This window comes from Parabacteroides goldsteinii, from assembly GCF_020091425.1.
In the GTDB taxonomy this organism is placed as follows: Bacteria; Bacteroidota; Bacteroidia; order Bacteroidales; family Tannerellaceae; genus Parabacteroides; species Parabacteroides goldsteinii.
The window spans coordinates 3,633,300-4,094,672 of record NZ_CP081906.1 but is presented as its reverse complement, the minus strand read 5'-3'; the positions used below and the strand labels follow the sequence as shown (position 1 = coordinate 4,094,672).

The window sequence follows — 461,373 nt, the reverse complement described above, 5'->3', positions numbered from 1 at the left end:
TAGAGATCCAGGCTACCGAAATTCAGATTTACGGTACGGCCGATCCTGCTACTTATCCGTTGCAGAAGAAAGGTCACTCGCTTGAATTCCTACGTGAAATAGCTCATTTGCGTCCGCGTACCAATACGTTTGGTGCCGTGTTCCGCATCCGTCATAACATGGCGATCGCTATCCACAAGTTCTTTCATGAGAGAGGTTTCTTCTATTTCCATACACCGATCATTACAGCTTCAGACTGTGAAGGGGCCGGACAGATGTTCCAGGTGACGACAATGAATCTGTATGACCTGAAAAAGGATGAAAACGGCTCTATCATTTATGATGACGATTTCTTTGGAAAGCAGGCCAGCCTGACTGTTTCGGGCCAGTTGGAAGGTGAATTGGCTGCCATGTCTTTGGGAGCTATTTATACGTTCGGACCGACATTCCGTGCCGAAAACTCCAATACTCCGCGCCACCTGGCCGAGTTCTGGATGATCGAACCGGAAGTTGCTTTCAATGAGATTGCTGAAAACATGCAGTTGGCGGAAGACTTTATCAAATATTGTATACGGTGGGCGTTGGATAACTGTATGGATGATATCCAGTTCCTGAACAATATGTTTGATAAAGAGTTGATCGAACGTCTGCAATTTGTCCTGAAACATGATTTTATCCGCCTGTCTTATACGGAAGGTGTTAAGATTCTGGAAGAGGCCGTAGCCAAAGGACATACCTTCGAATTCCCGATATATTGGGGTGCTGACCTGGCTTCCGAACACGAACGTTACCTGGTGGAAGAACATTTCAAATGTCCGGTTATCCTGACTGATTATCCGAAAGAGATCAAATCTTTCTATATGAAGCAGAATGATGACGGAAAGACTGTTCGTGCCATGGACGTATTGTTCCCGAAGATCGGAGAAATCATCGGCGGGTCACAGCGTGAGGAAGATTACGAAAAGCTGGCAAGACGTGCATCTGAAATGGGAGTACCCGAAAAAGATATCTGGTGGTATATGGATACCCGTCGTTTCGGTACGGCGCCTCATTCCGGCTTCGGTTTAGGCTTCGAACGTTTGTTGCTGTTTGTTACAGGTATGACAAATATCCGCGACGTGATTCCTTTCCCGAGAACTCCGAACAATGCGGAATTCTAATAAGGGACTTTCGAAAGTAAAAGATATAACTTTCATACATAAAATAAGGGACTTTTGATTTCAAAAGTCCCTTATTTTTTATTCGTCATCCAGGTCAATCGGTATCTGTCTTTTAAAGGCTTCTTTGAAAGATATCAGCGACTCTGTCCGTGCCAGTCCTAATGGTTGGAGTTTGTTATGGATGATATTCAGCAGATGCTGGTTGTTCTTCGCATATATTTTGATGAACAGATCGTATTGTCCCGTCGTGTAATGGCATTCCACTACTTCCGGAATTTTCTTTAATGCTTCCGTAACAGAGGGGAATTGTCCGGGTGATTTCAGGAATAATCCCATATAAGCACATGTTTCGTAGCCAACTTTAGTGTTATCCACAATGAATTCAGAGCCTTTGATAACGCCCAGATTAGTGAGTTTCTGTATTCTCTGGTGTATAGCGGCTCCTGAGACATTACATTCTCTGGCAACTTCCAGGAAAGGCATACGGGCATTACCTATAATCAGTTTTAATATTTTTTCATCCAATTCATCCAGTTGATGGTGTGCCATAATTTCTGTATATTTGTATTTCTGTTATTCTATATAATTACAATTAGATACAAATATAGTCAAACTATAATAATTAGACGATATAATTCGCTCAATTATTTTATTTCGTAAGTTTTCTTTTATTAATCAATCAATATTATAAGAATATGAGTTTAAGTGCGGTAATCGAATGCAGGCCGGTAAAAGATTTTTCCGATCCTTTGTTGGATAAAGTAGAAAATACATATAACGATTCCTTTCCGGAAGCGGAGCGACGGGCATTCTCTTTGGTGCGGGAGTTAGTTAAAGATGAGCCTCGTTTTACTGTTTATACCTTATTTAAAGATCAGGTTTATGCAGGTTTTATTACTGCCTGGTCTTTTGGGACGTTTATTTATGTGGAACATTTTGCAATTGACGCCTCTGCCCGTAATGGCGGAATAGGAGGGGAGTCGATGAAGCAGTTTATGGCGCTTTGTGACGCTCCTGTCGTGCTGGAAGTGGAAATGCCTACCGAAGAGATGAGTAAGCGTAGAATAGGCTTTTATGAGCGTTTGGGATATGTGTTGGATGATCATGTTTATTTTCAGCCTCCCTATCGTCAGGGGGAACCTTTGCTGGAAATGCGCCTGATGACTTACGGAGCTATCGATCTGAAACAATCATTCGAAGAGGTGAAGAATTGTATCCACCGATATGTATATGGTGTTAATGAGTAAGTGCTGAATTTACTCCAATAAAAAAGGCAGAACGGAAGTCCTGCCTTTTTTTATTATCGTTGAATTAGTTAATCAACAGCTTGTCTAGCTGAGTAACTGATCTTCAATGCGTATGCTTCACGAAGCGCCTGCTTTACGTCTGTGATAACACCCATCTTAGTCTCTTTATCGGCTTTGATGGATACAGTCATAAACGGCTGGTCTTCCTCTTTCATACTTGACTTTTCCTGAGCAATGTAAGTTTCGATTTCGCTTACTTCAGCAAACTGGTCGTTCAGTTGTAAGCGAGTTTCAGAACCCATTTTTGATCTTAATTCCTGAGTCGGTTTACCCACATAAATGAATGTTACCAGTGATTTCTTTTCCAACTTCTGAAGCTCTGTTGCCTGAGGAGCCTGGAAAACTACTTTCAAAGTAACTTCACGCATAGAGGTTACCATCATGATGAAGAACAGGAAGGCAAATACCAAGTCAGGTAATGATGAGGTATTCAATTCAGGCATCTCTCTGCCGCCTGCTTTACTAAATTTTCCCATTATTATTTGCCTCCATAATTTTTAGGTTCTGCTTCTGATATCTTTTGCGGATAAATCATCTGCACAGCCTTTTGTTGATCTTCATCCAAATCAGCGAAAGCTTTACCGAATTTCTTTCTGGAAACTTCATCTCTCAGTTCATTATAGGCTGCTGCCAATTCGTTCTGAACATCGATGTAAGCCTGATATTCAGTACCACGGTCGTTCTGCAAAGAGATAACATGATTTTTTGTTACCATTTGCTTTCCGAAGAATGGTACGTCTACTTCAGTCTTTTCGGGCATATGCTCGTCGTTGTAAGGATTCTCAATGAAATTTCTAACCTTTTCTCTTAGTTGCTTAATATCAATGAATTCATTATTACAGAGAATCTGGTTGTTACTGTTGATCAGTACGACCAGGATATTTCTCTTTTTGATATCCATTTCTTCATTTTTCTTCTGATCTTTGGGTACAGGAGGCGGCAAACGTCTAGCCAAACCTTTATCTGTGTCCATTGATGTAGTAATAAGGAAGAAGATAAGCAACATGAAAGCAATATCGGCTGAAGAAGAACCATTGATTCCCGGTGTCTTTCTTTTTTTACCCATTTCTTTCTTGTTTTATCGATTCGTTATTACTATTATCTATTAAGCATTCTTTTTACAGAACCCCAAACTACTGCTGCAACGATCAAAACCATCAGAACAACAGTGGACATAATCCACATGTCTGTTACTTTCAACCACAAAGGAATGTTGTATTTCTGAGAATCAGCATTCATTCCTCCCAGCGGAGTTGCATCACCCATAGAATAAGTGATGAATAAAATCGCAGCGAAAACAACAATAACGATCAAAGAAGTTATAGCTGATTTTGCATTCGTCTGGAGTAAGGTTATAAATTGCCACACAGCAAATAAAATTGTACTGATAATTGTGACAAAGAATAATACAGATGTCCAGTTAATCAATAAACCGGTGTAAATCGGTTCTTTCATTTCAACAGAAGGGTCAACAACTCCTCCTGCGTAGAACATACCCAGCACTACGAGACTGATAATCGAAACGATTAACAGTGTCCAGCTGGACATTTTTCTTATTTTAGTAACTGCCATAATTCTAAATTATTTTTTGAATTTAAGGTTGTATTTGATAACCATGTCGATCAATGTGATTGAAGCATCTTCCATCTGGTTCAGGATAGCTTCCAATTTGCTCAACAAATAGTTATAGAATACCTGAAGGATCAAAGCTACGATCAAACCACCTACAGTTGTAATCAAGGCCACTTTCATACCACCGGCAACAACCGTCGGGCTGATATCACCAACCTGTTCGATTTTATCGAACGCCATGATCATACCTACTACAGTACCCAAGAATCCTAATGACGGAGCCATAGCGATAAACAATGTGATCCATGACATGTTCTTTTCCAAAAGACCACCCTGTACACCACCGTAAGAAACGATTGATTTTTCAACAACGTCGATACCCTGGTCGATTCTCATCAAACCCTGATAAGCGATAGATGCGATAGGACCTCTTGTATCACGAGCGATAGCTTTTGCTCCTTCTACATCACCTTTATCAAGTGCATCTTCAATACCTTTTAATAATTTGCTTGAATTAGTTTCAGCCAAGTTCAGGTAAATAATTCTTTCAAGGCAGAAAGCCAAACCGAAAATCAAAGCGATAGCAACCAAACTCATGAAGTCGGCACCACCTTCGATAAACTTAGTTTTTAAAGCCTGATACATGCCACCTTCAACAACTTGTTCAGTAGCGTCTTGAGCAAAAGCTACAGTAGAAGTTCCAAGGGCGCAAATACCCAAGAATGTTTTTGCAAAATACTTTTTCATTGTGTGTTTAATTTTTAAGATTAATAATTCTCTTATTTGTTTTTATTTTTGTTGTTAATAATATCCTCATGGTATTTAAGCGGAGAGAGCGGGATTCGAACCCGCGATACACTTTAGGCGTATACACGCTTTCCAGGCGTGCCTCTTCAACCACTCGAGCATCTCTCCAATTTTCAGCCTTCGTCTCCTCTAAAACGAGCGCAAAATACGAAAAAATTCCCATATGCAAACGTTTCAGTGCACAAATCTAAAGTTTTTGCTTGACATATACACAATATCTGAGGGAATAAATTTTGCATCTGACCTTAAAATTTGAAACTAAGCCTTTTTATTTGGAATTTTGAATAAATCCAAGGCGTTTTTTCTTGTTATTTGTACGGTTTCATCAAGCGTAAGACCGAATGTGTCCGCTACCTTCTCTGCCGTCTTCCATATATATACTGGTTCATTTCTTCTCCCTCTGTAGGGCACCGGAGCCAAGTAGGGAGCGTCGGTTTCCAGTACTATATGATTCATGTCGGTGCATTGAATAGTTTCCGACAGTTTCGAATTTTTGAAAGTTATGACACCATTGATTCCCAGTTTGAAGTTTTTTAGCTTTCCGATCTCCTCCAATTCATCTGTTGTACCGGTAAAGCTATGAAAAACGCCCTTTAATCTGTCCGCACCGACTTTATGGATACTGTCCAATACCTCGGAATAGGCTTCACGGGTGTGGATGGCAACCGGCAAGTCCAGGTCGATACTCCATCGCAACTGTTCTTCAAAGACTATTTTTTGTTCTTTCAGATAGGTTTTATCCCAGTAGAGGTCGATCCCGATTTCTCCGATTCCGCAGTAAGTTCGTTTTCCCAGATAGGATTCTGTTGTTTTTAGATTTCCGGCATAGTTTCCGTCCACACTGGTCGGATGCAGCCCCATCATTGGATAGGCAAAATCAGGAAAACGGTCACATAGATCGTGCATCCGGCCGATAGTTTCGACATCTACATTGGGGAGCAGGAGTGTATCGATGCCCGATTCACGGGCGGCGTTTACAAGTACCTCTTGTTCCGGATCGAAATCTTCCAGATACAAATGGTTGTGCGTATCTATTAGTTTCATTTTTTAAGATTGGCGGTACATTAAACGGTTACTGACCTCTTTTAATATGTTTAATTTCTCCGGGGCAACGTTCAATCGGGATAAATGCTCCATTGCCTTATCGTAATATCCCTGCATTTTAGCAATGGTAATATTTTTCAGATGCAATTCATTATATATAGTTGTGACAGCTTCGATCTTTTCTGCTGCTACAAATGTCGTTTTGCCGATCCAGTCATTCAGGACCGCTTTTTGTTCGGGGGAAGCCAGTTCAAACGCATGTATCAGCAGGAATGTCTTTTTATTGCAGGTGATGTCGCCCCCGATATTTTTCCCGAAAGTGGCAGTGTCTCCATAGACGTCCAGCAAATCATCCTGTAGCTGAAAAGCCAGTCCGATGTTTATACCGAAGTCATACAGGTTGGCAGCGTCTTCTTTGGATGCACCGCCTGTAATCGCTCCGATTTTTAAACTGCAAGCCAGTAAAACCGCTGTTTTTAATCGGATCATTTCTATATATTCGGGCTCGGTAACATCCATGCGGGATTCAAATTCCATATCATATTGCTGTCCTCCGCATATTTCGAGTGCTGTTTCTGTGAACAGGTCGAATACTTCCTTTAAATAGTCTGGTTCTGTTTTTCCGATCAGCTGGTAAGCTGCAATCAACATGGCATCTCCGGAAAGGATGGCCGTATTGTCGTTCCATACTTTATGGACGGTCGGTTTATTTCTTCTTTTATCAGCCTTATCCATCAGGTCATCATGAAGCAGGGTGAAGTTGTGGAATACTTCAACGCCCAATGCCGGGTTGATGACGTTATCAATATTTTCTTTATATAAATTACAGGCCATTAAAGCCAGTGCCGGACGGATCCTTTTTCCTCCAAGCGACAGGATATACTCTATTGGATCATATAAACTTTTAGGGGGATATTCAAAACTCAGTTGGGAAACTTCATGTTCTACTTTTTCCAGGATCTCATTGAAAGACAACATATAGATTAAAATTACGGATAAGACGAAATAAAAAAGGCTGCAAGTTCACAGCAGCCTTTTTTAGTATGTTTAAAAAAATATTATTGCAATCTGAAGGTAACAGGTACTGTATATTTAACACGTACTGGTTTACCTCTCTGCTTACCAGGAGACCATTTCGGCATGGTGTTGATCACACGGATAGCTTCTTTATCCAAAGAAGGGTCTACACCGCGGATAACTTCTGCGTCAACGATTGAACCGTCCTTATTAACCACGAATGAACAAGTAACACGACCTTGAATACCGTTTTCCTGTGCAATAACCGGATATTTGATGGATTTAGCGAGGAACTGAAGCAGTGCTCCCTGTCCACCCGGGAATTCCGGCATTGTTTCTACAACGGTAAAGATCTGTTGAGCGGATTCTTCTTCTTCTTCAACGACTGCCGGAGCTACATAGGCTTCTACCTGTGCAGAACTTTGGTCGTCCTCAGATGAGATGATATCCACTTGGTCCAGTTCCACGTCGTCATCCACGATGTTCAGCTGTTCTACGGCAGCCGGTGCAGGGGGGGGCGGTGGAGGCGGAGGAGTGTCCTCCGGTCTTGTAATTTCAATTTCTTCTTCAGCGATGATATCAGCTACGCCTTCACTTTTGACGATTTCGATATCACGGGTTCCCCATTCGAACCCAACGAACAGAACAGCCAAACCCACAACCATACCCATCAGGATACCGAGTGTTTTGCCTCTTTCCAAGTCCGCTTTCGGTGATTTCTTAACTTCCATACTCTTATAATGTTTAAAGATGTGTTTTCCTGTACTGCAAAAATACAAATTATTTTATATCCAAATATAAAAAGGGAGAAATACTTCAATATTTTCACTTTATTTTTGAACCAAAATAAAAATAATGGTGTTTATATACCTTTTTCTTGTTTTTTCCGTTTCTCTTTATGGAATATGTTATAACTGCATTTTATCTTTGTACGCATTTTGTTAAGAAAATATGAGACATACATTAATTATATTGTTCTTTTCTTTCGTTTTACAATCGGTCGCGGCACAATCCGGAGATCAGGTGTTTGAATTTCTGACTTTACCTTCATCTGCCAGGGCTAATGCTTTGGGGGGGCATACCGTGTCATTGGTAGAACGTGATCCGTCCCTTATCTTTCACAACCCGGCGCTGCTTGGAGGTGAAATGGACGGGATGATCAATCTGGATTACATGAACTATATTGCAGATGTGAACGTGGGGAGTGCCCTGTTTACTAAAGCATTTCGTGAACGTGGAGCCTGGGGAGCAGGAGTCCATTATTTCCATAACGGAAAATTCAAGGGAATGGATGAGAATAATCAGTCGACAGGTGACTTCACAGCCAGTGATATCGCTGTGAACGGTTTCTTTTCGTATGATCTGTCCGAACGCTGGCGGGGCGGTGTCTCTATGAAGTTCCTTTATTCCAATTATGATATTTACACCTCGTTGGGGGTATGTTTCGATGCCGGGCTGAGTTATTACAATTCGGAAAAGGAGTTTTCATTCGGTGTCGTACTGAAAAATATCGGGGCACAGTTGAAGCCTTATTATGAAGACCGCCAAAAAATGCCGTGGGATATCCAGATGGGGATTTCTAAAAAGATGAACCATGCCCCTTTGCGTTTGTCACTAACGGCTATGTATCTGAATCGTTGGAAATTTGATTATATAGATAATGCGGATAAAGAGTATAAAGGTGATAATTTTGCCAAAGCATTATTTAAGCACCTGGTAATCGGTATCGATTATATACCCAGCGAAAACTTCTGGATTGGGGTGGGATTCAATCCGAAGACTAAAATGGATATGAAACTGCAGGGAGGCGGAAACGGGTTGGCTGGCTTTTCTGCCGGGGCCGGCGTGAAGATAAAGATGTTTGATGTCGGTGTCTCTTTTGCTAAATATCATCCGTCGGCTATGTCGATGATGATGAGTGTTTCGACTACGCTGGCCGATTTTAAACCTTAGGAAATATAAATAAATGTAAGAATGAAAAAGATAGTAATCGCTATAGACGGTGTTTCCTCTACGGGGAAAAGTACTATGGCAAAAGATTTGGCAAAGGAAATTGGTTATACATATATTGATACCGGTGCCATGTATCGTGCTGTTACATTATATTGTATACAGCATAATTTGTTTAAAGGGGATCAGATCGATGAAGAAAAACTGCAGGAATCGATGAATGATATCCATATATCTCTCCGGTTTAATCCGGAAACCGGTCGTCCGGATACTTATCTGAATGGCGTGAAGGTTGAAAAGGAAATCCGTGGAATGGAAGTAGCCAGATGGGTTAGTCCGGTAGCGACTTTGGGTTTCGTTCGCCGTGCACTGGTCGCCATGCAGCAGGAAATGGGCAAGGAGAAAGGTATAATCATGGACGGAAGAGATATAGGTACGGTTGTATTCCCGGAGGCAGAGTTGAAAATTTATGTGACAGCCAGCCCGGAAGTACGTGCACAGCGCCGTCTGGATGAACTGAAAGCAAAAGGTGAGGCCGCTTCTTTCGAAGAAGTACTTGAAAACGTGAAGACGCGGGATCGTATCGATTCTACCCGTAAAGAAAGTCCGCTGCGCCAGGCCGATGATGCTGTGGTGCTGGATAATTCGCATATGACTATCGCTGAACAAAAAGCGTGGCTTCTTGTTCAATATAATAAAGCTGCGGTGGAATAAATAATCATGATTGAAGTCGAAATAGATAAAGGTTCCGGATTCTGTTTTGGAGTTGTTACAGCTATTGAAAGCGCTGAACGTGAACTGGACAACACAGATATCCTGTATTGCCTGGGTGACATTGTACATAACAGCCTGGAGGTAGAACGTCTTCAGGCACAGGGATTACGCACTATCGATCACCATGGATTTTCCAGGCTGAAAGGGAAAAAAGTCTTGCTTCGTGCACATGGAGAACCTCCTTCTACCTACGAGATTGCAAAGCAGAATGAGATAACGATCGTCGATGCAACGTGTCCGGTTGTGCTTCAGTTGCAACGGAAGATACATAAATGTTATCAAGAGACGCGTGAAAATAAAACACAACTGGTGATTTACGGTAAAAAAGGACATGCCGAAGTAAACGGTCTTGTCGGCCAGACTGATGGTACGGCTATTGTGGTTGAAAAGATAGAAGACCTGGACCGTTTGGATTTCAGCCGTGATATTTGTCTTTTCTCCCAGACGACAAAGTCTTTGGACGGGTTCCGTAAGATCGTGGAAGAAATATATAAACGGAAAACGGAGGATGCCCGTTTTGAATACCACGATACGATTTGCCGTCAGGTGGCAAACCGCCTTCCGAATATAAAGGCCTTTGCTTCCAGCCATGACTGGGTTTATTTTGTGGCGGGAAAGAAAAGTTCGAACGGTAAGATGTTGCTGGAAGAATGCCGGAAAGCAAATCCGAATACTCTCTTTATTTCTGAGGTAAAAGAGATAACCGAACCGCTGCCTGCCGGTGTCCGCCGCGTAGGAGTCTGCGGCGCCACATCGACTCCTAAATGGCTGATGGAAGAGGTTGCCGTGCGTATCCGGGAGTTGAATGCAAGCCGGTGATAAAATGGTTAAGATTTCATGAAGTTTAAGAGAAAATGAAAGAATGTTGGTAAATAATTACTATTTTTGCCGCGAATAATTTAAAATAAAGACGCTATGTCTACAATTAAATGTATTGGCATTTTAACGTCCGGAGGTGATGCTCCCGGAATGAACGCTGCCATCCGTGCAGTGACGCGTTCCGCTATCTATAACGGGATGAGAGTTAAAGGTATTTTCCGAGGATACAGAGGATTGATTACAGGTGAGATTGAAGAGTTCAAGACACAAAATGTAAGTAACATCATCCAGCGTGGTGGAACAATATTGAAGACAGCTCGTTGTTTGGAGTTCAAGACTCCCGAAGGCCGTAAGCAGGCATACGACAAGTTAATGGAAGAGGGAATCGACGCCTTGATCGCCATCGGTGGTGACGGAACGTTGACCGGTGCGCGCATCTTTGCACAGGAGTTCAATTATCCGATAGTCGGTGTTCCCGGTACGATCGATAATGACTTATATGGTACGGATGTAACGATCGGTTATGATACGGCATTGAACACGATCATGGAATGTGTGGATAAGATACGTGATACAGCCACTTCCCACGACCGTCTGTTCTTTATCGAAGTGATGGGACGTGATGCCGGTTTCCTGGCTTTGAACGGTGCGATTGCTTCAGGTGCCGAAGCGGCTATTATCCCGGAAATCTCCATGGAGAAAGACCAGTTGGCTGAAATGATTGAAAACGGTTTCCGTAAATCGAAGAACAGTAGTATCGTATTGGTTGCAGAAAGTGAAGTAACCGGCGGTGCCATGGGAGTTGCCGAACGTGTGAAAACTGAATATCCGCAATTTGATGTCCGTGTATCTATCCTCGGACACTTGCAGCGTGGAGGATCTCCGACTGCCCAGGACCGTATTCTGGCTACCCGCATGGGAGTTGCAGCCGTTGATGCTTTGCTGGATGATCAGCGTAATGTCATGATGGGTATCCAGAATGACCAGATCGTATATGTTCCGTTCTCAAAAGCGATCAAAAATGACAAACCGATCAACCGTGATCTGCTGAATACACTGCGTGTGTCTTCTATCTGATCCGGCATTGAAAAAGAGAATATAAAAAGAAAGCCCGTCGGATCAAATGATTCAACGGGCTTTCTTTTTATATATCCATTAAGTTTATTTCTTTGACAGGTTTTCCAGGAACAGGTCCATCATTCTTTTGGCAGCAACGAATGAACTGATCTCATTCTTTAGCACCTGTTGTTCGGTGGAAGACAGCATGCTTTCCACAGCCGGATTGTGATAGAATGTTTCCCGTAATGTATCATTGATGCTTTCGTACATCCAATACTTGGCTTGTTCGTTCCGCTTATAGTCGAAATAACCGTTCTTTTTGGTAAATTCCATATATTCGCCGACCATATCCCAGATTTCCTTGATACCTAAATTATAATATCCGGAGTAAGTCAGCACCTTAGGAAACCATCCGGAATCTGCGGGTGGAAAAAGGTGCAAAGCGTTCTTGAACTGGGCAGCAGCCAGCTTTGCCTTATCGATATTGTCGCCATCCGCCTTATTGATGATGATCCCATCTGCCATTTCCATAATACCACGTTTGATGCCTTGCAACTCGTCACCTGTGCCGGCTAACTGGATGAGCAGGAAGAAGTCGACCATCGAGTGAACAGCCGTCTCACTCTGTCCGACACCTACCGTTTCAACGAATACGGTATCGAAGCCGGCAGCTTCGCACAAAACGATCGTTTCGCGTGTTTTGCGGGCGACACCTCCCAATGATCCTGCCGAGGGGGAAGGGCGGATAAATGCATTTTTCTCACGTGACAGGGCTTCCATACGGGTTTTGTCACCTAGAATACTACCTTTGGATCGTTCGCTGCTCGGATCGATAGCCAATACAGCCAGTTTGCGTCCCTCTTTGATCAGGTGCATGCCGAAAGCATCGATAGACGTACTTTTCCCGGCTCCGGGAACACCCGTAATACCGATACGGACTGATTTGCCTGCATGCGGAAGACATTTTTCAATGATTTCCTGGGCTATTTGCTGATGTTCATATTTCGCACTTTCAACCAGCGTGACAGCCTGGCTGAGGATGGTTATATTACCTTTCAGTATCCCTTCGACGAACTCGGAAGGGGTATATTCTCTGCGTAATTTTTTTTTGAGGTATGGGTTTACAGTCGGTACGTCGGCTACTCCCTTGTTTACCTTTAATCCTCTGTAAAGATCGTCGTTTTCGGGATGTTCCATGATGAATAATTATTTAATGTGCTAATGTGCCAATATGCCAATCGAAAAAGACATTGGCATATTGGCACATTGTTTTAATTGGCTTATTATTTCTCTGCTGTTACCTTTATCAGGCGAACAGGACCGTTCGGGTCGTTACAAACAATATTTACTAGTGCTTCCAGTTTCGTCTTGATCTCTCGCGGACGGACTGATATTTTAAATGTCGCCGTTGTTCCCGGTTTTACTTCTCTTTTTCCTCCTGAAATATCAACCCGTTCATCGTCGCAGGTAAAGCTGTGGATGATAAGCGGAGATTTCCCGGTGTTGGTTACTTCGACAGTACCGGTCACTTTTCCACCGATCAGAGGAATGAAACCTCCTTTTTCCGGTAATTTACCGAAGTCAAGTAATGTGCCGGACAACTGTGCAATCGGTGCCTGTGCCTTTTCCGCAGCCGAAAGTTTACCGAAGTTGTCGATGATATTGGCTGCGACGTGTACTCCGCCGGAAACTTCTTTCTGACCGATACTTTCGATCGTTAAAGGTATTTCTGTTGTAACCCGGCCTTTTCTTTTGGTTGCTTTGGCATCGAGAAGTAAAGTTATTTCACCGACTTCATCCGGTGCCAGTTGGGTTGGACGTACTTCGACAGTCAGGAAATGAGGCACTTTTCCCGGATGGATTGTCAGGGTCGTCTTTCCTTCATTCTTTACGCTGATCTTTTCACCCAGTGTTTCGTCGGGGCGGATACTGCTGTACAGGACCGTCTTGGTCTGCATCTTCAGGTCGCCTATCGAATATGGGTAAATTAGAACCGGTGTAAGCGGTTTCGGTGTCACATTCCCTTTGATTGCCAGTGTATAACTGCCTTTCTTACCATTGCTGAATATGGAAATAGTTTTATAAAAAGGGCCGGGACGACCTTTGGGGTTGTAAGTTACTTTTACATTGCCCGTTTTTCCCGGAGCGACCGGCTCTTTTGTCCATTCCGGTTGCGTACAACCGCAAGACGCTGTAACACGGGTGATGACGAGTGGGCCGTCTCCCGTATTCTTTATTTCAAAAGTATGACTGGCCAATCCGTCAGCTTCAGCGATTGTACCGAAGTTGTACGTCAGTTCGTCTGCACTTATCTGAGCTCCGTTCTGTGCTGCCATATGCACAGCAAAGAATAATATGCCGCAAAGGATAAAGCTCAGTCTTTTCATATTCAGCATTCTTTGTTTTTAGTTTTGCTTGTTGGAAATCAAATTACCTCTCCCCGTATCGTCAGGATAAAACTTCCGGTTTTTCCGTTGCTGTAAACTGAAATTGTTTTTGAGAACGGGCCGGGACGTCCTTTCGGATCGTATGTTATCTTGATGTTTCCGCTTGCTCCCGGAGCGATCGGTTCTTTTGTCCATTCCGGAGTCGTACATCCGCAGGAAGCGATGACGCGGGTAATCGCCAACGGCGCATCCCCTGTGTTTTTTACGACAAATGTCGCGGAAACTTTTCCGTCAGCTTCTTTTATCTGTCCAAAGTCATGAGAGGTTTCGTCTGCTGCGATAACAGCTTTTTTCTGAGCTGAGGCCATTCCTGTAGCAAGCAGGATTGCCATAAAAATAAAAATAATCTGTTTCATTTTACTTTTTATTTAGCTATTGTTTATTCTACAAAGATAGACAATTGAATTGAAAATTGAGAATCGAAAATTGAAAATTACCTTTGGACGGATATAAGAACATTCTGCTACTCTTCATATTCAATCCCTGATTTTCAATTTCCAATTTTTAATTTTCAATTAACCGTGAGATTATTCCCTTCCGTATGTGACACAAATTCAGGTGCGTACAGGCATTGGATGGTACTTAGTCCTCCGGCATATTCACCGGTGCGGGACACGTAAACCGGATATTCGATCACGAAAGTTCCTTCCGGCAGGCGGCTGAAGAAGAAGTTTTCGGAAACATCCGTAGGCGACTGGTAATAGGCGACTCCGTCTCTGAACTGTGTCCCTGATAGCTGGTTGGCAGGTTCGAAACAGCCGGCGCGCAGGTCTTTCAGGAATACATAATCCATTTCGCGGTCTGTCCGGATAGTCAGGCGTACGATTACTTTGTCTCCGACGCGGAGTTTTCCGTTTTCTACCGGTACAATTTGTAAACCGCTGCCGCTGTTGTTTTCGATGAATAATTTCTTTTCAACATTGAGTACACCTTTCTGTTTTTCTACTTTGTCGATGTTTTCGAAATACTGTTCGTAAACGGCTCCCCAGGCAGGCGTATTTCCTTCCTTCCGAATGGAAATGGAATTACTACCGGAAGAAATTTCTTTTTCATCCAGTACCACTTTCAGATAACCGGTTGCTGTTTCACCTTCAGCTGTGCTGTATGTTTTGCCGCCCCATGTTACGGTGCAGGTATTATTTTCATTCAGCCAGTCGTTTCCGGTCAGGATTAATGCGTAGATGGCATTCAGCGTTGCAGGAACAGATTCCCAGTTCTGCGTACGTTTCTGGTTCAACAGCCATTGTTTCATACGGTCGGTGTCTTTCTTGTCTTGCGATAAGGTATTGAACACTTTCATCAGCAGGCAATGAGTGTCGATCGGTGAAGTGAAATAACTGTTGCCTCTCCGGTTATTGGCCCAATACATTCCCTGTTCGGCGGTCGTGGTGGCTGTTTTGCGCAACCAGGCCAATATCGTATTGGCAACTTCTTTTTTGCCGTTGCGGTACATCAGCAGGGCGATTTCGCCTTTTCCGTAAAGGGATTGTTCGCTCCAGGTCTTTTCTGCCTGCGTTGTATAGAAACGGATTGCTTCGCGGGCATCACCCAGTTCCGGAATGTCGCGGTAAGCGCTGCGGACATAGAGAAATTCGAGTTGCAATGCGTTCGGAACGCTGCTCTGCCATTTCTTGTTGTTCTTTTGCAGGCTTTCATAATCGGACTGCATTTGTTTGTCCAGGTATTTAAGCGCTTTCATCTGCATTTCCTTTTCCTGCTGTCCGTATTGTACGGCGCTCATTTCAACCAATTGGGACATACCTTTCAGGATAGACAGTGTTATTTCGCGGCTTGCCGGGAAACCTTTGAACCAGCTCCATCCGCCATCTTCGTTCTGTAGCTTTACTATTTGTTGCATGGCTACTTCGCGTTGTTGTGCTGCCCGGTTCATATCAAACAACAGGGATAAACGCTGCTTTTGTTCCGTTTCATTCTCAGCTGCCAGCACCCAGGGAGTTTCTTCCAGCAGGATATTCTTCAACTCCTGATTCTTCTGGAGATTTGAATAAAGGGTAGAAGCGGTTCCGCCCTGTGCCTTCCATTGGCTGATTACTTTCTGGATGCGCGGATTGGCTGTTGCGATATAATTAGCCAGCGTATTGCTATAATAAGAGGCGAACCAGGAAATGACATTGTCATTTGTCGGTTGGGTAAGCGTAGGCAAAGCCTGTACGGCGTACCAGATAGGATTGCCTGTCAGTTCCAATGTCATTCTGAACGGATTGCGGCTGTCCGTCCCATTCTTTCCTGACAACCGGATTTGTTTTTCTCCGTTCTCCATCAGGTAGAAAGGTGTGCTTTCCGTTACCAGTATTTGGTTGGAGAGAACCGGAATCAAATGTTGTTCACCGTCACTGCCGGATTCGGAATCTGCTACGATGCGGCAACCAATCAGATTGGTGGTCTCCGGTACGCGGAAAGTCCATGTAGCGGTGGTGATGCTGTCGGCAGACAAGGTAAACGGCTTTTGCGATTTTGTCAGGCAGATAACCGGTTGGTCGGTTGCCGGGTCGAACAATTCAAGGCTGACACGTCCGTTGATAGTAGCTTTTGAATTGTTGATAACCTGTGTGCTGACGGATACTTCGTCACCCTGGCGCATGAAGCGTGGCAGGTTCGGCAATACCATCAACGGTTTGCTGCTGATGACTTCTTTGGTCAGCATGCCGTATTTCATGTCTTCCGTATTGGCCAGTGCCTGGAACTTCCAGGTCGTATTGCTTTCCGGTAACGTGAACTGTACCATGACGTCTCCCTCCTCATTCGTCAGTAATGACGGATAGAAGAAAGCGGTTTCGTTGAAGTTTTCGCGTATCTGGACAACTTGCTGCTCTGACATTCCTTTTTCAGCCGGAGCTCCGTCTGCCAGAGAGAAGACGGTCATGCCTGATTCCTCTACTTCATCGTCTGCAACCATTTCTACATTTCCGGTAGCGGTTGCAGTGTCATTCGTTCTGTAACCGATTACCTGTGCTTCAGCAGCGGCCATAGGGGCTGCCGACTTCATCATGATACCTCCGGCATACATTCCCCGGTTTCTGAAATTCATGATTCCTTGCCAGTTCAAGCGGTCATATTGATAATCCGGAACATGGATAACTTTCGCTTCTTCTGATTTATAGGCTGTCCTGTCATCCATGCCGATACCTCTGTTGAAAGAGGGGGCAGACAAGTAGAAATATCTTCTCAGGTCGAAATTCCATCTGAAGGAACCGGACGGTAATATTTTATCTAATGACGCGTCGTACATGCTGGCCAGCATTTCTGCCATAACAGGCATGGAGTCTGCATCTAAAATCCTGAATTTCCATGTTTCCTTATTGCCGGGTAGCAGATGGTCACGGAAAGTAATCGGTTTGATTGCCAATGAGAGATTCGGTTGTTGGTGTTTAATATCAGTTCGTGATGTATATAATTTGCCGTCTTTTACAAAGGTAAATTGTGCCACAACTCCTTCCCCGTAGCTTTCCATGAATGGGATACGGAAGAGATGGTTCTCATTACTCAGTACGATGCGTTTGCGTGAAATACATTTGTTGTCCTGGTAAAGTTCATATAAAATATGTGCGTCTTTGTCGGATGTGCCAAACAATATCTTCGCCTCTTCACCGGGAAGACACCAGACTTTTTCATCTAACATCCAGGTGTGCATGAATACCGGCGGTCTTTTGTCGCGTAAACTATATAGGATGAAATCCTGCTTTGTAGTAACCGGACGTCCTTGTGAATCATTTGCATCCAGCTTGATTTGATAACGGCCGGAAGCTAGTTTGGCGAATACATTTTTATCAATCGTTTTACCGGAAGTAAAATTACCGGTTGCCACCTGTTCTTTTACTTCGTATTCAATGATTCCGTATTTGGACGGTTTTTCGGTGTCGCCCAATCTGTTTATCGTATAAGTTCCATTCACTGTTATTTTTTCACCGTTCAGTGTTTGTGCCGATACGGAAGCCTTTACGGAATCTTTGTCGAGCTGTCCGGAAAGGTCGGTATTCAGGACAATACTTGATGTCCCGACAGAGAATACGGAAGTCGCTTCCTGGGTTTCACCATTGCTGTCGGTTAATGTGGCTGTGACCAGATAACTTTGATAGGCAGGGAGATTGCTACTAGATTTTTCCGGACGGAAACTGAAAGAGAATGTCCCGTCGCTGTTCACAGTAACCTGTCCTTCTGCTACTTGTTCGTTAGAAAAACTACTGATGTAGCTACGTAACCAGAAGGGACGTTTGTTGATACGATAAGTAATCTCTCCGCTTTGCAGGGAGATACCGGAAAAAGTCTGTGCCTTTCCCTGGATTGTCATCAGGTCGCCAAACGTAATCTCACCTTTAACCGGAAGTAAATCAATGAAGAAAGTGGGACGCTTGTATTCCTCTACACGGACATTTACACTCTGATATTCGGTAGACAGCGTGAACATTCCTCCAAGGGTTTGCTGAGGCAAAGTGAATTCACCATTGAAAGAACCGAATTTATTCGTCTTGAACTCTTTGGTGGCCACTTCTTTCCAGTTCGCATCCCTGAGAGTTACTTTGAACGTTTCGCCTTCGATGGCATGAGGCTTGTCGGTTGTATTTGTATAAGCGATTCCTTTAAAATACAGATTTTGTCCCGGGCGGTAAAGTCCGCGGTCTGTAAACAGGGCCAGTTCCGGACGTTTTGTCTGGCTGATTTCCCGTCGTCCGTTCGGATAAACGGCTGTCAGCATTGTTTGTGAATCTCCCGGACGGGCCACTTGATAAGCCATCATATCGCGTTTATGTGGAAAGACAGCGATGCCGTCTTTATCTGTTTTTACGGTTCCCTGTGGTTGCATCTCACGGCGTTTTCCCGAATAATAAGTTACTGAGGCATCAGTGATTGGTTTGCCACTTAAATAATCGGTCACCAATACTTCCGTATTTCCATTTTGCATACTGCGCGAAATGGCAGCCAGGCGGCTTACCTCGAATAGATTGTTCGTTTTCAGATCCGTTCCGGGAGCGGTAATAACACATTCATACAATCCTGTCTGGTCCATCGGGATGACGAGGCTCGTATCCAGCTCGGTATAGGTATTCGGTACTTTTAATGAAAAAGTAACTTCTTTGACCAGGGTTCCCAAATTGTTTGCAGTATCCTGGGCATTATAATTAAGTGTCTGTTGCGGAGTTTTCAAACTCTTGTATATGCGGGCGGTAATCTGCCGGATATTTTGATATGTGAGTTTTAGAGTCAGTTTTTTCCCCGGATATACAGTATTGTCTGTGTTGACTTGCAGGAACGGGTTTTGCATATTGGCCAGCCTGTTTTTTATCAGGCCGATCCGTTCATAGTTCGGAAAGCGGGCAATGGTTTCTTTGCAAAGTTCGTACTCGGCAGCTTTCAGAGAATCCATATTGGCTTCTGTTCCATATCTGTAGAATCCGTTATTCAGTTTAGCGGCAATGATTTCTACGGAATAATCTTTATTACCGTAGATGGCCAACAGGCTATCCAGTGCGGAGGTATAATTATCTCTTGCCTGTTCGGAATAGCGGGTGGTATATTTGAATCTCAGGTAGTCCAGGTTGGCAAGCATGGCTGCTTTTTTGTCCGGTTGCGTGTTCAGATAGGCAATAAGTTCTTCATATATCTCTGTGGAAGGAGCGATGTCAAGAGCATGGAACGCCAGAAAGTCATATAATGTAGGGCGTAGGGCAGGCGTGTCTTTTCCTGTCTCCAGTATGGCTTTGAAATCGGATACCGGTGTTTCCTGCAGCAGTTTTGCCGGTTGCAGGGATGCGGTCAATTCTTCCTTTATCTTATTCGTGAAAAGGTTTGAAGTCCATTCGCGGATATCTTCGGGAACGTATCCGACCAGGTCGGTTCGCTGATTAATCTTCCAGCGGTTCATCGTATAATACTGATTGTACATCTCGGCAACCATCGAATGGAGTACGGCTGTAGAAGCCGGTTCTTTACATTCGGCCGCATAGTTTTCCACTTCCTTGATAAGTTCGGGGAAGTCATCGTCATTCACATCCAGTTGTTCTTTCATCCGGCTGATCAGCGCTTTGATGAGTTGCGGTGTATTTTTACCTTGAATAGCCTCGGTAATCATTTTGCTTTCATTTTTAGGTTGTGCCGCATTTGTATACATGATAACCGCTGAAATACAGCATAGTATCAGGGCTGAAACAATAATCGCTTTTATCTTCATATCTATATGGGTTTACATGTTAAACAACGTTCTTTGCTATATAGATACAAAGAAAGGGTAAAAAGATGTAAACTGTTTGTTAATAAGGTGTAATAATGAATTGGCGTGGTAATAAGTAATGAGGAGGTGTAAGGTTCAGGATTTCTATAGGAAGGTTATTGTTTTCGACGTCCTCATAAACATTCACGAGGGCGTCAAAAATATTTATGAGGCCCTCGTGAACTGGAAACTATCTGTACTTTCTTTTATTTCTTGCGAACGTAAGTCAGGAATGTGTACGGATAAGCATGTTTTGCATCAGCCGGGAATTCCTGGCGTTCCACTTCTTCCCATAAATCCCAGTTTACGACCGGGAAGAAAGTATCGGCATCTTTAAACTCACCATGTACACGGGTGATGTACATTTTGTCTGCGATGCGTAAAGCCTGACGATACACCAATGCACCGCCGAGGATGAATATTTCATCTTCTTTTTCACAGATATCCAGTGCCGAACCCATTGATTCGCAGGCGAAGCAGTTTACAAAACCTGCTTCCGGCAAAGTGGTCAGGACTACATTCTTCCGATTGGGAAGCGGTCCTTTGGGCAGAGATTCGAACGTTTTACGTCCCATGATTACGGCGTGGCCGGTTGTCAAATCTTTAAAACGTCGCATATCGGCAGGCAGACGCCATAACAACTTGTTGTTTTTACCAATCGCATTGTTCTCTGCAATAGCGGCAATGATTGAAATAGTACTCATAAACTTATCGATTTATTAGTAATGTTTATATTCCGAATTAATAAGTGTCACCGTTTATACCGCCACTTCTCCTTTGATATGGGGATGCGGGTCATAACCGGTCAGGTTGAAATCTTCGTATTTGAAATCGAAGATGTTTTTTACGTCCGGATTTATTTCCATCCGGGGAAGAGGACGCGGTTCGCGGGTAAGCTGAAGCTTTACCTGTTCAAGGTGATTGCTATAGATATGAGCATCCCCCAGCGTATGAACGAAATCTCCGGCTATAAGTCCTGTCGCTTGTGCCATCATTTGTAATAATAATGCGTAAGAAGCAATATTGAAAGGTACGCCCAGAAATATATCCGCACTGCGCTGATACATCTGTAAACTCAGGCGTCCGTTCGCCACATAAAACTGGAAGAACGCATGACAAGGCGGGAGGTTCATATTATCCAGGTCACCCACATTCCAGGCACTGACAATGATCCGTCGGGAATCCGGATTATGTTTGATCGTTTCGACAGCTTCGCTGATCTGGTCGATAGAACCACCTTTATAGTCCGGCCACGAGCGCCACTGGAAACCGTAGATATGTCCCAGGTTCCCATCGGGGTCTGCCCATTCGTTCCAGATACGCACTCCATGTTCCTGCAGATATTTCGCATTGGTATCCCCTTGAAGGAACCAGAGTAATTCGTAAATGATAGACTTCAGATGCAGCTTCTTTGTCGTAAGCAGAGGAAATCCCTCTTCCAGATTGAATCGCATTTGATGGCCGAAAATACTTTGTGTACCGGTACCTGTACGGTCTTCCTTCCTCACTCCCTCGGCTAATACGCGATTCAGCAATTCTAAATATTGTTTCATTTTTATCTCTATAGTAGCTTACAAAAGTACGAAAGTGATTTGTATAAAACAACAGGTAATTTTTTTTATGTTCTTTTCTCCGGCTACACGGGAACTGGATATAAAAAATAATGAGCCAATGTGGCAATATGCTAATGTGCCAATTTGGAAAGATTTGAGCTATCTGTTTAGTGACTGGTTGTAACTGTCTCCCCTCTTGAGAGGGGGTAGGGGGTGAATTCTAAGTCCTCTCCAAACAATATCTATAAAATCTTACCCAAGTTTACGAACATTAACGTATCCTTGGGTAAGTTCGTATATAGACATAATTACTCTTCAGAAGTGTATAGCTACTTCCTAAACCTAAGATGTTTTCGAAATTAAGGGCCTTTTTATTATACGACTAATGTTACAAATGGAGTCTGTCTTCGTATCACAGCAAAAGACCTTGCTATGATTTTGGCTCTTACAGCATTGATTACAGATGCTTTATGTTTCCCCTCCGCTATTTTCCTTTTATAATATGCTTTCATCTGCGGATCCCAAGAGATGGCAGTAATAGCTGCCCGGGTAAGGTACACTTTTACTTCTTTGTTAGCCAATGGAGAAGTCTGCGTTTTTCCCCGTATGGAAATACCTGAAGTATGTTCAAAGGGAGCAACCCCGCAATAACAAGCAAACTTCCTTGGGTTGTCAAATCTTTGAAAATTGTTAGTAACACACAGTAATACAATGGCATTGATTATCCCTACACCTTTTATACTTCTTAATAACAAGTAGTTTGTGCAAAGAGAACAACTAGCGGCTATTAGTTGCTCCATAGCCTCTTCCACCTGCAGGATCTTTTCTTTTATCGACTTGAGCTGCTCTTCCAAAAAAGAAATGGAGTCTGTCACATCAGCCAACTTGGCCATCTGGGAGAATGTTTCCAATAACTTTATGCTTGATACTTTTTGCTTGACCAAATTGTCACGTATAATAATCCATCCCCGCAGTCTCACCAAGTCTTTGTCAGGCAATTTGTATAACTCTAGTTTTCGATAGTGTAATACCGCATAGTTCGCTATTCTTTTAGCGTCAATGCGGTCATTTTTGCCTCGTTGCAAGCCTATGGACTTCTTGATGGTCAACGGGCAAACCAAAGCTAGGGAAAAACCCATAGAGGCACTGGAAACAGATAACTCTGTGACATAACTTCCCATGTTTTCAGCACAGAACAAGAGTTTGGATAAAGAGAGATGATAACCTGCTATCCAATCTAATAAAGATTGGATCCCTTCTGAAGTGTTATCAAAAGACTTGTGAGACAACTCTTTTTCGTCCGCAGACATTAAGGATGCATCGAAAGTTTTTTTCCCTACATCAAGACCTACAAAATGAGAATAATTCATAACTTTGTATTTACAGTATTAAACATGAAGGAGAAACAGCTAATACATTTATTAGGTCGTGAGCCTACAATTCTAACTGGCTAGGTTCTCCAATTAAGAGAGTTGCAGTCTGATTCAGCCCATAGTCATTTAAGACTAGTGTCAAAGTTAGTTCACTGCAACTCTTCTTTTCAAATATACACTTATATTTTTATTGGGATATTTAATACTGCAAATGTAAATGTGTTAAAGCCAGTCAATAAAACAAGCCTTGTTACAGGTTTATTTGCCGTCTGCTTCAGCTGACGGATTAGTAAAGGATCTATCTCATTGGACTTTAGTCCCATTTCTTACAGGTTTCTATCTAAGAGAAATGTGGCTGAAGCCAAAAGAGAGAAACAACTTGTAAACCGTCAGCTGAAGCAAACGGCAAATGAACCTACAATAGTTAAGTGACTCTGATTATGGAGGTTGTATAGGCTGGAATATGACACACCCCCTTCCCCCTCTCAAGAGGGGAGGCAGTTACAACCGGTCGATAATTAGATAGATCATATCTGATAATAACTGAAACATTCATAGCTCGTATGTTTGCAAAATATTGTGCACAACAGTTGGGTCAGCGTGGTGAACTTGTCACCGAATGTTCTCTTATAGGTTACTGGTTATTATATTAAAAGTGACTACCAACTAGCTTATTAGTAGTTAGTTACTATTGCTGGCCTGTACGGGACGATTTATTACGGTGTACAGGGTAATCGGTTATAGTGTACAGGGTAACCGACTAGGGTGTACAGGGTAGCTTTACTGGGTAAGGTCTTAAGAGACAATAGGTAAGGAGGTATGTGATAGTTCCTCCTTTATCTCTTTATAGGAAATGAAAGAACTAATTTAAAAAGTCACCTTTCAGATTTCAGGATAGATAACTGGTTGAAAAATAGCGGACCCGCCTGAAGGATGCCTTACACAGGAAGTTGATTCCGATAAGTAGGCATCCGTTCGCCAACGAATAGTTATCCGTTGGCCGGCGGGAAGTTATCCGTCCCAAAAGCATAGATGTTCCGAATTGTCAAGACAGCTTTTGGGATGACAAGTGTATATATTTGAAGACAAAAGTCTTCTATTTTGCCGGCAGCTATTTAACCTTGAATTCTCGTATATATTTTTTAGCAGTTTCCTCCCTTCAGTCGGACGTATTGAAAAACATTCTGCCCGGAATATCTGAAAGCTGAAGGCAATAGTCTGCAATTCATAAGGAGGGCGAATCGGATAACAAACATACTTATATTATAGACTCTTGTATTTGATTCCGGGAATAGTTGTTTTCCGAGTATAGAAATCGTTGAACCTACTTTTCCCTTGATCGTTTGGTTACTGACAAATCTTGAACCAACCCGTATCTCCGTTAGCATGTTGAACTGATTTATTTGATGGGAGGTGACAGAATGATAATCGGGAGATGTAGTCATAGTGTGCATATTACATTTATATAAATGCAAATAATTTTTTATTATACTGCTTGGAAGTATGGATAATTTTGGATATATATTTATTAATATTAAAGTACAGGTACGTTAGTTTTATGTGCTTACAAACCATTTTGGTTGAGTAAAAAAAGATGCTTTAACAAATAGGCTGAATCCTTTGTGTGAGATATAAATCAAGGGCGGAGGTCGAATTTCGAATGACTAAAAAAAACGTTCCTTTTTTTCTTGCAGCAAAAATACGCATTCCTTTTGAACCTGCAATTCTTTTCAGAACTTTTTTCACTTTTCTATCTGCTTTCTTATCAGTACGATACGAAAACAAGGACAAAATACCCTATTCCTGTTACAAAAGTAAAAGAATCTTAAACGCGTGGCGAGAAAAAAGGAACGTTTAAACTCGCCAAATCGGTAATCGATGAGTAAAAAAGATGCCTATATACAGGCATTTAACAGTTCCCCTGAAATGCTTTTTCTTGTGTCCTACGGGTTTAGGCGGTTGAAATGAGCTAAATGGACGAAAAATAGTCAATTTGAGTATAGATCATAATTTTATTAATTAAATGTTTTACGTATGAGAAAAAGTACTTTGGTAAAAGGCGGGTCGGCCGCTCTTTTATGTGCTATGGCTTTTTATGGCTTGTCTCCGATGCTGAATGCAGCAGATGCGGACTATGCTAATATTAAGGCGCCGTGGTATAAGAACGTGAACAATGTTGCCCAGTGGGAAGACGAAGGTGGACTTGTTACAGAGGGCATGATGAAGCTTACTGAACGGGTAAATGTTCATGATCATTGGGCTGCAAATTCAACTTCTTATGGAAACTATGAGTCGTTGATCGATTTCACTAAAATGGGAGCTGGTGTAATGAATGGCGTTTTTACTACATTCTTCAACCTGGATCCTACAAGCAGTAATTACCAGAAGCCGTTTACCGGCAAATATCTGGAAATGGATTATTCGCAGATTCAGAATCATGAGATTATGAATACAGCCGAATATATGAAGTTTACGGATGCTGCCAACAATACAGGCTTAGGTATTTATCAGAATCAGAACGCCAGTGCACGTGTAGACTTTGTGTATAGCACAAAAGGGCTGACTGGTGTTGAAAGCGTTGAACTGGATGTTCGTGCTTTTGGTAACACGGAACTGGTTAACCGTAAGATCGACTGGACTTATGATGTCTATGTTTATAACCTGGATGGCTCATATGTAGGGCAGATGGTTAGCGATCGCGCTATCTTTACTGCAAAGAACCACACGATCGGTGAAAGACATACTACACATGTGAAAGCCAGTGTATCGGATGCTGACAATCAGAATCCGAATTCATGGCAGCAGGGATCTCTTGACAACAAGGTTATTATCGTGATGTTGAGAGGTGCTAAATCTGTTGAAGATCCTGAAGTGGATATCACTGGTTCTTCAGACACTGAACCGTTAACTGTATTTACGAATGCAAGATTGGCGTTTACTCGCCCGGATGTTGCTTTCGGTGCAGCTAATACAAAAGTATTTGAAGCAGGTGCCGGACGTAATACTTCTTGCGCTCCTGATACATTGGTAACAAACGTTGAGTTCTGGAATACGTTATATAAGAATAACTATAGCAAAACTAACAACGTATATACCGATAAATTCAGTGCTGCATTCCGTGACGGTCTTTACGAAGCAGATCAGGATGCTGCTCCGCAGGAAGAACTGGCATATTACGAACTGAACGTTGAATATCCGTTTATCGCAGATAAGATGGAAGTTTCTAAAGAAAGCAATTTGGCGGAAGTCGACGGTTGGGTTTCTTTGGATGCTATGTTTGAAGCTGATAAGATCGGTAGAAAAGGTACACCGGGTGTAGATAAAAAAGTAACTTATCTGATCCCTCGTGAATATTTCATTCAGACAGATGCTACAGACGATCGCGATTGCAAATCAAGCGCTCGTTTCACTTACTACTTTGCTCCGCAAGAAGTAAAAGCATTTGACAAAGATGATTATATCTGGTCTACAATCACAGCAGAAGCTTCGGATACAGCTCGTTATGCACTTCAGGGTACTTCTATTCCTGAATATAACGAATTGAACGATCTGTTCTTCGACGAATATCTGGATTATAAGACTGCAAAAGTTAGCTTCAAGAACTTGCCTTATTTCAACTCGTTCAACAACGGACGCGATATGGATGAAATGCATTATGGTGAATTGCTGCTGGTTAACCAGACAAAAGCTCCGAAGCATTCAACTGGCCGTTACGATGACGATGTAAATATTAAGGGTTGGAAGATCGTCTTCACAAAAGAAGGTAAAAAAGATTCAACTTATGTACCGGGACGTTATCTGCCGATGACAGTTCAGGGACATAGCTACACCGACTATGCTGCATGGTTGGAAGAACATGGTTGTCCGGATTGTTGCATAGAAGATTATCCTGAAGTTGTAGGTACTGACGCAACAGTGAAAGTTATCGACTGTTCAGGTAATATCTATCCGAATATCGTTAGCGTTAACGCTATCTTCAAATATCACCGTGGTGATGTGAACATCGGTGACGACGAGTCTAAGTATGTAAATGAAACATATACTATCAACCCGGCTCTGACTTACGATGCTTCTATCGCAAGATATTTTGAAAATAAAAATGTTTTGAAAGGTACGACTTATACTTATAGCGGTCAGGATTTGATGGATGGAAAATCAGATGCAGTTTACTCAGGCCCGATCAAGATCTTCGGTAACAATACATTCGTATGGTTCCAGGATACCGACCAGTCTCTGTTAAGCCACGCTATGGGCGTAATGAGCTCTGAATTATTGAAATATTTTGAAAAGATCGACCGTAAGGACTTCTTCTTCGCTCCGTATGATGAGTGGGATGGTTACAAATATGAGTCAAGACCTCACACTGTGAAGGTATTTGCTACAGGTTTGAAACCTGATGTAGAAGGTGGTACAGTTGCTTCTATCAAGATCTTCAAAGAACAATTCTCTAAGACTGAAGGCATTGACGATGCAGTTTATCATACAAATGCATTCATGTTCTCTGCAGAAAGCCTTGATTTTGCAAAAGTATATGTGAAGAAAGGTTCTCAGGAAAAACCGATCGAAGAATATAACGGTGCCGTATTCGGTAAGTTTATCGGTATGAGCGTTGGCGATACTCTGGTTTACAAGGTTGACCTGGATGACGACTATGCAGTACAGTATGTAGAAGAAACAGGTCTTGACATGACTGTTAAGTATGTACCTTACAATGACGTGAACCTGGTTCCGATCGTTGCTGAAAGCTGGAACTCTTGTTTCGAAGGTACTCCTAATATCTTCCACCATGTAGCTCAGTTCGGTGCAACTACAGCTAACAATAAGGGATGGAACGAATTCTATACATTCGGTACTACCGACAGAGGTTTGGTAACCACAATGAATGCAGATAAAGTGATCGGTTCTTATACCAGCTTCTATTCATTCCTGACTCAGCAGTTCGGTTCTTGCAACACTTGTGGTGGCGGCAATATTCCTAATGTTTATGTATCGGATGGTGGTAGCTCAAGTGAAAACTGGGTTCCTGCTCCTAACTTCATCTATAACGAAATGTTCCGTAAGGATTACAAGACCCGTTATGTAAATACTTGCTATCCGGTACGCGACGGTCAATTCATCATTGCTGGTTTGAACATCGTTGATCCGGTTGACATGGAAGTATTCTCTAACAAGAAAGGCGCATTCGAATATGAAGTAACAGTTCTGGGCGACCTGAACGGTGAAGCTTATGGTAGAGTAGATACAGTAGGTACTATGGTTCAGATTTCTCCGAACAAATACGGTGAAGTATTGGCTCTCGTTTCTGCTAAGTTCGATCCGAAAGATCGCAATGGCCTCGAAATGACTATCGATACAATCACAAGTGGTTCTGAAAAGGGTATGTGGGCTCGCTACTATGCGAAAGACTCTATCCGTCTGGCTCCGCAGCAGCATGGTGCTGACGTGGAAAAATACAACCGCGTATACTTCTTCGACCTGGATGATTACAAACATAATCTGACAGTTAACGACCAAAGATGGGCTGATCTGGGTGTTTGGGCTCCTTACGGAATCAATGTGAACGATACATTGACAGCCGGTATCAAGGGTGACGTGAAAGTTCCTGAAGTATGGTTCAGTTCTGACGCTGCCGGTAAGAATAAGATTGATGCCTTCCAGTTCGGTGTTGTAAATGGTGGTGCTTCTAAAGATTCTGTATTCTATATCCAGGGTCGTGACCTGCCTCATTACGGTACTACTGTAAGTGGTGAAGAATCTAAGATAGAACAGGAAATCAACTTGTTGAGTGCTTCTGACTTGTTCACATTCGGAACAAACAAAGCAAAAGAAGTGAAACTGTTCATCCGTGAGAAATCTATGGAACTGGCTGCAACAGCAGAAGAAAATCCTTATACATTCAAGGGTGGTGAAAACGACCTGGTGAACAATGTTCTTCGTGGTGACGTTGCTGCTAAGATCGATGTTCGTGCAACTCCGAATGTAGAAGACCTTTGCGATGTAGAAAATGCATTGTCTCTGTCTGCCGTATGTGATGTACAGAAGGATCTGCCGCTGGCATTCACTGCCGGTCTTGAAATGCCGTATATTAAAGATATGGAACCAGGTGACGTAGGTGGTAGCGATGCTCGTATCAAGTGGACAGCCACTCCGGGTGCTCAGTACTATCAGGTTGCTGTAGGTCGCTTCACTCCGAAGTACACTTCTGAAGATGTATTTATGTCTGAAGTACGTGCTGACGATGCAAGCAAGACTATTTGGGTTGAATTGTTCAACGCAACAGGTGATGTGATCCACCGTGATAACAAAGTAAACTACTGGTTGGAAGTAACTAAAGAATATACAGATGCAGCAGGTAAACCGCAGAAAGAAGTAACTAAGGTAAGTGTAGACAACTTCGAATTGCAGGGTAATACGCAGCCGATCGACAGAAACTGGGGTTATGCTCCGATTGCCCACCAGATGGACAACATGGAACTGACTACAGACATCACGAAACCGGTTAAATATACGATCCGCCTGATGGAAGGATTCCAGACTGATGCACATCAGATCGATATCTATCTGTTCGATACTCCTGCAACATGGATGGTTAGAAAACCTGTTCCGGGTATGCCTATCAACGGTGGTGAGTTCAATACAGGTGACTGGAGAACAGAAGTAGGTTCATTGCCTACAGCATATTACGAATGGCAGGATGATATCAACTTCGACGGTGAAGAATCGTTCAAGGTTTCTGCAACATCCACTTCAATAGCTGTTCATAACCTGATCCCGCAAACTGCTTACACGGCACGTGTACGTGCATTCAACGAATGTGTAGGTGGTGAAGAAATGATTCCGTCGGAAGATTATTATGACTTCGCTACATCTAAGACTGCTACCTCTACAGGTGACATCTACTTCGATGAAGCTGACGAACATGATCCGGTATCCAACGAATCTATCAATACAACTGACGTAACAGTTCTGGGTGGCCAGGGTAAGGTAACGATCCTGAATGCTGCTAACAAGAATGTTGTCATCAGCAACGTATTGGGTCAGACAATTGCTAACACGACAATCAATTCCGACAATGTTACATTCAATGCTCCGGCAGGAATCGTAGTTGTAGTAGTTGATGGAACAACAGTGAAGGCTGTCGTTAAGTAAGACAATGAATAACTATTGATATAAAGAAGTTTATAATCAATAATTTAAAATAGATAACCGCGCGGCGGCAGTAGAGGCGTTGCTTGCAATGCCTCTATCTGGCACCAACTAATCCGTGAGGACGAAAAAGCGGGTATTAATACTAAAGTAATGAAATATAAATTCTTCCGCCCTAGCTCTGTGAAGAATGAAAGCGGATATAAACCCTGGCGGAGTTTCTTTTGTCAGGGTTTATATTATGTTATATAACTTGATTATAAGCACTTACTATCTATTGATTGAAGTATAAACTAATAAAAATAATAGCGTATGAAAAAAGTATACTTGATCGATGTGAGTAGGCGACTACTTATATTCGTGCTACTATTGGGAGGGTATATTACACAAGCGGCTGCAGCAGACATTTATGTCCCCGTAAAAGATGTCCTGTCATATTATGAAGGAACCAGTGACGCTAATGCGGAGCAGTTAAAATCCCATATCCAAAGTTTATTGCAGGGAGTTGTCGATCAGAGTGATCAGGCAGCGATTATATCCGATGTTACTATCAGAGGTAACGGTGGGGATCAGACCGGTGATTTGGTGGCAGGAAGTTATAACTACACTTTTAAAGTGACTTCCACCAGTTCCATTACGTTAAATTTTGAACGGACGATCGGTACAGGGAATATAAATCCTGCAACTCTGTTCGGCGAACTGGATCATGATCAGGTAGTTGTATCAAATGCTATCGAGATCAAAGCCCGCCAGGCAGTCGGTGATTTGAAATTCCCGGCTAACTGGGGTAATTATGTGTATGGAACATCTGTTAGTGATTTACATTCTAAAATACAGGTGCTCGATATGCCCGGAGTTTCATTTAATGATGCTTCGGTTTTTCTGGTTAAAGACGGCGTTTCCGCTCAATATACCGGAAATAATATGTTGGAAGCCGGAAAGTATGATGTGGTTATTACATTTCCTCCGACAGATCAGTTTGCTTATGAACCCGGTTTGACCAATTGTACCAAGCAGGCGACAGGTTCTTATATTTCAACCAAGCAACTGATTGTAAAGGAAAAGCCGATCGATAATACGGTATTCCCTGTGTTTGCGGAAAAGGTTGGAGGCTTAGGCGAACTGGATCCGGCATCCAATCTTAATTTGAACCGGATAAAGAATCTGATCAGGAATAATATAACTTCATCCGATGATTTTATTTCCGAGATAAAAATATATTCAGGTAATGGTTTCACCAGTGAAATAACTACGGGGCGGTTAGTTCCGGGTAATGTATATAGTTATCGCGTGGTGCTTCTACCGAATTATGGTGCAGGCAGCAATGTCTCTGCCGGCGTAGGTGGAGCAAGCGTTTCTTTAAATACTACTGAATGGAGCTATGATATTGTAAGCGCGATTGCGATTGGGAAAAACACGTTACAGGTGAAGCTACCCGATTTTGTTTCAAGCCCGATCCGTATTGGCGACTATGCAGATAACACTGTTACGGCTACGATGCTGAAACGTCTGATTCAGGATATAAATCCGGAGATGGTGGACCAGAACCTGGTTCCTCTGGTTGAGGTAACTGGTGGTACGGTATCTTCCGGTATGGCAGATAACACCTATCTGGGTTATAAAGTGACAGTCCAGGGTGATCTGGCTCAGACAAATTTGAATTTTGTAACAAATGGGAATGTCTCATCTGCTAATCTGGTTGTAAATGGAAATGTTTGTACGTTTAGTAACTCTCTGTTATTCGTAACAACATTGCCAACCACCCATTCTTTGATTTATCCGGGTAACTATCAGATCGACTACGAAAAAGATATGCTGCCGAATGCGGTCATCCGCCGTATCAAGAGCGATCTGTTGGTTCGTAATGCCGGCGTTTTAGGAAATGAAACGTTCGTTGTTCGTTTGATCAATAATGACCTGAGCAATAAAAATGCGATAGCGGAAACAGACGATTCGTTCGGTTATAAGATCATCATCACGAAGAGCGCAACCTTGCAGGAAATAGAAATTCCGACTAATCAGCGGATCAATATCGTTGATAAAGGTACGACAATCGAGATCACTTATTCTAAAAGCATTGCTATCGTTCCCCGTCCGGCGATCAATTTTACATTCGGTGAATATACCGTTCAGTATGTGAAGGATATGACCCGGGAACAGGTTGCGGATAAGGTTCGCGAATATATCTATATGGCAAATCCGTACAATATTGAGTACATAGAAAATGTACAGATCACGAACTCCCGTATCAGGGAAAATATGGGTACGGCTACTTACCGGGTAACGTTAAGTGGAGACCTGGATGCCCTGTTCTCTGAAGTAACAGTGAACGGACAGCCGCATAGCCCGACAACGTTTGAAGGTACAGTAAATATCACGCCGCGTCCGATCGCAAAAGTGAAACTTTACAAATATGAGTTCAAGAAAGAAGGCGCTTCCAATGAAATGATCGAAAAAGCGATCATGGCTGACCTGCTTTTGAAGAACCCGGATATGAAGGGGGCTTATATTTCCAGCGTAACATTGGTGCCGGCAATCGGTAGAGATCTTTACTCTTATACGGTAGTATTCAATCCGAATGATAATATTCAGAAGATTGAAGTAACGAATGAAGATGGAGGTCTTATCATCCCGATAGAATTGTTCGGTTATACAACAGCTACTTATCTCCGTTCCGTACGGTTGACCGATAACGGCCAGTCGCTGGCTGAATATCCGCTTCCGATCAATGTGCAACTGCCATTGTGGGAACGTCCGTTCGGACAGACGGCCGATGAGTATGCACTGGCTCTGCTGAGTGACTTCAGACTGACTCCAGGTGCTGACCGTGTAACGGTTCCCGACCTGAATAACTGGGGCGTGAAGACCTATCTGATCAACAACGAAACTTCTACAGGCGATGTTCCGGTGCGTATTGCCGGCGAAAGCTATCCGCAGGTTTCCGACTTGTATGGTTACGAAGTGGTGACAAGTTCAAATACTCAGTTCTCGGAATACTATACATTAAATTATACAGCACCAAGCAGTATCCATCTGACTAAAGACGGTAATGATGTAATTGCGAAACTGGCTCTCCGCATCGTGAAAGCGAAACGTACGCTCACTTTGCCGGAAGTAAATGTGACTTATAGGGATATCAATACAAAAGTCGCTTTACTTGACTCTGTAAAGAAGGCTGTATTGGAAGACCCGGCAAACGAAGAGTTCTTTGAACTGGTAACAAAGACGGGTGTTAAGCCTCTGAAGAGTTTCACCGTTACTATTAATAATATAGAAGAAGGAACAACCGCTGTTAAGACATATACTTATTCGGTTGCATTCGTTCAGAAGGTAACTGATAATATCGAAATAAGAGAAACCGGTGCGAAGACATTGGTCGTAAATGCAGCTCCGGTTGTATTCACTTTCCCGACGGATATCTCTTATCGTTACGGAAAACGCAAGGTTGCTATCGAAGCAGACATCCTCAGTCAGTTCCTGGCTGCCAACGAAGGTTTGTTGAGTAGTTATGCTTGTTTTGAAAATCCGGCCGACCTCTTCAAGGTAATGCTGACAACAGCTGATTGTCAGGCTGAGGCAACGGAAACGATGCCGAAGAACGGTGATTACGGTTACAGGGTGGATGTGTTCGACCCGGCATTGTTGTCAAACTTCCTGCTTGACAATCAATTCGGAAGCAACTTCCATAACGTACAGAATTCTGTGCAGATCGGTCAACGTAAACTGACTATTACTTTGCCTACTTATCTGGCTGCAACAGCTGAAGAAGAAACTGCAGCGAAAGCTGTGTTCACCTTCGGTAAGGCGACAAAAGCCCAGATCGTTCAGCAGATCTATGATGATATCGTGGCTCTGAACGGAAGTAAGATCAAGAGTGACTATACATTGGTTGTCGACCTGGTGACTACCAAAGCTCAACTGGATAAACAGAATCCGGTAATCGGCGAATATGACTATACGGTAGATCTGACATCTGCCGACTATACCTTCGTTTATGCAATTGAGGGTGCGGAAGTTACAACAGAACCTGATACCGAGGTTATTACTGCCGTTAAGGCTGTGAAAGTCGTTGCTCCGGGTGTTGTGGTGACATTCAACGAGAAAGAGCTTAAGGGTATCTGGACGATTATGAGCGGTGCCCCTGTTTATGATCTGACTAACCTGACGCTGGCGGCTGATGATTATGGTTTTAGCCTGGTTTCCCTGGTGGAAGATCCGGAAACACCGACCGCTGCAATGACGAAAGCCCGTTGGGATAAGCTGTTCAGTACGAATAAACTGCACTGGGCATTGTACCGCAACGATAAACTTCAGTTCCACGGCAATACGTTGAACAGTGTATTGGTTGACTCAATCAAAAATAATGTAACTCAGGGAACATTCAAACTCCGTATCATAGACGCTTCTACTTTGAAGGCTGCTATCGGTAACTTTGAAATCCAGCTGGATACCGATCTGGCTAACCTCAAAGTGACTCCGGCAACCGTAGAAGTGAAAGCTGCAAAGGATACGTATACAAAAGTATATGGTACAGAGGTAACAAAAGACTCCGACCTGAATGCAAAACTTGTATTTGCAACAGAACCGAAGCTGACTGCTGCAAAATTGCTGGCAGACAAGAATGTAATTGACTTGTTCGAAACGCTTCTGCCGAGTGAGGTTAGTGTCTACGCAGCTGATGCTCCGGTAGGAGACTATCAGATCCGTGCAGTCGATGCAATGGTGAAAGAGATGCTTACTCCGGTTATCGGTGTTAAGTTCACCGCCAGCGAAACGCAGGCAAAAGTAACTGTGACTCCGGCGCCGTTGACAGCAGCAGATTTGACTATCACTCTTTCTGTAACCCGTGAATATGGGGAAGATGCAATAGATGCCGACGTGTATGCCGCTGTGACAGGTGAATTATCTGACGCATTCCAGGCAGAGATCAGCAAATTGCTGAATGCAGAAAATGTGAACCGTACAAGTTGGTTGGATTTGTCGGGTGTTAATAAGAAAACAGACGTTGGTACGTATGAATTACGTCTGACTTCTTCGGCTGCCGCACAGATTGCAGCATTGCTTCCGAACTTCGATATCACAGGTGCTACTATTGTTAATGCAGGTCTGACGGTTACGAAGGCTCCGCTGACAGTACGTGCGAAGAGTTATAGCCGTCCGTATGGCGGTGGTAACCCGGATCTTGAAATCGAATATATCGGTTTGAAGAATAATGAATATGAAAATCTGGCAGACGTATTCTCGGTAATGCCGAAGATCGCTACGGATGCTAAATCCGATTCACGTGGTTCTTACGACATCTACTTCACGACAGAAGGTGTTGCACGCAACTATACGGTAACGCATGAAAACGGAACATTGTCTATCGACAAGATCCGTCGTACGATCATCTGGCCGGAAGACCAGCGTAATCTGGTTATACCGGTTGGTGAAACAGTTGAGTTGTCTGCTTATCTGAAATCGGAAGCTGACGGCAAACCGTCTATCAATGATATCCGTTATGAACTGTCGGGCAACGACCGCGAACGTGTTATCCTGTCTGAAGTTGCCAGAGGCAAGTATGCTGTAACAGGTCATGTACGTACGGAAGGCGACGATTATGTAACCATCACGGTATATGCAGACGGTGACGATACATACGAAGATGCAACTCCTGTAACAGGTACGATCAAAGTGATCGCTCCGGAAGGTGACGCAGCTAAAGTAAACGTGATCGTTTCCAACGTAACAAGTATTTATGACGGCAATCCTAGAACTGTCAGCGTGAAGGTGACCGACGTAGAAACAGGTGAAGAAGTGAAAGACTTCAGTATCTATTATGAAGGCGACCAGCTGGGTTCAGTACCGACAACTTATCCGTCATCACAGGATGCTCCGACAGATGCCGGTGTATATACTGTAACGGTGAAGGCTACACTCGGTTCTGTCACTTATGCTTACACCGCTAAGAATAAAATGGTGATTGCTCCGAAAGCCGTGGTGGTAACAGCCCGTAGCTTCGACATCAAGTACGGCAATGAATTGCCTTCTTATGCAAATGCTTACGATTATAATAAGAATGACTTCCTGAATGGTGAAGACTTTAAGGTTGGTCAGGCTCCGGTTGTACGTATTGAAGCATACAACGGCAAGGCCGGTTCTTATAAACTGACTCCGTATTCGGCACAGGACTTCGGTCGTAATTATGTGGTTACTTATGTTTCCGGATTCCTGAAAGTCAGCAAAGCTGCTTTGACGATCCTGGCTGATAATAAGGAATCGGTTTACGGCAAGGAGCTGGAAGAACTGACTTATACAGCTACAGGTTTCGTGAAAGGTGAGACGTTGAAAGATCTTGGTTTCGCTCCGCGTATCAGCTCGACTGTTACAAGAACATCAGATGCAGGAGTTTATCCGATCACATTCTCTGATAACTATACTTCAGACAACTACGAAGTTTCTTACGTGGACGGCAAATATTCTGTTATCGCCGCTTCGCAGAAGATTACATGGAATCCGGAAAGCGTGATCGACGTAGAAGGTGGAGATGTTATTCTGACCGCTTCTGCTTCAAGTAAACTTCCTGTAACATTCAATTCGTCTAACGATGCAGTAGCCTATGTGAACCAGATTGGAGATGCATGGATTCTGACTCCGGTTACTTCCGGAACCGTAACGGTTACAGCTATGCAGCATGGTAACAAGAACTATAACGCAGCTGAACCTGTAGTGGTAACATTCCTTGTAGACGACGAATATCTGTCTGTCGATAACGAAAAGATCACAGTAACAGACTACATCGAAGTATATCCGAGACTGTTTACCCATTCTGTAACAGTGGCCGCTCCTTCTGAAATCAAGCAAGTTGAATTGCTGTTGATGAACGGTACGTTACAGAAAGTAATTCGCAAACCGGGATCTGTTATTGATCTGTCATCGTTTGGATCAGGTATCTATCTGCTCAATGTAACATTGGAAGACGGAACCTTCAAATCAGTGAAGATCATTAAGAAGTAACCTGTAAAACTAATTTAGTATGAAGAAATATATTAAATCAATATTAACATCGAGGAAGCAGCTTATGCTGCTTCCCCTGATGCTTGTTTCAGGCGGTATCATGCAGGCGCAAACGGCTGTTCCCGATACCATATATGTAAGTTTCAATGCCGTAGATCCGGTAACGATGACGTATGGACAGGACATGAATACGGTTGTTTCCGATGCCGGCTTGACAGGTAGTAGTTTTAGTTATCTGTATGTGAAAGCAGAGGACGGTACGGCCAGCGGTTTGAATGGAACCGTATCTTTCAAGGACGGTGCTACCGTAGCCAGTGTATTGAAATTTTCTGCGACGCCGACAGTCGGGGGCGGACAGGCTCTTGGGTTTGTAGCCGATAATCTTTCGGATTATTTTAGCTATACGGCAAATGGTGAGAATGTAGTTTTCTTTACCAGTAATCGGAGTGATGCTACTATAACTCGAACATTGACAGTGAATAAGGCTACATTGAGCATTGCAGCCAAAGACACCAGCCGTTTCTACGGAGACGAAAACCCGGCGACTCCCTGGTCTGCCAAAGACTTTGTGTTCAGCGGGTTCGTAAATGATGAAACGGAGGCTATTTTCACGAATTCACAAGTGAATGTATTGCCTACGGTATCTTATTCGGGAGCAGATAAAAACTCCGTTCCCGGTACCTATGTAATCGAATTGGCCGGTGGACAGGCTGCTAACTATAATCTGGATTTGCAGGTATGGTCGAATAGCTGGCCCGATAGAGGTTTATTGACTGTAAAGAAGTCTCCTTTGACATTGGCTGTTCCCGACAGTGCACGTTTGTATGACGATGCAAATATCGCAACAGTTTCCGGTAGTAAACTCGTTATTACTGAAGGGGTACTGAAAAATGAACAGACGTTGGAAGGTTTATTCCTGGGAGATAACCTGGCTGTAACTCATACGGCTATTTCTGCTGCTGTGAATAAACCGAAGAGTGACGTAGGAACATACAGTTATGAACTGAATGAGGCTTCAGTAACTCAGGCTGCCTATCGATTGTCAAACTACGATATCCAAGCTATCGCTGCGGGTAAATATGAAGTGAAGAAAGATACGATTACAATCACTGTGTTTGATGCTTACCAGGAAGTTCCTATCGATGATAAGAATGTAAAGGTTATGCAGAAAATTTATGGTGAACCGAATCCCGACGGATACTTCTGGTTGAAGAAGAGAGCGGAAAAGCCTGCTGCTGTAGCTCCTTCTTATGCGTTCTCGAAAACAGCTGAGGCAGTAAATTATATTTCTGCGGCAGCCGAAGGCGACAAAGGTTTTAAAGTCGCTCCGCTTGCCGGATACTTCGATTATGAAGGCAAGAAAGCAACTGAAAAGACTGAAGTAAACCTGAAGCGTGAGAAACCGAATCAGAAAGAAGACAGCCTGTATGCTGCCAAAGTGGATAACATCGACAAAGTATCTTCATTGAACTACGCATTCAAAACCGTTGACGGTTCGTTCCTTATCAACCAGCGTCCGCTGGCTATATGGAAAGTAATTGTTGACCGTGTATATGGTGAAGCCGATAAGGATACGACCTGGACGTTCGAACCGAATGACGCTGACAAAAAGCGTGGCTTAGCCATCTTCGATGCGAAATATCAGACAACAACAACTCCTGACGATATCATCGACTTCATGCCGAAAGTTGTCGTTAAGCCGGTTGCTGCCGATAATACGTTGCATGCAGGTTCTTACAACGACACACTGCATATCAAGGTGGTTACTGAAGATAAGTCCATCCAGCCTCCGTTCCAGGCAAAGGACCGTAACTATAAGTTGATTATGAACACGCTGGTTCCCGGAACAATGACCAACGACAGTGTCCGCTTGGAAGTGGCGAAAGCTCCGTTGATCATCCGTCTGGATACAATCAAGAGAGCATACGGTTCAGCCGATCCTGAATTTAATAAGGCGGAAGTTCAGAAAGAGTTTATCTCTTACGAAGGCTTCAAGCTCGACGAATCGGCTAACAGCCTGGATTCGACTGCTACCGTAGCTGTCGGAAACCGAATCAAGAATCTGGTTCTAAATAACCGTCCGGCGGGTATCTTACCGGTAGGCACCTATGAACTGACCGGTATTACCGATATCAACAAGGAAAATCCGAACTACGAAATTACAATTGTAGGAAAGGCGCGCTATCAGGTGTATCCGGATAACAGTTATGTCATGGTTTGGACTCCGATACAGAATGAATTGATCGTGGGTGACCTGGTTCGTCTGAATGCCGTTGTAAAACAAGGATCGACCGTGATTGCCGAAGGTTCACAGATTATTTACGAATCATCCGATCCGGCTCTGATCCAGGTAGAGAAGGTGGAAAGCATCTGGTATCTGCGTGCAAAAGCGCTGACAGAAAACGACGGTGTTACCATTACCGCCCGCTACAATGCTGAATCCGGACAGGAAGAAGCGTTGAAGTCGGAAGTATTTAAAGTAGTACGCCTGAAAAACGAAGCAGATTATAATGTTGTATTGGGTAATATGGTCTTTGATTACGATGGTAAAGGTAAAGCTGCCGATGTAAAACTGACCGATCTGAAGGGTATTACCGAATACACTCCGATTGTCACTTATAACGGTGATTACGATCTGCCGGTCGATGCGGGAATCTATAACATCTCCATCTTTGTGAAACATAACGGTTCCGAACTGCTTGTCCGCAAGGAAAAGATGCAGATCAATCCGCGTGAAGTATATGTGAAACCGAAGGATGCACTGATTGCTTATGGCGAGGCTTTGCCGTCTACATTCGAATATACTTATTCCGGCTTTATCGGTAGCGATGACTTCAAGGCGGCTTCTGCTCCTTCTGTAAAAGTTTCCGGCGACATAACCGGTGCCGGTAGTTATACATTGTATGTAGAAGGTGGCGATCCGGGTGCGAACTATACAATCGTAGGAGGTACGGGAACACTTTCTGTATCGAAGGCTTTATTGAAGATCAGTGCCGGAACCGTCAACATCGTTTACGGTGATGAAATACCGGAATTTAAACCTGTATATGAAGGCTTCGTCGGTAACGATAATCCAGATGCCCTGAACTTCCTTTACACGGTGAAAACGAATGTGAAACCGGTCAATGCCGGCACTTACGATCTGGTTATCGACTGTCTGAGTTCGGATGAAGACAACTACGCCGTGACACTGGTTCCTGGCAAGTTGAATATAGCGAAAGCAGCAGCCGGATTACAGTTCTCAGTCGAATCGACAACGATTACAGTTGGTGATTCCGTTCTGCTGTATGCGAACTGCGAATCTCCGGCAAAGATATCTTTCGCCGCCGAACGTATCGATGTTGCCGGCCTGCGTAACCATGTAGAAGGCGTACACGTTATCGGTAAATCCGAAGGTGTAACCAAGGTATATATCACTATACCGGAATCTACAAACCACTTGTCACATCGTGATTCTGTGACTTTCAATGTGAAGATGGGCGCAGTAGGCAATGAGTCGATCACTTTACAAGGTGTCGGTTTGTATCCTACAATCGTAGAATACAATGCGACAGTCGTTTCCGAAATGCCGGTAGAAGCAATCTATGTGATTGACGCATCCGGTAAACTTCAGAAATTGTTCAGGAATCCTGAGCAGGTTATCGACCTGAGCCAGTTACGTAGCGGTTACTATCTGGTACGGATCGTCCTGACGAATGGTGAAGCGAAGACTGTGAAGATTGTTAAGAAGTAATATTTCCTGTCTCCCTTTCGGGAAGTGGATAAAAAATCGGAGCCCCTCGGATATTATTCCGGGGGGCTTTTGTATATTTGTCATGTAAACCACTATAAAGTAATGTATTATGAGTAAATTTCTACTAAGGATTTTGTGCTGTGTCCTGATTATTAACGGAGCGGCTTTTTTTAGTTATGTGAGTGCCCAGTCTGTTCCCAATGGCGATTTCTCTGCTGAATGGGAGACCGGCTATAATGGGGTCGGCAAGCAACCGGCTTTCTGGAAGGCATCGAATGTCAGTCAGATGGGTGTAAAGAAAGAGTTGGTAACCCGCAATTCGGATGGCTCCGTGCAGTTGACTAACCAGTTTGTCGGTTTGTTCGGAATCGGGTCGAATGCACCGGCTTATATCTCTTTGGGAACTCCCTGGGTATATGCCAATATTTCGGATATATCCAAGAGTGACGGAGGAACAACCGGAGGAATAGAATTTACCCATCGTCCGGATTCTATTGTCGGTGTATTCAAACGTAAAGTCGTTGCGGAAGAAACTGCCTGGATGGTCCTTTATCTCTGGAAAGGAACAGTCGTTTCCCAAAGTCCGGATGGCAAAGAGTTGATCGATAATGAGAAAGACGTGCTGGCGGAGAATGGTTCTGTTACCCTGATCGGTAAAGCTGAATTTGAAATAAAAGACGAGTTATCCGACTGGACGCGTATCTCGGTACCTGTCGACTACCTGTCGGAAGAAGCCCCGGAGAAGATGAATATAACCATATCCAGTGCCGATTACCGTAATCGCAGCCTGATAAAGGAGAATAATACCTTATCGGTGCAAAGTGTGGAACTGATCTATAAAGACCCGGTTTCAACAGAAAAAGTACAATTGCCATCCGATTTGATTTCCGTCGTTGACAATATCCTGTATCTGAATGGTAATTACAAAAACCTGACAGTCTATGCAATGAGTGGAAAACAGGTCTACTATTCTGCCCGTCCGGGAGAAACCGTTTCCCTGTCCTCCCTTCCTGCTGGAATTTATTCCTTGAGAGTCGAAGGAGAACAAGGTGTACAGACGATGAAGTTCCGGGTTCGTTAAAAGATATTATTATTCGGAGGATGAAGGAGATTCTGACTAGAATGGCGTATATTTGCCCTATATCCAACAAACACTTTAATTTATCAATTTGAAATGAAAAGACTATGTATGGCTGTTATGGCAATGTGTTTATTGCTGTCATGCGGCGAAAAAAGAGAAGAGGCTACACTCTCCGGGTTAATGAAGTCTGATTTTGTATCGGAAGTGGAAGGTAAGCCGACCGCCTTGTATGTGTTGAAGAATAAGAATGGGGCAGAGGCTTGTATTACAAACTACGGTGGACGCCTGGTTTCTGTAATGGTTCCGGATAAGAATGGAAAAATGACCGATGTCGTGCTGGGTTATGATAATATCGGGCAGTATGTGCAGTCGGACGGAAACTATGGTGCTTTGATCGGACGTTACGGAAACCGTATCAATCAGGGTAAGTTTACTTTGGATGATATTGAATATACGCTTCCTCAAAATAACGGTGCGCATTGCCTGCATGGTGGTCCGCAGGGTTATCACGCTCGCATGTGGGATGCTAAGCAGCTGAACGACCAGGCGCTGGAGTTAACTTATCTTTCAAAAGACGGTGAAGCCGGCTTCCCCGGAAATCTGGATATCAAGGTTACTTATACATTGACGGATGACAATGCTGTCGGTATCAAATATGAAGCAACAACCGACAAGAAGACGGTTGTGAACCTGACAAACCATAGTTATTTCAATCTCTCCGGTGTTCCCGGTTCCGATGTGTTGGACCAGTTGGTTATGATTAATGCAGACAACTACACTCCGGTTGACAGCACTTTGATTCCCGTAGGTATCAGTCCTGTTGATGGTACTCCGCTGGATTTGCGTACTCCGGTAGCTATCGGCAAACAGATTAACGACCCGTTCCAGCAATTGCAGTTCGGGCGTGGGTATGACCTGAACTGGGTGCTGAATACAAACGGCGATAAGAATGTTCTGGCAGCCAAGGCGTATTCTCCGACCAGCGGTATCGCTCTGGAAGTATATACCAATGAACCGGGTATCCAGTTCTATACCGGAAACTTCATGGATGGAAAAGATACCGGAAAGCATGGTGTCTTATATCCGCATCGTGGTGCTTTGTGTCTTGAAACACAGCATTATCCGGATTCACCCAACCATCCGGATTTCCCGAGTGTAGTGCTTAATCCGGGAGAAAAGTACCTCAGTGAATGTATCTATAAGTTTACGGTGGAGTAAGTAGTTCCAGTTTGTAGTAAGGAATGCAGACGAAGCGCAGAATAACGCAGATACTATTTTAATAAATAAGTCTGCGTTATTCTGCGCTTTCTGCGTCGTCTGCGTCCGGTAATATCCTTTTGGTATATCTTTTTTTCTTGTTAATAATTCTTTGCAAAGAATATATATTCTTGCTTTTAGCTATCTTTGCTTCGTTCAATGGGGAAGCCGTCCTTTGAGTTTCGGTTGCTCTCCTTGGGAACGATATGTAAGCGTTTAAGATATTATCTTTGGAACTGAAAATCGCCAAGTTTCTAGTCGGACAAAGATGATAGACAACTGAACGCTCACGCTTGTTATATATACTCCTGTATGTAGAATAGAGCGTGGGCTGTTGTCTTATTATTTGTTCGATGGGTGTTTGGCGATACCTCAGTTCCGAATAATGGATTAACAGTTTCCACGCTTCTTTATGATATAAAAATGCCAAACGAGGGAAACGGGGCGGCTTGATTGACGTATGAACCCAAAAGAAAGAGAACGGATTGCTGTTTGCCGTGTTTTACTGGATATCGCCGAAGGAACGGATGGCTATGCCTCCGTATCTGATTGTCCCCATTATCAACAGTTGCAGAATAAAATCCTTTTGACGGAGCAGGATTTTGAGAAGGCACGGGATACTTCGGTACTGGAAAGCCTGGTAGTCCTGAAAGGGGCGCATTACAACATCAAGATGATGCTGGCACTGACCGTATGTGACCTGTATTCAGAGTATATGGTTATTCCGCTTAACTACCGCCTGGTTTTCGAAACATTGATGAGCGCGATTGACTGGCCCATCTCTTTTTCCGAAGTGCTGGCGAAGAGTAAAACGGAATAACGACTTTTAGAACAGGTTATAGTTTGTTCTTAGTACTTTAAATTCTGTGCGGCGGTTTATCTGGTCTGCTATTTCCTGTTGTTCGGGAGTCAGCGTCAGGATAAACTCTTCCGTCAATACATCTCCTTCATTCAGGAAATCGTAGTTCTTTGCCATCTTCTTATTGATAACTTTCGGTACGCTTTCGCCATAGCCTTTGGCCTCCAGGCGTTCTTTTTCGATACCTCCTGCTATCAGGTAATCCACTACTGATTGGGCACGGCGTTGTGCCAGGCGTTCGTTATACTGGTCGCTTCCTTTACGGTCAGTATGCGCTCCCAATTCGATTGTTACGTTCGGGTTGTCGTTCAGCATCTTAATCATTTCATCCAGTGCCTTCTGTGATTCGGGGCGCAGGGTCGCTTTGTCGAAGTCATAGAAGATGTTTTCGATAACTACCGGTTTGCTTATCGGGGAGAGGTAGAAGTCTACGATATACGTTTCGTTCTTTTCTTCCGGTCCGGTTTTCAGTTCGAAATTCTGGTTGAGGTAACCGCGGGCGCTTGCCATCATTACGTAACGGATATCACGTTCCAGTTCTACGCGGTAGGTACCGTCTTTTTTTGCCAGTACTTTTTCGTTCAGCCCGTCTTTTCCGACGATGCGGACTGTTGCGTCTTCAATCGGATTCTCGTCCACATCAGACACGATACCTTCGATAAAGATGGTTATGACAGGAAGCTCGAATGAGTACAGGTGGTCGTAGCCGCGGGCGTCATTGCGGTTGGAGCTGAAAAAGCCTTTTTCCTTATCTCCTTCGAAGGTGATGCCGAAATCGTCACCCATCGAGTTGATGGGTGCTTTCAGGTTCTCGACATGCCATTTGCCGGTGCTGTCCTGGGTTGCTTTGAACAGGTCCAGACCACCCATGCCCGGATGGCCGTTGGAGGCGAAATAGAGTGTGACGGAGTCGCGTACGTACGGAAACATTTCGTCGCCGGGTGTATTGATGTCCGGCCCTAGGTTTTCCATGGGGCCGAAGTCATTGCCTACGAGCCGGGAGCGGAAAATATCTTTTCCTCCGAAACCGCCGACAGCGTCCGATACATAATACAGGTATTTTCCGTCGGGCGAGACTGCCGGGTGTCCCAGGGCGGTAACCGAGTCTTTCACGATGCTGGCACGTGTCCCTTTTCCCCATTTGGCACTGCTGCGGGTGGATACATATATTTCTGACGTGCGCGGTCCTTCCGGGTCCTGTGCGCAATAGGTGTAATACATGGTGTTGCCGTCTTTCGAGAAAGAAGGGGTTCCTTCATCAAATTCGGTATTTACTTCATCCTCCAGTTCGACGGGGGCGAGCCAGTTGCCCTGTTCATCCTGTTTGACCAGGAAGAAATCGTTGTTTCGCTGGCCGGTGATGGCACTGATCGTTTCGTCTTTGTCTTTGTTGGCTCCTTTCGGTGTACGGGAAGAGGTGAAGTAGAGCTGGTCGTATTTCTCACCGTAAAGCATCGGGCTGAATTCGCCTCGGCGGGAGTTGAATTTCTCCATCCGCTTAACGATATAACGGCTCGGGTTTTGTTTCCATTGCGGGGCCAGTTCGCTTCCTTTGATACCGTTGAGGGCCAGTTGGCTTTCCGGGTTTAATAACAGGAAGTCCTTGTAATGGCGTATGGCGTCCATATATTTTCCGCTTTTCTGGTACATCTGTCCCAGACGCAGGCTCACGATACTGTCGGGATAATCATAGCGCAGCGCATTCATATAGGCACTGGTCGCCCTCGGAGTGTTATTGATAAGCCGGTTACATTCAGCCATCCGGTAGGCGATATACCCGCGTAGATCCCGTTTCTGCGGAGACGTTTTCGTATACACTTTCCGGTAAATAGCCGCCGCCTCAAAGTATTCACCAATCCGCTGCTTCTCTTCTGCATCGCTCAGCTTCGCCGATTTGCAGGAAAACAGCAGTAATGCGGTTAAAAACAGTAGTATATAGGGAGTAATCTTCTTATTCATCACCGGATAATCTTTATATTATGTAATAACGAACGGATTGATAGGATATTGCCCGGACCGGGATTCATTATTATAATAGCAGCGAACTATCCCCATAACTCAAAAAGCGGAAATCATGTCCCAGGGCATAATCATAGATGTTCTTCCAATCGCCTTTTACGAATGCTGAGATTAACAGCAGCAAAGTGCTTTTCGGCTGGTGGAAGTTGGTGACGATTCCCTTTACAACTTTGAATTCATATCCCGGGGCAATGATAATCTGCGTGGCTGTAATCAGCGTATTCAGCTGGTGTTTGTCCAGATAATCGAGTATGTTTTGCAAAGCCTCGGTCGGTGTCAGACGGTTATTGGCGTCCTCATACGGCATCCATTGTCTGACAACCAGCTCTTCGGAAGTCGCATCCGGATGGGTGGCAAGCGTGACGCCGATATAATACAGGCTTTCGAGCGTGCGGACGGAAGTTGTGCCGACTGCAATGATCTTGCCGAAATTCTGCATCACCCGTTCGATGGTGCTGCGGCGCACGGAGATATATTCGGTATGCATCTCGTGCCCTTCTATCGTTTCGCTCTTGACCGGTTTGAATGTCCCGGCCCCGACATGCAGCGTCAGTTCTTCACGACCGAAACCTTTGGCATCCAGGTCGGCCAGTACTTCCGGTGTGAAATGAAGTCCGGCTGTCGGTGCGGCAACCGAACCTTTTATTTTGGAGTAAACAGTCTGATAAGTCTTTAAATCACTTTCTTCTGTTTTCCGGTGAAGATACGGAGGTATCGGAAGTTCTCCCGCGGCATCCAATACTTCGGCAAAGCTGAAACCACCATCCCAACTGAAACGTACCTGATGCGTCTCTCCGTAACTCTGCACTTTTTCGGCAGATAGTCTGACCGTCTGGCCAGCGACGGTAATTTCCCGGGAAAGAACCGGCTCTTTCCATTTTTTCGCATTCCCTATCAGGCAAATCCAGTTACATGCTTCTGTCTGCTGAAAGATAAGTTCATAATCGTGCGGGGCGGCTGGGTCGAGGCAGAACACTTCGATTTGTGCCCCTGTTGCACGCTGGAATAACAGCCGTGCCTGGATTACGCGGGTATTGTTGAATACCATCAGTGAGCCTTCCGGCAGATAATCCGTAATATGCTTGAAGACGCTTTCGCTGACCTTTCCGTCACGGTAAAGTAACAATTTGGACTCGTCCCGCTTGGGAAGGGGAAACTTGGCGATTCGTTCATCAGGCAACGAATAATTATAATCTTCAATACTTATCTGTTGAGTTTTTGTAACCATTGCTATCTCTGTTTATCAGGCACATTCTTGTTGAACCCGGGTGCAAAAGTACAAATTTGTATGATATTATGGTATAATGAAGTATCTTTGTCGATACGAAATATAAACGACAAAAGCTATGAGTAATATAAAGGTAGGTGATAAAGTCCGCTTCCTGAATACAACGGGAGGCGGTATCGTGCGTGGTTTTAAAGGAAAAGACCAGGTACTGGTGGAAGATGAAGACGGATTCGACATTCCGGCGCTGATTCGTGAATGCGTTGTGGTTGGCGGAGAGAATGAGATGCAGGTGCATAGTTCGAACCGTCCGAAAGTACAGCCGCAACCGCAGGTGCAACAGTCGGCTCCTAAACCGCAGCCGAAACAGGAGGAAGTGAAAATTGAAGAAACAGCCGAGGGGGAACGGATGAATATCTACCTGGCTTATCTTCCGCTCGAACCGACAAAGGTCATGCAGCAAAGCGGTTATGAAGCCTATTTCATCAACGACAGTAACTACTATCTGTTCTTCAACTATATGAACCGCCATAACAACAGCTGGGTCAGCCGTTACAATGGCCTGATAGAACCGAATACGAAAATCTTCCTGGAAGAATTCGGCAAGGAAGACCTGAACGACCTCGAACGGATATGCGTGCAGCTGATTGCTTTCAAGAAGGATAAGCCTTATTCCCTGAAGAACTCCATCTCCGTAGAGTTGCATCTCGATACGGTCAAGTTCTATAAGCAGCATTGTTTTATGGAAAACGATTTCTTTGAGGAAGACGCAATGGTATATCCCATCGTTCGTAACGACGTGCCGGAAAGGGAATTGCTTGTTTCTGCGGCTGACCTGAAAGAGGCGATGTATCAGAAAGTACAGGAAGACCGCCGTGCTCCCCAGACTATCGTGAAGAAGAAATCGGACAGCGCCGTATTGGAAGTCGACTTGCATATCACGGAACTGCTGGACAATACAAACGGATTGAGCAACGCGGATATGCTGACCTACCAGTTGGATAAATTCCATGAAATACTGGGTAAGTACGCAAATCATAAAGGACAAAAGATTGTCTTTATCCATGGCAAAGGGGATGGCGTTCTGCGTAAAGCGATAGAAAAGGAACTGAAAACAAGATACAAACAATACTATTATCAGGATGCTTCTTTCCGTGAATACGGTTTTGGTGCCACTATGGTGACTATCAAATAAGAATTACCTCCTGATAAATAGTCGATAACAACCGGGTAAATCTTATTTACCTTTGCAGGAAATCTGTTGCCGACAGTGTCGAAAGCTTTGCCGACAGCGTCGACAATTTTGCTGACAGTGTCGACAATATTGCCGACGTCGTCGGCAACAACTTCCCTGCTGAGGAAAAAGGTATTAGCTCCGGTTTATAACAGCAACAAGCTATGGCAACCGAAATAGAAAGGAAATTCATTGTAAAGGGAGACTTCTCTAAAGAAGTCTGCGATTCCCAGCGTATCGTGCAAGGCTACATTTGTTCGCAGCCCGGTCGTACGGTGCGTATCCGTATAAGAGGTGAGAAAGGTTTTCTTACCATTAAAGGCCCTTCCGATGATAAAGGCCTGAGCCGTTACGAGTTTGAGCAGGAGATTCCTTTGCCGGATGCCGAACAGCTTCTGACCCTCTGTGAACCGGGAGCTATCGACAAAGTGCGCCATCTGGTTCGTGTCGGCAAACATACCTGGGAGGTCGATGTCTTCCACGGAGCTAACGAAGGCCTGGTTATGGCCGAAATAGAACTGGCTTCCGAAGATGAACCGTTTGAGAAACCCGACTGGATAGGGGAAGAGGTCAGTGGAGACCGTAGATATTACAACTCGATGCTGACTAAGGAACCCTATTCCCAATGGACAAAGAAATAATAATAATTTAAACAATAAAACACCATGAAGAAAATCTTATTATCCGTTCTGGCCGCCGCCCTGTCATTGCCCGCTGTTGCGGACGAAGGCATGTGGTTGCTTCCGTTACTCCAGCAGCAGAAGTTTCCGGAAATGCAGGCGCTGGGACTTAAATTGCAGGATTACGATATCTACAGTCCTGATTCCGCATCCCTGAAAGATGCGGTCGTTATCTTCGGCGGAGGCTGTACAGGTGAAATCGTTTCGCCGGACGGCCTGTTGCTGACAAACCATCATTGCGGATACGGTCAGATACAACAACACAGTACGCTGGAGCATGATTATCTGACCGATGGCTTTTGGGCGACAACCCGTGAGCAGGAATTACCGAACCCCGGACTGACCGTCACCTTCATCGACAAGATAGAAGATGTAACCGATTATGTAAAGAAAGAACTGGAGAAAGATACAGACCCGCAGAGCATGAACTTCCTTTCCCCGAAATACCTGAACGGGTTGGCGAAAGCCAAAGTCGGAGAAAAGTTCCTGCAGGATAATCCCGGTACGGAAGTAGAGATTAAGGCTTTCTACGGAGGTAACGTATATTATATGTTCACGAAGAAAATCTATTCCGACATCCGCCTGGTCGGTGCTCCTCCTTCATCTGTCGGTAAGTTCGGTGCGGATACCGACAACTGGATGTGGCCGCGTCATACCGGCGACTTCTCCGTCTTCCGTGTCTATGCCGATGCGAACGGTAATCCGGCTGAATATTCCGAATCGAATGTCCCGCTACGTCCGAAACGCTGGTTTAAAATATCCGTCAAAGGTGTTGAAGAAGACGATTATGCCATGATGATGGGATTTCCCGGCCGCACAAACAAGTACTATACCTCCTGGGAGGTGGCCGAACGTCGCGACATAGACAATACAGTTCGTATCAATATCCGTAACCTTCGCCAGGAAGTCATGTTGGACGAGATGCTGAAAGACCCTTCTGTCCGTATCCAGTACGCCAGCAAATATGCCGGTTCGACCAATGCCTATAAGAATGCTATCGGAAGCAACTGGGCAATAAAGAAACGTAACTTCGAGCAGGTAAAGAAAGAAGAACAAGACCGTCTGATTGCCTGGGCGCAAAAGAATAACGAATCAAGCTACCCGGAAGCCTTGTCGACCCTCGAACAGATAGTTTCCGACCGGAAAGACCTCCGTTTTCGTAGTTGGATGCTGGATGAGGCTATCCTGCGTGGGATTGAATTTACAAAAGTACCGACAGAGGTGCAGTCCGTCAGTGATGCCCTGAAGGGAAAAGACCGCAACGAGCAACAGAAACAAATCCGTCTGCTGGATATGGCTTACCATCGTTTCGCCGATAAGGATTATGCCCCGGAAGTAGACAAGAAGATTGCAAAGGTCATGCTGAAAGAATACCGCCGCCTGGTTCCCGCAAAGTCCCAGCCTGCTTATTTCTCTTTGATTGACAAGAAATTCAAGGGTGATGTAGACCGTTTTGTCGATTACCTGTTCGATAAATCTATCTACGGAAGCGAAGAGAACTTCGACAAGTTTAAAACGCGTCCTTCTGTGAAAGCTCTGGAGCAGGACCCGATGATCTTGTTTGCCAAATCCGTGCAGGAGGAAAAAGCGAATCTGAATGCCGCCCTGGCCGATTTCGACTCCGGATATGCGTTGGCTCATAAAGAATATGTAAAAGGATTGCTGGCAATGTATCAGGATAAAGCCAATTTCCCCGATGCCAATTTCTCTCTGCGCCTGACCTATGGACAGGTGAAAGGCTATCGTCCGAAGGATGCCGTTTATTATAACTGCCAGACCACTCTGGACGGTGTGATGGAAAAGGAAGATTCAACGAATTGGGAGTTTGTTGTACCGTCCCACCTGAAAGCGCTTTATGAAGCCAAAGACTTCGGCCGCTATCAGATGCCCGACGGACGAATGCCGGTAGCCTTCAGTGCAACTACCCATACTACCGGAGGTAATTCCGGCAGTCCTGTCCTGAATGCGAACGGCGAACTGATCGGTATCAATTTCGACCGTAACTGGGAAGGTGTAGGCGGCGATATCCAGTACTTACCGGACTATCAGCGCAGTATCATCGTCGATATCCGTTATGTCTTATTCCTGATCGACAAATATGCCGGAGCCGGCTATCTGCTGGAGGAGATGGATTTGGTAGAATAATAGGAAAGAAATCTGAATTCCGGATAGCTGGATGTGAACGTCTGGCTATCCGGGATGGGATTAAAGCCATAAAAAAAGCGAATGATTGATACAATCACTCGCTTTTTTTATATTCTGATATAATTAAAACATGCCTTTTTCAAGTTCAGCTGCTTTTACGCGGAAAATATATCCGTTACGTGAGAATACTAATTCTCCGTCTTCTTTCTTTTTCTGGTTAACTAAGCGTTGAAAAGCTATATTGGCTCCTTTAACTATATTCTCTTCAAATTCTCTTACTTCTTGTTCACTCATGATGTTCAAGTTTAGTGTAAATATCCGAATTATATATCTCTTTTTTTTCATTCTTGAATCCTTTGGCGATTACTTCCATCGGAGACATAGAATTGTCTGTTACCATCCAATAATCACTAATGGGGATATATAGTTCAAAAAGATTGTGAATACCCGCCTCGTATCTGCGACGGATAGTACTTTCCGGTATGTTATGACCACCGGCAGCCACTCTCATTTTTACCCGTTCCACTGCCAAATCCGGCGTATTCAACCAGAAATATAACAATGTCACATAATATCCTTCCCTTTGTGCTTCCCTGATCAGGTTTGCGACTGATCGGGTGGCGAGCGTAGTTTCCATTGCAAAAGTCTCACCGGCTGCGATGAGTTCTTTGATGCGCTTATACATAATACGACTTGCTTCTACAGCTACGGCGATACTATCTGCATTAAAAGGGGAAAGCCCCTTGGCTATCTCGTCGGAATTCACGAACTCCTTACACTTCAACATTTCTGGAAGTATTGTAAAGGAAGCCGTTGTTTTCCCTGCTCCGTTGCAACCTGATATTATATATAAATATGGCACTATTTGCTGCTTTTGACAGGGCAAATATAGATAATAGTTTTATATGTTGTACAATTTATTTCTCAAAAATCGTGAAAATGTGCAGAATTTGTACGAATAACCCCGCATTTCGTTGTTTCGGAGGGCTGTTTTGTTAAAATTAGACCCATAAAAGGTCGCTCATGATACCATCGGAGATAAAAATCCCTTCCCTGGAAAGGAGTAAAGTTTCGCCCTTTTGAATAAGCAGGCCCTGTTTAAGGTAAGGGGCTGCCTGCTTTTGACAGTAGGCAAGTTTCTCTTTTCCGAACTGTCTTTGAATTTCAACTAAGCTAATGCCCCACATGGTACGAAGTCCGGTGATAATGAAGTCGTTGTAGCGGGTGTTTAAATCCAGTTCCTCTACTTCTATGTCGGGTGAACCGCTATCGATTCCCCGGAGATAGGCCGGGAGTGAGGATATATTCCATTGGCGGCTTATTCCGTTATAGGAATGGGCGGACGGACCTATCCCCAGGTATTTCCTGCCGGTCCAGTACGAACTGTTATGGCGGGAGAGCATTCCGGGACGTCCAAAGTTGGATATTTCATACTGCTGATATCCGTTTGCCGTCAGCCGTTCTATCAGTGAGGTGAAAAGGGCCACGCTGATCTCTTCTTCTACGGGAGAAATCTTTCCGGCTTCCTTTAGTTTATATAAAGCCGTACCTTCTTCATATATTAAATGGTAAGCGGAGATATGTGGAATGTCGAGCCGGATAGTGGTGTCGAGATTGGCTTCCCATTCTTTTACTGTCTGTCCGGGCAGGCCGTATATCAGGTCGATGCTGATATTCGATAAACCGTTCTCCTTGCATAACTCGACTGCTTGCACGGCCTGTTCCCGGTTATGGCGACGGTTCAGGAAGCGAAGGTCCTCTTCCTTGAAACTTTGTACTCCCATACTGACACGGTTAAAGGGTAGTGAGCGCAGGGAGGCTACATATTCGGGTGTCATATCGTCCGGATTGGCTTCCAGGGTGATTTCCTGACAATGGCTTACATCGAAAAGCCGGTGGATGGCATTGAATATACGGTCGAAATCTTTCGCCTCCAGTTGGGAGGGGGTCCCGCCACCTAAATAAATGGTTTCGACAGGTTCGCCATCCGTATACTCCTTGCGTAATTCCAACTCACGGATCACGGCGGCAAGGTACGGCTCTTTGTACTTCATCTCCGTATTGGAGAAAAAATCGCAGTACAAACAACGTTTTGCACAAAAGGGAATATGGATATAAAGGCCTGCCATACTATACATATATTTAATGGCAAAAGTAGTGAATCTATCTCTGATTTCATAGGCCTGTTACATAACATAGTTCTCAAACACGGGGCAGATAATTGTTTTTTTCCTGTACATTCTCTAATTTGCGGCCTCGTGAGTAATTCACGTAATGATATTTATTGTTAAACTCAAAATACCTGATATCATGAAAGTATACCAAACAAACGAAATTAAGAACATCTCTATCTTGGGAAGTTCGGGCTCTGGGAAAACCACTCTCGCTGAAGCAATGCTTTACGAGGGTGGAGTTATAAAACGTCGTGGCTCTGTAGACGGAGGAAATACAGTGAGCGACTATTTCCCGGTTGAGAAAGAGTATGGATACTCAGTGTTCTCAACCGTTTTCAGTGTTGAGTGGCAAGACAGGAAGCTGAACTTTATCGATTGTCCGGGTTCGGACGACTTTATCGGTGGAGCTGTTTCAGCCCTGAACGTTACCGATACGGCACTGATGGTGTTGAATGCCCAGTATGGTGTGGAAGTGGGAACAATGAACCAGTTCCGGTATACAGAACAATTTCATAAACCCGTTATCTTCGTTGTCAATCAGTTGGATAACGATAAAGCGGACTACGACGGAACAATTGCCCAGCTGAGAGATCAGTTCGGTAGCAAGATTGTTCCTATCCAGTATCCGGTTAGTACAGGAGCATCTTTCAATGCCGTTGTCGATGTATTGAAAATGAAGATGTATCGTTGGAAACCCGAAGGCGGTGTGCCTGACGTTCTGGAAATCCCGGCAGAAGAAATGGACAAAGCCATGGAACTTCACAAAGCGCTCGTTGAGGCAGCTGCCGAAAATGACGATATGCTGATGGAAAAGTTCTTCGAAGAAGGCACATTGAGCGAAGACGATATGCGTGCCGGTATCCGTGCCGGTTTGGTTATCCGCGGTATGTTTCCGGTATTCTGCGTTTGTGCTGGACGTGATATGTGCGTTCGCCGTACATTGGAATTCCTTGGAAATGTGGTTCCTTGTACCGATAAGATGCCTCGTCCGGTAACGACCGAAGGCGTGGAGGTTACTCCTGTAGCCGATGGCCCGACAAGTCTGTTCTTCTTTAAGACTACTATAGAGCCGCATATCGGCCAGGTTTCCTATTTTAAAGTGATATCAGGAAAAGTAAAAGCAGGAGACGATTTGCTGAATGCCGACCGTGGTTCGAAAGAACGTATCGCACAGTTATTCTCCGTAGCCGGACAGACTCGTAACGAAGTGTCTGAAATGGTGGCAGGTGATATCGGTGCAACAGTGAAGCTGAAAGATGTACGTCGCGGTAATACCCTGAATGGTAAGGGTTGTGATTATAAATTCGACTTTATCAAATATCCGGACCCGAAATACCGCCGTGCCGTTAAGCCGGTTAACGAGTCGGATGCGGAAAAGATGATGGAAATCCTGAACCGTATGCGTGAAGAAGACCCGACATGGGTTATCGAACAGTCTAAGGAATTGAAACAGACTATCGTTTCCGGACAGGGAGAATTCCACTTGCGTACGTTGAAATGGAGAATTGAAAATAATGATAAGCTGCCGATTGAGTATCTTGAACCGAAGATTCCGTATCGTGAAACCATTACAAAGGCTGCCCGTGCTGACTATCGTCATAAGAAACAGTCCGGTGGTGCAGGCCAGTTCGGTGAAGTTCACCTGATTGTGGAACCTTATTACGAAGGTATGCCGGCTCCGGATATGTATCGTTTCGGCGGACAGGAATATAAAATTAGCGTACGTGATACGCAAACTATTGATTTGGACTGGGGTGGTAAGCTGGTATTTATTAACAGTATCGTTGGTGGAGCCATCGATGCCCGTTTCTTACCGGCTATTCTGAAAGGTATTATGGCACGTATGGAACAGGGACCGTTAACCGGTTCGTACGCCCGTGATGTGCGCATCATTGTCTATGATGGCAAGATGCATCCGGTAGACAGTAATGAAATTTCTTTCATGTTGGCCGGTCGTAATGCCTTCAGTACTGCCTTTAAAGAAGCTGGTCCAAAGATTCTCGAACCTGTTTATGATGTAGAAGTTTCTGTTCCGGGTGATTATCTGGGTGATGTAATGAGCGACTTGCAAGGACGCCGTGCCATCATTATGGGTATGAACAGTGAAAAAGGCTTTGAAAAGTTGTTGGCTAAAGTTCCTTTGAAAGAAATGTCCAACTATTCAACTTCTTTGAGTTCTATTACCGGTGGCCGTGCTTCATTCACAATGAAGTTCTCTGCTTACGAACTTGTACCGTCAGATGTACAGGATAAGCTGTTGAAGGCTTACGAAGCTACTCAGTCAGAAGATTGATTAATAAATTAGTATCTAACTATAAGGCATCCTCTTTGGGGGATGCCTTTTTTGTTTCTTTAAGCTGGTATCGCAAGTCGCTTTTTCCTTAAAACTCTTGTTTTAGCTGCTCTAACGTTTGGAATACTGCCGGGCAGGTTTCTGCATTCTTAATTGTCAGTGCATGTATCTGGTAGAACTTTTTCCGGTCCGTATGCGGATATTCCCGGCAGGCTTTCGGACGGTCCTCATAAATACTGCAATAATTGTCGCTTCCCAGGAAGGGACAAGGCATTGAACGGAATACATACTCCTTATCTTCATCGATATGCAAATGTCGTTGAACAACTTCATGTGGTTTGATACGCAATGCCTGTGCAATACGTTCGATATCACGGTCCGTGATGCGCGGTCCCAATGTCCGGCAGCAATTCCCGCAGTCCAGGCAATTGATTGAATCGAATACCTCCTGGTGGATGGCATGTATCGTGTCGTCCAGTTCCCGGTGACGGTTTTTCTTGATAGATTTGAAAAAAGTCTTTGTTTCCTTTTCTACTTTTTTAGCTCTCTCAGGGAGGGAGTTAATATCCATAAAATGATTATGTTTTAATTTGAAAGGGCAAATGTAAGCATTTACGGTGGAAAAAGAAAAAGCATCTTCATACGGTTGTTGTAATGCTGTAACAGCGACTGTGTTTCTTTGTGTAGTGTAAATATCTTACGTATGAAACTAAGAAAATATTATCCGACCGTTGTGCTTTCTGACATTCACCTGGGTTCTGAACACTCCAGGACGAAAGAAGTAACCAATTTCCTTAAACATATTGACTGCGACCGTCTGATCTTGAACGGTGACATCATTGATGGCTGGCAACTTCAGAAATCCGGCAAGCGATGGAAACAGGCACAAACCGATTTCTTTAAAGTTCTGATGAAAATGATGGAGAAGAAAGGGACGCAAATCATTTATATCCGTGGTAATCACGATGATTTCCTCGATAAACTGGTTCCTTTCCGGTTCTCCAATATCTCTATCGTAAAAGACTATTTGCTGAACAGCCACGGGAAGCGTTACCTGGTGACCCATGGCGATATCTTTGATACGATAACAACGAATATGCGTTGGCTGGCGATGCTGGGCGATATCGGTTATACCTTCCTGTTGTGGCTGAACAAGATTTATAACAAGAATCGGGAAAAGCATGGTAAACCTTATTTTTCCCTCTCGCAGCATGTGAAACACCGGGTGAAGAGTGCCGTCTCTTACATCTCCGATTTTGAAAAGGAACTGGTAAAACTTGCACAAGTCAAACGGCTTGACGGAATTATCTGCGGTCATATTCATCAGGCGGCAAATGTCCGGTACGGCAATGTTCATTACCTGAATTCCGGAGATTGGGTAGAAAGTATGACCGCTTTGGTTGAAAATGAACAAGGAGAATGGAATATTCTGACTTACAATAAGGCAGAGTATGATATGGAGGAAGAATCTGTTTCAAAACCTGTATTATATGCTGAAGTGATATGAAAATGCTGTTTATCATACAAGGGGAGGGTAGAGGCCATCTGACACAAGCCTTGTCTCTCCGGCGGAAGCTGGCAGACGAAGGTCATCAGGTTGTCGGTGTGCTTGTCGGGAAAAGTCCGGCTCGTCGTATCCCTGATTTCTTTATGGAGAAAATCAATGCACCGGTCTATTCTTTTGAAAGTCCGAACTTTCTGCCTACGGCAAAGAATAAACAGGTTAATTTGCTGAAAAGTATAGGATATAATGTATTGAGACTGCATAAATATACGGCTAGTATACACTATATTAACCGGATGATAAAGGAAACAGGTGCAGATGTGGTAGTCAATTTTTATGAGTTGTTGACGGGGCTGACTTACTTGTTTTGCCGTCCGAAAGCGATGATGGTTTGCATTGCTCACCAGTATCTTTTTCTGCATCCTGATTTCTCTTTTCCCAAGCTGAATGCAGTCTCTTTATCTTTGTTGAAATTTTTCACCCGTGTAACGGCTATCGGTGCTACGAAAAAGCTCGCCCTGTCATTTCGGAAAATGCGCGAAGTTCCGGCAGATAAGATGGTGGTAGTACCTCCTTTATTGCGTAAGGAAATAATAAATAAGACTCCCCGAAAAGGTAACTATCTGCATGGCTATTTGTTGAATAGCGGATTCAGTGAAGAGGTGAAAGAGTGGCATACTGCTCATCCGGAGGTTCCGATGCATTTCTTTTGGGATAAGCGGGGAGCCAAAGAAACCACAAAGATTGACGATACACTTTCTTTTCATCAGTTGAACGATATCCGTTTTGTCAAATATATGGCAAATGCCAAAGCGTATGCAACGACAGCTGGTTTCGAATCTGTTTGCGAAGCAATGTATCTGGATAAGCCTGTCCTGATGGTTCCAACTCATATTGAACAGGCTTGTAATGCTCATGATGCATCTTTGTCGGGAGCGGGTGCGGTGGCCGAGCACTTCGATTTGGATGCTTTGCTGCATTTGTCAGAAACCCACCAGCCAAATCCTGTATTCCGCCATTGGGTACAGCAGGCGGATTGGTTAATCTTGCGTGAATTCCGTGAAGATTTGCTGATGGAGGAGATGCCGTCATCTGTTTGGCATCGCTTGTCTATGCATTGGGTGTATAGGGTGGCGAAGACATTTTCGATTTAACCGGTATCGCATTTTTGTGATAAGTTTTTATTGTGTTAAAGCGGTAATGGCTCTTCGCCATTATTTATTCCGGTTAGTTTATATATAATATAATGTACGTGTACATTATATAATGCTTGCTTATAGCTTTACTTATCTGGTTTCCCTTTTCATGTTCCTGTTGATAATCCAGAAATGGGAAGGGAAAATAAGGTTTGTCATTTTTATCCCCGATTTTGTACAAACTATCGTATTCAATTGATAAGAAAGGATATGACCTGATAAAAAAATCAATAAAAATAATTGTGGATAAAAAACTATTGTTTACTTTTGCTGAAGTATTTGACGATCGTATGAAAAGCCGGTAGATAAGGCCGGTATTATTAGATAGAACTTTAAATTACTTAGTATTAATATTAAATTTTTGATTATGAACAAAAAGTTTTCTACGCTTTTAGCCAGCGTTTTGCTGGTTGGATCCGTTTCTGCTAATGCGCAGGTTAATGCGGATCAGGTATCAAAGCTTGAAAAGGGATTTTATGCTTTGAATGCTTCCGGAACAGCGGTTACAACGACAAATGGTTCTACTGCTGTAGGTAAAAATCTTCAGGTTGTAGATGGTAGATTAAAAGTTGCGGATAATCTGACTTCAGATTATAACAATGCTTTGTGGACAATTACTGCCAGTGCAACAAATTCAAATCACTTTACTTTGGTGAATAAAGCTACAGGTTTGGCTATTACATTTGATCCGAAGACTGCTGTTGTTGCAGATAAAAATGGTGCAGTAACGACACCTGCAACAGGTCAGTTATTGACAGGTCAGAGTATGGCTTGGGGATGGGTTGCAAACTCTTACTCGGATGAGTTGAAAGAACCTAAAGCATTAACTTATGCATTGTCTGTTGACTCAACAATGGCTTTGGCTACTGCTACAGACGGTACTGTTTTTGCTTATAAGTATGCTAATGCAAAACCGGCAACAGGTGTTACAGCCTTGACTATTCAGGCTACTAAACCGACAACAGTAGCAATGACAAAAGATGATCTGAATGTTTTGGACGGTGGTACTAATGGTCTGTATTTCACTTTAACTCCAAAGAAAAAGGATCTGAAAGTTGATATGATCAGTGGCGTTAAATTCCAGGCTGAAGATATCACTGGAGGTTATGTTGCTTTGAAAGAACTTGGTACTAAAAAGTATCTGCGTGTAGATACAGCTGTTCATGCTGCTACCGGTTTGAATAAAGATAATCTTTATCAATTGGCTCGTAAAGAACTGAAAACTGGTGAAACTACTGCAGCTTCTGTTCCTAACCATTTTAAGATTGTAAAAGATTTGTTTAAAGACAGCGTTTTTGTTTCAATCAAACAAGATGGTTCAAGATTTACGTATGATGAAGCAGGTAATGCAACTGGTTCACAGTGGGCTACAGCTATGGTTTTGACAGGAACTCCTCATGCAGCAGCTGATTATTGTACTTTGTCAAGTATCTTATTAACTCCGACTACAGAAGTAATGACATTCTACAAACCGGCAGTTCCTACTTCTGCTACATTGGTAGAGGAAAACTTGCTTTTCGCAGTTTCTGATCCTGCAACAGCTAGCGACTATAAAACATCTGTTGCTGACGGTTTGTATTATATTAAGAACTCTAAAGGTCAGTACTTGGCATCTCCGATCTACAATAACGGTGATGATGCAAAATGGGTAACTGTTGATGCTAACGAACAGAGCGTTGCTAATATGCCTGCTTATCAGTGGGTTGTATTGAAAAATAATACTCTTTCTTATTTTGCAGACAAATCATCTGTAGAAATTATCAACCGTGAATTTGAAGGATTGAATGCAAATGCTATTCAATTGTATAAGAACGAAGGTGCTACCTACTATTATACAGCTACTGCTTTTGATGATCTGGTAGCTACTGACTCTTTGGTATTCGAACAGATTACAGATAAAGCTGTGTTAGGTAATGAAAATCTTGGTTATAAAAAACTTACACCAAATGAGTTGAAGGTTAATCGTTATACATTCAATTACTTTAATCCGTATGTAAGCGATAAATATATTGGTAAGGCAACAGACTCTCTGTTAGTTGTAATGGATGGTATTATTCCGTTTGAATTGACAGCTGGTGATGAAGAAGCTTATGGTTATACAGTTCCTGCTAAAGGAAACCGTATTGCAGATTTGAAACAGTTGAAGAGACAGTCTTATACAATGATTTCTCCTTCTGCTAAGGGTAACTTGAAGTTCGGTCAGAATGTAGAACATAAATATGTAATTTCTAAAGAAAACGATATTACTGCTACTCCTTTCTACTTCAAAGAAAATAACTATGCTAAGCGTGCAAGCGATGACGCAAAGAACAGTTTCTATGCTTTGGTTACATTTGATGTAAATGCTTCAACTGCAGATGATATCAATGGTAAAGCTGGTGTTGCAGACGAAACATTAGATGCAACATTGAAACAACAGGTTATCAGCGAAGTAAGAACTTCTTCTTTCTTGGTTGCTCCTTATGGCGCTCCTTTGTATCGTCGTTTCAACTCTAAGGTTTTGGAAGGCAATGAAGAAACTCCTGATGCTCCCGATACATTACGTTTTGTAGAAAAATACCGTAAAGAATATTTACAGGTAGAAGCAAACGAAAACTTCAAGGTTGATGGTATCAAGTTCTTAGGAATCTATACTCCTGACTTTACAAAAGATGGTAAATCATTTATCGTTGATACAGCATTCGTAAATCGTTGGAATGGTGCTATCAAACCGCAATATTTGATCTCTATTAACCGTATGGATCAAGCATTCGAACCGGGTGAAATGTGTCCTGTATGTAAAGAAATTGTAGCAAATGGTGGTACTCGTCCTGTAAACTGTCCTCACGATAAAGCAGGTAAGGCTCCGTTCCACATGGGTGAATATCTGGTTAACTTCGCAGACTCTGTAAATAATGCAGCTAACAAAGCTGATTATGCTTGGAAAGGTTACACTCGTGCTGGTTTCGTGAAAGCTGCTCATATGGGTGATAGCTTATTCATTTTGACAGGCCGTTTTGCAGATGTAACATTAGCTACATTCGATACTGCTGTTATCAAACAAGCAGTAAAAGATAAGAAATATGCAGAAAAGTATATCGTAAACTTACAGAAAGACAATCACAAAGCAGTAACATGGTCAATGCGTTTTGTAGATCCTGAAAAGGCTGCTAAGGAAAATGAAGAAGATCGTGCATTCTTGATGGAATCTCAGAAAGCTGAAGGCGATAAAGATATTGCTCCGACTAAGGGACAATGGTTGAAGATGCAGAACGGTTGTATCGTATTGTCAGGTTCTTTGGATGGTTCAGAATCTTCATTCGATCAGATTACTGGTGCTGATGATGCTTTGATCTTCAATGTTGAACAGGGTAATAAAGAAGATATAGCTACAGAAAACGAAGCAATTTCTACTTCTGCTGTAACTGTAATCGCTGGTAACGGTGACATCACAATCAAGGGTGCTGCTAATAAGACTGTTACTATCAGCAACGTTCTTGGTCAGACAATTGCTAGCACAGTTCTTTCTTCTGACGAAGCAACTATCTCTGCTCCTGCAGGTATCGTAGTTGTAGCTGTTGAAGGCGAAGCTGCTGTTAAAGCAATCGTAAAATAAGAATTAAAGAATAATTAAACAATATAAAGCTTCTCTGCCTTTCCCCTATGGGGAAGGGCAAGTAGCCTGTGAAGGCGAACAGATTGGAAGCGTAATTTTAGTAATAAAAATAAAATAAAGTTCATCCATGAGTATCCCTGTGAAGGGAGGAAATGGACAAAAAAACAACCCCGGCGGTATTTAATACCATCGGGGTTTTGTTTTTAAGGAGCTCCTGGAAACGAAGTTCATTATGTTTAATAGGAAACCGTATTCTATACAATACGATTTCCTGTTGAATAACTATTGATTACTGATTTAAAGCCTGCTCGATATCCGCTATGATATCATCCGCACTTTCGATGCCGACAGAGAAGCGGATCAGGTCCGGAGCGATACCGGCTTCCTTCAATTGTTCGTCGGTCAACTGGCGATGCGTATGGCTTGCCGGATGAAGCACACAAGTACGGGCATCGGCCACATGAGTAACGATAGCAGCCAGCTTCAAGCTGTCCATAAACTTGATAGCTACCTCGCGTCCGCCTTTCAGTCCGAATGACAGGACACCGCATGAACCGTTTGGAAGATATTTCTTTGTCAGTTCGTAATATTTATTTCCTTCCAGATCCGGATAGTTTACCCAGGCTACCTTGTCGCAATTCTGAAGCCATTTAGCTACGGCCAGTGCATTTTTACAATGCTGCGGCATACGCAGATGCAATGTTTCCAGTCCGAGGTTCAGCAGGAAAGCATTTTGCGGAGACTGGATAGAACCCAGGTCACGCATCAACTGGCTGGTAGCCTTGGTGATATATGCCAGTTTCCCGAATGTCTTTGTGTAAGTCAGGCCATGATAGGAGTCATCCGGCTGGCAGAGGCCCGGGTATTTGTCTGCATGCGCTTCCCAATCGAAGTTACCGCTGTCGACGATACAACCTCCTACGGCAGTCGCATGTCCGTCCATATATTTGGTCGTAGAATGCGTAACGATATCGGCACCCCATTCGAACGGGCGGCAGTTGATCGGTGTGGCAAATGTGTTGTCAACGATCAACGGTACGCCATGTTTGTGAGCGATACGGGCAAACTTTTCAATATCCAGTACCATCACTCCCGGGTTGGAGATCGTTTCACCGAACAATAACTTCGTATTCGGGCGGAATGCCTTGCTGATTTCCTCTTCGCTGGCATCCTGGTCGATGAATGTACATTCGATGCCCAGCTTTTTCAGGGTAACAGACAGCAGATTGTATGTTCCGCCATAAATACCGGTTGCGCTTACGATATGGTCGCCGGCTTCGCAAATATTGAAACAGGCAAAGAAGTTGGCTGCCTGTCCCGATGAAGTCAGCATTGCTGCCACACCACCTTCCAAAGCGGCGATCTTGGATGCTACGGCATCGTTGGTCGGGTTTTGCAGACGGGTATAGAAATAACCACTCTCTTCCAGATCGAACAGTTTCGCCATCTGTTCGCTGGTCTCATACTTGAAGGTAGTACTCTGATAGATAGGCAGAACGCGCGGTTCTCCTTTTTTAGGCTGCCAGCCACCCTGCACACACAAAGTTGCCGGCTTGAATGAATTGCTCATATTATTAAATGTTTGCTATGTAATTATATTCTGCTGACAAAAGTAAAGAATAGTTCGTTCCATTAATACAAATCTATGATCATTTATAAAAAATAGGGTACTGTTTAAAAATAATCTTTACCTTTGCCTCCGGTTTTGGTGTCACAAATCCAGTTCTACGGAAAAGTGATGAAAAGGGAATCAGGTGAAAATCCTGAACAGACCCGCTGCTGTAAGCTCCGCCAAAGTCGTTGAACACAACTCAATCCACTGTTCGCAATGAATGGGAAGGACGTTCAATGACGGAGTAAGTCAGAAGACCTGCCAGAATCAGTAGTTTTAAGCTTTCGAGGAATAAGGCTGAAAAACATGTAAGTAAGGACTTGACTGTATTTGGTAGGGAGTTCCGGCTGTTCATGTGGTCCATTCTGTTTTATCGAAAGCCTGTCGTTAATATATAATGTTTTTGATGGGATGAGAGGTTTCATACATGTATTTTTGTTGTTTATTTGTTTGTTTCCTGTAAGGCTGGCGGCGCAAGACAGGGTCACGTTGTCGGGAGAGGTGAGGGGAGAAGATGGTGCTCCGCTTCCTATGGTTACTGTTGCCATCGAAAATACGACGGCAGGGACATACACCGACGACCGGGGACGCTATTCACTAAGTCTGAAACCCGGAAAGCATACTCTTATAATTACCTTGTTGGGTTATAATACAATAAAAACAACTCTCGATATCCGCAGGAACAAAACGCTTGATTTCGTTATGGAAGAAAATTCCGTAACCCTGAATTCTGTAGAAGTGTACGGTAAATCGAAAACACAGAAGATCAAGGAAGGTGCTTTCTCGGTAAATGCCCTTGATGTAAAATCGCAGATCAACTCGTTGAAGAATCTTACTGATATAGTGAACCGGACGACCGGAATAAAGGTCCGGGAAGAAGGAGGAGTCGGTTCTGATTTTGATCTTTCCATCAACGGGTTATCGGGTAATTCTGTCCGTTATTTCATTGATGGTGTGCCATTAGACAGTAAAGGTAGCAATGTGACGCTTGCCAATCTACCTGTCAACCTGATCGACCGGGTGGAGATTTATAAAGGGGTGGTGCCTGCCTTGTTGGGAACGGATGCATTGGGCGGTGCTGTCAACATTATAACCAAGGCGGAGAAGGAGAACTTCCTGGATGCATCTTACAGTATTGGTTCCTTTCATACACACAGCGCCGACCTGAATGCGCAGTTTGTGGAACAGCGCACAGGTTTGATTGTGCGTCCTACCGTTGGCATCAACTATTCGAAAAACGATTACCGGATGAAAGATGTGCAGATGCGTAACGAGACAGGCGATCGGTTTATCAATGGCAATCCCAAACGTTTCCATGACGGTTATTTCTCGCTTTTAGCACAGATAGAAGCAGGAATAGTAGGTAAATTTTGGGTGGACGAATTATTTGTGTCGGCTTCCTACTCCAAAACAGACAAGGAATTGCAGACAGGCTCCGTACAGACCAAAGTGTATGGCATGGCGGAGCGTAATTCAGATGCGTGGAATGTGTCGGCGCGGTACAATAAACGCAACTTTCTCACAGAAAATATGACATTGAAGGCGACCTTATCACACACATGGGATCATTCCATCACCGTTGATACCGCCTACCGTAAATATTATTGGGACGGTGGCTATATCGTGAGCCAACGTAACGAAATCAGGGGCGGCGAACCTACCATGCGCCACTATAAGCGTCCGTTGACTATCGTGCGTGCCAATTTGGATTATCAGCTGAATGAGCATCACGGCTTTAACCTGAACTATAATCTGAGCCGGACAGGCAACGACCGCTATGACGATTTAGACCAGAGTTTCGAGCCGTCTAACGATGCGGTAACCAAACATATCGTCGGACTGACTTACAGCCAATCGCTTTTCGACGGCAAGATGCAGAACGTATTCTTTGCCAAAGACTACGTGAACCATCCTAATATCCGGCAAACCGATCAATCCACCGTAACCGGCTCGGACAAAGTACAAGGTTCGACTACGAAAAACTATTTAGGATACGGAGCCGGACTGCGTTATACGTTCTTCAACCCGTTGGCTGTAAAGATTTCATACGAGCATAGTGTACGTTTGCCTATTGCCCGGGAACTGTTAGGCAACGGAACGACCGTCTATGCCAATGTGGCGTTAGAGCCGGAGAAGAGTAACAATGTCAATCTCGCCTTGTTCGGTACATGGCGTCCGGCCGCCCGTCATACCGTCTATTACGAGGCAAACGGTTTTCTGCGTTATGTGGACAACTATATACAAACTTCCGTCATCGAAAAAGAAGGTATGTTGCAGTATGTCAACGATCCCGCTGTCCATATCAAAGGTGTGGAAGGTGAAGTCAGCTACGACTGGGACGGACGGTTGCAACTCATGGCTAATGTCAGCTATCAGGATGCCCGCGACCAGCAAGAGTTCAAAGAAGGCGGTAAACCCTCGGCCACATACAACAACCATGTGCCCAACCGTCCCTGGTTGTTCGGCAGTGCGGAGGCGAGTTATACGTTCCGTAATCTTTGGCAACAAGGCGGCAAGTTACGGTTAGGTTGTACGTTCCAGTGGGTACATTGGTATTTCCTGACCTGGGAAGCATACGGCAATTATGATACCAAGGCGCGCATCCCTTCGCAACATATCTGCAATGCCAATGTAACGTACTCGTGGAAACGCGACCGCTACAATATCTCATTGGAATGTGCCAACTTCTTGGATGAAACGGCTTACGACAACTATAAGCTGCAAAAGCCCGGACGTGCTTTCTTTGCGAAATTCAGGGTATTCATTAATTAATCATATAAATAAAGTAGAAAAATGAAGAAGTTCAAATTTGTATTACTTGCCTTCATGACAACTATGATGGCGTTCTCATTCACCGCTTGTTCGGATGACGATGACGTTGAAGAACTGACCGTGACCGGAGTCACAGTCAATCCGACCTCCTTGGAACTAAAGGTGGGAACAACAGGTTCTTTAACCGCTACAGTCGCTCCCTCCAATGCCGCAGTTACATCCGTTACATGGAGCACTTCGGATGAAAATGTCGCTACTGTAGACAAAGGAGTTGTTACTGCCGTTGCAGAAGGTGCTGCCACAATCACCGTTAAAACAGACGACGGCGGATTTACAGCGACCTGTTCCGTTACGGTTACAAAAGATGCACCGGCTTTCGACGAAAGCAAGTACCATTTCGATTTGTTCCTGACCGTAGGTAAACATGGCGGTATGAGTAGCCAAAACAAAACTGTCGTTAATAGCATCGGCAAGCTGACCGCAGATATAGGCACCATCTCTATTAAAGGCGAAGGAACGGAACTGGGCGAATATTCTATGGAGAGTATCTCGAAAGGTAAATATTATTACCAGGTTCCTTCAAGCAACGACCGTTTCGTGAAATATCAGATCAAGAATAACCAGGTGGTGGAAGTAGCATCATGCCCGTTCAAGACGAATACTTATAAAGTACGCTCATATACGCATGCGTGGCTTGACGATAACACACTCGTTATCATGGCTGCCAGTGGTGATGCCAGTAAAGTCCTTTGGAGTAAGCTGAACGCCGATAATATGTCGATTATGGAGGAGGGTACATTGGATATTCCACTACCTGTATCTGAAGTGGAAGGCGAAGAGACAAAGAAGTTCTCAACATCGGGTATTCTTACCTATAATGAAAAGGCAGGAAAATTGTACTACTTCTATTATGGGAAAAACGGTGTGTCCGGCAGAGGAGGTAAGACTACAACAAAATTTTATACAGCAGTCCTTAACCCGGCCGATTTGACGAAGGTTGAAAAAATCACACGCAATTCGCTTGCCGATGAAATGGCCGGAAGTGCTTACGGTGAATTGATGCAGAACTGTGTAATGTATGATGAAGAAGGTAACCTCTATCTGGCTGCAACCGTAATTAAAGATGATATAGAAGAAGGCCATCTATTGCGTATCAAGAAAGGGGAGACAGATTTCGATCCTGACTACGATGGGTATCCGAATGCAGACGGTAAACTGCTAACCGTCCAGAATCTGGGTAACGGTAAGGCTTTGGCGTATGCACGCAACGATGCGGCAGGTACTGCGATCGACAGTTACAGCCATTATTATTCCATCATCGATCTGGCTACGGGCGAAAGAACACGCCTGGTTTTTGGCGGCAAAGAACTCTCTTACAGTGGCGGCCGTTTCTCTCAGCGTTCTGTCGTGTTCAATGAGAAAGCATACATTGGCGTGAATACCGAAGCTGATGCCAATGCCATCATCTACATCTACGACACCAAGACTGGTACTGTAGAAAAAGGTGCGGAAGTGGCTGGCGAATTCTACTTCGATATGATCCGTGTAGTAGAAAACGATTGATCTCTTTCAGGTTTCAGCCGGTGTGATCCACCATATTTCAAAACCTTTGGCTGAAGGGTGCGCATTGCTGATTTGTATTCCGACCGATAGGCATTCATGTCCCGGTGGATAGTTACCCGTCGGGTAACGAGTAGTTATCCGTTTACAAGGTATAGGTGTTTTGATTTGTAAATAAGGGACTTTTGATTACAAAACATATATGTTTTGAAGTCAAAGGTCCTATGTTTTGCAGGAGGTTGTCCTGGTCCGGATTTTCGTATACATCTTTTATCATTTCATCCCTTCAGGGCGGCAGTTTGATTAGTAACCTGTTGAAGCGTCTGAAGGCTGAAACCTATAGATTGAAGTTGTATCTGTTGCTTCGATTCGGCATATTACAGATTCAAATGTAGGACAGTAGTGTCATAACAGATAGCACACCGTGTTAGCCGTAGTAACACTATAGTGTTGGTATAGCCAGGTCTATAGTTCTGTAAAGGCATACGGCAGTTTGCGGGTTCCTACCCATCTTGATGTCGCAAATTGCGATTTCAAGATTATCCACTTATCGGCATTGGGTTGAAGCATAAAATCCCAGGGAATCGTTTTATGTTTCATAATCTTCCGGAGGTTTTGCTCTTTATCAATACCGGTTTCCCTAACGGAGGATATGATTTCTGAGGTTTTGTTTTCGTAGCAGACCAGGGGGTAACATGATCGGATTGCATAAAGTCGTCAAACGTACATGGTTCTCCTGCAAGCCTTCTGATTCTGTCTACAATCGCCCAACGACTGGGGGCATTATAATAAGGAATATTAATATCCATGCAACTGATTTCTTCGGGGCGCCAAACCCCTGATTGATAAAGATAAGCACCTTCGTAGGCTCCTACATAAGCATACTTTTCTTTTCCAGTGAAAACACTCCATGGGACCTGGGACAAATCATTTGTCGAAGAGACATTTCGATAGCAACCGAATTTTTGCCAGAGGCGTATTTCTGCCTTTACGCCTTCTGAAGCCTTTTCTTCATAAATAATATATTCATCTGCTAAAAGCCCGAAAGCATGTCCTCCTGCTTCGTGATGTACCAATCCTTTGAAATCAAAAGGAGGTGCTTCTTTGCTGATAGGGCAGGCTGCAATACAAAATCCGTTTGAATAGAGATGGGCCGTTCCGGCATATTTACTGCTGTTCAGGAAGAGGATCGTGGTCATTTCTACGACACCTTTTAATTCCGGGACCAAATTCAGATAGACATCGCAAATGCTATCGTTCCAATTAATATTAGTGCCTTCTCCGTATATCGATCCGAAGCGGTTATCGATCGTAATACCCGGTATCTCCCCGTTTACGCCCGCTTCTTCCGATTGAGCAAATATCATATAAACATTAAAATATTTCCGGTTTGACTTATAAGGTTCTATACTGAAAAAATGCTCCATCGCTTGGTTTGCCAGATTCTCATATCGTCCGTCTTTCACCAGATCTGCTTTGGTGAACCCATCTCCCATAATAGCAATATTTACACCTTTGCCAGCTGATGCCGTCTGCAAACGTACATATTCACCATCTGCGTAATAAGTTAGTCCGTCTTCTTGTTGTATGACACGGACTGTTTTGGTTAGAGCGGAGGATTTGATATTGATATTTGCTTCACGCCTGACTTTTGCTTCATTAGTGGAGACTGAGACAAACAAGAGTTTTGAATCTTCACTTTTTTTTATCTGGCACCAGGACGCCGTTTCCGGTTCAATGACGTACGTATATTCGGGATTGTAATTGTGATCGGTATGCGTTGAATTGATGGAAATTACCCCACTGCCGCCCTCTGAGGCAAAATCTAGTTGTTCAGTGGATACGGTGATCTGGAGAGCTTCCTGTGAAACAAAAATCGTATCGGCAGCAGAAACATCTGTTGCCTTAATATAGATAGCTCCTTCTCGCATTTCAGGTTCAAGATTCTCTCTGACCGTTAAGTATAATGTGTCTGTCGTTATTGCTTTCGTTTCGGAAAGTTGGAGCCAACTCCGGGCTTCCGGAGATATGCTGACTGTATAGTCTACATTCCGGTCTATCGGAAAGGGCCATCTACCACCTGGTTGCCCTATATACCACCCTCTGTCGGACACAACAAGTGTTGTCTTTTCCTTTTGAGTGATCTTTAAACTCTGAGCGGTCTTACCTGCACGAAACAGGATTTCGGCTGTACGTTCTTGATCCGTATTATTTTCGGCAAACATAATATGTACCGAAGAGGTGTTTGCATCTCCCGACATTGTATTTAAGGTTACCCATGAGGAATTGCCGGCCGGCATTACTTCCGCAATCCATACTGAGTTTGTATGGATGTCAATGGATTTTTCTTCTCCTTTAGCCGGTATGTTCAATTCAGAAACAGAGATTGTCAGAAACTCTTCTTCTTCCTTACAACCAGCTAAACATAGTAATAAACAGAAAAGGAAAAAGAAAATATTTGTGCAATAGTAAGACTTTTTGATATTCATATGGATGGTACTTCTATTTGTTTACAAAGGTAAATCATTTATTTGATTGTGCAAGGACGGGTTGGAATTCAATCTTACCCTTCGAGTCTGTCTGTAACAATCAAGACACTTTGATAACAGGATAGTTCACAGATAAATAATAGAACTTCTCACTTCAATATCTTCTTTTGTAAAGCCCTGAACCAGATAAAGGAAACGATTCCTTTCAGCATGCTGGAGATACTGATTGCCCACCATACACCGACAATTCCCAATCCCATGGCGGATAATACAATAGCCATCGGTATACGCAGCGAGTTGAAAGTAATGCTGATGATTGCAGGGGGAACCGTCCGTCCTGTTCCGTAGAACAAGCCCTGCATAGTGATCTCCAGCATCATGAACAACATCGAATATCCGTCTATTCGCAGGAAAATACCTCCGGCTTCGTAGGCCTCCCGCTGCGGAACGATCAGGGAGAACACCTCGCTGCCGTAGAAGACGAACAGGAGTGTACAGAGAATACCGAATATAGTAGTCATCTTCAATGTCGTATGGTAAGCCTCTACTACTCGTCCCTTTTCGGAAGCGGCATAGTTTTGAGCGACAAAAGCGCTTAATGCCGTGCTGAAACCTTGCGATGTGTTCCAGGCAATGGCTTCGATCTGCCCTCCGGCGGTAAGCGTCATCAGACCGATATGTCCGCCGTAGGTAGATGCCGTGCGCGCCATAAAGACATTGATGATGGCAAACAAGGTGTTCAGCATGGCAACCGGTAAACCCAGTTGCAGGATTCTTTGCGAATAATTCTTCCTTAGTTTGACAAAGAAAGAGAAACCTCCCAGCAGTTTGCTTCTCCATTTCAGTTGATAAACAAAGATGGCACATACCGTAGCCTGCGACAACCAGGTTGCCCAGGCGGCTCCTGCCGTTCCGAGATCGAATACGAAGATGAATACCGGGTCGAGTATCATATTAATGATAAGTCCTGTTCCGCTGATATAGAATGGAATTTTGCTTAATCCGGCAGCATTATGTATTCCGGTAAATGCCGCCGATAAGAATATAAAAGGGAAGGCGGTAGATACGATCCGCAGATACTCGACAGCCTGTGCGGCGATGGGAGCTTCCAGTTTATAGACCCCGATGACGGGATTGGCAAAGATAAAAAGAAGTAATCCCCAGCAGACGGAAAGGATCAGGGCAATCGTCAGGTTGTGCGAAGCATAGCTCCGGGCATCTTCCTCATTTCGCGCTCCGATGCTTTGCCCGACACTCACCTCCGAACCGACTTTGTTCAATAAAGAGATCGAGTTAGTCATCCAGGTCAGGATACCCACGGCACCGATGGCGGCAACTGCCTCGCTGCCCAGGCGTCCTACCCAGGCCATATCGGTGATGCTGTAAGCCATCTGGATAAAAGAAGTTCCCATAATCGGTAAAGCCAGATTGAATAGCTGTCGCCGGATAGGGCCTTGTGTCAGGTTTTTTATTCCTTGCATGTTCGTCTTATTTGCTGCAAAAGTAGAAATAAATTGTGCTGAAGTAAAATAAGTGAGGCTTTTAATAGAAAAAGCCGGGGTCCTAACGGATAGGCCCCGGCATAGGTTACATGAAGATATGGTGTGATCCTGTATAGATGTTTGCTAGAAATCAAGACCGTCGTCCCAACCCGGGTTCTGTGCCAGATTGTGATTCAAACTACGTTCGTTGATTGGGATGGGGTAGAAGTAGTCTCTATTTTCATTCCATTGTTTGGAAAGGTGCGGGTTGACAACGATGTTTCCGCTTTCTCCGTGCTCCAGGGTGATATCGCTACCCAGTTTTAAATACTGTATATTCTTTCCTGCATCCGGTTTGTTACCGGTGTAAAGGCAGATATCGATGGTGCCGTCTTTATCAAGATCGTAAGTGCCCGGTCCCGGGAAATACATTCCCTTGAATTGTTCGGTCAGGGTTTGGCCCTCTTTCCAACGGATAATGTCGTCCCAACGGTAGCTTTCCATGACTAACTCGACACGGCGTTCGCGGCGGATTTCCAGGATAACTCCCTTGTTTACTCCGTTTACCTGCTTATATAGTTTTGCCTGATAAGGGTCAGGGTCAGCGTTTGCCTGTGCCATATTCAGGTTTAGGTCTATGCCGGCACGGTTGCGGAGCAGTTGGATGCTTTTGTCGAGGTCATCCTGTGTTAACGTTCCCCGTTCCGCTTTTGCCTCTGCATAGTTCAGTAGAACTTCGGCGTAGCGGAAGAGCGGCATATCGGTAACTGATTTGTTGTATGTATCATAATCCGGGCTCGCTACGAACTTGATCATCTGATATCCTGTTACCGTAGAACCGAACTCCGGTACCAGTCTGACTGAACTTCCGATACGTGTATATCCGGGAGTGCGAATAGTCTGTGAGAGGCGGGGATCCCTGTCCTGCATCTCATCGTGGAACTCCATTCTGTCGTATCCGGCTATATCGGTAAAACGACTTCCGTCTTTCATCAGGTAACTGTTGACCAGGCGTTTCTCCAGTCCGGGACGACCGTATGAGGCTGTCATCGTATAGTAATTCAGATTATGGTACACCTGTAGCGCGTCGCTGAACGAACGGGCGAGGATTACTTCGTCGGCAATAGCATCTACCGAAGCGAATAAGTTCAGGTAATCAGACTCCGGATTTCCTGTGTTATAAATCTTATACCCGCTACTGTTCATCACTTCCAGTGCAGCGTTGGCGGCTTCATCCAGGAACATTTCGTAGTCGGGAAGGTTCAACTCCGTATGATATTTACGGAAGGTGCCTTCGAACAGGCAGATCCTTGATTTTAATGCCAGTGCTGTCCATTTGCTAACCTCATTGACCGTTTTTGTTTCCGGCAGGTATTCGATGGCCTTGTCTATCTCTTTTAGGATGGAGTCGACTACCTGGATGCGGGGGGTACGCGGTTCACGCATTTTATCCCAGTCCTGATCGGACAGCGTCACCGAATACCAGGGGACATCCCCGAAACGTTTTACCTTATCGAAGTAGAAATAAGCGCGAAAGAAGTGGGCAACGGCGTCATATCGGTTGCGTGCTTTTTCATCCGCGCATTTGGGGGAGTTCTGGAGGTAGAAGTTGATGTTACGCAGATTCCCCCATGACCAACCGCCTCCGCTGGCGGGAACAAGGCGTCGTGAACCTCCCTGCAACTCGTCTGCCAGGTCTTGTTTTACGATGTTGTCGATTGCTTCGTTGTAAACCCCTTCGGCACTGGGCAACATGTCGTAGAATGAATTGGTGTAGAGCATAAGGTCGTTGCCCGTATTAAAATAGGTGTTGGGGGAGATAGCGTCCAGTGGATACTGTTCCATATCGATACAACCGGTCAGGGCTGTGCTTGCCAGCGTAAAGGCGATACATTTGTATATGTTTATTCGTTTCATTGTTGTTCTATTTTATTGAATGCCTGGTGATTAAAATGTAATGTCAAGTCCGATAGAGAGTGTTTTATTAAGAGGATAACTACGTCCGTTGCTATCGGCAATCGGCTGTTCAGGGTCGATATAATCTGTTTCGAAAGGTGTCCAGGTAATCAGGTTCTCACCACTGACATAAATGCGCAGGTTCTGTATGCCGGCTTTTTGTGTCAGTTTATCGGGGAGGGTATAACCGATTACAAGGTTCTTCAGTCGCAGGTAGCCGATGTTCTGGATATATTTGTCGTTGGCTGTATTCAGGCTACCGCCACCGTTCAGTGCTGTATATCCGCGTAGGACAGGGAAGTAAGAGTTGGGATTGTCCTCACTCCACAGTTTCTCTGTAAAATCAGACGGGACGAAGGAGTAGTAGGGACGTGAGAATGGCCCCCAGAACTTATCGGCGTTGCTTGCCGGGTACCAGTCACGGCGTCCTATTCCCTGGAATAGGGCGGAGACATCGATGCCGCTCCAGCTTGCATTGAGGTTGAAGTTGTAGTTGTAGCGTGGCTCAGAGTTGCCAATCACAACCAGGTCGCCGTGATCACCCACGGTGCTTGTTCCCGGAGTGATTTTACCGTCGTCGTTTACATCGACGAACTTTAAATCACCGGCACGCAGGTGCCCCCATTCTCCCGGGGATTTCTGTATCTGTGAGTTTACCTGTGTCTGATCTACTTTCCAGTTGGCGGCTTCTTCATCGGATTTGAAGTAACCGTCGATTTTGTAACCCCATATTTCTCCGTATCTCTTTCCTTCGTAGTTGTCGGTGATCTTGAAGTTGTCACGGTTATTCTGGGAGTTAGCCTTGCTGCTTTCCGACTCAAACTTGGTTATATCCGATACGGCATCACCCAACCCGAAGGAGATGCCATACTTGAATGGCTTGCCTGCCAGCGTGAACTGGTCGTTCCATGCGAGGCTGATTTCATATCCTTTCGTTTTCATATCTCCGGCATTCTGTTTGGGCGAGGTGGCTCCGAATACACCGGGTAGTGTTTCTCCGGGGATCAGCATATCGGTCGTATTACGGATATAATAGTCGCCGCTGAAACTAAGCCGGTTGTTGAGGAAGGATAGGTCGAGACCGATATTGGTGGTGGTTGCTTTCTCCCAGGTCAGGTTGTCGATGATTGGGTTTGGCGAACTCACATTCTGTGTCTTCTGGCCGTTGATCAACCAACTGGAAAGGTTCATTGGCATCATTTCCACGTATGGATAATAATTGGCTGAGGTAGACGAGTTTCCCATCAGCTGGTTTCCCAGTGTGCCGTATGAAAACCGAACCTTCATGTTGTTGATCTCCTCTTTCCAGCTGTCGAAGAATGCTTCTTCACTAACCCTCCAGGCAGCAGAGCCGGATGGGAAGAAGCCGTAGCGCATATTCTTTTTGTACCGGGAGGTGCCGTCATAACGCCCGTTAAATTCAACCAGATAACGTTCGGCATAATTATAGTTCGCCCGGAAGAAGGCTCCAAACAATACGTATTGGTATTGGCCGCCCCCGACTTCCATATCCCCGGTGCCCAGGTTCAGGTCGTTCAGTGAATCGGATATCAGGTTTTTACGGGATGCATAGAGGCGTGCGTGTTTTTTTGTCTCATAGTTGACTCCCGCTGTTGCGCTTACCGAATGTACGCCGAATGTCTGGTCATAATTCAAATACGCATTGAATACATGCATCGGATCGAACCAGTTCGTCTTTTTGTATTGGTCTGTATTGTAGTTAGGCACATCCTGCAGAATGCCGGGCTGGACTGAGTATTGAACGACTGCCGCACGATACCAGTCGTCGGCCATATAGAATTGATAGGTATAATCCGCATTCAGTTTTATGTGTTGCCCCAGGTCGAGTACTCCTCCTACGGTTGTTCTGAACTCATGTACTCCTTTTGCACCACCGTTCATTCCGTCGAGTAGCATGGCATTCATACCGTCGCCAATGGAGTAGTTGTTTTTTAGTGTGTTGTAGGTAAACGTCCCGTCTGGATTTATGGGAGCGTAGCAAGGCAGTGCATGTACGGTTGTGTTCAGGAAGTTTATATTTGCTCCGCCTTCCCTACCGGTATAGCGATATGTCTGATCGTAATATTGCGTGTTATTAAATATTTTCAGGAATGGGAATATCTGTGCGTTTATTTTAGTGTGGAAGGTATATGACTGGAATTTGTCTGTATTGATCTTCATCAGACCATCCTGGCTGTAGTAGTTACCGGATATTAGGAAATTAAGTTTGTCGTCTCCTCCCGACAGGCTGACGTTGTGGGATTGTGAGAATTGGTTGTCTTTGTAAAGGAAATCCCACCAGTCATAGTTTCCGTAGTAATTATATATATCCTTGCCGTTTACATTCTTAACGACTACCCAGGGACGTTCCGGATTTTCTACCTTGTCATAACGACGGGCTTCGAGCTCTGCATAGTCTTCATCCGAGTAACGGGTGTAGGTGTTACCTGTTGTACGTCGGAACGCTTCATCGTTTAACATCACCGATTCATATCCGCTTGTGATAAAATCGGTACTGACAGTCGGAGAAGATATGGCGGCAAAACCGTTGTAGGTGATACTCATCTTGCCTGTTTTAGCGTTTTTGGTTGTCACAAGAATAACCCCGAATGCCCCGCGTGCACCATATATGGCTGAGGCGGCAGCATCTTTCAATACAGAAATAGATTCCACGTCATTCGGGTTGATACGGTTGATATCTCCCGGTACGCCGTCTATCAATACCAGAGGATCTCCTCCGTTTACAGAACCGCGTCCGCGGACATTGATCGACCCGCCTGCTCCGGGCTGTGCGGTAGAGAATGAAATGTTGACGTTGGGCATTACTCCCTGAAGCATCTGAGTAACCTTGCCTACCGGGCGGTTTTCCATGTCTTTGGATGTAACCTGGGTGACTGCTCCTGTCAGGTTTACTTTTTTCTGTGTACCATATCCTACCACTACCACCTCGTCCAGAAGTTGTGTGTTTTCTTTCAGTAAGATGTCGATGACGGATTGGTCTCCGACTTTGATTTCTTGTGAAAGATAGCCCATGAAAGATACCTGGAGTATGGCATTGGTTGGAACATCTTCCAACGTATAGTTACCATCTGTATCGGTAATTATACCATTTGTTGTTCCTTTTATTACAATATTCGCTCCGGGGATGGGGCCTAATGCGTCTCGCACAACACCCCGGATGGTTTTGCCGTTTTGCTGTGCCTCATTTGTAATACCCATTTCCATACCGTCCTTTTCTACGGGTGATGCAGAAAGACTTCCTGCGCATAGAAGCAATAGGGGGATGCTTTTTAACGATACTTTCTTTAAAAGAGTGTAATCTTTGTTTTCCATTTTTAATCATTTTTGATGGTGCAAAAATAGATTCAGGAAATGTCGGAAAGGTTAAAGGAAGATTACATCTTTGTTATGTGGTTGTTACACTGAAGTGAGGGGCTTAAAATGAAAAAGGGGCTGTTTTTTTACAGCCCCTTATTATGAAGGATAGAAGGTTTATCTTTATTAAATTTCGGTAGTTAGAAATTGATATTCACTCCGATCATCGCACTGAACTTCTGCAGCGGGTAGCCGTAGTAAAGCTCGTACTTCTGGAATAATACGTTGTTCAGCTTCAGATACAAGCCGAAAGTATCGTTGACGTTGTATGCCCCGGTCAGGTTTAGCTCGTTGATATTGTCCATCTTTACTTTGTCATATCCATACAGGAGTGTTTCGCGTCCTGTTCCCAGATAATAATCCAAAGATGCCGAAAGGTTTTTGATGGGGCGAACGGTTACGCCTGCTGTGATTTCCATTTTCGGCATTCCGTAAGCATACACTTTTCCTCCGGCACTGGATGTTTCGTCTGACTCTTTTTGACTGAATTCAGCATCCCAGTTATTGTAAACACCTTTTAGTGAGATTTCGAATAATTGCTGATAGCTATATTTCAGGTTTGCTCCGAAGAATAGCTGTTTGGTATCTATCTCATTTAATGGACCGCTGAAGTTTCCGAATTCATTTTCAGTGTAACCGACTGTCGGAACGAAGAAATAATTGTTGCTGGTAATCTTATATCCTCCGAATACGTCGAACCAAAAGCCCGGAGCGACTCCGCTTTTGAGTCCCAGAATACCGTCCAGCCAGTTGCGGGAGGGGGTTATTCTCGACATCGGATAAACGTAACGATTTATCTGGTGCAATTCATACATGCTGTTGGATTGTAGTTTTCCGTTTGCATCCAGGTATAAAACAGTCTTATCTGCGACTTCGACATCAGCAGAGATATTGGGAGATACCATTGCTTTTTTCTGATCTCCGGTGAAGAACATAGCATTTACACCTAACTTAACATGCCAGTTGTCGCCTTCAACCTTATAATATGGACTTAGTCTTGCAGCCGCAAAATTGTTGACATAAGAATTAGGACCTGCCTCCTGATCGTCTCTAAGTTTTGCCTCCTGTGGCAGACTATAGTTGAAATATTTAAAGTTACCATCCAGACCGACCCTCTGATTACCACCGAAAGCAGCGCTTAATCCAAAATCTGCATTAAACGTTCCCTCTGTCGGACCATCATAAGCTTTACCGATATCATATTTGTATGAAAAATTAGTATATCCCAGATCTAACAGATAACCGACAGGTGCATCCTCTTTCGATTCGACTCCAACGTTTGCTTTGATAGTTTGGGCTACCTGGTTGGTTTCGCGGTCTGCCTCCTTATAAACGCTACTTATCGATTCGTTCATTGGCAATCCATAATAATTGAATGCCGAATAGCCATATTTGACACCCATTTTCAGCGATAGTTTATCGAAGTTATGCTTGAAGTTCAGTCCGCCCAGGTTGTCGTTGAGCTTCGCTTTTACCTTTTCGTCCATTTGCAGATATTTCACTTTACCATTGGTAGAGCGATGCGAAAACCAAATATTTAGTTGATCCTTGTCCGTGCTGAGGATATGATATCCCAGGTCACCGTTCAGATTCAGATAGGTACCGCCGCCGAAGTTGAAATAACCGCGACGCTTGTTGTACTGAATATCTGTCATGATATTACCTGAAGGAAGCAGGCTGATCTCTTTTGCCGGGTCGGCTGCAATTGTGAAATTGGCATAGTCGATCGGCATTTTCTTTACTTCCGGTTCCTTGATGACCGGAAGGGTGTTCACTTTGCTTGCATCCTGTACGGTCGGGTCGTACTCGCGTTCGAGCGTCATCTCCCGTTCCAGATTCTGTTTCTTCGAAGTATCTTCTTGTGCACTTATTGTGGCGGTAGTCCCAAGCAAGGCTACGACACACAGCGCTTTTACATTATATATAGTCTTCATTGTATTCTATTATTGCTTTAGTTTACCTAATCTGTCCTCAATCATAGCGGCGATTTCGTCATCACCCTTATAGTTGTTCTTCAGGTTGTTCAGATAAGCACGTGCCTGAAGGTCGTCGCCCTGGCGGATATAAATATCGGCCCAAAGGATGAAACCGCGTGCCAGCCAGTACTGGTGAGGCGTGCCGTTCTTGGCGAAGTCTTCCAGGATCTTTTCCGCATTCTTATCGTCGTTGGTATCGTAGAAGTACTGGGCCAGCAGGTATTTGGCTTCGGCACCGTGTACTGTACGGGTGTCTTTGCTGAGAATTGTCAGGTCTTCGACGGCTTTAGCCGGCTGTTTGTGGTCGATATAGGCTTTAGCACGGATATAGCGGGCTTCGGCTTCCACTTCGGGTGACAGTTTCGGATCTTTCAGCAATTCGTTGGCTGCCAGTTGAGCTTCCTCCTGTTGTCCGGTCTGTAAAGCACAACGCATGATGCCTAAACGGGCAGCTTGCTTGTTCTCCGGATTTTCGGCTATGATCTGTAAGCGCTTGAAGCTTTCCAGCGCAGCAGGGAAGTCCTGAGTGAGGTATTGCATTTCTGCCGTGCGGGCCACCGATTCTTCAAGGAATTTGGTATCTCCGCTCTCAATAACTGATTTGAAACGCTGAAGTGCTTCGTCGTATTCTTTCTTGCTAAAGGCGATGCTTCCCAGATAATAGTTCGCATTCGAACTGAAAGCGCCTTCGGGGAAGGTCTGCAAATAGTTGATCAGGCTGCGGCGTGCTTCTTCGTTGTTGCCACGGTTGAAGAGTTTCTCGGCGGCAATATAGGTAAGCGAATCCTGTTCGCCGACTTCCAGACGGATATTTCCACCCAGTGAGTTGACGTAGTTGGCATACGAATTGATGTCGTTCAGGTCGATGTAAACCGACTTTAAGTCTTGTAAAGCCACTCTGGCTTCTTCGCTACCCGGATAATTGCTGATCACTTGCTTATAGGCTGTAGCTGCTTTTTCGGGTTGGTTGTCATTGAAGTAAAGCAATCCTAACTGGATGCCGGCTTTACGGGCAAGGCTGCTTTGCGGGAACTGCTGTATCAATGTCTCGAATGCCTGTGCAGCTTGTGAACTGTTTTCAAGCAATACATAGGTACGTCCTTTTTCGAACAACGCATCGTCCACATATTGTGATTCCGGATAATCGCGGAGCAGGCGATCCATCGCGCTGATCTTACCCCGGTAATCTTTCTGCAAACCCAGCAGGAAGCCTTTCTGGTAAACGGAATAGTCGCCGGCAGACGGTTGCAATTGGGCGGCATGTGTATAGTTTTCTTCAGCCTGTGCGAACTGGCGATTCTGGTACAGGCAGTCGCCGATACGGTTGTAGGCATCTGCCAATGCCGGTGCCTGCTGGTTGTTTTCCAGATTGATATACTGGCGGAAACGGTTTTGTGCCTCTCCGTATTCTTTGAGTTTGAAATAACAATATCCCAGGTTATAATGGGCCAGTGCGTACATATCCGTATTCCGCTGGCGGGTGTTGTTCAGATAAGTACGGTAATCTGAAATAGCCTGGCGATAATCTCCTTTGCGATAATAGGATTCGCCGCGCCAGAAATAAGCGTCATTGCGCGATTCCATATTATAAGAACCCAGGTTGATAGCCTTCGAGAACAGGTCGACTGCTTCATCCAGCTTCATGTTGGTGAAAGCCTGCGTTCCCAGCTGGAACAGAATGTCCTGTTTGGCTTCCAGTATCTTGGTGCTCGGATGATTGATCTTATTGATAGAGTTGAGGGCTGCCTGGTAGTTCTTGGTTGTCAGGTAGACTTCCACCAGGTAGTCGTTTACTTTGTCGGCATATTGAGAGTTCGGGAAATCATTCAGGAAATCTTCGAAGATCGTAACAGATTCGCCGAATCCGGTAAAGGCCGTTTCATGGATCAGCAATGCATAGTTGAACATGGCTACTTCCTGAATCTGTTTGTCGAATGAAGAGGTTGCCGCAGCCTCGAAAGCCATACGGGCATTGTTCTTGTCTTTCAGTTTCAGGTAAGACTGCCCGAGGTAGAGGTAGGCATTCTGCGAGAGTGCGTCGTTTTCGCGTACTGTCTGCGACAAGGCGTTTACGGCACTGCTGTAATTCCCTTTATTGAAATAGCAAACACCCAGAATGTACAAATCACCTCTTAACGGGCTGTCGGTCGACGATACATATTTGCTCAACATGTTGCTCGCCTTATCCTGGTTGCCCAAATGGTAATAAGAATTACCCAGAATACGGTACACTTCGCTGTTATTCTTGCTGTTCGGATAGGAGGAGAGAAGTTCTTCCCCTTCGCTCACTACCTTTTCATATTTATTCTGTATGAAATAGATCTGTGTAATATAGTACAAGGATTGCTCGCGGTAATCCGGCATCTCTTTCAGGCGGCTGAACTCTACCAACGCGTTATTGTATTTGCCGGTTGCATAATCGATATAGGCCACATAATAGGTCGACGCTTCACGGTACTTGGTACCGATTTGCTGTATCCGCGAAAAATATCCGCGTGCCTTATCCATCTCGCCGGTCTGCAATAATGAATAGGCCAGCCGGAAGCTGTAAGCCTCCTGTTGCTCCGGACTGAGCATGTCTATATCCGATTCGTTGAACCAGAAAATAGCTTTCTGGTATTCCCCGCGTTCGAAATGAATGGAACCGATCAGGAAATTCACTTCATCGCTATGGCGTGAAGCCGGATAATCTTCCAGATAATCTTTCAATAGTTCGTCGGCATTGGGACGTCCCTGTTCATAAGCTGCATATACGATCATATAGTCAGCTTCCTGGATCAGGTCGGCATCTTTCGAATGCTGTTTGTAGGCTTCCAACTTATCGATACAACCCGGATAGTTCTTTAAACTAAACAATTCTTTACCTTCTATGAACAAACGGTCCGGTGCCTCAAACTGGTACGACCGTTGCCCGCTAGCCACATGACTTCCTACCACCAGGCACAGTGGAATAAGTATTCTTTTCATCGCTCCTTCGCTTTAATATACAGATAATAAACAGTCTCTGTTAGTTCTAAGTTGCAAACTTACATAAAAAACACCGATTTATATGCTTGCTTGCTAAAAAAGGGGAATATCCCTACACTCCTTATAACAGCACCTGAAAAAATGTGTTAAAATCGCGTTAACATAAACCGTCCTTGAAGGCCCCTTTTGTTAAAGTTTTACCTCCATTTTAACACCGATCCTAGGGAGTGGAGGTTAAACGGACCTTTAACGGAGGTTCAACGGAGCTAATACGGAGGTAAAACGGCGATTTTTGTGTTAAAATCGATAAGGATATTTGTGTATATTTAACTGGTTTTCCGTGAACACATTTTTGGCTGGAGGGGGCGTTTTGCGCTTGGTGGGTGGGAGGGATCATAAAAATAAAACCGCCGCGAATCACTTCGGGGCGATTTCGGTTTCCACATTTACCATCAATTATGTTTTATATAATTATGTGGAGTATTTTTTGTTCTTGTTTTATTTAATCATCTTATAATAAGTCTTCTTGGCCCAGAAGAGGTTGGTGTAATAACCACTTGGCTCTTCGTAGTTTTTGGCGATAGCTGCCTGGCAGTTTTCGCTGTTGTAAGTCAACTCATCGTTTGGATAAGGCAAACGGTTAGGAGGAGTCGGATAGTTTGTTACCTGGTCGTCAGTAGCAAATGAAATAGTCGGATAACCTGTACGACGTACCACATTCCATGCTCCTAATTTATCCAAATAGCCGAAGTTTAACCAAAGCTGTGTGCAAATAGCTTCCTGTGTCGGTTTCCAGATCTTTTCAGCATAAGCTGTAATATCAGTTGTGCTTGGACGGACCAACTCGCGGTAACCATAATAACTGTCGTTGCCTTCCTTAGCCAATGATGAACTTTCTTTTTGATCCCAGTAGTATTCGCAAGATTGTTCCACACCAGTGATGAAGTTGCTTTTTGCCAAATCTGCGTTTGCAGCAACACCATATCCCATCAGATAAGCTTCCGCTTTGCTGAAACTTACTTCTGCGGCACTCAACCACAAACCGAAGAGGTTTTCATTGCCTTGATATTCAGCCCAACCTGCTACAGCTAATGAGTCTATTTTATTAAAATAGTTTGAAGTCATAAGACCTTTTTGGGCATATTCCTGTTTTTTCTGATCATTCAAATTGGTAATTTCGGCATTTGTCATACGAATATCGTAAGCAATATATTCACCGTCAGGATTGCAATCATACATGGCTGCAATACGCGGGTCGGTATTTGCATCTGGAATTCCGTTTGCCGGAAGATTCATGACATTTAAAACATTCTGAGTGGCACCGCCATTACCATGAAGTGCTTGTGACAGACTTTTACCAAAGTTGAATTTATCTGTTTGAGTATCGGCTGTAACACCCATGTTTTCTTGATTATTGTCGATAAGCGGATATTTAGTCGGATTGTTTAGGATCTCAGCAATAGCAGCATGTGCCTCGGATACACAATCACCGCCGGTAGACAAATGAAGTGCAATACGCAAACGAAGGGAGTTGGCATATTTTTGCCATTGTGTTGCATTGCCGGCTGCTACTGTATAGTCTTGACGAGATAATGCTGTAAGACCTGTTGCATCCACATTACCATTAGCAAAATAGTCGCCTACTTCTTTTAAGTCTGCAAGGATTTGTTTGTAAAGCGTTACGTCATCATCATAAACACATTTTTTCTTGGCTGCATTATAATCGCCATCTCTCCACAGTGTACCTGCACCATTGAAAGGGACATCCCCGAATACTGACAGCATTTCATGAAGCTGCGCTTCAACAAGTGTACGGCTCAAATAATAGAATACAATGTTAGAAGACTTCACACTTTCTTCTAAATTGTTGTATGTATGTTCCAATACACGGTGTTGAGTTAACATGGTGTAAAATTCTTTCCAGCGGTCGTCATAACGGCCTTCGCCTGCCCCCATGAAACGTCCACGTGAGTTGTCATTACCGATGATGCCAGAGAAAAGGCCGGAGGTAGTTGTTTGTATGTAATGACGATAATAGATCGGGTTCATCCATGTATTCCCAGCTTGCATGACTCCTGTGAATACCTGAGGTACAGCCACTGTGGACGTTTTAGATGGATCTGTGTACTTATCGTCGTAGTCAGCATTTGAACATGACGTGACCGACATAAGTGTAAGCCCGGTTAATGCTAATGAAATTATCTTTTTCATAAAATTGATTCTTTGTTTTAATATGATTTCAATGAATTATAATATTAGAAGCTGGCACGGACAGAGAAACCGAATGTACGAGCACTTGCCGTAGAGCCACCAATTTGTGACTGGCTGATCCAGTCTGTACCATCGGTGGTTTCAGAATCGAACAACTTCAATGTGCGGTAAACATAGAATGGGTTGCGAACGAAACCGGAAACAGTCAATCTGCTGCAAGCAAATTTGTTAGTTAAATTTACCGGTAAAGTATAACCTAAACTGATTTCACGACATTTGATATAGCTATTTTTCTGGATAGCTTCCTGATATGTCATTGTAGCGCTTGTTCCCCAGCCATAGCTACCGTCATTAGCTTCAAATTGAGTCACTATGATGTCATTTGGAGTACCGTCTTCTTTTACACCCGGAAGGATCAAACCGTTGTCCCATACATAATGGCCGTTGATCATGGTTTCACCGCGTTTGTAGTTGGCCATTTCACCAGCATTGACTACGCGAATAGAACCCTTGTCGGCTAAATTGTCTGTTTCGCTATAATAGAATATACCACCTGTTTCATGATCACGAACGCCAATAGCATCTGTAATATTACCTACGGACTTCATATATTGCCAAGGCTGGTTGATCAAGCAACCGCCAAAACGGAAGTCGAATGCCATGTCAAGAGTGAAGTTCTTATAGCTCAGGCTGGTACCAAAACCTCCGGTTACCTTAGGCATGGCATTGCCTACCTTGTGTCTTTCGGATGTGTCTGTGATATACAAACCGTTTTCGCCTACGATTCTGTTGCCGTTTTCGTCTGTTTTCCAAGTATAAGTGTACCAGTCACCCATTGCTTCTCCTACATGAGATTCAAGTGTGGCTGCACCACCGTCGATGTTAACATGGCTTAGGACGTCAAGACCGTCAACTAGCTTCTTCACTGTATTTTTGTTCCAGGCTACGTTGGCACGTAAATCCCATTTCCAGTCTTTGTTTTCGATCGGAGTACCGTATACATTCAATTCAATACCCTTATTGGCAAGTTCACCTACGTTCATCAACATACTGTTTGCTCCCATAGATGTAGCAGCAGTAGCCGGAAGAATCTGGTCTTTGATTGTATTTGTATAGAAGTTGAATTCCATACCCAAACGGTTGTTCAGGAATTTGTTTTCAATACCAACTTCAATCTCATGTTTTGTTTCCGGTTTAATACTTTCGTTACCGATAGAACTTGGAATTGTATTATAAGTATATACATTGTTGCGTGTCAAAGATCCTTGTTCGAAGGCTAAGTTAGCACGGTAAATTTCAGGAGCGTTACCAACGATACCATATGATAAACGTATTTTACCATAATTCCACCATGACGGATTCTTGTCACCCAACAGTTCTGTATACAATAAACTTGCACTGACTGACGGATACCAGAATGAATTGTTGCCATGTCTTAAAGTAGAAGTCTTTTCTTGGCGGATAGATCCTTCCAAAAATCCCCAGTTGTTATATCCGTAACTAGCAGTTAAGAATGCACCGGTCTTTAGAAGATCTCTTTTTGTCATAGATGCATTCTTGGTACCTACTGATGCATTCAGATGGAACCAGTTTTCTTGTGTTAAACCTTGTGAAGTACTTACGGATGATTCGTAGAAAGATTCCTGACGGGCATTCCATCCTAAGTTGGCTGTAATGTTATGAACATCGGCAAATGTTTTGTCGAACATCAACATGATATCACTATACACGATTGAATAGCGGTTGTTTTTCAAACCATAAGAATCGCTATATTGACCGTTGGTAGAAAAGACATGGGCATTCTCCGTATTGTTCTTATTCTCGATTTTGTCAATTGTGAGGTCGGTAGCCAAACGTCCACTTAATGTTAAGCCCGGAATAATTTCCCAAGTAGGGTTCACTGATCCGATAAAACGTTGGTGTTCTTCTTCCTGAACCTTACCTAAAATATTCCAGAAATATTCAGACATCAAGGAGGTAGACCCCATTGGAGTATAAAGGAACTGCTCGTCTGGAGTTAGTGTATTAGGTGTACCACCGTTGCCAGCATAAATACTATTCTGGTAGCCTAAGCTAGTTACTGTATGGTCGCGGATGTAAGCCACATCAGTGAAGCCACTGAACATACCTGAATAGTTTGTCACTAAACGACTGATACGATATGCACGGTTCTTGATGAACTGGTTCTGATAAGTAGCTGAATAATTTAATTTAAGATTCTTTGTAATGTCATAAGCTCCACTCAAATTGAAGTTATGCTTGTGGTTATTGGAATTCAACTGCATGGATTTTGCATCGTTGAACGTATAAGATAAACGGACATTGTTACGCTCAGAGCTGTTAGTCATAGACAAGTTGTATGTCTGATTAACACCTGTGCGGAAGATGTCGTTCCATTGATTATGGTCAATTGGTGTAAATGCACGCTCGTTGCCATCGAAATAAGTAACAGACTTGTTTGCGTCATATTTTGCACCCCAAGAGTAATAAGTTTCACGGTTTGTTGTTGTAATCGGATTACCATTGCGGTCTACACGAAGATTACGAAAACCGGTCAAAGCCGATTGGTCATTCATTCCGAGTACATAGTTATCATACCCGGGGCCATATTCTTTTTGAATTTCGGGCATATAAGCAACTTTATCGAAACTTACGTTTGCACTGAAGTCGACGTGAGTGCCTGTACCGTTCTTTGCTTTTTTCGTAGTGATCATCACAACACCGTTGGCTGCTTCCGAACCATACAAAGCAGAAGCGGCTGCACCTTTTAAGATAGAGATGTTTTCGATATCTTCAGGGTTGATATCAACCATACCGTTTGATTCAATACGTTGGTTCGTCCAATAACCGTCTTTGTTAGCATTACCATTACGGATGGGAACACCGTCCATGATGATTAAAGGTTGTGTGTTACCCGTAATTGAAGAAAGACCACGTACTGAGATAGAAACAGCTGATGTACCGCCACCGGGAGCAGACTGGATACTAACACCGGCAGCTTTACCATATAGACCGGTAGCTAAAGTTGTACCTCCGGTTCTTGTCAATTCTTCTGAAGAAACAGTACTTACGGCATAACCTAATTTCTTGGCATCTTTCTTGATACCCAAAGCTGTTACGACTACTTCGTCCAGCTTCTGAGTGTCTTCTGCTAGTTTAATGTTTAATGAAGACTGGCCTGTGTAGGTGACTTCCTGAGTAGCATATCCGATAAAAGAAATCTGGATAATGTCTCCGTTTTTTACTCCTTCCAGGTTGAATTTACCATCCATATCGGTAATACTACCGTGGGTGGTTCCTTTGATCACTACTGACGCTCCGGCAACAGGTCCGAAATCATCTTCTACAACACCACTTACTTTACCACTTTGTTGGGTAATAGCGGTTTCTTGCTTTTCTGGCGCTAAATTGGCATATACACTTGTAGGAAGTGTTATTGCTCCTGCGACAAGAATTAAGCTGACAGGTTTGAAGTGTTTCAACATAATTAATGAGTTTATTTATAATAATACTAGTGTTAGTGGAGTTACTTTAGATTTGACGTTTATTGATGTTTTTGATCTTAGTTCTAAAAGAACTATGTTGAAACAAGAATAAAAAGACTATAATTATCAACAGTATTACCATGGTTAAGTAGAGTTAAAAAACTTTTTTTATAAGATTGTTTTTTCAAGTGTTCTATTTGTTACTTTTCGTCCTATTAATAAATATTGCTTAAATAATCTAGGGGGATATTACACTAAACCAACTAGTTTATGATTCTATTAAAATATACAATATGAGTGTAATCAAAGGGTGAAGTTTACGTTAAGGTATAGAGTGGTATTTATATATACCTTGTTATTGTAAATGTTAAAAATAAAGCATAATCCTTCTTTTGTTGACGTAAAATAACAGTATGTAATAAATTATTAATACATTTGTGCCGAATATTTAGTATGGAGTTCTTTTAGAACTATGATGTTTTTTATGATTATATATCCTCTTTTTTTGAAAAAAATCTAATAAACAGGATGTGGTATAAAAATTGTAACACAGAAAATAAGAAGGACGGAATATTCCGTCCTCTAATTGTCAATTGATAGATGAATCGATGGAAGTTAACAGTTGTTTTCTTTGTAAAGTCTAATAGCCTTCTTTATTGACATCAATCCAAACTCTTCCGCTTTCAACTCTTCTTTTTTCACGATAACGATTTCGGCGGCATCATCTTCCGCATGGACACCTATGAAATCCTTTACATGGCATTCAAAGAACATATCTACCGTGTGCACTTCGAAACCGCAATACATATATAAATTAGGAATGGAAAAAAGATAACGGCATTCGGTAATATCCAGTCCCGTTTCTTCTTTTACTTCGCGGTGTGCCGCATCTTCTGCTGATTCGAACATATCGACGAATCCGCCCGGCAGGTCGAGCGTCCCTTTGGCAGGTTCTTTAGCCCGGCGCACCAGTAGAATCTCTCCGGCGGTATTTCGGATGAAACAGGCTACTGCCGAAGAAGGATTGAAATAGTATACGAAACCGCATGTCGTACACTGTTTCGCTTTTTCATTACGTTCGATGAAAGTGTTGGCTCCACATTTGGGGCAATAGATAAATTGATGCAAAGGATGGTTCATGTCTCTGATAATTAAGTGATATATAAAAAAGAAGGGCGACCTCAGGCCGCCCTTGATCCGGGGCAGAACCCCAGTGAATACGATTACTCTTTCACTTCCCAACCCAAAGCGCTGGCTCCCAATACGGCAGCATCGCTTTCTTTCAATTGAGAGAAAAGAAGTTTTGTTTTACCTTCGTAAACCTTCAGCATGTTCTTGTCCATAGAACGTTTGATCGGATTCATGATCAGATCGCCTGCCTTGGTAAGACCACCGAACAGAATAATGGCTTCCGGGCTGGAGAATGCAACAGCATCAGCAAAAGCTTCACCCAGGATATTTCCTGTAAATTCGAAGATTTCAAGTGCCAGTTTATCATTCTTCATGGCTGCATCGAATACATCTTTTGAAGTGATTTCATCCGGATCCAGATCGCGCAACAGACTTTCGTCTTTGCGGATTTCGAGGTATTCACGGGCTGTACGTGCTACACCGGTAGCGGATGCATATGTTTCAAGGCATCCCTGACGACCGCAACCGCAAGGACGGCCATTGTTACGACGCATAATCACGTGTCCCAACTCACCGGCAAAACCGTCATGTCCGTAAACCAGATTACCTCCGATAACGATACCGCTACCTACACCTGTTCCCAGAGTGATAACGATAAAATCTTTCATACCACGTGCTGCTCCGTAAGTCATTTCACCGATTGCTGCAGCATTGGCGTCGTTAGTCAATGCAACGGGAATACCGCCGATTTGTTCGCTGATCAACTGTGCCAAAGGTATTTTACCTTTCCATGGAAGGTTCGGGGCAAATTCGATACAACCGTTGAAGAAGTTACCGTTAGGAGCTCCTACGCCGACACCTTTGATCTTATCCGGACCTCCGGCCTGGTCGATTACTGATAAAAGACCTTGTCCCAGTTCCGCAACATATTCTTCTATATCAGTATATTTACCAGTTTTGATTGATCCACTGTACAAGATTGTTCCTCTTGCATCTACTACGCCGAAAACAGTATTGGTACCACCTATATCAATACCTACTACATAAGGCTTCTCCATGATTTTATATTTATGATTAATAATGAGTCTTTCTGGATAGCAAATATAAGAGGAATATGCTTAGCTGCAATGATTTTATTAAAAAAAATGCTGAATAGTATCAGTTTTCAAATGTGACAATAAATGTAACTTTACTTAATAGCCGGATCAAAATACGTCATTTTCAACTTTTTTCTCTCCGGTGACAACCGTTCTTTAGGTGTTTTTTTTATATTTGGTAGATTCTTAACCCATTAATGAATAACACTATGCCACAGGTTTCAGACATACGGCTTATGGTCCGGGCGGAACAACCTGTTTTATCGACCCGTACGAAAGTCAGTTACAAGGATTTAGAGTGGACGCTTGCCCGAAAACGTCAGGATGCACTGGCCCTTCTCCGGAAAACAGGGAAATATATGACGGATGTGCCTTTTATCATTTACTACGATTATCTGAATATGGATATATATGACCTGGATGTGGAAATCTGTTTCCCTGTGTCCTGCCTGATGGAAGGAGACGAAAACGTCCGGTCACGCGTAATACCGCAATCCAAAGTCGTGCATTGTTTATTTAAAGGCGATTACGAAGAAATTAATTATTTATATGGCGAGATGACTTTCTGGATGATGCAGAAAGGATACGAGCCGGAAGGTACGGCCTATGAATTTTATTACCGGCGGAAAGAGGAACCTTTCGATGACGGGTTAACCAAAATTGTATTGCCGGTGAAGAGCTGATACAATTTTGGTTAAGGTATTGCCTTTTTTATTTAGCCGGTAGTATTTCGATCCAGTAATCGTCCGGGTCGTTAATGAAATACAATCCCATGGCGGTATTTTCGTAACATACGCAATCCATTTCCTTATGGAATTTGCGTACTTCGTCGTAATCGCCGGCTACACGAAAACAGAGATGGCTTTCGTTATCTCCCAGTTCGTACGGCTCGTTACGGTCTTTCAGCCAGGTCAATTCCAGCAGGAAACCTGTCTGGTCGTCTGTCAGGTAAACGAGAACGAAAGAGCCGTCGGCTGCTTCCTTGCGGTGATGTTCCTTCAGACCCAGCGCTTTGTTATAGAAAGCAATGCTTCTTTCGAGGTCGAGGACGTTGATGTTGAAATGATCAAATCTACTTTTGATTTCCATACTTGTTTTCTTTATAAATTAAAAATCAGTGCTTTCTCCGGGATAGGACAACAGGATATAACGGCATCCCTTCGATTCGGCATAAGGGCCGAATGCTACTACTTCGGCGGGATGTTCCCAAAAGTGCATAGGGACTAAAACGTCAGTCTTTATCCGGTCGACAAACTGTTCCGCTCCCCGCATAAAATCAGTTCCGATACGCGGATCGACCGGAAACATGGCGAGATGCAGATGTCCGGTTGCCTGAGCCAGTATATCCAGTTCCCGCAAATAATCGCCTTCGGCTTTAGCCACTTCCTGTGGTGTCGATTCGTCTTTCCAGTGCCAGTTATTCAGGTCGCCGGCATGAAACAGCAGTTTGCCTTCCGCTTCTATCAGGAAAGAAATGCCTACATCAGTCGAACCGAATGCCCGGATACGGATATTTTCATCTTCAAAAACGTCCCCTTTCTTAAGGTAAACAGCATCTTCGGCTGTCGCCCGGCGGCGTTTCAGAATATCTTTGGAGAAAATATATTTGATATCCGACTTAATCTCTTTCCATTTCAGGACGTCCGGGTTGAAATGATCCGGATGGAAATGGGAGGATAATATATATAATGTACCCGCGCGTCGGAGCAGTTCATCGTGAACAAATCCCGTATCCGGTGTTTTCCCCGTATCTTTAAAATAATCGATCAGGATAGTATATCCTTCTGTTTCGATCGCAAAGCCACTGTGATAAATATATGTAAGTCTCATACTGTATTCTTTTATTTTCATGTAAATAAAACATGATACGGTGTGATTAAGTTGTTTTTGGCGATACAAATATACAAAAGGATGAATGAAACAGATAATAGTTACCGTACGAATGTAAATAATATAGGATACTGGTTTTGGTTTTCTGCCGAACAAACTGATTGTCGATAGCTGTCAGTAATGTTGTTGATAGCTATCGGTAATTTTGTTAATAACTATAAGTAATATTGCTGATAGCTGTCGACAATAACTTACATAACTGTATAAAATTGATAACATATTGTGGGTTAGTCTTGTAGGTAGTGTAAGTATAGTTTGCAAATGTAATATTGTTTTTGGTTATTCCCTGCTATTTTATTTGATGAATTTATAAATAAAATGAATGGGGCAATGCAGTATATTTCGTAGTTGTCGGTTTATTTAGTAAGCATTCCTTGATTATTTGTGTTTATCTGATAACAAAACGATAGTTAATATCTTGTAAAAATCAGTACCTTGTGATACAAGGTATCTTATATAAATATATATTTGTTGCGTCAGAGGGTAAAAAAGTTTCTTAAATGTGTAACATTTTTTACAAAGTGTACGTCTAATAAAGAAAAGTAATGACAAATATGATGATTCAGCTGAAAGGAATTAACAAAACGTATTTCAATGGTGCTCCGCTGCATGTCTTGAAAGGCATAGACCTGGAGATCGAAAAAGGAGAGATGGTTTCCATTATGGGGGCATCCGGTTCGGGGAAATCGACGCTATTGAACATACTGGGGATTTTGGATACTTACGATACTGGTACCTATCATTTAAACGGACAATTGATTCAGAACCTCAGCGAAAGCCGTGCAGCTGAACTTCGTAACCAGATGATCGGTTTCATTTTCCAGTCATTTAATCTGATCTCTTTCAAGAATGCGGTGGAGAATGTCGCCTTGCCACTCTATTATCAGGGTATAAACCGCAAGAAACGGAATGCGATGGCAATGGAATATCTGGATATGGTCGGACTGAAAGACTGGGCGGAACATATGCCTAACGAAATGTCGGGCGGGCAGAAACAACGTGTAGCCATTGCCCGTGCCCTGATTGCTAAACCGCAGGTGATTCTGGCTGATGAGCCGACCGGTGCACTCGACAGTAAAACGACGGTCGAAGTAATGGAACTTCTGCGTAATGTAAATAAAGAAGGTATGACTATGATTATCGTGACTCACGAGCAATCCGTAGCCAATGCGACCGAAAAGATTATCCGTGTAAAGGATGGCCTGATAGAAAACATCGAAAAAGGAGAAGGATATGTTCGACTTTGATAATTTCCGGGAAATATGGAGTACGATTCAAAAGAATAAGCTCCGTACGTTCCTTACCGGCTTTTCCGTAGCATGGGGGATCTTCATGCTGATCGTTTTGCTGGGAGCTGGCAACGGACTGAAGAATGGTATCATGCACAACTTTGACCGTTGGGCGGGGAACCGTGTGGAGACATGGCCTCGTTATGCCAGCAAACCCTATAAAGGGATGCAGACCAACCGACGGATCGAATATAAAGATGATGACTTGGTGGCCTTGAGACAGCAGAATCCCGAAGTGAACCTGGTATCAGGTGTCCTTTACCAAAGCGATACGCTTTCGTATAAAGAAGAATATAACTCTTATTCTTTACAGGGGGTACATCCGGATAAAGCTATCATCGACAAGATTAAAATGACGGTTGGTAACGGGCGTTTTATTAATGAAGTAGATATACTTCAGAAAAGAAAAGTGATAGTTATAAGTCCCCGTATAAAAGAAGTGCTTTTCCGTTCGGAGGATCCGTTAGGAAAATATGTGAATGCTGGCGATGTACCTTATCAGGTGGTCGGAGTTTATACGGATGAGGACAACAATAATAATGCTCCGGCTTATATTCCTTTCTCTACGGCACAGCAACTTTACCGCTCCGGTTATGGGTTGGATAATATTATTTTCTCCCTGGATGGTATTAATACCAAAGAGGAATACGAAGCATTTGAGAAACGTTTCCGTCAGCAGATGGGGAAACGGCATATGTTTGATCCGGAAGATCTGCGGGCAATCGGTATGTGGAGCACGATTGAAGATTTTGCCATGTTTAACGGGATGTTGAATGGTATAGCTCTGTTTATCTGGATAATCGGTATCGGAACTTTGGCCGCAGGTATTGTGGGAGTCAGTAATATCATGTTGATTACTGTTCGGGAACGAACCCGCGAGTTTGGTATCCGTAAGGCGATTGGAGCAACTCCTTTTTCCATACTGAAACTGATCATCGTAGAGTCTATCCTGATAACGGCCGTCTTCGGTTATGTCGGCATGATTGCCGGAGTTGGACTGACAGAAGGCATTAACTTCATTATGGAAAATGCCAAGATGGGACAAGCCTCTTCCAGCGATGATATGAGTACCTTTTTGAATCCTACGGTCGACCTGACCGTAGCTTTGATGTCAACGTTGCTTATTGTTGCTGCAGGAGTGCTGGCCGGTTATTTTCCGGCTCGTAAAGCAGTGAAAATTACGGCTATCGAAGCCATGAGAAACGAATAAATACAGATAGATATGTTCGATATAGACCGTTGGGTAGAGATATGGGTGACTATCACCCGCAACAAGACCAGAAGCCTCTTGACCGGGTTCGGGGTGTTTTGGGGAATCCTGATGCTTGTTATCCTGTTAGGGTCGGGTACCGGCTTCAAGAACGGAGTATGGAAGAATGTGAATGGTTTCGCTACTAATTCAGCTTTTTTCTTTTCCGAACGTACCGGCGAGCCTTATAAAGGCTACAAGAAAGGACGTTACTGGCAGATGCGTAACCGTGACCTGGAAACAATCCGTAACCGTGTGAAAGGTGTGCGTTATTTGTCGCCGATGGCTATGTCATGGGGCGGACAAAATAATGTGGTGAGAGGACAGAAAGCCGGTACTTATAATGTGCGCGGTGTACATTCCGAATATTTTAATATAGAAACGCAGCACGTACTGGAAGGGCGTTTACTGAATGAGGTAGACGTAAAAGAAAAACGTAAGGTTTGCCTGATCGGTAGTATTGTGCGCGAAGTGTTGTTCACTCCCGGTGAAGATCCGATCGGAGAGTATATCCGTGTAAATGGCATTTACTATCAGGTCGTGGGCGTTGTGAAACCTAAGCCACGTGTACAGATCGGAGGACGTACGGAGGAAAGTATCATGTTGCCTTTTACTACCTTACAGCAGGTGGCCAACCAGGGGGATAAGTTCTGGTTCCTGTGCGCAACCGCCGATGACGGTTATTCATGCGACAGGATGGTGGAAGATATAACGGATGTTTTGAAATCACAAAATGAAATATCGCCTACCGACCCGCAAGCCGTCAGCAGTTTTACGATTGCCAAGCAATTCGATAGTTTTGAAACACTATTTACCGGGATCAATATTCTGGTATGGTTGGTTGGAATGGGTACTTTGCTGGCTGGTATCATTGGGGTCAGTAACATTATGATGGTGACGGTAAAAGAACGTACCCGCGAGATTGGTGTACGCCGTGCAATCGGGGCTAAGCCGTTCGATATTATATCCCAGATCATGAGTGAGAGTTTGTTGCTTACGGCTTTGGCCGGACTGATGGGGTTAAGTTGCGGAGTTTTTCTGTTGGATGTAGCTAATAATTTATTGGCAAGCAGCGGATCGGCAGATTCTCAGGGCACTTTCTTCAGTAATCCGGAAATACATATCGGAGCCGCCGTTGCCGCAACCGTTGTTTTACTTATCAGCGGACTTATGGCTGGATTGATTCCGGCCTGGCGAGCCATGCAGATTAAGGCTATTGATGCTATCAGAGAAGAATAAGGGGAATTGAATATTATAAATTGGAAATTGAAAATTAAGATAGTTATGAAGAATCGTATCGTTAAGAAAATCCTGCGAATCATCTTTTTAGTATTGGTGGGAGCCGCCGTGGTCGGCACTTTCTACTTCTTGTGGAAAAAAGCACAACCTGTCATCACCATGTATGAAGTGGTAACTCCCAAACGCGACTCGGTAGAGACAAAGACTGTGGCGACAGGAAAGGTAGAACCGCGTGATGAGGTACTTATCAAACCGCAGATGTCCGGTATCATCTCCGAATTGCTGAAGGAAGCCGGTCAGATGGTGAAGGAAGGCGAGATTATTGCAAAGATCAAGGTAATCCCTGAAATGGTTCAGCTGAACAGTGCTGAATCGCGTGTCCGTGTGGCGAAGATCAGTCTGGAGCAGATAGAAGCTACCTACAAACGGGATGAAGATCTGCACAAGCAAGGAGTCATATCCAAAGAGGACTATGAAACCTCACTGGCTAATTATAAGAAAGCTCAGGAAGAAGCAGAAAATGCACAGGATGCATTGGAGATTATCCGTGAAGGTATTTCACGTAAATCGGCATCGTCCAGTACGACACAGGTTCGTTCTACCATTACCGGTATGATTCTGGATGTTCCTATTAAAGTCGGAAACTCGGTGATCCAGTCGAATACATTCAATGACGGTACGACAATTGCTTCCGTAGCCGATATGAACAATATGATCTTCAGGGGAAAAGTGGATGAAACAGAAGTAGGACGTATCCATGAAGGCATGCCTATCAAACTGACAGTCGGTGCTTTGGATAGCCGTACGTTTGATGCCACCCTGGAATATGTAGCTCCGAAAGGAGTGGAAGAAAACGGTGCCGTCCTGTTCGAGATCAAAGCGGCCGTTCAGATGCCGGAAGATGCCTTTATCCGTGCCGGTTACAGTGCCAATGCCGAGATCGTGCTGAAACGTGCGACCGATGTCCTGACCGTTCCTGAAAGTTGTGTTGAATTCAGCGGAGACTCTACTTTCGTACAGATTGTAAAACAGGAAAAGCCGGAACAATTATTTGAGAAACGTGCTGTTACGGTCGGTTTGTCTGACGGTATCAAGATCGAAGTGAAAGAAGGTTTGTCTGAAGGTGACAAGATTCGTGGTGGTATTGTAGCTGCTAATAAGTAATAGAAATAAAAACGAATAAGCGATGAAACAAATCATATCATCCGTAGCGCTGGCCTCATTCCTTTTCTGTCTGCCCGTCGGGGCACAGGAAGCGGCAAAGCAATGGTCGTTGGAGGAATGTATCCGGTACGCTATCGAGAACAATATAGATCTGAAACAAAAGGAATTGGAACAGAAAAGCCGTGAAGTGGACTTACACACCAGTAAATATAGTTGGTTGCCCAGTGTGAATGCCAGTGTGGGGGAAAACTTTGGTTTCGGCCGCTCCGAATCGAAAGATGGTTTGATCGTAGACCGTAACTCGGCCAATACGACAGCCGGTATTCAATTGAGCATGCCTATCTTCGACGGTTTGAAAATACCGAACGATATTGCTGCCCGCAAGCTGGACCTGAAAGCATCTATCGAGACTTTGAATAAGGCAAAGGAGGACTTGTCTATTAATGTGGCTTCTTACTATCTGCAAGTTCTTTATAATAAGGAAATGTTGAAGATTGCCCAATTGCAGGTAGATCTGAGCTCTGAGCAGGTGACAAAAACCGAGGCACTCTATAATGCCGGTAAAATCCCTGTTTCCCAGTTATACGATATGAAAGCCCAATTGGCAAAAGATGAAGTCACATTGACAGAATCGCAGAACAATGTGAAACTGGCTTTACTGGATCTGGCACAAAGTCTGGAATTGGAACGTGCCGGTGAAAACTTCGATGTGCTGGAACCGGAAAACGGTGATGCCATTGAACGTTACATGAGTAGTATCATTCCTCCTGACCAGGTCTATGATCATGCCGTGACATTCAAACCGCAGATCAAGGAACAGCAGTATCTGCTGGAGAGCCAGAAGAAAGCGCTCCGTATAGCCCAGGCGGGATATTATCCGAAACTGAATTTAAGTGCCGGTTACAGTACCGGTTACTATCATAATTTCGGTGACGGCGATTATAATAACGCTCCGTTCAGTGATCAATTGAAGAATAACGGGCAGAAATCAATCGGTTTAAGTCTGAGTATTCCGATCTTCAACCGTTTCCAGGTACGTAACAGCGTCCGTACCGCCCGTCTTTCCATAACTAATCGTGAGTTAATGATGGAAAACAGCAAAAAATCACTTTATAAGGAGATTCAACAGGCTTATTATAATGCGACGGCAGCACAGGAGAAATACATCTCTTCCGATAAATCAGTCGATGCAAGCAAGGTGGCGTTCTCATATGCTGAAGAACGGTATGGTGCAGGAAAAAGTACCGTATTTGAATACAGCGAAGCAAAGACGAAGTATGCGCAGAGTCTGGCTGAACAGACACAGGCCAAGTACAACTTTATCTTCCGTACCAAGATCCTTGACTTCTATAATGGAACACCAATCACTTTATAGTAATATCGACAATAAGATTAAATCCTATTTTTTAACATAATTGATTAGACACACCAAGGAGGAGGGAAGTTTCCGTGAGGAAACTTCCTTCCGTTTTTGTAAATACACATCAAAGTGAGTGAATAAATATTATATTTGTCGCAGAAAAGGGATATGAAACCTCTAAAAATACATAGTTCATGAAGAACTATGTCCCTTTTCAATTTTTAATATCTATAAGAATCAATACGTTCACGTTTTGCGAAAAAATTAAAACATTATCATTCATATTACATTCCTCCCTGATTATTAAAGAAATCGAACAATAACTATTCCATAGTTCTTCATGAACTAATATAGATGAAAAAGCGACAAGGAGATGTATTATGAATATAAGCCGTATAAATGAAGATATAATAGAACAAATCAGAAAAGGTTCGGAAAAGGCTTTTTCTGAATTGTTCAGTACTTATTATAGCTACTTGAATGCCGTTGCTTTATGTTACCTGGTCGATAAAGAGGCCGGTGCAGAAATTGTAGATGATGTTTTTATTAATATCTGGAATAGGCGGGATACCTTATCGTATCCGATTCATTATTATTTAGTACGTTCTGTTCAGAACGGGTGTCTCAATTACATTCGGGCACAAAGGAGTCAGCAAAATGTTTTGGATGAACACAAAGAACAAATGTTGGCTTTTCAGGAAAATTATATCCAATCGACTCCGGTTCCATTACAATATGTAGAAATGCGCCAGACGGAAGAAGAGATACGTTTAGCGGTAAATCAATTACCTGCAAAGTGCAGGATTGTTTTTGAAGAGTATTTCTATGCCGGCAAAACCGTGGATGTAATTGCCGATAATATGGGTTTGACTGTTAGTACAGTACGAGTTCAGTTAAAGAATGCGACTGATCGTTTGAAGCAAACTCTTAAACATCTGCTTCTTTTCTTTATCTGTTGAAATCTGTTTACTCCAGCCTTTTTTATTCCTCTTCCCGGAAAAGGATCTTTCATCACTATTGTAGAGTATCGAATTAAATAATATATTTGCATGTATAGTTGATCGGTTAAGTTGTTCGAATTAAAAACAGATGGGAAAATCTCTTAAAGATATTGCAGAAGCTCTTAAGGTCTCAAAAACAACAGTTTCATGGGTGTTGTCAGGGCGTGGTGATGAACAAAAGATAAGTTCGGCTACCCAGAAAAAAATAATAGATTATGCTAAACAGGTAAAATATAGGCCAAATTATCTTGCTAAAAGTCTTAGTTCGGGTAAAACGAAAACAATTGGATTGGTTGTTCCCTTTATAGGAGATACTTTTTATGCCCAAGTAGCTATGGAGGTTGAACTTGTGGCAGAACAACTGGGATATACCGTTACTTTTTGCAGTTCCGAATCTAATCCGGTAAGAGAAAATAATATAATCCAAATGTTACGATCAAAGAATATTGATGGATTAATCATTGCTCCTACTAATTATGCCAAAGGTGAATTGGAGAATTTAATGCAAGAAAAATATCCGTTTGTTTTAATTGACCGTTTCTTTCCGGAATTGAATACTAATTATATTATTATAGACAATATCGGGTGTAGTTATAATCTGGTTAATAAACTGATAAATGAAGGCCGTAAAAAAATAGCCATTATAACTACGGCATCGGCCCTTTTTACCATGAGTTTAAGATATGAAGGATATAAGACCGCTTTGATCGAACATGATTGTTTTATTTCTCCTCACTTATATGGAGAGGTGTCACGCAATGAGTATGAGTTAGATATCATTCGTGTATTGGATACTATTTTTGATATGGTCCCGGATGTCGATGGATTCTATTTTACTACGCATTATTTAGGAATGGAAGGACTACGCTATTTTTATAAACGGAATATAGATGTCAGTAAAATAGGTTTGGCTTGTCTGCATAGTACTCCGAGTTTTGAACTTTTGGCTCCTAATATGCATATAGCATATCTTCCTATAAAAGAGATTGGTCGTGAGTCTGTACGTGTATTAATAGATAAATTAGAAACTACCGATAATGAAGACGAAAAGGTAAAACTGGTTTTGCCTGTATGTGATTAAAAACATATCAATCGTAAGATAGTATAGGAAAATCGGAATAAATGTCATTGTTTATCTCTGATAAGACACATATGTTTGCAAAATAATATTTTTTTCTTAGTTTACTTAACCGGTAAAGTTGATTGGGAGAGAAACATAATACCATGAAATATGAAAAGGCAATTTATTCTTTCAGTATGGATTTTCATACTATCATTAAGTTCATTAAACGCTCAGATTGCGGCTATAGATGTAGATAAAGGAGCCGAAAAGGTTGAAGTTGAAGACATAATCATTGTCTTCAAAATGCACTTTGATATTGGTTATACTGATTGGAGTGAATCTATTTTACAGAAATACACCACCTCTATGATGGATGAAACATTACGTTCAGTAGAGGAGACGGGTAAATTACCTAAGGAAGACCAATTTGTTTGGACTCTTCCTGGCTGGCCAATGAAATATATTATGGAAAATACCTCTGAGGTTTATAAATCCGGAATAGAAAAAGCTTTAAAAGATGGACGTTTCAAAGTGCATGCACTTCCTTTCACATTTGAGACTGAATCGAGTGATCTTGAAACATTGGTGCGTGGAATGTCCTATTCTTCGCAGATAAATAGAAAATATGACCAACCGTTGGTACGTGGAGCTAAACTTACCGATGTCCCTAGCCATTCCTGGATACTTCCTACATTGTTGACACAGGCTGGTGTGAAGATTTTGCATATTGGTTGTAATCCCGGGTCCGTATCACCGGATATACCAACCCTGTTTTGGTGGGAGGGACCGGATGGTTCGAGGTTACTCACTTTTAACTGGGCGGAATATTACGGTTCCGGTGTACTTCCTCCGGCAACCTGGAAATATAAGACATGGTTAGCAATGATACATACGCATGAAAATACGGGTGCTCCGACACCGGAAGATGTTGCTGCTGTATTGAAAGAAGCGCGTGAAAAAGCACCTAATGCCCGGATACGTATCGGTCAGCTGGAAGATTTTTATGATGCCCTGATGAAAGAAAACCCATCGTTACCTGTAGTAAAGGGGGATATGCCGGATACCTGGATTCATGGATATATGTCGATGCCTAAAGAAGTAAAAATCAATAAGGCTATGCAGCGTGTCATTTATAATACGGAAACGTTGAATTCCTTACTCAAACAATGGGACATAACTCCCGAACCGCTTGAACCTTATGTTGAAAAGGCTATTGAACAATCTTTATTGTTTGATGAACATACTTTTGGACTGGCAATGAGTCATGGACACCAGGATTTTTGGAAATATGGGGACGATTTTACAGTCAGCAGGGCACAAGGGCTGTATGATTTTATAGAAACATCCTGGAATGAAAAAGGAAGTAGGGCACACCGTGCTGAACAATATATTATTCCTTCTTTACGGAAGGATTTGAAGAAACTGGCTCAGAATGTAGCTGTTAAAGGGCGTAAAGTTGTTGTCTATAACCCGCTTCCCTGGAAACGTTCGGGTTTGGTTAGTTTCCATATGGGAGTTTATAAAAAAAATTACCAGGTTTATGGTTTGAAGGATGAATCGACAGGTAAGATTTTGCCGGTATATAACGACTACAATCACCTGTCTTTTCATGCGGAAGATATTCCATCCCTGGGGTATAAGACTTATACGTTGGTAACATCTCCTATATCTGAGGATTCCCGAAGTTCCCGTATTGATGAAGTAAAAGCTGTGTTGGAAAACAACTATTTCAAAATAGAAATAAATAAGGAAAACGGTGCATTGCTTTCTGTTTGGGATAAACAACAACAGAAAGAAATGGTCGATGAGAAGAATGAATATGGATTCGGAGAGTATATCCACGAGAAATTTGGTCAAGAGGAAATCAACCGTTATAATGCGAATTATGTGAAGCCCGGACATCATGGCTGGGCTGATCAGGAGATGGGGCGGCCGGAAAATCCTGACCTGAAATATGAAATGATAAAGGGCAGATTAAATAAAATCAAATATTTGCAGACCTCCCATTCAGTTAGTGCTACCGCATTCTGTCAGACAGGTGCTGGCGATGACTATACATTAACTTATACGTTAGAAGATAGCTCCCCTTATCTGGAAATTTGTTGGGGGATACGGAATAAACCGGCTGAATCTCAACCGGAAGGTGGTTGGCTGGCTTTCCCGTTTAATCTGTCGAATCCTTCATTTCGGTTAGGGAGAACCGGCGGTGTTGTTAATCCGGCCACTGATTTTGTAAAGAACACCAACCATGATTATTTCTTCCTGAATACCGGTATGGCTATTATTGATAATCAAGGGAAGGGGTTTGGCTTAAATACACCGAATGCCCCGGCTGTCAGTCTGGACCGTCCCGGTCTGTTCCGTTTCTCCGGAGAGTTTATACCCCAACGGCCTAATGTTTTTGTCAATCTGTTTAATAATCAGTGGGGTACTAATTTTACAGAATGGATAGAAGGAGGTTTTTCCGCCAAAGTATATCTGTGGTCGATCGATAAATACAGTAATGAGACTTCTCTTATTACACCGACAGAAGAAACGCGTGTTCCTCTGATGGCAACGTATACAGAGGATGATGGAGGTGAACTTCCGTTCTTTTCCGAAGGGATTACATTGTCCGAAAAAGGAATTTTAGTTACTGCTTTCGGACCGAATACAGATGGTGAGGGAGACTTGTTGAGACTTTGGGAACAAGCCGGTAAAGAAGGCAAATGTACTGTTACATTATCCGGAAAATCATATCGGTCTGCTCAATTCTGTAATCTGCGCGGTGAACCGTTGGGAGATTCGTTTCCAATAAAGAATAATGAACTGTCCGTCGAGATGCATGCCTATCAGCCTGTATCGATCATATTAAAAAGGTAATAAGGAATGTAATTAAATTAAGAAAATATGAATACGTTTGAGCCTGACTACAGAAATATTTTAAAGGTATTATATAATCAGAAACCTGATTATTTGCCTTTGTATGAGCATAATATCGATGCCCCTTTTGTTTCTAAATGTATAGGGGAGGAATTGTCGTTAAATGGCCGTAAAAGCTGCTCTGATTTGGATGAGTATTTTAGTAAATATATTTCTTTCTGGAAAGAAAATACCTATGATGCATTCAGTTATGAAGCTGCGATTTGCGAAATCCTTCCCGGTCATGGGGCCATATTAGGGGGGATGCTCGGTCCTATTCAGACCCGCGATGATTTTGACAGATATCCGTTTGACGATATTCCCCGTATTTTCTGGGAAACATACAGGCCTCGGTTGGAGTCTATCCGGAGAGTGATGCCTGCCGGGATGAAAGCCTATGGAGGTTGCGGATACGGCATTTTTGAAACAGCTCAGGATCTGGTGGGTTATGAAAGCCTTTGTGTCATGCAGTATCTCGACCCGGAACTTTTTGCCGACATCTTCCGGAAAATCGGTGAACTCTACGAAACATTGTGGACTAAGATGTTGGAGGAGTACGACGATCTTTTTGTCTTCTATCGCATGGGAGATGATTTGGGGCATCGTATGGCAACTATGCTCGAACCGGATACGATTCGTCAGTTTATTTTACCGCTGCATAAGAAAGTGATCGATATCGTACATAATAAGAATAAGAAGTTCTTACTGCATTGCTGTGGGAATATCAAAGAGATCATGCCTGATATTCTTCAGAACGGGATAGATGCCAAACATTCGAATGAAGACCAGATATGTCTTTTTGATGAATGGATCGATAACTATTCGGATAAAATCGGTCTGTTCGGAGGATTCGATATGAACTATCTGATCCTGAATCCGTATGACCAGGTCTTTAACAAGGTTCTGGAGGAAGGTATACGATTCCGTGAAAAAGCAAACGGATACGGTCTGGGGTCCGGCAATTCAATACCTGATTACATGCAGATAGAGGGATTTTATGCAATGGTAGATGCCGTAAAAGAGATAAGAAGAAGGGAGCAATTGACTAAATAAATAGAATAGTATGGAAAACACATTAGAAAGAATAGCACTTTGTGTCGAAGTGGGTAAGATCAATGCAAAAACTCCTTATCCTCCGGCAATGAAAGGGGAAGACGGAGCAGATGAACTGACACAGAAGGCTTTGGAGCAGGGGTATTCCCCCAATGATATTTTAACAAAGGGATTGATCGTTGGTATGAACAATATCGGTGTGAAGTTCAAAGAAAATAAAGTGTTTGTGCCTCAGGTCCTGATGAGTGCAAAAGCTATGAGCGGTGGCATGCAACATCTGAAAAGATATTTTAATGACGGTTCGGTCAAACGTAAAGGTAAATTGATTATCGGTACGGTAAAAGGAGATTTACATGATATTGGTAAGAATCTGGTATGTATGATGGTGGAAGGAAATGGCTATGAGATTATCGACTTGGGGGTAGATGTTACCGAAGAAAAGTTTGTGGACGCTGTCAGAGAGAATCCGGATGCTTTTGTCGGAATGTCTGCTTTGTTGACAACCACAATGGTCAATATGGAGTCGATCAATACAGCTATAAAGACAGAGTTTCCTCAAGTGAAAACATTTATAGGCGGAGCACCTGTGAGCAGCGATTTTGCTCAGAAAATAGGTGCAGACTATTATACAGAAGAGCCTCAGCGGTTAGTAGAGATTTTAAACCAGTTAACATCTAATTGATATGACATCAAGAGAACGTTTTTTGACAGCATTATCGGGTGGTGTACCCGACAGAATTCCTATTATGGAACATCTTTTCAGTTTGAAACTTATGCAGGAGCTGTTGGGATATACAACGGTTTTGTATGATGGTAAAACACAGGCAAAGCTGGCTGCCAAGCTGGGTATTGATGGCATCTGGACACCGATAAACGGTTTCTGTGGTATCGAAGAGACCCCTCATGAACCGAATGAGATATACAAAGATGAATGGGGCGTTACCTATCAGAAAAACGGCTGGCCGATCATTGCACAAATCGATACGCCTGTAAAATGCCGTGAAGATTGGGAAGCGTATACTTTGCCTCCGGTCGATACGCCTTATCGCCTCAAAATTTTCAAAGATGTGAAGGCTGCTAATACGGAAGACCTGGCAGTCGTGTTGGGAACTTTAGGACCATTCACCATGCTATCCTGGTATATCATGGATTTCGAGACATTGGCTATTACCATGTATACGGATCCGGAAATGGTACATGAAATAAATGAAGCAGTGTTGGAATGGACATTGGGGGCTATCCGCCTGGCTATAAAGGAAGGGGGAGTCGATTGTGTACAAATATCTGATGACTGGGGTGGTACGAATGCTTTGTTGATTTCTCCGGATGACTTCCGTACTTTCTTCATCCCTTATTTCAGGCGTTTGGTTGCCGGTATCAAAGAATTGGGAGTGCCGGTTATTATGCACAACGATGGAAGAATCTGGGATGTCCTCGACGATCTGGTAGATTGCGGTATCGATGGACTTCACCCTGTAGAACGGGCAGCCGGTATGGATCTGAAAAAAGTGAAAGAAAGATATAAAGGAAAGTTGACACCTATCGGTAATATCAATAACAAAGTAACGATGGCATCTTCCAATCCGGATGATGTTCGTAAAGAAGTTTTGGAATGTATCAGGGAGGCTGCTGCTGATGGAGGATATATAATTGCGACAGATCATAGTATTCACGATCTGATCCCTACGGAAAATGTGCGATGTCTGATAGATACAATCAATAAGCATGGAAAATATCCTGTTGACTTGACTTTTTTCCGCTGATTTCAGGGGATAAAAGCCACTTTGGAACAGTCATTCTGACAATGCCCATTCAAGCAACCTTATAATGCCCATTGTAAGGTTGCTTGAATGGGCATTGTAATGACCTTAGGATGGGCATTGTCAGAATGCGCCAATTGGGGTGGTTGTAGAGATTGTTTCTATTTCCTTTGTTAAAATCAAAAAAAGTTTGATTTTACCTAAATGTTTTCCGGTTGAGATGTGTATTATTCTAAACAACCGGAAAATTTAGCTGTATATGCAAGATAAAGATATATTATTTGAGGAACTAATGAGTAACTATATTTCAGGTTCCATAACGGACGAGGAGAAGGTTTCTTTGTTCGCTTTGGTAGAGGAGTCTGATTTATACAGAGAGCGGTACAACGAGATGGTAAAGTTGTATGCACTTCTTCATGTTCCCGCCTTCGAATCTCAGAAAGAAACCAGATATGCCTATTTGAAAGAATGGTTGCATCTAACCTCCGGAGTTACTTTCCGGCGCCGGTGGTTTATCTATGCACGAAACGTTGCAGCAATCCTTTTATTGATGGTTTCTGTTTCCATCGGTTCTATTTTTACATATAATGAATTGGATGAATCAGGCGAGCTGCTATATAATGAAATGGCTGTTCCTCTGGGTTCGCAAACCAAAGTGGTTCTACCAGACGGTTCAACGGTAGTCCTTAATTCCGGCTCTGTCTTGAAGTATCCGTTATCATACGGGAAGAAGGAGCGAAATGTTTATTTGGTAGGTGAGGGTTATTTTGAAGTGGCAAAAAATGTCGAAAAAGTTTTTCAAGTCTATGCAGGTGGTATGCAAGTGAGAGTGACTGGAACAACATTTAATCTTCGTTCGTATCCGGAAGACTCGGAGACGGAAGTGGCATTGATCAATGGTGGGGTAGATGTATTGGCTAATAATAAACAAGTCCGTTTGAAACCGGATGAAAAAGCGATATATAATCGTGAAACAGGTACCTTATATAGCGAAACGACAGATTCTCATAAATCATCTTTGTGGACAACCGGACGGTTGAGTTTTGTGAATGCTTCTTTCCTGGATATATTGAAAGATATAGAACGGAAATACAATGTAAAGATTCGGGTAGAGAGTGATAAAGTTGCAAATGAATACTTTACCGGAAGCATTAATCTGACAATGTCACTTCAGGAAGTGTTTAATTTTATTGATGTGGATAAAAAGTATCGTTTCGAACAGAGTGGAAGCGTAATCATGTTGAAAGACAGGTAAAACTGCGATTAAAATAGGATGTTTAACTTTAAAAGAGAATATATGGAAAACACAGGTTAAAAAAAGAATCGGAGATGGTTGGCACTTCTCTCCGATTCATTGAATGATTTTTTTGAATTAATTAGTTGTTAACTAACGAAATCGTTACAAAAGTATGAAAAGAAAGTATTTCTCAATCAAACAATTGGGTTTATTTTTGGCGATGGGCGTAATATCCACTTCTGTATATGCCAATACGGCATTACAAAGCGTAAAGGTTACCGTAAATCACAAAAATGCCCCTATTAGTAAAGTTCTTGATGACATAGAACAACAAACAGGTTATTCAATCCTGGTACGTAATAATGATATTAATATCAAACAGAAGGTTACGGTAAATGTAACTGGTTCTTTAAATACAGTTTTGGCAGATGTGTTTGAAGGAATGGAGGTGAAGTATAATGTTGAAAATAAAACAATCTCTATTTATAAAGAGAAAACACCGTCGTTTGTGGCTTCATCTGTGAACCAGGACAAAAAAACAGTTACAGGTACTATTGTCGACCAAAATGGCGAACCTATTATCGGAGCCAATGTCTCTATCCCAGGGACAACTACGGGTACCATAAGTGATGTGGATGGAAGGTTCTCTATCGAAGTCCCCGAAAATGCGCAGCTTCAAATTTCTTTTATCGGTTATCTTAGTCAGGTAATTTCGGTCGAAAATAAAACCGTTATTAACGTTAAACTGCAAGAAGATACTCAAAAGTTGGATGAAGTGGTTGTAGTCGGCTATATGACACAGAAAAAGGGGTTGTTGACCGGATCTGTAGAACATATGCGAGTAGATGAACAGATGAAGACATTACCTACAACTGCTGCCGGTAATTTGTTGGCAGGTAGATTGGCTGGAGTCAATGTCAGTACTCCGAGCGCAGCTCCTGGTTCGAATCCGGATGTGTCTATTCGTACTGTATCTGCTTGGGAAAGAGATAACAAGAAACAACAACCGGTGTGTTATGTTATTGATGGAGTAATTCGTGATGCAAGTGATTTCAATAACTTGTCTCCCAACGAAATTGATGATATCACAGTCTTAAAAGATGCTGCATCTGCTGCGGTGTATGGTTCTCGTTCTGCTGGTGGTGTAATTTTGGTAACAACTAAGAAAGGTAAATTAGGAAAACCAACTGTAAACTATTCTTATTCTTATGCAATAGATACTCGTACAAAGAATATGGATTTAACCAGTGCTGTAGAGGCAGGAGAGTTATATGGACGTATTAACGGTGACACAGACCCGGCAGGATGGGCGTGGTCTCAGGAAGAGTTGGATTATTTCAAGGGAATCAATGATGGTTGGGGATATGACCAGTTGGATCTTATTTGGCGTAATCCAAGTACACAGACACATAATATTAGTGTAAGTGGTGGTAATGAAAAGATACGTTATTTTGCCGGTGGTTCCTATGTGAAACAGGAAGGTTTCATGGAACCTATGACTTACGACAAGTATAACTTACGTTTGAATGTGACGGCTGATATTACCAAAGATTTAAAGGTTGAAACTGGACTGTCTTTAAACAATAACAAGCAAGGGCTTTTAGCTGAGGATTATGATGAAGTGAACCGTGATACATACACAAAGCTTCGTATTTGGCAACCAGATCAACCTGTTTATACTGACAGTGGGCAGTATATTGATTACGGTTGGATCGGAAACGTAGGTGCTAAAGCTGCAGGTGCTGGTGGTTACAGAAAACATGAATATCTGAAACCTCAAATGCTTGTCAGCGCAACTTACAAAGCTCCGTTCCTCGAGGGATTGAGTGCTAGGGTAGCTTTCAGTAAGCAGTGGTATCATGAAGCACAGAAGAAATTCTATAAGTCATACGAAATGCAGATTATGCAGCGTACAGGGCCAAATAATCGTATTATGTCTACTAATGATAACGATATCATTGGTGTAAAAAAATCTACTTGGGGGTTGCCTAATGGTAAGGATATGATTGAACGTGTGTCTAAATGGAATGATAATATGCAACTTAACTTCCAGTTGAGTTATGACAAGGTGTTCAACAATGTACATCATGTAAGCGGTACGTTTGTAACAGAGTGGTATGAAGCTAGTGGGACAGGTGTAACCGGTGGTCGCGAATCATTCCCGCTTTATTTAACAGACCAGTTCTGGGCTGCTAGTGATGCACGTGCTGATAGTTGGGCAAATGGGGATGTGGATTGGCAAGATGGACGTATGTCGTATATTGGTCAGTTTAGTTACGATTATGCGAACAAGTACATGTTTACATTTTCTTTCCGTGAGGATGGTTCAATGAAGTTTGCTCCTTCTCAGCGTTGGGGATTCTTCCCAGCTGCATCTGCCGGATGGGTACTTTCAGAGGAAAGTTGGTTTAATACGTCAAAAATCAACCGTCTGAAAGTCCGTGCTTCTGCTGGTCTTACCGGTGACGACTCGGTTGGCGGATGGCAATGGATGGAATCTTATGAAGCCGGGAAAAAAGCTTATTTTGGTAAATCTCCTGCCCAAAATGTAGGTTTGACTTATGGCAAAGTTGTTAATCCGGATATGACTTGGGAGAAATCATTCAGTTTCGATTTAGGTGCTGATATGAACTTCTTGGATCATTGGGATCTTTCTTTTGATTATTGGTATCGTAATACCTATGATATTTTGGATACACGTGTTGTTTCAACTCCTACCACTTTTAGCCAGAAACTTCCTGCAGAAAATTATGGAGAAGTTCATGCACAGGGTATTGATTTGCGGTTAGGTTATAATGGAGCGTCTGGTGACTTTACTTACTTTGGTAATTTGACAGCTTCTTATGGTTGGAATGAGGTTGTCACGAAGGATTATGCCGAGAATGCTAAATGGTTTGATGTTCCTGTAGGACGGTCTTTAAGTTATATCACAGGTTTGGAAGTTGATCAAATTATTCGTACTCAAGCAGATTTGGATGCTTTCAATGCTGCACATCCTAATTATCTGCATAAAGGGCAAAAACCTGAATTGGGTATGATGGTCTACAAAGATCTTTCAGGTCCACAGGGCACTCCTGATGGAATCATTGATGATTGGGATAAGACGATCTTGAAGAATAAGAATAATCCGTTTATCGTTGGTTTAAACTTGGGTGGAACTTGGAAAGGTTTCGGACTTGACATGATGTTTACAGGCCACTTTGCAGAATACAAATGGGCTGATGACTTAGCAGGTGGTGTAGAATGGAACCGTATGTGGCATGATTGGTATGACAATAGTTGGACTTCAGAAAATCCGAATGCAGAATTGCCAAAAAGAAAGAGTGCAAATGTTACTCGTACTTATGATGACAAGAGTGATTTCTGGTTGAAGAAGAATAATTATCTCCGTATGAAATATTTGACAGTAAGTTATACTTTACCGGAGAACCAGTTCTACAACAAAGTTTTTAACAATGTGCGCTTGTTCTTTACAGGCACTAACTTATTTGTTCTGGGTGGTTTCAATAAGAATTATTATGATCCTGAAATTGGTCAAGGTAATGAATTCCCGATTTCACGTTCATTTAACTTTGGGATAGATGTAACTTTCTAAAAAAGCATGTGTATGAAAAAGAATATATTGATATTAGGATTGTTCCTGTTAGGTATGGGTAGTTGTAGTCTTGATTACGAAAACAAAGAGGCTATAACTCCAGACAATGTTTGGACAGATAAGGCTATGATTAATGGCTTCCTAAACGATATTTATGGTCGTATAACACCGGGATGGCCTGTTAATGCCAACAATACTGATGAAGGTATGAACGGACCTACAAGTATGAATGACTTTGCAAGAGGTAACTATACCGTTGAATTGCAGGGACAGAAGCTGGATTATGAGAAAATAGACCGTATCAATTTCTTCTTGAACAAATTGGAAAATGAGGTGACTATTCTTAATGACGAAGAGAAGAAGCAGTTGATGGGACAGGCTCTGTTTTGGAGAGCTTGGGATTATTTTGATAAAGTAAATACGGTAGGAGGTGTACCCCTGATTCTTGAAGTACAGAATATAGCAGATGTACCGTCTTTGTTCGTATCTCGTAATTCTACGTCTGAATGTATAACGCAGATTTTAAAAGATTTGGATGATGCGATCTCTTACTTGCCAGATTCGTATGATGACAAGGGGTATGGTCGTATTGACAAAGGTGCTGCAATGGCTTTTAAGGGACGTGTATTGATGTTTTATGCCAGTCCGATGTTCAATCCGAACAACGATGCTTCTCGTTGGGAAACTGCTTACAAAGCCAATAAGACTGCACTTGATTATTTGACAGCCCAAGGTAAAGGTTTGTATAAAGGTAATTTTGCCGATATCTGGTATGACGAACAGAATTGTGAAGCGATTATGGTGAACCAATTCTACTATCCGGATCATGCTTTTGATCAAAAGAATATCCGTCCAGAACCGCTTACTCGTGATGGTGCGAATGATAATCAGGCTATTTTGTCTTTGTTGATGGCTTTCCCGAAAGCAGATGGTACTAAATTGGAATTGGATGTAACTCGTTTATCTGATCCTGCATACAACCAACAATTTATGACTGAATTCTATACGAATCGTGATCCTCGTTTCCATGCTACTATTTTCTGTCCGGGAACAATTTATCCATGTACTAATGTACAACTTGAGGGTGGACAGAAGTATTGGAATGCTTGGTATGAACAAGAAGTAGACGGCAAGACTCAAATGAACTCATTGGTGGATTTTCAAACAGGAACTTCGATTGGCGGAGGTATGTCCGGTTATTTCCAAAAGAAAGGATTAGACGAAAGTTTGAATAATGCTTCTGTTTATCAGGCAGAAACAGACTGGATTGAGATCCGTTTTGCTGAGGTTTTGATGAATTACGGCGAATGTGCCAACGAAATCGGTAAAACTCAGGAAGCTTTGAATGTATTGTATCAAATTCGTGAACGTGCCGGTATAGAAAATACGACTGGTAATTATGGAATCACTGCTACTACCCAAAGTGATATTCGTGAGGCTTATGTAAATGAACGCTTTGTTGAATTTGCTTATGAAGGTAAACGTTGGAATGATTTACGTCGTTGGAAACGTTTCGATATATTGAATAACTTGAAGCATCGCTCAACTCTTTATGCTGTAATTAACGATAAGGCGGATGCAGAAGGATTCGATTTTACAAAAGATATGTTCGATCCGGAAGTTCGTAAAATGTTCCATTTTGTTTATATAGAGAATGTAGATAAAGACGATCTCTACACGTTCAATTTGGATGAGAAATACTTGTTCTATCCAATCCACAAGGAGGCACTTGACCGTAATTCCAAACTGGAGCAGAACGATGCATGGGGCGACACTTTCGACCCGTTGAAATAAGTGTTTGATCTGAATTTCAGTACTTCGGTCACACGTTTGAAACAGGCGCGTCTGATTGACTATCTGGTGACGTTGTATGTCGGTGCGCGTCCGGACAATGGAGAGAGTGACAGGCCTGAGATAGAATAGGCTTGGATGAGATAAGCTCCGATACTTAAGCAGGGTATGCTTGGGTATCGGGGCTTACTTTGTTTTTGAGGAGTATGTTAAGGTGGTTAAAAGCACTAATAATCCACTGAAAAGGCAGTTTTTTGCTATGTTTTGGCAAATAGCCAACCTTTACTTTTGTTCGGTGGGGAACGTTCTGTTATCCGGCTGTAATTCGAATACGTCTCAATCTTTTCAAACCGATTATTTCGGTATTGATGTTGATTCGTGCGGTTGTTTCAATAAAAGTTTTTGCGAATGACTAAAGTAATAAGTATTGGGGTATATATTGATTAAAATTGACAAATAATAAAATCTATGAGTTTGAAATCAAGTTTAGCCATTGTTTTATCATTGATGGCTAGTTATGTTGTGGAAGCGCAACAGGTTTGGAATCCTGACAACGGCAACGGGACTTTTACGAATCCTATCATGTGGGGTGACTGGCCGGACCCGGATGTTATTCGGGTGGACGATAAGTTCTATTTCGTGTCTACAAGTATGAATTATGTGCCCGGATGTCCGATTGCCGTGTCGAAGGATTTGGTCAATTGGGAAATGGCCGGCTATGCGGTCGATCGTTATGATGAGGACCCACGTTTTGACATGCAAGGAGGAACAATGTACATGAATGGTTCGTGGGCAGCAACGATACGCCACCATAACGGTAAGTTTTATGTCGGTTTTTGTACGCCTAAAGGGTGGGGAAACGAACAAGGTCATTTCTCGATTTGCATAGCCGATAAGCCGGAAGGACCGTGGGAGCGGACGATATTTCCGGAGTATTTGTATGATCCGGGATTGTTTTTCGATGATGACGGTAAAGTATATGTAGTCCATGGCCAGCACCGGTTGTTCATTACAGAACTGAATGAAGATGTGAAATCTGTTAAAGGTAAACCTGTAGAGATTTGGGAGAAAGGATTTAAAAATAGCTGGACCTGGGGACCGAATTTCGGCATGGAAGGTGCTCACATGTATAAGATAAACGGCATGTATTATATCACTTGTCCGGCAGGAGGTACGGAAGGTTGGCAGGTCTGTCTCCGTTCGAAGAATATTTACGGTCCGTATGAACATAAGGTGATTGTGGAGGATGCGACATCTTATCCGCCCAACGGACTGCACCAGGGGGGAATGGTACAATTGAAGAATGGCGATTGGTGGTTTATCATCATGCAAGACCGTGGTCCTATCGGCCGTGTACCTCATTTGTTGCCGGTGAAGTGGGTAGACGGATGGCCCATGTTGGGAGTCGACGGTAAGGATGTGATTACCTATCCGAAACCGGAAGTGGGAAAGAAACAACAGCGGTTGGCATCTCCGGCCACGACAGACGAGTTTAACGGTAAACAGTTGGGATTACAATGGCAATGGAATCACAATCCTGACAATACGAAATGGTCGTTGACGGAATGTCGCGGATATATGCGTTTGAAGGCCTCGCAAGCCCCGAAGTTATATGAAGCCCGTAATACATTGACCCAGCGTGTGCAAGGTCCGTCTTCGGAAGGTTCGGTGGAGATGATCGTGTCAGGAATGAAAGATGGCAATGTGGCAGGACTGGGAGTTTTCCAGCTCCCTTATGCTTATGTGGCAGTGAAGCAGGAAGGCAGCAGCCGTAAGATTGTCATGTATGACGGTGACAAGGAGATTGAATCGGTGGATAACTTTAAAGGCGACAAGATTTGGTTCAGGGCACGTGTCATGGACAAGAATTTTACGGCACGTTTTTATTACAGCCTGGATGGGGTGAATTACTCTCCAATCGGTAAAGAACACAAGATGGAGCTGGGATTGCCTTGGACCGGCAATCGTTTCGCTTTGCTCAACTTCACCACGAATGCGGAAGGCGTGGATGGATATGTTGATTTTAACTGGTTCCGGTTTACGAATAAATAGCAAAGGTGACGTTTAATTGCAATAATAATCCACGGAAAAGGCAGCTATTTGTTATTTTAAATAGCGATAGCCGTTTTTATATTTGCATGGACTAATTTGTTAATATTTAAAGCATGAAAAAAATAATATTGGGAATGTTGTTGGCATTCCCTGCCATCGTGTCGGCGCAACATACCGGCAAAGTTTTTGTAGACGCGAACCATAATGGGCGTTGGGACAAAGGTGAAACCTTGATGAAAGGAATATCGGTTTCCGATGGATTAAACGTAGTTTTAACCGATGAAAAAGGATGTTTTTGTTCGCCGGGGCACGAGAAGGAGCGTTTTATTTTTATCACGACTCCTTCGGGGTATAAGACCGAGAATGCGTATTATCACCGTATTGAAGAGGGGCAGACCAGCTATGACTTCGGATTGTTGCGCTATGATGCGGTGAAAAGTGATGGAAGCCATAAGTTTATCCATATATCGGATACCGAGATCGGTGAGGAACAAGGGCAAGACGAATGGACGGAAGGAATGCGCGAATATGCCGCCAATGAAAAGGTGGCTTTTATTATCCACACGGGCGATATTTGTTACGTAGGCGGTTTAAATAACCATATCAAGGTGATGAATTCATCAAATATGCCCGAAACGCAGGTGTTCTATTCGGTAGGCAACCATGACCTGGTTGCAGGGAAATACGGGGAGGAATTATTCGAAAAGATTTATGGACCTACGTTTTATTCGTTTGAGGTAGGTAACGTGCATTACATTGTCACCCCGATGCCGAGAGGCGACCATGCGCCAAGCTACCGGTTGGATGACATGTTCACTTGGATGGCGAACGATTTGAAGCATGTCGGCAAGGATAAAGCGGTTTATGTGTTCAACCACACCATCCCCGGCGAATGTAGGTGTCCTGACTTTAAATATACGTTGAAGAATAAAGAAACGGTTGATTTGTTGGCTCATAACCTGAAGGCATGGCTTTACGGGCATTGGCATGTCAACCATATGTATACCCATCCTGATAATGGGGTTGGTGTGATCTGTTCTTCTACGCCGGTTTATGGCGGTATTGACCATGCTTCATCCGCTTTCCGTGTCATGAACATTGATGGCAAAGGCGACTTTACTTCTGATTTCCATTATTCCTATATGGACAAGCACATGGTCATCGCTTCCATTCAGAACCACCAGGCGGCCATTACCCCGGAAGGGACTATCCCCTTGGTTGTGAATGCCTATTCAACCGCCAGTCCGGTAACCAAGGTACGTTATTCTTGTACTTTCGATGGAAAGACCCTATTGGCTGGTAAGCCGATGAAACAACAAAGCGATTTTGCCTGGACGGCCGAGATGACTTTGCCACAAATAGCCGAAGGGCATTATGTGACCGTTATTGCCGAGGCTCATTATGCAAATGGGGAGATCGGTAAAAAGACGGCCTCTTTTTTGTATGACAAGCAAAATACGTCCCGGATTGTAGCCGGTGGGGATTGGACGAATCTATTGGGAAATCCGGAGCATATTGGTATTGTGAAAGATACGCTTCGTGCTCCTCGCTTGGCTTGGACGAAAAATGTCGGTTCCAACATTTATATGTCGGCACCGGTTGTTAGCGAGGGCTTTGTTTATGTCGCTTCAATTGATGATAACGAAACAGGAAAAGCGTCTCTGACCAAAATGGAGGCAACTACCGGTAATATTGTCTGGAAATGTTCGCTTAAATCATCCGTTCGCAATAGTATTGCTGTAGAATCAGATTTGGTATTTGCTCAGGATGTACAAGGTATCGTGTATGCAGTGAAGAAATCTGACGGTTCTATAGCCTGGCAAAAGGATTTGAAAATTGGCGTGACTCCAGCTTTGAACGATGGACTAATTGCTAAAGATGGCATTGTTTATGCTGGTACTGGTTATCAACTGACAGCATTTAAGGCTACGACTGGTGAAATCATTTGGCAAAATAAGGACTGGGGACGTGGAGAGGGCTGTGTGGTTACTTTGGCGTTGAGCCAGGATAATGTAATAATTGGTAGCAGACACTGGGGAGGCTTGTTCGGCAACGATGCGAAGACCGGCGAGATGCTTTGGGGCGATTGGGATTCTGATTTGCGCTTCCGTGCGGCTACTCCAGCCGTATGGGGAGATGTCATGTATGTTACCTCCGCCAATTCGTTGTTGATGGTAGAGAATAAGACTGGGCGTATCCTGATGCGTAAGAAATTGGGTGAAGGGGTCGAGGTGGCTTCTACTCCTTTGGTGACGGACGATGCGATCATCTTCGGAACTTCTACCAATGGGGTGGTAGCATTGGATAAAGAGACGTTGGAAGAGAAATGGCGTTTCAAGACTCGTGAAGCGATGATTCTCTCCGCCCCTTACCAAGGGAACCATCCGGCAACGGTGGAAGCTAGCCCGGTCATTTGTGGGGATCAGGTCTATATAGGGGCTTCCGATGGAACACTCTATGCAATCAATGCCAAAACAGGACGTTTACAGTGGCGTCATCATATGGGAGCTCCAATCTTTGCAACTGTTGCCGTGTCGGGAAATGGTCTTTTCGCAGTGGATTTTGGGGGTAATGTGTATGGGTTTGTCGGAAATTTAAAACAATAGAATCAATATGAGAAAGTTTTATTTAATTATTGCATGTATAAACATGTTCGGATTGTTGGCTTGGGGCCAACGCTCCGAATTGAATTTTGATAGAGACTGGCGGTTTGCCCGGTTTGGTTTGCAGGCGGATGGTTCGCGTGTGGAGGAACCGGATTCTTTACAGTCATATTCGTATAACGATTGGGATTGGAGGAGACTGGATGTTCCTCATGATTGGGGGATCGAGGGACCTTTCCGTATTGACTTGGATGGATATACCGGAAAATTGCCTTGGAAGGGGATCGGTTGGTATCGTAAATACTTTGAAGTATCCTCGAAGGATAAAAAGAAACGGTTTTATCTGGATTTCGATGGTGCGATGGCGAATGCCGAAGTGTGGCTTAATGGGAATAAAGTGGGCGAATGGGCTTTCGGATACAGCTCTTTTCGGGTCGATTTGACTCCGTATCTTTTGTATGATAAAAAGAATGTGGTAGCTGTCCGGCTGAATACCGAAAAGTTCGGCTCCCGTTGGTATCCCGGTGCCGGTATTTATCGGCATGTACGGTTGGTGAAAACGAATCCTGTACACGTGGGGCAGTGGGGTGTTTTTGTGACAACACCTGAAATCACAGACGAGCAGGCCAATGCCTTGGTCCATGTCGAAATACAGAATAATTTATCGGAAGCGGTAGACGGACAGTACGTGGTTGATATTTATGAACTGGATAAGGATGATGTACCGGGCGCGAAAGTCGCAGTCGTAAAGAAACAATTACTGTTGAAACCAAACCAATTGATTGGTGATACGGTCTCTTTGCTTGTGAACTCTCCTAAACGATGGAGTCTGGAGAATACTAACCGCTATTTGGCCCGTGTGTCGGTTTATAATAAAAACAAACTGGTGGATGTGTATGATGCACCATTTGGTTTCCGGACTATTCAGTTCACGCATGATAACGGCTTTCTGTTAAACGGCAAGCGCGTGCAGATAAACGGGACATGTAACCATCACGACTTGGGGGCTTTGGGGGCAGCAGTGAATAAGGTTGCCATGGAGCGACAATTGCGCATACTGAAGAGTTTTGGTTGTAATGCAATACGTACCTCTCATAATCCTCCGGCACCGGAATTGTTGGAGCTGGCAGATAAGATGGGGTTTCTGGTTATGGACGAATTGTTCGATAGTTGGACAATAGGAAAGAAAGAGTATGACTATAGTTCTTTATACGAAAAATGGCATGAAAAAGATATAGAAATGCTGATTTGCCGGGACCGGAACCATCCATCGGTTATCCTGTGGAGTACGGGAAATGAGTTACCTGAACAATATAATCCGGAACTGGGCATTGTCCGTCATTTGACAGAAGTGGTTCATCGTTTCGATACGACCCGTCCGGCTACGTTCGGAGCTTCTTATCCGAGTAAGTCTGCCGTGAATGGAACGGAATTGCAGGTGGATGTCCATGGTATGAATTATGCGGCAGGCGTATATGGAGGACCAGATTTTTATGGAGAGTTTTTGAATAAGAAAGGGCATGAGCATTTGTCGGGATATTCCAGTGAATCGAGTTCGACGATGAGTTCCAGAGGCGAATATTTTCCACGCCAACTCCATGTTTCATCTTATGATTTGACGCAACCCGGATGGGGAGGACTACCTGATTGGGAGTTTGCTGCATTGGATAAATATCCGGCCATTTGTGGTGAATTCGTATGGACCGGTTTTGATTATTTGGGCGAACCGACTCCATTTAATAGTGATGCCAGTGTCTTGTTGAATCACTCGGCTGCCATGACAGAAGAAGAACTGGCTAAGCAGCGTGAAGAATTGAATAAGATAGAACGTAACCGCCCTACGTCGCGGAGCAGTTATTTCGGTATTGTCGATTTGGCTGGTTTCCCGAAAGACCGCTATTACCTATATAAGGCGCGTTGGATGCCAGATACGCCGATGGTACATATCCTTCCACATTGGAATTTTCCCGATCGGGTAGGTAAAGTGACACCTGTTTTTGTATATAGTTCGGGGGACGAGGTGGAACTTTTCTTGAATGGCAAGTCGTTGGGAAAGAAACAAAAGCAACCGTATGAATACCGTTTCCGTTGGGATAGCGTGGTGTATCAGTCGGGAGAGTTGAAGGCTGTTGCTTATAAGCAGCATAAAAAGTGGGCGGAAACTCGTGTGCGGACTACCGGTGATCCCGTTCGTCTGAAAGCCGTACCGGATAAAACATTGATCAAAGCGGATGGCGAGGACTTAGTCTTTGTTAAAGTATCGTTGGTGGATAAAGATGGATACGATGTGCCGACAGCCGAGAACCGTATCTTCTGTAGCTTGGAAGGTGACGGGGAAATTGTTGCAACTGATAATGGTGACCCGACTTGTTTGATCACCTTTTCGGAACCGTCCCGTCCGGCGTTTAACGGTTTGTTCCTGGCTATAGTCAAAGCTAAACGAGATGGAAATAAACCGCTTCGCTTGACTATCGAGGCGGATGGTTTGGAAAAGGCGACGGTTGATATTGAGATAGATCATGAATAATAAAATAAGAACATATATGGGTTTGAAATTATGTTTAGCTATCGTTTTATCAATGATGGGCTGTCATGTTGAATACGGATGTGAAGTCGGTTAAAGATAATCCGTTGGAAGAAAAGCGTACGTTTTTTTCCAACGGATACGTACGTTATAGGGTGGGGGCCATCATGCCAGCACTACTATGTCGTCTGGCTAGCATAGTAGTATCAGTACCATTTGCACTACTTGCAATAATAATCCACGGAAAAGGTAATTATTTGCTATTATATGGGAAAGCCGAAACCTGTAATTTTGTATTTCTCTGTTTCTAAAAAGAAATTTTTTAACTAGTTTATCTAAATGTTTTTGGTACAAGAAGTGTATTCTTAATATAGACAGTAAATAAAACTTATAAATTATATCATGAAGAAAACATTATCTTTTGTAGCTGCAACTCTGTTGTTATGTAGTTGCGAGTCGGGTACACATCAATCGTTCAAAACAGATCGTTTCGGTATTGATATAGATAACCGGGGATATATCACCGGTATGTGGAACTTGACACGCGAAAGTCGTAATTTCAGTCCGGCGGACCAGCCGTCGCCCCTGTTGTCTCTTTATGACGAAGACCTGAAACGTTATTATTATCCGCAAAAGGCTCATTACAGCGGAGGCAAGTATCGGTTGGAATACGAGAACGGCTCTGTGGCAACGGTTGCTTTGGATGAGAAGACAAAATATTTCAAGTTGAAGTTGGAAAGTTTGGAACCTTATAATGGAATCGATGGTATACAGTGGGGTAATTATTATACGAATATTACCAATTTATTGGGGGAAATGATCGGGGTGGCCCGTGATACCTCGGCTGCGGTAGGTTATGCTATCGGAGCTTTGGCGTTGGATGATAATACGATTGGCGGAGAATCACGTTTTACATCCGAAACAGGTCCTTCGGGTTATATTGCCCATACGCCTGATCCGGTGAATCATCCATTACCGTTAACATTGCATGAAGGGCAACAGTTTACGATGGGAGGCGACGGAATCAACGATGTGGCTTTTTATAATCGGAAAGAATCGTATTTCCGTATTCTATATGGTAATACGGCTTTTGTTGATTGTAACGGACGAATTAATATACGCTATCATTCGCGTGATCGCCGGAAAGGTAAGATGATCTATTCTCCGGAAGGTAATCCTATCTTCCAAAACAATGAACCTAACCACATGATGCGTCAGGATGTTCCGGGAGTGGATTTCATCGGTTCGTCTATCGCTTTGTGGGGTAGCCCGGATAGTACGGCTTTGATGGAAGTTATTCAGGATATCGTTTTGAATGAGGGTTTGCCTTATCCTACTTTCCAGGGTAAATGGGTAAAAGATCCTACAACTTTCATGCCGGATCTATGTACATACGGAGGACTTATGGACAGTGTGGCGTCGTATGCGAAACAGATGGGATTGAAAGTGATTCATACGTACGACCAACCTTTCTTGCATGCCGATAGGGGAAATGGCGGTTTCATTGACGGTCCGGGACATGAAAAGAAACGCTATCATTTCACAGATAAGGATTTGTCTACTCGCGAGTATGCCGACCTGTTGGCTAAAGAGGGGTTGATTTTGGGGCGTACCTCCATATCTAACTCAATGGCACCCGGAACGAAGGATTGTAGTCCGGTACCATCGGACAGTATCTGTATTTTACACCGTCGTTTTCTTACGGAAAATTTGAACGAGACGGATACGATGATTTATATCGATGATCCTACTCATTTGGAAGAAGTAGCTTGTTGGGAAGGACATAGTCCGGAATTGAATATGGTTAAGATCGGTAAGGAATTGATTCACTATTTGGGTGTTACAAAGGAAAAACCATATCGGCTCATGAAAGTGACACGTGGTTATTGGGGGACTCGACCTGCTGCTCATGTAAAGGGGGATGCTGTGGATAAACTTCAACCTGCGGTAGGCGGAGCATATGCCGGATTGATTCCTAACCTGGAATTACAAGATGAACTGGCACGCCATTATGCCGATATTTGCAAGAACAGCGGATTGGGTATGTTCGATTATGACGGACAGGAGTTTTATTTCCACACTGGTTTTGGCGGTTATGGCGTGAAACGTTTCTTCCGCAATATGTTTGAGCAAGCGAAGAAGCATGGTTTACCGGATATTCGTTTTACGGGAGCGACTTTGTCGGAAGGCTCCTGGCATTATCAGAGCACTTGGAATGTGGGAGGCGGTTTGAATATTTATGATGTGAAGAAGCGTGTATGGGGTAGTACGACCAGTCAGGGTAAAGACCTTCGTGATGTTACTTATGCCAACTTTTTCCCGTCTTCATTTGGTGGAAACTTCCCGATTACGGCTGAGTCGACGGTGGAAGATTTTGAGCATATTGAAGCTACGGCTATCGGTTATGGTTGTACGTATGCGTTCAGGATCGGTCAGAAAGATGTAGAAAGTTGTCCGCAAAAATATGCGATATTCAATGTGGTCCGTACTTGGGAAGAAGCTCGTAGGGCAGATGCTTTTCCGACGCATATTCGTAAGATGTTACAAAATCCGGCATTGAGTTGGCGATTGGAGAAAAAGGCGGATAACAGTGGTTGGACTTTGTATCAGATGGAGAACGGACAAAAAGGACGTTCGTTTGATTTGTGTGAGAACAGTAAGCAATAATAATCCACAAAATAGGCAGCTATTTGCTATTTTAAATAGGAATAGCTGCCTTTATATTTGCGTTATCTAATTAATTGTAATATTATAATTTTTAAACCATGAAAAAAATACTATGCTTGATTTCGATGTTCTGTTTGTGTGTGAATGTGTTATCAGCCAAAGAATATCATGTATCGGTAAAAGGGAGTGATGCTAATAACGGAGATATTTCATCTCCTTTTAAAACTATAAATTGGGCTGCTCAGAAAGCGTTGCCGGGAGATACGGTTACGGTACATAACGGTGTTTATCGTGAATGGGTGAATCCGTTGAGCGGTGGGGAACGGGAAGGAAAACGTATCCTGTATCGAGTGGCCGAAGGTGAGAAAGCTGAAATAAAAGGTTCAGAGTTGGTGACTGGTTGGAAAAAGGAGAAGAAAGCAAAGGGAGTATGGAAGGTGGTATTGCCTAATTCATTCTTTGGAAATTACAATCCGTTCAACGACCGTCTGTATGGTGACTGGCTATGGTCTGAACGGGTTCATCATACGGGAGATGTATATTTGAATGATGTTTCGCTTTATGAAGAATTTAGCCTGGATAAGGTATTTGCACCGGATACGCTCCGTACAATACGTGATCCCCAAGGATGTACGAATGTATGGTTCGCAGAAGTAGATGCGGATAATACGACGATTTATGCAAATTTTGGAGATATTGATCCGAATAAGGAAACAGTAGAAGTATCGGTTCGTCCTACTTGTTTCTATCCGACACGTGAGGGACTGAATTATATCACGATTCGTGGTTTCCATATAAGTCAGGCCGCCACGCAGTGGGCTGCTCCGACAGCCGAACAGGTGGGGATGATTGCTCCCCATTGGTGTAAGGGGTGGATTATCGAGGATAATGTTATTAAGAATTCCCGAGCCAACGGTATCACTTTGGGAAAAGAACGTGCCAGTGGACATAATCTGGAATGTAACGACAAACGTCTGGACGGTACGTTACACTATGTAGAAGTAATATTCAATACGCTACGTCGCGGATGGAGCAAAGATAACGTCGGTTCCCATATCGTTCGGAACAACGTCATTTCTGATTGTGAGCAAACCGGTATTTGTGGTAGTATGGGAGCGGCGTTCAGCGAGATTTACGGAAACCATATCTATAATATCCTGGTAAAACAACAATTTGGCGGAGCTGAAATGGGCGGTATTAAATTACATGGTGCAATAGATACCTATATTCATCATAACCGGATTCATAAGTCGGGTAATTATGGAATCTGGCTGGACTGGATGGCACAGGGAGCACGCGTATCTTCCAATTTATTGTATGACAACCTGGCACAGGACTTGTTTTTCGAAGTGTCCCACGGACCTTATGTAGTAGATAACAACATTTCCCTTTCACCTCGTACGATACAGGAGAATACCGATGGCGGAGCCTATCTGCATAATATCTTTTCCGGAGACATCAACCGTTTGGATGACCAGCGTTACACTCCGTATCACTTGAACCATTCTACCGAAGTGAAAGGCATACGGACTATCACCGAAGGCGATCATCGCTTCTTTAATAATATCTTTATTGGTGGTGACAACAGTAAGTTAAAATATGGAATGATCGTATTCGATGTATCACAACGTCCTATTTATGCAGAGAATAATCTGTTCCTGAACGGTTCTCTTCCGATGACGAACAAGACGCAGGATTGGGTGGAGAAAGCAGTCAATCCGAAATTGAAAGTAGAGGAAACTCCCGACGGCGAAGTATATCTGGTAAGTGACATTAATCTGCAAGAATTATCTTCATTTAAAGGAAAAAAGGTAGATGCCGAACGTTTAGGTATCACTCAACTGACAGGATTCCCGTTTGAGAATCCAGACGGAACACCTTTCAAACTGGAAAAAGACTTTTTCGGTAATAAACGTTCTGCTACTCCGGTTGTCGGGCCGATAGAAAAATTATCTTCTACCAAACGGATAAAAGTATGGCCTAATTTAAAATAGTAATTTATGTTTTATTCATATATGAATTATTTTTTCCTGGTAAGTGGCCTGTTTATAGCAGGGGTGTTTACGGGGTGTCAGTTCGATGGAAAACGGCAATCGAACGATAAGGTTACAGTCGTTTCGACTAACAGAATGCTAAATCCTATCGCTCCTCCCGGATTGTATATTGCAGATCCTGAGGTAAGGCAGATGCCTGATGGACGTGTTTATGTCTACGGATCGCGCGACGAACCTGGTAACGCCTGGTGCTCTCGTTCTTATAACGTATTGTCTTCGTCCGATCTTGTGAACTGGAGTGTGGAGCAATTTTCTTTTGCTACTGATGGTCCGGGCAAACAAGTAGATTATACGGATAGGATTTTATATGCTCCGGACTGTATCCATCACAACGGGAAATATTACCTTTATTATTGTCTTGCCGGAGGTGGAGACGATGAAGGTGTGGCAGTTTCCTCTTCTCCTTATGGTCCGTTTAGGGATGGGAAGGTGATAGAAGGGATAAAAGGTATTGACCCGTCTGTCTTTATTGATGACGATGGGCAGGCTTATTTGTTCTGGGGGCAGGGGTATGCTAAGGGAGCAAAGCTAAGTAAGGATATGCTTTCGATAGAAGGAGCTGTTCATGATAGTTTGTTAACCTATGAAACGCATTTCTTCAATGAAGGTAGTTCCGTCCGGAAAAGGAACGGCATCTATTATTTTGTATATGGAAGCCATTCTCAACATGGAGAATCTAACTGTGCAACGTTAGATTATGCGACTGCGACATCTCCACTGGGTCCCTACACTTACAGAGGTGTTATTATTGATAACTGGGGAAGCGGAAGGAACCTGGTGAATAACCATGGTTGTATTGTCGAAATCAACGGACAATGGTATATCGCTTATCATCGTCCGACGCATGCGAGTGCGACCATGAGAAAAGCCTGTTTGGAACCAATAACATTTAATCCGGACGGTACTATTCCGCAGGTGGAAATGACCACGCAGGGTATCGGTGGCCCTATTTCGCCTCTTTATCGGATGGATGCAGCAAGAGCTTGTCTGATGTCAGGAAATGTTATGGTTGCAGTGCGTCGTCCGGATAATGATATTCCGGTAGAATACTTAGCGGACATTCGCGATGGTGATTATGCCTATTGGAAATATTATGATTTTACAGATACAAAAGTAAATCATTTTGTTTGTAAAACATGGGATAGGAACAAGGCTGCTCAGATAGAAATACGGCTGGATAGCCCTGAAGGGGAATTGATCGGGACGTGTGATATAACTCCAATGGAAGGTGAAACAGCTTATGCTATTCACGAAACAAATATTCAACCAGTTACGGGGAAACATGCATTGGTATTTGTGTTTAAGGCTGTTGATCCTGCTGTTAAAGGGCTGGATTTGATGAATCTAGAGTGGTTTGTTTTTGAGAATAGAAAAGAATAGATGTTTTTGAAAATAGTAAGATAGTGCATCTATTTCGTAAGATATGTCAAGTTCAAATGGTACTTAATACAATATCTTTGTGTTAATATTATGTTGATTTTACGTAAATAGTCTTTTGACGTGTAAATGTTTGAAGTACAAGTGATACATTATGTTGATTTTATTGTCTTGATAATAGGTTTATTGATGTTTCACTTGTGCTTGAATATAGAGTTTTGTTTACTTTATTTTAAGTTCTGTAAGAACTAAGCTTTTTTAATTAAACCAAAACATTAATAATTATACTCTCCTGTTTTTTCAAAAAAAACTTTATTCTAAGCTTGTTTTGTTAATATCTTGATAGACAGTTAGTTCCTATGCTCTTTTGCCATAGTTCTTACAGGACTAAGGCTTTTTAATAGCGTTTAATGTGGATTATGAGTATAAACAAGTCTATCTCTGTCAAATGGTGGAGCGAATATAAAAATTTGCTTTGGCCTGTTACATGCGTAATCCATATATCGCAAGAATGTATAAGAAATACAAATATAGTGTGAAATAGAATTATGTGTAACCTTAAAAAACAGATTGCGTATGGAAAACTGACCTAGTAAAAAAAGAACCGGAGAAAGGCCTAATTTTCTCCGATTCGTATTTGAATTAAAATCAATTAGTTATTAACTAATAAATTCTTTACAAAAGTATGAAAAGTTTTTTTACCACATTTAAAGTCTTTGGTATATGTTTTTTGTTAAACCCAATGTCCCCTTCGTCGGTTTTTGCCGAAACGAATGATAAAAGCTCTGATTTTCCGCTGGAGAATATGGGACAAAATACGGTAGTCTCTCAAAAACGTCTCGTAACAGGAGTAGTCTTAGATTCGCAAGGAGAACCCGTTGTTGGAGCTAATGTATTTGAAAAAGGAGAAAAGACCAATGGTACTATCACTGATATAGATGGCAAATTTTCATTGAATGTTTCTGATAATGCAACCTTAGTTATCTCTTTTGTCGGTTTTAAAAACCAGGAGATAGCAGTGAAAGGAAGGGATAAAATAGATATCCGGTTGGCTGATGATACGGAATTACTGGATGAAGTGGTGGTAGTCGGCTATATGACACAGAAGAAAGGTCTGGTGACAGGTGCCGTATCATCTATGAAAATGGATGAAAAATTGAATACATTACCTACAACTTCGGCAGGAAATATTTTAGTAGGTAAATTGGCCGGTGTAAGTGTTAGTACTCCGAATGGTCTTCCAGGAGCAGCTCCTAGCATTTCTATTCGTACAGGCTCTTCCTGGAATGATCAGAACGTGACTTATGTCATTGACGGTGTTGTTAGAGGCGGTGGAGATTTCAATAATTTAAGTCCGAATGAAATCGAAGATATAACAGTCTTGAAAGATGCTGCGTCTGCGGCTATTTACGGTTCACGTTCTGCCGGAGGTGTAATTATCGTTACTACCAAAAAAGGTACTAGAGGAAAGCCGGTTTTCAATTATTCTTATGGGTATAGTATTGATACACGTACAAAGAATTCAGATTTAACCAGTGGCGTTGAAGCAGCTGAGTTGTATGGTCGTATCAATGGTGAAGCCGACCCTGCCGGTTGGGCTTGGTCTCAAGAAGAAATCGATCATATCAGAACGATCAATAATGGCTGGGGATATGATCAATTGGACGCAGTTTGGCGTAATCCGGTTACTCAGACTCATAATTTCAGTGTAAATGGCGGTAGTGAAAAAGTTCGTTATTTTGGTGCTGCTTCTTATGTTAAGCAGGAGGGTTTTTTAAAACCGTACACCTATGATAAGTATAATATTCGTATGAATGTGACTGCGGATATAACAAAAGATTTGGAGGTTTTTGCCGGATTAGCTATTTATAATACTTTCCAGGGGAATGCTGTATTTGAAAATGCTGAGGCTAATTATGGTAAATTGAGAGTTTGGCAGCCTGATCAACCGGTATATACCGATAGTGGTAAACATATTGATTTTGGATGGATTGCAAATAATGGAGCTTCAGTCGATGGTAAGGGGGGATATAATAAGTCACAAATGTTGAAACCTCAAGCTGTTATAAGTGCAACATATAAAGCTCCTTTTCTCAAAGGTCTTAGTGCTAAGATTTCATATAGCAGAAGTTGGGTGCATGATCTTAATAAGATATATTATACTAATTATGATTTGTATCAAGTTAAGAAATCCGGTACCCATAATCATATATTCTCTACTAAGGATGAGGATATTATTGGAACGCGGAAGACAACCTGGGTAGGAAAAGACTATATACAGCGTAAGTCTTCTTGGAGTGGTGATAAGCAGTTTAACGTTCAATTGAGTTATGAAAATGTTTTCAATAACTTACATCGTGTATCAGGTACTTTGGTAACAGAGTGGTATGAAGGTGATGGGGCTAGTGTACATGGTGGTCGTGAGACATTCCCGGTTTATATGACAGACCAGTTCTGGGCAGCCAGTAGTGCTCGAGCTGATACTTGGGGAGGTGGTGATACCGATTGGCAAAGCGGGCGTTTCTCTTATATAGGACAGTTCAGTTATTCTTATGCCGACAAGTATTTGCTCAGTTTTTCTTTCCGTGAAGATGGATCTATGAACTTTGCTCCCAGTCAGCGTTGGGGGTTCTTCCCTGCCGGTTCGTTGGGATGGGTTATTTCAGAAGAAAGCTTTTTTAATAAATCAGCAATTCAGTTCTTGAAATTACGTGCATCTGTCGGATTAACCGGTAACGATTCTGTCGGAGGTTGGCAGTGGCAGGAGTCCTATAAATCCGGTTCATCTGCTTATTTTGGCAGTAGCCCGTCGAAATCGGTCGGTATTACCTATGGTAGTGTTGTAAATCCGAATCTGACTTGGGAAAAAGCATTGAGCTATAATGTCGGTGCAGATGTGAATTTCTTGAACCATTGGACTGTTTCGGCCGATTACTGGTATCGTAATTCTTATGATATTTTGGGGAGTCGTCAGAATACATTGCCGAATTCGTTTAGTTTAACAATGCCGGCTGAAAATTACGGTGAAATTCATGCGCAAGGCTTTGACTTACAATTGGGGTATCATGGGAACAATAAAGATTTCTCATATTATGGAAATTTGACTATGTCGTATGGATGGAATAAGACGATTAAGCAAGATTATGCTGAAAATGCTCGATGGATTGACATCCCTGTAGGTAAATCTCGTAGTTATATCACAGGCTGGGAATTTGATAAAATTATTCGTACACAGGAAGAATTGGATGCATTTAAAGCAGAACATCCGAATTATCAGCATAACGGTTTATCACCGGAGTTAGGTATGATGGTATTTAAAGATTTGAGCGGTCCTGACGGAAAGCCTGATGGTATTATTAATGATTGGGATAAAGTTATTTTGAAAAACAGTAATAATCCTGTCATTTATGGTTTGAATTTGGGTGGTAGTTGGAAAGGCCTAAGTGTGGATATGATGTTCTCCGGACAGTTGGGCGTTGACAAATGGGCTACAGATTTGGCTGGTGGCGTTGAATGGAACCGTATGTGGAAAAAATGGTATAATGACAGTTGGACACCGGAAAATCAGAATGCAACCTTACCAAAGCGTATCAGTAGTAACAATACAAAAACTTATGAAACAGCTTCAAGTTATTGGTTGAAAGATGCAAGTTTTATGCGTTTGAAATATCTGACGGTTAGTTACAATCTACCTAAAAATCAATTTTACAATAAGTTGTTCGACGATGTTCGATTCTTTGTAACCGGTACCAACTTGTTTGTATTAAGTAGTTTCAATAAAAATTATTATGATCCTGAAATTGGTAATGGTAATGCATTCCCAATATTGCGATCTGTAAACTTGGGTGTAGATGTCAAATTCTAAAAAGACGAATAAATTATGAAACGAAATATAGTAGCGTTGTTTGGCGCATGTGTGGTTTTGATGACTAGTTGTGATTTGGATTATACCAATAATGGAACAATAAATCCTGATAATGTATGGTCTGATAAAAACATGATATCTTCTTTTTTGACAGATATTTATGGGAATATGTTACCTGGTTGGCCTGTATCAGCGAATAATACCGATGAGGGGATGAACGGACCCACTAATATGAGCCAATTTGCACGGGGACAGATAACAATTGATAATTATACCACTAACTGGGGGTATGGTAATATTGACCGTATCAATTTCTTTTTGGATCAGTTAGAAGGTGTTACTGTTCTGACCGACGTAGAAAAAAAGCAGATGCGTGGTCAAGCTCTTTTTTGGAGAGCTTGGGATTATTGGGGAAAAGTTTTCTCCGTTGGAGGTGTTCCTTTGATTACCCATTTTCAAGATGTGACCAATGTGGAAAGTCTGTTTGTTCCGCGTAGCAGTACATCCGACTGTGTGGCACAGATTTTGGCAGATTTGGATGAAGCTATCGAAAGTTTGCCGGATACTTGGGCTGGAGCTGATTATGGACGAATTGATAAAGGTTGTGCAATGGCTTTCAAAGGTCGTATGTTATTACAGTATGCCAGCCCGTTGTTTAACCCTGATAATAACAAGGCGCGTTGGGAAGCTGCTTATAAAGCAAATAAAGATGCTGTAGATTTCTTACGTGGTGTAGGGAAAGGACTGTATGAAGGTGACTTTGCGGATATTTGGTATGACGAGCAAAATAAAGAAGTAATTATGGTGAACCAATTCTATTATCCTGACCATGCGTTTGACCAGAAGAATATTCGTCCGGAAGCATTAACAAAGGATGGTGCTAATGATAACCAAGCTATTTTACCTTTGTTGTTGGCTTTTCCAAAATTGGACGGTACTAAATTGGAATTGGATATAGAGCGTTTGGCCTCCGATCCGGATTACAATAAACAGTTTATGGATGATTTTTATATGAATCGTGATCCACGTTTTCATGCTACAATATTTTGTCCGGGTACAAAATATCCAGGTGCTTCAGACCAACTGCCGGGTGATATGAAATATTGGAATGCCTGGACAAAATTAGAAGATAGTGAAGCTTCACAAGGATTTGTATATTATTCATTGATCCGTGATGAAATTGATAGAGGACAGCAGGAAGGAGCTAACTTCTACCAGAAAAAAGGGTTGGATGAACTTACGATTACAGAAGTTTATAATGCCGAAACTGATTGGATTGAAATTCGTTTTGCAGAGGTGCTGATGAATTATGGTGAATGTGCTAATGAATTAGGAAAGAGCGGTGAAGCTTTGCAGGTGTTGTATGATATTCGTAAGCGTGCCGGTATTCAGTCTTCTACTAATTATGGTATTACTGCTACTACCCAGGACCAAATTCGTGAGGCTTATATCAACGAACGTTTTATCGAATTTGCTTACGAAGGAAAACGTTTCTCCGATTTGCGTCGTTGGAAACGCTACGATATATTGAATAATTTAAAATATCGTTCTACCTTGTATCCGGTCATCAATGACTATAATCTTGTTAAAGAGGGTAAATTCGATTGGACAAAAGATATGTTTGATCCTGAAGTTCGCAAATTATTCCATTTTGAATATATAGAATGCGTAGATAAGGATAAACAGTATATGTTTAATTTAGATCTGAACCATTGGTTTACATCTGTTGCCAAAGATGTTCTCGATCGTAATTCTAAGATTGAGCAGAACAACGAATGGGGAGGTACTTTCGACCCATTAAAATAAGTAGACTTGATTGACTTCAAAGCATGCAGATTTTATCTGTAAAGATTTATCTGCATGCTTTTTTATACATTCTTATAGCATAAAAGCAATAATAATCCACTGAATAAGCATCTTTTGGCTATTGGATGAAGTTTTTGTTGTCTTTACTTTTGTCCGATCGACAGGAAACGGTTACCTCATACTTATGCTTTTTCAAAGTTTAAATATTAACGACTAATACAATGAAAATATTAAAATTGTCTGTGGCTTTCTTAAGCCTGCTTTTTCTACCTTCCGGTCAGCTGTATGCACAAGCCGACAATTACGAAAAACATAAGAACGACGATGTCTCTCAAATCTCGAATCGAGAGATGACGTTTTATCTGGTATTCAAAAGTCATTTTGATATCGGTTATTCGGCATTGGCACGTGATGTTGTACATGAATACCGTACTTCCATGATTGATAAAGCCATGGATGTGATGGATAAAAATGCGGATAAGATGAAAGATATGCAGTTTGCGTGGACCGTCCCCGGATGGCCTTTGGAACAAATGCTTTGGGATCGGCAGACTCCGGAGCGTAGGTTGCGGATAGAACGTGCTTTAAAAAACGGAAACCTGGTGACGCATGCACTTCCTTATACAACACATACGGGAACGCTTGAACTCGAAGATCTTGTGCGTGGTCTGGGCTATTCTTCTTCGTTGGCTCGTACATACGGTTTACCACTTCCGACCGACGGGAAAATGACGGATGTTCCGGGGCATACCTGGGTTTTACCGACCATTTTACACCATGCCGGAATCAAGTTCTTTCATTTCGGTTCTAATCCGACCAACCGTGTGGTGAAGGTTCCGACTTTGTTCTGGTGGGAAGGTCCCGACGGTTCAAGGGTGTTGACCATGTTTTCGGAGGGATATGGCGGAGGAATGTTTCCTCCTGAAGGATGGAATCTGAAATCATGGCTTACATTCGTGCATGCCGGCGATAATGCCGGACCTCCAACGGCAGAAGAGGTGGAAAAGGTAATTGTCCATATAAAAGAGAAATATCCCAATGCTAAAATACGTATCGGTAAAATGTCTGATTTTGCAGAAGCTGTTTTTGCAGAGAATCCCGGGTTGCCGGTGGTACGTGGAGATATGTCTGACAGTTGGGTACATGGCGTGATGTCTAATCCGCAGGCAACCCAGACTGCAAGAAGAGTACGTCCCCTGATGCCTTTGCTGGAAACTTTGCATACACAGGAAAAGGAATGGGGAATCATGCCTTACGAAATTGATGAAGACTTGGCTTATATATATGATAAAAGCCTGATGTACGGCGAACATACCTGGGGACTTGCCAACCAGCATTTTGTTCCCGGCTTAACCGGCAAAGACTGGTATAAGATGTATGTTACCGGTTTGGATCCTGCGTATGCCCGGATGAAAGAGTCATGGAAAGAACATATCGGGTATATTGAAGATGCTGAGCAGGCTTTGCGGCCGGAACTGGAGAATGAACTTGCTACGTTGACAGAGAATGTTGCTCAGGAAGGTTTCCGTTTCGTTGTATACAATCCGCTTCCATGGGAACGTGGAGGGATGGTAAATTTTGTATTACCGTCACAAGGTTCTATCAAAGAGGCTTATGTGAAAGAAGTGGGGACCGGTCGTATCTATGACCTGAAAGTGTATGGTGCCGATTCAAAGCGCCTGGGTACTTTCTTCACCGAAGGTATACCGGCAAATGGCTATAAGACATATATCCTGACAGATGAGTCACCTGCCCAAGTCGAAAACTCATTAAAAGGGGAAGAACAGGGTAATTATATAGAGAACAAATGGTACAAAGTCTCATTTGACAAAAAGAAAGGATGCATCAGGAGTATCTGGGATAAAACAAACAAGCGGGAATTAGTGGATGACCAGTCTGAAAATGGTTTTGGCTCTTATGTGTATGAAAGGTACGACAAAGAGCAATCATACCGCTATCTGAAAGAATATATATATGACAAATACAAAAATTCTCATTATCAGATAACAGGTAAAAGTACCTATTTGGATGAACGGACAAAAGGCATACATGAATCTCCCCGGAATATGGAATTTCATGTGGAGAACCATAAGTCATCCATCCGTGGTGTGTTAACTCCTTCTGCATCAGTCGGAGAGGAAAAACATACGGCTGGCCTGACTGTAACGCTTTACGAGAATATGCCTTGTATAGATGTGAAACTTTCCGTAATCAATAAGCCGGCAACGGAAGAACCTGAAGCCGGATGGATTGCATTGCCGTTTAAAACAAAATCTCCGGAATATCGGGTTGGACGTATCGGTTCGGTTATTGATCCGGCCAAAGATTTGATAGAAGGCAGCCAGTTTAATTATATCTGGTCCAATTCGGGAATAATGATAAAAGATAAGGAATATTCCGTTGGTGTTTGCCCGATAGATGCCCCTGCATTTGTTTTGGGTGATTTGGATTTTATGCATTATGCCGATACTTATGAAAATCCCCGGTCGCATGTGTACTTCAACTTGTTTAATAATCGTTGGAATACAAACTTTGCTTCTTTTTGGAATGGCAACCTGACTACGGAAGTCCGTTTATGGGTGAACCCGAAGAATGTAGATGATGAGTCCGGTTTAATAACCCCCGCATGGGAAACCCGTCTGCCTTTGCAGATCGGAATCGCCACCTGTCCTGCCGGTAAATTGCCGGTAATGAACGAAGGCGTGAAAATATCCCGTAAAGGAGTACTGTTAACGGCTTATGGCAATAATCCTGACGGTGGCGGCAAATTATTGCGTGTATGGGAACAAAGCGGTGAAAGCGGTCTCTGTGAAATCTCTTTGCCGGTAAAGAGAGATGGAGTGGCACAACCTGTGAATTTGAGAGGCGTTCCCAATGGAAATCCAGTCAAGATACAAAATGGTGTATTTAAAATAGAATTGGGCAAGTTTGAACCTGCCAGTTATTTGATCTATTAATTAAACTACCGTATCGGGAGAAATGGGATATTTTCAAGTGTGACATCAGTAAGCAATAATAATCCACTGATTTAGCAGTTATTTGCTATTTTTTAATAGAGATAGCAACTTTTATATTTGCGTTGTTAAATCTGTACATAAAGTATATACCAATGAAAATAAAGAGAACAACATTAACAGTAGCATTAGCCGTCCTATGTTTTTTCGCAGAAGCGAAGGTCAAACCTGTCGTACATTATAATTTCGGTAAATCGGGAAATGTGACCTATGCGGTGGCTCCCGATAAATTAAAACCCATAGCCGGAACGGGAGAACTAGCGGCTATGGGCCGTCCTGTTTTCTATGCCGATGCTCCCGGTAACAAAAAAATGAAGGGAGAAGGAGGTATTTTATTCAATGGTGACGGGGATGGTTACAGATTGGCGAATCCATTTGGAACACCGGCGGAGAATCAAATGCTGGAAGTGTGGGTGAAGCCGCGTCATAATGGGCAAAGAGAGCAGAAGAAGCGTTCGTCCCAGGTTGTAGTAGCTAATGGTAACGGAAAAGAAGGATATGTAATTGTCCGAAAAGGAGATAAATGGCAATTAATCTCCGGAGGTTCCGGTATTGTGACTATCGGCGAGGTTGCCGAAGATGTATGGACCCATCTGGCAATGGTAGTGGACGGCGAGAAAGGTTCCGTATGGCTGAACGGAAAGAAGACCGGTATCTTTAATCCTACCAAGGCGATTGCTTCCAACTTCTCGATTGCTGTATCTGAAGAAGGAAAGGAGGCATTCTATGGTGAAATATATGAGGTCAGATATAGTACGTTTATCACAGGGAAGTTTGACCCTGACTCTGATTTTTTATTGGATTACAAGAAGATAAAGGAACAGAGCAAACAGCGTCTGACTGAGCGGCAATCTCTGGTTCGCCAACTGGAACAAGAGGGGGCGGGTAAGGAAATCGTATCGGAATTGCCGAATCTCCGCCAACAAAAAGATTGGTTGATCGAACCCGTAGAAAGCCAATGCCGTATGTACGTGCAGAAGTCGGACGATGGAGTGACTTCGATGTTTCAACTGAACAACGGACTGATTTCCCGTACTTTTTATGTCAGCGAGAATCTGGCTTGTGTGGGGTATAAGAATCATTCCAACGAAGCGGAGTATCTTCGGGCCGTAAAACCCGAAGCCCGTGTATGTATCGACAGTGTATGGTATGAAGTCGGAGGGCTGAAAGAACAGCCGGAGTTATCCTATTTACTGGATAGCTGGTATCCGCAACTGGAAGCATCCGACCTGGCATTTACATTGGAAAAGGTGGAAACAGGAATGCCGCTGGAACGTTACCCATGGACCCGGAAGTTTAATGCTGTTTCTACCGATTGGCCCGCCAAAGGGTTGCGTATGGAAATGACATTTGTCCCGACAGGGAACATGCCCGCCGTAAAGGATGTAAAAGTGAAAGTCATTTATGAGATTTATCAGGGTTTGCCGGTTATGGCAAAATGGATTGAAGTTATCAACGAAAATGATACGAATATAGTGCTGAATGATATGGAATGCGAGGTATTGGCTGTTAATCAGGACCAGGTAAAACGCATCCATGTCGAAAGCGATTTCTCTTTTGCACTGGTGAATGCCGATATAGAAGGCAGTGCACTGATGCATTATGCCGGAACTCCCAAAATCTACCATGTCGGCAGTTCTACGACCAGATGGATGGTGGATAAGGAGTATAATACCTGGGCCAGCCACAATCAGGCAGAGGATAAGTTTTTAGGATTTCCTCATCATAACCTGTTGATAAGTACACTACCGATGGGCCCCAATACCCGGATAGGCAAGGATAGCCCGTTCAAATCTTATATCACTTTCGAGTTGTTGCAGGATAGCGACGATCGTGAAAGACAATCGTTGGGACATCGCCGGATGTATAAGAAACTGGCTCCCCAGACAACCGAATCGTTGATTGCGGGAGGTATTACCTCTCACGATGAGGAGAAACTGAAGTCTTTCATCGACCAGATGTCGGAATTGGGACTTGAACAGCTGGATATTCAGGCGTGGCCGGGTGTCAGCCATGATAATCTGGATTCTGCTTATGTGCAATTATGGCGTAGAGTCGCTTCTTATGCCAAAGAACGGGGGATTGTGATGGGCGGTTATGAGTTGCAGGTCGCTTCCCGCGGACGAGGAAAAGAGGTGGATTGCATCCATCCGGAAACGGGAAAACCGGGTAGTCTTTTCGGACAAAGTGTTTGTATTGCCAGCCAATGGAAAGATACCTATTATCCGAAGATGTGGGAGTTTTTCGATAAGACTGGTTTTATGACTTACAATATGGATGGCCCGTATCATGGCGATCCTTGTGCTTCAACCGTCCACCCGCATCATACCGACTTGGAGGATTCACAGTGGCAACAGTGGAAAACGCAGGTGGAAGTGATCCACGAATTACAGCGCAGAGGCATGTATATACCTATTCCCGACTGGTATTTCCTGAACGGACAATGTTCGACAGGAATGGGATATCGTGAAGCGAGTGCTAACCTGACTCCGCAGCAGTTATTATTAGGACGTCAGTATATCTATGACGGAACCTGGCATAAGATACCGCCTATGGGGTGGATGACCTTGCAGTTAGTCGGTTTCTATACGAATGATCCGCGCGTCGGTCTGGAACCGTTATGCGAAAATCTGGACCGTTATGAACAACAATTGATTCAGTTTCTGGGAAGTGGTTGCCATCTGACTATCCGTGGAAATCGTTTATACGATACCCCGGAGACAAAACAGTTAGTATCTAAATGGATTAACTGGTTTAAAGGGTACCGTGATATTCTTACGTCGGATATTATTCATGTCAGCCGTCCGACCGGACGCGATTTGGATTGCATGATGCATGTAAATCCGTTTATCAAACACAAAGGGATGGTTATCGTCTTTAATCCGACCGACCGCGATATAACGAAAGAAATGCGTCTTCCGTTGTATTATACCGGATTGAAAGGAAAAGTAACGATTATAACCTCCGATGGCTCTAAAAAGAATTACCCGTTGGATCAGAACGGAAATTTACTTCTTCCGGTATCTGTAACAGCACAGGGTACTTCTTGGTTTTTAATAGAGGAGTAATGTAAATAGCCGAACAAACGAAATTAGGTCGGTTTGAACCTTAAAAATGTAAAAAAAGACTGTTGCATATAAATCTTACCGGAGTGGTAGGTGTATTTATTATAGAATGGTAATCTTATTGGGAGATAGTTGTTAGTCGATAAGTGGAATTTGTAAAATGCGTTTAAAGTAATAATCAGGTTTGATATGAATCTATACAAGTGTGTTTTTATATGTGCTCTCTATCTTTTGTCGGGAGCTCATGTTGGTGTCATTGCACAACAAGCTTCATGGCTTCCGGAAGTAAAGAATGCGAATAAGCCTATTCGTTTACTGGAGTGTACATACAATGAAGCAGAGTTAAAGCAAAGTAAGGAGGTTAGTACGGCCACTGATTGGGATGTCCGTACGGAACAAACTACGGTGAACGGCGGTAAAACGTATACCTTCACCTTTACCGCCAAACAGGATATGAAAGATGCCGGAGTGGCCGTTGCTTTCGACCAATATGGCTGGACGAGCGATAATTACGTGATGATTCCCTCTTCCGTGTACAATGGAAACCGGCAGCGTATCGTCAACCGTGCGTATGCGACCGGACTGGATAATACCGATTACCGTCGGAAAGACCTGGCACTGACCTCTAACCCTATTCCTCAATTGTCCCCGGAATATGGTGCCGGTTCCCGCCTGGAAGTGAATATAAGTAATACGGCAACTCCGGCTATCACGATCCTGGACCGGGCAAAACAAAAGGGTATATTCTTGTTGACCGACCAGGGTATAGACTGGAATAACCAGGTGCTGGACCATGCCTTGATCGTGGAGGAAACTCCCGACAGAAGTGTGGCTTCATTTATCATCAGTGCTCCGGGGGTACGTGAACGGAAGCCTGAATTTATCGGTTTCAGCAAAAGTCCCGACCGGGGCGTACAGGTAAAGAAAGGCGATCAGATCGTTATCCGGGTAACGGAAGTGACTTTCCCTTGTAAAGATGTACCTGAACTGCTGACCCGTTTCATGAAAGACCGTAAGTCGCATGCGGGCGGAGAAGCGCCCCGCAACCTGATGCCGATGAGTGAAGTGTTGACCCGTATGGTGAAAAATATCGATGACCGTTACTATATCGGCGACCAGTGGCAATACTATTGCCCGGAAAATGCCAATTGGATGTCGTACGGTTGGATAGGCGGCCTGATGAATACGTATCCGATGCTGGCTTTGGGTGATGCGGAACATCTGCAAAAAGTGAAGAACACATTCGATTTCGCCTTGCCGCGTGCCAAAGGGAAAAGCGGATATTATTATGATGTGCTGGGAGTAGACGGAAAGCCTTTTGCCCGGGATGCCGCAGCCAATCATCCGGGAGTCGGACTGACCCGTAAGAACGGGGATATCCTGTATTGGATGGTTAAGCAGTTTATGTTGCTGAAAGAACAGGAAAAAGCCAATGCTATCGACCCAGAATGGGAAACCAATGTACGGCTCCTGGCGGATGCCTTCGTCAATACCTGGAAGAAACATGGGACATGGGGAAATTACCTGGACGTAGAATCCGGCGATATCGCCGTTTACAATACGACCAGTGGGGCCATGGCGGTGGCCGGCCTGGCATTGGCTTCCGGCTATTATAATAATCCGGATTATCTGAAGGTCGCTTGTGAAGCGGCAAAAGATTACTATGACAGTTTCGCATTGGTCGGTTTTACTTCCGGTGGTTGCGGTGATATCCTGCAAAATGCGGATTCGGAGACGGCAGTTGCTTTGATGACTTCCTTGATGACATTGTATGAAGTAACCGGTAAGGAACAATATCTGAAACAGTCGGCCGACCTGGCAAACCTGTGTGCCACCTGGACTGTCTCTTTCCCTTACCGCTTGCCGGAGAATACTCCCCTGGCAAAGTTGGGAGCAAACCTGACCGGAGCCGTATGGGCCAGTACGCAGAATAAGCATGGTGCTCCCGGTTTCTGTACCCAGTCCGGCGATGCCTTGTTCAAATTGTATCGCTCGACCGGCGATGCCTCGTATGCCGAACTGTTGCGTGATGTCATCCATGCGCATGCCGAAGGTATCCAGCCGAATGGAAAGATTACGGAACGTCTGACCTATTGCGATGCCGACAGCCGGGGTTCACGTGGCGACGGCGGACAGACGGGTTGGAACGAGACGAACGGTGCCCTGATGGCGTTGGAAATCCCCGGTATTTATGTGCGTACCGACCTCGGTTCGTTGTACATCTTCGACCATGTAGAAGCGAAAATAGTAAAGCAAAACAACAAGCAGACGGTTCTTCAAATTACAAATCCTACTGCCTATGACGCCACCGTAACAATCTTTGCCGAGAATGCGGAACAGGCTTCCCGCCCTCTGGGTGATAACGCTTTCCTGCAATGGAAAGACAAGGTGACGGTAAAGGCCGGTAAAACGGTAAACTATAAAATGAAAACAAATTAATATGATACCTTATATGGATAATATGTGTAAGAAATGTCTCTCTCTCCTGGCTGTATCCTTGACGCTTTTCGGTTGTACGACCGAAAAGACATGGGATTTTCAGACCGATTATTTCAGTATCGGCATTAACGACAAGGGGTATATCACGAGTATGAAGAATACGACTGTCTCTCCGAACCGCGAGTTCAGTCCTGCCGACAAACCCTCTCCGTTGTTGTCGCTCTATGATAGTGAAAAGAAAGTGTATTATACGCCCCAAAAGGCCGTTTATAATGCAGAGGCTGATTGCTTTACCCTCGAATACCCGAACGGTTCGGTAGCAACGATAACCCTGCAACCGGCCGATAAATATTTCAAACTGACCCTGAACAGCCTCGAACCCCGGAATGGCATCGACTGCATCCAATGGGGTTCCTATTATACCAATATCGACAACCTGCTGGGCGAAATCATCGGAGTGGCCCGCGATACCAGCGATGTAGTCAATTACAGCATCGGTATGCTTGCCCTCAATGACAATACCATTGGCGGTACCGCCGATATAGAAGGGGATGCGGCTCCGTTCCAATATATCATTCACACGCCCGGCGCGAAACGTTTCCCGTTGCCGGACAGCCTGCATGAAGGACAGGTGTTTACACTGGGCGGAAACGGTATCAGCGACGTTGCTTTCTATGCCAATAAAGAACCTTATTACCGCATCATGTACGGAAATGCCGCGATGGTCGATAGTCTGGGACGTATCTTTTTGAATTATCAGTCGCGCGACCGTACGAAAAGCCGTCAGGTTCATTATTCCCTGATACCTAATATGCCGGCCAATATTCCGAACCATATCGATGTGGAGCCGATTCCGGGAGTCGATTTTATCGGTTCTTCCATCGCCTTGTGGGGAAGTCCCGACAGCACGGCTTTGATGGACGTGATACAGAATATCGTCCTGTCCGAAGGATTGCCTCATCCGACTGTCAATGGAAAATGGATTAAAGACCCAGCCGCCTATTCGCCCGATGTTATGACTAGCGGAAACCAGTACGACAGCATCATTTCCTATACCGCCAAACTCGGTTTCCCGGCTATCCATGCCTACGACCAGGGCTTCTTGCGTCCCGACCGTGCCAATGAAGGCTATCTGGATGGCAGGAACCAGGAAAAGAAACCTTTCCGCTTTCACTCTGGTAACAAATCCCACCGTGAATTTGCCGACATGGCGGCCGCGAAAGGCATCATGCTGGGACGTGTCAATATAACAAATTCACTGGCACCGGGCACGAAGGATGCCAGCCCTGTCCCGAGCGATAGCCTGTGTTATCAGCAGAAACGCATCTTGATGAAAGACCTTTCTCCCGAAGATACCGTTATCATTGTGGACGATCTTACCTATCTGGAAGAAATAGCCAGCTGGGAAGGACATTGTGAAAATCTGAACATGGTAAAGATCGGTGGCGAGCTGATTCATTACCTGGGTGTCTCCGAAACGGCCCCTTATACCCTGAAGAATGTGACCAGAGGTTATTGGGGAACCAAGCCAACCGCACATAAGGCAAATGATACCGTCTATAAATTGCAGGTAACCATCAATTACGGTTACGAAGGTATTATCCCGAATCTGGCTCTCCAGGACAAGATCGCCGAATATTATGCCGATGTATCCCATCTGTGCGGTTTGACTCTTTACGACTTCGACGGGCAGGAATTCCTGTTCAATAACGGTCATGGTTACTATTCCGCCAAACGTTTCTTCCGGAAAATGTTCGGTCGGGCGAAAGAGTTGGGAGTACCCTATATCCGTTTCTCCGGCGCCACCCTGTCGGAAGGTTCGTGGCATTACCAGAGTGTCTGGAATGTCGGTGGCGGACGTAACCTCTATGACATCGATACCCGCGAGTGGGGCAGTGCCACCAGCCAGGGAAAAGACTTGCGCGATGTCACTTATTCCAATTATTACCCGGTCTCTTTCGGTGGAAACTTTGCTATTAAAGATACCTCTACCGTTGAGCAGTATGAGCATGTTCAGGCAATCTCGGTCGGTTACGGGGCCACTTACTTCTTGGCGATCAACCAGAAAGACGTGGAAAGTTGCCCGCAGAAAGATCAGATATTTGCTGCGATCCGTACCTGGGAAGATGCCCGCCATGCCAACGCTTTCCCTCGTGCGATAAAGAAACTCCTGCGCGACCCGTCCTATGATTGGCGGCTGGAAGCTGGCGCAGACGGTGACAGTTGGACGCTTCATCGGCTTGTCGATGGAAAAAGTGTGGAAACCTTTGACCTGAAACGGGCGAAGGGTTATTAAAATAGCACAGTAGTGCCACTAAGGATAGCATTATAGTGTTACATATAGTAGCTCTATAGTGCTATGCATAGTGGCACTATTGTGTTATTTGTCGTTTGAATCTTGAATCTTTTTAAATAATAATCTATGTATATTTCTTCATCATCTTTTAGCTATCGTCTGTTAAGCGGCTTGCTTTTCTGCCTGCTGATTGCCTGCCGGAATGAGGCAGACAGTAATAATCAATATGTAAATAAATGGATTGGGACCGGTTTGGAAGGAAGGGTGGCTCCTGTGGCGTCTGTTCCGTTCGGGATGATGCAGATTGGAGCGGATACGCGTCCGTATGGTGCCGGCTATCATTATGACGATCCCTCTATCCTGGGCTTTAGCCATCTGCATAAAAGTGGCGGAGGATGTGCTGATTTTCTGGATATCTTATTTATGCCCTTACCATTGAATAGCGGTATGACGGACGAAGAACTTTATTCAAAACAGTATCAGGCGGTATTATCCCATAAAGACGAGAAGGCCGAACCCGGATATTATTCTGTCGGTTTATATGATAAACAATTGACGGTTGAACTGACGGCTTCCCGACGCTGTGGCCTACAGCGGTATACGTATGCCTCTGAAGGTGAGATACCGGTGATTGTCGATTTAAAATATGGCTCGGAAAGTGCTTGTACCATACAAAGTGAGCATGATGTCGATACGGTGTATGCGTCGGCTTTTGAATGGGTTGATCCGTATACCGTTCGTGGATATCGTTGCTCGAACGGGTGGACGCCGGGGCAACAGGTTTATTTTTATTCCACCTTTTCTTCCCCTATTAAAGAGTGCGTTTTATATGTCGACGACCGGCGAATGGAGGGGATGACTTCGGCGGAAGGAACGAACATAAAGGCTTTATTGACTTTTGAGAGTAATACGGGCGAATTGGAGGTCCGGACGGCACTCTCCTCGGTGGATACACAGGGAGCTGCCAAGAATCTTTGGGCAGAGACAAAAAATAAAACATTTGATGCCATCCGCGAAGAGGCCGCCGGCAAGTGGCACGATGTGTTAGGGCAGATAGAAATCGAAACGACAGACCGTAAGAAGAAAGAACTGTTTTATACTTCTTTACATAATGTGATGCTGTATCCGTTTTTATTTTCTGATGTGGATCATTGTTTCAGGGGACCGGATTGGCAGGTCCATCAGACGGACGGGTTCGATTATTACGGGGGAGTCATCGGTTTTTGGGATACGTTCCGGGCGGCCTGCCCGCTTCTTTCGGTGCTTCATCCGGAGGTGGCCGAAGATTATGTAAAAACATTGCTGGAACATTACAAGTATGCCGGTCAGTTGCCTATCTGGACGTTGTGGGGCATTGAGAATTATCAAATGACCGGAATACATTCGCTTCCCGTAATTACCAACGCTTATTTGAACGGTATTATCGGTTTCGATACGGAACTGGCTTTCAAAGCAATGACCGAATCGGCGATGAAGGATACGTGCGGGTATTCGATGGGCTATTTCGTCGGATTGGAAAATTATAGGAAATACGGTTACGTACCTTGTGATATGGAAATGGAATCGGTGGCCCGCACGCTCGAATATGCTTTCGACGATAGGGCGCTGGCACGTTTTGCCGAACAGATAGGAAAAAGCGAAGAGGCTGCTTATTTCAATGAACAGTCTTTCAATTATAAAAATGTATTTGATGCTGATATTTGCTTTGTCAGGGGAAAGACAAAAGAGGGTAAATGGCGTACACCTTTTGCTCCGTTGGCCTCTTCGCACCGTAAGGATGATTATTGCGAGGGGAATGCCTGGCAGTGGTCTTTCTTTGTTCCTCATGATGTGGAAGGGTTGGCGGCTTTGATGGGCGGAAAGGAACGGTTGGCTGCCCGCCTGGATTCGCTTTTCACGATGTCTTCTGCATTGGAGGGCGACGATGTATCCGGTGATATCTCCGGCCTGATCGGACAATATGCCCATGGCAACGAACCCGGTCATCATACGATTTATATGTATAATAAAGTGGGGCAGCCATATAAAACCCAGAAGTATGTCAATCAGGTACTGACAACCTTGTATAATAATACGCCGGATGGCATATGCGGGAATGAAGATACGGGGCAGATGAGTGCCTGGTATGTCTTTAGTGCCTTAGGTTTCTATCCGATGGACCCGGTTTCCGGCCAATATGAGTTGGGAGCTCCTTTGTTTGAATATGCAAAGATCAAATTGCCTTCGGGAGCGGATTTTATTATAAAGGCCAGGAATCTATCCGATAGCAATATCTATGTCGATAAAGTCTTTTTGAACGGGGAGGTACTGAAGCGAACCTATATTACTTTCGAAGAAGTATTACAGGGAGGAGAACTGGTATTCGAAATGAAGGGAGAAGATATGATATAGATGTTGTTATATATACAATAAATGTATGTGTTTTTATTGCTTATATGATTGATAGTCTGTATATTTGCAGTTGTAGGTATTTGAAAAACATAATAATAAGATGTAATTTATACAAGAAGTATGAAAAGTTTGTTGCTAACCTTTCTGATTGCACCGTTATTGATCGGTTGCCAGGATACTCATCCGATAAAGGCAAAGATTGCCCAGTCTCCGAAAACCTTTTGTAACCCGGTCAACCTTAACTACCGGTTTATGAAAATAGATGGAGGTGAGGGGATTCGCGAAGCTGCCGACCCTGTTGTGGTATCGTTTAAAGACAAATATTACCTGTTTGCCTCTAAGTCGTCCGGCTACTGGTATTCCGAGGATTTTACGGATTGGAAACATGTCTTCATCACCGATTCCGTGTTGCCGATAGAGGATTATGCACCGGGGCTTTTTATACATAAAGACCATCTCTATTATGTCGGTTCTACACATGGAAAAGGCATGCTGTACCGTTCGGCTGCACCGGAAACGGGCGTATGGGAACCGGTGAAGGAAATCTGGTCTTACTGGGACCCTGCTTTTTATGTGGAAGGGGATAATCTCTATATGTACTACGGCTGTTCGCCCGTAGACCCTATCTATGCACAGGTTTTGGACCTGAACACCCTGGAGGCCCGGACAGAAGTGATTACCTGTTTCAACAGTAATAAAGAAGAATATGGCTGGGAACGGACAGGCGAGCACAACGAATTGCCCCGCCGCCCTTATATCGAAGGAGCCTGGATGACGGCTCATCAGGGGAAATATTATTTACAATATGCCGCTCCCGGAACCGAATGGAAATCGTATGCCGACGGAACGTATGTCAGCGACTCTCCCTCGGGTCCTTTTACCTATATGGAAAACAGTCCGGTCTCTTATAAGCCGACAGGCTTTATCGGGGGAGCCGGACATGGCTGTATGTTTACCGTAGGCAGCGAAAACTACTGGAAGGCGGCGACCAATTCCATTTCCGTCCGGCATATGTTCGAACGGCGCGTCTCTTTCTATCCTGCGGGTTTCGATAAAGACGGCTATCTCTATACGGATACTTATCTCGGCGACTATCCGATGTTTTTACCTACGGAAAAAAGACAGGCTTCCAATAGTTTCCAGCCGGGCTGGATGCTGCTTTCTTACGGCAAGACGGTTACGGCTTCCTCTACGTTGGATGGTTTTCCGGCAGAGAACATCGTGGATGAGGATTCGCGTACGGCCTGGGTTGCCGCTACCAACAACGATACGGAATGGTTGCAGGTGGATTTGCAACATCTTTCGTCTGTCAATGCCATTCAGGTCAATTTCGATGAATATGGGGCCAAACAGAAGGGCTTCGTTCCGGGTGTTTACCAGAGTTATGTGATTTATGCCTCGGTGAATGGGGAGGACTGGTATCCGGTAGTGGATTACAGCACGAAAAAGACGGATACCCCGCACGATTATATCGAGTTTGAAGAACCGTTCAAAGCGCGCTATATCAAACTACAGAATAAAGAATATACCGTATCGTCCAACCTCTCGGTCCGCGATTTGAGGATATTCGGAAACGGTTTGGGTAGCAAACCCCGTCCGGTGAATGGCTTTACGGTTAAGCGGAATGAAGAAGACCCGTGTAAAGTCAGCTTGGCCTGGAACGAAGTGCCGCATGCCCAGGGGTATATTGTCCGTTATGGCATTGCCGAAGACAAGTTGTATAGTAATTTCCAGGTGATGGGAGAGACCTCGCTGGAGATCGGCAGCCTGAATAAAGGTGTTACTTATTATTTCACGATAGATACTTATAACGAAAACGGTATTACCCGGACCGAACAGGTGGAGGTCTGCCGTTAATCCATTTAAGAAACAATAGATCAGAGAAATGAAAAGATTGATTTTTACAGTGATGTTATTACTCCCCTGCCTTTGGCTGGGTGCCCAGTCACAGCGGGAGAGAGAGTTGTTGAATCAGGATTGGCTTTTTGTTAAAGGGCATGCGGCTAATCCGGAGAAGGATTTTAATTACGGGCAGGCATTGTCGTTCTCTAAGATTGCCTTTTTGCAGGAGTCGACTATGCTGGATGCAGACCAGGAATCACGTTTGGCTATTCCTCATACGCAACGGTTTGACGACAGCAAGTGGGAGAAGATCTCTTTACCTCATGACTGGGGGATGGCTTTGGGATATAGCCAAGAGCAATTCAAGATGAAAGGATACCGTAAGTTGGGCGGACGTGCACCCGAAAACAGTGTGGGCTGGTATCGGAAACGGTTTACTCCCAAGTTGGTAAAAGGGGATCGGTATACACTGGAGTTTGAGGGTATCTTCCGTGATGCACAGGTATGGATGAACGGCGTCTATTTAGGACGCGGTGAGAGCGGTTATGTGCCTTTGGTCTTCGATGTAACGGAATGCCTGAATTATGAAAAGGATGCGGAAAATGTGATTTCCGTCCGTGTAGATGCGACTCATTCCGAATTATGGTCGTACGAAGGTGCCGGTATCTATCGGAATGTATGGTTGACCCGCACGGCTCCCGTGCATATCCCACAATGGGGGACGTTTGTCACCAGCGAAGTGGATTTGCAAAAGAAGGAAGCCCGTGTGAAGGCACAGATAGAAGTGACGAACCAAAGTGGTAAATCGGTCGATCTTATTGTGCAAAACAGTATAATCGACTGTCAAGGGAAAGAAGTAAACAAGTCTGGTACAACCCTTACCTTACCCTCGTTGGAAACGAAAGAGGTGGAAACATACATGGATGTACGGCAGGTTGACTTATGGTCGTTGAAGACTCCGACGCTTTATACGTTACATACTGATATTTTGTTGGATGGGGCAGTTGTCGATAGCTACGATACCTCTTTCGGTATCCGTGACATCCGTTTCGATGCCAACGAAGGTTTCTTCCTCAATGGCGAACGAGTACAGATCCAGGGGGTATGCTGCCACCAAGACCATGCCGGTGTGGGGATTGCTGTTCCGGACCAGCTGAATGCGTGGCGAATCGCCCGTCTGAAAGAGTATGGAGTAAATGCATACCGCGCCTCCCATAATCCTCCGACGGAATCTGTCTTGAATGCTTGCGACACGCTGGGTATGCTGGTCATGGATGAACTGCGTGTATTGAGCTCCAGTGATGAAGGTCTGAGCCAGCTGAAGACAATCATTCGCCGCGATAGGAATCATCCGTCTGTTATCATTTGGTGTTTGGGAAACGAAGAACCTGCCATACAGGGAACAGAGAAGGGGCGTATGATTGTTGAGCGCATGAAAGCCGTTCAGCGCAAACTGGATCCTACTCGTCCGTGCACGGCTGCCATGAACGGTAGTTGGGGGGAAGGTTTTACCTATGCCGTAGATGTACAAGGTTCTAATTATTATAAAATAGGCAATATCGACGCAGTTCATGAAAAGTTCCCGAATCTGCCTTGTATCTTCACCGAAGAGGCAAGTACGGTGATGACGCGTGGTATTTATGAGACTGATGCGAAGAAGGGTTTCCATCAAGCTTACGATCGTGATGTTCCGGGATGGGGAGCACGTGCACAAGAATGGATGCGTTATGTCGATGCACGTAAGTTTGTTGCCGGTGCTTTCGTATGGACCGGATTCGATTATGGAGGCGAGGCGCAGTTGCATTTCTGGCCGGGTGTAGTTTCTCATTTCGGCATATTAGACTATTGCGGTTTCCCGAAAGATGCATTCTGGTATTACAAGGCTTGGTGGACGGAAGAACCGGTGTTGCATGTGCTTCCTCATTGGAATGGAATCGGTACGGATTCGGTCGACGTACATCTGTATACCAATATGGATGAGGTGGAATTGTTCCTGAATGGCAAGAGCCTGGGTAAAAAGACGGTTGAAAAGTTTGATATTCCAGCTTGGCGTGTTAAATATACCCCGGGTAAGCTGTTGGCCAAAGGGAAGAAGAACGGAAAGAAATACACCGAGTTGGTCGAAACTACCGGAAATCCGGCTTCCTTGCAACTGGTCAGTGAAAACGGTACTTCTATCCAAGGTGATGGTAACGACGTTGCTATCATTACCGTAAAAGTGTTGGATGCCAAAGGACGTGTAGTACCTACTGCTGAAAACGGAATTCATTTCGATGTCCGTAACGGCAAGATTCTGGGAGTGGGTAATGGTAATCCTTGTAGTCAGGAACCGGATGTCTTCCCTGCCGGAAGCGATGTACACCGGAATGCATTTAACGGCTATGCCCAGGTACTTGTCACCAGTGACCGTTCCGGACAACCGATCGAATTGACTGCTGTATCGGAAGGGTTGAAAGAGAGTAAGATTATTGTAGAAGTAACCAAATAAAATAGGCAATCACATGAAAAGCAAACTGAAAAGTATCGTGTTACTGGTCGCTCTCTCTTGGGGCGGCCTGATGGCACAAACGTACGACTATCCGTTTCGTAATCCGGACCTTCCGTTGGATGTCCGGGTACAGGATATCATTTCCCGTCTGACGCTGGAAGAAAAAGTCCAGTTGATGAAACATGCCGCCCCGGCTGTTCCCCGTTTGGGTATTCCTGCTTATAACTGGTGGAACGAAGCGTTGCATGGCGTGGCTCGTACGAAGGAAAAGGTGACTGTTTTCCCGCAGGCGATCGGTATGGCTGCCACCTTCGACACGGAAGCCCTTCAAAAGATGGGAGATATGACCTCTTCGGAAGGACGTGCCCTGTTCAATGAAGACCTGAAAGCAGGCAAGACCGGCGAAATCTATCGTGGACTGACTTATTGGACTCCGAATATCAATATCTTCCGTGATCCCCGCTGGGGACGTGGACAGGAAACCTATGGCGAGGACCCGTACCTGACAGCCAAAATGGGTTCGGCGATCGTCCACGGCCTGGAAGGAAATAATCCGGAGTATCTGAAATCGGTGGCTTGTGCTAAACATTATGCCGTACACAGCGGTCCTGAACACAACCGCCATTCTTATGACGCCCGTGTTTCCATGTATGACCTTTGGGATACTTACTTGCCCGCTTTCCGGGAACTGGTGACTAAAGCGAAGGTACATGGTGTGATGTGCGCCTATAACCGTTTTGAAGGAACTCCCTGTTGCGGGCATAACGAGTTATTACAGGATATTCTTCGTAACCAGTGGAAGTTCGACGGATATGTGACGTCCGACTGCTGGGCAGTCAGTGATTTTGCCAAGTATCATAAAACACATAGCAACGATACGGAAGCCGTAGCCGATGCCGTTCTGAACGGTACAGACCTTGAATGCGGTAATCTTTATCAGAAATTGCAACAAGGGGTGGAGAAAGGCTTGATCTCCGAGAAAGATATCAATGTCTCTTTGGCTCGCCTGTTCGAAATCCAGTTTAAGCTGGGTATGTACGATCCTGCTGACCGGGTGCCTTATGCATCTATCGGTCGTGAAGTGATCGAATGTGATGCCCACAAAAAGCATGCCTATGAGATGGCGCAGAAATCAATGGTGTTATTGAAGAATAATAAGAATATCCTGCCGTTGAATGCCTCCAAGATCAAACGTATCGCCCTGATCGGTCCGAATATGGATAATGGCAGTACGCTGTTGGCTAACTATTTTGGTACGCCGAGCGAAATCATTACCCCGTATAAGAGTTTGCAGAAACGCTTTGGTAACAGTATTCAGATCGATACGCTGACAGGTGTCGGTATTGTTCAGAAACTCGAAGGCGCTCCTTCTTTTGCTCAGGTGGCTGCTCAGGCTAAGAAAGCAGACATTATTATTTTCGTGGGTGGTATCAGCGCTGATTACGAAGGCGAAGCCGGTGATGCCGGAGCTGCCGGTTACGGTGGGTTTGCCAGCGGTGACCGTACAACGATGAAACTGCCTCCCGTGCAGACCGAACTGATGAAGGAATTGAAAAAGACGGGCCGTCCGCTAATCCTGGTCAATATGTCCGGTTCCGTGATGAGCTTCGACTGGGAGAGCCGCAATGCCGATGTGATCCTGCAAGCCTGGTACGGCGGACAAGCTGCCGGCGATGCCATCACCGATGTTCTCTTTGGCGACTATAACCCGGCCGGCCGTATGCCGTTGACTACCTATATGAATGACGAGGATCTTCCGGATTTCGAGGATTATTCGATGGCAAACCGTACGTATCGTTATTTCAAAGGCGATGTAAGATATCCGTTCGGCTATGGCTTGAGTTATACTACCTTCGGGTATGCTCCTTTGCAGAATGCCTCCACCGTCAAGACCGGAGAAAGCATTCAGGTGACGACAACCGTAACGAACACCGGAAAGCGTGCCGGCGACGAAGTGGTTCAGTTGTACGTATCTCATCCGCAGAACGGCAACACCCGTGTCCCCTTACGTGCCCTGAAAGGTTTCAAACGTATTCATCTGGATACAGGTGAAAGCCGGCAGGTAACCTTCACCCTTTCTCCCGAAGAACTGTCTTTGGTGGATGAAAAGGGTAACCAGGTCGAGAAAGAAGGCACAGTCGAATTATATATCGGCGGCGGCCAGCCTTATAAATCGGAAGGTAGCTTCGGGGAACTGAAGATTGAAGGGGAGAAATATGTAGTTTATTAATTTCTATTGCATATCACAACTGTGCTCCTTTCATATCACAGTTGGATTCCGTTTGTTTCACAGATGGATTTCTTTTGTATCACAGCTGTGATATGCAAAAAGAATCAGATGTAAATAACAAGGGAAAGCAGGCAAACAGCACTGCCTCCCTTGTAATAACCAATAACCGGAAGGGAGATAGAACACTCCGGTGTACGAGCTTGCAGGTGATTGATCCGTTTTCATATCTGTTGGGATCAATTACTGCAAGCTTTGTTATTTTTACCCCGATATTGGTTGTATAATTATTTATTTACTTATTTTTGCGCGGGGATATAAGGAGATGAGACATCCGCTTTTTACTATTATATACAGAGAAAAAACTATATTGCTATGATTATTAACGAGAGCACATTCAAAGATGCATATAATGATTATTTTGAAATTATATGCCGCTTCCTGAATTATTATACCCGTGATTATCAGGTGATAGAAGAAGTTGTGCAGGATGTCTTTGTAAACCTTTGGGAAGATTACGAAGGAAAAGACGTTCAGTACATCAAGACCTTTCTTTATAATAGTGCCCGTAATCGTATGTTGAACTACCTGCGTGATGAAGAAAACCACAATGTCTTGTTAGAGAAATGGGCCCGCATCGAGTTGGAGAAAAACGAATCCATAGATTGTGTTGACCGGGAATTATTCTATCAGCTATTGCAAGCCGCCGTTGAGTCTTTGCCGGAGAAATGCAGAGAAATATTCATCCTGAGCCGCGAAGAGCAACTAAGCTATAAAGAAATAGCACAAGTAAAAGATATATCCGTAAAGACCGTTGAAAATCAGATGGGGATCGCTCTTAAAAAGATCCGGGAGTATCTGGCCGCACACTCTGATGAAACCATTACCCTTCTCTTCCTTTTACTGAAACTGACAGAAGAATAAAAAAATATTCATATCCTTTTGGGGGTTTTGTCCCTGCCCATGTGTCTACTGAATAAAATAGCAGAACATGGATAAAAAACAGATACCTTACGAACTATTGGCGAAATACCTCTCCCGGCAATGTACGACCGAAGAGCAGGAACAGGTTATCCGCTGGCTTGACGAAGAGCCAGGACATCACCTTTTACTGGATAAGTTAAGAAAACAGTGGGAAGCTGTCCGTTTGGACACTTCTGCTTATGTGATACCGGATAAGAAAATGGTTTGGGGAAAGATACAGGATCGTATCCGGTATAAAGTGAAACAGGTTCCGTTGTATTCACGTTCCCTGTTGATTCGCGTCTCTTCCGTTGCAGCTGTCGTGGCGTTGGTTCTGGGTTTCGCTTTGTCTTCTCTGATCAATACCCCGGAAAAATCCTGGCAGGCTGCTCAGTTTGAAAATGTGATTATAGCTCCTCCCGGACAAAAAACACAACTTGTCTTGCCTGACGGGACGCTTGTCTGGTTGAATTCCGGTTCACGTTTATCTTATAATTATCAATATAGTACATACGACCGTGTCGTCAATCTGGAAGGAGAGGCATTCTTTGATGTAAAGAAAGATACTCAATATCCATTTATTGTGAAAGCCGGGGAAGTAGATGTCAAAGTGCATGGCACAGCCTTCAATGTCAGTACCTATGCGGATGAAGAAAATATTATGGTTGCCCTGCTTCGCGGTAAAGTAAGTCTGTTATCGGCTACCGGCCAGAATTTGCTGACTTATTTATCTCCTAATCAGGAAGCTATAGTTTCTAAGAAGAATTTGTCTTGTCGGGTTGAATCCTGTGATGCGGAAATCGAAGCCAGTTGGCGGCATAACCTGTTAAAGTTTGATGGTGCTCCAGTGGAAGAAGTATGGAAGAAATTGGAGCGTTGGTATGGAGTGGATATTACCTTATCTAATGTGGATACCCTTAAGTCTTATTGGTTTACAATTAAGACGGAATCATTGACGGAATTATTAGAGATGATTAATAAGATATCTCCGATAGAGTATAAACTGAACGGAAAGGAGGTGACGATCAGATATAAATAGAGAGTCTTTTATCAGACGTGTTTTGCCTTATGCGTAAAAGGCACAGAGACCCCTAATCTCCATGCCTTTTGAAATATATATACCTGTACTTTTATCCTGCCGAAAATTAGACAGAATAACTAATTGATATATAAAGGCAAAGATATAATATATTTTATAATCTTAAAGCTATTACATAATGTTTAAATTAAGAAGGAAGTTAATTCCGTTATTACTTGCGTTATTTATATTCAATTCTACTTATGCCCAAAGTGAAAAAATTGATTTATCAATAAAGAATGAATCGCTTCGGCAGTTAATTAAACAGATAGAAACAAAAACTGATTATTCCTTTATGCTGGATCAGACAGTAGATCAGTCACAAAAGGTATCAGTGGAGGCTCGCCAGGAAAGTCTGGATGCTATTTTGAAAAAAGCCTTTGCGGGAAAACAAATCAGCTATGAAGTGGTAGGGAAACAGATTATTCTGAAAATATCGCGTAACAGTCAAAGTAGTCAATCCCGAAAAATTAGTGGTACAGTCAAGGATCAGAATGGGGAATCTGTTATCGGGGCGAATGTCTCTGTAAAAGGTACGACAATTGGAACCATCACTGATATTGATGGAAATTTTATACTGGAAGTGCCGGAGAATGTGGTAATTCAAATTTCCTATATAGGATATATTACCCAGGAGATCAGTTTGGGAAACAAAGAGCATTTGGATATTCTGTTGAAAGAAGATTTACAATCTTTGGATGAGATCGTTGTGATTGGTTACGGAACAGCTAAAAGAAAAGATTTTACAGGTTCCGTATCTTCCGTCAAGCTGGAGAATTCTCCTATTTCTTTGGCGACAAATACAAATGCATTGGAATCCCTGAAAGGAAATGTGACCGGACTTGATATTGGTGCTACAAATACGGCCGGGGGAACTCCTTCTATGCAGATTCGCGGACAGAATTCCATATCTGGTTCAAACGATCCGTTGGTGGTAGTAGATGGAGTTATATTTATGGGAAGTGTTAATGATATTAACCCTAATGATATAGCTTCTTATGATGTCCTGAAGGATGCTACTTCAGCTGCTGCATATGGTTCCCGTTCTGCTAACGGAGTAATTATTATTACAACTAAAAAAGGTAAGCAAGGCAAGCCGGTTATCCATTTTAATGCAAAAGGAAGCATGCAGTCGTGGCATCTTAAACCGGAACTGATGAATGGCGAACAGTGGCTTGATGCAACTTCTGCGGCAAACGGATATTCTGATTATAGTTTTTTGGTTCCTCAGGAAGAACTGAATTTGAATTCAGGGAAAGAAATCAATTGGCTGGATGAAATCTCACGGACAGGATGGACCCAGGATTATCAGGCTGCCGTATCCGGAGCAGGGGATAGAATGAATTACTATTTGTCTGCTTCTTATACTGAGAGTGGTGGTGTGATAAAAGGAGATGATTATGAACGTGTTTCGGTATTGGCTAAGGTAGATACCGATATTACAAGTTGGCTGCAGATCGGTCTTGATGCTGCATATACCCGAACAGATTATTCCGGCCTTGGCGCTAATATCTGGTCTGCTACAATATTATCTCCGTATGCAATGATGTACAGACCGAATGGGATGCTTGAAGCTATACCTGACGGTACACGTGGTAGAGGTAATCCTTTGTGGGGGATCGATGATGAGTCGAAGAAAGAAAATGTAGATTTTCGTGATAATCTTCGTGCAAATGCATATGCCGTAGTTAAATGCCCATGGATTTCCGGTTTAAGTTACCGTTTCAATTATGCAGGAAATCTTAATTACAGGAAGTCCGGTGACTTTACGCATGAGTCATACAATGTTCCGGTCGGATCGTATGATGATGATTCGCGTTACTCTGTTGCAACTCAAAATAGTTATTTAAGTAGTGCCGGAGGTAGTATGGCAAACGAAAGAACAACCAGTTATGTGATTGATAATATTTTAAATTATAACCAGGTATTTGGAAAACATAGCGTTGATCTGACAGCTGTGGCGACTCGTGACTATCAGAAGTATGAATCTCAGACTTTGTCGGGTAGTGACTTTGCATCGAACGGGAATACGGCTTTAGGGTTGAACGGCCTTCATTACGCTTCTACACAGAAAATTTCTTTGAATAACTGGAAAAGAACGAATATCGGATATTTTGGACGAGCATCTTATTCGTTTGACGACACTTATTATATGACAGCATCTTATAGGAGAGACGGTTCGTCTGTTTTTGGTGCAAATAACAAATGGGGTAATTTCTGGGCCATAGGAACAGCCTGGCGTATCACCAATGAACCGTTTATAAAAGGTGTGGCTTTTCTGGATGATATGAAGATAAAACTTTCATGGGGTAAAAATGGGAATCAGGGTTTAACACAATATTCCACATTGTCACAGGTTGCAACCGGCCATTCCGGGGGAATATATTATCCTTTTGGTAATTCTGGAAAACCGTCATACGGTATTAACCAGAGTACTATCGGTAATTCAGACTTGGGATGGGAAACAACCGAAGCATGGAATATGGGATTTGAATCAACCTGGTTGAATAGCCGTTTGTTTGTCGATGTAGATGTTTATTTCTCTAAAACATATGACCAGATCTTCTCCCGGTCGATTCCTGTTATGACGGGATTTGCAAGTATGTATTCTTCTATGGGAGAAGTCAAAAACAGAGGTGTGGAAGCTACTGTACGGACTGTCAATATTCAGAATAAGGAATTTAACTGGACTACGGGACTGACATTCTGGTTGAACCGTAATAAGTTGGTTCATCTGTATGGTGAGGATCTTGATGGTGATGGAAAGGAAGATGATGATATTGGAAATGGCCTGTTTATAGGGGAGTCGATACATTCTATTTTCGGATATGAACAGGATGGAATTGTTCAGACGGATGATACTGAATATATGAAAGCCAATGGTGTTTCTGCCGGAACTCCTAAGTATGTGGATAAAAACAACGATGGAGTGATTAATGAAAAAGATCGTTCTATCATAGGGAATAAAGCTCCTAATTTCAAACTAAACTTAAGTAACACTTTGCAATATAAAAACTGGGAATTATATGTTATGATTGCCGGTGTATTCGGAGGTAACGGTTATTATCAGGCCGGAAATACGAACGCTTATATAACAGGCGGGGATAGAAAGTGGTTTGCCTCCAACGGTCTGTATATTCCTTATTGGACAGAGGCGAATCCGAGTAACAAATATCCGTCTGCAACTTTTACAGGAGATAGCTATTTCCTGGGATTACAAAGCCGAGCTTATGTTCGTTTGCAGGATGTAACACTTTCATATACATTCAACCAACCATGGGTGAAGAATATGGGAATTAATAATTTTAAAATGTTCATTACAGGGAAAAACCTGGCAACGATTACCGGCTGGGACGGTGGTGATCCGGAAACCGGTAGCACTGCATTGAGTCAGACATATCCGATAATGACGAACGTTTCTTTGGGTTTGAATTTAAGTTTCTAAATTTTACTTTATAAAACAATGGAAAGAACATATATATATAAAACGTTATTGCTATTAATGACAATCTTTACTGTCGTTGGTTGTGATGATAATAAATTTCTGGAAGAAGATCCTGAAACATTTTACACAATCGACAATGTATTTACTACCTCCGAACAGGTAGATCAAGTACTTACTACTTGCTATATCAAAGTACATAATATATATTGTCCTTATAATAACTTTGGGGAATTGAATTTGTGGTCGTATGGAATGGGAAACGGAACTGATGTGCTGGATGTACCGACTATACGTTATTCTTACCGGTTTAATGATTACAGTATAATTAATTCGGAATATGGGGTATTCAAAGATACATATGCCGCATTTTATTATCTGATTAATGCTGCCAATACCGCCATTTATGCCACAAATTTAGAGCATATAATGTGGAATTCGGAATCCGACAAAGCTTATATCATTGCTCAGGCCCGATTCTTCAGAGCTTTTGCTTACAGAAATTTAGGAGAACTATTTGGAGGAGTTCCGTTGGTAACAGAAATAACTTCTACTCCTAAATATGATTATAAACGTTCGACACGTATGGAGACCTATCAATATGCTATCGACGAAATGGAAGATATCATAAACGATTTGCCTATTACGACAGCAGAAGCCGGACGTTTGGTAAGGGCGGCTGTTCAGCATAATCTTTGCCAATTGTACATTGATAAGGGAGTGTTGCTGGAAGCGGAAGGCGGTGATGCTGCCAGTGCATATAATAAGGCTATTTCGTATGCCAATGATGTTATAGATTCCGGTACTTACAGTCTTATGACAGAGCGCTTCGGTGCACGTAAAAATGAAGGTCCGGAGTTCTATTATGCAACTTCGGCAGTAGAACAGACTGCTGACCGGACTTATTCATCAGCAGGTTATCCTATAGAAGGAAATGTTTATTGGGATCTTTTCCAGGTAGGAAATCAGGATTATCAGGATGGGAACACTGAAGCTATATGGTGTGCTCAATCAGATTATGAGGTATATAAGTCCGACGGAAGTTTGGCTTGTTTGGATTATCCTGCTATTTATGGACCTGTTTTCAGAGATCAGGGAGGAGCGCATATCGGTGGTCAGATGGAAGACGTCGGGGGTTTTGGTTGTAGCCAGGTAACTCCTACTCCTTATTCTCGTGATGGTGTTTATGAAGGAAAATGGGGTGAAGATATACGTAATTCGGAGGCTGTTTTACGCCGTGTCTTTTTGGGAAATATAAAAACATCCGAATACTATGGAAAACAGATTCCATGGGATGTTCTTTATAAAAAAGATCAAAATGGTAAATATGACGATGGTGCTTACACCTTGATATATCCGATATCATGTAAAATAGGTCCTGATTTTTATACATTGGCGGCTGATGGTAGGGTATTGCGCAGCATTTTCCGTGATGATTATCTGATACGTTTACCCGAAACCATTTTATTGCGTGCCGAGGCTAAATTGAGAGTCGGAGACAAGTCTGGTGCCGCATCTGACATAAACATGTTACGTTCACGGGCAAAATGTAGTTACCTGGTGACTGCTAATGATGTTAGTCTTGATTTGATCCTTGACGAGAGAACCCGTGAATTGATGTATGAAGAGAGTCGTTGGAATACTCTGCTTCGCATGGGAGGAACAGTTGCTGCCGATCGTATAAAAAAATATTCATATTGGGACTATCCGAGATTAACATTGACAAAACCCTTTAATCTTTGGCCTATTCCTCAAACGGTTATTGATACGAATAAAGATGTAGTACTGGAACAAAATCCCGGTTGGTAATAATCTTGTCGTCATTTAAAGACAAGAATAAATTAGTAAAGAGGTTTCCCGTGGTAAAAAGGGAAGCCTCTTTATATGACCAGATGTTTATGATTTCGAATAAAATACAAAATAATAATTTATTTATGAGGAAGATAGTCGTTCTTCAAATAGTTGCTTTTTACCTTTTTTCCTGTCTGGTAACTTATGCTCAGTCACAAAGATATAAGGGATATCCGAAAAAAGATACGGATATCTTTTCTGAATTTGCCAACCCTCCGAAGGGATATGGAAACGTTCCTTTTTATTGGTGGAATGGTGATAGTTTGAATAAGGAAAGAATGAAAGAACAGCTTGACATTTTATCTGCATCTGCGACAGATGGTTTTGCTGTAAGTTATATACACATGGACCCTGAAGTGGATGTTGGGGAAATGAAAGACGGATATGGACTTTCCGGAAAAACAGAAGCAGGAAAGCCTAAGGTGTTCTCCGGAGATTGGTGGAATTTCTGGAATTGGTTTGCCAAAGAATGTTCCCGGAAAAACATCGGTTTAGGTATGGATGATTATACCATAGGATGGATTGGCAATGGATATTATACGGATGAGTTGTTGAAAGAAGAAAAATTTCAGAATTATCAAGGTGACTTGGAGATTGTGTCTGATTCTGTTCGGGGAGGGACCACTTTTATTCATGACATTCCGGAAAGATTGGTCGGTGCTGTTGCCTGGCCGGGGAAAATAGATCTGACAGAATATATATCAGGCGGAAAACTTTTGTGGAGAGCTCCGGAAGGGAAAGACTATAAAATATATATTCTTTCAACGAAAAAAAGTCATTTGTTGCATCCGGATATCGGAAGAGAATATGTGAACGTGTATTTCGATCGTTTTGAAAAGAATATGGGAGATGCAGCTTCGGGGGGCATGAACTATTTTTTTCAGGATGAATTGTCTTATCCTATTAAAATAGGGTCCTGGTCGGAGGACTTTAAGGAAGAATTTGAAAAAAGGAAAGGGTATGATATCACACTTTATCTTCCTGCTTTGAAAGAAAGTATCGGAGATATAACACCAAAGATACGTTTGGATTATTGTGATGTATTAATGGATTTGGCGGAAGAACGCTTTTTTCAGCCCATTTATAATTGGCATGCTTCACGCGGTTTGATTTATGGAAGCGATAATTTTGGACGTGGAATGGAACCATTGGCATATATTGATTATTTCAGGGCTAATTCTTGGTACACAGCTCCGGGGAATGATGCTCCATCGACCGGCTCTAGTTTTTTGCAAACGAAAGTATCCAGTTCAATAGCTCATTTATATGAACGTCCGCGAACATGGCTTGAGGCTTTTCATAGTATGGGATGGGGAAGTACGGGCTCATGGCTGACCAAACAAATGGACCATCATTTTATGGCAGGTGGAAATTTAGTCTGTATGCATGGATTATATTATTCCACACATGGTGGTTGGTGGGAATGGGCTCCGCCTTGTTTTCATTTCAGAATGCCTTATTGGCCGCATATGAAACAATGGCTTCAATATACAGAGAGATTGAGTTTTCTGATGAGTCAAGGTACTCATGTCTGTGATATAGCCTTGATGTATCCTACGGAATCGATGCAGGCCTATCCGGATGCTAACACAAAGATTGCGTTTGAACAGGCAATGAAACTTAGTAATTCCGGTTTGGATTATGATTTTATGGATTACAGGTCCTTGCAAAAATCAAAAGTAGAGAACGGCTGTTTGAATATCTCGGGAGAAAAGTATCGTATATTGATTTTGGCAGATATGAAAGCGATGCATTATTCTTCTTTATTAAAAATACGGGACTTTTATCGTTCGGGAGGGATAATAATAGCAACAGGCGAGTTGCCGAAGGCCAGTACCTGCATGGGAGAAAACGATTCGAAAGCGGATGCAATAATCCGGGAAGTATTCGGTGCGACATCCCTGGAAGTTTCTCAAGGAAAAAAAGTAAAGAAACAGGTTCATGATTCGGGGGGAGTAGGATTGTATGTGTCGGAGGATAAGGTGTCGGAGCAGATAAAATCTTTGATTGTTCCGGATTTTATATCAGGAACCGGAGAAGGGAAGGTTTTACATAGATATGTGGGAGAACGTGATGTCTATATGGTTATGGACGTGCCTGAAGGTACAGAATGTTTTTTCAGAGCTACGGGTAAAGTTGAACTTTGGAATGCTTCTGACGGAACAATCTCCGATTATCCGGTTGTTCGCCAAACAAAAGAAGGAACATGGCTCCGATTGGATAAAGAGCCGGATAATTCGTATTTGTTTGTCTTTTCAAAAGGAACACCTATTGTAATGCCTGAAGGCAAAAAGGAATCGAAGTTGATATACCGATCCTTAATTATAGGTTTGTGGGAGACGGAATTATTGCCGACATTAGATAATAAATGGGGAGATTATCGTTTTCCGGCTTCGGATGTTATCGGTGCTGAGGCGCGTTCTTTTAAACATCGACCGGCTACTCTTTCTCCTCAAAACTGGATGTTGACAGATTTCGATGATTCGGAATGGCCTGAAAGTGTGTATGGGTTTGGACCTCAATTTGTCACAGAATGTACGTCCACGGATATCCCGTTGGATAATGTGTTACAAGGAAATGAATCGTCAGGAGAGATGTTGGAGTTTTCATGGCAGTATGGTGTTTTTGACAATCCGGGATCACAAGGATGGCATGGTTTGAAAGGTAAAGTCAGCGATGGCTTTTTCATTTTGGACCAGGGAGCGCATCAAATATACAAAAGTAAAGTCTATGTCCCTGTAACAGGTTCATATAGGATTGAAATTGATGGTGTTCAACCTGATTTTCTTTTGATCGACCAGAAGCCTGCGAATGAAAATATCTGGTTGGAAGAAGGATGGCATCCATGTACTGTAGCATATGCAAATACAGAGAAAGGTAAATTCAAGTTTCAGAAAGGTACGTATCGGGATTTTAGAAAGAGAAGTTCCGTTGTATTTTTCCCTGCATCATCCGTTACCCCGGCAAAGCCGTCTTCATACGACAAAATAATTTCTACACGCTGGGCTTTAGGAGATCATTTGTTGTATGATCCTTACGGAGGAGAGAATCTTACTTGGAATTATCGTTTTAATTCTGTTCCGGGAATGCAGGAAATGGACATGATGATAGCCGGAAGCGATTTGAAAGTCTGGTTTAATGGGAAAGCAATAGAAAAAGGGAATATCCGATTTCTATCCGAAGATTCTTCGGGGATGAGAAAGTATCGTATTATCTTTCCTGAAACCCGGAAGAAAGTTGGCCTGGTCGCTTTTTCGATCAAACGAAAACCCGGTTATCAGGGGACTGGTGTGATTTGTGAACCCGTTAAAATAAAAACAGGGAAAGGGCTTTTGGATGCCGGTAATTGGTCGGAGACCGGAGCCTTGAAATATTATTCAGGTGGAATGTATTACAGAAAGCAGATAACAATACCAAAAGCCGAAGCATCCGGTAAAGTCATTCTGGACCTGGGCAATGTAAATGCTTCCTGTGAGGTAAAAGTTAATGGTAAAGAGGTGGGCATACTGATGAGACCGCCATACAAAGTTGAGATAGGCAAGTATGTTAAACAAGGTGATAACCAATTGGAAGTCTTGGTTTATAGTACATTGTTGAATCATTATCAGACGATTCCGACTCCATATAGGGGAGATGGGGTTGCTGGACTTTTAGGCCCTGTCTCGTTGAGTATATGTGAATAATCAGAGAACTTGTTATTATTGTAAAAGCAATAATAATCCACACAATAAGCAGCTATTTGCTATTTTTTATAGCGATAGCTGCTTTTATATTTGTGTTTGAAATGAAGACACATAATTGAACAGTATATCCCTTAGCGGAGCACAATTTATTTACAAATGAAGAAGAATTTAATACTATCCCTGTCCGTATTGAGTACACTCTTATTTTCTGCTTGTACGGATCAAGCTAATCAGTCGGGAAGTCAGGCAGAAAATATCATAGGAAAACACACCATCCGCTTTACGGAACCTCCTAAACGTATACCCGTACCGCATTCGGTCGATGCACCTTTGTTGGGGAATGGTTTTACCGGGGTTGCCTTGTCGGGAACACCGGAGTCGCAGGTCTTTTATGTCGCCCGGAATGATTTCTGGAGACTGAAGTCTGCTTTGGACGAATCATTTCCTCTTGTCCTGGGTAAGATAGAACTGGATATCCCTCAATTGAAAGATGCTTCCTATCTGGTGGAACAACAGCTATATGATGCCGTATCGACCGCCCGCTTTACCAAAGGGGATATTTCCGTTTCCTATAAAGCCTTTGTTTCTGCCACGGAAGATATGTTGATTGTGGATTTGAATATGGAAGGGAATGGTTCTGTGGAAGGTTCTGCCGGAATATCTTTCTTGGGAAAAGAAGAACAGATTGATAATCCGCCTCGTGAACGGATATTCCCCGATGTCAGGGAGCATGAGACGAGACCGAATGGTATCGAGTATCTGTCCCGTGCCTTCGTAGACTCTGTCGATATACCGACTAAAGGTGCTATGGCGTTACGGGTGATCGGATCTACGGATGGCAAATTCACCTTGGAACCGGGGAAAACGGTCCGTTTGGTGTGTGCCTTCTCTAGCAATTTCAAGAGTGACGATTGCGTGGCTACTGTCATAAAAAAAGTAGAAGATTTTACTCCGGCACGACAGGCTGAGATAGAGAAAAGCCATAAAGAATGGTGGCGGAATTATTGGGAAAAATCGTATGTCAGCATACCGGATAGTGTAATTGAAAAACAATATTACCTTTCTCTTTACGGCATGGGTTCCTGTAGCCGGGATATGGATTTTCCACCCTCTATTTTTGGTACTTGGATCACGAAGGAACGTCCTTACTGGAATGGGGACTATCATCTGAACTATAACCATATGGCCCCTTATTATGCGCTTTACTCGGCAAACAGGATTGAGCAGGCTGATCCCTATATTTCCTCTATGCTGGCACAGATAGAGAGAGGAAACTATTACTAGGAGAAAGTCACCGGCATTCCGGGAGGCATTTTGCTGCCTGTAGGTGCGGGACCATTAGGTGTTGAGACGACCCGCAGGACTCCGTTCATGGATACCTATTATTATGACTGGATTAAAAGCGGAAATATAGAAGACGAAGGTATGTTCTGGGGACAAAAAAGCAACTCCGCCTATGCTGTCGTTAATATGTCTATGCAGTTTTATCATACCTGGGATGAAGCCTATACCCGGAAAGTGTATCCTTTTGTAAAAGGGGTTGCCACCTTTTGGGAGAATTACCTGACACGTGAAGGTGACCGCTATGTCATTTATAATGATGCGATCCATGAAGGTACGGTCGGGACGATGAATCCTATTCTTTCATTGGGACTGGTGCGGATGGTGATGCAGACCGTTTCTGACATGAGCGCTCTTTTGGGAGTCGATGAAGAAAAGAGAACGCAGTGGCAGTTTATCAAAGAACATCTTCCCGATTATCCGTTGCAGGAGCGAAACGGTAAGACAGTCTTCCGGTATACGGAAAAAGGTTGCGACTGGTGGGACGGAAACACATTGGGAATCCAGCATATTTATCCGGCAGGCCAGATCGGTCTGAACAGTGATCCCAGGTTACTGGAGGTCGCTTATAACACAGTCGATGAAATGCAACGTTGGCTGGATTCGAATGGAAGTAACAGCTTTTTCCCGGCAGCCGTGCGGATCGGTTATAAGCCGGATAGCATCCTGGCTCATTTGAACACTTATTCAAAACATACCTACCCGAATGGCTTCCAGTTAAATAACCCGCATGGTATCGAAAACTGGAGCACGGTACCCAATACGATCAACGAAATGCTCTGTATGGGACACCAGGACATTGTCCGTGTCTTTCCTGTATGGCCTCGCGATAAGGATGCGTCGTTCCATCAGATCCGGGTGGATGGTGCCTTCTTGGTTTCCAGCGAACTGAAAGGCGGAGCAGTCACATCTTTGACTCTTGTCAGTGAGAAAGGTCGCGATTTAACTTTACAGAATCCGTGGAAAGGTAAGAAAGTCGAGATTACAGACCCGGTTGCCGGTAAGAGAACCGTGGACGGTGATTTTATAAAAATGAAGACAGAGGCCGGTCAGACGTATCGGTTTGCCATGGGGAAATAAAGGTTTGCAATAATAAACCACTTAATAAGCAGCTATTTTTTATAGTAATAGCTGCTTTTATATTTGTATGGTAACGCCACCATTTTCCAGTCCGTTACCTCGCTTATGCAAAACAATGTTAAATAATTGTACCCGAATCACGGAAACTATAACGGTATAGTATCCTTAATATAGATTCGGTAATAATGCAATGTATCATTTATAGAAAAAATACCACGAATGCACAAAATTGAGCAGTTATCAGACCAACAGTTAATGAAAGAGATTATGTCTGATAACTTTAAAGCTTTCACAGAGCTTTACAATAGATATAAACATACTCTCTTTCAGTTTGTCATCCGGCTTTCGCACGGCGATTATTCGATGGCAGAGGAAGTTGTGCAGGAGACATTTATCATTATTTGGGAGAACCGGAAGAAGATTGTGGTTGAATTTTCATTTCAGGGTTATCTGAAAAAGGTATCTCGTAACCTGTTCCTGAAAGAAACGGCAAAACGTATTCAGGAACAGTTGATGATCTCACAGATTGAGAATGTCAGGGAAGCCGAGAATTGTGTGGAGGATGAAGTCGAGTTGAACCTGTTGCTGGAGGAAGTGGAGCGTATTATCTCCATGTTGCCACCCGCCAGGCAAAAAGTCTATCGCTTGAAACACATTGAGCATCTTTCGCAAAAGGAGATAGCCAGCCTGTTGGATATTTCGGAAAACACGGTGGAGAGTCATCTGAAACAGTCGACAAAGTTCCTAAGCCAGATGCTGAGAGCGAACAGGGGTGACTTGCTGAATGGCATAGCTTTATTACTTTATCCTATTTTTTCATTCTTATTTTAAAGGAATAACTATGAGCAGACAAATTGAATTATTAGATAAATTCTACGATAATAAAGCTACTGAAAGTGAAAAACGTCAGTTAGCCGGGCTGTTGAATGACCCGGACAGGTGGACGGATGATTTTGATAAAATATGGGATCATTCCTTCGGTCATATGCCTGATTCGACAGACGAGCGGATTTTTAAGGCTATCACTGCAACGGCTAACCCAACAAAGATAAATATCAGAAAGTTTTTTATGCGTATGGCTACTTGCGCGGCTGTTTTCGGTGCCGTCGCCATATCGTTATTCTATTGGAACGAAAACCGCTTGTTAACCAAATATAACGATATGACCGTAGAAGTAGGTCACGGACAAAAGTCGGATATTTCCTTGCCGGACGGCACAATAGTCCATCTGAATGCCGATTCCAAACTGCGTTACGGCAGTCATTTTAACGGGAAACAGCGTCAGGTCGAACTGACCGGCGAAGCCTATTTTGATGTAGCAAAAGATGCCCAATCTCCTTTCATCGTAAAAGCCGGTGATATCCAGGTACGTGCTTTAGGAACTTCATTTAATGTCCATGCTTATCCTGATGATGAAAATATCACGACTTATCTGGCAGAAGGTTCGGTTATAGTTTCATCGCCGGAACAGTCCCTTCATTTAAGTCCGGGGGAAGTGGCTGTCTATTCGTTGGCAGATACCCGGATGACAAAGAAACAAGAGGAGGATGACCGGTTGTTTATCGCCTGGATGAATAATGAAATGGTATTCAACGATGAGCCGATCCTGAATATTATCAAGCTGCTGGAGCGTAATTATAATGTGAAGTTTGAGATTAAAAGCGATAAGCTGAATAGCATTACTTTCACCGGTACACTGAAAAATGCCAGCTTGCAATCAACGTTATATGCTTTGCAATTTACCTCTTCTGTCTTTTATAAGAAAAAAGAGGACGTGATAGAACTCTATAGTGATTAACCCTTTAAATATTATCGATATGACCTAGAAAAAACACATGTACGCAAAAAGGGAAAGTGCTTGCAACACCTTCCCCTTCATTAGTCAATCAAGAGAGTTGAAAATTCGCAAGTAATCACTCTCTGGTAATTAACCATTTAATACTACACAAAAGTATGAATAAAAAATCAGAAACTATTTCTTCCTTTCCGGAAAAAGGAAATATTATGAAAAAGATAGGAGCTATATGTATAGCAGGCTTTCTATCCACTTCGGTTTTCGCACAGGTAACAGTCAACGTAAAGCAACAAACGATCAAGCAGGCGTTACGTACTATTGAGAAAGCCACAGATTACCGATTTTTTTACAGTAATCAACTTCCTGATTTGGATAAAACAGTATCCTTTGAAGTCAATAATCAGTCGATAGATGCAGCTATGAGCCGTCTGCTGAATGGGACTGGACTAATCTATGAGAAGAAAGATAACAATCAGATTTATCTTGCTGTAAAGAAAGCTGGTGCTAATCCCATAAGAGTCTCCGGAGCTATCGTCGACGATAATAACGAACCGATTATCGGTGCCAATGTCTCGATAAAAGGGACTACAACCGGAACAATAACGGATGTGGACGGAAAGTTCAATCTCGAAGCTTCTCCGGGCATGACTTTGCTGATTTCATATATCGGATATGCAACCAAAGAAGTAACGGTAAGTAATCAGACTGTCTATAAGATAAAAATGCAGGAAGATACACAGGCCCTGGATGAAGTGGTCGTAATTGGATATGGTACGCTAAACAAACAAGCGATAACCGGTTCTGTTACTAAAGCGAATATTGATACCTACCGGGATGTACCGACAAACAATATTATGGAAACGCTTAAAGGTTCGGTTCCCGGTCTGAATGTCGGAGGTGTGAATAAAGCCGGTAGTGTGGCAGGATTCAGTATACGTGGCCAGAATTCAACCCGGGACGGTGGTAATAATCCGTTGATCGTATTGGATGGAGCTATCTACGACGGTTCGTTGGCAGATATCCCCTCTGAAGATATCGAGAGTTTTACGGTTTTGAAAGATGCCAGCGCTGCGGCTGTTTATGGTAGCCGTTCGTCGAATGGGGTTATCCTGATTCAGACGAAGCGGGGTAGAAGCAAAACTTCTAAGCCGGAGTTCTCTGTGAATTTGTCGTATGGGATAAGCAATGAATTGAAACGTTTGAAAGTCTATGATGCGCAGGGATATCTTAAAAAATTGTTAGACGTGCGTGAGGCTAACGGATTGGATGCCGATCCTGAGAAGATAGCTATTTATCTCCAACCGGAAGAAGCTGACAATTATAATGCCACTTCAGACCATCGTCCGACCTTTAGCGATCCTTATGAATTGTTCCGTCAGAATGCTTATAACTTAAAGGCTAATGTCAGCATATCCAACAGTTCGGATTTTGCCAATTATTATATTTCAGCGGCACTGACCGACCAGAAAGGTGTTGTCATGAACGACCGTTATAAAAACTTTTCCGGACGTGTCAATATCGACAGCAATTTGACAAGCTGGCTGAAAGTGGGAGTAAAAACAAATTATAGTATTCGCGATTATTCCGGCGACTCTCCTTCGATGACTAAAGCGGCACAATTCAGTCCGTATGCCTCTTTATATGATGATGAAGGTCGTTACCTGCAATATCCGCAAACAACTACTTCTTTTGAAAGTCCTTTCTGGAGTATGAAGACCGATGATACGGAAAAATACAATATCCTGGGAGCTATACTGAATGCTAAGATAACCGTTCCCTGGGTAAAAGGATTGTCTTATGAGATGGTTTATTCGAATACGTTACGCTGGTCGGAGAAATACTATTTCTATGACGAATATACTACGGCCGGCCAGGGGAAAAACGGTAAAGGTGAACGGAAGCATGAGAACAACTACAACATGTTGCTGGATAACATGATAAAGTATAATAACACCTTTAATCAAAAACATAATGTCGATGCAACCTTCCTGTACTCGCGGGAACGTCGCACCTGGGAAAGTACAACTGCCTATGCTGAAAACTTCGATAATACGGTCCTGGGGGATAATAAACTGGAAGACGGTAAAACGCAGACGGTAAATACCGGTGCCGGTGAAAGTGGCGCGATAGCTTGGATGGCACGTGGTACTTATACTTTCGACGGGCGTTATTCAATTACGGGAACGGTTCGTCGTGACGGATGTTCAGCTTTCAGCATTAACCGGAAATGGGCGACATTCGCTTCCGGCGGTTTGAACTGGAACATTTCCAATGAGTCTTTTATGAAAGATGTTGAACCTATTAATAATCTGGCTCTGCGTGTTTCATACGGCTCAAACGGTAACCAGTCGATTGACCCTTACAGTACGCTGGCTAAAGTGGGTACTAATAAGTATATTTTTGCCGGAGACCCTTCTTATTCGATTACACAGGGTATCAGTTCGTTTGCCTTGAATGATTTAGGATGGGAAAAAACAACCGGATTTAATGCGGGAGTAGATTTCTCTCTGTTGAAGAACCGGCTTTCCGGTACTGTAGATGCCTATTTCACCAACACGACAGATTTGTTGTTTAGTTTATCGTTGCCGTCGGTTTCCGGTAAAACGTCTATGTTATCTAATTTAGGAAAGATCAGGAACAAAGGTGTGGAGATTGGATTACATTCGGTAAATATAGAATCGAAAGACTTCAGATGGACTTCTGATTTTGCTTTCTCCCTGAACCGGAATAAAGTGGTTACTATTTATGGCGAAGATAATGATGGTGACGGAAAAGAGGACGACCTGATCAGTTCCGGTTACTTTATCGGAAAAACATTAGGTACTATTTACAATTATAAAGTAAATGGCATGTGGCAACAGGAAGATGTGGACAATGGTACAATCATGGAAGGTATGCGTCCCGGTGACTACAAATTGGAAGATGTGGATGGTGATGGGAAAATCAGTTCTGACAAAGACCGTCAGTTCCTGGGTACTTCTAAAGAAAATTTCCGTTGGAGTCTGACGAATACGTTTGATTATAAAGGATTCTCCCTGATGATTTATATTAATTCCATTTGGGGTGGAAACGGTTACTTCCTGTCAGGCAACAATACGCCCTATTATGATGAATATATAAACAGCGGAGCCCATAACCGGACTGTTTTCGACTATTGGACACCACAGAATACGGGAGCGAAGTACCCCCGTCTGGACTATAATTCAAATGCACGATACAAGGGTACCAAATATATGGACCGCAGCTTTATTAAATTGCAGAAGGTTGCTTTAAGCTATGATTTGTCTCCTTACGTGAAACCGTTCGGATTTAATAACATGCGTTTGTCCCTGAGTGCAGACAACTTGTTCACATTCGCGCCTCATTGGGATGGATTGGACCCTGAGACGGATTCCGGATTGAAGATTTCGTCTTCTCCTTCTATCCGTACATATCAAATGACTTTATTGTTTAACTTCTAATCTGATTAAAAATGAAAGTAATAAGACAACTATTTATAGGATTGGTACTTGCCGGGTCCATGACTTCATGTTATGATTTGCTGACAGAGGTACCTAAGGACTTCTTAACACCGGAAAACTCATATACGGATAGAAAAGGTTTTGAGGCTGCCCTGGCGAATATCTATCTGAGCATACGAAATGATTTTTATGCTAATTCAGACCAATGGCAGAATTTTGACCTGATGGGGGTTGATGTTGATTTGAATAATCCGCGAACGTCGAACGATGTATATACGGAATATTTCTATTGGAATACCCTTAATGCGGATAATGGAATTGCAAAGAAATGGTGGCAGCGGTTATACGGATATATTTACAGTTGTAATGTGATTATCGACCGGGCTGAAAGTTCTCTGGTAAAATGGAATACCGAAGAAGAGAAGAATGCGATTGTCGGAGAAGCTAAATTCTTGCGTGCTTTTGCTTATCGCTTTTTGGGTAATATGTGGGGAAAGGCACCGATTGTGTTGGAAGAGACTACGTCTCCCCAATTCAATTATCAAAGTGCTACCCAGGAGGAAATTTATAAGCAATGTAAGGAAGATTTATTGTTTGCAGTTCAATGGATGCCGGAAATAGATAATCAAAAAGGAGGGAGAGCCTCCAATGTTGCAGCCCGCCATTTGTTATCGGAGATTCTGATTTGCCTGAAAGATTATAACGGAGCGGTGGAACAGGCCACTGCTGTTATAAACAATCCGTCTATGTCTTTGATGACGGAGAGATTCGGCAAACTGAAAGATTTTACATTTGAAGGTTATGACTATCAGGGTGAAAAAGAACCTTGGGGAGATGTCTACTGGGATCTATTCAGGGAGAATAATTTCAACCGTATCGATGGAAATAAGGAATGTATCTGGAATGTACAGTTTGATGTTGAACTGCAAGGGGGTGGCAATACAGGTGTTTCTGGCGGTAATTTCGGATTGGAACGTTAGTTTGGTGCCGCGTGGTGGTCGCAAAAAGATTTGGACGGCACACCCAATTGGTTGAAGGATATTTTGGGAGGACGACCGGTCGGTGCTGTTTCTCCTACGAAATATGCAGCCGAGCAAATCTGGCAATACAAAGATAGCTGGAACAAGGATATCCGTAATTCAAAATACAATATGAAGCGGGAATATTACTGGACGAATCCTAACGGCCGTTTTTACGGTCAGCTTATGACTGAAGAGACTCTGGGAGATAAAGCCACATCTTTCCAGGTTACCGATCCTACTTATATGAAGATAATTGCTGCCCAGCATCACGGACAGTTCAAAGATGCCACGAGTGGAGAAACCCATGACAATGGCCGTATTTATAAAGACTGGTATATTATGCGTCTGGCAGAAACCTATTTATTGCGTGCCGAAGCAAACTTGCTGGCCGGAAAAGCAGATGCTGCTGCCGCAGATATAAATGCGGTACGTAATAGAGCAAACGCAACTCCGGTAACAGCTTCCGATGTAAATATTGATCTGATTCTGGACGAACGTGCCCGCGAACTTTATCTGGAAGATTTCCGTCTGAATACCTTGATGCGAATGAATAAGCTGGTCGAATACCTGATGAAATATAACCCGAAGGTTATCCAGGCCGGGTATAAATTAGATGATCATCTGAATAAATTACCTGTCCCAAATTCTGAAATAGAAGCAAACAAGGAAGGTGGTCTGGTTCAGAATGACGGATATTAAAATTTATTCGTTCCTTTGTAATACATATTGAAAGAGGGTGTTGTGACAGCGTCCATTGCTTGTACAACACCCTTTTAATTAGGCAGATGTTGGTAGTATGAAAAGAAATATCATGAAACATCCATGAAATAAATTTCGTCCAAGAGCATGTAAATAGGGGGGTATTGTTTACTTTAGTGTCATTCACTCGAAAAAACGAATGCAATGAAAACAGTACCTTTTGAACAAGTCATCCTCCGGGGTTGTGGAATAGATGTCCACAAGGACATGGTAGTTGCTACGATAAGTGGCGAAGGTCTCAAAACTGAAACCCGCAGTTACAAGACCTTCAGTAGTTCTTTGACAGAATTAAAAGAATGGTTATTATCCAGTGGCATTACGCATGTAGCCATGGAAAGTACCGGTGTTTACTGGAAGCCGGTCTATAAGATTCTTGAATGTCCTGATATGAAAGTCTGGATCGTGAACGCACGGCACATCAAGTATGTTCCCGGGCACAAAACGGATAAAAAGGATAGTGCCTGGATTTGCAAACTGCTTTTAGCAGGTTTGTTGAAACCGAGTTATATCCCGGAGCGTGAACAACGTGAGCTTCGTGATTTAACCCGTTACCGTAACAAGTTGATCCAGCATGTATCTTCTGAGAAAAACCGTATTGTTCGTATCCTGGAAGATTGTAACATCAAACTTTCCAGCGTGGTGTGCAGCCTGGACGGAGTCGTGGCGAACAAGCTGATAGATATGTTGATCGATAAGGGTCATGTAACAATGGATGACATAACTTGCATCTATCATAAAAAACTTGAAGCCAGTCCGGAACTTCTTTATCAGGCTTGTGAAGGCTTTATAGAACCGCATCACATCTATATGTTGCAGACCATCCGTAAAGATATGGAACAGACGAAAGCCATCATAGCTGACCTTACCTGCCGTATAAAAGAGGTTTTATCTCCTTATGAGAATGTGATGGAACTCTTGCAGAAGATCCCCGGACTTAGCCGGAAAACGGTTGAAGACCTGATAGCAGAGATAGGTGTGGATATGGAAGCCTTTCCAACCGAAAAGCACCTGGCTTCGTGGGCCGGTGTCTGTCCTGGCAATAACGAGAGCGCAGGTAAAAAAAAAGTGGTAGAACCACCCATGGCAACAAACAGTTGAAAGCCGTAATCACGGAGGCTGCGTGGGCAGCCACCCGTACCAAGAACACCTTTTACAGTGCACGTTATCACCGTTTAGCCGCCCGTCGAGGGAAAAAGAGGGCTTTAGTAGCAGTAGGACACTCGATCCTGAAATCGGTATGGCATGTACTGAAAGAGGCTTGTGAGTATAAGGAACTCGGTGCGGAATATCTCAACCAAAGGATGGAGCAGAAACGGAAAAATTACTTGAAGAAAGAGCTGGAAGCACTTGGCTATAAAGTTAAAATCAGCCGTGATGATGGTCCAATCCCAGAAGTAGGTTAAAAACATAGAGAAGGTCGATTTTTACTGGCTTGTTGTCGTAAGAAACAGCAAGAGGTCGCTCATGAAACTGATCTCAACTGCTAAGCGGTCAAGACTGCGAGTCCTTTAACGCGTGTATGAAATTTTTTTTCTTAGCTGTTGTAAAATTATAAAATGCCCAAAGATAATAGCCAACCGCATTTGTATCTATACAAGTGCTCTCTTTTGTTTTGTCTGAACTCTAAAAAAATCAATTTATTAATGGTTTAAACGGCTCTCTTGAGATAGGGAGCGCAATTTATTTACATATGAAAAGAGTAAATTTATTATTGTGTGCCTTATTACAACCCTTATGGATTTGTGCACAAACGATGTTGCCATTGACAAGCCCTTCGGAAACATTGAAGGCGGATATCCTGGTGAATGAAAAGTCTGTACGGATTGCATTGTCCGACAAGGGGGAGAAAGTCATGGAAGCGAAAACATTACAGCTGGAGCTGAAAGAAAACATGTTAGCCGGAAACTGGCAGGTAACCGGTCAGGCGAGAACTTCGGTCGACCAGACCTGGCAACCGGTTTACGGGGAACGTTCGCTGGTGACAAACCGGTATAACGAACTGGAACTTTTATTGCGCTCCGATCAGAACCAAAAAGAAATGACCCTGTTCGTTCGCTTGTATGATGAAGGGTTGGCTTTCCGTTATGCCTTCGATAAGCTTGATTTCTGGAATTGTACGCTGACTGCCGAAAATACGCAGTTCCTCTTCAGCCGCGATTGCGATACCTGGGTGACCGGTATGGCACAAGGCGCTTATTCTAAAACGAAACTGAGTGCGCTGAAAGGTGTAGGAGACCGTCCGCAGGTGATACAGGTAAACGGCCGAAAGTTCGTGGCAATCGGCGAAGCTGCCTTGGTGGATTATTCCCGCATGAAGCTGGGCAAGAGTAACGAGGGGATAGGTGTACAGTCTGTCTTGTCCGGTCATGTGAATCTCGATTTAGCCGGTTACCAGTCTCCCTGGCGTTATGTGATGGTTGCCGACCATCCCGGACAGTTGGTGCAGAACAATGATTTGGTGTTGAATCTGAACGAACCGAACCAGATTCAGAATACCAGCTGGATTAAACCGGGAGAAGTGCTCCGTGAGGTGACTTTAACCACTGCCGGCTCTTTTGCCGCCATCGACTTTGCCGCTGAAAACAATATTGCTTATGTCGAGTTCGATGCCGGCTGGTACGGTGCAGAAGAAGATACGCTTTCGGATGCCACAACCGTTACCGTCGACCCGGCGCGTTCCAAAGGACCGCTCGATTTGCCGAAAGTGATTGAATATGCCAACGCTAAAAACGTAGGGATCCTGGTCTATGTAAACAAAAAGGCCTTGCATAAACAGTTAGATGAAATCCTTCCTCTGTATAAAAAATGGGGAATCAAAGGTATCAAATTCGGTTTTGTGAATGTCGGCGACCAATATTCGACAGCCTGGCTGCATCAGGCAATTCGTAAAGCGGCCAAATATGAACTCATGGTCGATGTTCATGACGAATACCGTCCGACCGGTTATTCCCGTACCTACCCGAACCTGATTACGCAGGAAGGTATCCGCGGAGATGAGGAAAGCCCGAACTTGAATCAGGCGATCTATACGTTATATAACCGTATGATTTGCGGGGCAGGCGATTACACGAACTGTTTCTTTGCCGAACGTGTGACGGAAAAGATGGGCGGACGTGCGGCTCAATTGGCTAAACGTATTGCCATTTATAGCCCGTGGCAGTTTATCTTCTGGTATGACCGTCCTTACAACGCTCCGTCCCGTGCCGGTGGTGCCGGTTCTGCCGAATCGGTGATTAAGACGGATGCTATAACCGACTTTTATTGTTCGATTCCTGTTATATGGGATGATACCCGATTCTATGAAGGCGATATGGATTCGTATGCGGTAGTTGCCCGCCGTTCGGCATCCGACTGGTATGTCAGCATCCTGAATGCCGGCGATAAACGGCAGGTCGTATTGCCGCTTGATATGTTGAAAGACCAATCCCGATATAAAGCGACCTTATATTATCAGGCACCGGGTAAAAAGAAAGCGGTTGTCAGCGTAAAGGAAATCAAACTACAGGGACAGGAAAACCTGACGTTGGATGTGGAAGGTAACAGCGGTTGCGTATTGTACCTTACTCCGTGTAAAAAATAAACGGGAGATAAAAAGATGAGATTACGTATCATCATTTGCCATATATTGCTTCTCTGTATGCCGGGAGTCTTGTCGGCACAGAAAGAATATGTGGGTAAAACAGATAAATTATCTGTGCATCCCCGTATTTTATTGCCTAAGGGAGAAGAGAAAGAACTGAAGAAACAGATTAGAAAAGATGCTATATGGACGGATGTCCATATGGCTCTTTTGGAAGAAGCTGATTCTATCATACAGCAGCCCTTGAATGAATGTGTTATTATCGGTTGGCGTTTACTGGATGTTTCAAGAGACAACCTCAGGCGGATATTTATCTTGAGTTATGCATACCGGATGACTGGCAATGTAAGGTTTGCTAAACGTGCAGAAGCCGAAATGTTACAAGCTGCTTCCTTTCCGGACTGGAATCCACAGCATTTTCTGGATGTCGGTGAAATGACAATGGCGTTGGCTATCGGTTACGACTGGCTTTATGACCGGTTAGCGGAAAAGTCGAAAGAAATAATAGCAACAGCCATTATCGAAAAGGGGTTGAAACCTTCGTTCAATACTAAATATAATTGGTTTGTCAATGCGGTTAATAATTGGAATCAGGTCTGTCATGCTGGTGTCTCTTATGGTGCGTTGGCTATATGGGAGAAAGAACCGGAGTTGGCGCGAAAAGTAGTCAATCGTGCAGTGGAGAAAATCAGGAATCCGATGAAGCATTATGCTCCGGACGGAGCTTATCCGGAAGGAATTGTTTACTGGGATTATGGTACATCTTTCAATGCTTTATTTATTAGTGCAATAGAAAAGATATTCGGCACAGATTACGGGTTGAGTGAATTACCCGGATTTTTGGAATCCGGTGAATATTGTCTGCAAATGGTTACTCCTTGTTTAAGAAATTTCTCTTATTCTGATAATGGGGAGAAAGCCTTCCTGATGCCGGCTGTCTATTGGTTTTACGACAAGACAAAAGATAAAACGCTTTTATACAATCAATCTCGGTTGTATCCGGATAACGGACGCCGGCAGATACAAAAAAATCGATTGGCCCCGGCTATGTTGATATGGGGAGCATCGGCCTCTTTGGCAGAGCCTCGGAAACCGGAAAAGTTGTTTTGGAAGGCACAAGGAGATAATCCTGTTTGTGTGATGCGTTCTTCCTGGAATGAATCGTCGGCTGCTTTTGTAGGAGTAAAGTTAGGTTCACCTTCCATTAACCACGGTCATATGGATGTCGGTAGCTTTGTTTTTGAGGCTAATGGCATCCCTTGGGCAATCGATTTGGGGTTTGATGATTATGACCGTATTGAAAAAAGTGGAATCCAGTTGTGGAGTAATGCACAGGATGCACAACGCTGGGATGTGTTCCGTTATAATAATTTTGCACATAGCACATTGACATTCAATCATAAGAAGCAACGTGTCGATGGTGCGGCTCATATTACCTCCTATTCGGATACGATAGATAGTATGTGGGTAGCATCTGATCTCACCCCGGTATATAGGGACCAGGTGAAAAGTGTAAAAAGGTCTGTATCGTTGGTCGATAGGCAATATGTTGTGATAGAAGACTCGATAGAGACAGGCAATCGATTTACCAAGTTGACCTGGACTATGGTTACTCCGGCTTCGGCAAAGGTTATTTCCGACCATGTTATGTTGCTCGAGAAAGAAGGGAAGAAGCTATATCTGAAAGTGGAAGGCCCGGAAGAGATTAAATGGAATATCTCACAGGCTCAGTCTGATTATAGTTATGATTCTCCCAATCCGGGTATTTCGCTTATTGGATTTGATACGGATTTGAAGTTAGCAGCGAAACAGCAGGTCCGGGTATATTTATTGCCTGATGAGAAAGACTGTTCAAAATAATATATAGTAACATTTTATCTTGATATAAGATATGAATTACGAAAAACATAAACTTGTCCACCTTTGTGTTGCCCTCTTGTTCTTTGCAACCTTTGCAGAAGCAAAGCAGATCCTTATCGTTTCCCCGAAAGGGAATGATAAAGGCCGGGGGAGTTTATATTCTCCCTTTGCTACGGTAGAACGTGCCTTGTCGGAAGCCGCCCGGTATGCCGGCGATTCGGTCGAAATTCGTATCCGGGAGGGCATGTATCCTCTCGGCCGGACGATTGATGTAAAAGGGTATTCCAACCTGCTGATAGCTCCTTATCAAGGGGAAAAGGTCTCTTTTACCGGCAGTATAAAATTGCAGCCGAAACATCTGCGCCCCGTATCGGAACCGGAGGTGTCCGGGCGTTTGCAGCCCGAAGTGAGGAAGCAGGTACGGGAGATAAACTTGCAGGAGCTGGGATATACGCTGACCGGACTGACTCCAAAAGGCTTTGGCCGTCCGGCTTTGCCGTCGTGGAGCGAACTGTTTATTAACGGTCAGCCGCAGCATATCGCGCGATGGCCCAACGACAGCACGGTACTGATAGGAAAGGTACATTGTACCGGCGATATACCACGTGAACAGAAATATGGTTTGGGAGACCCCGTGTTCGAGTATGCCGAGCAACGTCCGTCGGAATGGAAGTCGGTGGAAGATGCCTGGATTGCAGGCTATTTTGCTTACGGATATGCCGATGATCTGTTACCGGTAAAAGCTATAGACCCGGAACGTAAAACAGTAACGGCTGCCCAAGCCACTTTATACGGTTTTAAGACCGATGCTCCTTTCCGCCGTTGGTATGCCTTGAATTTGGTGGAGGAAATCGACCTTCCTGGTGAATATGTGATAGACCGGAAAAGAGGAAAAATCTATTTGCTTCCGCCGGATGAACCTGTCCGGGAGATCCAGGTTAGTCTGTTAGGGACTCCGTTGTTTGCCTTTGAGGGGTGCAGGAATGTAACTTTGCAGGGAGTGACACTCGAGTATTCGCGTGGAATGGGTGTCTACATCGAACAGTCGGAATATATGAAAGTGGATAGCTGTGTAATTCGTAACCTGGGGTATGTCGGTGTCAGTATCGGTCGGGGAGATATGCCGGCTGATGACTTGTCTGAACCCCGGCATAGCGCAGACTTGTCGAATCCCGAAGGTGTGCCGGCTGTTATCGGTAATTTAAGCTCACGTCTTTATGACGACCGGCTGTTTGACCGGAAAGCTGGTCGTTATAACGGGGTAAGTAATTGCCTGCTTTATCAGTTGGGTTCCGGAGGTGTCAGTGTGGGTGGAGGCCAGCGTGCGACGCTTACCCCGGCATTCAATTACGTGGAGAACTGCCGTATTTACAACTTTAACCGCATAGAACGCTCCTACCGGGCGGGTGTTTCGTTGGACGGTGTTGGAAACAAAGCCTCCCATTGCGAAATTTACGATGCCCCCAGCATGGCTATCCTGCTTAACGGAAACGACCACATAATCGAATATTGCGATATCCATCATGTCTGCCAGGAAGTAGACGACCAGGGAGCGATTTATTACGGGCGCGACCCTTCCGAACGCGGTATGCTTGTCCGCTATTGTTATTTGCATCACATGAAATCCGAACATAGGGTTTCTGCTACGTATCACGATGACGGAGCCTGTGGCATGGAGGTATTCGGCTGCCTGTATTATAAGGCGGGAACCATACCGGTCCTGATTGGTGGAGGACACGATAATATCTATAAAAACAACATATTTGTAGATGTCCCCCAAGCCTTTCATATCGACAACCGGATGGAGGGATGGAGCAAAGCGACAATGGATAAAGGAGGAATTTTCGAGCAACGCCTGAACACGGTTCATTACGACCAACCTCCTTATGTGACTGCCTATCCTTTACTGGCCGGTTATTGGGAAAATAATCCCCGTATACCGCGTGGCAACCAAATCAGTAGTAATTTGTTTTTCCAGGTGAAACGCATTTTAAATGGCCAGCCGGCCTGGGCTGAATGGTCGAACAATTACATTACAAACCTGAATCCAGGCTTTAAAGACCCGGATGACCCCATAAAAGGATTTTTACCGGATGCGGCGGTATATAAATATATTTATGATTTCAGCCCGCTTCCTTTTGAAGAGATGGGATGTAGTTTGCCGGAAGACTGGTCTCAACGCTCTTACCAGGCCGGACCTGTCGACATGGAGGTTGTGCAGCGTGGAGATTCGGAGTTTCCTGTCGGTTTTTCGGCATTTTCGCTGGAGAGCCATTTTGTCTGGTGCGGTTCGGCTATCCGGGCGGAAGAGGATGGAAGATACTATCTGTTTTATTCTGCCATGGAGTCGGGAACCGGACATCCGCCTTTTGTCGATGCCTGGCTGTTAGGGTCGAAGATAGGGGTCGCTGTTTCCGATTCTCCTTATGGGGGATACAAAAATATTGGTTTTGTCTATAATAAGGACGGCTATACTCCGGACCGGAGTTCGTGGGATGCCCAGACCGTTTCGAATACACATATCAAGCGCTTTAACGGGAAATATTACCTGTATTACTGCGGTTCGGTAGACCCCGGAGAGAATGCCCGTATAAAAGGAACGCTGAGTAAAAGGGACCGTATCCAGCAAAACCAGAAATTGGGAGTGCTGTGTTTTAACTCCATAAAAGAATTGCTGGAGGGTAAATATACCTGTAACGAACAACCGTTGCTTATTCCCCGTTCGCGGGTAAAACCGAATAATGTGTTGGAACCGTCGCCGGAAGGAACAGCGGTGAAACCGGATAACCTTATCATGGTGAATCCGGCTGTCGTCTATTGTCCGGCAAACCGGAAATATTTCCTTTATTTTAAAGGGAATGTCTATGACCCCGGCTGGCGTGGTGTGCATGGTGTGGCCATCTCCGACGAACCCGCCGGCCCTTTCCGGGTATTGGACGATAATGTCTTTGAATTTGAAACAGGTACGGATCAGAAATTGAATGCCGAAGACCCGTATGTCTGGTATCACCGCAAAGACCGATGCTTCTATGCTGTCTTCAAAGATTTTACCGGAGGATTTACCCAAGGTAAGCCCGGTCTGGCTATCATGTATTCAAAAGACGGCCTTCATTGGGAATTGCCCGAGCACTCTTTATTTATGAACAAGGAGATTATCCTGGAGAATGGCGAACATGTCGATGTGGACCGTCTCGAACGTCCCCAATTGTTTTTAGATGAAAACGATGACCCTATAGTCCTTTATTCCGCCTGTTCCATCACCCCGTTAAATCAGAAGAAAGATGGTAGTTCGTTTAATATACAGATTCCGGTTTTATGTTCTTCGGGCAATCCGGTAACCCGTTTCCCTCGATAAAATCGTGGTTTTTAATAAAACAGGACTATAGTGCCGGATAAGGCAGCACTATAGTCCTACTTGTATCAGCACTACTGTGTTACAACCGATTAGACCATATTGTTGCCTCTCAAATCCGCCTTGTCGCATTTGTCAACAAATTGTCAACAAAAATCCGGACAAGTTGTGTAATTGCCTTGTACCTTTATTCGGTAAGGGCTCCGGAAGAAAAAGGCTATAATAAATTAGTCGAATGGAAAAGCAAATTACACATCTTTGTGGCGGGTACTATCGCTCGTTCAAGCAGTTTAAAATACATGTAGAAATGATGGATAATAATATGACTTTTTTGCAGGAATGCGCGCGTTTCCTGCTGGAAACGCATGAGGAAAAGAACGAGTTGAAGCAACGTTTCACGAACCTTTTCTTTGAAACCTATGGACAACAGATCGCCGGAGACTGCGGCTGTTCACACCTGGTTTTCGATCATCAACTGATCCCGGTAAGACAACCGGAATTTTTAATCGACCTGATGCACGCTACCCTGGATTTAGGGGTAATAGATTGTTCTTCAGATCATTTAGGCCGAAATCTTAATGCCGTTTTCAAAACGAAATTCTCCTTGTCGACCTTCCAGAGAAAGTTGCGCGCCAATACCCTCAGGGAAAGTATACTGTATAAAAAAATCAAATCATACAAGGACAAATAACCGGTCTGTACATAAAATAATCAACAGTAAACAGTAAGTTAAAAACGGCCGTTTTTCTTTCGGATACCTTCTTTTTTACGGTCTTAGCTGCAATATAATTATACTCTTTTGCCTTTTCCCGTTTACTACCTTTGCCTCTGTGATCTTTTAAACGATGAAAGAGGAAACCTTTATAAGAGTCTTTATATAAGATATTCTTTATATATTAATAAGAGTGTCCCGCCGACTGTCCCACGACTGTCCCAAAGGTTTCGTCTGTGTAGGGTTGAGTGTTTGAAAATGAGATATTTATGCAACTGTGATGCTGTCCCGTCCCTGTCCAGGTGACTGTCCCAGACTGTAACATGATTGTTTAACTTAAATCGCAAGAGATGAAAGGTGAAGATTATCAGAGTGTTAACTCTGGAAAAAGAAAGAAAGGTTTTTTGTGCGTCCCCAATTATTGGCTGGACGACTTTTACTCCGATGAACCGGAGCGGCGTAACAAGGCACGTATTTACCTCTGTTTGCTGAAACATGTTTATTTCGCGGACGGCGAGATCGTAGTCAACGGGCAGCGGATGCCTTGCCGTAAAGTGGAGTGGGTGACCACCTACCGGCAGCTGGAACAGAAGACCGGGGTGGCGCGGACAACGATCAGCCGCTTGATCAAGCTGCTGGCAGAAGAGGGGAACATCCGTATACGCTACGACGGCCATTTTACCTTCGTGCAATTTCCTCCGGAAGGAGTTCCGAAAGATGTTCCCGCTTCCGACGGAAAAGAGTCGCCTCCCGCCAAGCCGGCGAAGCCTCGTATTCCGCCTGCCGGCCGACCGAATTATAACAGATTTAAAGATAAAGAATCATGAAAAACGAACAACCGAAAAACGCCGGACAGCCAAAGACAGTCAGTGTCGCAGCCGGCAATTACATGAGTACAGACAATGGGATGCCTTCGTCCGAAGAGATGGAACAGGCCGTCGTATTGGCCATCCTGACGCAGAGCACTGCCATTTGCGAAGTGGGCAACCGTCTGCGTCCGGAGATGTTTACCAATCCTGCTTATTGCCTGGTTTACCGGGCGATGCTGGCGCTTTACCAGCATGAGGCGGATATCGATATGCTGAGTGTGGAACGGGAGATGCGACGGATCGACCCGGAGCATGCCACGCAACTGAACGGGCTGGCTTTTATTGCCGATGGCATGTTGAAGGTGCGCAATGCCCGTTTCATCAAGACGTATGCCGCCTGGGTGATCCGTTGCTGGGTGTTGCGACAGGCCATTGCCGGGATGACTGCGCGTATGGTCGAAGCGCGTGAACCGGGTGTCGACGTGATGGCATGGCTCAATGCTTCGCGTAAGGACCTGGAGAAGCTGGAAGAGGAATTTGCCGTGCATAGCACTACCCGCACGGCGGCCGAAGTGGGCGACCGGGTGCTGGCGGAGATTTATGACGAGCAGGAGCGGCGCCGTGCAGGCGAGCAATTGCAAATCACTACCGGCATCGACGAGTTCGATCATTATCTGGGCGGACTTTATCGCGGCGAACTGCTCGTGCTCGCCGGGCGTCCGTCGATGGGAAAGACGGCGCTGGCCCTTCACATGGCGTTGGCGGCGGCTCAACAGGGAAAGAAGGTTTGTTTCTTCAGCCTGGAGATGACCGAACGCCAGCTGATCAGCCGCCTGTTGTGTACGTTGAGCGGCGTGGAACCGGACAAGCTGCGTTTTAAACTGATGGATGCCGATGACCAGCAGCGGCTGGATAAGGCGGCAGCCGAACTGCGCAAGCTGCCTCTTTTCCTCAATTATTGCAGCGGTTGCGGGTTGGCGGAGATACGGGCGCGATGCATGGTGCTGAACCGCAAGCATAAGCTGGACCTGATGATCGTGGATTATCTGAACCTGGTCAACGTCAGTGCCGACCGGGGAGAGGTGAAGGACACGATGGACCTGGCCCTGGGCGAGGTGGCGGGCGGATTGAAGACGTTGTCGATGGAACAGGACGTCGCTTGCCTGGTCCTGGCACAGCTGAACCGTAATTGTGAAACGCGCACCGACCATATCCCGATGATGAGCGACCTGCGCAACTCGGGTGAGATCGAACAGATCGCCGACAGTATTGCAATGGTTTACCGTCCGGAACAGTATGGCGAACTGAGTGACCCTGTTACCCGTGAATCATTCTATCATGTGGGCCGCTTTTTCGTCATCAAGACCGTAACGGCGGCACCGGCGAAGTGCGTTTCCGTTACAACGACAGCCTGACACAGATTTATCCGTATAAAAAATAAGATCATGAATATGCAACAACTGAAAGCCGCCAATCCGATAGAACGGGTGGCGGCACGCTACGGCACCTTACTGCGTTCCGGTGCCAATTACAAGATGCTTTGTCCTTTCCACGACGACCATCATCCTTCGCTCGGCATCCATGTGGGCGGACAGTATTTCAAATGCCATGCCTGCGGGGCGGGAGGCGATGTGGTCGGATTGGTGATGGGGCTGGAGCATTGCTCCTTTGCCGAGGCGGTGAAGCGCCTGGGCGGGGATAGCCGTGCCGAAGCGGTACCGGCAACCCGGAACGTACAGGAGCGGACGAAGCAGACTGTGCCTGAGCCGACTCCGGAAGCGACCCCGGAACAGGTGCTTGCCCGGAAACAGGGGATGGAGGCGAATGTCCGTTTTTTATCCTCCCTGGTCCCCTGTGCTTCGGGCCATACGGAATTGTCGGCTACCTGGCTCGACTTCGGTGTGGCGCAGGCAACGGCGTTTGTACCCGATGACTATCGTTACCTGCGTAACCGTATCGTTTTTCCCATCTATAATGCGGCTGGCGGGTTGACCGGTTTCGGCGGTCGGCGTCCGATGGCGGCTTTGGAGGAGGAGCCTAAATACGTGAATAGTCCGAACAGCCTTTGGTTTGACAAGAGCCGGATGTTGTACGGTATCCACCGGGCAGCGGAGGCGATCCGCCGGGAAGGGTTTGCCTACCTGACCGAAGGGTATAAGGATACGTTGGCGATGCATGCGGCGGGGTTGACGAATACGGTGGCCTTGGGCGGTACGGCCTTTACGGAAAGACAGGCGGAGGTGTTGCGTGGTTTTTGTGGACGGGCGGTCCTTTTGCTGGATAATGATCCGGCCGGGTGGTCGGCGACGGAGCGTTTGTTGGCGCAACCTCCCGGCGGCTTATCCCTGGACAGCCTGCTGTTGCCTACGGCGAAGGATGCCGACGAGTTGTTCCGCCGGCTGGGGCGTGATGGTTTTAACCGGTACATGCGATTGCTTACGGAAGAGGTGGGGAAAGGGGAGAAACGTCTGCTGGCTTTCTGCCTGAAATATCCCGAAGTCGCCTCGCATATGGAACGGATGCTGGAGGAGGACGATCTGCCGTTTACCTCGGAGCCGTATCGGAATTTATTGCATTTCACGGCGCAGGGTGTGGCTGTTTCCGACCTGCCTGTCCCCGAATCCCTGTTGGCGGAAATCCTTTCCGTTCTTCTTCCGGAGCTACCGCTTCCGGCCGGAGTACCGGCATCCCTGTTGAGTGAAGAGGAAGGTACGGTCTGCCATGAACTGGCCGGACATTTCCGCCTGGAATATTACGAAGAACGTATCCTGAGCGAAACCGCCTGCCTGAACGGACAGCTTCGGGCGGCAACGCCTGCCGACGGCTTCCGTCCCGCCTTGCTGGCAGACCTTTCCCGCCATATATCCCTGCTGGTCCGCCTGGGGGAAGACCTCCAGCGAACGCCGGTGGTGGAGAGGAGGTGGTTGCAGTGAATGTTACCGGATGCTTCGCTTGACGCTCACCAGATGAGGCCTTTCATAGAACGCTTTGCGTTCTCCTGGGATTGCCGATACCGATTATCTCGCAAATACGACAAACAAGTAGAAATACCGACAAACAAGTACAACCACCGACAGCCACCGACAATGACGGACTGCGCCTTTCCGCCGGGGCGTATCTTTACGATGTAATATTACAAGAGAGAGTAAAACAGATTCAGTAACTTTTTAAATCGTAAAATTATGTCAGTAAAGTATCGATTGGTATTGCGGAAGGATATGACCAAAGGGGCGGCAGCCGATGCAAAGTTGTTTTATGCAGCGAGCAGTTCGAATGGAATGTGTGACCTGGCTGGTTTGTGTGAAATCATTGCCGACCGTTCGGCAGCTACCGCCGGAGATGTGAAGCTGGTGCTCGACGGGCTTCTGTTTGTGGTAAAGCAGAAGTTACAGGACGGGCAGACGATCCAGCTGGGTGACCTGGGTTATTTCCAGGCAGTGTTGGGAAGTAAGGGGTCGCCTACGAAAAAGGAGTTTACCACAGATTTGGTGAGGCGGCCGCGTGTCGTCTTCCGTCCGGGCAAGACCCTGTTGGAGCTGGCCAAGAAGTTGAAGGTAGAACGTATGGTGCTCGATAAGAACGAACCGGATTCGGGGAGTGGCAGCGGTGGCGGAGATCGCCCGGAAATAGAATAGGCACCGTAGCCGGGATGCGGTCTGTCAGCATCCCGGTGGTCCCAGGTGGCGGAAGATACAGGCTGCCTGTTTAGGCGTCAGTAGCTTACGTCCGGGTTTCCAGCCATTGACAGCCAGCTGGGACAATAGTTCCTGGCTGACCCCTATCCAGCGGGCGAGTTGCCTGGAGGCACTTTCGGGTTTGACATGCGGGAAATAGAGGATAGCCAGTTCCTGGTAACCCCATGACCGTTCTTTCCCGTAATCGGATTCGGTAGTCTGTTCTTCTGTATTCATAATATACTTTTCTTGAATGATTTACTGTTTCAAATATAGTGAATTATTCTTTGAATGTCAAGCTTTGTATGATGTTTTATCCGGCTAAATTGAGTTTTTTATGACAAAATATGAGTTTGTAAAACGTTTCCTTCCGGAAGCCGAAGCTGCGGAGAAACGGTTCCATCTGAATCCGGTCGTTATGCTGGCACAGGCTGCCATCGAGTCGGGGTGGAATGAAAGTAACCTGGCGAAATTACATCGTAACCTGTTCGGTATTACCGGATATGGCCCGTCCAACGAGTTCTGGCACGGTTGCCGGGTGGAATTGGTCCCGCGCGGATTGCCTTTTCGCAAGTATTCCGATACGCAGAGTAGCTTTCTGGATTATGCCCGGCTGATCGTTACGGCTTATCCGGCCGCTGCCGCAGTCAGTTATTATCCTTCTGCTTTTGCGCATGAAATTGCGTACAGCAAATATATCAGCGAAGTAAACGGCGATAACCGGACCGCTTACTGTCATTTGCTCGACCGTCTGTCGGTTGCGATCGGCAAGCTGATCAAAGCACCGGTGTGTTGATTATTTTCTACCAGTAATTTTTATCGTATGAAAACACTTCGTATTGTTTGTAATTTCCTTTTATCCTTGGTGCAGGCCCTGTTTCCCCGTGGCCTGAAAGGGAGGCACAGCTGCCCAGGCGATCCCGTGGCTGGCGCTGATAGCACTGTTGTCGCTTCTTCTGAAGCAGACGGAGGTGGCGCTGGCAGCCATCGGCGCGATCTTGTCGATCATCCGTCCGGGGAGTCCGCCGGGGACCCATCCGCCACAGAATCCGCATTAGAGGAACCTCCTCCGGCAACCACGGCCGGTAATTTGATGGGGTGGCTGTTGATCGGGGCAGTGGCGGTGAAACTGTTCTGTTGCAAGGAATGTATATTTACAACCTGAAATTCTGCCTCCTGAACTCCATCGGCGAAAGCCCCATCACATTGGAGAATGTGCGGGAGAAATATTGAGACTCTTTAAAACCGAGCTTGTGAGCGATCTGATTCACCTTCATATCAGTCTGGATCAGTAACTTGCAGGCTTTGTTTATTTTCAGGCGTGTGAAATAATCCATAGGGGAGTGGCCTGTCTCCTTAACGAATTTGCGGTAGAAGTATGATTCCGAATATCCGCAGAAATTAGCGAAATCGGCCAGCTTGAGGTTACTCTCGATATTATCGTTCATAAAATGTACGACGCGGTTCATCACATTTTCAGAATACTCTTTGGGACGGAAGTTATTCCGGTAGACATCGATGAACAGGAAAGAACCCAGGAAATGGGCAAAACACAGATTGGCGTAATGCATATGATCCATAGAGGTACTTTCGTTTAGCGTAAAGAAAATCTCCTCAAACAGGTCGAGCCGTTCTTCAATGCGTGACTGGGCGGAAGGAGAGACCGTCGTCGGCTTATCGAAACGGCTGGAGAAAAGAGGGGCTTTGCTTCCCCGGAAATGAATCCAGTAGATCGTCCAGGGACTGGTCTCATCGGCTCCGTAAGCATGCGGGATATTCCGGGGCAGGATAATGAACTGGTTAGCCTCCAGATTTTGCCGTTTCCCGTACAACTCTATCCAGCCGCATCCTTCCTTACAATAGATGAAAAGAAACTCATCGCATCCGGTTGGCCGGTTAATATAATGATGGGAAGCCCTTGAGAAGTATCCCATCGAATAAAGATACAAGTCACCTGTCAGTGGACTATCTTCCATCAGATTGATCATCGGGATAGGAAGATATATGAAACGTTCGCCGGAAAATCCTAGTTCTACTTTTGCCATTTTTCATGTATTTCGCTATTCACAGCATAAAATAAGCAATAATAATCCACAAATAAGACAAGATTTTGCTATTTTTTATAGGTTGGTAGGACTTTATATTTGTAACTTACTTAAAGTGTGGCCTACAATAAGGGGAAGATCGTATGATGAAAAGAAAATATTCAATATTTGCAGTGTTTATTTTATTGGTAGTTGCAGCTTGCGGAGAGAGTAAGTATGTGCTGCAATCTCCCGATGGCAGTCTGTCCGTAAAGGTCGGGCAGTCGGATAAAGGTAATCTTATCTACCGTTTGGAAAAAGTAATAAGTATGAAGCATTTCAAAATGCTTTAAAGTTGAATTATTTAAATATGATGTTATGATGATGAATATATCAAAAGGTTTGTTTACTCTTTTTACTGTAGTCGGTTTGGCAGCTTGCAGCGGTGTGCAGATTGAAGGTTCCTGGATCGAGCCTGTTCCCGGTATGCCTGAGATGGTACAAGGTGTTACGTTAGAGAATGGGGGGAGGGCTACTTCCATCAATATGGCCACCCTGCACTATGAGTCTTGGGAGAAAAATGGAGATAAACTGGTGTTGTCGGGTAAAAGTATAGGTAACCACCAGACTATATCTTTTTCGGACACATTGCAGATAGAAGAGCTTACGACTGAGAATTTGGTGTTGAAAAAAGGTGATTTAGTTATAAAATATCAGAGACAAAACTAGAGTTAGGGGAAGAACCTAAATTGAATACAATGAAAAAGAAAATAGCTTATTGTTTGTTTGCATCTGTATTATCTTCTGTGATTTATGCAGATGTTGTTCCGTCTTCGGTCGATTATGTGGTGCGTCCTCTCTACGGTTACAGGGCGGACGGAACTCCCGGGCGTATTGTGACGGTTAAATTGAAAGGAAAGGAACTGAAAGGAGAGCTTTCCGTAGATGTGATAGCCAAAGGAAAAACAGAAAAGAACCATTTTGCATTGAATGCGAAAGATTCGACGGAGGTTGAAATTCTGTTACCTTCCACAGTACCTACAGGGAAGAAGTCGGAAGTCACCATGGTTCTTCGTGGGGCGGATAAGGTGTATAAGCAAAAAGTCAGTGTTATGCCTATGCGTCATTGGAATGTTTATCTGTACAACCATGCTCACGTAGATATAGGATATACCAATACGCATAAGAACGTAGAACAGCTTCACAAGAATAATATCATTGAAGGGATAAAACTTGCAGAAGAGACGAAGAACCATCCGGAGGGTGCCCGCTATGTGTGGAACCCTGAAATTGGATGGCCGCTCGAACGCTTATGGCAATCCAATCCGGAGATGCGGGATGAGGTCATCGATGCAATCAAGAAGGGACAAGTGTGTGTGGATGCCAGTTATCTGAACCTGAATACTAGCATTTGTACAGATGAAGAGATGTTCCACATTTTTAAATTTACGCGGGAAATGCAGCGGTTAAGCGGGCAACCAGCAGACGTTTTCCAACAGTTCGATATTCCGGGTATATCGTGGGGACTTGTTCCGGTAATGGCACAGGAGGGAGTTCGGTATATTATTTCCTGGCCTAATTCCGACCGGGCGGGAAATGCTCATGCCAATATGGATGGTAAGCCTTTTTGGTGGTTGGGGCCGGATGGAAAATCGAAAGTATTGTTTTTCCAACCTGGCAGTTATGCCAATAGCGGAAGTATGGGAAAAGGCGGAGAGACGGGACGTCCGTGGTTCGGCCAGCGTGATCCGGAAAAGGTTCCGAAAGTAATACGTACCGGATATGCGAATGTAGACTTTACCAAGCAGTTGGAGTCTATGGAGAAAGATAATTACCCCTACGATTTTGCCTTGTTCTCCTGGTCCTTGTGGGACAACAATCCCTTGGATGCCGATATCCCTTTTGTGGTGAAGGAGTGGAATGAAAAATATGCCTACCCGAAGATTCGTATTTGTGGTGGCCACGAAATCATGTCGATGATAGAGGATAAATATGGAGACCAGTTGCCGGTCGTATCCGGCGACTATACGGAATACTGGACGGATGGTTTAGGTACGGCAGCCGGCCTGACCGCCAAAAACCGAAATGCCAAAGAGCGGTTGACGCAGGCTGAAACAATCTGGTCCATGCTGGCAGATGGCGGGAAAGCTCCACGTGAAGATTTCGATGAGGCTTGGCGTTATATCCTTTTAGGTTCGGAACATACCTGGTGCTTCGAGAACCCGACCGAACCTTATTTCCAGGATGCCATCTGGAAAGTGAAGCAGTCTTACTTCCATGAAGCCGAAGATCGCTCGATCGATATGCTGGATGAATCGCTGGCTCCTGCCACAGATAAGTCGAATGGGGCACTGGGGCCTAAGGAAGGTCCGGCAAACGGAGGTATTGCTGTCTTTAATACGCATTCATGGCCGCAGAGCGGTGTGATCCGGCTGACGGCAAAGGAAAGTCTGAAAGGGGATAAAGTGGTCGACCAGCATGGTAAAGAGGTACTTTCCCAACGCCTTTCTACCGGTGAGCTGTTGTTCTATGTTCCGGAAGTACCGGCATTGAGTTCCCGTCATTTTCGGGTAGTGGAAGGCAAATGTTCTTTGTCGGGCAGTTGCAAAATAGAGGGAACGACACTGGAAAACGATTGTCTGACGGTGCATGTGGACCAGGCAACCGGTAATATTGTTTCTTTATTGAAGAAAGGTTCTGAATATAACTATATCGGCGAGGGGGCCAATACATTCTCCTGGTTGCCGGCAAATGTGGATGCTCCGCAGGCGGATACGGTATTATCTGTTTCCGTAGTGGAAGAAGGTCCTTTGGCTGTAGAACTGCGTGTGGTATCGAAAGCAACCGGTTGCCGGAGTGTCTCCCGTTCTGTCCGTTTGTTGGCAGGCCAGCCGTGGGTGGAAATCTCCAATGTCGTGGATAAATTGCCTTTGGTGGAGAAAGACGGCATTCATTTTTGCTTTGCCTTCAATCTGCCGGACTCAAAGACCCGTGTCGATATTCCCTGGGGAGTGATGGAAGTGGAAAAGGACCAGTGGCCGCAGGGTAACCGTAACTGGCTTGCGATGCAGCGGTGGCTGGACGTATCGAATGCGACTCATGGCGTGACTTGGTGCTCGTTGGATGCTCCTCTCTTTGAATATGGAAACCGTACAGCCAATATAGCTTTGGGCTGGGGGGATAAAGGCAATTGGTTGAAAAAGCTGGAGCCGAGTTCGACTATCTATTCCTGGGTTATGAATAATCATTGGCACACTAATTTCCCGTTGACGCAGGACGGTCCCGTACGTTTTCGTTACCGCTTATTCCCTCATGAAGGATATGACGTGGTAAAGGCTAACCGATTCGGTCTGGAACAATCACAGCCGCTGGTTTATGCAACGGCAGACAAAGTTCAGGTCGTAAAGCCAGTTATTGCTATTGGTAATGATCGGGTATACACAACGATTCTGAAGAGTACGGATAAAGATAAGGAACTGATTGTTCGTCTCCGTTCTTTGTCGGATAAGGAAGAGTCTGTAAAGCTCTCTTTCCCGAAAGCCGATCCGAAAAGTCTTATGATTTGTGATCGTGAAGAGAGCCCGTCAAGGTCGACTAATGGGGAACTTACAATGAAACCTTACGGGCAAGTTACATTGCAATTAAAATATTGAACATAGATAAATATGTCTCCCTGACGTTTATTTCCAGGCTTTTAAAGCGGATATGCTGAGACCGGACTTGTAAACTTTCTGTTCCTTTTTATACTAATTAGGACGGTTGTTTGCAGGTCCGGTTTATTTTGGGATACGTGAAATACGTTTGCAATAATAATCCACAAAATAAGCAATGTTTTGCTATTTTTTATCGGGTAGGCAGCCTCTATATTTGCATCACACTTACAGTGCGATATACAATAAAATAATCTTAAATACACATGAATATGACATCAAAACAGCGTGTTCAAAACGCATTGAACCATAGCACCCCCGACCGGATACCGGTGGACTTTGGAGCCACTTCCGTTACCGGTATCCATTGCAAGGTCGTGGAGGCGCTGAGACAACATTACGGACTGGACCCTCACCCCGTCCGTGTCATCGAACCCTTTCAGATGCTGGGTGAGATAGAGGAGGATTTACAGGAAATAATGGGTATTGACTGTGTTCCCGTCTTCGGACGCAAGGACATGTTCGATATCGACGAAACCCAATTACACGAGCAGGTTACTCCTTGGGGGCAAAAAGTAATGATTGCCTCCGGTATCGATCTGACGACGGATAAGGAAGGCGACGTGTACATTTATGCCGGTGGCGACCGTTCCTATCCGCCCAGTGCCATCATGCCTTCGGGCTGCTATTTCATCAACGCGACGGAAAGGCAGGAATATGTGGACGACGAAGCCATTACTCCGGAGGATAACCTGGAAGAGTTCGGCCCTGTTTCCGAAGAAGATTTGCAATACTATAAAAAGACCGTGGAGCAGGCCGCAGCAACCGGAAAGGCCGTTGTTGCGAGCTTCGGCGGGACGGCTTTGGGCGATATCGCTTTTGTGCCCGGCATGGGATTGAAGAATCCGAAAGGTATCCGCAACGTGGCCGAGTGGTATATGTCGACCGCCATGCGCCGCGACTATGTGCAGACGGTTTTTGAGAAACAGACCGATATAGCTATCGCAAACTACCAACGGTTGTGGGATACCGTCGGCGAGAAGGTAGACGTGGTCTTCACCTGCGGGACCGATTTCGGTACCCAGGATTCCCAGTTCTGTTCGCTGGATACCTTCAGGGAACTGTGGCTTCCCCATTACAAACGGATGAACGACTGGATTCACGAGCATACTACCTGGAAGGTGTTCAAGCATACCTGTGGGGCTATCCTGCCGATTCTTCCCGGTCTGGTGGAGGCGGGTTTCGATATCATCAACCCGGTACAGATTAATGCGAAGGATATGGACCCTGTCGTCCTGAAAAAGGAATACGGCAGCCAAGTCACTTTCTGGGGTGGCGGTATCGATACCCAGCGTATCCTGCCGAATGCAACACCCGAAGAAGTGCGCAGTCATGTTTTGCAGGAATGCGAGATACTGGGAAAAGACGGAGGATTCATTTTCAATGCCGTCCATAATATCCAGGCTAATGCGCCGGTCAGGAATGTGGTGGCAATGATTGAAACCCTGCGTGAATTACGGAATCAATAATTTAAAAGAAATAAAGTTATGGCAGATTTAGAGAGTTTGTATGAAGCTATTTTGAAAGGGAAACTCGATGTCGCCAAGGCTGTGACAACCGAGGCGATAGCAGAGAATGTAGACCCGCAAGAAATTATTAATGGTTATATGTCGCGGGCGATGGAGGATATCGGAAAACGTTTTGAGGAAGGAAAAGCCTTTGTCCCTGAACTGTTGATGGCGGCCCGTGCCATGAAAGGGGCGCTCGATCTGTTGAAGCCGCTGATGAAAGGAGCTGCTTCGCACCGGTTGGGCAAGGTGGTAATCGGTACGGTGAAAGGCGATTTGCACGACATCGGAAAGAACCTGGTCGCTTCCATGCTGGAAGGTTGCGGCTTTGAAGTGATAAATCTGGGAACGGATATCTCTTCAGAGAAATTTATCACGGCGATCAAGGAAAACCAGGCGCAGATTCTTTGTCTTTCCGCCTTGCTGACTACGACGATGAATTATATGCAGGAAGTGATCGACGCCCTGGAAAAGACCGGTATCCGCCAGGAGGTGAAGGTCATGATTGGTGGTGCCCCTGTATCCGAATCGTTTGCCCGTCAGATTGGAGCCGACGGCTACAGTGATAATGCGAATGCCGCCGTGACGCTGGCAAAATCATTGTTATCCGCTTAATTGTATGTTTGATTGTAGTTTGGATTTTAGCACGTTGTCCCTGACGGCAAACGACCTGTTTGCAGAGATGGGATACGGCAACACAGCCCCGGAAGAACCTGTGGAGGCACTGGCCCTTTCCATGCTGAAGGAGGTTTCTTCCCGGACTGTTCCCCGTTGTACTTTCGGCCTGTTCGACGGAACGGTGGATGACGGATATGTAATCCTGGATGGCGGAGAACCCTTTCTCGTAGGGGGGACAATCGCTTCCCTGCTGAAAGGCTCCGAACGGTTCGCCCTGTTTGCCGCCATGGCCGGGATGGCTTTTCAGGAATACCAGGACAGCCTGAAAGCGGAGGGAGATATCCTGAAATGCTTCATTGCCGATATTATCGGGACCTGCATTGCCGAGAAAGCCGGCGACCAGATGGAACGCCTGCTTGAAAAAGAACTGGGAGGCGAACGGCATACGAACCGCCTGAGCCCTGGCTATTGCGGCTGGCACCTCACCGGACAGAAAACGTTGTTCCGGCTCATGGGAGGAGCCCCCTGCGGTATCAGCCTGTCTGATGTCTGCCTGATGACTCCTATCAAGTCGATTAGCGGAATAATCGGTATCGGCCCGGAGGTAGATGAGAAAAAATACGGTTGCCAGTATTGTGAACTGGAAACCTGTTATAAACGAAAAAGAAAGAAGAAATAATGGAAATACAAGAATGGTTGCAAGAGACAATCAGGCAAAAAGAACGTAGGGCTATTCCTATCATGACCCATCCGGGCATTGAACTCTGTGGAAAAACAGTGAGAGACGCAGTCACCAGTGGTATGGTGCATGCAGACGCTATCTGCCGGTTGAACGAGCAGTATCCTTCGGCCGCCCCGACCGTGATTATGGACCTGACGGTAGAGGCGGAGGCTTTCGGTGCGAAGGTGGTCTTCCCCGAAGACGAGGTGCCCAGCGTAACGGAACCGCTGGTATCCGATAAGGAGTCGATTGATAATTTACAGATACCGTCTCTGGATACAGCACGTGTCCCCGAGTATCTGAAAGCGAACCGTCTGACGGCGGAACGTGTGAAGGATAAGCCTGTTTTTGCCGGCTGTATCGGTCCGTTTTCACTGGCGGGACGTTTGTTCGGTTTGTCCGAACTGATGATTGCCCTGTATGTGGAGCCGGAGAACATCACTGTCCTGTTGGAGAAATGTACCCGTTTCCTGATCGATTATTGCCGTGCGATTAAGGAGACAGGCGTTCATGGCGTGATTATGGCGGAACCGGCTGCCGGGCTGATTTCAAATGAGGATTCGCTGCTTTATTCGACGACCTATGTCCGCCAGGTAGTGGAGGCCGTGCAGGACGAACATTTTATCGTAATCCTGCATAACTGCGGAAATGCAGGCCATTGTACGGAGGCTATGGTTCAGTCGGGAGCGGCCGCACTTCATTTCGGTAATAAGATCGATATGCAGGATGCCCTTGCCAACTGTCCGGAAGACCGTCTGGTGATGGGGAATCTGGACCCGGTCGGTCTTTTTAAACAGTCCTCGTCAGAAGAAGTATATACCGCGACTATGAATCTGTTACAGCAGACCAAAACATGGAAGAATTTCGTTTTGTCGACAGGTTGTGATGTCCCGCCCCATATTCCGGCTGAGAATATCGAGGCATTTTATCAAGCACTTACTAATTTTAACAGGTCAATGTAAAAAAAGGAGGTGTATCAAAATAAACTTTTGATGCACCTCCTATTTTGGATTCTGTTACTTTTTACCGGATAAACAGCAGTTCGCGGTATTTCGGCAACGGCCACATCTGGTTGTCCACCATCAGTTCCAGTTCGTCGATATGTTCGCGTATTTCATCCAGGAACGGAACGACCGTGTCATGGTAGGCGATCGCCTTGCTGCGGTAATCGGTGATGACGTTCGCCTTCTTGCGGGCTTCGATCATCTCGTCCGTCATGCGTGTTACGGCATTTACGTGCTTGGATATTTTGCGTACCAGGCGGCGCGGTTCGGCAGACAGGTCCTCATATTCTTCCGGGCTGAACGTCTCTTTCAGCTTGGTGATATTGCTCAACAGCAAAGACTGGTAATGCAATACGACCGGGATGATATGGTTCATGGACAAATCTCCCAGGACGCGGGCTTCGATTTGTACTTTCTTGATATAGATTTCCCATTTCACTTCGTTGCGGGCTTCCAGCTCCTTTTCGCTCAATACGCCTGTTTCCCTGAACATGCGGATTACTTCCGGCTTCAGGTAAGCGTCGTATTGCAATGGAACGCTGTTTTCGCAATCCAGGCCGCGGCGGGCAGCTTCCGCCTTCCATTCGTCGCAGTAACCGTTGCCGTCGAAACGGATGGGTTTGGATTCTTTGATATAAGCCTTCAATGTTTCGAAGATAGCCACTTCCTTGCTCTTGCCTGCTGCCTGGAGTGCTTCCACGTCCTTCTTGAACTGTTGTAACTGATAGGCTACGGCAGAATTGACAGCCAGCATGGCCGAACCGCAGTTGACGGACGAACCCGGAGCACGGAACTCGAAACGGTTGCCGGTGAAAGCGAACGGCGACGTGCGGTTGCGGTCCGTATTGTCCAGCAGCAGTTCTGGAATCTGCCCGAAGCCGAGGCTCAGGCGTTTCTTGTTGTCCACCTCGATGGCATCTTCAATCGAACTGTTTTCGAATTTATCCAGTACCTCGCTGATTTGTGTACCCAGGAAGGAAGAGATAATGGCGGGAGGCGCTTCGTTGGCCCCCAGACGGTGGGCGTTGGTTGCCGAAGCGATACTGGCTTTCAGCAGCCCGTTGAATTTATAGACGGCCATCAGCGTATTGACCACGAAGGTGATGAAACGCAGGTTGTCTTCGCGGTCTTTGCCCGGCGAGAACAGGTTGATGCCTGTATCGGTTCCCATCGACCAGTTGCAATGTTTACCCGAGCCGTTCACACCCATGAACGGTTTTTCGTGAAGCAGCACGCGGAAGTTGTGGCGGCGTGAAACACGTTTCATGACCGACATCAGCAACTGGTTATGGTCGTTGGCCAGGTTGCATTCTTCGTAGATGGGCGCCAGCTCGAACTGGTTCGGGGCCACCTCGTTATGACGGGTTTTCACCGGGATGCCCAGTTTGTAACATTCCACTTCCAGGTCTTTCATGAACTCCTGTACGCGTGAAGGGATGGCGCCGAAATAATGGTCGTCGAGCTGCTGGTTCTTGGCACTTTCGTGTCCCAGCAACGTGCGTTCCGTCAGTGAGAGGTCCGGACGGGCGGAGTAAAGCTCCTCGTCCACCAGGAAATATTCCTGTTCCCAACCCAGGTATGTGATTACTTTGTGAACATCTTCGTTGAAATAGTTGCAAACCTCTTTCGCCGCTTTGTTGAGTGCTTCGACAGAACGTATCAGCGGTGTTTTGTAGTCGAGAGCCTCGCCGGTATAGGCGATGAAGACTGTCGGGATACAGAGGGTGTCGTCTACAATAAATGCGGGGGAGGAGGGGTCCCAGGCAGAATAACCGCGGGCTTCGAACGTGTTGCGCAGTCCGCCGTTGGGGAAGCTGGACGCATCCGGTTCCTGCTGTGCGAGCAGTTTGCCGCTAAATTCTTCAATCATACCGCCGTTACCGTCGTGTTCGACAAAAGCGTCGTGTTTTTCGGCTGTCCCGTCGGTCAGGGGCTGGAACCAGTGTGTATAATGGGTAACTCCTTTTTCCAGTGCCCACATACGCATACCGGCTGCCACATGGTTGGCTATTTCGCGGTCGATAGGTGTTCCGTTATCAATGGCGTGGGTCAGGGCTTTGTACGTTTCCTTGGAGAGATACTTTTGCATAGCCTTGCGGTTAAATACGTTCTCGCCATAGTACTCGGATACTTTCTGTTTGGGAGTGACGGCTTCTACGGCCTTACGGTTGGAAGCTTTCTCCACTGCATTAAAGCGTGAGATTGACATATGGATTATTTTAATGTTTTACCGGCTGCAAAGATACAAGCAAATCTTCATTTATGCTTTCAACGGGTAGTTAAAAACAATTTCATGGAACATTTTGGTAGCGGCCGGAGATAAATTGTCCGGGCGGGTTGCATGGAATAAAGTTCTTCTGTCTTATCTTTGTGAAAAGCGAAGGCAGACAAAAAAAAACCCGGGGGATTCGTCTTCCTGGGGTTTCGTATTTAGAAATAATTGAACCTACTTTTCCCTTGATGGAAAAGTAGCCAAAAGATCAAGGCTTAACCGGCTTCACTGCTACGGTGAAAGACTACGCTGTCGCCTCTGAACTCGCTACGCTCAAACAGCAGATGCTCCGAACGCTTCGTCTTTCCCCTTCGCGGACGTTCACCCGCTTAGGCCTTGACAAGAACGCTTTGCGTTCTTTTAGGATTGCCAATACTGTCTGTTAATAGGTATCAGTCTGTTATGGAAGGTCGGAATCGGCAATCCTAAAAGGAAGCTCTGCTTCCTCTGAAAGGCCTCATCTGGTGAGCGTGAAGCGAAGCATCCGTAGTGAGCGCCCGGAGGCTGTGCTGTTTGAGCGTAGCGAGTTCACAGACGACAGCGAACGTAGGAGGCTGAGTAGCGAGGCAGATGCAGCCTTGAACTTTTGGTTACTTTTCTTTCAAGAGAAAAGTAATATTCAAGCCTCTGAATCATTAGAGATTCTTTTATTATAAATTAAATTCATATGAAAAAAAACTGAACGCCGCCCTGTTGAATGGGGCAGTACTGGATTTGAGAAATGAATGCGTGCAGCTGGAAAAGAAACTGCACGAAGTGATGAAACTAAGCAACACCCTGGGCCGGATGTTGGAACATGCCGTCTGGGAGGAGGATATGGTGGTAGGCGAAACCATTACGTTCCATTGTTCCCTGGAAGAGTTTGTCGCCCAGATCGCTCCCCTGATCGAGAGCCGCAAATGGACGGTTAACGACTGCCATGAAGTGAAGCCTTTCCTCCGTTCGCTCGATACCGTCATGAAGGTATGTCCTGAAGGCAAAGAGGAACCGCTGGCGTTGGGTACGCTCGTGAATGGGGTGATGGAGTATCTTTCTACCCGCAAGGACGATTGATGTTTGTCGTGCAGCTTATGTTTTTCATAATATAATGTAAAAACATAGGCTGCCTTGTTTAATGCCCGTACCTTGGGCTGAATAATACTCACTTAATTTTATCTTATTATGATAAACGTAACCTTATTCGCCGGATTTAAGAGATGTATGGGGGATATTCCCCTGATCGACGCCCTTTACGACATCCGCAATGGCAAGTATGCCACCGAAATTAACCGTATCCGCGCCTTTATGGACGCCGGAAATCAGGATGAAGCCGACATGCAGAAGAAAAAGCTGCCTGCCATAACCGTATCCGCTACCTATCAGAAACAACGGTTGCCGAAATATATGACAGGCTACAATCCGCTTACCATCCTCGATTTCGATGAATTGAACAAAGAAGACTTGCCGCGCCTGCTTGCCCTGGTGCGCGAAGCCGTCTATACGGTGGCCTGCTGGATCAGCCCGCGCGGACGGGGCATCAAGATCATTGTCTATCCGGCTGTCGGGACCGAACTGATCCCCGCAAACCATCTCGCTGTCTACAAGCTGGTGAAAGACTGGTACGAACGCCTGCTGGGTGTCGGGGCGGACACTTCGGGCAGCGATGCCGGGCGGCTCTGCATCATGTCGTACGATCAGCAGCTCTATCTTTCTCCCCGTTTCGAACCCTGGCTGAAAGGGGAGGGCACTTTGCCCGCCGATCTGCCGCCGATAGAAGCCATAGGCGGAAAGACTGTGTCACAACTGATCTCTTCCGCCCGTAGAAAGGCCAGCCGCAAGTTCCCTTATGCCGAGGGCAACCGCAACAATTACGTGCACCTTTTTGCCGGCTACTGCAACCGCTTCGGGGTTGCCAGAGAGGAGGTCGAAGCCTATGCCGCAAAATCATTTGACGACCTGCCGGTCGAGGAACGCCGACAGGCAATCGACAGCGCTTATGCGCATACCGAACAATATGCTACGGAGAAGCCGGCGTTCCGTTTGCAGCGCGGAGACAGTTTTGTCAATCAGATACAGGAGTTTCTGACGAAATATTACAAACTTCGTCGCAATATCGTCAGACGCACGGTTGAATACCGGGACCTGAAGAAACACGATGCCTTTCAACCGGTCACCGATTATTGGGAGAATTCCGTCTGGTGTGCATTGCAGAAATCGGGTGTGTTTTGCCGCGTGTCCGACCTGCGTTCGGTGATCTATTCCGATTTCAGTCCCGAGTACAATCCTTTCAAGTCTTACTTCGATAACCTGCCGCGCTGGGACGGGACGACGGACCCTATCGGCCGCCTGGCTGCCACAATCGACACTACCCGCCCCGAGTATTGGGAGAAATGCCTGAAGAAATGGCTGGTGGCAGTCGTAGCCTGTGCCATCGACGAGCGGCAGACCAATCATACGGTCCTGTTGCTGAGCGGTGCACAGGGGTTGGGGAAGACCACCTGGCTGCGCAACCTGGTGCCGCCCGTGCTTAGAAACTATGTCTTCTCCGGCAACCTCGATCCTACGGCAAAAGATTCGTCGTTGTTGATGAGCGATTGCTTCCTGATCATCCTCGATGAACTGTCGGGACAGAGCCGCGTGGAGTTGAACCAGTTGAAGGCCCTGATCACAAAAGATTCTATCCTCGAACGCCGCCCGTATGCCCGTAATGCGGAGACGTTCGTGCGCCGTGCTTCGTTTGCCGCCACGGTAAACGACAGCCAGATTCTGACAGATCGCACCGGGTCGCGCCGTTTCCTTTGTTTCGAAACGCTCCGGATCGATTATACTTCTGAAATAGACCATGCCGCCATCTATGCCCAGGCGCTGGCGCTCTACAAACAGAATTTCCGTTATTGGTTTGCTGAAAATGACATAACGGAAATAAACGACAACAACGAGCCTTTCCAGCAATCGTGCCCCGAAGCGGAATTGTTTTATACCTATTTCCGCAAGCCGGTCCGTTTCGAGCTGCCCCTCTTGCTCTCTGCAAGCGAAATCCTGTCTAAAATAGCGGAACGAACACGCTATTCCATGACTACAATGAGTGTTAATTTGCTGGGCATAGTGTTAAAAAGCGGTGAATTCGAGTCACAAAAGAGACATGGAAAGCGGCTGTATGCCGTCATGGAATTGAGTAATGACCAGGTGGAAGCCCGTCGCAAAGGATTTGGCTATGATCCTTCGGATGAGGGCGAAGGTGGTGATAATAAGGAGGATGGCAGTGGTGAACGCCCCGACCCGCAGCTTCCGTTTTAACTGATCGGGGGCAGAAAGGGCAGACAAAAAGGCATTTTTTAAAACTTTATAATAAGATGTCACTTGTTACTTCTATGAATGTTTCGTAGAAGTAACACCGTACAGAAGTTTTTCAAAACACCTTTTTGTCTGCCCTTTCTGCCCCCGCCCTTTCTTTCTCCACTGGCTGCGGCAGTTGTTTTCAGGGGTTGCCGCAACGACATAAAACGACTGCCGCAGTCCCTGAAAACAGTTGCGGCAGTCTCTGAAAAAAACTGCCGCAGTCCTTTGGGATGATTGCGTCACCCGTTCTCTTCTTTTTCAGGGTTCCCCTAAATGTTCGACGATGCATTCCACCTGGCGGGGGGTGAAACTCCTGACTCCGGGATGATACCCCAGTTCAACCAGTTTGGCTTTCAGTACGCCATGATAATTGATCCACCGCCAAAGTTGCAGGATCGCTCCCCTGCGGCTGAGGTGAGGGCTGTAGAGTGCCGCCAGTTCGCCTACTCCGTAGGCCCGTATCGTGAAGGTCGTTTGTTCCATAAAATGGATGGTTTTATTCTTCTAAGATACGAAAAATCAATGGATGCGGCAAGCTATTTGTTCGTTTTTTAGCAAATCGTGTAATCGAATAACTTCCTTAGAGTAAATTTTTTACATCCTGAAGGGATAAAGATAGTTTTTGTGCAATGTCTTCCGGCGAAATTCCGGCTTGCGTCAGCATTCGGACCATTTCCTGTAACATTTTATCTTTTTGTTCGAGTTCTTGTTTGCTTTGTTCGAGTTCTTGTTTGCTTTGCTCGAGTTCCAGTTTACTTTGTTCAATCACCTGCTTGCTTTGCTCGATCGCTTGTTTGCTTTGTTCGAGTTCCCGTCTTTTCTGTTCGAGTTCCTGTTCTTTCTGCATAATGTCAGTGTCGCGCTTTTCGATTTCGGAGAGGATTTCGTCTTCTACTTCCATGGAGCGGCGCACGTCAGGGGCTACACCGGCTTTGAGTAAGCGGGTAAGGATGACCTGCTCGTTGGCGGTGAAGATGGTTTCGTCTATTTCTAGCAGATGCTCGTCACCGGGCGTACGGTAATTCTGGTCGAATACATGGAGCAGGCGCTCGAGACGATTGCGGGTACGACCTTGCAGGTAAGGAATCTGTACGATGATGCTGTCGTGGGTCAGACTTTCGATAAAGGGATCTTTCTGATCGATCTCCTGATCATCGTAATCCAGATATCGGCGGCGTACGTAAACGACCGGCTCTTTCAGGTCGCCCAGGATATGACCGAGGATATAAATGGAGATAATGGGCAGGCCGAAGCGTGACTCTCCATTGTCGCGCATATTGTTTTTATCGAGGTAGTGCGTACCCAAATACTGGCGGAAACGAAGAGTTTCAGTAGCCAGCCATGTTTTTTGCAATTCGATAAGCACAAGGTGTTCTGTGCCGTCGTTGTCACGGATTTTGGCTGAGAAGTCCATACGGAACAGGGAGATACGGGTTTGTTGCATGGCTGTGTATTCATGTTGGCGCATCTGCAACTCGATGATATCTTTTTTCAATAGTGCGGAAAGCAGCAGTTTGGCTACCTTCTCGTCTTCCATCATAAACTTGAAGACGACGTCATAAATGGGATTGGCTATAAATGTCATATCATTCTGTTTTTTAGTACGTTGACAAAGATACGATTTCTTTTCGGATTTGTTTCTACATAATACCATCTTCTTTTCATACGATTCCCTGGAGATATCTGAAATTATCTGAAATAAACTGTCGCTTTGTAACGTCCCGTCACCTATGGCTTCAACCTGCCTTCCCTCCGGGCGTATCTTTGATATGTAATTAATAATCAACTAAAAACAGTAAAGTTATGGCAGTACAGTATCATTTGGTTCTCCGGAAGAACCTCAGTAAAAATGTGGAAGCAGGGAAAGAGAAGCTCTATTATGCCCAGACCCGTGCGACGGGGACCTGCACGTTTGATGAGTTGTGTGATGCGGTGGCGGAGAGTTCGACCGCTTCGAGTGGGGATGTGAAGGTGGTGATCGACCGTGTGATCCGGTTCCTTCTGATGTTTCTGGGGCGTGGGGAAGTGGTCCAGTGTGGCGACCTGGGGACGTTCCAGCTGATCCAGACCAGTTCGGGAAGTGTTACGACCGATGATTTCTCAACCAATTTGTTGTACCGTGCCCGTCTCCGTTTCCGTCCCGGCGCCAAACTTCGTAACCTGACCCAGACTACGAAGGGGGAGCGTTTCAAGCTGGAGGAGGCGAAACCTTCAACTCCGCCGGAAGGCGGTGGTGGTAGCGACCGCCCCGAAATCGAGTAATCTACCTGAAACGGACATCATATGGATAAGCAATCGTTTACAACAAAGTACCTCCCCGCCGCCCGTATGGCGGGTGAGTTGTACGGCATGAACCCGGTAGTCATCCTGGCGCAGGCTGCTATCGAAAGTGGGTGGGGAGAGAGCCGCCTGGCTACGTGCTACAATAATTTTTTCGGACTGACCGGCTATGGCGTTTCCAACGCTTACTGGCACGGGGGAAAGACGGACCTGGATAATCCCGGCGGCCTTGTGTTCCGCCGTTACGACCGGGCGGAGAACAGTTTTCTCGATTTTGCCCGCCTGATTGCCACCGCCTACAAACAGGCGGCCGCCGTCAGCAACTATCCCCGGGCTTATGCCCGCGAGATGGCCTACAGCAAATATATCAGTGAAGTAAACGGGGATAACCGCGAGGCGTATTGCAACATGCTGGAAAGCATTGCACGGTCGCTGGTCCCCATAGTGTATAACTTAAATAATAAAGCGTATGAGTGAGAAAGAAAATGGCAGAGGCAACAAGGTAAGAACCATCCTCCAGTTTATCATGGAGTTGTTGGGGTTCCTGTTGGGGAGGAAGAAGCAGTAGGAAGAGTAGGGAAGGTTTGGATATTATCAAATTTGAATGTTACTTTTCTCTTGAAAGAAAAGTAACCAAAAGTTCAAGGCTGCATCTGCCTCGCTACTCAGCATCCTGCGTTCGCTGTCGTCTGTGAACTCGCTTCGCTCAAACAGCACAGCCTCCGGGCGCTCACTACGGATGCTTCGCTTTACGCTCACCAGATGAGGCCTTTCATAGAACGCTTTGCGTTCTCTTAAGATTGCCGATACTACCTGTTAAATCCGATAGTTTTTGTTTTATAAGTATCGGTATCGGCCATCCTAAGAGGAAGCACAGCTTCCTTGGAAAGGCCTAAGCGGGTGAACGTCCGCGTAGGGGGAAGACGAAGCGGTTAAAAAAATCCGTTGTCTGAGCGAAGCGAGTTTCGGATTTTTCAGCGAAGTCTTTCACCGGAGCAGTGAAGCCGGTTAAGCCTTGATCTTTTGACTACTTTTCCATCAAGGGAAAAGTAGGTTCAAATATTTCTATAATTATCACATCCCCCCTTTACTCCTTCACTTTCCCGACAAACAACACATTATTATCATTCTCATCCAGCGTCGCTGCCAGTTCCTCGAGTTTCTTTCTGTCCTGGCTGGGGCATTTGCCGGAGGCGAGATGTTTTTCTATCTTTTCGATCAGTTGTCCCGGTTCCATATTCTGGATAAAATATCCCTGGTAGAAATTGTGGCCTGTTCCGGAGATGGGGAGGTTTCCGTAGAAGTCGTTTACCAGACGGAAATGGGAGGAAGCATTCTTCTTCTTATCAATCAGGATATCTCCGCCATTTTCCGGACCGTTTTTCCCCCAGAAATAATAATTGACCATGAAGTGATTCGGGAGCCGGTAGTATAGATGTATCGGTTTCTCTTCCGGATTCGGGAAAGTCATGGTAAATGCAGGCAATAGCCGGTTGCCGACAGGATCGTAGACAAAAAGAGTGTCTATGCTGGTGTGGAAGAAATCGAACCCGTTACCGTTTTTGTAAGAGAAAACTTCTCCGTTGAAGTCCGACACTGTCCTTTTGGCGGTTGCCGGGATCTGTTTCAGGATGTTTCCTTCCATATCCACTTGGAAGGCAAGCGGTTCCCCTTCCTGGAATGGCATGTGTACGACGGATAATGTGCCGTCTGCATTGAGCGATAATTTAGGTTTGTTGATCTGTCCCGGAAGCGGGATGTCTTTGATCCATTTGCCATTTGTGCCGTACACCATGATCTTTCGGCCATAGAAAGGCGAGAGGAAGATACGGTCGTTCTTTTCGTCGATGACTTCATCGTAAATGGATATGGCATATTCTCCGGCTCCATTGCCTACGGAGCCGATGTCGTGCAGGAATTTACCCTCTTTGTCGAAGAGTTTGAACGGTCCGCCGCTTCGTTGCCGTACCCCGATATACTGGTCGGTGACGAGGGTGAACCAGGCTTTGAACATGGCGGAGTCAGAGTTGTCGAAACGTATGATGCGGCAGTCTTCGACAAATTCGCTGAGCGGCACGTCGATAGTGTCTTTCACGAGGGCGAAGTCGCACACGGTCAGTTCGTTTCCGCCTGTTTCAACGGTGGCGATACTTCCGTCGTTCGTTTTCAGTGCTTTTTGTTTCTGGGTGAAAATGTTGCAGGCGGATAAACATCCCAGTAATAAGACGGAGGAGAGGAGCAGACAAGTTGTTTTCATACAGGATCTATTTAAAGTTGTTTACTATCAACAAAAATACGAATAGCTCGTAATTACGAACTATTCGTATGGAAGTATTTGATCCCGGTTAGATTATATTAACTGTTTCAGAACAAACTCCATGCTACAGTCAATCCCGCCATTACGATAGCCACCATGCTCATCAGCTTGATCAGGATATTGAGGCTCGGACCGGAAGTGTCTTTGAACGGGTCGCCGACGGTATCGCCGACAACGGTTGCCTTATGGGCTTCGCTGCCTTTGCCGCCGTGGTTGCCTTCTTCAATATGTTTCTTCGCGTTGTCCCAGGCGCCGCCTGCGTTGGCCATGAAGATGGCCAGTACGAAACCTGTGCTTAGTCCGCCGATCAGCAGGCCGATCACGCCGGTCACACCGAATATCAGTCCGGTCACTATCGGGGCGATGATCGCCAGCAATGAAGGAACAACCATCTCATGTTGTGCCCCTTTCGTCGAAATCTCTACGCAACGGGCGTAATCGGGTTCCGCTTTTCCTGTCAGGATACCCGGTATTTCGCGGAACTGGCGGCGTACTTCTTCTACCATATGTCCGGCGGCGCGTCCTACGGCGTTCATCGTCAGTCCGCAGAACATAAAGGCCATCATCGACCCCAGGAACATGCCCGACAGTACTTTCGGATTCATCAGCGTCACATCGTAGTAGATCATAAAGTCGGAGAAAGAAGCCTTCGATACCTCCATCGTACGTCCGTCGGCAAACGACAAGACGGTTTCTCCCAGGCGCAGCAGGCCGATCTTGATCTCTTCTATATAAGACGCCAGCAACGCCAATCCCGTCAGGGCGGCAGAGCCGATGGCGAATCCTTTACCGGTGGCGGCTGTGGTGTTACCCAGCGAGTCGAGGGCGTCGGTACGTTTGCGTACTTCTTTGCCCAGACCAGACATTTCGGCATTTCCTCCGGCATTGTCGGCGATCGGGCCGTAAGCGTCGGTAGCCAATGTGATACCCAAAGTGGAAAGCATGCCGACGGCGGCGATGCCGATTCCGTAAAGTCCCATTCCTACATTGCTAAAGTCAAATCCCGAGGCAAAGAGGAAAGAGCAGATAATACCTACTACCACAGCCAGCACGGGGATAGCGGTAGAAAGCATTCCCAGTCCTAATCCGGAAATGATAACGGTGGCCGGCCCTGTCAGTCCCGCTTCCGAAACCCGTTTGGTCGGGTTGTAGGATTGTGAGGTGTAATATTCCGTTGCCTGGCCGATCACGATACCCACCAGCAAGCCGATCACTACCGAGCAACTGATCCAGAACCAGTTGTCGAGGCCGAGCAGGTAAAGTATCCCGAAGGTGGAAACAGCGATCAGCACCGAACTGAGGTTTGTACCGATAGCCAGCGCCTTCAACAACTGCCGGATATTGGCATCCTCTTTCGTCCTGACGGCAAAAATACCCAGGATAGAGAGGACGATGCCGACAGCCGCGATCAGCATCGGTGCGACTACTGCCTTATATTGCATTTCTATATTGCCGGACGAAACGAAAGCGGCAGCGCCCAAAGCGGCGGTCGCCAGTATCGAACCGCAGTAAGATTCGTACAGGTCGGCACCCATACCGGCTACGTCGCCTACATTGTCACCCACGTTATCCGCGATGGTGGCCGGGTTACGCGGGTCGTCTTCCGGAATGCCGGCTTCCACTTTCCCGACAAGGTCGGCTCCCACATCGGCGGCTTTCGTATAGATTCCGCCTCCCACGCGGGCAAAGAGCGCCTGTGTAGAGGCTCCCATGCCGAAGGTCAGCATGGTCGTAGTGATAATGGTCAGTTTATGGGTAGGGTTCAGGGCTTCATCCGGAATGAAAGCGTTCAGAAGGACGTACCAGAAAGAGATGTCGAGCAGTCCGAGGCCGACCACCACCAGTCCCATGACGGCACCGCTGCGGAAAGCGACCTGCAACCCCTTGTTGAGCGATGAACGGGCGGCATTGGCTGTACGGGCGGAGGCATAAGTCGCCGTCTTCATCCCCAGGAATCCCGCCAGTCCAGAGAAGAAACCGCCGGTCAGGAAGGCGATCGGCACCCATTCGTTCTGCACGCCGAAGCCGTAAGCCATAATGGAAAACAAGATAACCAGTACAAGGAAAACCGAGGCTACTACCTTGTACTGTTGTTTCAGGTACGACATCGCACCTTCACGCACATAAGAAGCGATTTTAGCCATCGTTTCCGTTCCTTCACTCTCTTTCATCATTTGCCGGAAGAAGAACCAGGCAAATACCAGCGCCAGAACCGACGCCACGGGCACAATCCAGAAAATACTAGTTATCATAGTCGTTAGATTTAAAATGAATAATATGCCAATGTGCCAATATGCCAATAACCCGATGTGTCAATGAGGAAATAATAGAATCTGTAGCTATTTCCATTGGCATATTAGCACATTGGCAAATTAGCACATTATTTCCATTGGCAAATTGGCACATTATTCCCTCCGTAAATGTAAGAAAAATAAAAACGTAGAGAAACTTTTTCGTAAATAATACTGTTTCATTCTAAAAAAAACAGCATATTTGTCACCGTAAAAGAGAGAAAACATACAATGACGCAAGAATCGAACCATAAGACCTATAGATTGGGATTGGCCTTAAGCGGCGGAGGCGCGAAAGGTTTTGCACACCTTGGGGTATTCAAATTACTGGAGGAGTGCGGACTGAAGCCGGATATCATCGTTGGGACGAGTGTCGGTGCGTTAATGGGTACTTTGTTTGCCGACGGTTATTCGGCAGACGAGTTGAAAGAACTCTTTACAGGCCGTGAATTTTCCGAATTTGCACAACTCCAGCTTCCCAAGTCCGGCTTGTTCGACAGCAAACGTTTCCGGTATTTCCTGAAACGCCATCTGAGAGCCAAGACATTTGAAGAACTGAAAATCCCTATGATTGTGGTAGCGACCGATCTGGATAACGGCGAAAGCCATGAGTTCGATAGCGGGCCTATCGTGGAGGCGGTGACAGCTTCGTGCAGTATCCCGATCATTTTCAGTCCGGTAGTGATTAACGGGGTACATTATGTGGACGGTGGTTTGTTTCATAACTTCCCGGTTTCCATCATCCGCGACAGGTGCGAGCGGGTGATCGGGGTGAATGTCAGCCCGCTGGTTCCCCAGAAATACAAACAGACGATATTTCATATTGCAGAACGTTCCTATCATTATATGTTCCGGGCCAATACACTGGAAGATCGTGAGATGTGCGACGTGTTGATCGAGGCGGAAGAATTCGGCATGTATAAAACTTTTGATTTGGAGAATGTGGAACAGATTGCCCGCATCGGTTATGATGCAGCGATCCGCGCATTCGAATTGGTGATACAAGAGAATAAACATGAAACACTGGTGAAAGCGATTATGGCGCGGAAAAACAATATGCTCCTGCCATAGCTTTGTCCGGCGCTTGCCCGGATAACTTTTACCGATAATATTTAAAGTTGATAAAAGCGATGAAACAAATGGATAAAATGATCATTTATCAGGTATTTCCCCGTTGGTTCGGAAATCTGAAGTCTCCGTTGGCAAAGAACGGTAGTGTAAGAGAAAACGGAGTAGGAAAGTTCTCCGCCTTTTCACCGACGGCCCTGGCAAAGATCAAGGAACTGGGTACGACGCATATCTGGTACACCGGAGTGATAGAACATGCTACCCAGACCGATTATTCCGCTTATCAGATACGTAAAGACCATCCGGACGTGGTGAAAGGTAAAGCCGGTTCCCCTTATGCAATAAAAGATTACTACGATATAGACCCCGACCTGGCAGAGAAGGTGCCGAACCGTATGAAGGAGTTCGAAGCGCTGGTGAAACGTACGCACGATGCCGGGATGAAGGTGATCATTGACTTTGTGCCGAACCATGTGGCACGCGAATATTACTCGGATGCCCGCATGTCGTATGTCGAAGATCTGGGGCAGCATGATGATACGACCAAAGGGTTCGACCGTAATAATAACTTCTATTATATTCCGGGATGCCCGTTGCACCTGTCGTTTGCCGAAGCGCACGGGGATTACGATTATAGCGAGTTCCCCGCAAAAGTGACGGGAAATGACTGTTTTAGTCCGTGTCCGGGAAAGAACGACTGGTATGAAACGGTCAAGCTGAATTATGGCGTGGATTATGTGAATGGCCGGATCGGTCATTTTAACCCGGTGCCCGGCACCTGGACGAAGATGCTGGATATCCTGCTTTACTGGGCGGATAAAGGCGTTGACGGTTTCCGTTGCGATATGGCGGAGATGGTACCGGTGGAATTTTGGAACTGGGTGATCCCGAAGGTAAAAGAAAAACATGCTGTTGTTTTCATTGCCGAGGTTTATAATCCGGCAGAATACCGCAACTATATTTTCAACGGTCATTTTGACTATTTGTATGATAAGGTAGGACTGTACGATACCGTGCGTGCGGTGATGTGCAATCAGGCTGCGGCCAACACGATCTCTTACTGCTGGCAGAGCCTGGAAGGTATCCAGTCACATATGTTGAACTTCCTGGAAAACCATGACGAGCAGCGTATCGCCTCTTATTTCTTTGCCGGCGATCACCGTCCGGGTATCCCCGGTATGATTGTTTCGGCCATGATGAATACGAACCCGGTCATGATCTATAGCGGTCAGGAGTTGGGCGAGCCGGGTATGGACGAGGAAGGTTTCAGCGGACGCGACGGGCGTACGACGATCTTCGATTACTGGAGCGTGGAGAGCCTGCGCAAATGGATCAACGACTGGAAGTTCGATGGCGCCGGTTTGACGCACGAGCAGCGTGAACTGCGAGAGAAGTATGCCCGGATACTGAATGTGGCGAAATCGGAGCAGGCCATTACTCAGGGAGCTTTCTTCGACCTGATGTATGCCAACTCGCGGAATCCGTATTTCAATTCGAATAGCCAGTATGCCTTTATGCGTAAATATCGTAACGAGGTCGTACTGATTGTTGTGAATTTCGATAAAAGCGAACAGACGGTGCGGGTAAAGATTCCTTCCGACGCATTTCTTACACTGGGTTTTGACGATAACAAGGCAGCTACACTGACGGATTTGTTGACGGGAGAGACCAGTATCAGTACGCTGACGGCAGCGTGGCCGTATCAGCTGGTTTTGCCGGCTTATTCGGGTAAGGTTCTGAAGTTTACGTATAAGTGATGAGTCTTTCATTTCGTTAGAAAAAGTAACAGGGGCGGGGGTGACTCGCCCTTATTGTTGAAAGTTTTCCGAAGATAAAGGGATAATTGCAAATAAGTTTTGTACTTTTGCAGCACAATTCAAATCTATTTACTTAAGATAAATATTCGGAATAATGAGTGCACAAACTCCTTTCTTGGTGTTTTCGGGAACCAACTCCCGGTATCTTGCAGAGAAAATTTGCAATAGTCTTGGTTGTCCTCTGGGGCAGATGAACATTCAACATTTTGCTGACGGTGAATTTTCAGTATCTTATGAAGAGTCTATCCGTGGTCGTGACGTGTTCCTTGTTCAATCAACATTTCCTAACTCGGACAATCTGATGGAGTTGCTCCTGATGATTGATGCGGCTAAACGTGCTTCTGCACATTCTGTAATTGCTGTTGTTCCTTATTTCGGTTGGGCCCGTCAGGACAGAAAGGATAAACCCCGTGTGTCTATCGGTGCAAAATTGATCGCAGATATGTTGAGCACTGCCGGTATCGACCGTCTGATTACAATGGATTTACATGCAGACCAGATCCAGGGATTCTTCAATGTTCCTGTAGACCACCTGTATGCTTCTTCTATCTTCCTGGATTACATCAAGGGAGAACTGCCTTTGGATAACTTGTGTATCGCTACTCCTGACGTAGGTGGTACGAAACGTGCCAGCAGCTATTCCAAATACTTGGGATTGCCGATGGTTATCTGCCACAAATCACGCCTGCGTGCCAATGAGGTAGCTGAAATGCGTATCATCGGTGACGTGGAAGGACTGGACGTTCTTCTGGTGGATGATATGGTGGATACAGCCGGTACAATCACCAAGGCCGCTAACCTGATGATTGAAAACGGCGCTAAGTCTGTACGTGCAATCGCCAGTCACGCTGTTATGTCTGACCCGGCTTCTACCCGTGTAGACCAGTCTGCGTTGACGGAAATGATCTTTACCGATTCTATTCCTTACGCAAAGAAATGCGAGAAAGTAAAAGTATTATCTGTTGCCGATATGTTTGCTGAAGCAATCCGCCGTGTTTGCAGTGGCGAATCTATCAGTTCTTTATACGCTATTTAATTAGCAGGGATTAATGATATAAAAAGGCTGCCGTCGGATTGATGGCAGCCTTTTTTATTGGTATGCGGTGACTGGCGGAGGGATTAGCTTCCTCCGATATAGTCTTTCAGGGCATTTACGTAATTCTCGAATGCCTGTCGTCCTACGGGTGTTATCCGGCAGGTGGTACGGGGTTTCTTTCCGACAAAGCTCTTTTCGACTTCTATGTAGCCGGCTTCGCTCAGTTTGTCTATCTGCACACTCAGGTTTCCCGCTGTCGCCTGTGTCTTTTCCCGCAGATAGACGAATTCAGCCTCCTCGACCGAAAGGAGGATGGATATCACGGCGAGCCGCAATTGTGAATGAAGTAACGGATCTAGTTCTTTAAACATTGCTTCCTGGCTTTATTATTGACGATATGTCCGGGTATGATCATCATAAACACGAATGATAAACCGAAGTAAAGATACCACAAAGTTGTCGCTTTTTCACCTATCAGTAGCATGGTTAGCATATATATTGCTACAATAAACGCAATGAGGGGGGCGTAAGTCATCCAGCGCTCCCGTATTATAATGCCTGTAATGGAAGTGCCGAGTCCGCAATAGACCAGGGAGAGCGGTAGCATAAGCTGGAAATCTGCATGTCTGGCGAATGCAATCTCCATAATGCCGATTGTCAGAAAAGTGAGGATAAACATGTATCCCATCACTTGCCATACCTGTGAGATCACTTTGTCTGTATAGGTAACGACCTTCGGTTTGTTTTGTCGTTTTCTGTAAGAGATCACTGGCCATACGGCGAACATCAGCATCCAACCCCAACTCCAGATGAAGTTGTGTGTGAAGTTGATCAGCAGAAACAGCACAACCGATAAGGCTGTCGTAAAATATCCCCAGAACAGCATTATGTTTCCCTGTCCCACCTCCATATTCTTTTTGCTGGAGTTAATCATCTGTGTGATGAGTTCCAGGCTTTCTTTCTCGTTTAAAAGTCTTTCTTCCATGATTTTATTTGTTTTTATATTGTTCGTACTATGTTTGTTCAAAGATAATGTCATTGTTTTTAACAGTCAATCATTCCGGTCTATTTTTCGTTCAATCGGTTTCTTTCAGAGTTTACGTCCCGTTCGATTGTCGGCTTCTTGACTTTTCGGCCGCTGTTGAAGTTCCAGGTCAGTGTCGCTTTGAAGGTACGTCCAAGGTGTCCGCTTTCGAAGTGGCTTTGTGACGTGTAGGCTTCGATATGGCTGGCAAAGTCATTATAGCGGTTGAAGATATTATCGGCCGAAACAGTTATCAGAAAGTGGTTGCCGGCCAGCTTCTTCCGGGCAAACAGGCTGACGATGTGCCGGGGAGCCACTTCGCTGTTTCCTGAATACAGGCGGCTGGCTCCGTTGTATTGTCCTTCGATCGTGATGTCTTTCGGCAGCGTGAAGGTTGCGGTCGCGTTTGCGAATGCCAGGTAATGGTGGGCAAATGCGGCTTTCTCCGTCATACGGATATCCTGGCGTACACCGACGAAATTGGCTGCCAGGTTAAGCCATGGGACGGGCTGAACCGGGATACTGGCGGCAATGAACCAATGGTTTTCGACGTCATGGTTTTCGTAGGTGATATACGAAATGTCCGGGTCGACGGCATCTACCTTGCAGAATTCGCGGATCAGGTTGCGGTGCAGGCTGCCTCCGATTGTCAGCGTGTAACGGTAATTATAGACAAGGGTCGTGCTGAAACGATGGATATAGGTCGGTTTCAGGTAGGGATTGCCTATGTTGTAGCTGTAATCGGAGGTTTGGAGCCGGTTCGGGTTGAGCGTATAGAAGGCCGGGCGTTCGATGTTGCGTGTGTATTGTCCGACCAGCATCCAGGTCTTCAGGTTGTTGAAGGCATAGGTGGCGCTCAGGCTCGGGAACAGGTCGAAGTAATCCCGTTTAATCCGGTCGCTCTCGTTCGCGGTCCGGGTATATTCGCCCCGCAGTCCGGCTATGAACGCCCAGCGATTGATTTCTGTTGAAAAGGATGCGTATACTCCCATGATGTTTTCCTTGTATTTGAGTGCGTAGCCGTAAGCCGGACTGATACTCCATTGTTGGTCGGCCGAGAGACCTTCGTAGCAGGAATTATCGTCCATGAATGTATGCGTGTACTTCAGGCCGGTGTTCAGCGACATTCCTTTCCGGAAGTATTTATTCATTGAAATATCGGTGGTGACGATCTTGTAGGTTGCATCGCTGTTACTTCGGTACGTACTGTCTGTATCCCGGCCTGCTGCCTTTTGTACGACATAGTAGTTGTTTTTCCCCGTCGACTTTTTGTCGGCATAATCAACAATCCATTTGAGCAGGGAGCCTTTGTCGTCGAGTTTATGCAGGTAGTTGGCGGTAGCGGATAAAGTGTTGTAATCATCCTTCTGGTTATAATCGCCGGTGCTGTTTATTAGCCATTCCTGCTTGGTCAGTTCCGTTTCGCTGTAAGAGTTGCCTTTAGACAGCTGTCCGACATATTCTATCTCCGCTCCGATGCTGTTGACGGTATCGATTTCGAAGATGGCTCCGATGCGTCCCGTACCATAGTCCGATCGTGTGTCGAACCTGGAGAGGCTGGAAAAGCGGTTGTCGTTGTCCGGATATTGCCTGACGGATGTCATCATGCTCTCATTCTTTGGTGTGAAATTGCCGGAGGCGGCAGCGTTTAGGGTCCATTTCCCGAGACGTGCATTGAGTGTTCCGGAAGGCATGTAACGGGTAAGGGTAGAAGATAAGGCGGCCCCGACTGTGACACTCCCCTGGATACCGTTCGTTTGCCGCCGGCGGAGTGAGATCAGGATGATTCCGCCCCGTGAGCTGGCTTCATATTCAGCTCTGGCTATCGGGATGACTTCTATTCGCCTGATATCTTCCGATTTCATCGAACGAAGGTAGGTGAGAAGTTCTTCGCCGGTAAGTTTTATTTCGCGGTTATCGACGAATACCTTTGTGCCCTGTGCTCCGTTGATGGAGATATTATCTTCTGCCAGCCATACGCCGGGAGCCTGCGACAATAACTCGGTTCCGTCTTTCCCGGTGGAAGGGGAGACGGACAGGACGAAACGGTCTGCCTTGCGTTCGATATTTTTAGCCTGTACCACAACCTCTTTCAAGGCATAGGAAGAAGCCTTCAACGAAAGGGTGTCGTGCATGGATGCGGCCAGCAATAATTCTTTTTGCAGCGGCTCATATCCGATACACCGGACGATTACTTTATATGTTCCTGCTTTTGCTTCCATGGTGAAATTACCCTTGTTGTCAGTTGTCGTACCTGCTTTTTGAATCTCATCCTGCAAGAGGACGATTGTCGCGTATTCAACTCCGTTTCCCTGTCCGTCGGTAATGTGGCCGGAGTAAATCTCTGCCGTTGCCGGCTTCCGGGCCATAGCCGGAAAGCCGGTAGTAAAGATGAGTGTAAAGAATAACAGCCATTTCATGTCTTACTCGTTTGCCGGGTAATATAATTTCAGTTTGACCGTCTCTTCTTCCTGTTGCGTTTTGCACTTCTTCATGGCATATCCTTCAGCCGGCTTTTTATCTTCGGTGAAATCCATTTGGTAATTGCCGTTTTCGTCATGGAAGACTGAGATATCGAACTGTTCCCATTCGACGTTTTCAAGCGTGATGGTTGCTTCTCCTTTCTCCGGTTTGGCCATGCCGTATACCGGTTTTGTCTCTTTGCCTGATTGAGCCATGACGAGGATTGTTCCGTTTTCTCCGCGTATGTTGCTCACTTTGACGATGATTGTCCGTGCTTCGGCAAGATTGCAAGTAAAGAATATTGCCAGAATAAATAGTATGATTCGTTTCGTTTCCATGTTTTGTTTACTTTAAAGGTGAATGTAAATAAGTTTATAACATAAACCATATATGGATTAAAAAAGTGCAAGGAGCTGCGCATGTCTCACCTACACGCTGCAAATATAAAATGGTTTACGTTATAAACCAAATTATAAACGAAAAAAATGAAATAACAGGGTGAAATAGTTGAAATAATGGCAGTATGCCGGGAAAATGATTGCGGCAATTGTAAGAAATAGCTGCCGCAGCGGTAAAAAATAGGTGCTGCAATCATATAAAACGACTGCGGCAACCATTCGAGATAGCTGCCGCAGTCGTTCTAATTTTGAACTTTTCTATTAAAACAGATCGGCATGAGTGCCGGTATCTGTGAACAGGAGTATGAGTTTTGTGTCATTTTGATTCCAAACCAGTAACCAGTCGGATTGAATATGACATTCCCATAGGCCTTCGTATTTGCCGCTTAATTTATGCGGACGATATTCGGGAGGGAGGGTACCGGTTTCACTTAGTATATCAACCGCTTTACGCAGGAGGCTCATGTTATAACCTCTTTTCTGACAGCGTTTGAAATCTTTGTTGAATTTGTGGGTCGTGTCAGGTGTATATCTCATTTCATAAGAGCCTCCCACATTTCGTCCACACTAGAGTAAGAATATACTCTTCCAGCCTTCACATCTTCCAATGCTTCATCCAGTCCGCATTTCTTTTCTTTGCGGACTTTGATGCTTCCTCCCATACTTTTAACCAGTGAGCGTATGGCGGATGCGTATTTTTCGGGAATGGATATCTCGAATGTTTTTAATGTTGTTGCTTCCATAGTCGTATCTTATATGTAGAATACAAATGTAAATATAATAATTGACAATCTTCTATTTAATTGACAAAGACTTATTTTTCTTCGTCAATAATCATGCCGCTACCCAGGCAGAGATGATGATCCTTGTCGTAGACAACACCGTACTGGCCGGGAGCGATACCCTGTATTTTATTTTCCGATTCGATACGGTAAAGGTCACCGATGCGGTGGATACGTCCCGGTGTGAAATCGGGGGTATGGCGTATCTTGAAGGTGATTTCTTTTTCATCGGTAAATTCTCCCCATGGATCTTCGGTGATGAAGTCGAAACCATGCAGGTTGATTGTCTTCCCGTATTGCGTTTCCGGGTCGTAGCCGTTGGAGACGTAGATGATATTGCGCTTGATATCTTTCTTGATGACGAACCACGGACCGCCACTCAGGCCCAGTCCTTTCCGCTGGCCGATGGTGTGGAACCAATAGCCGTTGTGCTTGCCCAGTACTTTGCCCGTTTCCAGTTCGACGATTTTGCCGGTACGTTTGCCCAGGTAACGCTCGATGAAATCGTTGTAATTGATTTTACCGAGGAAGCAGATACCCTGGCTGTCCTTGCGCATGGCGCTGGGGAGCTTTTGTTCGGCAGCGATGGCACGGACTTCCGCTTTCATCAGGTGGCCGATCGGGAACATCAGCTTCTGGATTTGCAGGCGCGTGATTTGTCCCAGGAAATCGGTCTGGTCCTTCACCGGGTCTTTGGCGGTGGAGAGCCATACTTTTCCGTCTATCTCGGTCGTTGTGGCATAATGGCCGGTGGCGATTTTATCGAAGTCTTTCCCCCATTTCTCTTCGAAGCAGCCGAACTTGATGAATTTGTTGCACATCATGTCCGGGTTGGGGGTGAGGCCGCGCTTCACCGAGTCGATCGTGTAGCTGACCACCTTGTCCCAGTATTCGTCATGCAGGGATACCACTTCCATGCGACAACCGTATTTGCGTGCTATGTAAGATGTAATTTCTATATCCTCTTCGGCGGGGCAGTCGATATATCCGTCTTTATCTTCCATACCGATACGGATATAGAAGATGGTAGGATCGTATCCCGCCTCCTTCAACTGATGGACAACTACGGAGCTGTCCACGCCTCCTGATACTAATGCTGCTATTTCCATTCTTTAATAAATATATCGGTTGCAAAGGTACAAAATATTAGGGTGATATTCCTATGGCTTCGATTTATTCGTTACCTTTGCGGGAGAGCCTTTCGTTGTAATACTTCAGAAAAAAACAAAAGAATTAGTATAAATAAAATGAGAAATACAATTGTATCGCTTATGACAGCAGTGGCATTAACCGCCTGTGCAGGCCCGAAAGAAAAGAATGTTCAGGCACCGCAGGAGGATTTTAATTATGTGGTAGACCAGTTCGCAGACCTTCAGATACTTCGGTACCAGGTTCCGGGATTCGAGTCTCTTTCGTTGAAACAAAAACAGTTATTATATCATCTGTCGCAGGCTGCGCTGATGGGGCGCGACATATTCTTTGACCAGAATTGTCGTTATAACCTGCCGGTTCGCCGCGCATTGGAAACGATTTACAAGGAATATAAAGGAAATCGCGAGGATGAGCAGTTCAAGGCCCTGGAGACGTACCTGAAACGGGTATGGTTCTCAAGCGGCATCCATCATCATTATGCAGAGGATAAGTTTGTTCCCGGCTTTACCCCCGAATTCTTTCAGAGCTGCCTGGAGCAGGTGAATGTCTCTGAACTTCCTTTGCGTGGAGGACAGACTCTGGAGCAGTTTGTTGCAGAAATCTCTCCGGTGATCTTTGATCCGGCAGTATTGGCAAAACGTACTGTGCAGAGCGGCGACCGGGATCTGATCCTGGCATCTGCCAATAACTACTATGGCGGCGGTATTACCCAGAAAGAGGTGGAAGATTATTATGCCGCTATGAAAGCGGGTAAAGACACCATCACTCCGATCTCTTACGGACTCAATAGCCGGCTGGTGAAGGAGAACGGAAAGATTGTCGAGAAGGTATGGAAAGTCGGAGGTCTTTATTCTGCTGCTATCGAACAAATTGTGGGCGAGTTGCAGAAAGCCGTTCCTTTTGCCGAAAACGATACGCAGAAAGCAATCATCGAAAAACTGATTGAATACTATCAGACCGGTGACTTGAAGACATTCGATGCCTACTCCATCCTTTGGGTAGAAGATACGACTTCGGATGTGGATTTCGTGAACGGTTTTATCGAAACTTACGGCGATCCGCTGGGTATGAAAGCCAGCTGGGAGTCGACCGTAAACTTTATCAATAAGGAAGCGACCAAGCGCACGAAGATTATCAGCGATAATGCGCAATGGTTTGAAGATCATTCTCCGGTCGACAAACGCTTCAAGAAGGAAAAGGTAAAAGGGGTGAGTGCCAAAGTGATCACCGTATCCATGTTGGGAGGCGATTGTTATCCGGCAACGCCGATCGGCATCAATCTGCCGAATGCGGATTGGATTCGCCGCGACCACGGCTCAAAGTCCGTTACGATTGAGAATATAACCGAGGCTTACGACAAGGCGTCGCAGGGCAATGGCTTTAACGAAGAATTTATCTGGAGTGATGCGGAGCGTGAAGCCCTCGCAAAATACGGCTTCCTGACTGACAACCTGCATACCGACCTGCATGAATGCTTGGGGCATGGTTCCGGCAAACTTCTGCCCGATACCGAATCGGGCGCACTGAAAGCCTACGATTCCACTTTGGAAGAAGCCCGTGCCGACCTCTTCGGCCTTTATTACCTGGCCGACCCGAAACTGGTTGAATTAGGTCTGGTTCCGGATGGTGAAGCCTATAAGGCCGAGTATTATAAGTATATCATGAACGGCCTGATGACACAGCTTGTCCGTATCGAAGCCGGCAAAGACGTGGAAGAAGCCCACATGCGCAACCGTCAGTTGATCGCCCGGTGGGCCTATGAGAACGGTAAAGCCGATAACGTTATCGAATATAAGAAGCGTGACGGCAAGACATATGTCGTTGTAAACGATTATCCCAAACTCCGCAACTTGTTCGGCACCTTATTGGCAGAAGTGCAGCGTATCAAGAGCGAAGGCGATTTCGCCGCCGGAAAGAAACTGGTGGAAGACTACGGTGTGAAAGTAGACCAGACCTTGCACGACGAAGTGCTTGCCCGCTATGCCAAACTGAACCTGGCTCCATACAAAGGTTTTGTGAACCCGGTGATGAAAGAGGTAAGGAACGACAAAGGCGAAGTGACCGATATCGTTCTCGATTATACTGAAGGATACGCAGACCAGATGCTTCGTTACAGCCAGGATTATTCATTCCTGCCATCTTATAACGATTAAAGATATGTTACAGGACGAACTAAAAGAAATACGTACCCAACTGCGCATGGCAATGAACGGTGTCATATCCACCAGCATGCGCGAAAAGGGCATCGATTATAAGCTGAACTTCGGTGTCCCTCTGCCCGAAATAAAGCAGATAGCCGCTCGGCACGAACCTGGTTCGGATCTGGCAGCCGCTTTGTGGAAAGAGGATATCCGCGAGTTTAAGATACTGGCATCCCTGTTGCAACCTGTGGATGATTTTCCTTTTAAACAGGCGGAACAGTGGGTGAAAGAAATACCCTATCTGGAAATAGCGGAACAATGCAGCCGTAATTTGTTCTGCAAATTGCCGTATGTCGATAACCTTCTGCTCGGGCTGATTTTTAATGTGGAAGACGAATATGCCCGTACGGTGGCTTACCTTATCTGGATGGAACTGTTCAGGGTAGGGAAGACGGTGGTTGCGCCGGTGAGAGCCGCATTCATTGTGGAATGTATGCGGACGATTGCCTGGCCCGACTTCGGCGCTTCCTGGAAAGAGAAGCAGGCAGCGATAAAAGCAATGAAATTTTACGGTCGCCAGTCGGCCGATCATGCGAAACAAATGTTGAGTGGTTTCGATGACTTTCCGGAGTTTATGAAGACACCGGAAGGGCAGGAAATCTATAATGATTTAAAATTTGAATTTGAATATTATAGCTAAGGCTTTGCGTTTAAAATAAATGCGCTAACTTTGTCGGTCGCGTAGAGTCGCAACGAAATGGATGAGAAGAAGTACATAGAGATGAAGCAGTCGTTTACGGAGTATCTGACTGAGAAAAAACTACGAAAGACGGAGGAAAGATATGCGATCTTTGAATGCATCTGTCGCTTCGCCGGTCATTTCGATATGTACTCCCTTCAGGAAAAGTTGGAAGAGGCGAACTTCCATGTGAGTAGGGCAACGCTTTACAACACGTTGGATGTGCTGGAAGACGGCGGCCTGATCGTGCGGCATCAACTCAACGCCCAGTCGGTTCAGTACGAACTGCGGGCATTGGCAGAAACGCACCTGCACCTGGTTTGCATGAAGTGCGGGGCCATTCGGGAAATGAAAGACAGCGTGCTGAAAAAGGAGGTCAACAATCTGAAGATATCCCGTTTCACACAGGAATTTCATGCGCTGTATATCTACGGGATATGCAGTAAATGCAAGTTCAAGCTTCAGCAGAAGAATAGTAAAAAAGAATATTAACAGCCTATTATAAAGATAAAATGAAAGTAGATGTTTTATTAGGATTGCAATGGGGTGACGAAGGCAAAGGAAAAGTTGTCGACGTGCTGACTCCTAACTACGATGTGATCACTCGTTTTCAAGGAGGTCCCAACGCAGGACACACACTGGAATTTAACGGAGAAAAGTATATCCTGCGTTCTATTCCGTCAGGTATTTTCCAGGGTGGAAAAGTGAATGTTATCGGTAATGGAGTCGTTCTCGACCCGTTATTGTTCAAACAGGAAGCCGAAGCGCTTGCTGCCAGTGGTCACGACCTGACCAAACAACTTTGTATTTCCAAGAAGGCACACCTGATCCTGCCTACCCACCGTATGCTGGATGCTGCCTACGAAGCTGCCAAAGGTTCCGGTAAGATCGGTACGACTGGTAAAGGTATCGGCCCGACATATACAGACAAGATCAGCCGTAACGGTCTCCGTGTAGGTGACTTGCTGCACAACTTCGATGAAAAGTATGCTGCCGCCAAGGCACGCCACGAAGCAATCCTGAAATCACTGAACTATTCGTATGATATCAAGGAACTCGAAGCCCAGTGGTTTGAAGCATTGGAATACTTGAAGCAATTCAACCTGATCGACAGCGAACATGTGGTAAACAACTTCCTGAAAGACGGTAAGTCTGTCCTGGCGGAAGGTGCACAGGGCACTATGCTGGACATCGACTTCGGTTCTTATCCGTTCGTGACATCTTCCAACACGATCTGTGCCGGATGCTGTACGGGACTGGGTGTCTCTCCGCGTAATATCGGTGAGGTATACGGTATCTTCAAGGCATATTGTACACGTGTCGGTAGCGGTCCGTTCCCGACAGAGTTGTTCGATGAAACAGGCGATCAGCTTTGTACGTTAGGACATGAGTTCGGCTCTGTAACAGGACGTAAACGTCGTTGCGGCTGGATCGACCTGGTTGCCTTGAAATATGCTGTTATGATCAACGGTGTAAGCCAGCTGATCATGATGAAGAGTGACGTGCTCGACAGCTTCGAGACAATCAAGGCTTGCGTAGCCTACAAGATCAATGGCGAAGAAGTGACGGAATTCCCGTTCGAGATCGACGATACGATCGAACCTGTATACGTTGAACTGCCGGGTTGGAAGACTGACATGACAAAGATGCAGAGCGAAGACGAATTCCCCGAAGAGTTTAACGCATATCTTTCATTCCTTGAAGAAGAGCTGGGAGTACCTGTTAAAATCGTATCGGTAGGACCTGACCGCGAGCAGACAATCATCCGGTATACAGAAGAATAAACCTCACATACTAATACAAAATGGCAGAAGACCACCTCTAATCAGGCTAATCTTCTGCCATTTTTGTTTTTGGCAGACTTTTTGTAAGAGATATCTTGTATAACAATTAATTATTTGGAACATTATGAGCATGTATTGGATCATATTTATTGGTTTTGCCTTGTTAAGCTGGCTGGTTTCTTCCCGACTGAAGAACAAGTTTGAGAAGTATTCTAAGATTCCTATGCCTAACGGTATGACCGGAAAGGATGTGGCTGAAAAGATGTTGCGCGATAACGGCATCTACGACGTGAAGGTGATCTCTACTCCCGGACATTTGACAGACCATTACAATCCAGCCAATCAAACGGTGAATCTGAGCGAATCTGTATATTATAGTAATAGTATCGCTGCCGCCGCTGTAGCCGCCCATGAATGTGGTCACGCAGTACAGCATGCAACGTCTTATGCCCCGCTGAAGATGCGGTCGGCGTTGGTACCGGTGGTTAGCTTTGCTTCGAATATCATGACCTGGGTGTTGCTGGGCGGTATGTTGCTGATCCACCAGTTTCCGCAGTTGCTGTTGTTCGGTATCATCCTGTTCGCATCGACAACGTTGTTTAGTTTCATTACGTTGCCAGTCGAAATCAATGCCAGCCAGCGTGCGTTGGTATGGTTGAGTCGTGCCGGGATAACGAATGTCTCTACGCATGGTATGGCCGAAGATGCTTTGCGCTCTGCCGCTTATACTTATGTGGTGGCTGCCTTAGGTTCGCTGGCTACATTATTATATTATATAATGATCTTCCTGGGAGGAAGAAGCCGCGACTAAGCGAGTACCGTATCAGATAAAAAAAGCAGCCCGGGTCGTTCTGAATGACTCGGGCTGCTTTTTTATTTCTTCTTTTTCTTCGTTCTGTGAAATTTGCCTTCCATATAAAGTGCCCAGATTAAAAATCCGAGTCCCATTCCCATAAACAGTAAACAAACAAATATAAAATCAGGCATAACTAATCCTCCTTCAGTTTAATGAATAATAAGCCTAAAAACAAAAATCCTGAAACTAAAACAAATCCACCCGAATAAATAAGCGCATTATGTCCCTCAAGATCTTTTAATAATGTTGTGATGACAACTCCTGTTGCCATGTATTTGGCGAAGTCGATGCAAAAACTACCGAGTTCACCATACAATACTTTCTTTTGTCTTGTCTTTTTCTTTCTCATAGCTATACGTTTTGTTAAATATGTTGCAAACATAACAAAAAGAAACAGACAAAACAATGAACCTATCCAATAAATAACGAATTTGAAACAAAATACCTACCTTTGCATTCCGAATAATAATTTAATATATAAAAGTCGGTTAGCTCCGACGATAAAGAAGAGCAAACAGTATATGCAGAAGCCGTCTATACCAAAAGGTACCAGAGATTTTTCGCCCGAAGAAATGGCGAAACGTAATTATATATTCAATACGATTCGTGAAGTATATCATCTGTACGGATTTCAGCAAATAGAAACTCCGGCCATGGAGAACCTGTCGACCCTGATGGGCAAGTATGGCGAAGAAGGTGATAAATTACTTTTCAAGATATTAAACTCGGGAGATTGTTTCTCAGGCATTACCGATGAAGAACTGCTGGAACGTAACCCGGTGAGATTCGGCGTGAAAGCCTGTGAGAAAGGATTGCGTTACGACCTGACCGTTCCTTTTGCTCGTTATGTGGTGCAGCACCGCAACGATATAACATTCCCTTTCAAACGTTATCAGATACAACCCGTATGGCGTGCCGACCGTCCGCAGAAAGGACGTTACCGTGAGTTCTACCAGTGCGACGGTGACGTGGTAGGCTCCGATTCACTGATTAACGAAGTGGAACTGATTCAGATTATGGATGAGGTGTTCCATCGTTTCGGTATCCGCGTTTGCATCAAGATGAACAACCGTAAGATATTGTCGGGTATTGCCGAAATTATCGGTGAAGCGGATAAGATTGTTGATATAACAGTGGCTATCGATAAATTGGATAAGATCGGCCTGAATAATGTAAATGAAGAGTTGCGTTCCAAAGGCCTTTCCGAAGAGGCGATTGCCCGTTTGCAACCGATCATCATGCTGTCGGGTAGCAATCGCGAAAAACTGGCCGTCCTGAAAGAACAGCTGGCTATCTCTGAAATAGCCGTGAAGGGTATCGAAGAAATGACCTTCATCCTCGACCGTATCGACCAGCTGCCTATGCATTCGGAACTGGAACTCGACCTGACACTGGCCCGCGGTCTGAACTATTATACCGGTGCCATCTTCGAAGTAAAAGCGCTGGATGTCCAGATAGGAAGTATCACCGGTGGCGGACGATATGACAACTTGACCGGCGTATTTGGCATGGATGGCGTTTCGGGTGTCGGTATCTCTTTTGGGGCAGACCGTATCTTCGACGTGCTGAATCAGTTGGACCTGTATCCGGCCGATTCGTTGATGACAACACAGTTACTGTTTGTCAACTTCGGTGAGAAGGAAGAAAGTTATCTGTTACCGATTATCGCCCGGGTTCGTGCCGCCGGTATCCGTACCGAACTTTTCCCCGAATCAGCCAAGATGAAGAAGCAGATGGGGTATGCCGATACGAAGAAAATCCCGTATGTCGCTATCGTTGGCGAAACGGAGATGAGTGAAGGCAAGATCAATCTGAAGAATATGATTACAGGCGAACAAATACCTGTCACTGTAGAAGAACTGATCGCAAAGTTCTGATATAAGCAGCCTTGTCCCCGTGCTTGACACGGGGCCGCAAAGGTGCTGCCTGAATAAATAGGCATATGACCTGTTCTTTTGCGATCCCGTGTCAAGCACGGGAACGGGTTTATGCTATCCTTAATATTACTGTCTCATGAAAACATCTCTTTTAATTCTCGCATTCGCTTTAGTCCTCTCTTCCTGTTCTGTTCAGCCAAGAGCCTCCTGGATAACAACTACGGAAAACGAACCGTGGCAGGAGCAATCCGACCTGGTCTCTACCTCTTCGGATACGATTCCGACGATCGACGCGGTTATCCATACCCATAAGAAAGGACAGAAGATAGACGGTTTCGGTGCCTGCTTCAACGAGCTGGGCTGGATTTCCCTGAGCAAACTCGATCCGACAGTCCGCGAAGAGATCATGGAAGAACTCTTCTTTCCGGAGATAGGGGCGAATTTCACCATCTGCCGTATGCCGGTGGGTGCCAACGATTTCTCCCGCGACTGGTATTCCTATAATGAGACCGAAGGCGATTTCGAAATGGAATACTTCACCATCGCCAACGACCAGCAGACATTGATCCCCTTTATTAAAGGCGCACAGAAATACAATTCCGACCTGCGTATCTGGGCCTCTCCCTGGTGTCCTCCTGCCTGGATGAAATATAATAAGCATTATGCCTCCGCCTATACCGGCGAAGCCTACAACGAGAAGTACCGCAACGGCCTGCCTGCCGATAAGGTCGGTTATGAAGGAACGGATATGTTTATCCAGGATTCCCTTTACCTGCAATCGTATGCCCTTTACTTCTCCAAATTTATCGAAGCTTATCGTGAACAGGGCATCGACATTTTTGCCGTCATGCCGCAGAATGAGTTCAATTCGGCACAGATATTCCCTAGTTGTTGCTGGACGGCTGCTTCGCTGGCTAACTTCGTCGGCAACTATCTAGGTCCGGCTATGAAGGAACTGGACGTGAAAGTGATGTTCGGCACCATGGAACGTGCCAACGAAGCATTGGTGGATACCATCCTGACCGACCCGGCAAGCGGCAAGTATATCAGCGCAGTCGGTTTCCAATGGGCGGGAAAAGGAGCGATCAAAGGTATACACGAACGTTATCCCGATATGAAACTCTATCAGACCGAGCAGGAATGCGGCGACGGAAAGAATGACTGGAGCGGTGCCGTTTACTCCTGGAACCTGATGCGTCATTACCTGGATAACGGTGCGTCGGCCTATATGTATTGGAATATCTCGCTGGATAAAGGCGGTATCAGCCGTTGGGGATGGGCGCAAAACTCCCTTGTGGTTGTCGATCCCGATACAAAAACCTTCCATTACACTCCCGAATATTATGTAATGAAACATTTGAGCCATTACGTCCAGCCCGGTGCCCGTAAACTGGAAACCTCCGGCCAGTTCAGCAATCTCATGGCCTTCGTCAACCCCGACAAAAGTATTGTTGTCGCTTTGGCAAACGAAGGAAATGAGGACCGCCAGGTATCTGTTGAAATCGACGGTCGCGTCTACCAGCCTGTATTACCGGCTCATTCCATCGCAACACTGCTGATAGACTAATCTGAAATATACTATATATTAATGTAAGGGACGGCAGATTCTAATTCTTTCGTCCCTTATTTTTTTACTTTTGAGCATGCTCGGAATTGATTTTTAGCATGGTCGAAATCTATTTTTAGCTAGCTGAAAATTAAATTAAGGCATGCTCAAAAGAATAAAAGTTTAGGACTTATCAGTTAAAAGACCGTGACTTATGAACTACTTTCCCGTTACTTTTGTTCTAGTCGGGAAGCATGTGAGGCGGAATGTATAGTCATCCTGTCAGTCATGTCGGCGCATCTAAACGTCTGTTTATGCAAAATTGGCAGTCTTTTCCCTGCCAATTAATTTGGCACAGATTTCGCATAGGAATAAGCGTGAATTAGAAAAACACATGTAAACATAATATTATTAACAATTAAAAATATAGTAAGATGAACATTAGACCATTAGCAGACAGAGTGCTTATTAAGCCGGCTGCAGCAGAAGAAAAGACACTTGGCGGAATCATTATCCCGGATTCAGCAAAAGAAAAACCTTTAAAAGGTGAAGTTGTTGCCGTGGGTAACGGAACAAAGGATGAAGAAATGGTTGTGAAAGGTGGCGATACTGTACTGTACGGAAAATATGCAGGAACAGAAATCGAACTGGATGGTGAGAAATATCTTATCATGCGTCAGTCTGACATTTTAGCTATTATCTAATTCATTAAACGGAAATAATAAAACAATATAATCATGGCAAAAGAAATTAAGTACGATATGGATGCCCGCGACCTTTTGAAGAAAGGTGTGGACGAATTGGCAAATGCTGTAAAAGTAACATTAGGCCCGAAAGGCCGTAACGTGATCATCGAAAAGAAATTCGGTGCTCCTCACATCACTAAAGACGGTGTAACGGTAGCTAAAGAAGTGGAACTGGCTTGCCCGTTCGAAAACATGGGTGCTCAGCTGGTAAAGGAAGTGGCTTCCAAAACAAACGACAATGCAGGTGACGGTACAACTACTGCTACTGTATTGGCACAGTCTATCATCGGTGTTGGTTTGAAGAACGTTACAGCAGGTGCTAACCCGATGGACCTGAAACGCGGTATCGACAAAGCCGTTGCCAAAGTGGTTGAAAAAATCGCTGACCAGGCTGAAGAAGTAGGCGACCAGTTCGAAAAGATCGAACACGTAGCTAAGATCTCTGCTAACGGTGACGAAATGATTGGTAAACTGATTGCTGAAGCTATGCAGAAAGTGAAGAAAGAAGGCGTTATCACAGTGGAAGAAGCAAAAGGTACTGAAACTACAGTTGACGTAGTAGAAGGTATGCAGTTCGACCGTGGTTACATCTCTCCGTACTTCGTAACCAACACAGAAAAGATGGAATGCGAGATGGAAAATCCGTATATCCTGATCTACGACAAGAAGATCTCTGTATTGAAGGACTTGCTTCCTATCCTGGAACCGGCAGTTCAGAGCGGTCGTCCTCTATTGATCATCGCAGAAGATATCGACAGCGAAGCATTGGCTACATTGGTTGTAAACCGTCTGCGTGGTTCTTTGAAGATCTGTGCAGTGAAGGCTCCGGGCTTCGGCGACCGTCGTAAAGCTATGTTGGAAGATATCGCAGTGCTGACTGGCGGTGTGGTTATCTCTGAAGAAAAAGGTTTGAAGCTGGAAGGTGCTACAATGGATATGCTGGGTACTGCCGAAAAGATCACTGTTGACAAAGATACTACAACTATCGTTAACGGTGCCGGCGACAAAGCTGCTATCCAGGCTCGTATCGGTCAGATCAAAACTCAGATCGAAAACACTACTTCTGACTACGACAAAGAAAAACTACAGGAACGTCTGGCTAAGATGGCAGGTGGTGTAGCTGTTCTTTACGTAGGTGCTCCTTCTGAAGTGGAAATGAAAGAAAAGAAAGACCGTGTGGATGATGCTTTGCATGCAACCCGCGCTGCTATCGAAGAAGGTACAGTTCCTGGTGGTGGTGTAGCTTACATCCGTGCTATCGAAGTTCTGGAAGGCATGAAGGGTGAAAACGAAGACGAAACAACCGGTATCGAAATCGTAAAACGCGCTATCGAAGAACCGTTACGTCAGATTGTTGCTAACGCAGGTAAGGAAGGTGCCGTTATCGTTCAGAAAGTAAAAGAAGGTAAAGGTGACTTCGGTTACAATGCTCGTACAGACAAGTATGAAAACCTGTGCGCTGCCGGTGTAATCGACCCTGCTAAGGTAACTCGTGTTGCTTTGGAAAACGCAGCTTCTATCGCTGGTATGTTCCTGACAACAGAATGCGTAATCGCAGAGAAGAAAGAAGATACTCCTGCTATGCCTCCGATGAACCCGGGTATGGGTGGTGGCATGGGTGGCATGATGTAATATCTTCCCATCAAGATAAAACCGGAAACGGCTGCTTCCCGAAAAGGAGGTGGCCGTTTTTTTGTTATATATAATAATGTATAGGGAATATTGCAGGAAATGAAGTGCTAATGGTTGGATATGTCCTTAAAACCGTCCCCTTTGTACGATTTAAGGTAAGAATCGGATAAGAAAGCATGGTTAAAGGGAAAAAAATATAACAAAAAAATAGTGCAACAAAAAAAGATATGTATATTTGCATAAGAATTTAGGTGCAAGGTATGCACAGATGAATGAGGCGGTTAGAAATCGTCAGAACTTTATTTTGATAGAAAGATTTATTTGAACTTTATATTTTATTACTAATTAAATTATTTGATTATGAACAAAAAGTTTTCTACTTTGTTCGCCGCGTTCCTTGTGGCAAGCAGTAGTTTTTCAATTTTTGCTCAAAATGCGGTCCCAGCCTGGTACAAGACAGGTGCTGATACTTACAAGGCCGATTTTGAAGATCCGACTGCGGATGAATTGAAAGAAGCTGCGAAATTTGACCTTCTCAATAGAGGTGCCTTAAAGTATATCACAGAGCAAACTGTTAATTACTGGAATTATATTCTGCCTTTGCAGGATGTGAATGCTGGAACTCTTATTCCAGGGGTATTTGTTGCTTTTGATTCTGCAGCGGGTAATGTAGCTGGTGGCCAGTATGTATCTGGCGACGAGTTATATAGTAATGTAAATCAACCTCAATATGGTGTTATTACTCAAGGTGATATTACTTATTTAGGTGTTAGAGCGACAGAAACAAGACAAAGTCGTGTTGAATTTACATTCGATACAAGAGGTTTGAGTGATGCAACAAGTTTCCATTTTTACATCAGCCGTTTGAAAAACGATGACGTAAACCGTAACTTGGTTTGGAAGATTGCAAGTGCTAAGGCTTATAAACTGGATGGTACAGATGCTCAGGATTTACCTTATAATGAAAAATATCAGAATGGATTCCTGGTTGATAAAGAAGGTGTTACTGTAGATGGCGTAATAAATCCAGATGCCTATAAGGTAATGTTTAACATGGCTAACACAGGTGAAGTCGATATTGATAACTCTATTGTACATATCGTTCTTGAATCAGAACTATCTGAACCTGATGAAAATGCAACAGATAATACTTTGGAACCTGTAACATTGTTCTCAAGTGTTAATCTTGATTTCATTCGTCCTCACGTAGAAATAGATTATGAAACAGAAAAAGAATTCCGTGTAGGTGTTAACCGTTCTACTGAATGCGAAGCATCTGAAATGGATGTTAAGATCTGGAAGTTCAATGATAAGATGGCTGGTGCTGAAACTCCTCATCATGTTCAGGCTACTTATTTGAAGCTGAATGTGAAAGCTCCTATCGTTCTTGAAAAGATTGGTAATGTAGATGTTACTGAAGGTAACTTCTCTCAGGCAACAGAAGCTGACGGAAGTAGAAGTTTCTATGTACGTGCAGGTTTGTTCAATGAATACAATCCGGTTGACTGGTCAAATGTAAAGGTTGTTTATCATGTAGAGCCGGGTACTGTGAAAGACCAGTGGGCTTTGGCTGACTATGTATTTGCTACGACTACTGCATCCAGTACGGATACAGCGTTTGTAAGACATAGCGTAGATGCTCGCGGTACATTCAAATTCGGTGACGACTTAGTCTTTACAAAATACGAAGAAGTTCTTGAAACATCTATTGATTTCACATATCTACCTAAGTTTATTTTAGATTGTGCAGAAGGTCCTGGCCCTGCACCTGCGAATGCAGTAAGAATGGCAATTGATAACTCTTGTGATGGTGGTGCATTAAATCTGGAATTATTAACTCCGGCTGATCCGGGTTCTACCGACAGATGGGAAGATAAGATTGAATTCTTGGGATTCAACTGGTACTTCGAAGGTGAATTAGTTGAAGGATTTAAACATACAAGATGTATTCCAAAAGCTGCTATCGATTGTTTAGGTAATCTGAATGAAGGTTGGACAGTGAAAGCTGCTTTCCACTTTGCATCAGGTAACATGAACATCGATCAGGATGGAGCTTATAATATTGAAGAAAAATGGGGCTTGTCAGCAACATTGAATACTCAGGATGATTGCGAAGGTTATTCAGGACAGGATTTGATCAATCTGGGTGAAGCTTATTATCCGGGTGTTCTGACTACATCTGCTCGTACTCAGCACGTATGGACTAACTGGAGAGGTATTGAAACAGATAAGGGTGTTGTTGGTTCTGTAACCGGAACATTGGCAAACATTATGAATATTTCTGCTGGTTTGATCTCTGCTGCTCAGGATTGCGAATGTCCTGTAGGTGAAGCTGTAAAGGGTGGTGCTGAAGTATTTGCAGCTCCTTACTTTACTAATAAGGATTCTTATGTATGGGGTATCGGTGGCTCTTCTCGTAACCATGTTGTTCATGTTTACGCAACAGGTTTGAAACCGGATGCTGACGACGCTAACTATACAACTATCCGTCTGTACAAACAGGCTATGAGAATTGGTGAAGCGAAAGTAAAACAGGATAAGAACTTCTATTTCTCAACAGAATATGCAAACGCTGTTTGGAATCGTGGTGATGTTGGTGGTCTTGAACCGCAACCTGGTTCTGTATGGCGTGGTGAAAGTGCTGGTGACACATTGTATATCCGTGTTCCGTACAAACAAGCTAATCTGGATGACCTGAAAAATAATGGTATTCCTGTTAAGGTTAGATATACACCTCAGTCCAGAACCGATTGGGTTCCGACAGAAGAAATCCTTACAGATATGGCTCAGTTCGGCCTGTTGACAAATGATTCAGGTGATGGTAAAGCTACTCACGAAGATTGGGAAAAAGAATTGACAGGTTTCAACCAATTCAACGTAGTTGGTACTGTATTCAAAGGTCTTATCTCTACATTGACAGGTGACAAACCGGTAGGTGCTTATACCAGCTTCCTGGGTAATATCCAGAATCTTGACCAATTTGAATGGGGCGAATATGACTCTAACGTATTCCGTGATCTGTATACTAAGAACTATGGTACTTATTACCTGGGTCAGGATCAGTGTTATGAAGTGAAAGATGGTACTTTCGTTATCGCAGGTTTGAACCTTGTAGCTCCGGTAACTGTAGAAACAAGCAAATCTAACAAGATTGGTGCATTCGATCACGATACAACTGTTGTTATCGGTACTTTGGACGGTGGCAAATTGATTCCTAACAAATACGGTGAGTTACTTGCTTACGTTAAGTCTACATTCAAACCGTCTGACAAGGCTGGTATCGTTCCTGATACAATTCATTCAGCAGTTGATAACAAAGACTTCATCTATAATTATGTAAATGACACAGTTCGTCTGTATCCGATGCAGATCAAAGACCAGATCAGCTGGACTTATGTATACGGTTTGGATGAAAAGTATGCTTACAAAGAAGTAGAAAACAATAATGGTCAGAGCAATGGCTATATCAGCCTGTTCGATATCTACGGAGCTTACCGTAATGATACAGTAGCTGCTAATATCTATGGTGATGTTAAACAACCTGAACTGTATTTCGCAACTACAGCTGATACAAAAGCTGCTAAGTTGGCTAAGTTAGACTTCGGCGCTGTTACATTCATTGAAGATGACATTGCAGCAACTAAACAAATTTATCTGATCGGTAAAGATCTGCCTTCAATCGATCCTACTGAAGAGGTATCTAAAGTAATTGCTATCTCTCCTGCTGGTGCATTGATCGCTTCTACTGAAGGTAAGAACCAGGCTGAATATGTAAGCGAAGCTATTATTCCGGTTTCTGTTGATCTGTTGGCTGATAAGAGCGATCATGATCTGGTTACGGATGTATTAGCAGCAAGCACATTGTGCAACTGTACAGTAGATCTTCCGGTTAATTATTCTCCGGTTCTGGCTGCTCCTGTAGTTGATACTAAATATTTGTCTGACAACATTAACGGTAGCAAGGCTGAATTCAGATGGTCTGCAGTTCCGGGTGCTCACTACTACAAAGTAGAACTTGGTCAGTACGAAAAGCAGAACACTTCTAAGAATATCTTTATCTCTGAAGTGAAAGCTGAAGAAGGTACAATCATGGTTGAATTGTTCAACGGAACAGGTGAGGTTATTAATCCGTTGCTGCACCACAACTATAAGCTGACTATCATGAAGAATGGTGCTGAATATAAGACAATGGATGTTATTTCAACAAATACTCAGTTGAATGAGGCTTATAAGGCAGAAGCATTTAGCGTTGACGCTGATTTGAGCCCGGCTAACACTTATACAGTTCTGTTGAAAGAAGGTGGCAAGCAGATCGATATCTTCGAATTCACTAACACAACTCGTTTGTCTCGTGACGAAAAAGACGGTCTTGAAGAAAACACTGGTGCATTCAATAAGAATGACTGGAATCCTGACTTCGGTTCTCTGCCGGTAGCTAGCTACATGGAAGAATCTGACAAATGGGACTTCCTCTTTGTTCAGGGTATTGAATCAGAAGAAGTAGGTCCTACTTCAACTTCAATCAGAGCAATCAACTTGCAGCCGAAGACTGAATATGCAGTACGCGTAACAGCTTATAGCTATTCTCCTTCAATTGTAAAATCTGCTTCATCTGACATCGCTGAGTTCGGTACTTCAATCTTTACTGAACCTGTTACAGGTGACATGCAGTTTGACGAAGATTCTTACAGCCCGCCAGTAGGCAACGAAGACATCACAGTTGATGGATTCAACGTATTCGGTGGCGTAGGTTCTGTAACAATCCAGGGTGCTGCTAATAAGACAGTTGTTGTAACAAATGTATTAGGACAGACAATCGCAAGAACAGTTCTTTCTTCTGACAATGCTACAATCTCTGCTCCGGCAGGTATCGTTGTAGTAGCTGTTGAAGGCGAAAGCGCAGTTAAAACTGTTGTTAAGTAAATAAGATACCTGAAAGACTGAAAAGTCCGAAAGTATTAAAGATAGAAACTCCGTCGGGAAACCGGCGGAGTTTTTTTGTATCTTCGCATCGTAAACCGACCGTAAGTTCCCGGTTAGAGAAAGCGAAGGTTTTCTTTATTGGAACAGGTCTTATGATTAAAGCCATGATAAAGATTAAGGAAGGATTCAAAGGAGAACGTTTTGTTTCCCTGCCGGACGAATTACTGGATTCGTACAGCAGCGAACCGCTTATCGGAAATTTGTATGTTAGGAAAATCGGTTTCTTTCCGAAGGTAAAGTATCATTATGTACAAAAGGACCAGGGCTCTAAATATGCGATGCTGATCTATTGTACGGAAGGAAAGGGGTGGTATACTATTTATGGAAAGACTTATACGGTCGTTGAAAACCAGTATATCATTATCCCCCCCGATGTTCCCTATTCATTTGGAGCGGACGAGCATGATCCCTGGACCATCTATTTCCTTCATTTTAAAGGAAAACTATGTAAAGAGTTTGTCCCGTCCTACAACATGCCCAAAGATATTTTGCCGGGAGAACATTCGCGGCTTCAGGACAGGATACGGTTATTCGAGGAGATATACAGTTGTTTCTCTATGGGATACACAAAGGAATATATGATCTATTCCAGTATGTGCCTTTATATGTTCCTGAGTTCGTTCATATATCTGGAACAGTTCCGTTATTATAATTTACCTACTCATAAAGAATATTCATTCTCATCGAAAGTGATCCACTATATGCAGGAAAATGTGGAACGAAATCTGACGCTGGAACAATTAGCTACTTATTTTAAATACTCTCCATCACATTTCTCAATGCTTTTCCAAAAAGAGACGAGAATGTCACCGATTAATTATTTTATTCGGTTGAAGATTCAGAAAGCCTGTCAGTATATAGTGCTTACTAATCTTAAATTGAATGAGATATCTATTAAACTGGGATTTGAGGAACCAGCCTATTTCTCGCGTATCTTTACAAGAGTGATGGGAGTCTCTCCTTCCGTATATCGAAAGAAAGAATCAGAACATAGTATAACTCAATCAGAATAATATGACTTGCGGGACTCGCTGAAGATCGCTTCTTTTGCTGCATAAATAATCTTTGCAGTTATGAGAAAAAGAATACTTTTGGTAAGTTGTCTGTGTGTACTGGCTGTAACCTCTTGTACAATACCTGACAATAAGGGACAGATTTGGAATATAGGTGTCCCTGATAGTTCTACTGTTGAATTGGCATTGGGACCAGATCGGTATAAAGATTTTCTGGCTAATGACTTTGGTTTTGAGGATCGATATTTCTTGGTCGGGAAGAGTGATGTAAAAAAATCATTCCCTTATGTTTTGCCCGGTCCGGCCGATCAATGGGGCGGAACTTGGTCTACCGCAGGTTTAAGGACACATGACGTGAATATCCTTTTCGGATTGGAAAATATTCCGGAAGAAGGGGAGTGGTCGTTGATCGTTGATTTGGCTGATAATTCTCCTCATAAACCTCCTTTGTTAAAAGTCTTGATTAATAATAGTCAGGAAGAGAAGATTCAATTGACTTCAGGAGGAAGCGATGCTTCTATTACAGGGGATATGAGTCAGGCGAAACCTATTCATCTGTCTATTCCGGTGAAGAAAGGAGTATTACGTGAGGGAGGAAACAGCATCACGCTTTCCGTATTGGAAGGTTCGTGGCTTTTGTTTGATCATGTCGGTTTGCAAGGTCCTTCACGTGTGCGGTTGGTGAATCCGGAAAAAGCATTCGTTCGTTCTGTAAAGGCTGCCGATTATGAAGTGGCTACCGATAGTGGAAATAAGCAGCCCTTGCTCGTTGATGTGGAACATTTGGAAGGACAGCCGGCTCTTGCTGTCGAATTGGATGGAAAAGAGATATTTTCAACTGTGCTGGATACAGCACGTTATTGCCTGGAAGTTCCGATGCCGGCTGTTGCATCTTCGCAGATCAGTACTTTCGAGGTTCGGGCAGATGGTAAATTATTACAGAAAGGAAAGGTGGAACGTAAGCCTCAGCCTCTTCAGACTTTTGCCCGGTATGTAGATACCCGTATTGGTACGGCCCATTCCCGTTGGATGATTGCACCTGGTCCCTGGATGCCTTTCGGAATGGTAAAATTGAGTCCTGATAATCAGAATGCCGGTTGGCAGGCCGGATATCAGCCTACTTTCGAGAGCGTAGGATGTTTTAGCCATATACACGAATGGACGATGGGAGGGCTGGGTATGATGCCGACGAATGGACCGTTACAAACGATTGTCGGTGATGAAACTGACCCGGATTCAGGCTATCGTTCCCGGATAGATAAACTGACGGAAGAAGCTCCTTTGGGTTATTATAAGGTAGACCTTACGGATTATGGTATTAGAGCTGAGTTGACTGCCACGACTCATTGCGGTTTTCAGCGATATACTTTTCCTTCCGATAAGGATAGTGCCCGGGTCTTGGTTGATCTGCATATTCCGGCTGAATATGATTACCAATTAGAGGATGTTGAAATAAAAAAAGTCAGCGATACTCGTATCGAGGGTTACAGTCATCAGTTGTCTAAATATGTATGGAGTTCTGATGCAGATCAGGAATATACCCTTCATTTTGTGATTGAGTTTGACCAGCCTATAGAATCGATGGGTGGTTGGATCAATGAGAAGAGGGAAAAGACGGAACATCTGGCAGCCCAAAATATAAAGAATGCCGGTGTCTGGTTACAGTTTGATGCCAAAAAATCACCGGTAGTACAGGCGCGTTCAGGTATTTCTCTGGTCAGTATAGCAAATGCTGCTGAAAATCTGGAGAAAGAAATCAGTTCACCTTTTGGCTGGCAGTTTGATCAGGTACGGAATAATCAGGTAAATGTATGGAACGATTTGTTTGACCGTGTGTTGATCTCGACAAATGACCGTTTGGAGAAGGTGCGTTTTTATACTAATATGTATCGGGCATTGTGTAGCCGTAATATCTGGAGCGATGTAAACGGAGAATGGGTATCTGCCGATGAAAAAGTCCGTCGGTTTTCAGATCCGGATGATGTGGCTTTGGGATGTGATGCTTTTTGGAATACGTTCTGGAATCTGAATCAGTTTTGGAATCTGGTGACGCCGGAGTGGAGTAATCGTTGGGTAAAGTCACAATTGGCGATGTATGATGCGAATGGTTGGTTGGCTAAAGGTCCTGCTGGCATGGAATATATTCCGGTAATGGTCGCAGAACATGAAATACCTTTGATTGTCAGTGCTTGGCAAATGGGTATTCGTGGTTTTGACGGAGAAAAAGCTTTTGCTGCTGTTAAAAAGATGCAGACTACCCCGAGTCAGAAAGTCTGTGGTGGTTATGCGGGAAATCGTGATTTGATGCCCTATCTGAAACACCGGTATGTTCCGGCAGACCTCGGACGTTTTTCTAATACACTGGAATATGCTTATGACGATTGGACAGTATCTCAACTGGCTGAGGCATTGGGGAAAGAGGAGGATGCTAAACTATTTGCAGAACGGGGTTCGTGGTGGAAAAATGCGATAAATCCGGAAATCGGTTATGCTCAAATGCGGAATAGTGATGGAAGTTGGAGTAAAGATTTTGATCCTTTCCATTCAGGTGCGAACCATCATTATGTGGAGGGAAATGCCTGGCAATTGACTTATTTTGTTCCCCAAAATGTTCCGGCTTTGGCTGAAATGATAGGAAAAGACCGTTTTGTTGAACGTCTTCAATGGGGATTCGGAGCGAGTGAACCTTGGCGTTACAATGCACCCAACGATCAGTACTGGGATTATCCGGTAGTTCAGGGAAATCAACAATCCATGCATTTTGCCTTTTTGTTTAACTGGGTGGGACAACCTTGGTTAACTCAGAAATGGAGTCGTTCTATAATTGAACGTTATTACGGGGGCGGAATGGCAAATGCTTATCTGGGAGATGAAGATCAGGGACAAATGAGTGCCTGGTTTGTGATGGCTGCTCTAGGGCTCTTCCAGACAGATGGTGGTTGTAGCATCGAGCCTGTTTATGAGATCGCTAGTCCGTTATATGAAAAGGTTGTCATTGATTTGGGTGAACGTTTTGGCAGAGGGCAAACATTTACGATAGAAGCACATAATGCTTCCCGTGTCAATAAATATGTTCAGAGTGCTGTTCTGAATGGCAAGCAACTCCAGGCTTTCCGTTTTCCGGCTTCCGAATTGTTAAAAGGAGGTACTCTCACATTAGAAATGGGATCGACACCGGATTATTCCTGGGGAATAGAGCGGTAGTCTGATTTATTTAACTAAATTCTAATTAATAATATAGTAAGATAATATAAGAATATCGGAGTATTTTATTATGAATTTGTAAAATGGAATCTTTTACTTTGTCTTTAAATAAAAGGGGAGAGCACTCGTAGTAGGCTTTAATCCCGGATAAATATTATGACAGATATAAAAGGTTTGAATATGTTGTTATATGTTTGTATTTATTGCCTTGTGTTAATATGCGTGGTTTGTGATATAAATAATATAATCTTCTTATCTAACAATATTTATTGCTAATTAAAAATAAAGAGTATGAAACAAGTTAATCAATTGTCTAAACTTTTCGTTCAGGATTTGAATCGAAGAATGAAAATTCCAATGATTCTAGTCATGTCGGTTTTGGTTCTGCCGGTTGCGGAGGAATCAAAACATATGTTAACCCCCCCCCCCGTGTGTTAAAAACAGACAATTATGTGTCTGGAATCGTAAAAGATATTAATGGGGAGCCCTTGTTTGGTGTCAATGTTAGTGTAAAAGGGAGTACAACCGGAACCATTACTGATGAGGAAGGCGCTTACTCTTTTGCTAATCTGAATCCCAAAGACATACTAGTCTTTTCCTATTTAGGAATGTTATCCCAGGAGGTAACAATTGGAAGTCGTACTGAGATCAACATTGTGATGGCGGAAGACGTTATCGGATTGGAAGATGTTGTTGTCACAGGTTATACTTCTATGAAACGTAAAGATATAACAGGTTCGGTGGCCTCTATCAGTTCAGAAAAGATTGGCAGAATACCAGCCAACGATATTACGACCAGCCTTGTAGGAGTTCCGGGTATACGAATGGATGGTAGTTCCATTCGAATCCGTGGAACACGTTCCCGAAATGCCAGTAATGACCCGTTGATTGTGTTGGACGGGATACCTTATAATGAAACGCTGGCTTCAATAAATCCCGGTGATATTGAATCGATTGATGTATTAAAGGATGCTTCTTCTACCGCTATATACGGGGCAAGAGGTGCTAATGGCGTAATTCTGGTTACAACCCGGCAGGCGAAGAAAGGTAAAACGATTGTTTCTTATGATGGGTTTGCCGGAGTCGGAGTAAATGATTGGGGCTCTTTCGAAGTGATGGATGCAGATGAATATATTGCATTCAAACGTGAAGCATACCGAGCTGCCGGAACATGGAACAGCGAAGCTGATGATGCTAAAGCTTTTTCCGGAGCAGAACTGTCCAATATGGGAAAAATGAATACGGATTGGACGGGCGAATACTTTAACCGGAAACGTTTCTGGACCAACCATCTGGTTACTATTTCTTCAGGAAATGACAAAACTCAGTATAAAATCTCATTTAATTACCGGAATGACGATAGTCGTTATAAGAATAATAACTACAATAATTTTTACCTGACTACCGATTTATCTCATCAGGTATTGCCTTTTATGAAAGTCGGAATCTCTAACCGTGCTTATTATACAATTAAAAATGATAAACCGGATGTGTTCGGTACGGTAATCAGGATGTCTCCGTTGACGTCGGTGAGGGATGCTGATGGTTCTTACAATACCTACCCGTTTGGCGATCCTTTTGTAAAGAATCCGTATCTGAATGAAAGCGATGAAGTCTACAAGGATAAAACGGAAGAATGGAAGATCTTTTTCAGGATTTTTGCAGAGATCAATCTGGCAAAAAACCTTACTTATAATACGAATTTTGCCTATAATCCGGCTTTCTCTTCCAGAGGATATTATTATGATGAAAGAAGCGTTTCTTATCAGGATACACGGAATGTGGCCAGTATGACTAATAATCGGCAAGCCGACTGGGTGTGGAATAATATTCTGAATTATAAGCTGGACATAAAGAAACATACGATTAATTTATCCGGAGTACTGGAGATGCAGAACAGGCAAACTGTTAACTCGAGTATGTCGGGTAAAGAACAGGAATCTCCTGCTTATTTGTGGTATAACATGGGGCGTCTGGTTGATTCGAAAACATTGTCTTCAAGTTTTACCCGCTCCCAGATGGTATCTTATATAGGACGTGTACAGTACGATTATAATGATCGTTATATGTTGACATTTTCAGTCAGAGGAGATGGGGCTTCCCAGCTTTCAGAAGGGCATAAATGGGCAACTTTCCCGTCAGGAGCCCTCGCCTGGAGAATTTCTGAGGAAGATTTCATTAAGCCGATCGATTGGATCACTAACCTGAAACTGAGAGCAAGTTATGGTTTGACAGGCAATTATGCAATTGCTGCTTATGCGACAGCCGGAACTCTTTATGGTACATATGCCAACTTTAAAACAGAATCCGGTGAAATTAATTATCCGGGTCTGGAACCTGATACCCGTCCGACTCCCGACTTGAAATGGGAAAAGAATAAGATGCTTGATATCGGATTGGATTTCGGTTTTCTGGATGGGCGTATTTACGGATCTGTTGACTGGTATGACTCCAGAAGTTTTGATTTGCTTTATTTGAAAACACTTCCTTATACGACAGGATTTAACCGTGCCTGGGATAATGTGGGAGATACCCGTAACCGGGGATTGGAGATTTCTTTGTCGGGGATTGCTGTTAAGAAAAAAGATTTAGAATTGGGGGCGACGCTTACTTATTATAGAAATAAGGAAGAATTGGTTCGCCTTCAGGATCCTGAGATGAAAGAGGATATCAATAACGGACTTTTTGTTGGCTATCCGGTAAATGGTGTATTCTACGATTATAAGCAAGTGGGTATTTGGCAACAAGAAGAAGCGGGCCTTGCAGCACTTTACGGACAGAAACCGGGTGAAGTGAAAGTGGCTGATTTGGATGGAAATGGGAAGATTGATGGGAATGACCGTATGATTCTGGGCACGAACAGACCTGACTGGGTTGGCGGACTTCAGATCAATGGACGATGGAAAGACCTGGATTTCTCAGTAGATTGTTATGGTGAGTTCGGAGCTTTGGCGAGAGATACTTATAGTACAGATTTCTGGTCATCAGAAATGGGACGTTGGAATACGGTGAAAGTTGATTACTGGACTCCGGAAAATCCGACTAATTGTAATCCTCGTCCGGTAGCCGGTCAAAGTGTTAAATATCTGAGTGCAGTGGGCTATCATAAAAATAACTATGTTAATATCAGGAATATTACAGTCGGTTATACATTACCGAAAACATTGTTCAATGATAAAAGTGTAGTAAAAAAACTACGTGTTTATGCAACGGCAAATGATCCTGTTCATTATAGCAAGTTCATAAATTCCGGTGGTATTTCCTGGTGGGAAGCATTTTATATTTTTGGCGTAAATCTTCAGTTCTAATAATAAACGAATAAGTATGAAAAGAATATTTATATTGGGTTTGGTAGCCATATGTATGTCTACAATAGGGTGCTCAGACTTTTTAAAAGAAGAATCGTACGGATCTACAACTGATATTTTTGGTGAGGAGAATGGTATTAAAGCATTGGTGTATCAGTCCTATACAAAGATAAACAATCTGTATGGCGGTGGTGGGCAATGGCCTGCTTTTACAGAACATGGGGCAGACCTGTTCCTTCGGGGAGGGAATTTTACGGATATGGGAGTCTGCGATTATTATGGTTTGGATGCAACAAACGGAAATGTGTCCTGGTTGTGGAACCACTGCTATAAGGCGATGGCAAATATCAATCTTTTCTTTGAAACGATAGACAGTACGCCTTTTGCCGATGAAGCGGAAAAAGATCAGTATAAAGCGGAAATGATGGTTATGCGTTCTATGTTCCTTTGGATAATAACTGAAACATGGGGAGATACATATCTGCCTCGTACGACGGATGTGGATGAAGGGATGACGGCTAGTCGTTCGCCCCGTGCGGATTTTTACAAAGAAATTATTTCGGGATTGGAAGAGGCTGTCAAGCTGTTACCGGATCGGCGGACTTCCGAATATGGACGTATAGATATGCCTTCTGCTAAAGCATTTTTAGCTCGTATGTATCTTTATAATGAACAGCTGGATGAGGCAGCCGATATGGCGTCGCAGGTTATTGATGGTTCTTATGGTTTGGAACTTTCATCTTCCCTGAAAGATTTATGGGATGACAGTAAACGAAATAAAGAGTTTATCTGGACAACAGAGTTTGTGGAAGACGAGTCTTTTAAACAACCAAGCTATTACTGGCAACATTTTGCCATGTTTATCGACCGTTTTGCCGGTGTGAAAACAGAATGCGGTTGGACTGGTTATGGTGGCTGTGGTGCAGTTCCTACATTATATTATATATCATTATTTAATCATGAGGCTGATTTGCGCTGGTCCGACTTACATCAGTGGGTATGGTTGTATAATGATCCGACTGATGATACTTCGGCATTTCCCAATATGCAGACCTTGTATAAGGATACGGCATTATATCTGAGTATTGATCCGATCTCTGCAGAGGAAAAAGTACGTATGGCAAAATGTTATACTGTTTTCGATGTAAATGACTTGTATGATGCAAAAGGTATTCCGACCGATCGTAAAACATTTATCGGTATGACAAAATTCGATGATCAGACACGTCCGGGTGATATGTCGACCAATTCAGATAGAAATTATCCTGTATTACGCTTAGCTGAAATGTATTTGATCCGTGCAGAAGCGAAAATCAGAAGTACAACGAAAAAAGATTTGCAGGGTGCTGCTCGGGATATCATGACAATTAGAAGCCGCGCTACGAAATCCGGTCATGAAAAGGAAATGGAAGTAACGGAAAAAGATATGACTGTCGATTTCATTCTGGATGAACGTGGAAGGGAGCTGGCTGGAGAGTTTCAGCGTTGGTTTGATCTGAAGCGCCTAGGTAAGCTGGTTGATCATATTAAGCTTTACAATCCGGATGCAGCAGGTAATATAAAAGATTTTCATAAGGTTCGTCCGATACCACAGACTCAATTTGATGGTATGCCCGATTGGACGACGCTGGGTCAGAATGATGGTTATTAAAAATGTATTTATATGAGAACAAAGTATATATCAATGATATTTTTGGCAAGCCTTATGTTGATTTGCTTGTCGTGTAAGGATGAGGATGACTCTTTAGCCCGAAGTGGTTTGATCGAATGTATTCAAAAAGCGGAAACTTCTATCTCTGAGTCGGTGGAAGGAAATGAGGAAGGTTGTATAGCTCCGGGTTCTAAAGACATTTTACAAACCCGTATTGATTGGGCCTATTTTATCCTTCAGAATTCATCATCGGATGAAGCCTATACCAATGCATTGAAGATATTGGATGATGCTATTGCTGCCTTTTATGCTAATACGGTAAAAGCAGGTGTTCCTCTTTTCGGATTAGGTTCTAAAATGAATTTGGGACCAGTCGGCGATTGGAATGTGACGGAAAGTTTTTCTATAGAGTGTCGGGTGAAATATAACGAATTTGCCGGTGGTGATCAGAATGTTATTTCTTGTGAGAGTGGTAACTCGGGTTGGATGCTCAGAAGTAGTGGAAATGTTATACAGTTTTATATTAACGATGGTAACTGGACTGGTTGTCAGACTTCTTCTTTAGAGTTGAACCGTTGGTATCATGTGGCTGCAACTTACCAGAAGGGCGGCGGAATAGCTTTGTATCTGGATGGGAAAAAGGTTGGTAGCTCATCTTGTGGTACTTTACAGGTAACTCCGAACGCTGATTTGCAGGCAGGTACGGCTCCATCTTATTCTGATCGTTATATGAGAGGATATATTCAGGATTTAAGTCTATGGAAAGATGTACGTACGGCAGAAGAAGTTGCTGCGGATATTAATTGTGATTTTAGTGGGACAGAAGACGGTTTGAATGCTTATTGGCCGTTAAATCTGAATCTTGGAACTTCCATAACTGATAAAACTGGTAATCATACGGTTAATTTAGTAGATGTCGTTTGGGAGAATCCGGAAGAATAAACGAAGATTGTCTGTGTTCCTATCATGGGAACACGGACAATGAATATTGACTATAAAAACTGAAAATTCAAATAATAGGAAAAAAACAGCATAGATATTTTGCAGTATAAAAAAAAACACTACCTTTGCACCGCAATCACGAGAGATTGCTTACCTGAAAGTAATGAAATGCCCAGGTGGCGGAATTGGTAGACGCGCACGTTTCAGGTGCGTGTGTCGCGAGGCGTGCAGGTTCGAGTCCTGTTCTGGGCACTTCCGAAAAGCGGACAACTGTAAAGTTGCCCGCTTTTTTTATATCCGTACTTTTTTGTATATTTGAGCCAAATATGGAGAGGATGCAGCAATATACGGAAGATGAAATCGTAGAACAACTACGGGATCCGGCCCGGCAAAGGGATGCTTTTGCCTGGGTGGTGAATCTTTATGGGGAAAAGTTATATTGGCAGATACGAAAGATGGTACTGAGCCATGACGATGCAAATGATCTTTTGCAGAATACTTTTCTGAAGGCCTGGACGAATATCGATTATTTCCGGGGAGAGGCGAAGTTGTCTACCTGGCTGTATAAGATTGCCATCAATGAATGTATTACTTTCCTGAACCGCCAGCGGAATATGAATAACGTCTCGATCGACGATACCGATGTCTTTTTGCTGGAACGTCTGAAGGGAGATGACTATTTTGACGGTGACGAGGCACAGCTGAAATTGCAGAATGCCATCCTCACTTTACCGGAGAAACAACGTTTGGTGTTTACCATGAAATACTTTGACGAGATGAAGTATGAAGATATGTCGGATATTCTGGGAACCTCTGTCGGCGCCCTCAAAGCCTCTTATCATCATGCAGTCAAAAAAGTCGAGGAGTTTTTAACAAAAGACATTTAAACCTTTTGGGGCGAAGCTCGTCAAAGGTGTATTAAAACGGAAGTGTATGGAAAAAGAACAAAACAATCTGGAACGTTTTAAAGGAAAGAATCCTTTTACTGTGCCCGACGGGTATATGAAGGATCTCACGGCTAATATAATGAGTCAGTTACCTGATAAACCGAAGGCCGAGGCGAAAAAGGTCTCCATGATGGACCGTGCCCGTCCGTGGTTGTATATGGCTGCTGTATTTGCCGGACTGGGGTTGTTCTTTAAAGCAATAGTCGGTTTCGACGGTGAAAAGAGCCAGTCTGATACATTGTTAGTACAGTCTAAAGATGCATCGGAAGTAAAAACTGCTATCATGGAAGCAGAGAATGAAGAATACCTGGAGTATCTGGAGGCTCAATATACGGATTATCTTTTAGCAGAAGAATTGGGCAATTACGAATAAATTGACGAAAAAAAGAAGTTATTAGCATATTTTTGTAATAATAGTTGTATGAGCAAAATATTTTTTATTACATTTGTGGCGATTTCAGTTTTGTTCTCTTCGAAAGTGTTGGCGCAGGGAGAAAAACAACAACATCGACATTTTGATAAGGAGGCCTTTCAGGCAAAGCGAAATGCTTTCATTACAGCTGAAGTAGGCTTGACACCGGAAGAAGCAGCAGCTTTTATACCGTTGTGTAATGAGTTACAACAAAAAATGTTCGAAGTTGGCCGTGAATGCCGTAAGCTGACGAAGGATCTGAAGCATAAGAATCCACCGACTGAATCCGATTATTCGAAAGTGAATGATGAATGTCTCGGAGTGAAGATGAAGGAAGCGGCTTTGGAAAAAGAATATTACGAGAAATTCAAAAAGATATTATCGCCTGAGAAACTTTATAAATACCGGCGGGCAGAATATAAGTTTGCACGGAATTTTATGAAAGGACCGGACGATAGGAAAGATGAAAACAAGAAAAAATAAAATATTATCATTATTTGTGTTTTTTGTTTAGATTTAGTTTTGGCGTTTAAGTTAAGGGAGGGGTGGCGACGTGATGTCGGTTCCCCTTTTGTTTTTTATAAACCTTTCGATTTGGCTTCATCCCATATCTTATCCATCTCTTCCAAAGACATTTCTTTCAGTGAACGTCCTTCTTTGATGGTATGATCTTCCAGATAGTTGAAACGGCGGATAAACTTCTGGTTCGTGCGTTCCAATGCGTTATCCGGGTTGATCTTATATAAGCGGGCGGCATTAATAAGGCTGAAGAACAGGTCTCCGAATTCACCTTCCATCTTATCTGCATCCATTTTGTCGATCTCGGCCTTCAGTTCGGTAAACTCTTCATGAACTTTATCCCATACCTGGTCGCGCTGTTCCCAATCGAAACCTACGTTGCGGGCTTTATCCTGGATACGGTGGGCTTTTACGACAGACGGGAGGGAAGCGGGGACGCCTTCCAGTACGGTTTTGTTGCCGCCTTTTTCTTTCAGTTTTATCTGTTCCCAGCTCTGTTCTACTTTCTGGGCCGTATCGGCGGATGCGTCACCAAATACATGCGGATGGCGGAAGATGAGTTTTTGGCAAAGGCTGTTGCATACGTCTTTGATGTCGAAGGCTTCTTTCTCTTCACCTATTTTTGCATAGAAGACGATATGCAGGAGCAGGTCGCCTAACTCTTTTTTGATGTTGTTATTATCGTCTTTCATAATGGCGTCGCACAATTCGTATGTTTCTTCGATTGTGTTGGTACGCAGACTCTCGTTTGTTTGCTTCCTGTCCCAGGGACATTTCACCCGGAGCTCATCCAGAATGTCGAGCAGTTGCCCGAAGGCTTCCATTTTTTCTTGTTTCGTAGACATTGTAATAATATGCCAATAAGTTAATGTGCCAATATGCCAATGTGAAAATGAAGAAACTCTGTCGGTACAGGAGCATTCTTAATTGGCACATTGGCATATCGGCACATTGATTAATTATTTATTTTGTTCTTTGAACGTTTTTAATCCGTTTTCAAGGAATTGTATGTATTTCGATACATCTTCGTTGAAGGCATAAGACGGGCCGAGCGGTTTGCCTTCGTCATTCAGCAGAATGTAGAAAGGCTGTGCGTTGGCTCCGAACTTACTGCGCTGGAGGTAACTCCATTTGTCGCCGATTGTTTTCAGTTTGCGGACTTTGCCATGTTCTTCGATTTCGATCGGATGTGGCAGTTTAGTCTTATCGTCTACCATCAAGGTGATTAGTACATAATCGTTTTCGAGTATCTGTTTCACCTTCGGGTCTGTCCAGACGGATGCTTCCATCTTGCGGCAGTTTACACAACCGAAGCCGGAAAAGTCGATCATCACCGGTTTGTTTAGGAGTTTGGCCTTGGCCATGCCGCTTTCATAATCGTCATAGGCTGCATGGACTTCGTCATCATACAGGCTGAAATCCTGTGTGTACAAAGGAGGAGCGAAGGCGCTGATCGATTTCAGCGGAGCACCCCAAAGTCCGGGTACCATATAAACTGCGAATGCGAATGAGATGATAGCCATAAACAGACGCGGAACAGATACATATTTCACATCGCTGTCGTGGCTGAATTTGATTTTGCCCAGCAGATAGAAACCTAACAGAACGAATATCACAATCCATAACACGATAAATACTTCACGATCCAGCAAACGCCAGCCGTAAGCCAGGTCGGCTACGGAAAGGAACTTCAAAGCCAAAGCCAGTTCAAGGAAACCGAGTACTACTTTTACGGAGTTCAGCCAACCGCCTGATTTAGGCATACTTTGCAACATATTCGGGAAGATGGCGAACAGGCTGAACGGAATAGAGAGTGCCAATGCAAACCCGAACATTCCGATAGCCGGACCGACTGCCGTTCCCATGGATGCAGCCTGAACCAACAATGTTCCGATAATCGGACCGGTACAGGAGAAAGATACCAGTACCAGGGTGAACGACATAAAGAAGATACTCAATATACCGGTGGTGGAATCCGCTTTGCTATCCAGTTTCGTTGTCCATGAGGCAGGTAAAACCATTTCAAATGCTCCGAAGAACGAAATGGCAAATACAACCAGCAACAGGAAGAATATAATATTGAATATAGCGTTCGTCGACAAGTCATTCAGTGCGCTAGCCCCGAAAATACCCGTGATAAGTAATCCCATCACCAGGTAGATTACAATAATGGACAAGCCGTATGTCAGTGCATCGCGAATCGCTTTCTTCCGGTCTTTCGTACGTTTCAGGAAGAAACTAACCGTCATCGGGATCATCGGCCATACGCAAGGTGTCAGCAAGGCGATCAACCCGCCGAGGAATCCGGCGAAGAAAATGAATAGCCAGGAGGTATCGGTTGCCGTAACGGTCGTATCGCCAAAGGCTTTCAACTCGTCGATAACCGGTGTCCATAAAGCAGCATCGTTCGTTAATGCGTTGGTTATCTTTTCCGGATTGACGATTACTTTTTCTTCTTTTGCAACCGGGTCGGGTGTTGTCAGGGTTTTTCCTTCTTCCACTACGAGATTCGTATCCGGCTGTTCTTTTGTAACATCCTCTTTCTCCACGACAGGCGCTTCGGCAGGCAATGTCAGTTTCGTATTTTTACTGTCGAAAGCAAAACTCTCACGGTCGGGCGGTAAACAGGTTTCGTCGTTGCAGACCATGAATTCGACTTCCCCTTCGATTTTAAACTTCTTCGGGTCGAGTATTTTAACCTTTTGTGTAAAGGTAACGGCACCGGGGAACCAACGGAGGTCCATGGCAAACTGTTCGTCGTAAACGACGGTCGGCTTGATGTTGGATACCGGTTGTCCGATCAGTTCGGCCCCCTGGAGTGTCTCAAAAGTAAACGAGGTTGAAACAGGCCCTCCCTCGGGCAGGTTCATATCGTACAGATGCCAGCCTTTTTCAATGGTGGCGGTGAATACGATTTCTTTTTCGGCAGTTTTGGAGTCCTCCAGTTTTATTTTCCACTTGACAGGCTGATGAATTTGAGCCTGTACGGCCAGTGTTACGAACACCAGCAATAAGATACTAAAGAGTTTCTTCATACTATGTCTATATTTCTGTCTTAGTTTATTTAGCTAATGAAACGAAAGCATCCGGGATACGTGTTTCGAAACGCATTTCTTCCCCTGTTTCCGGATGAATAAAGAAGAGCCGTCGGGCATGAAGCATCAGCCGTCCGGCGGGATCAGTATCTGCGCCGTACTTATAATCGCCGGCGATGGGATGTCCGATAGATTCCATCTGGACACGTATCTGGTTTTTACGTCCTGTCTCCAGGTCGAGTTCCAGTAAAGAATAATGGCCGTTGCTGTGCAGCACATGGTAACGGGTGATGGCTTCCTTTCCGTCGCCTTCAGCTGTTACATATACCTGCATCTTGGCATTTTCAACCAGGTTCGAGACGATCAGGTCATGGTCTTTCTCCGGGCGGCCTTCTACTACGGCAACATAAGAACGTTGGGTGATGGCTGAGTTCCAGTTCGACTGCAATGCTTTCTGCACCCGTTGGTTCTTGGCAAACATCATCAGTCCCGAAGTATCCCGGTCGAGCCGGTGGAGGACAAAAATCTTGCTCCGGGGATCATTCTTCTTGACGTAATCGCTGAGCAGATGATAAGCGGTACGTTCCTTTACACGGTCGCTGGAAACGGACATGAGCCCGCTTTTCTTATTGACAACGATCAGGTCGTCATCTTCCCAGACAATATGTAACAAGGGGTTGCTGAATTCCACCTTTCCCCGTTCATAACTGATCTCGACTTCGTCTCCCGGCACTAAAGGAGCGTTGAACTGGGAGGTAACCTTCCCGTTTATCAAGATTTGTCCGTGGCTGAGTAAAGCCTTGACGGAACTTTTGCTCTGTTCACTTAGCAATGCGAACAGGAAAGGGAGCAATGTATTCTCTTCCTTCACCGTTACTTTGCGTCCGCGAGGGGCTTTTTTGAGATTTGTGTCTTTGTAACCTGAGCGTCTTCCCATTTTATTTAATAAATAATGTACAAAGATACTGGCATTTGCGGAATGTTGCAAGCCGTGTTTGTATATCTTAGTTATTAATATGTAAGGGATACCTTATTTTGTGATTTTTTTCACAGTCAGCACGTGTTTGTTCGCGTCTTTCCTCCCGTCCTAAAATAAGTTGACAAAAAGATAAATAAGGCTGGACTTCTCTATTATAATACCAGATTTCTATTATTTGTGAATTTAATTTTAAAATATGTACATTTGTTTCAGCAAACATAATATTGACAATTTGATTACAAATGATGTTATTGGGATTTTTATAGAAGATACTAGTTTATGTTAACTTTATGAATATTATCTTTTCTACTGCGATAGCTAGGAAAGAATACCATGAATGCTAATTAGTTTGTAGTAAATAGAATGTAATTTGTTTCTACAGGTTAGTTATATAAAGAAAGGCGTTGCTTGTGAAAGCAGTGTCTTTTTTTAATAAAGAAGTGATAATAACTGAATGTTTATAATGCTTAAAAATCAATATTTATGTAATGTGGTTGTTGTAATATTAATTTTACATATCTTAAATGTCGGGTTATGTATTATATTAAGATAGTATTAGTTTTTATTTTTATTGGAAGGGATGTTTGCCCCTCTTATGTCGTAAGGTGTGGAACATGATGTATTGCTGGATAAGTTAGAGATTTCCCCACCATAGTGGGGACTTTTCCCCATACTGGTGGGGCATATTCCCCATGCTTGTGGGGAAAAATCCCCATAGGCATGGGAAAAGTGGGGAAATGCATATTTTCCACTCCTTTCTTTCGTAATCGTGCAATATATTCTCGCCTGGACAGCCAGGAACTCATCCCTCCTAAACTGGTATGATGCTCGCGACAAACATCTCCGTTTTTTCACCCCTCACTCTTCCTTTACTGCAATTACCTGCTTTATAATATGTTATAGATGGTGAAAGGTGAAAGTAAATTTATAAAACTCCATTGGGAGATAGATTTTTCTAAAAACGAGGGCTTTTCGGATCTCCAAAAGTCTTTGCTGTTGGCTTTTCAAACAATTTGGTGCGGTTGCCCTGAAATTTCAAGAGATAGAATATAATAAGGAATACCATAGTTCTGGTAGAACTATTTTTGTTTTCGGTGCAAATATATATATTATTTTTAAATATATCACATTTTAACCTTTCAAATATTTAAAAAATAAAATAGCAACAGAAGGTATATTTAAAAAACAAAAAGAAAATCAGCTTTTATAATAAAATCTAATCATACGTTTTTAAAGTAAATGAAATAGGCTTGTAAACTTTGTGGGTATTGAAAAATAAGGACTGAGTTCTACCAGAACTAATATAAAAACAAATATAAATATGATTGGCGTCAAAGTTTATAATCTTTTGATTAACATAAGTTATTCCTTATAGTTAACCTAGTTTTAATAATTAAAAGTAATGCTATGCTAAAAAAAATGCAAACAGTTGGTGTTTTGTTGCTTTCGTTAGCCTTTTCTTATGGAGGGCAACTTCATGCTATGGAAGTGAGTGCAGCAACAACTATTACTCAACAAACAGACAAACTGACAGGAACCATTGAGGACGATTTGGGGCCTGTAACCGGAGCTTCAGTTGTCGTAAAAGGGACAACGAATGGAACTGTTACAGACATGAATGGAAATTTTGAATTATCCAATGTCAAAAAAGGGGATGTGATTCAAATTTCTTTTGTTGGTTATATTACCCAAGAGGTAAAATACACGGGAAGCCCTATTAAAATCCTTCTTAAAGAAGACACGCAAACACTTGATGAAGTGGTAGTTGTAGGTTTCGGCACACAGAAGAAGGTGAATCTAACTGGATCTGTCAGCATGGTGGATGCGGAAGTACTCGAATCGCGTCCAGTCCAGAATGTTTCACAAGCTCTGCAAGGTGTAGTGCCCGGTTTGAACTTTTCAGTGAATTCAGGTGGTGGTACGCTTGACAATGAAATGAGCTTCAATATCCGTGGTGCCGGTACTATCGGTGACGGTTCAGGCTCGAAACCATTAGTGTTGATTGATGGCATCGAAGGCAACATGAACACTGTCAATCCGAATGACATCGAATCGGTTTCCGTTTTGAAAGACGCCGCCGCCTCCTCCATCTACGGGGCACGTGCATCGTTCGGTGTAATCTTGATCAAAACAAAAGGAGGTAAGGCCGGCAAGACCAGCGTAAGCTATTCCGGCAACGTCCGCTTCACAGACGCATTGCAGATACCGGAAATGATGGACTCTTACCAGTTCGCGCAATATTTCAATGCCGCAGCCGCCAATGCAGGCCAGAGCCCGGTCTTCAGCGCAGAAGTCATGCAGCGCATACAGGATTACCAAGCCGGCAAGATAACAACAGTATCAACCCCCAATGCCCAGAACAAATGGAATGCTTACACCGGGGCCAACGCCAATACCGACTGGTTTGCCGAAGTCTACCGCAACTGGGCACCTTCGCACGAGCACAATCTGAGCGTCAGCGGCGGTACCGAAAAACTGACCTACCGTGTCAGCGGCAGCTTCCTCGACCAGAACGGCTTGATACGCCACGGGTCGGATAATTTCCAACGTTACACCTTGGATGCAAAGATTTCCGCAGAATTAGCCAAATGGATTACATTGAATTACACAAGCAAATGGACACGTGAAGATTATGACCGTCCGACTTATATGACCGGTTTGTTCTTCCATAACATCGCCCGCCGCTGGCCGACCTGCCCGGTATATGATGACAATGGACATCTGTTTGAAGGCATGGAGTTGACACAGATGGAAGAAGGTGGTGTACAGACACAGCAAAAGAACTATTACACACAACAAATAGGCTTGCGAATCGAACCGATCAAAGACTGGACAATCAATGTTGACGGTAATATGCGTACGCATACCAACAATCAGCACTGGGCTGTGTTGCCGGTTTATGCCTACGACGCCGACAATAAACCCTATGCCATCAGCTGGGACGGTGGTGCCTCTTATTCGCCGGGAGCCAGCCGTATCTCCGAATATAGATATATAGAAGATTATTTCACAACCAATATCTATACGGACTACCAGAAAACAATCAACGACCACTTCTTCAAAGTAATGGTCGGATTCAATGCCGAACTGACGAAATATGATAGCTTCTCCGGGCAAGGTGATAAAATCATATCCTCTGAAGTCCCGACGATTAACCAAACCACTTCCGAACAAAAAGTAGGAGGAGGCAAGGCCGAAAACTCGGTTGCCGGTTTCTTCGGACGTATCAACTACAACTACAAAGACCGTTACATGGTTGAGCTGAACGGACGTTACGACGGTTCTTCTCGCTTTATCGGCGACAAGCGTTGGGGATTCTTCCCATCCATATCTGCCGGTTGGAATATCGCCCGTGAAGAGTTCTTCGGTAATTGGGCCGACATTTTCAGCACCTTGAAGGTCAGAGGTTCTTGGGGACAGCTGGGTAACACGGACACAAACGATGCCTGGTATCCGTTCTACCAGACCATGCCGGTCGGCACTGCCAATGGCCGCTGGTTGGTGAATGGGGTAAAACCGAATACGGCAAGCCTTCCTTCCATTGTAAGTTCTTTGAAAACTTGGGAGACAATCGAATCATGGGATATCGGTTTGGATTGGGCATTGCTTAACAATCGCTTGACCGGATCGTTCGACTACTTTACACGTTACACGTACGATATGATCGGGCCGGCTCCTGAATTGCCGAGTACTTTGGGTGCAACTCCCCCGAAAATCAATAACTCCGATATGAAGTCGTACGGTTTCGAATTGGAACTGTCATGGCGGGACCGCATCGGTGAGGTTAGTTACGGCGCCAAATTTGTATTGTCTGACGCAAAACAAAAAATCACCAGATACCCGAATGATTCAAGATCATTGAGCAATCCGCATTACAGTGGTAAGATGCTGAATGAAATCTGGGGATATACCACAGTCGGCATCGCGCAGACACAGGAACAGATGGATGCCCATTTGGCTAACAACAAACCTAGCTGGGGATCAAGTTGGAGTCCTGGGGATGTGATGTATAAAGATTTGAATGGCGACGGCGTTGTCAATACAGGTGGTAATACGGTAGATAACCCGGGCGACCGTTCAATAATCGGTAACAGCACGCCGCGTTATAACTTCGGTTTGACTTTGGATGCTGCCTGGAAAGGCTTCGACTTCTCTGTATTCTTCCAAGGTGTAGGTAAACGCGACTATTGGCTGAGCGGCCCGTATTTCTGGGGTGCAAGCGGCGGTATGTGGCAGTCTGCCGGTTTCAAGCAGCACTGGGACTTCTGGCGTGGAGAAAACGACCCGCTAGGTGTCAACCTGAATGCTTACTATCCGCGTGCCAGCTTCGACGGCAGCAAGAACCAACAAGTACAAAGCGGATACTTGCAGAATGCGGCTTATATCCGTATGAAGAACATACAATTGGGTTATACATTGCCTCAGCAGTGGATTTCTAAAGCCGGTATGTCATCTGTCAGGTTATATATTTCAGGCGATAACTTGTTGACACTCTCTGATATTACCGGGGTATTCGACCCTGAAACATTAGGTGGAGCTTGGGGTGACGGTAAATTGTACCCGTTGTGTAAAACGATTTCTGTAGGATTGAATGTTAATTTCTAAATAATGAGGATTATGAAACTGAGTTTAAAAAATATATATCTTTTTCCCATTGCAGCAGCTTTCGGTTTACTGACATCGTCATGTAACGATTTCCTGGACAGGGAACCGATCTCAAGCATTACGCCTGCACAATATTTTAACTCTGCTGAAGAATTGGGCGCGTATGCCATCAGTTATTATACTTCGCTTATTGCAACGAATGATGCGGCGTATAATGCCGGTCCTTTGAATGTGGATGGTAATACGGATAATATGGTTGTTGGTGAGGCCAATACTGGCTATTTTGCGGCCGACCGTTGGTTGGTTCCTGCTTCTGGCGGCCCCGATTTTACCTTGATCCGTGCCATGAACTATTTCTTGGAACAAGTATTGCCTAAAAAAGAAGCCGGTACGATTTCCGGTGCAATAGATGAAATCAACCATTATATAGGTGAAATTTATTTCCTGCGTGCTACGGCCTATTTCGATCGTCTGTGCACCTATGGTGATTTCCCGATCGTAACAACGGTTCCTGAAGATAAAACAGAGGAATTGGTGGAATTTAGCAAACGTGCACCTCGTAATGAGGTAGCCCGGTTTATTCTGGAAGATCTGGATAAAGCTATTTCTATGTTGAGACCGGGTACGGCATTTAACAAAGTCCGCATCGGGAAAGAAATGGCACTTTTGGTGAAATCGAGGGTAGCTTTGTATGAAGCGACATTCGAGAAATACCACAAAGGTACGCCGCGTGTACCGGGTGAATCCGGATGGCCTGGAGCAAACATGTCATACAATGCAGGTAAGTCTTTCAACATTGACGGGGAAATCGATTTCTTCCTGACCCAGGCAATGAGTGCGGCAAAAGAAATTGCCGACAATCATGAACTGGTACAAAATACGAAAGTCTTGAATCCGGCAATCAACCAGATTTACGGTTGGAATCCTTATTTCGAAATGTTTTCCATGCCTGATCCGAGTAGTTTGGACGAAGTGTTGATGTGGCGTCAGTTTGATGCCGACCTAAGTATCACACACGGTTTCATGGCTTACATTATGGAAGGTGGAAACAACGGTATGACAAAAAGTTATGTAGATGCCTTCCTGATGGAAAACGGCTTGCCTATCTATGCTGCCAATTCCGGATATAAAGGTGACGTGACGATTGACCGGCAAAAAGAAGGACGCGACGGACGTTTGCAATTGTTCGTGTATGGTGAATCAACCGTTGTAGTCAATGAGGATTCTTTAAATCTTTTTGAAGCACCGACAGTTGTGGCATTGACAGAACACCGTGACCGTACCGGCTTCCGCCAGCGCAAACATTATTGCTATGATTTCACACAAATCCGTAATGGTGTACGGGGTACCAATGGCATTGTGGTTGCCCGTGCTGCTGAAGCTTATTTGAACTATTTGGAAGCTTCTTATTTGAAAAACGGATCTATCGATGGAACAGCAGCCTCTTATTGGCGGAAACTTCGTGAACGTGCCGGTGTAGATCCTGATTTTAATAAGACTATCGCAGCTACCGATCTTTCAAAAGAACCGGATTGGGCTGTTTATTCAGGCTCGGAAAAAGTAGATCCGACAATGTATAATATCCGTCGTGAACGTCGTTGCGAATTTATCGGTGAGGGTAGAAGATGGGGTGACTTGATCCGTTGGAGATCTTTCGATGCCTTGTTCCCTGAAAACATGGGTAAATACATTCCCGAAGGTGTAAACTTCTGGACGGAAATGTATAAGAATGAAGCTTACTTGAAAGTCGATGGGAAAGGCAACGTGACAAGCGAATCCGCCTTGGTCGAACAGTCTGAAGGTAAAGGCGATGCCAATATCTCGAACCGGAACGACAGTAAATATCTCCGCCCATACCGCGTAATCAAAGAAAATAATGAAGTATGGGATGGATATCAATGGAGGAAGGCATATTATTTGTCACCTTATTCTGTTCTAGAACTTACTTTGGCTTCTCCTGATTCGAAATTGGAAACATCCAATTTGTATCAGAATCCTTACTGGCCGACAACAGCAAGTTCGCCGGCATTGGAATGATTTTCAACATAATTTAAATAGACCTTAATTACCCTGCAAGTATTCGTGAGAACCCTTGCAGGGTTTCTTTGCATTGTATTAATTTTTAATTTAAAAGCATATATCATGAAGCATCTTTTTTATTTTTTATTTTGCATACTGTTTGTCTCATGTGCAGGAAATTCTGATACAAGAAATTACGTTAGTTTTTCACAAGTGGATCCTTTTCTGAAAGTGTTCAGGGAATCAAACTTTTTCCCGGAATACGACGAAACAGAAGTAGTGGCGGCTGGAGAACATGCTACATTCCAGTTTGTTGTCCGTAGTTCTGAAATGTTGGAGGATTTATCAGTGGAAGTTTCTACTTTTACAAATGAACAAGGAAAGACGTTGCCTGCCGTACGTTCCGGATTTGTGGACTATGTGCGAGTAAGCCGTCAAACACCTGACCGGGCAAAAGATGCGATTACCTCTTTGTCTCATTATTATCCGGACCCAATCATTGAAAAAGACCGTTGGAATGTCGCACGCGATATGGCGCAACCTATCTGGTTGACAGCCGCTGTCCCGGCAAATGCTGTCCCAGGCGATTATAAGGCTACTTTTTGCTTGACGGGGAAGGCCGGAGGCAAACCCGTCCGGTTGGAAAAGGAGATTCGGATTAAAGTGTACCCTGTTGTTTTGGAAGAGCCTTCTTTATGGGTGACTAACTGGTTCAGCACATCTCCGGAAAAAATGAAAATTTTTAATGGTGGGAAAGACGTGGAACTTTATTCTATGGAATATTGGAAGATGGTCGAAGAATTAGCCTTAAAGTTGAAGGAATGTTATTCAAACGTAATATTGGTCTCTCCGTTACAATATATCGAATTTGAGGAAAAGGACGGCATTTATTCATTTGATTATACGCAATTTGATAAAATGATTTCCATATTCGAAAAAGCAGGTGTATTGAAAATGATCGAAGGCGGGCATATTGCAGGACGTTCCGGTAATTGGGATAGCCAGTTTGAACCCTATGTGCCCGAATATGAAGATGGGAAAAAAAAGATGATCCAATATCCGATTTCATCTAAAAATGCGCAAAATTTTTATAAGCAATTCATTCCTAGCTTGATGTCCCATTTAAAAGAACTGAAAGTAGGAGAAATATATGCACAACATATTGCAGACGAACCTATTAGTTCAAACATAAAAAGTTACGTAGAAATAGCTCGTTTTATTAAGCAGCTGGCTCCGGAAATTAAAATTATCGAAGCTTGCCATTCACATGATTTGGAAAATACGTTAGATATATGGGTCCCACAGTTGAATTTCTACAAAGACGGTTATGACTTTTATTGCGACCGTCAGAGGAAAGGTGACGAAGTATGGTTTTATACTTGCCTGGCTCCTCAGGGAGATTTTGCCAATCGCTTCTTGGAGCAGCCTCTCATTAAAACTCGTTTGATTCATTGGCTTAATTACAAATACGGAGCAACCGGTTATTTGCATTGGGGATTCAATCAGTGGTTTTCCGATAACGATCCTTATAAAGAAACAACTACAATGAATACGGAAAGCGGAAATACCTTACCAGGAGGAGACAGTTGGATTGTTTATCCGGATAACGGCAAACTGTATGGTTCAATTCGTCTGGAAGCCATGCGTGATGGGATTGCAGATTATACTTTATTAAAGATGTTGGAAAAGAAAGATCCCGAACTGGCTAAAGAGCTTTGCCGTTTGACTGTATTCCATTGGACTCTTTATGACACCGATGGAGATCATTTTCGTAAAACCAGAAAACAAATATTGGAGGCATTGTCAAAGTAGTTAGAAACATTACAAAAATTATAGATCATGAAACTGTTGAAACTTATTTTCTCCCTGCTGTTGTTGGTAATGGTGGCAGGGTGCAGTGAAGAAGAACTTTTCTTTTATGAAGAGATTGAAGATGAAAAAATTGTATTGGAGTTGGAAGATGAACCGGCTTTTATAGTAGGGTATATACCTTATTCAAATAAAACGTTTGTACAAATGTCTTACTCCCAATATGCCGGAGAGTATTATGCATCAGCCCAAAGAGATACTTTTTTTACGGATGTTGTATCGGATATAATGGATAAATCTTTTGGTGTTGAAGCGAAGAAACTAAACAAATATCAAGTTCCTTTTGATTACTTGTATGAGGTAACAAATAATCCGGTAACATTGTATTCTGTATATGTAACAGCATCTATAACTAATAATAGGGTGATAGACAAAGACGCATTTAATGCTTGGGACGGTTTGGATTATGGGTTTGATTCATTATCATATCCGAAGGCTTTTTTACAAGAATTGAGAAAACGATAATTATTTGAAACAAATAAAACATGAAACAAATGAAATTGATTGTATTATTATTTTGTTTAGTTGTACAATTTATAGCTAACGCTCAACTTCGAATTATTGAAGGTACTGCAGTTGATATATCTCAACGTCCTTTTCAGGCTGCGATTTTTATTAATGGTGAATTTACTGGTGGAGGGGTTATTATTTCTCCAGAATGGATTTTGACAGCGGGGCATGTACCGTGCTTAGGTGGAAATATGAAAGATAATGCTGTCATCGAGCGGCATAAGATTTTAATTCGCAGATAAAAAATAAAGGCCCATTTTCACAAATGAGACCTTTACAAATTAACCAAAACCTTAACTATGAAAAAATTTATTTGTTTCATTTTGATATTGCAAATATCATGATTGGTTTTTTTATGTGCAAATATTTCTTGTGTTTTTTTTAATATTGTGAGTGAAACTATCTTTTTATATACACCACCTCTTCACTCCTTATAACAACCGCGAAAAAAATCGTGTTAAAATCGCATTAACATAGACTGCTGAAAAACGGCCCATTTGTTAAAGAATTACCTCCCTTTTACCTCCGATTGTAGGGAGTGGACCTTTAACGGACCTTTAACGGAGGTTCAACGGAGCTAATACGGAGGTAAGACAAGGATATTTTGTGTTAAAATCGATAGGGATATTTGTGAATGTTTAACTGGTTTCGCGTGAACACTGTTTGGAGGTTGTCGGTATCATCAACTATTTTCTGTTTATGGTTGTTATTAAAAAAGGGCACGACCTGAAAGCTGGTGAGACGCTTGACTTTTTTTCTCATCAGCACTGCTACATAGGCAAATAGATATGATAAGGATAAATAAGTTACGTGTTGCTATTATTTTTTTTCTACCGTTATAAAGTCTTGCTTTCTATATATAAAGCGAGCATTTCCACTCTTTTGGAATTTTTATTGCCTTCTGCTTCTAGAGGATTTGACCAGCTTTTTTCGGCAATAGAGGCTAAATGTTTAAATAATAGTTTTCTGTCGTCCTTGGAATCGCTGATATTGGATTTCCGGATGATTTGTTCCACATAGAAAGGAAGATTGGATATAATGCCATCTGATCGCGTCATCCCGCTTGAAATCGTAATCTTTTTAGAATGGGCATATGAAGTCATGTTTTCTAATCCCTGTTGTATTTCCGGTGTTCTATCGTAAGGTTCTTGTATAAAATGAAGTCGGTTTATTTTTAACATGGCCATACAATCGATCAATTGTTCGAGATTATTCTTTGGGATGAGATTGAAAGGTGTGTGTAGTACTATTGTCCGATTGTTATATCGGGGACCGTCATGTATAGTCATTCCCGGAACATTCCATTGAATGTTTTTTACCGGTGTTTGGCTGTTTATTGCCGGAGGAAGCAGAAAGCGCAAAGTTTGTATCGCGTAAAAAAATCCTTTGTTTCCTGAAGCTTCTACCAGAATACAGGATGGACTGATGTTTAGTTTATAATGTTCTGCCGACAAACTCATGTCTGTATGGAATATGATATCAGCCTGTTTTTCTTGTATCGCTATTTGAGGATTGAATCCGGCTGCTTGAGTAAATATACCGGTCAATTCTCGGGCAATCATAGCCTGTTTTTCATTTTCGACACTAATAAGGGTTGTTGGATCGAATATAAAATCCCCCTTATCTAATACACTCTGTTGAGGTAAAGGAATGATTTCCGGCTTTTCGTCCGGTAAGATGCATTTAACGAGCATCATAATCAAAAAAATAGAATATATACCAACTCTGAGTAACATAAAAAACTTTTAATAGTACACTTTTTGTTTAATTTTACCTGTTGCAAATCTATGCTTTTGGGGTATTTCCTTATGTTCGATATCGTTCAGGAAAATTCAGGAATCGTTTTTTATGCTATACAGGTCTTGTATTTCGGATGATTTTGTATTTTTGTCGAACAATGGGTGATATATAGTTATGCAAATATTAGGGAAGTATCTACAATTAAATCTATTATTGTTTTTTGTATTCTTAACGGGGGAGCTTTGTGCAACCCCAAGGTATTATTTTAAACAGATTTCTTTACAGGACGGATTATCGCAGTCTTCTGTAAAGTGTGTATTGGTAGATGACAGGGGCGTTATATGGATCGGTACCCGCTTCGGGTTAAATCGTTTTGACAGGGAAAAGGTAACGGTTTATCAGGAGGAAAAAGACAATCCGCATTCTCTCCCTTATAATGACATCGTTTTTCTGGAAGAAGATGCGGAAAGACATATTTGGGTTGGAACCAGTCGCGGACTCGCTTATTTCGATCGTGATACCCAAAAATTTATACGTCAGAAAATAGATGGTGAACCGGTGGTTGTAACTTGTTGTTTTCTTATGCCGGATGGAATCTATTTTTTAGGAAAGAAAGGGGGATTTTGTTATTCCTATGCAGAAAAAAAGATTTTTAAATGTCCGGAAAAGGGGCAGTTACCTGATTTATTACCCAATTATGCTTTTTTGTATAATAAAGAGGATAGGAAGGTTTTGTTTTCTTCTTTGGGAAGTGGGCTTTGGTGGTATTATCCGGATACCGGAGAGATAGAGCAGGTCTCGTTTATTCAAGAAAAGAATATTTCTTCGATGTATCTGGATTCACAGCAGAGGATTTGGGTGGCTGTTTATAATAAAGGTGTATATTGCTATAGTTATGACGGAGAGCTATTGGAACATCTGGAAGCACCAGACAGGTTGACTCATAATATCGTACAGGATATGCGGGAAAAAGATGGTGAACTTTGGCTGGCGACAGATGGAGGAGGTATCAATATTTATAATTACAAGAATAAGTCAGTGAAAGCCATCATGCATCTGCCCGGCGATCATCACTCTCTTCCGGTAAATTCTTTTGCCAGTCTTTACATTGATGATGAAGATAACATATGGGCTGGTAGTATCCGGGGGGGACTGATAGGAATCAAACCCGTTTTTATGACTACCTATCGGGATGCTCCTCCCGGGGTATCCTATGGATTAAGTTTCCAGTCGGTTACTTCCATGTATGAAGATACGGACGGGAAAATCTGGATGGGAACAGATGGTGGTGGTCTTAATTTGTTTGATCCGGTAAAGGAAATGTTTCAGAAATATCCTAAAACATCGGATATGAAAATTGTTTCCATTATGCCCTATAGTGACTCGGAATTGTTGTTGTCTTTATTTGGTGTCGGCCTTTGTCTTTTTAATAAAACGACCGGAGAATGCCGGGAGTTTCGGTTAAACTGGGGGAATGTTCGAAATGATTTATTTCTGCTAGGGAATGCGGTTCGTTTGTATCGTGTGGATGAAAACCGTTTTTACCTTTTAACAGATAATTATTTTTGTGTGTATGACACAAAAAAACAACAATTTGAATCTTTGCCGGAAGATATGGTACCTCATAATTTTTTAGCTCCTTGTTTTGTTTCTGGCGATTCGTGTTACATAAGTTCTTCTAAGGCTATATATGTGTTGGACTTTCCGCATAAACAGTTACGTCCGCTATTCGTGACAAAGGAAGAATTCGGAACAATTATTTCGGTAAAACAAGATAAAAATAAACGTTTCTGGTTGGGGACTTCTTCCGGATTATATGTATATGACCGCACTACACAAAAGATAGATACTGTTGATACGAAGCGTTTTATCGGGATTACGTCTTTAGCTTTCGATACTCATGATCGTCTTTGGGTGAGTACTCATGATGGGTTATATGCGTATGTTTCTCAGGAGGAACGTGTAATCGTTTTCGGAGAATCCGATGGTGTTTTTACACGTGAGTTTTTACCGCAGCCGGCTTTAAAAACCTCTTCCGGAGATATTTATATTGCAGGTGTGGATGGAGTTGTAAGAATACGACCTGATCAGGAATTCCAAAAGGAAGAAGATTTTTCCGTCAGTTTGATCAATCTGGCTTTGGATGGTTCGCCAATTCATCCGGACGGCATATTTGGAGAACAAGTCATTTCCGTCCCATGGGATTATGCTTCTCTGGGACTGAGTGTCATCGTAAAAGAGAAGGATTTGATGCGGAAAAAATTGTTCCGTTTTGCCATTAAGGGGGATCGTGAGGAACTATTGGAGACTTCCAGTCATGCATTTTCGTTTCCGGCTCTTACCCCTGGTAATTATGAATTATGGGTTTCGTATGGGAAGAGGAACGGAGATTGGAGTGTACCATTGAAATTATTAACCGTTAATGTGGTTCCTCCTTTGTGGCAGCGGGTATGGTTTATAGCATTAATGATTGTCGTAGTTCTGATAATAACCGGATGGGGTATCCGTTTGATAATGGAGAAGAAGGAGCGCGAACTTGCTTGGGCGATGAAAGAGCATGAACGTAAGTTCTATGAGGAGAAAGTTCGCTTTATGGTTAATATCAGTCATGAACTGCGTACGCCACTGACCTTGATTTATGCCCCACTTAAACGTTTGTTGAAATCCGGAAAAGTGACGGATGAAGATGTATCCCTCCAATTGAACGGTATGTTGTTACAGACCAGCCGGATGCGGGAAATAGTAGATATGGTGCTCGATGCCCAAAAATCGGACACGAACGGTGATGTCATGGATATCTGTTTTTACAATCTCAATGATTGGATACGGTCGGTAACGGATGATTTCATTCCGGAATTTGAAGCTCGTGGAATTAGCTTGGAATTCAGGTTGGATACTTCAGTGGAGAAAGTCCCCTTCGATGCTTCTAAATGTCGTGTCGTTTTATCTAACTTATTGATAAACGCGATGAAGTTCAGCGAACCGAATACTCTATTAGTTATTTGTACAGAACGCATAGGAACAAATGTGCGTATTTCTCTTGCTGACCAAGGTATTGGATTGGAACATGTAGATATGGATCGTCTTTTTTCCCGTTTTTATCAAGGTGACCATGATCGTAAAGGTAGTGGAATCGGATTGGCTTATGCTCGTAAATTAGTGGAGTTGCATGGAGGTAATATTGGAGCTTATAGTAATGAAGACGGTGGTGCGACTTTCTATTTCGATTTGCCGCTGGAACAGGCCTCTGTTTCGGGAGAGTCGAATGAGGTAGTCGGTTTTGGTATGGAGAATGCCGGTGTGGCGGAAGAGAATGCTGGGGTAGGGCAAGCCGATATATCGCTTGCGAAATACACCTTACTAGTGGCCGAAGATGAAACAGATTTACGCAACTATCTGTCTGGTGTTTTGCAGGCTGAGTTTAAAGAAGTTTATGTGGCAGCAGACGGAGAAGAAGCATGGGAACTTTTGGGGCAATATCAGCCGGATATTATAGTAAGTGATGTGATGATGCCTCGGACAGATGGCTATGAACTGTGTCGCCGGATTAAAAACGATGTGACAGTTAGTCATATACCTGTCGTTTTACTTACCGCCCGAGCAGATCAGGCGAGTTCGCTCGAAGGGTATAAGTCTGGTGCGGATATATACCTGGCAAAGCCGTTTGATGTAGATTCTTTGTTAGTAATTTTGCAGAATATATTGAAACAACGCGATCAGCTTCGTGCACGTTATCGGGAATCCGGTTGTCTGTTCTCTCCTAAAGAGGATGCTGTAAGTAATGCGGATGAACAGTTTATGCAAAAATTGAATACGTTGATTCGTGAGAATCTGACTAATCCGGATTTGAATGTAGCTTTTATTGCTTCAGGGATGGCTATGAGCCGTACGACGCTTTACAGCAAGTTTTGCCATTTGTCGGATATTTCAATTGGCGATTATGTGATCAGGTTCCGGATGGTCGAGGCAACCCGGCTGCTTTCCTCTCATAAAGAAATGAGTATTCAGGAGGTTGCAGATCGTGCCGGTTTTTCCAGCGCTCGTTATTTTAGTACGGCTTTTAAACAGAGTTACGGGATGACACCGACTGAATATCGTCGTAATAATTAAGTCGGGTGTAGATAATCGGGATTTTTGCTTTTATTGTAATCATTTAGATTTAAAGTTTATATTTGTAGAAAAAACAGGGACAAATTGCTATTTTTCAGACGTAACATATCGAGTTATTCCGACAGTGATCTGGTGCGATTATATAAGGAAACCGGGAAAAGCGATTATTTCGGTGAATTGTATAACCGCTATATCCCGTTGATTTACGGTTTGTGTCTGAAATATTTGCAGGAAGAGGTCAAGGCACAGGATGCCGTGATGCAATTGTTTGAAGACCTGTTGCCTAAACTGTCACGTTACGAGATACGGGAGTTCAGAACCTGGATTTACAGTGTCGCGAAGAACCATTGTTTCCAGTTGCTCCGGAAAGAAAATCTGGAGATAGCAACTGATTTTGACCAACAATTTGTGGAAACGTACGATATTTTGCATCTATTAGATAAGGAAGAAACAAGCGACGATGCCCGTACGGCAGCCCTCAAGCATTGCATGGAGAAACTGCCCGAACCGCAGCAACGTTGTATTCTCTCTTTCTTTATGGAAGAAATGTCGTATGCTGATATCATGAAACAGACCGGATATCAGCTGAAGAGTGTAAAAAGTTATATTCAGAATGGCAAACGCAATCTGAAAAGTTGCATAGAAAAGAGAATGGCGCAATGAAAAGTCTGATGCAATACATACAAGGTTCACGAAAAGGCAAGGAAGCCCATCGCCTGGAAAAGGAAGCGATGAAAGACCCTTTCCTTTCGGATGCGCTCGACGGTTACCAGGCCGTCGAGGGCAATCATGTGGAAAGTATTGAAGAGATGCGCCGCCGTATTTCCCGCCGTACCCGTTCGCACCGCAACAGCATAACGAAATGGAGTATTGCCGCCAGCCTGTTGATTTGTTTAGGTTTCGGTAGTTATTTCTGGCTGAACAGACAATTTGGTATGCCGGCACAGTCACCGCTGGCGGTTGTTATGGAGGAACAGGCGGCTCCGTTGCAACAAGCACCGTTGGCGGGTATTGCAGCCGATTCTATGCAAGAACATGAAAGCGCTTCGGGAGCAGGGGAGGCCAAAGCGAAGGTCTCTGAAGGCACCCCTCAGCCACCGGCTCCTGTTGTTGCAGAAGCCTCTGTAGCCCAGGTAGCAGTTTATTCCGCACCTTGTGAAGATGTCGCTGTAGCCGATATAGTTGCGGAAGAGGAAGCTCCCGTAGCAGCTACGGCCTTAGCCCGTTCGATGCCCCGGCATATACCTCAGCCGGTAATCGGCGAAGAAGCTTATCGCGAATATCTGAAAAAGGAACTTATCCATCCGCAGGATTCTCTTTGCAAAGGAGTGAGCGGAACAGTCGTTGTTGAATTCCATATCAATGAAAAAGGACGCCCTGTCGATTTGAAAGTTAAACGAAGCCTGTGCGAATCGGCTGATAAGGAAGCCCTCCGCCTGATTGAAAAAGGACCGGACTGGCAGGTGGATACGGCTAAGGTGTTTGTCCCCGTTGTTTTTGCTCCGTAATTTCTCATATACCGATAGATATAACTAAAAGAACATGTGTCTTACTGCATGTTTGAAGAATGCTTGAATAACACAGTCCTGAGAGAACTGTGGTGTTTATCCGGTAAAAATAGAAACAATTTGTTAATATCTTTACTTTATTAATCAAAAAGAACTTGTTTTTTAACGTTGTCTTGGTTTAAATGACCCTATAAAGTGTACCAAACTTCCTGATATCCCGGCAAAAAGAATCTGTTGTGACCAAGTTCTCTCAGAACTCGGTTAAATATACACTATTATTAATATTAACGACAATGTCCCGAAGAACCTTGTTTTATCTTCTGTTTTTCATATTCGGAGCTACAGCTTTTGCCGCTGTTCCCGACACATTGTTGTTGCATATGTACGACAACCCGATGCACCACCTGTATCAGGTTCGCGAAAAGAGCGAGGAAGACCGGAGCAAATACCTGTTTAATGCCGATACATTGTTTTATAGGTATGCCACCGAAGGATATGCCGCTTTGCCGGACGAATTATACTATTATTACCATGATTATGTCTCCTATATGAGCCTGGAAGAAGCAGAAAAAGAAGTGGAGCGTATGCGTGATGCCGCCCGCCGCTATAAGAGCAAAGCGCTGGCTAATGAAGCAGACCTGATGAAAGTTTCGGTACTCGATTATTATGAAGACAGCCTTTTGCAGGTCTGTAACCGGATTGTCAGGGAGGTAGCCGTGCGGGCCGGAAAAGAAGGCGATGCCGTATCCCGAATACGGGCGATGAACTTCGATTTTATATCCAACTATCGCACCGGGCATTATGCCTATGCCTTTGCTTTCGCCCCCCGCGTTGTAGAGGAACTCAATAAACTGACCGACCGGCAATATACCGAGCGGCGGGAAATGTTTTTCCATTTGGGACGGGCCTATATGGATTTCCGTGATTATCCCCGTGCGCTCTCTTACCTTCGTGAAGCGCTGGTCGATACGACCCGTTTCTTTTTCGACCGTTCCAATATCCGCGCCCGTGTGGAATTGGGCAACTATTTCCGTACGGAACAGCAGCTCGACTCGTCCGATTACTATTTCCGTTCCATTATAACCAGCCGCGATATGATCAAATTCCGTCCCTATTACGATCATCTGGCCCTGGTCGAACTGGGCTATAACCTGTATTTGAGAGGATCGTACGATAACGCGGCCGATTATTACCGCTATGCCGCCGACTTTGCTTGCAAGGAGGGTTACCATACCCTGGCCGCCACGATCTTCACCGGACTGGGCGAAGTGTATCAGGTAAAGAAAGACCCGGTGCAGGTAAAAGCCATGATCGACTCGGCCTTTGTCTACCTGCATAAAGGAAAGGCCGGAGCCGACAATTCCGTGTATCTTCGGTTGTATCCGTTGATGTATAAATATTATGCGGAGAAGGGCAATATGCCGTTGTTTCAGGCTTACCTCGATTCGTCAACCGTTGTCCGTCACCGGCGGGAAGAACGGTTCAATGCACAGGTATTGCTCCGGGCGGAACAGGAGGTGGCGGCACAGCAGGAGGAGACGGCTGCCCACCGGATCGCCGTGCAGCGCCGGTTGCTGGGATGGATTACGGCCGGCTGTGTGTTGCTTGCTGCCGGATTGCTTGTATTATGGATGTTCTACCGGCAGAAACGGAGCGCTTACCGTATCCTGGTAGAGCGTAGCCGCGAATGGGCCCGGAAGCAGACGGAAGGGGAGTTACCCTTGTCTATTGCCGACGACGACCGTCTGTTGATGCACCGGGTGCATGTTTTACTGGAAGAGGAACACCTTTACCGCGATCCCGACCTGACGCTCGACTCGATGGCAACCCGGCTCGATGTACACCGCAATACCCTTTCGAAAGTAATCAATCTTATCCAGAACCAAAATTTCAACCAGTATATTAACGACTTCCGCCTGCGTGAAGTGATCGAACGGCTGTCCGATCCTGCCGACCGTGCGACCATCCTCGACATTGCTTTCTCTGCCGGTTTCAGGAGCCAGCAAACATTCTACCGTCTATTCAAAACCGAAACCGGCCTTTCCCCTGCACTCTTCCGCAAAAACAGCGTCCGGTAACCGGCATAGGTATTCTTATCATTATTCTTCCGGATAGAGGTATTCCTATCAATTGCTTATTTTTCATGGTAAAAAAGAGTTCTCAAATTGTAATTTGGGAATAATGGTTCGGATGGAAAACAGATATTTGTTCCAATTCATAATTAAATAATGTACAAGAGATGAAAACAAAGAACCTACTTCTGATTGCCATTGCAGTTCTATCACTGTTCGGCTGCAAGTATGATGATGACGCCATTTGGGATGCTGTCAAAAACCTGGAAGAGCGTCTTATTAATTTAGAAACATGGCAGAAACAAGCCAGTGAAGAAATCGCTCTTTTGAAGGCAATAACCGATGAGAGCGACTATATTCTTTCTGTCGTTCCCGTTATGGAGGGCGAAACCCAAAAGGGATATACTATTACTTTTAAAAAGAGCGGTACCATCACCCTGTTGAATGGTCAGAAAGGCGATAAGGGGGATAAAGGCGACACTCCGCTCATCAGCCTGAAAAAAGGAAATGACGGTAACTGGTATTGGACGCTGAACGGCTCCCTGATGACCGATGCCTCCGGTGCACCTATTCGAGCCAACGGAATCAACGGAACCAATGGCACTAACGGAACCAATGGCACCAACGGCACTTCGGCCCCGACACCGCAACTGAAAACAGGCCGTCAGTTAAAAGTCGATTCCGTTGCCGGCTCCTGGCAGGACGATGCCTTCTACCTCTCGGTTGATAATGGAAAGACATGGAATAAAGTGTCCGGTGATAAAGGTGATAAAGGTGACAAAGGTGATAAAGGCGATAAAGGTAACACCGGCGATCCCGGAACTGGCTCGTCTTCTATTAAAATAACAGATGATTCCAACTATGACTATGTCATATTTGACGTGAATGGAGATAAGATAAAGGTTCCACGCTATGATGTAACACTGTCGCTGGTTGTGAAAGACGGAAAAGGCCTGATAATACCTAGAGGAGAAATACGGTCAGTGAAATTCGAAGGAACCTTAAATGTTTCCTTCTCTGACCTATCAGAAGGTTCCTTGGTAATAAGTGTGAACCGTTCGAATAATTCTTGGGGTCTACAAGAAGAACCTAACTCCAGCCGTACTATCAAAGCCCCAAGTAAAGACGATTGCCAATCAGACCCGGATAAGGCCGAGTGTAAAGTGATTGTTACAGTTAAAAACAAAATTGAAGAAACATCCGAGTATACCTTCTTCTTGGTAGCTTCCGAGTTTCTCTATTGCAATGCCAATAACCTGTCATCCATGTTGGAAAAATACCGCGATCAGGCGAATTATCTGAAAGTCAGTGGAAGATTGACATCTGAGCATATGAATGAAATCCAAAAGTTACCACTAGTGGGGATAGATCTGGAAGATGCGACCTTGGAGGGGGATGCTATTCCCGATAATTACTTCTCTGGAAAAACAAATCTGACCACCGTGAAGCTACCGGAGAAATGTTATACGATCGGTACTGGTGCTTTTTCAGGCTGCACTTCTTTAGAGGAGATTGAATTGCCTAAGTATTTGAGAACCATTGGAAATAATGTCTTTTCAGGCTGCACTCCCTTGGCGTCTATAAGTTGTTGGAATAGTGCTCCACCACAGGCTGCTGCTTCCAACTATTCTTTAGGCGAGGACCTGAATAATCTTAATAAAATATACGTGCCGACGTTATATGTAAATCTGTATAAGAAAGATGAGTTCTGGGGGCAGTATGAAAGTCTGATAGAAGGCAGAGCGATACCTCAATGAACGAATGCTGTTCATCTGTCGGTAAGGTTCCGGTTAATAAGGAAATAACCCTGAAACCGAATCTGTCCGATAACCGACATAGCTATTCTTATCATATTTTTCCCGGATAAAGGTATTCTTATCAAGCTCTTATTTTTTTTAGAAAAAAGAGTTCTCAAATTGTAATCTGGGAAGAATTGTTCGGAAGAAAAATAAACATTTGTACAAGTTTCTGAGGCTTTGCCAAGGAACATATGTCAAACCTTTTAAATATTTAAGTATTATGGATTACAAGTTTACTATTATCAATCAGACCGGTTCGCCGATCACAGTGAATGCTTTCGATGAGGACAAAGCAGATTGGTCAAATAAAAATGATCCTGAAACAGTTATTCTTCATGCAGAAATTTCTACTTCTCACACATTCTATCTTTCGGGTAAAGCGTTTGCTTCTGACCCCTGGTTTAAAATGGAAGTAAAAAATAGTGCAGGAGAAACAATTGCTACTCTTTACACTAAATTTGATGGGAATACACTCCATGAAATAGTGATAAATAGTGACTATGATTATGTAGACTCTAATCATGTGATTGTACGTGATTATTCGAATAAAGATGACTATTCTTATTCGATCGCTCGAAAATGAAACTAAGCTGAAAGGATACTTTTCAGCCCGTTGTTGAACTGTATTCGATCCGTCACTGAACCCTATTCAGTCCGTCACTGAATCACATTCGGTCCGTCACTGAATAGGGAACCTCTTTATAAGGAATATTCGTATATAAACACAATATAAATTATGGCGTTTTTTAAGAGAGTTCAACAGAAAATTAACGGGCTTTGGTATCCGAAGTCCGTTACAGTGGGCAAGCCCGTCAACACCAACCAGGTGTCGGCTCGGCTGGCCGAAATATCAACCGTCAGCCCAGCCGACACCTTCGCCGTCCTGAAATGCCTCGGCGGTGTATTGGGCGACTTCATGGCGCAGGGCCGTACCGTCAAACTGGACGGGCTGGGCACCTTTTACTTAACCGCCGTTGCCACCAAACAGGGTGTCGATTCGCGGGAAAAGGTAAAAGCCTCTCATATCATCGGCACGCGTGTCCGGTTTATCCCTGAAACGACTCGTACCAGTGGCCGGAAGGTGGCTACCCGTTCCCTCATCTCCAACGATATCTTCTGGGAAGAATGGGGCGGCACCGAATCTCCCGACTCTCCCGATACTCCCGACCCCAGCGACCGCCCGGAAATTGAATAACCTCCCGACGATCGCATGGCCTGGTGACACCACCTCTATCCCTGATTGCTTTTAATAAATGGAATACGGATGGTGGAATGGTTTCGAAAACAACGACACCGTAAGGGCGGTTCGCGAACCGCCCCTACCAACGACGTTCATCATACGAATAAACTACAGTTTGTCGATTTCTTCAACAGACAGGCCGGTACATTGGGCAATCGTTTCGATATCGATTCCCTGTTTTTTTAAATTGGCTGCTATCAGACGTTGTTCTTTGGCTTTGCCTTCAGCTAATCCCTCAGCTTTCCCTTCAGCCAGTCCTTCAGCTTTCCCTTCAACTAGTCCTCTGCGTATAGCGCTATTGTAGAGGGTTTTTTCTACGCTGATGCCATCCCAGAAATGTTCATAACCGGCCAGTTCCGCATCGGTAAAAGCCGATTCTTCCAGAACCGTCAGGGCTTTTTTGATTTCCGGCGCTTCGAGTAGCTCTTCAGGGATGGTACGGGTCGTCTCGTTTATCTCTGTCAGGAAACGGAGCCAGAGGATATGCATACGTTTCTCGGCATAGGTATGAGGCGTGAATTTGGGCAGCTCGACAAAGATTAATTGCAAGCCTTCGATAATACGATCCGTATGCTCTACATGCACCATGGCATAATGATGATAATAGCCTTGCAGTTCAGGCTCAAAAACTTCATTCACCAGGTTGAGCGAATAAACCGGCTGCAACAGTCCATAGCCTTCTCCGGTATCCAGTTGGCGGACATAAGCTTTGGAAGCATTGAAAAGTACACGTTGGCGAAACTCGGGAGACCATAACATCTGCATCTCTACCAAAAAATGACGTCCTTGCATATCACGGCAACGGACATCTACAATACTGAATTTACGTAAAGGATTGTCGGGCACCAACTCGGAAGGCAGGTATTCGATCTCAGTGATCTCTTCGCCCGCTTTTAACGGCAACAAGGCATTCAATAAACTGATCACCAAGTCGGGATGTTCGCCAAAAATACGTTTAAACGTAAGGTCTGCTCTAGGATTTAAGTACTTCATAGTTATATGTTTTATATGTATGGCAAATATACGTATTGTTGGCTGATAAATTGTATTATTAGCAGAAAAGTTACAATTGTTTGTATCCTGATTTTATAAATGGAACATATTATATGATAATATTTTTTGTACCTTTGCAACTCAAAAATAACAGGCTGACTGGCCTGTATTTAATAAGGATATAATTAGAACAAAACAATATGGAAATTGCAAGTAAGTACAACCCTGCCGAAGTAGAGGGAAAGTGGTATCAGTATTGGTTGGATAACGGCTTCTTCAAGTCGAAACCAGATGGCCGTGAGCCGTACACAATCGTCATTCCGCCCCCTAACGTCACCGGCGTACTTCACATGGGGCACATGCTTAACAATACCATTCAGGATATCCTGATCCGCCGTGCCCGCATGCTTGGAAAGAATGCTTGCTGGGTGCCGGGCACCGACCATGCTTCTATCGCTACTGAAGCAAAGGTTGTAAACAGACTGGCTCAGCAGGGAATCAAGAAAACAGACCTGACCCGTGACGAATTTTTGAAACATGCCTGGGAATGGAAAGAAGAACACGGAGGTATTATCCTGAAACAGTTGCGCAAACTGGGTGCATCCTGTGATTGGGACCGTACGGCTTTCACGATGGACGAAAAACGTTCGGAAAGCGTATTGAAAGTATTCGTAGACCTGTTTGAAAAGGGACTGATCTATCGCGGTGTACGTATGGTAAACTGGGATCCGAAAGCTCTGACTGCTCTTTCCGATGAAGAAGTAATTTATAAGGAAGAACATAGTAAATTATATTATCTTCGTTATAAGATCGAAGGCGAAGACGGTTACGCTGTTGTTGCAACCACCCGTCCGGAAACGATCATGGGCGATACTGCCATGTGTATCAATCCGAACGACCCGAAGAACCAGCATTTGAGAGGTAAGAAGGTGATCGTTCCGCTGGTAAACCGCGTGATTCCGGTTATCGAAGACGATTATGTAGATATCGAATTCGGTACAGGTTGTCTGAAGGTAACTCCGGCGCATGATGTAAATGACTATATGCTGGGTGAGAAATACAACTTGCCATCCATCGATATTTTCAACGATAACGGTACATTGAGCGAAGCAGCCGGTTTATATATCGGTATGGATCGTTTCGATGTTCGTGAACAGATCGAGAAAGACCTGGAAGCAGCCGGCCTGCTGGAAAAAGTGGAAGCCTACGAAAACAAGGTCGGTTATTCTGAACGTACAAACGTTCCTATCGAACCGAAGTTGTCTATGCAGTGGTTCCTGAAGATGGAGCATCTGGCGCAGATCGCTTTGGAACCGGTTATGAATGACGAACTTAAATTCTATCCGCCTAAGTTCAAGAATACGTACCGTCACTGGATGGAAAACATCAAGGACTGGTGTATCAGCCGCCAGTTATGGTGGGGACACCGCATCCCGGCTTATTATCTGCCGGAAGGTGGCTATGTAGTAGCTGAGACAGCAGAAAAAGCATTGGAACTGGCAAAAGAGAAGAATCCGGCATTGACTATGGCCGACCTGCGTCAGGACGACGACTGTCTGGATACCTGGTTCTCTTCCTGGTTGTGGCCGATCTCTTTGTTCGACGGTATCAATAATCCGGATAACGAAGAAATCAATTACTACTATCCGACCAGCGACCTGGTGACAGGACCGGATATCATCTTCTTCTGGGTTGCCCGTATGATCATGGCCGGTTATGAGTACCGTAAAGATATGCCGTTCAAGAATGTGTACTTTACCGGTATCGTTCGCGACAAGCTGGGACGTAAGATGTCCAAGTCATTGGGAAACTCTCCCGATCCGTTGCTGCTGATCGAACAGTATGGAGCCGATGGTGTCCGTATGGGGCTGATGATGGCTGCACCTGCCGGAAACGATATTCCTTTCGATGAGGCATTGTGCGAACAGGGACGTAATTTTAATAATAAGATATGGAATGCCTTTCGTCTGATCAAAGGTTGGACGGTAGACGATACGATCGCACAGCCGGAAGCATCGGCAACTGCTGTTAAGTGGTTTAAGATGCAGTTGGACAAGACGATTGCCGAAGTGGACGACCTGTTCAGCAAATACCGTCTGAGTGAGGCAATGATGATGATCTATAAATTGTTCTGGGACGAATTTTCTTCCTGGTATCTGGAAATGATCAAGCCGGGTTATCAGCTGCCGATCGACAAGGCGACTTATGATGCGACTCTTGGTTTCTTCGACGCCTTGCTTCGTTTGCTTCACCCGTTCATGCCGTTCATTACGGAAGAATTGTGGCAGGCATTGGAACCGCGCAAAGAAGATGAAAGTTTGATGGTGGCTTTGATGCCGGAAGTGGCTCCGGTCGATAATGCCTATCTGGATGCTTTTGATGTAGTGAAAGAAATTGTTAGTGGTGTTCGTACTATTCGTTTGCAGAAAAATATTCCGAACAAGGATACATTGGCTTTACAGGTTTTAGGCGATCATAATGATGTTTTCAATCCGGTTATTGCCAAGATGTGTAACCTGTCTGAAATTACAAAGACTGACGATAAAGCGGCCGGTGCTGTTTCTTTCCTGGTTCGTACAACAGAATATGCTGTTCCTCTGGGTAATATGATCAATGTGGAAGAAGAATTGGCAAAACTGGCTGAAGAACTGAAATACCAGCAGGGTTTCCTTGCTTCCGTACAGAAGAAGCTAAGTAACGAAAGTTTTGTAAGCAAAGCTCCGGCTAAAGTGATCGAAATGGAACGTAAGAAACAGGCGGATGCCGAAAGTAAGATCAAGTCGATCGAAGAAAGTATTGCCGCTCTGAAGAAGTAAAAAGCTATTTTTATCCTGTTATAGGTCCCATATTTGTTCTGAATCAGACAAATATGGGACTTTTTATTTTTATCTTTTATTAAAAAGGTATAATCTATTTAATTTTTGCTAACTTGCAGGCCTTGATCTATATGCAAGGTTTGTAAGAAATGAGGGTATTAAGGGGAATACTGTTTATCAGTTTTTGTTTTCTTTGGGGATATTGTACCCCGGAAACATTAAACGCCGCTGAAAAGAATAAAGAAACGTTGTCGCTCGACACTCTTTATACTTTAGCTCGGGAACATGTCCAGCAACAGGTTGGCTTTATGTATACAACTCGTTTGCTGGAAGAGGCACGACGCCAGAAAAATAGCTATCAGGAGGCGAATGCGATGTTCTGTTATGTGCGGTATTATTATTCAAAGAATCCCGACAGTCTGTATTTCTGGATGCAAAAAGCGTTGCCTTTATTTTTGGAACAGAACAGGCTGGTTAAATATTTCAGGATGAAAGCCTGGTATATTTATGTGTTGACTCGTAGTAAGAAGAATGAAGAGGCGCTGAAATATGTCACCTGTTTGAAAGAGGAAGCCGTAACGTTGAAATTCCCGGAAGGAATGGAGATGGCGAATCAGGCCTTAGCTGATTTTTATTTATCTAATAACCTGGAAGAGGAAGGTGTAGCTTTGTATGAGGAGGTTATAAACAGTATGGAGATGAGAAATGCTCCGCTAATCAAGCGTGTCAATATTATCCGGCAGTTGATGAATAAATCTACGAATCTGGAGAAGAAAATGAAGTATACCCATCGGTTGGAAGAGTATATCAAGATTTGTAAAGAGAAAGGAATCGAATGGCTGGATAATGAAAACCCCCTCTATTATTTGGAATATGTGGTGCATCGTCATTATGCAATACTGTATATCGCAGAAGATAAACTCCCGGAAGCTCTGAAACATTTAAAGAAAGCGGAAGAATATATCCGGGAGCATGAGATGTATAGTTATTCAAGTGAATTGCAGACTATTTACGGGGCATATTATAAACAAAGTAAGCAGTATAACAGAGCCTTGGCTGTTTATGATTCTTTATTACCTGTCTGGCGTGAGCGGAGGACGATGCAGGGGTATCTTGAAATGTTGCAGGATAAGGCAGACGTTTTATTTGAAAGCGGAAGGGATAGGGCTGCCTCGTTGGCTTATAAAGAATATGCCTTTTTGAATGACTCCTTGTCCCAGGTTCGTTTCTATCAGGAGCTGGCGGAAATGAAAACACAACATGAGGTGGATAAGTTGGAGTTGAAAAACAGGCAGATGGATCTGGAAGTAGAGCAGGCTCATTCTCATCTGTTGCAGATGGGAGGCGGGGCCGCTTTCCTGTTAATTCTGTGTTGTCTGTTGGGATATATATCGTATAGCCGCCATCGGTATGGTCAACAATTGAAGTTGGCAAAAGAGAAGGCGGAAGAGGCCGACCGGATGAAGTCTGCTTTCCTGGCGAACATGAATCACGAAATACGTACTCCGTTGAATGCTATTGTCGGTTTTTCGCAGGTATTGGTAGATGAGGATGATTTTGGAAACCCGCCAGGAATATGCCGATATTATCCAAAGTAATAATGAATTGCTTCAGCGTCTGATCACGGATGTCCTTGATATTTCCAAGATTGAATCCAATACTATGACGCTCAGTTATGCCGATCATAATTTGCCTGTCCTGATGAAAGAGATATATAATGTAATACAACTCAGGATGCCGGAGAACGTTAAATTGGAATTAAATGAGTGCCCGCCACAACTTTTTTATACCGATCGTAACCGTCTTACGCAAATTCTTACTAACTTGCTGACCAATGCGATTAAGCATACGGAAAAAGGTTTTATCCGGTTTGGTTATGAGGTGACGGAGACTGATGTTATCTTCTCGGTGGAAGATTCGGGTGAAGGTATTCCTGAAGATAAACTGGAGCAGATATTCAGCCGCTTCGTTCAACTGAATGACTGGAGTAAAGGGGTAGGACTGGGGTTAGCAATTTGTAAAGGTCTTATTACGCAAATGGGCGGGACGATCAGTGTCTCTTCCGTGTTTGGTGAAGGCTCTGTTTTTACGGTTGTGTTGCCATTGAAAAAGCCGTAACATATTATTTACATAATTATACCATGGAGAATTCTAGAAGAAAATTTTTTAGACAAGGACTTGCCGGTGCATTATTGTTAGGATCGGCAGGCGTAGTAAAAGCCGGTTTGCCGGACCGGATCATTCCAAAGGCGGCGAAGTCAATAAACCCTTGGCGTTTGGGGATGGCTGGTTATACATTTGTTAATTTTGATTTGGATACTACTCTGAAGACATTGCAGAGACTCGATATTCATTATCTTTGCATTAAGGATTTCCATCTGCCGCTGGATAGTAACGAAGAACAGATCAAGGCATTTCATGAGAAATGTGCTACTCATAATGTTACCGGCTATGCCGTTGGTCCTATATATATGAAGAGTGAAGCGGAGATAGACCGTGGTTTCGAGTATGCGAAACGCGTAGGGGTGAAGTTGATTGTGGGCGTACCCAATTATGAATTGCTTCCTTATGTGGATAAGAAAGTGAAAGAGTATGACTTCCACTATGCGATCCATTTGCATGGACCCGATATTAAAACATATCCGGATGCAACAGATGTATGGGAACATACGAAAGACCTGGATCCGCGTATCGGAATGTGTCTGGATATCGGTCATGACCTGCGTAACGGATGTAACCCGGTTACCGACCTGAAAAAATATCATACCCGTGTGTTTGATATGCATATCAAGGACGTGACGGATTCGTCGAAAGCAGGTGTCGGTATAGAAATCGGTCGTGGAAAGATTGATTTCCCTGCGCTGATGAAAATGATGCGCGAGGTGAACTATACCGGAATGTGCAGCCTTGAATATGAAAAGGATATGAAAGATCCTTTCCTGGGTATAGCTGAATCGATCGGCTATTTCAAGGCGGTGAGTGATATTGTATAATTAGAGGCGCAATCTTTTGCGCCTCCTTCTAATAGTGAAAAGTGATGAGAGTTGCGTATTGTTTATTGAGTGTTTGCTTATTGGCATCCTGTAGTTCTGTTAGCTATGTGGGTATTGATACTTACAACCCTGCCGAAATAACATTTCCGAAAAGTGTAGGAAAGATTCTTGTTGTGAATAACGCTGTACCTCAGCCGGATGATGTCGGGTGTGAGTTCAGTCTGTTTGGTGACAAGGTGGATACTTGTAAGGTGAAAGCCGACAGTGCTCTGTTTGACGTATGTCGCGGCTTGGGCAGGTCGATGGCAGATATGTCCTATTTTAATGACGTTCTTCTCTATCACGATGCAGTCCGCAAAGATGATGTTTATTACGAGGATAAAAAATTGACTCAGGATCAGGTACAGGCATTATGTGACGAAACCGGATCGGATGCTGTGATTTCCCTGGACCGGATGTTGTTTGAGTCCAAGAAAAATGTGGTGGCTTTTGCTGAGGGTTATGTGGAAGGAGAGATCCAGGTGAAAATGTCCGGTGTTGTGCGTGGTTATCTTCCCAACAGGCCGAATCCCTTAGCTACTGTCTATGTGGCTGACAGCCTTTTCTTTATGGAAGACGCACCGAATCTGATCCTTCTCGACAGATATTTACCTTCATCCGAGAATGCTTTACGTGCTTCTGCCGAATACATTGGAGCGAAGGCCAGTCCTAATTTTGTACCTCACTGGAATAGCGAAACGCGCTGGTATTATAATGCTATGGGATCCCGTTGGAAAGAGGCTTCTGCCTATGCGCAATCAGAAAAATGGGATAAGGCTGCTGAACACTGGATGCATCTCTATGAAAAATCAAGCAGTCCGAAAGCCAAAGCCAAAGCTGCTTCCAATCTGGCGTTGGGTAATGAAATGAAGACCAACCTGGACGAGGCCTATGAATGGGCAAATAAATCGTACGAATTATTTAAGAAAAGCGAAGGCGAGGACGGCAAGAATACTAAACTGTTAGCACTTTATGTGGAAGTGTTGCGCAACCGTATCCGTTCCGATAAAAAACTTAACATGCAATTTGGTGAATAATATCATATATTCTCCGAATTATTATTACTTTTGACAGACGATTCGAAAAAAGAATAAAAAGAGAGTTATGAGTGCAAATAATGCAAAGATTCAGTCTGTCCTGGAGACAACATTTACTTCTGCTATCGGTAAGCTGACAGCTGAAGATTCTAACGGCTATTACAGCGATTTATATGTTCAGGCGGATGCTGAAAGCGGAGAACTGCAAATCTATGATGAAGATGAACGGTTACTGGATAAGGTTATCGTTTTTGATTGGGTAGGTTGTCCTTGTGAAGAAGAGCAATTCAATAAACAGGTAGCCAACACCGTAAAATCTGTGCTGACTCTTTTAGTTGCGAAAACTGTTTTTGAAAGTCCCCATATCATGAAACCTTTCTCTGTCAGTCTGACGGATGAGGATTTTGTTGTAATAGAGGAACTTCTCTTCCTCGATGATGAAGTATTACGGGCAGATGATCCGCTGTTGAAAGATTTAGATGCAGATTTAGATGATTTTTTAGCCAAACTTCTTTCAGATGTCGATTAGACTTTTTACCTTTGTGCCCGGATTGAAAAACAAGTAGCAAAAGTAATATATAAAGTTGCCGAAATAGCTCAGTTGGTAGAGCAATTCATTCGTAATGAATAGGTCACGAGTTCGAGTCTCGTTTTCGGCTCTCTTCTTGATTGTGGAAATACATCATTTATGGATAGTTTTCCCGGCGAAATAAGAAAAACTTCGCCGGGAATAATTTTAATTACCTGCAAGTGGTATTACGGTTACTTCTTTGCTGATTTTTTTTCAGAAGTTGAACACTTGCCTTCTTTTGTTTGGGTTTCTTTTTTTGTCCCTTTTGTTTCTACCTGTTTTTTTTCATTCTTCTTGTTCATAATACGGTAACTTTTTAAATGAATAAATATATATTGGGTAACAGCATCTTTCCTGTTACCTTTATTTATCTTGATAACTACACCAACTCATGGCTCCTTCGGGCAAGGATGAAAGAACCTCTTTGCTACGCTCCTTCGCTAGTTTCTTGTCCATTTGTTGTACCTCTTTCTCCGTGCGGTGTGTACCTTTAGGTTTACGGTCGACGAGTCCATTTGTACTTCTTACTTCTTGCAAGGAATCGTCTATGTATTGCCATTCTTCCTTTAAACGTGTACTTTCGCCTTCATTCCATGGTCCACGAGCATCTTTACCTTTGGACAGGTTGAAATACAAATTACTGTATTTGGGGGAGGTTTGAAACACTCCGGGAGGAAAGTTGGGTTGAATTGTCTCCAATGCTGCTTCGAATTGTTGAAAATGGGTTACCTCGCGTGTCATAAGAAACATGAGTGTTTCTTTCACATAGGGGTCATCCGTTAGCGGGATGAGGTTTTCGTATCCTATTTTTGCACGGCATTCTCCTGCCATATTGGAGCGAAGATCTACTGTAAGATCCGCATTAGCGGATACATAGGTAGCGCACCACGGGTTGCCATTACTGTCTGTCAGTGTTGGGCTGCCAGGAGAGGAGACTAGAAATTGCGGATTGGTGAAAGCTTGATGAATGAAATTTTCTTTGGCAGCTTTGCCGTCCATCATCTTATTGATTTCCATGTTTTCTGCCACATCTTTCATTTTGCCGTTTACCGGTCCGAGGAGCATTTGGATGGTTGCACCGACAATTTCGAGATGTCCCAGTTCTTCTGTTGCAATGTCCATCAACATATCATATTTGTCGGGGTGAGGATTATGGCAACTAAAAGCCTGTACGAAATATTGCATTGCCGATTTTAACTCTCCGTTGGCCCCTCCGAATGCTTCAAGGAGGACACGGGCGAAACGTGGATCCGGAGCGGAAACACGAGCATTGTATTGCAAATCTTTTACATGATAAAACATAATTCAAAAGTTTTAATTATACATATAAATATTAGAAGATATACATCTAATAAAAAAATAAGAAGTAGTTTATTTTAGTTGATATAACCTTTTATGAATAGGGAGAATCAACTATGAATAAATAGGATTTTGAATCAATATTGATAGGTGTTGTTTAATGTATTTTAGATACTTTTTTATTTCAAAAATAGGAATTATTTTTTTGCGTTATCGGCAAAGTTATGCACTTTATTTTTGATTTCATCTGCTTTTTCAGCGACCTTGAAAGTGTCGTTGGATACTTTGTCTGCTACTTTTGTTCCCGCATTCATTACTTTCTCTTTTGCGGAATCAATAACATCTTCAGATTTGCTTCCTATTTGATGAAGGTAGTGAGATGCTTTTTCTTTTAATTCTTTTCCTTTTGAAGAACAACTAAAACGGTATGCTATTACACCGATGATTGAACCTAAACCCAGGCCCATCCAAAATTTTGAACGATTTGCTTCCATAAATTTAATAGTTTTAAAAGATGAATAAATAATAGATTAAATATCTGTTTTATGTGGGTCTTTGAACAATGAAACGATCCACAATAACAAGACTGCTCCGATAACCGAAGTGATCAGACTACCCATAATACCGGCAGTTGCAATGCCCAGCAGACCGAATACCCAGCCTCCCAACAGACCGCCGATAATACCAACCAACAAATTAATGAGGATACCGAATCCTCCTCCTCTCATGATCTTTCCGGCAATAAAACCGGCTAAGATTCCGATAAGAATATACCATATAAAATACATGTGAATGAATTTTTTGTACGTTAATATGAAAAGAACTATAAAGTGAATTATCAGTATTGGTACCGTGTCTGACTCACATATTAAAAACACTTCGTATAAAAAAATAGTTCGAGGTAAAAATATGAAATTAACAACTTTTTAATGATTTAATAATGATGTACAGTTATAACTATTTTGAATGTTTTTATCATTGCATACCGCCTCTTCACTTCTTATAACAACTGCGAAAAAAATCGTGTTGAAATCGTATTAACATAAACTGTCGGAAAACGGCCCAGTTGTTAAAGAATTACCTCTCTTTTACCTCCGATTATAGGGAGTGGGGGTAAACGGACCTTTAACGGAGGTTCAACGGAGGTAAGATGGGGTTTTTCTATGTTAAAACAGGTAAGAATAATTATGTTTGTTTAACCGGTTTTGCGTGAACACAATTTTGGGTTATTCAGTAGCTCAAACTTTTTTCCGCCTTCTCTGGTTCTTAAAATAGAGTGCAACCTGACAAGTAGGCGAGACTCCAGATCTCTTAATTTTACTGTTATGGCACTCGGTAATGGATCATGACAAAGATTAGCGGATCGGCTGGCAATTTGACTTACCGCATCCTGGAAGGAAAGCAGGTAATGATGGGACGTATTCAAAAAATGACGAATCCCAAAACTGCTCTCCAAGTGAACCAACGTATTAAATTCCCTAATATCGTCGCGATGTATAGGGCGTTTCACGGATTGCTTAAGGAAAGCTTCGAAAAGAAGCGTAAAGGAAGAAGAAGTAAGGATGTGTCTGATTTCAATCGTTTTATGAGTGCTAATCTGCAAAGTGCACCGGTGTTTCTGACCCAGAGCGAGTCGGCTGCTGGCTATAGCTTCGCTGGTTACGGTGGCAGGAGTTGTGCGAAGTACAGGTGATCATACATTTGCCATCCAGAAAGATGACAAGGTCGTATTGGAAGGCTCACAACTTGGAGGTAATGGATCGGTACAAGTTGTTTATGGGACAACCGATAAAGAATCGGACGAACACAAAGTGACAGACTTGACTGTGGTTACGCGTACGAATAACCGCATCGAGGCTACTGTACCGGAAGAAGCCGCAGGTTATTGTTTTGGTTTCTATGTTATGCCACGCATGGTAGCCGTGTATGTAGGCGAACAGCAAAATCCCGGAACAGGCGGCGACAGGCCGGAGATTGAATGACTCTTATTTATCTACTTTTCCATTGGTATAATGTAATCTAGGGATAGCCCTCTTGTGAAAGAGGGTTATTTTTTTGTTTATGTCTTTTTTTAGTAAAAAACCAACTACTAATGAATCTGAAAAAATCTTAGAACACGAAATTATAATCTTACCAGATAAAACAAAATAAAAAATGCCATTGTTATTTTAATAAACATACATTATTTATTGAAACAATATATTATTTTCTGAATAATGTATTGAATAATAAAATTGTGGCGAATTGAATAATAAAATAGGTGTTTTAGTATTGTTTTAGATGTATTTAATCGTGTAATTAAAAAACTATTCAAATGAAAAAGATTCTTTTTATAGCATTTTTGATGATAACATCCCTTGGTGTATTTGCCCAAAAAGGAGAATTTTCACTGTTGGGAAATTTGGGTTATCAGACAGATTTTAAACGAGTAATGTTGGGCGATCAAGGGCGTTATAATTTGACGGATCATGTACGTTTGGCACCGGATCTGATGTTCTTTTTTCCAAAGGATAAAACAACAGGATTGGATGTGGATGTCAATGCTCACTATGTATTTAATCTGAAAGAAGATCACTTGTCGCTTTATCCTTTGGCGGGGTTTAACTTACAGAATAATTTTCAGGGTAAACGAACTGTAAAAGGAGAAGATGGAGAAGTTACTTTAGATTCTCATAGTTCTACTAATTTCGGTTTTAATGTGGGAGGTGGATTGACTTATAATCTTAACCCGCGCAACTTTCTTAACGTCGAATATAAATATGTCTTTGGTAAAGACAATTCTTCTGTAATTGCATTTGGTTGGGGATATCGCTTCTGATCCCGATTTTTTTTCATCACAAAAATAATCCAATCATGAAAAAGTATTTGTTTATTATGGTGCTTTTTAGCATCATACAAACCTCTTTTGCCCAAACAAAAGAAGGTCAAAGTTTGGAACCGGCTCGTAAAGCAACTTTTATCAATAATGGTTTCTGGGACCATTGGTTCATTGGGGCTGGTGCAGGTGCTAATATATATTTCGGTGACAGGAATAGTGATGCCGACTTTTTCCATCGTTTCACTGTCGCTCCTGAAATTCAGTTTGGTAAATGGATTAATCCTTATTTGGGCACTCGTATCAAGGGTGCGGGGCTGACGAATCTGCATACGTTTAATGACAATGCGACTATTATGTCGCGTAACAGATATGCGAGTGTACAAGCGGATTTAATGTGGAGTATGACTGATTATTTTATGAAGTATAATTCCAAACGCGTGTATAGCTTTGTGCCATACGTAGGATTCGGATGGGCTTTTGGATGGGACTATGCAAATCAACCGGCTTATGCCGGCGGACATACTCGTGTAAACGGTATGACTCTCAATGCTGGTATTGTCAATAATTTTAAATTGTCAGACCGGGTGACTCTTTCTATTGAGTTTGCTGCAACGGCTGTGAAAAGCGAATTTAATCAGGTCAAGAGTAGCGGTAACTACGATATTTTGGGAACTGCTTCGGCTGGTCTGATCTTTAATGTGGGTAAGTCGGCAACTTTTTCGGAAGCCGAGTTGAGGAATCCGCAGGAGGTTGATGAGTTGAACAGTCGTATTAATGAATTGTATGCTCAGAATCAGGAATTGGCAAAACGTCCTATAGATTGCCCGGATTGTCCGGAGCCTGAGGTTATTACTGAGAAAGTGGTTGAATTTGAAGAAAATCCGTTAATTAATAATGTAGTTCTCTTTAAAATCAACCAAACAAAGGTAGATCCTTATCAGGGAGTTAATATTTATAATATTGCACAATATCTGAAAGATAATCCTCAGTTTAAGGTACGTGTGATCGGTTATACGGACCGTAAAACCGGAACAAGCCAGATCAACGAAAAGCTTTCTGCGGAAAGAGCACAAAATGTTGCCCGGATATTGATTAGTGATTATAATATCAATCGCGATAGGGTTATTGTGGAATGGGTTGGCGATAAGGAACCTCCTTTCGATAAACCGGAATGGAATCGCGCCGTGATTCTTTACGTAGAACAATAACGAATAAGGATGAGACCATCCCGTAATGTGTTTAGGAGATGGTCTCTATATTTTTAAGAACAGAGTAATTGATTAAAATTTAAGCATTATGACACGTTTAAATAATTGGGATGAATTGAAAAAAAGAGTTTCCTGGGGTAGTGTATTTGGTGGTGTGGTGACAGTGCTGGCTGTTTCTATTTTATTGTCGGTATTAGGCTCCAGTATCGGATTGTTTATGTTTGACCCATTTGCAGATAATCCGGTTTCGGGTATTGGAACTACGGTTGGTATAGGTACCGCTGTCGCTTTGATTGTCAGCATGATTGCAGGTGGTTTTGTAGCCGGTAAATTAGCAGGAGTAGATGGTTTGATACATGGCTTCCTGGTTTGGGGCACGACACTTATTGTCGGGGCATTTTTCGGCGTTTTACTTACTGTTGGAGCTGCAAAGTTAACTATGAATGCATTAGGAGCTGCATCGTCGGTTGCAGGAGGGGTTATTTCCGGGACTGGCTCGATTGTCGGTAGTGGTGTTTCTGCACTTTCGGATCAAGCGAAAGAATTATTCGGTGGAATTGATTTTAAAGTAGATTTGAAAGATGGAGAGATTCCGAAGGATATCCGTGCGGTGCTTGCAAAAAGCAAAGTGAAAGAGTTGCAACCCGATTATTTGCAGAAGCAACTTGAAAATGTAAAGACCGACTTAGGAAAATCTGTGAAGAAAGCGATTGCTTCTCCTGAAGATGCAGATGAAATTTTTAAAAACTTTCTTACCCGTTTGAAAGAACAAACGAATAATTGGGCTAAAAGTATAGATCGTAATGATTTGGCCAAAGCTTTGGCAAATAATACCAATATGTCAAAAGCTGAAGCCGATAAAGCGATCAAGCAGTATACGGAGATTATGCGTAAGGCATCAACCGAAGCAGACAAACAAATCCGGAATCTGGAACAAAGTTTGGAGAAAGCGACCCAAGAATGGCAGGAAGTGAAACAGAATACATTAGAAGCTGCGGATAAAGCTGCGGATGCTGCCGCGCGATCAGCTCTTATATCTTTCTTTGCCCTGTTGATTGGAGCTGTTTTGTGTTGTTTGGCCGGTGCATACGGAAGCAGAAAAACACAGGAAAGAATCGATATATGATATATCTGCTAAATTATCATTAAATAAAATCTCTCTTTAAGTAGACGGGACGTATCTGTGAAGATGCGCTCCCGTTGATTGCTGGTATTGGTTTTCTTTATAAAAATCAAAAATAAATAGTATGAGAACAAGATTATTTTTATTGTTTCTTGGTATGGCTTTAATATTTAAGTTCCCATTGAAAACAAATGCGTGTACAGGAATTACTTTGAAAAGTGAAAGTGGAACAACAATAGTGGCACGCACGATAGAATGGGGAGGAAGTAATTTGAATAGCCAATACGTGGTGGTTCCACGTGGCTATCAAGCTATATCGTACACACCAGATGGCATTAATGGTATGACTTTTAAAGCCAGATACGGTTATGTCGGATTTGCAGTAGAACAGAAGGAGTTTATAGCAGAAGGTTTGAATGAAGTTGGGCTGTCTGCCGGATTGTTTTATTTTCCGAAATATGGAGAATATGAAAAATATGAAGCTTCTAAAAGAGATATAAGTATCTCCGATCTTCAGTTAGTCTCTTGGTTGTTGGGGGAGTGTGCAAGTGTAGATGATATAAAAGAGGCTATAAGTAAGGTTAGGATTATCAGTTTAGATCCCCAAATTTCAACAGTTCATTGGAGATTTGCCGATATTTCGGGGCGTCAGCTTGTGCTTGAAATAATAGGAGGAGAACCTCGTTTTTATGAAAATACATTAGGAGTCTTGACTAATTCTCCTGGGTTTGACTGGCAATTGACCAATCTTAATAACTATGTGAATTTGTTTCCTGGGGCGGCACCAGGGCAATCTTTAGGAGTACTCCGTTTGTCTCCTTTTGGTTCTGGAAGCGGTTTTCTGGGAATACCAGGTGATGTGACTCCGCCATCCCGTTTTGTACGTGCAGCTTTTTATCAGACTTCGGCACCCAGACAGAAAACGGCTCTAGATGTGGTTTTTCAGGCTTTTCAGATATTAAATAGTTTTGATATTCCGATAGGAATAGAAGTTGCTACGGGAGAAGTTGCAGCCGATATACCAAGTGCAACGCAATGGACTTCAGTTACTGATATGCAAAATCGTATAGTTTATTTCCGTACTATGTATAATAGCGCAATCCGGAGTATAGATCTGAACACGATAGATTTTTCTTCTGTTCAATATCATGCAAAACCTTTGGACAGAAGTAAACAGCAACCGGTAGAGTCTATTATGGTTAAGTAGGGAAATGTAGGAATTTTTGGTGAATACGTTTAATAACATATTGAACTTGAATTGTTTTAATATAAAAAGTGTGGAATAGGTATGGTTTGTTTAGCAATATGGTTTATAGGCTTGGTTTTGGCTTTAAAAGCTGCACTTAGAATCTGGAATCTTAATGCTCCTAGAAGAAAAAGGCTGATAGCTGTTATATTGATAGTCTTTACCAGTTGGGTAGGATTGTTATTTTATGATTTTTATGGTAGGAGCAGATTTCCGGTGTGGTTAAACCACTAAGTGAAAAATGTAAATTTTTCCAGATGATTTGACATTATTTTAGGAGGAATGAGAGTGATCTCTGTTCCTCCTTCTCTTATTTGTTAGATATTGGTTTGTGGCGTTTAGAGGATACGTTCGAAACCAAATATATCTTTGCGTTCGTCCTTTATTCCTTGTAGGGTATTACGTATGATCTGTGCACCAATCATACTGAATGTGATACCATTACCTCCGTATCCTAGATCGAAAAATATATGTTTCGTTCCCGGCCATGTACCAATAAAAGGAAGTCCGTCTTTTGTTGTACTGAATGTACCGCACCAAGCCATTTCTGTTTTGAAAGGTACAGAAGGTAATAGCTTGTGAAATTTCTTTTCAAGTATTTCCGTTTTTTTTCGAAGCAGTTCATCTCTTGCTTCTGGATCGTTGAATTCTTCATCCTCTCCTCCTATGATAATGCGGTTACCGCTAGTCCTTACATATATATAAGGTTCTTCAGTTTCCCAGATGAGGCAATGTTTCGTCCATAAGTCTTTAGGGTCGATAGGGTGAGAGATAAGCGCGTAAGTAGAAGTTAACTTCATTACTTTCTTGGGTAGAAACTCTCCTGCTTCAAAACCGGCCGCGATGATTACATATTTGCATTGAATGATTGAGCCTTCCTTTGTTTTCAGTCGACAGCCTTCAGATATTTCTTTACATGACGTTACTTCTGTGTGGGTGAATATCTGTAAATGATCTTTTTGCATGTGATACCAGAGGAGTTGTGTCGCCGCTTTATACGCATCAATCTGTGCTGATTGATCATTGAGTAACGCTCCCGCATAGGTTTTCAGTTTATATTTCCTATAAAGTTCTTCCTTGTTTAATAGTTTTGTTGGAAGTCTGTGTTGTTTGCGTATTTTATATTCACGTTCGATAAGTTTCACGCCTTTTTCATTACTGGCATAGAAAATGCTGGGTAGCCATTCAAAATCGGCATCAATACCTGTTTCTTTTAAAACAGCCTCAATATCTGATATCGATTGAAGGCAAGAACGGTAAGCAGTTACCGCTTTTTTTTCACCGATTTGTTTTACCATTCGGCAAAGTGGAACATCAATTTCGTATTGTAGTAATGCCGTACTGGCAGCAGAACTTCCTGTGGCAATACTCCGTTTGTCCACAACGCAACATTTCAGTCCTATTCGGCATAGTTCGTGTGCCATGAGAGCACCGGTAATACCGGCACCAATAATTACTATATCTGTTTCCAGATCCTTTTTCAAAGGATTAAAATAATCAAATAGAGGATTTTTAATTATCCAATAGGGTAATCCTGAATGTAAGTCCATTGTAATAAGTTTTTTATTTTTATATTTTTTCTACTTTATGTTTTATCTTATCTGTTCCCTTTCGGTTTTCTTTCTTAGTTTCATACAAAGTGTTTTTTAATTTGTCTGCCTCGTGTTCCACTTTTTCTATGGCATTATCCAAGGCTTTGTTTATATCGATCTTATTTTGTTTTTTATTGCTGCATGACAACGAAAGAAAACTAAACAAGCAAATTGTAGCTAATAAAAGTGTATGCTTGATTTTAACTTTTGATTTGCGTGAAAAGAAATATAATCCGATTCCAACAAATACAATCAGACCTTGAATGAATTTATTATTTCCAAATCTCTTCCTGTTCTCCAATATGGGAGTGGATTTCTTTACTGTGTTACTTTTTGTTTTCATACCATTTCTATATAAGTTAAACTTTTATGTATTTAGTTCCTGTTTCTTTTAGAAAACAGTATGAGAATATTTTTTGGTTGATAGTCTTAAGAAAACTGAAGAATATTTTTGAGAATTGTTTTATTGTTCTATAAAAAGGAATAAAAACAAATAACATTCTTTCTTTTATAAGAAATATAATTGTTTATATATTTGGATATTTTGGGGGATTAGTGTAAGTTTTTTCTTTGTTTCATATTTTTAATTTTATCTTTGTAAGATAATTCTTTATTATCTGTGAATATATGAATGAGACCATTCTGAACGGTTTGTTGAATCTGTTTGCTGTTTTTGCTTCGGCTGTACGTATCGAAGAACAACAGGCGAGCCGTGCAGTTCATTTCTATTTGTCCAGTCATTTCGGTGTCCGTTCCCATAAAGAGTATATTGAGTTATACAGTGAGTTGCGCAGCATGTACGATGATCCGCTTTTTCCTGTAGATAAGGAGAATGTGATCCGCAATATCTGTGAACAGATGAAGGTGAAGCTGGTGGCGGAAGAACAGCTGCTTCTTCTGGTCCGCTTTGTGGAGTTCGCCTATTCGAACTCGGAAGAGTTTGAAAATCATTTGCCACTCTTTCATCTGGTGGCTGATATTTTTGCTATTCCGCAAGAAGAGTTTGACGATATACTTGCTTTTATTACCGGAAAACCCTCTTCTTCTTTATTGACTATCAGTGGAGAGGATGCCGCCATAGGGAATCGTATCACCCGTAAAGGGATGGACGGTTTTATTCGTGTACTCTTTATCCGGCGGTTTGACAAGCAAATCTTTACTTACTATGGCTCAGGTGTCGTTTTCATGAACGATATTCCTTTGTCGCCGGGTATCTTTTATGCCTGGCAGCATAGTAGTGTGTTGAAAGGACCGTTGTTTCTTCCGGTTTATTACAGTGATCTGCTGACCGTATATAATAAGAATGAACGGAAGGAAGCTATATTTCTGAACGGTAGAGATTTGAATTTTACTTTTAAGAATAGTACCAACGGTTTGCATAACTTTTCTTTTAACCTGGAATCGGGCCAGTTGGTCGCGATAATGGGAGGAAGCGGAGTCGGTAAATCTACTTTGTTGGGTATCATGAACGGGAATATCCGTCCCGATGAGGGTAGTATTACGGTGAACGGCTACCCGTTGGATGCCCCCGAAGCCCGTCAGTTGATCGGTTTTGTTCCGCAGGACGACTTGTTGATAGAAGAACTTACTGTGTATCAGAACCTCTGGTTCACGGCACGTCTCTGTTTTGCCCGTCTTTCGGATCAGGAAATCAAAGCGCGGGTCGAAAATGTATTGAAAGAATTGGATCTGGAAGGGATAAAAGACCTGGAAGTCGGTTCCCCCATCCGTAAAACGATCAGCGGGGGACAGCGGAAACGGTTGAATATAGCCCTTGAACTGATCCGTGAACCGGCTATCCTGTATCTGGACGAGCCGACCTCCGGTTTATCTTCATCCGACTCCGAGAAAGTTATCATGTTGCTGAAAGAACAGACGCACCGGGGGAAGCTGGTCGTTGTCAATATCCACCAGCCATCGTCTGAAATCTATAAATTATTCGACCGTCTCTGGTTACTGGACCGGGGAGGTTATCCCATTTATGACGGAAATCCGATCGAAGCGATTATTTATTTCAAACAAGCGGCGAAATATACCGATCCGGATATCAGCGTTTGCAGTACCTGCGGGAATGTGAATCCGGAACTGATTCTGAATATTATCGACTCGAAGAAGATCGACGACTCCGGAAACCAGACGAACATCCGGAAGTTTACACCTGAAGAATGGCACGAGAAATATATTTCGTCGCGTCCGTCCTATACACCGGTTGAGGAGAAGGAACTGCCTGACAGCAAGCAGAAAAAACCGACCTGGTTCAAACAGTTTTGTATTTTCCTGGAACGGAATATCCGGACAAAACTGGTTAATAAGCAATATCTGGCAATTACGTTGCTCGAAGCTCCGTTGCTGGCGCTGATCGTTGCCTTGCTTACCCGGTATGTCGATGGTGACGAATATACTTTGCTGGCTAACAAGAATTTTGTGTCTTATATCTTTATGTCGGTTATTGTGGTCACCTTTATGGGGTTAAGTATAAGTGCCGAAGAGATTATAAAAGACCGGCCTGCCCTGAAGCGAGAACATTTCCTCCGGTTAAGTCGTAGCAGCTATCTTACATCTAAAATGGTTTACCTGCTGGGAGTATCCGGACTTCAGTCCTTACTTTTTATTTTAGTGGGAAATACGATCATAGGAGTAGGATGGGAGATGTTTGGTGTTTGGTGGAGTATCCTTTGGGCAACCTCTTTCCTAGCCAATCTGACGGGACTGATGTTATCACAGTCGATGAACTCTGTCGTTGCGATCTATATAACTATTCCTCTTCTATTGATCCCGCAGATATTGCTTTGCGGATTGGTTATCAAGTTTGATGATTTGAATACCAGTGCCTCAAAGGAAAATAAGGTCCCGTTGATCGGTGATATTATCCCTTCGCGCTGGGCTTTTGAGACCTTGATGGTAGAGCAATTTGCCGATAATGCTTACAATCAGGCTTACTTTCCGATAGAGAGGGAAAAATATCTGGCGCAGTATTATGAAAATATACATTCGAAAGAAGTGCGTCGCCTGGCTGAACAACTGGAGGGAAAAGATGATCCGGACAAACGTCTGACGGTAGAAAATGAACTTGCCGTATTGGGACGTGCCGCCCGTATCGCTTCCCGCAATGAAGGTGAAACTTACTTGTCGTATCTGGATAAGGTAGATTCAGCGTTGCACGAACGCGCTCATAACTTTACGGCCTATCTGGATCAGGTACAGGAAAAGGATATACGCGAAAAAGGGGCTGAATGGGTAACCGAACAGAAGAAAAAGTATCATAATTCGGCTATCGAAGACCTGGTTATGGGAGCCGGTGGCCGTAACTTTTATAAAGAGCACGGGCATCGCATCTATCCGGCCGTCGGTCAGATTTATATTGTTCCGGATAATCCGTTTGGCAGGGCTCCTTTCTATTCTTATGAGAAAAAACTGGGCAGTATGTTAATTTCTACCTATAATTTTAATTTATTGATTATAGGTTTCTTTGCATTATTAGCTATTATCGCTATATTCGCAGAGTTTCCGGGACGTTTCCTGAAAGAAGAATAAAAAAGCTGGAATATAAATTATTAAATAAAGTAACATGAAACATCCATGAAATAAATTTCGTCCAAGAGCATGTAAATAGGGGGGTATTGTTTACTTTAGTGTCATTCACTCGAAAAAACGAATGCAATGAAAACAGTACCTTTTGAACAAGTCATCCTCCGGGGTTGTGGAATAGATGTCCACAAGGACATGGTAGTTGCTACGATAAGTGGCGAAGGTCTCAAAACTGAAACCCGCAGTTACAAGACCTTCAGTAGTTCTTTGACAGAATTAAAAGAATGGTTATTATCCAGTGGCATTACGCATGTAGCCATGGAAAGTACCGGTGTTTACTGGAAGCCGGTCTATAAGATTCTTGAATGTCCTGATATGAAAGTCTGGATCGTGAACGCACGGCACATCAAGTATGTTCCCGGGCACAAAACGGATAAAAAGGATAGTGCCTGGATTTGCAAACTGCTTTTAGCAGGTTTGTTGAAACCGAGTTATATCCCGGAGCGTGAACAACGTGAGCTTCGTGATTTAACCCGTTACCGTAACAAGTTGATCCAGCATGTATCTTCTGAGAAAAACCGTATTGTTCGTATCCTGGAAGATTGTAACATCAAACTTTCCAGCGTGGTGTGCAGCCTGGACGGAGTCGTGGCGAACAAGCTGATAGATATGTTGATCGATAAGGGTCATGTAACAATGGATGACATAACTTGCATCTATCATAAAAAACTTGAAGCCAGTCCGGAACTTCTTTATCAGGCTTGTGAAGGCTTTATAGAACCGCATCACATCTATATGTTGCAGACCATCCGTAAAGATATGGAACAGACGAAAGCCATCATAGCTGACCTTACCTGCCGTATAAAAGAGGTTTTATCTCCTTATGAGAATGTGATGGAACTCTTGCAGAAGATCCCCGGACTTAGCCGGAAAACGGTTGAAGACCTGATAGCAGAGATAGGTGTGGATATGGAAGCCTTTCCAACCGAAAAGCACCTGGCTTCGTGGGCCGGTGTCTGTCCTGGCAATAACGAGAGCGCAGGTAAAAAAAAAGTGGTAGAACCACCCATGGCAACAAACAGTTGAAAGCCGTAATCACGGAGGCTGCGTGGGCAGCCACCCGTACCAAGAACACCTTTTACAGTGCACGTTATCACCGTTTAGCCGCCCGTCGAGGGAAAAAGAGGGCTTTAGTAGCAGTAGGACACTCGATCCTGAAATCGGTATGGCATGTACTGAAAGAGGCTTGTGAGTATAAGGAACTCGGTGCGGAATATCTCAACCAAAGGATGGAGCAGAAACGGAAAAATTACTTGAAGAAAGAGCTGGAAGCACTTGGCTATAAAGTTAAAATCAGCCGTGATGATGGTCCAATCCCAGAAGTAGGTTAAAAACATAGAGAAGGTCGATTTTTACTGGCTTGTTGTCGTAAGAAACAGCAAGAGGTCGCTCATGAAACTGATCTCAACTGCTAAGCGGTCAAGACTGCGAGTCCTTTAACGCGTGTATGAAATTTTTTTTCTTAGCTGTTGTAAAATTATAAAATGCCCAAAGATAATAGCCAACCGCATTTGTATCTATACAAGTGCTCTCTTTTGTTTTGTCTGAACTCTAAAAAAATCAATTTATTAATGGTTTAAACGGCTCTCTTGAGATAGGGAGCGCAATTTATTTACATATGAAAAAGAGTGTATTAAGCGTGCTTGCAATAGCCGCATTAATGGTGGGCATGATTTCCTGCAACGGAGCTAAAAAATCAAATGAAGCCGAAAAGACGGAAGAAGCTGCCGTTATAGCAGGTAAAGCGCCGAAAGATTTGTTAACTGAAGAAGTAAAACAGGAAACTGTTAAATTCCTGGCTGATATGCCGGAGTCAGAAATTCCTTATCGTTTGTCCAGCGGTGAAGTTCAGGTAAAAGTGGGTGATTTAACTTATATGCTGCCTGTTGCTAAAGCTGCTGAACTAAGTACTGCTACACAAAAAGCGCGTGCACTCGGTATGTATATGGCTGATTACAATGTGTTGAAAGCGATCGGTCAGCCTACAGCAGAAGTAGAAGGAGCCATTGTAAAACTGGCTACAGATCTGAATGTTTCTTTTGTACTCGATATCCTGAAAGAGGAAGCTCCGAAAGATGCAACCAAAGAACAGTTGCAGGCTTTCATGAATGCACAGGAAGATAAGATCATCGACAAGATGGCTGCCGAAAACAAGATTGATGTACAGATTGAAATCTTAGGTGCCTCTTCTGCTGAATATGCTTGTCTGCTTGCTAACCCGACATTGGTTATCAAAGGGGATGCTACATCTGCCGGACTTTCTGATAATATGCTGAAACGTGTGACTATGCTGGAAGAAGTAGTAGCCGACCTGGCTTCTTATTATCCAGACCTGCAACAGCTGGGTACAACTATCAGCCCGTTGAAGGAAAAAGTCGGAACTATCCAGGATGCCAGAGCTGCTAATGCAGAGATCATGGGTATCCGTGATGCTTTACTGAAATAAGTACATATATATAATGTATATAAAAAAGGAGATGTTCCGACCGGGGCATCTCCTTTTTACTATTCTGTGGAAGTCTTTTATCCCTGATAGGTAATAGACAACAAGGTGATATCATCCGATTGTACGGCTCCTACAACGAATTTTCCTACCGTTTCCGTTATTCTGTCTACAATTTCTTTGGGACTCTTTCCGATCAACTCCCGGCAGTTTTCCAGCAAACGTTTTTCGCTGTACTGTTCGTGGTAGGTATTCATCGCTTCTGTTATTCCGTCCGTATAGAGCAGCAGGTTGTCGCCGGGCGATAACTGCAAAGTCTTTTCGTGATAAGTCATGTTTTCTACGCCGCCCAATATAAAGTCGTTTGTGAGCGGGACTGATACAACCGCGTTATCTGCCTTCATTAGAACCGGAGGATTGTGACCGGCATTACAATATGTAACAAGACCGGTATTCAGGTTCAGTATTCCGTAAAATGCTGTTACGAACATTTCATTTACATTTTCCTGGCAAAGGAACGTATTTGAGCGTTGCATGCACATGGCTGCCGAGTTTTCCGTCAGTGCAATTGTCCGGATAACAGTCCGGCTGATCGCCATAAAGATGGCAGCCGGGACACCTTTGCCGGCAACGTCTGCAATAACAAATCCCAAACGGTCCTGGTCTATGCGGAAGAAATCGTAGAAGTCGCCTCCCACATATTTTGCCGCATTCATATAGGCATAGATATCGAACGTTTTCAGTTCGGGAAACGGAGGAAATGTTTTCGGCAGGATCGTTTGCTGAATCTCCTGGGCGATGTGAAGGTCGTTACGGATGGATTCCAGTTGCGAATGTTCCTGTTGTGCTTTTTTGATGAATGATATTTGTTCGGCTGCCTTTTCGATCGTACGTTCCAGGTCTTCCAGATTGATCGGTTTGGTCGTGAAGTCGAATGCTCCCTGGTTCATGGCACTACGGATATTGTCCATATCTCCGTAGGCTGAAACCATGATGCATTTTAGAGCCGGATTTTGCATTTCGTTGATTTTGGCAAGCAAGGTCAGTCCGTCCATTTCCGGCATATTGATGTCACTTAGTATCACATCGAAATCCGGTTGGACAAGCATCAGTTGAAGTGCTTCCAGTCCGTTGTGCGCAAAATAGAATTCATATTCTCCTTTCTTTATCTTGCGACGGAAATATTGGGTAAGCAACCTTTCCAGGTCTAATTCATCGTCTACACTTAATATTTTTATAGCCATGACTTTTGTCTCTGTTATTGTTGGATAGGAATAGAAATGGTAAAACGGGTATATTCGCCGGGGCGTGAATCCATCCCGATCGTACCGTTATGTTTTTGTTCGATAATCGATTTAGTGATCGACAATCCGAGGCCGGTGCCTTCACCGATCGGTTTTGTCGTGAAGAAAGGCGTATAGAGTTTCTTTTTTGTCTCTTCCGAAATTCCTTGTCCGTTGTCTTCTATGCTCAGGTTTATACGGTCACCCTCTTTTTTCAGGCATATCCTGATGGTTGGCTGATAGGTCGCATCGGCTATCTCTTTCGACTTGCTGAACACGGCGTAGCAGGCATTGTTCATCAGGTTGAGTATGGCGCGGCTGAAATCCTGCGGAATAACTTTTACCAATGGCAGGTCGTCGGCATACTCTTCCTGTATCGCGACATTGAAACTTTTGTTGTTTGCCTTGACTGCATGGTAAGAAAGCCATACATATTCTTTGGTCAGCTGATGCAGGTCGGTCGGGATATATTCGTCGTCTTTGCCGCGTGAATAAAGCAGGATGCCGCGCACAATTCCCGAAGCCCGGTTGCCGTTCTCCTCTATCTTGTTCATATTACCTTCCAGGTCAGACATGATCTCTTTGATCTCTTCGACTGAGTCTTCCGGTAATGCGTCCCCGAGTTCATCCAGGACTTCCTGCATATCTTTTAGTAACTTCTGCGAAACTTTGCTGAAATTGATCACGAAATTAAGAGGATTCTGTATCTCATGTGCAATGCCGGCACTCAATAAGCCGAGTGAAGCCATCTTCTCCTGCTGGCTGATCTGTTTCCTCAGCTTCTCAATTTCTTTTTGGGTGTTCTCATTCATTGTTAATCCTTTTTTGACTGATAGGAATTGTAATTAAGAATTCAGTATAGTTATCCTTCTCGCTTTTCGCCAGGATCGAACCCTGGTGGTTGAGGATAACTTCACGGCAGAGATACAACCCGACACCGGCTGCTTCGGCAGAAGGTTTGGTTGTAAAGAATGGTTCGAATATCTTGTCCTTGATACTGTCTTCGATACCGATCCCGTTGTCATAGATACTGATAAATACAGTATTGTTGCTTCTTTCTTCCAGTTTTATAGTGATAAAAGGAGAGAAACTTTGTTTTTGCAGTTTACGGAGCAATGCATAAATACTGTTTTTAAGAATGCTGCCCAGCGCCTTGTTCATCTGTTCGATATTAATTTCAGCCATAACCGGCTTTTCGGGGCATTCTATATGTATCTGTATCTGATTTTCTTCAATTTCTTTTTTGAATAGCTTGTTAAGGACATCGACGTTTACTTTGCACAGGTCGCACAGGTCGGTCGAAGTCACATCGCCGTGCCGGTCTTTCAACAGGTCTTCCATCGCTTTGACAATGCGGACGGTGTTGCAACCATGTTCATTGATCTTTTGCAGGTTGCCTTCTATCATGTCGAGTATTTCGATGCTGTCTTCATAGATTTCTTTCGTCATGACATATTGTTCGTCCGTGATGTTGTCTTTCAGGTCTTTGATCAGGTTAGCCGACAGGCCGGCAAAGTTATTGATGTAGTTCACCGGATTCAGGATACGGTCCACCAACCCTTGTGTAAGTTGCCCTACAGTAGCCAGCTTCTCTTTTCGAACCAGTTCGTCCTGTGCCTTGGCAAGGGCATCCAGCGCTTGCGACAACTTTTCGGATTCTTTCAGTACCTGATCCCGCTGGATACGGAGTTCGATGGTACGTTCTTCCACTATTTTGGCCAGATATTCTTTTTGTTTCAGCTTCTTCCGTAGGCGTCCTTTTAATATATAAAGAACGATCTGCACAACCAGCATGATGCCGGGAACAGACTCCCAGTCATAGTAGAAACCCGCAATAATGAGTATCCAACCTGCCAGCGTCAGTTTTTCTATGATGCGCAGCTGTCTTTTGAGGGAAGCTATCTCTTTTATATCGAAGTCGGCCATATTACTGAATTTCTTTGGTCATTGTTAATCTATTCTTTCCTTCGGAACGGTCGTATCTGACATCTGTCATCAGTTGTTTTACCAGAAAGATGCCTAGTCCGCCGATCGGACGTTCTTCCAATGGAAGTGTAATATCCGGTTCCCGCGTTTCCAAAGGATTAAATGGGATGCCGTTGTCGGTTATGACTATTTTCAATAGTCCGTCGTCGCACCCCATATCAATGCCTATATCTCCTTCCATACCGGGATATGCATATTGAATAACATTTGTTACAGCCTCATCCATCGCCAGCTTTATCTGCATCAGCAGTGCTGTGTCAATTCCGCAACTCTTGGCCTGTATTTCCAGAAAATCATACAGGAGCGCAAGTTGTTCCGGATTATTCTTAATGTGTAGTGTGCTGGTCATTCTACCGGAGTTTGAATCTTGTTATTCAATGGTAAGAAAAGAAGAGAAACCTGTTATTTTGAATATCTCCATAATGCTGTCCTGGATATTCCTCAATACAAATGTTCCGCCTTTCTGGCCCATCTTTTTTTGCAGAATGAGAAGCAAGCGAAGTCCGGCACTGCTGATATATGTGAGTTTTCCACCGTCAAGCACCACGTTTTGCGCATTACCTTCAAGTATATTGGTAATCTCTTTTTCCAGATCGGGCGAACTGAGTGTATCCAGCTGTCCGGAAAGACAGATTACTGTCTCTGTTCCGTGCTTTATTTCTATTTCCATATATCTTTTTGTTTTCTATTTGAGCAAATGTAAATATTATAATCAAGCTCAGCAAGTTATTCTCTGAATTTGTTTATTCCGGCTTACTTCTTAGTAAGCCGGCTGATGCCTCGTGCAATTTCACCTATCCAGAGAACCAGCGAGCTGGAACCGATAATGATACCCCAGTCTTTCAAAGACAAAGGAACCACATTGAACATCTCTCCGCCAAACGTAACGATCAGATACTGACCGATAAGGATAAGTAGGGCTACAAACAGGAAGCTCTTACTCTCTTTCAGGTTGGCGAATGCTGAACGGCCTTCCATAAATGCCTTGGCATTAAACATATTCCAGAACTGAAGCATTACAAAGAAGCTGAAGAACCACGACAAGTCATGCGGCGTCAGTCCAGTCTGTGCATGGAAATAATACAATACTCCCATTAGGATCAGCACGAAAGCAATACCTACTCCGAAGATATTGTATGCCATCGGCCGGGTGATGATAAAATCGCCATCTTTTCCGCTACGGCGGGGTTTATCCTTCATAACCCGTTCGTTAGGGGGGAGGGAGGCCAATGCTCCGGCGGCAAATGTATCCATGATCAGGTTTACCCATAACATCTGCGTGATGGTAAGCGGTGATTCGGTCCCGAACAGCGAACCCAACAATACGATCAGACAGGCTGCCACGTTGATGGTTAGCTGGAATAAGAGGAACTTCTGGATATTACGATACAAGGAACGTCCCCACATTACGGCACGTGTGATACTTCCGAAAGAGTTATCCAGGATCGTGATGTCGCTGGCTTCTTTGGCTACAGAAGTTCCGTCTCCCATGGAAAGACCCACCTGGGCGGCTTTCAGGGCCGGAGCATCGTTGGTTCCGTCGCCGGTTACGGCAACTACGGCACCTTTCTTCTGTAATAACTGCACCAGGCGTTGTTTGTCGGTAGGACGGGCGCGGCACATGATTTTCAGATCCAGCACGCGGTCGAGCACTTCTTCGTCGGTCAGTGCTTCAAAGCCCGGACCTGTGATGATGTTGCGGTCGGTATCTTCCGGTTTCCAGGTTCCGATCTGACGGCCAATCTCACGGGCGGTACCAGGAGTATCACCGGTTACGATCTTTACATCAATACCAGCATTCAGACAGCTTTGTACGGCAGCCGGGACATCTGCACGGACAGGGTCGGAGATGGCAACGATTCCCAGATAGGTCAGGTCGGTATTATGCAGGCGGCCATTGACGAAGAACGATTCGTCCTGTCCGTCTTCAATAATCTGATAAGCAAAACCGAGTGTACGCATGGCCTGATTCTGATAATCCAGTAGTTGTTTTTCAATATCGGCCTTGCAGGCATCTACCGGTTTATAAGTGTTGTCAATGGCTACACGTTGGCTGTTTGCCAGTACAATTTCCGGTGCCCCTTTTACGTACAGCACTTTTTTACCCAATAACGGCGATTTAACGACTGTCGCCATATATTTCCGTTCGGTCGAGAAGGTCAGCTGGTCCATGACCGGCGCTTCCTCCCTTAATGTCAGGTAGTTTTGTTGCTGGCTGTTCAGCCAAAGCAATAAAGCAGCTTCGGTAGGGTTGCCTAATGTCTTTACTTTCTCTTCCGAGAAGTCGAGGAAGGCGGTCGAGTTAACGGAAATGCCTTCCTTAATAAGGTTGCTTAGTTCATCGTCTCCTAGTTTTTGGTCTTTGAGATTATAGAAATTGGTCTGGTAAACCTGCATTTGGTTTTGTGTCAGCGTACCGGTTTTGTCGGTACAGATAACCGTAGTCGCCCCCATCGTTTCGCAGGCATGCATTTTGCGGACCAGGTTGTTTGTCTTGAGCATGCGGTTCATACTCAGGGCAAGACTGAGGGTGACGCTCATCGGCAAACCTTCAGGGACGGAAACTACGATTAAGGTTACTGCTATCATGAAGATATTCAGAATATGGGAGATCAGATCCATGACCGGCATACCCGATGAACCGAGTAATAATTTGATCAGCAAGGCAATAAAAGTAAGCCCGGCAACTGTATATCCTCCTTTACTGATTACGGCGGCAAGCCCTTTCAGCTGTATCTGGAGCGGAGTCTCTATGTCACTTTCAATCTGCGAACCTTCATATACTTTACCATATCCGGTAGCGTCTCCCACCAGTTCGACTTTCATGACTCCATGCCCGTCGACAACAGTTGTTCCCCGCATGACCATATTGGACGGATAGGTCGCTTCAGGATCGAATTCGGCTTCGTTGGTTGTTTTACTGATAATAGGTTCCCCGGTCAGTGTCGATTCGTTGATTTGCAAAGATATAGCTTCCAGCAAATGACCGTCGGCAGGAATCTCCTCTCCGGTTTCCAGTACGACGATGTCACCGACAACGACTTCTTTTTTGGTTACCTGGCAGATATTTCCTTCGCGAATCACTTTGACCAGCGTATCGTCATTGACGGTATTCAGCACATCGAATGCTTTGTTGGCCTTCAGTTCGAAGAAGAAACCGACACAGGATGCCAGCATGATGGCAAAGAATATACCGATCGGCTCCAGGAAAGCGGTAAACCCTTTCGCTTCCGGTCCCCAGCAATGTACGCCGGCAATAATCATTGATAACAGCCATGCTACCAGTAGGATCTTGATGATCGGATCATTAAACTTTTCGAGGAATTGACTCCAGAGAGAGGCTTTCTCTGGTGGAGTGAGGATATTTTCGCCGTGAAGGCGCCTGCTTTCTTCTACTTCTTGTTTGGTTAAGCCTTGATACTGATGTTTTTTCTCCATAAATTTGTTTAATCTGATTCAGAAAAATGAGTAGACAAATTACGTAAAGTTGACGGACATACGCAAGTGCTTTGGTTTTTAATTGATGATAGAATATAACAGTAATGTTTTGTTAACCGTTTGTTGTGTTAATTTAACGAACGGAAGGTAAACCTTTGGTCTGTTCAGATTGTCTTATATATAGAAGCAAAATGTGTGTTATTTATTTAAGGTTATGAAGAATGTTAGGTTATTCTGGTTATTAGGGATTGTCCTTTTATTAGCAGGGCAATCCCTTTATGCTCAAAGTAAAAAGGAAAAGCGGGAGCAGAAGGCAAATGAAGTGAAAGAATTAATAGATAGTAAACGGTTTACAATAGATGTAAATCGTGCGATACCCATGGGAGGACGTTCACTCAATCTGACGTCTCCCTACTCTTTGGAAATGCGCGGTGACTCGGTTATTTCCTATCTTCCTTATTTCGGAAGGGCTTATTCGGCTCCTTATGGTGGCGGTGACGGGTTACGTTTCGAAGAATCAATTACCGATTATCAATGTTCTTTTAATAAGAAAGGAACCGCTCAAATACAGTTTCGTACCCGAAGCGATGACGATACCTTTGCATTCAGTGTGCAGGTGTTCTCAAATGGCTCCGCGACAATCAATGTGACGCCTGTCAACAAACAGAACATCACATTCTATGGGGAACTGGCTCCTAAGAAAAAGGAATAAATAATCGTCCTTGCCGTGCATTTCTTTCGGCAATACGCTTATTTACTTTCGCAGTAAATTCGAAGTTCTTAAGTCCCCAGTCGGGAGCGATCAACAGCTCTTTCGGGGATTGCGATACAAACCTCTCTACCACAATAGAGGGGTTTAATTTTTCTATGAAGTCGATTACCAGGTCGATATATTCGTCGGCCGTATAAAGATGGAACTCTTCAGGATGTTCGGCATATTCTTTGGCCATGCGGGTGTTACGAATCAGTTGCAATTGATGCAGTTTCAAAGTGGTTACGGGCAATCCGGATAACCGGTCGGCATGGTGTAATATCTCTTCCCGGCTTTCTCCCGGTAAACCCAGAATCAGGTGGGCACCGGTGTAAATGCCCCGTTCGGCTGTCCGGCGGATAGCGTTTTCCGACTCTTCATAGGTATGTCCGCGGTTGATGCGGAGTAATGTTTTATCCAGTGTGCTTTCCAGTCCGTATTCTATCATGACGAACTTTTCCCGGAAAAGTTCAGTGAAATAATCCAGTAAAGCATCCGGCATGCAGTCCGGGCGTGTTCCGACGATTAACCCGACTACACCGGGATAAGATAACGCTTCTTCATATTTGGCTTTCAGCGAACTGAGTTCATCGTATGTATTGGTGTAAGCCTGGAAGTAGGCGAGGTATTTCATCTCCGGATATTTGCGGGAGAAGAAGCGGATTCCCTCTTCCAACTGTTCGGTCACACTCTTTTCCGTGTGGCAATACTCCGGACTGAATGTTTGATTATTACAATAAGTACAGCCGCCCCATCCTTTCGAACCATCGCGGTTCGGACAGGTGAAGCCTGCATTTATAGAGATTTTCTGCACCTTACAGGGGAATACTTTCCGCAGGAAATCTCCGAAATCATTATAAGGTTTTACGTTTTCCATGGGGCAAAGGTAATTTATAATGGTTAATGACCAATGTCCGGTGGTTAATTTAATGATAAAATGGCCGGACAACCTGGCTCCGGTACATAATTTACCTTTAATGGTGAACGGTTTACCGTGATAAAATACTAACTTTGCAGCCTATTCAAAATAAAATAAAAGTATTCATGAGACGATTGGGTGTTGGTTTCTTGCTTTCATTGGCGATAATTGGAAGCGTATCTGCTCAGAACGGGAGCAAACGTGTCGATTTAAAAGAAATTACAGATGGAAAGTTCCGTCAGGTAACTGCTATTGGTGAAATGCGGTCGCTGCCGGATGGAGAACATTATACAGCAATGAATAAAGATCGGAGTATGATTATCAAATACTCCTATCGTACAGGTAATCCGGTGGACACGTTGTTCAATGCCCGGACTGCCCGTGAATCTACATTCGATGATTTTGACGGATACGATATCAGCAGTACCGGCCATCATATCCTGGTTTGGCGGGAAACCGAACCGATTTACCGTCGTTCTTTCAAAGCGATGGTATACGATTATGACGTGCGCCGTAACTATGTAAAGCCTGTTTCCGATTCGAAGAACAAGCAGATGATTCCGACTTATTCGCCGGACGGACGCATGTGTGCTTATGTCGTGGATAATAATATATGGATTCGTAAGTTTGACTATGATACGGAAGTACAGGTTACCAAAGACGGTGAACTGAACAAAATACTGAACGGTATTACCGATTGGGTGTATGAAGAAGAATTTGCTGTGACTAACCTGATGGCCTGGTCGCCCGATAGTGAATATCTGACTTATGTGCGTTTCGATGAAAGCGAAGTGCCGGAATATTCCATGCAGATGTGGGGGAACGGACTGTATCCGGGATATTATAATTTCAAGTATCCGAAAGCAGGCGAGAAGAATTCGAAAGTAACGGTTCATTCTTACAGCGTAGCGACAAAAGATATCAAAGAACTGAAAGTGCCGGTGGAAGGTGATTATTATATTCCGAGAATTACCTTTACTACCAATTCCGACCAGTTGGCTGTCATGACGTTGAACCGTCAGCAGAATGTTTTCAATATGTATTATGTGAATCCGAAGAGCGGCGTATCCCGTCTGATTCTTCGCGATGAGAACAAATGCTATGTGGATTCCGAATGGCTGACTTCCATTCATTTCAATCCGAGCGGATTTACGTATGTCAGCGAACAGGATGGCTATTCCCATATTTATTTGTATTCTCCGACGGGTGTTATGCAACGTCAGGTAACGAAAGGCAACTGGGACGTAACCCGTCTGATTGGTTACGACGATGCAACTAAGGTTGTATATTATGAATCGGCCGAAGAGAGCCCGTTGCGTCGTTCAGTCTATAAGATTGATCAGAAAGGCGTGAAGACAAAGCTGTCGGAAGGAGAGGGGACGAACAGTGCCGACTTCAGCGCAAACTACGCTTATTTCGTCAATAATTATTCGAATGCAAACACTCCCGCAGTGATTACTGTCAACGAAACGAAGTCGAAAAAAGTATTGCGTGTGTTGCAGGATAATGCTGCTTTGAGAGAAAAATTGGCAAATACATCTTTCTCTAAAAAAGAATTCTTCAAGGTGCATACAGCATCTGATATTGAGTTGAATGCCTGGATCGTTAAACCGGTCGATTTCGATGAATCGAAGAAATATCCGGTGCTGATGGTACAATATAGTGGTCCTAATTCGCAACAAGTACTGGACAAATATGGTTTTGACTGGGAACATTACCTGGCTGCGAACGGAATCATCGTAGTCAGCGTGGATGGCCGGGGAACCGGTGCACGTGGTGAAGCCTTCCGCAAATGTACATACTTGCGGATGGGTGATTTGGAATCCAGAGACCAGGTGGAAGCAGCACAGGCGTTAGGCAAACTGCCGTATGTGGATGCAAAACGCATCGCCATCTGGGGCTGGAGCTTTGGCGGATACAACACATTGATGTCGATGAGCGTGGGTAACGGTACATTCAAGGCCGGTATCGCTGTCGCTCCTCCGACAGACTGGAAATATTATGACTCGGTATATACCGAACGTTTTATGCGTACGCCAAAAGAAAACTTCTCGGGCTATGCTGCAACATCGCCCATCCGGCTGGCAAAAGACTTACAGGGTAAGCTGTTGCTGGTGCACGGAACTGCTGATGATAATGTACACTTCCAGCAGACGATGGATTATGCAGAAGCATTGGTACAAGCCGGTAAACAGTTCGATATGCAGGTTTATAAAGACCGTAATCACAGTATTTACGGAGGAAATACCCGTTATCATCTGTATACCAGGATGTCTAACTTTTTATTGGATAACTTATAATGTCAGAACATGTGAGAAAGCCGGATTGGTTGAAGATCCGGCTTGGTGGGAACGAACAGTTTACAAAGACGAAAAGCATTGTTGAGTCTCATTGTCTGCACACCATTTGTACAAGTGGAAAATGCCCGAACATGGGAGAATGCTGGAGCCGGGGAACTGCTACGTTTATGATTGCAGGCGATATCTGTACCCGTTCCTGTCGATTTTGTAACACGCTAACAGGCAAACCGCTGCCGCTGGACCCGAAAGAACCGGCGAATGTGGCGGAAAGTATTCGCCTGATGAACTTAAAACACGCAGTGATAACGTCGGTCGATCGCGATGATCTTCCCGACTTGGGAGCCCAACATTGGGTGGATACAATCCGGACCATCAAAGCCGTAAATCCAGCCACCACCGTAGAAGTCCTGATCCCTGACTTTCAGGGACGCTTTGAACTGGTGGATCAGGTAGTGGAAGCTGCTCCCGAGATTATATCACATAATATGGAAACCGTGCGGCGTATCAGCCCGCAGGTTCGCAGTGCAGCCAAATACGATGTCAGCTTGGCCGTCCTGTCCCGTATAGCCGGACAAGGTGCGACAGCTAAGACCGGCATCATGGTCGGTTTGGGTGAAACTCCCGAAGAAGTATGCTGTCTGATGGACGATGTGCTCGATGCAGGTGTTTCCGTATTAACAATAGGTCAATATTTACAACCATCCAGAAAAAATATTCAAGTAACTGAGTATGTGACCCCTGATCAGTTTAATGTCTATAAATCAATCGCTTTGGAAAAAGGTTTTCGCATGGTAGAGAGCGCTCCGCTGGTCCGTTCCTCTTATCACGCTGAAAAGCATGTTTAATTACCAAAACTTTTAACAAAGTGGGTTGTTATATATTTAAAGTGCGAAGAAAGGGGGAAAGGGTATGAACAAAGTTAAGAAGGGATTAGACAATCAAGCCGTTGGTCTGTTGCCATTGTTGCTTTTTATGTTTTTGGATAATTATTTTTCTTATCTGTTGTCTTTCATTATCGGCGTTACCTTCTGTTTTGTATGTATTTTTCTGTATCAGGTGTTGAGTAAGGATAAGGTATATCAATTTTTATTGTTGCCTTCTGCAATTACTTTAGTATTGTATTCCGTCTTTCTCTGCTTGAAACTGGAGCCCGTATTGTTTATTTATTCTCCGTTGATTACGGAGGTGCTGTTGGTCGTAGTACTGGCGTTTATCGGTTTTAGCCGGCGCTCAGTATTAAAGAAGATAAGGACTTCAAAGCACCCGACTTATAAACGGACTTTAATGCGTACGACGCTGAATGAATTCTATTTCATTGCCCAGCTGGTTCAGAATTTGTATACATTACATCTGTTTGTCATCCTGGTTTACAGTATCCTTCCGGATACGATGCAGAATGTACATGCGGAACGTTTCCTTTATAGGGAACTGGGGGTATTGATTGGAGTTCTGGTCATTCTTTATGAGCAGGTACGTTTATCGTTGATGCAAGGTAGTTTACAGAAAGAAATGTGGTTACCGGTGTTGAATGAGGGAGGAAAGGTTATTGGTTGTATTGCGCGTTCGGTCAGCCGCACGTTGCCTAAGAAGTACTACCATCCGATCGTCCGGATTGCCGTCATTCATGACGGAATGCTTTATCTGATGAAAAGGAGTAAAGATGCGTTCGTATCTCCGGATACGATTGATTACCCTTTCCATAGTTATGTATTGTTCAGGCATAGTATTGAAAGTACGGTGCGTGAATCGGTTGGCGAACTCGCCGAACAGCAGGATGTAAATCCCCGTTTTCTGATACGTTATACGTTCGAGAACGAGAAGGTGAAACATCTGGTATCGCTTTACGTGATCTGTCTCCGTACAGAGGAGCAGTTTAACCAGTGTAAGCGAGCTGGCGGTAAGTTATGGACAGCCAAACAAATTGAAGAGAACCTGCATACCGGTGTATTCAGTGAATATTTCGAACAGGAATTCTCTTATCTTCAGAACACAATTTTACTGGCAGAGAGTTTCTGCTGTGGTAAGTAGGCTGGGTATTTATCGGATACCCAGTTCGATTACTTCAAGGTCTTTAATATTTTTGCCGTCAATCACAAAACGGATAAGGGTACGGACCTGATGGAAGCCGCTTTTGCCGGCTGCGCCCGGATTGATATATAAACAATTCAGGGATTGGTCGAAGGCGACTTTCAGAATGTGCGAATGACCCGCTATGAACAAGTTCGGGCGGGTATCGTACAATTCTTTGCGGATAGCCGGGTTGTAACGGCCCGGATAGCCGCCTATATGCGTCATCATCACATTTACTTCTTCCGCTTTAAAATGAGCCACTTCGGGATATTCCAACCGGAGCGATTGCCCGTCTATGTTTCCATATACCGCCCGGAAAGGTTTCAAAGCAGCTAGCTTTGCTGCCAACCCGTCCGAACCAATATCACCTGCGTGCCATATTTCATCGCATTCTGCGAAATATTCCACATATTTATCATCCCACCAAGCATGGGTATCTGAGAGAAGTCCTATTTTAAGCATAACTATTTCTTTTCAACATGTAAAAGTAAGAAAATATTACAATGAACCGGTTGACGGAGTTAGTTTAGTTCGTATTTTCTTTACAAAGGTTTCTTTCTGGTGCGATAGTCCCAGTCTTTTACGGCTTCCGGGATTATAGTTCTATATATTATGATACTGTATTCTCATATATTATGATATCGAAGTCGTATAATATATAAGAATACAGTATCATAATATATGAGAATTTGAAAGAGTATATTAGTGGCTTGTGATGATTTTGTTTACTTATGGCTATTTATTTTGAAGATTGTGATGGAATGTAAAATATTGTTCTTACATTTGGGGTGTTTGCATAAATGTATTCATATAAATTTAAAACTATGCCTATGGTATAAAACTGTCTAAAAGACATATTAAGATATAAAAACGTAAAGTTTATTTCGAAGGTGCTGAAAAACTACCACTTTTAAATGCTCTCTTCCAAGTACACTGGACGTTCACGTTTAGGCGTGGACTTCATTGTTGTATTATGAGGAGAGCGGGTTGTGGTAGACCTTTCAGGACCGTAATACGAAAAGACAATGGGTCCACGTTTTTTTATTGGTCTACTTTCTCTCAATTTTGGACTCCCGGCGAACAGCCGGATATGAAACCTTGTTTAGTACTATTCCTTTCTTATAGGATTCTGATGTAGCAACGTGAATGTTGCCAAATGAATTATTATGAAATGCGGACATTGTTTTGTAGCAAGAATGTGCGGTGAATGTCATTCGCTTGTCTTCATGCTGAAACGTCTTCTTGTTTATTTTGTCCCGCAATAAATCAAATTTATTATTATTTAATAAAATGAAACGAGAGAAAAATGTATTCCATTTAGTGGGTGTTTTATGTCTTGCCGTAGCATTGCAGTTCTTTCCTGCATCTACATGGGCGGAGACCAATGTTTTTCCTATTGTTAACCAACAAAGTACGTATACTGTAACGGGTAATATCGTGGATGGGAAAGGAGAGCCGATTATCGGTGCCAATGTTGTGTTAAAAGGTTCTGCGACAGGTGTCGTGACTGATGTGGATGGGAATTTTTCAATGAGTGTATCGGGAAATGATGTCCTGATGGTTTCCTATATAGGATACAATTCGTTGGAAATTCCGGTAAAAGGACAGAAGAGTTTGAATATCGTAATGAAGGAAAATGTAGAATCGTTGGATGAAATCGTGGTTATCGGCTATGGTACGATGAAGAAGAAGGATTTGACAGGTTCCGTGTCAGCGATAAAAGCCGACGAAATTACAGCCTTTGCTGTTTCTAATCCTATCCAGGCTTTGCAGGGGAGGGTTCCGGGGGTTGTTCTTTCGCAGAATACCGGAGATCCATCGGGCGATTACTCGATCCGTATTCGGGGAGTCAATTCTATCAAGGGGGACAATGCTCCGCTTTATATCATTGACGGAATACCGGCGAGCACTTCCTCTGTTAATACTTATGACATCGAATCCATGGAAATTCTAAAGGATGCGTCGGCGACAGCGATCTATGGTTCACGTGGTGCGAATGGCGTTGTTATGATTACAACCAAGAAGGGAAAAACCGGAAAAACAACCGTTTCCTATGATTTTGAATACGGCTTTCAGAAACAGATAAAGAAGCTGGATTTAATGAATGCCCGGGAGTGGGGACGGTTTTATAATGAATATCTGGTTAATGCAGATATTTTGAGCGAAGCTCCTTTCTCGGAAGCGGATATTGCAGCAATGGGAAAAGGCGTGGACTGGCAGAGTGAAGTATTCCAGAACGCCCCAATCTCGAATCATAATATTAATGTTTCGGGAGGTACGGACAACGTGCGTTATTTCATAAGCGGTTCGGCTATGATGAAAGATGGTTTGATTCATAATAGTTCGTATGATAAATACAACCTGCGTTCAAGCCTGGATTTGAAAATGAGCAAGATGGTCAGTGCTTCGTTGAACATGGGATATTCGTTGATAAATCAAATGAACCAGTCTGACGGAGGAGGTAATGGAGGATCGTCCATGATCGGTGCCACCTATTCTGCCGCACCGGTCTTTTATCCGTACGATGAAAACGGTGATTATAAGGATTTGCGTTCCTGGTATTCCTGGTCGTCGCATGAAATTAAAAATCCGATCTGTATGGCTTATGAGTCTACTTATAAGACGGTTACAAATCTGACTAATATCAATGCGGCCATCAACTTTCAACCGGTCAAGGGACTTTCCGTCAAGGCGACTTTCGGTCTGGAAGGCTCTGATTCCCGGTATGATGCTTATACGACTAAAAAGTATATTTATCAGAATAATTCCGCCTCTGTGAATCACAAGCGTTCCACCAATGTAATAAATGAAGATATTGTGAATTATGACTTTACTGTTGATAAAATTCATTCATTCAATCTGATGGGCGGTTTTACTTATCAGCAGAATGTGTATAAATCAATAGCGGCATCCGGTAATACCTTTTTGAGTGATGTTCAGCAAACAAATAATTTGTCTTCGGCAGGAACAGTCAATACTCCTTCTACTTCTTATTCCAAATGGGCGCTGATGTCTTATCTTGGGCGTATCAACTATTCTTTTAATGGAAAATATTTGGTGACAGCCAGCTTTCGTGCAGACGGTTCGAGCCGCTATTCGGAAGGATCGCGCTGGGGATATTTCCCTTCGGGAGCTTTGGCATGGAGGATTTCTGAGGAACCATTCATGAAGCAATTTGATAAAGTTACCAATTTGAAGCTGCGTCTGGGATATGGTAGGACCGGTTCGAGTGCTATCGACCCGTATATGACACAAAATTTATTGAACACCGGGAAAACAGCGACTGGTAGTGATAATGTTCCTTACTATGCACCAAGCAGCACTTTCCCGGAAGATCTGAAATGGGAGACAACGTCTCAGTGGGATATTGGTGCCGATTTGGGTTTGTTCAATCAGCGTCTGCGTTTTACAGCCGATTATTATTATAAAAAGACGACCGACCTGTTGAATACGGTTTCCTTACCGTCTTCGTCCGGATATTCATCGACAGTCCGGAATATCGGCAGTATGAGTAACCGGGGAGTCGAACTTCTGGTGGAAGCGGATGTCGTACAAAAGAAGGATTTCGGTTTTACGCTTCAGTTTAATATTGCACACAATAAGAATAGAGTCGAAGAACTGGCTGACGGAGATGATATTCTGGGAACGACTTACAGCAACTATGGTTCCGGTTCTATAACCATTATCCGGGAAGGGGAACCTTTGGGAGCGTTTTATGTATATAAAGATGCCGGATTAGATGAAAAAGGGTCTCTTTCTTATGTAGATATGAACGGTGATGGTCAATATACGGATACGGAAGACCGGTATATCGCGGGATCTCCTTTCCCGGATTTTACCTATGGTCTGAATTGCGGTTTCCGTTATAAAAACTGGGATTTCAATTTCTTCCTGCAAGGCAGTCAGGGGAATGATGTCTTTAACCTGAGCGAAATGAGAAACTATTCTTATGGGCAAGGCATGAATATCGAACGCAAAGTGTATTATGAAAGTTGGAGAGAAGGACAAGATAATTCTCACGTCCATTATCCGAAGATCGAGGCGGTCGGCTCTTTAAAGTACTCGGACCGTTTCATCGAGAATGGCTCTTATTTACGTTTGAAAAATGTGAGTCTGGCCTATAATTTCCCTTGTGAAAAATGGAGTACCCGGAATTGGCTCAGCGGTATCCGGGTGTTTGTAAGTGCACAGAACTGGCTGACCTTTACCAAGTATAACGGAGTGGACCCGGAAGTAAGCTCGAAAGCAAGCGATGTCAATGCGGGTATCGACCATTTGACTTATCCGAACAGTAAAACTATCTCAATGGGTTTGAGTGTCAAATTTTAAAAATCAGAAGCAATGAAAAGTAAGTTTTTATTATCAATAGTGGCCTGTCTCTCTATCTTTCAAGCCTGTGACAATTGCCTGGACGAGACGAAATATACATATTCGATTTCGAGTGAAACATTTTATAATACATTGGAAGAAGCGAATGCTGCGGTATTGGCTCCGCTGGATGTGATGCGTTCGGCTTATAATTCTAATTTTTTCGCTACGTTGGAAATCAATACGGAATACTGCTATCCGAAAGGGGTTTACCAGACTTACAAGGCTTATAACGGTTTTGTAAATTCTACCCATATCACACGAAGTGAGTCTAACTGGACAAATTTGTATAAAGCGATCATGTATTGCAATACCGCTATCGAAAAGCTGCCGGCAGCGACGGAAATGACTGAGGTGGAAATTGCGGCTTATTTAGGTGAACTGAGGTTCCTGCGAGGATTCAATTATTTTAATCTGGTCAAATATTGGGGCGGAGTTCCGCTGAAGACCGAGGATAATATAACGATGTGGGATGTACCTAAAAGTTCAAAAGAGGACGTTTATGCCTTTATTATTGAAGATCTGAAATATGCTTTGGCAAATTGTCCGGATAAATCCAGATATTTGGCAACACCGAATAAGAATGTGGTTCGGACGTGCCTGGCTGATGTTTATATGCATACGGGAAATTATGAAGAGGCTAAAACATTGGCGGGAGAGGTTGTCAATAGCGGAGTGTATTCATTGGTGCAGGTGGGTGCTTCGAGGGATTTTGACAAAGTGTTCGGTTACGACCTGACAACTTCGTCTGAAGAAGTATTCTACATCAGGACATCGCGGACGGACGACAAGACATGGGATTACTTGTCTTATACATCACATCCGAAATATGAGATAGAGCCGGGCAAGTTGATGCTGAATGGAAATGGCTATTATACACATTATACGGATTTGAGAAATCATGTGATATCTACCTGGGATACGAACGATCTCCGTTACGGGTTGAACGTCGGCTTTTACGTCTTTGGTGCCGATGCTTACGGAGAGCATACCTGTCTTCTGACAAAATATTGGGACCCGAATGCGCAGGGGAACGGTGCTAATGTTTCTATCCCATTAGTCCGTTATCCGGATGCAATGCTTATTTTTGCGGAAGCAACAGCACGTGTTGCAGGAGGGCCGACGGAAGAATCTATGGAAATGCTGAACCAACTTCGCCGTCGTGCTTATGGGCGTGATCCAAAAGTGCCGGATATGGAGTTGGATTATAAGTTGTCGGATTATAAGACGATGGATGAGTTTATTGATTTGCTGATCAAGGAAGAAACTTACGAGCACTTCAATGAAGGGAAGCACTGGGACTTCATTGTTCGCTTGGGCAAAGCTCAGGAACTGGTCGGGAAATATTATAATGTAGAAGACGGGGCGTGGACAGACATACAGGAAAGACATTATTTATGGAAGATTCCGGATTCCGAATTTAACTATAATAAAGCGATGAACCAGTCTACCGATCAGAATCCGGGTTATACTTCTGCGGAATGATTAATATGTTAAACTTAAAAAAGGAAATAGGAATGAAAAAACAGCTTGTTAACAGGGTACGTATATTTTTTATGCTTGCGTTTGTGTGGACAATAGCCTGTCTTGTTACATCATGCGGCGGACGTTCGGAGAAGGGGTATTTACGTCTTCTCTACTGGAATATACAAAATGGAATGTGGTCCGGACAGGGAGATAATTATGACAGTTTTGTTGAATGGGTTAAAGAACAAAATCCGGATATCTGTGTCTGGTGTGAGGCCCAATCCATCTATAAGACCGGGACGGCCGATCCTATGGAGGCTGCGGACCGTTATCTGACTGATAACTGGGAGAAACTGGCAATGCGGTACGGACATACATATTGTTATATAGGAGGTCATCGGGACAATTATCCTCAGGTGATAACTTCTAAGTATCCGATAAAGAATGTCTTGCGTATTGTCGGCTCGGAACCGGATAGTGTCGTTACTCACGGTGCCGGTTGGGCTCAGATCGAAGTCAACCAACAGACGATAAATGTAGTAACGCTTCATACCTGGCCCCAGGCTTTTGCTTTCCGGGCCGAAGATAAGGAGGCCAGCAAAGCGGAATCCGGAGGGGATAAGTACCGGCGCATGGAAATAGAATATATCTGTAAACATACGATCGACTCGGTGCCCGAAGCAGCGGGCCAGTATTGGATGATGATGGGAGATTTTAATGCGCGGTCAAGAATAGATAATGCAGTTTACAACTACCCGGAAGAAGATACGCGTTTTTTGGTGCATGATTATATCAGGGAGAATACGCCTTATATAGATGTGATCGCTAAAAAATACCCCGGCGAGTTTAAGACAACGACCGGAAAGGAGGCGCGTATAGATTTCGTATATTGTACTTCTCCGTTATATGAAAGAATTGTGGCTGCCGATGTCGTGACAGATACTTATACGAAACCGGTGCGCGACCCGGCTAATCTTTCAAACTTTTGGCATCCATCGGATCACCGTCCTATTTTAGTGGATTTTGATTTGGAAAAGTAGGGATTATATTCACCGGAAACGGTAGATTTGTGAGAGAAAAGGTAAAATCGGGCAACACTTCCATGGGTTGTCCGATTTTTGTGTAAGTATCTATTTCTTTTATTCTAATAAAGTATCTATATTTACGCATCTAAGAATAGAATACGATGGAGAATTCATATAAATACTTTAAGCGCGACGTTAGTTGGCTGTCTTTCAACTATCGGGTTTTACTCGAGGCGGAAGACGATACGTTGCCTGTCTATGAGCGGATTAAATTCTTGTCTATCTATTCTTCCAACCTGGAAGAATTTTACGAAATACGTGTGGCCGAGCATCGCGGGGTGATCATGAAAAAGAATTTTACCGAAGAAAGCGGTGATGAGGCCGAAGAAGTGTTGACCGAGATAACCAATGAAGTAAACCGCCAGCAACGTGAATATTACCGGATCTTCTCTGAAAAGATATTACCGGAGTTGAACCGGCAGAATATCTATCTCTATCAGGGAAGCGAACCTGAGCCATTCCATGAAGAGTTCGTTCATAACTTCTTTAATGAGGAGGTGTTTCCGTTCCTGTCGCCTGTCATGATACAGGCTGGGGATATCCGTACCTTTATCCGTGACCGCCGTCTGTATCTGGTGATCCGTATGGTAAAGAAAAGCAAGCGGAAGCCGGAAGGCGATCAGGCGCCTGAATATCATTATGCACTGATGAAGATACCCTATGCCAAGGTACCTCGCTTTATAGAGTTGCCGCAACATGAAGGGAAGTTCTACATCATGTTTATCGATGATATTATCCGTGCGAACCTGGCGAATATCTTCCCCGGATATATAATTGACAGTTGTTACAGTATCAAGATATCCCGTGATGCCGATATTTATCTGGAAAATGAGAAAGGTAATATCGTTGAAAGCATCCGGAAGAAAGTGAAGAAACGGAAGATCGGTGCCCTGAGCCGTTTTATGTACGACCGGGCAATGCCGGACGATTTCCTTTCCTTCATCTGTGAGGCTTTCGGCATTACCCGCGATGACCTGGTTGTAGGAGGACGTTACCTGAATTTGCAGGATCTGGCTAAATTGCCCAATCCCAAAGGGAAGGAGTTGGAGCAGAAGATTCCGACGCCTATGCGTGTCCCTTATCTGGATGAGAAAGGTTCCGTATTCCGGGCAGTGAAGAAGAAAGATATTTTGCTGCATTTTCCCTATCAGTCGTTCGATTATCTGATACGTTTCCTGATGGAAGCTGCGTTCGATCCGAAAGTGGATGAGATAAAGATCACCCAGTATCGGGTGGCCGAAAATTCGGCCGTCATCAATACGTTGGTCAGTGCGGCACAGAACGGGAAGAAGGTAACGGTATTTGTCGAACTGAAAGCCCGCTTCGATGAAGAGAATAATATGAGTACGGCTGAACGGATGGAGCAGGCGGGCATACGTATTATTTACAGTATTCCCGGATTGAAAGTGCATGCGAAAGTGGCGGTTATCATCCGGAAAGATCCGGAAGATGGAAATAAACGGCGTGATTTCGCTTATCTCAGTACCGGCAATTTTAATGAAAAGACTGCCCGGGTCTACTCGGATATGGCCTTGCTTACCTGTAATGACGAGATCATAACGGATATAAATAAAGTGTTTGCCGTGCTGGAAGGGAAAATGGCGGAGCCTACTTTCCGGCATTTGCTGGTTGCCCGTTTCAACATGGTGCCCGAACTGATCCGTATGATCCACCGTGAGATCGAACATGTGAAGCTGGGACGTAAAGGGCGGATCGTGTTAAAGATGAACGGGTTGCATGACCAGAATATGATAAACGAACTGTATCGTGCCAGCGAGAACGGGGTGGAGATCGACCTGATCGTAAGGGGCATCTGTTGTCTGGTTCCCGGACAGCCTTACAGTGCCAATATCCGGATCACCCGGATTGTCGATATGTTCCTGGAACATTCCCGTATCTGGTATTTCTATAATGACGGCAAGGAAGATGTTTATCTGACATCGGCCGACTGGATGCGTCGTAATCTGAACCGCCGGATAGAAACGGCTTTCCCGATACTGGTTCCCGAAATAAAGCAGGAAGTGATCGACATTCTGAAGATACAGATGCACGACAATGTAAAAGCCTGCCTGATCGACGAGCAGCTGCATAACAACTTCAAGCATAATGAGGAACCGGTGAAAGTCCGTTCCCAACTGGCTATTTATGAATATTTGAAAAACAAATCGTGAATAAGATCGTATGGACAATCCTTCTTCCCTGACTTTTTTTCTGTTCTGTTTCTGTTGGGTGGCTCTGATAGCGGGAGCGGTGCTGGGGTATATTATAGGTATCCGTATGGCACGCAACCGGGAACGTCACAGGCTCGTAAAGGAAAAGATCAGGAAGAACAAAGTTGCCATTTATCATTACCAAAAGGAGAAATACGATTATATCGAGCAGATCAACCGGCTGGAACAGGATTTACAGAGCCTGACGGAAGAATCGGAGCTTTACAAGGAACGTGTCAGTGACCTGGAATATTACAAACGGAAGGTGCGTGAGCATGAACAGGTCATTAAACGGCTTTCCTCTGCTTCGTCAGAAACGATAGAATTGCCGGTCGATTCCTTTTCCCTGTTGCTGCAACTCAAACAAGATCCGGTACGCACTAATCTCAGCCGGCAGGAATGGATGGAATTGCTTCGTACGACCGACCTTCTTTTCAATAATTTCCTGACGGAGTTGAAGCAGAAATATGGTATAACCCGTCATGAAGAGGAAATCTGTTGCCTGATAAAATGGAACTTTGCCCGCAAGGATCAGATGGCTGTTTTCAATAACACGACCGATGCCCTCACCAAGTCGAAGAGCCGCCTGAAAAAACGTCTGCAACTGGATGAGAAGACCGACCTGGATCAGTTTATCCGGATGTATTAGAGAAAAAGTACCTGATTCCTTTTTCCGATGATCGGAATAGTACTCTTCCGGTCATCGGAACACTGCTCTTCCACCCATCGGAATAGTACTCTTCCGACTATCGGAAGAACGTTATTCCGATGGTCGGAAAAAAGCAGAAGCTCGACTGTTTCTTTTATTGGCGGAAAATATTTGAGTCGTTTCTAAAGCATCATGTCCAGATAAATACATAAAATTAAATAGTTTTAGGATATATGTTTTTTATATACAGCCTGTTAACCCTGTGTTCGTTTGTCCGGCACCATTTCTTTTCTTCTGTTGACTTATCCTTTACTTTTGTCGGAGTAAACAATAAACTCTGGAAAAGAAAAATCAATAAAGCTATGAGAACACAGCATCTATTTACTTTTTATTTAGTAGGATTACTGACTTTGGTTAGTTGTAACTCTTCGATCGTAGAAAAACGGGCTACCGGTTTGCCGTATGAAATCCTGGTTGTCATGACTCGGGAAGTTGGAGACAGCGAAGTCGGGGATTTAGTGAAAAATCAATTAAAATCTCCCATTGCCGGATTGCCCCAACCTGAACCCGCCATGCGTGTTACATTTGTTCCTACCGAGACTTTTAATGGCTTGTTGAGATACGTCCGCAATATCCTGGTTGTCGATATTGATCCGACGAAGTATACGATGGTTTCATTGAATGGCTTTAAAGATGAATGGGCAAAAGAGCAGGAAGTGATAAAACTCTGTGCTCCGTCGACTCGTGAACTGGTCACTTACCTGACATTGCATGATTCGGATATTGTCAATCATTTCTGTGCAATTGAAAAGGACCGTCGTATAAAGATCCTGAAAGAACATTACAGCCAGTTGGCAATGGATAAAGTGCAGGAGAAGTTCGGTATGAAATTGCATGCTCCGGACGATATGACTTATTATAAAGATACGACCGATTTCCTGTGGGTGTCGAACAATGCTAAAACCGGACGTGTCGACCTGATCGTCTATTCCTTTCCATATACCGATGCGAATACATTTACACAGGACTATCTGGTGGCAAAACGGGATTCTGTTTTAAAGGATAACCTGCCGGGTGCTTTTCCGGATTCTTATATGACTACGGAAAGGCGTGTCGACCTGACTTACGAACCTATAATGTTACATGATAAATACTGCGGAGTCTTACGTGGCCTGTGGAAGATGGTTGGCGATAAGATGGGCGGACCGTTTGTCAGCCATGCTTTTCTGGATACGAAGACACAGCGTGTGATTGTTGCCGAAGGTCTCGTTTATGCTCCGGAAACAACCAAACGGAATTATATACGTAAGATCGAAGCTGCACTTTATACGGCACGCCTGGATACCATCTCCCGCTGATTCGTGAGACACTCTCCACTAAGGCTGTCTAAGTGGAGAGACTTAGGGCGTCTAAGTCCCGGGACTTAGACAGTCTAACCAACGGGAGTTAGGGCATGCGCCTAAAAAATGTTAAAGAAGGTGGAGTGTCGGGCTATTGGCATTAACCTTTCAGGTTAGTCTGTTAATAACTGTATCTGCTTGGGCATATATCCGGTGCGGATGCGCCATTCCTGCGGGTAAAGGTTGTTGGCACGGTTTCCGAGATGTTTGACAAAACCTAAAGGAAATCCTTGATAACAAACCAATACGTACCCTTTTTCTATTTCGGCAGGGAGGAGCAATGCTTCTTTTTTCAGGTATTTGATGGCATCGTCCCAGCTTACTTCGGCACAGGTAAAAGCCTCTTTGTTCAGTGCCGTGCTTAAAGCCAGCGAATGGGCCGGTAAAATATCTTTGCCTTTTATCTCTCCGATGCGGATTCCGGCAGATACGATTCGTAACTGGGTGGATAGCAATTGCCAAGTGTCATAATGGATGGACGGTATGGCTTGTATCGTATCATTGAATATTTCCATCCGGAAGCTGTCCGGCTCCTGTATCCATTTGTTTACAACAGGAGGGATGACGGGAGCGGCTTTTCCTTTATCCTTCTTGTTTTTACTTTTAGGACGGATTATTTCATCGACTTCGCCGGACGCTTTACGCAGGGCGGCCAGGAAGAATCCTTCCCCTTTTGTTTTATGGGGGAAGAAACGGTAGACCGGGTGTGCATGGCGTAGCGGTCCGGTGATCTGCCATTCATCCCTAATGGGAATGGACAGGGCTTCGGCTCCCAGTTCTTCTATTATATAATGTATATTATCTTCATCCTCTTCCGTATTGTAAGTACAGGTGCTGTAAATGAGCAGTCCGCCCGGTTTCAGTGCGTTCCATATGTCGTGGATGATACGGCGTTGACGGGCGGCACAAAGGTTGACGTTTGCCACGCTCCATTCGCCGGTACTGTCGGTGTCCTTGCGGAACATTCCTTCGCCGGAACAGGGGACATCGGTAACAATAACATCAAACAGATGAGTAAGGCGTCCGATATCTTCGGGATCGTTGTTCATGACGATATTGTTCGGATTTCCCCATTTGGTGATATTTTCAGCCAGGATATTACTGCGGGTACGGATCACTTCGTTGCTGACCAACAGACTGCCTTCGGGTAAAAGGTTCAACAGATGGGTGGACTTACCACCCGGTGCGGCACAAAGGTCCAGGCATTTCACCGGTTCGCTGACAAAGTTCCGGATGGCTTGCTCCAGAAACATGGAGGAGGCTTCCTGCACATAATAGGCTCCGGCATGAAACAGCGGGTCGAAGGTGAACGACAGGCGTTCGGGCAAATAATAACCTGTTTCGCTCCAGCCGACCTGAGGTGTTGAGGGAGCCTTCGTCCCTTTATTCCGGTTGATACGGATACTGACGGGAACGTCCGCTTGCAATGCGGCTTCCAGTTTGTCATATTCTTCGCCCAGCAAGGCACGGGTACGTGTGATAAATTCGATAGGAAGTGCCATCTTATTCTGTTTGTTTGGCACAAAAGTACTAACTTTGCGGAAAACTAACAGTATGCAAGCATCGCTTTTCCTTATACCGGTTACATTGGGAGACACCGATCATCGGCGTGTTCTCCCGGAATATAATCGTGAAATCATTCTACAGATCAAACATTTCATCGTAGAAAATATACGTACAGCCCGCCGTTTCCTGAAAAAGACGGAACCATCTATCGTGATAGATGATCTGACTTTTTATGAACTGAACAAGCATACTTCGCCGGAAGATGTGGCCGGTTATCTGGTTCCGTTGACGAAAGGGGAGCATGTCGGTGTGATATCTGAGGCCGGTTGTCCGGCTGTTGCCGATCCGGGAGCGGATGTCGTTGCTATTGCGCAGCGGAAGAATTATCCGGTGGTTCCCCTGGTTGGACCGTCTTCTATATTAATGTCGGTAATGGCTTCCGGTTTCAACGGGCAGAGTTTTGCCTTTCATGGCTATCTGCCCATCGATGCTTCGGAACGGACAAATACAATCAAAAAGCTGGAAGGCCGTATCTATTCGGAAAACCAGACACAGCTTTTTATCGAAACACCTTACCGTAACAATAAATTGGCTGAGGAGTTGATCCGTACTTGTCGCCCGTCAACCAAATTATGTATCGCTTCGGATATTACTTGTGAAGATGAATATATCCATACCCGTCCTGTGAAAGACTGGGCAGGAAAAGTTCCTGATCTGAGTAAGAAACCGACTATCTTTTTAATCTATAAATAACTTTTTATGGCAGCTTATCAGGCACATGAAACAGCAGTGATCGATCCTGGCTGTACGATCGGCGATGATACTTTTATTTGGCATTTTTCTCATATAATGGCCGGCTGTATCATTGGTGAAGAATGTAATATCGGGCAGAATGTCGTTATTTCGCCGGGCGTGGTTTTGGGGAATAACGTCAAAGTCCAGAATAATGTTTCCGTCTATACCGGAGTGACTTGTGAAGATGATGTTTTTCTGGGACCGAGCTGTGTGTTCACGAATGTGATAAATCCGCGCAGTGCCGTTTGCCGCAAAGACCAGTATAAGAAAACTCATATAGGAAAAGGGGCTACTATTGGTGCCAATGCAACGATTATTTGCGGGCATAATATCGGAGCCTATGCATTGATCGGTGCGGGAGCGGTTGTAACTAAAGAGATTCCTGCTTATGCTTTAGTCGTTGGTAATCCTTCCCGGCAGATCGGCTGGGTCAGCGAGTATGGACACAGACTGGAGTTTGATGAGAAAGGTTTTGCTATTTGCCCGGAGAGTGGAGAAGGGTATCAGCTGAGGGATAATGAGGTGGTCCGTATCGGATAAAAAAGAGAAAGGCGGATAATCAACCATCCGCCTTCTGAATATTTCTTAGCAAGCCTTCAAACTCATATCGAGACTTTTGACCGAGTGGGTCAGTGCTCCGACAGAGATAAAGTCTACGCCGCATTCTGCATAATCGCGCAGTGTGTCGAATGTGATACCGCCGGATGATTCGGTTTCGAAGCGTCCTCCAATCATTTCGACTGCTTTCTTTGTATCTTCGATATTGAAATTGTCCAGCATGATGCGGTCGATACCGCCAACATTCATTGCCTGCTGCAATTCGTCGAAGTTGCGTACTTCGATTTCGATCTTCAGGTTTTTGCCTTTTTCTTTCAGGTAGTTCTGTGCACGGGTAATAGCCTGTTCGATGCCACCGGCAAAGTCTACATGATTATCTTTCAGCAGGATCATGTCGAATAGTCCGATACGATGGTTGACACCGCCGCCGATCTTTACAGCATCCTTTTCCATCATACGCATGCCCGGAGTCGTCTTACGGGTATCCAGTACGCGGGTTTTAGTTCCTTCCAGTGCTTTTACATATTTGCGGGTTGTTGTTGCAATACCGCTCATACGTTGCATAACGTTCAACATCAGGCGTTCTGTCTGTAGCAGCGACTGCACTTTTCCTTCAACGGTAAAAGCGATATCACCTTTCTTTACTTCTGCGCCATCATTGATGAAGATTGTCATTTTTAGTTCCGGGTCGAAGTCATGGAAGATGCGTTTAGCCATTTCCACACCGGCCAGTACGCCATCCTCTTTGATAATAAGCTGACTCTTTCCCATAGCTGTTTCGGGAATGCAGCATAACGTTGTATGATCGCCGTCACCGATGTCTTCGGCAAACGATAATTTAATTAAATCGTCAATTAACTGATCCATTTGTTATTCTATTCTGATTGATTGTATAATCGCTTTGTTGCCGTCGGCACGGTAAGTAATGTTTACACGATATTCGCCTGAAGCGGTCGGGAGTTTACCGACAAAAAATCCAGCGTCTTTTTTGTCTGCATGATGTACTACGGAGAATCCCGAAGGTTTGTTACTGCCAAAAAAAGTAGACAGCATTTTAACGGCTTCGCTTCCGCTGCACTTTTTAGATGAGCCGGGTAGGGCCATATCTACTTCCTGGTCCATTGCTCCTGTCAGTGTAGAGGCATCTCCTCCTTTGAAGGCGTTTGATATCGGAGTAATATCGGCTGCCATTACGCTCAAAATTGAGAATACCAATGCCAATGTAAGTAATAATCGTTTCATAAGCTATCTCCTCTTTTTATGAGTATTCTGATGCAAAGGTATGTATTTTTCCTGTAAATTAGCGCCTTCAATATTAAAATGTCAACGAATGAAGATTGCACTGATTGTAATAGGCAAGACGGATGCCGGTTATTTTGTGGAGGCTATTAATGAATATAAGAACCGTCTGGTTCATTATATCCCTTTTGAAATGGAGGTTATCCCCGATATTAAGAACGTAAAAAACTTATCGGAAGTCCAGCAGAAAGAGAAGGAAGGGGAATTGATTTTAAAGACATTGCAATCCGGTGATTATCTGGTTTTATTGGATGATAAAGGGAAAGAATTTACTTCCATGCAATTTTCTGCTTATATAGAAAAGAAGATGCATACGATACCGAAACGGCTGGTCTTTGTGGTCGGCGGTCCGTATGGATTCAGTGAAGCGGTGTATAAAGCCGCTTCGGAAAAGATTTCATTGAGCAAGATGACTTTTTCGCATCAGATGATCCGTCTGATTTTTATTGAACAGATTTACCGCGCGATGACTATCCTGAATAATGAACCTTATCATCATGAATAGAATAATGTGCCAATATGCCAATTAAAAGAGTGATGGCTCTATTTTTTAATTGGCATATTAGCACATTGACACATTGGCATATTATTCTCTAGTCTTCTGTATCAACAAATAATCAAGCAAAGTCATTGCTGCCATCGATTCGACAATGGGAACGGCACGTGGAAGCACACAGGGGTCATGGCGTCCGCGGGCTTTCAGGATTGTGTCTTCTCCATCCATGCTGACGGTTTCCTGTTCCATCAGGATCGTAGCCACTGATTTAAAAGCGACACGGAAATAAATATCTTGTCCGTTGGAGATACCTCCCTGGATACCTCCCGAGTTGTTTGTATGAGTATTGATATGTCCGTTGTCATTGAAGAAACGGTCGTTACGCTGGGAACCACGATAGAGGGCCGCTTCGAATCCGTCACCATATTCAAATCCTTTGACGGCATTGATTGTCAACATGGCATGGCCTAAAGCTGCATGTAGTTTGCCGAAAACAGGTTCACCCAAACCGATGGGAGTCCCTTTGACTACGCAAGTAATAACTCCGCCGATCGTGTCTCCTTTGGATTTCACTTCGGCAATTAACTGTTCCATCTCTGCCGCCTTTTCCGGGTCGGGACATCTTACTGCGCTTTCTTCGGTCAGATTCAAGTCGTAGTCTTTATATGAACCTTCCAGCTTGATGGGACCTACCTGTGAAGTATAAGCCTGGATATGGATACCTTTCTGGCGTAAGGCCAGTTTGGCTATTGCTCCGGCTACACATCGTGCGATTGTTTCACGGGCAGATGAACGGCCACCGCCACGGGGATCACGGATACCATATTTTGTTTGATAAGTATAATCGGCATGCGAAGGACGGTAGACTGTCTTCATATTGTCGTAATCGGACGAATGCTGATTCTTGTTCCAGATAATGAAACCGATCGGCGTGCCGGTCGTTTTTCCCTCGTAAATCCCGGAAAGGAATTGTACTTCGTCGTCTTCCTTGCGGGGAGTCGTAATTTTGGATTGTCCCGGTTTACGGCGGTTTAATTCTTTTTGGATGAAATCTGTATCCAGTTCGATACCAGCCGGGCATCCGTCGATAACACCTCCGATACCCGGACCGTGTGACTCTCCGAATGAAGTTAATCTATATATATTTCCGAATGTATTCATATGTAGTAAATGCAAGTGGAGAATTAAGAATTATATCGCTTAAAATGAAAAATGAGGAATGCAGAATCTGTTTCATTCTTCATTCCCCATTCTGCATTATTCATTTATTTATTAGTGACAGCTACCGCATCCGCAACCACCGTCTTTGTGATCGTGGTCACCGCAATCGCTTCCACAGTCGTCGCATCCGCAACCACATCCGCCTGCCGGTGCTGATAAAGCTGCAATTTCTTCTGCTGTCGGTTCGTGAACGTCGATAACTTCACCGCTGAAGTGCAGTGTTTCACCTGCCAACGGATGGTTGAAGTCCATAACGACAACGTCATCTTTCACTTCCAGAACAGAACCGTTCAGACGGTTACCGTTTGAATCCATCATAGGAACAGTGTTACCTTCTTTGATGATTTCAGAGTCGAACTTACCTTCAACTTCGAAAATGTTTTTTGGCAGATCAAGCACGTGATCTTCCACATATTCTCCGTATGCGTCAGCCGGAGCGATAGAGAAGTCGAACTTGTCGCCTACTTCCAGACCTTTCAAAGCATCTTCGAAAGCCGGGAGCATTGCGCCTGTTCCAAAGATGAATTTCAACGGGGCCTCAGCTACTGCTTTTTCCATCAACTCACGCTCTTCACCTTCTCCTACGTTCAGGTCATATGTAACCGCAACGAACTTATTTGCTGTAATTTTCATTTTTAATTGTATTTGTAATAAATAAAACGAGGACAAATTTACGTATAATTTCCGACTTAATCAGGTTATTCTTTTAAAAATAAAGATATGTAATGTTTTAAGCTAGAATATAGTTATCTTTGTCGGCTGAAATAAAAATGAGAGATCCTGTACTTATTCTATGGTTACAGTGTTTGTCGGTAGGTTAATAAAGTAGTGTTTGCGGATGCGGTTTTCTAAGTTAAAAGACTTTTTCTTTCCGGGCGGAACGGAAAGCAGGAAGTTGATCGGTTTATTTTTTGCTGTCTTGTTTCTGAAGTTTATGTGGTTCAATCTGCTTTGGTGCATGTTATCTACATTTACTCCATTTTCAAAGATTGAAACTTATCTGGATACTATATTAGTCTCCTTATTTTTGTTATTACCCCTGGTTTGCTTTCGTGCTGTCAAGACTACCCTGGTGATTTTCTTTCTGCTAGACGGTTTGCTTATTTCGAACCTGATGTATTTCAGGACTTACTTTACTGCCATACCGTTGGATAGCTATTTGCTGATAGATAATTTGTCTGATTTTACCAGCAGTGTATTTGATTCCTGGCGGATGGTCGATCTGTTTTTCCCTTTGTCTACAATGGCTGCGGGTGTTTTGTGGTGGTATAATTTTCATCGGAAACATGAAACGGAACAGGCGGTACGGTGTAAAGGCGGTTTTGCTTTTGCACGTTATCTGGTTCTGATTGTTTTAGTGGCTTTGATTCCTGCTGTTCGTCTTTGGAGCCAGAATGGTTTTAAAGTTGCTTATGAGAGATTGCAGGATGCCTATTTGCATACTTGTAATATCCCGATGTATACGATTTTCGGTTCTCTTTATTATGATTATACCTGCGACCAGATAGTCTATACACCGGAGATAAAGGCCCGTATCGATTCCTGGCTAGCCAGGAAAACGGATTGCAAATCCGTTTTATCACCATTTAATCCAAAGGATAATTGTATTATAATCCTGGCCGAATCATTGGAAAGCTGGGTGTTGGATAAGACGGTGGAAGGCCAGGAGATTACTCCGAACCTGAATAGAATATTAAAGGATACGTCGGTGATCTATGCCCCTCATGTTTTATCGCAGGTGAAAGGAGGACGTTCGATCGATGCCCAGTTGCTGATGAGTTCCGGGCTTTTGCCTATTAACTCCGGACCTTACAGCATCAAATTCCCGGAATCATATTATCCTTCTATCGTAAAGGCGTTTAAAGAAAAACATAAGGATGCCAAAGCATATAGCTTGACTATCGACAAACCGATGGTCTGGAATCAATGTATAATAGCTCCGGTTCTGGGATATGACAGTCTGGTTTCGAAAAACTGCTTTATACAGGAAGAACCGGTCGGTTCGCGTAATCAGGTGGGTGACCGTGCCTTTTTGCGCCAGTGCCTGAGTAAAATCCGGAAGAATGAAGTTTGGGATGAGTCCGGAAATACGCTGGTGCAATGTATTACCTATTCCGGGCATAATCCTTTTATTTTGCCGGATTCATTGAAAAGAGTTTCTTTTTCGCCCGAAGTCCCGGAGGTCTTGAATAACTATATGACCATGGCCAATTATACAGACCGGGCAATAGGTGAATTTGTAGCAAAGATCAAAGCGGACAAGCGTTTCGATAATACTTTAGTCGTGATCATGGGGGACCATGAAGCATTGGGAACAGTCAGGAAAGAACTGTGCAACGATCCGGTAGGAAAGGATATTGTAGCTGATAAATCGTTTGTTCCGCTAATCATTCTGAATGCGCCATTTAATATGTATTATGGCAAAGTCATGGGACAGGTGGATGTTTATCCGACTTTGCTGGACCTGCTTGGGTTGAATGATTACTGGTGGAAAGGATTGGGAGAAAGTATCTTTAATCCGCAGAAACCAGATTTTGATGTCGACCCCCAGTTTAATCTTATCGGAGATACGGCCAGTGTTCCCGATGAGAATATCCGTCAGGCCAAAGAAGCCTGGGAAATATCAGACATGATTATCCGCTATGATTATCTGGGACATAAACTGAATATAAAAGAAGAACCGGTGAAAGTGGCAGGGGTAAAATGATAAAAAATATGTCGAAAGCGGTTGCAGGAAAGAACCGGCTTTCGATATATTTTTGAATACTTATTTCTTGTCGATCGCTTTCTTCAGAGCATTCAGGGCGGTATCCAATACGGAGCGCGGACAACCTACGTTGAGGCGCATATATCCTTCTCCGCCGGGTCCGAACATGCTTCCGTCGTTCAACAGCAGACCGGCTTTATCCTGGAATAAATGAACCAGTTCTTCCTGGCTTAGTTTGAGGTCGCGGCAATCCAGCCAGACCAGGAAGGATGCCTGTGGCGGATAGACTTTGATCTTCGGAAGCTTCGTCTTGAAGAATTCATCTACGAAACGGACATTTTCCATTACATACATCCGCATTTGCTGTAACCATTCGGCACCATATGTATAGGCCGCTTCGGTTGCCGTATAAGCAAAGATCGTCCCGTCGCCCAACTCGCCGGCTTCCAGGAATTCATAAAATTCTTTCCGTATCTTTTCATTGGGAACAATGGAGTAGGAGGTTACGATGCCTGCGATATTGAATGTCTTGCTCGGAGCCATGAAAGTAATACTGCAATTGGCGGCAGCTTCTGATACGGTGGCAAACGGATGATGAGTAAACTGCGGATAAGCCATTTCCGCATGTATCTCGTCTGAAATAACCAGTATATTGTGTTTTGCACAGATATCCGCCAGCTTGACCAGTGTATCTTTTTTCCATACGATGCCGCCCGGGTTGTGGGGATTGCAAAGGATCAACACTTTGCACTGCTCGTCTATTACGGATTCCAGCTGTTCGAAATCCATCTCATAGGCGCCGTTCACCAGTTTGAGCGGGTTGTTGACCACTTCCCGTTTCATGCTTTCCGGAACAATCCGGAACGGATGGTATACAGGTGGCTGGATGATTACTTTGTCGCCCGGTTTGGTGAAGCATTGGATGACAAAGCCGATGCCTTTGACAATTCCCGGAATATAGCTGAGCCATTCCCGTTTGATCTTCCAGTTCTGTTTATAATGTACCCATTCTATAATACTATTATAATACGAGTCTGATCCGAAAGTATAACCGAATATTTCGTGTTCGCAGCGTTTCTTTATTGCATTGACAATAAAGTCCGGAGTCCGGAAATCCATATCGGCAACCCAGAGAGGAATAAGGTTCTCGTTGCCGTACCGCTCTTTTATTGCATCATATTTCACGCAATTGGTACCGCGGCGTTCAATTACTTCGTCAAAGTTGTATTGCTTCATTTTTATCTTAGTTCAGTCAGTTATCTTTGTTTTAGTCTATTGATCGGGGTCAAAGATAAACAGAAAAATTGATAGGTGAAGCAGAATGACAAAAGAACACGATCGGATTATAAGACTTCCTCCATGCGTTCCAACTCACAACCACGGAACTGCATTATGATACAATGTAATTTTGTGTCCTGTATCAACTGACGTACCTTTGGTGCAGCGGCATATTGTTTTATCTGTTCAACAGCTTCTTCCCACTGAACTTTAGCTTTTTCCCCGGAATCTTTTGCTGAAAGATATTTCAATTCAAGTATATAACTGTGTTTCACTTCATAGCGCAACAAATCGGGCATCAGGAACAGGTCGCAATAACCATGGTTCAACTCCATCTCCGGGGCTGTCAGATAGTAGGCATTTACACTGAGATAAGCCGTGAAAAATCCCTGGATATTGCGTTCGCCTTCAATAGCACTGCGAACCGACGAGTTTTCTTTGTAGGCATGGGCTATAAATTCCAGAGATTCGCGCCAATGGCCGTCGTAGGCCATATCATCGAACAAATCTGTCAACTGGTTCAAATTGATATATCGTTTATTTTGGTATTCCTCTAACAGGAATTCGTAATATTGCTTGCGCACATTGTTGTTGGGGATACTTAATACCACACGCCCCCCGCGGGTATCGGTAATAGTCAGCATACCATAATAAAAAAGCAGACTGGGGAAGATTTCCGGATTGGCAATCTCTGTTGCAGGAAAAGTGATTGCCAGATTAGTAACGATTTGTCCTTCATCAGTGATTTTACGCAGTACCCCTTTTCGGTCACCGTCCAGACGGTCCAGCTGGATGAGTTTCTTCATTTTGTTATAATCCGTACGGGTATTGGGGTCTATCATCTGTTCGGGAGATTTTTTCAAGGTTATGTAATTGCGGAGATAGTAGAGTACCATGTCGCAATTGAACATCTTCGGGTCACTTTTCAGGCTTTCTTTTGCAAAACAATAATTGTCATACCACGGTTTCATCTCCGTAATCATAGCCTCTATATCTGCATCATCCGACAGTTGTCCTGCATCCTTATAATACTGGAACATAGAGCGTACGTCTACTTCACTGAATCCTAGCATCATATTGAATTGATGTTCGGTGCTGATGTTCCAGCCGATATTAAATCCGCTGGTAAGATCGTCTAACGTAACAGGGCTGACGCCGGTCATGAAGATACGTTCGAACATTCCTTTAAATTTCTTGAAAATCTCGCGATAGAACCCGCTGGCATGTGTGAGAGCATGGTAAACGTCATTACCTTGCTCATTGAGTATTATATTGGTGAAGTTATCATATTCGTCGATAATAAGATAGAGATGCGCCCCGGTTTCGGGTGCATGAAGATTCAAATAGTTCAGTTTGCTGACAAAATCGGGCAATGCTTTCATTTCATTGGCAAACCCCGGATAATAATAAGACTCGTAAGACATGCCGAACATATCCATCACCATACTGCAATACCGGTCAAAGTTCTCTGATAGTGAACCACTGCCGCCACTGGCACGTGAGAAATCCAAATAAAGTACTTGAAATGTTCCTTGTAAAGGGGTGGGATGCTCTCCTATCCACAGATTGCCGAAACGTTTTTGAAACTTCTCTTTTTGAGCAATATCATAATAGGCCCGGAGCATACTCAGAAAGATGCTCTTGCCAAAACGCCGGGGCCGGATGAAAAACAAATTACTGGGTTGCTCTTCCAGCATAGGCAAATACATCGTCTTATCCACATAATACTGGTTCTGCTCCACCACTTCCACAAAATTGGAAATGCCGTAAGGGATTCTTTTTGCAACTTCCATAATAATTACTCCTGTTTTTTATTTATGCTTACGAGATAAGACAAAGGTAGTTTATGTTCCCGTGTTTTCTATGAATTTATCAAAGTAAATAATTTTATTTCTGATATTTTTTGTTACTTCGCACTAGTTATGGAATTACCAGAGGAGCAACATATCTTGAGGGAGATCGCAAGAGGAAACATAAAAGCTTTTGAACAGCTTTTTTTCGACTACCAACCTAGGTTGGTATATTTCCTTGTCGGCCTGACGCACGACAAGGAAATCAGTCGTGATATATCCCAGGATTTGTTTCTTTCCATATGGAAAGACCGGGAAAAACTGAGAGACGTCCGTTCTTTTTCCTCCTATCTCTTTCAGATGGCGCGCTTTACCGTTTATGATTATTTCGACCGTCTTGCCGTTTCAGAAAAGTATACCAATGAGTTTTTACTGGAGGCCTCCATCTCCCAATCGGAAGAGGAAGCGATGTTTGCACGTGAATTGCAAAACCTTATCAACCGGACTGTCGAACAAATGTCTCCTCAACGAAAGCTAATTTATAAGATGAGCCGTGAGCAAGGTTTGTCTAACGACGAAATCGCAACGCGTCTGAATATTAGTAAACGTACAGTCGAAAACCATTTGACTGCTGCCTTGTCCATTCTTCGTAAGGTTCTTTATCTTTTTTTGTTTACCAGTTTGGGCTGAGCACTGCCGTTCCCCAAAAGTGTTTCATCTTAATGAAACAAGTGTTCCATCATATAGAAACAACTGTTTCATTAGTATGAAACACATTCAACGATAGCACCCGTTAGTACCGGAATCAAACTATTTTCAAAAAAAGTTGATTTTAGATTGTGTGTATTGTTGTGATAAACCTACATCCATATAAAGACGGATATTTTATGGAAGAGAACAACAAGATAAAACAACTCATGCAGCTCTACTTCGGAAAGCACTTTTCCCGATATGGACGTATCTTGTTTGGACGTTGGTTGAGGGCGGACGATGCAAAAGCTGAGAAAGAAGAAATGTTGCAGGATTTGTGGAAGAAATCTCAGCCGGAGGTGACGGATTCTACCCATAGTGATTGGAAGGCTTTGCAAAGGCATCTTTCCGTGCTCCCCGTTCGTGAACGTTCGGTGCCATTCTATCGCCAGTGGTTGAAATATGCGGCCGTTATTGTCTTGATGATGATGACTGCCGGAACGACCTATTGGGCAACCGACCGTTTTAAACCGGTCCGTCATGTGGAAATGGCACAGGTATTCGTCCCTTACGGAGAAAGTGAGCAGGTGGTATTGCCTGACGGTTCGAAGGTGTGGGTAGATGCCGGTACGCTGTTGGTTTATCCGAAAGATTTTACCGATACTGATACACGAACGGTTTACCTGACCGGGCAAGCATCCTTCTCTGTCCGTAAGAATCCGGAGCAACCCTTTATTGTGAAGACGACTTACCTTGATGTCCAGGCGTTGGGTACTGTCTTTACCGTGGAGGCTTATCCGGGCGACTCCTGTTCCATGGCAACATTGGAGGAAGGAAGTGTACTGGTATCTGTTAGGAATGAAGACATTCAGCCGACTGTGCTAAAGCCTGACCAACAGTTGGTTTATTCGCATTCAGAACATACCGTGATGGTCCATTCTATCGACGCTTCCTTATATAATATGGAAAGAAACGGCTATCTGATATTTGAAAATACATCTTTCAGCCGTCTGATGGCCTCTTTGGAACGTAAGTTCAATGTGACGATTCATTATAATTCCCAAAAGTTTGCGGGAGAATATTATAATGTCAAATTCTCGCCGGATGAAAAGCTGGAAGATGTGCTGAACATTCTGCAACAACTGATTGGTATACATTATAAAATAAAAGGAAAGGTGGTATTTATAAACTAAAATATAGGAGTAAACAAATATGAACAAAAGAAAACCGGAAAGACAGAAAGTGCGAAAATCCCTCTTTCCGGAATTCGAAATCGAATCTTGAACATCTTTGGATTGACGAGTAAATCGTCATGGTTTTATTAATATTCAATTTTCAAATGTACAAATATATGAAATTAACTAATCTAATACGTATAAATAACGGAAAAAGTGTATCCAGGCTGTTGTTTATTACAGCTTTATCTTCCATCAGTTTATTTTCTTATGCGCAACATCAACAAGTGCGCCTGACCGGAAGCAATGTAACACTGAAGACAGCCTTCAAACAAATCGAGCAACAGACCAAACTGTTTGTCGATTATAATACGCAGGAAGTGAACGATTCCCGCGTCCTGACAAAGTTACCGAAGAACAGTAATGTAAAAGAGGTTATGGAACAGTTGCTGGAAGGTTCCGGTTGTTCGATAACGTTCAGTAACGGACATATTATTATCAACAAGCAAGCCCGTACTGTTTCTTCAACGAAAAAGATATCAGGAGTTGTGAAGGATGAAACCGGTGAGCCCGTTATTGGTGCGAATGTAGTCGTAAAGGGAACAACGAACGGGACAGTTACGGATATGAACGGACGGTATAGTCTGGAAGTCCCGGAAGGTGGTGTGTTGCAGATATCTTATATCGGTTACAACACCCAGGAAGTAAAGGTCGGAAGCGGAGATGTCGTTAATGTTTCACTTCGCGAGGATTCCGAAGCCTTGGATGAGGTTGTGGTTATCGGTTATGGTACGGTAAAGAAGAGCGACTTGACGGGAGCTGTCGGTTCCGTGCAGATGAAGGACGTGAGCCAGGTGGGTATAACCAGTGCCGACCGTGCGTTGCAGGGGCAAATAGCCGGTGTGCAGGTTAATGCCAGAACCGGTCAGCCGGGTGAATCGATGATGATTCGTGTCCGTGGAAGTAACTCCCTGGCAGGTGGTAACGAACCGCTTTATGTCATTGACGGTATGCCGGTAGAAAAGATGAATTCGGATATTAACCCGGAAGACATTCTGTCGATGGAAGTATTGAAAGATGCATCTTCTACGGCTATCTACGGTTCACGTGGTGCGAACGGTGTCGTTATGATTACGACGAAAAGAGGACGTACCGGCGATACGGTCCTTGAATATAATGGATATGTCGGTGTTTCTTCTTTAAGAAAGAAACTGGATTTACTGGGAAAAGATGATTATATCGCCATGGTAAATGAAGTTTCCCAGAATGACGGGAACGGTATTGCCATCACACCGGAGCAAGCAGCTATGCTGCCGAACAATGACTGGCAGGACCTGGCTTATCAGACTGCCTTGACGCATAGTCATCAGGTGTCTGTCTCGGGCGGTACGGATAAAACGAAGTTGTACTCCTCTCTGAACTATATGAACCAGGAAGGTATTATCAAAGGTTCTGATTATAACCGTTTTGCATTGCGTATCAATGGCGACCAGAAGCTGGCGAGAAATTTGTCGTTGAATGCCAGTATCGCTTATTCATACGGAACTCAGAATACAGCGAACAGTAATGCGGATGGCTGGGGAGCGATTGCTTATACGGCAATGGTCATGGCTCCGATACAGGAAATAAGAGATGCCGATGGCAAGTACACCAATTTCTCGGGAACTCCCTGGGGAGGAACAAACCCTGTCGGTATGGCTGAATTGTATAAGAATAAAACCGTTAATTCCCGCTTACTGGCGAATATGTCGCTTATCTATGAGATTATCGACGGATTGACTTTCCGGGTGAATGCCGGTGCTGAAGTCAATGCGGGTAGTTCCGATCGGTACATTCCGATTGGTTTGTCTGCCGGAGGTAAATTGGATGGTGATGCGTCTAAGTCAAAATCTAATTATTATACTATTATTAATGAGAATATTTTGACCTACGACAAGCGGTTCAATAAGAATCATGCATTGAACCTGATGGGTGGTGTTACTTTCCAGACCTATCAGTATAATGATTTGGGCGGCTCAGGTACAGGATTTCTGCGCGATGTCTATGAAACGAATAATTTGGGAGTAGCCTCTACACCCGGAACTCCGTCTTCCGGTTACAGCGATTACCGGATGGCTTCTTTCCTGGGACGTGCCAATTATAACCTGATGGAAAGATATCTGTTGACTGTCACCGCACGATATGACGGTTCGTCTAAATTCAGTAAGAACCATAAATTCGCTTTCTTCCCTTCCGCCGCATTGGCCTGGCGTTTGTCGGAAGAGAATTTTATGCAAGATATTGATTGGCTGAGCAATCTGAAACTGCGTGCCAGTATCGGACAGACCGGTAATCAATCTATTAGCCCGTATCAGACTTTCGCCCGTCTGGGAACTTCCGGTCCTATTTTCGGTGATGGAAAAGATATTGGTTTCGGTTTATCCTCCATGGCAAACGACGACTTGAAATGGGAAACAACTACACAAACGGATATAGGTGTCGACTTTGGATTCTTTTCCAACCGCCTGAATATCGGTTTTGACTATTATTGGAAACAAACGCGTGACTTGCTGTATAATGCGACTCTTCCCCCGTCTTCCGGATATTCTTCTATGCTGAGAAACTTAGGACGTATTGATAATAAAGGTTTTGAAATATCTATCAATACAATCAATATGAAAGGAAAAGTGAACTGGACGACTAATTTGAATATTACATCCAATAGATCAATCGTGAAAGATTTGGGTTCGGATGTGTATGGAAATAAGATTCAGCGGATAGATGCTCCTATCGGTGGCGGAAACTGGTTCCCTCTGTTTGTCGGTAAAGCTCCGTTCCAATTGTATGGCTACGAAATAGAAGGTATTTATCAGACGGATGAAGAAGCTCGTTTGAACGGCGAAGCAACCAAGAAAGCAGGTGATTACCGGTATAAAGACACGGACGGGAAAGCTGGTATTACAACAGGTGATAAAACGATTATTGCAAATACGCAGCCTAAGTTTACTTTCGGTCTGACGAATATTATCAATTGGAATAACTTCGAGTTATCATTCCTGTTAATAGGTAGTGTTGGTGGTGATATCGTTAATGAATTTAATAAAAGTATCACTAATATCGGTGGCACATGGAATATCCGCAAAGATGTTTGGGAAAACCATTGGACTCCTGAAAATCCGAATGCCAAATATGCACGTGCTTCTGTTGCGACCAAGGATTATCTGGCCTTCGGTGACCCGAGTTCGGTTTGGGTGGAAAACGGTTCGTATCTGCGATTCAAAGATATCAAACTGGCTTATACGTTGCCGTCTCAATGGTTCGCGGGTTCCCGTAAACCTAATATCTCGGTTTATCTGAGCGGACAGAATCTGATTACGATTACAAGCTATTCTCATTATGACCCGGAAGCATCCTGGACGTCTTCTGCCGTGAACGGATGGGACAGAGGGGTTTACCCGTCTGCGAAATCATTTACTTTGGGTTTACAGGTTAAATTTTAATACGTATGAAAAGAATGAAAACACTGATTAAAAATATATTGCTGGCTGTACCGGTTATTCTGTCTGTTTCTTGCTCCGATTGGCTGGAAGAAGACCCGAAAACGTTTATTTCTCCCTCTTCCTTCTATCAAACGGTGGAAGATTTTGACGGAGCTTTGAAAGGGTTATATCCTCAGGGACAAAATCTGAATCTGACGGAAGTTTTTGCCGACTATAATGATAAGCCTGAATCGGCTGAACAGGTCGGGGATATCTGGGCAAATAATCCGGGATATGGTTTTTATGCTTTTAGAAATGCCTGGTCCGGCCCATACAGTACGATAAAGAATGCGAATATGATATTGGAGTCGATAGAAGATAAGGATTTTACTGCCGAAACCAAGAATCGTATTATCGGTGAGGCGAAATGTTTGCGTGCCTGGTCTTATTTTACATTGGTCCAGTTCTTTGGAGATGTCCCTTTGCGGGATAAAGTCGTGACCAGTGATGCCGACGTGGCAATAGACCGTACGCCGCAGGCTGATATCTATCAGTTTATTTTTGACGATATTCTGGATGCGGAACAAAAACTTCCGGAAGAAGCGCAGGATATGGGACGTGTAAATAAATGGGTCGTAAAAGCGATTATGGCACGTATCTATCTGACTTCTGCCGGCTTCCCGATGAATCAGAAAGAAAATTATGCGAAAGCCAAAGAGAAAGCGCTTGAAGTAATCAACAGCGGTCAGTATTCTTTGATGCCTACCTTCGATAAAGTCTTTAAGACGGAACGTTATACGGCTGAAACTATCTGGGCTCAGTTGTTTTCCGCTCCCGATAGCTATAGCGGTATGCATAATGAATCTTCACCGATTGGCAGCCAGACAGCCTTGTATCTTCCGACAGATGCTTTTATCGCCAGCTTCGATAAAGGTGATATGCGTAAAGAATGGGGAATTAAACCTGAATATGTAAATGCGAAAGGAAATAAAGTCATCGCGCGTACATATTATAATAAGTATATCAATGAAGAGTATCTGGAACAGGAGTTGCCAGCATCTAATACCAATATTTTGACCTGGCAGACTCAATTGATTCGTTTGGCTGAAATGTATCTGATTGCCGCCGAAGCTGAAAATGAGATAAACGGACCGGCCGGTGCTTATCAATATATCAATGCTATCCGAAAACGTGCCCGTGTCGACCAGAACGACCCGACAAACGTGCCTGACTTGAGCGGACTTTCTCAGGACCAGTTCCGTGAAGCCGTTCTGCTGGAACGTCAGCATGAATTGTATGAAGAGGGTTTTGCCTGGTACGATTTGAAACGTACCCAGACATTCGATAAGGTACAGAAAGCGCGTGGCAGCAGATTGAATGTCCCTATCGGTGCTTACAACAATACTTGGTTGATTCCTGATACCGAAATTCTGAATAACAACATACCTCAGAATCCGGATTACAGATAATTAATGTAGAATACATGAAGGGCCGGTCTGAGTTATTATTGGATTGGCCCTTCCTATATCCGTAAAATACGAATGAAAAAGCAATATATTTATTTTTTGTCTTTGTTTGTTATGTGTCTGGCCGCTTGCAGTAATCCGGTTGATCCGACGGCATTAAACCTGGATTCGGCGAACATAAACCGGTTGATTCCTTTTCGTGGAGAACTGAATAATGGTGTGAAACAACTTTATCCGGAAGAACCTTATAAAGCATTCTGGGCGGAGAACTGGAAAACTCCCGAGCAGTCAATATCCTGGAAAGTCAATACGGACGGTGAAGACTACATGGCTGAAATGATCGTTTCTGTCAACCGGATGGGAGATGGGGAAGAAACGGAGTTGGTATTATCCAATGGAACGGACAGTGTTATTTGCCGGATAAATACAACCGGATGGCAGCGTTGCCGGTTCCCCCGTCCTTTACATTTTAATCAGGGGACTTCCGTTTTATCTTTAAAGATTGGCAAACCCGGTAAGCAGGATGATTTTAATGTGTATCTGTACTCGTTGGAAGTCACCCGGCCGGAGACTTATGAGCAGTTGCGGGCGGAAGCTACATCACTTCGCAGTAATACATCCTGGATGGCGGATTTGCCTTATGGCTTTTTCTTCCACTGGAATTCAAAGAGTATGCCTCAGTCAGGAGAGCCGTTAGCCTATGAGGATGCGGTCAATAACTTTGATGTGGACCGCTTTGCACGAACTGTTTACGAATGTGGCGGGAAGTTGATATTTTTTACAACGTCGTGGGCGGAATATTATTTCCCGGCTCCGATACAGGCAATCGATTCTATTTTGCCGGGGCGTACCACAAAGAGAGATTTAGTGGCTGATTTATCTGATGCGTTGGGTAAATACGGCATTCGTCTGATTCTGTATTACCATGTCGGTCATGGAGATAAAGAATGGTGGGACAAGCAGCATTATACACGTGATAATGCAGGAGATTTGTTTACAAATGTGGAAAAGATAGTGGGAGAGATTAGCCAGCGGTATGGAAATCGTCTGGCCGGTTTGTGGATGGATGACGGTATCGGTTATTATCCTAACGGCGCTTCGTTTGAAAAGATTGCTAAAGCCGCCAAAAGTGGAAATAAGGAGTTGGCGATTTGTTTTAATTCCTGGATATTGCCGAAACTGACGGACTTTCAGGATTATTATGCAGGCGAACTGGGTTTGTCTTTGGCCAGTGCTGGTGTTAACGATCCTTCTCTTCCGTTGGATGGGGACGGGTTGTTTCACGGTGGCCCTCAGGATGGTTTACAGGCAACTTTCTCCGGAACATTGGAGCCGGGTGACTGGACGCACATTTATAAAGATTCCATTATCGGTGATCCGGTCCTTTCTATTGACGAATTGACACAGGTAGTGAAAGAATCTAACAAACGGAAAAATCTTCCGATGATTAATGTCCGGATTTATCAGGATGGAACGATTTCTCCGAAATCGTATGCTTTGTTGAAAGAATTGAACAATCGCATCAGTAAAGATGAATGACCGGAAATTATCGAATATGAAGCGAATGGAGGCTCAGAAATAAGAATTCAATTGATTGAGGGCAGGTTCTCTGTTAAAATGCAAGATGAACCGCCCTCTTTTATTGATAAATGAAAGAAAAAGTAAGATTTTTCTTTTAAATCCTTTGCTCGTACAAATTATTATTCTACATTTGCAGCGTCAAACAAAATAAAGACGATAAGAAAAGATGATGAACAATGTATTACATATTATTCTCGTGGTGGTCCTTCTAGTCATTAGTAGGTAAGGAGAAAGGTGTGTAAGAAGTTGTGAAGTCGTAAAAGATATTTCTTAAGCCTTTCTCCATATAGAGAAGGGCTTTTTTATTGACTAAAAGATAAAAACAGATATGATGAAGAATCCGTTAAGAAGCTCCTATAGCACAGAAGGCAGACGTATGGCCGGAGCCCGTGCATTATGGCGTGCCAACGGCATGAAAGAAGAACAGTTCGGTAAACCGATCATTGCCATTGTGAATTCATTTACCCAGTTTGTACCGGGCCATGTGCATCTACACGAGATCGGACAGCAGGTAAAAGCGGAAATCGAAAAGCTCGGTTGCTTTGCCGCTGAATTTAATACGATTGCTATTGATGACGGTATTGCTATGGGACACGACGGAATGCTTTATTCTCTGCCTTCCCGCGACATCATTGCTGACAGTGTGGAATATATGGTGAATGCGCATAAGGCGGATGCTATGGTTTGTATCAGTAACTGCGACAAGATTACTCCGGGTATGCTGATGGCCAGTATGCGTCTGAATATTCCGACAATCTTTGTGTCCGGCGGTCCGATGGAAGCCGGTAATCTGGACGGACGTGCACTCGATTTGATCGACGCCATGATTGAAGCGGCTGACGATTCTATCAGCGACGAACAAGTGGAAAAGGTGGAACGTTCCGCTTGCCCGACCTGCGGTTGCTGTTCTGGTATGTTCACGGCTAACTCTATGAACTGTCTGAACGAAGCGATTGGATTGGCTCTTCCCGGCAACGGAACAGTTGTTGCAACACATGCCAACCGTACCCGCCTGTTCAAAAAAGCCGCGAAGATGATTGTTGATAATGCCTTTAAATATTATCGTGACGGCGATGATTCCGTATTGCCTCGCAGTATTGCCACCCGGCAGGCCTTTCTGAATGCTATGTCGCTGGATATTGCCATGGGGGGATCGACGAATACAGTCCTTCACCTGTTGGCTGTGGCTCATGAAGCGGAAGTCGATTTTACAATGAAAGACATCGATATGCTTTCACGCAAAACACCGGTTATCTGTAAAGTGGCTCCGAGTTGTTCTTATCATGTGGAAGATGTGAACCGTGCCGGAGGTATCATCGGTATTATGAATGAGCTGGTAAAAGCCGGTCTGGTGGACGGTTCCGTGAACCGTGCGGATGGGCTGACTTTGAATGAGGCTATCGACCAATACTGCATTACCTCTGTAAATGTAACGGAAGAAGCAATCAATATTTATAAAAGTGCTCCGGCCCACCGTTTCAACCTGGTGCTCGGATCGCAGGAAAGTTATTATAAAGAACTGGATACCGACCGTGCAACCGGATGTATCCGTGATGTGGAACATGCTTATGTGAAAGACGGCGGTCTGGCAGTTCTGTATGGAAATATCGCACAGGACGGTTGTGTGGTTAAAACAGCCGGGGTAGACGAAAGTATCTTCCGTTTTGCCGGTCCTGCCAAAGTATTCGATTCGCAGGATGCCGCTTGCGAAGGTATCCTGAAAGATAAAGTCGTCTCCGGCGATGTCGTCGTTATCACCTATGAAGGTCCTAAGGGTGGTCCGGGTATGCAGGAAATGTTGTATCCTACCTCTTATATAAAGAGTAAACACCTGGGTAAAGAATGTGCGCTAATCACAGACGGACGCTTCAGCGGTGGAACATCGGGTTTGTCAATCGGACATATTTCTCCCGAAGCGGCTGCCGGCGGAGCGATTGGCTTAGTGAAAGACGGCGATATTATCGAAATTAATATTCCCGAAAGAACCATACATGTAAAGGTGACAGACGAAGAACTGGCCAAACGCCGTGAAGCGGAAGAAGCCCGCGGAACAAAAGCCTTTACACCTCCTTTCCGCCAACGTACGGTATCGAAAGCACTGAAAGCATACGCAAAGATGGTTGCTTCGGCCGATAAGGGCGGTGTACGAATAGTAGAAGATTAATAAACACCAAATACTATATTTTAGAGATGGACAAACAAAAGATAACCGGTTCGGAAGCTTTGCTGAAAGCGCTGATCGCTGAAGGAGTAGATACTATCTTCGGTTATCCGGGTGGGCAGGCGATACCAATTTACGATAGTTTATACGATTACAGAGATCAGTTAAAACATATTCTGGTGCGCCACGAACAAGGTGCAACACATGCTGCACAGGGATATGCCCGTGTTTCCGGAAAAGTGGGAGTAACGGTGGTTACTTCGGGTCCCGGGGCAACCAATACCATCACTGGTATTGCCGATGCGCTGATGGACAGTACACCGATGGTGGTGATTGCCGGCCAGGTTCCGTCTCCGCTGCTTGGAACAGATGCTTTTCAGGAAGTCGATGTGATCGGTATCACACAACCGATTACCAAATGGGCTTACCAGATACGCCGCCCGGAAGAAATTGCGTGGGCCGTTTCCCGTGCTTTCTATATCGCATCGACCGGTCGCCCGGGACCAGTGGTACTGGATTTGGCGAAAGATGCACAGGTGGGTTTGGTAGATTATGAGTATCAGAAAGTGGATTATGTTCGTAGTTACCAGCCAGAACCGGATATCAGGGAGGAGCGTATCGAGGCGGCTGCTTCATTGATAAATAATGCCAAAAAGCCTTTCTGTCTGGTTGGGCAGGGTGTTATCCTGGGAGGAGCTGAAGAAGAACTGAAAGAATTCTTGTTGAAAAACGATATACCAGCCGGTTCTACCGTATTAGGCTTGTCTGCATTACCTTCGGACTTCCCATTAAATAAAGGTATGTTGGGGATGCATGGAAATGTCGGACCGAACCGCAAGACAAACGAATGTGACGTGCTGATTGCTATCGGTATGCGTTTCGATGACCGCGTAACCGGTGATCTGAAGACTTATGCCAAGCAGGCAAAGATTATCCACCTGGATATCGACAATTCGGAGATCGGAAAGAATGTGCCGGTCGACGTGAAAGTGCTGGGAAATGCCAAGCATACGATTCCGATGATTACGGCTTTACTGGAAGAACGGAAGCGTCCGGAATGGAATGCTGAATTCGAACCGGATGAAAAAGAGGAATATAATAAGGTAATAGAAAAAGAACTCTATCCTACCGAAGGCCAACTGAAAATGGGCGAAGTAGTCCGTAAGGTTTCCGAAGCAACCGATAATGATGCGATTCTGGTTACGGATGTTGGTCAGAATCAGATGATGGGTGTTCGCTATTTCAAATATAAACAAACACGCAGCGTAGTTACTTCAGGAGGTCTGGGGACGATGGGCTTTGGCCTTCCCGCCGCCATTGGAGCGAAGCTGGGAGCTCCTGACCGTACGGTTTGTTTCTTTACCGGCGACGGTGGTATCCAGATGACTATCCAGGAGTTGGGAACTATCATGCAGGAAAATCTGAATGTAAAGATCATCGTTCTTAACAACAATTTCCTGGGAATGGTACGCCAGTGGCAGGAGCTGTTCTTCAACGAACGGTATTCGAATACCATCATGAAGAATCCGGATTTTGTAGCGATAGCCAAGGCTTTTGGTATTGCTTCCCGTGCGGTAGATAAACGGGAAGACTTGGATGAGGCGATTGCTGAAATGTTGAATCACGATGGTGCCTATATGTTGGTTGCCAATGTGGAAACTTGTGGTATGGTATATCCGATGGTTCCGGCCGGAGGAAGCGTGACAAACATGATTTTGGGTGATAAGTAAGGAGGAGAAACTATGAATACAAAACAATTATATACCGTTATTATCTTTTCGGAAAACACTGTTGGTCTTCTGAATCAGATAACTGTTATCTTTACGCGCCGGCAACTGAACATTGAGACGCTTTCTGTTTCTCCCTCTGCTATAAAGGGAATACATAAGTTTACAATTACTACCTTTGCCGACGAGGATACGATCGACAAGGTCGTAAAACAGATCGACAAGCGTGTGGATATCCTGAAAGCCTATTATAATACGGATGAAGACCTGGTTTACCAGGAAATTGCTCTTTATAAACTGAGTACCGAACTCTTTATCAAGATGGGGACGGTTGAGGATCTGATCCGTAAGTACAATGCCCGTATCCTTGAAATGAATGAGGATTGTGTGGTGTTGGAAAAGAGTGGTCATTATGATGAGACACAGGCTTTGTTTAAAGAATTGAGTGAGACGATCGGTGTCCTGCAATTTATCCGTTCCGGACGCATTGCCATAACGAAGAGTAAGGTAGAACGTCTGAGCGACATGTTATCTGCAATGGAAAAGAAGTTGCAGGAAAAACATGTCTGAGAACAACAAGGAAACATTTTGTAAATAAAATAAATTATGGAGAAGAATAAAGTAGGAGAATTTCATTTCGTAACAGAGTCTTATCTGATGGACTTCCGGGGACGTATCACAATCCCTATGATCGGCACATATTTGTTGCATGCAGCTTCTTGCCATGCCGCCGACCGTGGATTCGGATATAACGATATGACCGAAAGGCATACCGCCTGGGTTCTTTCCCGTCTGGCTATCGAGATGACTTCTTACCCTGCCATGTCTGAATCCGTAACTTTATATACCTGGGTGGATGAGGTCGGTAAGTTGTTTACCAGCCGTTGCTTCGAACTGGTGAACGGTGAAGGCAAGACCTTTGGCTTTGCCCGCTCTATCTGGGCGGCTATCGATATGGAAACCCGCCGCCCGACCTTGCTCGATGTGGAGGGCCTGAGTGCTTATATCACCGACCGTCCCTGTCCGATTGAAAAACCGGGTAAAATTGCTCCGGTGGAAAACAACACTTCCGGCGAACCTTATCGTGTGAAGTACAGTGACCTGGACGTAAACGGCCACCTGAACAGTATCAAATACATGGAACACCTGCTCGACTTGTTCGATATCAGCCTGTTCCGAGAAAAAGAGATAAGCCGTTTTGAAATAGCTTATCAGTCCGAAGGAAAGTATGGGATGGAGCTGACTCTCCATAACCAGGAGATATCCCCGGACAAATACAACATGTCCATTTGTCACGACGGCAAAGCTATCAGCCGCGCCGCCGTTACCTGGATCTGAAAAACAAATTATTTTATATACATTTTAATAGTAAAAAGAAAATGGCAGTAATGAATTTTGGCGGCGTTGACGAAAACGTAGTAACCCGCGAAGAATTTCCGTTGGAAAAGGCAAGAGAAGTATTGAAAGACGAAACAATCGCTGTAATAGGTTACGGCGTACAAGGTCCTGGCCAGAGCTTGAACCTGCGCGACAACGGTTTTAACGTAATTGTAGGACAACGTAAAGGTGGTAAGACCTGGGAAAAGGCCGTTGCTGACGGTTGGGTACCGGGCGAAACACTGTTCGATATCGAAGAAGCATGCGAAAAAGCAACTATCATCCAATATCTGCTTTCAGATGCTGCTCAGATTGAAGTTTGGCCGCGCATCAAAAAATACCTGACTCCGGGTAAGGCTTTGTATTTCTCTCACGGATTCGGTATCACTTACAAAGAACGTACAAACATCATCCCTCCTGCTGATGTAGACGTAATCCTGGTTGCTCCGAAAGGTTCAGGTACTTCACTGCGCCGTATGTTCTTGCAGGGTCGTGGTCTGAACTCAAGCTACGCAATCTTCCAGGATGCAACAGGCAAAGCATGGGATCGCGTGATTGCACTGGGTATCGGTGTTGGTTCTGGTTACTTGTTTGAAACAACATTCAAGAAAGAAGTTTATTCTGACCTGACCGGCGAACGTGGTACTTTGATGGGAGCTATCCAGGGATTACTGTTGGCTCAGTACGAAACTTTGCGTGAAAACGGTCACGAACCTTCTGAAGCATTCAATGAAACAGTAGAAGAACTGACTCAGTCATTGATGCCGTTGTTCGCAGAAAACGGTATGGACTGGATGTATGCAAACTGTTCAACAACTGCACAGCGTGGTGCTTTGGACTGGATGGGCCCGTTCCACGATGCTACAAAACCGGTGTTCCAGAAGTTGTATAGCGAAGTTGCCTGCGGTAACGAAGCACAGCGTTCTATTGACACAAACAGCAAGCCTGACTATCGTGAAGGTCTGGAAAAAGAACTGGCTGCTCTTCGCGAAAGTGAAATGTGGCGTGCAGGTGCTGTTGTTCGTAAACTTCGTCCTGAAAACAACTAATAAATGGTGATACATTAATAGTTAAACATTTTGTGATATAAAAACGGCAATCCGGCTTTTCGGGTTGCCGTTTTTTTATGGTTTATGTAATGCGTTAATGGTTAAAAAATGTTTTTGGTTGCAACTGTTATTGATTTTTCATCCCAATATGTATGTCATTGTTTGAATGTGGATTTTAGATAAAAAAATCAATTAAATGGTGGTTAAAATATATTTATTAGAGCAATAAATATACATAATTATGCTTGTATTAAATAATGATAAGTTATATTTGCTGATGGAGATACTGTAGTTTGTAGAGTGGAAATATAGAAGGGTGTTGTGCGTAATGATCAGTATATCTTTGTTTTAGTTAACTTTATTTTATTGCAATGTATGCCAGTCACTTTTATCCTAGAAAAGTGTAACCTCTAATGAAATGAACGCTATTGTGATTAATTTTATTTAATTAAAGACTTGAATTTAGCTATGTGGACCAACTCAAAACTAATTAGATCACTAATGATTTCTGTATTATTAGGTGCGGCAGGTGCGATTGCTGCCAATCCTACAGGTCCGGAAACGATGGTAGTACAACAGGGTAATAAGGTAACCGGCCTGGTAGAGGACCAGATGGGACCTGTCGCCGGAGCTTCTGTTGTAGTGAAAGGAACCACTATCGGTACGATAACCGATATCGATGGAAAGTTTACGCTGGATAATGTTCGGCGGGGAGCGGTTATTGTTATTTCCTTTGTCGGCCTGGCCACTCAGGAGATCACTTGGAACGGGCAATCTATTTTAAATGTAAAATTAAGTGATGCGACACAGGACCTGGATGAAGTCGTTGTCGTAGCCTATGGAACGGCTAAGAAATCAACCTTCACCGGATCGGCCTCCGTTGTAAAAGCTGAAAAACTCGAAAAGATCATGGGCTCCGGCTTTGCGGAAGCATTGCAGGGGATGAGTGCCGGTGTGAATGTTGTGAATGTACAGGGTAACCCCGGAGCTGATGCCCGTGTGGAGATCCGTGGTATTGCTTCCATGTCCGGAAAGGCCGATCCGTTATATATTGTGGACGGGATGCCTTACGATGGAAAACTGAATCAGATCAATCCTACGGACATAGAATCGATGACGGTGCTGAAGGATGCGGCGGCCACTTCGCTTTACGGTTCGCGTGCAGCAAACGGCGTCGTAATGATTACAACCAAGCGGGGTAAATCAGAAAAACCGCGTATTAACTTCCGCGGAGGTTGGGGTACTTCGGATAATGCTGTCAAGAATCCGAAAAAAGCCGATCCGTACCAGCAGCTGGAAAATACCTGGTATGCCTTGTATTATGATGCCCTTCTTTATGACGGCATGAATATGCAACAGGCGGGCGATTATGCTTCGTCACAGGCATTGACCAAACAGGTAAAGGCTACAAAAGATTCGAATGGTAATCTGATTTATGTCACTCCGTTCAGACATATCAATGAAAATTACGTATTGCATGACGGCAATGGGAATCCTTACATGAATCCTAATCTGGAATATGTCTGGGATGAAGATGATTGGGATGTCTACAAAGCTATCTTCTCCCGTAAACTGCGCCAGGATTATAGTGTGGATATAAGTGGTCAGGCCAATGGTGGAAAAACAGCCTATTTCTTCTCCGGCGGTTATCTGGACGACCAGGGATATGGTAACCGGCAGTATTATAAACGTTATTCTTTCCGTACCAACCTGAGTACAGAGTTGTTCGATTGGTGGAAAGTGGCCGGTAGCCTTTCTTATTCGCGTCATCGCCAGAACCTTTCCGGTGGTGCCAGCCGTGCGGCTAACTTTACGACGACTTTGTCTTCACCCTGGTTACGTAATGAAGATAATACCGGTTGGGTCGTTTCTGAAAAAACAGGGGAACGGATGTACAGTTACGGTAAATATACCAATAACTTCTTTGGTGCCCATATCCTGAATAACTCGGGTGATTATTGGGATAATCCGAACGATGACAGTTTCGATAACAATATGGGGCATATCCTGTCTGCCCAGGTAAATACAGAGTTTACTCTTCCTTTCAACCTGAAATTCCGTTCGGCTTTGAATATTGACGATTACTGGTATCGTACCATGCAATATACTTCCGCCGTACATGGCAGCGGACAGACTGCACCTTATGGTATTTCTATACTGGCAGACGGTGGTTATGCCAGCCGTTATAATTTCAATAAACGTTCCACCACCTGGAATAATGTATTGTCTGGTGAATGGATGATTGGTGACCATACGATTTCAGGTCTGGTCGGACATGAGTGGTATACCTGGGACTCCCACTACGAACAAGGTTGGGGTGAAGGTATCATGGAACTGGGTAAATATGAATTATCGAATACCACCAAGAACTTCGGTGTTTCCGGCGGACGTGATAAATACTCTCTGCTTTCGTTCTTCGGTAAAGTCGATTATAACTTCTTGAATAAGTATTACTTGTCCGCTTCGCTTCGTGAGGATGGTTCTTCCCGTTTCAGCTCCGATCATCGCTGGGGTACATTCTGGTCGACAGGCGGTTCATGGCGAATATCGAAAGAAGGTTTTATGGAAGACCTGAAATGGATTGATAACCTTTCGTTGCGTGGTAGTTACGGTACGACTGGTAATGATAAGCTGATCGTGCGTGAATCGAATGGTAAGGCAGGGGATGAAGTCCTTTACGGATACCAGGGTACTTATGAAAGTGATGACCTGTATCTGAAATCCGGTTTAAAACCATCTACCTATCCGACACCGGACTTGAAGTGGGAAAGTAATCAGCAATGGAATATCGGTTTAGATTTTTCCGTATTCAACCGACTTAGCGGTACAGTGGAATATTATTCCCGTACTTCCCATGACTTGTTGTATTATAAGGAACTGCCTCTCTCTGCCCAGGTTGGTAGTGCATCCGGGTATAATATGAATATCGGTGACCTGCGTAATAGCGGGATTGAAATCACATTGAATGCGAATATCCTTACAACGAAAGATTTCAGATGGGATATCGATGCCAACATGAGTACGCTGAAAAATGAGGTGACTTATTTGCCTACAGGTCCTTACACTTATTCTGGTACCGCCTGTACCTACAAGATGGAGGAAGGCAAGTCTCTGTATGAATTTATCGCTCCCCAGTACGACGGTGTTAATCCGGAAACCGGAGTACCCGGCTGGTTGATCCGCGATGGTAACGGCGGTTGGAAACGTACGGAAAAGCAGGAAGAAGTAACGACAGACGATTTTGTGTACTGTGGCTCCGCGATTCCCAAAGTGTTCGGTGCTATCACCAATAACTTCCAGTTCAAAGGGATCGACCTGTCGTTCATGTTCTATTATTCTTATGGTTCCAAAATATCGGACTATACATATAAAGAACGTATCATGAACCGTCCGGGTGTCGGTGTGATACAGGAGTTGGTTGAGGACAGATGGCGTCAGCCGGGCGATGCGGATGTGCTTATCCCACGTTGGTCGTACAACCAGTATGGCGCGACGGTAAAATATGCAGATAACTTCGTATTCGACAACCACTACTGGCGTCTGAGAAACCTGACATTAGGCTATACGCTGCCTAAGAGCCTTACCCGCAAGGCCCTGGTAGAAAACCTGCGTGTTTATGTAACCGGTAATAACCTGTTGACTTTCGGTCCTGCCAAAAAACGCTACACAGACCCCGAAACAGGTATAATGGGTAACAGTTATAACGGTAATGCTGAAACCGATAACGGTATTCAGGGTTCGAGAAGACTGTATATGGTCGGTATTCAAATCACATTGTAAACGTAAAAAATGATATTTATGAAACGATTTATAAATATATCCTTCCTGTCCCTGGTTTTTGCTGGTATGGCCCTGACCGGATGTAACGACGACCTGACAACCAGCTCCTACGTGAAAGTAAACGATGAAGATGTACTGGGGAATGTCTCCCAGTTGGAAAAAGTATTGACTTCAGCCTATAAGCAGCTGTATTTTAATACTGATAAAGGTGACCGTGTGTATGCCGGTCTTCCCGGATTCCAGATGTATGTCGATGCGAGTGGTGCCGACGTGATCAGCCATACCAATATGGGAGGTGATCAGGTAACAGCATACCAGTATTCCAACTCAAAAACACAGGCTGACGGAAATGCCTCAAAAATCTGGTCGATGTGCTATAATGTGATCAACCGTGCCAATATCATCCTGACCAATGTGGATGCCGCCGCCGGTGATGAAACACAGAAAAAACATATCAAAGGCCAGGCGTTGGCGATGCGTGGAATCCAGTATTTCCATCTGATCCAGAATTACCAGCAGACGTATGCGATAGCTAAAAGCAAGCGTGGGGTGATCCTGCGTACCTCTTCCGATGATGAATCCCATAAAGGTTTTTCTACCGTAGAGGAAGTCTATACCCAGATTGTGTCCGACCTGACGACGGCTAAAACATTGCTTGCCGATTATAATCCGGACGATATGTGGCTGATCAACTCCAAAATATGTTCGGGAATCCTGGCCCGTGTTTATCTGGTGATGCAGAACTGGGACGGCGCTTACAATGAAGCCAAGATCGTCTACGACCAGCACAGCCAGTTGATGACCCGCGAACAATACCGTTCCGGTTTCGACGATATGATCTCCGGCAATTATGCGGAAGTGGTATGGGCCATGAAATATACCGCCGATAATAACCTGGGCGGTAGTACGCAGTTCAATTTCTGGTATAACCAGGATGCCAGCTACGGCGAGGGTTATGCCGATGGTCCTATCTACTCGTTCCTTGACTACTTCGTGGATGAGCAGTTTGTGAAACTATTTGAAGAAAAAGAAGACCGTTACCAGTTCTGGAAACGTACGAACAATGCGAATACGGAAATCAATACAAAATGGGCTTTCGACAAATACAAGCATTATGGTGAAGACGGCGGAAGCGTTATTCAAAGTGCCACCCGTCCGGAAGTCTGTCTGATGCGCGGAGCTGAGATGCTACTGATCATGGCGGAGGCTGCCGCTCAAAAAGGTAACTCCGGTGAGGCCTTGAATCTGCTGAACCGTTTGCAGGTGGCGCGTAATGCTACCCCGACAACCAATGCCGGAGGCGAAGCTTTGCTGGAAGACATCTATGTGGAACGCCGTAAAGAGTTGATCTGTGAAGGACAAGCCGGTTTTTATGACCTGGTGCGCCTGCAAAAGAGATTGGTTCGTATCGGTGAATCAACTACTAATCCTGCCGGACATTACGTATGGGGCATGCAGTATCTGAACGGATATAATGCGCTCGATCCGCAACCGATAGGGACGCTGGAGTCGAACGATTACCGTTTCTTCTGCCAAATCCCGCAAATGGAAATCCTGAATAATGATGCGATCTCCGAATCAGATCAGAATCCGTGGAGCGGGCAGTAAGTTTCATCTGTTGTAAATAAATAAAAGAGAGGGAGGTGTTTATTACATGCCTCCCTCTCTTTTATTTGTAACATTTGATGTTCACTGTTTTACTTTTTGTCCTTTAGCACTTCCTGTAACATGGCCACCTTCTCCTGCTCCGCTTTCAATAAACGTTCGTATAATTCAACGACTTTTTCTAAGGGGTTAAATGTAGGATTATAATTCTGGCAATTAGCATTATCTTGCCAGGTGCCGGAAAAGATATTAATGGAAGTGGCTTCGCCTAGTTCCGTAATTGCTTCTTCGGGTATATCTAATGCTTTGGCAATCTTTTCGATTACTTCCGGCTCCAGATTACTTCTTTTTTCGTATGTCGAAAGGGTTAGTAGAAAATAAATCCGGTTTATCTCTCATAATAAATATCGGAAAGAGTTGCCTGATAATATTTGTACCACAGAAAAAACACATCAAAGGTCAGGCGCTGGCGATGCGTGGAATCCAGTATTTTCACCTGATCCAGAATTACCAGTAAACGTATGTCATTGCGAAAAATAGTTTCTCTTTCAACCGATAATAGTGAACATGATATCAGTGAAACGGTCGATGCAAATCAGAGTCGTATGGAAACTTCACTTCCTGTAACCAAACAGACGGCAAAATCAAAATGATATAAAAATGAATGATATATGAATATTATGAGTGTAAATGGCCTTTGGAGGAAACAGACTTATTTTTTATTTGTTCATTTTAGAAAAGGGAAGCATACATTTATTAACATAACAGATATCTGATATCGACTTTTTATCTCGTTTAAACCGAAGAAAATTTTAGTTTAAACAGATTTCAATTTCGTTTAAACTGAGATAAATTTCTATTGTAGTGGAGTTTTTATTCGTTTAGAGAAGGAAAACACCTCAATTAGTGCTTTTAAAAGAGAAAATCATATGTTTTTAGACAGTTTTTATTTCCAGAGCAACCGTTTTTTGATGTGTGTGTAAAATAGCAATATGTTAATAAATTATGAATAGATGTGATATATGGGTAACAATCATAGATAATGTGCATTTTTTGTGATATGAATATTGCAACAATCAGGTCAAAGCGAATAAAGGTAAGTCGGCGAGATTTCTATAAAAACAGATCGACATTTCCCTTTGTCCGTACAATTCCTTCAGCACATACATAAAATATCATTTTGACAATCCTTTAACTTCCAGGAACTCTCCTGACGCTTTGTATCCAATAGTATGTTCTCCGGATAGGACTTGGCTTTTATATCCCAAAAAGTAAATCATCAATAGTAAACAAGGCAACCGCAGCAAAAGGATGTTTCAATATAGAAATATTTGAACTATCCCGTTCCCGTGCTCGACACGGGAACGCAAAAGCACAAACCGTATCCTATATGTATCTTTTGATACTGCCTGTTCTTCTGCGGCCCCGTGTCAAGCACGGGGACAGGATAGTTCATATCTGATAAGAAATGGACCAAATTCTTTTGGTATAGTTTAATCAGTCATAAAAGGAGAGGCGTGTCTGTGAAGGTGTGCTTCTTTCCTGTAGATAACGGGATTTAATCCCGGTAGGGTTTGCCGGAATAAATGAAGAATGTATCTTTGTAGGAGATCGTTAACAACTTAAAAAGATATACCATGAATAAAATCAGTTTGCTGTTTATTTTGTCTGTATTAATCACTTTTTCTGCTTATGCCCAGGATGATATAAAGATAACGCATGCCCCTTATCTGCAAAATCTGGGAGAAAATGAAGTCACTGTTGTATGGACTGCAAACAAGCCTTCGATCGGCTGGGTGGAACTGGCTCCTGATGACGGAACTCATTATTATCAGACGGAACGTCCGAAGTTCTTTAATGCGAAGAATGGCATCAAGCTGACCTCTACCGTCCATTCTGTGCATCTGACAGGGTTAAAGCCCGGCACACGTTATCGCTACCGGGTGTATTCGCAGGAAGTGTTAAGCCATGTCGGCTGGCGGGTGATTTACGGGAATGTGGCGGCAACGTCTGTTTACGGCAAGCAACCGCTGACGTTCCTGACCAGCGATCATGGCAGGCAATCCGTGAACTTTGCCATGGTCAACGATATCCACGGAAAAAGTGATGTGCTGGAAAAACTGGTTTCCCATTGCGATCTGAAAAAGACCGATATGTTTCTGTTCAATGGCGATATGGTCTCTATTTTTAACAATGAAAAGGAAATATTCGAAGGCTTTATGGATAAGGCAACCGAGCTTTTCGCCTCCGAGATACCGATGTACTATACCCGTGGAAACCATGAAACCCGCGGTTCCTTTGCTACCGCATTCCAGGACTATTTCTCTCCGAAACAGGAGCACATCTATTATATGTTCCGCCAGGGACCTGTCTGCTTTGTTATCCTGGACAGTGGCGAAGATAAACCGGATTCGGATCTTGAATATGCCGGCATAACAGTCTATGACCAGTATCGTACGGAACAGGCGGAATGGTTGAAGAAGGTACTTGAAAGCAAGGAGTATAAAGAAGCACCGTTTAAAGTCGTAGTTTGCCATATGCCTCCGTTCGGTGGTTGGCATGGTGAGCAGGAAGTTGCCGAAAAGTTTATCCCCTTACTCAATAATGCCGGTGTCGATCTCATGCTTTGCGGCCACCTTCACCGGTATATGCGGAATGAACCGAAAGACGGTGTTCGTTTTCCGGTTATTGTAAACTCCAATAATACGGTGCTGAAAGCGGAAGCAGGCGTAAAAGAATTAAACATCAGGATACTGGACATGGAGGGGAAAGAGGTGGATAAGCTGACAATAACCAAATAAGACATATAGATGGGAGAAACATCCTCCGGCTGAACTATCAAAAATAGGAAGAATAGAATCAGTTTTGAAAATAACCTGTTGAAGCAGAGGTTCTATATTTGTACAATCATAAAAACGGTAATCATTGGTATAACCTAAATAGAATCTTTAATGAAAGGTATTTTCTTTGTCATATGTATGTGTTTTGTCTCGTTTGGAGTATCTGCCCAGGTCAGTGAGTCAGCTTTTGTAAATCCGGAGAATAAATATAAGCCTGTTCCTTTGTGGTTTTGGAATAATGCGACGGTCAATGAAAACGAATTGCTGGACCAATTCCGTCAGATGATCCGAAAAGACGGGTATGGCGGTTGTGCAATCCTTCCTTTCGGGCAAGACTTCAAGCCGGAATATCTGTCAGACGATTATTTCAATCTTTATAGCAAGATTATAGAGGAAGCCAAGAAACTGGATGTGCATATGTCCCTGTATGATGAGTATGGTTTTCCGAGTGGAAGTATGGGAGCCATCAACGCGGATGGGGTACCTCGCTTCATGAACAAATATCCGGATGCCACGATCAAGCGGCTGGACAAAATGGAGTATAAAGTAGCTGTCGGCGAATCATTCGAACAGGTCGTTCCTGCCGGAAAACTGATGTCGGTCGTTGCAATGGACACGCTGACGAAGCATCGGATTTCGCTGGAACAATATATTCGTTCCGGTAAACTCAAATGGAAAGTTCCGGAAGGAGCCTGGAAGATCATGTTTTTCGTCTGTGTGAAAGATGGCGACCCGAATGTGGATTATCTGGACCCTGAAGCCGTCAGGCTGTTTGTAAAAGAAACTCATCAGGCATATTATGACCGTTTCTCTCCCTATTTCGGGAATACGATCATAGAAACTTTTTTTGATGAACCGACCCTGTACCGGGCTAAGGGACGTATCTGGACAGACGCGTTTAACGAGAAATTTATCTCCCGTTACGGGGAATCTCCCGAATTACTGTATCCGGCATTATGGTATGACATCGGGGAGGAAACGCAATCTGCGCGGAACCGTCTGTTTGGCTTGCGTGCCCATTTGTATTCCGAAGGTTTTATGAAAATAATCGGTGAATGGGCTTCTGCCCATGGCATTTACTCTACCGGTCATCAGGATCAGGAAGAGATTGCAAATCCGGTGGGTACTTCTGGTGACTTGATGTTATGCGGGAAATATATGGGGATTCCCGGTATTGACAAAATTGGCGGAGGCCGTCCGACCGAATTGTTTTATAAAGTGGTTTCTTCTTCTGCCTATAACTGGGACAAACGCCAGGTAATGTCCGAAACATACGGCGCTATGGGGAATATCAGTGTAAAAGAGCTTTACCACATAGCCATGGAACAATATACGAAAGGGGTCAATACGCTTATCCCACATGCTGTCTGGTATAATGATCGGAATGTTACTTTCCTGCCTGAGTTATCCTGGCGGAACGAACTGTACCGCGATTCACTTCCGGCATTTAATAAGTTCCTGTCCCGTCTCAACTATATTTTGCGGCAGGAAGGAAGACATGTCGCCGATATAGCAGTCCTTTATCCGATCGAATCTCTTCAGGGAGAACATGTGATGGATGGGGAACTGGGATTTTATGAAGGCGGGGTAATGATCCCGAATACGGATTATACACATGTCTCGGCTTTATTGACTGATACCCTCGGGCGTGATTTCACTTATCTGCATCCGGAGGTCTTATCTACAAAATGCCGTGTGAAAAAAGGATTGTTGCACCTCGACAATCAGGTGAACAAAGAAACTTTCCGGTTGATTATTATTCCCGGAGTAAAAACAATATCGTTAACGGCTTTACGACAGGTCGAGTCTTTCTTTAAATCCGGGGGGAATGTCATATTTACAACCCAGTTGCCGGAGAAATCGGTAGAACCGGGACAGGACAAGGAGGTGAAAGACATCATTTCCCGTATATTAGGTGTCAATGCTTCCTACGCAACTGCGGGTAAAGCCTTTTTCGTAGAGAAACCTGGACCGGATGCTTTAAAGACTGCAATCGAGGATTCCTATCCTGTTCCTGACGTGGCCTTTGAAGCAGGGCATGAATTGAATTACATTCATAAGGAACTGAAAAATCAGTCTGTTTATTATTTTGCCAATTTGAAAGCAACCCTATCAGGCAAATGTCGTGTTGCGAGGGAAGCTGAAACCTGTCTTATTGAACCCTCATACTGGACAGCGGATGAAGGTGGCATATGAACATAAACGTGTTTCCGGCATGGAAACGACAACGGTTACGTTACCGGTAGAAAAGCATTCGTCCGTATTCCTTATTGATAACATTTTATAATAGAAAAATAGATACCATGAAAACAGGAAAAACTAAAGTCGGCCTGATTGGACTGGGCCTGGATACGTATTGGCCCCAATTTGAAGGATTATACACACGTCTTTGCGGATATCAGTACTGGATCGCATCGGAGATGTCCCGTCCGGACACCGAAGTCGTTAACGCCGGGATTGCTGATAACCCGGTAAAAGCTGTTGAGGCAGCGGAAGATCTGAAGAAGGAAGATATCAGCCTTCTGTTTGTCTTTATCTCTACCTATGCTTTATCTTCGACGGTCCTGCCGTTGGCCCAGCGTGTGAAGGTCCCGGTTATTCTCTTAAATATCCAGCCCGTTGCGGCAATCGACTATGAATATATAAACGGTTTGGGTGACAGGGGGAAAATGACCGGTGAGTGGCTGGCACATTGCCAGGCCTGTTCCGTACCTGAATTTGCCAGCGTGTTCAACCGCGCCGGTATTCCTTATGAAATCGTAAGCGGCTATTTGCAGGAAGAATATGTGTGGAAGCAGATAAACGGCTGGATCGATGCCGCCCGTGTGGTAAATAGGATGAAGAATAACCGCATGGGAATCCTGGGCCATTATTATTGCGGGATGCTCGATGTGTATACCGACCTGACCCGGCAGTCGTCTGTTTTCGGTACGCATGTGGAAATCGTAGAGATGTGCGAACTGAAAGCCTACCGCGACAACGTTACCGATGAAGATGTAAAAGACAAACTGGATGAATTCAACGCTTGTTTCGAGATCGACGAGCAATGCGAAGCCGGTGAGCTGGAACGTGCCGCCCGGACATCCATTGCCCTAGACAGGCTGATCGAGGCGCACGACCTGGGTTCGATGGCCTATTATTATGAAGGCTATGCCGGAAATGATTATGAGAATATTGTGACTTCCGTCATTGCCGGGAACACGTTGCTGACCGGACGCGAGATCCCTGTTGCCGGCGAATGTGAAGTGAAGAATGTACAGGCAATGAAGATCCTGTCTTTGTTGGGCGCAGGTGGCTCTTTCTCTGAATTTTATGCCCTCGATTTCAAGGATGATATCGTTATGTTGGGGCATGACGGTCCGGCTCATTTTACCATAGCGGAAGGAAAAGTCCGGTTGGTTCCGCTTCCGGTTTATCATGGCAAACCAGGTAAAGGATTGTCTATTCAGATGACGGTCAAACATGGCCCTGTTACTTTACTATCCGTCTGCGAAGGGAAAGACGGCGTTTTCCTGCTGGCAGCCGAAGGGGAGTCGGTGGAAGGACCGACTTTGAAGATCGGAAATACGAACAGCCGCTATCGTTTTGCCTGTGGTGCCCGTGCTTTTATCGACGCCTGGAGCAAGGCGGGACCTTCCCATCATTGTGCGATAGGGCTTGGACATCAGGTAGATAAACTGGAGAAAATCGCATTCCTGCTGGATATACCGATTATCAGGGTAGGATAGGTGGGAGACTGTTATAGTAAGGAAGTCTGAGTAATGATTTATTAATTCAAAAGCCTTTCCCCTTTCAGTTTATAAGAGAATATGTGTAAAAAATATCGTTTTATATTTGGTGGTTTAGAAAAAGGCTGTATCTTTGCAGCGTTAAATAAAAATGACAATGAAACAGAATATAGCAAATAGTCTCATTATTTCTCTAAACATTATTCTACTCTGGGAACGGGATAGGAAGTGAGACTGTACGTGCTTTTCTGATGCATGAAGATATAAAAGAGCCTTTCTCACTTCCTTGTGAGAGAGGCTTTTTTTATGAATGAACAAAAGAATATTAACAAATTTAAGATGATAAAAACTATGTCAGACAGATTATTTATTTTCGACACCACATTACGGGATGGTGAGCAAGTGCCGGGTTGCCAGTTAAACAGTATTGAAAAGATTCAGGTTGCCAGAGCACTCGAAGAACTGGGCGTCGATGTGATTGAGGCAGGATTTCCTGTATCGAGTCCGGGCGATTTCAACAGTGTGGTTGAAATATCCAAGGCCGTTACCTGGCCGACTATCTGTGCTTTGACCCGTGCGGTTGAAAAGGATATAGATGTGGCTGCCGAAGCATTGAAATTTGCCAAACGCGGACGTATCCATACCGGTATCGGTACTTCCGATTACCATATCCGTTATAAGTTCAACTCCAACCAGGACGAGATACTGGAACGCGCCATCGCTGCCACCAAATATGCCAAAAGATATGTGGAAGATATAGAATTCTACTGCGAAGATGCCGGACGTACGGACAATGCCTATCTGGCACGTGTCGTGGAGGCGGTGATCAAAGCGGGTGCAACCGTTGTGAATATCCCGGATACGACCGGTTACTGTCTGCCTGACGAATATGGTGAAAAGATCAAATATCTGATGGAACATGTGGATGGCATCCAGCATGCAATCATCTCCACCCACTGCCATAATGACCTGGGGATGGCAACAGCCAATACCGTGCAGGGTGTCCTGAACGGTGCCCGCCAGGTGGAAGTGACCATCAACGGTATCGGCGAACGTGCCGGTAATACTTCGCTGGAAGAAGTAGCCATGATCTTCCGTAGCCACAAAGAACGTGGTATCGAAACCAATATAAACACAACCAAAATCTATGGCATCAGCCGTACGGTTTCCAGCCTGATGAACATGCCGGTTCAGCCCAACAAGGCGATCGTCGGACGTAATGCTTTCGCCCATTCTTCCGGTATCCACCAGGACGGTGTATTGAAAAACCGTGAAAGCTATGAGATTATCGACCCGAAGGATGTGGGTATCGACGATAACGCAATCGTATTGACCGCCCGTAGCGGACGGGCCGCATTGAAACACCGCCTGAGTGTTTTAGGTGTGGAACTGGATCAGGAAAAACTGGATAAGGTATATCAGGAATTCCTGAAACTGGCTGACCGCAAGAAAGATATCAATGACGACGATGTGTTGATGCTGGCCGGAAAAGACCGCACTGCCATGCACCGTATCAAACTGGAATATTTGCAGGTTACATCGGGTGTCGGCTTACAGTCTGTCGCCAGCGTCTGCCTGAATATCGCCGGTGAAAAGTTTGAAGCAGCCGCTTCCGGCAACGGTCCGGTGGATGCAGCCATCAAAGCCGTGAAGTCGATTATCCACCGCACGATGACCATCCAGGAATTTCTCATCCAGGCTATTAATAAAGGTAGCGACGACATGGGTAAAGTCCATATGCAGGTGGAATACGACGGAAACAATTACTACGGTTTTGCCGCCAATACCGATATCATCGCCGCTTCCGTAGAAGCCTTTATCGACGCAATCAACAAGTTCGTAAAATAACATAATACATAATTAGCAATGAGCAAGACATTATTCGAAAAGATTTGGGAGAAACATGTGGTGGATACCCTGCCCGACGGAACGATCCAGTTTTACATCGACCGTCTGTATTGCCACGAAGTAACCAGTCCGCAGGCGTTTGCGGGGTTACGTGCCCGTGGTCTGAAGCCGTTCCGACCGGAGCAGATCACTTGTATGCCGGACCACAATATCCCGACATTGAATCAGGAAAAACCGATCGAAGACCCTGTCTCCAAGAACCAGGTGGATACATTGGAAAAGAATGCGAAGGATTTCAACCTGACTTATTACGGTCTGCAACACCCTAAAAACGGTATCATCCATGTAGTAGGACCGGAAACAGGTCTGACTCAGCCGGGTATGACGATCGTTTGCGGTGACTCTCATACTTCTACCCACGGTGCCATGGGTGCAATTGCTTTCGGTATCGGTACCAGCGAGGTAGAAATGACATTGGCTACTCAATGTATTATGCAGCGCAAGCCGAAGACGATGCGTATCACCATCGACGGCCAGCGCAAACCGGGTGTAACGGCAAAAGATTTCGCCCTATACATTATAAGTAAGATGACAACAGGCGGCGCTACCGGTTATTTCGTTGAGTATGCCGGCGAAGCTATTCGCAACACAACGATGGAAGAACGTCTGACCATCTGCAACCTGTCTATCGAAATGGGTGCCCGCGGTGGTATGATCGCTCCCGACCAGGTCACTTTCGACTATCTGAAAGACCGTGAATTTTCTCCCCGTGCCGAAGCCTGGGAAAAGAAACTGGCTGAATGGCGCGAACTGTACAGCGACCCCGATGCCAAATTCGACAAGGAAATCGTTTTCCATGCAGAAGATATCGACCCGATGATCACATACGGAACCAATCCGGGAATGGGAATGGGCATCCGCGAAAATATTCCGACAATGGAGAGCGTAGATGAGGCCGGCCGTATCTCTTACAAGAAATCTCTGGACTATATGGGCTTCACTGCCGGTGAACCTGTATTGGGCAAAAAGATCGACTATGTCTTCCTGGGAAGTTGTACGAACGGCCGTATCGAGGACTTCCGTGCTTTTGCCTCCCTGGTGAAAGGAAAGAAGAAAGCCGACGATGTGATCGTATGGCTGGTTCCGGGTAGCTGGCAGGTGGAACGCCAGATCCGTGCGGAGGGCATCGACAAGGTATTGACAGAAGCTGGTTTCGAACTGCGTCAGCCGGGTTGCTCGGCTTGCCTGGCCATGAATGAAGATAAGGTTCCGGCAGGCAAATATGCCGTATCTACTTCAAACCGTAACTTCGAAGGCCGTCAGGGACCGGGTGCACGTACCATCCTGGCCGGACCGTTGGTTGCAGCGGCTGCGGCAGTAACGGGTATGATCACCGACCCTAGGGACGTATAAGGGATCGTCCCTACCGATAGGTACAGACTATCCCTACTGGTAGGTAGTGATTGTCCCTATTGGTAGGTAATGGCTGTCCCTACCGATAGGTACGATGTGTACCAACCGATAGGGATGGTCCATGATACGGGCGTATCGTCATCTATGTAACGTCCGTAGTTTTATAAGACGTAAATACAACAAATAAAGACAGTATAAAATGAAAGAAAAATTCACGATAGTAACATCGACCTGTGTCCCCCTTCCTTTGGAAAATGTCGACACAGACCAGATCATCCCGGCCCGCTTCCTGAAAGCAACCACACGCGAGGGCTTCGGCGATAATCTTTTCCGCGACTGGCGTTATGACAAAGCCGGTAACCCTAATCCCAACTTTGTATTGAACCAGGATACTTATAAAGGTCAGATTCTTGTTGCCGGGAAGAACTTCGGTAGCGGTTCCAGCCGCGAACATGCTGCCTGGGCGATTGCCGGATATGGTTTCCGGGCGGTAGTCAGCAGTTTCTTCGCCGATATCTTCAAGAACAATTCGATGAACAACGGCCTTGTTCCGGTTGTTGTTTCTCCAGAGTTCCTGGCGGAGATATTCGCCTCTGTCGAAGCCGATCCGGAAGCAACGTTGACAATCGACCTGCCCGCGCAGACAATCACCAACAACGCAACCGGCAAAAGCGAATCCTTTGACATCAATGCCTATAAAAAAGATTGCCTGGTAAATGGCCTGGACGATATCGATTACCTGCTGGCTAATAAGTCGAAGATAGAAGCGTACGAAGCAAATAGAAAGTAAGATGGTAGAAATAATGGATACAACCCTTCGGGACGGGGAACAAACATCGGGTGTCTCTTTTGCGGCTCACGAAAAGCTCAGTATTGCGCAGATGCTGCTGGGGGATCTGGGAGTAAACCGCGTGGAGATTGCCTCTGCTCGCGTATCGGACGGAGAGTTCGAAGCCGTGAAGCGAGTGGCTGCCTGGGCCGAACGTACCGGAAATCTGCATAAGCTCGAAGTATTGGGCTTTGTGGATGGCGACGCCTCGCTCAACTGGATCGAATCGGCCGGTTGTCGCGTGGTAAACCTTCTCTGTAAAGGTTCGTATAAACACGTAACCGAACAACTCCGCAAATTGCCCGAACAGCATATTGCAGATATCCGTTCTGTTGTATCGCTGGCTACCGAAAGAGGTATTGAGGTTAATATATATCTGGAAGACTGGTCGAACGGGATCAAAAACTCTCCCGATTACGTCTTCCAGCTGATCGATGCGTTGAAAGACCTGCCGATCCGACGTTTTATGTTGCCCGATACGTTGGGCATCCTGAATCCGGGCAATACGTACGAGTTCTGCAAACAGATGCTCGAACATTATCCCGGGCTTCATTTTGATTTCCATGCCCACAACGATTATGACCTGGCAGTAGCCAATGTCTATTCGGCAGTCCGGGCAGGAATACACGGTGTCCACACCACGATCAACGGTCTGGGCGAACGGGCGGGAAATGCACCGCTCAGCAGCGTGATCGCCGTGATAAAAGACCATCTGAACGGTCAGACCAGTGTGCGGGAAGAGAAGATCAACGCTGCAAGCCGCCTGGTCGAGACCTATTCCGGCATCCATATCGCCCCGAACCGCCCGATCATCGGCGAACATGTCTTCACGCAATGTGCCGGCGTCCATGCCGATGGCGACAGCAAAAACAACCTGTATTGCAACGACCTGATCCCCGAACGTTTCGGCCGTGTCCGCGAATATGCCCTCGGAAAGACTTCCGGCAAGGCTAATATCCGCATGAACCTGGAATCGTTGGGAATCGACGTGGACGACGAGTCCATGCGTAAGATCACCGAGCGTATCATCGAACTGGGCGACAAGAAGGAAATGGTGACGACGGAAGACCTGCCATATATTATCAGCGATGTGCTTCATCACGATGCAATGGCGGACCAACGTATCCGTATATTAAATTATTCCTTATCTTTGGCGCAGGGACTGAGGCCGGTAGCCACGCTGAAAATAGAGATCGACGGCGAGGCATACGAAGAGTCGGCATCCGGCGACGGCCAGTACGACGCGTTCGTCCGTGCCCTTCGCAAGATCTATTCCGACCTGGGTCGCCCGTTCCCGATGCTGACGAACTATTCCGTATCCATTCCCCCCGGAGGTCGTACCGATGCCTTTGTGCAGACGATCATCAGCTGGAATTATGCCGGGATAGATTTCAAAACCCGAGGCCTCGATGCCGACCAGACGGAAGCCGCCATCAAGGCGACGCTGAAGATGCTGAATAAGATTGAACAATAAATATAGGAGGTATTAGTTATGAACAGAAAACTGACCATTGCGCTGGTAGCGCACGACAATCGTAAAGCTGACATGGTAGAATGGGCTGTACACAATGCAGAATTCCTTTCCCACCATCTTTTAGTATGTACCGGTACAACCGGCGGACTGATACGTAATGCTTTCGACGAGAAAGGTATTGCTGCCGAAGTAATCTGTATGCATTCCGGGCCGTTAGGCGGTGATGCAGAAATTGCTGCCATGGTGGTACGCAAGGAGGTGGATCTGGCGGTTTTCCTGATCGATGACCTGAACGCGCAACCGCACGAAGCTGATATTCAGATGTTGCTTCGCCAGTGTCGTGTTCATAATGTGCCTATTGCTTGTAACCGTTACAGTGCCGACCTGATGATTACGAGCACCCTGTGGGACGATGATAGTTACGTCCCTATGGAACCCAAATATGTGCTATTTAAAAGAGACTAAAATAACAAACTGAAATGAAATTAAACATCGCAGTCCTTCCCGGCGACGGTATCGGTCCCGAGATTGTAGAACAAGGCATGAAAGCCGTTAAAGCCGTATGCGAAAAATATGGCCACGAACTAAGTTACAAACACGCTCTGGTGGGAGCGGTTGCCATCGATGAGACCGGCAACCCGTATCCGGATGAAACGCACGAACTTTGTATGCAGAGCGACGCCGTTTATTTTGGTGCGATCGGTTCTCCGAAATATGATAATAACCCTTCCGCAAAGGTACGCCCCGAACAAGGACTGCTGGGAATGCGTAAGAAGCTGGGACTTTTTGCCAATATCCGTCCGGTAACAACGTTCCCGTCGCTGTTGCATAAATCTCCGCTTCGTGCCGAACTGATCGAGGGAGCAGACTTTATGTGTATCCGCGAATTGACAGGCGGTATGTATTTCGGTCGTCCGCAGGGTAGAAGCGAAGATGGGAACACGGCTTACGATACCTGTGTTTATACCCGTGAAGAGATCGAACGTATCGTTCGCCTGGCTTACCAGTATGCACAGAAACGCCGCAAGAAAGTAACGGTAGTCGATAAGGCGAATGTGTTGGCTACATCTCGTCTCTGGCGTCAGGTAGCACAGGAGATTGAAAAGGAATATCCGGATGTGGAGACAGAATATATGTTTGTCGACAACGCCGCCATGCGTTTGGTTCAATGGCCGAAGAGTTTCGACGTGATGGTTACCGAAAACATGTTCGGTGATATCCTGACAGACGAGGCTTCGGTAATTACCGGTTCATTAGGCATGCTGCCTTCTGCTTCTATCGGTGTGCATACTTCCGTATTCGAACCGATCCACGGTTCTTATCCGCAGGCTGCCGGAAAGAATATAGCCAATCCGCTGGCTACTATCCTGAGTGCCGCCCTGATGTTCGAATATGCTTTCAACGGGATGGAAGAAGGCGCATTGATCCGCGAAGCCGTTGCCGCTTCCATGGAAGCCAATATTGTAACCGAAGATATCGCTGAAAATGGCAAAGCCTACAAGACCAGCGAAGTAGGGGACTGGATTGCTGAATATATTGCGAAGAAGTAATTTGATTAAAACATCCGATGGGGCGAAACATTTTTCGTCCCATTTTTATTTATCGCCATAATGACTTTTTACAGAAACGACTTCAACAGTTACAATCTCTTCATGTATGGCGTAGATGATACGATAATGTTTGTCTATACGTCTACTCCAAAAACCGGAAAGGTTGCCTTTTAATTGCTCTACCTGTCCGGTTCCGGTGGTCGGATGCTCTTCTAACTCCTGGAATAGTGAAAAAATTTTGGCTAGATCTTTCTTCTTTCCTGATTTCTTCCATTGGAGTAGCTGTTTTTGGGCTTCATCCGTTAACTTCAGTTTATAGCTCATACGCCTAACAAATTTTTGATATCATCTATTGTATAAGCTGTAACCCTGCCCTGTTTTGCATCTTCAATGCCACGCATGACAGATGCCATATTCTCCGGATCATCAAACCACGGGTCACCGCTTGGGCTCGGATTTGTTGAAACTTCTATACTCAAAGAATTTGCTTTGGTTTCCAACAGATTTTCTATGAAAGCCTTTACGCTTTTACCTTGTGAAGCAGCCATAATGGACAGCTTTTTCAAAGTGTCTACAGACAAATCTATATTTTTCCTTTTCTTTTCGATTGCTATTGTTGCCATAATCTTTTATATTTTCCACAAAGGTATAAAATATACATCATATATACAATGTATACATATTGAGCCACTCAATATCTTGCGAAGAAATAGGTTGTAACCCATTGGAACTGACATAAAAAGTCGGAATGAAGGAATGCTGATTGTGAGTTTATCATTTTGTCATCTTCATCAACTCGTCGATGATTGTCTGGTCATAGCCCATCTCCTGTGCTTTCAGGAAATCTTTTGCGGCGGATTCTTTTTCATACTGGGCCAGCTTCACTTTTCCTCTCAGCACATATAGAGAAGCGCTGGGAGTACTTTCAATAAATACCTTGTTAATATCTGCCATGGCACGGGCGTTCTTGCCCATCATGAAATACACATCGGCACGACCTTCATACAATAGCCAGTCACGGGGCATCTGGCTGATCAGGTAGTTGAAGATTCTTTCACTTTCCTCATAGTTACCACGCATCTTTTCAAGAATGGCATGTCCCAGACGGGCACGGACGGACTTTTCGTTCATCTCGAGTATTTTATCGAAATCCTGTTCCGCCCAGATATAATTCTTTTTTTGGATATAGATCAGTCCGCGGCAGTAAAGAGCCTCTTCGTTTGTCGGTTCCACGATCAGTAAGGCATCGTAATCATTCAGCGCTTTCTCCGTTTCTCCCAGCTCGGAGTAGAGAGAGGCGCGGTTCTCCAGGATAGTCGGATTGTTGGGACGTCCGCTGAGTGCGGCCGTATAGGAAAGCAGCGCATCCTGGAGCTTGCCCTGGCGGCGTTGGATACTGCCGAGGTTTGTCAACAAGGCATAGTTCATAGGATTTCCCGGTTCCAGGCGCATGGCGGCCCTCAGGCTTTCTTCGGCAGACACCAGGTCTTTCTTATCCAGAAAGTCGTAACTTTTTTCAATCAGTTCCTCATACGATTGGGCAAAACAGTTAGCTGTTGCCATGATAAAAGTGATGAATATTAGCAGTAATCTCATTCTCTTGTTTTTATCTGTTATTTGATCGTCGCAAAGCTACGCAAATATCTTGTTCTGCCGCTGGATTAAAAAAACTTTATACCTTTGCCACATTTTATAAGACTTTTCGATGCTTTGATTGTTATAAGATAAAAGTGTTTAATTAAAATAGATAGAAATATGATATTATTAGATGTGTTGGCTTCCAATCCGAAATTGGAAGGTTTTATCAATTCCCTGATAGAGCAGGGTAGTCATTTAGGGTGGACAATTATTAAAGCGATCATTGTTTTCGTTGTAGGACGTTTCATTATCCGCATGATTAACAAACTTGTTCGCCGTATTTTAACGAAACGTGATTTTGATCCGTCTGTTAAAACATTTGTAGGAAGTCTGGTGAATGTTACGTTGATGATCCTGTTGATCATTTCCGTTGTAGGGGCGTTGGGAGTACAGACGACTTCGTTTGCTGCATTGCTTGCTTCTGCCGGTGTCGCTATCGGTATGGCGTTGAGCGGAAACCTGTCGAACTTCGCCGGCGGGTTGATTATCCTTTTGTTTAAACCGTATAAGGTCGGTGATTATATCGAATCGCAGGGTGTAGGCGGTACGGTGAGGGAGATTCAGATCTTCCATACTATTTTGCTTACGGCAGACAATAAAAATATCTTTATTCCGAACGGCTCATTGAGCAGCGGCGTGGTAACCAATATCGGTAATGAGCCGACGCGTCGTGTGGAATGGACTTTCGGTGTGGAATACGGAAGCGATTACGAGCATGTAAAGAGAGTGATCGAATCCGTTCTTGCACAGGATGCACGTGTTTTGAACGAACCGGCTCCTTTCATAGCCTTGAGTGCGCTGGCTGATAGCAGTGTCAATGTCGTTGTGCGTGTATGGGTAAAAAGTTCCGATTACTGGGGCGTTTATTTTGATACCAATAAAGCTATTTATGCAACCTTCAATGCTGAGGGTATCGGGTTCCCGTTCCCGCAACTGACGGTGCATCAGGCAAAAGACTGATTTTGTCCTTAAAATAAATCTTTTTGTTCAATAACCGTTGGGGTTCGTCTGACGGGCGGTAATACGTTTAATAGTTGAACAAAAAGATTTATCTTTGTCTATCAATTTAAAAGTGAATAACAGAAAATGTTTTTAAGGTAAAAATACAAAGAACTTTATTTTATTACTTTAGTATTAATTATTTGATTATAAAAAAAGAAAAAGGCTCGACCGTTATGGCGAGCCTTTTTCTTATGAATTCAGACGGTCTACCGTCTTGACTCCTTTGACTGATTTTATTTTCTTGACCAGCATATTCAGCGAATTGGTATCTCTCACCAGTACGGCAAAGTTACCCTGGAATATCCCGTCTACCGAATCTATATTCAACGAACGGAGCGTGACGCCATTCTCTTTTCCGATCACCGAGGTGATGTTGGTGACGATCGCGATATCGTCCCTGCCGACAACGCGAAGGGTTACCACATATCCGTTGTCGCCTTTTCCGCTCCATTTTGCACGGATGATACGGTAACCGAAACGGCTGAACATCTCCTGCGCGTTCGGGCAATCCATCCGGTGGATCTTGATGCCCTGGGTGGAAACGAATCCGAATACTTCGTCGCCGTAGATCGGGTTACAGCATTTTGCCAACTTGTATTCAATCCCTGTCAGGTTCTTGTCGATGACCAGAACATCCTTGTTGGTGGATATTTCCTCCACTTCGGTGGTCGTGATGTATTCGCCGGCACTACGGGTTTCCGAACGGTCGTTGGTCTCGGTTTCCTTGCGGACAAACTCCTGATATTCGTCGATCACATTGTTCGGGTCGAGGCGTTCTTCGGCTATTTCGATGTAGAAGTCGGTGACGGTCTTGAATCCTTTCTTCTTGATGTAACGCATCAGATGAGGTTCTTCCATCTCGATCTTCCGGTTTTTGAAACGGCGTTGGAGCATCTCCTTGGCAAAGTCGACCGCCTTGGCTGTCTCTTCACGGAGGGCCTGTTTGATCTTTACACGGGCTTTGGAGGTGACGACGATGTTCAGCCAGTCGCGTTTAGGCGTCTGAGTTGGAGAGGTGACGACCGAAACCGTATCCCCGTTGTTCAGTACATATTTAATAGGTACGTTCTTTTCATTTACCTTGGCGGAAACGCATTTGCATCCCAGCTTTGAATGGATGGCAAAGGCAAAGTCGAGCACGGTGGCCCCTTTCGCCAGTTTGATCAGTTCGCCGGTCGGTGTGAAGACATAGATTTCGTCCTTATACAGGTCCATCTTGAAGTCCTGCATCAGGTCGAGCGGGTTGTTCTCCTTCTCTTCCAGGGCGGCACGCACGGTATTGAGGAATTCGTCCAGTCCGCTTTCGGCTTTCACGCCTTTGTATTTCCAGTGGGCTGCCAGTCCGCGTTCGGCGATCTCATCCATCCGGCGGGTACGGATCTGCACTTCCACCCATTTGTTTTGCGGGCCCATGACCGTGATATGCAGACTCTCGTATCCATTCGTCTTCGGAATGGAAATCCAGTCTTTCATACGGTTGGGGTTAGGCTGGTACATGTCGGTAATGATCGAATATACCTGCCAGCATTCCGAACGTTCTTTTTTAAGTGGAGTATCCAGCACGACACGGATCGCGAACAGGTCGTATATGCCTTCAAACTCGATCTTCTGCTTTTTCAGCTTGTTGTTGATCGAGTGAATGGATTTGGTACGTCCTTTGATATCGAACTGTAAGCCGGCTTCCTGCAACTTTTTCTTGATAGGTGCGATGAATTCGGCTATATAAATGTCACGTGAACGTTTGGTCTCATTCAGCTTTTTCTTGATGAAATCATACTGTTTGGGATCGGTATACTTCAGCGACAAGTCTTCGAGTTCGCTCTTTATTTTGTATAGACCCAGGCGATGAGCCAGGGGAGCATACAGATATGAGGCTTCGGTGGCTAGCCGCAGGCGGTCGTCTTCCTTCAACTGTTTGCCCAGGCGCATCAGGCAGAGGCGGTCGGCAATCATGATCAGTATCACCCTGACATCTTCTGCAAAAGAGAAGAGCAGGTGATGGAAGTTTTCGGAATTGACGGCCGTATTGCGGGCATACAGATCGGAAGTCTTCAGTAGGCGCTGAATGATCAGCGTGACATCTGCGTCGAACGTCTTTTCGACCTCTTCCAGTGTAATGACCTTTTTCAGCACCGGGCGATAGAGCAGGAGGGCGATGACCGAAGTCCGTTTCAGTCCGATCTCCGTTGTTGCGATCAGTGCAGTATTAATATTGCGAATCAATCCGTTGATGCCGTTCTTGTCTCTTCCGTAACAGTCGAGTGCGACAACGCGCTGCATCAACTCTCTCATTTTCCGTATATCCTCTCTATGTAAAAAGGAGTAGAGGCTACGTACCAATTGTCTGTATTTTGAGAAGAAATCTTTTCTTTCTTCTTCCGTAAAGAATGGTTGTATGTCCATAGTTGCATCTTCTTTTTTACTGCCCATTTGAGGACAGGCGGTAAAACATACTGTAAAAGTATCTTTTTTCCTCGAATATCAATGCTATTCTAACAGTATTTTTATACATTTGCGAGAAGCATAGACGGAAAATGCTATGCCACAATGCGAAGAGTACTAATTTTAAAAGATATACTATGTTAAACGCAAACGATTTAAAGCAATTGGCTGATAAAGGAATCAGCGAACAGCAGATTGAAGAACAACTGGCTTGCTTCGTCAAAGGTTTCCCTTATCTGGAAATAGCCGCATCCGCATCGGTAGAAAAAGGTATAATGGTTGTATCGCAGGAGGACCAGGCAACTTATATGGATGCATGGGATGCCTATCTTGCTAAAAATAAACGGATCCTGAAATTTGTACCTGCTTCGGGTGCTGCCAGCCGTATGTTTAAGAACCTGTACGAGTTTCTGTCAGCGTCTTATGATGTGCCGACCAGTGATTTTGAAAAGAAATTCTTCAGCGAGATTACCCGTTTCGCTTTTTATAATGCATTGAATGCCGTTTGCCTGGCAAATGAAGATAAAGATATCCCGGCACTGATCGCTGCCGGCAATTATAAGGCGGTGGTTTCCAATTTATTGGATGCCAAAGGTTTGAATTACGGACAGTTGCCTAAAGGTCTGTTGTTGTTCCACCGGGCAGGTGAAACGATCCGTACTGCCATGGAAGAACATCTGGCTGAAGGTGCCATGTATGCCAAGAACAATGCCGGTGAAGTAAATATCCATTTTACCGTATCTCCCGAACATAAGGCTTTGTTTGAACAGTTGGTGTCAGAAAAGAAACAGACATACGAAGAAAAGTTCTCGGTAGGCTATGACCTTTCTTTCAGTGTACAGAAGCCGAGTACGGATACGGTTGCCGCTGATATGGAGAACAATCCTTTCCGCGACAAGAATGATAAACTGTTGTTCCGTCCGGGTGGTCATGGTGCTTTGATCGAGAATCTCAATGATATCGATGCCGATGTCGTTTTCGTAAAGAATATCGACAATGTCGTTCCCGACAGTTTCAAATGTTCGACTGTTATCTTTAAGAAAGTGATAGCCGGTGTACTGGTTACTTTGCAGGAACGTATATTCAATTATCTGAACCTGATCGAAACAGGAAAATATTCACATGACCAGGTAGAAGAAATGATTCATTTCCTACAGGATGACCTGTGTATCAAGAATCCGGATACGAAGTTGCTGGAAGATGCTGAACTGATTCTTTATATCAAGAGCAAACTGCTCCGTCCGTTGCGTGTTTGCGGTATGGTGAAGAATGTAGGCGAACCGGGTGGCGGTCCGTTCCTGGCACAGAATCCGGATGGCACTGTCTCTCCGCAAATCCTGGAAAGTTCGCAGATCGACCTGAAAGATCCGGCAAAGAAAGCGATGTTCGAACAAGGTACCCACTTCAATCCGGTTGACCTGGTATGTGCATTGAAGAATCATAAAGGAGAAAAATATAATCTGCCTGATTATGTAGATAAAAATACCGGTTTCATCTCTTACAAGAGTAAAGATGGCCGCGATTTGAAGGCATTGGAACTTCCCGGTTTGTGGAATGGTGCAATGAGCGACTGGAATACCGTATTTGTAGAAGTTCCTATCGAGACTTTCAATCCGGTAAAGACGGTTAACGACTTACTACGGTCCGAGCATCAATGATCGGATCGATACCATAGTTAGTATTTAAATTAAACATTCGAAAAGGCGGACTTGTGAGAGCCCGCCTTTTTCATTCTGCTTATATTTTCGGTAACTCCCAGGGGGCGCGATATTCTTTGCAGAGATATTTATCAGCTTCTGCATCATGGAAACTTGTTCCGTCCCACGAAAGTTTCTTTCCGGTCCGGTAAGCAATGTTACCTAATTGAGAGAATTTGGCGATATGTGCGCCGATCTCGATGCTAGCATTACAATTACGGTTGCGCGATTTGATACATTCCAGATGGTTCTTGACGTGCAGGTTCAAGCCGCCTTCTCCGTAAGCCTTATTCAGGGCGACTGCTTCCATTCGGGCCTTGCCGTTCACCTTTTCAGGGATGACTTCCCACCCGCCGCGGTCGATAACCAGTGTGCCGTTTTCTCCTACAAAACCGAGTCCGTGGTTACGTCCGTAAGCACCGTCATCGATACCGATGGCATGGTCCCACATCACGGTGAAGTCATCGAATGTATAGATCGTTTGCAGAAGGTCGGGCGTTTCGCAGGCATCGTCCGGATAACCGAATTTGCCGCCCGAAGCCATGATAGAGTTCGGTGCCGTCACATTCATCCCATAGAGGGCGTAATCGAGCAGGTGGACACCCCAGTCTGTCATCAGTCCTCCGGCATAATCCCAGAACCAACGGAAAGTGAAATGGAAACGGTTGCGGTTGAACGGGCGTTTGGGGGCCGGACCGAGCCACATGTCATAATCAACACCTGCCGGAACCGGTTCGTCGGCAACTACCGGAATGGAAGGACACCACCCCTGATAAGAAAACACACGTACGGTACGTATTTTACCCAACTGCCCGCTATGTACGAAAGCCATTGCGTCCTGCCAGTGAGGGTCGCTGCGTTGCCACTGTCCGACCTGTACGACACGGTTGTATTTCTCGGCGGCACGTACCATGATGTTACATTCTTCGATACTGTTTCCCAGCGGTTTTTCGCAATAAACATCTTTTCCGGCTTCGCAGGCGGCAACCATCTGGAGGCAGTGCCAATGGTCGGGAGTACCGACGATAACGACGTCCACATCTTTGTTGTCGATCAGCTTCCGCCAGTCTTTATAAAGGTGTTTTACCTTCTTTCCGGTTAGTTTTTCCGTCTCGGCAGCCCTGTTATTTAACACATTTTTATCAATATCCGCTAAAGCGATACATTCGACTTCCGGATTGCGGAGGAAAGCCTGTAGGTCGGAATACCCCATTCCTTTGCAACCGATCAGTCCGACCCTGATCTTATCGTTTGCACCGACTGAGTTACTACTAGCTTTAATAAAGAAAGGGTTCATCGAGAGGCCGGCTCCCAGAAGGGCGGCCTGCCGGATAAAATCTCTGCGTGTTGTCATGGTCTGAATGAATTAATGGTGATGATACACAATTGTTTGTAAAACACCAAAAATAGGAAGAAAGCCTGGGTTTGCCCAATAAAATATGTAATAAAAACATAATATTGCAGACAAATCCGAAAAAGGGAAGTAAATTTGCAGTCGCTTTATGGAAAAAGTAATTATTGGATTATTCACTAAAAAAGAAACAAAATGAAGCTGACACGCTTATTAATCTGTCTTTTTTTAAGTATTATGGGAATGTCCTGTATTCAGGACGAGGCGCCGAATGCAGAAGCTGATATTCTGACTTGCGAGCTTCCGCAGATGCAAGATGATATATTAGATATGGATATAGAGAATGATAAAATCATAATTTGGGCAAGTCCGAATATTGATATTGAAAACGTCGCTCCTGAGTTTTCTTTGACGGAGGGTGCAACGATTTCTCCTGAAAGCGGTACAGTACGTGATTTCACTACACCACAAGTTTATGAAGTAACTTCACAGGACGGAGATTGGAAGAAGCGCTATGAAATATCGTTTATCCTTGCTGATATTCCTACAAAGTTCGATTTTGAAAATGTCAGACAGAAAGATAAATTTCAAGTATTCTTTGAAGTAGATGAAGATAATCAGCCTAAAATGACATGGGCTAGCGGTAATCCTGGTTTTGCCCTGACAGGTTCCGGAAAAGCGCCGGAAGATTTTCCAACGGTGTCTGATCCGAACGGTATCAATGGAAAATGTTTGAAACTGACGACTCGTTCGACTGGTTTCTTTGGTGAAGGGGTTGGAATGCCTATTGCTGCCGGTAACTTGTTTATGGGGTCATTCGATACGAAAAGTGCTTTGAGTAATGCTTTGAAGGCAACACGCTTTGGTTTTCCGTTTGCGTATGAACCGACAGCTTTGAAAGGATATTATAAGTATAAGGCAGGTCAAACCTTCACCGAAGGTAAAGTTCCTGTTCCCGGTAAGAAAGATCAATGCGATATTTATGCTATTTTCTATGAAACGGACAGCGAAACGAAACGTTTGGACGGAACAAACCAGTTTACGCATCCAAATCTGGTCTCAGTAGCTCGTATTTCTAATCAGAAAGAAACAAATGAATGGGTGGAATTTAATATCCCGTTCGTAATGAAGCCAGGGAAAACGATAGATAACAACAAATTAAAGAATAAGAAATACAATGTGGCTATTGTTTTCTCTTCAAGTCTTGAAGGTGATCATTTCAATGGTGCTGTAGGTAGTACATTGTATATAGATAACGTGGAATTAGAGTATAAGGTCGATTAATACCTGAGGATAGATGAAAAAGAATATATCGATTATAAGTATTGTAGTTTTGCTGTTGGTGTCAACTTCTGTATTTGCACAGACCGACAGGAATAAAGGAATCATCAAATCTTCATTGATAGGTTTGGAGTATGAAGTAAAGGCCGGATTCAGTATTGGTGGTACGGCTCCGATTCCTCTTCCGGAAGAGATTCGTGGTATAGATAGTTATAATCCGGGAATGCAAATAGCCATTGAAGGGAATGTTACTAAATGGTTGGATCCGGCACGTCAATGGGGAGTAAGTGTTGCTATTCGTCTGGAAAACAAAGGAATGAAGACAGATGCAACAGTGAAGAATTACCGTATGGAGATCATTGGTGACGGTGGTGAAAGGCTGAAGGGTTACTGGACAGGGAATGTGAAGACAAAAGTTAAGAATTCGTACTTGACAGTTCCGGTGTTAGTGGCTTATCAGGTTGCTCCGCGTTGGCGATTGAATTTAGGCCCATATGTATCTTATGTGCTTGATGGTGATTTTTCGGGTGATGTGTATGAAGGTTATCTGCGTGAAAATGATCCGACGGGAAATAAGGTCATATTTGAAGACGGTAAAAGTGCTCCTTATAACTTCTCGAAAGATTTGCGTAAATTCCAGTGGGGACTACAACTTGGAGGTGAATGGAAGGCTTTCAAACATTTGAATGTGTATGCAGACCTGACCTGGGGATTGAATGATATATTTAAGAAAGATTTTGATACGGTTTCTTTCGCCATGTATCCGATCTATCTGAATATGGGCTTCGGTTATGCATTTTAAGTTATAATACAATATCATATCTGCGGGAATATTTGATGAAATATTCCCGTTTTTTTTATTTATTACAATAAATTCTATACATTTGCGGTATTGATTTTTTAAGACCAATATAATTTAATACCATGAAAGAGAACGAGAAGAAAGGAATTTCCCGAAGAAAATTCCTCGGTTTGTCCGCACTGGGACTAGCCAGTTTTACAATCCTTCCCAGCTGGTCGATCAATGGAGTGCGTATCGCACCGAGTGATCGGGTTGTTTTAGGCTTTATCGGGCTGGGGCAGCAAGGTTTATCCGATTTTACCAGTTTTTCCAATTGTCCGGGCGTGCAGGTTGCTGCCGGTTGCGACGTAGATTCCATGAAACGCGAACGTTTTGTGCGTAGAATTACGGCCTGGCAGAAGCAACAGGGCGTAGCGCCGCGTTGCGACAGCTATGAGTTTTATGAGGAAATGCTGGAACGTAAGGACATCGATGCGATCGAGGTGGCAACTCCCGACCACTGGCATGCTTTGACTACTATTCATGCTTGTCAGGCGGGAAAAGATGTTTATTGCCAGAAACCGCTGGCTTATACAATTGCCGAAGGTCTGGCGATGGTAAAAGCCGTCCGTGATAACAAGCGGGTGCTACAGGTGGGAAGCCAGCAACGTTCGAGCGAAGAGTTTCAGAAAGCGATCGAGTTGGTTCGTAATGGTGCGATCGGTCATGTAGAGAAAATATATGCCCGTGTCGGTGCACCTCCAAAGCCGTTGGATCTCCCGGAAATGCCTGTGCCGGGAAATCTGAACTTCAATCAATGGATGGGACCGCTGAATGATCCGAAGGTACACTATCATCCGGATCTTTGTCCTCCGATCTCTCTCGATCCGGAGCAGAACGAACAGTTGTGGGGAGCCTGGCGTTGGTATCAGGAAACCGGTAATGGCTTTACGGCTGACTGGGGTGCCCATATGTTTGACATCGCTCAGGCTGCTATCGGTATGGACGGTTCCGGCCCGGTAGAATTTACTCCGGCAGGTTATAACGGACAGAAATATGCTTCCATGAAATATGCCAACGGTATTGTGATGACCGAACAGCCTTATCGGGAAGATAATGAGAATGCCCAGGGGATCCAGTTTATCGGTGATAAAGGATGGTTGAAAGTGGCACGCGGTTATATCGAATGTTCGGATCCTTCCTTGTTGAAAGCCAAGAAGAAAGAAGTCGGTAAAGGGGAATATGAAGTAAGTTCGCCTCATATGCAGAACTTTATCGATTGCGTTCGTTCACGTGAGAATCCGATTGCTCCGGTAGAAGTAGGGTGCAGCACTAATACGCTTTGTTGTCTGGCAAATATTTCCCGCGAACTGAACCGTCCGGTAAAATGGGATCCGGCTACATTAAGTTTCGTGAATGATAAGGAAGCCGCTGCACATCGGTTGTACTGGTATCAGTATCGCAATCCTTATACATTGCCTTATTGGAAATAAATGGGGGGTAATTATAGAATTAATTGCCCCTACTTTTCCCTTGATAGAAAAGTAGGCAAAAGATCAAGGCTACACCTGCTTCGCTACTGCGCATCCTGCGTTCGCTGTCGTCTGTGAACTCGCTTCGCTCAAACAGCACAGCCTCCGGACGCTCTCTGCGGATGCTTCGTTTAACGCTCATCAGCTAAGACCTTTCATAGAACGCTTTGCGTTCTTTTGGGATTGCCGATACTACCTGTTAAATCCGAAAGTTTTTGTTCTATAAGTATCGGTCTCGGCCATCCTAAGAGGAAGCACAGCTTCCTGTGAAAGGCCTAAGCGGGTGAACGTCCGCGTAGGTGAAAGACGGAACGGTAAAGAAAATCCGTTGTTTGAGCGCAGCGAGTTTCGGATTTTCGAGTGGAGTCTTTCACCGGAGCAGTGAAGCCGGTTGAGCCTTGAACTTTTGGTTACTTTTCTTTCAAGAGAAAAGTAACATTCAAATCTGATAAATATCGAATCTAATCTAATCTTTCGCTATCGCATTCTTTTGTTGTTGCCTTACTATTCCTGTATTGCGATGGCGGCATGCCTTTGATCTGTTTGAATAGCGTGCTGAAATGGCGGGGATACTCGAATCCTACAGTTTCGGATATCTCTGTGATATTCATGGAAGAGCCAACCAGTAGCTGGCAGGCTTTATCTATGCGGATCATATTGATATAATCGTTAACTCCCATATTGGTTAAGGCCTTCAGCTTGGCATAGAGTGGCGTACGGCTCATTCCCATCTGCGTGGTAAGGAACTTGACATCGAGTTCACGCGATGAAAGGTTGTCGTAAATCAGCTTGTTTAGTTTCAGCATGAACTCCTCGTCCAGGTTGTTTGTCTGTGAAGGGGTTGCTTCCGGAGGAAGTAAATGGCTTTCTTTATACTTCTGCCTGATCGCTTCCCTGTTTTTCAGCTGGTTACTGATGACTGCCAGTAATAATTCCATATCGAAAGGCTTTGCCAGATAAGCGTCCGCTCCCAGTTTGTATCCCATTGTCGTGCTATCCAGATCACCCCTGGCAGTTAGGAGTATAACAGGAATATGGCTGGTTGCTATATCTTCCTTGATCTTTTTACACAATTCATAACCGTTCATTTTCGGCATCATAATGTCGCTGACGATGATGTCCGGATGCTTCTGGTTAATTATTTCAATGGCCTCTTCTCCGTCGCCTGCCACATAGACATTTTTGAATGATTCCTGTAAGGACTCTTTCAGGAACGAACTTAATTCCTTCTTGTCTTCTACGATGATGATAGAATAATGGTTTGTAGAGAATGTCTCCGCTTCGGATGGTGTTTCAACCGGGAACCATACGTCTTGCTGGTTTTCCTTTTCTATGTTTTCATTCTCTGCATCGAGCGGCAGTTCAAAGAAAAAAGTGGCTCCGCAGTCTTCATTGTTCATGGCACCGATCGTTCCCTTATGCCTTTCTATCAGTACTTTGGAGAAAGAGAGTCCTATCCCGCTTCCCGACTGGTTGTGGTTGCCCTGATAGTAGCGGGTAAAGAGTTTATTGGCATCGAGATTGCCCAGACCGATTCCCTGGTCGGCTACGCTTACCCGGATTTTATCATTCAGTAATTCGCTGGATACGGTGATCGTTGTGTCCGAAGGGCTGAACTTCAGCGCATTCATTAATAGGTTCGATAAGACGGTCGTACATTTGGGACCGTCGAACGAAACTTGTCCGATATGTTCATCCAGTTGGTAGTCTATCCGGATATGGCGGGCTTCCAGTTCGCTTTCAAAATCTTTGGCGACGGAAATGATCCATTCGTTCAGTTGATGGGGTGTTTTATGCAACGTATTCTTCGCCTCCTTCAGGCTGCTCATATCCAATACCATATTGATGGTGTTCCGCATGTCTAGCACCTGTTTGTATATGCCGGATAATTGTCCTTTCAGGTTTTCCGGTTCATTCCAGCCATTTTTGTCGAGTATCCTTTTCAAAGGTGCGTAAATCAGTGTTAGCGGGGTACGCAGTTCATGGCTGATGTTGATGAGGAAGCGTACCTTTTCCTCATTCATCTTATTGGTGTGCTCTTTCATCTGCCATTTCATTTTCCGGTTTCTGCGCCGCCTTGCTATGCGTTCGGACCAGAAAAGAAAGAGGATTAACAGGATGATGAAAATGACAAAGACGTAGGGGCGTTGATACCAAGGAGGTGTTACCGTGATATGAAGTACTTCGACCGGTTCGCTCCATTCCCCGCTTTTCGAGTTGCAGGACACCAGGATGGAGTAGTTGCCCGGAGCCAGCATACGCAGTGAAAGGACATGGTTGTATGTTTCGGTGTATTGTTGATCGGTTCCGTTAATCATATAACGGTATAGTTTGCTGCGGAACACATCTTTTTCCATCGAGATGACCTTTATTTCAATGGAGCTGTGCGTATGGGGAATCGTTATCCGGTTACGGCCGTTTTCCAGCTGATCGATACAGGAGTTCCCGTTCAGCAACACGTCCATCAGCCTGACTTCGGGCAGCGGTTCTTCTTTGGTCGGTATGTTTTTATTGATACGCAGCAATCCGGAGGCGCCACCCAGATAGATATAATCGGAGATGGACGAAACCTGGTATTTGTAGATGAACTCATTCGTCGTATAACCGTCCGATTCTCCCCAGGAGGCAAAACGTTTCTTTTTGAGATCATACGAGAATAACATATTGCGGGCACCTATCCAAAGACGTTCCTGTTCGTCCAGTAGCAAGGTAGAGACACTGTTGAACAGTTTGGTTTCAATCTTGGTGAATTCCTTTGTGTTAGAATCGAAATAACTGAAGCCATATTCCGTCCCGATCCAGAAAATACCGTTCTTGTCGCGTGCTACCGCCTTGATCGCTTCATGTCCTCCGATGCTGAGGAGGGTATGTAACGTGTCGCTGCCGTGATGAACTTCATACAGATTGTTGCTTAGGATGATAAAGGCAGATTTATTGTCGGTACAAACCATTTTCATCGGACCTGCGGCCAGTCTCTTTCCATCTATCTTCAGAAAAGAGAACTTCCCGGTCCGGAAACTATGGCTGACTGCATTTTTACCCAGAAAATAAGCCCATTCGTCGGTAACCCTATAAGCCAGTGAGGCGTTTCCTCCGTGAAACTGGTCGACCGTCGTGGCTTCGTCGATCAGATAGAAAGGACGGTGATAGTGTCCTGTTTCTTTATTAAAGAGATACATACCTTTGGTATATAGGGAAACGAGCAATTCAGAGTCTGAATAATCTGTTATGGATACGACTTTATCTCCGTAAGTGGATGGATAATGTTTAAAGGTATCGGTGTAAGGATCGTATTGGTTGATACCGCCTCCGTCTGTCCCTAGCCACAAGCGTCCCCGTTTGTCTTCGTGGATACTGATGACTGATATATCGCTCAATCCGTTGGTATTACTGCGCGGAACGTCCGTATATGTTTTCATGAAAACTTCTTTGATACCGATCATACCGCCTCTGACTGTCCCTACCCAGATATTATCCTGTTTGTCTTTATAGATGCATTTGACGGAATTTACCGGAAGCGTGTTCCTGTCTCCCGGTGTATGGACAATAGCCGTGATATCGGAAGGGTTATCCATATCCATAATATTGATTCCTCCGCCGTCGGTCGTTATCCAGAGTTTGTTATTTATCTCCAGAAAGTCAAGTACCAGGTTATTATTCAATTTGGAGTTTCCTGTATGGATATGGTAAAGCTCTTTCCCGTCCGGGGCGTAACAAACGAAGCCTTTATTATAGGAAGAAAGATAAAGTCTTTTCTTGCTGTCCAGATAAACCGCATTCAGGTCTCCCGTTTGGATCGGATAATCGGTAGGAGTTATCTGATCGGTAACCGGGTTGTATTTGAGGATACCGTTCCTGCGTGAGATAAGCAAAACTTCGTCATTATCCCAGGGACGTATATAATAAGGTACGAAATCGGATGAGTCTTTTTGAAGGACGGCCCTTTTATGAAGAGTCCGACTCTTGCCGTCATAGATATATAGTCCTTCATCCGCAGTGAAAAGGATGGAACCGGAGAATGTATGGAATGAATTTGTTGTGATTATCTTATCTTCGAATTTGACAGGGCGGAATGAGTCGCTGCTTTTATCGTATAAGGTTAATCCGTTGTTGGTAGAAACCCAGATATTGTTCAATGAATCTTCCGCAATGAAATAAATCGTATTTCCCGGCAGGGAATAAGGGTTATCCTTTTCATGGAAATAACTTTTCATATCGTAACGGTCGAAACAGCTTAACCCGGAAGCCGTCCCGATCCATATCAATCCTTTATTGTCTGCTAGGATACAATTCACTGTTGTTTGCGATAAACCTTTGTCCAGATTCAGCTGCTGGAAAAAATAGCTGGGAGTTGCTCCTTTTGTATATCCTATACAGAAGTAAAACAAAAACAGGAATTGTAATAATTTTATAATAGGGATGCTTCTCATCGTACTTTATTTCTAATAAGTGCAAATGTAATAAAACTGATCTAAAATAGAAAACATTTGGTGTAAACAGAATTTTAGGATGGTTCTTGACATGAAAAGTACGTTTGTTGACATCGGTATGTCTCGGAAAGTGCAACTTTGCCTTTGCAAATATTAACTAAACAGAGCGTGCTTATGAAATAGGGTAAATTTAATGTTATTGGATATAGGTGAATTTGAAAAAACTTACCTGTCTTGAGAATTAAATTATGTTGTTTACTAAATTTATTGTTTTATGAAAAAATCTTTTCTAACATTCTTACTGATGTTGTTTTGCTTGGCAGGTTTTGCTCAGCAAACAGTAACGGGGGTTATCCTCGAAGAGGCAACCTCCGAACCTTTGGCCGGAGCAGCTGTTCAGGTGAAAGATTCACAGAACGGTACGATTGCTGATGCCGATGGCCGTTTTTCTATCTCGGTATCACCCGGACAAACATTATTAATATCTTATATTGGTCTGATTCCTCAGGAAATCCTGGTAAAGGAAGGTATGAAGGATTTGACAATTAAAATGCTTAGTGATGCAGTTGATATTAATGAAGTAGTCGTTGTCGGTTATGGCGTACAGAAGAAAGTGAATCTGACCGGTTCCGTATCTTCCGTTAAGGGAGATGTGCTGGAACGTCGTCCTGTTGCCGATGCCGTACAGAGTTTGCAGGGGATGGTTCCGGGTTTGCTGGTAAGCAATTCCGATGGTGGCCGCCCGGGTGGAACTGGTACTTTGACATTACGCGGACAAGGTAACCTGGATAATAATGCAGCCCCTTACGTCTTGGTCGATGGTGTGGAAATGAGCCTCACCGATGTAAACCCCAGTGATATTGAAAATATATCCGTATTAAAGGATGCGGCTGCTTGTGCCATCTACGGTGCACGTGCCGCTTACGGTGTGATTCTTGTCACGACAAAGAAAGGGGAAGAAGGTAAAATGCGTATCAACTACCAGGGTACGGTAGGTTGGAGTACGCCGACTGTTCTGCCGGATATGGTCAATTCGTATGATTTTGCACAGTACTGGAATGCCGGTGTAACCAATGCCGGTTCTCCGCGTTTGTACAGCGATGAGAAACTAGCTTTGTTACAGCAGTATATCAATGATCCGAGTAGTGTCGATCCGTGGTTTGAACTGCCAGCCAATTCCAATATGAACCCGGCTTTCGAAAACTCGGAGTCTGGTGTCGGTAATGTGAATTATTTTGATTTGCATTATAAGAACTGGGCGTTTAAACAGAATCATAATATCAGCCTGAGCGGTGGTGGTAAGGCTGCACAATATTATATTTCAGGTGGTTACTATTCGGAAGACGGAATCCTCCGTTATGCAGATATGGATTATAAACGGTATAATTTTGCTGCCAATGTTACTTCGCAGCTGACTAGTTGGATGAAGTTGAAAGTGAATACCAAATTCATGCATTCCGACCAGAATACTCCGTTTGGTGACGGTGGTATCAGCGAAGGTTTCTATCATTCACTGGCTCGTTTCCGTCCCACAGTTTCTCCGGTCGACCCGAACGGTCATTTCACGGAACTGACAATGATTCCTTATCTGCAGAGCGGAACCTATACAAATACACAGCGTGATAATATGAATATCACTGCCGGTTTGGATATTCAACCTGTTAAGAACTGGTTTATATTCTTCGACTATACCTATAAATTAGGAAATAAAGAATACGAAGCACTAAATGTCAGTCCGCTTATTTATGGTGCCGACGGTGTCAGTACTTCAAAAGGTGTTCGTGCGGAATTGGGTATGTCTCCTGATGGTAAGTTTACCCGTAGCTATGACCGTACACGTTATCAGTCGATCAATTTGTATACAAATTATCTTTTCAGCTTGGCTGAAAAGCACAACTTTACAGTAATGGCTGGTTTTCAGGAAGAAGATTATGAGTTCAGTCTGATGAAGAACTCCATTACCGGCCTGTATTCGACCAGCAATCCGAATGTCGGTATGGGAACCGGCGACAAGACTGTCATCGATACCCGTAACGGTTGGGCAACCCGCGGTTTCTTCGGACGTATCAATTATGATTATGACGGACGTTATCTGGTTGAGCTGAACGGACGTTATGACGGCTCTTCCCGTTTTGCCTCAGGCAATCGTTGGGGATTCTTCCCTTCCGTCTCTTTGGGATGGAACATTACCCGCGAACAATTCATGAGTTCTGTGACTGATGTACTGTCAAACCTGAAACTGCGTGCTTCCTATGGTTTGCTGGGTAACCAGGCCGGTGCTGCCTTATATACTTTTGCCGCAACAATGGAGTTGAATAATAAGTTGGGCAATTATATTTTCTCTGACGGACGTCATATCTTTACACGGGCTCCGGGTGTTGTGAATCCGACTACTACCTGGGAAAAGGTGGAAAGTAAGAATATCGGTCTCGACTTTGGATTCTTAGGGAACTCTTTGACCGGTACACTCGATGTTTTCCAGCGTGATACAAAGGATATGTTAGGGCCCGGCGTCGACTTTCCGGATATTTTCGGAGCAGATGCACCTAAGACCAATAATGCACGGATGAGAAACCGCGGTTGGGAGCTTGCCCTGAATTATCGCGGACAGATCGGTAGCGATATTCAGTATACGATCGGTGGTTCATTGTCGGATGCAACTTCAGAAGTAACGGAATATGCCAACCCGACCGGAACAAATCCGAAAGAAAACTGGTATACCGGTAAAAAGGTGGGCGAAATCTGGGGGTATCGTGCCGACGGTCTGATCCAGACACAGGAAGAAGCAGATGCTTATAATGAAAAGTATGACTTGTCATTTATTAGTGGTAAACCCTGGACTCCGGGTGATGTGAAATATCGTGACCTGAATAATGATAATAAGATCAATAACGGGACAAATACATTGGATGATATGGGCGATATGACGGTAATCGGTAATACGACTCCGCGTTATCAGTACACAGTTAACGGTTCTATCAGTTGGAAAGGCATTAGCCTGAGCATGATGTTCCAAGGAGTTGGCAAACGTGATTGGGATCCGGGAACAGGCGCTTACTTCTGGGGAAGCGGTCCCTATGCACAGGTAACTGTGTTTAAGGAACATCTGGATTTCTGGAGTGAATCGAATCCGGGAGCTTATTATCCGAAGCCCTATATCCATACGGCAGGCGGTGTTGTTCCGTTCCGTGATAAAACAATGACTACCAGCGACCGGTATATTCAGAGTGGTGCTTATTGCCGTTTGAAAAACCTGACAATCAGCTATGACCTTCCTGCTATCTGGACGAATAAAGTAGGTATGCAGAAAGTTCAGGTATTCTTCTCTGGTGAAAACCTGCTGACCTTTACAAAACTGAAAGGTATGTTTGACCCGGAAGCGATCTATACAAAGAACGACTACACCAGTGAGGGTGGTAAGAACTATCCGATGAACCGTGTAGTATCTGTAGGCTTGGTTGTTAACTTATAATTTAGAGATCATATGAAAAAAAGAAATATATTTTTAGGCGTGATTCTGGCTTTCAGCCTAACATCCTGCTTCGATATGGATAAAATGCCGGAAGGCGTACTTTCGACTGCGCAGCCTTTCAGCAGTACAGGTGAAATGAGAAATTATCTGGACATGTTTTATCAGATAGGCAATCCGAAATATGAAGATGATAAAATAAAAGTAAATTTTGGTAACGGCTTGCGGGGACAAGACTTCGGTGCCGGTGGTAGTGGTGACGGTATTGCCGGTTCTGATATAAATAGTGATAATATGTCATCCAGTTCTGTTAGCTCGCGTCTGGTAGGGGAGACTACTTTGAGCGGTGCAGCCAAACTGACCAATTATACGGCTATCCGTAATTTGAACTTTTTATTAGCCAATTTAGATAACTGTGTGGAACAGGGAAGTCCCGATTATGATCAGTATGTCGGCGAAGCCTATTACTTCCGGGCCTGGTACTATTACAGGATGTTTGTGGATTATGGGCCATTGACATGGGTAAGTACTCCGCTTGACCCTAATGAAGAAGAGATGCAGTTACCTCGGGATAGCCGGACCGTAGTGGCGGATAGCATTTTGGCCGACCTGGACAAGGCTATTTCTTATTTGGGTATACAGAATAATAGTGCTTCCATGCGTGTCCATAAGGATGTTGCCCGTGCATTGAAGAGTGAAGTGGCTCTTTTCGAGGGTACCTGGGAGAAATATCATAAGGCAAAAGGCGATAAGTTTTTTGATCCTTCCGTAACGGATGAAAAGATTCGCGGGTACTTTACACAGGCTGCCGATGCCGCCAAAGATGTAATGGATCGCGGAGTATGGAAAATATATTCTACTGGTAACGAACTGGATGACTACCGCCAGATGTTTCAAACCACCGACTTATCGGCTAATTCCGAAGTACTTTGGTTTAAAATGTATGATGGCGATCAGGTGGGTAACAGTGTAAATCGTTATCTGAACCAGGGAGGAGGTAGCATCGGTGTTACTGCATCTTTGATCGATGATTATCTGACAAAAGATGGCAAACCGTTTATCGGTGCAGCATTGGTAAATGCAAAGAAGGTGTTTGGTGATGAGTTATTGCCTACCGTACGTGATCCGCGTTTGTCGCAGACGATCTGTACGCCCGGACAACAACTGCGTCCGGATGATTTGCCTCCTTACTATGTCGTTCCGCCACTGATTGGTACTTCGTCTTACAATCAGAATATGACAGGATATTCTTTACTGAAATATGTACAGATCGATTATACCGGTAGCCTGGATGCTGAAGCTAAAGGAGCAACCCCGGCAATCCAGTTCCGTTATGCCGATATCCTGTTAAATTATGCCGAAGCGTTGGCCGAGTTGGACGGAGCGGCCAATTCTCAGAAAATAATTGTAGCTTTGCAACCGTTACGTGACCGTGTTGGTATGCCTGCCGTAGATTTTGATCGGGAGTATAATCAGGAAGCTGATTATCCGTTCCGTCATCTGGATAAATATATTCAGGCTGTCCGCCGTGAACGTCGTATCGAGAAAGCCTGTGAAGGCCGTCGTCTGGAAGATATTCTTCGTTGGGCTGCTGCCGAAGAACTTATCGTTGGCAAATGGCCGAAAGGTGTCTTATTTACAGGAAGTAACCTGGAAAACCATCCCGCATTTGGCGGTAAGTTGGTTTACGACCAGGCTTCCGGAAACAATCTCTTCCTGACAGGTAAACCGGGTGACGCACTTCGTTATGTTGTGCCCAGCAATCCGGCAGGTTATGAGCAGGGATGGCGGTTTAATGTAGGTCGCGACTATTTGTTGCCTATTCAACCTCGTATGTTGTCTTTGACAGGAGGTAAATGGGAACAGAACCCGGGATGGTAATCTAATTTATACAAGTATATAGAATATGAAGAACATTAGGTCTAAAGTATTATTCTCATTAACAGGAGCAGCGGTGTTAGCATCGCTGCCTTCCTGCAAAGAGAAAAAAGCAGGGGCAGAGGAGGCTAAGAAGCCAATGAATATCCTCTACATTATGTGCGATGATCATTCGTTTCAGACAATCAGTGCGTATGATCATCGGTTCATCGAGACTCCGAACATCGACCGCATCGCCAAAGAGGGAGTCCGTTTTACCAACAGTTTCGTTGCCAACTCGTTGAGTGGTCCCAGCCGTGCCTGTCTGCTGACCGGTAAGCATAGCCATGCAAACGGCTTTACCGACAACACGAAAACATTTGACGGCGGACAACAGACGTTCCCGAAACTATTGAAGCAAGCCGGTTACCAGACCGCTATTGTCGGTAAATGGCACCTGACATCCGAACCTACCGGGTTCGATTACTGGAACATATTGATAGGACAGGGCGATTATTACAATCCTTATTTTATCGATAACGGAGAAAAGAAACAAATAGAAGGATACGCCACCAATATAACAACCGATCTGGCTATCGACTGGATGGACCAGAAAAGGGATAAGAACAAACCGTTCTGCCTGCTCCTGCATCATAAGGCTCCGCACCGTACCTGGATGCCGGATACCTGTGATCTGGAATTGTATAAGGATGTTGTTTTCCCGATACCGGAAACTTTCTACGACAAATATGAAGGCCGTATTGCCGCTTCGCAGCAGGAAATGAGTGTCATTAAAGACATGGATCTGGTGTATGACCTGAAACTGGCAGACAAAGAAAACGAGATCCACTCCAATCCGGGATTGGAAAAAGCCGGACGTAATATGTACAACCGGATGACTCCGGAACAGAAAGCCGCCTGGGACAAGCATTATGACCCGATCATCAAAGAGTTCAAGGAAAAGAAACTTTCCGGCAAGGCGTTGGCTGAATGGAAATACCAGCAGTATATGCACGATTATATTCGTGTCATCCATTCGGTAGACCGTAATGTAGGTCGTGTATTGGATTATCTGGAAAAGAACGATCTGCTGGATAATACGATTATCGTTTATACATCCGATCAGGGATTCTATATGGGTGAACACGGTTGGTTTGACAAACGTTTCATGTATGAAGAGTCTTTCCGCACACCGATGTTGGTTCGCTATCCGGGTGGCATAAAGGGTGATATTCCTGAAATGGTTCAGAATATCGACCATGCCGCTACCTTCCTCGAACTGGCAGGCGCTCCGGTTCCTGAAGATATCCAGGGTGATTCTTACCTGCCGTTGCTGAAAGGCGAGCATCCGAAAGACTGGTGTACTTCCTTGTATTACCATTATTATGAGTTCCCGGCCGAACACATGGTAAAACGTCATTATGGCGTACGTACAGACCGTTATAAATTAATGCATTTCTATAATGACATCGACGTATGGGAACTTTACGACCTGCAAAACGACCCGATGGAAATGAATAACATTTATAATAAACCCGGTACGGAAGAAATCACCAAACAGTTGATGGACGAACTGCACAAATTGCAGAGACAATATAACGATCCTATCGAATCGGAATTAGCAAAGAAAAGCTAACAGAATAAGTGAAATAGGTAAAGGAGATGTGGATAGTTGAACCCCTGGAGTCGAACAAAAAGGCTTCAGGGGTTCTTTTTATATATATCGTATAAATGCTTTATTCGCTTAAACATCTCAATAAAAGTTTATCAAAATAAATCCTTCATTCCTTCATCTATATGATATCTTGTTGGTTATCTTTATGTTACTGATAATAAATGATGAACAAGATGAAGGAGATGGCTTTGTTAACAGGTAGAAAAGAAGTAGGAGTCCGGTAATAGATAATTAGGATTCTTATAACATCTTGCTATTCTGTAGGTTATATATGCGTTATTGTTTGTCATCTGTCGAACGCTTGTTCGATAGTTATGCGATAAGCGTTCGACAGATGGCAAACAAGTGTCAGATAATTGAAAAACAAGAAAGAAGAAAGCATATCAGGACTAAGGGTTCACTGGCTCTGTATTAGAATAAGATATGCTGACAGATAATCTTCCGGTAGATATTTACCTTTTTATGGTATTGGAAGCTATCAATTATTAGCTAAAAATCAGGGATTGAAAAGCGTTTCCTTCATTTTGTTCATTATTTATAAGTTGTAACACAAAGATAACCAATAAGATATCATATAGATGAAGGAATGAAGGATTTATTTTGTAAAACTTTTGTTGAGAGAATATGTCGATAATTGTATCATTCTGTCATGTATAAAGAACAAATCCTCATGTTCCAAAGAAAAATATATACAGACCTTTGTTCTTGAAATTTAATACCAATGTTTTTAATTACTAACTTAATTCACATAATTCATGAATATGAGACTACTGGTGACCTTTATCTTTTTAGGGATGTTTATGTTTGCTATTGATTCTTATGCCCTGAATAATAATGGGCCTCATGATCCGGCACTGAAAAAAATAACTATCTCCGATCCCGGTCAAAAGCTGATTCTTCAACTCGACTATTCGGATGGCTGTAAAATAACGCAGTTAAAAGTAAAAGGTAAAAATGTATTATCCGAATCGGGTGTTTATACTGGATTCAGAACCAGGGGAGGTTCTTTTACCTCCTGTTCCGGTCAGGATGGGATTAAGGTGGAAGAGTCCGGAAATAAGATACTTATAAAGAATATCATTTATGGAGATCATTCGATAAGTGTAAATGAATCATGGAGCTTTGACCTGAATGATGACAAGATCATATGGAATATCAACCGAAAATACAGTAACCTGGCAAAGCTGGAAGAAATGGCTTTCCCTCAATGGAATTTTGCAGACTTAGCCGTCTGGAAGGGAGGAATCCTGGATAACGGAGGAATGGTCTGGTGTAAATATTTGAGAGAGGTAAATGATACATACGGCGTACATACCGGAGGCGTTACTTTCTGGAATCCGGATACGGGAAATGCCTTGCGTATCAAAGCAAAATCGGATGGGAGACAGCTGGCGGCAAAATATTCGCAGAGTGATAAGAAAGAGTTTGTCTGTACTCATTTTGTGACAGATGAAGAATTGGAACCCCGGTATAATCTGAACCGCTTTGTCCATCAGCGAGCAGATGTGTTTACCCCTTTTAATGTTCGGAAAGGCGAGGTAAACATGACGTTGAAAATGGAATATGTCGATTATGCAGTTGCCTATTCAAGAGGAAACCTGCCCGGCATAGATGCGGAAGCGGTTCGTGAGTTGATGAATACGACCGGCAGATACGGGGTGGTGGATAATACGATTGTAGGAGCAAACGGATGGACTACCAACTGGAAATGTTTGCATGAGCCTTTCTTTGCCCAGATAGGAATGGCCTTGAATGACGGCAATTATGTAAAAAATATGTCCGCAACCTTAGACAGTGAGAGGGATTATGCGATAACAGCCGACGGACGTGTCCTTTCCCGGTGGCATAATGCGGATGAAGACCAGATGCCGGGAACATTCAATTACAAAACCGGATATTATGAAGCAAGATGGGGATACACGATAGATTCGCAGACCGGCCATGTGATTAACACAGCGGAACAATTTGACTTGTGTGGCGATATCGAGTGGCTGAAATCTCATAAAGCAGGTTGCGAGAAGGCGCTGGACTGGTTGATCAGAAGGGATTCGAATGGCAACGGCATTTTTGAGATGATGAATAACTCTATAAAAGAAGAGAAAGCAAGCGATTGGCTGGATATCGTCTGGGCCAGCTTCGAGAATGCGTTTGTAAATGCCCAGATGTATGAAGCCCTTAATCTGTGGGCCGGCTGTGAACGGGTTTTGGGAGATAAGGCAAAGGCTGATTATTATACGGCAGTGGCACAGAAGCTGAAAGATAACTTCAACAAGTCGATCCATGAGGGCGGTTTCTGGTCGCCGGAGAAAAAGCAATATGTTTATTGGAGGGATAAAGACGGTTCCGTACATGGGGATAACCTGGTTACTCCGGTCAACTTCGCTGTGATCGCCTTCGGTTTATGTGATGATAAAAGACGGATCGCCCAGGTACTTGAACAAATTGAGAAAAGAACGGTTGCCGAGAATTTGTTCCACTGGCCGCTTTGTTTCGACTCTTTCAAAAGAGAGGAAGTATCAGCCGGAAACTGGCCTTTCCCAACTTATGAGAACGGGGATATCTTCCCGACCTGGGGATATCTGGGAGTCAGGGCTTATGTCGGTTACGACAAGCACATCGCTTTAAAGTATATCCGTAACATCCTGGCGCAATATAAAAAAGACGGACTCTCTTCCCAGCGGTATAGCCGTAAGACACAGGAGGGGCAGGGTTCCGATATTTTGGCGGGTATCTGTACAAGTGTGACGGCTCTTTACCGCGACATTTACGGGATACGTCCGAAATGGAACAGGATGGGGCTGGAACCTAACCTGTCTGAGATACTTAACGGAACGGAATTTAATTATACGTTACGGGATACCGACTATCGCATCCGTTTGAGTGTCGATGATTATGAGATGCAGACAGACCGTTTCTCTGTTAAAAGCCGTGATGCTTTCGGAGCCTCTTTCCGGGAAGGCGGTTTGGTTGTCTATCCGCACAATGAAGAAAAAACAGTGTTGAAAGTCTTCGGTGAGTCGTCTTCACCGGTGGGTGTAACCTTGAAACAATGTTCCGGAAATGATATTTCGTGGGAGATGAATACGGCGGACAATTACCGGTTTATTATTGAAGGATTGAATCCGGCTTTAAAATATAAATTAGCCATTCAGGGAAAAACGACTCCTGTAGAAGTCGGGGTAGATGGCAAGGCTTCCTTTACTTATCCTTGTAAAGGAACAGTGAGAGTAAGATTATACGGCAAATAAAATAATTATTGAACATGCTAACAACAAAAACTATGAACGACATTTTAGAACAAATCGCATTATGTGTGGAGAACGGGAAAATAAATCAAAAATCTCCCTATCCGCCAAGCATGAAAGGGCAGTTGGGTGCCGACGAACTTACTTTACAGGCTTTGGAAGAGGGTGTTGCACCTGCGGATGTCCTCTCAAAAGGGCTGATTGTCGGTATGGGACGTATCGGAGTGAAATTCCGTGAAAACAAAGTCTTCGTACCCCAGGTCTTGATGAGCGCCAAAGCCATGAGTGGGGCGATGGCGCATCTGAAGAAGTATTTTATGGATGGTTCCGTCAAACGGAAAGGGAAGCTGATCATCGGTACGGTGGAAGGCGATTTGCATGATATCGGGAAGAACCTGGTGAGTATGATCGCCGAAGGAAACGGATATGAGGTAATAGATTTAGGCGTGGATGTTCCTGCCGAGAAGTTTATCGATGCCATAAAAATGAATCCGGGTGCATTTGTTGGAATGTCAGCCTTGCTGACGACAACGATGGCCAATATGGAAAAAATCAACAAGCAGATCAAGTCGGAATTTCCCGAAGTCATCACCTGTGTGGGAGGTGCACCGTTGAACAATGAGTTCGCCCAAAAGATCGGCGCTGATTATTATACGGACGAACCGCAGGCATTGGTTGAGATATTGGATAAGCTGGTTGCATAAAAAAGAATGGTATGAATGTAGATAATTGGATCAGAGATATTATAAATGTACGCGAACGTTGTACCGTGCCGATTATGACCCATCCCGGCATCGAGATGATAGGGGCAACCGTGAAAGATGCTGTTCAGAGCGGAGAGAAACATGCACAGGCAATCTATGAACTGAGCAAGAAGTATCCGTCGAAGGCGGCTACCGTGATCATGGACCTGACAGTAGAAGCGGAAGCGTTTGGGAGTTCCATCGCATTCCCTGAAAACGATATGCCGCATATTCTGGGAAGCCTGGTCGATTCGGAAAGTATAGAAGGATTGCAGATACCTTCTTTGTCATCCGGCAGGATACCTGAGTATATACTGGCTAATAAAATGGCGGTCGGGATGATCACAGATAAACCTGTGTTTGCCGGGGCTATCGGTCCTTTCTCTTTGGCCGGAAGATTATATGGCATGTCGGAGATTATGATTGCTTGTTATCTGGAACCGGAAGCTATAGCTCTGCTGCTCGATAAATGTACCCGTTTTATAGAAGATTATTGTATGGAACTGAAGCGGACGGGATGCTCCGGGGTTATAATTGCCGAACCGGCCGCCGGATTGTTATCGAACGAAGATTGTTTACAGTTCTCTTCCGTATATGTAAAAAATATCATCGACAAGGTACAGGACGATTCGTTCATGGTAATCCTGCATAACTGCGGTAATACCGGTCAGTGTACAGACGCCATGATATCCACCGGAGCGAAAGCCTATCATTTCGGTAATGCCATATCGATGACGGAAGTTTTGAAACAATGTCCGGGGGATACGTTGGTCATGGGGAATATCGATCCGGTAGGAGTACTCCGTATGATGTCACCGGAAGAGATCGAAAAAGAGGTAACCTTATTATTGGAACAGACGGCAGAGTACCCGAATTTTGTACTGTCGACCGGCTGTGATGTGCCTCCTTGCGTACCGGAAGAAAATATCCGGGCCTATTATAATGCTTTATCAGCTTTTAATCGTAGCATGTAAATGACGTTTTGATGGCTGCATTTAGTTATTATAGTCCGACAATCCGGGAAACAGGTATTCTTCCGGATGATCTGCTGGAAATGCTGCATGAAGAAGACCGTTCTCCGGATAATCCGGTAGTGTGCGAGGTAACGGAGGTTTTTGAGCAACTTCCTGCAATTTCAGATATACGGGGAGGCTATGCCGTTTTTGAGGACATAGAACGGTTCCCGGAAACGGGAGAGATACGGATAGCGGGACAGACTATAAAAACATCCCGTAAAATCTGCCGGCTGATGGAGGAAGCAGAAAAGATTGCCGTTTTTATCTGTACGGCCGGACAGGGATTTTCGGATTATTCCGGAAAGTACAATAAAGAAGGTGAGTATCTGAAAGGGTATATCGTGGATACGATGGGAAGTGTCGTTGTTGAAAAGTCTATGGATTTTATTCAGTCTGAACTGGAGAAGCAAGTACAGTCGGAAGGAATGAAAATAACCAATCGGTACAGTCCCGGTTATTGTAACTGGCCTGTCGACGATCAGAAGCAGCTTTTCTCATTAGTACCGGCTCATACATGTGAGATCTCACTTTCAGCCAGTTGCCTGATGGTTCCGATCAAATCGGTAAGCGGTATTATCGGCATCGGCAGGAATGTGCGGAAAAGTAGTTATTCCTGTGATATCTGCAACAATCTCACCTGTATTTACCGGAAGGTAAAAAATAAGAATAATCAACATTGAACAAGCAATAAATAAACTGTTAACAGATATGGATAATATGACTCCCAAAGAACGTATTTGGGCAACAATAAACCGTCAGCCGGTCGATCGTCCGCCCGTCGACCTCTGGTGTACACCCGAAGTACTCGATTCACTCCGGAAATATACTTCATTGCAAGATGAAATGGCTGTTTATAATAAGTTGGGAATAGATAAAATCGTCTGGATATTTCCCGGTTACGGAGGACGTTTCTTCGATCCGAACGATAGCGGGGAGATAACGATGTGGGGTGTTCCTACCCGGATGGTAAAGGCTGGCCTGGCAACTTACCAGGAATATATCGATCCGCCGATTGCCGATTATATGGATCCCTCCCAGCTGGCTGGTTATCACTCCTGGCCTGACCCGGATAAATTTGATTATGCAGGAGCGAAGGCATTGGCAAAAGAAGCACGTTCCTGGAATTTCGCAACGATAGGTCCCTGGATATCTCATTTTGAGATTTATTGCCAGATGCGCGGATTGGAAAATGCCCTGATGGATACGTTGGCAAATCCGGACTTCCTGGATGCGACGGTAGAGCGTATCGACGCCATTCAAACCGTCATGTTGGAACGGATGCTGATCGAATTGAACGATGAGCTCGATATTGTATTTATCAGTGATGATATGGGAATGCAGGATAGTATGCTGATTTCCCTGGATTCGTGGGAAACGCATTTTAAGCACAGGCTGAAGAACTGGTGCGACCTTATCCATAGTTATGGAAAGAAGGTATTGTATCATACGGATGGTGCAGTCCTTCCTTTGGTACCGGGATTGATCGAGTGCGGCATCGATATCCTGAATCCGATACAGCATGTTTGTCCGGGTATGGACAGGGCTAATCTGAAACAGCAATACGGGAAAGATCTTATTTTTCACGGGGGAGTCGAGAACCAACGTATCTTACCGATGGGGACAGTTGGTGAAGTGGTCGATGAAACCCGGAAATGCCTTGAAACGTTAGGCAAAGACGGTGGTTATATCTGTTGTTCATGTCATAATGCACAGGCAGGAACACCGGTGGAAAATATTCTGGCAATGATAGATACGGTGAAAACATACAAGCAAGAATAAGTTTTGTTATAAGGTCTGATACGGTGTTTAAAGAGCTGTCTTCCCGTCATTTTCTGAATCGGAAATATGCTGTAATTGGTTTGAAGAAAGCTGTTCCCTGTAAGCTAAAGGAGTGAATCCGGTATATTTTTTAAAAAGTGCGGTAAAATAAGTTGCATCTTCATAGCCGACCATATAGGATATCTCTTTGACACTCAGGGAGGAGTTGAGCAGGAGGCTTTTGGCTTTCTGTAGTTTTAATTCTAATATGAAACGAGCCGGCGAGACATTCGTATATTCTTTGAATAGTTTCCTGAACCAGGAGTATCCCATATTGATCTGTTGAGCGACATCTTTAGGGGATATTCCTGTAAGGAAGTTCTCTCTCATGATTATACGGGCCTGGTTGATTTGCTGGATAACGACATCATTTGTGAAATGTTGGTTGCAGTCATAATAGATAGCCATTCCCAGGATGAGGTTGCCAATCCCGGCCAGTGTTTGCTGGTAGGTGGCTTGCTCGGAGAAAGCGAAGTCTATAGCCTGGTTGAATAACTGGATGATATCTTCGCGCAACCCGACTTTATAAACTAACCGGTCTGTTCCGAAGAAGCCGTTTTTGAACCTTGCATCCAGATGAGGACCACGCATGCCTATCCAGTATTCCTGCCATCCGGTTTTTTTGTCCGGATAGTAGCTATGCCATGTATAGGGAGGTATTATCAGCATATCTCCGGCTGTTATCGGAATACTTTCATCGGGAGAAGTGAAGTAAGTCCCTTTCCCTTTAGAAATATAAATGAGCTGGTAATTATCGAGTATACGTCCGTTTTGGGGAGTAAAGTAATAATCTGTGGGATGTCCTACTTTGGGCGGATAGATTTTATAGTCTTTGCCGATTTCTGCCTGACCTACATTGTCAACGATCAATCCCCAGAGTAAATCTCTTTCGCTACTGACGAGGTATTTGAAAAGATTTTTGTTTTTCATATTCAGATGTAATGAACTTTGTACAAATATATATAAATCATATTACAATGGCAAGATATCCATATTGGTTATGATTGTACTATCTTCGGATTGCGTTAAATAGTTATTTATAAGTTAAAATTGTAGTTATGTCTAAAAACTTGATTCTGTTTACGAAAATATTATTACTGACACCGTTGTTCGTACTGGCTGCTAGTCCGGGAGGAAAAGACTTGAAGAAGTCGCCGTATCCTCCTTTGAAGGGGGTTCCGACAGGAGAGAAGATCACTTGCTCGCCGGACCCATTGGTCAATTACCGGTGGAAAAGTCCGGATGCCGACGATGATCTGGAAGTGTACACACGGAAACCGGTTTCTGTTACATGTGATGAACCGATGAATATGACGGTAAAAGGTCATTCGGACTTAACAATTACCGGAGCATGTAATATCATGTTTGATTTCGGTCAGGTCAATGCCGGTTGGCTGGAATTTGAATGTGATGATATGCCGGCTACTGTCGAATGCAGTATCAGCGAGTTCAATGAACCGGCTGTTTTCAATCTGGGTTCCGAGCATCCGGTAAAGACGGCTGTGCCTGAGCAATATGGTAAAACGTATCGTTTAGAGTTGAATAAACAATTGTATGAAGGTGTACGTTTTGCCTGGATACATTTGAAAGATGTGTCTAAGAAATTCAGGATACGGAATGTCCGGTTGGTCTGCCAGACGAAGCCGACTAATTATGAAGGTAGTTTCAACAGTAACGACGAACAGTTGAACCGTATCTGGTACACTGCCGCCTATACTGTCCGGCTCAATTTGCTGAAAGATTATTTCGGTGCCATTCTGATGGAACGGAGTGACCGTCATTCGTGGACCGGTGATGCACATACTTCACAGGCTGCCGCTCTTGTCGCTTTTGGTAATTATGATTTTGTCCGTAAGAACATTCTTTATACGGCGGAACAGTTTAATGGTATCCTGAGTTATTCTCTTTATTGGGTACAGAGCTTACTGGATTATTATCAGTATACCGGAGATCAGTCTCTTTTGGATTCTTTATGTAATAATGCCTGCAATAAACTGGATATCGCTTATCAGCATTATGAACAAAGTCCTTCGGTCTCTTTTTACGGATGGGACGAACGGTTAGGGGCTGGTTTTGAGAATCCGAACTGTAAAGAGACACATACGGCATATAAAATGTTATCTATTCAGACCTGGAAGAGGTTTGCAAAGGCGATGAATGATTGTGGCCGGCAGGATCTGTCCCGGAAATATGAAACGTATGCCGATGAAAAGCAACAGCAATTGCTGTGTAGTCCGGACTGGCAGGAAGGATTGGATATATTTGCCGCTTCTGATGCAGTGAATGCAGGTGTCGTTTCTCCTGAGGAGGTCGCTTCTTTATGGAATAATGTTTTTGGCGATCGCTTGCAGCGTGTTTCCTATTCTCCTTTCAACCAGTATTTTGTAATCAACGCGCTGGCTCGTTTGGGACGTTATGGAGAAGCGATGAATACGATCGATGATTGCTGGGGAGGACAGTTACGTTATGGAGCGACAACATTTTTTGAAGTATTCCGTCCTTCGTGGAATCTCTGTAAACTGGCGGATAATGATGCTCCGGTCAATAACCAGTGCGGATATACCAGTTTTACTCATCCCTGGAGTGCCGGTGTAGCGAAATGGTTGAGTGAAGAGGTTTTAGGTGTAAAACCGGAAGTTCCGGGATTTAAAACTTTTACCGTTTGTCCCCATCTGACTACCGGATTGACCCGTATTGACGGGACTGTTCCTACTCCTCATGGGAAAATACAGGTTTATATGGATGTAAAGGAAGGAAAAGGTTCTTTGTCTGTTCCTGCCGGAACAACAGGGCGCTTGGCTATACCTCTTATGGGAGCTGCAAATATAGAAATCAAAATGGACGGACAAACAGTACAGCCGGAAAAGAAGAATGCCACTCACGTTTATTTGTCTGTTTTGAATGAAGGATCGCATACATTCAGCTTTTCTTATGACCGTCCTGCTGAAAGCCCGGTGGTTGAAGAAGATCTCAAATACTGTTATCCGTCTTCGACGGTAAAGGAAGATACTTTGACTCAGGGTGACTGGAAAGGAGTATATGGTTCGAAAGGATATATTTTGTTCAATTATGACGGGGAAGGTGCACACCGGACTAAGCTGCCGAAGCAATGTCAAAGTATCATTTGTCAGCGAGAAGAAAATTCTAGTTATATGAATACGGCTTCTGACAAACGGGCATTGGTCTCCAATATTGAAAATGATGAGAGCCGTAGTTTAGGAGCTATAACGACCTTTGATCCGCAGGTTTGTCGTCAGACGATAACAATAGATGTGGATTACCGGCACGATAAGCCGTATAAAATATCTCTTTACTTTGTAGATTGGGATTATAACGGACGGCGGAGCGCGATCGAACTGTTTGATTTGCAGAATAAACGAATTTTATCTCCGGTCCATATGGTCCGCAATTACGGAATGGGACGTTATGTGACATTTGAAGTCAATCAACCGGTACGTGTCCGTATTTGTCAGGTGCGGGGGGCAAATGCTGCTTGTTCGGCGTTATTCCTGGATTAATTTAAATAAAACAAAAGAACTAAGGTGTTGTTGTGATACCGTAGTTCTTTTGTTTTTATATCTTTTCCTATACTTTAATTAATAACTTTTTGTATAAATCAATTTGACAGGTCCGAATAGTCCCGCATTGTATTGGTTTAGATCCGGTATTCCTCTCCATCCCCAGGTACGGAGTTTACCCATATCCTCTTTCATCCACATTTTATTGGCTATCAGGTTTCCTATTTTTATCCTGATTTTATTCTCTCCCTGTTTTAATGTGTTGGAAATGTTAAATTTGAAAGGAGGCCATAAACGGGCGCCTGCAGGTTGATCATTGACAAAAACTTCAGCCATATATTTTACTTCGCCTAAATCAATAAAAACATTTGAAGACGTATCGTCTATCGTAATTGAAGTTTCATATTCTAAAAATCCGGAATATTGCTGAAGTCCATAAGTGTACCAGGAAGCCAGTTTTTGATTCTCTTTCGTACCAACTGTAAATTTAAAAGGAGCAACAGTTATTTTTTCTTCCTTCCGGTTTATTACAAACGATAGTAATTTTGATTCCGGAGCCAGGCTGATTAAAGAATCCGTTACCTTTATCTTTTTATCATTCAGCCAGATTTCTTTACCCAACATATAGGATGGAACTACAACTGATTTTGCACCTACCGGAATATTCATTCTCCAATAGCCATAGATGCTTTTAATATTATTTTCGTCTTGGCGGGAATAATATTTCCAGTTCGAGTCATCATATCCTAATCGCAAAAACTCATTTTCTTTCAACCGGCTATCTGAATATAATACTTTTGCCGTTGTTTTATAAATAGTGTTTTCATTTGGATAGCTAATTTCCCATGTGGTATCGATTATTCTTTCTTTGGTGGTGATATCCGGTTTCACTTCTGTTGAATTTGTTTTATCCGGATTAAGAGCCAGCCAATAAGCTTCAAACGGATTCAATGTCAGGGATACTTTTTGATATCCGTTCTCTGTTGTCGATGGAATAATCTTTTTCTGACCTGTCTCACAATCCCATATTTCAGCAACGCCTTTTCCATCTCTGAGCCATGCGGTGAAATGTTTTAATGTATCGGTATTGTTTGCAAACCAGTATAAATTGGTATTACCGGCCTTTCTTTGAGCCGTATATAATCTACCGGAGTTTTCAAGACGTATCTGAGGTGCCATCTTTTCGTTTAAGACCGTGATCATAGCTTCCATTTTGTCTTTATCGGATGCTAAATTGATAACGCTCGGAAACTGTTTTAATGTTTTTGCCAAGGCTATAATTGTTTTATCGTTTAATCCTTTTTCGGGAGAACCCTGAGGTAATTCACCCAATAAAACAACTACCCCTCCCTGTTTGGCGAATTCAACGATTTTTTTGAATGATGACTGAGGAATAATATAAGTCACCGGAAGTACGATTGCTTTAAAATCATGATTATTGATCGTTATTGTTGTACTTTTACCGGATTTTTGTATTGTACTTTTCGATAAGTAATGTTTGTCGGCTATCAAGAAGTCAATATTTTCCTGATTCATCTTTCTCATGGCATCCGAATAGACCTGATCCGTTTCAACTACACGAGGATCCCACGGTGCATTCTGTATACCTTTTTCTTCCGAAAAATATTTTTCTGAAAAAGACCAGGCGGTTTCAACAGGGTGGACTAGCAAAACATCTGCCACCAGACTGCTTTGCCGGGTAATGAAGGCGGCACGTTTGGCAAAATCAGTCCATTGGTGTAAATAGTTCCAATAGGGATTTTCAGTGAACCAGTCACTGGGAAAAGGTACTGTTTCCAATTGCCTGTTCATGTAAATACCATGAGGAACAACATGATTAACCCCGAATGAAGTAACGGAATTTATTGTCATTTTCATCATTTCCGGAGATTGTATCCATCCGGCCACTCCCATGATTTCGCTCATAAAAGGACGGTCTTCAAATTCTGCAACGGATTGTATTTCTTTGAAATCATGTACATCCTGAGATTTCATTTCCAGACAGTCGTTACCGGGCATTGTTACACAGCGTGTTGTTTTCATTAAATCACCGACAGCGATTGTCTGGAGTTGTAATGACTCTTCCCACAAATTGGAAATATAATACATATTACGTTCTTTCAGCCATTTAACCAATGGTTCGAAATAACATTCATTATATACATCCGATACGACGTCGAACCAGTCACATCGGGCCACTACAAACAAGCCGTCTTTGTCTTTTTCGGTTAATAAAGGCAACCATGTTCTTATATCACGTTTCTTTTTCTTCCGATACTGGATTGCCAAATGTTCGGACCAGGCCATTTTCCATCCGTAATCGCCTTCATTATCGACAAATACTCCCGGTATACTACGACCCATATCTTTTTTGAAATGTTTGTCGTATTGTTCATGGACCATTGGTATGAATACTTCCATTAATTTAGGGTCCAAATAATTTACTTTACCGCCATCAACACCTGGATGTTTCTTTATTGTATATGTATAAATAATCCAATCACCGGAAGGAGTGATCCATTTGATATTATTCCCTTCACCTATAACACGTAATGATGAGGCGTCGAGTTGGTCGTTAACCATTTTTCCGGCAACAGCGAAGTTTATCGAGTCGTATTTTACCTCTGTTTTCCCTTTTACATAGTAACGTTTTGGAGCAAGATAAGTTGCTTCCAGTTCCGGGTGTTTTTGCAGAACCTTACCTGCTACTTGGCCGCTTGGCCAGTTATAATCATCACAGTATCCGAGTGTTAATCCGTTATCCTTTGCGTTTTGCAGTGCGTTACTAAAGCTATTGAACCAGGGTTCGGCAAGGTATTGTTCGACAGGAAGCGCTGTTACCGCGTTATCAAATCCGGAGCGGGGATGTGCATATCCGGGATTTAATTTTTGTTTAGCCATCTCTTTGGCCATTGAGGCTGCCGTTTGTTCGTCTCTGATCACATCGTCCCAAAACCAAAAGGTATGGGGGGCATAGAACATGGGCGGATTTTCAAACATGTTATAAATTTCCTTGTCACTGTATTTTTTTAACCATTCAGGCTGAATGTCTTTTTCTCCTTTGTCCTGAGCTACTGCCATCGAAGAAATCAATAAGCTGCATGTTGTAACCAGGAACGTGTTTTTCTTTAATATATTCATGGATGTATTTCCTTTTGATTCGGGAGTAAGATTGATTATTATCAAATAGTGCCCACTGAGTTGTAGTGAGCACTATATTTCATACGATGAGTTTTACTGACCGGATGCTTCTAATTCTTCAAGAGAACTGATAGGCGGTTCATTTTTCTCATAACCGGCGTATCCGTAATTCTGGTTTATGCGACCATATAAATTAGGATCAATATTTCCTTGCGTAATAGGCCAGAATATATTGTGTTTTGCAATTTTGTATTCATCGCCGTGCAATGTGGTAACGCCTTTGTTATAGTAATTATTATATTTTACGATACGGTGCCACCAGTAACTGTTACTGCTTTCGTCAGCCAGGCTTTTGGGAGACAGGTATGTTCCTTCTTTATTTGCCTTAATATATGAAACACGTACCAGTTCCACATGGCGGAATTCTTCATACATCAATTCGCGGGCTCTTTCGTCCATGATGACATCCAGACCATCCAGGCCGTTCATATCGGCTGCACTAAAGAATGTAGTACAATGAGCACGTTTTCTGATCCTGTTCACATCTTCTGCTGCTTTTGCATAATCGTTCAGCCAATAGTATGCTTCGGCTCTCAATAAGTATGCTTCGGCTAACCTGTATAGGTACATATCGCCGGGGCCTCCCTGATAATCGACACCTTTATATCCATTGGCAACATCCCGGTCAACATCATCTACCCATAATTTGTAATAAGGATAACCGTACCAGCAGCGTATAGTGTCTTTACACAATAATGTTCCGTCATCTGCATATTTCTGAAGAGGTTTCAAATAATATTTTTCATCATCAGTACCCAACAGATTTACGTTGTTATACTTCAAATCCTCCATAGCCATCCAGTTTCCTGTTTTCCTGTCATGTCGAAGGTCATTCTCGTCTGTCCACATACTTTTTTCAGCAAAGTAAGTTGGTCTTATGAAACATTCACCTCGTCCGCATACTGCTCTTTGGTCTATATAATCAGGATATTGTGCCATAAACTCGGCTGTGCCGGCTTGTCGGCCTATTCCGATATTTTGCTTACTTGGAGTTAAAATACCCCTGTTAACATCTGTCATACTCCAGAATGGGGTGAAGTTGTATAAAAACATTGTAGGAACCCTACTGTCCTGATTCTCATAACGGCTGATGATGGTCATAATACTTTCTTTATTGGCCGAAATAGATTTATTGACAGGTCTGTGCAAATCCCATAAGACATTCCGTGTCATCGGACGAACGTCCGGATAAGGATTTTCAAATGTACCAAAAGGTTCTTCCATCAATTCATAACCACAGTTATTTATCAGTGTGTTTGCGGCATTAAGGGCTTTTTCAAATTCGCCTGCGGCCAGGTAATACTTAGTGAGCAACATCAGACAGGTTCCTTTGTTCTCTTTTCCCCAATCGTCCCTTTCCGGGATGTTTTCTACCGCAAATTCCAAATCTTTGATCATTTTCTCAATAATCACTTCCATCTTTACTGAACGGAAATCCAGTTTGGGAGTGGTTATTTCTTTCGTTACCAGAGGAATGTCTCCAAACTGGAAAGTAAGATGATAGTAACGCCATGCATGGTGAAAATAAGCTCTGGAAAGCATCTGGTTTTTAGTAGTCTCGTCCAAATCCAGTTCGGGAAGACGTGATATGACTGCATTGGCAAAACTGCTTCCGGATACTCCACTAGTCCAAAATGCATTGGACAGGTTGGTTCCAATAAAAAGATTGTTAGATGTTGAAGTAATATCTGAAGTAAAATTTTGTGAACCACTTAAATCTGAGATTGCAGATACTGCTACATCAGAGAAAATTAATTCGGTTGATACGGCAGTTCCATTGGAACCCAGAAAATAATAAAGCATATCACTTCTGCAACGGGTTAATGCACCTTCAAGACCTTCGACTGTTGAAAATGTAATATTAGGCTCATAAAAAGACAGAGGTTCCGGATCCAGCCAACTTTCGGAACAAGAAGCTAATGTCGATAAAACGAGCGTAAGAGAAACTGATTTGAATAGATTATTTTTCATAATAAAATGGATTAAAATGTTATACTTGCACCTAATGTATATGTCCGGGGCATAGAGCCTGTTGTTTCAACATCCCAATAATTGGCTTTTGACCATTCTTTTGAGAATGCCCATATCGCTACGTTACGGATCGTTGCATATACCCTGATATCCTGGGTGCGTAATAAAGTTGTTATTTTTTTCGGAACTCTATATCCGACAGATATATTTTCCAGACGGATAAAGTCTCTGCTGATTATTTTTTTAGGGGAGACATTTGAAGGAAGTGTAGATTTCAGACGTGCGTAAGAGTTGGACTGATTTTCAGGGGTCCAATAATTCCGTACCGGAGCATTCAAATAATCTCCTTTAAAATCAAAATAGTTTAAATAATCCGTTGTTGCAGCTTTGTGTCCCAGATAAGAGTACAGGTTGAAAGATATGTCGAAGTCTTTAAACAAGACGAAATCATTTCTGAGAGATAATCTGACTTTCGGATCTGTTTGTCCTAAAAATACATTATCATCCTGAGATATCCGGTAGTCATTATTTACATCCCGTGCCTTGGCATCGCCTGGTTTTTGTCCATATTTGGCGGCTTCTTCCGCTTCATTTTCCTGCCAGATTCCTATCATTTCAATATCCCAGATAGTCCCCATGGGTTTGTCGATAAACCAGCTTTTGTTTATATCATCAACTTCTTTTGAACCGACTATATTTCCATTTTGATCTAAGACGTCTTCATAAGTATAATATAAATGTTTAATGCGGTTTTTATTGTGAGATAAATTAAAAGCAGTGTTCCAACTGAAATTTTCATTATCAATATTCACTGAATGTAATGATATTTCAAAACCACTGTTTACGACCTTTCCTAAATTTGTTACGACAGAACTATAACCGCTGATATTGGGGAGTGTATGGTCCATCAATAAGTCTGTCGTCGGCATATAATACCATTCCAGACTTCCGTTGATACGGTTATTGAGGAACCCGAAATCGAGTCCGACGTTCCATGATGCTGTACTTTCCCATTTTAAATCATTATTGGCCATACGCTCAATTTGTAGAGTTGAAAGTTCATATAATGTTCCGGCAGAAGTGGCATATGAGTATTTACTGATACCGCTACCGGTTGTCAGCTGGGATAATGCCTGATAAATACCAATATCGCGGTTACCGTTTTTACCCCAGGAAATACGAAGTTTACCATTGCTCATAGGATCCCAATTAAAAAAGCTTTCATTAGAAAAATTCCAGGCCAGAGCTAATGAAGGGAAAGTTGCACGTGGATTGGAACGTCCGAAGGCTGAAAATCCATCCCGGCGTACGGAAGCGGTAAGCATATAACGATTATCATAAGAGTAGAACAAACGTGCCATCAGGGCATCTCCTGTGTATTTTTCATCGTTTGAACTGAATGTCTTTTCATTTGCGCTTTGCATATTATGCCATTCCAATATATCGGTGGGAGAGAATTGTTTTCCGGTCATAGATTCGCTCCAGTACTGACTTTGCTCTGCACTTTGTAACAATGTTACATCGACTAAATGCTTTTGAGCAAATGTATAGTTCCATTTTATTATGTTATCTAATGTCCAAACAATAGAACGTGAACTAGCTCTGGTAGCAGAGCCGTGTGTAGTATCGAAAACACTTTCAGAACTACTCCAGTTTCTGTCTTGTGCCCAGCTATAGCGGGGGGCAAAAGTAAATTGATAAGTGATATTGAACGGCAAAGTAAGTTTTGCAAAGAAATTACTATTGACAGTCTGTGTTCCTGCACTTTTGGATGACATGGATAAGTTATAGAAACTATTTGTGCCAGGTGCCTGGTGGCCTTCTCCCATAGGCCAGGGATTCAGGGAGCCATCTTCATAATAAGGGGTAGAATAAGGAGAGTTTTTACACATTTCTTCCCAGTCTACTTTTGGGTATCCCTCATCGCGACTCTGTAAAATCAGATTTGCTCCTACTTCCAGAAAGTTGGTCGCTTTAGCATCTATACGTAAGTTTGTTCTATAGTTTTTGAACCGGTCTCCTACCTGATTGCCTTCGTTATCCTGGTAGCCTAATGACCAGTAATAGTTTACGCGAGATGTTTGTCCGGAAAGACTGACATTGTAGTTTTGTCGTAATCCTGTCTGCCAGGTTGCGTCATACCAGTCATATGGAGTATTGGCAAAATAATTACGACGTTCAACATCCCCTAAGCCAATACGTTGCAACCATACATCTTCCATATTTGTAGAACCCTGACCAATAGCATCATGGTTACGCCATTGTTCTTCGGTTAAGTTATATTTCTTCAGATTTTCTGCTGTCGGTTTGCTGTAGTATCCTTTATTCTCGAATCCGTTACTGCTGGTTGTATAATCCGACCGATATTGCAGATATTCATCGGGTTCGTAATATTTACGGCTAACTCCCATTGTCGCAAATCCAACACTTCCGTCAAACTGTACAGTAGGTTTTTCTCCTCTACCTTTCTTGGTTGTTATGATAACAACCCCGTTGGCCGATTTCGCTCCGTAAATAGCGGCTGATGAAGCATCCTTTAAGACATCGACTGATTCAATATCCATAGGATTGATTTCTGAAAGGTCTCCGTTGAATGGCACTCCGTTTAAGACAATTAGCGGTGAAGTTCCTCCTTTTAGAGAACGTTTCCCTCGGATAAGAAAGCCGGGACCTTCTTTAGCGTCACTGGATGAAGGCTCTACGATTAAGCCTGGGGCGGTGCCTCGGAGAATATCCTGTACTGTAGTAGGCCTTTCATTGACTAGTTTTTGTGCATCCACGTGGGTGATAGCTCCGGTTAAATCTTTCTTTTTCATGCTACCATATCCGACTACAACGACTTCGTCCAGCAATCGGGAATCTTCTTTCAGGATGATGTTAAAGATGGTTTGGTTGTTAGTAGGGATTGTTTGCTCTACATAACCAACATAGGAAATCTGTAGTATTCCGTTCTCTGCAATGTTGAGAGAGAAGTGCCCATCCATATCGGATATGGCTCCATTGCTCGTTCCTTTTTCTATGATCGTAGCGCCGGTAACCGGTTCTTCGTTGCTATCTTTAATAATACCGGAAATTTCTTTCTGGTCGGAGGCTGTTTTCTTAGGTCTGTCGGAAATAACAATGGATTTGGAAGAAACAATATTGTACTCCAGGTTTTTTCCTGCTAATGCTTCGTTGAGTACGGAAGATACAGGAACTTTTGTTTGGGAAATGGTGATGTCTTTTGTTGCATCTATCACCACGTTTCGATAAGAAAAGCGATAAGTAGTTTGCTTTTCAATAGCAGAGAATATTTCTCTTAGAGAAACATTTTCCAAATGTATCGTTACTAGCTTTTCTTGTGCAAAGAGAGAAACAGAAAAAAAGAATAGTAACGAAAACAAGGTTAACATCCTTAATCTTAAATGTTTGTTCATTTTAATAGTTTTTAGAATTAAACTTAATGGTTCCTAAAGAATCGTTATCAATAGTAATGACAAGGTCTGTTTCATTTAGTACCGAAGAAAATATATGCTAAAGAACATATAATGAATGTCCGGGTATTAAAAAAACCGCTTCCTTTTAGAAAGCGGTTCGATATTGACTTAAATGATTTCAGATTTTATTTCAGATAGATTTCTTTACCGTTGATAACAGCTCTTAAGTGATATGAGCGTTCAAGCACTTCAAGTACTTCATTCAGATTGGTGACAGGCAGAGTGCTGGTGAAGGGATCGTTGAGATAGTCTTCGCTTTCTATTTTTATACGTACATTATAATTTACTTCAATAGTACGAATAACCTGCGACAGGGGTGTGTTGCGGAATACCATGTCGCCACGCCTCCAGGCTGATATGTCCTTTATATGTTCGTCATATACGACTGTTATATTTCCGGTGGCATAATCCAGAATCGCCTTTTGGTTCTTATTTAAAATGACCTGTTTGTTTGTATGGGTAGACAGCAATGAAACACGCCCTTCTTCCAAAGCCAATTCGGCTGTCCGGTCTGTTTTTCTTACCAACAGGTTGAATTTAGTACCCAGCACTTTTACCTGAAGTCCTTGTGCATTAATAAAGAAAGGTATATCCATATTATGCTTGACTTGAAAATAACCTTCTCCTCCAAAGTGAATATTTCGTTCTTTTTTATTGTAATCTTTAGGAAGATAGACGAGTCTGGATTCTGAATTGAGGGAAGCTATACTTCCGTCCGGCAGTGTAACACTGGCACGTTCACCCTGTCCCGTTTCCACTACAATCTCATTAGATAATAAAGTCGTATTTTCATGATACAAGTAGAAACTTAGTATTACAAAGACTGGTAATAAGACAGCTGCTGCCAATTGTGTCCATCGAAGAATCAGGGAAAAACGATTACTTTGGGGGGTAACTTCCCGATCGATTTTACCTTTTATTTTCTGCAACAGTTTGTCATCCACAGAAGAAGTATCGATCTCCTCATGTAGCCAGTCGTCAAGGATCAGTCTCTCCAGGTCCTGATTATCCATCGCATTGGTACTTTTTTTAAGTTCCGACAGATCTTCAGGACTCAATTTATTTATTCTATATTTCTTTATCAAGTTATTCATTCTATCTGTATGTTAAGACAAACAATTATCTGATTTGTACTAGTTAAACCAATTTAATTAATAAATAATAACATAAGGTATATTCCAACGCTTCCCAATTTCTCTTTAAGGGTTTTAAGTCCGAGGGAAAGCTGGTTTTTTACCGTTTGTTCACTCAGAGATAGTTTGTCTGCTATTTCTTTATTTGAGAACTGTTCTATTTTAGACAAGGTAATTACTCTTTGTTGTGTTTCAGGCAATGTTTTCAATATGGCACGGAATTTTGTTACAAATTCCTGATATTCTAGCTGGTATGAGACATCATCTACCGAGTGTTCATTTACGTACTGAATATACTCTTCATATTCCGGTTGATTGATTTTAGTACGGAATGCATTGATGAGATAATGTTTTGTCATAATGAAAAGAAGAGAACGTAGTGTATCTTCCTGCCGTATTTTCGCCCGGTTTGTCCAGAGTCTCATAAATACATCCTGTACAATTTCTTCTGATTCTTCCTGAGATTTTGTGAATTGCAGGCTATACGCAAATAAACGTTTTGCGTACATCTGATATATCCTCTCAAAAGCTTTGTAAGAGCCGTTTTTCAATGACAGGATAAGCTGTGGCTCATTATCTTGCATTTGTTTTTCCAAAATACTCAATTAGATTAATCCTGATATCTGTCCTTTTTCTGTCTGCAAACTTACATAAAATCTTTATTCATAAATGTATTTAATAACAATAAAGATCACCTTTCTTTTTGTTTTCTGCCATATATCATTCCACAGACAGCCAGTATCCCAAGTAGTCCCGTGACAATAAATGCCCAGATATTAGGTACACGCGATTGGGCTTCCAAAGTATAATCACCAGGTAACAGCCGGTAGGCGTCTATCTTCCAATAAGGAGTTTCTCCTTCATGTAGGGTGGTATTGGTTGTTATCAACTGGCCTGGCATATTGAGTTCGTATTTTATCTGGTGGTTGAATAATTCTATCGGACGGCATTTCTCTTCAAATAACCGGTTTATCTGATCTTTGTCTTTCTGCTGATATGCAGTGGTGAAATGGTCCGTCTGGTAGAAAGTGTCGAGTAGCCGATACATATCTATCGAGTCAAGGTCTGTATCTTCTCCTTTACTCATGGCCGATTTTTTGATGGCATCTTTGTCTGCCTTTAGCTTTGAGATAAAGGTTTTATTACCGGACTTAGCTTCCCATTCCTCAATAGTTTCAAGGCGGATTTCAAACAAACTCTCATTATACCATTTCACGAAACGATCTGTCAAGTCATTCAGCTTATCGTTTAGCTCAAGTCCGTTCATTCCCCTGACTTGAGTCAGGTCACCTTGAAAGAGCAGTTCTTGTTCTTGTTTACTCAGGTAATGTTCAAGGGGGATGGGGCCTCTTTCTTCAATTTGACGGTAGTTGCAGGTGAATGTATAATAGGTATAAAACCATCTGAAATGTTTTTCCAGCTTTTCCTGCGGAACGGCTAACGGTTCCATCCATTTCTTTTCAGGAGTGAGCCGGAGAGGGGTATCCCATATATTCCATGTGCGTTTGACTTTTACATTCAATTGCTCCTCTTTACCGAATGAGTCACTTTTCTTTCCTAAGATGACAAAAGGGATGCTGGGATTCAAAGGAATCTGTTGCCAGTCCTGGATGGAGAACAGGAAAGGAGAGTGTGAGCCGTCGCCCGCCATAAAAGCGGAATCTCCGTGTGCATATACTTCACGGTCAATTTGTCCGTCCGGATAAATATGGGTCACCATCCGGTGGTTGGAAGAACAGGAGGCCATAAGAAGCAGTCCTGAAATGATTGATATATATCCTTTAGTTTTCATCTTTTGTTCGTTTTAGTGAATGATGGTTTCTACAGAAATTCTCTTGGACAGGAAGGAGGCTTTTCTTTTTGATAGTTCCTCTATATATTCCTTCCATTGTTCGGATAGATAGCGGCTTTTTTCGAGCAAGCTACTTTCTGGGTTACAGCTGTCGGGTAGGGAGTAGGCTTTCCCTTGCCAGATAGCATTATTCGCATAAGATTGCTCCGGATACTGCTTGTCTTGTGAAAAGAAAATGGTTTCGCTTATCAGAAAACAAAGCAGGAGAGCTGCTGCAATACCGGATATTTTGCTGACCGATAGTAATATCCTGTTTGTTTTACTTTTTCCTTTTGCTTCTTTCAAAAGGGACGTTCCGGAAGGTAAGGTCTTTATTTTGTTCAAAATATCATTTGTCAGCTCTTCCGGAGCATTCAAGACTGGTTCGGTATTTTTTAGTTTGTCCAGCCATTTTTCGTATGTTTGATCTTCTCTTTTCATAGGTTGTTCTCCATCTGATTTATTTTCATTCGTATCTGTTTGCGTGCCTGGTAAAGATTGCTTTTGATCTTTTCGGCAGACATACCGGTGATAGCTTCTACTTCGGATACTTCAAGGCCCTCGACTTCCCTTAGGGTAAACACCAGTTTTTGTTTCGGAGTGAGTTCCTCGGTGAACCGAAGTATCAGGTTCTTTAAGTCTTTGTTTATAAGACTTTGTTCTATGTTCTCATCAGAAGATAAGGAGAGATTGTCGACGGATGGCCCTTGCATACTTCCCGAAGGGGTATGTTGCAGAAAGCGCAGGCGGTCGTAACAAATGTTTCCGGTAATTTTATAGAGCCAGGTTGAGAAACGGTATTCCCGGTTATACTTGTCAAGATTCAACCAAACTTTTATAAATGTTTCCTGTACCATATCTCTAGCCTCTTCTTCATTACAGAGTAAGCGAAATGCCAGTCGGAATACAAGTTGCCGGTATTCTGTGACTAATAGGGCAAAAGCGGTCATGTCCTGCTTTTTGCTTTTATCTATTAGTACTTGTATTTCTTCTTCATTCATCATACTTCTTGTCCGTTTATAATATGATACGTAAAAAAGGGGAGATGGTCGAATTATTTTAAATAAAAAAAGAGGCTCACCTCTAAAGTGAACCTCTTTGCCTTTGTGTGGAGCATATCGGACTCGAACCGATCACCTTTAGACTGCCAGTCTAACGCTCTAGCCAGATGAGCTAATGCCCCGTTGTTTTATTTTCGAGTGCAAATATAGAGTTTTTCCTGATATTAGCACTATCTTTGTGTAAGAAATTTAGAGAAAAAGAATATGATCGTTTATAATACAACATTTAATATAGAGAATGATATCCTTGCCGAGTGTATTGAGTATCTGAAAAAGAGTTATATACCCCGTGCGGCAGCTAGCGGGTTTCTGCGGACACCTTATCTGCGTCGTATTTTACAGGACGAGACGGAGGATGCAACCAGCTATTCGGTTCAGTTCCATGTAAAGAATCCGGAAACGCTGGAGTATTGGATGCAGTCCGAAGGCCGTGACCTGCAACAGGAGCTAGTGAACCGTTTCGGAGCAAAGCTGGTGGGCTTCAGTACCTTATTGGAGGAAATAGACCTGGAGTCATGACGAAAGACCGTGTCATATTGGGTATCGACCCCGGAACAATCGTGATGGGATACGGCGTTCTGAAGATTGAAGGAAATAAACCGAAGCTCGAAGCCATGGGCGTTCTTCAACTGAATAAGTACGAAGACCATTACTTGCGTTTGAAAAAGATATTCGAACGGGTACTGGCCCTTATCGACCAGTATCACCCTGACGAATTGGCAATCGAAGCACCGTTTTTCGGGAAGAACGTACAGAGTATGTTGAAGCTGGGAAGGGCACAAGGTGTCGCTATGGCAGCTGCATTGGAACGTGAAATTCCTATCTTTGAATATGCACCGTTGAAGATCAAGATGTCTATTACCGGTAACGGAAATGCAGCCAAAGAACAGGTGGCGGGAATGTTGCAACGTTTCCTGCATATCCCTCAGGAGTCGATGTTGCCTCAGCTGGATGCAACCGACGGATTGGCAGCCGCTGTTTGTCATTATTTCCAGACAAATAATCCGATTTCGGAGAAGAAGTATAGCGGATGGAAAGATTTCATGGCAAAGAATCCCGGTAAAGTACGGAAGTAAGTAGAGATTACAGCATAAAAAAACTCCGGTCCTTGGTTAACAGGAACCGGAGTTTTTTTATTGAGGAAAGAAATTATCTTTTACCAAGTTCATGATCCAGAAGGATGGCATGATGTTCGCCGTACATCTTCAACTTGTCGACGATTGCTTTTGCTGTCGATTCTTCTTCTACCTGTTCGCGAACGAAACCATATAAAAAGTCTTTGGCTGCATGATCGTTGTCTGCTTCAGCAATATCGACCATCTTGTCAATCAGTTCTGATACATGTACTTCGTGTTTGTAGACATGTTCGAATACTTCCAGTGGAGTACCCCATGCAGTCGGAACGACATTGATCTGGTTGATGACGATGTCGCCTCCGCGGTCGATAGCGAAATCGATCATTTTGTGGGCATGTTCCATCTCTTCTTCAGCCTGTTTCCGCATCCAGTGTGCACAACCGTTCAGTCCTACTTTCTGGAAATAGATCGACATCGACAGGTACAGGTTTGAAGACCACATTTCAGCTTCTACCTGTTCATTGAAAGCCTTTGATAAGTTCTTACTTAAGATCATAATATTTTACTTTTATTGAGTTGTATTTGTATAAAATTGGTCACAAAAAGTGTGCCAGACTATTTTATACAATACCTTGTGCCATCATGGCTTTGGCAACTTTCATGAAGCCGGCAATGTTGGCACCTTTCACATAGTTCACATAATTACCGTCCTTGCCGTGGGCGACACATTGTTCGTGGATGGCGCCCATGATCTGATGCAATCTGGCATCCACTTCTTCGGCAGTCCAGGAGATATGCATGGCATTCTGTGTCATTTCCAGTCCAGAAGTAGCTACGCCGCCGGCATTAACCGCTTTGCCCGGAGCAAATAATTGTTTGTGTTCGATAAACAGGTCGACTGCTTCGGCTGTACATCCCATGTTGGATACTTCGGCAACGCATAATGTTTTGTTCTCGATCAGCTTACGTGCATCGTCGGCATCCAGTTCGTTCTGTGTGGCGCAGGGCAGGGCGATATCCACTTTCTGTTCCCAAGGCTTCTTACCGGGGTAGAAGGTGGCGTTGGGATATTCGTCGGCATAAGGAGCCACGATATCGTTGCCACTGTTACGTAATTCCAGCATGTATTCGATTTTATCACCCGAAATACCGTCCGGATCATAAACATATCCGTCCGGACCGGAGATGGTTACGACTTTGGCTCCTAATTCGGTCGCTTTCTTTGTTGCTCCCCAGGCTACATTTCCGAAGCCGGAAACGGCAACTGTCTTACCTTTTATATCTATGCCGTGAGTTTCAAGCATTTGATGTACGAAATAGAGAGCACCGTATCCGGTTGCTTCCGGACGAAGGATCGAACCTCCGAACTCCATGCCTTTACCTGTGAAAGTACCGGTGTTTTCGCGGGCCAGTTTTTTGTACATGCCATACATATAACCGACTTCACGTCCGCCAACGCCAATGTCGCCTGCCGGAACATCGCGGTCCGGTCCCAGGTTACGCCATAGTTCCATGATAAAAGCCTGGCAGAAACGCATGATCTCTGCGTCGCTTTTGCCACGGGGAGCAAAATCGGAACCACCTTTACCACCGCCCATCGGCAGAGTTGTCAGCGCATTTTTGAATGTTTGCTCGAAGCCCAGGAACTTCAGGATAGATAAGTTTACCGACGGGTGGAAACGGATTCCTCCCTTATACGGGCCAATCGCATTATTAAATTGTACGCGATATCCTAAATTAACTTGCACTTCACCTTTATCGTCTACCCAAGGTACACGGAAAGTAAAAATGCGTTCGGGTTCAACCAACCGTTCGATGATTTTGGCTTTCTCGAACTCTGGATGCTGGTTATAAACCTCTTCTATTGATAAAAGAACTTCTTTCACGGCCTGCAAGTACTCTTTTTCACCCGGGTGCTTTGCTTCCAGTGCAGATAAAATAACTTCTGTCTTCATAGCGTTTCTTGCTTTTAGGAATAACAATGTGTAGGCAAATGTAGCGAATCCTATGGAATGACCAAGTGTTTTGCTTACTTTTTGATAGTGAAAATTATGTTTTTGATGCATATTTTGGAATAGAGAGGGGAGGCAGAGTTTCTGAAAGAGGTTGTTCGTTTGAAGTTTTTCGGTTATTTGTGGTGATTGGGATATGATTATGTAACCTACCTAGCATATTTTTCCTTATTTTTGGGCGCATATAATTCTATGAAATCATTATGAGCGGAATACCGGACTTTCAGAACCTTGTGTTTAAAGACACATCATTCGCCAATCTAATGAATAAGCGTATATATAATGTACTGCTTATCGCTACAAAATACGACGCCTTTATGCTGGAAGACGACGGACGGGTAGATGAACAGATATTCAATGAATATACCTCACTCAGCCTGCGTTATCCTCCCCGTTTTACCCAGGTGACGACGGAAGAAGAGGCGCTTGCCGAACTAAAAGATCGTAATTTCGAATTAATCATCTGCATGCCGAATATGGATAACCGCGATATTTTTGCGGCGGCAAAGGAGATAAAGATACATTATCCGAATATCCCGATCGTGGTGCTCACGCCTTTCTCGAAAGAGGTCTCCAAACGTATTGCCAATGAAGACCTGAGTGCGATAGATTACGTATTCAGTTGGCTGGGCAATGCCGAGCTGCTGTTGGCTATTATCAAACTGATCGAGGATAAGATGAATGCACCCGACGATACGGCAAGTGTCGGGGTACAGATCATCTTGCTGGTGGAAGACTCCATCCGTTTCTATTCGTCCGCTTTGCCCCATCTGTATAAATTCGTCTTGGAACAGAGCCAGATGTTTGCGAAGGAGGCATTGAACGGTCACCAGCAGACGCTTCGAATGCGCGGTCGTCCGAAGATTAAGCTGGCCCGTACTTATGAAGAGGCTGTCCGTATTTTCAATCAATACCGGGATAATATGCTCGGTATCGTTTCGGATATGAGCTTTATGCACGACGGGGTGAAAGATCCCTATGCCGGGTACAAGTTCGGACAGTATGTCCGCAAGACCGGATTGATCATTCCTTTTGTGCTGGAATCGTCCGAGTCGAGTAATAAAGTATATGCCAAAGAGTTGGGAGCCTCGTTTATCGATAAGAATTCGAAAAGCTACCCGCAGGATTTGCGTAAGAAGATCATGCAGCGTTTCGGGTTCGGTGACTTTGTGATCCTGAATCCGCAGACGAAGGAAGAGATTATGCGTATCAAGGATTTGAAGGACTTGCAAAAGAAAGTGTATCAGATTCCCGACGATTCGCTGGTCTATCACCTTTCGCGCAACCATTTCTCCCGTTTCTTTTATTCGCGTGCCATGTTTCCGCCGGCAGAAGTGTTGAAGCGGGTCGATGTTAGCGATTATAAGGATATGGATGAAGCACGCAAGCTGATATTCGACCTGATCGTACAGTACCGTCGCATGAAGAACTCCGGTGTCGTGGCTATTTATCAGAAAGACCGTTTCGACGAATACAGTAACTTTGCCCGTATCGGTGACGGTTCGTTGGGAGGAAAGGGTAGAGGATTGGCCTTTATGGGCGCTATGGTTAAGCGTTATCCTAAACTGGAGACGGAGAACTTTAACACGAATATTCCGAAGACCGTTGTGATCTGTACGGATATCTTTGATGAGTTCATGGAGACAAACGAACTTCTGTCTGTCGCCCTGAGTGATGCGGATGACGAAACGATACTGAAATACTTTCTCCGTGCCAGTCTGCCGGCCAGTTTGATCGATGATCTGATGGCATTCTTCGATGTGGTGAAAAGTCCGATAGCCGTTCGTTCGTCCAGTTTGCTGGAAGACTCGCATTATCAACCTTTCGCCGGGATTTATTCTACCTATATGGTTCCTCGGTTGGATGATAAATATGAAATGCTTCGCCTGTTGAGCGATGCGATCAAGGCGGTTTATGCTTCCGTCTTTTACCGTGACAGTAAGGGATATATGACTGCTACGTCCAACCTGATCGATCAGGAAAAGATGGCGGTCGTCTTGCAGGAAGTGGTGGGAAACCGTTACAACGATCATTTCTATCCGACTATCTCCGGCGTGGCCCGTTCGCTGAATTTCTACCCGATCGGTAACGAAAAGGCGGAAGACGGAATTGCCAATATTGCCCTCGGTCTGGGTAAATATATCGTAGATGGCGGACAGACGTTGCGTTTCTCTCCCCGTCATCCGCACAATATTTTGCAGATGAGTACGATGGATTTTGCTCTCCGTGAGACGCAAACCCGTTTCTATGCACTTGACCTGAAGAACCTGGCGGAACAGTTCTCTATCGATGATTCGTTTAACCTGCAACGATTGGGACTGAAGGAAGCCGATGCGGACGGTTCCTTGAAATATATTGTTTCCACTTACGATCCGTATGATCAGATTATCCGTGACGGTTATTATCCCGGTGGTCGTAAAATCCTGTCGTTCGTAAATATTCTCCAACACGACGTTTTCCCTCTGGCGAAGACGTTGGATGAGTTACTTCGCATCGGGCAGGCCGAGATGGGACGTCCTGTTGAAATAGAGTTTGCGGTAAATGTCGATCCAAACAACCACGACAAGGCAACTTTCTATCTCCTTCAAATTCGTCCGATTGTCGATAATAAGGAAATCATGGATGAAGACCTGACGCAAGTCGGTAATGAGGAAACGATCCTTTCGTCCACCAGTGTGCTCGGTCATGGCATCGTGACGGATGTGCAGGATATTATCTATGTAAAGAGCGGTGCTTTCAACTCGTCGAACAACCAGTTGATTGCCTATGAAATAGAAAAACTGAACCGTCGTTTTACGGAAGAAGAGAAGAATTACGTGCTGGTCGGTCCCGGACGTTGGGGAAGCAGTGACCATTGGCTGGGGATTCCGGTGAAGTGGCCGCATATTAGCAATGCCCGTGTAATCGTGGAGTGCGGTTTGGAAAATTATCGTGTTGACCCAAGCCAGGGAACGCATTTCTTCCAGAACCTGACATCCTTTGGTGTCGGATATTTCACCATCAACCCGTTCAAAGGAGACGGCTGGTTTGACGAGGAGTATCTGAATGCCTTGCCGGCTGTCGAGGATACCGAATATCTGCGGCATATCCATTTCGACAAGCCAATCGTCATTAAGATGGACGGAAAGAAGAGTTTAGGCGTGGTGCTTAAACCGGAATAAGATAGTATATAACAAAAAAAGTCCTTTCTGCTTGATGCATGAGAGGACTTTTTGTTTTATGACGCAATGGTGTATCAGTCTTTCTTCTTGATGAAGTCTGACGGATAATTCACCTTGTTGATGATTTCATTGCCTTTCAGGTGTATCCAGGTTTTGAAACCATTTTCACCTTCTGTCATTTCGATCACGCGGGCACCGTTTGTCAGGTTGTTGTAAACAGTGTTGCCACCGGTATAACGACCGTAAGCCAGCAGGATGCCTTTCCAGTAAACGGCATAATCGTCGTCGTGGTCGTGACCAACGAATACACCTTGTATGTCGCCCATTTCTTTCATGGAAGCGAACAGTCCGGAGTTGAGTTGCGGGGCGCAAGCCTTTTCCTTACGTGTTCCTACCAGAATGGCTGTTTCGTCGGAAGCCGCCTGGTTGTATTCCGGCAGAGCGATATGGAAGAATGCCAGTGAAGGAATCGGGGTACCTCCGTTCTGTTTGGTGTATTTGGCACTGTTCTCACGATACCATTGGATCTGGTCGAATTTGATATAATCGTATCCGCCGATGCCGTTGATCTGAGAGTATGAATGTGAATCCATGCAATAGAGGATGGTAGCATCCTTACTTCCATCTGATGATTTGATCGGTAGGATATAATTGCTTGCTCCTGATACACCTTTTACAGAATCTGTCAGGTTGTAAGGGATTGTTTTAATGATGTCGAATAGCTCGGTGCGTGTCAGACCCTGCTCGTTGTCGTGATTACCGAATGTGATTCCAAAAGGAATCTTACGGTCGGAGGCCAGTTTTAAGACTTTCCGCATGCCTTCTTCGGCTGGTTTTCCGTAGATCACATCGCCGGTGAAAAGAACCAGGTCCGGTTTTTCTGCATCCAGCACTTCATTGATCCTTTCAATCGAAATGGCCGATTTAGGATTCTCATATATATAATGTATGTCAGTAAACTGGACGATCTTGAACTTTCCGTCTTTATTGAACTTCAGTGACGGCTGCTGGGCGTTACCATTCAACAGGCCGCCCAACAGAAATAATGCACTTATAAATAACTGTTTCATTGTTTTTCTCTTATTTATTTGAATACCGGCATCGGACGTCCGATCCATACCTGAGGCTGAGTCAGACCTAATAATTTAGCTAGTGTGGAGGCACAGTCGAATTGCATCATGCTGATGTCGTCAAAGCAATAGCCTTTCTTTACGTTCTTTCCTGCAATGATGAACGGAGTTTCCATCTCCTGCATAGTCTTGCCTCCGTGTCCTTTGTTGATACCGCCGTGGTCGGCTGTGATAACGAAAATAGTTTCATCCATCATGCCGGCTTTTTTTACTGCTTCAACGATCTGTCCGATATAGCCGTCCAGTTCTTTCAGCGTTTTGTAGTAAGAAGGGGTGTCATGTCCGTCTGCATGACCTACATGATCCGGATTATCAAAAATTACGGCAAACAAATTGGGCTTTTTTTCAGTAATATATTTAACAGCCATTTCAGTCAGAGCCGTTGGATTTTTATTGTAATCCGGTCCCTGGGCATGATAACTGAGTGCCAGTGTGTCTACCAGATATTTGATGCCGTCCCAGTCATAGATACAACCGATCTCCGCTTTCGGGGCGGCGTCGCGGTATAGCTGGAATACTGTCGGGAAGATGCCGTGCTGATTCAGTTCGCGTGAAGGAAGTTCAGGTGTTTTAGAGCCCCATTCGGTATATCCGTGAATCTCCGGACCTGCTCCCATAAACATGGAAGCCCAGTTCACTGCACTGGATGAAGGTAAAACGGAACGTTTTTTCAAGGTATAAGAACCGTCTTTCATAAACTGCTTGGTGACGGGCATCTCTGCTTTTTCCACACTATAAGCACCCCAGCCGTCCAGGCCGATCCAGATTACGTGTTTGGCTTTTGGTTTGGCAGCAAAAGCCGAACTGATTGTAACGATGGCTAAAACCAGAATAAGTAATAAATTTCTTTGTTTCATATGTAAATAAATTGCGCTCCCTATCTCAAGAGAGCCGTTTAAACCATTAATAAATTGATTTTTTTAGAGTTCAGACAAAACAAAAGAGAGCACTTGTATAGATACAAATGCGGTTGGCTATTATCTTTGGGCATTTTATAATTTTACAACAGCTAAGAAAAAAAATTTCATACACGCGTTAAAGGACTCGCAGTCTTGACCGCTTAGCAGTTGAGATCAGTTTCATGAGCGACCTCTTGCTGTTTCTTACGACAACAAGCCAGTAAAAATCGACCTTCTCTATGTTTTTAACCTACTTCTGGGATTGGACCATCATCACGGCTGATTTTAACTTTATAGCCAAGTGCTTCCAGCTCTTTCTTCAAGTAATTTTTCCGTTTCTGCTCCATCCTTTGGTTGAGATATTCCGCACCGAGTTCCTTATACTCACAAGCCTCTTTCAGTACATGCCATACCGATTTCAGGATCGAGTGTCCTACTGCTACTAAAGCCCTCTTTTTCCCTCGACGGGCGGCTAAACGGTGATAACGTGCACTGTAAAAGGTGTTCTTGGTACGGGTGGCTGCCCACGCAGCCTCCGTGATTACGGCTTTCAACTGTTTGTTGCCATGGGTGGTTCTACCACTTTTTTTTTACCTGCGCTCTCGTTATTGCCAGGACAGACACCGGCCCACGAAGCCAGGTGCTTTTCGGTTGGAAAGGCTTCCATATCCACACCTATCTCTGCTATCAGGTCTTCAACCGTTTTCCGGCTAAGTCCGGGGATCTTCTGCAAGAGTTCCATCACATTCTCATAAGGAGATAAAACCTCTTTTATACGGCAGGTAAGGTCAGCTATGATGGCTTTCGTCTGTTCCATATCTTTACGGATGGTCTGCAACATATAGATGTGATGCGGTTCTATAAAGCCTTCACAAGCCTGATAAAGAAGTTCCGGACTGGCTTCAAGTTTTTTATGATAGATGCAAGTTATGTCATCCATTGTTACATGACCCTTATCGATCAACATATCTATCAGCTTGTTCGCCACGACTCCGTCCAGGCTGCACACCACGCTGGAAAGTTTGATGTTACAATCTTCCAGGATACGAACAATACGGTTTTTCTCAGAAGATACATGCTGGATCAACTTGTTACGGTAACGGGTTAAATCACGAAGCTCACGTTGTTCACGCTCCGGGATATAACTCGGTTTCAACAAACCTGCTAAAAGCAGTTTGCAAATCCAGGCACTATCCTTTTTATCCGTTTTGTGCCCGGGAACATACTTGATGTGCCGTGCGTTCACGATCCAGACTTTCATATCAGGACATTCAAGAATCTTATAGACCGGCTTCCAGTAAACACCGGTACTTTCCATGGCTACATGCGTAATGCCACTGGATAATAACCATTCTTTTAATTCTGTCAAAGAACTACTGAAGGTCTTGTAACTGCGGGTTTCAGTTTTGAGACCTTCGCCACTTATCGTAGCAACTACCATGTCCTTGTGGACATCTATTCCACAACCCCGGAGGATGACTTGTTCAAAAGGTACTGTTTTCATTGCATTCGTTTTTTCGAGTGAATGACACTAAAGTAAACAATACCCCCCTATTTACATGCTCTTGGACGAAATTTATTTCATGGATGTTTCATGATATGTGTTTAAATTTTGTATTAGTTCACCAAAGGTATGTATAATTGGCTCGAATACCCAATTATCATAAGTTCTTTTATCATTATTTTATAGTAATATCGAATTGATCGTACGACTCGGTCCTCCAGGATTTATCAGCTGTTGTCGGGGAGATAGCGAAGAGGGGAGAGAATGTTTTTATCTTGATCGTCTGTCCGTCAGGCATAAACTCCATGATCCGTAACCAACCGTCACCTCCGTTGCCATGCCAGAACCCGTCGGCTGTTTGGGCGTTGAACATCATCTGCGGAATATCTTTGCCGGCTGCATTCTTTTCGATACTGAAACCTACATTATCTTTATACGGAGCAATTTCACATTCATGTCCGCAAATGACCATGCAGATGTTTTTGGACGGGTAGACCAGCTTTTGCCAGATGGCTTCCCCATAGTTTGCCGGAGATATTTTATAGTTCTCTTTCAGGCGCCGTTTTCCTTCGGCGGTCAGATAGGAGTGAGTCAATAGGATCACTTTATGATCGGTATATTTGGGCTTCTCCGTTACTGCTTTTGCCCATTCGATAGCTTCGTCACGTGGGGCGAACTCTAAAGAGATCACCAGGATTTTGCCCCATGTTTCCGTATTGAATTCATAAGCAGCATTTTCGAGTGTCGGGATTCCCTGGTAGTTGTTTCCTACTTCGACCAGTGAGTTTCTCCAGCAGGAGTTTCTTTCTGACGGGAAATATTCCGGTAATCGGCATAAACGGTTTTCCGCCTTTTCGTATCCATAATCATGGTTTCCGGTACAGACAACATAAGGCAGTTTATTATCCAGTCGGGCAAAGGCTTGCGAAGCAGCTTTCCATTGTTCTTCGCTGGTCTGGTTTCCGTTCACTCCGTCGGGGATACGGATTTCGTTCTGCTCCACCAAATCTCCGGTACAGAGCACTGCTTCGATATTCAGTCTCTCCTTATTGTTTGCCGTCCACGCGGTCATCAGTTCGAACAAAGGCTGGTTGACATCGAATTTCGTGTAACTTTGCGGATCAGGGAACAGAATCATGGAAAATGATTTGTCGTCCGTTAATTTGGGTTGCACAGGCTGAACCTGTGCGGTAATTGCTGCCAGATTGAATAGGCCGGCGGCGAATAAAAGAAGTCCTTTTTTCATGTGTATTTAGTTTTTAAATTGTAGTTATTTCTCGGATGGTGATATTATTTCAAAGACAGTCAGGACAGCAGCATGATCGGAAGCCCAGACATCATCGATCTCCGGTGCTGTTTTTACTATTTTGGAAGAAACAGCTTTGATATTCTTTCCTTTGTAATAGAGAAAGTCAATACGGCTGACCTGTAGTTGTCCGTAAATAACGGCAAATGTCCCTTCCGGGCGGGCTACTTCATCCGGATTGATTTCACGGAAGCTGTCTTTAAATCCTTCGTCCAACATATATTGCGAGATAGGGAAAGGTACGGGACCATATCCGAAATGTATGGGTGCAGCTGCTTGGGTCCAGTCCAGATGGCTGCAAGAGTTAAAGTCACCTCCGATAATAATGGGAGTATCGTCATCCGTCAGATAAGGTTTCGTATCCTTTTCCATAATATGTTGCATATCCGCCAAACCGCGTAGGGCATCTTCTGCCACCCAAACCGAAGTGTTATGTCCTATATTGGGGTAATTGCAGGAATATTCCGGGTTATAAGCATAACGTAACCAGCAGGCGTTAACTAATAGTTGTCGGTTGCCGGGTAATGTCAGTTTCACGGGGTTGGAGTTGAAACTCTTCTTTGTCGGTATAACTTCAGTTATAGGATAACGGCTAAAGAGAACCAGATTGTCTTTCAGGGAAGGTGTTTGCATATAATATCCCAGTGAGTCTTTGATCCGTTGCTGACCTCCGTAGCCTTCCTGCATGGTAACAATATCGGCATTGGATGCCTTTACGAGATCTATAACCCGGCTGAGACCGTCATTCCCGACATGAACACCTCCGTGCCAGATATTCCATTGCAGGACTTTCACGATGTTGGGATTGTTTTTGCTGCTTTCCGTGATTCTTTTTTCAATGATACCGTCACTAACTTCCGGAGTATATCCGGTTTTTCCCAGTTTGAAAGAAGGTACGGATATTTTTATTTTGTTACCGGCGATGGCTTTTTGTGCTATATCGGCTGTGACCAGTAAATAATTGATACCGGGAGTCAGTGTTACGACACCCTGTTCATCTTTAAAAGTCATTTTCTTTTGAGGCTTTTCTCCTTTGCCGAATAATTCGGTTTTGACTCCTGACCGGGCGGTTTTCCCCGTATAATATACGTGAAGACTGTTTATATCGGATAAAGCAGTCGTTTCAGATAAATCAAGAGAAAGTTCTGTCAGGCGTAACGGGGCCTGGCTTCCGGTAACGGCTATTCTTAATTTAAGGACCTGATCATCCAGGCTTCCCTGGTCGACGTCCCATTCGCTATCGATGACGACTGCGTTGAATAATTCCTGCTGTTTATCCGGTTTTATGAATTTGGGGTTATCGTTTACTACGGTATAGGCCAGTGGAACAGTACCGTTGTATTTGTTTCTGCCGTTTCTCAGGTGGTATCCCAGGTCTCCTTTTCCCACCCAGTTGGTTGAAACATCTTCGATACCGTCATCGAAGTTATAGTAGGCAACCAGCGTGCCAAACTGGGGATGAGTCGGTTCAAGCGGTTTCCCCATCCACTCTTTTAATGTTTCGGTTGATACTGCCGAGTTCCATATGCGGATTTCGTCCATTAACCCGCCGAACGTAGTCGGTTCACCTTCATTTACACCAATTGCTCCAGGCAATACGGATATGGCAGTCGTTTTACTGTCGACAACTTCTCCATCCAGATACAGCTTGGTGACAACTCCGTCACAACTTAATGCCACATGATGCCACTGGTCATCCAATACATCTTCCGACCATAAATCTGCCCATGTGTTATGTAGTCTGCCATTCTCGATAACAAGCGGCAGATAATCCGCTATATTCAACAGGCTGTATTCTCCTCCCCCGAAGATAACTTCAATATCTTTCCATGAATTATCATCGCCCTTGATCCAAGTCTCCAGTGTCCATGAGTCTTTCAGGATACCGATGCCGGTACGGACATTGTTATCTTGCCCGTCCAGGTGAAGGGCAAGATTATCGTTTGAGGCGTGTATAAAAGATAAATTTGTAAAAAGGCTGATAAATAAAAGAGTGAATATGTATTTCATGGTATTTTATTTTAATGTTTTAGTTTGAAGGTCGCCAGGACTGCTTTATGATCTGTTGGCCATGTTCCCGCAGGTTGTATAAATTTGTCCTTGCTGTTTTCTTCAGCACGTTCACCTCGGATTATAGATTTCCGGGGACCTACCACGGCGGCATCTATTAACTTTAATTTTTTGTTAGGTTTGAAATAGATAAAATCAATACGGTCTCTTTCATCGGCTTCCGGAGCCCAGGCCAGTTTTTTTACATCGACATCGGGATTGTCTGAAGGAAATGTGAAACCGGGATGTGTCACAGGATCAGGATATACTTCACGATAAGCATCTTTAAACCCGTTTTCCTCCAAAAGGACAGAACAATCCCAGCGTACGACCGTTCCATTGTGATCCCACAGGTCTTTTGTGTTTTCCTTCCAATCCAGATGGGACGGTTCATTGAAGTCTCCTCCCAGGAGGATGATATTCCCTTTTTCATTTTCGACATCTTCGATTACTCCCCGGATAGCTTCGTCCCGTAGGGATTCATTATTGGCCTTTTCTATTTCCCGGGAGTCAAGAACCGGTGCGTCCAGTTTTTTCCAGGTAACGCCACTGTATCCGCGTGGCAGATAACAGGCGTAATGCGTATAATCCAAATGGGCGGAATAGACGACAATGGTCTGCCCTTCGATTTCGATACGGGCTTTGAGAACTGACCCTGCATCATTTTTGAGAGGGTAATTCGGCCGTTGTTCCTGTATTTTGTATTTGGAAAGGATACCGACATCCAAAGTACTGGTTTCACCGTAATAATTAACACCTCTGTCTTTTAATGCCTGTAAAATGCGCGGAATAAATTGTTTACCGTGGTAGTTTCTTACTTCACTGAACAGGACAATATCCGGAGACAACCGACTGACTTCGTCTGCTATGGCATCGAACCCACCATCCACCATCGTACCTTCCTGCCAGATATTCATTTGCAGAACAGTCAATTCTTTACTTTTTCCATAAAGCGTACAAGAACAAATCAATAGAATTAGAAGTATAAAATTATATTTTCTCATGATATTCAAAGTGTATAATAAAGATGTACTCTATGAAAAATAGAGCGACCTATATTCAAAGAGTACATCAAAAGTAGTAATATAAATTTGTAATAACAGATTTTAATCGAAAGAAATGCTTATTGGTAAAATCCTATTGCAGTATCCACATCTCTTTATTGACATCATCTACGCCTCCGAACTGACGTTGTACGGCTTCTTCTACATTTTCTTTGTTGTAGTCGTACTCTGATTTAGGATACATCCAACGTACAGGAATTTTGTCGTGTACGGGATTCTGATTTGTTTCAGGATTGATCGGTAATTTCGGATATCCTGTACGGCGGTAATCGTAATAAGAGTCGTAAGGATGTTGCATAAATGAAGCCAGATAACGTTGGGTTAATATTTTCTCGATATTTTCTTCTTTGTTACTACCCAATTGAATCTGAGGGTTTTCTAAAAATGCATTTTTTACATCTTCAGTGAGGGGATGACCATAATGGTAAATCTCTTCGTCCGGTGTATAGGTTGTAATGAAATCCATACTGGCCTTAATTCCTTTTTTATAATAGACGGATGCATCTGCCGATATCCATCCTCTGATTGCCGCTTCGGCCAAAATAAAGTTTTGTTCCAGGTAACTGATTCTCATTAAAGGCTCACCTGATGGTAGATCTGTATATCGAGGATTCAATCCGCAAAAACTTCCTGATGAAAACATTTTTTTTATTTGGTCGAAAGGAAGTGAAGGGTCTACTCCCAAATATGCATTCCGATCATCGGCTGTTAATCCTTCATCAATTTTGCTTTGAGCCGGTTTGGCATAATAGAATAATCTTGGATCTTCTGTTTCTTGAAAAGCATTGATGATTGTTGTAGAAATCATAGAATATCCGGCATGTTTGGTTTGGGTATTGTGAAATGGATATACCGTGTTCGCTTTATCGGCGTATGTCAATTGCAGATTGTCGTCATTAGAATCCATCAAAAGACGTGAAGAAAAGATAGAGGCAAAACGCTCTTTTATTTTCAGATCCGGATCAGATTCTTTTAAAGACAAAGACATCAGCACTTTCAACTGTAAGGCAGTAGTTACTTTTTTCCATTTTTCTACGTTACCCCCTAACATTTCATCTCCAGTGAAATCATTTGCTTGCGAGAATAATTCGTATGCCTTGTCCAAGTCGGCTAATACAAATTGCATGACCTCTTTCTGCGTATTGTACTTCGGTTTTACCAATCCGGTTTCTCCTTGTAATGCTTCCTCATAAGGAATATCTCCCATTTCCAGTGACATATAAAAAAGCTTGTATGCCTTTAGGAAATGAGCCAATCCTCCATATGCATTTTGGTCGTCTTCACTGGCTGCTTCAAGCATCTTTTCGCAGTTAGTTAACATTTTGAATCCGCTGAAACTGGATCTGTCAAATATGTTGTATTGGTAACTTTCCATACCTTCTCCCCATGCCAGTTGTTTACTTAGAAAATTGTCGTAAACAAAATTTTTGCTACCTCCGGTTTGCATGATATCTAGTAATAGTCCGTTGGCTAATAATGAAGATGTAACTTTTGTTGTTGCATCGGGATCTGTATTGATATCATCAAATTTATTGCATGATATTAATGCCGTAGCTATTAATAACAAAGTTATATATCTATTGAATCGTTTCATATTTGTTTCTATTAAAAATCTAATTTAACATTAAAACCTACATAACGGCAAGAAGGTGAGTTCAGCTTATCTGAAGCTCGGTCAGGATCTGAGAAACGAAAATCTTTGGTCCATATCAGTAGATTTTGACCAACGAAAGCAACCGACATCCCTTGCATTCTGATTTTCTGGCAGATTTGTTTAGGAACTTGATATGCCAAAGATAAGTCGCGAAGTTTGAAGAATGTTTGGCGAAGCACGTTTTGTCTTCGTACGGAACCTATATAGGGGTTCATTGTACTCATGTATGTTTCGTAAGATACCTGTACGTCGTTGGGGGCAAAAACACGATCATCACGGATGATGTTTCCGTCGGAATCATAGTCTACACTTCCGGAAACGACTTTTACGCCGGTTCCGATGAAATTTGTTTTGCCATTGACAACTTCATCATATCTCCATTGATTGTCCGAGTCGATATGGGCTCCGGAATTCCACATAGCTTGATCGGTTTGTGAATGCATAATACCTCCTACACGACCATCGAAAGTGAAATTTAATGTAAAATTCTTATACGAGATACTATTGCTCCATCCCCAAATCCAATCAGGAGATTCGTATCCGGCGACTGATTCGTATTTGCTAAGTACAGGGTATCCGGCTTCGTGAATGATATTTCCTTCCGGATCACGTTCCCAGTCATAAACGCCATACCAGTCCCAGCGTTCACCTGCTTTCACCCAAGGTTTCTGGGTTGAATATACAGGGTCTACTTGTGAGTAGTAATAACGATCTCGTGACCAGTTGAACATAGAATTCCAATTCCAGTCTTTTGTGCGGATAATATCGCCGGAGAGTGTGATCTCAAACCCTTTACGAAGTTGTTCTTCATCGATGTTGATCAATGTTGATCCAAAACCAGAAGCTTCGCTGATACCTGCTTGTCTGGTCAGGTTGTAATAGAGTTTGTTATAATAAGTAAAATCTACTTTCAGACGATTCTTAAACAAATTAACAGCAGTTCCAAGCTCGTAAGATCGTGTAGCAGATGGTAATACGGAAACTCCACGAATAGAGGTCGGATAGTAAGCTGCACTACTGCCATTGAACAAATTGTTAGATATACTGAATGCATTATTCGTTTCGTATACACTTAAATCCGATTTTGTTTGTGTCCAAGAACCTCTTACTTTCCAAAAATCAAAAACTTCAGGCATTGGGATGAACTGTGACAATACAACGCTACCGGCAACAGACGGATAGAAATAAGATCGTGTTTCTTTCGGTAAGGTGGATGACCAGTCGTTACGTCCGGTGATATCCACAAATACAGTGCTCTTCCAAGAAGCAGAAACTTTACCATACAAACTGTTTACTAATTTTTTTGTAACGCCGCTTGTTGTTTTTACATTGTCGATAGATCCTTTCAGCGAATAATATCCGGGAATAGTCAGTCCGTTTTGTGTTTCTCCCATGATATTGTCACTCTTCCAGTAGTAAACTGTTCCTCCGATAAATCCATCGATGTTGAAATCGCCCAATTGATGGTCGGCGGACAACATGAAGTCGTTGTTTAAGCTATACCCCCCTAGACGTTGCAAGCAATAATACCCCTTTCTATCCCATCCGCCGGATGCACTAATTGGGTTTTTCCATTCTTTCTTTTCCGAATAAGAGTCCAAACCAGAACGTAGAGAGAGTTTTAACCAAGGAGTAAAGTCGTAGGCAGCAGAAAGATATCCGTTTACAATATCATAGTCGCTGGAACGGGTAATTTCATGTGCAATGAAGTAGGGGTTATCATACCATGTATCATCCATCCAGTTTTGTTGTTCATTTGGCTTAACCCAATAGTTTTTATAATCTCGAATATCATATTCGCTACCTGACCATACCAACAAGTTATATAAGAATCCGCTTCCGCCATATCCGGCTCCCATGTCGTTGGGATAAAAGCGTTTGTTGTATGTCAGTCCTCCATCGAATGAGAAATCTTTCCATTTCATATCTCCGGAAACAGAATAAGTGATTTTATTCAGACGTTCATTCGGATATTGTCCTTTGTTAAACATGTGGGTAAGGGAAGTCCTGACACTGCCGTATTTCCCTTTTTGAGAAACACTGACGTTGTTATTAGTGACAAGACTTAAATTCTGGAAATTTTTCAGGTTATTCTTACCCTTTGATTCCAATGGCATCTCTTTCCATTCGTGTGTATATGGATCATACTGAACGGCAGTTCTTCCTATGTCTAGTTTATCTCCCCATACATAGTCGCCTGTATAGTATTTACCACCTGAACCAGAACTGTATGACGTTTGAACTTCCGGTTTTTTCAGGTAACCTGCATTGAACATAGTGCTGCTGTTGACAGTTACATTCAATCCTTCTTTTGTTCCTTTTTTAGTCGTTACCATGATTGCCCCAGCACCACCACGTGCTCCGTAAAGGGCCGATGCTGTTGCTCCTTTTAATACATCAACGGATTCAATATCATCTGCTGCAATATCTTTTAATGATACATTTCCATAAGGAACTCCATCAATTACTAATAACGGTTCGGAGCCACGTAAAGAGATCGAAGGGGCTGAATTGAATTCCGGACTGTTTTGTATGTTCAGACCAGCCACTTTTCCTGTTAACGATGTTGCAACATCTACCGGTTTTATTGTAGAGAAATTATCTCCTCCCACTTTCTGTACGGCATAGCCCAATGCTTTCTCTTCCCGCTTGATACCCAATGCGGTTACGACTACTTCATTCAGGTTATGAGTATCTTCTTCCAGCTGAATATTGATTATATTCTGGTTCCCGACGACAATAGATTTGGTTGTATATCCAATATAGGATATAACCAAGGTTGACTTGTTGGGGACTGAAAGAGAAAATTTACCGTCAAGATCTGTTATCGTCCCATTTGTTGAACCTTTTTCGAGAACATTGGCTCCAATGATCGGTTCTCCTTTGGCATCGGTGACAATACCAGTTATATCTTTGATTTTTTGTTGTACTATGGCATTGCTCAATACTGTTTTTGGAGAAAGAATTATACTTTTATCCAGAACTTTATAGCTAATGTCTGTTCCGCTGAATAATTGTTCCAATACATTGAACACATTCTTTTTGTTGCTCTTTATTGAAACAAGCCGATTCGTATTTACCTGTTTGTTATTATAGAAAAAGTGAAATTCTGACTGTTTTTCTATCTCATCTAATACTTCCTGTACGGTTTTGTTATTGACGTTCAGGGATAAAGTGGCTGATTGACTGTAACTTTCAGTGGCGTATGCCAATCCGAAGCAAACAAATAACATTATAACGGTGATTCTCATACATAATGGTATTTTATTCAGGAATGTGAATAAAGATTTCACCATCCTGAAAAGTTGGATGCTAAAATAATTTGTCATAGATTTGTAAGTGATTTTAGAGTTAAAAAATTCATTTACTGACAGCTTGTCGCAAACAAGCTTGCAGTTGTTTTTTTCATACGGGGAAATACGCCAATATTTTCCCGTATGTTTTTGTTCTAGGGCGGTTCAAATATTTTCATTTCAGTACTAAATTGTAAGTTGTTCATAAATTTGAGTATTTAATATAGTTCAACAATTGTTTTTTCGAGAATCTTGTTATTATCCGTTTCCTGATAGATATATTTATACTGGATATTTGATGATAGCCGGAAATGTTCCAGAATCAGAGACAGATGCTGACTTTGAAATGTTCCGGTGAAAGAATAATTATACAGCAGGTCATTCTTTACAATGAACTCTGAATCAAATCTTTTACCTAGAATTTTCAGGGCTTCTTCAAATGAAGTGTTTCTGAATATAACAAGTCCGTCCTTCCAGGCAGTCAGAGTTGCCATATAAGTGTCATTCTGTTTAAGTTTTCCGATTTTTGCGTTATATTCAAATTCTTCGTTAGGTTTCATCAATAATGCTTCTTCCTTATTGTCTTTGCTTTGATAGGTGAGCCTGACAGAACCGGAAACCAAGGCTGTTGTAACCTTATTACTTTCTTTATAGGCTTCTATATTGAATTCTGTTCCCAGAACTTCAGCTTTCAGGTTGAAAGGTGTGCTGACTATAAATTTTTTCGATCTGTCTTTTTGAACTGAGAAATAAGCTTCTCCATCCAACACCACATCACGAGTCTCACCTGTGAATTTTTGTGGGTATTTCAAGTATGTTTTGGAGTTCAACCAAACTTTGCTTTTATCAGGAAGAGTAACGGTGGCTACCATTCCAGGGTTTGTCCGAACTTCGATATATTCGACCGGCATTTTCTGTGTGGCAAAATAAATGGAACTGGCTATCAATGGCAGGATAAGGATGGCTGCAATCCGTTGGAACCAAAACATAAACGAATGTTTGTTGTCTGTTTTTCTGTTTATTCTTTTCCTGACATCATTTAATGCTCTGGTTGAATCTACAGATTCGATCGTATTGATTGTGTCTGTCGCCAGGAAAATATACCGGATATCCCGTGCTGTTTTTCTGTTTTCCTCAGAAGCTTGTAGCCAGGTTTCTATCTCCTGCTGTTGGGTAGAAGATAGTGTTCCGGAAAAATAATCCAGTAGTAATTGCTCGTCTATATGATTTTGTGTGTCCATTTTGTCCCTTTTATATTATTAAGACTAATGGGCAGAAAAACCTCCTAAACGAAAATGTGATTTTTTTGTGATTTTTCTTTTTTGAAAGAGTTCTAGTAAGAAATTGTTGATTATTTACAGATTGTGAGATTAAAGAACTCTCTTTTATTTAATATTATAATAACTTAATCACTTTGTAATAGGTCTATATGTTGAAAAATGTTATTTTTGCACGGATAGATACGTTAGTCTTATTAGAACTAAATACTTTTATATGCTTTCTTTTACTACAGATAACATAAATGATGAGGTTCTTTTCCAAAAGATCCAGGCTGGTGATGTGAAAGCATTTGACACTCTGTTTATGCGCTATTATCCCCTTTTATGTGCTTATGCAAAGCAATATGTGGATTTTTATGACGGTCAGGAGGTCGTGCAGGATGTGATGGTTTGGTTTTGGGAAAACAGAAATATGCAGGTAATCGAATCCTCTCCGAAGAATTATCTATTTAAAGCCGTAAAGAACAGATGCCTGACCCTGATCAATCGGAATGAACTGAAACAACAGATTGTAAATACGCTGTATGCAGATTGGCAGTCACAGTATGAAGATCCGGACTTTTATGTGGTTGAAGAGTTGACGAGGAATATTGAAGCTGCTTTGTCACGTTTACCGGAAAGTTACCGGGAGGCTTTTGAAATGAATCGCTTCCAGAATATGACTTATAATGAGATAGCACAGAAGCTGAATGTTTCATCTAAAACGGTCGATTATCGTATTCAACAGGCATTGAAACTTTTGCGTGTCGAGTTGAAAGACTATCTGCCATTATTAATGGCCTTAGTCAGAATTGTCTGAAAGACATTTCCGGCTAAAGCCATCCTGATGTATTATTGTCTTTATCTTCGTATTATAAACCTTTCATCCATTTTTCCGCTTTGGTTAAAGCCTCCGGCTTGCCTATATCCAGCAACTGTAAGTTTTCGGCTGCATAGGCATGGATATTTGTTTTAGCACAGATAGCCAGATAGAAATTGATGATCGAGAATTTACCCGTCCATTCTTCCATCCAGTCGAATATTTTCGGTGATATTACATGGATACCGCTAAAAGCGTATTCATTATATTGTTTGGGGTCGAAATCCGGATAATAAGATTTTACTTCTCCGGTTTCATGATTTCTCCATCCGCACAACCGGCTCTCTTTGTTGAACAGGAGATAACGCGATGTGTTACGTTTACTGACCAGCAAGGTTGCGACCGGATTGGTTTCCAGATGGCAATCGTATAACTTTTTCAGATCCACATTCGACATGATGTCGACATTGTGTACCAGAAACGGTTCGTTTCCCTGAAGGAATTTGGCCGCTTTTTTGATGCCGCCTCCCGTGTCGAGCAGGTAATCCCGTTCGTCGGAGATATGGATCTGAACTCCGAAGTTGTTGTTGGTTGCCAGGAAATCGATGATCTGGTCTCCCAGGTGGTGAACGTTGATAACGATCTGATGAAACCCTGCATCCTTCAGCTTCAGAATTACATGTTCCAACATTGGTCTTCCATTTATTGGTATCAATGCTTTTGGTGTATTGTCAGTCATCGGTTTGAGGCGGGTCCCCATACCGGCTGCAAAAATCATAGCTTTCATAATATTGCGTCAAAGATTTGTTCTATATTTTGTTCCCTGTGGGTAAGGTCTACTTTTACTCCGAATTTGGCATGCAGATGCTCTGCCAGATGTTGTGCCGAATAGACGGAACGATGTTGTCCGCCGGTACAACCGAAAGAGATCATCAGATTCGTGAAACCACGGTCCAGATAACGTTTCACCGAAGCATCCACGATCGTATATACATGTTCCAGGAATTGCGTGATTTCCCCGTCTTCTTCCAGGAAGTGGATCACTGGCTCGTCCAGTCCTGTAAAATGGTTGTATCGTTCATATTTTCCCGGGTTGTTAATGGCCCGGCAATCGAATACGAAACCACCGCCGTTTCCGCTCGGATCGTTCGGTATTCCTTTTTTGTAGGCAAAGCTGACGATCTTAACTTCCAGCATCCGTTTTTGTATGTCGTCCCTGAACTGCGTCAGGCCGGTCAGTTCTCTCAGAACGGCGCACAAGTACGGATATTCCGGATAATCATTCTTTAATAACTGCCGCAGATTGTTGATGGCGAAAGGTACGCTTTGGATAAAATGCGGTTTCTTTTCAAAGTATCCCCTGAAACCGTAGGCGCCCAGCACCTGTAGTGTGCGGAACAACACGAAATGGCGTAGCTGGCAGAAGAAATGTTCTTCGTCTACATCAGTATATTTTCGTAATGCCTGCAGATAGTCGGCAAGCAATTCGTTTCTCAAATCTTCCGGGTAATTGGCTTTAGCCTGCCAAAGGAAAGAGGCTACGTCATAATAGACCGGACCTTTTCGTCCTCCCTGAAAATCAATAAACCAGGGTTCGCCATCTTTGATCATGACGTTGCGTGACTGGAAATCCCGATAAAGGAAAGTGGGAGAGGTGTCTTGAAGCAATACATCGCTCATTTTCTGGAAATCATCTTCCAGGCGGTCTTCCTGAAACTCCATCCCCGTCGCTTTCAGAAAGCAATATTTGAAGTAATTCAGGTCCCAAAGAATAGAACGTTGGTTGAATTCCGGTTGAGGATAACAGTTCTCATACTCGAATCCTTCGGCGCCGGCATACTGGATAGAAGGAAGTTGCGTGATTGTTTTGTGTAACAACCGGCGTTCCTCTTCATCGAATACACAGCTTTTGCGTCCTTTTTCTATGGCATTGAAAAGCATGGTGTCGCCCAGGTCTTCCTGCAAATAAAAAGAATAATCGTCCGAATAGAAATGCACTTCCGGGACGGAAATTCCTTTCCCCCTGAAAAATCCGGACATATAAATAAACGCTTTGTTCTCCTCCTGGGAAGAGCCGCTGACCCCTATCAATGTTTTCGGGCCGGATATTCTGAAATACCGGCGGTTAGAACCGGATGAAGGTAGTTCTGTTATATCTTCGGCCTGTGAACCGGTATATTCGTAGTAGAGTCTTTTTAATTCTTCTGTTACCATATTTTTTGAATTACGGCACTAAGGTAAGCCTTTTTTGTTAGGGAAGGAAACTTCTCAAAAACATTCGCAATTGTATTTGCTTTTTGTACTGATGTCTGTGGAATTACTATACGTACTAAATTATGTAGCAAGCTTTCGGTGTAGTACATATAAACAATCTATAAATGTTTAACGAATGCAGTATCATCGATATTGTTTCATCCTAAAGAAACAAGTGTTTCTACATAATGAAACAACTGTTCCATTACTATGAAACAGATTCTCTTAAGGAGGTATTGGGAATGTGAAAAGAGTAAAGGTGATAAGATGCATTGTTCCAGTATGATTTTGCATGAAAAGTCGTCTCTTTTGTACAATATACTTGATTATTAGCGTTTGTTATAGTAATTTCGGATTTAAAATATTCTATCTTTGTATTTAGTATGGGTTAATATGTAAATCAAAAGTGAAATAATATATGAATAGAAAATCTACATTATTGGCTGTGGTTTTAATGGCGGTAAGTTCTTTCACGATGAATGCGACAGAATTTGGATCTACGAATGATTTCTTTTATTTGAAATCAGGAGATCTCTACTTATCACTGGATGGTAATAAATCGGATTCTGTTATAGTAAAATCTTTTAAAGAAAATATGACGAAGGCTGCAGTTGATTCTGCTTTGTGGCAGATAGTGGAAAAAAAAGCGGTCGTAGGAGTTACAACTTATTCGATCATAAACAAAGCAACTTTGAGTTATTTGGCTTTTGCTCCGGCTAAAAAACCGGTACCTAATCTGGTTGCAGTGAAAGATGGAGTTGCTTATAAATGGATTTTGGATGGAACAGATAATCCGCAAGAATTAAAAAGTTTTTATAGCGGAGATAAATATTTGTCTTTTGTGATTACGAATGATAAAGATTTATCTTTGGTTGATACTCCTGCGGCTGATTCCAATGCTAAATTTACGGTAGTAGAGCCTTCTTCCAAATTTCTTTTGAAGGCAGACGAGCTCGGGGCTGGTTTTAAGACTTTCCAGTTAAAGTTTGGTGATACATATGAAGGGGATATTTTCTCAGGGAAAGACCTGATAGCAAAAGATGTCGATGATGAAGACGGATACGTTACTTTGCAGGAAAAAGGAAACGAGGCATTCCCGGATAATAAGGCTAAATATTTTGGTGTCGACATGCTTAAAACAGATATTTCTGGTGCAAAGGATGTATTTGGATATAATTTTTCTTTGGATTCTACCCGTCAGACGCAAGATCCGAATGCTGATTGGCAAAAGTTTAAATTTACAGTCGACTTAAAGAATGATTCAGTATCTGTATTTTTAAAAAGATCTCCTGAGAGTGGAGAAGATACTGTGCAAGTTGTATTTGCCAGTGTTGGACCGAAAAAAGTGTTGACTGTTTCAAAGGTGGATGATAATGGTGCTGTGAAACAAGGAAAAGCACCTTTGATCAATTTGTCTGCCGGAACTCATGCAAATATACCGACAGGTTCAGGCGTTTATTTTCTCCAAAGTGCAAGCAAAGGTACCAAAGGTAAATATTATGTTAAGAAAAACTCCTTTATGGGGGGAGACAGTGTTCCTTCTGTGAACTTGCCGAGAGGACAATGGTATATTAAAACTGAAAATGGCAAATATTCCGTTGTCGACCGTGAATCTGATGATGCTTTTATCTTGAATCAGGAAATATTTGAAGTGGCAGAAATGGAGGATACCTATTTACTCGATGGAGACTCTGTAAAAGTTACTCCGGTGTCTGTTGATTTGAAAGATAAATATCTAGGTTCGCGGGCTTATACAGAGAAAGAATTGGCCGAGAAAGGATTTACGCTTCATCTGATACCCGGAATTCCAATAGGTCCTGCTTATCTGTCAACATTTACGAACGATTCTATCTTGAAAGGAACAGGTGATATTTCTAACCAGATTATGTTTAAACTGGTACCGAAGGATACGCAAGTAGTAGCTGGTGCTAAACTGTTAGGCGATGAAATCTCTATTATTTCTTATCAGCTACGTACGTTGTTCGGAACTGATAGAATTGCAGCCCAAAGTGATAGTTTGAAATTGTCCGAGACAAGTGAGCCTCTTTCATTCCACTTTGTTTTCAATGAGACAAGACAATGGTCTACAATGAAAGTTGTGGGTGATGCTGAAGGCCGTTACGTTGGAATGGATATACAGACTGGTTGTCTTCAGTTGACAAAAAATCCGGCTAATGTTATGATCCTGTCTGCTGATGCTCCTGAATATGCTCCTCAGGAAGTTGGTCATAAGCGTTTTTCTACTGCTAATAATTCGTTGGTGATGAACCCGAATACATTCCTGGCCGAACTGAAGATCGAAGGTAATGATATAACGAAAGCCGGTTATGTGGAGGATAATTTTAGTCTTTGGGTTGAGAAAGCTGAAAAGAGTCCGTTGGGTAAACAGTTGTATTATATCTCTTGCAAGGCCATAGGCGCGAAAGAGGGTGACGAAACTCGTTATTATTTGGCAGCTAGTGATACTTTAGGCGGACGTGCCGTATTCATTTCCGATGAATCTGTTAAAACGATGGAAAACAGTCCGGCTCTCTTTGCATTCAAGATGGTAGAGGGTGGTACTTATTATCTGGAAAACCAGAGTGAGTTCAAAAAGGATGATGCTAAACCTTATGTTGGTATGGTTAATGGATTTGCTGTAATGCAGCCTGTTCCGATGGCAGAGTTTACTATTGAGAATGCTCCGGCTCCTGTTGCCAACGAAGAAATCGAAGCGCCTACGACTATTCAGGTAATCGGAAGTACAGGTGAATTCCAAATCCGTAATGCAGGAGGTAAGAAAATTACTTTATCGAATATTCTGGGGCAGACAATCGGTTCCCGCTTTGTATCTTCTGATAATGAATCAATTCAGACAGCAAGAGGTGTTGTGATTGTGTCCGTTGAAGGTGACAAGGCTTATAAGGTGATCGTGAAGTAAAAAAAGATACTCTCAAATAAAAATCCGGTTCTCATATTCAATTGGGAACCGGATTTTTTATGGAGAAAATCAGACCGTTTATTCTTCTGTATTACTTTCCAATTTGCTTTTCAAATAAGCAATTCGCTTGGTTGCTTTTTCTTTCTCTTTCTGAAGATTTTCCAGATCGCTTAATACAGTAGCCAGTTCAAAAGTCGCGGCAATCGCTTTTTTATCCCCGTCAGCTATATATAATGTATAGGGTTTGCCACCTGTGTACTCGGCTTTGACACGTTCTTTTACGTTTGTAGAAATGAACTTGGCAGCATCGAGTCCTTTTTCGCCTTTGTAGGTGACGACTTCAGTTGTTTTTCCCAGATCTTTAAAACGGTAGTTTACTCCGCCGTCGTACGGGATTGCGGCTGTTTCGGCAAACTGGCCGTCTTTCGTACTGACCTTGATGCCTGTATGGTTGATCGGTGCGCCGCCGTAGAAAACACTGGCAAGATAAATCTCGCCCTTTTCGTTTACTCCGCTGCGGATATAACAGCGTTGCACATTCCGCTCCACTGTCTGCTGTTTCCATATATAATTACCGATCTCTTCGTAGACGCTGTCTTTTTCAAAAACGAATCCCTTTTTCAGTCCTTCCGCTTCTTCTGTTTTGATTGGAATAAGGCTGTCGCAAAAAGCGATATTCCGTTCCGCCTCTTTCATCTCGACCATACGCATCAGGGAAAGTCCTTCTTTCAATACTTTGAATTCTTTCGGATAGAGTGCGCGGATAGAGTCTATTTCGCTTTTTGCGGCGAAGAGCTCGTTTCGTTCATACATACTTTTTGCATTGTTCAACCGGGTTCGGGCTTCTTTCTCCGTGTTATTGCATGCTGCCAGGGTTACGGCTGCCAATGCGATGCATATTACAGACTTCTTCATGTTGTTTATCTTATTCGTTCTGTCTGCAAAGATATATTTTTTATCTTTGCAGTCTCAATGAGTGAGATAAATAAAGCGAATGTATATAGAACAGGAAGATATTTTAAATCATATATCGGCAAAACCGTTCCACATAATTTCAGAGGCCGCAGACGAATTAGGTGTTGAGGCTTATGTGATTGGCGGTTACGTCAGAGATATTTTTTTATACCGTCCATCAAAAGATATTGATGTTGTTGCAGTAGGCAGCGGGATAGAGTTGGCAAAAGCTGTTGCCGGCAAGTTGGGGAAAAAGACGCATTTGTCCGTATTCAAGAATTTCGGAACGGCGCAGGTGAAATCAGGCGACCTTGAGATCGAGTTTGTCGGAGCACGGAAAGAGTCGTATAATCGCGATAGCCGGAAGCCGATTGTGGAAGACGGGACTCTGGAGGATGATCAGAACCGGCGCGATTTTACGATCAATGCACTGGCTTTATGTCTGAATAAAGAACGTTACGGGGAGTTGGTCGATCCTTTTGGAGGATTGGATGATATGGACAATCTGATTATCCGTACGCCACTCGATCCTGATATAACGTTCAGTGATGACCCGTTGCGTATGATGCGTGCGGTCCGCTTTGCTTCACAGCTGGGATTTTTTATTCATCCCGATACATTTGATGCGATTGAGCGCAATAAGGAACGCATCTCCATTATATCCAAAGAACGGATTGTGGATGAATTGAACAAGATCGTACTTTCGCCAAAACCCTCCATCGGTTTTGATTTGCTTGATAAGAGCGGATTGTTGCAGCTGATTTTTCCGGAACTGTGTGCTCTGAAAGGGGTGGAAACAAAAGAAGGCATCGGCCATAAGGATAATTTTGCCCATACCTTAATGGTGTTGGACCGTTTGAGTAAAACAACGGATAATCTGTGGCTTCGGTGGAGTGCGATTTTCCATGATATAGGAAAACCGGCAACTAAACGTTTTGATCCTCGTCTGGGATGGACGTTTCACAATCATAATTTTATCGGCGAGCGTATGCTGCCGGGTATTTTCCGTCGGATGAAGTTGCCGATGAATGAGAAAATGAAGTATGTACAGAAAATGGTAACCCTTCATATGCGTCCCATAGCTTTGGCAGACGATGAAGTGACAGATTCTGCCATCCGTCGTTTGTTGTTCGATGCCGGTGACGATATCGATGACTTGATGAAACTTTGTGAGGCGGATATCACCAGTAAGAATCCGGAAAAAGTCCGCCGTTTTCTGAATAACTTCCGGTTGGTTCGTGAGAAGCTGGCAGAAATAGAGGAAAAAGACCGGGTACGGAATTTCCAGCCGCCTGTCTCGGGTGAGGAAATTATGGAAACATTTTCCTTGCCTCCTTCACAGCCGGTAGGCGTCATAAAAGAAGCCATCAAGAATGCTATTCTGGACGGCATAATTCCTAATGAATATGAGGCAGCTAAACAGTTTATGCTGGAACGGGCTGCAAAGATGGGGTTGAAGCCAGTTAGGGGATAATTCCTTTAAGTATAAATAGTTACAGAGTAAATATAATTAATTAGATCCGGTTTTTATATTCAATAAGCCGGATCTGATCTTTTCAATAGATAAAAATATCACTTTCCTTTTAGCAATTCTGCTGCTTCATCTCCGAAAACGATTTTTAGCACCTGCTCTTTTTTATCGTTGTCCAGTTTGATTTGTAATACTGTTTCTGTTGATATATTACTTTCCTTGCTCAGAACATATTTATCCGGATATGCAATAATGTTTATTACTGATTCTTGCAGGGCATTTGCAATTTGTAATAATGTGTTGTATTTAAGTTCCCGCTCTCCTGACATAATAAGACTTAACCCAGCTTGTTTTAAGCCGATCTGACTAGCTAAATATTCTTGCGAATATCCTTTGTTTCTGCGAATTGCATCTATATTCCTTAGTATATCGTTCATGTAAGCAATTTAGTGTTTGTGGTTTGAATAAATAAATGATATTTGTAATAAAAAATTGCACTTATGTTTGCTAATATAACAAAATGTAATATCTTTGCTGCTGTGATTTTCTTAATTCTCTTAATAGATTTTGTGTTCCCATTTTGAAACATTTTGCTATTAAGTCTAATAGTTAACCTAATTTGTCTGAAGATTATGTTGATCTATAGAAGGTTATGTTTGTTTGGTAAATGAGGTGTCCGGTATGTGTATGAAGGGGACTGTTTTCCTTAGTAATACGGTTTTCAAGATATATGCCAGTTGTTTCTCTGTAATAAAGATTGCACTTTGTTAAGTAATGGAGAAGATAAAATTTAAGTTTATATAATTCACTAGTATTCATTTTAATATTGCTTGCCTATGATTATGAATTTTTAATTCCAATGTTTTCTATTCGGATATGTAGTCATATCCATTGTGTTTTTTAACCTTATATTCATTTAATAACAGAAGGAAATGAAAGAATCTTTTTTAGACATACATTTAAAAGGATGTCGTGTTAAAAGCAATTTATTCAGAATGTTAACCTTATTGCTTTTAATTTTTTGTACGACAAATGTATTTGCACAGCAGAAAAATGTCAGAGGAACGGTTGTTGATGCTTCGGGGGATCCTCTTATTGGTGTAAATGTTTCAGTAAAAGGAATGACAATCGGTATAATTACCGATATGGAGGGTAGATATCAACTGGAAGTACCGGCCAATGCTACGCTTCTCTTTTCTTATATCGGATATCGTTCGCAGGAGATTGCGGTAGGTAATCAGTTATCGATCAATATTACGATGCAGGAAGATACTCAAAATATAGATGAGGTTGTGGTTGTCGGATATGGAGTTCAGAAAAAAGAAACTGTTACAGGTGCTGTCTCCACATTGAAGGGGGATGATTTAATAAAAACACCAGTAGCGAATCTATCAAATGCCATAGCTGGTAAAATGTCGGGAGTGGTAACATTTCAGCGTTCCGGTGAACCGGGTTACGATGGAGCAACAATTCGTATTCGCGGTTCAAATACATTAGGAAATAATGATCCGTTGGTTGTCATTGACGGAGTAGCGGCGAGAACTGGTGGTTTGGAGCGTCTTGACCCAAACGAGATTGAAACGATGTCTGTACTGAAAGATGCGTCTGCGGCTATCTATGGGGCACGTGCAGCCAATGGTGTAATCTTGATAACTACTAAAAAAGGACGTGCGGGCAAGAAACCGGTGTTTTCTTATTCTTTTAACCAAGGATGGTCTAAGCCTACCAATCTACCGGAAATGTGTGATGCTCCTCAATATGCAGAGTTGATGAATGAATTGTATATGAATAAAGCCATGAAAAATCCGGCTAAGAATAATGGTGTCGGTATGGGAGATTATACTTTATTTGCAACTCAGGAAGAAATTCAGAAATATCGTGATGGTTCTGATCCTTGGAGATATCCGAATACGGATTGGTATGCGGCAACCTTTAAAGATTGGTCTCCACAGCGAATTCACAATGCATCGCTGGAAGGTGGTTCTGATAAATATCAATACTTTGTAAACTTCGGACATAAATATACAGACGGGCTTTATCATAAATCAGCGAACAACTACAAACAGTTCAACCTGCGTATGAATGTTGATGCACAACTCAATGATTTTATTAAGGTGGGAACTCAATTAATGGGACGTCAGGAAAACCGTAATTTCCCAAGTCAGGGAGCAGGTGATTTGTTATGGTTCACATCCAGAGGCCGTCCAACTGACCAGGCTTACTGGCCTAACGGACTACCCGGACCGGCACAGGAATATGGGCGTAATCCGGTTGTTGCCTGTACAGATGAAACCGGTTATACGCATGATAAGCGTTATTATATACAAACTAATGCTAATGTAGAAATTACCCAGCCCTGGATTGAAGGCTTGAAACTTGTAGCTTCCGTCTCTTATGATAAATACTTAAAGCAAAGTAAAACATGGTTTCAGCCATGGACTTTATATGATTGGGATAAAGTGAGTTATGAATCAGATGGCACAACACCTAAATTAACGCCGATGTTGAGTTACCCGAACCATGAGGATCCGGACTTGTCTATGGAGTCTACAGACCAGACAAATACAGTCTTAAGCGGTATTATGACATATAATCGGGTTTTCGGAGATCATGGAGTCGATTTTTTGATAGGTATGGAACGCGACTGGTCCGATGCTGAATCGTTTAACGGATACCGGAGGTATTTCCTTTCTACGGCTCTTCATCATTTTAATGCAGGTGGTGATAAAGAGAAAAATGCCAAGAGTGACGGAGATAACTGGGAACGTGCCCGTATGAATTATTTCGGACGTTTTGCTTATAACTATAAAGAGAAATATCTGGCTGAATTTGTATGGCGTTATGATGGTTCTTATATGTTCGCAGCAGGCGAGCGTTTTGGCTTTTTCCCCGGTGTTTTGCTTGGATACCGTATTTCGGAAGAGGACTTTTGGAAAGAAAATCTCTCTTTTATTAATTATTTTAAGTTACGTGCATCCTGGGGGCAGATGGGGAACGACCAGGTTTATTATGATGATAAATTAAGGGAATACCAATTTGCACCTACCTATTATTATGAATGGGGATATATCATTGATAATGCGGATGAAAAGGGATTGCGCATCAGTCGTTTTCCGAATCCTGCTATTTCGTGGGAACGTGCTAATAACTTCAATGTTGGTATTGAAACCCGGACATTCGATAATCGCTTATATTTAGAGGCAGATTATTTTTATAATAAACGTTCAAATATTTTATGGCGTAGAAATGCATCTATTCCTACAACTTCCGGCTTAACATTGCCTGCTGAAAATATAGGTAAGGTTAATAATACCGGTTTTGATTTTAAGATTGAATGGAATGACAATATCGGTAAAGATTGGCGCTATAGCATATCTGCAACCGGAGGCTATGCAAAAAATACCATTAAGTTCTGGGATGAAGCTCCGGGTGCTCCTGAGTGGCAAAAGTCGACAGGTCATCCGATGAATACTTCTTTGTATTATGAGTATGACGGTGTATTTAAGGATTGGGATGAAATCAACGATATAGCTAATCGTCCAAATTATGACGGTATAACAAAGGATGCGGACTTAAAACCGGGTGATATGAAATTTAAGGATCTCGATGGGGATGGTAAAATAACCCCGGATGACCGTTATCGTTCGGACCGTACCAATGAACCGAAATGGACATATGGCATTACAGGATATTTGCAATGGAAAAACTTTGACATGAATATCTTATTTCAGGGTGCGGCTGATTCATGGACTAAAGTTTACTGGGAAGCCGGTGATATTGGTAATTATCCGAAAACGATTTATGATAAGCATTGGTCTATTGATAATCCGTCTGACAAATATCCGCGTGTAAACGAACGCAGTCAGTATTATTGGGATGGAACGGCTGCCGGTAGCAACACTTACTGGATGGTCAATACGAATTATATCCGTTTGAAAAATCTTGAAGTAGGATGGAGTATCCCCAAAGCATGGTTGCTGCAAACAAAGTTTATCTCGTACGCCCGTTTGTATGTGAGTGGGGTAAACTTGCTGACTTTCTCGCCAAGTAAAGATATTGACCCGGAAAGTACAAGTTCCAATGCGACAAACTATCCTCAGTCAAAAATTATTAATGTAGGTTTTACTGTAACATTCTAAACTTGATATGAACATGAAAAAAGCGAATATATTATGTCTTTTATCTGTAGCTTTGCTTACTGTGTCTTGCAGTACGGATTTTCTGGATACAAAATCACAGACAGAAATCATGGCAGATGATATATGGAAAGAAAAGAGTCTGGCAGAAGCTTATATGTATGATATTTATTTTGCATTTCAGGATGCCGGCTTTACGGAAGAACTACAGGCTTCGGCTTGTGACGAGGCGATGTTTACACATGGAAGGGAATTTGTTGAGACAAACGCAGGTGCTGTGACTGATGTGAATTTAGGCTGGTTTTCAAAGACTCAGAGTGGGCATCAATGGCAACGTTTATACCTGAATATCCGTTCCTGCAATGATTTTATCGAACATGTGGATGACGCAACATTTGCTGACGATGCAAAAAAGCAGTTGAAAGGGGAGGCTTATTTTTTGAGAGCCTATTTCCTGCATCGTTTAACACGTGGATTTGGCGGTGTTCCTATTCAGTTAAAGGTAACCCAACTGACTGACGATCCGGAGTCGTTTTTATTATCCCGTTCTTCTTATACGGATTGTATCGGGCAGGTTCTGGATGATATTGACAAAGCTGCGGAGTGTTTAAAGGATCATACGTTTGATAATACGCAGAAGGGCAGGGCTACATTGGCTGCTGTTAAGGCTTTGAAAGTTCGTGTGTTGACGGATGCTGCCAGTGATTTGCATGACCAGGCTACAGCTTCGGCAAAATCGTCTCTGCTTGCTTCATATAAAAATCCGGAATTGTTGTTTTACACGCAAGGGTCACGAACGGAGCGTTGGCAAGCCGTTAAAGTCGCAGCAAAAGATTTGTTGGATAATCCGATGGGACATGCTATTCCGACCTATGGAGGTACAGGACTTTCTACAGAAGAAAAGGCCCAAGCTATCTGGCGTTTCTTTCTGGCAGAAAGTGCAGATCATATTTTTTCTCGTTATTTTATCAATACAAAAGACGAAAGTGGTACTAAGATGCCGATATTTAATGGCCCTTCCGGTTATCATGGATGGGGAGGGAATACTCCTGTTCAAGATTTGGTAGATGCATTTGTAATGGAGGACGGGAGCAAATTTGATTGGAATAATTCTCAACATGCAAACAATCCATATGGTAATCGCGAACCCCGCTTTTATGTAACCATCATGTATGATGGCATGCAATGGATACAGAGACCCGATGATTATGCTTCTATTGAACCGACCGGAAAAATACAGACTGGTTATTATCAGTTGGATCCGTCTGTAACTGATGATTCTAAATTTTATGCAGGAATGGATAGCCGTAGTGGCGGTGGGGAAAATTGGAATGCTACATACACTGGTTATTATTTGAAGAAATATATCAATCCAGCCGATGGGGATCATCGTAACAAGATCAATGCGGTTTTTCCGTTCATTCGTTTGTCAGAGGTTTATTTCTGCTATATTGAAGCTTGCATTGAGTTGGGAGAATTGGACGAGGCGAAAAAGTATCTGAATGAATATCGTGAACATGTGAATTTACCGGCTGTTACAACCAATAATAAAGATGAATTGCGGAAAATTTATCAGAATGAGCGTCGTCTGGAATTTTCTTTTGAAGAAATTCGCTATTGGGATGTTCGCCGTTGGATGACTGCCCCTGATCTTCCGGGTTTAAATAGTTTGAAAGGTATTTGTGTTACTGCTACATTGAAGTCAGGAGCTGGCGTTCAATATAAGTATACTGCGGATCCGGATATCTGGAATATGCATTATAAAGTTATAGACCTGAATAATGAAGGTCGTCAGTTTGTTGACAAATGCTATTTTTTACCTATAATGCGTGATGAGAAAAACAGTAATCCAAATTTAATTCAAAATCCAGGTTATGAAAATTAAATAAGTTACAAGTTCTTTTTTTATAAAGTACCGTCTTTGTATTAGAGTATAGACGGTACTTTATTCAGCCTTTTGTTGAGCGATTTGCATTAAATCGGATTTATCATTTGTCTATATAACGAAATAAATCCTATCTTTAGGGTCTCAATTCGTAATTGTAAAAATAGTATTATCATGAAAAACAGAAAATTAAGAATGGGCATGGTAGGCGGTGGAAGTGACGCCTTTATCGGTGCAATCCATCGTCGCGCGGCTTTTATGGACAATCAGATCGAACTGGTATGCGGATGTTTCAGCGTAGACCCTGAAATTTCTAAGAGTTCCGGTCTGTCTTATTTCTTGCCGGAAGACCGAATTTACAGTACTTATCAGGAAATGTTCGAGCATGAAATGACGTTGCCGGAAGGTGAACGGATGGATTTTGTGACTATCGTGACACCTAACCGCTGGCATTTCGAACCGGCTATGATGGCTTTGGAAAGAGGATTCCATGTTGTAGTGGACAAACCGATGACCTTTTCGCTGGAAGAAGCCAAACAACTTCAGAAGAAAGTGGAAGAAACAGGACTGATCCTGGCTCTGACTCATGTATATTCTGCCTATCCGGCAGTAAAAGAAGCCAAAGAACGTATCGCCAGAGGTGAACTGGGAACACTCCGCCGTGTTTATGTGGAATATCTCCAGGGATGGCTTTCCGATCGGATCGAACTACAGGGTGGAAATAACGCCGGATGGCGTACAGACCCGAAACGCTCCGGAAAAGCCGGTTGTATCGGAGATATCGGTACGCATGCCTGGCATCTGAGTGAATATATAACCGGTTTGAAAGTGCTGGAAGTTTGTGCCGACCTGAATGCTTTTGTGCCCGGACGTCCGATCGATGATGATGGCGCAGCATTCCTTCGTTATGAGAACGGTGTGGTCGGAACTTTAACCGCATCGCAGGTCGCTGTCGGAGAAGAAAACAATATCCGGATCCGTATTTACGGAGATAAGGGCGGTCTGGAATGGCAGCAGCAGGAACCGAATACTTTATATGCTAAATGGTCGAATAAACCTACAGAAGTGATCCGTATGGGAAATAACGGCTTTATCGGTGATATGGCCAAAATGAATACCCGCACTCCGGGTGGCCATCCGGAAGGTTTCATCGAAGCATTTGCCAATATTTACAGGAACTTTGCCCATACCGTTATGAGTATCAAGAAAGGAGAAAAGCCATGTGAGGAATGTCTGGACTTCCCGACTGTTTATGACGGCGTAAGAGGCATGCAGTTCATTGAAACGATGGTGGAAGCTGGATACAATGAAAATGTAAAGTGGCAGAAGTGGGTAGATTGATGATCGCACATTAGTAAATCAATTATAGGAATGAAATTAAAAATGTTAGCTTGCTGTTGTTCCTTGCTGGGAGTGACAGCATTTGCTCAAAAAAATGAGTGGAAAGATCCGAACGTAAATGAAGTTAACCGTGCCCCGATGCATACCAACTACTTTGCGTTTGAAACAGAGGATGCGGCGTTGAAGGGATGCAAAGAATCGTCAGTCAATTTTATGACTTTGAACGGAACCTGGAAATTTAACTGGGTGAAGGATGCCGATGCCCGTCCGACAGATTTTTATCAGGTAGGATTTAATGATAAAGGTTGGGCGAATATGCCCGTTCCCGGCATCTGGGAATTGAATGGTTTCGGTGATCCTATTTATGTGAATGTAGGATATGCCTGGAGAAATCAGTTCAAGAATAATCCGCCGGAAGTGCCGGTAGAAAATAACCATGTCGGTTCATACCGTAGAGAAATCGTTATTCCGGCAGACTGGAAAGGAAAAGAAATATTTGCTCATTTCGGTTCGGTAACATCCAATATGTATCTTTGGGTAAACGGGCAGTATGTAGGATATAGTGAAGACAGCAAACTCGAAGCGGAATTCAATCTGACCAAATACCTGAAACCCGGCAAGAACCTGATCGCATTCCAGACATTCCGTTGGTGCGACGGTACGTATCTGGAAGACCAGGATTTTCTGCGTCTGTGCGGTGTCGGACGTGATTGTTATCTGTATACCCGTAATCCTAAATATATCCAGGATATCCGCGTAACTCCGGATCTGGATGCACAGTATAAGGATGCCACATTAAATGTAAGCGTTAACCTGAAAGGTAGTGGCGTTGTGGATGTGAAATTGTTGGATAAACAAGGTAATTCTGTTGCAACAACTACGCTGAAAGGCTCAGGCAAAGTGTCTGCGGATATCGCTGTTTCCAATCCGTTGAAATGGACGGCTGAAACGCCTAACCTGTATACCCTGGTCGCTACGTTGAAAGAAGGCAATAAAGAACTGGAAGTTATCCCGGTGAAAGTTGGTTTCCGTAAGATTGAACTGAAAAACAGCCAGATCCTGGTAAACGGGCAGCCGGTACTGTTTAAGGGAGCAGACCGTCATGAAATGGATCCGGACGGCGGATATGTGGTTTCCCGTGAACGCATGTTGCAGGACATCAAGGTGATGAAGGAATACAACCTTAATGCGGTTCGTACCTGTCACTATCCGGATGCAAACCTGTGGTATGATCTGTGTGACGAATACGGTATTTATGTCGTAGCCGAGGCAAATGTGGAATCTCACGGTATGGGGTATGGCGAACAAACCCTGGCTAAGAATCCGGCGTATGCAAAAGCACATATGGAACGTAACCAGCGTAATGTACAACGTGGTTTCAACCATCCGTCTATTATTTTCTGGTCATTGGGTAATGAAGCCGGTTTCGGACCGAACTTTGAAGCATGTTACACCTGGATCAAAAATGAAGATAAGAGTCGTGCCGTTCAGTATGAGCAGGCAGGAAAGAATGAATTTACCGATATCTATTGCCCGATGTATCTGGGGTATAAAGGATGCGAAGACTATTGTAATAGTAATGTCGACAAACCGCTTATCCAGTGCGAGTATGCGCATGCAATGGGTAATTCACAGGGTGGATTCAAAGAATACTGGGATCTTGTCCGTAAATATCCGAAATATCAGGGTGGTTTCATCTGGGACTTTGTGGATCAGTCATTGCGTATGAAAAATAAGGAAGGTGTGGAATATTATGGATACGGTGGCGACTTTAACCGCTACGATGCATCTGATAATAACTTCCTGGATAATGGTTTGATCAGTCCGGACCGTAAGCCTAATCCTCATATGCATGAGGTCGGACATATTTACCAGTCGATCTGGGTAACTCCTTCGGACCTGGCAAGCGGTGTCGTGAATGTTTATAACGAAAACTTCTTCCGTGATTTGAGCGGTTATTACGCAGAATGGGAATTGCTGGCTGATGGCGAAGTAGTTCAGACAGGCATGGTCAAAGATCTGGAAGTGGCTCCGCAGCAGACCAAATCTGTAAAGTTGAACTATACTACGGACGGAATCTGCAAATGCAAGGAATTGCTGTTGAATGTCGCATTCAAACTGAAAAAAGCGGAAACAATGCTTCCGGCGGGATATACAGTTGCTAAAAACCAGTTGGTTGTCCGCCCGTATAAGGCTCCGGAATTGAAACTGGCAAATGTTGAAAAAGTAAATGTTGCCACGGTAACCCCGGTAATTACAGAAAACGATTACAACTATCTGATCGTTACAGGTGAAAACTTCCGTATCGAGTTCAATAAACATGACGGTTTCCTTTGCAAGTATGATGTAAAAGGCCAGGCTTTGATCGATGAAGGCGGTAAGCTGACTCCAAACTTCTGGCGTGCCCCGACCGATAACGATATGGGAGCCGGTTTGCAGAATAGATATGCAGCATGGAAAAAGCCGGGACTGAAACTGACCTCTTTGACAAATAAGATGGAAAACGGTCAGGCGGTAGTAAATGCTGAATATACAATGGAAGCCGTATCGGCTAAGTTGTCCGTTTCTTATACCATTAATAATGAAGGTGCCGTAAAAGTAACACAGAAGATGATTGCCGACAAGTCGGCTAAAGTATCGGATATGTTCCGTTTCGGTATGCAGATGCAGATGCCGAAAGAAATGGCATTGATCAAATATTATGGTCGTGGTCCGTGGGAAAACTATTCAGACCGTAACAATGTGACCGATCTGGGTAAATTCTGCCAGACAGTGGATGAACAATTCTATTCTTATATCCGTCCGCAGGAAACCGGTACAAAAACGGATATCCGCTGGTGGAAACAGACAAACAAGGGTGGCAACGGTCTGATGTTTGTTGCCGAGGCTCCTTTCTCTGCTTCTGCATTGAACTACTCGATCGAATCACTGGACGACGGTGTACAGAAAGACCAGAGACATTCAGAATTAGTCCCGAAAGTGGATTATACCAACCTTTGTATCGACAAGGTACAGATGGGACTGGGCTGTGTGAACAGCTGGGGCGCATTGCCTTTGGAGCAATATCGTTTGCCTTACGGTGATTATGAATTTACTTTCATTATGACGCCGGTACAGTCAAATCTTTAAGGGATACTGAAAATAATTAAAAAAAGCATAATCTGCTTACTTATTACGTTAAATAGGCGGGTTATGCTTTCTTTATATTAAGGAAAATGCTACTTTTATTGCCGATTTTTAAATCTAATTCTCAGACTAAGTGTAAATATTGAATACCATAAAAACAGATGGCTACTAACAAGAATTCTAATCGATACTCATCAGGCCTGAAGAAGAATTTTTTTAAAGGAAAGACCTTTATGCTTCTTTTGGGCGTAATTTTTGGTGCCGGGGTAATGATTCTGGCTTATAATACTTCCGTTTATTTTTCCAGTGACGAATCCTGTATGATGTGTCATGTGCATCCGCATGTGGAAGGCAGCTGGAAACTATCCAAGCACGTAAATAACGGGAGCGGGGTGAAAGTGCATTGCGTGGACTGCCACCTCCCGCCTAAAAACGATACCTGGAACCATTATACGGCAAAAGCAAAACTGGGCTTAAAAGATGTCTGGTCTTTTATGACCAAAGACAGTGCCGACTTCGACTGGGATGTGAAGTCAGAACTAGATCATGCCGTTAAATATATCCCGAATGAATCATGTAAAGAATGCCACCAGAATTTGTTTCCGGAAGGAATTACGAACGACGGTATTACAGCACACCTTTATTATGATGAAAATGAAAAGAAACTGGACTTGCAGTGTATCAGTTGTCACCTGGATGCCGGGCATTATAATCCCAACTACAACCATTCCAAGTTGACTGGTATTCCTGGCATGGCTTCCGGATCTTCGGCGGTCGATACAAGCCTTTATTTCAAGGAACCTGCACAGGTAACAAGTTTTGCCGATTATGTAGAACAGATACCCGGAACACCGGTGTCTTTCAAAATGGTTGCTGTGCCGGGTGGTACGTTCAAAATGGGTAGCACCAGCAAGGAACCGTTCCATAAACCGGATGAAGCACCTGTACGCAACGTAACGGTCAGCCCGTTCTTTATGGCTGAGGTGGAAGTTACCTGGGACCAGTATTGGTCGTTCTATGGAAATACAATGAGCGAGGGACGTACTCCTCCTGAAACAGTTTATGCGAATAACAGCAATCCGGATGTGGATGCTATTTCCGGTCCGACACCTCCGTTCGGATTCCCCGACCAGGGATGGGGTGGCGGCGATCGTCCGGCTATCACAATGACACATTATGCAGCTGAAACATTCTGCCAGTGGTTATCGAAGAAGACCGGCAAGAAATACCGTCTGCCGACCGAAGCCGAATGGGAATATGCAGCCCGCGGAGGTATGGAAACTCCTTACTTCTTCAGCGGCAGCCCGAAAGACTTCTCCGACCAGGGATTCTGGCGTAAGTTCTTCGATGCAAAAACCGACAGTATCAGTTCGTTCGTCATTTACAGCAAGAACAGTAAGAATAAGACACAGGAACCGGAACTGGTGAAAGCCAATCCGTTCGGATTAAAGAATATGTTGGGTAATGTCATGGAATATTGTGCAGATAAGTATGATCCCGAAGCCTATAGCAAGGGAGGCGAGTCTGTTACGAATCCGTTGGTAACCGAAGGAACGGAATGGGTAGTGCGCGGAGGTAATTATACTTCTGACGCGGCAGACCTTCGTTCGGCAGCCCGCGACTATACCAAACATGAAGCGTGGTTAAAGACCGACCCGCAGCAACCTAAAAGTATCTGGTGGTACTCAGACATACGTGGCATAGGCTTCCGTGTGGTGTGCGAGCCGGATTCATCCATTCAATAAAGTAGACTAGTGTAAAAATTATATCAATTCTTTAAATTTGCTATATCATGAAAAAGGAAAACAGTATCAGTAGAAGATCATTTTTAAAAAGTTCAGCGATGGCCGGTGCACTGGGTGCAATCGGTACAGGTAGTGCAGCAAGTGTGGTTCTGACTTCATGCGGCGGAGGAGAAAAGGCCGCTGCTTTGAAACCGTTGAAAGAACCGGGTACTTATTATATTCCGGAATTGCCGGATCTGGCAACCGACGGTCAGGAACTGAAAGCCGGTGTTATCGGTTGCGGCGGACGTGGTTCCGGCGCCGCTTTCAACTTCCTGAATGCAGCAAATGGCGTGACTATTGTTGCGTTGGGTGATACTTTCCAGGAAAGAGTTGACGAACTGGCCGGTAAGCTGAAAAAAGATAAGAATATAGATATTCCTGCCGACAAACGCTTTGTAGGTCTGGATGCATATAAACAAGTAATAGACAGTGGCGTGGATGTTGTGATCATTGCAACTCCTCCCGTGTTCCGTCCGGTACATTTCCAGTATGCAACAGAAAAAGGGAAACATTCATTCCTTGAAAAACCGATCTGCGTGGATCCGGTTGGTTATCGTACGATCATGGCTACAGCCAAACAGGCGGAAGCGAAGAATTTGCGTGTGATTACCGGAACGCAACGTCACCACCAGCGTCCTTATGTAGAATCTTATAAAAAGATCATGGAAGGAATGATCGGAGAGATTACAGGTGGTACTGTTTACTGGAATCAAAGTATGTTGTGGTTCCGTGAACGTCAGAAAGAATGGAATGATTGCGAATACATGATCAAGGACTGGGTGAACTGGAAATGGCTGTCGGGTGATCATATTGTTGAACAGCATGTACACAACATCGATGTGTTTACCTGGTTCAGCGGTTTGAAACCGGTTAAGGCTGTAGGTTTCGGTTCTCGTCATCGTCGTGTTACAGGTGACCAGTATGATAACTTCAGTATCGACTTTACCATGGAGAACGGTATTCATATGCACAGTATGTGCCGCCAGATAGATGGTTGCGTTAGTAATGTAAGTGAATTTATTCAGGGAACCAAAGGTTCATGGGACAGCTCTACGATGGAGATTAAAGACCTTGCCGGTAATGTGATATGGAAGTATGATTATGAAGCAGAAAAAGCAAACTTCAAACAGACCGACCCGTATACATTGGAACATGTAAACTGGATCAACAGTATCCGTGGTAACAAACAGCTTCAGCAGGCTTCCGAAACAGCTATTTCGAATATGGCAGCTATTATGGGACGTGAATCGGCTTATTCCGGTGCTGAGACAACCTGGGATGCTATGACCGCTTCTCCGCTGGATTATACTCCGAAAGACCTGAATCTGGGTAAGATGGATATGAGTACATTTACTGTACCGGTTCCGGGAAAACCTCGTGATCAAAATAAATAAAGATATGACATTAAACAGAAGAAACTTTTTAAGAACAACTTTGTCCGGTGCTGCGGTAGCAGCCGTTAGTACCGGCACGTTGGCATCTTGTGCATCGAAGGCTTCTTCGGATGAGAAATGTCCGGAAACGAAGTCTTGCTGCAACACCAAGGCGAAACTGAACCTCTCTTTCCAGGAAGGCATCGCTCCGGGTGAAAACCTGAACCAGAAGCTGGACTATATGGAAAAGCTGGGAGTTGTCGGTTTTGAACCGGGGGGCCGCGGACTGAAAGACCGTGTAAAGGAAATCAAAGAAGCCCTGAGCGGTCGTGATATCAAAGTCAGTGCCATTTGTGCAGGGTTTGAAGGTTTTATCCTCTCTACTGATCCGGCTATCCGTCAGAAATGTATGGATACGATGAAAGAGATTATCACCGCAGCTGGCGAACTGGGATCGACAGGTGTTATCATCGTTCCGGCTTTCAACGGGCAGGTACCGGCGCTTCCTCATAATCAGGAAACCCGCGACTTCCTGTGCGAGCAATTCACCGAAATGGGAAACCATGCCGCTCAGAACGGAACGACCGTGATCTTTGAACCTTTGAACCGTAAAGAATGTTTCTATATGCGCCAGGTGGCCGACGCCGCTTCCGTATGCCGGGATATCAACAATCCGGGAGTACGTTGCATGGGTGACTTCTGGCATATGACCTGGGAAGAAACGTCCGATATGGGAGCCTTTATCTCGGGTGGAGACTATTTGCAACACGTACACGTGGCAAGCCGCAAACGTCGCAGCATGCCGGGTGAAGACGGAGAAGCAGATAACTACGTAGACGGCTTCAAGGGCCTGAAGATGCTGGGTTATGACAAATACGTAAGTTTCGAATGCGGATGCCAGGGCGATCGTAACATCGTTGTCCCTGCCGCGGTAGAACTCTTGCGCAAACAATGGGAAGAAGCATAAATTATGCCTTTAGTATATCCAAATATGCAAATGAGTGAGGTGGTGGAAGAACATCCCTCACTCATTCCTGTAATTAACCGGTTCGGTATCCGCCTCGGGTTGGGCGATAAATCGGTGAAGACGATCTGTGACGAATATCAGCTGGATACGGATTTCCTGCTGACTGTAATCAACACGTTCCTGAACGAGGAATACTTCCCGGAAAGGAAGTTACAGACATTCCATACGACACAGATTATCGATTACCTGACCAAGACCAATCTTTACTATCTGCGTTATCAGTTGCCGAACATAGAGCGGCACCTAACTTCTTTCATCTCTATGAGCACGCCGGGAAACAATACGTTGAACCTGATCGGCAAATTCTTCTCCTCTTTCAAGGAAGAGCTTACGGCACGCATCGAACATGATGATAAGGAATGGTTCCCTTACTGTCTGGCGTTGAGTGAAAAGATAAAAGGGTGTTGTAATTCCGATGAAAAAGAGGCACTCCATCTGGGCAACGAGCAGCGTTCGGAAGATGCTATAGAAGCGTTGTTGTCCGACCTGAAAGGCATCATGATCAAGCATCTTTCCGGCGATTACAACGAGAATCTGTGTTATGCCGTGATTTTTGGGATCAGCAGCCTTGAAAAAGACATCAAGCAGCATAACCGTATCCGTTACCGTATCCTGACTCCGATGGTCTCTGCCATGGAGAAATTATGTAAATAACCCCTGTCGATGCACCGGAACAAACAAATAGCGATTATCTTACCCGACACTCTACAAAGTATAGGTCTTCAGAGTTTGCTGACCGACTACTTTCCTCCGGTCGAGGTCTGCTATTTCCCTGCGTTCGAGATTTTTAATGCGGCAGGTGGCAACGATGCGTTCGATTATTATTTTACCTCTCCGGACATCATGGTGCTGAACGCCGACTTTTTCCTTCCCCGCCGTAGCAAAACCACGGTACTGATCGATGGGGGAGAGGGTACTGGCGGTATTTCTACCACCAACCATATAACCATCAAGGCATCGCAGGAGATTATCATCGAGCAATTGCAGCAATTGTTTACCAGCGACAGTTCCGCTTACACAGTCGGTGAAAACAGCAAAGACCTTTCTTCCCGCGAGACCGACGTCCTCCAACTGATCGTCAAAGGCATCACGAATAAGGAGATTGCCGACAAACTGAATATCAGCCTGAACACCGTCCTGACTCACCGCAAGAATATCACCGCCAAACTAGGCATCAAGACCGTCTCCGGTTTAACATTCTATGCCATCATGAACGGGATTATTTCGGGGGATGATATTGAGTTATAATCCTTGATAGTAATTGTCAAAATCTTCGCAATACAGATAATGAGTTTTCATTTCAGAAATGCCGGCGATACATTCGTTCATTAGTTGTATACAAACTAATTCCCATTGAGAGGTAGTATTTGCCAGCACATTCAGGTTCATAGCCAAAGTTCCAAGTCCATTTCGGGTAGGATCGATGTCTGTTACAATTACGTAAATGGATGGTTTATCAATTAGGAAATCCGGATCGTTAGTCAGATCACAGCAAATGGAGATACTATCTAATAGCTTTTTCTTTAGATCGAACCTGTCAACTTGTTTTTGTATTTTGGTGTTTGATATTTTCGTATTGTGACTGATAAACTCTTTCCAGCCTTTGATCTCAACAAACAACAAATTGTTTTGCTTGTAAGTTAAAGCATCGACAGATGAATAAGACTCTCGCTTTTTTTGTTTATCGATCGTATCTTTTACTCCGTCGAAATCAATAACTGTGATTTGACTGTTTTGACCGCATATTGATGTTGCTGAACAAGGATGATGAAGCCGGCAAATGCAGGTTTCAGTCGATATTTTTTGAGAGATAATTGAATCGTATAATTCTTTGGCTGTCATACTAGTGTTTGGTTTAAGTTATCGAGTTATTCCAGATTCATAATTTCATTCAATGGCTCAGCCAGTTTAGTAAATACCTTGTTCAGATCGTTTGTTACTTCATTAATATCAGCCAAACCATCTTCCGTTTCTTCTGCCAGATAATAATTAACGTATTTGTCAATCTGCTCTTTTCGGGAGAAATAACGTATACCTTGTATAAAATAAGGACTGTGTGAACTTACTACGACGGGGATACCTGCTTTTGCCAGGTTAACAAGCAAATGAGCAAATTCAATTTGCCATTTGGGATGTAGATGGTTTTCAGGTTCATCCCAAATTAACATTTTATTTTCATTGATCATATCAGCTTCCAGCAATAACTGGATCATCCCGAAACTTTTGATGCCGGAAGCAACATTTATTGGTTCCAGTGAAAGGGAATCAGTTTTCCAAAGAAGGTTCCTTGTTTCTCTATCATATGCGAAGTGGCCTCCGGTTATCGCTTTTATATCAAAAAAGTTATTGCGCTGTCTTTTAACATGCATATATTTGCTGCTATATGCTAGTTTTTTGGCGATGTCTTTGATGTGGGTTGCAACCATAGGGAATGCGAACAAAGAAGATCTTTGACTCTTCTCTATTTCACGGTATGTAGTTGTTTCAAGTAATACATCTAATAAATGTATATATAAAGGAGATTCTACATACGTTATATCATTAAGTATTGCATCTGAAGGTATTTTACAGGTTACATTTATTACCTCATTGGTCGAAATTTCTATATTTGCAGAACCATTATCAAGAAAATATTTGATATGTGATCCGTTTGTATTATAGGAACAAATGTTATTTAGGAATTCAGACTCTACATAAGATTGAAATTCAGCTTTTACTCTGGAAGAAAAGTTTGAATTTTCCATGAATAGGTCTTTTATTGTATTCAGATCTTTTAAAGCCAACATCTTTTGTCGGGGGATGATATCTAAAGCGTTTATCCACTCTTCCCTTTTTGAGAAAAATGACTTTAAGTCGGAAGTTTTTCGTATACCAAATCCGAATCCATAAGGAAAAAGCTCCTTTTGTTGTACATATTTTTCGTCTTTTAAGCGAAATGAGTTAAGACGTTTTCTTAATGAACTTGTTCTTTCTTGTATTGTTGCATCTTTCTGCTCTTCACTATCATTCAGTCCGCTTATCAACGCTTTTATCGTAGAAAACAAGACTTTTCCTACCGTACTTTTTCCGGAGTCATTTGCTCCGGCAATAACGGTGAGGCTGTTCAACTCAATAGAGGCATTCCTGATCTTATTGATATTCTTTAATTCTACTTTCATAGATCGTATGTATTTACTGCAAACTTACAAAATATTCTCATCCTTCCACCACCTTCCACGTCTCTATATTCCGTGTTTTGTTACTGAAGTTTACGCCTATTTTGAATAGTTTGCGGGTATCTTATTTGTATTGGCATAAAAAGGCAGAAGGAATTTCATAAACCCTTCTTCAACTTCACGGTTTGGAAATCCGAGCTGATAAATACCAAATTCGCGATCGTATCCTTTGATAGTCAGATATCCGCTCTGATAGATAACCGGTATCGGACTCATGGAAGTCGAGTCGATACTGTTCAACACATCCGCATCAGTCTCCGTATGAGCCATGTTGTAGAGATTGTAGTTGGAGCGTTTAAGCAGCATAACCAAATATGTCGGTGTACCTGTTTCAAACCAGTAACTTCCGAATTGCATATACTTGAATGTATTTAACAGACTGAACGGATTATATATTCCCGGACTGTCGGGCACGAAATGATAGCCGTCGTAACACTCTTTCAATTCCGCGCAAGTCTCTTCGCGGCTTAAATGAAGTGAAGCCGATAATTCCTCTATATCAGAATCAAAATACTTTTGCAGTTCATCATCGGTGATACCACAGATGGAAACAAAAGGTTTTCTCATCGAGATATCATCCAGATTATTCAGATCGCTGAACACGCTTACTTTCCCGAACTTGGTCACCCCTGTCAGGAATGCAAACTTGATATATCCGTCCATACTCTTCATCACCCCGTAGAAAGCCTTCAACGTATTACGATATTCCTGTTGTAACATCTCATTATCCAATGTTTGCAGCATCGGTTTGTCATATTCGTCTATCAGGATGACAACACGCTGTCCGGTTTTCTCGTAAGCCAGTCGGATCAAGGTGAAAAAACGGTCGTCAATCGTTTGGTCGGCAGGGCTGGAACCATATTTTGCTTCATAGATCAACAGTTGCCGGTCGACCAACCGTATCAGATCTTCTTCCGTATCGAACTTCTTGGCATTCAGATCAAGATGAATAACCGGGTACTGTATCCAATCCTTTTCCAGCTTTTCGATAGCCAACCCTTCAAACAATTCTTTCTTCCCCATGAAATAGGCTTCAAGCGTAGAAAGCAGCAAACTCTTTCCAAAACGGCGCGGGCGGCTCAGGAAGTAATAACTGCCAGTCTTGACCAATTGGTAGATCAATTCCGTTTTATCAATATAAAGAAAACCCTCTTTTCTGATTTTCTCGAAGTTCTGTATACCTATGGGATAAAGCTGTGCCATAATTTACCTGATTGAAAATGATACTTTCACAAAGGTAGAGAAATATTCTTAATAATATGCCTTTTCACCGAATCCGAGATACAAGCATTGTAATTACTATGCATTAATATATATAGCAGGCGACCTGATATAGATCGCCTGTTTCTATTATCACGTATTCCTACTTTTTTCGCCCGTTCAGGGTGTTCAGCAAAAACTTTCCGGGTTTGAATTTGACACTCACGCGGGGAGCGATGAGGCAGGGAACACCGTTATGCGGGTTACGGCCCGGTCGCTCCGTCTGTTTCCAGGGGACGAAAGTGCCGAAACCCTGGAACTGGATCGCCTTATCCTCCTCCAGCGCTTCTGTCAAGACTTCCTCTAAAGCATCCAAAAATTGCCGCGACTGGCAGGAGGTAACGCCCAGCTTCGCGGCTAATTCAGTTATTACATCTGTTCTATTCATACTATTATGCTATGTTTCCTTCTATTATACTATGTCTCCTTACAGTTTTTGCTCATGCGAAAGTGTTGCAAAAGTACCTCCCGTCCCGACAGGAGAGGGCGGTTACTTTGCAACACTCTTTTCATCCGGTCAGAGAAAGATCACTCGATCTCCGGGCGGTCTCCGCCACCACTGCTGCCGCCACCTTCTTCGGGAGCCGTTTCGGGAGCGTCGTTCAACTCCATCCAGAAGATGTTGTCGCTGATGAGCGTACGGTTCATCGACTTGCTACCACCCATCCTGGTCGCTTCGGGAATGAAACGGACACGTACACCGGTGATTTGCGAGGCACTCACCTTGTCGGCCGTTTCCACGCCCTGCCCGGCTGCGGTAAGGGTGTAGTAGAAAGTACCCAGACCATCTATCTTCACGCTGCGTCCCTGTGCCATATAGTCGGCCAGCACGCCTGCCAGGTCCATCAGGACGGCGTAGACGTCGGAACGGCTAACGGTGGAGATCTGCGCTAGGCGGTCGGCTACTTCTTTCGTCATTACCGGCTTGCCTACGGTGACCGACTGTGGGTACCACTTGTTGCTCATCTTCTTAAAAAATCGCTTAAAAAAGGCCATAACTGTACTTCTTTTAAGTTTACCTTTCCCTTTCTGCCTGCCGGATGGCTACCAAGTAGGTCGACACTGTCTACCTAGTAGGTAGGCATCCTCTACCAAGTAGGTCGACGTCGCTTACCAAGTAGGTCGTTAACCTCTATCAAATAGGTGGTCTTCGTTCCTTCGAAACAGACATTCATGCGGATGCAGAAAGTATCAGGTTGATTCTTCGTGCCGGAGTTCCCGCGCCATCTCCGGCTTAGCGTGTCGTGTTTGGATCTGGTTCAGATGAAGGATGACCTTTCCTTTGTTTATTTCATTCTACTTCTATGTCACGGATGCACCGGAGATAATAATAATAGGTGTTTTTTGATTTACTGTTTAAAGAATTGTCCGTTGCAACAGTGGCAAAGCTCATATACCATGCATCTGTACTGCCATAAAACTCTGTTGCCAGCCAATACTGGGTGGTAGTAGTTGAAAATCTGGAAAAAGTGACAAATCCCGTTTCGTCTCTTGTCGCTTCGAGCTCCTTCTGAAAAGCGATGATGATAGCGCCTTCGCGATGCGTAGGCACCCGCCATGTCCCCTTTGTATCCTGTCCGTCTTTTCCTTGATATGCCGAGCATCCCGTCATAGCAGCAGAGGCTGTAGGAGGATCAATAAAACGTTGCGAGTTTGCAGTACTCAGATAACCGTTTGCCTGTGCCCAAGTGACGGCACCAACCGTGCTGGGAGTTGTACCATCACTACTTATCAATTGCGACGAGAGGATAAAACGGCGGGAAAGATTTTTGTCGGGGTCCTGAATATTCGTACCATTCGTATAGTGTCGTGTTATCCGTTTTACATAGACATTTCCGCCATCTGTGCCTGTCACGGGAGTCGTTTCGTCTGTTTCAAATAATTGAACCTCTGTATAAAAACTATCATTTGCATTCCTGTCTTCCACGTTACGAGGCATATCTACCAAGTTGATGGCGGCATACGTGTTACTTCTTTGGTCGGTATATATTTCTACTCGCTGTCCCTTTCCCCGCAATGGAAAAAGAAGAAATACGAAAGCTGCAACGACCGTAAATTTGATTGTATTCATATTCCTGTTTTATATTGATTACTACCCTCTATTTTTAGGGAAGAGGTATATCCCGGACGCAGAGTTTGCCAGTAGTCGTAGTTTTCGGTTCAACCGTTATTGCGTTTGAAGATAACCGGGTGAAATAATAAGGTGGGGTACCCGATCTTTCAGTTGTCGAAACGCCTATTGAGGACTTGACATTGTCGATATAATTGCCGACATAAATTCCTATCAACTGGTTGGATGCGGGAAGATACCAAATGAGTTCGTTTTCATCGATTAATCCGTTTCCATTCTCATCGCGGTTTAAATCATAACAAGCCCTTGCTGCAATGGTGTAGCCATATTGGTATTGATACAATAAAATATTTCCAGACGCATCCTTTTGCAATGCA

The 461,373-nt window shown here is 43.7% G+C and carries 315 protein-coding genes, 4 tRNA genes, 2 pseudogenes and 1 riboswitch (2 of these 322 running past the window's edge); of the genes and pseudogenes, 204 read left to right on the top strand and 117 right to left on the bottom strand.

Translation table 11 applies throughout. The features are described 5' to 3' along the window. Positions 1 to 1,139: the 3' portion of an asparagine--tRNA ligase gene (gene asnS, locus K6V26_RS17710; protein WP_048317948.1), read on the top strand. It extends 268 nt beyond the left edge of the window; the window shows 1,139 of its 1,407 coding nt (coding positions 269-1,407); its start codon lies off the left edge, out of view; its stop codon occupies positions 1,137 to 1,139. 78 nt (positions 1,140 to 1,217) lie between these two features. On the opposite strand, the gene K6V26_RS17705 is transcribed toward asnS, so the two are convergent. Then, a complete protein-coding gene (locus K6V26_RS17705) occupies positions 1,218 to 1,688 on the bottom strand; it encodes an Lrp/AsnC family transcriptional regulator (protein WP_007654892.1) in 471 nt (156 codons plus the stop codon). 146 nt (positions 1,689 to 1,834) lie between these two features. Between K6V26_RS17705 and K6V26_RS17700 the strand changes: the two genes are divergently transcribed. Further along, positions 1,835 to 2,386: a GNAT family N-acetyltransferase gene (locus K6V26_RS17700; protein ID WP_010801984.1), complete on the top strand. Its 552-nt coding sequence runs from the start codon at positions 1,835 to 1,837 to the stop codon at positions 2,384 to 2,386. Positions 2,387 to 2,454: 68 nt separating this feature from the next. Here K6V26_RS17700 and K6V26_RS17695 read toward each other — a convergent pair whose 3' ends face one another. From K6V26_RS17695 to K6V26_RS17660, 8 genes are all read right to left on the bottom strand, one after another. Continuing rightward, entirely contained in the window at positions 2,455 to 2,922 is a 468-nt protein-coding gene (locus tag K6V26_RS17695) for an ExbD/TolR family protein (protein WP_044214796.1), read from the bottom strand. Positions 2,923 to 2,924: 2 nt separating this feature from the next. After that, entirely contained in the window at positions 2,925 to 3,512 is a 588-nt protein-coding gene (locus tag K6V26_RS17690; protein ID WP_007654889.1) for a biopolymer transporter ExbD, read from the bottom strand. Positions 3,513 to 3,544: 32 nt separating this feature from the next. Then, positions 3,545 to 4,018, bottom strand: coding sequence for a hypothetical protein (locus K6V26_RS17685; protein ID WP_007654888.1), 474 nt, complete (start codon positions 4,016 to 4,018; stop codon positions 3,545 to 3,547). Positions 4,019 to 4,027: 9 nt separating this feature from the next. Beyond that, positions 4,028 to 4,765, bottom strand: a complete 738-nt coding sequence (locus K6V26_RS17680) for a MotA/TolQ/ExbB proton channel family protein (RefSeq protein WP_007654887.1) — start codon at positions 4,763 to 4,765, stop codon at positions 4,028 to 4,030. An 80-nt stretch (positions 4,766 to 4,845) separates the two neighbouring features. Then, positions 4,846 to 4,933, bottom strand: a tRNA-Ser gene (locus tag K6V26_RS17675). A gap of 150 nt (positions 4,934 to 5,083) precedes the next feature. Further along, positions 5,084 to 5,869, bottom strand: coding sequence for a TatD family hydrolase (locus tag K6V26_RS17670; RefSeq protein ID WP_048317950.1), 786 nt, complete (start codon positions 5,867 to 5,869; stop codon positions 5,084 to 5,086). 3 nt (positions 5,870 to 5,872) lie between these two features. After that, positions 5,873 to 6,847, bottom strand: coding sequence for a polyprenyl synthetase family protein (locus tag K6V26_RS17665; RefSeq protein ID WP_224263454.1), 975 nt, complete (start codon positions 6,845 to 6,847; stop codon positions 5,873 to 5,875). A gap of 80 nt (positions 6,848 to 6,927) precedes the next feature. Beyond that, positions 6,928 to 7,617, bottom strand: coding sequence for an energy transducer TonB (locus K6V26_RS17660; RefSeq protein ID WP_007654881.1), 690 nt, complete (start codon positions 7,615 to 7,617; stop codon positions 6,928 to 6,930). A gap of 220 nt (positions 7,618 to 7,837) precedes the next feature. Between K6V26_RS17660 and porQ the strand changes: the two genes are divergently transcribed. The 4 genes from porQ to pfkA all read left to right on the top strand — a co-directional run bounded on the left by porQ (position 7,838) and on the right by pfkA (position 11,506). Further along, positions 7,838 to 8,839, top strand: a complete 1,002-nt coding sequence (porQ, locus tag K6V26_RS17655) for a type IX secretion system protein PorQ (protein ID WP_129698601.1) — start codon at positions 7,838 to 7,840, stop codon at positions 8,837 to 8,839. A gap of 21 nt (positions 8,840 to 8,860) precedes the next feature. Next, positions 8,861 to 9,550, top strand: coding sequence for a (d)CMP kinase (cmk, locus tag K6V26_RS17650; protein ID WP_007654878.1), 690 nt, complete (start codon positions 8,861 to 8,863; stop codon positions 9,548 to 9,550). 6 nt (positions 9,551 to 9,556) lie between these two features. Next, positions 9,557 to 10,429: a 4-hydroxy-3-methylbut-2-enyl diphosphate reductase gene (locus tag K6V26_RS17645; RefSeq protein WP_224263453.1), complete on the top strand. Its 873-nt coding sequence runs from the start codon at positions 9,557 to 9,559 to the stop codon at positions 10,427 to 10,429. Positions 10,430 to 10,525: 96 nt separating this feature from the next. Continuing rightward, positions 10,526 to 11,506: a 6-phosphofructokinase gene (gene pfkA / locus K6V26_RS17640; RefSeq protein WP_007654871.1), complete on the top strand. Its 981-nt coding sequence runs from the start codon at positions 10,526 to 10,528 to the stop codon at positions 11,504 to 11,506. Between the two features lie 84 nt (positions 11,507 to 11,590). Here pfkA and meaB read toward each other — a convergent pair whose 3' ends face one another. From meaB to K6V26_RS17605, 7 genes are all read right to left on the bottom strand, one after another. Then, a complete protein-coding gene (meaB, locus tag K6V26_RS17635) occupies positions 11,591 to 12,685 on the bottom strand; it encodes a methylmalonyl Co-A mutase-associated GTPase MeaB (protein ID WP_007654870.1) in 1,095 nt (364 codons plus the stop codon). Positions 12,686 to 12,771: 86 nt separating this feature from the next. Further along, positions 12,772 to 13,884, bottom strand: a complete 1,113-nt coding sequence (locus tag K6V26_RS17630; protein WP_046145353.1) for a DUF1573 domain-containing protein — start codon at positions 13,882 to 13,884, stop codon at positions 12,772 to 12,774. Between the two features lie 29 nt (positions 13,885 to 13,913). Continuing rightward, entirely contained in the window at positions 13,914 to 14,291 is a 378-nt protein-coding gene (locus K6V26_RS17625; RefSeq protein WP_007654868.1) for a DUF1573 domain-containing protein, read from the bottom strand. 155 nt (positions 14,292 to 14,446) lie between these two features. After that, the gene (locus tag K6V26_RS17620) at positions 14,447 to 20,122 is read right to left on the bottom strand and encodes an alpha-2-macroglobulin family protein (RefSeq protein WP_224263451.1); all 5,676 of its coding nucleotides are present in this window, start codon (positions 20,120 to 20,122) and stop codon (positions 14,447 to 14,449) included. A gap of 245 nt (positions 20,123 to 20,367) precedes the next feature. After that, positions 20,368 to 20,865 (bottom strand): dihydrofolate reductase, encoded by a 498-nt coding sequence (locus tag K6V26_RS17615; RefSeq protein ID WP_007654866.1) that lies wholly within the window; start codon positions 20,863 to 20,865, stop codon positions 20,368 to 20,370. A 54-nt stretch (positions 20,866 to 20,919) separates the two neighbouring features. Next, entirely contained in the window at positions 20,920 to 21,714 is a 795-nt protein-coding gene (locus K6V26_RS17610; protein ID WP_007654865.1) for a thymidylate synthase, read from the bottom strand. A gap of 374 nt (positions 21,715 to 22,088) precedes the next feature. Further along, positions 22,089 to 23,084: an IS110 family RNA-guided transposase gene (locus K6V26_RS17605; RefSeq protein WP_046145281.1), complete on the bottom strand. Its 996-nt coding sequence runs from the start codon at positions 23,082 to 23,084 to the stop codon at positions 22,089 to 22,091. Positions 23,085 to 25,121: 2,037 nt separating this feature from the next. Between K6V26_RS17605 and K6V26_RS17600 the strand changes: the two genes are divergently transcribed. From K6V26_RS17600 to K6V26_RS17575, 6 genes are all read left to right on the top strand, one after another. Further along, complete coding sequence (locus tag K6V26_RS17600) at positions 25,122 to 30,236, top strand: DUF6383 domain-containing protein (protein ID WP_224263450.1); 5,115 nt, start codon at positions 25,122 to 25,124, stop codon at positions 30,234 to 30,236. Positions 30,237 to 30,545: 309 nt separating this feature from the next. Continuing rightward, positions 30,546 to 37,229: an MBG domain-containing protein gene (locus K6V26_RS17595; protein ID WP_224263449.1), complete on the top strand. Its 6,684-nt coding sequence runs from the start codon at positions 30,546 to 30,548 to the stop codon at positions 37,227 to 37,229. A 19-nt stretch (positions 37,230 to 37,248) separates the two neighbouring features. Then, the gene (locus K6V26_RS17590) at positions 37,249 to 40,962 is read left to right on the top strand and encodes an MBG domain-containing protein (RefSeq protein WP_224263448.1); all 3,714 of its coding nucleotides are present in this window, start codon (positions 37,249 to 37,251) and stop codon (positions 40,960 to 40,962) included. Positions 40,963 to 41,071: 109 nt separating this feature from the next. Continuing rightward, positions 41,072 to 42,043 carry a T9SS type A sorting domain-containing protein gene (locus tag K6V26_RS17585; protein ID WP_195437233.1) on the top strand — a complete coding sequence of 324 codons (972 nt, stop codon included), beginning with the start codon at positions 41,072 to 41,074 and terminating at the stop codon, positions 42,041 to 42,043. Positions 42,044 to 42,136: 93 nt separating this feature from the next. Further along, positions 42,137 to 43,261, top strand: a complete 1,125-nt coding sequence (locus tag K6V26_RS17580) for an aldose epimerase family protein (RefSeq protein WP_007654855.1) — start codon at positions 42,137 to 42,139, stop codon at positions 43,259 to 43,261. A gap of 499 nt (positions 43,262 to 43,760) precedes the next feature. Continuing rightward, entirely contained in the window at positions 43,761 to 44,120 is a 360-nt protein-coding gene (locus tag K6V26_RS17575; RefSeq protein ID WP_007654854.1) for a hypothetical protein, read from the top strand. A gap of 6 nt (positions 44,121 to 44,126) precedes the next feature. Here K6V26_RS17575 and porE read toward each other — a convergent pair whose 3' ends face one another. Both porE and K6V26_RS17565 read right to left on the bottom strand, forming a co-directional pair. Continuing rightward, positions 44,127 to 46,118: a PorE family type IX secretion system protein gene (gene porE / locus K6V26_RS17570; protein ID WP_224263447.1), complete on the bottom strand. Its 1,992-nt coding sequence runs from the start codon at positions 46,116 to 46,118 to the stop codon at positions 44,127 to 44,129. 70 nt (positions 46,119 to 46,188) lie between these two features. Continuing rightward, a complete protein-coding gene (locus K6V26_RS17565) occupies positions 46,189 to 47,406 on the bottom strand; it encodes an S-adenosylmethionine:tRNA ribosyltransferase-isomerase (protein WP_010801999.1) in 1,218 nt (405 codons plus the stop codon). Between the two features lie 118 nt (positions 47,407 to 47,524). Between K6V26_RS17565 and K6V26_RS17560 the strand changes: the two genes are divergently transcribed. The 3 genes from K6V26_RS17560 to K6V26_RS17550 all read left to right on the top strand — a co-directional run bounded on the left by K6V26_RS17560 (position 47,525) and on the right by K6V26_RS17550 (position 51,462). Then, complete coding sequence (locus K6V26_RS17560) at positions 47,525 to 48,598, top strand: DUF2027 domain-containing protein (RefSeq protein WP_010802000.1); 1,074 nt, start codon at positions 47,525 to 47,527, stop codon at positions 48,596 to 48,598. 203 nt (positions 48,599 to 48,801) lie between these two features. Continuing rightward, positions 48,802 to 49,278, top strand: a complete 477-nt coding sequence (locus K6V26_RS17555; RefSeq protein ID WP_010802001.1) for a CYTH domain-containing protein — start codon at positions 48,802 to 48,804, stop codon at positions 49,276 to 49,278. A 24-nt stretch (positions 49,279 to 49,302) separates the two neighbouring features. Next, complete coding sequence (locus K6V26_RS17550; protein WP_224263446.1) at positions 49,303 to 51,462, top strand: S46 family peptidase; 2,160 nt, start codon at positions 49,303 to 49,305, stop codon at positions 51,460 to 51,462. A 123-nt stretch (positions 51,463 to 51,585) separates the two neighbouring features. On the opposite strand, the gene K6V26_RS17545 is transcribed toward K6V26_RS17550, so the two are convergent. The 3 genes from K6V26_RS17545 to hemW form a co-directional block, all read right to left on the bottom strand. Continuing rightward, on the bottom strand, positions 51,586 to 51,756 hold the full coding sequence (locus K6V26_RS17545) for a hypothetical protein (RefSeq protein WP_007654848.1): 171 nt from the start codon (positions 51,754 to 51,756) through the stop codon (positions 51,586 to 51,588). Then, entirely contained in the window at positions 51,749 to 52,324 is a 576-nt protein-coding gene (locus K6V26_RS17540) for a zeta toxin family protein (protein ID WP_044214792.1), read from the bottom strand. Before K6V26_RS17540 ends, K6V26_RS17545 begins: the two co-directional genes overlap by 8 nt. 139 nt (positions 52,325 to 52,463) lie before the next feature. Then, complete coding sequence (hemW, locus tag K6V26_RS17535) at positions 52,464 to 53,591, bottom strand: radical SAM family heme chaperone HemW (RefSeq protein WP_224263445.1); 1,128 nt, start codon at positions 53,589 to 53,591, stop codon at positions 52,464 to 52,466. 181 nt (positions 53,592 to 53,772) lie between these two features. On the opposite strand from hemW, the gene K6V26_RS17530 reads away from it, so the two are divergent. Continuing rightward, positions 53,773 to 55,929, top strand: coding sequence for an elongation factor G (locus tag K6V26_RS17530; RefSeq protein WP_122328407.1), 2,157 nt, complete (start codon positions 53,773 to 53,775; stop codon positions 55,927 to 55,929). An 88-nt stretch (positions 55,930 to 56,017) separates the two neighbouring features. On the opposite strand, the gene K6V26_RS17525 is transcribed toward K6V26_RS17530, so the two are convergent. After that, the gene (locus tag K6V26_RS17525) at positions 56,018 to 56,500 is read right to left on the bottom strand and encodes a YkgJ family cysteine cluster protein (protein ID WP_224263444.1); all 483 of its coding nucleotides are present in this window, start codon (positions 56,498 to 56,500) and stop codon (positions 56,018 to 56,020) included. 132 nt (positions 56,501 to 56,632) lie between these two features. On the opposite strand from K6V26_RS17525, the gene K6V26_RS17520 reads away from it, so the two are divergent. The 3 genes from K6V26_RS17520 to K6V26_RS17510 all read left to right on the top strand — a co-directional run bounded on the left by K6V26_RS17520 (position 56,633) and on the right by K6V26_RS17510 (position 62,224). Beyond that, positions 56,633 to 57,436, top strand: a complete 804-nt coding sequence (locus K6V26_RS17520) for a UDP-2,3-diacylglucosamine diphosphatase (RefSeq protein WP_046145342.1) — start codon at positions 56,633 to 56,635, stop codon at positions 57,434 to 57,436. Continuing rightward, positions 57,433 to 58,587 (top strand): glycosyltransferase family protein, encoded by a 1,155-nt coding sequence (locus tag K6V26_RS17515; protein WP_224263443.1) that lies wholly within the window; start codon positions 57,433 to 57,435, stop codon positions 58,585 to 58,587. The genes K6V26_RS17520 and K6V26_RS17515 overlap by 4 nt, the downstream gene beginning before the upstream one ends. 409 nt (positions 58,588 to 58,996) lie before the next feature. Then, positions 58,997 to 62,224 carry a DUF6383 domain-containing protein gene (locus tag K6V26_RS17510; RefSeq protein WP_224263442.1) on the top strand — a complete coding sequence of 1,076 codons (3,228 nt, stop codon included), beginning with the start codon at positions 58,997 to 58,999 and terminating at the stop codon, positions 62,222 to 62,224. A gap of 289 nt (positions 62,225 to 62,513) precedes the next feature. Here the strand turns inward: K6V26_RS17510 and K6V26_RS17505 are convergent, their stop codons facing one another. Continuing rightward, positions 62,514 to 63,794 (bottom strand): O-acetylhomoserine aminocarboxypropyltransferase/cysteine synthase family protein, encoded by a 1,281-nt coding sequence (locus K6V26_RS17505; RefSeq protein WP_007654833.1) that lies wholly within the window; start codon positions 63,792 to 63,794, stop codon positions 62,514 to 62,516. 119 nt (positions 63,795 to 63,913) lie between these two features. Further along, positions 63,914 to 64,116, top strand: a riboswitch (cobalamin riboswitch). A gap of 131 nt (positions 64,117 to 64,247) precedes the next feature. On the opposite strand from K6V26_RS17505, the gene K6V26_RS17500 reads away from it, so the two are divergent. Beyond that, complete coding sequence (locus K6V26_RS17500) at positions 64,248 to 66,608, top strand: TonB-dependent receptor (RefSeq protein ID WP_195584248.1); 2,361 nt, start codon at positions 64,248 to 64,250, stop codon at positions 66,606 to 66,608. A gap of 21 nt (positions 66,609 to 66,629) precedes the next feature. Beyond that, positions 66,630 to 68,171 carry an Ig-like domain-containing protein gene (locus K6V26_RS17495; protein ID WP_048315420.1) on the top strand — a complete coding sequence of 514 codons (1,542 nt, stop codon included), beginning with the start codon at positions 66,630 to 66,632 and terminating at the stop codon, positions 68,169 to 68,171. Between the two features lie 593 nt (positions 68,172 to 68,764). On the opposite strand, the gene K6V26_RS17490 is transcribed toward K6V26_RS17495, so the two are convergent. The 10 genes from K6V26_RS17490 to K6V26_RS17445 form a co-directional block, all read right to left on the bottom strand. After that, positions 68,765 to 70,657 carry a BACON domain-containing protein gene (locus tag K6V26_RS17490; RefSeq protein ID WP_224263441.1) on the bottom strand — a complete coding sequence of 631 codons (1,893 nt, stop codon included), beginning with the start codon at positions 70,655 to 70,657 and terminating at the stop codon, positions 68,765 to 68,767. Between the two features lie 149 nt (positions 70,658 to 70,806). Next, positions 70,807 to 72,138, bottom strand: coding sequence for an MATE family efflux transporter (locus K6V26_RS17485; protein WP_195584252.1), 1,332 nt, complete (start codon positions 72,136 to 72,138; stop codon positions 70,807 to 70,809). A gap of 144 nt (positions 72,139 to 72,282) precedes the next feature. Beyond that, on the bottom strand, positions 72,283 to 74,055 hold the full coding sequence (locus K6V26_RS17480) for a RagB/SusD family nutrient uptake outer membrane protein (RefSeq protein ID WP_195584254.1): 1,773 nt from the start codon (positions 74,053 to 74,055) through the stop codon (positions 72,283 to 72,285). Positions 74,056 to 74,085: 30 nt separating this feature from the next. Beyond that, on the bottom strand, positions 74,086 to 77,427 hold the full coding sequence (locus K6V26_RS17475; protein ID WP_224263440.1) for a SusC/RagA family TonB-linked outer membrane protein: 3,342 nt from the start codon (positions 77,425 to 77,427) through the stop codon (positions 74,086 to 74,088). Between the two features lie 182 nt (positions 77,428 to 77,609). Beyond that, a complete protein-coding gene (locus K6V26_RS17470; RefSeq protein ID WP_224263439.1) occupies positions 77,610 to 79,403 on the bottom strand; it encodes a TonB-dependent receptor in 1,794 nt (597 codons plus the stop codon). A 9-nt stretch (positions 79,404 to 79,412) separates the two neighbouring features. Next, the gene (locus K6V26_RS17465) at positions 79,413 to 82,412 is read right to left on the bottom strand and encodes a tetratricopeptide repeat protein (protein ID WP_195584259.1); all 3,000 of its coding nucleotides are present in this window, start codon (positions 82,410 to 82,412) and stop codon (positions 79,413 to 79,415) included. A gap of 498 nt (positions 82,413 to 82,910) precedes the next feature. Then, positions 82,911 to 84,623, bottom strand: a complete 1,713-nt coding sequence (locus tag K6V26_RS17460) for a SusD/RagB family nutrient-binding outer membrane lipoprotein (protein WP_224263438.1) — start codon at positions 84,621 to 84,623, stop codon at positions 82,911 to 82,913. Between the two features lie 44 nt (positions 84,624 to 84,667). Continuing rightward, the gene (locus K6V26_RS17455; RefSeq protein WP_224263437.1) at positions 84,668 to 88,108 is read right to left on the bottom strand and encodes a SusC/RagA family TonB-linked outer membrane protein; all 3,441 of its coding nucleotides are present in this window, start codon (positions 88,106 to 88,108) and stop codon (positions 84,668 to 84,670) included. Between the two features lie 615 nt (positions 88,109 to 88,723). Beyond that, on the bottom strand, positions 88,724 to 89,248 hold the full coding sequence (locus K6V26_RS17450; RefSeq protein ID WP_046145332.1) for an NUDIX domain-containing protein: 525 nt from the start codon (positions 89,246 to 89,248) through the stop codon (positions 88,724 to 88,726). Between the two features lie 83 nt (positions 89,249 to 89,331). Continuing rightward, a complete protein-coding gene (locus K6V26_RS17445) occupies positions 89,332 to 90,297 on the bottom strand; it encodes an ROK family protein (protein ID WP_007654811.1) in 966 nt (321 codons plus the stop codon). Between the two features lie 248 nt (positions 90,298 to 90,545). Here K6V26_RS17445 and K6V26_RS17440 point away from each other — a divergent pair, with 248 nt between their 5' ends. Then, positions 90,546 to 91,019 carry a GyrI-like domain-containing protein gene (locus tag K6V26_RS17440; RefSeq protein ID WP_224263436.1) on the top strand — a complete coding sequence of 158 codons (474 nt, stop codon included), beginning with the start codon at positions 90,546 to 90,548 and terminating at the stop codon, positions 91,017 to 91,019. 28 nt (positions 91,020 to 91,047) lie between these two features. On the opposite strand, the gene K6V26_RS17435 is transcribed toward K6V26_RS17440, so the two are convergent. Together K6V26_RS17435 and K6V26_RS17430 are read right to left on the bottom strand one after the other, a co-directional pair. Then, positions 91,048 to 91,425 carry a VOC family protein gene (locus K6V26_RS17435; protein ID WP_007654808.1) on the bottom strand — a complete coding sequence of 126 codons (378 nt, stop codon included), beginning with the start codon at positions 91,423 to 91,425 and terminating at the stop codon, positions 91,048 to 91,050. Between the two features lie 18 nt (positions 91,426 to 91,443). Continuing rightward, on the bottom strand, positions 91,444 to 92,166 hold the full coding sequence (locus K6V26_RS17430; protein WP_195584263.1) for an MBL fold metallo-hydrolase: 723 nt from the start codon (positions 92,164 to 92,166) through the stop codon (positions 91,444 to 91,446). 617 nt (positions 92,167 to 92,783) lie between these two features. Here K6V26_RS17430 and K6V26_RS17425 point away from each other — a divergent pair. From K6V26_RS17425 to K6V26_RS17170, 53 genes are all read left to right on the top strand, one after another. Beyond that, positions 92,784 to 93,473 carry an ABC transporter ATP-binding protein gene (locus K6V26_RS17425; protein ID WP_122328426.1) on the top strand — a complete coding sequence of 230 codons (690 nt, stop codon included), beginning with the start codon at positions 92,784 to 92,786 and terminating at the stop codon, positions 93,471 to 93,473. Next, positions 93,460 to 94,725: an ABC transporter permease gene (locus tag K6V26_RS17420; protein WP_195584265.1), complete on the top strand. Its 1,266-nt coding sequence runs from the start codon at positions 93,460 to 93,462 to the stop codon at positions 94,723 to 94,725. The genes K6V26_RS17425 and K6V26_RS17420 overlap by 14 nt, the downstream gene beginning before the upstream one ends. Before the next feature lie 12 nt (positions 94,726 to 94,737). After that, entirely contained in the window at positions 94,738 to 96,003 is a 1,266-nt protein-coding gene (locus K6V26_RS17415; protein WP_007654795.1) for an ABC transporter permease, read from the top strand. A 45-nt stretch (positions 96,004 to 96,048) separates the two neighbouring features. After that, positions 96,049 to 97,167 (top strand): efflux RND transporter periplasmic adaptor subunit, encoded by a 1,119-nt coding sequence (locus K6V26_RS17410; RefSeq protein ID WP_007654793.1) that lies wholly within the window; start codon positions 96,049 to 96,051, stop codon positions 97,165 to 97,167. Between the two features lie 22 nt (positions 97,168 to 97,189). Then, entirely contained in the window at positions 97,190 to 98,542 is a 1,353-nt protein-coding gene (locus tag K6V26_RS17405) for a TolC family protein (protein WP_224263435.1), read from the top strand. A gap of 365 nt (positions 98,543 to 98,907) precedes the next feature. Next, entirely contained in the window at positions 98,908 to 99,486 is a 579-nt protein-coding gene (locus tag K6V26_RS17400; RefSeq protein WP_195437253.1) for an RNA polymerase sigma-70 factor, read from the top strand. A gap of 130 nt (positions 99,487 to 99,616) precedes the next feature. Next, complete coding sequence (locus tag K6V26_RS17395; protein WP_224263434.1) at positions 99,617 to 100,609, top strand: LacI family DNA-binding transcriptional regulator; 993 nt, start codon at positions 99,617 to 99,619, stop codon at positions 100,607 to 100,609. A gap of 150 nt (positions 100,610 to 100,759) precedes the next feature. Beyond that, a complete protein-coding gene (locus K6V26_RS17390; protein ID WP_224263433.1) occupies positions 100,760 to 103,453 on the top strand; it encodes a glycoside hydrolase family 38 N-terminal domain-containing protein in 2,694 nt (897 codons plus the stop codon). A gap of 27 nt (positions 103,454 to 103,480) precedes the next feature. Next, positions 103,481 to 104,545, top strand: a complete 1,065-nt coding sequence (locus K6V26_RS17385) for a uroporphyrinogen decarboxylase family protein (protein WP_195584273.1) — start codon at positions 103,481 to 103,483, stop codon at positions 104,543 to 104,545. Between the two features lie 10 nt (positions 104,546 to 104,555). After that, positions 104,556 to 105,227 (top strand): corrinoid protein, encoded by a 672-nt coding sequence (locus tag K6V26_RS17380; RefSeq protein ID WP_224263432.1) that lies wholly within the window; start codon positions 104,556 to 104,558, stop codon positions 105,225 to 105,227. A 1-nt stretch (position 105,228) separates the two neighbouring features. Further along, a complete protein-coding gene (locus K6V26_RS17375) occupies positions 105,229 to 106,308 on the top strand; it encodes a uroporphyrinogen decarboxylase family protein (RefSeq protein ID WP_224263431.1) in 1,080 nt (359 codons plus the stop codon). Between the two features lie 256 nt (positions 106,309 to 106,564). Then, the gene (locus tag K6V26_RS17370) at positions 106,565 to 107,560 is read left to right on the top strand and encodes a FecR family protein (protein ID WP_224263430.1); all 996 of its coding nucleotides are present in this window, start codon (positions 106,565 to 106,567) and stop codon (positions 107,558 to 107,560) included. 154 nt (positions 107,561 to 107,714) lie between these two features. Beyond that, complete coding sequence (locus K6V26_RS17365; protein ID WP_007654782.1) at positions 107,715 to 111,137, top strand: TonB-dependent receptor; 3,423 nt, start codon at positions 107,715 to 107,717, stop codon at positions 111,135 to 111,137. Between the two features lie 12 nt (positions 111,138 to 111,149). After that, positions 111,150 to 112,931, top strand: a complete 1,782-nt coding sequence (locus tag K6V26_RS17360; RefSeq protein WP_224263429.1) for a RagB/SusD family nutrient uptake outer membrane protein — start codon at positions 111,150 to 111,152, stop codon at positions 112,929 to 112,931. Further along, the gene (locus K6V26_RS28570) at positions 112,932 to 113,060 is read left to right on the top strand and encodes a hypothetical protein (RefSeq protein ID WP_255420035.1); all 129 of its coding nucleotides are present in this window, start codon (positions 112,932 to 112,934) and stop codon (positions 113,058 to 113,060) included. It begins immediately after the preceding gene. A gap of 336 nt (positions 113,061 to 113,396) precedes the next feature. Then, positions 113,397 to 114,980 carry a glycoside hydrolase family 43 protein gene (locus K6V26_RS17355; protein ID WP_224263428.1) on the top strand — a complete coding sequence of 528 codons (1,584 nt, stop codon included), beginning with the start codon at positions 113,397 to 113,399 and terminating at the stop codon, positions 114,978 to 114,980. 113 nt (positions 114,981 to 115,093) lie between these two features. Further along, on the top strand, positions 115,094 to 117,586 hold the full coding sequence (locus K6V26_RS17350; protein WP_224263427.1) for an outer membrane protein assembly factor BamB family protein: 2,493 nt from the start codon (positions 115,094 to 115,096) through the stop codon (positions 117,584 to 117,586). A gap of 7 nt (positions 117,587 to 117,593) precedes the next feature. Further along, the gene (gene galB / locus K6V26_RS17345) at positions 117,594 to 120,110 is read left to right on the top strand and encodes a beta-galactosidase GalB (protein ID WP_195584280.1); all 2,517 of its coding nucleotides are present in this window, start codon (positions 117,594 to 117,596) and stop codon (positions 120,108 to 120,110) included. Between the two features lie 399 nt (positions 120,111 to 120,509). Further along, positions 120,510 to 122,774, top strand: coding sequence for a hypothetical protein (locus K6V26_RS17340; protein WP_224263426.1), 2,265 nt, complete (start codon positions 120,510 to 120,512; stop codon positions 122,772 to 122,774). A gap of 98 nt (positions 122,775 to 122,872) precedes the next feature. Next, positions 122,873 to 124,768 carry a right-handed parallel beta-helix repeat-containing protein gene (locus tag K6V26_RS17335; protein WP_224263425.1) on the top strand — a complete coding sequence of 632 codons (1,896 nt, stop codon included), beginning with the start codon at positions 122,873 to 122,875 and terminating at the stop codon, positions 124,766 to 124,768. A gap of 6 nt (positions 124,769 to 124,774) precedes the next feature. Further along, a complete protein-coding gene (locus tag K6V26_RS17330; RefSeq protein ID WP_224263424.1) occupies positions 124,775 to 126,208 on the top strand; it encodes a family 43 glycosylhydrolase in 1,434 nt (477 codons plus the stop codon). Positions 126,209 to 126,947: 739 nt separating this feature from the next. After that, a complete protein-coding gene (locus K6V26_RS17325) occupies positions 126,948 to 130,070 on the top strand; it encodes a SusC/RagA family TonB-linked outer membrane protein (protein WP_224263423.1) in 3,123 nt (1,040 codons plus the stop codon). Between the two features lie 15 nt (positions 130,071 to 130,085). Then, on the top strand, positions 130,086 to 131,876 hold the full coding sequence (locus K6V26_RS17320) for a RagB/SusD family nutrient uptake outer membrane protein (RefSeq protein ID WP_007654764.1): 1,791 nt from the start codon (positions 130,086 to 130,088) through the stop codon (positions 131,874 to 131,876). Positions 131,877 to 132,097: 221 nt separating this feature from the next. Continuing rightward, complete coding sequence (locus tag K6V26_RS17315) at positions 132,098 to 134,833, top strand: glycoside hydrolase family 38 N-terminal domain-containing protein (RefSeq protein ID WP_224263422.1); 2,736 nt, start codon at positions 132,098 to 132,100, stop codon at positions 134,831 to 134,833. 152 nt (positions 134,834 to 134,985) lie between these two features. Then, positions 134,986 to 137,958 (top strand): LamG domain-containing protein, encoded by a 2,973-nt coding sequence (locus K6V26_RS17310; RefSeq protein ID WP_224263421.1) that lies wholly within the window; start codon positions 134,986 to 134,988, stop codon positions 137,956 to 137,958. A gap of 186 nt (positions 137,959 to 138,144) precedes the next feature. Then, on the top strand, positions 138,145 to 140,394 hold the full coding sequence (locus K6V26_RS17305) for a hypothetical protein (protein WP_224263420.1): 2,250 nt from the start codon (positions 138,145 to 138,147) through the stop codon (positions 140,392 to 140,394). A gap of 1 nt (position 140,395) precedes the next feature. Further along, positions 140,396 to 142,690: a hypothetical protein gene (locus tag K6V26_RS17300; RefSeq protein WP_224263419.1), complete on the top strand. Its 2,295-nt coding sequence runs from the start codon at positions 140,396 to 140,398 to the stop codon at positions 142,688 to 142,690. Between the two features lie 126 nt (positions 142,691 to 142,816). Beyond that, positions 142,817 to 145,081 (top strand): GH92 family glycosyl hydrolase, encoded by a 2,265-nt coding sequence (locus K6V26_RS17295; protein WP_007654759.1) that lies wholly within the window; start codon positions 142,817 to 142,819, stop codon positions 145,079 to 145,081. A gap of 120 nt (positions 145,082 to 145,201) precedes the next feature. Further along, positions 145,202 to 146,938 (top strand): discoidin domain-containing protein, encoded by a 1,737-nt coding sequence (locus K6V26_RS17290; protein ID WP_007654756.1) that lies wholly within the window; start codon positions 145,202 to 145,204, stop codon positions 146,936 to 146,938. Positions 146,939 to 146,966: 28 nt separating this feature from the next. Next, a complete protein-coding gene (gene galA / locus K6V26_RS17285; protein WP_224263418.1) occupies positions 146,967 to 149,411 on the top strand; it encodes a beta-galactosidase GalA in 2,445 nt (814 codons plus the stop codon). A gap of 13 nt (positions 149,412 to 149,424) precedes the next feature. Continuing rightward, positions 149,425 to 151,641 carry a glycoside hydrolase family 3 C-terminal domain-containing protein gene (locus tag K6V26_RS17280; protein ID WP_195584300.1) on the top strand — a complete coding sequence of 739 codons (2,217 nt, stop codon included), beginning with the start codon at positions 149,425 to 149,427 and terminating at the stop codon, positions 151,639 to 151,641. 372 nt (positions 151,642 to 152,013) lie between these two features. Then, a complete protein-coding gene (locus K6V26_RS17275; RefSeq protein ID WP_224263417.1) occupies positions 152,014 to 152,562 on the top strand; it encodes an RNA polymerase sigma-70 factor in 549 nt (182 codons plus the stop codon). Positions 152,563 to 152,629: 67 nt separating this feature from the next. Next, a complete protein-coding gene (locus K6V26_RS17270; protein WP_046145312.1) occupies positions 152,630 to 153,640 on the top strand; it encodes a FecR family protein in 1,011 nt (336 codons plus the stop codon). A 334-nt stretch (positions 153,641 to 153,974) separates the two neighbouring features. Continuing rightward, the gene (locus K6V26_RS17265; protein WP_224263416.1) at positions 153,975 to 157,124 is read left to right on the top strand and encodes a TonB-dependent receptor; all 3,150 of its coding nucleotides are present in this window, start codon (positions 153,975 to 153,977) and stop codon (positions 157,122 to 157,124) included. 18 nt (positions 157,125 to 157,142) lie between these two features. Continuing rightward, entirely contained in the window at positions 157,143 to 158,930 is a 1,788-nt protein-coding gene (locus K6V26_RS17260; RefSeq protein WP_224263415.1) for a RagB/SusD family nutrient uptake outer membrane protein, read from the top strand. 125 nt (positions 158,931 to 159,055) lie between these two features. Next, positions 159,056 to 162,655 carry a glycosyl hydrolase gene (locus K6V26_RS17255; protein WP_224263414.1) on the top strand — a complete coding sequence of 1,200 codons (3,600 nt, stop codon included), beginning with the start codon at positions 159,056 to 159,058 and terminating at the stop codon, positions 162,653 to 162,655. 156 nt (positions 162,656 to 162,811) lie between these two features. Next, positions 162,812 to 163,939: a glycosyl hydrolase family 95 catalytic domain-containing protein gene (locus K6V26_RS17250; protein ID WP_224263413.1), complete on the top strand. Its 1,128-nt coding sequence runs from the start codon at positions 162,812 to 162,814 to the stop codon at positions 163,937 to 163,939. A 30-nt stretch (positions 163,940 to 163,969) separates the two neighbouring features. Then, complete coding sequence (locus tag K6V26_RS17245) at positions 163,970 to 165,076, top strand: glycosyl hydrolase family 95 catalytic domain-containing protein (protein ID WP_224263412.1); 1,107 nt, start codon at positions 163,970 to 163,972, stop codon at positions 165,074 to 165,076. A gap of 219 nt (positions 165,077 to 165,295) precedes the next feature. Next, on the top strand, positions 165,296 to 165,907 hold the full coding sequence (locus K6V26_RS17240; protein WP_010802062.1) for an RNA polymerase sigma factor: 612 nt from the start codon (positions 165,296 to 165,298) through the stop codon (positions 165,905 to 165,907). 10 nt (positions 165,908 to 165,917) lie between these two features. Continuing rightward, on the top strand, positions 165,918 to 166,874 hold the full coding sequence (locus tag K6V26_RS17235; RefSeq protein WP_224263411.1) for a FecR family protein: 957 nt from the start codon (positions 165,918 to 165,920) through the stop codon (positions 166,872 to 166,874). A gap of 206 nt (positions 166,875 to 167,080) precedes the next feature. Next, positions 167,081 to 170,332 carry a SusC/RagA family TonB-linked outer membrane protein gene (locus tag K6V26_RS17230; protein WP_224263410.1) on the top strand — a complete coding sequence of 1,084 codons (3,252 nt, stop codon included), beginning with the start codon at positions 167,081 to 167,083 and terminating at the stop codon, positions 170,330 to 170,332. Between the two features lie 11 nt (positions 170,333 to 170,343). Next, positions 170,344 to 171,312 (top strand): RagB/SusD family nutrient uptake outer membrane protein, encoded by a 969-nt coding sequence (locus tag K6V26_RS17225; protein WP_224263409.1) that lies wholly within the window; start codon positions 170,344 to 170,346, stop codon positions 171,310 to 171,312. Positions 171,313 to 171,342: 30 nt separating this feature from the next. Beyond that, positions 171,343 to 172,053 carry a RagB/SusD family nutrient uptake outer membrane protein gene (locus K6V26_RS17220; protein WP_224263408.1) on the top strand — a complete coding sequence of 237 codons (711 nt, stop codon included), beginning with the start codon at positions 171,343 to 171,345 and terminating at the stop codon, positions 172,051 to 172,053. A 204-nt stretch (positions 172,054 to 172,257) separates the two neighbouring features. After that, entirely contained in the window at positions 172,258 to 173,211 is a 954-nt protein-coding gene (locus K6V26_RS17215; protein WP_010800681.1) for an IS110 family RNA-guided transposase, read from the top strand. After that, a complete protein-coding gene (locus K6V26_RS17210; RefSeq protein ID WP_007657317.1) occupies positions 173,208 to 173,516 on the top strand; it encodes a hypothetical protein in 309 nt (102 codons plus the stop codon). Before K6V26_RS17215 ends, K6V26_RS17210 begins: the two co-directional genes overlap by 4 nt. Positions 173,517 to 173,803: 287 nt before the next feature. After that, the gene (locus K6V26_RS17205; protein ID WP_224263407.1) at positions 173,804 to 175,693 is read left to right on the top strand and encodes a glycoside hydrolase family 97 protein; all 1,890 of its coding nucleotides are present in this window, start codon (positions 173,804 to 173,806) and stop codon (positions 175,691 to 175,693) included. Between the two features lie 15 nt (positions 175,694 to 175,708). Continuing rightward, positions 175,709 to 177,553, top strand: coding sequence for a heparinase II/III domain-containing protein (locus tag K6V26_RS17200; RefSeq protein WP_224263406.1), 1,845 nt, complete (start codon positions 175,709 to 175,711; stop codon positions 177,551 to 177,553). Positions 177,554 to 177,584: 31 nt separating this feature from the next. Next, on the top strand, positions 177,585 to 180,908 hold the full coding sequence (locus tag K6V26_RS17195; protein WP_224263405.1) for a right-handed parallel beta-helix repeat-containing protein: 3,324 nt from the start codon (positions 177,585 to 177,587) through the stop codon (positions 180,906 to 180,908). A 232-nt stretch (positions 180,909 to 181,140) separates the two neighbouring features. Next, entirely contained in the window at positions 181,141 to 181,596 is a 456-nt protein-coding gene (locus tag K6V26_RS17190; RefSeq protein ID WP_007654721.1) for a hypothetical protein, read from the top strand. 371 nt (positions 181,597 to 181,967) lie between these two features. After that, the gene (locus tag K6V26_RS17185) at positions 181,968 to 182,444 is read left to right on the top strand and encodes a helix-turn-helix domain-containing protein (RefSeq protein WP_224263404.1); all 477 of its coding nucleotides are present in this window, start codon (positions 181,968 to 181,970) and stop codon (positions 182,442 to 182,444) included. After that, positions 182,441 to 183,841 carry a replicative DNA helicase gene (locus K6V26_RS17180; RefSeq protein ID WP_224263403.1) on the top strand — a complete coding sequence of 467 codons (1,401 nt, stop codon included), beginning with the start codon at positions 182,441 to 182,443 and terminating at the stop codon, positions 183,839 to 183,841. The genes K6V26_RS17185 and K6V26_RS17180 overlap by 4 nt, the downstream gene beginning before the upstream one ends. A 30-nt stretch (positions 183,842 to 183,871) precedes the next feature. Beyond that, positions 183,872 to 185,359: a CHC2 zinc finger domain-containing protein gene (locus K6V26_RS17175; protein WP_224263402.1), complete on the top strand. Its 1,488-nt coding sequence runs from the start codon at positions 183,872 to 183,874 to the stop codon at positions 185,357 to 185,359. Positions 185,360 to 185,608: 249 nt separating this feature from the next. Beyond that, positions 185,609 to 186,061, top strand: a complete 453-nt coding sequence (locus K6V26_RS17170; RefSeq protein WP_224263401.1) for an HU family DNA-binding protein — start codon at positions 185,609 to 185,611, stop codon at positions 186,059 to 186,061. A 24-nt stretch (positions 186,062 to 186,085) separates the two neighbouring features. Here K6V26_RS17170 and K6V26_RS17165 read toward each other — a convergent pair whose 3' ends face one another. Next, positions 186,086 to 186,337, bottom strand: coding sequence for a DUF4248 domain-containing protein (locus K6V26_RS17165; protein WP_224263400.1), 252 nt, complete (start codon positions 186,335 to 186,337; stop codon positions 186,086 to 186,088). Positions 186,338 to 186,437: 100 nt separating this feature from the next. Here K6V26_RS17165 and K6V26_RS17160 point away from each other — a divergent pair, with 100 nt between their 5' ends. After that, positions 186,438 to 186,896 (top strand): glucosaminidase domain-containing protein, encoded by a 459-nt coding sequence (locus tag K6V26_RS17160; RefSeq protein WP_010802074.1) that lies wholly within the window; start codon positions 186,438 to 186,440, stop codon positions 186,894 to 186,896. A gap of 126 nt (positions 186,897 to 187,022) precedes the next feature. Then, positions 187,023 to 187,265, top strand: coding sequence for a hypothetical protein (locus tag K6V26_RS17155; protein ID WP_224263399.1), 243 nt, complete (start codon positions 187,023 to 187,025; stop codon positions 187,263 to 187,265). On the opposite strand, the gene K6V26_RS17150 is transcribed toward K6V26_RS17155, so the two are convergent. After that, positions 187,255 to 188,145, bottom strand: coding sequence for an AraC family transcriptional regulator (locus K6V26_RS17150; protein ID WP_010802076.1), 891 nt, complete (start codon positions 188,143 to 188,145; stop codon positions 187,255 to 187,257). The two genes, K6V26_RS17155 and K6V26_RS17150, sit on opposite strands and share 11 nt — an antisense overlap. Positions 188,146 to 188,288: 143 nt before the next feature. On the opposite strand from K6V26_RS17150, the gene K6V26_RS17145 reads away from it, so the two are divergent. The 7 genes from K6V26_RS17145 (at position 188,289) to K6V26_RS17115 (ending at position 195,643) form a co-directional block, all read left to right on the top strand. Then, positions 188,289 to 188,477, top strand: coding sequence for a hypothetical protein (locus K6V26_RS17145; RefSeq protein WP_010802077.1), 189 nt, complete (start codon positions 188,289 to 188,291; stop codon positions 188,475 to 188,477). A gap of 25 nt (positions 188,478 to 188,502) precedes the next feature. Beyond that, complete coding sequence (locus tag K6V26_RS17140; RefSeq protein WP_224263398.1) at positions 188,503 to 188,853, top strand: lipocalin-like domain-containing protein; 351 nt, start codon at positions 188,503 to 188,505, stop codon at positions 188,851 to 188,853. 29 nt (positions 188,854 to 188,882) lie between these two features. Then, complete coding sequence (locus K6V26_RS17135) at positions 188,883 to 191,777, top strand: glycoside hydrolase family 38 C-terminal domain-containing protein (protein ID WP_195585758.1); 2,895 nt, start codon at positions 188,883 to 188,885, stop codon at positions 191,775 to 191,777. 269 nt (positions 191,778 to 192,046) lie between these two features. Continuing rightward, positions 192,047 to 193,303 carry a uroporphyrinogen decarboxylase family protein gene (locus K6V26_RS17130; protein WP_390573454.1) on the top strand — a complete coding sequence of 419 codons (1,257 nt, stop codon included), beginning with the start codon at positions 192,047 to 192,049 and terminating at the stop codon, positions 193,301 to 193,303. An 18-nt stretch (positions 193,304 to 193,321) separates the two neighbouring features. Then, a complete protein-coding gene (locus K6V26_RS17125; RefSeq protein ID WP_010802081.1) occupies positions 193,322 to 193,957 on the top strand; it encodes a corrinoid protein in 636 nt (211 codons plus the stop codon). A gap of 4 nt (positions 193,958 to 193,961) precedes the next feature. After that, positions 193,962 to 194,639, top strand: a complete 678-nt coding sequence (locus K6V26_RS17120) for a vitamin B12 dependent-methionine synthase activation domain-containing protein (RefSeq protein WP_224263397.1) — start codon at positions 193,962 to 193,964, stop codon at positions 194,637 to 194,639. Further along, positions 194,639 to 195,643, top strand: coding sequence for a uroporphyrinogen decarboxylase family protein (locus tag K6V26_RS17115; protein WP_224263396.1), 1,005 nt, complete (start codon positions 194,639 to 194,641; stop codon positions 195,641 to 195,643). The genes K6V26_RS17120 and K6V26_RS17115 overlap by 1 nt, the downstream gene beginning before the upstream one ends. A gap of 61 nt (positions 195,644 to 195,704) precedes the next feature. On the opposite strand, the gene K6V26_RS17110 is transcribed toward K6V26_RS17115, so the two are convergent. After that, a complete protein-coding gene (locus K6V26_RS17110) occupies positions 195,705 to 197,894 on the bottom strand; it encodes a glutamine synthetase III family protein (protein WP_224263395.1) in 2,190 nt (729 codons plus the stop codon). Between the two features lie 756 nt (positions 197,895 to 198,650). Here K6V26_RS17110 and K6V26_RS17105 point away from each other — a divergent pair. Then, a complete protein-coding gene (locus tag K6V26_RS17105; RefSeq protein WP_224263394.1) occupies positions 198,651 to 199,010 on the top strand; it encodes a hypothetical protein in 360 nt (119 codons plus the stop codon). Positions 199,011 to 199,118: 108 nt separating this feature from the next. Next, on the top strand, positions 199,119 to 201,233 hold the full coding sequence (locus K6V26_RS17100) for a VapE domain-containing protein (RefSeq protein ID WP_224263393.1): 2,115 nt from the start codon (positions 199,119 to 199,121) through the stop codon (positions 201,231 to 201,233). 300 nt (positions 201,234 to 201,533) lie between these two features. Here the strand turns inward: K6V26_RS17100 and K6V26_RS17095 are convergent, their stop codons facing one another. After that, the gene (locus K6V26_RS17095) at positions 201,534 to 201,758 is read right to left on the bottom strand and encodes a DUF4248 domain-containing protein (protein ID WP_046145278.1); all 225 of its coding nucleotides are present in this window, start codon (positions 201,756 to 201,758) and stop codon (positions 201,534 to 201,536) included. 97 nt (positions 201,759 to 201,855) lie between these two features. Further along, on the bottom strand, positions 201,856 to 202,860 hold the full coding sequence (locus K6V26_RS17090) for a hypothetical protein (protein ID WP_224263392.1): 1,005 nt from the start codon (positions 202,858 to 202,860) through the stop codon (positions 201,856 to 201,858). 218 nt (positions 202,861 to 203,078) lie between these two features. Between K6V26_RS17090 and K6V26_RS17085 the strand changes: the two genes are divergently transcribed. Beyond that, on the top strand, positions 203,079 to 203,537 hold the full coding sequence (locus K6V26_RS17085) for an HU family DNA-binding protein (protein ID WP_046145277.1): 459 nt from the start codon (positions 203,079 to 203,081) through the stop codon (positions 203,535 to 203,537). 21 nt (positions 203,538 to 203,558) lie between these two features. After that, complete coding sequence (locus tag K6V26_RS17080; RefSeq protein WP_224263391.1) at positions 203,559 to 204,032, top strand: glucosaminidase domain-containing protein; 474 nt, start codon at positions 203,559 to 203,561, stop codon at positions 204,030 to 204,032. 117 nt (positions 204,033 to 204,149) lie between these two features. Here K6V26_RS17080 and K6V26_RS17075 read toward each other — a convergent pair whose 3' ends face one another. From K6V26_RS17075 to K6V26_RS17065, 3 genes are all read right to left on the bottom strand, one after another. After that, entirely contained in the window at positions 204,150 to 204,314 is a 165-nt protein-coding gene (locus tag K6V26_RS17075) for a hypothetical protein (RefSeq protein ID WP_224263390.1), read from the bottom strand. A gap of 328 nt (positions 204,315 to 204,642) precedes the next feature. Then, entirely contained in the window at positions 204,643 to 205,812 is a 1,170-nt protein-coding gene (locus tag K6V26_RS17070) for a 6-bladed beta-propeller (RefSeq protein ID WP_224263389.1), read from the bottom strand. A 107-nt stretch (positions 205,813 to 205,919) separates the two neighbouring features. Continuing rightward, on the bottom strand, positions 205,920 to 208,124 hold the full coding sequence (locus K6V26_RS17065) for a sodium-translocating pyrophosphatase (RefSeq protein WP_224263388.1): 2,205 nt from the start codon (positions 208,122 to 208,124) through the stop codon (positions 205,920 to 205,922). Positions 208,125 to 208,394: 270 nt separating this feature from the next. Between K6V26_RS17065 and K6V26_RS17060 the strand changes: the two genes are divergently transcribed. The 3 genes from K6V26_RS17060 (at position 208,395) to K6V26_RS17050 (ending at position 212,084) form a co-directional block, all read left to right on the top strand. After that, on the top strand, positions 208,395 to 209,234 hold the full coding sequence (locus tag K6V26_RS17060) for a patatin-like phospholipase family protein (RefSeq protein WP_007654675.1): 840 nt from the start codon (positions 208,395 to 208,397) through the stop codon (positions 209,232 to 209,234). Positions 209,235 to 209,293: 59 nt separating this feature from the next. Next, on the top strand, positions 209,294 to 210,988 hold the full coding sequence (locus K6V26_RS17055; protein WP_048316766.1) for an alpha-amylase family glycosyl hydrolase: 1,695 nt from the start codon (positions 209,294 to 209,296) through the stop codon (positions 210,986 to 210,988). 154 nt (positions 210,989 to 211,142) lie between these two features. Continuing rightward, positions 211,143 to 212,084 (top strand): ribose-phosphate pyrophosphokinase, encoded by a 942-nt coding sequence (locus K6V26_RS17050; RefSeq protein ID WP_007654670.1) that lies wholly within the window; start codon positions 211,143 to 211,145, stop codon positions 212,082 to 212,084. An 83-nt stretch (positions 212,085 to 212,167) separates the two neighbouring features. Here the strand turns inward: K6V26_RS17050 and K6V26_RS17045 are convergent, their stop codons facing one another. The 7 genes from K6V26_RS17045 to mnmA form a co-directional block, all read right to left on the bottom strand. Then, entirely contained in the window at positions 212,168 to 212,455 is a 288-nt protein-coding gene (locus K6V26_RS17045; RefSeq protein WP_007654669.1) for a winged helix-turn-helix domain-containing protein, read from the bottom strand. Then, entirely contained in the window at positions 212,440 to 213,069 is a 630-nt protein-coding gene (locus K6V26_RS17040; protein ID WP_195585764.1) for a hypothetical protein, read from the bottom strand. Before K6V26_RS17040 ends, K6V26_RS17045 begins: the two co-directional genes overlap by 16 nt. A gap of 80 nt (positions 213,070 to 213,149) precedes the next feature. After that, positions 213,150 to 215,528, bottom strand: coding sequence for an outer membrane beta-barrel protein (locus tag K6V26_RS17035; RefSeq protein ID WP_224263387.1), 2,379 nt, complete (start codon positions 215,526 to 215,528; stop codon positions 213,150 to 213,152). 3 nt (positions 215,529 to 215,531) lie between these two features. Further along, entirely contained in the window at positions 215,532 to 215,909 is a 378-nt protein-coding gene (locus tag K6V26_RS17030) for a DUF2141 domain-containing protein (protein ID WP_195585766.1), read from the bottom strand. A 321-nt stretch (positions 215,910 to 216,230) separates the two neighbouring features. Continuing rightward, positions 216,231 to 216,506 carry a type II toxin-antitoxin system RelE/ParE family toxin gene (locus tag K6V26_RS17025; protein WP_195585767.1) on the bottom strand — a complete coding sequence of 92 codons (276 nt, stop codon included), beginning with the start codon at positions 216,504 to 216,506 and terminating at the stop codon, positions 216,231 to 216,233. Further along, positions 216,503 to 216,712, bottom strand: a complete 210-nt coding sequence (locus K6V26_RS17020; protein WP_195585768.1) for a hypothetical protein — start codon at positions 216,710 to 216,712, stop codon at positions 216,503 to 216,505. The genes K6V26_RS17025 and K6V26_RS17020 overlap by 4 nt, the downstream gene beginning before the upstream one ends. A 71-nt stretch (positions 216,713 to 216,783) precedes the next feature. Further along, positions 216,784 to 217,860: a tRNA 2-thiouridine(34) synthase MnmA gene (gene mnmA, locus K6V26_RS17015; protein WP_195585769.1), complete on the bottom strand. Its 1,077-nt coding sequence runs from the start codon at positions 217,858 to 217,860 to the stop codon at positions 216,784 to 216,786. Between the two features lie 138 nt (positions 217,861 to 217,998). On the opposite strand from mnmA, the gene K6V26_RS17010 reads away from it, so the two are divergent. From K6V26_RS17010 to K6V26_RS16990, 5 genes are all read left to right on the top strand, one after another. Continuing rightward, entirely contained in the window at positions 217,999 to 220,056 is a 2,058-nt protein-coding gene (locus tag K6V26_RS17010) for a dipeptidyl-peptidase 3 family protein (RefSeq protein ID WP_195585770.1), read from the top strand. A 4-nt stretch (positions 220,057 to 220,060) separates the two neighbouring features. Further along, the gene (locus K6V26_RS17005; RefSeq protein ID WP_007654657.1) at positions 220,061 to 220,744 is read left to right on the top strand and encodes a DNA alkylation repair protein; all 684 of its coding nucleotides are present in this window, start codon (positions 220,061 to 220,063) and stop codon (positions 220,742 to 220,744) included. Positions 220,745 to 220,801: 57 nt separating this feature from the next. Further along, the gene (locus K6V26_RS17000) at positions 220,802 to 221,275 is read left to right on the top strand and encodes a Fur family transcriptional regulator (protein ID WP_007654655.1); all 474 of its coding nucleotides are present in this window, start codon (positions 220,802 to 220,804) and stop codon (positions 221,273 to 221,275) included. Positions 221,276 to 221,295: 20 nt separating this feature from the next. Then, the gene (locus K6V26_RS16995) at positions 221,296 to 222,567 is read left to right on the top strand and encodes an adenylosuccinate synthase (RefSeq protein WP_007654654.1); all 1,272 of its coding nucleotides are present in this window, start codon (positions 221,296 to 221,298) and stop codon (positions 222,565 to 222,567) included. Positions 222,568 to 222,691: 124 nt separating this feature from the next. After that, the gene (locus K6V26_RS16990; RefSeq protein ID WP_007654652.1) at positions 222,692 to 223,378 is read left to right on the top strand and encodes a zinc metallopeptidase; all 687 of its coding nucleotides are present in this window, start codon (positions 222,692 to 222,694) and stop codon (positions 223,376 to 223,378) included. Between the two features lie 178 nt (positions 223,379 to 223,556). On the opposite strand, the gene K6V26_RS16985 is transcribed toward K6V26_RS16990, so the two are convergent. Then, complete coding sequence (locus tag K6V26_RS16985) at positions 223,557 to 223,772, bottom strand: DUF6722 family protein (RefSeq protein ID WP_010802095.1); 216 nt, start codon at positions 223,770 to 223,772, stop codon at positions 223,557 to 223,559. A gap of 172 nt (positions 223,773 to 223,944) precedes the next feature. On the opposite strand from K6V26_RS16985, the gene hisS reads away from it, so the two are divergent. The 14 genes from hisS (at position 223,945) to K6V26_RS16915 (ending at position 246,167) form a co-directional block, all read left to right on the top strand. Beyond that, positions 223,945 to 225,300: a histidine--tRNA ligase gene (gene hisS / locus K6V26_RS16980; protein ID WP_224263386.1), complete on the top strand. Its 1,356-nt coding sequence runs from the start codon at positions 223,945 to 223,947 to the stop codon at positions 225,298 to 225,300. A 136-nt stretch (positions 225,301 to 225,436) separates the two neighbouring features. Continuing rightward, positions 225,437 to 226,867, top strand: coding sequence for a glycoside hydrolase family 30 protein (locus K6V26_RS16975; RefSeq protein WP_224263385.1), 1,431 nt, complete (start codon positions 225,437 to 225,439; stop codon positions 226,865 to 226,867). Positions 226,868 to 227,280: 413 nt separating this feature from the next. Continuing rightward, the gene (locus K6V26_RS16970; RefSeq protein WP_007654644.1) at positions 227,281 to 227,550 is read left to right on the top strand and encodes a co-chaperone GroES; all 270 of its coding nucleotides are present in this window, start codon (positions 227,281 to 227,283) and stop codon (positions 227,548 to 227,550) included. Positions 227,551 to 227,583: 33 nt separating this feature from the next. Continuing rightward, positions 227,584 to 229,224: a chaperonin GroEL gene (groL, locus tag K6V26_RS16965; RefSeq protein WP_010802098.1), complete on the top strand. Its 1,641-nt coding sequence runs from the start codon at positions 227,584 to 227,586 to the stop codon at positions 229,222 to 229,224. Between the two features lie 360 nt (positions 229,225 to 229,584). Beyond that, on the top strand, positions 229,585 to 234,147 hold the full coding sequence (locus K6V26_RS16960; protein WP_224263384.1) for a DUF6383 domain-containing protein: 4,563 nt from the start codon (positions 229,585 to 229,587) through the stop codon (positions 234,145 to 234,147). 164 nt (positions 234,148 to 234,311) lie between these two features. Further along, on the top strand, positions 234,312 to 235,220 hold the full coding sequence (locus tag K6V26_RS16955; protein WP_044246026.1) for an AraC family transcriptional regulator: 909 nt from the start codon (positions 234,312 to 234,314) through the stop codon (positions 235,218 to 235,220). A gap of 60 nt (positions 235,221 to 235,280) precedes the next feature. Next, positions 235,281 to 238,424, top strand: coding sequence for a GH92 family glycosyl hydrolase (locus K6V26_RS16950; protein WP_224263383.1), 3,144 nt, complete (start codon positions 235,281 to 235,283; stop codon positions 238,422 to 238,424). Between the two features lie 452 nt (positions 238,425 to 238,876). Then, positions 238,877 to 241,732: a SusC/RagA family TonB-linked outer membrane protein gene (locus tag K6V26_RS16945; protein WP_224263382.1), complete on the top strand. Its 2,856-nt coding sequence runs from the start codon at positions 238,877 to 238,879 to the stop codon at positions 241,730 to 241,732. 16 nt (positions 241,733 to 241,748) lie between these two features. Next, entirely contained in the window at positions 241,749 to 243,383 is a 1,635-nt protein-coding gene (locus tag K6V26_RS16940; RefSeq protein WP_224263381.1) for a RagB/SusD family nutrient uptake outer membrane protein, read from the top strand. 12 nt (positions 243,384 to 243,395) lie between these two features. Continuing rightward, entirely contained in the window at positions 243,396 to 244,325 is a 930-nt protein-coding gene (locus K6V26_RS16935; RefSeq protein ID WP_154278411.1) for a LamG domain-containing protein, read from the top strand. A 170-nt stretch (positions 244,326 to 244,495) separates the two neighbouring features. Continuing rightward, a tRNA-Leu gene (locus tag K6V26_RS16930) sits at positions 244,496 to 244,577 on the top strand. Positions 244,578 to 244,660: 83 nt separating this feature from the next. Then, positions 244,661 to 245,212, top strand: a complete 552-nt coding sequence (locus tag K6V26_RS16925; protein ID WP_044214784.1) for an RNA polymerase sigma factor — start codon at positions 244,661 to 244,663, stop codon at positions 245,210 to 245,212. 46 nt (positions 245,213 to 245,258) lie between these two features. Next, positions 245,259 to 245,645, top strand: a complete 387-nt coding sequence (locus K6V26_RS16920; RefSeq protein ID WP_007654632.1) for a hypothetical protein — start codon at positions 245,259 to 245,261, stop codon at positions 245,643 to 245,645. Positions 245,646 to 245,693: 48 nt separating this feature from the next. Continuing rightward, the gene (locus K6V26_RS16915) at positions 245,694 to 246,167 is read left to right on the top strand and encodes a hypothetical protein (RefSeq protein WP_007654630.1); all 474 of its coding nucleotides are present in this window, start codon (positions 245,694 to 245,696) and stop codon (positions 246,165 to 246,167) included. A gap of 95 nt (positions 246,168 to 246,262) precedes the next feature. Here the strand turns inward: K6V26_RS16915 and mazG are convergent, their stop codons facing one another. From mazG to K6V26_RS16900, 3 genes are all read right to left on the bottom strand, one after another. Beyond that, positions 246,263 to 247,048: a nucleoside triphosphate pyrophosphohydrolase gene (gene mazG / locus K6V26_RS16910; protein WP_224263380.1), complete on the bottom strand. Its 786-nt coding sequence runs from the start codon at positions 247,046 to 247,048 to the stop codon at positions 246,263 to 246,265. A 114-nt stretch (positions 247,049 to 247,162) separates the two neighbouring features. Then, a complete protein-coding gene (locus tag K6V26_RS16905) occupies positions 247,163 to 249,238 on the bottom strand; it encodes a protein-disulfide reductase DsbD family protein (RefSeq protein WP_224263379.1) in 2,076 nt (691 codons plus the stop codon). A gap of 25 nt (positions 249,239 to 249,263) precedes the next feature. Then, positions 249,264 to 250,175 (bottom strand): RluA family pseudouridine synthase, encoded by a 912-nt coding sequence (locus K6V26_RS16900; RefSeq protein WP_007654625.1) that lies wholly within the window; start codon positions 250,173 to 250,175, stop codon positions 249,264 to 249,266. Positions 250,176 to 251,624: 1,449 nt separating this feature from the next. Between K6V26_RS16900 and K6V26_RS16895 the strand changes: the two genes are divergently transcribed. From K6V26_RS16895 to K6V26_RS16875, 5 genes are all read left to right on the top strand, one after another. Beyond that, the gene (locus tag K6V26_RS16895; RefSeq protein ID WP_224263378.1) at positions 251,625 to 254,822 is read left to right on the top strand and encodes a SusC/RagA family TonB-linked outer membrane protein; all 3,198 of its coding nucleotides are present in this window, start codon (positions 251,625 to 251,627) and stop codon (positions 254,820 to 254,822) included. Positions 254,823 to 254,834: 12 nt separating this feature from the next. After that, positions 254,835 to 256,859 (top strand): RagB/SusD family nutrient uptake outer membrane protein, encoded by a 2,025-nt coding sequence (locus K6V26_RS16890; protein ID WP_224263377.1) that lies wholly within the window; start codon positions 254,835 to 254,837, stop codon positions 256,857 to 256,859. Positions 256,860 to 257,054: 195 nt separating this feature from the next. Continuing rightward, positions 257,055 to 258,653: a DUF4091 domain-containing protein gene (locus K6V26_RS16885; RefSeq protein ID WP_224263376.1), complete on the top strand. Its 1,599-nt coding sequence runs from the start codon at positions 257,055 to 257,057 to the stop codon at positions 258,651 to 258,653. Positions 258,654 to 258,680: 27 nt separating this feature from the next. Further along, the gene (locus K6V26_RS16880; protein ID WP_195585817.1) at positions 258,681 to 259,175 is read left to right on the top strand and encodes a hypothetical protein; all 495 of its coding nucleotides are present in this window, start codon (positions 258,681 to 258,683) and stop codon (positions 259,173 to 259,175) included. A gap of 20 nt (positions 259,176 to 259,195) precedes the next feature. After that, positions 259,196 to 259,462 (top strand): trypsin-like serine protease, encoded by a 267-nt coding sequence (locus K6V26_RS16875; protein ID WP_195585780.1) that lies wholly within the window; start codon positions 259,196 to 259,198, stop codon positions 259,460 to 259,462. Between the two features lie 594 nt (positions 259,463 to 260,056). Here the strand turns inward: K6V26_RS16875 and K6V26_RS16870 are convergent. Next, positions 260,057 to 260,956, bottom strand: a complete 900-nt coding sequence (locus K6V26_RS16870; protein ID WP_224263375.1) for a beta-N-acetylhexosaminidase — start codon at positions 260,954 to 260,956, stop codon at positions 260,057 to 260,059. Positions 260,957 to 261,134: 178 nt separating this feature from the next. Between K6V26_RS16870 and K6V26_RS16865 the strand changes: the two genes are divergently transcribed. The 7 genes from K6V26_RS16865 to K6V26_RS16835 all read left to right on the top strand — a co-directional run bounded on the left by K6V26_RS16865 (position 261,135) and on the right by K6V26_RS16835 (position 271,644). Next, positions 261,135 to 265,070: a hybrid sensor histidine kinase/response regulator transcription factor gene (locus K6V26_RS16865; RefSeq protein WP_317197495.1), complete on the top strand. Its 3,936-nt coding sequence runs from the start codon at positions 261,135 to 261,137 to the stop codon at positions 265,068 to 265,070. Positions 265,071 to 265,154: 84 nt separating this feature from the next. Continuing rightward, positions 265,155 to 265,733 (top strand): RNA polymerase sigma factor, encoded by a 579-nt coding sequence (locus tag K6V26_RS16860; RefSeq protein ID WP_224263373.1) that lies wholly within the window; start codon positions 265,155 to 265,157, stop codon positions 265,731 to 265,733. Beyond that, positions 265,730 to 266,578: a TonB family protein gene (locus K6V26_RS16855; RefSeq protein WP_224263372.1), complete on the top strand. Its 849-nt coding sequence runs from the start codon at positions 265,730 to 265,732 to the stop codon at positions 266,576 to 266,578. Before K6V26_RS16860 ends, K6V26_RS16855 begins: the two co-directional genes overlap by 4 nt. 293 nt (positions 266,579 to 266,871) lie before the next feature. Further along, entirely contained in the window at positions 266,872 to 268,656 is a 1,785-nt protein-coding gene (locus K6V26_RS16850) for a helix-turn-helix transcriptional regulator (RefSeq protein ID WP_224263371.1), read from the top strand. 161 nt (positions 268,657 to 268,817) lie between these two features. Further along, positions 268,818 to 270,407 (top strand): leucine-rich repeat protein, encoded by a 1,590-nt coding sequence (locus K6V26_RS16845; protein WP_224263370.1) that lies wholly within the window; start codon positions 268,818 to 268,820, stop codon positions 270,405 to 270,407. Positions 270,408 to 270,669: 262 nt separating this feature from the next. After that, positions 270,670 to 271,032, top strand: a complete 363-nt coding sequence (locus K6V26_RS16840; RefSeq protein WP_224263369.1) for a hypothetical protein — start codon at positions 270,670 to 270,672, stop codon at positions 271,030 to 271,032. Between the two features lie 153 nt (positions 271,033 to 271,185). After that, positions 271,186 to 271,644, top strand: a complete 459-nt coding sequence (locus K6V26_RS16835; RefSeq protein ID WP_224263368.1) for an HU family DNA-binding protein — start codon at positions 271,186 to 271,188, stop codon at positions 271,642 to 271,644. Between the two features lie 153 nt (positions 271,645 to 271,797). On the opposite strand, the gene K6V26_RS16830 is transcribed toward K6V26_RS16835, so the two are convergent. After that, entirely contained in the window at positions 271,798 to 272,682 is an 885-nt protein-coding gene (locus K6V26_RS16830) for an Rpn family recombination-promoting nuclease/putative transposase (protein ID WP_224263367.1), read from the bottom strand. A 200-nt stretch (positions 272,683 to 272,882) separates the two neighbouring features. Here K6V26_RS16830 and K6V26_RS16825 point away from each other — a divergent pair, with 200 nt between their 5' ends. The 7 genes from K6V26_RS16825 to K6V26_RS16795 all read left to right on the top strand — a co-directional run bounded on the left by K6V26_RS16825 (position 272,883) and on the right by K6V26_RS16795 (position 280,226). Further along, positions 272,883 to 275,498 (top strand): valine--tRNA ligase, encoded by a 2,616-nt coding sequence (locus tag K6V26_RS16825; protein ID WP_224263366.1) that lies wholly within the window; start codon positions 272,883 to 272,885, stop codon positions 275,496 to 275,498. Between the two features lie 149 nt (positions 275,499 to 275,647). Next, entirely contained in the window at positions 275,648 to 277,096 is a 1,449-nt protein-coding gene (locus K6V26_RS16820; RefSeq protein ID WP_224263365.1) for a tetratricopeptide repeat-containing sensor histidine kinase, read from the top strand. Continuing rightward, complete coding sequence (locus tag K6V26_RS16815; protein WP_224263364.1) at positions 277,050 to 277,616, top strand: sensor histidine kinase; 567 nt, start codon at positions 277,050 to 277,052, stop codon at positions 277,614 to 277,616. The genes K6V26_RS16820 and K6V26_RS16815 overlap by 47 nt, the downstream gene beginning before the upstream one ends. A gap of 23 nt (positions 277,617 to 277,639) precedes the next feature. Beyond that, entirely contained in the window at positions 277,640 to 278,491 is an 852-nt protein-coding gene (locus K6V26_RS16810; RefSeq protein ID WP_224263363.1) for a sugar phosphate isomerase/epimerase family protein, read from the top strand. Between the two features lie 44 nt (positions 278,492 to 278,535). Next, positions 278,536 to 279,567 carry a DUF6340 family protein gene (locus K6V26_RS16805; protein ID WP_007654585.1) on the top strand — a complete coding sequence of 344 codons (1,032 nt, stop codon included), beginning with the start codon at positions 278,536 to 278,538 and terminating at the stop codon, positions 279,565 to 279,567. A gap of 67 nt (positions 279,568 to 279,634) precedes the next feature. Next, positions 279,635 to 280,096, top strand: coding sequence for a hypothetical protein (locus tag K6V26_RS16800; protein ID WP_046145244.1), 462 nt, complete (start codon positions 279,635 to 279,637; stop codon positions 280,094 to 280,096). Between the two features lie 57 nt (positions 280,097 to 280,153). After that, a tRNA-Thr gene (locus K6V26_RS16795) sits at positions 280,154 to 280,226 on the top strand. Positions 280,227 to 280,501: 275 nt separating this feature from the next. On the opposite strand, the gene K6V26_RS16790 is transcribed toward K6V26_RS16795, so the two are convergent. The 3 genes from K6V26_RS16790 to K6V26_RS16780 all read right to left on the bottom strand — a co-directional run bounded on the left by K6V26_RS16790 (position 280,502) and on the right by K6V26_RS16780 (position 282,225). Further along, entirely contained in the window at positions 280,502 to 281,440 is a 939-nt protein-coding gene (locus tag K6V26_RS16790; RefSeq protein WP_010802120.1) for a manganese catalase family protein, read from the bottom strand. Between the two features lie 194 nt (positions 281,441 to 281,634). Further along, complete coding sequence (locus K6V26_RS16785) at positions 281,635 to 281,931, bottom strand: YtxH domain-containing protein (protein ID WP_224263362.1); 297 nt, start codon at positions 281,929 to 281,931, stop codon at positions 281,635 to 281,637. A 36-nt stretch (positions 281,932 to 281,967) separates the two neighbouring features. Continuing rightward, complete coding sequence (locus tag K6V26_RS16780; protein ID WP_224263361.1) at positions 281,968 to 282,225, bottom strand: GlsB/YeaQ/YmgE family stress response membrane protein; 258 nt, start codon at positions 282,223 to 282,225, stop codon at positions 281,968 to 281,970. A gap of 557 nt (positions 282,226 to 282,782) precedes the next feature. Here K6V26_RS16780 and K6V26_RS16775 point away from each other — a divergent pair. From K6V26_RS16775 to K6V26_RS16745, 7 genes are all read left to right on the top strand, one after another. Then, positions 282,783 to 283,130 (top strand): DUF6266 family protein, encoded by a 348-nt coding sequence (locus K6V26_RS16775; protein WP_122327107.1) that lies wholly within the window; start codon positions 282,783 to 282,785, stop codon positions 283,128 to 283,130. Next, positions 283,114 to 283,419 carry a hypothetical protein gene (locus K6V26_RS16770; RefSeq protein WP_129699234.1) on the top strand — a complete coding sequence of 102 codons (306 nt, stop codon included), beginning with the start codon at positions 283,114 to 283,116 and terminating at the stop codon, positions 283,417 to 283,419. Before K6V26_RS16775 ends, K6V26_RS16770 begins: the two co-directional genes overlap by 17 nt. A gap of 332 nt (positions 283,420 to 283,751) precedes the next feature. Then, on the top strand, positions 283,752 to 284,255 hold the full coding sequence (locus K6V26_RS16765) for an outer membrane protein (protein WP_224263360.1): 504 nt from the start codon (positions 283,752 to 283,754) through the stop codon (positions 284,253 to 284,255). 35 nt (positions 284,256 to 284,290) lie between these two features. Beyond that, positions 284,291 to 285,463, top strand: coding sequence for an OmpA family protein (locus tag K6V26_RS16760; protein WP_224263359.1), 1,173 nt, complete (start codon positions 284,291 to 284,293; stop codon positions 285,461 to 285,463). 88 nt (positions 285,464 to 285,551) lie between these two features. Beyond that, positions 285,552 to 286,589 (top strand): hypothetical protein, encoded by a 1,038-nt coding sequence (locus tag K6V26_RS16755; RefSeq protein ID WP_224263358.1) that lies wholly within the window; start codon positions 285,552 to 285,554, stop codon positions 286,587 to 286,589. 121 nt (positions 286,590 to 286,710) lie between these two features. Beyond that, positions 286,711 to 287,793, top strand: a complete 1,083-nt coding sequence (locus tag K6V26_RS16750; protein ID WP_224263357.1) for a linear amide C-N hydrolase — start codon at positions 286,711 to 286,713, stop codon at positions 287,791 to 287,793. Between the two features lie 81 nt (positions 287,794 to 287,874). Beyond that, a complete protein-coding gene (locus K6V26_RS16745; protein WP_224263356.1) occupies positions 287,875 to 288,066 on the top strand; it encodes a hypothetical protein in 192 nt (63 codons plus the stop codon). A gap of 104 nt (positions 288,067 to 288,170) precedes the next feature. Here the strand turns inward: K6V26_RS16745 and K6V26_RS16740 are convergent, their stop codons facing one another. Beyond that, positions 288,171 to 289,382, bottom strand: coding sequence for an NAD(P)/FAD-dependent oxidoreductase (locus tag K6V26_RS16740; protein WP_224263355.1), 1,212 nt, complete (start codon positions 289,380 to 289,382; stop codon positions 288,171 to 288,173). 19 nt (positions 289,383 to 289,401) lie between these two features. Beyond that, a complete protein-coding gene (locus K6V26_RS16735) occupies positions 289,402 to 289,767 on the bottom strand; it encodes a hypothetical protein (protein WP_046145239.1) in 366 nt (121 codons plus the stop codon). Positions 289,768 to 290,051: 284 nt separating this feature from the next. Between K6V26_RS16735 and K6V26_RS16730 the strand changes: the two genes are divergently transcribed. From K6V26_RS16730 to K6V26_RS16715, 4 genes are all read left to right on the top strand, one after another. Next, on the top strand, positions 290,052 to 292,958 hold the full coding sequence (locus K6V26_RS16730; protein WP_224263354.1) for an ATP-binding cassette domain-containing protein: 2,907 nt from the start codon (positions 290,052 to 290,054) through the stop codon (positions 292,956 to 292,958). A 126-nt stretch (positions 292,959 to 293,084) separates the two neighbouring features. Further along, positions 293,085 to 294,038 (top strand): IS110 family RNA-guided transposase, encoded by a 954-nt coding sequence (locus K6V26_RS16725; protein WP_010800681.1) that lies wholly within the window; start codon positions 293,085 to 293,087, stop codon positions 294,036 to 294,038. Continuing rightward, complete coding sequence (locus tag K6V26_RS16720; RefSeq protein ID WP_007657317.1) at positions 294,035 to 294,343, top strand: hypothetical protein; 309 nt, start codon at positions 294,035 to 294,037, stop codon at positions 294,341 to 294,343. The genes K6V26_RS16725 and K6V26_RS16720 overlap by 4 nt, the downstream gene beginning before the upstream one ends. A gap of 287 nt (positions 294,344 to 294,630) precedes the next feature. Next, complete coding sequence (locus K6V26_RS16715; protein WP_007654557.1) at positions 294,631 to 295,458, top strand: hypothetical protein; 828 nt, start codon at positions 294,631 to 294,633, stop codon at positions 295,456 to 295,458. Between the two features lie 77 nt (positions 295,459 to 295,535). On the opposite strand, the gene K6V26_RS16710 is transcribed toward K6V26_RS16715, so the two are convergent. From K6V26_RS16710 to K6V26_RS16685, 6 genes are all read right to left on the bottom strand, one after another. Next, a complete protein-coding gene (locus K6V26_RS16710) occupies positions 295,536 to 296,699 on the bottom strand; it encodes a PP2C family protein-serine/threonine phosphatase (protein ID WP_224263353.1) in 1,164 nt (387 codons plus the stop codon). A 14-nt stretch (positions 296,700 to 296,713) separates the two neighbouring features. Further along, positions 296,714 to 297,550, bottom strand: coding sequence for a sensor histidine kinase (locus K6V26_RS16705; protein WP_224263352.1), 837 nt, complete (start codon positions 297,548 to 297,550; stop codon positions 296,714 to 296,716). Continuing rightward, positions 297,543 to 298,664 carry a sensor histidine kinase gene (locus K6V26_RS16700; protein ID WP_224263351.1) on the bottom strand — a complete coding sequence of 374 codons (1,122 nt, stop codon included), beginning with the start codon at positions 298,662 to 298,664 and terminating at the stop codon, positions 297,543 to 297,545. Before K6V26_RS16700 ends, K6V26_RS16705 begins: the two co-directional genes overlap by 8 nt. 1 nt (position 298,665) lies before the next feature. Further along, positions 298,666 to 299,073: an ATP-binding protein gene (locus K6V26_RS16695; protein WP_007654549.1), complete on the bottom strand. Its 408-nt coding sequence runs from the start codon at positions 299,071 to 299,073 to the stop codon at positions 298,666 to 298,668. 21 nt (positions 299,074 to 299,094) lie between these two features. After that, positions 299,095 to 299,394 carry an STAS domain-containing protein gene (locus K6V26_RS16690; RefSeq protein WP_007654542.1) on the bottom strand — a complete coding sequence of 100 codons (300 nt, stop codon included), beginning with the start codon at positions 299,392 to 299,394 and terminating at the stop codon, positions 299,095 to 299,097. Between the two features lie 83 nt (positions 299,395 to 299,477). Next, positions 299,478 to 302,162 carry a calcium-translocating P-type ATPase, PMCA-type gene (locus K6V26_RS16685; protein ID WP_007654540.1) on the bottom strand — a complete coding sequence of 895 codons (2,685 nt, stop codon included), beginning with the start codon at positions 302,160 to 302,162 and terminating at the stop codon, positions 299,478 to 299,480. Between the two features lie 214 nt (positions 302,163 to 302,376). On the opposite strand from K6V26_RS16685, the gene K6V26_RS16680 reads away from it, so the two are divergent. Next, positions 302,377 to 302,874: a DUF4251 domain-containing protein gene (locus K6V26_RS16680; RefSeq protein ID WP_046145234.1), complete on the top strand. Its 498-nt coding sequence runs from the start codon at positions 302,377 to 302,379 to the stop codon at positions 302,872 to 302,874. Here the strand turns inward: K6V26_RS16680 and K6V26_RS16675 are convergent. Further along, complete coding sequence (locus K6V26_RS16675; RefSeq protein ID WP_224263350.1) at positions 302,858 to 303,790, bottom strand: TIGR01212 family radical SAM protein; 933 nt, start codon at positions 303,788 to 303,790, stop codon at positions 302,858 to 302,860. The genes K6V26_RS16680 and K6V26_RS16675 overlap by 17 nt on opposite strands. A gap of 167 nt (positions 303,791 to 303,957) precedes the next feature. On the opposite strand from K6V26_RS16675, the gene K6V26_RS16670 reads away from it, so the two are divergent. The 3 genes from K6V26_RS16670 to K6V26_RS16660 all read left to right on the top strand — a co-directional run bounded on the left by K6V26_RS16670 (position 303,958) and on the right by K6V26_RS16660 (position 308,160). Further along, complete coding sequence (locus K6V26_RS16670) at positions 303,958 to 306,132, top strand: S9 family peptidase (RefSeq protein WP_010802136.1); 2,175 nt, start codon at positions 303,958 to 303,960, stop codon at positions 306,130 to 306,132. Further along, a complete protein-coding gene (lipA, locus tag K6V26_RS16665) occupies positions 306,132 to 306,977 on the top strand; it encodes a lipoyl synthase (protein ID WP_224263349.1) in 846 nt (281 codons plus the stop codon). Before K6V26_RS16670 ends, lipA begins: the two co-directional genes overlap by 1 nt. Positions 306,978 to 307,041: 64 nt before the next feature. Continuing rightward, positions 307,042 to 308,160 (top strand): NUDIX hydrolase, encoded by a 1,119-nt coding sequence (locus K6V26_RS16660; RefSeq protein WP_007654535.1) that lies wholly within the window; start codon positions 307,042 to 307,044, stop codon positions 308,158 to 308,160. A 9-nt stretch (positions 308,161 to 308,169) separates the two neighbouring features. Here K6V26_RS16660 and K6V26_RS16655 read toward each other — a convergent pair whose 3' ends face one another. After that, complete coding sequence (locus K6V26_RS16655) at positions 308,170 to 308,664, bottom strand: metallophosphoesterase family protein (protein WP_224263348.1); 495 nt, start codon at positions 308,662 to 308,664, stop codon at positions 308,170 to 308,172. A gap of 828 nt (positions 308,665 to 309,492) precedes the next feature. Between K6V26_RS16655 and K6V26_RS16650 the strand changes: the two genes are divergently transcribed. The 6 genes from K6V26_RS16650 (at position 309,493) to K6V26_RS16625 (ending at position 319,339) form a co-directional block, all read left to right on the top strand. After that, positions 309,493 to 312,531 (top strand): SusC/RagA family TonB-linked outer membrane protein, encoded by a 3,039-nt coding sequence (locus K6V26_RS16650; protein WP_224263347.1) that lies wholly within the window; start codon positions 309,493 to 309,495, stop codon positions 312,529 to 312,531. Positions 312,532 to 312,543: 12 nt separating this feature from the next. Beyond that, entirely contained in the window at positions 312,544 to 314,055 is a 1,512-nt protein-coding gene (locus K6V26_RS16645) for a RagB/SusD family nutrient uptake outer membrane protein (RefSeq protein WP_224263346.1), read from the top strand. 32 nt (positions 314,056 to 314,087) lie between these two features. Next, positions 314,088 to 315,077: an endonuclease/exonuclease/phosphatase family protein gene (locus K6V26_RS16640; RefSeq protein WP_010802140.1), complete on the top strand. Its 990-nt coding sequence runs from the start codon at positions 314,088 to 314,090 to the stop codon at positions 315,075 to 315,077. A 146-nt stretch (positions 315,078 to 315,223) separates the two neighbouring features. Then, entirely contained in the window at positions 315,224 to 317,293 is a 2,070-nt protein-coding gene (locus K6V26_RS16635; protein WP_224263345.1) for an RNA degradosome polyphosphate kinase, read from the top strand. Positions 317,294 to 317,303: 10 nt separating this feature from the next. Then, positions 317,304 to 317,981, top strand: coding sequence for a hypothetical protein (locus K6V26_RS16630; RefSeq protein ID WP_224263344.1), 678 nt, complete (start codon positions 317,304 to 317,306; stop codon positions 317,979 to 317,981). 362 nt (positions 317,982 to 318,343) lie between these two features. Further along, positions 318,344 to 319,339, top strand: a complete 996-nt coding sequence (locus tag K6V26_RS16625) for a DUF4837 family protein (RefSeq protein WP_224263343.1) — start codon at positions 318,344 to 318,346, stop codon at positions 319,337 to 319,339. A gap of 155 nt (positions 319,340 to 319,494) precedes the next feature. On the opposite strand, the gene K6V26_RS16620 is transcribed toward K6V26_RS16625, so the two are convergent. Continuing rightward, on the bottom strand, positions 319,495 to 320,883 hold the full coding sequence (locus K6V26_RS16620) for a methyltransferase RsmF C-terminal domain-like protein (protein WP_224263342.1): 1,389 nt from the start codon (positions 320,881 to 320,883) through the stop codon (positions 319,495 to 319,497). Positions 320,884 to 320,935: 52 nt separating this feature from the next. Here K6V26_RS16620 and K6V26_RS16615 point away from each other — a divergent pair, with 52 nt between their 5' ends. Further along, positions 320,936 to 321,640, top strand: coding sequence for an SAM-dependent methyltransferase (locus tag K6V26_RS16615; protein ID WP_007654520.1), 705 nt, complete (start codon positions 320,936 to 320,938; stop codon positions 321,638 to 321,640). Between the two features lie 6 nt (positions 321,641 to 321,646). Continuing rightward, complete coding sequence (locus K6V26_RS16610; RefSeq protein ID WP_010802145.1) at positions 321,647 to 322,222, top strand: acyltransferase; 576 nt, start codon at positions 321,647 to 321,649, stop codon at positions 322,220 to 322,222. Positions 322,223 to 322,267: 45 nt separating this feature from the next. On the opposite strand, the gene nadC is transcribed toward K6V26_RS16610, so the two are convergent. Continuing rightward, positions 322,268 to 323,107: a carboxylating nicotinate-nucleotide diphosphorylase gene (nadC, locus tag K6V26_RS16605; RefSeq protein ID WP_010802146.1), complete on the bottom strand. Its 840-nt coding sequence runs from the start codon at positions 323,105 to 323,107 to the stop codon at positions 322,268 to 322,270. Between the two features lie 3 nt (positions 323,108 to 323,110). Continuing rightward, on the bottom strand, positions 323,111 to 323,482 hold the full coding sequence (locus K6V26_RS16600) for a DUF4783 domain-containing protein (RefSeq protein WP_007654516.1): 372 nt from the start codon (positions 323,480 to 323,482) through the stop codon (positions 323,111 to 323,113). 88 nt (positions 323,483 to 323,570) lie between these two features. Between K6V26_RS16600 and rlmH the strand changes: the two genes are divergently transcribed. Then, positions 323,571 to 324,044, top strand: coding sequence for a 23S rRNA (pseudouridine(1915)-N(3))-methyltransferase RlmH (gene rlmH, locus K6V26_RS16595; protein WP_007654508.1), 474 nt, complete (start codon positions 323,571 to 323,573; stop codon positions 324,042 to 324,044). Between the two features lie 81 nt (positions 324,045 to 324,125). Here the strand turns inward: rlmH and aroC are convergent, their stop codons facing one another. Together aroC and K6V26_RS16585 are read right to left on the bottom strand one after the other, a co-directional pair. After that, a complete protein-coding gene (aroC, locus tag K6V26_RS16590; RefSeq protein WP_007654507.1) occupies positions 324,126 to 325,196 on the bottom strand; it encodes a chorismate synthase in 1,071 nt (356 codons plus the stop codon). 111 nt (positions 325,197 to 325,307) lie between these two features. After that, positions 325,308 to 325,889 carry an FKBP-type peptidyl-prolyl cis-trans isomerase gene (locus K6V26_RS16585; RefSeq protein WP_129698280.1) on the bottom strand — a complete coding sequence of 194 codons (582 nt, stop codon included), beginning with the start codon at positions 325,887 to 325,889 and terminating at the stop codon, positions 325,308 to 325,310. A 205-nt stretch (positions 325,890 to 326,094) separates the two neighbouring features. Here K6V26_RS16585 and K6V26_RS16580 point away from each other — a divergent pair, with 205 nt between their 5' ends. Beyond that, complete coding sequence (locus K6V26_RS16580; RefSeq protein ID WP_048317897.1) at positions 326,095 to 327,963, top strand: LTA synthase family protein; 1,869 nt, start codon at positions 326,095 to 326,097, stop codon at positions 327,961 to 327,963. 60 nt (positions 327,964 to 328,023) lie between these two features. On the opposite strand, the gene K6V26_RS16575 is transcribed toward K6V26_RS16580, so the two are convergent. Together K6V26_RS16575 and K6V26_RS16570 are read right to left on the bottom strand one after the other, a co-directional pair. After that, on the bottom strand, positions 328,024 to 329,199 hold the full coding sequence (locus K6V26_RS16575) for a MalY/PatB family protein (protein ID WP_010802150.1): 1,176 nt from the start codon (positions 329,197 to 329,199) through the stop codon (positions 328,024 to 328,026). A gap of 107 nt (positions 329,200 to 329,306) precedes the next feature. Next, positions 329,307 to 331,034, bottom strand: coding sequence for an ATP-binding protein (locus K6V26_RS16570; protein WP_010802151.1), 1,728 nt, complete (start codon positions 331,032 to 331,034; stop codon positions 329,307 to 329,309). 129 nt (positions 331,035 to 331,163) lie between these two features. Between K6V26_RS16570 and K6V26_RS16565 the strand changes: the two genes are divergently transcribed. From K6V26_RS16565 to K6V26_RS16510, 12 genes are all read left to right on the top strand, one after another. Next, a complete protein-coding gene (locus K6V26_RS16565; protein WP_224263341.1) occupies positions 331,164 to 331,721 on the top strand; it encodes an RNA polymerase sigma-70 factor in 558 nt (185 codons plus the stop codon). Positions 331,722 to 331,918: 197 nt separating this feature from the next. Then, the gene (locus K6V26_RS16560) at positions 331,919 to 332,914 is read left to right on the top strand and encodes a FecR family protein (protein WP_122327232.1); all 996 of its coding nucleotides are present in this window, start codon (positions 331,919 to 331,921) and stop codon (positions 332,912 to 332,914) included. Between the two features lie 158 nt (positions 332,915 to 333,072). Beyond that, positions 333,073 to 336,375: a SusC/RagA family TonB-linked outer membrane protein gene (locus K6V26_RS16555; RefSeq protein WP_224263340.1), complete on the top strand. Its 3,303-nt coding sequence runs from the start codon at positions 333,073 to 333,075 to the stop codon at positions 336,373 to 336,375. 5 nt (positions 336,376 to 336,380) lie between these two features. Beyond that, complete coding sequence (locus K6V26_RS16550) at positions 336,381 to 337,823, top strand: RagB/SusD family nutrient uptake outer membrane protein (protein WP_224263339.1); 1,443 nt, start codon at positions 336,381 to 336,383, stop codon at positions 337,821 to 337,823. A 72-nt stretch (positions 337,824 to 337,895) separates the two neighbouring features. After that, positions 337,896 to 339,359 (top strand): alpha-L-fucosidase, encoded by a 1,464-nt coding sequence (locus tag K6V26_RS16545; RefSeq protein WP_224263338.1) that lies wholly within the window; start codon positions 337,896 to 337,898, stop codon positions 339,357 to 339,359. 373 nt (positions 339,360 to 339,732) lie between these two features. Beyond that, positions 339,733 to 341,565: a dihydroxy-acid dehydratase gene (ilvD, locus tag K6V26_RS16540; RefSeq protein WP_224265851.1), complete on the top strand. Its 1,833-nt coding sequence runs from the start codon at positions 339,733 to 339,735 to the stop codon at positions 341,563 to 341,565. A gap of 26 nt (positions 341,566 to 341,591) precedes the next feature. Then, positions 341,592 to 343,292, top strand: a complete 1,701-nt coding sequence (gene ilvB / locus K6V26_RS16535; protein ID WP_010802210.1) for a biosynthetic-type acetolactate synthase large subunit — start codon at positions 341,592 to 341,594, stop codon at positions 343,290 to 343,292. A 12-nt stretch (positions 343,293 to 343,304) separates the two neighbouring features. Continuing rightward, positions 343,305 to 343,859 (top strand): acetolactate synthase small subunit, encoded by a 555-nt coding sequence (gene ilvN, locus K6V26_RS16530; RefSeq protein ID WP_007654494.1) that lies wholly within the window; start codon positions 343,305 to 343,307, stop codon positions 343,857 to 343,859. A 36-nt stretch (positions 343,860 to 343,895) separates the two neighbouring features. Further along, positions 343,896 to 344,627 carry an acyl-[acyl-carrier-protein] thioesterase gene (locus K6V26_RS16525; protein ID WP_128133935.1) on the top strand — a complete coding sequence of 244 codons (732 nt, stop codon included), beginning with the start codon at positions 343,896 to 343,898 and terminating at the stop codon, positions 344,625 to 344,627. A gap of 41 nt (positions 344,628 to 344,668) precedes the next feature. Next, a complete protein-coding gene (gene ilvC / locus K6V26_RS16520) occupies positions 344,669 to 345,715 on the top strand; it encodes a ketol-acid reductoisomerase (RefSeq protein WP_007654491.1) in 1,047 nt (348 codons plus the stop codon). A gap of 501 nt (positions 345,716 to 346,216) precedes the next feature. Then, positions 346,217 to 349,495, top strand: a complete 3,279-nt coding sequence (locus K6V26_RS16515) for a SusC/RagA family TonB-linked outer membrane protein (RefSeq protein WP_010802214.1) — start codon at positions 346,217 to 346,219, stop codon at positions 349,493 to 349,495. 18 nt (positions 349,496 to 349,513) lie between these two features. After that, the gene (locus tag K6V26_RS16510; RefSeq protein WP_007654482.1) at positions 349,514 to 351,103 is read left to right on the top strand and encodes a RagB/SusD family nutrient uptake outer membrane protein; all 1,590 of its coding nucleotides are present in this window, start codon (positions 349,514 to 349,516) and stop codon (positions 351,101 to 351,103) included. 89 nt (positions 351,104 to 351,192) lie between these two features. Here K6V26_RS16510 and K6V26_RS28640 read toward each other — a convergent pair. Next, a pseudogene (locus K6V26_RS28640) lies at positions 351,193 to 351,468 on the bottom strand (helix-turn-helix domain-containing protein); the annotation flags it as partial. Positions 351,469 to 352,737: 1,269 nt separating this feature from the next. On the opposite strand from K6V26_RS28640, the gene K6V26_RS16505 reads away from it, so the two are divergent. The 9 genes from K6V26_RS16505 (at position 352,738) to leuB (ending at position 364,782) form a co-directional block, all read left to right on the top strand. Further along, the gene (locus K6V26_RS16505) at positions 352,738 to 353,901 is read left to right on the top strand and encodes a purple acid phosphatase family protein (protein WP_007654480.1); all 1,164 of its coding nucleotides are present in this window, start codon (positions 352,738 to 352,740) and stop codon (positions 353,899 to 353,901) included. Positions 353,902 to 354,051: 150 nt separating this feature from the next. Next, positions 354,052 to 356,136, top strand: a complete 2,085-nt coding sequence (locus tag K6V26_RS16500; protein ID WP_224263337.1) for a glycosyl hydrolase — start codon at positions 354,052 to 354,054, stop codon at positions 356,134 to 356,136. A 107-nt stretch (positions 356,137 to 356,243) separates the two neighbouring features. Next, entirely contained in the window at positions 356,244 to 357,668 is a 1,425-nt protein-coding gene (locus K6V26_RS16495) for an L-fucose/L-arabinose isomerase family protein (protein WP_224263336.1), read from the top strand. A 351-nt stretch (positions 357,669 to 358,019) separates the two neighbouring features. Further along, positions 358,020 to 359,516, top strand: coding sequence for a 2-isopropylmalate synthase (locus K6V26_RS16490; protein ID WP_007654474.1), 1,497 nt, complete (start codon positions 358,020 to 358,022; stop codon positions 359,514 to 359,516). 18 nt (positions 359,517 to 359,534) lie between these two features. Next, complete coding sequence (gene leuC / locus K6V26_RS16485) at positions 359,535 to 360,929, top strand: 3-isopropylmalate dehydratase large subunit (RefSeq protein ID WP_224263335.1); 1,395 nt, start codon at positions 359,535 to 359,537, stop codon at positions 360,927 to 360,929. Positions 360,930 to 361,128: 199 nt separating this feature from the next. Continuing rightward, positions 361,129 to 361,719: a 3-isopropylmalate dehydratase small subunit gene (gene leuD / locus K6V26_RS16480; protein WP_128134139.1), complete on the top strand. Its 591-nt coding sequence runs from the start codon at positions 361,129 to 361,131 to the stop codon at positions 361,717 to 361,719. A 1-nt stretch (position 361,720) separates the two neighbouring features. Continuing rightward, entirely contained in the window at positions 361,721 to 363,232 is a 1,512-nt protein-coding gene (locus K6V26_RS16475) for an alpha-isopropylmalate synthase regulatory domain-containing protein (protein WP_224263334.1), read from the top strand. Between the two features lie 18 nt (positions 363,233 to 363,250). Then, positions 363,251 to 363,697 carry a methylglyoxal synthase gene (locus K6V26_RS16470; protein WP_007654467.1) on the top strand — a complete coding sequence of 149 codons (447 nt, stop codon included), beginning with the start codon at positions 363,251 to 363,253 and terminating at the stop codon, positions 363,695 to 363,697. Positions 363,698 to 363,711: 14 nt separating this feature from the next. Beyond that, entirely contained in the window at positions 363,712 to 364,782 is a 1,071-nt protein-coding gene (gene leuB / locus K6V26_RS16465) for a 3-isopropylmalate dehydrogenase (protein WP_007654455.1), read from the top strand. Positions 364,783 to 364,827: 45 nt separating this feature from the next. On the opposite strand, the gene K6V26_RS16460 is transcribed toward leuB, so the two are convergent. The 3 genes from K6V26_RS16460 to K6V26_RS16450 all read right to left on the bottom strand — a co-directional run bounded on the left by K6V26_RS16460 (position 364,828) and on the right by K6V26_RS16450 (position 366,378). Next, positions 364,828 to 365,106 carry a Txe/YoeB family addiction module toxin gene (locus K6V26_RS16460; RefSeq protein WP_007654453.1) on the bottom strand — a complete coding sequence of 93 codons (279 nt, stop codon included), beginning with the start codon at positions 365,104 to 365,106 and terminating at the stop codon, positions 364,828 to 364,830. Then, complete coding sequence (locus tag K6V26_RS16455) at positions 365,103 to 365,405, bottom strand: hypothetical protein (protein ID WP_007654451.1); 303 nt, start codon at positions 365,403 to 365,405, stop codon at positions 365,103 to 365,105. Before K6V26_RS16455 ends, K6V26_RS16460 begins: the two co-directional genes overlap by 4 nt. Positions 365,406 to 365,556: 151 nt before the next feature. Next, complete coding sequence (locus K6V26_RS16450) at positions 365,557 to 366,378, bottom strand: tetratricopeptide repeat protein (RefSeq protein ID WP_007654450.1); 822 nt, start codon at positions 366,376 to 366,378, stop codon at positions 365,557 to 365,559. A 159-nt stretch (positions 366,379 to 366,537) separates the two neighbouring features. Between K6V26_RS16450 and K6V26_RS16445 the strand changes: the two genes are divergently transcribed. After that, positions 366,538 to 367,380, top strand: coding sequence for a mechanosensitive ion channel family protein (locus K6V26_RS16445; RefSeq protein WP_007654449.1), 843 nt, complete (start codon positions 366,538 to 366,540; stop codon positions 367,378 to 367,380). A 231-nt stretch (positions 367,381 to 367,611) separates the two neighbouring features. Here K6V26_RS16445 and K6V26_RS16440 read toward each other — a convergent pair whose 3' ends face one another. Then, the gene (locus K6V26_RS16440) at positions 367,612 to 369,825 is read right to left on the bottom strand and encodes a RelA/SpoT family protein (RefSeq protein ID WP_007654446.1); all 2,214 of its coding nucleotides are present in this window, start codon (positions 369,823 to 369,825) and stop codon (positions 367,612 to 367,614) included. A gap of 176 nt (positions 369,826 to 370,001) precedes the next feature. Here K6V26_RS16440 and K6V26_RS16435 point away from each other — a divergent pair, with 176 nt between their 5' ends. Further along, positions 370,002 to 371,522, top strand: a complete 1,521-nt coding sequence (locus tag K6V26_RS16435; RefSeq protein WP_224263333.1) for a DUF4301 family protein — start codon at positions 370,002 to 370,004, stop codon at positions 371,520 to 371,522. A gap of 79 nt (positions 371,523 to 371,601) precedes the next feature. Here K6V26_RS16435 and K6V26_RS16430 read toward each other — a convergent pair whose 3' ends face one another. Beyond that, positions 371,602 to 372,915, bottom strand: coding sequence for a Gfo/Idh/MocA family protein (locus K6V26_RS16430; protein ID WP_224263332.1), 1,314 nt, complete (start codon positions 372,913 to 372,915; stop codon positions 371,602 to 371,604). A gap of 192 nt (positions 372,916 to 373,107) precedes the next feature. Between K6V26_RS16430 and K6V26_RS16425 the strand changes: the two genes are divergently transcribed. The 3 genes from K6V26_RS16425 (at position 373,108) to K6V26_RS16415 (ending at position 376,467) form a co-directional block, all read left to right on the top strand. After that, positions 373,108 to 374,196, top strand: a complete 1,089-nt coding sequence (locus tag K6V26_RS16425) for a PCMD domain-containing protein (protein WP_224263331.1) — start codon at positions 373,108 to 373,110, stop codon at positions 374,194 to 374,196. A gap of 13 nt (positions 374,197 to 374,209) precedes the next feature. Continuing rightward, the gene (locus tag K6V26_RS16420) at positions 374,210 to 374,995 is read left to right on the top strand and encodes a porin family protein (protein WP_224263330.1); all 786 of its coding nucleotides are present in this window, start codon (positions 374,210 to 374,212) and stop codon (positions 374,993 to 374,995) included. Between the two features lie 122 nt (positions 374,996 to 375,117). Continuing rightward, the gene (locus tag K6V26_RS16415) at positions 375,118 to 376,467 is read left to right on the top strand and encodes a Gfo/Idh/MocA family protein (RefSeq protein WP_007654439.1); all 1,350 of its coding nucleotides are present in this window, start codon (positions 375,118 to 375,120) and stop codon (positions 376,465 to 376,467) included. A gap of 19 nt (positions 376,468 to 376,486) precedes the next feature. Here the strand turns inward: K6V26_RS16415 and K6V26_RS16410 are convergent, their stop codons facing one another. Both K6V26_RS16410 and K6V26_RS16405 read right to left on the bottom strand, forming a co-directional pair. Next, positions 376,487 to 376,648, bottom strand: a complete 162-nt coding sequence (locus K6V26_RS16410) for a hypothetical protein (RefSeq protein ID WP_224263329.1) — start codon at positions 376,646 to 376,648, stop codon at positions 376,487 to 376,489. Between the two features lie 319 nt (positions 376,649 to 376,967). Further along, positions 376,968 to 380,936, bottom strand: a complete 3,969-nt coding sequence (locus tag K6V26_RS16405) for a hybrid sensor histidine kinase/response regulator transcription factor (RefSeq protein ID WP_224263328.1) — start codon at positions 380,934 to 380,936, stop codon at positions 376,968 to 376,970. 274 nt (positions 380,937 to 381,210) lie between these two features. Here K6V26_RS16405 and K6V26_RS16400 point away from each other — a divergent pair, with 274 nt between their 5' ends. The 8 genes from K6V26_RS16400 to K6V26_RS16365 all read left to right on the top strand — a co-directional run bounded on the left by K6V26_RS16400 (position 381,211) and on the right by K6V26_RS16365 (position 394,720). Continuing rightward, positions 381,211 to 384,408, top strand: a complete 3,198-nt coding sequence (locus tag K6V26_RS16400; protein WP_224263327.1) for a SusC/RagA family TonB-linked outer membrane protein — start codon at positions 381,211 to 381,213, stop codon at positions 384,406 to 384,408. Between the two features lie 12 nt (positions 384,409 to 384,420). Further along, complete coding sequence (locus K6V26_RS16395) at positions 384,421 to 386,286, top strand: RagB/SusD family nutrient uptake outer membrane protein (RefSeq protein ID WP_048315213.1); 1,866 nt, start codon at positions 384,421 to 384,423, stop codon at positions 386,284 to 386,286. Positions 386,287 to 386,311: 25 nt separating this feature from the next. Then, positions 386,312 to 387,898 carry a sulfatase family protein gene (locus K6V26_RS16390; RefSeq protein ID WP_224263326.1) on the top strand — a complete coding sequence of 529 codons (1,587 nt, stop codon included), beginning with the start codon at positions 386,312 to 386,314 and terminating at the stop codon, positions 387,896 to 387,898. A 794-nt stretch (positions 387,899 to 388,692) separates the two neighbouring features. After that, complete coding sequence (locus tag K6V26_RS16385) at positions 388,693 to 391,185, top strand: alpha-L-rhamnosidase-related protein (RefSeq protein WP_224263325.1); 2,493 nt, start codon at positions 388,693 to 388,695, stop codon at positions 391,183 to 391,185. Between the two features lie 32 nt (positions 391,186 to 391,217). Continuing rightward, positions 391,218 to 391,886: a cobalamin B12-binding domain-containing protein gene (locus K6V26_RS16380; RefSeq protein WP_224263324.1), complete on the top strand. Its 669-nt coding sequence runs from the start codon at positions 391,218 to 391,220 to the stop codon at positions 391,884 to 391,886. An 11-nt stretch (positions 391,887 to 391,897) separates the two neighbouring features. After that, a complete protein-coding gene (locus K6V26_RS16375; RefSeq protein WP_224263323.1) occupies positions 391,898 to 392,899 on the top strand; it encodes a uroporphyrinogen decarboxylase family protein in 1,002 nt (333 codons plus the stop codon). Between the two features lie 11 nt (positions 392,900 to 392,910). Then, positions 392,911 to 393,621, top strand: coding sequence for a vitamin B12 dependent-methionine synthase activation domain-containing protein (locus K6V26_RS16370; RefSeq protein ID WP_224263322.1), 711 nt, complete (start codon positions 392,911 to 392,913; stop codon positions 393,619 to 393,621). Between the two features lie 28 nt (positions 393,622 to 393,649). Further along, positions 393,650 to 394,720, top strand: coding sequence for a uroporphyrinogen decarboxylase family protein (locus K6V26_RS16365; protein WP_224263321.1), 1,071 nt, complete (start codon positions 393,650 to 393,652; stop codon positions 394,718 to 394,720). A gap of 27 nt (positions 394,721 to 394,747) precedes the next feature. Here the strand turns inward: K6V26_RS16365 and K6V26_RS16360 are convergent, their stop codons facing one another. Continuing rightward, positions 394,748 to 395,689, bottom strand: a complete 942-nt coding sequence (locus K6V26_RS16360; RefSeq protein ID WP_224263320.1) for an AraC family transcriptional regulator — start codon at positions 395,687 to 395,689, stop codon at positions 394,748 to 394,750. A gap of 128 nt (positions 395,690 to 395,817) precedes the next feature. Between K6V26_RS16360 and K6V26_RS16355 the strand changes: the two genes are divergently transcribed. After that, complete coding sequence (locus K6V26_RS16355; RefSeq protein ID WP_224263319.1) at positions 395,818 to 398,277, top strand: alpha-L-rhamnosidase C-terminal domain-containing protein; 2,460 nt, start codon at positions 395,818 to 395,820, stop codon at positions 398,275 to 398,277. Between the two features lie 78 nt (positions 398,278 to 398,355). Here the strand turns inward: K6V26_RS16355 and K6V26_RS16350 are convergent, their stop codons facing one another. The 9 genes from K6V26_RS16350 to K6V26_RS16310 form a co-directional block, all read right to left on the bottom strand. Beyond that, the gene (locus K6V26_RS16350; protein ID WP_224263318.1) at positions 398,356 to 401,418 is read right to left on the bottom strand and encodes a glycosyl hydrolase; all 3,063 of its coding nucleotides are present in this window, start codon (positions 401,416 to 401,418) and stop codon (positions 398,356 to 398,358) included. Positions 401,419 to 401,511: 93 nt separating this feature from the next. Continuing rightward, entirely contained in the window at positions 401,512 to 403,449 is a 1,938-nt protein-coding gene (locus K6V26_RS16345; RefSeq protein ID WP_224263317.1) for a RagB/SusD family nutrient uptake outer membrane protein, read from the bottom strand. 11 nt (positions 403,450 to 403,460) lie between these two features. Further along, positions 403,461 to 406,766, bottom strand: a complete 3,306-nt coding sequence (locus K6V26_RS16340; RefSeq protein ID WP_224263316.1) for a SusC/RagA family TonB-linked outer membrane protein — start codon at positions 406,764 to 406,766, stop codon at positions 403,461 to 403,463. Positions 406,767 to 407,050: 284 nt separating this feature from the next. Then, complete coding sequence (locus K6V26_RS16335; protein WP_122327151.1) at positions 407,051 to 408,019, bottom strand: FecR family protein; 969 nt, start codon at positions 408,017 to 408,019, stop codon at positions 407,051 to 407,053. Positions 408,020 to 408,072: 53 nt separating this feature from the next. Further along, positions 408,073 to 408,654: an RNA polymerase sigma factor gene (locus K6V26_RS16330; RefSeq protein WP_224263315.1), complete on the bottom strand. Its 582-nt coding sequence runs from the start codon at positions 408,652 to 408,654 to the stop codon at positions 408,073 to 408,075. A 95-nt stretch (positions 408,655 to 408,749) separates the two neighbouring features. Next, positions 408,750 to 409,850, bottom strand: a complete 1,101-nt coding sequence (locus K6V26_RS16325) for a hypothetical protein (protein ID WP_224263314.1) — start codon at positions 409,848 to 409,850, stop codon at positions 408,750 to 408,752. Positions 409,851 to 409,862: 12 nt separating this feature from the next. After that, complete coding sequence (locus K6V26_RS16320) at positions 409,863 to 410,330, bottom strand: hypothetical protein (RefSeq protein WP_224263313.1); 468 nt, start codon at positions 410,328 to 410,330, stop codon at positions 409,863 to 409,865. Then, positions 410,327 to 410,893: an RNA polymerase sigma factor gene (locus K6V26_RS16315; RefSeq protein WP_195437339.1), complete on the bottom strand. Its 567-nt coding sequence runs from the start codon at positions 410,891 to 410,893 to the stop codon at positions 410,327 to 410,329. Before K6V26_RS16315 ends, K6V26_RS16320 begins: the two co-directional genes overlap by 4 nt. 105 nt (positions 410,894 to 410,998) lie before the next feature. Then, positions 410,999 to 411,072 (bottom strand) — tRNA-Ala (locus K6V26_RS16310). An 82-nt stretch (positions 411,073 to 411,154) separates the two neighbouring features. Here K6V26_RS16310 and K6V26_RS16305 point away from each other — a divergent pair. Together K6V26_RS16305 and ruvC are read left to right on the top strand one after the other, a co-directional pair. Beyond that, the gene (locus tag K6V26_RS16305; protein WP_122327155.1) at positions 411,155 to 411,469 is read left to right on the top strand and encodes a DUF4286 family protein; all 315 of its coding nucleotides are present in this window, start codon (positions 411,155 to 411,157) and stop codon (positions 411,467 to 411,469) included. Further along, positions 411,466 to 412,026, top strand: coding sequence for a crossover junction endodeoxyribonuclease RuvC (gene ruvC / locus K6V26_RS16300; protein ID WP_007657299.1), 561 nt, complete (start codon positions 411,466 to 411,468; stop codon positions 412,024 to 412,026). Before K6V26_RS16305 ends, ruvC begins: the two co-directional genes overlap by 4 nt. Before the next feature lie 73 nt (positions 412,027 to 412,099). On the opposite strand, the gene K6V26_RS16295 is transcribed toward ruvC, so the two are convergent. Then, positions 412,100 to 412,582, bottom strand: a complete 483-nt coding sequence (locus tag K6V26_RS16295) for a ferritin (RefSeq protein WP_224263312.1) — start codon at positions 412,580 to 412,582, stop codon at positions 412,100 to 412,102. Positions 412,583 to 412,646: 64 nt separating this feature from the next. Then, positions 412,647 to 413,981: an NADP-specific glutamate dehydrogenase gene (gdhA, locus tag K6V26_RS16290; protein WP_224263311.1), complete on the bottom strand. Its 1,335-nt coding sequence runs from the start codon at positions 413,979 to 413,981 to the stop codon at positions 412,647 to 412,649. A gap of 260 nt (positions 413,982 to 414,241) precedes the next feature. Between gdhA and K6V26_RS16285 the strand changes: the two genes are divergently transcribed. Further along, a complete protein-coding gene (locus K6V26_RS16285; RefSeq protein ID WP_224263310.1) occupies positions 414,242 to 417,199 on the top strand; it encodes a PEP/pyruvate-binding domain-containing protein in 2,958 nt (985 codons plus the stop codon). A 74-nt stretch (positions 417,200 to 417,273) separates the two neighbouring features. Here the strand turns inward: K6V26_RS16285 and K6V26_RS16280 are convergent, their stop codons facing one another. From K6V26_RS16280 to K6V26_RS16235, 10 genes are all read right to left on the bottom strand, one after another. Continuing rightward, a complete protein-coding gene (locus K6V26_RS16280; protein WP_007657315.1) occupies positions 417,274 to 418,269 on the bottom strand; it encodes a metallophosphoesterase family protein in 996 nt (331 codons plus the stop codon). A 14-nt stretch (positions 418,270 to 418,283) separates the two neighbouring features. Further along, the gene (locus K6V26_RS16275; protein WP_007657316.1) at positions 418,284 to 419,186 is read right to left on the bottom strand and encodes an alkaline phosphatase; all 903 of its coding nucleotides are present in this window, start codon (positions 419,184 to 419,186) and stop codon (positions 418,284 to 418,286) included. Positions 419,187 to 419,473: 287 nt separating this feature from the next. Continuing rightward, positions 419,474 to 419,782, bottom strand: coding sequence for a hypothetical protein (locus tag K6V26_RS16270; protein ID WP_007657317.1), 309 nt, complete (start codon positions 419,780 to 419,782; stop codon positions 419,474 to 419,476). Further along, a complete protein-coding gene (locus K6V26_RS16265) occupies positions 419,779 to 420,732 on the bottom strand; it encodes an IS110 family RNA-guided transposase (protein ID WP_010800681.1) in 954 nt (317 codons plus the stop codon). The genes K6V26_RS16270 and K6V26_RS16265 overlap by 4 nt, the downstream gene beginning before the upstream one ends. A 175-nt stretch (positions 420,733 to 420,907) precedes the next feature. Beyond that, positions 420,908 to 421,978 carry a metallophosphoesterase gene (locus K6V26_RS16260; RefSeq protein WP_007657319.1) on the bottom strand — a complete coding sequence of 357 codons (1,071 nt, stop codon included), beginning with the start codon at positions 421,976 to 421,978 and terminating at the stop codon, positions 420,908 to 420,910. A gap of 24 nt (positions 421,979 to 422,002) precedes the next feature. Next, positions 422,003 to 424,048: a BNR-repeat neuraminidase N-terminal domain-containing protein gene (locus K6V26_RS16255; RefSeq protein ID WP_224263309.1), complete on the bottom strand. Its 2,046-nt coding sequence runs from the start codon at positions 424,046 to 424,048 to the stop codon at positions 422,003 to 422,005. Between the two features lie 11 nt (positions 424,049 to 424,059). Beyond that, positions 424,060 to 425,091 carry an endonuclease/exonuclease/phosphatase family protein gene (locus tag K6V26_RS16250; RefSeq protein WP_224263308.1) on the bottom strand — a complete coding sequence of 344 codons (1,032 nt, stop codon included), beginning with the start codon at positions 425,089 to 425,091 and terminating at the stop codon, positions 424,060 to 424,062. A 133-nt stretch (positions 425,092 to 425,224) separates the two neighbouring features. Beyond that, a complete protein-coding gene (locus tag K6V26_RS16245) occupies positions 425,225 to 426,745 on the bottom strand; it encodes a SusD/RagB family nutrient-binding outer membrane lipoprotein (RefSeq protein WP_007657324.1) in 1,521 nt (506 codons plus the stop codon). Between the two features lie 11 nt (positions 426,746 to 426,756). Further along, positions 426,757 to 430,056, bottom strand: a complete 3,300-nt coding sequence (locus K6V26_RS16240) for a SusC/RagA family TonB-linked outer membrane protein (protein ID WP_122327160.1) — start codon at positions 430,054 to 430,056, stop codon at positions 426,757 to 426,759. 260 nt (positions 430,057 to 430,316) lie between these two features. Continuing rightward, positions 430,317 to 431,339 (bottom strand): FecR family protein, encoded by a 1,023-nt coding sequence (locus tag K6V26_RS16235; RefSeq protein ID WP_224263307.1) that lies wholly within the window; start codon positions 431,337 to 431,339, stop codon positions 430,317 to 430,319. Between the two features lie 253 nt (positions 431,340 to 431,592). Between K6V26_RS16235 and K6V26_RS16230 the strand changes: the two genes are divergently transcribed. Further along, positions 431,593 to 432,177, top strand: coding sequence for an RNA polymerase sigma-70 factor (locus K6V26_RS16230; protein WP_154278465.1), 585 nt, complete (start codon positions 431,593 to 431,595; stop codon positions 432,175 to 432,177). Positions 432,178 to 432,229: 52 nt separating this feature from the next. Here the strand turns inward: K6V26_RS16230 and K6V26_RS16225 are convergent, their stop codons facing one another. Both K6V26_RS16225 and K6V26_RS16220 read right to left on the bottom strand, forming a co-directional pair. Further along, entirely contained in the window at positions 432,230 to 432,964 is a 735-nt protein-coding gene (locus tag K6V26_RS16225) for a nucleotidyltransferase family protein (RefSeq protein ID WP_224263306.1), read from the bottom strand. Next, complete coding sequence (locus K6V26_RS16220; protein WP_122327163.1) at positions 432,961 to 434,391, bottom strand: RapZ C-terminal domain-containing protein; 1,431 nt, start codon at positions 434,389 to 434,391, stop codon at positions 432,961 to 432,963. Before K6V26_RS16220 ends, K6V26_RS16225 begins: the two co-directional genes overlap by 4 nt. A gap of 457 nt (positions 434,392 to 434,848) precedes the next feature. On the opposite strand from K6V26_RS16220, the gene K6V26_RS16215 reads away from it, so the two are divergent. Further along, the gene (locus tag K6V26_RS16215) at positions 434,849 to 437,350 is read left to right on the top strand and encodes a DUF6383 domain-containing protein (RefSeq protein ID WP_224263305.1); all 2,502 of its coding nucleotides are present in this window, start codon (positions 434,849 to 434,851) and stop codon (positions 437,348 to 437,350) included. A gap of 78 nt (positions 437,351 to 437,428) precedes the next feature. Here K6V26_RS16215 and K6V26_RS16210 read toward each other — a convergent pair whose 3' ends face one another. Next, the gene (locus K6V26_RS16210) at positions 437,429 to 438,265 is read right to left on the bottom strand and encodes a hypothetical protein (RefSeq protein ID WP_046145196.1); all 837 of its coding nucleotides are present in this window, start codon (positions 438,263 to 438,265) and stop codon (positions 437,429 to 437,431) included. A 79-nt stretch (positions 438,266 to 438,344) separates the two neighbouring features. Here K6V26_RS16210 and K6V26_RS16205 point away from each other — a divergent pair, with 79 nt between their 5' ends. Next, positions 438,345 to 439,778, top strand: a complete 1,434-nt coding sequence (locus K6V26_RS16205) for a CCA tRNA nucleotidyltransferase (RefSeq protein WP_224263304.1) — start codon at positions 438,345 to 438,347, stop codon at positions 439,776 to 439,778. Positions 439,779 to 439,876: 98 nt separating this feature from the next. Here the strand turns inward: K6V26_RS16205 and K6V26_RS16200 are convergent, their stop codons facing one another. Then, positions 439,877 to 440,212 carry a helix-turn-helix domain-containing protein gene (locus K6V26_RS16200; RefSeq protein ID WP_007657339.1) on the bottom strand — a complete coding sequence of 112 codons (336 nt, stop codon included), beginning with the start codon at positions 440,210 to 440,212 and terminating at the stop codon, positions 439,877 to 439,879. 495 nt (positions 440,213 to 440,707) lie between these two features. On the opposite strand from K6V26_RS16200, the gene K6V26_RS16195 reads away from it, so the two are divergent. The 9 genes from K6V26_RS16195 to K6V26_RS16155 all read left to right on the top strand — a co-directional run bounded on the left by K6V26_RS16195 (position 440,708) and on the right by K6V26_RS16155 (position 455,698). Then, positions 440,708 to 443,914 (top strand): SusC/RagA family TonB-linked outer membrane protein, encoded by a 3,207-nt coding sequence (locus tag K6V26_RS16195; protein WP_224263303.1) that lies wholly within the window; start codon positions 440,708 to 440,710, stop codon positions 443,912 to 443,914. Positions 443,915 to 443,927: 13 nt separating this feature from the next. Next, positions 443,928 to 445,796: a RagB/SusD family nutrient uptake outer membrane protein gene (locus tag K6V26_RS16190; RefSeq protein ID WP_224263302.1), complete on the top strand. Its 1,869-nt coding sequence runs from the start codon at positions 443,928 to 443,930 to the stop codon at positions 445,794 to 445,796. Positions 445,797 to 445,970: 174 nt separating this feature from the next. Next, complete coding sequence (locus tag K6V26_RS16185) at positions 445,971 to 447,137, top strand: Gfo/Idh/MocA family protein (RefSeq protein ID WP_195585192.1); 1,167 nt, start codon at positions 445,971 to 445,973, stop codon at positions 447,135 to 447,137. Positions 447,138 to 447,167: 30 nt separating this feature from the next. After that, positions 447,168 to 450,266, top strand: coding sequence for a glycoside hydrolase family 2 TIM barrel-domain containing protein (locus tag K6V26_RS16180; RefSeq protein ID WP_224263301.1), 3,099 nt, complete (start codon positions 447,168 to 447,170; stop codon positions 450,264 to 450,266). 158 nt (positions 450,267 to 450,424) lie between these two features. Next, positions 450,425 to 452,008, top strand: coding sequence for an SUMF1/EgtB/PvdO family nonheme iron enzyme (locus tag K6V26_RS16175; protein ID WP_224263300.1), 1,584 nt, complete (start codon positions 450,425 to 450,427; stop codon positions 452,006 to 452,008). Between the two features lie 47 nt (positions 452,009 to 452,055). Next, positions 452,056 to 453,444 carry a Gfo/Idh/MocA family oxidoreductase gene (locus K6V26_RS16170; protein ID WP_224263299.1) on the top strand — a complete coding sequence of 463 codons (1,389 nt, stop codon included), beginning with the start codon at positions 452,056 to 452,058 and terminating at the stop codon, positions 453,442 to 453,444. Between the two features lie 4 nt (positions 453,445 to 453,448). Then, positions 453,449 to 454,390 carry a sugar phosphate isomerase/epimerase family protein gene (locus tag K6V26_RS16165; RefSeq protein WP_048314836.1) on the top strand — a complete coding sequence of 314 codons (942 nt, stop codon included), beginning with the start codon at positions 453,449 to 453,451 and terminating at the stop codon, positions 454,388 to 454,390. Between the two features lie 24 nt (positions 454,391 to 454,414). Then, entirely contained in the window at positions 454,415 to 455,104 is a 690-nt protein-coding gene (locus K6V26_RS16160) for a helix-turn-helix transcriptional regulator (protein WP_224265850.1), read from the top strand. Between the two features lie 9 nt (positions 455,105 to 455,113). Beyond that, entirely contained in the window at positions 455,114 to 455,698 is a 585-nt protein-coding gene (locus K6V26_RS16155) for a response regulator transcription factor (RefSeq protein WP_046145191.1), read from the top strand. Here the strand turns inward: K6V26_RS16155 and K6V26_RS16150 are convergent. The 7 genes and pseudogenes from K6V26_RS16150 to K6V26_RS16120 all read right to left on the bottom strand — a co-directional run. Continuing rightward, complete coding sequence (locus tag K6V26_RS16150) at positions 455,693 to 456,292, bottom strand: hypothetical protein (RefSeq protein ID WP_224263298.1); 600 nt, start codon at positions 456,290 to 456,292, stop codon at positions 455,693 to 455,695. The genes K6V26_RS16155 and K6V26_RS16150 overlap by 6 nt on opposite strands. A gap of 26 nt (positions 456,293 to 456,318) precedes the next feature. Continuing rightward, positions 456,319 to 457,608: an AAA family ATPase gene (locus K6V26_RS16145; RefSeq protein WP_224263297.1), complete on the bottom strand. Its 1,290-nt coding sequence runs from the start codon at positions 457,606 to 457,608 to the stop codon at positions 456,319 to 456,321. 105 nt (positions 457,609 to 457,713) lie between these two features. Next, positions 457,714 to 458,868, bottom strand: a pseudogene (locus tag K6V26_RS16140) (ATP-binding protein); the annotation flags it as partial. 160 nt (positions 458,869 to 459,028) lie between these two features. Then, complete coding sequence (locus K6V26_RS16135) at positions 459,029 to 459,313, bottom strand: HU family DNA-binding protein (protein WP_048314835.1); 285 nt, start codon at positions 459,311 to 459,313, stop codon at positions 459,029 to 459,031. 140 nt (positions 459,314 to 459,453) lie between these two features. Then, positions 459,454 to 459,921: an HU family DNA-binding protein gene (locus K6V26_RS16130; RefSeq protein WP_224263296.1), complete on the bottom strand. Its 468-nt coding sequence runs from the start codon at positions 459,919 to 459,921 to the stop codon at positions 459,454 to 459,456. 295 nt (positions 459,922 to 460,216) lie between these two features. Next, positions 460,217 to 460,996, bottom strand: coding sequence for a DUF1566 domain-containing protein (locus K6V26_RS16125; protein ID WP_224263295.1), 780 nt, complete (start codon positions 460,994 to 460,996; stop codon positions 460,217 to 460,219). A 34-nt stretch (positions 460,997 to 461,030) separates the two neighbouring features. Next, positions 461,031 to 461,373 carry the 3' portion of a DUF4906 domain-containing protein gene (locus K6V26_RS16120; protein ID WP_224263294.1) on the bottom strand. The gene runs 1,958 nt beyond the window's last position, so 343 of the gene's 2,301 nt are visible here — the last part of the coding sequence; the start codon falls outside the window, past its right edge; the stop codon is at positions 461,031 to 461,033.

Coding starts and splice junctions, on each gene's coding strand:
- K6V26_RS17705 (WP_007654892.1), bottom strand. CDS start 1,688: ATGGCACACCATCAACTGGATGAATTGGATGAAAAAATATTAAAACTG.
- K6V26_RS17700 (WP_010801984.1), top strand. CDS start 1,835: ATGAGTTTAAGTGCGGTAATCGAATGCAGGCCGGTAAAAGATTTTTCC.
- K6V26_RS17695 (WP_044214796.1), bottom strand. CDS start 2,922: ATGGGAAAATTTAGTAAAGCAGGCGGCAGAGAGATGCCTGAATTGAAT.
- K6V26_RS17690 (WP_007654889.1), bottom strand. CDS start 3,512: ATGGGTAAAAAAAGAAAGACACCGGGAATCAATGGTTCTTCTTCAGCC.
- K6V26_RS17685 (WP_007654888.1), bottom strand. CDS start 4,018: ATGGCAGTTACTAAAATAAGAAAAATGTCCAGCTGGACACTGTTAATC.
- K6V26_RS17680 (WP_007654887.1), bottom strand. CDS start 4,765: ATGAAAAAGTATTTTGCAAAAACATTCTTGGGTATTTGCGCCCTTGGA.
- K6V26_RS17670 (WP_048317950.1), bottom strand. CDS start 5,869: ATGAAACTAATAGATACGCACAACCATTTGTATCTGGAAGATTTCGAT.
- K6V26_RS17665 (WP_224263454.1), bottom strand. CDS start 6,847: ATGTTGTCTTTCAATGAGATCCTGGAAAAAGTAGAACATGAAGTTTCC.
- K6V26_RS17660 (WP_007654881.1), bottom strand. CDS start 7,617: ATGGAAGTTAAGAAATCACCGAAAGCGGACTTGGAAAGAGGCAAAACA.
- porQ (WP_129698601.1), top strand. CDS start 7,838: ATGAGACATACATTAATTATATTGTTCTTTTCTTTCGTTTTACAATCG.
- cmk (WP_007654878.1), top strand. CDS start 8,861: ATGAAAAAGATAGTAATCGCTATAGACGGTGTTTCCTCTACGGGGAAA.
- K6V26_RS17645 (WP_224263453.1), top strand. CDS start 9,557: ATGATTGAAGTCGAAATAGATAAAGGTTCCGGATTCTGTTTTGGAGTT.
- pfkA (WP_007654871.1), top strand. CDS start 10,526: ATGTCTACAATTAAATGTATTGGCATTTTAACGTCCGGAGGTGATGCT.
- meaB (WP_007654870.1), bottom strand. CDS start 12,685: ATGGAACATCCCGAAAACGACGATCTTTACAGAGGATTAAAGGTAAAC.
- K6V26_RS17630 (WP_046145353.1), bottom strand. CDS start 13,884: ATGCTGAATATGAAAAGACTGAGCTTTATCCTTTGCGGCATATTATTC.
- K6V26_RS17625 (WP_007654868.1), bottom strand. CDS start 14,291: ATGAAACAGATTATTTTTATTTTTATGGCAATCCTGCTTGCTACAGGA.
- K6V26_RS17620 (WP_224263451.1), bottom strand. CDS start 20,122: ATGAAGATAAAAGCGATTATTGTTTCAGCCCTGATACTATGCTGTATT.
- K6V26_RS17615 (WP_007654866.1), bottom strand. CDS start 20,865: ATGAGTACTATTTCAATCATTGCCGCTATTGCAGAGAACAATGCGATT.
- K6V26_RS17610 (WP_007654865.1), bottom strand. CDS start 21,714: ATGAAACAATATTTAGAATTGCTGAATCGCGTATTAGCCGAGGGAGTG.
- K6V26_RS17605 (WP_046145281.1), bottom strand. CDS start 23,084: ATGAATTATTCTCATTTTGTAGGTCTTGATGTAGGGAAAAAAACTTTC.
- K6V26_RS17600 (WP_224263450.1), top strand. CDS start 25,122: ATGAGAAAAAGTACTTTGGTAAAAGGCGGGTCGGCCGCTCTTTTATGT.
- K6V26_RS17595 (WP_224263449.1), top strand. CDS start 30,546: ATGAAAAAAGTATACTTGATCGATGTGAGTAGGCGACTACTTATATTC.
- K6V26_RS17590 (WP_224263448.1), top strand. CDS start 37,249: ATGAAGAAATATATTAAATCAATATTAACATCGAGGAAGCAGCTTATG.
- K6V26_RS17585 (WP_195437233.1), top strand. CDS start 41,072: ATGAGTAAATTTCTACTAAGGATTTTGTGCTGTGTCCTGATTATTAAC.
- K6V26_RS17580 (WP_007654855.1), top strand. CDS start 42,137: ATGAAAAGACTATGTATGGCTGTTATGGCAATGTGTTTATTGCTGTCA.
- K6V26_RS17575 (WP_007654854.1), top strand. CDS start 43,761: ATGAACCCAAAAGAAAGAGAACGGATTGCTGTTTGCCGTGTTTTACTG.
- porE (WP_224263447.1), bottom strand. CDS start 46,118: ATGAATAAGAAGATTACTCCCTATATACTACTGTTTTTAACCGCATTA.
- K6V26_RS17565 (WP_010801999.1), bottom strand. CDS start 47,406: ATGGTTACAAAAACTCAACAGATAAGTATTGAAGATTATAATTATTCG.
- K6V26_RS17560 (WP_010802000.1), top strand. CDS start 47,525: ATGAGTAATATAAAGGTAGGTGATAAAGTCCGCTTCCTGAATACAACG.
- K6V26_RS17555 (WP_010802001.1), top strand. CDS start 48,802: ATGGCAACCGAAATAGAAAGGAAATTCATTGTAAAGGGAGACTTCTCT.
- K6V26_RS17550 (WP_224263446.1), top strand. CDS start 49,303: ATGAAGAAAATCTTATTATCCGTTCTGGCCGCCGCCCTGTCATTGCCC.
- K6V26_RS17545 (WP_007654848.1), bottom strand. CDS start 51,756: ATGAGTGAACAAGAAGTAAGAGAATTTGAAGAGAATATAGTTAAAGGA.
- hemW (WP_224263445.1), bottom strand. CDS start 53,591: ATGGCAGGCCTTTATATCCATATTCCCTTTTGTGCAAAACGTTGTTTG.
- K6V26_RS17530 (WP_122328407.1), top strand. CDS start 53,773: ATGAAAGTATACCAAACAAACGAAATTAAGAACATCTCTATCTTGGGA.
- K6V26_RS17525 (WP_224263444.1), bottom strand. CDS start 56,500: ATGGATATTAACTCCCTCCCTGAGAGAGCTAAAAAAGTAGAAAAGGAA.
- K6V26_RS17520 (WP_046145342.1), top strand. CDS start 56,633: ATGAAACTAAGAAAATATTATCCGACCGTTGTGCTTTCTGACATTCAC.
- K6V26_RS17515 (WP_224263443.1), top strand. CDS start 57,433: ATGAAAATGCTGTTTATCATACAAGGGGAGGGTAGAGGCCATCTGACA.
- K6V26_RS17510 (WP_224263442.1), top strand. CDS start 58,997: ATGAACAAAAAGTTTTCTACGCTTTTAGCCAGCGTTTTGCTGGTTGGA.
- K6V26_RS17505 (WP_007654833.1), bottom strand. CDS start 63,794: ATGAGCAATTCATTCAAGCCGGCAACTTTGTGTGTGCAGGGTGGCTGG.
- K6V26_RS17500 (WP_195584248.1), top strand. CDS start 64,248: ATGAGAGGTTTCATACATGTATTTTTGTTGTTTATTTGTTTGTTTCCT.
- K6V26_RS17495 (WP_048315420.1), top strand. CDS start 66,630: ATGAAGAAGTTCAAATTTGTATTACTTGCCTTCATGACAACTATGATG.
- K6V26_RS17490 (WP_224263441.1), bottom strand. CDS start 70,657: ATGAATATCAAAAAGTCTTACTATTGCACAAATATTTTCTTTTTCCTT.
- K6V26_RS17485 (WP_195584252.1), bottom strand. CDS start 72,138: ATGCAAGGAATAAAAAACCTGACACAAGGCCCTATCCGGCGACAGCTA.
- K6V26_RS17480 (WP_195584254.1), bottom strand. CDS start 74,055: ATGAAACGAATAAACATATACAAATGTATCGCCTTTACGCTGGCAAGC.
- K6V26_RS17475 (WP_224263440.1), bottom strand. CDS start 77,427: ATGGAAAACAAAGATTACACTCTTTTAAAGAAAGTATCGTTAAAAAGC.
- K6V26_RS17470 (WP_224263439.1), bottom strand. CDS start 79,403: ATGAAGACTATATATAATGTAAAAGCGCTGTGTGTCGTAGCCTTGCTT.
- K6V26_RS17465 (WP_195584259.1), bottom strand. CDS start 82,412: ATGAAAAGAATACTTATTCCACTGTGCCTGGTGGTAGGAAGTCATGTG.
- K6V26_RS17460 (WP_224263438.1), bottom strand. CDS start 84,623: ATGAAAAAGATAATTTCATTAGCATTAACCGGGCTTACACTTATGTCG.
- K6V26_RS17455 (WP_224263437.1), bottom strand. CDS start 88,108: ATGTTGAAACACTTCAAACCTGTCAGCTTAATTCTTGTCGCAGGAGCA.
- K6V26_RS17450 (WP_046145332.1), bottom strand. CDS start 89,248: ATGAACCATCCTTTGCATCAATTTATCTATTGCCCCAAATGTGGAGCC.
- K6V26_RS17445 (WP_007654811.1), bottom strand. CDS start 90,297: ATGGAGAAGCCTTATGTAGTAGGTATTGATATAGGTGGTACCAATACT.
- K6V26_RS17440 (WP_224263436.1), top strand. CDS start 90,546: ATGCCACAGGTTTCAGACATACGGCTTATGGTCCGGGCGGAACAACCT.
- K6V26_RS17435 (WP_007654808.1), bottom strand. CDS start 91,425: ATGGAAATCAAAAGTAGATTTGATCATTTCAACATCAACGTCCTCGAC.
- K6V26_RS17430 (WP_195584263.1), bottom strand. CDS start 92,166: ATGAGACTTACATATATTTATCACAGTGGCTTTGCGATCGAAACAGAA.
- K6V26_RS17425 (WP_122328426.1), top strand. CDS start 92,784: ATGATTCAGCTGAAAGGAATTAACAAAACGTATTTCAATGGTGCTCCG.
- K6V26_RS17420 (WP_195584265.1), top strand. CDS start 93,460: ATGTTCGACTTTGATAATTTCCGGGAAATATGGAGTACGATTCAAAAG.
- K6V26_RS17415 (WP_007654795.1), top strand. CDS start 94,738: ATGTTCGATATAGACCGTTGGGTAGAGATATGGGTGACTATCACCCGC.
- K6V26_RS17410 (WP_007654793.1), top strand. CDS start 96,049: ATGAAGAATCGTATCGTTAAGAAAATCCTGCGAATCATCTTTTTAGTA.
- K6V26_RS17405 (WP_224263435.1), top strand. CDS start 97,190: ATGAAACAAATCATATCATCCGTAGCGCTGGCCTCATTCCTTTTCTGT.
- K6V26_RS17400 (WP_195437253.1), top strand. CDS start 98,908: ATGAATATAAGCCGTATAAATGAAGATATAATAGAACAAATCAGAAAA.
- K6V26_RS17395 (WP_224263434.1), top strand. CDS start 99,617: ATGGGAAAATCTCTTAAAGATATTGCAGAAGCTCTTAAGGTCTCAAAA.
- K6V26_RS17390 (WP_224263433.1), top strand. CDS start 100,760: ATGAAAAGGCAATTTATTCTTTCAGTATGGATTTTCATACTATCATTA.
- K6V26_RS17385 (WP_195584273.1), top strand. CDS start 103,481: ATGAATACGTTTGAGCCTGACTACAGAAATATTTTAAAGGTATTATAT.
- K6V26_RS17380 (WP_224263432.1), top strand. CDS start 104,556: ATGGAAAACACATTAGAAAGAATAGCACTTTGTGTCGAAGTGGGTAAG.
- K6V26_RS17375 (WP_224263431.1), top strand. CDS start 105,229: ATGACATCAAGAGAACGTTTTTTGACAGCATTATCGGGTGGTGTACCC.
- K6V26_RS17370 (WP_224263430.1), top strand. CDS start 106,565: ATGCAAGATAAAGATATATTATTTGAGGAACTAATGAGTAACTATATT.
- K6V26_RS17365 (WP_007654782.1), top strand. CDS start 107,715: ATGAAAAGAAAGTATTTCTCAATCAAACAATTGGGTTTATTTTTGGCG.
- K6V26_RS17360 (WP_224263429.1), top strand. CDS start 111,150: ATGAAAAAGAATATATTGATATTAGGATTGTTCCTGTTAGGTATGGGT.
- K6V26_RS17355 (WP_224263428.1), top strand. CDS start 113,397: ATGAGTTTGAAATCAAGTTTAGCCATTGTTTTATCATTGATGGCTAGT.
- K6V26_RS17350 (WP_224263427.1), top strand. CDS start 115,094: ATGAAAAAAATAATATTGGGAATGTTGTTGGCATTCCCTGCCATCGTG.
- galB (WP_195584280.1), top strand. CDS start 117,594: ATGAGAAAGTTTTATTTAATTATTGCATGTATAAACATGTTCGGATTG.
- K6V26_RS17340 (WP_224263426.1), top strand. CDS start 120,510: ATGAAGAAAACATTATCTTTTGTAGCTGCAACTCTGTTGTTATGTAGT.
- K6V26_RS17335 (WP_224263425.1), top strand. CDS start 122,873: ATGAAAAAAATACTATGCTTGATTTCGATGTTCTGTTTGTGTGTGAAT.
- K6V26_RS17330 (WP_224263424.1), top strand. CDS start 124,775: ATGTTTTATTCATATATGAATTATTTTTTCCTGGTAAGTGGCCTGTTT.
- K6V26_RS17325 (WP_224263423.1), top strand. CDS start 126,948: ATGTCCCCTTCGTCGGTTTTTGCCGAAACGAATGATAAAAGCTCTGAT.
- K6V26_RS17320 (WP_007654764.1), top strand. CDS start 130,086: ATGAAACGAAATATAGTAGCGTTGTTTGGCGCATGTGTGGTTTTGATG.
- K6V26_RS17315 (WP_224263422.1), top strand. CDS start 132,098: ATGAAAATATTAAAATTGTCTGTGGCTTTCTTAAGCCTGCTTTTTCTA.
- K6V26_RS17310 (WP_224263421.1), top strand. CDS start 134,986: ATGAAAATAAAGAGAACAACATTAACAGTAGCATTAGCCGTCCTATGT.
- K6V26_RS17305 (WP_224263420.1), top strand. CDS start 138,145: ATGAATCTATACAAGTGTGTTTTTATATGTGCTCTCTATCTTTTGTCG.
- K6V26_RS17300 (WP_224263419.1), top strand. CDS start 140,396: ATGATACCTTATATGGATAATATGTGTAAGAAATGTCTCTCTCTCCTG.
- K6V26_RS17295 (WP_007654759.1), top strand. CDS start 142,817: ATGTATATTTCTTCATCATCTTTTAGCTATCGTCTGTTAAGCGGCTTG.
- K6V26_RS17290 (WP_007654756.1), top strand. CDS start 145,202: ATGAAAAGTTTGTTGCTAACCTTTCTGATTGCACCGTTATTGATCGGT.
- galA (WP_224263418.1), top strand. CDS start 146,967: ATGAAAAGATTGATTTTTACAGTGATGTTATTACTCCCCTGCCTTTGG.
- K6V26_RS17280 (WP_195584300.1), top strand. CDS start 149,425: ATGAAAAGCAAACTGAAAAGTATCGTGTTACTGGTCGCTCTCTCTTGG.
- K6V26_RS17275 (WP_224263417.1), top strand. CDS start 152,014: ATGATTATTAACGAGAGCACATTCAAAGATGCATATAATGATTATTTT.
- K6V26_RS17270 (WP_046145312.1), top strand. CDS start 152,630: ATGGATAAAAAACAGATACCTTACGAACTATTGGCGAAATACCTCTCC.
- K6V26_RS17265 (WP_224263416.1), top strand. CDS start 153,975: ATGCTGGATCAGACAGTAGATCAGTCACAAAAGGTATCAGTGGAGGCT.
- K6V26_RS17260 (WP_224263415.1), top strand. CDS start 157,143: ATGGAAAGAACATATATATATAAAACGTTATTGCTATTAATGACAATC.
- K6V26_RS17255 (WP_224263414.1), top strand. CDS start 159,056: ATGAGGAAGATAGTCGTTCTTCAAATAGTTGCTTTTTACCTTTTTTCC.
- K6V26_RS17250 (WP_224263413.1), top strand. CDS start 162,812: ATGAAGAAGAATTTAATACTATCCCTGTCCGTATTGAGTACACTCTTA.
- K6V26_RS17240 (WP_010802062.1), top strand. CDS start 165,296: ATGCACAAAATTGAGCAGTTATCAGACCAACAGTTAATGAAAGAGATT.
- K6V26_RS17235 (WP_224263411.1), top strand. CDS start 165,918: ATGAGCAGACAAATTGAATTATTAGATAAATTCTACGATAATAAAGCT.
- K6V26_RS17230 (WP_224263410.1), top strand. CDS start 167,081: ATGAAAAAGATAGGAGCTATATGTATAGCAGGCTTTCTATCCACTTCG.
- K6V26_RS17225 (WP_224263409.1), top strand. CDS start 170,344: ATGAAAGTAATAAGACAACTATTTATAGGATTGGTACTTGCCGGGTCC.
- K6V26_RS17215 (WP_010800681.1), top strand. CDS start 172,258: ATGAAAACAGTACCTTTTGAACAAGTCATCCTCCGGGGTTGTGGAATA.
- K6V26_RS17205 (WP_224263407.1), top strand. CDS start 173,804: ATGAAAAGAGTAAATTTATTATTGTGTGCCTTATTACAACCCTTATGG.
- K6V26_RS17200 (WP_224263406.1), top strand. CDS start 175,709: ATGAGATTACGTATCATCATTTGCCATATATTGCTTCTCTGTATGCCG.
- K6V26_RS17195 (WP_224263405.1), top strand. CDS start 177,585: ATGAATTACGAAAAACATAAACTTGTCCACCTTTGTGTTGCCCTCTTG.
- K6V26_RS17190 (WP_007654721.1), top strand. CDS start 181,141: ATGGAAAAGCAAATTACACATCTTTGTGGCGGGTACTATCGCTCGTTC.
- K6V26_RS17185 (WP_224263404.1), top strand. CDS start 181,968: ATGAAAGGTGAAGATTATCAGAGTGTTAACTCTGGAAAAAGAAAGAAA.
- K6V26_RS17180 (WP_224263403.1), top strand. CDS start 182,441: ATGAAAAACGAACAACCGAAAAACGCCGGACAGCCAAAGACAGTCAGT.
- K6V26_RS17175 (WP_224263402.1), top strand. CDS start 183,872: ATGAATATGCAACAACTGAAAGCCGCCAATCCGATAGAACGGGTGGCG.
- K6V26_RS17170 (WP_224263401.1), top strand. CDS start 185,609: ATGTCAGTAAAGTATCGATTGGTATTGCGGAAGGATATGACCAAAGGG.
- K6V26_RS17165 (WP_224263400.1), bottom strand. CDS start 186,337: ATGAATACAGAAGAACAGACTACCGAATCCGATTACGGGAAAGAACGG.
- K6V26_RS17160 (WP_010802074.1), top strand. CDS start 186,438: ATGACAAAATATGAGTTTGTAAAACGTTTCCTTCCGGAAGCCGAAGCT.
- K6V26_RS17150 (WP_010802076.1), bottom strand. CDS start 188,145: ATGGCAAAAGTAGAACTAGGATTTTCCGGCGAACGTTTCATATATCTT.
- K6V26_RS17145 (WP_010802077.1), top strand. CDS start 188,289: ATGATGAAAAGAAAATATTCAATATTTGCAGTGTTTATTTTATTGGTA.
- K6V26_RS17140 (WP_224263398.1), top strand. CDS start 188,503: ATGATGATGAATATATCAAAAGGTTTGTTTACTCTTTTTACTGTAGTC.
- K6V26_RS17135 (WP_195585758.1), top strand. CDS start 188,883: ATGAAAAAGAAAATAGCTTATTGTTTGTTTGCATCTGTATTATCTTCT.
- K6V26_RS17130 (WP_390573454.1), top strand. CDS start 192,047: ATGACATCAAAACAGCGTGTTCAAAACGCATTGAACCATAGCACCCCC.
- K6V26_RS17125 (WP_010802081.1), top strand. CDS start 193,322: ATGGCAGATTTAGAGAGTTTGTATGAAGCTATTTTGAAAGGGAAACTC.
- K6V26_RS17120 (WP_224263397.1), top strand. CDS start 193,962: ATGTTTGATTGTAGTTTGGATTTTAGCACGTTGTCCCTGACGGCAAAC.
- K6V26_RS17115 (WP_224263396.1), top strand. CDS start 194,639: ATGGAAATACAAGAATGGTTGCAAGAGACAATCAGGCAAAAAGAACGT.
- K6V26_RS17110 (WP_224263395.1), bottom strand. CDS start 197,894: ATGTCAATCTCACGCTTTAATGCAGTGGAGAAAGCTTCCAACCGTAAG.
- K6V26_RS17100 (WP_224263393.1), top strand. CDS start 199,119: ATGATAAACGTAACCTTATTCGCCGGATTTAAGAGATGTATGGGGGAT.
- K6V26_RS17095 (WP_046145278.1), bottom strand. CDS start 201,758: ATGGAACAAACGACCTTCACGATACGGGCCTACGGAGTAGGCGAACTG.
- K6V26_RS17090 (WP_224263392.1), bottom strand. CDS start 202,860: ATGACATTTATAGCCAATCCCATTTATGACGTCGTCTTCAAGTTTATG.
- K6V26_RS17085 (WP_046145277.1), top strand. CDS start 203,079: ATGGCAGTACAGTATCATTTGGTTCTCCGGAAGAACCTCAGTAAAAAT.
- K6V26_RS17080 (WP_224263391.1), top strand. CDS start 203,559: ATGGATAAGCAATCGTTTACAACAAAGTACCTCCCCGCCGCCCGTATG.
- K6V26_RS17070 (WP_224263389.1), bottom strand. CDS start 205,812: ATGAAAACAACTTGTCTGCTCCTCTCCTCCGTCTTATTACTGGGATGT.
- K6V26_RS17065 (WP_224263388.1), bottom strand. CDS start 208,124: ATGATAACTAGTATTTTCTGGATTGTGCCCGTGGCGTCGGTTCTGGCG.
- K6V26_RS17060 (WP_007654675.1), top strand. CDS start 208,395: ATGACGCAAGAATCGAACCATAAGACCTATAGATTGGGATTGGCCTTA.
- K6V26_RS17055 (WP_048316766.1), top strand. CDS start 209,294: ATGAAACAAATGGATAAAATGATCATTTATCAGGTATTTCCCCGTTGG.
- K6V26_RS17050 (WP_007654670.1), top strand. CDS start 211,143: ATGAGTGCACAAACTCCTTTCTTGGTGTTTTCGGGAACCAACTCCCGG.
- K6V26_RS17045 (WP_007654669.1), bottom strand. CDS start 212,455: ATGTTTAAAGAACTAGATCCGTTACTTCATTCACAATTGCGGCTCGCC.
- K6V26_RS17040 (WP_195585764.1), bottom strand. CDS start 213,069: ATGGAAGAAAGACTTTTAAACGAGAAAGAAAGCCTGGAACTCATCACA.
- K6V26_RS17035 (WP_224263387.1), bottom strand. CDS start 215,528: ATGAAATGGCTGTTATTCTTTACACTCATCTTTACTACCGGCTTTCCG.
- K6V26_RS17030 (WP_195585766.1), bottom strand. CDS start 215,909: ATGGAAACGAAACGAATCATACTATTTATTCTGGCAATATTCTTTACT.
- K6V26_RS17025 (WP_195585767.1), bottom strand. CDS start 216,506: ATGAGATATACACCTGACACGACCCACAAATTCAACAAAGATTTCAAA.
- K6V26_RS17020 (WP_195585768.1), bottom strand. CDS start 216,712: ATGGAAGCAACAACATTAAAAACATTCGAGATATCCATTCCCGAAAAA.
- mnmA (WP_195585769.1), bottom strand. CDS start 217,860: ATGGAAATAGCAGCATTAGTATCAGGAGGCGTGGACAGCTCCGTAGTT.
- K6V26_RS17010 (WP_195585770.1), top strand. CDS start 217,999: ATGAGAAATACAATTGTATCGCTTATGACAGCAGTGGCATTAACCGCC.
- K6V26_RS17005 (WP_007654657.1), top strand. CDS start 220,061: ATGTTACAGGACGAACTAAAAGAAATACGTACCCAACTGCGCATGGCA.
- K6V26_RS17000 (WP_007654655.1), top strand. CDS start 220,802: ATGGATGAGAAGAAGTACATAGAGATGAAGCAGTCGTTTACGGAGTAT.
- K6V26_RS16995 (WP_007654654.1), top strand. CDS start 221,296: ATGAAAGTAGATGTTTTATTAGGATTGCAATGGGGTGACGAAGGCAAA.
- K6V26_RS16990 (WP_007654652.1), top strand. CDS start 222,692: ATGAGCATGTATTGGATCATATTTATTGGTTTTGCCTTGTTAAGCTGG.
- K6V26_RS16985 (WP_010802095.1), bottom strand. CDS start 223,772: ATGAGAAAGAAAAAGACAAGACAAAAGAAAGTATTGTATGGTGAACTC.
- hisS (WP_224263386.1), top strand. CDS start 223,945: ATGCAGAAGCCGTCTATACCAAAAGGTACCAGAGATTTTTCGCCCGAA.
- K6V26_RS16975 (WP_224263385.1), top strand. CDS start 225,437: ATGAAAACATCTCTTTTAATTCTCGCATTCGCTTTAGTCCTCTCTTCC.
- K6V26_RS16970 (WP_007654644.1), top strand. CDS start 227,281: ATGAACATTAGACCATTAGCAGACAGAGTGCTTATTAAGCCGGCTGCA.
- groL (WP_010802098.1), top strand. CDS start 227,584: ATGGCAAAAGAAATTAAGTACGATATGGATGCCCGCGACCTTTTGAAG.
- K6V26_RS16960 (WP_224263384.1), top strand. CDS start 229,585: ATGAACAAAAAGTTTTCTACTTTGTTCGCCGCGTTCCTTGTGGCAAGC.
- K6V26_RS16955 (WP_044246026.1), top strand. CDS start 234,312: ATGATAAAGATTAAGGAAGGATTCAAAGGAGAACGTTTTGTTTCCCTG.
- K6V26_RS16950 (WP_224263383.1), top strand. CDS start 235,281: ATGAGAAAAAGAATACTTTTGGTAAGTTGTCTGTGTGTACTGGCTGTA.
- K6V26_RS16940 (WP_224263381.1), top strand. CDS start 241,749: ATGAAAAGAATATTTATATTGGGTTTGGTAGCCATATGTATGTCTACA.
- K6V26_RS16935 (WP_154278411.1), top strand. CDS start 243,396: ATGAGAACAAAGTATATATCAATGATATTTTTGGCAAGCCTTATGTTG.
- K6V26_RS16925 (WP_044214784.1), top strand. CDS start 244,661: ATGCAGCAATATACGGAAGATGAAATCGTAGAACAACTACGGGATCCG.
- K6V26_RS16920 (WP_007654632.1), top strand. CDS start 245,259: ATGGAAAAAGAACAAAACAATCTGGAACGTTTTAAAGGAAAGAATCCT.
- K6V26_RS16915 (WP_007654630.1), top strand. CDS start 245,694: ATGAGCAAAATATTTTTTATTACATTTGTGGCGATTTCAGTTTTGTTC.
- mazG (WP_224263380.1), bottom strand. CDS start 247,048: ATGTCTACGAAACAAGAAAAAATGGAAGCCTTCGGGCAACTGCTCGAC.
- K6V26_RS16905 (WP_224263379.1), bottom strand. CDS start 249,238: ATGAAGAAACTCTTTAGTATCTTATTGCTGGTGTTCGTAACACTGGCC.
- K6V26_RS16900 (WP_007654625.1), bottom strand. CDS start 250,175: ATGGGAAGACGCTCAGGTTACAAAGACACAAATCTCAAAAAAGCCCCT.
- K6V26_RS16895 (WP_224263378.1), top strand. CDS start 251,625: ATGCTAAAAAAAATGCAAACAGTTGGTGTTTTGTTGCTTTCGTTAGCC.
- K6V26_RS16890 (WP_224263377.1), top strand. CDS start 254,835: ATGAAACTGAGTTTAAAAAATATATATCTTTTTCCCATTGCAGCAGCT.
- K6V26_RS16880 (WP_195585817.1), top strand. CDS start 258,681: ATGAAACTGTTGAAACTTATTTTCTCCCTGCTGTTGTTGGTAATGGTG.
- K6V26_RS16875 (WP_195585780.1), top strand. CDS start 259,196: ATGAAACAAATGAAATTGATTGTATTATTATTTTGTTTAGTTGTACAA.
- K6V26_RS16870 (WP_224263375.1), bottom strand. CDS start 260,956: ATGTTACTCAGAGTTGGTATATATTCTATTTTTTTGATTATGATGCTC.
- K6V26_RS16865 (WP_317197495.1), top strand. CDS start 261,135: ATGCAAATATTAGGGAAGTATCTACAATTAAATCTATTATTGTTTTTT.
- K6V26_RS16855 (WP_224263372.1), top strand. CDS start 265,730: ATGAAAAGTCTGATGCAATACATACAAGGTTCACGAAAAGGCAAGGAA.
- K6V26_RS16850 (WP_224263371.1), top strand. CDS start 266,872: ATGTCCCGAAGAACCTTGTTTTATCTTCTGTTTTTCATATTCGGAGCT.
- K6V26_RS16845 (WP_224263370.1), top strand. CDS start 268,818: ATGAAAACAAAGAACCTACTTCTGATTGCCATTGCAGTTCTATCACTG.
- K6V26_RS16840 (WP_224263369.1), top strand. CDS start 270,670: ATGGATTACAAGTTTACTATTATCAATCAGACCGGTTCGCCGATCACA.
- K6V26_RS16835 (WP_224263368.1), top strand. CDS start 271,186: ATGGCGTTTTTTAAGAGAGTTCAACAGAAAATTAACGGGCTTTGGTAT.
- K6V26_RS16830 (WP_224263367.1), bottom strand. CDS start 272,682: ATGAAGTACTTAAATCCTAGAGCAGACCTTACGTTTAAACGTATTTTT.
- K6V26_RS16825 (WP_224263366.1), top strand. CDS start 272,883: ATGGAAATTGCAAGTAAGTACAACCCTGCCGAAGTAGAGGGAAAGTGG.
- K6V26_RS16820 (WP_224263365.1), top strand. CDS start 275,648: ATGAGGGTATTAAGGGGAATACTGTTTATCAGTTTTTGTTTTCTTTGG.
- K6V26_RS16815 (WP_224263364.1), top strand. CDS start 277,050: ATGATTTTGGAAACCCGCCAGGAATATGCCGATATTATCCAAAGTAAT.
- K6V26_RS16810 (WP_224263363.1), top strand. CDS start 277,640: ATGGAGAATTCTAGAAGAAAATTTTTTAGACAAGGACTTGCCGGTGCA.
- K6V26_RS16805 (WP_007654585.1), top strand. CDS start 278,536: ATGAGAGTTGCGTATTGTTTATTGAGTGTTTGCTTATTGGCATCCTGT.
- K6V26_RS16800 (WP_046145244.1), top strand. CDS start 279,635: ATGAGTGCAAATAATGCAAAGATTCAGTCTGTCCTGGAGACAACATTT.
- K6V26_RS16790 (WP_010802120.1), bottom strand. CDS start 281,440: ATGTTTTATCATGTAAAAGATTTGCAATACAATGCTCGTGTTTCCGCT.
- K6V26_RS16785 (WP_224263362.1), bottom strand. CDS start 281,931: ATGGAAGCAAATCGTTCAAAATTTTGGATGGGCCTGGGTTTAGGTTCA.
- K6V26_RS16780 (WP_224263361.1), bottom strand. CDS start 282,225: ATGTATTTTATATGGTATATTCTTATCGGAATCTTAGCCGGTTTTATT.
- K6V26_RS16775 (WP_122327107.1), top strand. CDS start 282,783: ATGACAAAGATTAGCGGATCGGCTGGCAATTTGACTTACCGCATCCTG.
- K6V26_RS16765 (WP_224263360.1), top strand. CDS start 283,752: ATGAAAAAGATTCTTTTTATAGCATTTTTGATGATAACATCCCTTGGT.
- K6V26_RS16760 (WP_224263359.1), top strand. CDS start 284,291: ATGAAAAAGTATTTGTTTATTATGGTGCTTTTTAGCATCATACAAACC.
- K6V26_RS16755 (WP_224263358.1), top strand. CDS start 285,552: ATGACACGTTTAAATAATTGGGATGAATTGAAAAAAAGAGTTTCCTGG.
- K6V26_RS16750 (WP_224263357.1), top strand. CDS start 286,711: ATGAGAACAAGATTATTTTTATTGTTTCTTGGTATGGCTTTAATATTT.
- K6V26_RS16745 (WP_224263356.1), top strand. CDS start 287,875: ATGGTTTGTTTAGCAATATGGTTTATAGGCTTGGTTTTGGCTTTAAAA.
- K6V26_RS16740 (WP_224263355.1), bottom strand. CDS start 289,382: ATGGACTTACATTCAGGATTACCCTATTGGATAATTAAAAATCCTCTA.
- K6V26_RS16735 (WP_046145239.1), bottom strand. CDS start 289,767: ATGAAAACAAAAAGTAACACAGTAAAGAAATCCACTCCCATATTGGAG.
- K6V26_RS16730 (WP_224263354.1), top strand. CDS start 290,052: ATGAATGAGACCATTCTGAACGGTTTGTTGAATCTGTTTGCTGTTTTT.
- K6V26_RS16725 (WP_010800681.1), top strand. CDS start 293,085: ATGAAAACAGTACCTTTTGAACAAGTCATCCTCCGGGGTTGTGGAATA.
- K6V26_RS16715 (WP_007654557.1), top strand. CDS start 294,631: ATGAAAAAGAGTGTATTAAGCGTGCTTGCAATAGCCGCATTAATGGTG.
- K6V26_RS16710 (WP_224263353.1), bottom strand. CDS start 296,699: ATGGCTATAAAAATATTAAGTGTAGACGATGAATTAGACCTGGAAAGG.
- K6V26_RS16705 (WP_224263352.1), bottom strand. CDS start 297,550: ATGAATGAGAACACCCAAAAAGAAATTGAGAAGCTGAGGAAACAGATC.
- K6V26_RS16700 (WP_224263351.1), bottom strand. CDS start 298,664: ATGGCCGACTTCGATATAAAAGAGATAGCTTCCCTCAAAAGACAGCTG.
- K6V26_RS16695 (WP_007654549.1), bottom strand. CDS start 299,073: ATGACCAGCACACTACACATTAAGAATAATCCGGAACAACTTGCGCTC.
- K6V26_RS16690 (WP_007654542.1), bottom strand. CDS start 299,394: ATGGAAATAGAAATAAAGCACGGAACAGAGACAGTAATCTGTCTTTCC.
- K6V26_RS16685 (WP_007654540.1), bottom strand. CDS start 302,162: ATGGAGAAAAAACATCAGTATCAAGGCTTAACCAAACAAGAAGTAGAA.
- K6V26_RS16680 (WP_046145234.1), top strand. CDS start 302,377: ATGAAGAATGTTAGGTTATTCTGGTTATTAGGGATTGTCCTTTTATTA.
- K6V26_RS16675 (WP_224263350.1), bottom strand. CDS start 303,790: ATGGAAAACGTAAAACCTTATAATGATTTCGGAGATTTCCTGCGGAAA.
- K6V26_RS16670 (WP_010802136.1), top strand. CDS start 303,958: ATGAGACGATTGGGTGTTGGTTTCTTGCTTTCATTGGCGATAATTGGA.
- lipA (WP_224263349.1), top strand. CDS start 306,132: ATGTCAGAACATGTGAGAAAGCCGGATTGGTTGAAGATCCGGCTTGGT.
- K6V26_RS16660 (WP_007654535.1), top strand. CDS start 307,042: ATGAACAAAGTTAAGAAGGGATTAGACAATCAAGCCGTTGGTCTGTTG.
- K6V26_RS16655 (WP_224263348.1), bottom strand. CDS start 308,664: ATGCTTAAAATAGGACTTCTCTCAGATACCCATGCTTGGTGGGATGAT.
- K6V26_RS16650 (WP_224263347.1), top strand. CDS start 309,493: ATGAAACGAGAGAAAAATGTATTCCATTTAGTGGGTGTTTTATGTCTT.
- K6V26_RS16645 (WP_224263346.1), top strand. CDS start 312,544: ATGAAAAGTAAGTTTTTATTATCAATAGTGGCCTGTCTCTCTATCTTT.
- K6V26_RS16640 (WP_010802140.1), top strand. CDS start 314,088: ATGAAAAAACAGCTTGTTAACAGGGTACGTATATTTTTTATGCTTGCG.
- K6V26_RS16635 (WP_224263345.1), top strand. CDS start 315,224: ATGGAGAATTCATATAAATACTTTAAGCGCGACGTTAGTTGGCTGTCT.
- K6V26_RS16630 (WP_224263344.1), top strand. CDS start 317,304: ATGGACAATCCTTCTTCCCTGACTTTTTTTCTGTTCTGTTTCTGTTGG.
- K6V26_RS16625 (WP_224263343.1), top strand. CDS start 318,344: ATGAGAACACAGCATCTATTTACTTTTTATTTAGTAGGATTACTGACT.
- K6V26_RS16620 (WP_224263342.1), bottom strand. CDS start 320,883: ATGGCACTTCCTATCGAATTTATCACACGTACCCGTGCCTTGCTGGGC.
- K6V26_RS16615 (WP_007654520.1), top strand. CDS start 320,936: ATGCAAGCATCGCTTTTCCTTATACCGGTTACATTGGGAGACACCGAT.
- K6V26_RS16610 (WP_010802145.1), top strand. CDS start 321,647: ATGGCAGCTTATCAGGCACATGAAACAGCAGTGATCGATCCTGGCTGT.
- nadC (WP_010802146.1), bottom strand. CDS start 323,107: ATGGATCAGTTAATTGACGATTTAATTAAATTATCGTTTGCCGAAGAC.
- K6V26_RS16600 (WP_007654516.1), bottom strand. CDS start 323,482: ATGAAACGATTATTACTTACATTGGCATTGGTATTCTCAATTTTGAGC.
- rlmH (WP_007654508.1), top strand. CDS start 323,571: ATGAAGATTGCACTGATTGTAATAGGCAAGACGGATGCCGGTTATTTT.
- aroC (WP_007654507.1), bottom strand. CDS start 325,196: ATGAATACATTCGGAAATATATATAGATTAACTTCATTCGGAGAGTCA.
- K6V26_RS16585 (WP_129698280.1), bottom strand. CDS start 325,889: ATGAAAATTACAGCAAATAAGTTCGTTGCGGTTACATATGACCTGAAC.
- K6V26_RS16580 (WP_048317897.1), top strand. CDS start 326,095: ATGCGGTTTTCTAAGTTAAAAGACTTTTTCTTTCCGGGCGGAACGGAA.
- K6V26_RS16575 (WP_010802150.1), bottom strand. CDS start 329,199: ATGAAGCAATACAACTTTGACGAAGTAATTGAACGCCGCGGTACCAAT.
- K6V26_RS16570 (WP_010802151.1), bottom strand. CDS start 331,034: ATGGAAGTTGCAAAAAGAATCCCTTACGGCATTTCCAATTTTGTGGAA.
- K6V26_RS16565 (WP_224263341.1), top strand. CDS start 331,164: ATGGAATTACCAGAGGAGCAACATATCTTGAGGGAGATCGCAAGAGGA.
- K6V26_RS16560 (WP_122327232.1), top strand. CDS start 331,919: ATGGAAGAGAACAACAAGATAAAACAACTCATGCAGCTCTACTTCGGA.
- K6V26_RS16555 (WP_224263340.1), top strand. CDS start 333,073: ATGAAATTAACTAATCTAATACGTATAAATAACGGAAAAAGTGTATCC.
- K6V26_RS16550 (WP_224263339.1), top strand. CDS start 336,381: ATGAAAAGAATGAAAACACTGATTAAAAATATATTGCTGGCTGTACCG.
- K6V26_RS16545 (WP_224263338.1), top strand. CDS start 337,896: ATGAAAAAGCAATATATTTATTTTTTGTCTTTGTTTGTTATGTGTCTG.
- ilvD (WP_224265851.1), top strand. CDS start 339,733: ATGAAGAATCCGTTAAGAAGCTCCTATAGCACAGAAGGCAGACGTATG.
- ilvB (WP_010802210.1), top strand. CDS start 341,592: ATGGACAAACAAAAGATAACCGGTTCGGAAGCTTTGCTGAAAGCGCTG.
- ilvN (WP_007654494.1), top strand. CDS start 343,305: ATGAATACAAAACAATTATATACCGTTATTATCTTTTCGGAAAACACT.
- K6V26_RS16525 (WP_128133935.1), top strand. CDS start 343,896: ATGGAGAAGAATAAAGTAGGAGAATTTCATTTCGTAACAGAGTCTTAT.
- ilvC (WP_007654491.1), top strand. CDS start 344,669: ATGGCAGTAATGAATTTTGGCGGCGTTGACGAAAACGTAGTAACCCGC.
- K6V26_RS16515 (WP_010802214.1), top strand. CDS start 346,217: ATGATTTCTGTATTATTAGGTGCGGCAGGTGCGATTGCTGCCAATCCT.
- K6V26_RS16510 (WP_007654482.1), top strand. CDS start 349,514: ATGAAACGATTTATAAATATATCCTTCCTGTCCCTGGTTTTTGCTGGT.
- K6V26_RS16505 (WP_007654480.1), top strand. CDS start 352,738: ATGAATAAAATCAGTTTGCTGTTTATTTTGTCTGTATTAATCACTTTT.
- K6V26_RS16500 (WP_224263337.1), top strand. CDS start 354,052: ATGAAAGGTATTTTCTTTGTCATATGTATGTGTTTTGTCTCGTTTGGA.
- K6V26_RS16495 (WP_224263336.1), top strand. CDS start 356,244: ATGAAAACAGGAAAAACTAAAGTCGGCCTGATTGGACTGGGCCTGGAT.
- K6V26_RS16490 (WP_007654474.1), top strand. CDS start 358,020: ATGTCAGACAGATTATTTATTTTCGACACCACATTACGGGATGGTGAG.
- leuC (WP_224263335.1), top strand. CDS start 359,535: ATGAGCAAGACATTATTCGAAAAGATTTGGGAGAAACATGTGGTGGAT.
- leuD (WP_128134139.1), top strand. CDS start 361,129: ATGAAAGAAAAATTCACGATAGTAACATCGACCTGTGTCCCCCTTCCT.
- K6V26_RS16475 (WP_224263334.1), top strand. CDS start 361,721: ATGGTAGAAATAATGGATACAACCCTTCGGGACGGGGAACAAACATCG.
- K6V26_RS16470 (WP_007654467.1), top strand. CDS start 363,251: ATGAACAGAAAACTGACCATTGCGCTGGTAGCGCACGACAATCGTAAA.
- leuB (WP_007654455.1), top strand. CDS start 363,712: ATGAAATTAAACATCGCAGTCCTTCCCGGCGACGGTATCGGTCCCGAG.
- K6V26_RS16460 (WP_007654453.1), bottom strand. CDS start 365,106: ATGAGCTATAAACTGAAGTTAACGGATGAAGCCCAAAAACAGCTACTC.
- K6V26_RS16455 (WP_007654451.1), bottom strand. CDS start 365,405: ATGGCAACAATAGCAATCGAAAAGAAAAGGAAAAATATAGATTTGTCT.
- K6V26_RS16450 (WP_007654450.1), bottom strand. CDS start 366,378: ATGAGATTACTGCTAATATTCATCACTTTTATCATGGCAACAGCTAAC.
- K6V26_RS16445 (WP_007654449.1), top strand. CDS start 366,538: ATGATATTATTAGATGTGTTGGCTTCCAATCCGAAATTGGAAGGTTTT.
- K6V26_RS16440 (WP_007654446.1), bottom strand. CDS start 369,825: ATGGACATACAACCATTCTTTACGGAAGAAGAAAGAAAAGATTTCTTC.
- K6V26_RS16435 (WP_224263333.1), top strand. CDS start 370,002: ATGTTAAACGCAAACGATTTAAAGCAATTGGCTGATAAAGGAATCAGC.
- K6V26_RS16430 (WP_224263332.1), bottom strand. CDS start 372,915: ATGACAACACGCAGAGATTTTATCCGGCAGGCCGCCCTTCTGGGAGCC.
- K6V26_RS16425 (WP_224263331.1), top strand. CDS start 373,108: ATGAAGCTGACACGCTTATTAATCTGTCTTTTTTTAAGTATTATGGGA.
- K6V26_RS16420 (WP_224263330.1), top strand. CDS start 374,210: ATGAAAAAGAATATATCGATTATAAGTATTGTAGTTTTGCTGTTGGTG.
- K6V26_RS16415 (WP_007654439.1), top strand. CDS start 375,118: ATGAAAGAGAACGAGAAGAAAGGAATTTCCCGAAGAAAATTCCTCGGT.
- K6V26_RS16410 (WP_224263329.1), bottom strand. CDS start 376,648: ATGAGCGTTAAACGAAGCATCCGCAGAGAGCGTCCGGAGGCTGTGCTG.
- K6V26_RS16405 (WP_224263328.1), bottom strand. CDS start 380,936: ATGAGAAGCATCCCTATTATAAAATTATTACAATTCCTGTTTTTGTTT.
- K6V26_RS16400 (WP_224263327.1), top strand. CDS start 381,211: ATGAAAAAATCTTTTCTAACATTCTTACTGATGTTGTTTTGCTTGGCA.
- K6V26_RS16395 (WP_048315213.1), top strand. CDS start 384,421: ATGAAAAAAAGAAATATATTTTTAGGCGTGATTCTGGCTTTCAGCCTA.
- K6V26_RS16390 (WP_224263326.1), top strand. CDS start 386,312: ATGAAGAACATTAGGTCTAAAGTATTATTCTCATTAACAGGAGCAGCG.
- K6V26_RS16385 (WP_224263325.1), top strand. CDS start 388,693: ATGAATATGAGACTACTGGTGACCTTTATCTTTTTAGGGATGTTTATG.
- K6V26_RS16380 (WP_224263324.1), top strand. CDS start 391,218: ATGAACGACATTTTAGAACAAATCGCATTATGTGTGGAGAACGGGAAA.
- K6V26_RS16375 (WP_224263323.1), top strand. CDS start 391,898: ATGAATGTAGATAATTGGATCAGAGATATTATAAATGTACGCGAACGT.
- K6V26_RS16370 (WP_224263322.1), top strand. CDS start 392,911: ATGGCTGCATTTAGTTATTATAGTCCGACAATCCGGGAAACAGGTATT.
- K6V26_RS16365 (WP_224263321.1), top strand. CDS start 393,650: ATGGATAATATGACTCCCAAAGAACGTATTTGGGCAACAATAAACCGT.
- K6V26_RS16360 (WP_224263320.1), bottom strand. CDS start 395,689: ATGAAAAACAAAAATCTTTTCAAATACCTCGTCAGTAGCGAAAGAGAT.
- K6V26_RS16355 (WP_224263319.1), top strand. CDS start 395,818: ATGTCTAAAAACTTGATTCTGTTTACGAAAATATTATTACTGACACCG.
- K6V26_RS16350 (WP_224263318.1), bottom strand. CDS start 401,418: ATGAATATATTAAAGAAAAACACGTTCCTGGTTACAACATGCAGCTTA.
- K6V26_RS16345 (WP_224263317.1), bottom strand. CDS start 403,449: ATGAAAAATAATCTATTCAAATCAGTTTCTCTTACGCTCGTTTTATCG.
- K6V26_RS16335 (WP_122327151.1), bottom strand. CDS start 408,019: ATGAATAACTTGATAAAGAAATATAGAATAAATAAATTGAGTCCTGAA.
- K6V26_RS16325 (WP_224263314.1), bottom strand. CDS start 409,850: ATGAAAACTAAAGGATATATATCAATCATTTCAGGACTGCTTCTTATG.
- K6V26_RS16320 (WP_224263313.1), bottom strand. CDS start 410,330: ATGAAAAGAGAAGATCAAACATACGAAAAATGGCTGGACAAACTAAAA.
- K6V26_RS16315 (WP_195437339.1), bottom strand. CDS start 410,893: ATGATGAATGAAGAAGAAATACAAGTACTAATAGATAAAAGCAAAAAG.
- K6V26_RS16305 (WP_122327155.1), top strand. CDS start 411,155: ATGATCGTTTATAATACAACATTTAATATAGAGAATGATATCCTTGCC.
- ruvC (WP_007657299.1), top strand. CDS start 411,466: ATGACGAAAGACCGTGTCATATTGGGTATCGACCCCGGAACAATCGTG.
- K6V26_RS16295 (WP_224263312.1), bottom strand. CDS start 412,582: ATGATCTTAAGTAAGAACTTATCAAAGGCTTTCAATGAACAGGTAGAA.
- gdhA (WP_224263311.1), bottom strand. CDS start 413,981: ATGAAGACAGAAGTTATTTTATCTGCACTGGAAGCAAAGCACCCGGGT.
- K6V26_RS16285 (WP_224263310.1), top strand. CDS start 414,242: ATGAGCGGAATACCGGACTTTCAGAACCTTGTGTTTAAAGACACATCA.
- K6V26_RS16280 (WP_007657315.1), bottom strand. CDS start 418,269: ATGAAACAGTTATTTATAAGTGCATTATTTCTGTTGGGCGGCCTGTTG.
- K6V26_RS16275 (WP_007657316.1), bottom strand. CDS start 419,186: ATGAAACAAAGAAATTTATTACTTATTCTGGTTTTAGCCATCGTTACA.
- K6V26_RS16265 (WP_010800681.1), bottom strand. CDS start 420,732: ATGAAAACAGTACCTTTTGAACAAGTCATCCTCCGGGGTTGTGGAATA.
- K6V26_RS16260 (WP_007657319.1), bottom strand. CDS start 421,978: ATGAAAAAAGGACTTCTTTTATTCGCCGCCGGCCTATTCAATCTGGCA.
- K6V26_RS16255 (WP_224263309.1), bottom strand. CDS start 424,048: ATGAAATACATATTCACTCTTTTATTTATCAGCCTTTTTACAAATTTA.
- K6V26_RS16250 (WP_224263308.1), bottom strand. CDS start 425,091: ATGAGAAAATATAATTTTATACTTCTAATTCTATTGATTTGTTCTTGT.
- K6V26_RS16245 (WP_007657324.1), bottom strand. CDS start 426,745: ATGAAACGATTCAATAGATATATAACTTTGTTATTAATAGCTACGGCA.
- K6V26_RS16240 (WP_122327160.1), bottom strand. CDS start 430,056: ATGAGAATCACCGTTATAATGTTATTTGTTTGCTTCGGATTGGCATAC.
- K6V26_RS16235 (WP_224263307.1), bottom strand. CDS start 431,339: ATGGACACACAAAATCATATAGACGAGCAATTACTACTGGATTATTTT.
- K6V26_RS16230 (WP_154278465.1), top strand. CDS start 431,593: ATGCTTTCTTTTACTACAGATAACATAAATGATGAGGTTCTTTTCCAA.
- K6V26_RS16225 (WP_224263306.1), bottom strand. CDS start 432,964: ATGAAAGCTATGATTTTTGCAGCCGGTATGGGGACCCGCCTCAAACCG.
- K6V26_RS16220 (WP_122327163.1), bottom strand. CDS start 434,391: ATGGTAACAGAAGAATTAAAAAGACTCTACTACGAATATACCGGTTCA.
- K6V26_RS16215 (WP_224263305.1), top strand. CDS start 434,849: ATGAATAGAAAATCTACATTATTGGCTGTGGTTTTAATGGCGGTAAGT.
- K6V26_RS16210 (WP_046145196.1), bottom strand. CDS start 438,265: ATGAAGAAGTCTGTAATATGCATCGCATTGGCAGCCGTAACCCTGGCA.
- K6V26_RS16205 (WP_224263304.1), top strand. CDS start 438,345: ATGTATATAGAACAGGAAGATATTTTAAATCATATATCGGCAAAACCG.
- K6V26_RS16200 (WP_007657339.1), bottom strand. CDS start 440,212: ATGAACGATATACTAAGGAATATAGATGCAATTCGCAGAAACAAAGGA.
- K6V26_RS16195 (WP_224263303.1), top strand. CDS start 440,708: ATGAAAGAATCTTTTTTAGACATACATTTAAAAGGATGTCGTGTTAAA.
- K6V26_RS16190 (WP_224263302.1), top strand. CDS start 443,928: ATGAAAAAAGCGAATATATTATGTCTTTTATCTGTAGCTTTGCTTACT.
- K6V26_RS16185 (WP_195585192.1), top strand. CDS start 445,971: ATGAAAAACAGAAAATTAAGAATGGGCATGGTAGGCGGTGGAAGTGAC.
- K6V26_RS16180 (WP_224263301.1), top strand. CDS start 447,168: ATGAAATTAAAAATGTTAGCTTGCTGTTGTTCCTTGCTGGGAGTGACA.
- K6V26_RS16175 (WP_224263300.1), top strand. CDS start 450,425: ATGGCTACTAACAAGAATTCTAATCGATACTCATCAGGCCTGAAGAAG.
- K6V26_RS16170 (WP_224263299.1), top strand. CDS start 452,056: ATGAAAAAGGAAAACAGTATCAGTAGAAGATCATTTTTAAAAAGTTCA.
- K6V26_RS16165 (WP_048314836.1), top strand. CDS start 453,449: ATGACATTAAACAGAAGAAACTTTTTAAGAACAACTTTGTCCGGTGCT.
- K6V26_RS16160 (WP_224265850.1), top strand. CDS start 454,415: ATGCAAATGAGTGAGGTGGTGGAAGAACATCCCTCACTCATTCCTGTA.
- K6V26_RS16155 (WP_046145191.1), top strand. CDS start 455,114: ATGCACCGGAACAAACAAATAGCGATTATCTTACCCGACACTCTACAA.
- K6V26_RS16150 (WP_224263298.1), bottom strand. CDS start 456,292: ATGACAGCCAAAGAATTATACGATTCAATTATCTCTCAAAAAATATCG.
- K6V26_RS16145 (WP_224263297.1), bottom strand. CDS start 457,608: ATGAAAGTAGAATTAAAGAATATCAATAAGATCAGGAATGCCTCTATT.
- K6V26_RS16135 (WP_048314835.1), bottom strand. CDS start 459,313: ATGAATAGAACAGATGTAATAACTGAATTAGCCGCGAAGCTGGGCGTT.
- K6V26_RS16130 (WP_224263296.1), bottom strand. CDS start 459,921: ATGGCCTTTTTTAAGCGATTTTTTAAGAAGATGAGCAACAAGTGGTAC.
- K6V26_RS16125 (WP_224263295.1), bottom strand. CDS start 460,996: ATGAATACAATCAAATTTACGGTCGTTGCAGCTTTCGTATTTCTTCTT.